362 protein-coding genes, 1 tRNA gene, 5 pseudogenes and 2 riboswitches (1 of these 370 only partly in view) are annotated in these 390,867 nt (G+C 66.7%); of the genes and pseudogenes, 214 read left to right on the top strand and 154 right to left on the bottom strand.

The features are described 5' to 3' along the window. Positions 1-544: the 5' portion of a phosphohydrolase gene (locus tag AB0C34_RS09715; RefSeq protein ID WP_357069359.1), read on the bottom strand. It extends 209 nt beyond the left edge of the window; only the first 544 of its 753 coding nucleotides appear in the window; its start codon is at positions 542-544; its stop codon lies off the left edge, out of view. Positions 545-752: 208 nt separating this feature from the next. Here AB0C34_RS09715 and AB0C34_RS09720 point away from each other — a divergent pair. Both AB0C34_RS09720 and AB0C34_RS09725 read left to right on the top strand, forming a co-directional pair. Then, a pseudogene (locus AB0C34_RS09720) lies at positions 753-892 on the top strand (recombinase family protein); the annotation flags it as partial. Between the two features lie 623 nt (positions 893-1,515). Next, the gene (locus AB0C34_RS09725; protein WP_357069361.1) at positions 1,516-1,719 is read left to right on the top strand and encodes a hypothetical protein; all 204 of its coding nucleotides are present in this window, start codon (positions 1,516-1,518) and stop codon (positions 1,717-1,719) included. Here AB0C34_RS09725 and AB0C34_RS09730 read toward each other — a convergent pair whose 3' ends face one another. Then, positions 1,720-3,165 carry an aldehyde dehydrogenase gene (locus AB0C34_RS09730; protein ID WP_357069363.1) on the bottom strand — a complete coding sequence of 482 codons (1,446 nt, stop codon included), beginning with the start codon at positions 3,163-3,165 and terminating at the stop codon, positions 1,720-1,722. 211 nt (positions 3,166-3,376) lie between these two features. Between AB0C34_RS09730 and AB0C34_RS09735 the strand changes: the two genes are divergently transcribed. Further along, the gene (locus AB0C34_RS09735; RefSeq protein ID WP_357069365.1) at positions 3,377-3,679 is read left to right on the top strand and encodes a hypothetical protein; all 303 of its coding nucleotides are present in this window, start codon (positions 3,377-3,379) and stop codon (positions 3,677-3,679) included. 5 nt (positions 3,680-3,684) lie between these two features. On the opposite strand, the gene AB0C34_RS09740 is transcribed toward AB0C34_RS09735, so the two are convergent. Then, entirely contained in the window at positions 3,685-4,470 is a 786-nt protein-coding gene (locus tag AB0C34_RS09740) for a class I SAM-dependent methyltransferase (protein WP_357069367.1), read from the bottom strand. 115 nt (positions 4,471-4,585) lie between these two features. On the opposite strand from AB0C34_RS09740, the gene AB0C34_RS09745 reads away from it, so the two are divergent. After that, positions 4,586-5,758 carry a glycosyltransferase family 4 protein gene (locus AB0C34_RS09745; protein WP_357069369.1) on the top strand — a complete coding sequence of 391 codons (1,173 nt, stop codon included), beginning with the start codon at positions 4,586-4,588 and terminating at the stop codon, positions 5,756-5,758. A 205-nt stretch (positions 5,759-5,963) separates the two neighbouring features. Here the strand turns inward: AB0C34_RS09745 and AB0C34_RS09750 are convergent, their stop codons facing one another. Then, on the bottom strand, positions 5,964-7,700 hold the full coding sequence (locus tag AB0C34_RS09750) for a hypothetical protein (protein ID WP_357069371.1): 1,737 nt from the start codon (positions 7,698-7,700) through the stop codon (positions 5,964-5,966). A 242-nt stretch (positions 7,701-7,942) separates the two neighbouring features. Between AB0C34_RS09750 and AB0C34_RS09755 the strand changes: the two genes are divergently transcribed. Continuing rightward, positions 7,943-9,118, top strand: a complete 1,176-nt coding sequence (locus tag AB0C34_RS09755; RefSeq protein WP_357070112.1) for a polysaccharide biosynthesis protein — start codon at positions 7,943-7,945, stop codon at positions 9,116-9,118. Positions 9,119-9,142: 24 nt separating this feature from the next. After that, positions 9,143-9,508, top strand: coding sequence for a VOC family protein (locus tag AB0C34_RS09760; RefSeq protein WP_357069373.1), 366 nt, complete (start codon positions 9,143-9,145; stop codon positions 9,506-9,508). Between the two features lie 67 nt (positions 9,509-9,575). Here AB0C34_RS09760 and AB0C34_RS09765 read toward each other — a convergent pair whose 3' ends face one another. Next, entirely contained in the window at positions 9,576-10,754 is a 1,179-nt protein-coding gene (locus tag AB0C34_RS09765) for a DUF3068 domain-containing protein (RefSeq protein ID WP_357069375.1), read from the bottom strand. A 203-nt stretch (positions 10,755-10,957) separates the two neighbouring features. Here AB0C34_RS09765 and AB0C34_RS09770 point away from each other — a divergent pair, with 203 nt between their 5' ends. After that, a complete protein-coding gene (locus AB0C34_RS09770; RefSeq protein WP_357069377.1) occupies positions 10,958-12,142 on the top strand; it encodes an acyltransferase in 1,185 nt (394 codons plus the stop codon). A 15-nt stretch (positions 12,143-12,157) separates the two neighbouring features. Here AB0C34_RS09770 and AB0C34_RS09775 read toward each other — a convergent pair whose 3' ends face one another. From AB0C34_RS09775 to AB0C34_RS09795, 5 genes are all read right to left on the bottom strand, one after another. Beyond that, positions 12,158-12,595, bottom strand: a complete 438-nt coding sequence (locus AB0C34_RS09775) for a DinB family protein (protein WP_357070114.1) — start codon at positions 12,593-12,595, stop codon at positions 12,158-12,160. A gap of 177 nt (positions 12,596-12,772) precedes the next feature. Next, positions 12,773-17,227 carry an alpha-(1->3)-arabinofuranosyltransferase gene (locus tag AB0C34_RS09780; RefSeq protein ID WP_357070116.1) on the bottom strand — a complete coding sequence of 1,485 codons (4,455 nt, stop codon included), beginning with the start codon at positions 17,225-17,227 and terminating at the stop codon, positions 12,773-12,775. Between the two features lie 73 nt (positions 17,228-17,300). After that, a complete protein-coding gene (locus AB0C34_RS09785; protein WP_357070118.1) occupies positions 17,301-17,471 on the bottom strand; it encodes a DUF2613 domain-containing protein in 171 nt (56 codons plus the stop codon). A 185-nt stretch (positions 17,472-17,656) separates the two neighbouring features. Continuing rightward, positions 17,657-18,751, bottom strand: a complete 1,095-nt coding sequence (locus AB0C34_RS09790; RefSeq protein WP_357069379.1) for an isochorismate synthase — start codon at positions 18,749-18,751, stop codon at positions 17,657-17,659. 90 nt (positions 18,752-18,841) lie between these two features. Continuing rightward, positions 18,842-19,315, bottom strand: coding sequence for a universal stress protein (locus AB0C34_RS09795; protein ID WP_357070120.1), 474 nt, complete (start codon positions 19,313-19,315; stop codon positions 18,842-18,844). A 309-nt stretch (positions 19,316-19,624) separates the two neighbouring features. On the opposite strand from AB0C34_RS09795, the gene AB0C34_RS09800 reads away from it, so the two are divergent. The 3 genes from AB0C34_RS09800 (at position 19,625) to AB0C34_RS09810 (ending at position 22,865) form a co-directional block, all read left to right on the top strand. Beyond that, on the top strand, positions 19,625-20,800 hold the full coding sequence (locus AB0C34_RS09800; protein ID WP_357069381.1) for a glycoside hydrolase family 3 N-terminal domain-containing protein: 1,176 nt from the start codon (positions 19,625-19,627) through the stop codon (positions 20,798-20,800). A 100-nt stretch (positions 20,801-20,900) separates the two neighbouring features. Further along, a complete protein-coding gene (locus tag AB0C34_RS09805; RefSeq protein ID WP_357069383.1) occupies positions 20,901-21,500 on the top strand; it encodes a TetR/AcrR family transcriptional regulator in 600 nt (199 codons plus the stop codon). Between the two features lie 111 nt (positions 21,501-21,611). Continuing rightward, positions 21,612-22,865, top strand: coding sequence for a DUF5685 family protein (locus AB0C34_RS09810; RefSeq protein WP_357069385.1), 1,254 nt, complete (start codon positions 21,612-21,614; stop codon positions 22,863-22,865). 96 nt (positions 22,866-22,961) lie between these two features. Here the strand turns inward: AB0C34_RS09810 and AB0C34_RS09815 are convergent, their stop codons facing one another. Beyond that, positions 22,962-23,822 (bottom strand): MaoC/PaaZ C-terminal domain-containing protein, encoded by an 861-nt coding sequence (locus AB0C34_RS09815; protein WP_357069387.1) that lies wholly within the window; start codon positions 23,820-23,822, stop codon positions 22,962-22,964. Continuing rightward, positions 23,822-25,180 carry a 3-oxoacyl-ACP reductase gene (locus AB0C34_RS09820; protein ID WP_357069389.1) on the bottom strand — a complete coding sequence of 453 codons (1,359 nt, stop codon included), beginning with the start codon at positions 25,178-25,180 and terminating at the stop codon, positions 23,822-23,824. Before AB0C34_RS09820 ends, AB0C34_RS09815 begins: the two co-directional genes overlap by 1 nt. 207 nt (positions 25,181-25,387) lie before the next feature. On the opposite strand from AB0C34_RS09820, the gene AB0C34_RS09825 reads away from it, so the two are divergent. Next, complete coding sequence (locus AB0C34_RS09825) at positions 25,388-26,710, top strand: acetyl-CoA C-acetyltransferase (protein WP_357069391.1); 1,323 nt, start codon at positions 25,388-25,390, stop codon at positions 26,708-26,710. A 122-nt stretch (positions 26,711-26,832) separates the two neighbouring features. Here the strand turns inward: AB0C34_RS09825 and gnd are convergent, their stop codons facing one another. Continuing rightward, entirely contained in the window at positions 26,833-27,861 is a 1,029-nt protein-coding gene (gene gnd / locus AB0C34_RS09830) for a phosphogluconate dehydrogenase (NAD(+)-dependent, decarboxylating) (protein ID WP_357069393.1), read from the bottom strand. Positions 27,862-28,173: 312 nt separating this feature from the next. Here gnd and AB0C34_RS09835 point away from each other — a divergent pair, with 312 nt between their 5' ends. Then, positions 28,174-30,069 carry a VanW family protein gene (locus AB0C34_RS09835; protein WP_357069395.1) on the top strand — a complete coding sequence of 632 codons (1,896 nt, stop codon included), beginning with the start codon at positions 28,174-28,176 and terminating at the stop codon, positions 30,067-30,069. A gap of 15 nt (positions 30,070-30,084) precedes the next feature. Here AB0C34_RS09835 and AB0C34_RS09840 read toward each other — a convergent pair whose 3' ends face one another. The 3 genes from AB0C34_RS09840 to AB0C34_RS09850 all read right to left on the bottom strand — a co-directional run bounded on the left by AB0C34_RS09840 (position 30,085) and on the right by AB0C34_RS09850 (position 33,740). Continuing rightward, a complete protein-coding gene (locus tag AB0C34_RS09840) occupies positions 30,085-31,170 on the bottom strand; it encodes a DUF4185 domain-containing protein (protein WP_357069397.1) in 1,086 nt (361 codons plus the stop codon). Between the two features lie 302 nt (positions 31,171-31,472). Next, positions 31,473-33,335, bottom strand: coding sequence for an acyl-CoA dehydrogenase (locus AB0C34_RS09845; RefSeq protein WP_357069399.1), 1,863 nt, complete (start codon positions 33,333-33,335; stop codon positions 31,473-31,475). Between the two features lie 243 nt (positions 33,336-33,578). Continuing rightward, complete coding sequence (locus AB0C34_RS09850) at positions 33,579-33,740, bottom strand: hypothetical protein (RefSeq protein WP_357069401.1); 162 nt, start codon at positions 33,738-33,740, stop codon at positions 33,579-33,581. A 420-nt stretch (positions 33,741-34,160) separates the two neighbouring features. Here AB0C34_RS09850 and AB0C34_RS09855 point away from each other — a divergent pair, with 420 nt between their 5' ends. After that, the gene (locus AB0C34_RS09855; RefSeq protein ID WP_357069403.1) at positions 34,161-34,772 is read left to right on the top strand and encodes an alpha/beta family hydrolase; all 612 of its coding nucleotides are present in this window, start codon (positions 34,161-34,163) and stop codon (positions 34,770-34,772) included. A 29-nt stretch (positions 34,773-34,801) separates the two neighbouring features. Here the strand turns inward: AB0C34_RS09855 and AB0C34_RS09860 are convergent, their stop codons facing one another. The 3 genes from AB0C34_RS09860 to AB0C34_RS09870 all read right to left on the bottom strand — a co-directional run bounded on the left by AB0C34_RS09860 (position 34,802) and on the right by AB0C34_RS09870 (position 37,931). After that, complete coding sequence (locus tag AB0C34_RS09860; protein WP_357069406.1) at positions 34,802-35,479, bottom strand: class I SAM-dependent methyltransferase; 678 nt, start codon at positions 35,477-35,479, stop codon at positions 34,802-34,804. A 39-nt stretch (positions 35,480-35,518) separates the two neighbouring features. Beyond that, entirely contained in the window at positions 35,519-36,724 is a 1,206-nt protein-coding gene (locus AB0C34_RS09865) for an erythromycin esterase family protein (RefSeq protein WP_357069407.1), read from the bottom strand. Between the two features lie 100 nt (positions 36,725-36,824). Further along, a complete protein-coding gene (locus AB0C34_RS09870; RefSeq protein ID WP_357069409.1) occupies positions 36,825-37,931 on the bottom strand; it encodes a DUF4185 domain-containing protein in 1,107 nt (368 codons plus the stop codon). 1,437 nt (positions 37,932-39,368) lie between these two features. On the opposite strand from AB0C34_RS09870, the gene AB0C34_RS09875 reads away from it, so the two are divergent. Beyond that, positions 39,369-40,133 carry a crotonase/enoyl-CoA hydratase family protein gene (locus tag AB0C34_RS09875; protein WP_357069411.1) on the top strand — a complete coding sequence of 255 codons (765 nt, stop codon included), beginning with the start codon at positions 39,369-39,371 and terminating at the stop codon, positions 40,131-40,133. Further along, the gene (locus AB0C34_RS09880) at positions 40,118-40,777 is read left to right on the top strand and encodes a TetR/AcrR family transcriptional regulator (protein ID WP_357069413.1); all 660 of its coding nucleotides are present in this window, start codon (positions 40,118-40,120) and stop codon (positions 40,775-40,777) included. The genes AB0C34_RS09875 and AB0C34_RS09880 overlap by 16 nt, the downstream gene beginning before the upstream one ends. Before the next feature lie 9 nt (positions 40,778-40,786). On the opposite strand, the gene AB0C34_RS09885 is transcribed toward AB0C34_RS09880, so the two are convergent. Next, positions 40,787-41,575, bottom strand: a complete 789-nt coding sequence (locus tag AB0C34_RS09885; protein WP_357069415.1) for an alpha/beta hydrolase — start codon at positions 41,573-41,575, stop codon at positions 40,787-40,789. Positions 41,576-41,788: 213 nt separating this feature from the next. On the opposite strand from AB0C34_RS09885, the gene AB0C34_RS09890 reads away from it, so the two are divergent. The 5 genes from AB0C34_RS09890 to AB0C34_RS09910 all read left to right on the top strand — a co-directional run bounded on the left by AB0C34_RS09890 (position 41,789) and on the right by AB0C34_RS09910 (position 44,623). Then, a complete protein-coding gene (locus AB0C34_RS09890) occupies positions 41,789-42,013 on the top strand; it encodes a hypothetical protein (RefSeq protein WP_357069417.1) in 225 nt (74 codons plus the stop codon). Next, on the top strand, positions 42,000-42,296 hold the full coding sequence (locus tag AB0C34_RS09895) for a hypothetical protein (RefSeq protein ID WP_357069419.1): 297 nt from the start codon (positions 42,000-42,002) through the stop codon (positions 42,294-42,296). The genes AB0C34_RS09890 and AB0C34_RS09895 overlap by 14 nt, the downstream gene beginning before the upstream one ends. A gap of 154 nt (positions 42,297-42,450) precedes the next feature. Next, entirely contained in the window at positions 42,451-42,780 is a 330-nt protein-coding gene (locus tag AB0C34_RS09900; protein ID WP_357069421.1) for a hypothetical protein, read from the top strand. Positions 42,781-43,833: 1,053 nt separating this feature from the next. Beyond that, positions 43,834-44,115: a hypothetical protein gene (locus AB0C34_RS09905; RefSeq protein ID WP_357069423.1), complete on the top strand. Its 282-nt coding sequence runs from the start codon at positions 43,834-43,836 to the stop codon at positions 44,113-44,115. Beyond that, positions 44,108-44,623, top strand: a complete 516-nt coding sequence (locus AB0C34_RS09910; protein ID WP_357069425.1) for a flavin reductase family protein — start codon at positions 44,108-44,110, stop codon at positions 44,621-44,623. Before AB0C34_RS09905 ends, AB0C34_RS09910 begins: the two co-directional genes overlap by 8 nt. A gap of 205 nt (positions 44,624-44,828) precedes the next feature. On the opposite strand, the gene AB0C34_RS09915 is transcribed toward AB0C34_RS09910, so the two are convergent. From AB0C34_RS09915 to AB0C34_RS09930, 4 genes are all read right to left on the bottom strand, one after another. Continuing rightward, entirely contained in the window at positions 44,829-46,172 is a 1,344-nt protein-coding gene (locus AB0C34_RS09915; protein WP_357069427.1) for a hypothetical protein, read from the bottom strand. Then, the gene (locus AB0C34_RS09920) at positions 46,172-46,465 is read right to left on the bottom strand and encodes a hypothetical protein (protein WP_357069429.1); all 294 of its coding nucleotides are present in this window, start codon (positions 46,463-46,465) and stop codon (positions 46,172-46,174) included. The genes AB0C34_RS09915 and AB0C34_RS09920 overlap by 1 nt, the downstream gene beginning before the upstream one ends. A gap of 359 nt (positions 46,466-46,824) precedes the next feature. Next, positions 46,825-47,253: a nitroreductase family deazaflavin-dependent oxidoreductase gene (locus AB0C34_RS09925; protein ID WP_357069431.1), complete on the bottom strand. Its 429-nt coding sequence runs from the start codon at positions 47,251-47,253 to the stop codon at positions 46,825-46,827. A gap of 248 nt (positions 47,254-47,501) precedes the next feature. Then, the gene (locus AB0C34_RS09930; RefSeq protein ID WP_357069433.1) at positions 47,502-48,005 is read right to left on the bottom strand and encodes an ArsI/CadI family heavy metal resistance metalloenzyme; all 504 of its coding nucleotides are present in this window, start codon (positions 48,003-48,005) and stop codon (positions 47,502-47,504) included. Positions 48,006-48,101: 96 nt separating this feature from the next. On the opposite strand from AB0C34_RS09930, the gene AB0C34_RS09935 reads away from it, so the two are divergent. After that, complete coding sequence (locus AB0C34_RS09935) at positions 48,102-48,461, top strand: Rv2640c family ArsR-like transcriptional regulator (RefSeq protein WP_357069435.1); 360 nt, start codon at positions 48,102-48,104, stop codon at positions 48,459-48,461. Here the strand turns inward: AB0C34_RS09935 and AB0C34_RS09940 are convergent. Continuing rightward, positions 48,391-48,717 (bottom strand): transposase, encoded by a 327-nt coding sequence (locus AB0C34_RS09940; RefSeq protein WP_357069437.1) that lies wholly within the window; start codon positions 48,715-48,717, stop codon positions 48,391-48,393. The genes AB0C34_RS09935 and AB0C34_RS09940 overlap by 71 nt on opposite strands. 904 nt (positions 48,718-49,621) lie before the next feature. Next, positions 49,622-49,867: a hypothetical protein gene (locus tag AB0C34_RS09945; RefSeq protein ID WP_357069439.1), complete on the bottom strand. Its 246-nt coding sequence runs from the start codon at positions 49,865-49,867 to the stop codon at positions 49,622-49,624. 1,456 nt (positions 49,868-51,323) lie between these two features. On the opposite strand from AB0C34_RS09945, the gene AB0C34_RS09950 reads away from it, so the two are divergent. After that, positions 51,324-51,449: a hypothetical protein gene (locus tag AB0C34_RS09950; RefSeq protein WP_357069441.1), complete on the top strand. Its 126-nt coding sequence runs from the start codon at positions 51,324-51,326 to the stop codon at positions 51,447-51,449. 394 nt (positions 51,450-51,843) lie between these two features. Here the strand turns inward: AB0C34_RS09950 and AB0C34_RS09955 are convergent, their stop codons facing one another. Both AB0C34_RS09955 and AB0C34_RS09960 read right to left on the bottom strand, forming a co-directional pair. Further along, positions 51,844-52,239 (bottom strand): leucine zipper domain-containing protein, encoded by a 396-nt coding sequence (locus tag AB0C34_RS09955; RefSeq protein ID WP_357069443.1) that lies wholly within the window; start codon positions 52,237-52,239, stop codon positions 51,844-51,846. A gap of 65 nt (positions 52,240-52,304) precedes the next feature. Further along, entirely contained in the window at positions 52,305-52,952 is a 648-nt protein-coding gene (locus AB0C34_RS09960; protein WP_357069446.1) for a YdcF family protein, read from the bottom strand. 366 nt (positions 52,953-53,318) lie between these two features. Here AB0C34_RS09960 and AB0C34_RS09965 point away from each other — a divergent pair, with 366 nt between their 5' ends. From AB0C34_RS09965 to AB0C34_RS09980, 4 genes are all read left to right on the top strand, one after another. Further along, positions 53,319-53,492, top strand: a complete 174-nt coding sequence (locus AB0C34_RS09965) for a helix-turn-helix domain-containing protein (RefSeq protein WP_357069448.1) — start codon at positions 53,319-53,321, stop codon at positions 53,490-53,492. Between the two features lie 878 nt (positions 53,493-54,370). Continuing rightward, complete coding sequence (locus AB0C34_RS09970) at positions 54,371-55,573, top strand: protein kinase (RefSeq protein WP_357069450.1); 1,203 nt, start codon at positions 54,371-54,373, stop codon at positions 55,571-55,573. 625 nt (positions 55,574-56,198) lie between these two features. After that, positions 56,199-56,537, top strand: a complete 339-nt coding sequence (locus AB0C34_RS09975; protein ID WP_357069452.1) for a hypothetical protein — start codon at positions 56,199-56,201, stop codon at positions 56,535-56,537. A gap of 342 nt (positions 56,538-56,879) precedes the next feature. Beyond that, positions 56,880-57,566, top strand: coding sequence for a site-specific integrase (locus AB0C34_RS09980; RefSeq protein ID WP_357069454.1), 687 nt, complete (start codon positions 56,880-56,882; stop codon positions 57,564-57,566). A 59-nt stretch (positions 57,567-57,625) separates the two neighbouring features. On the opposite strand, the gene AB0C34_RS09985 is transcribed toward AB0C34_RS09980, so the two are convergent. Next, positions 57,626-57,699, bottom strand: a tRNA-Gly gene (locus AB0C34_RS09985). Between the two features lie 396 nt (positions 57,700-58,095). On the opposite strand from AB0C34_RS09985, the gene AB0C34_RS09990 reads away from it, so the two are divergent. Further along, positions 58,096-59,460 carry a flavin monoamine oxidase family protein gene (locus tag AB0C34_RS09990; protein ID WP_357069455.1) on the top strand — a complete coding sequence of 455 codons (1,365 nt, stop codon included), beginning with the start codon at positions 58,096-58,098 and terminating at the stop codon, positions 59,458-59,460. 60 nt (positions 59,461-59,520) lie between these two features. Here AB0C34_RS09990 and AB0C34_RS09995 read toward each other — a convergent pair whose 3' ends face one another. Continuing rightward, positions 59,521-60,192, bottom strand: a complete 672-nt coding sequence (locus AB0C34_RS09995) for a phosphatase PAP2 family protein (protein WP_357069457.1) — start codon at positions 60,190-60,192, stop codon at positions 59,521-59,523. Between the two features lie 265 nt (positions 60,193-60,457). Between AB0C34_RS09995 and dcd the strand changes: the two genes are divergently transcribed. Beyond that, on the top strand, positions 60,458-61,057 hold the full coding sequence (gene dcd, locus AB0C34_RS10000; RefSeq protein ID WP_357069459.1) for a dCTP deaminase: 600 nt from the start codon (positions 60,458-60,460) through the stop codon (positions 61,055-61,057). A 128-nt stretch (positions 61,058-61,185) separates the two neighbouring features. Here the strand turns inward: dcd and AB0C34_RS10005 are convergent, their stop codons facing one another. Then, positions 61,186-61,635 carry a hypothetical protein gene (locus tag AB0C34_RS10005; RefSeq protein WP_357069461.1) on the bottom strand — a complete coding sequence of 150 codons (450 nt, stop codon included), beginning with the start codon at positions 61,633-61,635 and terminating at the stop codon, positions 61,186-61,188. Positions 61,636-61,872: 237 nt separating this feature from the next. Between AB0C34_RS10005 and AB0C34_RS10010 the strand changes: the two genes are divergently transcribed. The 3 genes from AB0C34_RS10010 to AB0C34_RS10020 all read left to right on the top strand — a co-directional run bounded on the left by AB0C34_RS10010 (position 61,873) and on the right by AB0C34_RS10020 (position 66,193). Continuing rightward, positions 61,873-63,216 (top strand): XRE family transcriptional regulator, encoded by a 1,344-nt coding sequence (locus AB0C34_RS10010; protein ID WP_357069463.1) that lies wholly within the window; start codon positions 61,873-61,875, stop codon positions 63,214-63,216. Between the two features lie 85 nt (positions 63,217-63,301). After that, positions 63,302-64,558: a pyridoxal phosphate-dependent aminotransferase gene (locus AB0C34_RS10015; RefSeq protein ID WP_357069465.1), complete on the top strand. Its 1,257-nt coding sequence runs from the start codon at positions 63,302-63,304 to the stop codon at positions 64,556-64,558. Positions 64,559-64,921: 363 nt separating this feature from the next. Next, positions 64,922-66,193, top strand: a complete 1,272-nt coding sequence (locus AB0C34_RS10020) for a YibE/F family protein (RefSeq protein WP_357069467.1) — start codon at positions 64,922-64,924, stop codon at positions 66,191-66,193. A 55-nt stretch (positions 66,194-66,248) separates the two neighbouring features. On the opposite strand, the gene AB0C34_RS10025 is transcribed toward AB0C34_RS10020, so the two are convergent. Both AB0C34_RS10025 and AB0C34_RS10030 read right to left on the bottom strand, forming a co-directional pair. Beyond that, positions 66,249-67,517 carry an Hsp70 family protein gene (locus AB0C34_RS10025; protein WP_357070122.1) on the bottom strand — a complete coding sequence of 423 codons (1,269 nt, stop codon included), beginning with the start codon at positions 67,515-67,517 and terminating at the stop codon, positions 66,249-66,251. Positions 67,518-67,711: 194 nt separating this feature from the next. Continuing rightward, positions 67,712-69,034 carry a UDP-glucose/GDP-mannose dehydrogenase family protein gene (locus AB0C34_RS10030; RefSeq protein WP_357069468.1) on the bottom strand — a complete coding sequence of 441 codons (1,323 nt, stop codon included), beginning with the start codon at positions 69,032-69,034 and terminating at the stop codon, positions 67,712-67,714. Between the two features lie 145 nt (positions 69,035-69,179). Between AB0C34_RS10030 and AB0C34_RS10035 the strand changes: the two genes are divergently transcribed. After that, the gene (locus AB0C34_RS10035; protein ID WP_357069470.1) at positions 69,180-69,716 is read left to right on the top strand and encodes a YdcF family protein; all 537 of its coding nucleotides are present in this window, start codon (positions 69,180-69,182) and stop codon (positions 69,714-69,716) included. Here the strand turns inward: AB0C34_RS10035 and AB0C34_RS10040 are convergent. Next, a complete protein-coding gene (locus AB0C34_RS10040; RefSeq protein ID WP_357069472.1) occupies positions 69,713-69,841 on the bottom strand; it encodes a hypothetical protein in 129 nt (42 codons plus the stop codon). The two genes, AB0C34_RS10035 and AB0C34_RS10040, sit on opposite strands and share 4 nt — an antisense overlap. Positions 69,842-70,170: 329 nt before the next feature. Further along, positions 70,171-73,230 carry a heterodisulfide reductase-related iron-sulfur binding cluster gene (locus AB0C34_RS10045; protein WP_357069474.1) on the bottom strand — a complete coding sequence of 1,020 codons (3,060 nt, stop codon included), beginning with the start codon at positions 73,228-73,230 and terminating at the stop codon, positions 70,171-70,173. Positions 73,231-73,713: 483 nt separating this feature from the next. Between AB0C34_RS10045 and AB0C34_RS10050 the strand changes: the two genes are divergently transcribed. Next, positions 73,714-74,445, top strand: coding sequence for a hypothetical protein (locus AB0C34_RS10050; protein WP_357069476.1), 732 nt, complete (start codon positions 73,714-73,716; stop codon positions 74,443-74,445). A gap of 84 nt (positions 74,446-74,529) precedes the next feature. On the opposite strand, the gene AB0C34_RS10055 is transcribed toward AB0C34_RS10050, so the two are convergent. The 6 genes from AB0C34_RS10055 to AB0C34_RS10080 form a co-directional block, all read right to left on the bottom strand. After that, positions 74,530-75,411, bottom strand: a complete 882-nt coding sequence (locus AB0C34_RS10055) for an NRDE family protein (RefSeq protein ID WP_357069479.1) — start codon at positions 75,409-75,411, stop codon at positions 74,530-74,532. A gap of 137 nt (positions 75,412-75,548) precedes the next feature. After that, a complete protein-coding gene (locus tag AB0C34_RS10060; RefSeq protein WP_357069481.1) occupies positions 75,549-76,874 on the bottom strand; it encodes a S1 family peptidase in 1,326 nt (441 codons plus the stop codon). A 110-nt stretch (positions 76,875-76,984) separates the two neighbouring features. Next, positions 76,985-78,343, bottom strand: a complete 1,359-nt coding sequence (locus tag AB0C34_RS10065; RefSeq protein ID WP_357069483.1) for a S1 family peptidase — start codon at positions 78,341-78,343, stop codon at positions 76,985-76,987. Positions 78,344-78,506: 163 nt separating this feature from the next. After that, positions 78,507-79,619: a hypothetical protein gene (locus AB0C34_RS10070; protein ID WP_357069485.1), complete on the bottom strand. Its 1,113-nt coding sequence runs from the start codon at positions 79,617-79,619 to the stop codon at positions 78,507-78,509. Between the two features lie 53 nt (positions 79,620-79,672). Continuing rightward, positions 79,673-82,231: a LuxR C-terminal-related transcriptional regulator gene (locus tag AB0C34_RS10075; RefSeq protein ID WP_357069487.1), complete on the bottom strand. Its 2,559-nt coding sequence runs from the start codon at positions 82,229-82,231 to the stop codon at positions 79,673-79,675. Next, a complete protein-coding gene (locus AB0C34_RS10080; RefSeq protein ID WP_357069489.1) occupies positions 82,224-83,987 on the bottom strand; it encodes an Hsp70 family protein in 1,764 nt (587 codons plus the stop codon). Before AB0C34_RS10080 ends, AB0C34_RS10075 begins: the two co-directional genes overlap by 8 nt. A 295-nt stretch (positions 83,988-84,282) precedes the next feature. On the opposite strand from AB0C34_RS10080, the gene AB0C34_RS10085 reads away from it, so the two are divergent. From AB0C34_RS10085 to AB0C34_RS10100, 4 genes are all read left to right on the top strand, one after another. Next, positions 84,283-86,127 (top strand): IniB N-terminal domain-containing protein, encoded by a 1,845-nt coding sequence (locus tag AB0C34_RS10085; RefSeq protein WP_357069491.1) that lies wholly within the window; start codon positions 84,283-84,285, stop codon positions 86,125-86,127. 32 nt (positions 86,128-86,159) lie between these two features. Next, positions 86,160-88,022 (top strand): dynamin family protein, encoded by a 1,863-nt coding sequence (locus AB0C34_RS10090; protein WP_357069493.1) that lies wholly within the window; start codon positions 86,160-86,162, stop codon positions 88,020-88,022. Further along, positions 88,019-89,578 carry a dynamin family protein gene (locus tag AB0C34_RS10095; protein ID WP_357069495.1) on the top strand — a complete coding sequence of 520 codons (1,560 nt, stop codon included), beginning with the start codon at positions 88,019-88,021 and terminating at the stop codon, positions 89,576-89,578. Before AB0C34_RS10090 ends, AB0C34_RS10095 begins: the two co-directional genes overlap by 4 nt. Before the next feature lie 335 nt (positions 89,579-89,913). Then, entirely contained in the window at positions 89,914-90,558 is a 645-nt protein-coding gene (locus AB0C34_RS10100) for an endonuclease (RefSeq protein ID WP_357069497.1), read from the top strand. 19 nt (positions 90,559-90,577) lie between these two features. Here AB0C34_RS10100 and AB0C34_RS10105 read toward each other — a convergent pair whose 3' ends face one another. Beyond that, positions 90,578-91,741: a zinc-binding dehydrogenase gene (locus tag AB0C34_RS10105; RefSeq protein WP_357069498.1), complete on the bottom strand. Its 1,164-nt coding sequence runs from the start codon at positions 91,739-91,741 to the stop codon at positions 90,578-90,580. A gap of 129 nt (positions 91,742-91,870) precedes the next feature. Here AB0C34_RS10105 and AB0C34_RS10110 point away from each other — a divergent pair, with 129 nt between their 5' ends. The 6 genes from AB0C34_RS10110 to AB0C34_RS10135 all read left to right on the top strand — a co-directional run bounded on the left by AB0C34_RS10110 (position 91,871) and on the right by AB0C34_RS10135 (position 98,142). Beyond that, complete coding sequence (locus tag AB0C34_RS10110) at positions 91,871-92,203, top strand: hypothetical protein (RefSeq protein WP_357069500.1); 333 nt, start codon at positions 91,871-91,873, stop codon at positions 92,201-92,203. A 167-nt stretch (positions 92,204-92,370) separates the two neighbouring features. Continuing rightward, on the top strand, positions 92,371-94,218 hold the full coding sequence (dnaK, locus tag AB0C34_RS10115) for a molecular chaperone DnaK (RefSeq protein ID WP_357069502.1): 1,848 nt from the start codon (positions 92,371-92,373) through the stop codon (positions 94,216-94,218). After that, positions 94,215-94,850 (top strand): nucleotide exchange factor GrpE, encoded by a 636-nt coding sequence (grpE, locus tag AB0C34_RS10120; protein WP_357069504.1) that lies wholly within the window; start codon positions 94,215-94,217, stop codon positions 94,848-94,850. Before dnaK ends, grpE begins: the two co-directional genes overlap by 4 nt. 24 nt (positions 94,851-94,874) lie before the next feature. After that, positions 94,875-96,035 (top strand): molecular chaperone DnaJ, encoded by a 1,161-nt coding sequence (gene dnaJ / locus AB0C34_RS10125; protein WP_357069506.1) that lies wholly within the window; start codon positions 94,875-94,877, stop codon positions 96,033-96,035. After that, complete coding sequence (locus tag AB0C34_RS10130) at positions 96,035-96,433, top strand: helix-turn-helix transcriptional regulator (protein ID WP_357069508.1); 399 nt, start codon at positions 96,035-96,037, stop codon at positions 96,431-96,433. The genes dnaJ and AB0C34_RS10130 overlap by 1 nt, the downstream gene beginning before the upstream one ends. A 539-nt stretch (positions 96,434-96,972) precedes the next feature. Beyond that, on the top strand, positions 96,973-98,142 hold the full coding sequence (locus tag AB0C34_RS10135; protein WP_357069510.1) for an FAD-binding oxidoreductase: 1,170 nt from the start codon (positions 96,973-96,975) through the stop codon (positions 98,140-98,142). 63 nt (positions 98,143-98,205) lie between these two features. Here the strand turns inward: AB0C34_RS10135 and AB0C34_RS10140 are convergent, their stop codons facing one another. The 4 genes from AB0C34_RS10140 to AB0C34_RS10155 form a co-directional block, all read right to left on the bottom strand. Next, the gene (locus AB0C34_RS10140; RefSeq protein ID WP_357070123.1) at positions 98,206-98,970 is read right to left on the bottom strand and encodes an FAD-binding oxidoreductase; all 765 of its coding nucleotides are present in this window, start codon (positions 98,968-98,970) and stop codon (positions 98,206-98,208) included. A gap of 31 nt (positions 98,971-99,001) precedes the next feature. After that, the gene (locus tag AB0C34_RS10145; RefSeq protein WP_357069512.1) at positions 99,002-100,159 is read right to left on the bottom strand and encodes an FAD-binding oxidoreductase; all 1,158 of its coding nucleotides are present in this window, start codon (positions 100,157-100,159) and stop codon (positions 99,002-99,004) included. A gap of 236 nt (positions 100,160-100,395) precedes the next feature. Then, a complete protein-coding gene (locus AB0C34_RS10150; RefSeq protein ID WP_357069514.1) occupies positions 100,396-101,280 on the bottom strand; it encodes an LLM class flavin-dependent oxidoreductase in 885 nt (294 codons plus the stop codon). A 71-nt stretch (positions 101,281-101,351) separates the two neighbouring features. Then, positions 101,352-102,287 (bottom strand): NADP-dependent oxidoreductase, encoded by a 936-nt coding sequence (locus tag AB0C34_RS10155; RefSeq protein WP_357069516.1) that lies wholly within the window; start codon positions 102,285-102,287, stop codon positions 101,352-101,354. Between the two features lie 318 nt (positions 102,288-102,605). On the opposite strand from AB0C34_RS10155, the gene clpB reads away from it, so the two are divergent. Beyond that, positions 102,606-105,161, top strand: coding sequence for an ATP-dependent chaperone ClpB (gene clpB, locus AB0C34_RS10160; RefSeq protein ID WP_357069518.1), 2,556 nt, complete (start codon positions 102,606-102,608; stop codon positions 105,159-105,161). 129 nt (positions 105,162-105,290) lie between these two features. Here clpB and AB0C34_RS10165 read toward each other — a convergent pair whose 3' ends face one another. Next, positions 105,291-105,728, bottom strand: a complete 438-nt coding sequence (locus AB0C34_RS10165) for an ankyrin repeat domain-containing protein (RefSeq protein ID WP_357069520.1) — start codon at positions 105,726-105,728, stop codon at positions 105,291-105,293. Then, positions 105,728-106,396, bottom strand: coding sequence for a GH-E family nuclease (locus tag AB0C34_RS10170; RefSeq protein WP_357069522.1), 669 nt, complete (start codon positions 106,394-106,396; stop codon positions 105,728-105,730). The genes AB0C34_RS10165 and AB0C34_RS10170 overlap by 1 nt, the downstream gene beginning before the upstream one ends. Before the next feature lie 470 nt (positions 106,397-106,866). Here AB0C34_RS10170 and AB0C34_RS10175 point away from each other — a divergent pair, with 470 nt between their 5' ends. From AB0C34_RS10175 to AB0C34_RS10200, 6 genes are all read left to right on the top strand, one after another. After that, positions 106,867-107,643, top strand: coding sequence for a DUF5666 domain-containing protein (locus AB0C34_RS10175; protein WP_357069524.1), 777 nt, complete (start codon positions 106,867-106,869; stop codon positions 107,641-107,643). 113 nt (positions 107,644-107,756) lie between these two features. Then, positions 107,757-108,854, top strand: coding sequence for a hypothetical protein (locus AB0C34_RS10180; protein ID WP_357069526.1), 1,098 nt, complete (start codon positions 107,757-107,759; stop codon positions 108,852-108,854). A 55-nt stretch (positions 108,855-108,909) separates the two neighbouring features. Continuing rightward, complete coding sequence (locus tag AB0C34_RS10185; protein ID WP_357069528.1) at positions 108,910-109,725, top strand: SDR family oxidoreductase; 816 nt, start codon at positions 108,910-108,912, stop codon at positions 109,723-109,725. Beyond that, the gene (pyrE, locus tag AB0C34_RS10190) at positions 109,722-110,273 is read left to right on the top strand and encodes an orotate phosphoribosyltransferase (protein ID WP_357069530.1); all 552 of its coding nucleotides are present in this window, start codon (positions 109,722-109,724) and stop codon (positions 110,271-110,273) included. The genes AB0C34_RS10185 and pyrE overlap by 4 nt, the downstream gene beginning before the upstream one ends. 52 nt (positions 110,274-110,325) lie before the next feature. Further along, positions 110,326-111,384 carry a beta-ketoacyl-ACP synthase 3 gene (locus AB0C34_RS10195; RefSeq protein WP_357069532.1) on the top strand — a complete coding sequence of 353 codons (1,059 nt, stop codon included), beginning with the start codon at positions 110,326-110,328 and terminating at the stop codon, positions 111,382-111,384. Between the two features lie 3 nt (positions 111,385-111,387). Continuing rightward, positions 111,388-112,107 carry a lysoplasmalogenase gene (locus AB0C34_RS10200; protein WP_357069534.1) on the top strand — a complete coding sequence of 240 codons (720 nt, stop codon included), beginning with the start codon at positions 111,388-111,390 and terminating at the stop codon, positions 112,105-112,107. On the opposite strand, the gene AB0C34_RS10205 is transcribed toward AB0C34_RS10200, so the two are convergent. Continuing rightward, complete coding sequence (locus tag AB0C34_RS10205; RefSeq protein ID WP_357070125.1) at positions 112,091-112,537, bottom strand: DUF3592 domain-containing protein; 447 nt, start codon at positions 112,535-112,537, stop codon at positions 112,091-112,093. The two genes, AB0C34_RS10200 and AB0C34_RS10205, sit on opposite strands and share 17 nt — an antisense overlap. Positions 112,538-112,598: 61 nt before the next feature. After that, a complete protein-coding gene (locus AB0C34_RS10210; protein WP_357069536.1) occupies positions 112,599-113,177 on the bottom strand; it encodes a Uma2 family endonuclease in 579 nt (192 codons plus the stop codon). Positions 113,178-113,374: 197 nt separating this feature from the next. Here AB0C34_RS10210 and AB0C34_RS10215 point away from each other — a divergent pair, with 197 nt between their 5' ends. Next, positions 113,375-114,061: a TrmH family RNA methyltransferase gene (locus tag AB0C34_RS10215; protein ID WP_357069538.1), complete on the top strand. Its 687-nt coding sequence runs from the start codon at positions 113,375-113,377 to the stop codon at positions 114,059-114,061. Between the two features lie 275 nt (positions 114,062-114,336). Continuing rightward, on the top strand, positions 114,337-115,422 hold the full coding sequence (locus AB0C34_RS10220) for a glycoside hydrolase family 76 protein (protein WP_357070127.1): 1,086 nt from the start codon (positions 114,337-114,339) through the stop codon (positions 115,420-115,422). A gap of 15 nt (positions 115,423-115,437) precedes the next feature. Here AB0C34_RS10220 and AB0C34_RS10225 read toward each other — a convergent pair whose 3' ends face one another. Further along, positions 115,438-116,139 carry a DedA family protein gene (locus AB0C34_RS10225; protein ID WP_357069540.1) on the bottom strand — a complete coding sequence of 234 codons (702 nt, stop codon included), beginning with the start codon at positions 116,137-116,139 and terminating at the stop codon, positions 115,438-115,440. Positions 116,140-116,143: 4 nt separating this feature from the next. Beyond that, positions 116,144-116,800 (bottom strand): VTT domain-containing protein, encoded by a 657-nt coding sequence (locus AB0C34_RS10230; protein WP_357070129.1) that lies wholly within the window; start codon positions 116,798-116,800, stop codon positions 116,144-116,146. Positions 116,801-117,051: 251 nt separating this feature from the next. Between AB0C34_RS10230 and fbaA the strand changes: the two genes are divergently transcribed. Beyond that, positions 117,052-118,134 (top strand): class II fructose-bisphosphate aldolase, encoded by a 1,083-nt coding sequence (fbaA, locus tag AB0C34_RS10235; RefSeq protein ID WP_357069542.1) that lies wholly within the window; start codon positions 117,052-117,054, stop codon positions 118,132-118,134. Positions 118,135-118,347: 213 nt separating this feature from the next. Continuing rightward, positions 118,348-119,826, top strand: a complete 1,479-nt coding sequence (locus AB0C34_RS10240; RefSeq protein ID WP_357069544.1) for a DUF4185 domain-containing protein — start codon at positions 118,348-118,350, stop codon at positions 119,824-119,826. 13 nt (positions 119,827-119,839) lie between these two features. Here the strand turns inward: AB0C34_RS10240 and AB0C34_RS10245 are convergent, their stop codons facing one another. Both AB0C34_RS10245 and AB0C34_RS10250 read right to left on the bottom strand, forming a co-directional pair. Next, a complete protein-coding gene (locus tag AB0C34_RS10245) occupies positions 119,840-120,910 on the bottom strand; it encodes a fused (3R)-hydroxyacyl-ACP dehydratase subunits HadA/HadB (protein WP_357069546.1) in 1,071 nt (356 codons plus the stop codon). Positions 120,911-121,009: 99 nt separating this feature from the next. Then, positions 121,010-121,879 carry a hypothetical protein gene (locus AB0C34_RS10250; protein WP_357070131.1) on the bottom strand — a complete coding sequence of 290 codons (870 nt, stop codon included), beginning with the start codon at positions 121,877-121,879 and terminating at the stop codon, positions 121,010-121,012. Between the two features lie 1,252 nt (positions 121,880-123,131). On the opposite strand from AB0C34_RS10250, the gene AB0C34_RS10255 reads away from it, so the two are divergent. Genes AB0C34_RS10255 through AB0C34_RS10265 form a run of 3 tightly spaced genes read left to right on the top strand, consistent with a single transcriptional unit; the run spans position 123,132 to position 125,670 of the window. Continuing rightward, positions 123,132-124,013 (top strand): hypothetical protein, encoded by an 882-nt coding sequence (locus tag AB0C34_RS10255; protein WP_357069548.1) that lies wholly within the window; start codon positions 123,132-123,134, stop codon positions 124,011-124,013. Positions 124,014-124,065: 52 nt separating this feature from the next. Beyond that, positions 124,066-124,509 (top strand): DUF3151 domain-containing protein, encoded by a 444-nt coding sequence (locus tag AB0C34_RS10260; protein ID WP_357069550.1) that lies wholly within the window; start codon positions 124,066-124,068, stop codon positions 124,507-124,509. A 12-nt stretch (positions 124,510-124,521) separates the two neighbouring features. Beyond that, the gene (locus AB0C34_RS10265) at positions 124,522-125,670 is read left to right on the top strand and encodes an FUSC family protein (protein ID WP_357069552.1); all 1,149 of its coding nucleotides are present in this window, start codon (positions 124,522-124,524) and stop codon (positions 125,668-125,670) included. A gap of 137 nt (positions 125,671-125,807) precedes the next feature. Here the strand turns inward: AB0C34_RS10265 and AB0C34_RS10270 are convergent, their stop codons facing one another. Continuing rightward, complete coding sequence (locus AB0C34_RS10270) at positions 125,808-126,590, bottom strand: site-2 protease family protein (RefSeq protein ID WP_357069554.1); 783 nt, start codon at positions 126,588-126,590, stop codon at positions 125,808-125,810. Next, on the bottom strand, positions 126,587-127,246 hold the full coding sequence (locus AB0C34_RS10275; protein WP_357069556.1) for a hypothetical protein: 660 nt from the start codon (positions 127,244-127,246) through the stop codon (positions 126,587-126,589). Before AB0C34_RS10275 ends, AB0C34_RS10270 begins: the two co-directional genes overlap by 4 nt. Before the next feature lie 282 nt (positions 127,247-127,528). Here AB0C34_RS10275 and AB0C34_RS10280 point away from each other — a divergent pair, with 282 nt between their 5' ends. Both AB0C34_RS10280 and AB0C34_RS10285 read left to right on the top strand, forming a co-directional pair. Beyond that, a complete protein-coding gene (locus AB0C34_RS10280; protein WP_357069558.1) occupies positions 127,529-128,818 on the top strand; it encodes an adenylosuccinate synthase in 1,290 nt (429 codons plus the stop codon). Positions 128,819-128,929: 111 nt separating this feature from the next. Beyond that, positions 128,930-131,533 carry a LuxR C-terminal-related transcriptional regulator gene (locus tag AB0C34_RS10285; RefSeq protein WP_357069560.1) on the top strand — a complete coding sequence of 868 codons (2,604 nt, stop codon included), beginning with the start codon at positions 128,930-128,932 and terminating at the stop codon, positions 131,531-131,533. Between the two features lie 553 nt (positions 131,534-132,086). Here AB0C34_RS10285 and AB0C34_RS10290 read toward each other — a convergent pair. Both AB0C34_RS10290 and AB0C34_RS10295 read right to left on the bottom strand, forming a co-directional pair. After that, positions 132,087-132,722 (bottom strand): MGMT family protein, encoded by a 636-nt coding sequence (locus AB0C34_RS10290; protein WP_357069562.1) that lies wholly within the window; start codon positions 132,720-132,722, stop codon positions 132,087-132,089. Positions 132,723-132,771: 49 nt separating this feature from the next. After that, on the bottom strand, positions 132,772-133,188 hold the full coding sequence (locus AB0C34_RS10295; protein WP_357069564.1) for a hypothetical protein: 417 nt from the start codon (positions 133,186-133,188) through the stop codon (positions 132,772-132,774). A gap of 63 nt (positions 133,189-133,251) precedes the next feature. Between AB0C34_RS10295 and AB0C34_RS10300 the strand changes: the two genes are divergently transcribed. The 4 genes from AB0C34_RS10300 to AB0C34_RS10315 all read left to right on the top strand — a co-directional run bounded on the left by AB0C34_RS10300 (position 133,252) and on the right by AB0C34_RS10315 (position 143,825). Continuing rightward, positions 133,252-134,757 (top strand): PLP-dependent aminotransferase family protein, encoded by a 1,506-nt coding sequence (locus tag AB0C34_RS10300; protein ID WP_357069566.1) that lies wholly within the window; start codon positions 133,252-133,254, stop codon positions 134,755-134,757. A gap of 718 nt (positions 134,758-135,475) precedes the next feature. Then, on the top strand, positions 135,476-135,895 hold the full coding sequence (locus tag AB0C34_RS10305) for a YbaB/EbfC family nucleoid-associated protein (RefSeq protein WP_357069568.1): 420 nt from the start codon (positions 135,476-135,478) through the stop codon (positions 135,893-135,895). Positions 135,896-135,993: 98 nt separating this feature from the next. Then, entirely contained in the window at positions 135,994-137,658 is a 1,665-nt protein-coding gene (locus AB0C34_RS10310) for a hypothetical protein (RefSeq protein ID WP_357069570.1), read from the top strand. After that, positions 137,655-143,825, top strand: coding sequence for an MFS transporter (locus AB0C34_RS10315; protein ID WP_357069572.1), 6,171 nt, complete (start codon positions 137,655-137,657; stop codon positions 143,823-143,825). The genes AB0C34_RS10310 and AB0C34_RS10315 overlap by 4 nt, the downstream gene beginning before the upstream one ends. 167 nt (positions 143,826-143,992) lie before the next feature. On the opposite strand, the gene AB0C34_RS10320 is transcribed toward AB0C34_RS10315, so the two are convergent. Continuing rightward, entirely contained in the window at positions 143,993-145,090 is a 1,098-nt protein-coding gene (locus tag AB0C34_RS10320; RefSeq protein ID WP_357069574.1) for a CaiB/BaiF CoA-transferase family protein, read from the bottom strand. A 373-nt stretch (positions 145,091-145,463) separates the two neighbouring features. Between AB0C34_RS10320 and AB0C34_RS10325 the strand changes: the two genes are divergently transcribed. After that, entirely contained in the window at positions 145,464-147,815 is a 2,352-nt protein-coding gene (locus AB0C34_RS10325) for an arylsulfatase (protein WP_357069576.1), read from the top strand. 137 nt (positions 147,816-147,952) lie between these two features. Here AB0C34_RS10325 and AB0C34_RS10330 read toward each other — a convergent pair whose 3' ends face one another. Beyond that, positions 147,953-148,336 (bottom strand): DoxX family protein, encoded by a 384-nt coding sequence (locus AB0C34_RS10330; protein ID WP_357069578.1) that lies wholly within the window; start codon positions 148,334-148,336, stop codon positions 147,953-147,955. Positions 148,337-148,544: 208 nt separating this feature from the next. Between AB0C34_RS10330 and AB0C34_RS10335 the strand changes: the two genes are divergently transcribed. Next, complete coding sequence (locus AB0C34_RS10335; RefSeq protein WP_357069580.1) at positions 148,545-149,396, top strand: methyltransferase domain-containing protein; 852 nt, start codon at positions 148,545-148,547, stop codon at positions 149,394-149,396. A gap of 442 nt (positions 149,397-149,838) precedes the next feature. On the opposite strand, the gene AB0C34_RS10340 is transcribed toward AB0C34_RS10335, so the two are convergent. Continuing rightward, complete coding sequence (locus AB0C34_RS10340; protein ID WP_357069582.1) at positions 149,839-150,639, bottom strand: hypothetical protein; 801 nt, start codon at positions 150,637-150,639, stop codon at positions 149,839-149,841. 1,102 nt (positions 150,640-151,741) lie between these two features. Here AB0C34_RS10340 and AB0C34_RS10345 point away from each other — a divergent pair. Beyond that, entirely contained in the window at positions 151,742-152,395 is a 654-nt protein-coding gene (locus tag AB0C34_RS10345) for a TetR/AcrR family transcriptional regulator (RefSeq protein ID WP_357069584.1), read from the top strand. Positions 152,396-152,592: 197 nt separating this feature from the next. Here the strand turns inward: AB0C34_RS10345 and AB0C34_RS10350 are convergent, their stop codons facing one another. Both AB0C34_RS10350 and AB0C34_RS10355 read right to left on the bottom strand, forming a co-directional pair. After that, on the bottom strand, positions 152,593-153,507 hold the full coding sequence (locus tag AB0C34_RS10350; protein WP_357069586.1) for a class I SAM-dependent methyltransferase: 915 nt from the start codon (positions 153,505-153,507) through the stop codon (positions 152,593-152,595). A 112-nt stretch (positions 153,508-153,619) separates the two neighbouring features. Beyond that, on the bottom strand, positions 153,620-154,402 hold the full coding sequence (locus tag AB0C34_RS10355; RefSeq protein ID WP_357069588.1) for an SDR family oxidoreductase: 783 nt from the start codon (positions 154,400-154,402) through the stop codon (positions 153,620-153,622). A 54-nt stretch (positions 154,403-154,456) separates the two neighbouring features. Here AB0C34_RS10355 and AB0C34_RS10360 point away from each other — a divergent pair, with 54 nt between their 5' ends. The 3 genes from AB0C34_RS10360 (at position 154,457) to AB0C34_RS10370 (ending at position 156,529) form a co-directional block, all read left to right on the top strand. After that, on the top strand, positions 154,457-154,849 hold the full coding sequence (locus AB0C34_RS10360; RefSeq protein WP_357069590.1) for a metalloregulator ArsR/SmtB family transcription factor: 393 nt from the start codon (positions 154,457-154,459) through the stop codon (positions 154,847-154,849). A gap of 217 nt (positions 154,850-155,066) precedes the next feature. Next, a complete protein-coding gene (locus AB0C34_RS10365) occupies positions 155,067-155,564 on the top strand; it encodes a DUF456 domain-containing protein (protein WP_357069592.1) in 498 nt (165 codons plus the stop codon). Positions 155,565-155,788: 224 nt separating this feature from the next. Beyond that, complete coding sequence (locus AB0C34_RS10370) at positions 155,789-156,529, top strand: SDR family oxidoreductase (protein ID WP_357069594.1); 741 nt, start codon at positions 155,789-155,791, stop codon at positions 156,527-156,529. Positions 156,530-156,692: 163 nt separating this feature from the next. On the opposite strand, the gene AB0C34_RS10375 is transcribed toward AB0C34_RS10370, so the two are convergent. Both AB0C34_RS10375 and AB0C34_RS10380 read right to left on the bottom strand, forming a co-directional pair. Beyond that, on the bottom strand, positions 156,693-157,568 hold the full coding sequence (locus AB0C34_RS10375) for an amidohydrolase family protein (protein ID WP_357069596.1): 876 nt from the start codon (positions 157,566-157,568) through the stop codon (positions 156,693-156,695). Between the two features lie 88 nt (positions 157,569-157,656). Continuing rightward, positions 157,657-159,120 (bottom strand): FAD-dependent oxidoreductase, encoded by a 1,464-nt coding sequence (locus AB0C34_RS10380; protein WP_357069598.1) that lies wholly within the window; start codon positions 159,118-159,120, stop codon positions 157,657-157,659. A gap of 377 nt (positions 159,121-159,497) precedes the next feature. Between AB0C34_RS10380 and AB0C34_RS10385 the strand changes: the two genes are divergently transcribed. The 3 genes from AB0C34_RS10385 (at position 159,498) to AB0C34_RS10395 (ending at position 161,769) form a co-directional block, all read left to right on the top strand. After that, positions 159,498-159,947, top strand: a complete 450-nt coding sequence (locus AB0C34_RS10385) for a hypothetical protein (RefSeq protein ID WP_357069600.1) — start codon at positions 159,498-159,500, stop codon at positions 159,945-159,947. A 63-nt stretch (positions 159,948-160,010) separates the two neighbouring features. After that, positions 160,011-160,127: riboswitch (SAM riboswitch) on the top strand. A 14-nt stretch (positions 160,128-160,141) separates the two neighbouring features. After that, positions 160,142-160,558, top strand: coding sequence for a rhodanese-like domain-containing protein (locus tag AB0C34_RS10390; RefSeq protein ID WP_357069602.1), 417 nt, complete (start codon positions 160,142-160,144; stop codon positions 160,556-160,558). Further along, positions 160,543-161,769, top strand: a complete 1,227-nt coding sequence (locus AB0C34_RS10395; protein WP_357069604.1) for an O-succinylhomoserine sulfhydrylase — start codon at positions 160,543-160,545, stop codon at positions 161,767-161,769. The genes AB0C34_RS10390 and AB0C34_RS10395 overlap by 16 nt, the downstream gene beginning before the upstream one ends. A gap of 115 nt (positions 161,770-161,884) precedes the next feature. Here AB0C34_RS10395 and AB0C34_RS10400 read toward each other — a convergent pair whose 3' ends face one another. Further along, positions 161,885-162,337 carry an RpiB/LacA/LacB family sugar-phosphate isomerase gene (locus tag AB0C34_RS10400; protein WP_357069606.1) on the bottom strand — a complete coding sequence of 151 codons (453 nt, stop codon included), beginning with the start codon at positions 162,335-162,337 and terminating at the stop codon, positions 161,885-161,887. A gap of 163 nt (positions 162,338-162,500) precedes the next feature. Between AB0C34_RS10400 and AB0C34_RS10405 the strand changes: the two genes are divergently transcribed. Next, entirely contained in the window at positions 162,501-163,994 is a 1,494-nt protein-coding gene (locus AB0C34_RS10405; RefSeq protein ID WP_357069607.1) for a peptidoglycan DD-metalloendopeptidase family protein, read from the top strand. 151 nt (positions 163,995-164,145) lie between these two features. Here AB0C34_RS10405 and AB0C34_RS10410 read toward each other — a convergent pair whose 3' ends face one another. After that, positions 164,146-164,946 (bottom strand): HAD-IIA family hydrolase, encoded by an 801-nt coding sequence (locus AB0C34_RS10410; protein WP_357069609.1) that lies wholly within the window; start codon positions 164,944-164,946, stop codon positions 164,146-164,148. 225 nt (positions 164,947-165,171) lie between these two features. On the opposite strand from AB0C34_RS10410, the gene fgd reads away from it, so the two are divergent. Further along, positions 165,172-166,182 carry a glucose-6-phosphate dehydrogenase (coenzyme-F420) gene (gene fgd / locus AB0C34_RS10415; protein WP_357069611.1) on the top strand — a complete coding sequence of 337 codons (1,011 nt, stop codon included), beginning with the start codon at positions 165,172-165,174 and terminating at the stop codon, positions 166,180-166,182. 69 nt (positions 166,183-166,251) lie between these two features. Here fgd and AB0C34_RS10420 read toward each other — a convergent pair whose 3' ends face one another. Further along, on the bottom strand, positions 166,252-166,758 hold the full coding sequence (locus AB0C34_RS10420; protein ID WP_357069613.1) for a nitroreductase/quinone reductase family protein: 507 nt from the start codon (positions 166,756-166,758) through the stop codon (positions 166,252-166,254). A 116-nt stretch (positions 166,759-166,874) separates the two neighbouring features. On the opposite strand from AB0C34_RS10420, the gene pta reads away from it, so the two are divergent. Both pta and AB0C34_RS10430 read left to right on the top strand, forming a co-directional pair. After that, entirely contained in the window at positions 166,875-168,947 is a 2,073-nt protein-coding gene (gene pta, locus AB0C34_RS10425; protein ID WP_357069615.1) for a phosphate acetyltransferase, read from the top strand. Between the two features lie 107 nt (positions 168,948-169,054). Beyond that, positions 169,055-170,263, top strand: coding sequence for an acetate kinase (locus tag AB0C34_RS10430; RefSeq protein ID WP_357069616.1), 1,209 nt, complete (start codon positions 169,055-169,057; stop codon positions 170,261-170,263). A gap of 27 nt (positions 170,264-170,290) precedes the next feature. Here the strand turns inward: AB0C34_RS10430 and AB0C34_RS10435 are convergent, their stop codons facing one another. Genes AB0C34_RS10435 through AB0C34_RS10445 form a run of 3 tightly spaced genes read right to left on the bottom strand, consistent with a single transcriptional unit; the run spans position 170,291 to position 175,140 of the window. Next, positions 170,291-172,762 carry a tetratricopeptide repeat protein gene (locus AB0C34_RS10435; protein WP_357069618.1) on the bottom strand — a complete coding sequence of 824 codons (2,472 nt, stop codon included), beginning with the start codon at positions 172,760-172,762 and terminating at the stop codon, positions 170,291-170,293. Positions 172,763-172,768: 6 nt separating this feature from the next. After that, positions 172,769-173,755 carry a glutamate ABC transporter substrate-binding protein gene (locus tag AB0C34_RS10440; protein WP_357069620.1) on the bottom strand — a complete coding sequence of 329 codons (987 nt, stop codon included), beginning with the start codon at positions 173,753-173,755 and terminating at the stop codon, positions 172,769-172,771. After that, entirely contained in the window at positions 173,752-175,140 is a 1,389-nt protein-coding gene (locus AB0C34_RS10445) for a hypothetical protein (RefSeq protein WP_357069621.1), read from the bottom strand. Before AB0C34_RS10445 ends, AB0C34_RS10440 begins: the two co-directional genes overlap by 4 nt. 184 nt (positions 175,141-175,324) lie before the next feature. On the opposite strand from AB0C34_RS10445, the gene AB0C34_RS10450 reads away from it, so the two are divergent. Next, on the top strand, positions 175,325-176,023 hold the full coding sequence (locus AB0C34_RS10450) for an NUDIX hydrolase (RefSeq protein ID WP_357069623.1): 699 nt from the start codon (positions 175,325-175,327) through the stop codon (positions 176,021-176,023). Between the two features lie 14 nt (positions 176,024-176,037). Here AB0C34_RS10450 and thiE read toward each other — a convergent pair whose 3' ends face one another. Further along, a complete protein-coding gene (gene thiE / locus AB0C34_RS10455; RefSeq protein ID WP_357069625.1) occupies positions 176,038-176,736 on the bottom strand; it encodes a thiamine phosphate synthase in 699 nt (232 codons plus the stop codon). Between the two features lie 56 nt (positions 176,737-176,792). On the opposite strand from thiE, the gene thiO reads away from it, so the two are divergent. From thiO to AB0C34_RS10490, 7 genes are all read left to right on the top strand, one after another. Further along, positions 176,793-177,866, top strand: coding sequence for a glycine oxidase ThiO (gene thiO, locus AB0C34_RS10460; protein WP_357069626.1), 1,074 nt, complete (start codon positions 176,793-176,795; stop codon positions 177,864-177,866). Continuing rightward, positions 177,863-178,081, top strand: coding sequence for a sulfur carrier protein ThiS (gene thiS, locus AB0C34_RS10465; RefSeq protein ID WP_357069628.1), 219 nt, complete (start codon positions 177,863-177,865; stop codon positions 178,079-178,081). The genes thiO and thiS overlap by 4 nt, the downstream gene beginning before the upstream one ends. Then, entirely contained in the window at positions 178,074-178,844 is a 771-nt protein-coding gene (locus AB0C34_RS10470; protein WP_357069631.1) for a thiazole synthase, read from the top strand. Before thiS ends, AB0C34_RS10470 begins: the two co-directional genes overlap by 8 nt. 111 nt (positions 178,845-178,955) lie before the next feature. Next, a complete protein-coding gene (locus AB0C34_RS10475; RefSeq protein ID WP_357069633.1) occupies positions 178,956-179,408 on the top strand; it encodes an SRPBCC domain-containing protein in 453 nt (150 codons plus the stop codon). Continuing rightward, positions 179,405-179,743: a helix-turn-helix domain-containing protein gene (locus AB0C34_RS10480; RefSeq protein ID WP_357069635.1), complete on the top strand. Its 339-nt coding sequence runs from the start codon at positions 179,405-179,407 to the stop codon at positions 179,741-179,743. Before AB0C34_RS10475 ends, AB0C34_RS10480 begins: the two co-directional genes overlap by 4 nt. A gap of 244 nt (positions 179,744-179,987) precedes the next feature. After that, positions 179,988-180,800: an SDR family oxidoreductase gene (locus AB0C34_RS10485; RefSeq protein ID WP_357069637.1), complete on the top strand. Its 813-nt coding sequence runs from the start codon at positions 179,988-179,990 to the stop codon at positions 180,798-180,800. A gap of 7 nt (positions 180,801-180,807) precedes the next feature. Then, positions 180,808-181,569: an isocitrate lyase/phosphoenolpyruvate mutase family protein gene (locus AB0C34_RS10490; protein ID WP_357069639.1), complete on the top strand. Its 762-nt coding sequence runs from the start codon at positions 180,808-180,810 to the stop codon at positions 181,567-181,569. Positions 181,570-181,707: 138 nt separating this feature from the next. Here the strand turns inward: AB0C34_RS10490 and AB0C34_RS10495 are convergent, their stop codons facing one another. Together AB0C34_RS10495 and AB0C34_RS10500 are read right to left on the bottom strand one after the other, a co-directional pair. Then, positions 181,708-182,760: a hypothetical protein gene (locus tag AB0C34_RS10495; RefSeq protein ID WP_357069640.1), complete on the bottom strand. Its 1,053-nt coding sequence runs from the start codon at positions 182,758-182,760 to the stop codon at positions 181,708-181,710. A gap of 619 nt (positions 182,761-183,379) precedes the next feature. Beyond that, the gene (locus AB0C34_RS10500; protein WP_357069642.1) at positions 183,380-183,652 is read right to left on the bottom strand and encodes a Smr/MutS family protein; all 273 of its coding nucleotides are present in this window, start codon (positions 183,650-183,652) and stop codon (positions 183,380-183,382) included. A gap of 427 nt (positions 183,653-184,079) precedes the next feature. Here AB0C34_RS10500 and AB0C34_RS10505 point away from each other — a divergent pair, with 427 nt between their 5' ends. After that, complete coding sequence (locus AB0C34_RS10505; RefSeq protein WP_357069644.1) at positions 184,080-185,120, top strand: hypothetical protein; 1,041 nt, start codon at positions 184,080-184,082, stop codon at positions 185,118-185,120. Between the two features lie 2 nt (positions 185,121-185,122). Here AB0C34_RS10505 and AB0C34_RS10510 read toward each other — a convergent pair whose 3' ends face one another. Then, on the bottom strand, positions 185,123-185,593 hold the full coding sequence (locus AB0C34_RS10510) for a DUF6194 family protein (protein WP_357069646.1): 471 nt from the start codon (positions 185,591-185,593) through the stop codon (positions 185,123-185,125). A 63-nt stretch (positions 185,594-185,656) separates the two neighbouring features. Between AB0C34_RS10510 and AB0C34_RS10515 the strand changes: the two genes are divergently transcribed. Continuing rightward, a complete protein-coding gene (locus AB0C34_RS10515) occupies positions 185,657-186,376 on the top strand; it encodes a MerR family transcriptional regulator (RefSeq protein WP_357069648.1) in 720 nt (239 codons plus the stop codon). Positions 186,377-186,479: 103 nt separating this feature from the next. Here AB0C34_RS10515 and AB0C34_RS10520 read toward each other — a convergent pair whose 3' ends face one another. Both AB0C34_RS10520 and AB0C34_RS10525 read right to left on the bottom strand, forming a co-directional pair. After that, positions 186,480-186,686 (bottom strand): hypothetical protein, encoded by a 207-nt coding sequence (locus tag AB0C34_RS10520; protein WP_357069650.1) that lies wholly within the window; start codon positions 186,684-186,686, stop codon positions 186,480-186,482. Between the two features lie 180 nt (positions 186,687-186,866). Beyond that, the gene (locus AB0C34_RS10525) at positions 186,867-187,124 is read right to left on the bottom strand and encodes a hypothetical protein (protein WP_357069652.1); all 258 of its coding nucleotides are present in this window, start codon (positions 187,122-187,124) and stop codon (positions 186,867-186,869) included. Between the two features lie 210 nt (positions 187,125-187,334). Here AB0C34_RS10525 and AB0C34_RS10530 point away from each other — a divergent pair, with 210 nt between their 5' ends. The 4 genes from AB0C34_RS10530 (at position 187,335) to AB0C34_RS10545 (ending at position 191,773) form a co-directional block, all read left to right on the top strand. After that, the gene (locus AB0C34_RS10530) at positions 187,335-188,504 is read left to right on the top strand and encodes a helix-turn-helix transcriptional regulator (protein WP_357069654.1); all 1,170 of its coding nucleotides are present in this window, start codon (positions 187,335-187,337) and stop codon (positions 188,502-188,504) included. 188 nt (positions 188,505-188,692) lie between these two features. Then, complete coding sequence (locus AB0C34_RS10535; protein WP_357069656.1) at positions 188,693-189,697, top strand: ABC transporter ATP-binding protein; 1,005 nt, start codon at positions 188,693-188,695, stop codon at positions 189,695-189,697. Then, on the top strand, positions 189,697-190,458 hold the full coding sequence (locus tag AB0C34_RS10540) for an ABC transporter permease (protein WP_357069658.1): 762 nt from the start codon (positions 189,697-189,699) through the stop codon (positions 190,456-190,458). The genes AB0C34_RS10535 and AB0C34_RS10540 overlap by 1 nt, the downstream gene beginning before the upstream one ends. A 517-nt stretch (positions 190,459-190,975) precedes the next feature. After that, a complete protein-coding gene (locus AB0C34_RS10545) occupies positions 190,976-191,773 on the top strand; it encodes an adenylate/guanylate cyclase domain-containing protein (RefSeq protein WP_357070133.1) in 798 nt (265 codons plus the stop codon). Here AB0C34_RS10545 and AB0C34_RS10550 read toward each other — a convergent pair. Beyond that, positions 191,770-191,937 (bottom strand): hypothetical protein, encoded by a 168-nt coding sequence (locus tag AB0C34_RS10550; RefSeq protein ID WP_357069659.1) that lies wholly within the window; start codon positions 191,935-191,937, stop codon positions 191,770-191,772. The genes AB0C34_RS10545 and AB0C34_RS10550 overlap by 4 nt on opposite strands. Before the next feature lie 797 nt (positions 191,938-192,734). Between AB0C34_RS10550 and AB0C34_RS10555 the strand changes: the two genes are divergently transcribed. The 7 genes from AB0C34_RS10555 to AB0C34_RS10585 all read left to right on the top strand — a co-directional run bounded on the left by AB0C34_RS10555 (position 192,735) and on the right by AB0C34_RS10585 (position 201,952). Beyond that, complete coding sequence (locus tag AB0C34_RS10555) at positions 192,735-194,450, top strand: acyclic terpene utilization AtuA family protein (RefSeq protein ID WP_357069661.1); 1,716 nt, start codon at positions 192,735-192,737, stop codon at positions 194,448-194,450. Between the two features lie 70 nt (positions 194,451-194,520). Then, positions 194,521-195,672, top strand: coding sequence for an acyl-CoA dehydrogenase family protein (locus tag AB0C34_RS10560; RefSeq protein ID WP_357069663.1), 1,152 nt, complete (start codon positions 194,521-194,523; stop codon positions 195,670-195,672). A 67-nt stretch (positions 195,673-195,739) separates the two neighbouring features. Continuing rightward, entirely contained in the window at positions 195,740-197,338 is a 1,599-nt protein-coding gene (locus AB0C34_RS10565; RefSeq protein WP_357069665.1) for a carboxyl transferase domain-containing protein, read from the top strand. Between the two features lie 9 nt (positions 197,339-197,347). After that, positions 197,348-199,378, top strand: a complete 2,031-nt coding sequence (locus tag AB0C34_RS10570; protein ID WP_357069667.1) for a biotin carboxylase N-terminal domain-containing protein — start codon at positions 197,348-197,350, stop codon at positions 199,376-199,378. Next, positions 199,375-200,535: an acyl-CoA dehydrogenase family protein gene (locus AB0C34_RS10575; RefSeq protein WP_357069669.1), complete on the top strand. Its 1,161-nt coding sequence runs from the start codon at positions 199,375-199,377 to the stop codon at positions 200,533-200,535. Before AB0C34_RS10570 ends, AB0C34_RS10575 begins: the two co-directional genes overlap by 4 nt. A gap of 12 nt (positions 200,536-200,547) precedes the next feature. Continuing rightward, positions 200,548-201,327 (top strand): enoyl-CoA hydratase family protein, encoded by a 780-nt coding sequence (locus AB0C34_RS10580; protein WP_357069670.1) that lies wholly within the window; start codon positions 200,548-200,550, stop codon positions 201,325-201,327. Between the two features lie 4 nt (positions 201,328-201,331). After that, positions 201,332-201,952 (top strand): TetR/AcrR family transcriptional regulator, encoded by a 621-nt coding sequence (locus AB0C34_RS10585; protein WP_357069672.1) that lies wholly within the window; start codon positions 201,332-201,334, stop codon positions 201,950-201,952. 183 nt (positions 201,953-202,135) lie between these two features. On the opposite strand, the gene AB0C34_RS10590 is transcribed toward AB0C34_RS10585, so the two are convergent. The 3 genes from AB0C34_RS10590 to AB0C34_RS10600 all read right to left on the bottom strand — a co-directional run bounded on the left by AB0C34_RS10590 (position 202,136) and on the right by AB0C34_RS10600 (position 206,172). After that, the gene (locus AB0C34_RS10590) at positions 202,136-202,492 is read right to left on the bottom strand and encodes a hypothetical protein (protein WP_357069674.1); all 357 of its coding nucleotides are present in this window, start codon (positions 202,490-202,492) and stop codon (positions 202,136-202,138) included. Between the two features lie 225 nt (positions 202,493-202,717). After that, positions 202,718-204,796 carry a glycosyltransferase family 39 protein gene (locus AB0C34_RS10595; RefSeq protein ID WP_357069676.1) on the bottom strand — a complete coding sequence of 693 codons (2,079 nt, stop codon included), beginning with the start codon at positions 204,794-204,796 and terminating at the stop codon, positions 202,718-202,720. Continuing rightward, a complete protein-coding gene (locus tag AB0C34_RS10600; protein WP_357069678.1) occupies positions 204,796-206,172 on the bottom strand; it encodes a glycosyltransferase in 1,377 nt (458 codons plus the stop codon). Before AB0C34_RS10600 ends, AB0C34_RS10595 begins: the two co-directional genes overlap by 1 nt. Positions 206,173-206,316: 144 nt before the next feature. On the opposite strand from AB0C34_RS10600, the gene AB0C34_RS10605 reads away from it, so the two are divergent. The 4 genes and pseudogenes from AB0C34_RS10605 (at position 206,317) to AB0C34_RS10620 (ending at position 209,811) form a co-directional block, all read left to right on the top strand. Continuing rightward, positions 206,317-206,439 (top strand): hypothetical protein, encoded by a 123-nt coding sequence (locus tag AB0C34_RS10605; protein WP_357069680.1) that lies wholly within the window; start codon positions 206,317-206,319, stop codon positions 206,437-206,439. Positions 206,440-206,903: 464 nt separating this feature from the next. Continuing rightward, a pseudogene (locus AB0C34_RS10610) lies at positions 206,904-207,047 on the top strand (hypothetical protein); the annotation flags it as partial. Between the two features lie 269 nt (positions 207,048-207,316). Then, on the top strand, positions 207,317-208,597 hold the full coding sequence (locus tag AB0C34_RS10615) for an MFS transporter (RefSeq protein WP_357069682.1): 1,281 nt from the start codon (positions 207,317-207,319) through the stop codon (positions 208,595-208,597). A 314-nt stretch (positions 208,598-208,911) separates the two neighbouring features. Further along, entirely contained in the window at positions 208,912-209,811 is a 900-nt protein-coding gene (locus AB0C34_RS10620) for an SDR family NAD(P)-dependent oxidoreductase (protein WP_357069684.1), read from the top strand. Here AB0C34_RS10620 and thiD read toward each other — a convergent pair. Next, positions 209,802-210,662: a bifunctional hydroxymethylpyrimidine kinase/phosphomethylpyrimidine kinase gene (gene thiD / locus AB0C34_RS10625; RefSeq protein ID WP_357069686.1), complete on the bottom strand. Its 861-nt coding sequence runs from the start codon at positions 210,660-210,662 to the stop codon at positions 209,802-209,804. The two genes, AB0C34_RS10620 and thiD, sit on opposite strands and share 10 nt — an antisense overlap. 90 nt (positions 210,663-210,752) lie before the next feature. Here thiD and AB0C34_RS10630 point away from each other — a divergent pair, with 90 nt between their 5' ends. Beyond that, positions 210,753-211,892 carry a GTP-binding protein gene (locus tag AB0C34_RS10630; protein WP_357069688.1) on the top strand — a complete coding sequence of 380 codons (1,140 nt, stop codon included), beginning with the start codon at positions 210,753-210,755 and terminating at the stop codon, positions 211,890-211,892. 89 nt (positions 211,893-211,981) lie between these two features. On the opposite strand, the gene AB0C34_RS10635 is transcribed toward AB0C34_RS10630, so the two are convergent. Together AB0C34_RS10635 and AB0C34_RS10640 are read right to left on the bottom strand one after the other, a co-directional pair. After that, the gene (locus AB0C34_RS10635; RefSeq protein ID WP_357069690.1) at positions 211,982-212,605 is read right to left on the bottom strand and encodes an SDR family oxidoreductase; all 624 of its coding nucleotides are present in this window, start codon (positions 212,603-212,605) and stop codon (positions 211,982-211,984) included. Positions 212,606-212,780: 175 nt separating this feature from the next. After that, entirely contained in the window at positions 212,781-213,917 is a 1,137-nt protein-coding gene (locus AB0C34_RS10640; protein WP_357069692.1) for an epoxide hydrolase family protein, read from the bottom strand. Between the two features lie 85 nt (positions 213,918-214,002). Between AB0C34_RS10640 and AB0C34_RS10645 the strand changes: the two genes are divergently transcribed. Then, positions 214,003-214,650 (top strand): TetR/AcrR family transcriptional regulator, encoded by a 648-nt coding sequence (locus tag AB0C34_RS10645; RefSeq protein WP_357069694.1) that lies wholly within the window; start codon positions 214,003-214,005, stop codon positions 214,648-214,650. A gap of 90 nt (positions 214,651-214,740) precedes the next feature. Then, entirely contained in the window at positions 214,741-215,148 is a 408-nt protein-coding gene (locus tag AB0C34_RS10650) for a VOC family protein (protein WP_357069696.1), read from the top strand. A gap of 16 nt (positions 215,149-215,164) precedes the next feature. Here AB0C34_RS10650 and AB0C34_RS10655 read toward each other — a convergent pair whose 3' ends face one another. Then, positions 215,165-215,959 carry a thioesterase family protein gene (locus tag AB0C34_RS10655; RefSeq protein WP_357069698.1) on the bottom strand — a complete coding sequence of 265 codons (795 nt, stop codon included), beginning with the start codon at positions 215,957-215,959 and terminating at the stop codon, positions 215,165-215,167. A gap of 95 nt (positions 215,960-216,054) precedes the next feature. Continuing rightward, positions 216,055-217,299, bottom strand: coding sequence for a KasA/KasB family beta-ketoacyl-ACP synthase (locus tag AB0C34_RS10660; RefSeq protein ID WP_357069700.1), 1,245 nt, complete (start codon positions 217,297-217,299; stop codon positions 216,055-216,057). Between the two features lie 39 nt (positions 217,300-217,338). Between AB0C34_RS10660 and AB0C34_RS10665 the strand changes: the two genes are divergently transcribed. Continuing rightward, positions 217,339-217,896, top strand: coding sequence for a TetR/AcrR family transcriptional regulator (locus AB0C34_RS10665; RefSeq protein WP_357069702.1), 558 nt, complete (start codon positions 217,339-217,341; stop codon positions 217,894-217,896). Positions 217,897-218,342: 446 nt separating this feature from the next. Here the strand turns inward: AB0C34_RS10665 and thiC are convergent, their stop codons facing one another. From thiC to AB0C34_RS10700, 7 genes are all read right to left on the bottom strand, one after another. Further along, complete coding sequence (thiC, locus tag AB0C34_RS10670) at positions 218,343-220,028, bottom strand: phosphomethylpyrimidine synthase ThiC (RefSeq protein ID WP_357069704.1); 1,686 nt, start codon at positions 220,026-220,028, stop codon at positions 218,343-218,345. After that, positions 220,018-220,141, bottom strand: a riboswitch (TPP riboswitch). (Overlaps the previous gene by 11 nt.) Positions 220,142-220,257: 116 nt before the next feature. Continuing rightward, positions 220,258-221,436, bottom strand: a complete 1,179-nt coding sequence (gene fahA / locus AB0C34_RS10675; RefSeq protein ID WP_357069706.1) for a fumarylacetoacetase — start codon at positions 221,434-221,436, stop codon at positions 220,258-220,260. Next, positions 221,433-222,629 (bottom strand): homogentisate 1,2-dioxygenase, encoded by a 1,197-nt coding sequence (locus AB0C34_RS10680; RefSeq protein WP_357069708.1) that lies wholly within the window; start codon positions 222,627-222,629, stop codon positions 221,433-221,435. The genes fahA and AB0C34_RS10680 overlap by 4 nt, the downstream gene beginning before the upstream one ends. Before the next feature lie 171 nt (positions 222,630-222,800). Then, entirely contained in the window at positions 222,801-223,427 is a 627-nt protein-coding gene (locus tag AB0C34_RS10685; RefSeq protein WP_357069710.1) for a TetR/AcrR family transcriptional regulator, read from the bottom strand. A 133-nt stretch (positions 223,428-223,560) separates the two neighbouring features. Next, positions 223,561-224,376 carry an exodeoxyribonuclease III gene (locus AB0C34_RS10690; protein ID WP_357069712.1) on the bottom strand — a complete coding sequence of 272 codons (816 nt, stop codon included), beginning with the start codon at positions 224,374-224,376 and terminating at the stop codon, positions 223,561-223,563. A 35-nt stretch (positions 224,377-224,411) separates the two neighbouring features. Further along, positions 224,412-225,413, bottom strand: a complete 1,002-nt coding sequence (locus AB0C34_RS10695; protein ID WP_357069714.1) for a GNAT family N-acetyltransferase — start codon at positions 225,411-225,413, stop codon at positions 224,412-224,414. Next, entirely contained in the window at positions 225,403-225,993 is a 591-nt protein-coding gene (locus AB0C34_RS10700) for a peptide deformylase (RefSeq protein WP_357069715.1), read from the bottom strand. Before AB0C34_RS10700 ends, AB0C34_RS10695 begins: the two co-directional genes overlap by 11 nt. Before the next feature lie 183 nt (positions 225,994-226,176). Between AB0C34_RS10700 and AB0C34_RS10705 the strand changes: the two genes are divergently transcribed. The 5 genes from AB0C34_RS10705 to AB0C34_RS10725 all read left to right on the top strand — a co-directional run bounded on the left by AB0C34_RS10705 (position 226,177) and on the right by AB0C34_RS10725 (position 230,548). Next, positions 226,177-226,527 (top strand): DUF3263 domain-containing protein, encoded by a 351-nt coding sequence (locus AB0C34_RS10705; protein ID WP_357069717.1) that lies wholly within the window; start codon positions 226,177-226,179, stop codon positions 226,525-226,527. A 49-nt stretch (positions 226,528-226,576) separates the two neighbouring features. Next, positions 226,577-227,122: a LytR C-terminal domain-containing protein gene (locus AB0C34_RS10710; protein WP_357069719.1), complete on the top strand. Its 546-nt coding sequence runs from the start codon at positions 226,577-226,579 to the stop codon at positions 227,120-227,122. A 160-nt stretch (positions 227,123-227,282) separates the two neighbouring features. After that, on the top strand, positions 227,283-227,966 hold the full coding sequence (locus AB0C34_RS10715; protein ID WP_357069721.1) for a superoxide dismutase family protein: 684 nt from the start codon (positions 227,283-227,285) through the stop codon (positions 227,964-227,966). Positions 227,967-227,977: 11 nt separating this feature from the next. Continuing rightward, the gene (locus AB0C34_RS10720) at positions 227,978-229,123 is read left to right on the top strand and encodes a glutamate--cysteine ligase (RefSeq protein WP_357069723.1); all 1,146 of its coding nucleotides are present in this window, start codon (positions 227,978-227,980) and stop codon (positions 229,121-229,123) included. 57 nt (positions 229,124-229,180) lie between these two features. Beyond that, entirely contained in the window at positions 229,181-230,548 is a 1,368-nt protein-coding gene (locus tag AB0C34_RS10725) for a DUF5933 domain-containing protein (RefSeq protein WP_357069725.1), read from the top strand. A 45-nt stretch (positions 230,549-230,593) separates the two neighbouring features. Here the strand turns inward: AB0C34_RS10725 and AB0C34_RS10730 are convergent. From AB0C34_RS10730 to AB0C34_RS10740, 3 genes and pseudogenes are all read right to left on the bottom strand, one after another. After that, positions 230,594-231,063, bottom strand: a pseudogene (locus AB0C34_RS10730) (Na+/H+ antiporter subunit A); the annotation flags it as partial. 121 nt (positions 231,064-231,184) lie between these two features. Continuing rightward, the gene (locus AB0C34_RS10735; RefSeq protein ID WP_357069727.1) at positions 231,185-232,486 is read right to left on the bottom strand and encodes a hypothetical protein; all 1,302 of its coding nucleotides are present in this window, start codon (positions 232,484-232,486) and stop codon (positions 231,185-231,187) included. 124 nt (positions 232,487-232,610) lie between these two features. Then, on the bottom strand, positions 232,611-234,911 hold the full coding sequence (locus AB0C34_RS10740; RefSeq protein WP_357069729.1) for an AAA family ATPase: 2,301 nt from the start codon (positions 234,909-234,911) through the stop codon (positions 232,611-232,613). Positions 234,912-235,390: 479 nt separating this feature from the next. Between AB0C34_RS10740 and AB0C34_RS10745 the strand changes: the two genes are divergently transcribed. Further along, entirely contained in the window at positions 235,391-235,876 is a 486-nt protein-coding gene (locus AB0C34_RS10745; protein ID WP_357069731.1) for a hypothetical protein, read from the top strand. A gap of 730 nt (positions 235,877-236,606) precedes the next feature. Here the strand turns inward: AB0C34_RS10745 and AB0C34_RS10750 are convergent. From AB0C34_RS10750 to AB0C34_RS10770, 5 genes are all read right to left on the bottom strand, one after another. Further along, positions 236,607-237,032, bottom strand: coding sequence for a hypothetical protein (locus tag AB0C34_RS10750; protein ID WP_357069733.1), 426 nt, complete (start codon positions 237,030-237,032; stop codon positions 236,607-236,609). A gap of 76 nt (positions 237,033-237,108) precedes the next feature. Beyond that, on the bottom strand, positions 237,109-237,462 hold the full coding sequence (locus AB0C34_RS10755) for a UBP-type zinc finger domain-containing protein (protein ID WP_357069735.1): 354 nt from the start codon (positions 237,460-237,462) through the stop codon (positions 237,109-237,111). Continuing rightward, positions 237,462-238,955 carry an ATP-binding protein gene (locus AB0C34_RS10760; RefSeq protein ID WP_357069737.1) on the bottom strand — a complete coding sequence of 498 codons (1,494 nt, stop codon included), beginning with the start codon at positions 238,953-238,955 and terminating at the stop codon, positions 237,462-237,464. Before AB0C34_RS10760 ends, AB0C34_RS10755 begins: the two co-directional genes overlap by 1 nt. Positions 238,956-238,969: 14 nt before the next feature. Beyond that, the gene (locus AB0C34_RS10765; RefSeq protein WP_357069739.1) at positions 238,970-240,637 is read right to left on the bottom strand and encodes an FAD-dependent oxidoreductase; all 1,668 of its coding nucleotides are present in this window, start codon (positions 240,635-240,637) and stop codon (positions 238,970-238,972) included. A gap of 53 nt (positions 240,638-240,690) precedes the next feature. Then, positions 240,691-240,888 carry a hypothetical protein gene (locus tag AB0C34_RS10770; protein ID WP_357069741.1) on the bottom strand — a complete coding sequence of 66 codons (198 nt, stop codon included), beginning with the start codon at positions 240,886-240,888 and terminating at the stop codon, positions 240,691-240,693. Between the two features lie 232 nt (positions 240,889-241,120). Here AB0C34_RS10770 and AB0C34_RS10775 point away from each other — a divergent pair, with 232 nt between their 5' ends. Then, complete coding sequence (locus AB0C34_RS10775) at positions 241,121-241,576, top strand: SRPBCC family protein (protein WP_357069743.1); 456 nt, start codon at positions 241,121-241,123, stop codon at positions 241,574-241,576. Between the two features lie 111 nt (positions 241,577-241,687). Here AB0C34_RS10775 and AB0C34_RS10780 read toward each other — a convergent pair whose 3' ends face one another. Then, positions 241,688-242,281 (bottom strand): TetR/AcrR family transcriptional regulator, encoded by a 594-nt coding sequence (locus tag AB0C34_RS10780; protein WP_357069745.1) that lies wholly within the window; start codon positions 242,279-242,281, stop codon positions 241,688-241,690. Positions 242,282-242,445: 164 nt separating this feature from the next. Here AB0C34_RS10780 and AB0C34_RS10785 point away from each other — a divergent pair, with 164 nt between their 5' ends. Beyond that, positions 242,446-243,021, top strand: a complete 576-nt coding sequence (locus AB0C34_RS10785) for a hypothetical protein (protein ID WP_357069747.1) — start codon at positions 242,446-242,448, stop codon at positions 243,019-243,021. 47 nt (positions 243,022-243,068) lie between these two features. Further along, a complete protein-coding gene (locus AB0C34_RS10790) occupies positions 243,069-243,434 on the top strand; it encodes a transposase (RefSeq protein WP_357070135.1) in 366 nt (121 codons plus the stop codon). Positions 243,435-243,531: 97 nt separating this feature from the next. Here AB0C34_RS10790 and AB0C34_RS10795 read toward each other — a convergent pair whose 3' ends face one another. Further along, positions 243,532-244,560 carry a beta-ketoacyl-ACP synthase III gene (locus tag AB0C34_RS10795; RefSeq protein ID WP_357069749.1) on the bottom strand — a complete coding sequence of 343 codons (1,029 nt, stop codon included), beginning with the start codon at positions 244,558-244,560 and terminating at the stop codon, positions 243,532-243,534. A 225-nt stretch (positions 244,561-244,785) separates the two neighbouring features. Between AB0C34_RS10795 and AB0C34_RS10800 the strand changes: the two genes are divergently transcribed. The 8 genes from AB0C34_RS10800 (at position 244,786) to AB0C34_RS10835 (ending at position 250,663) form a co-directional block, all read left to right on the top strand. Beyond that, positions 244,786-245,058, top strand: coding sequence for a GlsB/YeaQ/YmgE family stress response membrane protein (locus AB0C34_RS10800; protein ID WP_357069751.1), 273 nt, complete (start codon positions 244,786-244,788; stop codon positions 245,056-245,058). A 102-nt stretch (positions 245,059-245,160) separates the two neighbouring features. Continuing rightward, entirely contained in the window at positions 245,161-245,889 is a 729-nt protein-coding gene (locus AB0C34_RS10805; protein ID WP_357069753.1) for a phosphatidylserine decarboxylase, read from the top strand. Next, entirely contained in the window at positions 245,889-246,827 is a 939-nt protein-coding gene (locus AB0C34_RS10810; RefSeq protein ID WP_357069755.1) for a phosphatidylcholine/phosphatidylserine synthase, read from the top strand. Before AB0C34_RS10805 ends, AB0C34_RS10810 begins: the two co-directional genes overlap by 1 nt. Positions 246,828-247,084: 257 nt before the next feature. After that, complete coding sequence (locus AB0C34_RS10815; protein WP_357069757.1) at positions 247,085-247,447, top strand: hypothetical protein; 363 nt, start codon at positions 247,085-247,087, stop codon at positions 247,445-247,447. A gap of 97 nt (positions 247,448-247,544) precedes the next feature. After that, positions 247,545-248,474, top strand: a complete 930-nt coding sequence (locus AB0C34_RS10820) for an RNA polymerase sigma-70 factor (RefSeq protein WP_357069759.1) — start codon at positions 247,545-247,547, stop codon at positions 248,472-248,474. Between the two features lie 82 nt (positions 248,475-248,556). Then, on the top strand, positions 248,557-249,690 hold the full coding sequence (locus AB0C34_RS10825; protein WP_357069761.1) for an FAD-dependent oxidoreductase: 1,134 nt from the start codon (positions 248,557-248,559) through the stop codon (positions 249,688-249,690). Between the two features lie 3 nt (positions 249,691-249,693). Further along, the gene (locus AB0C34_RS10830; RefSeq protein ID WP_357069763.1) at positions 249,694-250,413 is read left to right on the top strand and encodes a Clp protease N-terminal domain-containing protein; all 720 of its coding nucleotides are present in this window, start codon (positions 249,694-249,696) and stop codon (positions 250,411-250,413) included. 10 nt (positions 250,414-250,423) lie between these two features. Further along, positions 250,424-250,663, top strand: a complete 240-nt coding sequence (locus tag AB0C34_RS10835; RefSeq protein ID WP_357069765.1) for a hypothetical protein — start codon at positions 250,424-250,426, stop codon at positions 250,661-250,663. 12 nt (positions 250,664-250,675) lie between these two features. On the opposite strand, the gene AB0C34_RS10840 is transcribed toward AB0C34_RS10835, so the two are convergent. Both AB0C34_RS10840 and AB0C34_RS10845 read right to left on the bottom strand, forming a co-directional pair. Next, on the bottom strand, positions 250,676-251,350 hold the full coding sequence (locus tag AB0C34_RS10840) for a suppressor of fused domain protein (protein ID WP_357069767.1): 675 nt from the start codon (positions 251,348-251,350) through the stop codon (positions 250,676-250,678). 60 nt (positions 251,351-251,410) lie between these two features. Beyond that, positions 251,411-253,504: an NAD(+) synthase gene (locus AB0C34_RS10845; protein ID WP_357069769.1), complete on the bottom strand. Its 2,094-nt coding sequence runs from the start codon at positions 253,502-253,504 to the stop codon at positions 251,411-251,413. Between the two features lie 170 nt (positions 253,505-253,674). Between AB0C34_RS10845 and AB0C34_RS10850 the strand changes: the two genes are divergently transcribed. Further along, on the top strand, positions 253,675-253,968 hold the full coding sequence (locus AB0C34_RS10850; RefSeq protein ID WP_357069771.1) for a hypothetical protein: 294 nt from the start codon (positions 253,675-253,677) through the stop codon (positions 253,966-253,968). Between the two features lie 226 nt (positions 253,969-254,194). Beyond that, a complete protein-coding gene (gene groL, locus AB0C34_RS10855; protein ID WP_357069773.1) occupies positions 254,195-255,820 on the top strand; it encodes a chaperonin GroEL in 1,626 nt (541 codons plus the stop codon). 135 nt (positions 255,821-255,955) lie between these two features. Here groL and AB0C34_RS10860 read toward each other — a convergent pair whose 3' ends face one another. Then, entirely contained in the window at positions 255,956-256,645 is a 690-nt protein-coding gene (locus AB0C34_RS10860; RefSeq protein WP_357069774.1) for a ZIP family metal transporter, read from the bottom strand. A gap of 191 nt (positions 256,646-256,836) precedes the next feature. Here AB0C34_RS10860 and AB0C34_RS10865 point away from each other — a divergent pair, with 191 nt between their 5' ends. The 3 genes from AB0C34_RS10865 (at position 256,837) to AB0C34_RS10875 (ending at position 259,494) form a co-directional block, all read left to right on the top strand. Further along, a complete protein-coding gene (locus AB0C34_RS10865) occupies positions 256,837-257,634 on the top strand; it encodes an HAD-IIA family hydrolase (RefSeq protein WP_357069776.1) in 798 nt (265 codons plus the stop codon). 321 nt (positions 257,635-257,955) lie between these two features. After that, positions 257,956-258,588, top strand: a complete 633-nt coding sequence (locus AB0C34_RS10870) for a TetR/AcrR family transcriptional regulator (protein ID WP_357069778.1) — start codon at positions 257,956-257,958, stop codon at positions 258,586-258,588. A gap of 48 nt (positions 258,589-258,636) precedes the next feature. Beyond that, positions 258,637-259,494 carry an alpha/beta fold hydrolase gene (locus AB0C34_RS10875; protein ID WP_357069780.1) on the top strand — a complete coding sequence of 286 codons (858 nt, stop codon included), beginning with the start codon at positions 258,637-258,639 and terminating at the stop codon, positions 259,492-259,494. A 507-nt stretch (positions 259,495-260,001) separates the two neighbouring features. Here the strand turns inward: AB0C34_RS10875 and AB0C34_RS10880 are convergent. Together AB0C34_RS10880 and AB0C34_RS10885 are read right to left on the bottom strand one after the other, a co-directional pair. Then, positions 260,002-262,059: a prolyl oligopeptidase family serine peptidase gene (locus AB0C34_RS10880; protein ID WP_357069782.1), complete on the bottom strand. Its 2,058-nt coding sequence runs from the start codon at positions 262,057-262,059 to the stop codon at positions 260,002-260,004. A gap of 33 nt (positions 262,060-262,092) precedes the next feature. Continuing rightward, complete coding sequence (locus tag AB0C34_RS10885; RefSeq protein WP_357069784.1) at positions 262,093-262,635, bottom strand: hypothetical protein; 543 nt, start codon at positions 262,633-262,635, stop codon at positions 262,093-262,095. A gap of 302 nt (positions 262,636-262,937) precedes the next feature. Between AB0C34_RS10885 and lpdA the strand changes: the two genes are divergently transcribed. Both lpdA and AB0C34_RS10895 read left to right on the top strand, forming a co-directional pair. Then, positions 262,938-264,338, top strand: a complete 1,401-nt coding sequence (gene lpdA, locus AB0C34_RS10890; protein ID WP_357069786.1) for a dihydrolipoyl dehydrogenase — start codon at positions 262,938-262,940, stop codon at positions 264,336-264,338. Positions 264,339-264,458: 120 nt separating this feature from the next. Continuing rightward, on the top strand, positions 264,459-265,160 hold the full coding sequence (locus tag AB0C34_RS10895) for a polysaccharide deacetylase family protein (RefSeq protein ID WP_357069788.1): 702 nt from the start codon (positions 264,459-264,461) through the stop codon (positions 265,158-265,160). 67 nt (positions 265,161-265,227) lie between these two features. Here the strand turns inward: AB0C34_RS10895 and AB0C34_RS10900 are convergent, their stop codons facing one another. After that, positions 265,228-265,644 (bottom strand): PPOX class F420-dependent oxidoreductase, encoded by a 417-nt coding sequence (locus AB0C34_RS10900; RefSeq protein ID WP_357069790.1) that lies wholly within the window; start codon positions 265,642-265,644, stop codon positions 265,228-265,230. 53 nt (positions 265,645-265,697) lie between these two features. Further along, positions 265,698-266,096 carry a helix-turn-helix domain-containing protein gene (locus tag AB0C34_RS10905; protein WP_357069792.1) on the bottom strand — a complete coding sequence of 133 codons (399 nt, stop codon included), beginning with the start codon at positions 266,094-266,096 and terminating at the stop codon, positions 265,698-265,700. Positions 266,097-266,187: 91 nt separating this feature from the next. Between AB0C34_RS10905 and AB0C34_RS10910 the strand changes: the two genes are divergently transcribed. Beyond that, positions 266,188-267,039: an SDR family oxidoreductase gene (locus AB0C34_RS10910; protein ID WP_357069794.1), complete on the top strand. Its 852-nt coding sequence runs from the start codon at positions 266,188-266,190 to the stop codon at positions 267,037-267,039. 62 nt (positions 267,040-267,101) lie between these two features. Here AB0C34_RS10910 and AB0C34_RS10915 read toward each other — a convergent pair whose 3' ends face one another. After that, positions 267,102-267,479, bottom strand: a complete 378-nt coding sequence (locus AB0C34_RS10915) for a VOC family protein (protein WP_357069796.1) — start codon at positions 267,477-267,479, stop codon at positions 267,102-267,104. A gap of 145 nt (positions 267,480-267,624) precedes the next feature. Between AB0C34_RS10915 and AB0C34_RS10920 the strand changes: the two genes are divergently transcribed. Then, entirely contained in the window at positions 267,625-268,416 is a 792-nt protein-coding gene (locus tag AB0C34_RS10920) for a TetR/AcrR family transcriptional regulator C-terminal domain-containing protein (RefSeq protein ID WP_357069798.1), read from the top strand. Here the strand turns inward: AB0C34_RS10920 and AB0C34_RS10925 are convergent. Beyond that, complete coding sequence (locus tag AB0C34_RS10925) at positions 268,413-268,946, bottom strand: carboxymuconolactone decarboxylase family protein (protein ID WP_357070137.1); 534 nt, start codon at positions 268,944-268,946, stop codon at positions 268,413-268,415. The genes AB0C34_RS10920 and AB0C34_RS10925 overlap by 4 nt on opposite strands. Before the next feature lie 228 nt (positions 268,947-269,174). Here AB0C34_RS10925 and AB0C34_RS10930 point away from each other — a divergent pair, with 228 nt between their 5' ends. The 4 genes from AB0C34_RS10930 to AB0C34_RS10945 all read left to right on the top strand — a co-directional run bounded on the left by AB0C34_RS10930 (position 269,175) and on the right by AB0C34_RS10945 (position 274,634). Then, entirely contained in the window at positions 269,175-270,053 is an 879-nt protein-coding gene (locus tag AB0C34_RS10930; protein ID WP_357069800.1) for an NERD domain-containing protein, read from the top strand. Positions 270,054-270,692: 639 nt separating this feature from the next. Continuing rightward, positions 270,693-272,522 (top strand): acyl-CoA dehydrogenase, encoded by a 1,830-nt coding sequence (locus AB0C34_RS10935; protein WP_357069802.1) that lies wholly within the window; start codon positions 270,693-270,695, stop codon positions 272,520-272,522. Positions 272,523-272,756: 234 nt separating this feature from the next. Next, positions 272,757-273,707: a hypothetical protein gene (locus AB0C34_RS10940; RefSeq protein ID WP_357069803.1), complete on the top strand. Its 951-nt coding sequence runs from the start codon at positions 272,757-272,759 to the stop codon at positions 273,705-273,707. A 342-nt stretch (positions 273,708-274,049) separates the two neighbouring features. Then, positions 274,050-274,634 carry a hypothetical protein gene (locus AB0C34_RS10945; protein WP_357069805.1) on the top strand — a complete coding sequence of 195 codons (585 nt, stop codon included), beginning with the start codon at positions 274,050-274,052 and terminating at the stop codon, positions 274,632-274,634. Positions 274,635-275,178: 544 nt separating this feature from the next. On the opposite strand, the gene AB0C34_RS10950 is transcribed toward AB0C34_RS10945, so the two are convergent. Both AB0C34_RS10950 and ramB read right to left on the bottom strand, forming a co-directional pair. Then, positions 275,179-276,066: a TetR/AcrR family transcriptional regulator gene (locus AB0C34_RS10950; protein WP_357069807.1), complete on the bottom strand. Its 888-nt coding sequence runs from the start codon at positions 276,064-276,066 to the stop codon at positions 275,179-275,181. A 220-nt stretch (positions 276,067-276,286) separates the two neighbouring features. Then, entirely contained in the window at positions 276,287-277,693 is a 1,407-nt protein-coding gene (ramB, locus tag AB0C34_RS10955; RefSeq protein ID WP_357069809.1) for an acetate metabolism transcriptional regulator RamB, read from the bottom strand. Between the two features lie 93 nt (positions 277,694-277,786). Here ramB and AB0C34_RS10960 point away from each other — a divergent pair, with 93 nt between their 5' ends. The 6 genes from AB0C34_RS10960 (at position 277,787) to AB0C34_RS10985 (ending at position 282,984) form a co-directional block, all read left to right on the top strand. After that, entirely contained in the window at positions 277,787-279,298 is a 1,512-nt protein-coding gene (locus AB0C34_RS10960; protein WP_357069811.1) for an ATP-dependent DNA ligase, read from the top strand. 151 nt (positions 279,299-279,449) lie between these two features. Continuing rightward, positions 279,450-280,706 carry a lipase family protein gene (locus AB0C34_RS10965; protein ID WP_357070139.1) on the top strand — a complete coding sequence of 419 codons (1,257 nt, stop codon included), beginning with the start codon at positions 279,450-279,452 and terminating at the stop codon, positions 280,704-280,706. Positions 280,707-280,797: 91 nt separating this feature from the next. Further along, complete coding sequence (locus AB0C34_RS10970; protein ID WP_357069813.1) at positions 280,798-282,033, top strand: inorganic phosphate transporter; 1,236 nt, start codon at positions 280,798-280,800, stop codon at positions 282,031-282,033. Between the two features lie 12 nt (positions 282,034-282,045). Further along, a complete protein-coding gene (locus AB0C34_RS10975) occupies positions 282,046-282,330 on the top strand; it encodes a hypothetical protein (RefSeq protein WP_357069815.1) in 285 nt (94 codons plus the stop codon). A 10-nt stretch (positions 282,331-282,340) separates the two neighbouring features. Beyond that, a complete protein-coding gene (locus tag AB0C34_RS10980) occupies positions 282,341-282,676 on the top strand; it encodes a DUF3349 domain-containing protein (RefSeq protein ID WP_357069817.1) in 336 nt (111 codons plus the stop codon). A 17-nt stretch (positions 282,677-282,693) separates the two neighbouring features. Beyond that, entirely contained in the window at positions 282,694-282,984 is a 291-nt protein-coding gene (locus AB0C34_RS10985) for a DUF3349 domain-containing protein (protein ID WP_357069819.1), read from the top strand. Between the two features lie 307 nt (positions 282,985-283,291). Here AB0C34_RS10985 and AB0C34_RS10990 read toward each other — a convergent pair whose 3' ends face one another. Beyond that, positions 283,292-283,789, bottom strand: a complete 498-nt coding sequence (locus AB0C34_RS10990) for a DUF4254 domain-containing protein (protein WP_357069821.1) — start codon at positions 283,787-283,789, stop codon at positions 283,292-283,294. Continuing rightward, on the bottom strand, positions 283,786-284,088 hold the full coding sequence (locus tag AB0C34_RS10995) for a hypothetical protein (protein ID WP_357069823.1): 303 nt from the start codon (positions 284,086-284,088) through the stop codon (positions 283,786-283,788). The genes AB0C34_RS10990 and AB0C34_RS10995 overlap by 4 nt, the downstream gene beginning before the upstream one ends. A gap of 190 nt (positions 284,089-284,278) precedes the next feature. Here AB0C34_RS10995 and AB0C34_RS11000 point away from each other — a divergent pair, with 190 nt between their 5' ends. Then, positions 284,279-285,160, top strand: a complete 882-nt coding sequence (locus tag AB0C34_RS11000) for a helix-turn-helix transcriptional regulator (protein WP_357069824.1) — start codon at positions 284,279-284,281, stop codon at positions 285,158-285,160. Next, positions 285,157-285,354, top strand: a complete 198-nt coding sequence (locus AB0C34_RS11005; RefSeq protein WP_357069826.1) for a DUF397 domain-containing protein — start codon at positions 285,157-285,159, stop codon at positions 285,352-285,354. Before AB0C34_RS11000 ends, AB0C34_RS11005 begins: the two co-directional genes overlap by 4 nt. A 340-nt stretch (positions 285,355-285,694) precedes the next feature. Here the strand turns inward: AB0C34_RS11005 and AB0C34_RS11010 are convergent, their stop codons facing one another. From AB0C34_RS11010 to AB0C34_RS11035, 6 genes are all read right to left on the bottom strand, one after another. Continuing rightward, on the bottom strand, positions 285,695-286,519 hold the full coding sequence (locus AB0C34_RS11010; protein WP_357069828.1) for a class II fructose-bisphosphate aldolase: 825 nt from the start codon (positions 286,517-286,519) through the stop codon (positions 285,695-285,697). Next, the gene (locus AB0C34_RS11015; protein ID WP_357069830.1) at positions 286,510-286,710 is read right to left on the bottom strand and encodes a hypothetical protein; all 201 of its coding nucleotides are present in this window, start codon (positions 286,708-286,710) and stop codon (positions 286,510-286,512) included. The genes AB0C34_RS11010 and AB0C34_RS11015 overlap by 10 nt, the downstream gene beginning before the upstream one ends. Further along, on the bottom strand, positions 286,707-287,660 hold the full coding sequence (locus AB0C34_RS11020) for a 1-phosphofructokinase family hexose kinase (RefSeq protein ID WP_357069832.1): 954 nt from the start codon (positions 287,658-287,660) through the stop codon (positions 286,707-286,709). Before AB0C34_RS11020 ends, AB0C34_RS11015 begins: the two co-directional genes overlap by 4 nt. Continuing rightward, complete coding sequence (locus AB0C34_RS11025; RefSeq protein WP_357069834.1) at positions 287,657-288,805, bottom strand: amidohydrolase family protein; 1,149 nt, start codon at positions 288,803-288,805, stop codon at positions 287,657-287,659. The genes AB0C34_RS11020 and AB0C34_RS11025 overlap by 4 nt, the downstream gene beginning before the upstream one ends. Continuing rightward, the gene (locus AB0C34_RS11030; RefSeq protein WP_357069836.1) at positions 288,802-289,875 is read right to left on the bottom strand and encodes an ROK family protein; all 1,074 of its coding nucleotides are present in this window, start codon (positions 289,873-289,875) and stop codon (positions 288,802-288,804) included. Before AB0C34_RS11030 ends, AB0C34_RS11025 begins: the two co-directional genes overlap by 4 nt. 103 nt (positions 289,876-289,978) lie before the next feature. After that, on the bottom strand, positions 289,979-290,893 hold the full coding sequence (locus AB0C34_RS11035; RefSeq protein WP_357069838.1) for a sugar isomerase: 915 nt from the start codon (positions 290,891-290,893) through the stop codon (positions 289,979-289,981). Positions 290,894-291,051: 158 nt separating this feature from the next. Between AB0C34_RS11035 and AB0C34_RS11040 the strand changes: the two genes are divergently transcribed. From AB0C34_RS11040 to AB0C34_RS11055, 4 genes are all read left to right on the top strand, one after another. Next, positions 291,052-292,302, top strand: a complete 1,251-nt coding sequence (locus AB0C34_RS11040) for an extracellular solute-binding protein (RefSeq protein ID WP_357069840.1) — start codon at positions 291,052-291,054, stop codon at positions 292,300-292,302. 28 nt (positions 292,303-292,330) lie between these two features. After that, a complete protein-coding gene (locus AB0C34_RS11045) occupies positions 292,331-293,182 on the top strand; it encodes a sugar ABC transporter permease (RefSeq protein ID WP_357069842.1) in 852 nt (283 codons plus the stop codon). Continuing rightward, the gene (locus AB0C34_RS11050) at positions 293,182-294,081 is read left to right on the top strand and encodes a carbohydrate ABC transporter permease (RefSeq protein ID WP_357069844.1); all 900 of its coding nucleotides are present in this window, start codon (positions 293,182-293,184) and stop codon (positions 294,079-294,081) included. The genes AB0C34_RS11045 and AB0C34_RS11050 overlap by 1 nt, the downstream gene beginning before the upstream one ends. Before the next feature lie 180 nt (positions 294,082-294,261). Beyond that, on the top strand, positions 294,262-295,053 hold the full coding sequence (locus AB0C34_RS11055) for a DeoR/GlpR family DNA-binding transcription regulator (protein ID WP_357069847.1): 792 nt from the start codon (positions 294,262-294,264) through the stop codon (positions 295,051-295,053). A gap of 27 nt (positions 295,054-295,080) precedes the next feature. Here the strand turns inward: AB0C34_RS11055 and pnuC are convergent, their stop codons facing one another. Then, positions 295,081-295,767 (bottom strand): nicotinamide riboside transporter PnuC, encoded by a 687-nt coding sequence (gene pnuC / locus AB0C34_RS11060; protein ID WP_357070141.1) that lies wholly within the window; start codon positions 295,765-295,767, stop codon positions 295,081-295,083. A 154-nt stretch (positions 295,768-295,921) separates the two neighbouring features. Here pnuC and AB0C34_RS11065 point away from each other — a divergent pair, with 154 nt between their 5' ends. The 4 genes from AB0C34_RS11065 to AB0C34_RS11080 all read left to right on the top strand — a co-directional run bounded on the left by AB0C34_RS11065 (position 295,922) and on the right by AB0C34_RS11080 (position 299,704). Continuing rightward, positions 295,922-296,716, top strand: a complete 795-nt coding sequence (locus AB0C34_RS11065) for an ABC transporter ATP-binding protein (RefSeq protein ID WP_357069849.1) — start codon at positions 295,922-295,924, stop codon at positions 296,714-296,716. Between the two features lie 145 nt (positions 296,717-296,861). Then, positions 296,862-297,590 carry an ABC transporter permease subunit gene (locus AB0C34_RS11070; RefSeq protein WP_357070143.1) on the top strand — a complete coding sequence of 243 codons (729 nt, stop codon included), beginning with the start codon at positions 296,862-296,864 and terminating at the stop codon, positions 297,588-297,590. Between the two features lie 136 nt (positions 297,591-297,726). Further along, a complete protein-coding gene (locus tag AB0C34_RS11075) occupies positions 297,727-298,524 on the top strand; it encodes an ABC transporter permease subunit (RefSeq protein ID WP_357069852.1) in 798 nt (265 codons plus the stop codon). 91 nt (positions 298,525-298,615) lie between these two features. Beyond that, positions 298,616-299,704, top strand: coding sequence for an ABC transporter substrate-binding protein (locus AB0C34_RS11080; protein WP_357069854.1), 1,089 nt, complete (start codon positions 298,616-298,618; stop codon positions 299,702-299,704). Between the two features lie 156 nt (positions 299,705-299,860). Here AB0C34_RS11080 and AB0C34_RS11085 read toward each other — a convergent pair whose 3' ends face one another. Further along, the gene (locus AB0C34_RS11085; RefSeq protein ID WP_357069856.1) at positions 299,861-300,898 is read right to left on the bottom strand and encodes an XdhC family protein; all 1,038 of its coding nucleotides are present in this window, start codon (positions 300,896-300,898) and stop codon (positions 299,861-299,863) included. A 13-nt stretch (positions 300,899-300,911) separates the two neighbouring features. Beyond that, positions 300,912-301,511, bottom strand: a complete 600-nt coding sequence (locus tag AB0C34_RS11090) for a nucleotidyltransferase family protein (protein ID WP_357069858.1) — start codon at positions 301,509-301,511, stop codon at positions 300,912-300,914. Between the two features lie 139 nt (positions 301,512-301,650). Here AB0C34_RS11090 and uraD point away from each other — a divergent pair, with 139 nt between their 5' ends. The 10 genes and pseudogenes from uraD to AB0C34_RS11140 form a co-directional block, all read left to right on the top strand. Then, on the top strand, positions 301,651-302,154 hold the full coding sequence (gene uraD, locus AB0C34_RS11095) for a 2-oxo-4-hydroxy-4-carboxy-5-ureidoimidazoline decarboxylase (RefSeq protein WP_357069860.1): 504 nt from the start codon (positions 301,651-301,653) through the stop codon (positions 302,152-302,154). Next, complete coding sequence (uraH, locus tag AB0C34_RS11100) at positions 302,151-302,468, top strand: hydroxyisourate hydrolase (protein ID WP_357069862.1); 318 nt, start codon at positions 302,151-302,153, stop codon at positions 302,466-302,468. The genes uraD and uraH overlap by 4 nt, the downstream gene beginning before the upstream one ends. A 7-nt stretch (positions 302,469-302,475) precedes the next feature. Next, positions 302,476-303,381 carry a factor-independent urate hydroxylase gene (gene pucL / locus AB0C34_RS11105; RefSeq protein ID WP_357069864.1) on the top strand — a complete coding sequence of 302 codons (906 nt, stop codon included), beginning with the start codon at positions 302,476-302,478 and terminating at the stop codon, positions 303,379-303,381. Then, positions 303,369-304,730 carry an 8-oxoguanine deaminase gene (locus AB0C34_RS11110; RefSeq protein ID WP_357069866.1) on the top strand — a complete coding sequence of 454 codons (1,362 nt, stop codon included), beginning with the start codon at positions 303,369-303,371 and terminating at the stop codon, positions 304,728-304,730. The genes pucL and AB0C34_RS11110 overlap by 13 nt, the downstream gene beginning before the upstream one ends. Positions 304,731-305,629: 899 nt before the next feature. After that, on the top strand, positions 305,630-306,478 hold the full coding sequence (locus tag AB0C34_RS11115) for an FAD binding domain-containing protein (RefSeq protein WP_357069869.1): 849 nt from the start codon (positions 305,630-305,632) through the stop codon (positions 306,476-306,478). Then, a complete protein-coding gene (locus tag AB0C34_RS11120) occupies positions 306,478-309,270 on the top strand; it encodes a molybdopterin cofactor-binding domain-containing protein (protein WP_357070145.1) in 2,793 nt (930 codons plus the stop codon). The genes AB0C34_RS11115 and AB0C34_RS11120 overlap by 1 nt, the downstream gene beginning before the upstream one ends. Beyond that, complete coding sequence (locus tag AB0C34_RS11125) at positions 309,267-310,481, top strand: aldolase/citrate lyase family protein (RefSeq protein WP_357069872.1); 1,215 nt, start codon at positions 309,267-309,269, stop codon at positions 310,479-310,481. Before AB0C34_RS11120 ends, AB0C34_RS11125 begins: the two co-directional genes overlap by 4 nt. Before the next feature lie 187 nt (positions 310,482-310,668). Beyond that, positions 310,669-311,643 carry an allantoicase gene (gene alc / locus AB0C34_RS11130; RefSeq protein ID WP_357069875.1) on the top strand — a complete coding sequence of 325 codons (975 nt, stop codon included), beginning with the start codon at positions 310,669-310,671 and terminating at the stop codon, positions 311,641-311,643. After that, complete coding sequence (gene puuE, locus AB0C34_RS11135; protein WP_357069877.1) at positions 311,640-312,548, top strand: allantoinase PuuE; 909 nt, start codon at positions 311,640-311,642, stop codon at positions 312,546-312,548. Before alc ends, puuE begins: the two co-directional genes overlap by 4 nt. Positions 312,549-312,582: 34 nt before the next feature. Then, positions 312,583-312,823, top strand: a pseudogene (locus AB0C34_RS11140) (allantoinase); the annotation flags it as partial. Positions 312,824-312,871: 48 nt separating this feature from the next. Here the strand turns inward: AB0C34_RS11140 and AB0C34_RS11145 are convergent. Next, positions 312,872-313,339 carry a helix-turn-helix domain-containing protein gene (locus AB0C34_RS11145; RefSeq protein ID WP_357069880.1) on the bottom strand — a complete coding sequence of 156 codons (468 nt, stop codon included), beginning with the start codon at positions 313,337-313,339 and terminating at the stop codon, positions 312,872-312,874. Positions 313,340-313,410: 71 nt separating this feature from the next. Here AB0C34_RS11145 and AB0C34_RS11150 point away from each other — a divergent pair, with 71 nt between their 5' ends. The 4 genes from AB0C34_RS11150 (at position 313,411) to metE (ending at position 319,720) form a co-directional block, all read left to right on the top strand. Continuing rightward, positions 313,411-314,259 (top strand): alpha/beta hydrolase, encoded by an 849-nt coding sequence (locus AB0C34_RS11150; RefSeq protein ID WP_357069882.1) that lies wholly within the window; start codon positions 313,411-313,413, stop codon positions 314,257-314,259. Positions 314,260-314,660: 401 nt separating this feature from the next. Next, positions 314,661-315,947, top strand: coding sequence for an isocitrate lyase (aceA, locus tag AB0C34_RS11155; protein ID WP_357069884.1), 1,287 nt, complete (start codon positions 314,661-314,663; stop codon positions 315,945-315,947). Positions 315,948-316,257: 310 nt separating this feature from the next. Further along, on the top strand, positions 316,258-317,127 hold the full coding sequence (locus AB0C34_RS11160) for a 3-hydroxybutyryl-CoA dehydrogenase (protein WP_357069886.1): 870 nt from the start codon (positions 316,258-316,260) through the stop codon (positions 317,125-317,127). Positions 317,128-317,413: 286 nt separating this feature from the next. Next, positions 317,414-319,720 carry a 5-methyltetrahydropteroyltriglutamate--homocysteine S-methyltransferase gene (gene metE / locus AB0C34_RS11165; protein ID WP_357069889.1) on the top strand — a complete coding sequence of 769 codons (2,307 nt, stop codon included), beginning with the start codon at positions 317,414-317,416 and terminating at the stop codon, positions 319,718-319,720. 13 nt (positions 319,721-319,733) lie between these two features. Here the strand turns inward: metE and AB0C34_RS11170 are convergent, their stop codons facing one another. Beyond that, the gene (locus AB0C34_RS11170; protein ID WP_357069893.1) at positions 319,734-321,050 is read right to left on the bottom strand and encodes a tetratricopeptide repeat protein; all 1,317 of its coding nucleotides are present in this window, start codon (positions 321,048-321,050) and stop codon (positions 319,734-319,736) included. Between the two features lie 141 nt (positions 321,051-321,191). Between AB0C34_RS11170 and AB0C34_RS11175 the strand changes: the two genes are divergently transcribed. Then, positions 321,192-321,923, top strand: coding sequence for a ZIP family metal transporter (locus AB0C34_RS11175; RefSeq protein WP_357069896.1), 732 nt, complete (start codon positions 321,192-321,194; stop codon positions 321,921-321,923). A 167-nt stretch (positions 321,924-322,090) separates the two neighbouring features. Here AB0C34_RS11175 and AB0C34_RS11180 read toward each other — a convergent pair whose 3' ends face one another. Beyond that, on the bottom strand, positions 322,091-323,311 hold the full coding sequence (locus tag AB0C34_RS11180) for an AI-2E family transporter (RefSeq protein ID WP_357069899.1): 1,221 nt from the start codon (positions 323,309-323,311) through the stop codon (positions 322,091-322,093). Between the two features lie 73 nt (positions 323,312-323,384). Continuing rightward, complete coding sequence (locus AB0C34_RS11185; protein WP_357069902.1) at positions 323,385-324,437, bottom strand: NAD(P)-dependent alcohol dehydrogenase; 1,053 nt, start codon at positions 324,435-324,437, stop codon at positions 323,385-323,387. Between the two features lie 184 nt (positions 324,438-324,621). On the opposite strand from AB0C34_RS11185, the gene AB0C34_RS11190 reads away from it, so the two are divergent. After that, complete coding sequence (locus AB0C34_RS11190; RefSeq protein ID WP_357069905.1) at positions 324,622-325,722, top strand: trypsin-like peptidase domain-containing protein; 1,101 nt, start codon at positions 324,622-324,624, stop codon at positions 325,720-325,722. A 9-nt stretch (positions 325,723-325,731) separates the two neighbouring features. Here AB0C34_RS11190 and AB0C34_RS11195 read toward each other — a convergent pair whose 3' ends face one another. The 6 genes from AB0C34_RS11195 to AB0C34_RS11220 all read right to left on the bottom strand — a co-directional run bounded on the left by AB0C34_RS11195 (position 325,732) and on the right by AB0C34_RS11220 (position 330,006). Next, positions 325,732-326,298: a vitamin K epoxide reductase family protein gene (locus AB0C34_RS11195; protein WP_357069907.1), complete on the bottom strand. Its 567-nt coding sequence runs from the start codon at positions 326,296-326,298 to the stop codon at positions 325,732-325,734. Further along, on the bottom strand, positions 326,295-327,071 hold the full coding sequence (locus AB0C34_RS11200) for a thioredoxin domain-containing protein (protein ID WP_357069910.1): 777 nt from the start codon (positions 327,069-327,071) through the stop codon (positions 326,295-326,297). Before AB0C34_RS11200 ends, AB0C34_RS11195 begins: the two co-directional genes overlap by 4 nt. A 181-nt stretch (positions 327,072-327,252) precedes the next feature. Continuing rightward, entirely contained in the window at positions 327,253-328,098 is an 846-nt protein-coding gene (locus AB0C34_RS11205; RefSeq protein WP_357069913.1) for a polyphosphate kinase 2 family protein, read from the bottom strand. An 85-nt stretch (positions 328,099-328,183) separates the two neighbouring features. Continuing rightward, the gene (locus AB0C34_RS11210; protein WP_357069916.1) at positions 328,184-328,912 is read right to left on the bottom strand and encodes an ESX secretion-associated protein EspG; all 729 of its coding nucleotides are present in this window, start codon (positions 328,910-328,912) and stop codon (positions 328,184-328,186) included. Then, on the bottom strand, positions 328,909-329,574 hold the full coding sequence (locus tag AB0C34_RS11215; protein ID WP_357069919.1) for a hypothetical protein: 666 nt from the start codon (positions 329,572-329,574) through the stop codon (positions 328,909-328,911). The genes AB0C34_RS11210 and AB0C34_RS11215 overlap by 4 nt, the downstream gene beginning before the upstream one ends. Positions 329,575-329,616: 42 nt before the next feature. After that, positions 329,617-330,006 carry a hypothetical protein gene (locus AB0C34_RS11220; protein ID WP_357069922.1) on the bottom strand — a complete coding sequence of 130 codons (390 nt, stop codon included), beginning with the start codon at positions 330,004-330,006 and terminating at the stop codon, positions 329,617-329,619. A 171-nt stretch (positions 330,007-330,177) separates the two neighbouring features. Between AB0C34_RS11220 and AB0C34_RS11225 the strand changes: the two genes are divergently transcribed. After that, the gene (locus AB0C34_RS11225) at positions 330,178-330,921 is read left to right on the top strand and encodes a GntR family transcriptional regulator (RefSeq protein ID WP_357069924.1); all 744 of its coding nucleotides are present in this window, start codon (positions 330,178-330,180) and stop codon (positions 330,919-330,921) included. A 396-nt stretch (positions 330,922-331,317) separates the two neighbouring features. On the opposite strand, the gene AB0C34_RS11230 is transcribed toward AB0C34_RS11225, so the two are convergent. The 3 genes from AB0C34_RS11230 to AB0C34_RS11240 all read right to left on the bottom strand — a co-directional run bounded on the left by AB0C34_RS11230 (position 331,318) and on the right by AB0C34_RS11240 (position 334,889). Continuing rightward, positions 331,318-332,568, bottom strand: a complete 1,251-nt coding sequence (locus tag AB0C34_RS11230; RefSeq protein WP_357069925.1) for a saccharopine dehydrogenase NADP-binding domain-containing protein — start codon at positions 332,566-332,568, stop codon at positions 331,318-331,320. A 36-nt stretch (positions 332,569-332,604) separates the two neighbouring features. Then, complete coding sequence (locus tag AB0C34_RS11235; protein WP_357069927.1) at positions 332,605-334,023, bottom strand: AarF/ABC1/UbiB kinase family protein; 1,419 nt, start codon at positions 334,021-334,023, stop codon at positions 332,605-332,607. A gap of 197 nt (positions 334,024-334,220) precedes the next feature. Beyond that, complete coding sequence (locus AB0C34_RS11240) at positions 334,221-334,889, bottom strand: TetR/AcrR family transcriptional regulator (RefSeq protein ID WP_357069929.1); 669 nt, start codon at positions 334,887-334,889, stop codon at positions 334,221-334,223. Between the two features lie 249 nt (positions 334,890-335,138). Between AB0C34_RS11240 and AB0C34_RS11245 the strand changes: the two genes are divergently transcribed. The 5 genes from AB0C34_RS11245 (at position 335,139) to AB0C34_RS11265 (ending at position 339,293) form a co-directional block, all read left to right on the top strand. Then, entirely contained in the window at positions 335,139-336,461 is a 1,323-nt protein-coding gene (locus AB0C34_RS11245) for a DUF445 family protein (RefSeq protein WP_357069931.1), read from the top strand. A gap of 104 nt (positions 336,462-336,565) precedes the next feature. Next, entirely contained in the window at positions 336,566-337,072 is a 507-nt protein-coding gene (locus AB0C34_RS11250; RefSeq protein WP_357069933.1) for a helix-turn-helix domain-containing protein, read from the top strand. Next, the gene (locus AB0C34_RS11255; RefSeq protein ID WP_357069935.1) at positions 337,069-337,785 is read left to right on the top strand and encodes a heparin-binding hemagglutinin; all 717 of its coding nucleotides are present in this window, start codon (positions 337,069-337,071) and stop codon (positions 337,783-337,785) included. The genes AB0C34_RS11250 and AB0C34_RS11255 overlap by 4 nt, the downstream gene beginning before the upstream one ends. A gap of 80 nt (positions 337,786-337,865) precedes the next feature. Next, the gene (locus AB0C34_RS11260; RefSeq protein ID WP_357070147.1) at positions 337,866-338,156 is read left to right on the top strand and encodes a DUF2516 family protein; all 291 of its coding nucleotides are present in this window, start codon (positions 337,866-337,868) and stop codon (positions 338,154-338,156) included. Positions 338,157-338,249: 93 nt separating this feature from the next. Further along, positions 338,250-339,293, top strand: a complete 1,044-nt coding sequence (locus AB0C34_RS11265; protein ID WP_357069937.1) for an alpha/beta hydrolase — start codon at positions 338,250-338,252, stop codon at positions 339,291-339,293. A 42-nt stretch (positions 339,294-339,335) separates the two neighbouring features. Here AB0C34_RS11265 and purU read toward each other — a convergent pair whose 3' ends face one another. After that, positions 339,336-340,226 (bottom strand): formyltetrahydrofolate deformylase, encoded by an 891-nt coding sequence (gene purU, locus AB0C34_RS11270; RefSeq protein WP_357069939.1) that lies wholly within the window; start codon positions 340,224-340,226, stop codon positions 339,336-339,338. A 250-nt stretch (positions 340,227-340,476) separates the two neighbouring features. Then, a complete protein-coding gene (locus tag AB0C34_RS11275; RefSeq protein WP_357070149.1) occupies positions 340,477-341,028 on the bottom strand; it encodes an N-acetyltransferase in 552 nt (183 codons plus the stop codon). Between the two features lie 156 nt (positions 341,029-341,184). Here AB0C34_RS11275 and deoC point away from each other — a divergent pair, with 156 nt between their 5' ends. Continuing rightward, positions 341,185-341,853, top strand: coding sequence for a deoxyribose-phosphate aldolase (gene deoC / locus AB0C34_RS11280; RefSeq protein ID WP_357069941.1), 669 nt, complete (start codon positions 341,185-341,187; stop codon positions 341,851-341,853). A gap of 89 nt (positions 341,854-341,942) precedes the next feature. Here the strand turns inward: deoC and AB0C34_RS11285 are convergent, their stop codons facing one another. Further along, positions 341,943-342,674, bottom strand: a complete 732-nt coding sequence (locus AB0C34_RS11285; protein WP_357069943.1) for a DUF2993 domain-containing protein — start codon at positions 342,672-342,674, stop codon at positions 341,943-341,945. A gap of 99 nt (positions 342,675-342,773) precedes the next feature. On the opposite strand from AB0C34_RS11285, the gene AB0C34_RS11290 reads away from it, so the two are divergent. Then, the gene (locus AB0C34_RS11290) at positions 342,774-343,382 is read left to right on the top strand and encodes a hypothetical protein (RefSeq protein ID WP_357069945.1); all 609 of its coding nucleotides are present in this window, start codon (positions 342,774-342,776) and stop codon (positions 343,380-343,382) included. A 40-nt stretch (positions 343,383-343,422) separates the two neighbouring features. Here the strand turns inward: AB0C34_RS11290 and AB0C34_RS11295 are convergent, their stop codons facing one another. The 3 genes from AB0C34_RS11295 to AB0C34_RS11305 all read right to left on the bottom strand — a co-directional run bounded on the left by AB0C34_RS11295 (position 343,423) and on the right by AB0C34_RS11305 (position 345,368). Beyond that, positions 343,423-344,226, bottom strand: coding sequence for a class I SAM-dependent methyltransferase (locus AB0C34_RS11295; protein ID WP_357069946.1), 804 nt, complete (start codon positions 344,224-344,226; stop codon positions 343,423-343,425). Continuing rightward, entirely contained in the window at positions 344,196-344,717 is a 522-nt protein-coding gene (locus AB0C34_RS11300) for a DUF2505 domain-containing protein (RefSeq protein ID WP_357069948.1), read from the bottom strand. The genes AB0C34_RS11295 and AB0C34_RS11300 overlap by 31 nt, the downstream gene beginning before the upstream one ends. Before the next feature lie 165 nt (positions 344,718-344,882). Then, complete coding sequence (locus tag AB0C34_RS11305) at positions 344,883-345,368, bottom strand: DUF2505 domain-containing protein (RefSeq protein WP_357069950.1); 486 nt, start codon at positions 345,366-345,368, stop codon at positions 344,883-344,885. Positions 345,369-345,446: 78 nt separating this feature from the next. Between AB0C34_RS11305 and AB0C34_RS11310 the strand changes: the two genes are divergently transcribed. Beyond that, complete coding sequence (locus AB0C34_RS11310) at positions 345,447-346,487, top strand: UDP-N-acetylmuramate dehydrogenase (RefSeq protein ID WP_357070151.1); 1,041 nt, start codon at positions 345,447-345,449, stop codon at positions 346,485-346,487. A gap of 68 nt (positions 346,488-346,555) precedes the next feature. After that, on the top strand, positions 346,556-347,794 hold the full coding sequence (locus AB0C34_RS11315; RefSeq protein WP_357069952.1) for an Ig-like domain-containing protein: 1,239 nt from the start codon (positions 346,556-346,558) through the stop codon (positions 347,792-347,794). A gap of 2 nt (positions 347,795-347,796) precedes the next feature. Here AB0C34_RS11315 and mscL read toward each other — a convergent pair whose 3' ends face one another. Both mscL and AB0C34_RS11325 read right to left on the bottom strand, forming a co-directional pair. Next, positions 347,797-348,243 (bottom strand): large conductance mechanosensitive channel protein MscL, encoded by a 447-nt coding sequence (mscL, locus tag AB0C34_RS11320; RefSeq protein ID WP_357070153.1) that lies wholly within the window; start codon positions 348,241-348,243, stop codon positions 347,797-347,799. Between the two features lie 134 nt (positions 348,244-348,377). Beyond that, positions 348,378-349,118: an SDR family NAD(P)-dependent oxidoreductase gene (locus AB0C34_RS11325; protein WP_357069954.1), complete on the bottom strand. Its 741-nt coding sequence runs from the start codon at positions 349,116-349,118 to the stop codon at positions 348,378-348,380. 71 nt (positions 349,119-349,189) lie between these two features. On the opposite strand from AB0C34_RS11325, the gene AB0C34_RS11330 reads away from it, so the two are divergent. From AB0C34_RS11330 to AB0C34_RS11365, 8 genes are all read left to right on the top strand, one after another. Further along, positions 349,190-350,035, top strand: a complete 846-nt coding sequence (locus tag AB0C34_RS11330) for an alpha/beta hydrolase (protein WP_357069956.1) — start codon at positions 349,190-349,192, stop codon at positions 350,033-350,035. Between the two features lie 54 nt (positions 350,036-350,089). Continuing rightward, positions 350,090-351,523 (top strand): D-inositol-3-phosphate glycosyltransferase, encoded by a 1,434-nt coding sequence (gene mshA, locus AB0C34_RS11335; RefSeq protein WP_357069957.1) that lies wholly within the window; start codon positions 350,090-350,092, stop codon positions 351,521-351,523. A 5-nt stretch (positions 351,524-351,528) separates the two neighbouring features. After that, complete coding sequence (locus AB0C34_RS11340; RefSeq protein WP_357070155.1) at positions 351,529-352,023, top strand: YbjN domain-containing protein; 495 nt, start codon at positions 351,529-351,531, stop codon at positions 352,021-352,023. 158 nt (positions 352,024-352,181) lie between these two features. Next, positions 352,182-353,075 (top strand): ROK family protein, encoded by an 894-nt coding sequence (locus tag AB0C34_RS11345; protein WP_357069958.1) that lies wholly within the window; start codon positions 352,182-352,184, stop codon positions 353,073-353,075. Between the two features lie 179 nt (positions 353,076-353,254). Beyond that, complete coding sequence (locus tag AB0C34_RS11350; protein ID WP_357069960.1) at positions 353,255-353,992, top strand: phosphoglyceromutase; 738 nt, start codon at positions 353,255-353,257, stop codon at positions 353,990-353,992. A 218-nt stretch (positions 353,993-354,210) separates the two neighbouring features. Next, positions 354,211-356,262 carry a CocE/NonD family hydrolase gene (locus AB0C34_RS11355; protein WP_357069962.1) on the top strand — a complete coding sequence of 684 codons (2,052 nt, stop codon included), beginning with the start codon at positions 354,211-354,213 and terminating at the stop codon, positions 356,260-356,262. Between the two features lie 194 nt (positions 356,263-356,456). Continuing rightward, a complete protein-coding gene (locus AB0C34_RS11360; RefSeq protein ID WP_357069964.1) occupies positions 356,457-357,692 on the top strand; it encodes an ATP-binding protein in 1,236 nt (411 codons plus the stop codon). Continuing rightward, positions 357,689-358,378, top strand: coding sequence for a response regulator transcription factor (locus AB0C34_RS11365; RefSeq protein ID WP_357069966.1), 690 nt, complete (start codon positions 357,689-357,691; stop codon positions 358,376-358,378). The genes AB0C34_RS11360 and AB0C34_RS11365 overlap by 4 nt, the downstream gene beginning before the upstream one ends. A gap of 192 nt (positions 358,379-358,570) precedes the next feature. Here AB0C34_RS11365 and AB0C34_RS11370 read toward each other — a convergent pair whose 3' ends face one another. Together AB0C34_RS11370 and AB0C34_RS11375 are read right to left on the bottom strand one after the other, a co-directional pair. Beyond that, positions 358,571-358,900, bottom strand: a complete 330-nt coding sequence (locus AB0C34_RS11370; protein ID WP_357069968.1) for a hypothetical protein — start codon at positions 358,898-358,900, stop codon at positions 358,571-358,573. Positions 358,901-359,008: 108 nt separating this feature from the next. Continuing rightward, entirely contained in the window at positions 359,009-359,881 is an 873-nt protein-coding gene (locus AB0C34_RS11375; protein WP_357069970.1) for a hypothetical protein, read from the bottom strand. Positions 359,882-359,946: 65 nt separating this feature from the next. Here AB0C34_RS11375 and AB0C34_RS11380 point away from each other — a divergent pair, with 65 nt between their 5' ends. The 9 genes from AB0C34_RS11380 to AB0C34_RS11420 all read left to right on the top strand — a co-directional run bounded on the left by AB0C34_RS11380 (position 359,947) and on the right by AB0C34_RS11420 (position 368,531). Next, on the top strand, positions 359,947-360,981 hold the full coding sequence (locus AB0C34_RS11380; protein WP_357069971.1) for a Ppx/GppA phosphatase family protein: 1,035 nt from the start codon (positions 359,947-359,949) through the stop codon (positions 360,979-360,981). Further along, a complete protein-coding gene (locus tag AB0C34_RS11385; RefSeq protein WP_357069973.1) occupies positions 360,981-362,573 on the top strand; it encodes a hypothetical protein in 1,593 nt (530 codons plus the stop codon). Before AB0C34_RS11380 ends, AB0C34_RS11385 begins: the two co-directional genes overlap by 1 nt. Before the next feature lie 81 nt (positions 362,574-362,654). Continuing rightward, a complete protein-coding gene (locus tag AB0C34_RS11390) occupies positions 362,655-363,557 on the top strand; it encodes a sugar phosphate isomerase/epimerase (protein ID WP_357070157.1) in 903 nt (300 codons plus the stop codon). 141 nt (positions 363,558-363,698) lie between these two features. Next, positions 363,699-364,586, top strand: coding sequence for a thioesterase family protein (locus AB0C34_RS11395; RefSeq protein WP_357069975.1), 888 nt, complete (start codon positions 363,699-363,701; stop codon positions 364,584-364,586). Between the two features lie 32 nt (positions 364,587-364,618). After that, complete coding sequence (gene proC, locus AB0C34_RS11400; protein WP_357069977.1) at positions 364,619-365,437, top strand: pyrroline-5-carboxylate reductase; 819 nt, start codon at positions 364,619-364,621, stop codon at positions 365,435-365,437. Positions 365,438-365,606: 169 nt separating this feature from the next. Further along, positions 365,607-365,888, top strand: coding sequence for a helix-turn-helix domain-containing protein (locus tag AB0C34_RS11405; RefSeq protein WP_357069979.1), 282 nt, complete (start codon positions 365,607-365,609; stop codon positions 365,886-365,888). Between the two features lie 232 nt (positions 365,889-366,120). Then, positions 366,121-366,222 carry an AURKAIP1/COX24 domain-containing protein gene (locus AB0C34_RS11410; protein ID WP_003402602.1) on the top strand — a complete coding sequence of 34 codons (102 nt, stop codon included), beginning with the start codon at positions 366,121-366,123 and terminating at the stop codon, positions 366,220-366,222. A gap of 222 nt (positions 366,223-366,444) precedes the next feature. Beyond that, positions 366,445-367,506 carry an NAD-dependent epimerase/dehydratase family protein gene (locus AB0C34_RS11415; protein WP_357070159.1) on the top strand — a complete coding sequence of 354 codons (1,062 nt, stop codon included), beginning with the start codon at positions 366,445-366,447 and terminating at the stop codon, positions 367,504-367,506. Next, positions 367,503-368,531, top strand: coding sequence for a lysophospholipid acyltransferase family protein (locus tag AB0C34_RS11420; protein ID WP_357069981.1), 1,029 nt, complete (start codon positions 367,503-367,505; stop codon positions 368,529-368,531). The genes AB0C34_RS11415 and AB0C34_RS11420 overlap by 4 nt, the downstream gene beginning before the upstream one ends. Before the next feature lie 64 nt (positions 368,532-368,595). On the opposite strand, the gene AB0C34_RS11425 is transcribed toward AB0C34_RS11420, so the two are convergent. Next, a complete protein-coding gene (locus AB0C34_RS11425) occupies positions 368,596-369,543 on the bottom strand; it encodes an HAD-IB family hydrolase (RefSeq protein WP_357070161.1) in 948 nt (315 codons plus the stop codon). Between the two features lie 294 nt (positions 369,544-369,837). Here AB0C34_RS11425 and AB0C34_RS11430 point away from each other — a divergent pair, with 294 nt between their 5' ends. From AB0C34_RS11430 to AB0C34_RS11450, 5 genes are all read left to right on the top strand, one after another. Continuing rightward, on the top strand, positions 369,838-370,098 hold the full coding sequence (locus AB0C34_RS11430; RefSeq protein ID WP_357069983.1) for a glutaredoxin family protein: 261 nt from the start codon (positions 369,838-369,840) through the stop codon (positions 370,096-370,098). A gap of 237 nt (positions 370,099-370,335) precedes the next feature. After that, the gene (locus AB0C34_RS11435; protein WP_357069985.1) at positions 370,336-371,238 is read left to right on the top strand and encodes a redox-sensing transcriptional repressor Rex; all 903 of its coding nucleotides are present in this window, start codon (positions 370,336-370,338) and stop codon (positions 371,236-371,238) included. Then, positions 371,235-372,674 (top strand): glutamyl-tRNA reductase, encoded by a 1,440-nt coding sequence (locus AB0C34_RS11440; protein WP_357069987.1) that lies wholly within the window; start codon positions 371,235-371,237, stop codon positions 372,672-372,674. The genes AB0C34_RS11435 and AB0C34_RS11440 overlap by 4 nt, the downstream gene beginning before the upstream one ends. Beyond that, positions 372,671-373,726, top strand: coding sequence for a hydroxymethylbilane synthase (hemC, locus tag AB0C34_RS11445; RefSeq protein WP_357069989.1), 1,056 nt, complete (start codon positions 372,671-372,673; stop codon positions 373,724-373,726). The genes AB0C34_RS11440 and hemC overlap by 4 nt, the downstream gene beginning before the upstream one ends. Before the next feature lie 222 nt (positions 373,727-373,948). Then, complete coding sequence (locus tag AB0C34_RS11450; protein WP_357069991.1) at positions 373,949-375,511, top strand: bifunctional uroporphyrinogen-III C-methyltransferase/uroporphyrinogen-III synthase; 1,563 nt, start codon at positions 373,949-373,951, stop codon at positions 375,509-375,511. Between the two features lie 174 nt (positions 375,512-375,685). Here AB0C34_RS11450 and AB0C34_RS11455 read toward each other — a convergent pair whose 3' ends face one another. The 3 genes from AB0C34_RS11455 to AB0C34_RS11465 all read right to left on the bottom strand — a co-directional run bounded on the left by AB0C34_RS11455 (position 375,686) and on the right by AB0C34_RS11465 (position 377,981). Then, positions 375,686-375,958: a hypothetical protein gene (locus AB0C34_RS11455; protein WP_357069993.1), complete on the bottom strand. Its 273-nt coding sequence runs from the start codon at positions 375,956-375,958 to the stop codon at positions 375,686-375,688. A gap of 120 nt (positions 375,959-376,078) precedes the next feature. Then, on the bottom strand, positions 376,079-377,170 hold the full coding sequence (locus AB0C34_RS11460) for a tetratricopeptide repeat protein (RefSeq protein ID WP_357069995.1): 1,092 nt from the start codon (positions 377,168-377,170) through the stop codon (positions 376,079-376,081). Between the two features lies 1 nt (position 377,171). Next, on the bottom strand, positions 377,172-377,981 hold the full coding sequence (locus AB0C34_RS11465; protein ID WP_357069997.1) for a hypothetical protein: 810 nt from the start codon (positions 377,979-377,981) through the stop codon (positions 377,172-377,174). Between the two features lie 228 nt (positions 377,982-378,209). On the opposite strand from AB0C34_RS11465, the gene hemB reads away from it, so the two are divergent. The 5 genes from hemB (at position 378,210) to AB0C34_RS11490 (ending at position 381,307) form a co-directional block, all read left to right on the top strand. Further along, positions 378,210-379,187 (top strand): porphobilinogen synthase, encoded by a 978-nt coding sequence (gene hemB / locus AB0C34_RS11470; protein ID WP_357069999.1) that lies wholly within the window; start codon positions 378,210-378,212, stop codon positions 379,185-379,187. A gap of 5 nt (positions 379,188-379,192) precedes the next feature. Then, positions 379,193-379,708 (top strand): hypothetical protein, encoded by a 516-nt coding sequence (locus tag AB0C34_RS11475; RefSeq protein ID WP_357070001.1) that lies wholly within the window; start codon positions 379,193-379,195, stop codon positions 379,706-379,708. A gap of 325 nt (positions 379,709-380,033) precedes the next feature. Beyond that, the gene (locus AB0C34_RS11480; protein ID WP_357070002.1) at positions 380,034-380,516 is read left to right on the top strand and encodes a hypothetical protein; all 483 of its coding nucleotides are present in this window, start codon (positions 380,034-380,036) and stop codon (positions 380,514-380,516) included. Then, the gene (locus AB0C34_RS11485; RefSeq protein WP_357070004.1) at positions 380,513-380,776 is read left to right on the top strand and encodes a hypothetical protein; all 264 of its coding nucleotides are present in this window, start codon (positions 380,513-380,515) and stop codon (positions 380,774-380,776) included. The genes AB0C34_RS11480 and AB0C34_RS11485 overlap by 4 nt, the downstream gene beginning before the upstream one ends. Before the next feature lie 309 nt (positions 380,777-381,085). Further along, positions 381,086-381,307: a hypothetical protein gene (locus tag AB0C34_RS11490; protein ID WP_357070006.1), complete on the top strand. Its 222-nt coding sequence runs from the start codon at positions 381,086-381,088 to the stop codon at positions 381,305-381,307. A 21-nt stretch (positions 381,308-381,328) separates the two neighbouring features. On the opposite strand, the gene AB0C34_RS11495 is transcribed toward AB0C34_RS11490, so the two are convergent. After that, positions 381,329-381,718 carry a hypothetical protein gene (locus tag AB0C34_RS11495; protein ID WP_357070008.1) on the bottom strand — a complete coding sequence of 130 codons (390 nt, stop codon included), beginning with the start codon at positions 381,716-381,718 and terminating at the stop codon, positions 381,329-381,331. A gap of 173 nt (positions 381,719-381,891) precedes the next feature. On the opposite strand from AB0C34_RS11495, the gene hemL reads away from it, so the two are divergent. The 7 genes from hemL to ccsB all read left to right on the top strand — a co-directional run bounded on the left by hemL (position 381,892) and on the right by ccsB (position 389,051). Next, entirely contained in the window at positions 381,892-383,229 is a 1,338-nt protein-coding gene (gene hemL, locus AB0C34_RS11500) for a glutamate-1-semialdehyde 2,1-aminomutase (RefSeq protein ID WP_357070010.1), read from the top strand. A 773-nt stretch (positions 383,230-384,002) separates the two neighbouring features. Further along, a complete protein-coding gene (locus AB0C34_RS11505) occupies positions 384,003-384,620 on the top strand; it encodes a histidine phosphatase family protein (RefSeq protein WP_357070163.1) in 618 nt (205 codons plus the stop codon). A 44-nt stretch (positions 384,621-384,664) separates the two neighbouring features. Continuing rightward, a complete protein-coding gene (locus AB0C34_RS11510) occupies positions 384,665-385,264 on the top strand; it encodes a TlpA disulfide reductase family protein (protein ID WP_357070165.1) in 600 nt (199 codons plus the stop codon). A gap of 77 nt (positions 385,265-385,341) precedes the next feature. Beyond that, on the top strand, positions 385,342-385,518 hold the full coding sequence (locus AB0C34_RS11515; RefSeq protein ID WP_357070012.1) for a hypothetical protein: 177 nt from the start codon (positions 385,342-385,344) through the stop codon (positions 385,516-385,518). A 43-nt stretch (positions 385,519-385,561) separates the two neighbouring features. Further along, a complete protein-coding gene (locus AB0C34_RS11520) occupies positions 385,562-386,416 on the top strand; it encodes a cytochrome c biogenesis CcdA family protein (protein WP_357070167.1) in 855 nt (284 codons plus the stop codon). Beyond that, positions 386,413-388,089 carry a cytochrome c biogenesis protein ResB gene (locus AB0C34_RS11525; protein WP_357070014.1) on the top strand — a complete coding sequence of 559 codons (1,677 nt, stop codon included), beginning with the start codon at positions 386,413-386,415 and terminating at the stop codon, positions 388,087-388,089. The genes AB0C34_RS11520 and AB0C34_RS11525 overlap by 4 nt, the downstream gene beginning before the upstream one ends. A 2-nt stretch (positions 388,090-388,091) precedes the next feature. Beyond that, positions 388,092-389,051 carry a c-type cytochrome biogenesis protein CcsB gene (gene ccsB / locus AB0C34_RS11530; RefSeq protein ID WP_357070016.1) on the top strand — a complete coding sequence of 320 codons (960 nt, stop codon included), beginning with the start codon at positions 388,092-388,094 and terminating at the stop codon, positions 389,049-389,051. A 35-nt stretch (positions 389,052-389,086) separates the two neighbouring features. Here the strand turns inward: ccsB and AB0C34_RS11535 are convergent. Continuing rightward, positions 389,087-389,383, bottom strand: a pseudogene (locus AB0C34_RS11535) (tyrosine-type recombinase/integrase); the annotation flags it as partial. Between the two features lie 115 nt (positions 389,384-389,498). On the opposite strand from AB0C34_RS11535, the gene AB0C34_RS11540 reads away from it, so the two are divergent. From AB0C34_RS11540 to AB0C34_RS11550, 3 genes are all read left to right on the top strand, one after another. After that, positions 389,499-389,717 (top strand): hypothetical protein, encoded by a 219-nt coding sequence (locus AB0C34_RS11540; RefSeq protein WP_357070018.1) that lies wholly within the window; start codon positions 389,499-389,501, stop codon positions 389,715-389,717. Next, positions 389,714-390,445, top strand: coding sequence for a hypothetical protein (locus AB0C34_RS11545; protein WP_357070020.1), 732 nt, complete (start codon positions 389,714-389,716; stop codon positions 390,443-390,445). Before AB0C34_RS11540 ends, AB0C34_RS11545 begins: the two co-directional genes overlap by 4 nt. Next, on the top strand, positions 390,420-390,867 hold a 448-nt coding region (locus AB0C34_RS11550), incomplete at its 3' end, for a transposase (protein ID WP_357070022.1). The genes AB0C34_RS11545 and AB0C34_RS11550, both read left to right, overlap by 26 nt.

The raw sequence follows: 390,867 nt of genomic DNA on the forward strand, positions 1-390,867 counted from the left end.
CACCCGCGGAGACGAAGCCGCCGGGATCGCTGAGGTCGTTGGCCACGCCGGGGGTGAGGTGGGCGCCGATCGCCGCGCCGATCGCGTCGGCCCGTTCCGGAGGCGCCCCCGCGCCGATCGCGAGCGCCGCAGCGCGTTCGCCGCCGGACACCGCGAAGCAGCGTCCCGGCGTGGGATGCTCGAGCTGCAAGTCGTGTAGCAGGGAGCAGACGTAGGCGAGTTCGTCGTCGTAGGTCGCGCCATCGAGATCGGCCAGCACCCGTCCGAAGTAGTAAGTCCGAATCGAATGCTCCAGCACGGGTGCGGAAAGTGATTCGCGCGCTTCGGTTTCCGCCGCGACGGCCAGCTTGGAATCAGGCAGCCGCAGGCCGGCGAATTCCAGTGCGCCGCGTCCGCGCCGGCCCAATGCGAGTCGGACCCGGTTGGACACCATGGCGGGCAGCGTGCGTGCAGTTTCGACGGCCAGCCTGCGGCGTTGCTGCTTCGACAGCGCGCCACCGGTACGGGTGGCCCATTCCCAATCGATGCCGGTCGGTGCGGCCACGAGGTCTCCTTCGTCGTCGTCGCGGAACTATGTTGTCGGTTCGGTCAAGCGTGCACCCTGGTTCGCGACCAGTGGCGGAGGTGGGGTCGATACGTAGTTTCGTGCCGTGGTTATCCCAGGCGGAAAGTGTGGAGAAGCAGCGGGTAACTTTCGGCGAGCTGCCGCGCGATCAGGAGTCGACAGCGTTCACTATGGACGGTGTCATGGCCTTCGGTCTGACAAGGCCTCCGGGAAAGGCACCGCACGCCCAGGCTGGACGAGCTGATCGCCTAGGTCCGCGACGGTAACACCGTGATCGTGCACTCGATGGACCGGCTCGCCCGTAACCTCGACGATCTGCGGCGGATTGGTGCGCACCCTGACCGATCGCTTGTCTGGATCGCCGACTGAGCGGCTGTACTCGCAGCGATACGACGCACATAGCCTCTTCGGATTTGTTTGTCCGGCTGATGCCGAGTGGGCACTACCCCGCGCGGCAGGTAGCGCACGCCCGACGAGTCGCGCGTGCGCGGGAGTTGCTGGAGACGCCCAATGTCCGGCGAACTGGTTTGTGTTGTAGTCGGGATTCGGTGGTGGCACTGTGCGAAGCGTGCCCCTGCATGCCGAGCGGTTCGAGCCCGCGCGTCGTATCGTCGGGCACTGCGCCGTTGACCGATGGATCCGGGCGCGAACGTTGTCGCATAGCCGCTTACCCGGGCCTGGAGCCCGGGTGGCACTGCTGTTCGGATGATCGCGATCTCATGCCCATCGATGCGATTGCCGAGCCGCTTTCGGGAGCACTCTTAGGGGATATGTACGTTGTACAGGGGTCATGTCGGGCCGTGGCCTATGCTTGGTATGTTCTTGACTCCACGAGCACCCAATCAAATCGCTGACAGTTTACTGATCAACTGACCTACTTCCCTTGTGACATCGGACCCCGCGATGTCGGCGGAGAACGTCGAGATCGTCGCGCGAGAGGTGGTTGGAGCATGGCCGACCTGGAGACGACGGCAGCCCTTGCCCCGTTGGTTACCGACTTCGAACTGGCGACAACAAGTACGCCGCTGCATCGGGCCGCGGGGCGGCTGCGGGCGGTACTGCCCCCCGGTTGGCGCGTCGAGATCGTCGACACACCGAACCGGCCGGACAGCGATGGTGCGCCCATCCTGCGTGTGGTCCTGCCGCAGGGTTGATCACTCGGCCCAACCGAGTGGCATGAGCAGCGACTTCTGCTCACAGAACGAGTCGAGACCTTCCGGGCCGTTCTCCCGTCCGAGTCCGGAGTTCTTGTAGCCGCCGAACGGCGAACTCGGGTCGAAGGCGTACCAATTGATCGCGTAGGTACCGGTGCGCACCCGCGCGGCGATCTCGGCGCCGTGCTCGATATCGGTGGTCCACACCGAACCCGCCAGGCCGTAGGCCGAGTCGTTGGCGATCGCGACCGCTTCGTCCTCGGTCACGTACGGGATGACCGACAACACCGGGCCGAAGATCTCTTCCTGCGCGATGGTGGACTTGTTGTCCACGTCGGCGAAGATCGTCGGCTCCACGAACCAGCCGCGGTCCAGGCCTTCCGGGCGACCGCCGCCGAGCGCCAGCCGTGCGCCGTCGGACTTGCCCTTCGCGATGTAACTTTCGACCCGGTCGCGCTGCCGTTCGGAAATCAGTGGTCCCAGTTGCACGCTCGGGTCGGTCGGATCGCCGACCTTCATCGTCTTCACATATTCGACCAGCGCGTCGAGAACTTCGTCGTATCGACTGCGCGGCGCGAGGATGCGGGTCTGCGCGACGCAGCCCTGCCCGCTGTTCATCAGGCCGGAGAAGGCGAGCACCGGGATGCTCGCCGCCAGGTCCACATCCGGCAACACGATCGCCGCCGATTTTCCACCGAGTTCGAGCGAAACGCTCTTGAGTTGGCCGGTCGCGATCGCGCCGATCTTCTTGCCGACCGCGGTACTTCCCGTGAACGTCACCTTGTCGACGCCGGGATGCGAGACGAGGTACTCGGCCGCGTCCGGCTCGGCGGGGAGCACCGATAGCACGCCGTCGGGTAGGCCGGCCTCGGCGCAGATGTCCGCGAGGATGTTCGCGGTGATCGGCGTCAGCGGAGCGGGCTTGAGCACCACGGTGCAGCCGGCGAGCAGCGCGGGCGCGAGTTTGTTGGCCGCGAGGAACAACGGGACGTTCCATGCGGTGACCGCCGCGACGACCCCGCGCGGCTCCCTGGTGACCCGGGTGGTGCCGAATCCGCCGATCCGGGTCTCACGCCAAGGGAAGGTCTTGGCCAGCGCCGCGTAGGAGTCCAGCACGGCGACCGACGGGAGTTGGTTCAGCGTCATGGCCATCAGCTGTGGGGTGCCCACCTCAGCGATCAGTGCAGCGATCAGGTCGGCGGAGCGCTGCTCGATCAGGCGGGCCGCGCGGGTGAGCACTTCGGCACGCTCCTGCGGCGGCGTGGACGGCCATGGGCCGTGGTCGAAGGCCTGTCGCGCCGCGGTGACCGCGGCGTCGACATCGGCCTGCGTCACCGCGGGGACGCTGCCCACCGGCTCGACCGTCGCCGGCGAGAAGACCTGGACGCGCTCGGCGGTGGCTGGTGCGGTCCAGTGGCCGCCGATGAACAAGCTGTCGTAGTGCATGAGAACACGTTACATTTTGGTGCCTCAGATTGTCTGTAACCTGTTTCAGTTTCACGGTCCGGCGACAGCTCGGGCGGTGTGAATTCCGACTTCTCGGTTCGCTTTTCGCAGAACGCACTATTGCGTTCTGTTGCTGGAAGGTGGGATGCTGTAGCGACTGATCAGCTCGCTCGATTCATGAACCGATACCGCAAACTGGGGAGTCCGAGTCATGGCGGTGCAAGTGATCGGCCGGTCGTTGATGACCAGCGACCAGACCGAGCATCAAGCGAAGTGTGTCGGCAGTGGCGGGTGGGTGGTCTCCTTCCTACCTGGACGCACGCTGACGATCGAACAAGCCACTGCGGCCATGCAGGCAGCCGAGGCGGTCGCGGCCGTGCGGACGTTAGCCGACCTGGTCGGGCTGACCACGCTGGAGACCGTCGGCCTCGCCATCAGGGAAGCGCCATGGAGTAAGCCGCTACGTCAGCAGTCCAGTAAGCGGCACTGGCGAAGCGGATGGCTCGAGCATTAGCTCGGCTAACTTTTGGTCGCCACTACAACCAGATTGCTGACCAGTAGCTCACGCACTCCGGGGACGCGAACAAGCCACCAGGCCCACCGCGGGTGATAGCGCGGGAACACCGTTCGCACCTCCGCGGAGGTGTTCGCCGCCCACCGCAGTCCCTCCGCGGCACGGACGGCGAACAACGAGGTGCCGAACCGGTTCTTCGGCTCCCGCCGGTGCTTACGCCGATACCGGCGCGCGGCGTACTCACCGCCGAGGAAGTGCCACGGCCCGGTCTCGTGCCCGCCGAACGGTCCGTGCCACACGGTGTAGGACAGCACGATCAGCCCACCGGGCTTGGTGACGCGGACCATCTCGTCGGCCATCACCCAGGGCTGCGAGACATGCTCGGCGACGTTCGACGAGAAACAGATGTCCACCGCGTTGTCTCGGAACGGCAGCGCCATCCCGGATCCGCGGACCGCACCCGCGATCGACAGTCCCGCCGCGTGCATCTCCGAGGGGTCCGGCTCCACCGGTATGTAGCGGGCGCCGGTTCGGACGAACTCGTCCGCGAAGTAGCCGGGCCCACCGCCGACGTCCAGGATCGTGGCGTCTGCCAGTGGCCAGCCGGTGAGGTCGGCGTAGAAGTCCGCGATCATTGCCGCGCTGTCCTCGGCGAGTCCCCCGTAGAACAGCGCGGGATCGGTCTGCTCGAACCGAAAGCTGCCGAGCAATCGCAGCGACCGGCGCAGGGTCGCCCGACGGGCGAATCGGGGCGGGCCGCTGCGCGTGGGCTTCGTTTCGGCTTTGAGCACGGCGCAGAGTTTCGCACAACGTCGGTGGACGGCATGCGGGGGCGGGTACTCGGGTTAGGGTATACCGCGATATCCCATGTTCCGACCGGACCACCTGACCGAGAGAAGCTCCACCGTGCGCGAAGTCCTCCTGCTTTGCTGGCGTGACACCGGGCACCCGCAGGGTGGCGGCAGTGAGCGCTACCTCGAACAGGTCGGCGCACAGCTCGCGGCACGCGGGGTCACGGTAACCCTGCGCACGGCCCGTTATCCGGGTGCGCCACGCCGGGAACGAATGCACGGCATCGACATCAGCAGGGGTGGCGGCCGCTACACCGTGTATCCGCGCGCTCTCGCCGCGCTCGCGTTGGGCAAACTCGGCCTCGGACCGATGCGGGGCGTGCGCCCCGACGCGGTCATCGACACGCAGAACGGCATCCCGTTCTTCGCTACAGCGGTCACCAAGGCGCCGTCCGTGGTGCTGGTGCACCATGGACACCGCGAGCAGTGGCCGGTGGCTGGTCGACTGGTCGGTCGGATCGGCTGGTGGATCGAGTCGCGGTTGTCACCGCGCGTGCATCAGGGCAACCAGTACCTGACAGTTTCGCTCCCCTCGGCCGAAGAACTGGCCACGCTCGGGGTGGATCGTTCCCGCATCGCCGTGGTCCGCAATGGCGCCGAACCTGTTCCAGTCGAGGCCCCCACCGGCGCCGCGGAGACGCGTGCCGCCGCGCCTACCGTTGTGGTGCTCTCGCGGCTGGTGCCGCACAAACAGATCGAAGACGCGCTCGCGGTCGTCGCCCGGTTGCGCGACCGTATACCCAGTCTGCGCTTGGACGTGATCGGCGACGGCTGGTGGGCCGACAACCTGAAGGACCACGCCCGCGAACTCGGGATCGCCGACGTCGTCACGTTCCACGGGCACGTCGACGAGCGCCGCAAGCACGAACTGCTCGCCCGCGCGTGGGTGCATGTTTTGCCGTCGCGTAAGGAAGGCTGGGGACTGGCGGTCATCGAAGCCGCCCAGCACGGCGTGCCGACCATCGGCTACCAGAGTTCGCGCGGCCTGACCGATTCCATCGTCGACGGCGCGACCGGCATCCTGGTCGATGACGTCGCGCAATTGGCCGATGCCGTCGGTGACCTGCTCGACGATCGGACGGCACGCATGGTCATGGGAGAGAAGGCGCGTGCCCGCGCACGCGAGTTCTCCTGGGAGCAGACCGGGAACGGAGTCTACGAGGTATTGGCGGCCGCGGCCCGCGGCGAGCGCGTCGCCGGGTTGATCGCGCCGCGCCCGGCCGACTGACCGGCGCTGCCGCGCGTCGCGTGCGTGCCGAGGGGTGACGGCACGTCCTGAGGCCGATCGGTCGACACGAGCGGAGACCATTGCGGCCCAGTTCCGTGCGGTGCGTCCGCGAACGCACGTCGCGCCGTGCCGGTCGGACATGTCACTTCCGGTGAGGAAGTGTCTTCGCGCCCGGCGCGGGTTCGCACCGATTACGGCGGCCTGCCTACCGCCGGGCTTTCGTCCGGGACCGTGCGCGCGCGCCGAGAGTGATCAGCGGACCGGCGACAAGCAGTGCGGCCCACAGCACATGGGCGGCGTTCGCGAGGGAGCGCTGGGCGGTCACCGATCCACCCTGTTCGACCACGCCGGGCACGTGGTACAACGCGAGGTCGGCGTCTTGATACCTCGGCTCGAGTTGGGTGAGCGTCGTCGCCGATGCGCCGAGCGGCCCGGGCGTGCCGTGCTCGACGAGTACCCAGCCGACCCCGAGGCGGGCCAGCTCGGTGGGCGAACCACCTTGCAGCAGAAGGGTTTCCACCTGTGCGGCGCGGGCTCCCTCGCCAGAGACGATCCGGCCGCGTACCGGAAGCACGCCGGTCTGCATGACGTCGTTGGGCAGCATGCGCGGCGCTGGGTCCAGTACCGGTGCCGTGCCGCTGTAGTGAAACTTCCGGAACATCCCGCCCGGCAGTACCGCGACGTCGCCGGGACCGTCGACTTGTTCGATGACCCGATGCCAACCGTTCGGATAGTGCACCGCTCGAACCGCTCCGCCGACGCCCCAGGCGAGATCGGACAGGGGCAGTGTGATCAGCGCGACGAAAATCGCTGCGACCGTGGCCGGCACGGCTGGGTGCGTGGTCGTGGCCGAGAGTCGACGGGAGAGCGCGACACATCCCGCAGCGGCGCACAGCGCGTAGGCGGGCATGGCCAACGCCACGTACTTCTGGGTGTCGCGGAGCAGACCCGCACCGGGCACGCCGGCGACCAGCCACTCCAGCGTGTACATACCCCACGTCGTCGCGCCGAGCGCCGGAAGCAGGATCGCGCATGCGGCGAGCACCAGCAGAGCGCGGCGGATATGCCCGGTGGCCGAGTCATCTGCCGTGCTGGCGACCGTTCGCAGGCCCAGCGCGACGATCACCAACAGTAGTACGGTCCCGAGCACCGCGAGCAACGTGGTGCGTGAAGCGGGGACGGCCTGCGAGTTCCAGATCCCCCCGAGTCCGGCCAGGCTACCCAGCGTTGCGAGGCCGGGTTCGGCTCGCGCGGCGAAGGCCGCGATACCCGCTGGATCGGACGGCTCGGCGCCCGCGCCGGACAGCGTGGTCGCCACCAGCCATGGCGCCGACGCGGCCACCGACAGGGCGAGTGCCACGGGTAGTTGGCGCCACCGGACCAGGGCGAGTGCGGTGCAGCCCGCCAGCAGTGCGCCGGTCGGCGTGAGGCCGGCCGCGGCAAGCGAGCCGGTGAGCGCGGCCCACGGGGCGATACCACCACGGGCCGCTCGAATGCGATAAGCCGCCAGGGCGGTCCACGGCAGCGCGGCGTATCCGGTCAGCAGACTCCAATGCCCCTGCAAAAGCCGCTCGGCCACATAGGGATTCCACAGCGCGACCGTCGCCGCGACCAGCTGCGCCCCGATCGGCGCTCGCAACAGTTCGCGCGCGAGCACCGCCGCCCCGTATGCTGCCGCCCACAGCGCCAAGACCAAGATCGCTTTGACGATGAACCCGCCATCCACGATTGGCGACAACGCGGCGAGCAACGCATCCTGTGGCACCGCGCGTGGCGCGGCGTCGCCCAGCCCGAGCGCCGAATCGGTCAGATAGCTGCGCGGCGTGCTCACCGCGTCCCGCAACAACAGATACCCCGGTCCCAGCAGCGGTCCGGCCACGAGCAGCGCCCCCACCCCGCTGTATCCCGCAGCCACCCCTCGCCATCGACCGCCGTCGTTCACGCCTCAGCAGCCTACGGCCTGGCCGCGTGGCCTGGTGGCCGCGGTGAGCGGGTCCGCGACGCGTGGCTTGTCGTGGTGTTCGTGGGGTCCCGGCGACACACCCGCGATCTGCTCGGACATGGCGCTCGATCTCCGGCGGGGCGGGACCCGGATGACGGTGGCGGGGTGGGACGATAGGCGGCGTGTCTGCTGTCCGTCGGGTTCCTGTGGTGGCGGATCTGACGTTGGTGACAGCGGGGGCGATGACCGCCAATGTGGCGGGATATCTGTTGCAACTGCTGGCCGGGCGGTGGCTGGGGGTGACCGGATACAGCGAGTTCGCCAGTCTGCTTGCCGCACAACTGTTGTGTGCGGTACCCGCGTTGGCGTTGCAGAATGTGGTGGCCAGGGAGCTGGTTCGGGGGGCTGGTGTGCCGACGCTGCGCGGGTTGCAGTGGCGGTGCGCGGTGATCGTGGCTGTGGTCGCGGCGGTGCTGGTGCCGTTGGTGACCGTCACACTCAACGTCGGTGTACTGGCGTCCGCTGCGGCACTGGGTGCCGCGCCCTTCCTCGTGCTGTTGTCCGGCGAGCAAGGAATTCTCCAGGGTGGCAAACGTTTTCGGGCGTTGGCCGTGGTGCTCGGCGCGGCCGGGATCGCCCGGGTCACGCCCGCGCTGGTGGTTTTGGCGCTGGGTGGGGGCGCGGCGCTCGCGCTGTGGGCGGCGGCATTCGGGATCGCGACAGCGGCGTTGTTCGCCAGGACCATCACCGGTTTGCCGCGAGCCCGGGCGCGCACCGCCACTGGGGCGAACGCGGTCGCTACGGCCGTCGGCGTGCTGCCGGTGCTACGGGCCGCCCAGGTGCAGGCCGCGCTGATGGCACTGTCGTCGGCCGACCTGATCGTGGTCCGAATCGTGCTCGATGAGGTGGACGCCAGCCGGTACGCGCTCGGCACAATCGCCGCCAAGATCGCGTTCTGGCTGCCGCAGGCGGTCGGTGTCGTGCTGTATCCGCGGATGGCGCAGCCGACCCACTCGGCGCGCGCGATCCAGGCAGCGCTGGCGGTGCTCAGCGGTATCGGGATCGTCGCGGTGCTCGGCGCCGCGCTCGCCGCGCCGATCGCGCCATTGCTCGCGGGCGAAGACTACGCGCCGATCCAGGGACTGCTGTGGTTGTTCGCGCTGCACGGCGCCTTGCTTGCCGTGCTGCAGGGCGCGATGCTCTCGGCCATCGCGGTGGATCGCACCGCGCTCGCCGTCGTCACGTGGGTGGGGCTGGCCGTCGAAGTCACGGTGATGGTGGTGTTCGCCCGCTCGGTCCCCGCCCTGATCACGACGGCAGTCTCGGTCGCGGCCAGCACGACGCTCCTGGTCGCGGTTATCGTGCTGCGCGCTGCCGACGACACGACGCGTGCCGAGCCGTCGCGTCCAGCCGGTTGACGCGGCCCCGCCTACGATTTCACCATGATCACCGCAGTGCACACCGTGGTCTACGCGGAAGATCCCGAAGCCGCCCGCGCGTTCTTCCGCGACGTCTTGCGGTGGCAGAATATCGACGCGCACGAGGGCTGGCTCATCTTCGCCACCGGCCCGAGCGAACTCGGTGTTCATCCCACCGAAGGGGCGCCGACCCACGAGATTTCGCTGCTGTGCGACGATCTGGAGCCGACCATGGCCGAATTGTCCGGTCGCGGAGCGCGCTTCGCAGGTGAGATCGTCGAACGGGAGTTCGGCCGATGCGTAGACATGTGTGTCCCGGGCGCTGGAACGATGTTGCTCTATCAGCCGCGCCACCCGATCGCCTATGCACTGCCATCCCGCGAAGGCTGACCTCGAAAACGAATTCGGCTCCCCAGCCGGAGGGCGGGGGAGCCGAATTCAGTGCTGCTCAGCGGTATCAGGGCTGTTTGTCGATCCGAATCTGTTCGGTGGGCGCATCATCGGCTCCACGGTTCGCCGCGGGGCGGTTCGAAGCCCCACGGGTCGGAGCCGAACCGCTGGGACGCTGACTCGGGGTGCCACCGGTGCGCGCCCGCGTCGGGGCCGACCCGCCACGGACACCGAGCAACACACCGGCGATCAGCGCGACCACGCCGAGGACGCCGAACACGATCGGCATGATCCGGCCGTACAGCGACAGCTTGTCGATGTTCTCTTTGGCCACCGCGATCTGCGACTCGATGGTGTTCTCATCGAACACCAGGTGCGACTTGAGTGCGGTGACTTCGGGCTTGTCGCCGGTGCGCGCGTAGTAGAGGTGGATCTGTTCGCCGCCCTTGATCACGGTGCCGGTCTCGGGCTCGACCCACAGGTCGCGGGTGTTGGTGTAGAACCGGGTCAGCGTCACCGGGGCCTCATCGCCCTCGCCGCCTTGGACGCCCCACTTGGCCGCCGGCAGGCTCAGCCGGTTGGTCGGCGCCTGCGCCACCTCCCACAGGTTGGTGGCGGGCACCGACTGCTGGAAGTGGTAGACCTTCATGTTGTTGATCTCGGTCTCCTCGACGAAGTTGACGTCGAAGGTTTTGCGGGCATTGATATCGAAGTACGGGTAACTCTTCTGCTCGGTGCCGATCGGGAACCGGTACTGGAGGCCGGTGTGCTGGACCGGCTCGGCGATGCTCTCGCCTTCCTTGGTCGTGGTGACGGCGATGGACCCGTTGGGATCCTTGTCCACCGGCATGCCGGTCACCCGGTCGATGGTCACCCGGTCGATGGTCGCGGTCAGCAGGCCGGTGTCGCCCTGCTTGTCGATGCGACGCAGCGTTTGACCCGCCTGTACCGTCATCTCGGTGGCATCGGCCGGATCCTCGACGGTGAGGAACCGTTGCGAGACCAGCGGAACGTTGCTGTCGACCTTCGCCGCACCCTCCGGGGCGGTCAGCGACTTGGCGTCGAGCACGAGGCTGTCCTCACCCGGCTGGTTCGTCGCGATCGTGGTGATCTCGATGTCGAGGGGAGTTTTCGCCAGTTTGTCGACGGTGTACGTCGGGATCATCAGCGCGGCGACGATCAGCAACGCGCCGAGACCCACGAGCAGGCAGGCAACCGTCCTTCTGGTACCGGCACTCAGTGCCATGCAAACTCTCCTCGTCGTAGAACACAGGTCCGTCCGGCAAGTACTGCGGGCACGCCGCCGGCACTCGTGAGCCCCGACACTAACAGCCCTATCGCGTACTATGCGGCGTCGAGGCCGAAACGGCCGAGAAATCGCCCGAGTCTAGCGTGGAGTCTGAAACGCCGAGTTATCACCTGTGAATCGGCACGGCAGACTGGAGCACGATGACCGCGACTGTGTCCTCTGCCGCTCCCGGGACCGAGCGGGCGCGCTCGAGGGCGTTCGTACCCGCGCTGGAAGGCATGCGCGGCATGGCGGCGCTCGGAGTGCTGCTGACGCACGTCGCTTTTCAAACCGGGGCCGCGGGCACGCCGGTCATCGGCCGGGTGTGGGGCCGGTTCGACATGGCGGTCGCGGTGTTCTTCGCGCTGTCCGGATTCCTGCTGTGGCGCCCGCACGCCGCGGCGGCGCGTGGGGTGGGCAGCGCGCCGTCGGTCGGCTACTACCTGCGGCATCGCGCCGCGCGCATCCTGCCGGCGTACTGGGTCGTGGTGTGCGCGGTGCTGATGCTGCTGCCGAGCGCGGCCGGGACGGCCGGACTGCGGGTGTGGGTGTCGAATCTGGCGTTGTTGCAGGTCTTCGTGCCGCTGACACTCACCGATGGGCTGACCCAGATGTGGAGCCTTTCGGTCGAGGTCGCCTTCTATCTCGTGTTGCCCGTGCTGGCGTTCGCGCTGGTCCGGCTACGTGGATCCGCGGCGAACCTGCGGGTGCCGGTGATTGTCGCGCTCGGGGTGATCAGCCTCGGGTGGAACCTCCTTCCGGTGCCTACGCCCGACGCCATCCACGCGGACAATTGGCTGCCCGGTTATCTGCCCTGGTTCGCGGTAGGCATGCTGCTCGCGGAGCTGAGCTTCCATGGCGTCCGGCAATCGACGTGGTGGCGGGTCGCGGCGAATCAGCCGTTGATGTGGACGGTGGCGACGATCGCCTTCCTGATCGCGGCGACCGATCTCGCCGGACCAGCTGGGCTGACCCGCGCCGAGCCGTGGCACTACGTGGTGAAGATGGGCTCGGGCGCGATCATCGGGTTCGCCTTGCTCGCTCCGCTGGTGCTGCGGGACCCGGCGGCCCGACCGCACCGTTGGCTGGAATCATCGGTGGCCGCGATGATCGGACGCTGGTCGTATGGCATCTTCATTTGGCATCTCGCGGTGCTGTCGATCGTGTTCCCGGTGTTCGGAATCGTGCCGTTCCTCGGAAACTTCGGCTACGTCCTGGTCCTCACGGTCGCCATCACCCTCCCGGTCGCGGCGGCCAGCTACGCGCTGATCGAGGAACCGGTGCGGCGCTTGGCTCGCCGCGTGGACCGGAGGAAGCGGGAGTCGGTGATCGAACCGGCTTCCTGATCGGCGGTCCGGACGTCAGCTGTCCAACTGTCGATGCATGTCGAGCAGATGGTGGCGCAGTTCGTGCAGGGTATGCAGCGCCAGCCAGCGCAGCGAGCGCTTCTGCTGCTCGGGGTAGGCGAACATGAGCGTGCGCTCCCAGTCCGCGTCGCCGAGTCGCTCCAGCACGTTCGCGAACAGTGCCGCGGCGTCGCGAATCTGGCGGGCTACGTCCGTGGGGTCCTGTTCCGCGTAGCCGTCATGCTCGACCCGTTCGTCGCGGCCCATCAGTGTCGCGGGCGGGTTGTCCGTCCGACGGGCGGCCAGTACGCGCTCACGCTGCGCGAGCAGCACGTCCCGCACGTGACAGGCGTACTCCAGCGGCGACCACACTTCGGGTTGCCTGCGCTGTCGTAGCCTGTCGGGATCGCCGCCGAGCAGGTCGGCGTACTCCACAGCGTGTTCCCGCGCCAGCGTCGGCACGTTTGCCGCCGCAGCCAAGTCGTAGACGAAACCACATTCGGCGCAGGTGCTCACGCATGCTCACGTTAGCAACGCGTGTCTTGATGGCGCGCGGTGAATGGATGGGTTCTGAATCGGAAATCCGGCGGGCGATCTGCGTTATGAGTAGGTCTGGCGGAACGGCGCGGCTTAGCCTGCGTCGCGTCGGTGCGGAAGCGCCGCGATCCCGACGGCGACGATCGCGAGCAGCGCGGGCAGTTGCACCAGCAGCGACCCGCCCATATAGCCGTCGGGCGAGCGCCATGGCCCGGTGGACAATGCGGCGGCGGACAGCATCGTCCCGGCGCCCGCCACGATGATGAGTGCGCGCGGCGCCAGGTGCGGCGCCAAACGGGTCGCGGCCAGCGCGAGTACGGTCACGACCGCGCCGATCGGGCCCGCGATCAGCGTGGTCGCACCGGCCAACATGATCGCGCCCATCCACCTCTTGCCCCAGGTACGCGGCTCGGAATCCGAAACTGGACGTGTCGTATCGACATCTCGCTCGGTGGTATCGGCCGCCGAATCGGAGGCCGTGCGAACCGGCTCGGGACGAGCTGCGGCAGGGCGGGCGCGCGTGCGGGCGCGGCGCGGAATCGCGAGGACCGCCAGCGGCAGGAGCAGCGCGAGTCCACCGAAGATGCCCAGGCGGTACCACCGGTCCACCGGGAAGGAGATCGTGACCGGGCCGGTGTTGTCGGCAGGTAGCAGCCAGGCTTGTTGCCAGCCGTCGACCACGAGCGGCACCAGGACGCGTCCCTCGGACGTCGTAGCGCGCCAACCGGCATTCGTGCTCACAGGCAGCACGAGCAGGCGGGTGGCCGCATCCGACCGAGGCAACGCGGGGGACTCCGGTTCGGTGTGGTCCGGTCGTTGTGGATCGACGGTGCGGCGGTCGGGGGGAGTGGCCGCCAGGCCGGTCTGGTCCTGCGGCGGTGCGGATCGGTCTGGTGACGCGGTGTCGACGGAACTCGGATCGGTCCGGTTCAAACGCAGTCGATCGACGAAGAACAGGTCGGTGGGCTCGACTGTCACGTCGACCCGGCCCTTCGGCAGCGCGAACTCACGGTGCGCGACTGCCGGCTCGGCGGTGTCGTCGGGGCAGACCCGAGCGGGCACCGGTGCGCCGGAACGGAGTTCGTCAGTGCCGGCGGTGATGGTGGTGTGCAGGATCCGGCCGTCGGCCTCGATCGTCGGGCCGAGCGCGCACGGGATGGTGATCGCACGATCCAGCGGCGCGGCTTCGGGATAGTCCGGACCCAGTACCGACACCTCGGCCAAGCCGGATGGCTGGGTCTGCGCGAAACCTAGCGCGGTCTGGTCCAGCACCGGCGTCCAGGTCCGCAGGCTGAGTTCGATCCGATCGGTCACCGCGGGGTACAGGTCGATGCGTACCGGAACGCCTGGGTCGGGTCGGTCCAGCTGACGTACCTGGGGGCCGTCGCCGAGATTCACCGTCACCGAGGTAGGCGCGGCGGGGAGATTACCGAGCGAGGGGGTCAGCTCCAGCCCGGTGATCAGGGCGGGTTCGGGCAGCTCGAGCGTCAGCGTCGGCCTGCCACCGGTCAGGTTCCGGACGGACTCCTCCGGCGCGGTCCAACTCGTACGCCGGTCACCGTCGGTCGCGGCGAACGCGGCCCCGCGTAGGTCACCCACGTCGGCCTTGCCCCGGGCCACCGGGCGGTGGGGGTCGGTGAGCAACGCCTCCAGTGCCGGACCCTGCCTGGTGCGGACCGTCAACTCCGGGGCAGCCGCCATCGGCTCCGGCACCACGAGGGTGCGCTCGAACGCGCCTGGTTCTTCCGGCGCCAGCGCGATGCCCTTGCTGCACCTGACCCGGTCGGGTGCATCGAAACATGCGCTGCGACCGGGGAATTCCTGACCCAGGTCCCATGTGTGGACATGCGCGCCCGCTGTGCTGGGCGGCAGCACGGTCCGATGCCGGATGTCGACGCGAACCGGCGCGTCACGGACCGAGTAGTCGTCCAGGGCGAGTTCGCTGATGCCGAACTGCCCACCGCTGGAACCGCCCTCGGTGCGGATGGCCGTAATGGTCAGCCAGTCGGTCGTGCCGGCGGGTAAGGATACCGAGACCGGTGTACCCGGTTCCGGAATCCGGACCGAGACGGTGCCGTTGGCGGTGCGGATCTCGACCCACTTGACCGGGTCGCCAATCGCGGCCGAACTGGTGGTCAGGTTCAGCTGCCCGACCTGGACCGGCCGATCGAGGTCGAGCCGAAGCCATTGTCCCAACGCACGTTCGGTGCCATTGCTGATCCAGGCGGTGGCCGGATCGCCGTCGACGACGGCCGCGGTCGAACTGCCCGGTGCCGCGCCCCCGAGTTGGGTGGCATCCGCAGCCGAACTCGACGCGGTGATCGTCGCGCCGGACCACTCGCCACGGACCAGTTCGGTTCCGGACACCGGATAGTCGGGCGCCAGGTTGTAGGTGCGCCGCGCGTCGTCGGGAGCGCGGAGCGCGGAACTGTGGTTGTCCACCCGGCCGAAGTCGGTCTCGCGATCCATCGGGGTATCGGTGACAGTGAGCGGTCCGACGCGCAGTCCGGCGCGCACCGCGTCTGCGGCGAACAGCGTGGGCGTGCCGGTCCCTTGCTGGTCGCGGTGCAGTCGTTCGAGTACCTCCGGGCCACCCTGTACGACCGGAACACGTTCGAGCGGGACACTGTAGGCGCCGGGGAACCGGTCCGGGGCGCCGGTCCCTGCGCGCACCTCGGTGGCAGAACCCGGCGGCTTCGTGTCCACTCGATATATCTCGATCGCCGGATAAGGAGGGCGGAGGTCGCCGTCGGCTACCAAGTCGTCGCCGATTACCAGCGGTTCGATCGGGCCGCCGAACTCGGCGACCTTGCTCAGGCCGGGGGAGCCTTCCAGCGCCTGGTGCGCCAGCATCGGACGAGTGGACCGGGAAGTCTCGGGATCGAGGTCGTTGCGCAGCACCACGACGCCGATGCCCTGCCCGGCCAGTGTCGCGGCCAGCCCGGACGACGGCCTCCCGTCGGCGACCAGCCGCTGCACCGAATCCATCGCGCGTATCGTTCCCGGCGGATTCAGCGGCACCGCATCGCGGATCGCCCACGGCGTGCTCGCCAACGCCTGGAGCGGTTCGTCGCGGGTCAGTCCCCAGACTTGACTGCCGAACGGCGCGCCGGGGACCACCAATGCGCGGGTGTCGGACGCGTTGTGCCGCAACCAGTCCGCGGTCTGCTGCCAGTAGGAGGGCACCTGATCGTAGGCGCCGCGCGGTGCGAGCCGGCCGGTCCAGGCCAGCGAGGTGGACAGGGCCAGGGCGGTCAGGATCAGCCCGGCGACCGCGACCATCCGGTCTCGTTCCGGGTGCGCGAACGCGCCGCGCCACACCGGAAGCGGCACCGAGCCGGGCAGCGGGACCTTGGCCAGCAGGTGAGCGAGGCCGACTACCAGCGGAATGCGGATGAGCGGTTCCAACTTGTGCACGTTGCGCAGCGGAGCGCCGCCGGAGTCCAGGAACACCCGCACCGATTCCGCGAACAGGCCACCCAGCTCGCCGACGTACCCCGCGCAGATGCCGACCAGCCCGACGCAAAGGATCACCACGAGCCTGCCGCGATACGGCATCGATCGCATGGCCAGTCCGGCCATGCCCGCCCCTGCGAGCAGCCCGGTCGCGAGCACCGCCGCGGGTTGGGTCACCAGCACCGCGCCGGCGATCCGTTCCGGCGAGACGAACGGCGTCCAACTGTCGGTGCCGCGCAGCACTTCGCCGAGTGCGGCCCACTGCGTGGTCACGCCGGAGGATTCGATGTAATCCAGGAACGGCGGGCTCACCCGGCCGAGCAGCAGCAGCGGTACCGCCCACCAGAATGTGGCGAGCGCGAGCAGGGGAATCCACGCCGCGGAGAACCTCCACCAGTCTCGGCGGTTTGGGCTGTGCGGGGCCGACCGGGCGTCGGAACTAGTCCGTCGGTAGGAACGCGCCGGGGTGAGCGCAGGCGAGGCCGCCGCCCACCAGAGCAGCGCAGGTAGGAAGGCCGCGACCGTCGCGACCGCGTTGACCGCCCCCATCAGCGCCAACGCCAGCGCACTTCCCGCAGGTGATTCGGCACCACCGCGGCGCCGACGGTCCCGGTGGGCGATGCCGAGCGCGGCCGGCGCCAGCAGCACCCAGGGCGCCAACATCATCGGCAGCGTTTCCGACGAGATCGACCCGAGCGTGGTCAGCACCCGCGGGCACAGCGCGAATGCGACCGCGGCGATGATGCGCGACCCGCGCGTGCCGATGCCGAGTATCTCGCAGAGGCGGATGATTCCCCAGAATCCGGCGAGCAGCAGCAGCGCCCACCAGATCCGCTGGGTCGCCCAGGCGGGTACGCCGAGTACGTGACCGAGCGAGAAGAACGCACCGTGTGGAAAGAAGTACCCGTAGGCCTGGTTCTGCACCTGGCCCATCGGCGCCTGGCTACTCCACAAATGGCTCGCACGCTCGAGGAAGCCGATCGGATTCTGGGCCAAGTCGTATTTCGTGTCGGCGACCGTGAGACCGGGCGCCTGCGCAAAGGTCAGCAGAAACGCAACGACAACGGTCGCGGCGAACCACCGTCTACCCAGCGGCGCAGTACTGAGCTGCCCCGGCGCCGCTGAAGATCCGAGCGAGTCGGCAGGTGAAGCTGGGGTCAGCGGCTCAGCGGCTGCCGTACTCAACGTTGTTCAGCAACGAGGAATCCTTGTCACCGCTGCGGTCGATTTCCGGGCGCGAGTTTTGCTGCACTGCCACGGTGATGAGGAGAACACCGATCACGCCCACGACGGCGCCGGCTACCGCACTCGCAACACCAGGGACAGCAAACTTCATCGCGGCACTCCAATACATCGATGCAGGCACATTCCCGGCCAACCTAGCAGGGCGTCCGGTATTTGTATGCGTTCAGGCCGTCATCTCGCCCAACGCGCCGCATCCGCGCTGAGCGTCGTCCGAGTCAGCCCGCTTCGGATCCCGCCGTACGGGCCGTGCGCGTGCGGACCGAGTCGTCGGCGAACTCAATGCGTGGGCAGGGCGCACTGCAGGGCGCTGAGCAAGGTCCGCAGTTTCGCGGTTGTCTCCTCGAGTTCGGCTTGCGGGTCGGAGGCCGCGACGATGCCGCCGCCCGCGTAGGCCTGCACCGTCCGTCCGTCGGCCGACAGCTCCGCGCTGCGGATCGCGACCACCCACGCACCGTCGCCGTGCGCGTCGCACCACCCGACGGCTCCGCCGTAGAACCCGCGATCCTGCTCTACCTGCGCGATGGCGTCGAGCGCGAGGTCGGTCGGGGTGCCGCAGACCGCGGGCGTCGGGTGCAACAGCAGAGCCAGGTCCAGCGCGGTGGTCGAGGTGTCGCGCAGGCGTCCGGCGATCGGCGTCGCGAGGTGCCAGACCTCATGGGTGCTGATCAGTTCCGGGCTGTCCGGAATGGACAACTCGGCGCAGACCGGGCCGAGTCGCTCTCGGATCCAATCGATGACGAAGGCGTGCTCGTCCCGATTCTTGGTGCTGGCCAGTAGTTCGTCGGCCTGTGCGGCATCACCCGCCGGGTCGGCGCGCCGCGGCAGGGTGCCCGCGAGCGGACGCAGCGTGACCACGTCGCCGTGGCGGGCGATCAGCACCTCGGGTGTGGCGCCGACCAGCGTCGCTCCGGTTCGTCCCGCGGGGGTCAGATCGACGGCGAAGACGTTAGCGTTCGGGTGCCTGGTCAGGAGATGGCCCACGACGAGCTGCGGGTCGAGTGCTTCGTGCGCCTCGGCCAGTACCGACCGTGCCGCAACCACCTTGCGCAGCGATTGCTTCGAATCGTTCAGCTGCTCAACCAGTTTCGTTACCCGCGCGACATGCTCCGCCGGGCTCGGCAACTCTGTGACCACGCGCACCGGGGGCAGGTCGGGAAGCGCGGCCGGCCGCCAGGGGCCGGCGGTGTACTCGGCGCGTGCGGGCACGCTCAGCGCCGTCGGGTGGCGCGGATCGAAGGGCAGCGCGCCGACGATCAGGTCCGCGGTCTTATCCCGTAGCGCCGCCACGGCTCGGCCCGCCTCGTCGAAGGTGACCCGACTGCCGTACGCCCGCACGACGTTGTCGGGCTGAGCCAGCAGGAATCCATCCATAGTGCCCCGACCCTAACCCCGCCGCGGTCCTCGACTCGGCCCAAAGCGACCGAAATCTCATGAGTGGACCCGACCGCGACCCGCAGCGAGTCAGGCGTTCTTCTCGGGTGGGACGAGAAAAACCGGGCGGTGGCAGTGCTTGAGAACGGCGTCGGCGACACTGCTGTGCACCAAGGCGCGCAAACCGGTGGCCCCGCGGGTACCGGCGACGATGATGTCGACGTCCAACTCGTCGGCACATTCGATGATGGCGTTCCAGATCGTGGTCGTACATTCGATCGTGCGTGCCTCGGCGTTCAGGCCGACGAGCTGGGCCAGCCGGACACCCTCCGTGTTGGTGAAGCGGGCGTCGACATACGCGACGTCCTCGATCTCGTCGTCGGGCACCCATTCCGGTTGCATGACACCGGAAAGCCCGGAGAGCCGAGCGGCTTGGCGCACCATCGGTTCCCACGCGGTCAGCACGATCGCCCGGTTCGCGCTGAGAAAGCGCCCGGCGTACTCGATGGCGCGCTTGGCATTCTCGGAACCGTCGTAGGCGATGAGCATTTGATCGCAGGACACGATGACCTCCCGGTGGAGACGCATGGCGATATCTCGAGATTACCCCCGCCGGGCCCGCCCGAACCCAATGATTCGCGCGACGACCTGGGCGGACGCGTTTACTGCTTTGGTCATGCGATCGTGCCCGTTGTGCGACACCGGTAACTCGTAGTCGAATCCGGTACGGCGCCACCGTGTCCGGGGAGGCTGCGTATCCGCGCGCGATGTATCCCCGCGCGACTATCGGACCTGGCGGCGTGTGGGCGTTTCGGCCAGTTCTGGGCGTAGCGGATGGGGTCCGTTTTCTCTCGCCGAGTACCGTTGACTCTCATGCGGAACACGCCTCTGCTCGTGCTTGCCGTTCTTGCCTTCGTCGCGACCGCGTGCTCGGGCGGTGGGTCGACCAGTGCGGCGTCGTCCACGCCGTCCGCGTCGTCTACCTCGGTGAATGCGACGACCGCGTTGGCAACCCCCGTGAGTTCCTCGGCACCGCCGGACTGCGCCGCGGGGTATCTGGCGCAGTTCAGCACGCGGGAGAAACTGGCCCAGCTGTTGACCGTCGGCGTGCGCGACGCCGCCGACGCGACCAATGTGGTGCGTACCGAGCAGGTCGGTGGCATCTTCGTCGGTGGCTGGACCGACGAGGCCCTGCTCGGCTCCGGCGAGATCGAGCAGGTCAAGCAGGCGGCCAAGGTCCCGCTGATGGTGACCATCGACGAGGAGGGCGGCCGTGTTTCCCGGGTCCGTAACTTGATCGGCGCCGTGCCGTCGGCACGTGTGACGGCCCAGACCATGAGCCCCGACGAGTACTATCGCGCGACGCTGACCAGGGGGCAGGCACTCAAGAACCTAGGTGTGACGGTGGACTTCGCCCCCGATGTCGATGTCAGCTCCCAGCCCGACGAGTCGGTGATCGGTGACCGCTCCTTCTCCGACGACCCAGCCGTCGTCACCCGGTTCGCGGACGCCTACATCCGCGCGATGCGCGAGGTCGGTGTCGGCACGGTGATGAAGCACTTCCCCGGTCACGGCTCCGGCTCCGGCGACTCGCACACCGGCGTGGTCCGCACTCCGCCGCTGGACGCGATGCAGAACGTCGACCTGGTGCCGTTCCGCAATCTGATCGGGTCGGGCGCGGCCGTGATGGTCGGCCATCTGGACGTGCCCGGTTTGACCACCCCGAACGTCCCGGCGAGCATCAGCCCGGAGGCGATGTCGCTGCTGCGGGGTGGCAGCGGCTACGGCGCGGCCCCATTCCAGGGTCCGATCTTCACCGACGACCTGGGCGGTATGGCGGCGATCACGAGCAGGTTGTCGATCGAGGACGCGGTCGAAGCCGCACTGGTCGCCGGTGCCGACAGCGCGCTGTGGATCACCACCGACGCGGTATCCCAAGTCCTCGATCGGCTGGAGCAGGCCGTGGCGAATGGACGTCTGCCGATGGCGCAGGTAGACGCCTCGGTGTTGCGGATGGCTGGTTTCAAGGGAACGCTGCCGCGCTGCTGACGCGCCGCGCGGCCAAGCTGGGCGTGGGGGGAGCACATCAGACCCCGCCGAAACTTACCTTGGAGTAATATGTGAGATTCACCATGTGGTAGGAGTGTGGATGGCGGGCGGAACGAAGCGACTTCCACGGGCGGTTCGTGAGCAGCAGATGCTCGACGCCGCCGTGGAGGTCTTCTCGCGTAAGGGCTTCCACGATACGTCGATGGACGCGATCGCTGCTGAGGCGAAGATATCGAAGCCGATGTTGTATCTGTACTACGGCTCCAAGGACGAACTGTTCCGCGCCTGCATCCAACGCGAGGGCCTGCGGTTCATCGAAGCCGTCGCGCCGGCCGGCAACCCGTTGCTCTCGCCGCATGAGCAGGTCCGCACCGCCCTGGAGGGGTTCCTCGGCTTCGTCGACCGTAATCGCCGCTCCTGGCAGGTGCTCTACCGGCAGGCCATCGGCCAGCAAGCGTTCGCTTCGGAGATCGAGAACGCGCGGGAGCGCGTCATCGAGTTGACTGCCAAGCTGCTGGAGTCCAGCGCCAAGCACGCCGAACCGGGAACGAACTTCGACGTTGTCGCGGTCGCCGTGATCGGTGCGGGCGAGGCGATCGCCGACCGCCTGGCCAGCGGTCGCATCGAGGTCACGGAGGCGGTGGACCTGCTCGACGATCTGGCCTGGCGCGGGCTCGCGGGCCGAAAGAAGGTCGAATAGCCCGCCGCATCCGCCCCACCGCTTGCCCACCGGCTTGACGGACTGTCAGAGTGCGGGGGTTCGGAAACGCGGACCGGCTCATTCGATCGAGTCGGGGGAAATGGGGCGGAAGTGTTCGGGTTGCTCAGGCCGTGTGCGCACGGCGCTCAGAAATACGGAATCGATGCGGCCGAGTGGCGCACGCATCTGTGCGGGTTGTGTCTCGGCTTGCGCGACGGGCACGGTCAGTTCGCTCGCATCGCCACCAACAAGGACGCGCTGGTGCTGAGCATGCTCACCGAAGCGCAGTCCGGCTCGGTAGTACGCACTACAGCAGCGCCCTGCCCGCTGCGCGGAATGCGCCGCGCGTCCGTGGCGACCGCCGATTCGCCTGGCGTGCAACTCGCCACTACGGCCTCGTTGCTGTTGGCGGCAGGCAAGATTCGCGATCACGTGGATGATGGCGACGTCACTGCGCTCGCCCGCACGCCGTTGACGAGAGCAGCCACTCGCTGGGCCGAGGACGCGCGCGTGAGCGCAGCGCGAATCGGCTTGGATGTCGAACCGCTAGTTGCCGCGCTCGGTGTCCAGACGATGCTCGAGCAAGCCGCGAGGGACGCGGCCGTCGTGTACAACTCGAGCCACACCATTCCGTTCGTGCCGGACACGCTTGGCGCGTCGGCACACTGGCGATCGGCGATGGGGTCCACGGCCGACCCATTGACCATGCTGACCGCGCCGACCCAACTATGCGCGTCGGCGTTTTTCGCGCACACCGCAGTACTGGCCGGTCGACCGGAGAACGTCGAGGCACTGCGCGAAGCAGGCTGGCAGTTCGGCCGGATCGCGCATCTGGCCGACGCCGTCACCGACTATGACGACGACGTGGCGCACAACCGCTTCAATCCGTTGGCGGTCACCGGGACGACGATTCCCGCGGCGTACGAGCAACTGCGGCAATCTAATTCGAGTCTGCGCTCGGCGATCGCGGCGGCCGAGCTCAGTCGGGTGCCCACCGTCCGATGGATGCTGCTCGACCCACTGGCCTCGGTGCTGCGTCGGCTGGGTAGCGGCATCGGGACATTCGTTGCGCACAGCTGCTCCGGCGCGCGCGGCACCGTCGACCTCCCGCACGGGCACGCGCGCGGGACGGGCCGGCGCCCGCCTACCCGTCGACCCGGTATCGGTGAATCGCTCGCCCTCATCCTGGGGGCCTACTGCACCGGTTACGCCTGCTGTGCCGACCACACCCGGCCCTGTACCGGCGAGCGCAAAGAGGCGTGGATCAAGAACTGCGATTGCGATGGCAGCTGCGGCGACTGCGGTAGCTGCGGTAACTGCTGCGAATGCGAGTGCTGCAACTGTGACTGTGACTGCGGTTGTTGATCTGCTCGCCCGAATCGGCGGGTTTCGTAGGTCGACATCGTTGCCAGCCGCACTCCGACAGCGCAAGTCGGAGTGCGGCCGCAGCGAACGGTCGACTCAGCGCAACGTGGCCGTCAGATGCGGGTACCCCTTCTTCGGGTGGAGCAACGCCAGGTCCCAGCCGCCTTCGGCCTGGTCGGCGTACACGTTTACCGTGGCGGGCAACAGAATCGGTTTGCCGAACTTGACCGCGTAGGTGGCGTGCTCCGGGATGCGACCCTCGATGGCGCCGAGCACGGTCGCCGCCGACCACATGCCGTGCGCGATCGATCTCGGGAAGCCGAATGCCTTGGCGCCCAACGTGGAGGTATGGATCGGATTGTGGTCACCGGACGCGGCAGCGTACCGGGTGATTGTCTTTTGATCGGCCCGCAGCGTACGCAGCGGTGGCGGCGGAACCTCCTCCGGTTTCGGCTCTGGCTTCGGGCCGCCCGACAGCGAGGTGCGCTGCTGGTGCAGGAAGGTGGTGACCTGGTGCCACACCAGCTCGCGCCCTACCCGCACGGCACTGATCGCGTCGACGAGTAACCCTTTCGGGTGCTCGCGCAGGTTCTCGACGTGGGTGCGGATGTCCAACGGCTCGCTCACCGAGATGTCGCGGGTGCGTTCGATCAGGTTCCGCGCGTGCACTGCGCCCACCGCGACGAACGGGAAGTCCCGCGCCACTACCAGCTGCATGGCCAGCGGGAAGGTGAGAATGAACGGGTAGGTCAGCGGCAGTGCGTCGCCGAACCGCAGACCGGTCGCCCGGCAGTAGGCCGCCAAATGATCCGGGTTCACGCGCACACCGTCGAGCTGGACGGCTCGGTCCGGCACCGTCGACTTGCGCGACGACAGCAACGGCACCGCGCCGAGCGCGGCCTTGACGAACAGGCTGCTGTTGCTCGGCGGTTCGGTCAGCGTGATCGTGTGCGTCATCATGCTCCGATCAGGCTCTGCCCGCAGACCCGAACGATATTGCCGGTCACCGCGTTCGAGGCCGGGTTCGCGAAGTACGCGATGGTCTCGGCGACATCGACGGTTTGTCCACCTTGCAGCAGCGAACTCATCAGGCGGCCCGCCTCGCGGGTGGCCAGCGGGATAGCGGCGGTCATCGCGGTCTCGATGAATCCGGGCGCGACCGCGTTGATGGTGATCCCGTGCGCCGCCAGCTTCGGCGCCTCGGCGTCGACCATGCCGATGACGCCCGCTTTGGAAGTGCCGTAATTGGTCTGGCCACGGTTGCCCGCGATACCGGCGATCGATGACACATCGATCACGCGCCCGCCCTCCTTCAGCGCGCCGCGGGCAACCAGGCCCTCGGTGATCCGGTACGGCGCCGCGAGGTTCACGGTGATGACCGAGTTCCAGCGGCTCTCGTCCATGTTCGCGAGCAATTTGTCGCGGGTGATGCCCGCGTTGTGCACGACGATGTCGATGCCGCCGAACCGCTCGGTAGCGAACTCGGCCAGCTTCTCGGCAGCGTCGGCGGCGGTGACATCGAGCGCGAGCGCGGTGCCGCCGACCTTGTTCGCGGTCTGGGACAGCGCCTCGCCGGCTGCCGGAATATCGGCCAAGATCACCCGGGCGCCGTCGCGGGCGAACACCTCCGCGATGGTTGCGCCGATCCCGCGCGCCGCGCCCGTGACGACGGCGACCTTGCCCTCTAGCGCGCGGTCCCAACTGGCCGGGGCGGACGCGTCCGCTTTGCCGACCCGGATGACCTGGCCGTCGACGAATGCCGACTTGGCCGAGAGTAGGAAGCGCAGGGTGGACTCGAGGCCGGTCGCGGCAGCCGACGCCTCCGGGTGCAGGTACACCAGCTGGGTGGTCGCGCCGCGCAGCAGTTCCTTCGCGATCGAGCGGGTGAAGCCCTCCAGTGCGCGCTGCGCGATCTGCTCTTCGGCGCTGGATACCAGCTCGGGCGTGGTGCCGATGACCACGATGCGCCCGGACGAGGCGATGCTGCGCATCGCGGGCTGGAAGAACTCGAACAGCTGGGAGAGGTCCTCGATCGAGCCGACGCCGGTGGCGTCGAACACCAGGGCGCCGTACTTGGTGCCGGTAGTCGGCGTGTCGGCGAAGGTGTAGTCCGACAGCAAAGCGCGGATCGGTTCGGCGACGCGGCCCTTGCCGCCGATCAGCACTGGGCCCGACAGCGGCGGCTCGCCCTTGACGTAGCGACGCAGGGTCTCCGGTCGCGGTAGGCCGAGTTTGCCTGCCAGGAACGCGCCGGGGGCGGAGTGTACGAACGATCCGTAGAGGTTGGGAGCACCCTTACTCTTGCTGGCTGCCACTATTCCTACCTTTTCTGAGGTCTGTCTCGCGGTCTGGGGTCGCCCCGGCATGGTTTTCTGGCGCACTTTCGCGGGGTACGTATCGACAACAAACTTACTCCAGAGTAAGTTTAAAGTAAACAACCGCGGACAGGCGCCGGTCTGCGTGGATTTCCCGCGTCGACACCGGCCGCCGAGACATCCATCCACGAGACCTTGGAGACTCGAGTGACTAGCAAAGCCCGTTCGGCGAAGAGCACCGCCAAAACCGGTAAGACCACCCGCCCGGTCGCGATCGTGGGTGGCAACCGGATTCCGTTCGCTCGTTCCGACAAGGCGTACGCGCACGCCTCCAATCAGGACATGTTCACCGCCGCGCTGGATGGCCTGGTCAGCCGTTTCGGCTTGCAGGGCGAGCGGCTCGGCATGGTCGTCGGCGGCGCAGTCCTGAAGCGGGTCGGTGAGCACGGCCTGATCCGGGAGAGCGTGCTCGGCAGCAAACTCAGCCCCTACACCCCGGCGCATGACCTCCAACTGGCCTGCGGTACCGGCCTTCAGGCGGTTGTCACCGTTGGTGACGCGATCGCCGCCGGCCGCATCGAGGTGGGCGTCGGCGGTGGCGTCGACACCACGTCCGACGCCCCGATCGGCGTCAGCGAAAGCATGCGTGAGTGGATGCTCGACGCCAACCGCGCCAAGACCACCAAAGATCGCCTCCGGCTGGTCGGCCACCTGCGCCCCACCATGCTCGGCATCGAGATCCCGCGCAACGCCGAACCGCGCACCGGTCTGTCCATGGGCGAGCACGCCGCCATCACCGCCAAAGAATTCGGCATCGCGCGCGAGGCGCAGGACGAACTGGCGTATCTGTCGCACAAGAACATGGCCGCCGCCTACGATCGCGGCTTCTTCGACGACCTGATCACCCCGTTTCTCGGGTTGACCCGCGACGACAATCTGCGGCCGAACTCCTCGATCGAAAAACTGGCCACCCTGAAGCCGGTCTTTGGCGTGCGAGCCGGCGACGCGACCATGACCGCGGGTAACTCCACCCCCCTGACCGACGGCGCGTCCACGGTACTGCTGTCCAGTCCGGAATGGGCCGCGCAGCGCAACCTCCCGGTGCTGGCAACCCTGGTCGACAGCGAAGTCGCCGCGGTCGACTACATCCACGGCCCGGACGGTCTGCTGATGGCGCCGACCTACGCTGTGCCGCGCATGCTCGCCCGCAATGGGCTGACCTTGCAGGACTTCGATTACTACGAGATTCACGAGGCGTTCGCCTCCGTGGTGCTGGCCACCCTGGCCGCATGGGAATCCGACGCCTACTGCAAGGAGCGCCTCGGCTTGGACGGCGCGCTCGGCTCGATCGACCGCAGCAAGCTCAACGTCAACGGTTCTTCGCTCGCGGCTGGTCACCCGTTCGCCGCGACCGGAGGTCGCATCGTCGCCTCCACCGCGAAGATGTTGGCGGAAAAGGGGTCCGGCCGGGCGCTGATCTCGATCTGTGCCGCGGGCGGTCAGGGCGTGGTCGCCATCGTCGAGCGATAGCCGCGGACGCGAGGGCGGTCCGGTCCGGAACCGGATCCGGCCGCCGCTGAAGCTGTTGCTGCACAACGAATGTGGCCCCTGACCGGAATTCCGTCCGGGGCCGTATTCGTCGTATTTGTCGGCTACTTCCCAGGTAACTCGAGGTGCCCGCCGAACGCTTGGCGCATCGCCGAGAGCATTTTGTCCGCGTACAGCGAATCGCCTCGAGAGGAGAACCGCGCGAACAAAGCGGACGACAGCACCGGCACGGGCACACCGGTGTCGATCGCGGCATCGATCGTCCAGCGGCCCTCGCCGGAATCCGATACCCGGCCGTAGAACGATTCCAGGTTCGGGTCGGCGTGCAGGGCTCCGGCCGTGAGATCTAGCAACCAAGAGGCAACCACGGAACCGCGCCGCCACACTTCCGCGACCTCGGGCACGTCGATGTCGTACCTGTAGTACTCGGGGTGCTCGAGCGGCGTTTCTTCCGCGGAGAATTCGCCCGCGTTCGTCGCGCCGCAGTTCGCCTTGTGCAGGATGTTCAGGCCCTCGGCGTAAGCGGCCATCATGCCGTACTCGATGCCGTTGTGCACCATCTTCACGAAGTGCCCCGCGCCCGCCGGTCCACAGTGCAGGTAGCCCTGCTCGGCAGTGGAGGCCGCCCCGCCCCGCCCCGGTGTCCGCTCGGCCGCCGCCAGGCCCGGCGCGATGGACTTCAGCAACGGGTCCAGGTATCGCACTTGCTCGGCCTCGCCGCCAATCATCAGGCAGTAGCCGCGGACCAGTCCGAAAACGCCACCTGAGGTGCCGATATCCAGGTAGTGGATGCCCTGGGGCTTCAGCTGCGCGGCCCGCTCGATGTCCGCGTGATACCGACTGTTGCCGCCGTCGATAATGATGTCGCCGGGCTCGAGCAACTCTGCGACCCGGGTGATCACGGTGCTGGTAGCGCCTGCGGGAATCATCACCCACACCACGCGCGGCGTCTCGAGCCTGCTGACGAAATCGGCGAGATCGGTAGAGCCCTGAAAATCGGCACCCAGCTCGGCACTCAGTTCGCCGATGTGCTTGGGGTGGCGTTCGTATCCGACTGCGGTGTGTCCGTCCACGACGACGCGGCGCACGATATTGGCGCCCATCCTGCCGAGACCGATCATTCCCAGCTGCATACCATCCATCTCCCTTGTCTCTGGTCGAGCGTGTGTGGTGAGAGGTTGTCCATCGATTGTCCCGCGTGGGATCGGTCACGGTTCGTCCGACGGGTGTAACGCCGCGCGCGTCGTACCGATAGACATTTCGGCTCCGCGTAGTTGCCAGACCCCCGACCCGGCACCTGCGCGGGGCCTTCCCATGTTCTACCCGGTCTTTGCGCGGGGTTCGCTGCAGGTTTTTCGCCCGGCTGGCCACCTCGGCGAGGACCACTATCGTTGGCAGAGACCCACTTTTGGGTTTGAACTTCAACTGAACGGGGAGGACGGTTCGTGACGAGCCAGCCGAACATCGGACGCAGCAGCCCGCAGCAGGCTGGCGAAGTCGGATTACGTCAACTCCTCCGGTCGGACCCGCACCGGGACGCGGGTATGTCGGGCGGCTGGGATGGTGATTCCGCGCCGACCCAGCCGATACAAGCCGGCCGACGGCCGGTGCCGTCCGCGCCACGGCGGGTGCCCGCGCGTAGTCCGAAGTCCGGCCCGCTGCCGAAGCGGCTCGACACCGCCACGGTGCGCCGAGCGGGCATTGCTGTCGGCGCGGTGCTCGTGGTGGCCGGCCTCGGATACGCGGTGGACTGGGTGTTGTCCTCGGGTGAGGTGCCGCGGGGCACCGTCGTCGCGGGTGTGGACATCGGGGGTATGGCCGAGGCCGATGCCGATGCCGCGCTGCGTACCGAGCTCGAGCCCAGAGCGGACCGCGAACTTCCGCTGCGCATCGGTGACGTGCAGACCCGTCTCGTGCCCAGCGCGGCGGGGCTGGCGGTGGACTGGGACGGTACCTGGTCGCGGATCGGTACTCAACCGCTCAACCCGGTCACCCGGCTCCTCTCGTTCTTCACCACCCATGATGTCTCGATCGCCAGCGTGATCGACGACTCCGCCTTGCAACGTCAACTGACGGACCTACGGGTACACGATCGGCCGTCGGTGGAGGGCACCATCGTTTTCGACCAGGCCCGTCCCATTGCGGTGCCACCCGTTCCGGGACGTGTGCTCGACCTTGCCGCCGCGCGCGAGGCATTGGTCGACAACTGGATCACCGGTGCGCCACTGGACCTTCCGGTCGCCCCCGCACCACTGACGGTGCGTCCCGAGGCGGTCGATCAGGCGCTACAAGACATCGCTCAGCCCGCCGTGCGAGCGCCGATCACATTCACGGGCAAGGATGCCGCGGCCACGCTCACGCCGGAGCAGATCGCCTCGGTGCTGACCTTCGTGCCCGACGGGCAGGGCGGTCTCACCGTCGCGGTGAACCAGGACGCCGCGATCGGATTGGCGGCGCCGCAGCTGGTGCCCTCGGAGATCGAACCGAAGGACGCGACGTTCGCCGTGTCCGGGGGCAGGCCGACGGTTGTTCCCGCTGTGGTCGGCGACAAGATCAACTGGCCCAAGACGTTCGAGCAGTTCACCGCGCTGCTCGTCGCGCCGGGCGAGCGGACCACGCAGGCGGTCTACGAACGGGTCGAACCGAAGTTGACCACCGAGGTGGCACAGAGCCTCGGCGTCGTGGAGACCATGGGTTCGTTCACCACCAACGGCTTCAGCGGGCCCTCCGGCGTCAACATCCGTACGGTGGCAAAGAAGGTCAACGGTGCGATCGTGAAGCCGGGAGACACGTTCTCGCTCAACGATTTCACCGGCCCCCGCGGCACGGCCGAAGGATACGTCGAGTCCGGCATCATCGACCACGGGCGCCCCAGCACGGCCGTCGGCGGCGGGATCAGTCAGTTCGCCACCACCCTTTACAACGCAGCGTACTTCGCGGGTCTGGAGGACGCGGGCCACACCGAACACAGCTACTACATCTCCCGCTACCCTGCGGCCCGCGAGGCCACCGTCTTCGACGGCGCGATCGACCTGAAATTCCGCAACAGCAGCCAATCCGGTATCTACATCGAGGCTTTCACCACCGACTCGGAGATCACCGTCCGGCTCTGGGGCACCAAGACAGTCGACGTCGAATCCGAGACCGGCGAGCGCACCAAGCCCACCGACCCGAACACCGTCACCCTGCCCAAGGGCAAGGACTGCATCGCCAGCGAGGGCGCCCCTGGCTTCACTACCTCCGACACTCGGATCATCACCGACCGCAAGACCGGCCGTGAAGTATCTCGCCGGACCCGCACGGTCAAGTATGACCCGGTGCCGATCGTGAAATGCGAATGAGCCTGCGCGAGAGGATCAGAGCGGCGTTCGCATCAGCAGCACGTTGTACTGGGTGTGCTGGGTGAGCAGGAAGTAGAGGTCACTGCCCGTTTGGTACGGGAAGATCATCGGTGCGTAGGCGGTGGGCAGGGTCGGCGCGTCGATCAGGACGCGCGGTTCGCTCCACGGCCCCGCGGGGGCTGATGCGGTCCGCAGGACGACATTGTTGGCTGGGTCCGTGCTGAGCATGACGTACCGGCCGAGGTAGCTGTTCCACATCACCGAAAGTTCGCCGACACCGCCGACGATCGGGGCAGCGGTCTTGGCGTCACCGGGCTTCCAGGCGCCACCGTCCCAGTATTCGTAGGCGTCGATGTCGGCGATCTCGGATTCTTTCGCGCGAGAAATGAATCCGGGGTTGCCGCGGCCGGCGGGCGTGCCGTAGCGGTAGACGTAGCCGTCGGCCTTCAAGAAGGCATTCTGCTGAAACTTCTCCTGGCCGTCGACATTTGCGCGGCGGGTGTTGGTGAGTTGTGTCCAGGTGGTGCCGCCGTCACGGGAGGCGGCGAGGGTGGCGAAATTGGTGTTCCACTTCCCATGCTCGCCCCATTCGCGGACCGACATCATGCTCATGTACTGCACACCGCCGACCGAGATGCCCGCCGTCGGAATCAGGCTGATCTCGATGCCGGGAATCTTGGGACTCGGCAGCGGATTCGGCACGACATCGTCGAACAGGATGCCGTTGGACGGATCGTGGGTAGCGCTGCGGAACAGTACGTTACTGGTCCAGGCCCAGACACTGCCCGCGAGGAGGTTGGGAATGCCGACACCCGCGCTGTCGCCGAAGGCGGTGATCATCCGGCCGTTGCCGTCGTCCCACATGACGCCGAGGTCGGTGCCGAGTACGTTGGCGTTCTGGGTGCGGTTCGGACTATCCATGCCGGTCACCTGGAACACGGCTTTCGTCGGGCCGGGCAGGGTTGGCAGGCCGTGGATGCCGTTGAGCGCCGGGATCGGCATGACATTGTTCGGGTCGGCGCCGGCGGGCGCGGCCGCGGCGAGGGAGAGGACCGCGGCGAGCGCACCGGCTTTGGCGAGTGCGGACAGCGATCGAGTCATCCGGACGGTCCCTTCTCCTGGCACGACGGTCTGCCCGGATATTGTGCCGGTTCAACGCTGTCGTGTCGCGTACATCGGGGAGACGAATCGGACCTTCAGCCGCTGATCGCCGCAGGACTGTTCGTAAACCGTCGAGTCAGTCGGACCCCGCGTGCTCATCGAGCGGCCTCGCCCGGTGGCGGGGGTGCGCACGGAATCTGTCGTGGTGGATGTCTTCGGACCGCCGACCGATAGGCCAGCGGACCTGCCCATGATGCGGAAACCGGCCCGGAGAGATTCTCCGGGCCGGAAGCCGCCGACCGTCAGAAAGCGGCTTCGTCCAACTCCATGATGTCGTTGTCCAACGCGGACAGGACGGTGCGGGTGGCGGTCAACTCCGGCAGGATGTTGCGCGCGAAGAACTGCGCGACCGCGATCTTGCCCTGGTAGAACGACTCGTCGGCACTGGCTGCGCCGCCCACATGCACGTCGGCCGACACGGTATCGTCGAGCGCCGCGATGGCGATCTCGGCGTGGCGCAGCAGCAGCCACCCGATGAGCAGGTCGCCGACCGCGAGCAGAAAGCGCACCGAACCGAGACCGACCTTGTACAGCTCGGACGGCTGCTCTTGGGCCCCCATCAGGTGGGCGGTGAGCGTGGCGGCCATGGCCTGCACGTCTTCCAGCGCGGTGGCCAGCAGCTTGCGCTCGCTCTTCAGCCGGCCGTTGCCCGCCTCGGAGTCGATGAACTTCTGCACCTGGCCGAGTACATGGCCCAGCGCGACGCCGCGGTCACGGGCGATCTTGCGGAAGAAGAAGTCCTGCGCCTGGATGGCGGTGGTGCCTTCGTACAGCGAGTCGATCTTGGCATCCCGGATGTACTGCTCGATCGGGTAATCCTGTAGGAAGCCGGAACCGCCGAGGGTCTGCAGCGATTCGGTCAGGTACTGGTATGCCCGCTCGGATCCGACGCCCTTGACGATGGGCAGCAGTAGATCGTTGACCCGCGCGGCCAGGTCGGCGTCCGCGCCGGACACGTGCTGCGCGACATCGGCGTTCTGGTGGGCGGCGGTGTACATATACACCGCGCGCAGGCCCTCCGCGTACGCCTTCTGGGTGGCCAGCGAACGACGGACATCGGGGTGGTGGGCGATGGTCACGCGCGGCGCGGCTTTGTCGGTCATCCGGGTCAGGTCGGCGCCCTGGACTCGCTCCTTGGCGTAGTCGCGGGCATTCAGGTAACCGGTCGACAGTGTCGCGATGGCCTTCGTGCCGACCATCATGCGCGCGTGCTCGATGACGTCGAACATCTGCGCGATGCCGTTGTGCACCTCACCGACCAGCCATCCCGTGGCCGGGATGCCGTGGCCGCCGAAGGTGATCTCACAGGTGGCCGACACCTTCAAGCCCATCTTGTGCTCGACGTTGGTGACGAATGCGCCGTTGCGCTCGCCCAGTTCGCCGGTCTCGTGGTCGAAGTGGAACTTCGGCACGAAGAACAGTGACAGGCCTTTGGTGCCCGCGCCCGCGCCCTCGGGTCGCGCCAGCACCAGGTGCATGATGTTCGGGAACAGGTCGTCGGAGTCGGCCGAGGTGATGAAGCGCTTGACGCCTTCGATATGCCAGGAGCCGTCTTCCTGCTTAACGGCCTTGGTGCGGCCCGCGCCCACGTCGGATCCGGCGTCGGGCTCGGTCAAGACCATGGTGGCGCCCCAACCCTGCTCGGCGGCGATCTTCGCCCAGCCTTTCTGCTCTTCGGTGGCGTTGTTGTAGAAGATGTTGGCGAACCCGGGACCCGCGGCATACATGAAGGCGGCGGGCTGCGCGCCCAGGATCAGTTCGGAGATGGCCCAGTAGGCCGCGCGCGGAATGGGCAGGCCGCCGAGTTCCTCGGCAATGCCCAACCGGTCCCAACCGCCGTCCTGGATGGTGCGGTAACTCTTCTTGAAAGACTCGGGCAGGGTGATTGTGTGGGTTGCGGGGTCGAAGACCGGCGGGTTGCGGTCGGCGTCGGCGAAGGATTCGCCGAGCGGCCCCTCGGCCAGACGCCGCACCTCGTTGAGCATCTCCTTGACGGTGTCCGCGTCGAGGTCGCCGTAGGCGCCGCTGTCCAGGATGGGACCGAGGCCGAGGACCTCGAAGAGGTTGAACTCCAGGTCGCGGACATTGCTCTTGTAGTGACCCATCTCAGTACTCTCTCCGTTGAGTGTGGTGCGGTCGGTTGCTGCCGTTCCCGCCCGTCGTTCGCTCCATCAGGTAGTCGTGCCCGTTTTCCGCATGCTACTCGCGGGTAACTTAACCATCATATTACCGGCCGGTAATTAGACGGCAAAGGGTGAAGCGAGCAATGTGACGCGATAAACACCGCGGATGTCGAAAGCCCCTTGCGCCCGAGGGTCGCCCCATGCGTGACAACGCTTCACCGTCGGTCACCCGCGACAAACATCCAGATCCCCGACCGCCGCCCCGTGACCTACCCGGGCCGCACCCATTTCGGGTATACCGACGCCCGCCTGCTCGGTCTTGGCCCGCCAGTACGCGGCGGCACTTCCGTGACAACCGGAATGGCCGCGCAGGTGCACCGCGAGCACCTGGCACTCCGTCCTCTGGCGCGTACCTCATGCGCTGTACGTGTCTCCGGCGCCGGCCCCGGACGTCATACCTGTCCTTCGCGCCTTCGAGTTCGCCGCCCAGGGCAACTGCGTTGGCGCCGCCTCAACTTCGAGCGAAGCTGCTCAGAGCCGCTGCGCGTCCATCGTCGGTTCGCAACTTGGTGTCAGCAAGACCGAGTATGGCCCGACTCACTCCCCGACCTCGACGTGTCCATGACGAACTCGCCAACGTTGGTCGCTCGAACAAGAGCCGCAAGGGGTACGCACCACCCATGCGTCGCCGCGCCCCCGCTCACCGCGACCAGCGTCGGCTCAACCCCAACTTCCGAGCGAAGCGAGACCGAGCATTCGCCGCGAACCCGCAGCGCCGCAGGCGCTGCAAATTGAATACAGTGTGGTGTGCGCATCGAGACGAGTGCCGGACCGGCTGAAATCGAACTCGATCAGCCGCGTCGACCCGCGTTCCTGCTGCTGCTCACGCATGGTTCCGGCGGCGGGGTGGACGCGAAAGATATTCTCGCGGTGCGTGATTCGGCGCTTCGACTGGGTGGGGCCGTGGCGCGGGTCGTGCAGCCGTACCGGGTCGCCGGGCGTCGGGCGCCCGGTTCCGCGGTCAAGCAGGACGAGGCCTGGTTGGAGATCGTTGCTCAGCTGCGCGGGCGTAAGCGAATCCCGTTGATCCAGGGTGGACGGAGCAACGGAGCAAGGGTCGCCTGCCGTACCGCGGTCCCGGCGCGGGTGCGCGGCGTGATCGCGCTCTCTTTCCCGCTGCACCCGCCGGGGAAGCCGGAGAAATCCCGCCGCGAGGAGTTGTTGGACGCCGAACCTATCGAGGTGGTTGTCGTCAATGGGGCCAATGATCCCTTCGGTATCCCTGACCCTGCCGATGCTGCCGAAGTCCGGGTCATCCCCGGCCAACCTCACTCTTTTCGTGCGAACTTCGACCTCATTGCCGAGGCCATCACCCCTTGGTTGATCCGTTGGTCCGAGCGGCCGGTGACGAACGGCTAGGGGCGTCATGGCGTGCCATTCGTCGACGGTCAGTCGGTGGGTTGGTCGGGCGGGCGGGTGGCGATGACGAGGGCGTCGATGGCGTCGCGGGTTTCGGTGGGGCGGTAGACGCGGTCGGCGGTACGGACGCGGATGTGGTGGGCGGCAGCCAAGGGACCGAGGTCGGCGACGATGTCGTCGGGGGTGTAGAGGATGGCGGGGTCCTGTGGGCCGCCGAAGCCGTCGGTCAGGTTCGTGGTGTCGTGGCCGAGGACGAGCAGCGTGCCGTCGGGAGCGAGTAACTCGGCCGATCGCCGGACCACCGAGCGGCGCTGCTCGGGGGGTAGGTGCAGGAAGACCATCAAGACCAGCTCGAACGGTCCGGTGATGCCTGCCGCGTCGAGGTCGGTGACGTCAGCGCACTGCCAGGTGATGCGGCCGCGGACCGAGCGGGACAGTCGCGAGGCGACGGTACGGCCCTTGTCGATGCCGACCTGGGAATAGTCGACCGCGTGCACCTGCCAACCGTGCGTGGCGAGCCACAGCGTGTTGCGGCCCTCGCCACACGCGAGGTCGAGCGCGCGCGGGAACTCCGGGGGATCGCCATCGGGCCGCACCGCCGTGTGTCGCTGCAATCCGTGGATGTGCTCTACCACGGTGCTGTTCGGGGGTGCGCCCCAGACCAATTCCGTTTGCTCGTAACGCTCGTCCCAATCGGCCGCATCCATAGTCGCGAGTCTATTGATCGCCCGAACCGCGGTTGTCTCTCAGCCGGATACTTGCGGCAGCCAGCGCACCGGCGTGGTCTCGCGCACGTGGATAAGCACATCGAATGCGGCGGCGAGCGACTGCACCCGGATGTGTGCGGCCGCTTCGGCAGCCGGGTCGTACACGCCGCTGATGGTGCGGGCCTTCGCGGGGGCGGTCAGCCAGCGGCGCACCGATTCCGGCGCGTCGGCGTGCAGGTCCACGTAGTACGCAGGCAGGTCGAGCGCTCCGAGGGTGGCGTCGACCAGGTCGGGTAGCGGGTCGGGCGCCACCGCCACGCCCAAGTTTCCGTGATGGAAGCCGATGGCCACCGAGATGTATCGGTCGCCGAAATGCTCGCGCAGGTGACTACCCACGCCGCGGAATTCGGCTGATTCCATTGTGATGCGGGCGCTGGTGGTGTGCGCGAGTCCGTCCCAGTAGACGATCTTGGCGCCGGTCGTGCGCTGCCACTCGATCACGGTTTCCGCCTCGGGCCGCTCATCGCGGGCGAAACTGCCCTGGCCTGCGACGCTGTACTGGTGGAAGTCCCGGATCAGGCGCGCGTGTATCAGTGCGGTGGCGCGTTCCGGCGTATCCGGCAGGGCTTCGAGTAGCGCCAGCGCGTCCCGAGCATGCTCGACGAATGGGCGGCCCGGGTGCACGCCCCGGTAGCGCTGGACGTGTTCGTCGACCTGGTGTGCGGTGCGAATCGGCGCCAGGTGCGCATCGATCGCCGCCACCTGCTCCGGTGCGGTATCGCGCAGGGAGGTGAGTACCGTGTCGTAGTCGCTCGGTTCGGCATGCACCGGCTGGACGCCGAAGATTCGCACCGGATCGTTCGGATGGGTGCGGTTGTAGGCACGGATCCACTGCAGTGCCGCGACTGTTTCCTCGGTTCGCCACGGCCGCCAGGCATCGCTGAGCACGGTTTCTGGATCGCTCACACCGGTGGTGACAAACCGATCCCAGCGTGCGCCGGACTGCGCGCTGTCCTGGATCGCCAGCGCACGGAACCCGTGCCGGTGCACCAATGCCCGAAACACCCGCTCTCGCACGCCGAAGGTCTGCCGCGAGAACCGCGTTGATTCGCCGAGGCCTACTACGGTCGCGGAGTCGAGTCCGGCGAGCAGGCTGTCGAGGTCACGGCCGGTAGCAGCCGGATCGGTGCTGTCCACCATATGGGCGTGGGCGCCGAGCCAGGTGTGGATATCGGTGATGACCACTGGTCCTCCGGAAAACGAAAAACAATCCAGCGCGGTTCAGTCTCATACGTAAACCCTTGTTGAGGTCAACTACCGTGTGGGATCGCTCCGTCCTCCGGTGCTACAGCGTTGTGCGCATCAGCACGACGTTGTACTGGCTGTGCACAGTCGTGAGGAAGTAAAGATCGCGTCCGGTCTGATATGGGTAGATCGACGGCGCGTATGCGGACGGCAACTCCCTGGTGTCGATCAGCACCTCGGGGGCGCTCCACGGGCCTGCCGGCGAGGGTGCGCGACGCAGCACCACGGAGTTGAACGGATCGGTGGTCAGCGAGATGAACTGTCCCAGGTAGTCGTTGTACATCACCGACAGTTCGCCCACGCCCCCCATGATCGGCACCGCGGCATTCACGTCGTTCTTGCGCCACCGATCGCCATCCCAGTATTCGTATTGGCCCAGATTCGCGATGTCGCTCTCGCGGACCCTAGCAACATATGCGGCTTTGTTGCGACCGGGGGGAGTGCCGTACTCGTAGATGTATCCGCCATTCTTCAGAAAGGAGTTCATCTGGAAGTTGGCATCGGCGCCCTCGTTCGGCCGTCGGGTTTCTGGCAGGTCGGCCCACGTTTCGCCGTTGTCACCGGAAACGGCCAGTCCGGAAAAGTTGGTGCTCCACTGGCCGACATCGTCCCAGTTCCGCACTGACATCAGGCTCATGTACTGCACGCCGTCGGCCGAGATGCCTGCCGTGGGGATCCGGCTGATTTCCAGGAAGGGAATCTTCGGGCTGGGAATCAGATCACGTGCCTGTCCGAATACGTCGCGTACCACGCTGTCGAAGAAGATGCCGCCGGCCGGATCCTGGGTATGGCTACGCAGGAGGATATTGCTGCGCCATGCCCAGGCGCTGCCGGCGAGCAGGTTCGGAAGACCGAACCCCGCGGTGTCGCCGAAAGCGGTGAGCATTTCGCCGTGGCCGTTGTCCCACATGATGCCGAGGTCGGTGCCGAGCACGTTGTAGGTCTGGGTGTTGTTCGGGCTGGCCATGCCCGTCATCTGGAATATCGCCCTGCTGCGGCCGGCTAGATTCGGTAATCCGGTGGTGCCGTTGAGAACCGGAATCGGATTGATCGCGTTCGGATTTGCGGTGGCGGGGGAGGTTGCTATGAGAAGCAAAGCCGAGGCACCCGCCAATGCGGAAAGCAGAATGGATCCGGTCCTGGTCAATGTCTGTGAGCCCTCCGGTTGAATGCCGAGAGCAGTGCGAAACACAGACGTCCCGCGATACACAGACCCTTCGCAGTGTGCCACGCACCACTATTCGACTGGCTGGCGAATCTTGCAAAATGCTAACAGCGGGCCCAGAAGAATTGTGGCGTCTGTCTCAGACTGCTGAGTCTCAGTTTGGTTAACTGATGGATTGCCAACTGTGTCTGCCTGTGGTGGGGTGAGCCGGATCGCTAGCCCGAGTGCGATGGAGTGGTCGTGCGGTTCAATTAAAATATTCGAAATCACCAGGGCAGCAATGTGGTTGACATGGACGAGGAATGGTGGTGCTGCGCCAACAATGCCGGCCGGGAGTGTGGGTTAGATTGCCTTGCCTTAGCTGCAGGCGTGCGAGTTCCGGCCACTGTTGGAGCCGGGTTCGGTGGCGACCACCGCGGGCTTGTGGGTCCGGGTTTACTTCTACGCGCTGATCGAGACGGCGTTGCGCCGCAGGCCTGGTCTGAGTGAAGCACCCACCGGGACCGGATCGGCGGGCTGTGATCGCGGCTGTCCGCGATCGCCGCGCGCGTTCCGTACCCGTGGCAGCCCGTCGCACGTTCGGCGGCCCATCTTCCGGCGCCGCGGCCTGGCAATCGCATGGTGTCGACGCCTTATCCGAAACTCCTGGTCGAACCTATCAGTCGACCTGGGCGCCGGACTGATCCCGCCGCCGCCGACGCGGCAGGGGCGTCAAGGGAACGCTGGGTGTTCCCCACGGTGGCGGCCACCGCGACCGACGAGTGGTTCGTCTCCGAGCGTGCCGCCATAGCCGTGTCAACTGCCATCGCGGCGCCGGACCGCGCGGCGCTGGCACCGCCGGCATCGACATCGATGCGGTCGCGCATATCGATCTCTACGCGTGCCTCCCGGCCGCCGTGCAGATCGCCGCCGCGGCGGGCTGCCGATCGACGACTCGAGCGCCCGCTGTCGGTCACCGGTGGGCTCACCTTCACCGGCGGGCCGGCAACAACTACGCGACTCATGCGGTCGCGACGCTGGTCGGCGTGCCGCGCGCGGACCAGGGCGCCTACGGACTTGCGACGGGATGGTACAGCACGGAGCACGGCATCGGCGTGCACTCCGCAATGCCGCCCGTGCGACTGTGCCACGCGGTCGAGGCGCAGGTCCCAGCGGCGCGGCGCAGGCCCCGGGTGCAGCGGTTCCGCGACGGTACGAGGCGTACACGGTCTGCTATCGCACGAGGTCGGCGCCGGAACACTTCGATGAGCCCGAAGTCGTGGTGATGAGCGCGCTGACGCCTGCGTACGCCCGCATACTGGTTTCGGGCGTCCGATGCCGACACCATCGCGGCGTTCACCGAGGACGACCCGCTCGGCGCGGACGTCGAGATCGCCCGCCGGGGGATAGGTTCACCCTGCTCATCGAGAGGAACGCCCGATGACCGACCTGGTACTTGTCGATCGGCGCGATGCGATCACCGTGCTGACCGTCAACCGTCCCGAGGTGCGCAACGCCATCGACCTCGCTACCGCGCGGGCTATCGAGGCAGCCGTCGACGAGTTCGAGGCCGACGACGCCGTGCGCGTGGTTGTGCTCACCGGGGCCGGCGGAACCTTCAGTGCCGGAATGGATCTCGTCGCCGCTTCGAGGGGTGAGATGCCGATGACACCGCGTCGCGGTCCGCTGGGCATCGCGGCGAAGCCGCCGGTGAAGCCGATGATCTCGGCGGTCGAAGGTTTCGCCCTGGCAGGTGGTTTCGAGCTGGCGCTGTCGGGTGACCTGATCGTCGCCGCGCGCGACGCGCAGTTCGGCATTCCCGAAGTCAAGCGCGGTCTGGTGGCCGCCGGTGGCGGCGTGCTGCGACTGAGTCAGCGACTGCCGCGCAACATGGCCGCCGAGCTTGCGCTCACCGGCGGGCGGGTCAGTGCCGAGCGGCTCTATCAGCTCGGTGTGGTCAATCGCGTCAGCGAACCGGGTGCTGCCCTGGCGGGTGCGCTGGAGATGGCGGCCGAGATCGCCGCCGCCGCACCGCTTGCGGTGGCGGCGAGTAAGCAGATCATCGACCAGTCGCCGGACTGGGCGGTCGAGGAGGGCTTTGCGAAGCAGGGCGAGATTGCCTTGCCCGCACTGTTTTCCAAGGACGCCGCCGAGGGTGCCCTCGCATTCGCGCAGAAGCGCGAGCCCCGATGGCAGGGGCGCTGAATCCCGTGCCGGACCGTGCCCGAGAGACGCAGGCGCGGCGTAGCGAGCGCATCCGCACCCGACTGCTGGACGCGGCGGTGGAAAGCATGGTCGAGGTCGGCTACGCGGGCACGACGACGACGGAGGTGCAGAAGCGGGCCGGAGTATCGCGCGGCACCCTGCAACATCACTTCCCGACCAAGGCCGATCTCCTCGCCGGCGCCGTCGAGCACGTCGCCGCGCGCCGATTCGCGCAGATGACACGCGAGTTCGAGGCGATACCGCCGGATGCGGACCGAATGGCGACGGCGGTCGAGCTGACCACGCGGATGCTCAGCGGTCCGTCGTTCTCGGCCGCGCTGGAGATATGGGTCGGCGCGCGCACCGACCCGGAACTGCTCGCGGCGTTACTGCCGCTGCAGTCCCGACTGTTCGAGTCGATGCACAACAGCATTCGCGAGATCTTCCGCCACGAGTTTCCCGATGACCCACGGGTCCCGACGATCACCGAGTTCACCATCGAGATCATGACCGGGCTCGCCCTGCGGGTGCTGCTGACCGGAGATCTGGACCGGACTCGAATTCTTCAGCACCGGTGGGGAAACGCGGTGCATGTGTTGTTCGGCGCCGCCGACGCGGACACCCTGCTCGATCCACCCGGCTGAGGACCGACGCTACCGCGCCCGCGCGATCGTCTCGCGCAGCACACGTGCGCAGCTGGACGGGTCGTCGAAGAACGGGGTGTGCCCGCTGCCGCGCAGGGTGACGTGCTCGGCATTCGGCAGCACGGCGCGCGCCCTGCGGCTTTGCGTGGCATAGGTGAGCAAGAGGTCGCGGTTGCCCCAGGCGATCGTGACGGGAATGTCTGTCAGCGAACCGGTCTCGGGCAGTTCGGTGTCGGTGAACGACGCGAGTGCCGCGGCGAATCCCGCCGCGTCCGCGGCGTTGGTGGCGACGTCCAATGCCACGTGGGCGTCGAGGGCCCAAGGTTTGCCGAAGATCAGCGTCAGGAACACCGTCCGCCCCGCCGCGGTTCCGAGGACAGCAGGTAGCGCGGGCCGCAGCATCCGGGCGAGCGCCTGCGATCTACCCAGCGACTGCTGGCACCAGACGCGACCGGCGGTGTTCCAGAAGCCGATCGGTGAATAGGCGGTGACCGAGCGGGCCAGACCGCGCGCGCCCAGATTCAGTCCGATCAGCCCGCCCATCGAATTACCCGCTAGATGTGGACGATCGATGCCTTGCGCGGCCAGGAATTCGGCGAGCGCGTCGGTGAGCGTGTCGACGGTTGTGTGCGCGAGCGGCGTCGAGGCGCCGAATCCTGGCAGGTCGACCGCGAGCACTTCATAAGAAGCGGCCAGGGTGTCGATGATCGGCTCCCATATCCGCCACTGGGCCCCGACCCCGTGTACAAGCACGATCGGTTCCCCTGCGCCGACCCGATGATGATGCAACGTCGTCATGCTCGTCATCCCCGTCTGCCGTCGGACGATCGGGTCAACCCTAACAGCAGTGGTCGGCCATCAGTTCGGATCGGCCGAGGCGAAACCGCACGGGGCGGAGACGTCCGGGATTGCGCGGATATCCGGGATTGCGGCGATGTCCGGGATGATGGTCAGCGGGGCGGGGATGCGTACGCCGCGCAGTACGACACTCGCGACGGTACGATAATTGGTATGGCAACACGTAAGGTAACCCTGTCGTTCGACGAGGCCGCCTGGTCCTACGCCGAGCAGGCGGCGGCTCGCTCGGGAATGTCGCCCTCGGCGTGGATATCGAAGGCCGCGCGGCGCGAAGCCGTGCGCATGGGCGTTGGGCCCGTGCCGGACGTGACCGCCGACGCCGCGGCGGACACGGCCGAACTCGCGGCCGCCGAGGAGGCGATGCGTGCTTCGGGGTGAACTGTGGAACTACAACCCGCATGGTTCGCCGCGGCGCCGGACGGTCGTGCTGATCAGCAGCGATGGCATCAACCAGTCCCCCCGCCCATGGTTGATCGGTGCCGAGGTGGTCGACGAGGACCCATTGGATATTCTCGCCGTCCCGGTGCAGGAGCACGGCTGGGTGCACGCCGGGAATATCGGGCGCATCTTCCGCGGTTGGCTGACCGAGCGGGTGGACGCCGTGGATTCCGACACTCTGGAGCGCCTCGACACCGCCTTGCGGGCATCGATGGATCTGTGAGACGCGCTCCGCAGCCACACCGCAATATATTGTGCGGGAACACATCCGGCGTCGATCGTCGAGAAGGACTACCGCCGAACGCGGTGCGGCATTATGGTGTCCTCGCCCCCCACGGTGGCTATTTCGACGGAAGAGGAGTCAAGTGCGGATCTGCATGATCACCGCGGCGCTGATCGCGTTGCCGGTGCTCGCGGCCTGTGGCAGCGATAAGGACACGACGGCGGCCGCGGTGACGCAGGCCGATCTCGCAAAGTCGCTGCACGACAAGGGTCTCAAGAACCAGCAGTTGGCGGACTGCGCCGCAAAGGTGTTCGTGGATCAGGGAATTTCGCAGGCGGGTCTGCGGGTCATGATCAGCGACAAGTACGACGCGAAGTCGCCAGACCAGGAGACGCTGGGCATGAGCAAGGAGGATGCGGACAAGGCCCGCTCCGCCAGCAGTCGTATTGCCTCCGAATGCATGTCGGCGGCGCAACTGCGCTGAGTCTGTCGCGACCGGTCGAGCGGTACCGCGGTTCCGGTCGACCGGAACAGATCGTCGGGATAGCGCAGGACGGTTTACCCGAAGTCTGATCACGGTAGTGAACACCAAATTTGTCTGAAATTTCGTGTGCCACTTAGCTCTTGCCGCGGCTGCCGCTCGAATGTGAGTTGACGCCCCACAGTGTGGGAGGCCCATTCCGGGCTACCAACCTGCGCAGTAGCCGAGTTCGGCGGCGTGTGAGCGGAACTCGGTCATGACCTGATCGCAGTCGACGTGGCGCAGGTCGGAGCGGCGACGACGGCGGAAGTGGCCGTCGAAGTCGTGTGAGGACGCTGTCCATCAGCCGGCGGCGAATTCCAGGGTGTTGATGGTGAGAGCGATGAAAGAATCCGTTGAGCCTTTTCTGGGAGGCCTGTCGTCGGACTTCACCAGGTTGGTGAAGCCCAGCTCGGTCGAGCCCCGGAGTCGAGCGGACCGCTGAGGGTGGCTCCCAGGGCGCATGTGACTTCTCCGGCGCCGGGGGCGAGGGCCACCGGAGTCGATGATGAATAGTCGAACGGAGGCTTCACCAGCGGGGTGATAAGGCCGTGCGGGTAGGTGGCGTTACCGCAGGCCCAGTCCCGGCCGTTCGTGATGGCGGCGCGTGTGTCGAACGTCGCCGGGATGCGAGGCGCACGTCGATGTGCAGCCCGACGATGGCGATTCCGACCTGGCTCCAGCAGAAGGGCAATCTTCGAATAGACCCCTTTCGCATCCTCGCGCCGATGGCTCACATTCGAGGCGAGCCTGCAGTGCCGCGGACAACGGGACAGGACTCGATCGCGATGAAGGACGTGATGCGCCCTGACAGAGTTGACTCGCCGCGCACTGGGTCCGCACAGTGGGAGCAAGTCCAACTACGGCGTCGGCGGTGGAGTAGCGCCGCGATCCGATCCCGCCGATTCAAACCCTCGTGGCGTTCGGATAACGGTGTTGGACTGGACGGAGGCCGGGTGCACGGGTTGCGACCGGTCTCCGATCCGACAGCTACCCCCGATACGCGATGGAGCCGCGATGACCACGGAGCAGAGCACCGGGCGAACCCGGTTCGCGTCCTGCGCAGCCGATCGTATTCTGTTGGCGGCGCAGGCGCTCGCGGTCGCGGACCGGCTCACGACAGAATTCGGGTCGGGGGCCACCGCCCGCGACCGGGATCGGACGTTGCCATACCTGGAGATCGACAGGCTCGCGACCAGCACATTCCCCGAGGACGGCGTGATCGACCGGTACAGTGATCGGTGGCGCTCGGTCGCCGAGGCACTGGCCACCAGTTCGAAGGCTGCGAATCATGCATGACCTGTTCGGATCTCCCGCCGACGGAGCCGGACTCCGTCGCGCGTTCGCCAATTTCCCCAGCGGTGTCGTCGCGGTATGCGCCGAACTCGACGCAACCCCGTACGGGCTCGCGGTCAGCACTTTCGTCCCCGTTTCGCTCGACCCACCGCTGGTCTCGTTCTGCGTACAGAACTCCTCGGAAACCTGGCCCAAACTCGCTGCCGCGAGCCATCTCGGACTCAGCCTGCTCGGTACGGACCAACAAGCTGCCGCCCGCTCGCTCGGTACCCGGGACGGGGACCGCTTCCGCGACGTCGATCTGTACCGCGGCAGCGGTGCTGCCGTCTTCATCGAGGGCGCCTCCGCCTGGATCGAGGGCGTACCCGAAGCCACCGTTCCCGCGGGTGATCACGCCGTCGTCATCCTCCGCGTCCACCGCATCGCCACCCGCGCCGGCGCGGACCCACTGGTCTTCCACGGCAGCCGCTTCCGTCGCCTGCACACGGAGACCGCCAACGGCGTCGCCTGATCGGTACCTATCCAGCGCAGGCGTCCGCAAGGTCTCGGTCGGATCGTGTCGGGCCCGACGAGTGAATCGGGCGCCCCGAATGGGCCCGCGGCTGTTGCCGGCACCCGGACTCCGGATCCAGCGATATCGGTCACGCCCACTCTCGGCTCAGACTTCATCGAACGTGCGGCGCGTTCCTCCTTTCAGGGTTCGCGGTCATCGCCCACTACGGGGCGACGGTGTACATCGTGGGACCGCCGTCTGTCGCGGCGGCGTTATCACCCTCCGGGACGGTCCGTGCGTCACTGTGGCTGTCGGGTCCGTTCGGAAGAGTGAGCTGTCCGTCTGCGGGCAGTGCGCCCTCGTAGTGCTTGGCGGCGGACGAGCCGAGCAGGTCGAACTCCTGCGCCAGACCCGCTGTGTGCAGGGCGCCGATTGCCGAATCGAAGACATCGAATCCCGCGATTTCGGTCACCTTGCCACGATCCCAGTTGTACCGGTCGAAAATATGGGTCCGATAATCGACGGTGATGCGTGGTTGTCCACCAGATTCTTCCGGAGAATGAACTATGACGACGCCGCTGGCGGAGTTCTCCACCGCCCCGAGTGCCAGAAACCAGTCCCGCTGCTGTTCCGGATCGAAACTGTAATCCCGCCACGGTGATTGGAATGGGATGGGGATCCCGTAGTTTCCGGTCGCCGTCGTCTCGGTGCAGATGCGTTGGACCTCGGTGCTCACGAGGTCGTCGGCAATCTGCTTCAGACCGGGATCGTTACGCATGATCTGATCGGGGTCCAGGTTCACGTCCGCACCGCTGTTGCCGAGATAGTGGCGTAGATGGTTGGACGCGTGCGAGAGGCCTTGTGCGTCCGCGGCCACCACGGCCGCCTGAACCACGGCTTCGAGCGCTATATCGTCGCCACGGCTGTACCAAGGTTGCGAACCATGCGGACCTTGTCCGCTATCCCGTGGCGGCAAGGGTGGCATTCCCGGGATCGCCGGCCCCCAGGACAACGCGACGACCGATGGATCATGCCCGGAATCGCCGCCGCCGAACTGTTCACCCCGGGCCCGTACCTGGTCAGAGGCATGTGCGATGCCGATCGTGATGTCGGTCTGCGCACTGAGCATCTCGCGGAGTGCGGTATCGATCGCCTCCTGATGAATTCGGCGAGCGGCCTCCCGGTCGTCGCCGAAGACGCCTGCCGGGGTGCCGACGGACCCGTCGTCGGCGACGGTCAGCCCGGCCTCCGTCGCTTCAGCAACCTTGCCGACCAATACATCTCGGAAATCGGTCAGGGTCTTCCCGCCGTTGATCATGGCGTCACCGAGTTCGTCGACCGCATGAGCGACCTTGCGCGCGGTGTCACTATCAGCGGCGACCCGATCGTAGGCGGCCCAGTATGCCGCACTGTCCCAGTGCGATCCCGCGTCGCGGATCTGGGCGACCATCCGCTGCGCGAGGCCGCCGAAATCGGCATTGCGCGCCTTTATCTCCCGCCCTGCCTCGGTCATCTTCCATGGCTGCCACGTCCATACCTGGCTCAGCAGGGGAACATCGTCCGGCATCAGCCGCGCCCATTCATCGCAGCCAGTCGATCGCGGAAGTCGATATCGGTCACCTCATAGGTGCCCGCGCTTCCTCGGCAGATGCCGGACAACCTTTCGCAGCGCACCGCCATTCCCAGCCACGTGCTTTCGACATATTCGACCGCGGTCGCGCATACCTCGGCCAGAGGTGAACCCGGCAGCGCGCCGGCTACAGCATCGGCGCTGAGGCGGACGTTCAATGCACCGGCCTGCGCGCCGATGTCGTCCATCGACGCCGCCAAATCTCGCAATTTCTCCGGATCTACCTTCATTTGCCGGGCTCCCTCGTGCACGTACCGCCGCCGCCTTCGGCCGGCAACGACGGCGGCGCCGCACCAGCGGTGCGCTGTCGATGCGCTGGGGAAACATGCATGTGCCGTTGTTCGACGAGCGGCCGCCGACACCCGCCACTGCCCGCGGTCGCGATCAGGTGGTCCGGCGACCGTTCTCCCGGGCTGATGGGACGCGCATCGATTGTCATGCTGGATAGGACGCAGTCGATCGAGCGCCGGTTCCATCCTGCATTCCTGCCGCGAACGGAGCTGTCGCGCATCGTCTATCGGGCATACGGGCACGACTTGGTCGTCCTGTCGTGAACCCGCAGACAGTTTCGCGGGCCCGCAGGGCGGTCTTACTTCGGAGTAAAGGTGACGATGGGAAATGTCCGGGTCGTCTTGACGGTGTAGTCGTCGTAGCCCTGGTACATCTCGACCAGCCTCGGCCACAGCTGGTCACGGTCCTCGCCGGTCACTTCGGTCGCGGTGGCCGAGATCCTCTGCGAGCCGATCTGAACGGTCACGTCAGGATGGTCGCGGAGGTTGAGATACCACGCCGGGTGTTTCGGCGCGCCCCGGTCCGAGGCCACCACGATGTAGCGCTTCTCGTCGAGAAGATAGAGCAGTGGCGTCGTGCGTTCTTTGCCCGATTTCCGCCCGGTCGTGGTCAGCAGCAGGACGGGTGCGTTATAGAAGCTGCCGCCGATCTTGCCCCTGCTGGCGCGATATGCGGCGGTGTTGGCCCGGACGAACATCTTCTCCACGGTTTTCGGCACGTATGCCATCGAGAGTCTCCTGTAGGTGAATCCGTATGTGCGCTGGAAGGCTACCGCTGTTTCCCTGTAAGAGAGAGCGTGTCGGTGTTCGCAGGAGTCCAGGTCCGGGTCGGCGGCGGGCCACTCGGTTGTGCTCGCAAAGTTGTTGTGCCCAGCGGGATTCGTCCTCGGCCGCACGCCGGCAGCCCGGAGCCCCGCCCGCGGCATCCCGACTGCCGCGAACGGGGCATCGACATTGCCCACCTCGGGCCCGGGCCCTACCGATCGGCCGGTGCGCAGCACGCGACCCCGGTTCCCGCCTCGGCCTCGGTTTCGCCGCGGCCGTCGGTGCCGCAGCAGGCCTGCACCGCCTCTCCGTCACTCATCCCAGTCAGTTCCGGGGCGGTGCCGAAGTGCTCGGTATCGGCCAACACCGTGTAGACCTCCCACCGCTCCGCGTTCGGGCCGGTGACCCACACTTTGTCCTGGGTCGCGAAGCAACACGTCGTCGCGATCTGCTCCTCGGTGAACAAACCAGCTTGCGACAACCGCGCGACCTCGGCATGCACCTTCTCCGACGAATCCACCTCCACCCCGAGGTGATTCACGCTGCCGCCGTGGCCGGGGTTCTCGATGAGGACCAGCTTCAGCGGTGGCTCGGTTACCGCGAAATTCGCATAGCCCGGCTTGCGCTTGGCCGGGTCCACGCCGAACAGGGTCGAGTAGAACCCGATCGACTGCTCCAGGTCATCCACATTGAGAGCGAGTTGAACACGAGACATCACAACCTCCACCTATGTTACATATATCGAAGAGCTGACAGTGTCGAGTTTGCCACCTTTTCGACATATGTCAATTCCGCAGGTAGGATCGATGCCATGCCCAAAGCGCTACCCGTCATCGATATGTCCGCCCCGGTCTGCTGCGCGCCGGTAGCCGCCGGACCGATCGATGACGACGCGGCACTGCACGTCGCGCTGCGCCTGAAAGCGCTGGCCGACCCCGTCCGCGTGAAGCTGATGTCGCTGCTGCTGGCCAGTCCGAACAGTGGTGAAAACGGAGGTGATCTCGCCGACGCGGTCGGGCTGTCGGAATCCACGATCAGCCATCACCTCACCCAACTGCGCAAAGCGGGCCTCGTCAGTTCCGAACGGCACGGCATGAACGTCATTCATCGAGCCCACCGCGACGCGCTCGCCGCACTATGCGTCGTACTCGACCCCAACTGCTGCCGCTGAACCCGGTATCCAGGTCTGGACGTACCCAGGCAATCCCGCCGCGCACCAGGTAGAAGACCGCGTCCAATACCAGCGGCCGTGGCCACTTCTCCGGCCGCTCGCCGCGGCCAGCGTGATTGCCCGGGAGCGGAGACAGCGGCTCGAGGGGAGTCCACTCGGGGTCGGTCAGCGACGAGGACGGGTAGAACCGGGCACTTCGGCGACTCGGCCGACGACTTGTGAACCGGCACGACGAACACGAGCAGGTAAGCGACATTGGCACAGGGACTCTCGGGTTACGACAGATAGTGTGGAAACTTCAGTGGGGAGTTCTCAGATGCGCTCATAGTTCCGCTCGGATGGACAAGGTGACGCGGATCGGCACGCGAATGAACGATGCGAATCTCGCGGGGGCGAGTCTCGTCCGTGCCAATTCGGAATGGTCACGGCTGCAACCACAGAGCTGAGTGGTAGCCCGCTCTAAGGCGCGAGCCTTCGGGTTGCGACATTGCTCAGTGCGCGATTGAACCGTACGCAATCGGCCGGCGCGGATCTCCGATCTGCAACCGTGACGCATGCTCATTGGATGGTGCGTTTCTCGCCGATGCGGATCCGCTCCGTCTGATCCAGGTGAGCGCGGCGCAGATGCGGCCGCAAACTCGCCCTCGGTAGTCCGGTGGCCGAAGATGGCGCGCGTGTACGGACCGAGACCGGCTGAAAGGCAAGTGGACACCGACACGGGTTCGAAATCTAGCCGGGGATAACACCATTCACTCTATCCGCCAGGAGGTCGAACAGCACACGGCGGGCATCCACCGCACTCGAGATCTCGAGACGTTCGCGCTCGTCTGCGATGTGCCCAGCACTGCCGAGTTCGACATCGAGACCCGGACCACCGGCAGTCGTATCTACCTCGCGGGGCGGATCGACATCGCCGGAGACACCAACACCACCTACCTCGCCGATTTCCGCATCAACGGAGGCACTATCAACGGCGACGACGGCGTGCTCTGCCCCACCTCATCGGCCATGTGCCCACACTCGAGGCGATCCCGCTGCAGATCCTGTGGGCAGTGTCGTGGTGAGCAGGGGAGTCGGCGACGCTCGTCCCGATCGGCTCGAGTTGCGGCAGACCCTACGGCCACCCCGAACGGAGTCAGGGTGGCCGTAGTCATGTCAACTCAGCAACTTCCAGCGGATCCGCTACCCCAACCACGGCCCCAGCCGCGGCCGCCGCGGTGAATGAAATCGCCGAAGTTGTCGGCGGTCTTACTCTGCTCGGTGGGTGTCACGTTCTCGTCGGCGGGCTCGAGCACCACCGGAGCAGCAAGTGCGGGGGCTGCCAGGACCGCAGCCGGCGTCAGCACGAGCGTGGCCGAAACCGCGGCACGTGCCAGCACGCGGGCGAGGCTCTTTTCAGAAATCATCTTTACTTCCTTACTCGATTGCATAGCATCGGTCAGCGACCGCTCAAGCGTCCGTGTGGGATTCGTGCGCATGAACAAAATAATCCCTGTGGACGACTCCACCGTAGCGTCGCACCAGTCACCCTTCACCGGAATGGGCAGAGCGTGACTACCAGCACTGTCCGGCTCGAGTTCGTCGGTGTACTCCGCTACTTTTGTCGGCAGCCAGCCAGCGGCCAAACACCAGGCCCCTGCACTGATGGTCTGGTCCCGTGAGCCCGGCCGCACTCGCCATGATCGGCCCCAACTCCGCAACCGAGTCTGTAGGCGGAGGCCGACAGGTATTGTTCGGGCCGTGGCCGCCATGCGCGCGGGCAACGAAGTCGGCATGATCCAAAGATCGAAATGTGCTCTCGAAGAGGCGGTTTCGATGGAAGTTTCGTCACATCTCGGTCTCGGCGAGGTTGTCATCAGATGTTCCTCGCGGGTGTGATATCCGAGCGTGCTGGCACATCGCGCAGACCGAAATGGGCTTGTTCGCCCACGTCCGGCGCGCGGCGAGGACCGCTGGGACGTGCACAGCACCGCCGAGAACTACCAGCGGCTCGACGCCGCGACACGACTGCTGTCGGAGCGGCCGGACACCGACATCGAAATCGGAAGGAGAGATAGTGCAGTGACCGAAGTTCGCGCCCGATTGGAGTTGCCCTGGCAGGCACCGAAGCAGAGCCCGAACATTCGCATGCGCTGGGCCGCGCGCGGGCACACGCGGTTCGCGCGCGCCCAGACCGGGTGGATAGCCGAAGCCGCCAACATCAACCCGACGTTGCCGTTCACGGTGACGCTGCACTACCAACCTGCCAGCACCAACCGGCGCATCCCGGGAATCTGTGTCTCGACAGCAAGGCCAGCATCGGCGGCCTGGTCGACACGCGCGGCGAACTCGACGACCAAGGACGCACCGCGGCGTAGGTGTACTGCGGCCGCTGCCGGGCGTAATACGATATCCGCGCGATCTAAGCCGGCGCCACCGCCGCAACGATCGAGCAGTGCCACAGCCCTCACCGAACTGCTGCGGCTGCTACCCGCGCTCGGCCAACCGGTCGCGAAAGCCACGCTGTACGGCGACCGGGGGTGTCAGCACCTGGACGGGCGATTGGGCAATCCATCGCGCCGACTTCGGTCTGTACCGTTCATTGTGTGTGCAAGCTGTGGCAACAAACGCTGCCCGCGCGCCATCTATCACGACCATGACCGCACCCGTAGCAACGCGCCAGGACAGGCGGGCTCCGTGTACGGCGAATTCACCAGGAGACAGAATGACTATGCTCGCGTACCTCGGCCGCCGGGGCTGCACCAGCAGCGAATGCACCCGCCTATTTTCCGACGCCGACACTCCGTGCACCGGTTGGCATTGCGGCGTCTGCCATGAGCCCTCGTCGGAACAGGGGCACGGGAAGTGCTCGGAGAGGATCGCTTGAGTATCTACGCCGAGATCCGTGCCCGCATCGCCGCCGACAAGATATGCGATCGGGCGGTCATCGCCGGCGACAGGATCGAGGGCGCCCGCGCGGAGATCGTGAGCGACATCTGGAGAGCGTGACGAACTGCGCGCCACCACTGCACAACAGCCACAAGCGTGGACTTGGCCACGGCCATGCCCTCGCGGTGCGCATCCGCAGCAGGTCGACCTCGAACTCGGCGAAGGTAGTGAACCGGCCGTCGGTGTGGCCTTGGTCTATACGCCAGATCGCTTGCCGCAGCGCCAGTGCGGCGTTCAATGCCGAGGGGCACTGAGGATGACCGCATAGCCGGCAATGGGCGGGAGTGAGCGCCCTCGATCACGGTCGTGCCGGCTTGCTGGCGGGGTGTCACAACCCAGAGGTCGAGTTGGGTGTGGTCGGCCTGCCAGATCTCGTTCTCTCGTCCGGATTGGCGCAGATGCGCCAGGTCGAACACCTGCCGAATCGCTTTTCTCCGTTCATCGCCAGCATCCGTCACGCGGCATCGATGGCCGCGACGGTGTCGTAGACAGTGCTGTAGGTCGGCACGGGCCAACCCTGCCCGGCGGCTATGTCGAGGATCTGACGGTGGATCGTCGCGGTGTTCGGCGCCGGGCGCCGCAAAGCCAGGCCCTCGATCAACAGCGCGATTTCTTCGGGAAGGCGCCGCTGCCCCTTTCCGGCACGGGATCTGCGCACCAGCCCGGCTAGGCCCTCACTCCAATACGCAGCCATCCACTGGCGGGCTGTGCGCACCGGCACCCCGCCCGCTGTCGCTGCACCGGGGAGCGTGGTGCCGCCCTGAAGGCGCACCACCTCGAACCGTTGCATTGCCTGCTGACGCTGAGCCGGCGACAGCCCGTCCAGTCCCGCGCCGGCGGTCTCGCTCACCGCGACAGTATCGACCGATGCGCGGACCAGCATGCTGCGAACAAACGAAAGTTGCTGGGCTCGGGTCAGAACCTGCGCTCGGCGGGCCGGAACGTCTCACTCAGTCTGTCGTAGGCGTCGCGGACCTCGGCGGGGATGTTTTCTTTAATGATGTGGCCTTCGCGGGGGTATTCGTCGAGACGTTTGATCTCGCCCATGGTGATGGCGACGATCGATTTCGGGTGGGGGGCGGTGGTGGCGTCGGGCCGGTTGCCGTATTTCATGTAGTTCTCGAGGGAGACGTCGGCGGCGGATATGCAGACATTCCCGACCTCGGGACACTGTTTCATCAGGGTGCCCCACACGCGGCGTGAGTGGAACGGGGTACACACCCCGATCACGGAACTGACATCGCGACCGTGTTGCTCGAGCATCCTGGCCGAGTAGACCGCGTTCTGGCCGGTGTTGCGGGCGAAGGGTTCCTCGATGATCTGGTTCGGCTCGAGGTTGAGCTTTCGTGCCGCCAGCCGGAATTTGGCTGCTTCGCCCTGGTATCCGGAGAAGACCACGGGCACATCACCAAGCCCGCGGTCCCGGACCAGGTTCGCTATCACCGATGCACCGCCGATGTCGCGACTACCGAAGAAGATGATCCCGCCGTAATTGCGTTCGGGGTCGAAGACCCACTTGGGATCGTGACGCAGATAGTCCCACACGGTCCCTAGGTCTGTCATCGCCCGATCGGTGTCCACACCTCGGCCCTGTAGCTCGTGCAGCCATGTCGTGTACGCGGCGTCGTGGCGTCCCCCGACAACCTGGTCATCGCGAATCCGAGCACGACCGCCAAAGTCGATGGGTATCGCGCTTTGCCGGTCGGTGTGGACCAAAACCCCCGCAGACCCCCGGGTCCCACCCGCGAGGTCATGCCAGGCTCTGCTGGTGTGAGATACGCCGGCGGTCAACGCACGCACTGCGCGTTCGGCGACCTCTTTCGCGGCAGCACCGACTGCAGTGCCGGCCGCCGGCCCGAACGGCTCGGTCATCCTTCCTTCCGCAAACCCCCGCCAACTCTACCGATCCTCAATGCTAAGGGGCCTGCTATGGCAAGAGTCATCGACCGCAAGCCCGCGCTCACCACCGAGCGAGCTGACCGGTCGCGGGCCCGCGCGGCCGGCGGTGAATCGAAAGCCGCCCTGGCCAAAGATTTCGGTGTAAGCCGCGAAACCGCATACAGCTACCTGCGGTCCGGCACCGACCGTGCGGTCACGGGCTGAGTCGGGCTCGCGTCCGGGTGCGGTAGGGATTCATCCCGACGGACACCTGCCCGCCTCCGAGCCGTTAGTTGTTGTGCCCTAAGCGGATTGGTTACACAGTCTTGGCGATCACTGGCATTGGCGGTGACTCTGAACAACACCTGCACGCCCTCTGGACTGGGGTGATGTGACCGATTCTGAAGAACTCCGAGTGAATGTGCGCAGGGTACGGCTTTGGGCACAGCACCTTCTCGGGTGTTGGTCCCAAAACAAAACCCGCCTGTTCAGGGCGGGTTTCTGATCGGAGCCGATGACGGGAATCGAACCCGCGCTGTCTGCTTGGGAAGCAACTACGGCACGGATTCAGGGGTACTCGGCAGGTTGATGGAGTCTCGTGTCTTGGTGGTTCGGTACATGTCTGTCCGGCTGCGTACGGGGGTGCTTGTGACACGGTGGTGACACCGGAGATGTCCGTGCCCTCTTCGTCTTCACGATGTCGGGTGGTACCGACCAGCCAGACGTGACGGTAGACCGCTGAATCGCTGTCGGCTGCTATTGGCGCGGACCAACTTGGCCCCCAGGTCGGTTGGGTTCTCAAAGATGCAGGTAGGCAGTCATTTTCGGTGGTTTGCCAGCTATCAGTGACCAGCGGGTTGTTTTAGATCGTTCACAACGTGTGGTCCCGTTCTGGTCCCGCTTCGCCACCTCGAAGAACGGGCCTCGGCTCAACACTGCCAGACACACCCATCTATGGCGGGGGTCCCCAACGCTATAGGTCTCAACGTCGAAGCTGAGCTCGGATTGCCACCCGGGGGCTGCGGTCACGACGTGGCTTGGTGCTTCGACCTGCGTCATGACGATCTCGCTTGGATACGGGCTGGCGATGACAAAATACAGACGTGACTACACCACCGGGGAGACGTCTTGAGCGGGTTCTTAAGCGCTACAACGATCTTTCAATCGATGCTGACTACCTCGAGTTGTACTTGAACCACCGAGATCCCGTCCAGAGCACGGATCAGTTGAAGCGCGCGTTCGCCTCGATTCACGGGCGACTCGACAGCGAGTTCGATTGGATGAACATGAAGGCACGCAACGGGGAGTCGGGGCACTTCAACGCAGAAAACAGTCGCAAACTGCTCGATTTGATTGACGAAGTGCGCGAGCTGAAAACCGCGTTGGAGAGGATGGGAAAGTCCCTCACCCTCGCGCCGGAGTATGAGCGGGTTCTGGAAGGTTCCAAGAGTTGGCTGATCCCGATCAACGGAAGTCCGATCCCCAAAGGCTTCACGCCGGTGTTAGTGGAAAAATACGACCCAGTGTTCGGGCTATCCGATACTGCGTTGGAGCTAGCCGACCACTCGAAGGTCGATCTCACCGTAGTGGGCGAAGGAGCCTACGCGATCGTCCACAAGTTTGTGGACCCGAACTACGACCTAACAATCGCCAGGAAGAAGCTGAAGCGCGGGGCGGACGAGCGGGACATCGAACGGTTCCGTCGTGAGTACAAAATCATGAAGGGTCTCGATTTCCCGTACATCCTCAAGGTCTACCGGTACAACGAGAAGGAGAACTCCTACACAATGGAGTTCTGCGAAAGCACGCTTGAGCAGTACATCAAGCGGCGAAATAACCAGCCCAACCTCAACTTCGACTTCCGTCGAAGGGTCGCACTCCAGTTCCTCTTCGGACTGAACTACCTACACAGGTATGGTATCTGCCATCGGGACCTGAGCATGAAGAATGTCCTGCTTCACGAGTATTCCAGCCGGGCGGTAACGGTCAAGCTCTCAGATTTCGGACTGGCGAAGCCAAGTAATTCCGACTTCACGAAAGCGGAGAGCGAGATCCGGGGCACGATTGTGGATCCCGCACTTGATACCTTTAAAGAGTTTGCGCCAGTTAACGACATCTACGTGGTCGGATTTATCTTGTCGTACATCTTCAAAGGCGTCCGACAACTCCTACCAGGCTCTGATTCGCTCGGCGAGATCATCCAGAAGTGCTCTCATTCAGACCCGACACAGCGGTACCAGACAGTGCTTGAGATCATCGCGGCGGTCGAAAAACTAGAGGTCAAGCCGGAAGGAACTCCGGCCTGACCATCGAGGTGCTCTAGAGGCGGATGGACCCAGTCGGCTCATTTCCGCACCATCGCGTAGTCACTTCACGGGGTCATTCTTCAACATCCGACTGGTACCATTGCGTCCGCTTTGGGAGCGGAGGGCCGCAGGTTCAAATCCTGTCACCCCGACAAATACTCGTATGTTCATGCCCTGGTCAGGGGTCATGCACCGATATTCGGGAACCGGCCGGATCATCGTAAAATCTCCCGATTTGACCGCTGATCTCCGGTACGTATTGCACGTTGGTTGCACGCATTTCGCGGATAGACGCCTATACGCCGCTTCTGCATGTCTGGAGACTGCTCTTCCCCCTGCTTCCTCATACATGCCATCCTGAACTGAGGGAGGTCGTGTCAAGGGCGATCTTCCCCTTGATTCGGCCGAGTGAGGTCAGACAATCGGGGCAGGAGGAGGCAGGGGGTTGCGCAACCAGCTAGGCTTCGCGCACGGGTCGTTGGGTTTCGTTCAGCAATTCATCTGTGCAGGTCAGCCGGTTGCGTGGTCGATAGAGGCCCGGACTCGGAGCTGCGATGGCGCCTCTCGTTCTGTCGGACATGGATCGGACCGTCGGCTGCATTTCGCTGGGGCCATAATCGACTGCATGGAAGTCGGTGAGGATGAATGGCCGAGACGGTCCGCAATCGAGAAGACGTGGCGGAGAGTTATTGCCGGTGAGTTAACCCGCGAGACCGTTCACGATTGGGCGGCGCGTTGGGTCGAAGACGCTGATGCCGACGGGCCGCGCGATGTGATGGTCATGAGCGGGTTGCAGTACCTGCACGGGCTGGATATGACCGCCAATCCGGCAGCGCCGAACATCGTGTCTCACGGCGGGTCCAATCCGTATGTGTTGTCCCAGATCGAGATGCAAGCGCGCCTGGAACATTGGTTGACGGCATGTAGCGAGAGCGAACCGCTTCCTCAGCCCCGCCGTGCCTGAGCTGGGAAGGTCGTGTTGAAGGTGACATGAGCCAGGCCCCACCTCTGATGCTGGCCGACCGCGTGGTGGGTTGCGGAAGAGCAAGTCGGGGACGGCTGGCGTCGTGCCCAGCACTGTTCGGTGAAACGAAAAGCGGCCAGAGTCGAACAGTCCGCGTGCTGCCACGTCGCCGAAGCGGATGCCAGAGCACGCAAAACTAGACCAAATGCGCGCCGGCGGCGATCGCGCTGCCGACGAGCTCGACGCGCTGCGGCGACCGCTGTTCAGGGAGCCGCGCTGCGCGTCGTAGCGCGGCGGCGGCGTAGCGCCGCCGGTGCGCCTTGACTAGCGATTGAGCGAAAGATGTTGTCACATAACGTAGCTCGCGCGATAAAGCCGAAGACGGGCAAGAAGCGCAAGCCGCTGACGTATACCCCGGCCGAAGTGTCACAGCTCCTGTCCAGCTTGGAAAGAGATCGGGACGGGCACGCCTGGTTTCTGGCGCTATGCGGGTTGCGGCGCGGCGAGATAGGCGGATTGCGGTGGAGTGGCGTCGATTTCGCGCAAAAGACACTCGTGGTGCATATCGGTCGCGCGTCGGCCGGCGGCAAGGCTGTGGAGGACGACCCCAAAACCGAAGCTTCCGTTCGGACACTTCCGATGGATGACGAGATGGTGGAAGTGCTCCGAAAGGCACGACGCCGGCAGGCTGCGGACAAACTCCAATTCGGCAATGCGTACCAGGACGGTGACTACGTCGTGTGCAAGGAAGACGGCACTCCGTATCACCCGGACACGTTGACTCGCCGATGGTCGGAGGCGCTCAGAAGGGCTGGCGTACGGCACATCCGACTACACGATGCCCGCCACACCTGCGGGACCACGATGCACCTGCGCAAGGTGCCGCTCGCGGTGATCGCTGCGTGGCTGGGTCATGCTGACGCAAGCATTACGGCGAAGATCTATACCCACTCCCAGGTGGAGGCGCTTCGAGAGGCTGCGAAGACTTTGGGCGAGGTTGTGACAACTCGTGACATTCAGGCTGGCTGACGCACAGAACAAAAATAGGCCCCAACCAGATAAACGCTGGTTGGGGCCTGTTTCCGTGGTGGAGCCGATGACGGGAATCGAACCCGCGCTGTCTGCTTGGGAAGCAGAAGTTCTGCCATTGAACTACATCGGCCTGCATCTAGACGCGTCCGCGACTCTATCAGACCAGCCGCCACGCCGGTCAACTCTCTGCCTCGATAGTCCGACGCGTTGGCGGCCGGCCCGGAGCTACGCGCATTCTCGTGCGACGGCACGGAGTCGACGCACGGCTCGCTGCAGTACGCGAGCTGATCCATCAGGGGTTCATCAGGGTGCCGATTTTTTTGGTGTGACCAGGCCGCGGTGTCTGTTCCGCGGCGAACGGGGCGAATCTGCCCGAGGCGGATCCCGGGTTTGCTATAAACTTGCTCTTCGACGGCTAGGCCTGTTCGAAGACGATTCTGCGCCCGTTTGTCTCGAGGGTGTGGAAACCAGAGCGCCCGGCTGCACGGCGGCTTGGCGCAGAACTTCAACACGAGGGCGGCTCGCCATGGCAGACGTCGAATATTGTGTTGTTGGTGCGGGATTCGCGGGGCTCACTGCCGCTTTGCGGCTGAAACAAGCGGGTCGATCGGTGGTGTTGCTGGAGGCGCGCGACCGAGTCGGCGGGCGAACGTTCACCGAGGTGCGCGCGGACGGGACATGGATCGATCGCGGTGGTGCCTGGATAGGGCCGGGGCAGGACCGGATCTATGCCTTGATGGACGAGTTCGGAGTGCCGAGCTATCAGCAGCACGTCGACGGCGCGGCCATGATGCTGGTCGACGGTAAGCAGTACCGCTACTCGGGGACAATCCCGTGGACGATGAGTCCCTGGGCTGCGATGAATCTCGGTGCGGCCATGCTCGAGCTAGGACATATGTGCAAGGCGATTCCGCTCGACGCCCCGTGGGAAGCGAAAGAGGCCGAGAAATGGGATCGGGTCAGCCTGGCGCAGTGGCTGCACAGCAACATCGCGTCCAAACCCGCCCATGAGCTGCTCGGTACCGCGATCGCCGGGTGCTACACCTCGGCGGCCTCGGAGGTGTCGATGCTCTTCGTTCTGTACCAGATGGCGTCGGGGGGTGGGCCGGGCTTCGTGCTGGGAGTCAAGGATGGCGCCCAGGATGCTCGGCCGGTCGGGGGCATGGGGGCCATCTACCGGCCGATGGCAACCGAGATCGGCGACTCGATCCACCTGTCGCAGCCCGTTCGGGACATCCAACAGGACGCCGACGGGGTGACGGTCCGGTCGGACGAATTGACGGTGCGCGCACGTCGGGCGATCGTGGCCGTTCCCCTGGCGATCGCAGGACAGATCCGGTACGAGCCGATGCTGCCGGTCGATCGGTCGTTCCTGCATCAGCGGATGCCGAGCGGCTCGATCTTCAAGATCGCCGTGCTGTACGACGAGCCGTTCTGGCGCGACGATGGGCTGTCGGGACAGTCGGCCGCTCCGGGATCTCCGGCGACCATCACCATCGATGCCGGCACGAACAGCGTCAGGCCCGGGGTCATGTGTGTCATTACCGAGGGGCCCATCGCGCGGCAGATCGGACAACTCGAGGAGGGCGAGCGGCGGAAACTCATACTCGGTGAACTCGTCGAGCGGTTCGGCGACAAGGCCCGCTCGCCGGTCGATTACATCGAGCAGAACTGGAGCGTCGAGCGCTATTCCGGTGGGGGGATGCTCAGTCACGCACCGACCGGTGTGCTCACCCAGTTCGGTCGTGCCCTGCGCGAACCTTGCGGCCGGATTCACTGGGCCGGGACCGAGAGTTCCGCTGTCATGTGTGGCTGGGTCGACGGAGCCATCCGCTCCGGTGAGCGGGCGGCGAGCGAAGTGATGGAACACGACACCGCGACCGTGGCCTGAGGGAACTGCGGCGACCGACTGCGAGTGGGTCACATCAGGTGGGGTATGTGACCCGAATCGCTACTCCGTGGTCGCGCCGGGGCGACGATTTTCCGCCGGCGGCTGGGGGAGGTGCCGATAGACGGTCAGACAGAAGATCAACCAGAGTGCGCCGATGCACCAGCCAGCGAGAACGTCGGTGGTCCAGTGAACGCCCAGGTAGATGCGGGAAAGTCCGACTGCGGCAACGAAAATCGTGGCGAGTGTCGCGGCGAGGGCACGCAGGGCGGGGCGACGAAGGCGCGGGATCAGGACCGCGGCGACAATGCCGACGACGACGAACGAGCCGAGGCTGTGCCCGGACGGATAGGCCTGGTTTGTCACGGACACGAGGTGATCCTCGACGGGCGGGCGGTCTCGGTCGATCAGTTTCTTGCCGCCGCGAACCAACAGCGTGGACCCGAGCCCGGCGACGGCGACAAGCGCCGCTTGGTTCCAGCGCCGGCCCACGGACAAGCCGAGGCACACCAGCGTGGCGAGCACCGTCATGGCGAGGCCGCCGCCGAGCGCGCTGACTGCTACCGCGGTGGGCGACAGTGCCCCGTTGCGGTGCGCGACGACCCAGTCCGAGATGTCACGGTCGATCCCGATGCGGCCGTTGTCACGGAGTACGCGGACCGTGAGGCCGATGGTGAACACCATGAGCAGCGCGGTGAACACTCCGATCGTGGTCCGAACCCGATGTGACGTCACCTCTCCACGGTCCCATTCCGGACGATGGCGGTGGGCCGAGGGTCTGCCGGCGGGTTGATCAGTGAGGTTCGCCGGTGGAATGGGTGCGCGATAGTCGGCGACGAAATCGGAATCGCGGTGCAGTCCCGGTGTCGGACCGCAATCCCGAACTGGACGTGTTCGGGCAAGCGATCCCACACGACTACGTCTGCAACCCCACCACACGGGCGGGCAGGCGATGTGGCCGGTAACGCAGCACGGTCGGGGCCGGGCTACGCTCGTCGGCGTGCTGCTTTCCGATCGCGACATCCGTGCGGAGATCGCCGCTGGGCGTCTCGGCATCGAGCCGCTCCTGGAAAACCTGATCCAGCCGTCGAGTATCGATGTGCGACTGGATCGGATGTTCCGGGTGTTCAACAACACCCGCTACACCCACATCGACCCTGCGCAGCGGCAGGACGAGCTGACCAGCCTGGTCGAGCCCGCCGAGGGGGAGCCGTTCGTGCTGCACCCTGGCGAGTTCGTGCTCGGCTCCACGCTCGAGGTATGCACGCTGCCGGGCGATCTGGCCGGTCGGCTGGAAGGAAAGTCGAGTTTGGGCAGGCTAGGTCTGCTCACCCACTCGACCGCGGGCTTCATCGATCCCGGCTTCAGCGGTCACATCACGCTGGAGTTGTCCAACGTGGCGAATCTGCCGATCACCCTCTGGCCCGGGATGAAAATCGGCCAACTCTGCCTGATCAAGTTGAGCAGCCCGGCCGAACACCCGTATGGCAGTGCGGTGGCAGGCTCGAAGTATCAGGGCCAGCGCGGACCGACCCCGTCGCGGTCCTACCTCAACTTCCCGCTTCCCTCCACCGCGATCGACGCCGCCGAATCGCGCTGAGTACTACCCTCGCCGAGGAAAGTGCTGCGCTCCGACTGCATAACGGCACCGAACCGAATCCGCCTCGTCGACATGTGAAGCGGGGCGGACCCGGCCCGGGCGGCAGCGGGAACTGATCGCGGAGGTGATCAGTCCCCGCGGCCCGCTCCTACCGCCAGCGCCGTGGTGAGAACGACGGAAAGCGGTGGGAGCGTGTCGCCCCGGCTCGGCGGGTTGACCCAGAAGCACCCTTCCCGGGTCCAACGGCTGAGACCGGTCGGCAACATCACGGCACTGCCGATCGCGGGTAGGCCGATATCCAAACGGTTGAGCACTTCCAGTACCTGCGGTCCCGGTCTGCTGTCCGGTTCGGCAAGGAAGCTCCACCTGATCTGCCTGGCCAACATGGGACCCCTCGTACCCTGTTGTGCCAGAGCGGCCTCGACCTTTTCCGCGCGCGCAGTCGGCAGGTGGACAACGCAGACGCGGTTGGTGACCGGCAGCATGGCGAAGCCGCCACGCTCGGTGACCGGTAACCCGAACTCGTGTCGGTAGAACGCCACCCATTCGTCCACGGTCCTGAGTTTCTCCACATTCACTGCGAACTCCTTGCCTCCCGTCTTTCGAGTGTCGCGGTCCGTCCCGGCGATTCGGTATTGCCCGCACGCCCGCCTTCCGCTGCCTTTCCGCTGCCTCTGCTGAGGACACCCAATTCGCCTGTGGCTCTGCTCACAAACCCCTCGTACCCTGAGATGAGTTGCTCGTGCGGAAGGGATGACATCGTGGTCAGGCAATGGTCAGGAAAAGAGGCCCGTGCCCTTCGCGATGCCAAGCGGATGAGCATCAGGGAGTTCGCGGCGCACTTGGGTGTGCACGAACGGCTGGTGTCCAAATGGGAGGCCGGGGGCGTCCGGGTCCATCCACGACCGATCAACCAAGCCGCGCTGGATACCTCACTGGCCAGGTCCGACGAAGTGGTGCGGGCGCGCTTCGCGGCAATGATCGATGAGCCGGTGGTCGATCGACCGGTCCCGGCGGGATTCGCTGCGCAAGCCGACGCCTCGGTGCGCATCCACTATTCGAGCGACGCGGACCTTTTGGCTCTCATTGACACGGGTGCGATGAGAGGTGCTGCGTTGGCGGCGATTTCGGAGAGGGATCTGATCATGGCGGCTGCTCACGAGGCCAGCGAACATGTCGGCAAAGCCGAGGGCACCAATGTGGGTGCGACGACGCTGGAACAACTCGACGCCGATGTCGCGCGGATCGCGAACGACTATGTGCACATCTCGCCGGTGCCGATGATGGTGGAGATGCTGCGGGTGCGGCGCCGGGTGTACCGGCTGCTGGAGGGGCAGCAGCGGCCCGCCGATACCTGCCATCTGTATCTACTCGCGGGCACCCTCTCGGGCTTGCTCGCGAACGCGAGTACCGATCTGGGCTATTACGACGCGGCGGGTGAGCAGGTCAGGGCGGCCTGGGCTTACGCGGAACTGTGCGGGCACAACGGCCTTCGGGCCTGGACCCGCGGCATGCACGCTCTGATCGAGTACTGGTCGCAGCGGCCGCGCCGGGCAGTTCTGCTCGCGCAGAGCGGGCAGGAGTTCGCCGAATCCGCGACGGCGAAGGTGCGGCTGCTCAATATCGAGGCACGGATCTGGTCCGCGCTGGGCAGCCCCGCCGATACCGACCGGTGTATCCGGGCCGCCGATGACGCACTCGGGGTCGCCACGACCGACACCCTGCACGACCAGGTGGGTGGCGTTTTCGGGTTCAACGATGCCAAAGCTCAGTACTACGCGGGCGCGACCTACATCCATCTCGGCCAGGCCGAGCCCGCACTCGCCGCCACCCAGCGGGCGATCGAGTTGTATTCGAAGGGGCCATCCGAGCAGCGCTCCTACGGCGCCGAGTCGCTGGCTCGGGTGGACTGCGCCGCCGCCCACCTGATCAACGGCAGCCTGGACGGCGCGGCCGAGGCACTGCATCCGGTGCTCGGGCTCGACGAGGACAAGCGCATTGCGCAACTCGAAGAGCGGCTGACCGGCGTGCGCAGGCGCATCGCCACGCCGGCCTTCCGTGACGCGCTGGAAGCGCGGTTCCTCGACGAACGGATCGAGGAGTTCTGCGGCTCCACCGCGGCGAAGGGGATCCCGCCGGCCGACCGGCTTGGTGAGTGACTCGTCACATCGCGCGCGGCGACGCCGCCGAAGACGGCTGATCGGACCTCGGATCGGCATTTATCCATTTGCGACGGATGGCACGATGGGACGGGTGAGCCCGAGTCATTTACCGCACCGCCCGCCGCGCGTTCTGGAGCAGTCCACAAAGCTGCAGAATGTCGTCTACGAGATCCGTGGACCGGTACACGCGCAGGCGGCACGGCTGGAGGCCGAAGGGCACCGCATCCTCAAGCTCAATATCGGCAACCCGGCTCCGTTCGGCTTCGAGGCGCCGGATGTGATCATGCGCGACATCATCGCCGCGCTCCCGTACGCCCAGGGCTACTCCGAATCGCAGGGCATTCTGTCGGCCCGCCGCGCGATCGTGACCCGCTACGAATTGGTGCCGGGTTTCCCCGAACTCGATGTGGACGACGTCTACCTCGGCAATGGGGTCTCCGAACTGATCACCATCACCATGCAGGCACTACTGGACAACGGCGACGAGGTCTTGCTGCCGGCGCCGGACTATCCGCTGTGGACCGCTATGACCAGTCTCGCGGGTGGTACCCCGGTGCATTACCTGTGTGACGAAGCCAACGGCTGGCAGCCGGATATCGCCGATATCGAATCGAAGATCACCGAGAAAACCAAGGCCCTGCTGGTGATCAACCCAAACAACCCGACCGGTGCGGTGTACTCCGCCGAGGTGCTACAGCAGTTGGCCGACGTCGCGCGCAAGCATCAGTTGTTGCTGCTCGCCGACGAGATCTACGACAAGATCCTCTACGACGACGCCAAGCACATCTCGCTGGCGACAGTCGCGCCCGACCTGTTGTGTCTCACCTTCAACGGGCTGTCCAAGGCCTACCGGGTCGCCGGGTACCGGTCGGGTTGGCTGGCGATCACCGGCCCGAAGGAGCGTGCCGCCGGTTTCCTGGAGGGGATCGACCTGCTCGCCTCGTCCAGATTATGCCCGAATGTTCCCGCGCAGCACGCGATTCAAGTGGCACTCGGCGGATATCAAAGCATCGAGGATCTGATCCTGCCCGGTGGCCGACTGCTCGAACAGCGGGATGTCGCCTGGGAGCGGCTGAATATGATCCCCGGAGTGTCCTGTGTGAAGCCGAAGGGCGCGCTCTACGCTTTCCCCCGGCTGGATCCGAACGTGCACGAGATCTACGACGACTCGAAACTCATCCTTGATCTGCTGCTGCAGGAGAAGATCCTGATGGTGCAGGGCACCGGCTTCAACTGGCCGAACCATGATCATCTGCGGATCGTGACGCTGCCCTGGGCGCGGGATCTGGCGGTCGCGATCGAGCGCTTCGGCAACTTCCTGTCCAGCTATCGGCAGTAGCGAGTAATCGGTCGTGAGCGAGAGAATCGCCCGCTTCCGGGTCTAAAACAAACTCCATGTATGGATATGGGCCAAGTTTGGAGACCAACTAGCGCAAAAGAAGTACTTTTGTGTACAGTAGTCCTCGGCACTTCGGTGCCTGCCGGATGGCCTACCCCCCTGGGCGCATCCGGCCTCGGGTTCGGCCGCCTACCCCCCTGGGCCGCCAGCCCGCGGGCGGCGGAGACATCCCCCTGCTCTCCGCCGCCCCCTCCCGAATCCCTGTTGTGCGACTTCGGCGGATAGTCGCGGCGCCACACCAATCTTGAAAATGAAATCCTTTAAGCTCGCTCCGGGCAGACACCTCTGACAAGTAGGAGCGCGGTGAGCGACCACCACCATCACCACGATCACTCGGAACCGATCGCGATTGGAGCGACCGCGGCTCGCGTGGTCATCGGGCTACTCACCGCAATCGGCATCCTCGTCGTGCTCGGCGCTGTCCTGCTGTGGCCGAGCAAACAGCACGTGGACATCCCCTTGCCCATGCAGAACGCGGGCGGGGGTGCGGTGCAGACCGAGGCGGGCACCGTGATCATGCAGGACGTCGGTCCGTGCGGCAGCACGTCGCTCGGCAAAGTGTTCGCCGGCAAGCCGGAGCCGCCGCGCAGTAACGCCTACACCTGTCAGCGCAGCTTGATCACCATCGATTCCGGGCCGCACAAGGGCAACCACACACTCTTCGAAATCGCACCGGGCCCAGGACAACCCGATCTGCGTGCGGGTGACCGAATCCGGCTGGTTCGGCAGGCCGATCCGACCGGGACGCCGCTGTACTCTTTCGAGGACTACGCGCGCGGGCTGCCGCTGACGCTGATCGTGGTGGCGTTCGTGGTCGTGATCATCGTGGTGGCGCGCTGGCGTGGTCTGCGCGCGCTGCTCGGTCTGGTATTCGCGTTCGCGGTACTGGTGCTGTTCATGCTGCCGGCCCTGCTGGACAGCAAACCCGCGATCCCGGTCGCGCTGGTCGCTGGTGCGTTGATCCTGTACGCGGTGCTGTATATGGCGCACGGGGTGAACCTACGAACCAGTTCGGCGCTGCTCGGTACGTTGACGTCGATGGTTCTCGCGGCCGGACTGTCCTGGCTCGCGATCGAGCTGACTCACCTGACCGGGCTCTCGGAAGAGCAGAACACCAATGTCGCGACCTACATCCAGCATGTCAGCATCACCGGACTGCTGCTGGCCGGTTTCATTATCGGGTCGCTCGGTGTGCTCAACGACGTCACGATCACCCAGGCGTCGGCCGCGTTCGAGTTGGCCGCCCTGGACAAGGCGGCCTCGCGGCGTGAAGTTTTCGCCGCCGCCATGCGAGTGGGGCGCGACCATATCGCCAGCACCGTGTACACCCTGGTGCTCGCTTACGCCGGTGGGGCACTGCCGCTGTTGTTGTTGTTCAGTGTGGCGGGACGGTCCATTCGTGACGTGTTGACCGGTGACGCGGTGGCGATCGAGATCGCGCGCTCCGCGGTCGGCGGTATCGCGCTCGCGCTGTCGGTCCCCTTGACCACCGGCATCGCCGTGCTACTCGCGCGTCCGTTCGGCAGCGCGGAGCCCACGCCACCACGCCGCCAGGCACGGCACGCACGAGTCTGAGTGTGTGGGTGCCCGGGGGAGTCGGCATGGGACCCGCACCGACCTGGGAAGTGTGTCAGTGCGGAGGTGGCGGCGGGAAGGGGAAGACTTCCGGCGGGAGCGTGGGGACCACGATCGGAGGAAGACCGGGCACCACAATCGTATTGGGGCCGGGTGTCGGCGGCGCTTCGCTCGTGGGCTGGCGCCGGTTCTGCGGCGGGGGTGCGGCCGCCGACTCGTGCGCCGATTCCGTCGTGGTCCCCGGCGCGACCGCGATCTGTGGATCGATGACGGTGGTGCGCGGCGCGGTGGTCGCGGACGCCGGCGGCGACCCCTCGCTACTGTGCGAATCGCGTTCCAGCACTTGCGGACCATAACCGAGCCCCAGGCCGATCGCGGCGATGACCGCGAGCGAGCTGACTGTCAGCACGGCGCCGCTGATCTCGCGTTTGCCACGCGCGGCCGGTGCGGATAACCAGGCGGGAGAAAGCTCGTCGTTGCTCGAGGGCTGACTCGCGGTGGGCGCGGCCGTTCGGATCGGCCGGGCCAAGAGCGCCGCGCCGCGGGCCATCACGGTCTCGGGGCTGTCCGGGACGACGACCGGCACGCCCATCCACCGTTCGAGAACCTTGGCGACCAGCGGGATCCGCGCGCAGCCGCCGATGGCGAGCACCCCGTGCACGGGGCGGTCCGAGCGCACGATCACGTCGCGGGCCATCCGAGCCGAGGACTCGATCGCCAGCATGATCAGTGACTCGAAGTTCTCCTGTGCCAGGAGTACCAAGCCCTGCTCGCTCGGCAGTGCTACTGCCGTGTTACTGGTCAGCTGCTCCTTGGCTTCCCGACACAGCGCGTCCAGCTCGGCGAGGCCCGCGGCGTTCGGCGGGTGGGCGATCCGGCCCGACGCGATCTGCTGCTCCCGGATCAGCGAATCGAGATAGTCGCCACTGATATCGCTGGTGCGTTCGCTATGGCGGACCTCACGGGTCTGGGTGTCGACCACGCTCACCGAGAGGCCCGAACTGCCGAGGTCATAGACCACCAGCGACGTGATGCCGCGAATATCGCCGGTGGACTGGGCGAACTCCAGTGCCGCGGCGATCTCCGGGACGAGTTCGTAGTTGGTCAACTGCTGGCGCGCCATTGCCGCGCGGATCGCGCGGGCGTGCTGTTCGCTGCGGTAAGCGATCGCGGTGGCGCCGATACCCGGCGTGGACTCCAGGACGACCCCGATGGCTTCAGCCGTCAGTTCTTCCACGCTCTGCTCGACAACCGGAATGGTCTGTACGTCGAATGAATGCGGTGCGACATGCCCGTGGGGGTTCCCGGCGTGTGGCCGCGCCATACGGACAGCGCCGGCCCCCACCGAAACTCCCAGTACCGAACTCATCAGGTGCCCATCTCGTTCACGCTTCACGACATGCGAGCCTGCGCCGTCCGTCGGCTGAGGCCCGCTGGACGGACCCTACCGTCGACGATCGGTGGTGCTCGAGGCGGGACTGGTCGTCTGTCCGATAGTCCTAGCCTCGTTCCGCAACTCTACGGTGTGCCGAGTCCCGAGTACACCCATCCGCCGGCTCGCCAGGTGGCACGATCGAGACAGTTCCGGCCGTCGATGATGCTGCGGGACCGCACTACTCGATCCAGGTCCGTCGGACGCAGTGCGGTGAACTCGTCCCACTCGGTGAGGACGAGCACCGCGTCGGCGCGTTCGCATGCCTCGGCGATCGAGGTCGCGTAGTTCAGGGTCGGAAACAGTCGGCGCGAATTCTCCAGTGCCTTCGGGTCATAGACGGTCACGACCGCGCCGTGCAGCTGGATCATGCCCGCCACGTTCAACGCGGGGGAGTCACGAACGTCGTCGGATTCCGGTTTGAACGCGGCGCCGAGCACCGCGACGTTGGCGCCGAGCAGCGAGCCGCCACAGGCGCGAGCGGCCATATCCACCACCTTGGTACGACGGCGCATGTTGATGTTGTCCACCTCGCGCAGGAAGGCTACGGCGTGGTCGGCGCCGAGTTCGCCGGAGCGAGCCATGAACGCACGGATGTCTTTCGGCAGGCAGCCGCCGCCGAATCCCAGGCCCGCGTTGAGGAATCGCCGGCCGATGCGCGCGTCATAGCCGAGTGCGTCGGCCAGCATGGTGACATCCGCGCCGCTTGCCTCGCAGACCTCCGACACTGCGTTGATGAACGAAATCTTGGTCGCCAGAAATGCGTTCGCGGAGACCTTGACCAGTTCTGCCGTAGCCAAATCGGTCAGCAGGAACGGGACCTCGGCGGCGATCAGATCGGCGTAGACCTCGCGGACCAACTCCTCGATCCATCCGGCGGCGTCGCGGTCACGATCGACACCGAGAACCAGCCGGTCCGGGCGCAGCGTGTCGTTGACAGCGAAGCCTTCGCGCAGGAACTCCGGGTTCCACGCCACTTCGACCTCGGTCGTGCTCAACGCGCGGGCGCGGGCGCCGAGCGTGACGGCCGTGCCCACCGGCACCGTCGACTTGCCGATGATCACCGCGGGCCGTTCCAGCATCGGGGCCAGGGTGTCCACCACGGCGTGCACGTACTTCAGGTCGGCGGCGTACTCGCCCTTCTTCTGCGGGGTGCCCACGCCGAGAAAGTGGACGTCCGCGTGGGCGGCCGCTTCGGCGTAGGAGGTGGTGAACCGCAACCTGCCCGCACCGAGGTTGCGGCGCAGCACGCTCTCCAAACCGGGTTCGTAGAACGGCGCCACCCCGTCGGACAGCTTCGCGACCTTGCCCGGGTCCACGTCGACCCCGATGACGTCATGCCCGAGTTCGGCCATGCATGCCGCGTGCGTGGCCCCGAGATACCCGGTTCCGAAGACTGTGCATCGCATGATCGATTGGTAAGCCCTGACAATGGCCACGCCGCATCAGCGAGGCAAGAGACCGGGCAACAGCAGATGTACATGCGGCGACACTGACAATCCGAAGGCGCTGAACTGGACAGATCGATTCAGCAGCCTGGCTACCATCGGCGTGGTGCGACGTCATCGCTGGGCCTGGCCGCTACTGGGCGCCGTCTTCGTGGTCGCCGTCGCGGTCGGTGCGCTGTGGCCGGTCTATGTGCGGCCGCACACCGACGCGCCTGCCCCAGCCGATGCCATCCTCGTCCTCGGCGGGGCGCACGACGGACGCGAACAACTCGGTCTCCGCCTGGCCCGCGCGGGGTACGCGCCGCGCGTGCTGTTCTCCGATCCGTATGCGGGCAGCGCGCTGGTGAATCGGATCTGCCATGGCGGCTACAGTTTCGAGGTCACCTGTTTCGATCCTTCGCCGCACACCACCCGTGGCGAGGGCCGCGAACTCGCCCGCTTCGCCCGCGCCAACCGGTGGCGGCGTGTCATCGTCATCACTTTCACCCCGCATATCTCCCGCGCCCGGTACATCCTCGAGAAGTGCTGGGACGGGCAACTTCTCTTCGTCGATCCCGAACCCCACCTCTCGATCCTGCGCTGGGGATACGACTACGTCTATCAATCGGCGGGGTATGTGAAGGCATTCTTCGAGGATTGTTAGTCGACGGTATGCGGCGCCGACCGCTGTTCGGGCAGCACCTCGTCATCGGGTGCGACCGCGGTCGCCGTCGAGGTGCACTCGTAGCGGACCATCGAGGACCGGGTCGCCGGCGATCTCACGGTCACCGGCTTGCAGGCCTACTTGCCGCAGCGCTGCTCGGCGCGCGGGGCAACGCCTGGGCGGCAATCGAGCCGACCATCGACGACGCGACCGCGGCAATCTGCGTCGAGCCTGTCGGGCGCATGCGCACAGTACTGGCCGACACCCTCGAATAGGTCGAACGGCGGCAGCAGTTCGGTCGGCCGGTCGGTCGGCAGTGTCGATGTGTTGCAGCATCGTATGGTCTCGCGCAGGACATCGCCGGAGTTCATCTCGCGCCAGCGTGCACTGCGGCGACGGAACGAAAGAGCCCGGGTCCTCGGGGACCCGGGCTCGCATCGCTATTACGCCCTGATCAACTCTTTCGACCGGGCGCTTTGGCGCCGGACTTGAAGCCGAGGCCGCCCGGCTTGGCGGCAGGCGGCGCAACCGGGGGTGTGCCGTTGCCATTGGCGGTCTGCTCCGGCTCGGTCGGTGCCGCCGCGGGCGCCACCTCGGCCGTATCCTGTTCGGCCGCCGCCGGTTGGGTCGCACCAGCGGGCGCGGCACCGGGCGTCTTCGGCCCGGGCCGTTTGAAGCCGGACTTCATGGCCAGCCCCTTGGCGGGCACCGTTGGTTTGGTCTCGGTCGCAGCGGTGGTCGTCTCGGTGGCAGATTGTTGCGCGGTCGCTGTCGTGTCGGCTGGTGCGGCGGCAGTCGGAGCCTTCGCGCCGGGCGCCTTGGCCGCGCCCTTCATGGCGAGTCCGGGCGCTTTGGCGCCGCCCTTCATACCCAGGCCTTTGACCTGCGGGGCAGCAGGAGACTCGGTGGTGGGCGCGGATTCGGCCGACTCGGCGGCTGCCGCTGGAGCTTTGGCGCCGGGCGCCTTCGCCGCAGCCTTCATGCCGAGTCCACCAGGTGCTTTGGCGGGGCCCTTCATGGCGAGGCCCTTGACGGGCGCTGCGGGTGCCGAGGTGGTCTCGGTTTCGGTGTTGGGGGTCTTGGCGCCGGGTGCTTTGGCGGCGCCCTTCATGCCGAGTCCACCGGGGGCCTTGGCGGGGCCTTTCATCGCCAGACCGCCGCCGACCGGAGCCTTTCCGGCAGGTGCGGGCGTTTCCGCGACCGGGGCGGGTTCCGGCTTGGGCTTTGGTTCCGATGCGGGGGTCTTCGGTTGTTGGATAACGGTCACATTGTCGGTCAGCCTGGCGGGCTCGACGCGCTCGATGGCGTCCAGCATCAGTTGGGCGACGTCGACGACCTCGACGCCCGCACCCTCACCTTTCTCCTGCCGTGCGGTGACGCCGTCGGTGAGCATGACGCGGCAGAACGGGCAGCCGGTCGCGATCTTCCCTGCGGCGCCGTCCGCGGAGGGGGCCGCGGACCCGGCGAGGGTGCTCAATCCCTCGTCCACCCGGTCGATGTTGATGCGCTTACCGAGTTGCTCTTCCATCCACATGCGCGCACCACCGGCGCCGCAGCACATGGACCGTTCCGCGTGCCGCGGCATCTCGACCAGGTTCGAGCCGGACGCGGCCATCAGCTCACGCGGTGCGTTGTAGACCTTGTTGTGTCTGCCCAGATAGCACGGGTCGTGGTAGGTGACGTTCTGCGACACGGAGGCCACCGGAATCAGCTGCTTCTGGCGCACGAGCCGGTTGAGTAGCTGGGTGTGGTGCACGACCTCGTAGTTACCGCCTACCTGCGGATACTCGTTGTTGAGCGCGTTGAAGCAGTGCGCACAGGTGACGACGATCTTTTTCTTGCGGTCCTCGATCCCCTGGAACACCGAGTCGAATAGGGCGATGTTCTGCTGCGCCAACTGCTGGAACAGGAACTCGTTGCCGGCACGGCGCGCGGAGTCGCCGGTGCAGGTCTCCTCGGCGCCGAGCACCATGAACTTCACCCCCGCGGTGGCGAGCAGTTCGGCGACCGCCTTGGTGGTCTTCTTCGCACGGTCCTCATAAGCACCCGCGCAGCCAACCCAGAACAGGTAGTCGTAGCCGTCGAAACTGTCGGCATCCCGCCCGAAAACCGGGATCTGGAAGTCGAGTTCGTTGATCCAGTTCAGCCGGTCCTTGGCGTTCTGACCCCACGGGTTGCCCTTGTTCTCCAGGTTCTTGAACAGACCCGCGAGTTCGGATGGGAACTCCGACTCGATCAACACCTGGTAGCGGCGCATGTCGATGATGTGGTCGACGTGCTCGATGTCCACCGGGCATTGCTCGACGCACGCGCCACAGGTGGTGCAGCTCCACAGCACTTCTGGATCGACGATGCCGTGTACGTCCTCGCCGCCGACCAGCGGACGCTCGGCCTCGGCCTTCGCGGCCTCGGAAATTTTGGCCAGCGCGGTTTCGTTCGGATTGCTCTCCGCGTCGACCAATCCGATCTCGTCGCCGCCCATGTCTTTGCGGCCGCCGGCCAGCAGATACGGCGCTTTGGCGTAGCCATGATCACGCAGTGACATGATCAGCAACTTGGGTGACAGCGGTTTACCGGTGTTCCAGGCCGGACACTGCGACTGGCAGCGCCCGCACTCGGTGCAGGTGGTGAAGTCCAGCCAGCCCTTCCAGGAGAAGTCCTCGATCCGGCCCGCGCCGAAGGTGTCGGTGTCCGGATCGGCGGTCTCCATGTCGACCGGCTTGCCCTGCGACATCATCGGCTTGGCCGCGCCGAGCGCGACGTCGCCGTCGGCCTCGCGCTTGAAGTAGATGTTCGGGAACGCCGAGAACCGGTGCCACGCCACACCCCAGGTGACCTTGCGGCCGACCAGATACAGGAACAACATGCCGGACATCAACTTGATGAACGCGAACAGCCCCACGAGGGTCGGGCTAGCCGGCAGTAACTCGGCCAACCGCATGGTGAAGAAGTCGGTGGCCGCGTCGGAGTGGCCGTAGGCCGCGATCTTGCCCGCTTTGACGAAGATCATGCCGAGACCCTCGATCAGTACGATGGCCTCGATCACGTAGGCGGGGCCGAACTGCGAGCCGCTGAATCGAGACAGTCGCTCGGGCAGTCGCGGGTGATTCAGCTGACGTAGCACCATCAGCGTGGTGATACCGACTACCGTGCCGATGCCGAGGATCTCGTCCCATAGGTGGTAGATCGCCGAGTTGCCGATGATCGGCCAGTGGAATGCCGGATCGAATGTCTGCCCGTATGCCTCGAACCACATCATGGCGCCGCCGATGAAACCGATCATCACGAGCCAGTGCGCCCAGCCGACGGTGCGGAATTTGTTCATCCGGGTGTGCGCGAGGAACTCCACGATCATCTGCTTGAAGCGCGGGAGGAACGGCCGCCAGCGGTCCGGCGCCGGCTGTCCGACCATGATGGCGCGCACGATGTTCCGGACGCCGCCGATGAACGACGCCCAACACAGGAGGCTGAGCGTCGCCCCAATCGTGCCCAGCGTCACTGTCAGGGCATTCATGTCGCGACCTTTCTTTAGAAGGCAACACGAGGCGGGACGGTTCTGGCGCCGCCCCGGATGGCTCGTATCCTAACTTGCAGTAAGTTACTCGTCGGTAACAACTACCGTCCATCGTAGGTTCGACATTCGGGCAATAACCCCACATGCTGGGGCTCGACCCGTAATTTACTCGTGATTAATGTCACATTCGATGGAGCTCGATCGCGACGTTCGCTCGCGCAATGGGCACCGTAAACGCCGCGGGATACCCGACAAGCTGAGAGATAGCTGACAATTGGCACACACCAGCTCGGTCCTCATGTCTGATAAGGGATCTCGCTTAAAACGCAGCCTTCTATTAGGCTCACGACGTTCTGTCTGCCGTGCCTGTTTGCATACCGCTCGGGGAGGATCTGGAGCCGACCACCCGGATTTGATGGAAAAGAGCTCTCGCGTAGGTGAACCCGCTGGTAGACGACGACCTGATGATGGATTGGAAACTTAATGAAACTCCGCAGAACAACCGCGGCCGCCGCGATGGTCATCGGCGCGATGACCATCGGTCTGGGCACCGCACATGCCGACGAGCCGGCGCCTACAGCTGATCAGGCCATCCGGTATTCGGTCAAGCTGGTGGACAAGACCGTCGTGACGACCCTGAAGGGCGGCACGTTCGAACTCGCGAAGTCCTCCGAGGACGTCCAGGAGAACGACGTCTACAAGATCAAGGACGGGCAGGGCAACACGGTGCTGTCCCTCCCGATCGCGTTCAAGGTCGCCGAGACCCTCGTCCCGGTCAAGCCGGTTGTCAAGGACGACGACACGGTGCTCGAACTGACCCCTGACCAGAGTGTGGCAGTCCCCAAGGACAAGCCGGTCAACACCGTCAACGTCGTCGCGCAGCCGATCGCCTCGCCGGTCGAGAACCAGCGTGCGCAGAACGAGTTCGCCAGCCAGTTCGGTATCGCCACCGCCGTCGGCGGCTTCCTCGGCACCGCCATCGGTGTCATCGCGGGCGGTGTGATCGGCTGCATCCTCGGCCTGCCGTTGCTCGGTGTCGGCTGCATCCCCGCCGCCATCGCCGGTGCGGGTATCGGTGGCATCCTCGGCACCGTGGCCGTCGGCGGTCCCGCGCTGGCTATCGCGGGTATGGACCTGATCAACACCCTGCAGGCGCCAGACGGCACCACGAAGTGGTCGGAAGCGAACTACTCGACGCCGGTCGCGCCGAAGTAAGTCGCTCGAACGTTCTTGTTCGATCAGCACGCGGCCCGCTCTTCTCGAAGAGCGGGCCGCGTGCCGTTATCCGGGTAGGTCGAATTATGCGGGCAGCTCGAGTGTGCCGTGGAAGGACACCTCACCGATCTCGCGGCCGAACCTGCCGAACGAGCGTTCGGCCATCGAGAACGTCCCGTTCTCCCGCACGAGCAGAACCGTGCTGGCCCTGGTGCCGTGCAGGGTGTGCCCAATGAACCCGGCTGACAGCGTTCGCTCCACCTCATGGGGAACTCCGGTGTGCGGCAGCCGGTCGTCCGGTGCCTCGGTGCGGTCGGCGAGTACCGCGAAATACCGCTCCACCGCATCGGGATGGGACCGTGTGAGCCGTCGTAACTCGGTCAACCCCGCGCGCACTTTGGGCCAGACGGGCTGCGGCCCGGTCGGCTCCTGGTCTCCGATCAGACTCGCGGAGCTGACGAAAGTGCCGTTGGCGAGTCCGTGGAAGCCGGGCGCGAGCTCCCTGGACGCGGTGGCGCGGTTGGAATGCCACCACAGCGTCGCCAGGTCGGAGACCACTAGGTTGTATCCGTTGTAGTGGTCGGGCGCGGCCGCGATGTCGAGCACGTACTGCTTCGGGCCCACAGAGGTACCGGCCGGAGGGCGGTCGGAGACACTGCGCAGGAAGTCCATCACCAGCGCCCCACGGGAACGGGTGTCGGCGCGCTCGTCATTCGGGGTCCGCGCGTTCGTCAGCGCGGCGAAGCGATTGCGGCCAGGCGATCGGGTGGTGAGGCCGAGCCAAGTGCCGGGAGGATCGCCCTCGGCCCGGCGCTCGGCTCCGATGTCGCGCCCGGCGAGCAACCCGGGAACCTCCGACCACCAGCGCATGGGCTCCGTCGGCCGGGTGTAGAGCTCGTCGCGGTTAGCCGCCACGATCAGCCGGTAATCCGGATGCGCACGCCAGCCGATCAACACCAAACACATGCCGTCAGCATGCCGTAACAACGCGACGTCACACGCCGCGTTCCACCCACCAGGGGCTACGCAAGGGCAGTGAAAAGGGGGCATAGACGGCGAGAAGGCCGACAGCGCGATGCTGTCGGCCTTCTCGGGTCCTCTGGTCAGTTGGTGCGGACGCGCAGTCCAGGGTTGTCGGAGAGCACCACGTGCACCGGCTGCGCGAACAACTGCGGCACGTTTCCGGTGAGCGCGCCGATCAGGTTCGGTATCTCGCAGATCGGGTAGTCGGCCACCGACGAGGCGCTGGAGATACCGAGCGCCAGTCGGCCGGTCACGATCGGGCCGCCGCTGTCACCGGGCAGCGCGCAGATGTTGGCGGAGAAACTCTGGGTGAGTTCCCGCTCGCCGACCTGCACGGTCTGGTCGACCGCGTTCACCACGCCGCAGCTGAAGCCCGTTCGTGCACCGGACTTGCAGACCGGAGCGCCGACGACCGGGGTCGCCACGCCGTCGACAGCGATCGGGGCCGCGCCGGGCGCGCGCACGCCGTTGTTGGCGAAGCGATCCTTGGCCTGGTCGCTGATCCGCACGATCGAGTAGTCCTGCTCGCCGAGCACGGACTTCTGGAACACGCCCAGTTGCGCGCCGAGCCGGTCGCCGTTCAATTCATAAACGCCTGCCGCGTTGCCGCCGCCCGCCGACGAGATATCCGGGTTGCAGTGCCCCGCGGTGATGTTCACCGCGTTGCCGTTGCGGTCGGTGCCGTTGAAGCCGAGCGAGCAGCGCAGCGAACTGCGTCCGGCGACCGAGGCGAAGCCGTCGCCGCCCGCGAGGGCGCCGCGGGCCTCACCAGCGATGTCGCTGGCCTGCAGGGCGCCTTCCTCGCCGGCGACCGGCGGGGTCATCACGATGACCCGTGCTGGGTCGATGAAGTTCGGCATCGGCAAGCCGGCCTGGTCGACCCGCACCGCGATGGAGTTGTTGACGGTGTCGATCACCGCACCACGCACCATCGACCGCACCGCGTCGGGCTGGCCATCCAGCCACCGCTCGAACGCGGTCTTCTCGCCACGCAGGGCGGCCTCGCTCTTGGCCACGTTGCGCACTTCGAAGCCGGCCGATTCCGCGGCCTTCCTCGCCTCGTCCGCGCCGGGACCCTGGGCCAGCGCCACGACTGCCTTGCCCGCGTCGTTGAGCCAGGAGCCGGCGAACACGGTCGGGTACTGCCGCTGCGCGGTGGTGGCGAAGGCGCCTACCTGCTGCGCCAGATCCGCACGGTGCAGGTACTCGTCGGGCGAGATCTTCAGATCGCGGGCTACCGCTGCCACCAATTCGGCGGGCAGGCTGGGTGCCGGGTCGGGTTCCGCCGTCGCTACTGCTGCCGTGGGGCCGAACAGCAGGATCGCCGCCGAGGCGGCGATCACTGTTCTTCGGAGTCCGGTCTGTCGCGCAGCCGATCGGGTGGGACCTATACGTGGCAGGAGCATGACCAGACTATATGGGCTCGAGCGCGGTATGCCTACTCATGTCGGGAACCCGATCGCTCGATAGCCGGTCGACCGGCTATATGCGCGTCGACACATCCCCTCGGCGCAGCTCACCCGGCGTTCGGTCGGGTACGTACGGTGATGCCGCTGCCGATCCCGCCACCGGAGGAAGCGTCGATATCGGAAAGGATCGAACGGATCGGAATGCCGAGCGTGGCGGTACCGCCGTACTGCGCGAGCGCGACGTTGGCCTCATTGCAGTTCGGTGCGTCCGCGGCGTTGGAACCGCTGGTGATGCCGAGCGCCAACGTCCCGGACACGATCGCTCCGCCGCTGTCGCCGCCGAGCGTGCACGCCGAACTCGCGAACCCGCGGACGATCTTGCTCTCGCCCTCCGAGGTGAACAGCTGGGTCTCCACCCGGTCGGCCACGACGAAACCACAGGTGAAGGTCGATGACTGGCCGGACTTGCAGATCGGGGCGCCGGTGATCGGTTCGGCGGTGCCAGTGATGGCGAGTGTGGTGCCGTTCGCGCCGCGTACCAACGGCTGATCCATGCCGGCATTGACCGCACGGTCGTTGAGCTTGATGACCGAGTAGTCCAACGCGGTCGGCCCGCCGAGCGACGCCCGCACGAAGGTGCCCAACTCGGGGCTGGCCGGGATGTCTTTGACATTGGGCAGGTAGACGGTGGCCTCCTGGCTGCCCTTGCCCAGGTTGGGGTCGCAATGGCCCGCGCTGATGTTCAGCGCGTTGCCTGCCGCGTCGACGCTGTTGAAACCGAACGAGCACACGTCGACGCCGCGCAGCGAGGCGTCGTGCAGCGAGATCGGGGCGCTGATATAGGTGTCGCCGCCCATCGGCCGCCGCTCGATCGGGCCGCCGCCGTTCGGCGACAGGATGACCTTGATATTCGCGAGCAGGGTCGGCAGGTTGAGCATGTGGCCCGCCGGGGTGTTGGCGACACTGAGCACCACCTGACTGCTCAGGAAGTCGATGGCGACGGAGTTGATCGACTGCGAGATCTCCCGCGGCAAGCCGGTGACCCATTGGTTGAGTTGCGCCAGCGAGTTGTCCAAGCTGTCCGCCGAGACCGGGGCGAGCCTGGTCTGATACCCGTCGGCGGCCGCGATCTTGGCCGCGTCCATCGAGGTGACCGCGACGACGGGCTTGCCGTCCGCGCCAATGTAGGCGCCTGCGTAGGAATCCGGCCGCTCCGAGCGGAACTCGCGCGCGTAGGTCCGCAGTTGCTGGGCGCGCGCCGCGCGGTCCAGGTACTCCGTCGGGGTCATCTTCAGATCACGCGAGATGGCCTGTACCAGTTCCGGAGGAAGATTGTCCGCGCCGAGCTGGGCAGGGGCTTCGGGCACCGCCGAGGCGGCCGTCGTGCCGAACAAGGGAGTCAGGAGAACAGTCGAAGCGATGGCGACAGCTTTGACCGCGGCGCGACGCGCCACCAACTTGCGCATGAAGTCCCTTCGTCGGCACGCACGTGCCAGCTAAATCCGTGGCCACAGGCGGAATCCGTTGGCACACGCCATCGTCGGAGCAAAGACCGCTGCCGAAAAATTTGTCCGACAACATCGGTCAGCGGATCACTCTAGGGCACAAACCCGGGAAGAGCGCTACTAATCACCGCGTGCCCGGTATTCCGAGTCCGGGGATGGTCGGAATCTCCGGCAGCGGCTGGAACGGATACGGGTAGGTCGTGGTCGTCCGGGTCGTGGAGCGGCGGGTTGTGGTACTCGGTGTGGTGGTCGGCGTTGTCGTGGTGGTCGATGGCTCCGGTGGCGAGGTGGTCGTCTCCGGTGGCGTGGTCTCGGTGATCGGTTCCGGCACCTCGGGTGCCGGCGTGGTGGTGACGACAGTGGGGAATTCGATCGGCGGCGCGGGTGGGGTCGAGCTGACCGACACCTGTTCGGGCTTCGCGTCGCGGAGCGGCGGCACCGGTGTCTTGCCGCTATCACGGAACAGCGCCGCGACGACGACGCCGCCGAATACCAATCCGACCAGTGCCGCCACGGCGATCAGTAGGGGCGTGCGGCTGCGGTCCGGCGCGGGAGTGACTGTCGGCGTGGCCTTTTCGGATGTGGTCGGTTCGACCGCCGGGATCGACTCGCCGATCGGGATGGCCGCCGAGTAGGCCTGCGCCTCCACCGCGGGCACCGCCGGCATGACGATGGTGTCCAGAGTCGAGTTCTCGGCGGTCGCGGGGTCCGGCGGGGTACTGCCCGCAGGCGTGGCCAGCACGGCCGCCAGTGCCGCGCGCGCCGCGTCGTAAGCGAACGAGGGTTTGGCGTGCGCACCGGCCTCGCCGCTGGGCAGGTCGCCCTCGCTGACCAGAAGCACCGAGCGGAGGCCGAGGTAGTCCAATGCGTCGCGCAGCGCGAGCACGTGCTCGGCCGGCCAGTGCGTCGGATGCGTCGCGTAGAACTCGGCTGGACCGTTGAGATGTTCGGCGGTCGCGTTGATCAGACAGAACAGGGCGGTCGCCACCAGATCCTCGGCGCGATACGCCTCGCCGTCGTCGACCGAGATACCCGCGGGGTCGCCGACGGCGGGGACGAATCCGGAGATCGAGTGCGAGAGTCCCTCGGGTGCGGGGCCGCCGAGTTCGGCGTCACCGTCGTCGGACAGATGCAGAACCGACTCGCGGACGATGTACTGCGGCTCCTCGTCGCCGTCGGTGACGATGGCCGCCGTGCACTGGTCCGCGGCGATATGCAGGCCCACCCCAGTGGCCATCCTCAGTACCTCGCCCTCGCTTCGGCGTTTCCGCCTGACGGAACCGCACCTGATCAGACCAGCAGCGAGCCGTGTCCCATGGCGCGGAGCATCGACAATAACTCCGACCGGGATCGCGCACCGATTCGGCGTCGGATGCGGGCGACGTGGTGCTCGACCGTCTTAGCGGAAATGTACAGGCGGGCGCCGATCTCCCGATAAGTGAGTCCAAGCAGTACCAACTCGGCCACTTCGTGTTCACGATCGCTGAGGATCGCGGTCGTTGCCTGGCCAGCGGGCGCCGGTGTGGCGTCCGCCCCTGCGCGTGCCGCCATGGGTGTGGGCCTGACCTGCGGTTCCTGCGGACGGGCGGCGGCGCGGACTGTGCGTGCCAGTTTGAGCAGTGCGGTCGCGGTCGCCGAGTCGGGAGCGGCGAGCGCGGCCTCACTGGCCAGCCGAGCCCCGTCCCAGATCATGCCGATCTCGGTCAGCGCGGTGACAGCGGCATGGACCGGTGCGGCGGCCACCTGGCCGCGCAGCACGAGTACCCAGGTGCGGCCAGCGTCCGCCAATACCGCGGCGTGTCGGTCACCCGCTTCGGCCGCCGCCTTCAGCGCATGCGCGTGCGGCAGCAGTTCGTCGGGTCGCTCCCTGGCGATGGCGGCCTGTACGCCGTACCAGTGCAGGGCGTTGGCCCAGGCCGGTGGCTCGCCCAGGCGGCGAAGCAGCGCCGACATGGCGTCCACCAGCGGCATGACGCGGCCCGCATCGCGTAGCCGGATGCCGGCCAACCATAGCTCGCCGATCGGCAACACCGACAGCAGATCGGCTTGCACGTCGTCGAACAGCGGGTATGCCACCTGCCACGCCCGGGTCAGCGCGGTGTGGTCGCCACTGCGTCGGGCGAGGCCGATTGCGACGCCGTGCGCGAGCAACCGGTCACGGATATCGAGTGTGTCGTGGTCGAGTGCGGCCACTGTGGCCGCGGCGGCACGCTCGTCACCGCCGAGCATCGCAGTCCATGCCGACAGCACCTCGAGCTGATGGCAGCGCAGTCCACTGGCGGTGGCCCGGCGCAACGTGTCCGCGGCCCGGCTCGGCTCACCACTGCCGAGCGAAAGCAGCGTGCCGATCGAGGCCGCCGTGCACGGCAGAAAGCGGTCGACACCGGCATCCGCATGCGCTGCCTGAACGAGCGCCGAAACCGCTGGAGCGGTGCTGTTCCGGCGTCCCGAAAGCGAGTCCGCCAGAGCGGTCGCGATCAGCCTGGCGTGCGCGTTCGCCTCGGTGGGCGGCCATTGCGTCGCCGAGGTGGATAACTCCGCGGCGCCGGTCGCATCGCCTGCCAGCGACAACACGGTGGCACCGACCGCCCAATCCGGGCCGACTCGGTGCGTGCCGAGCCAGGAGTACAACTGCGCCGCACGACCGACCAGGCCACGGCGGGTCAGCACCGCCGCGCAGATCCGCACGGCGGTAGCGAGGTCCGCGCCGGTGCTACCCGGATGCGCCAGCATCGGCTCGGCCAGACGCATGGCCGTCTCGCCGTCGCCGGTTCGCGCCGCCGCCTCGGCCCAGCGCAACGCGATCAGGTCGGGGTCGGCGCCCGAGGACGCCGCGGCGGCGTAGTAGCGGACCGCGTCGCGGCCGGCCTTCGTTGCCGCGGCGACGAGGAACTCGGCCAGACGCGGGTCGCGAACGCCGGATTCGGCGAGTTGGAGGGCGGTGTGGTCACGCAGCAGGCCCGCGTTCATCCTGGCGCCGAGCAGTCTGCGCTGGACCGCGACGAACCTGCGGTCACCGAGCAGCGTGCGCAGTGGGCCGACCGCGGGTTCGAGCAGCAAGTCGGCGTCGGTCACCAACGCGCTCGCCCTGGCCCGGTCGATGAGATCCTGCGCGGCCGACTGATCGACATCGAGTATCTCGGTGAGTTCGCTGGAATCGAGCCCGGTCCCGGTGGTGGCGACCACGAGGGTCTCGAGCAGGTCGGGTTCGAGATCGTCCAGCAGTGCGCGAGCCCATGCGACGACCGCGGTGTCGACGATGCCGATGCCCGCATCCAGACGAGCCGAGCAGGCAGCTTGCAGCGCCGCGACCACGCCCCCGCGGATACCCGCGGTTTGCCGGTGGATGTGCTGTGCGATCGGGCGCGGCACCATCATGCCGAGTTCCCTGGCGAAAGGCGCCATATCCGCGACGCCGAGCGGCCGCAGATCGACCACTCGACCGCGGCGGGCCGCGGTGTCGGCGAGTATTCGCAACCGGGGGTCGTGCGGGCGCGGCTGCGTCGCGACGATCACCGTGCGGCGACCGGATTCGATGGTGGCGCACAGGTATTCGAGGTCGAGCCGGCCCAGTGTGTGCGCGTTGTCGATGATCAGGGCCGAGTGCGTGGCGGCGTCGGTCGCCACGCGGGGTGCGGTCGTGTGCTGCGCGTGTGTCTGCTGCATGTTGTCGTCCTGCAGCGGGATGCCGTTGGCACGCAGCCGGGAGCGAATCTCCGCGAGCAGGGTGGACTTTCCGGTCTGGGAACGGCCGCGGATGAGGTAGACGACCGGTGTTTGATCGGCGGAGTCCAGCTCCCGAAAGATCTCACGCGCGCATGGCACGGTATCGAGGGCGGTTTCAGCCACCGGAGCCTCCGAGAATGGTGCCGGGAATGTGCAGCACGCCCTCGACCGCGTCGCCGACACCGTCGAGGGTGTCGTTCAAGACGCCGGTGGGCGCGCTCGGTGCGGGACGCTGCGGTGGTGTGGGCGAGGGAGTGGGACTCGGCGGGGGAGCCGGAGACGGTTGTGGACGTGGTGGTGGGGCGGACTGCGACGCAGCGGGTTCCGCGGACGCGGGCGAATCGGAAGCCTGCTCACTGTGCATCACGGCGACCGTAGGCGCAACGGCAGCGGACGAGGGCGCGGGCGGCGGCGCATCGGCTCTGGGCCGGACGGCCGACGAGGTCGGGCCCGATGCCGCGGCGTCTGCCAGAGACGCCTCGCCTGGCCCCGCCGCGCTCGGCGTCGCGATCCCGGGGCTGGACCGCTCGGTCGCGGAGGGCCGGTTCGAGTTGGATTGGATACCGGTGCCGACAGCTACCGTGCCGGTGGTCAGCAGGCCGATGACGACCGCAGCACCCGCGATGACGGTGGCACGCCGCTTGCCGGTACGCCAACGGCGACTTGCCTGGCGATCGTCGGGCATGGAGGGAAGTCCCGGCGCGGCAACCGCCTGCGGCGATCGCGGCGTCACGATCGCGGCAGTCGGTACGGCGAGGGGGACGTGGTCGGTGTCGCTGATCCGAAGGTCGGCTGTGAGTAAATCGGTGGCAAGCAACGCGGCGCCCCGCGCGGCGGTGTGTCCCGGCTCGGTCGCCGCCAGCACGGGCAGGCCGAACTCGGCCGAGATCATCTCCGCGAACAGGGGAATCGCGCCACCGCCGCCGGTGAGCAGGACGCGGCTGATGTCGCCGATATCGAGCCCGCTCCGGTGCACCGCTTCGCGGAGCAAATCCACCGCGTTCAACAGCGGCCCGCGCAGCAGGTCTTCCAGTTCGTCGCGCACCAGCCGCACGGTGCCTCCGTGCGGATCAGTCGGATCCAGTCGCACCGGAACGACCGTCGCGGTATTGATCGAAAGGTCTTCTTTGGCCCTTCTGCAGTGTTCGCGCAAAGCCGCTAAATCGCGCTCCACCATCGGGTCGAATGGGTCGAAATCATTGGCCAGTATCGCGTTTGCCAGGACATAACGCATGGTCAGTAGATCGAATTCTGCCCCAGCGATGTCGGTGGACCGCAGCGGTGTGCCGAGCAGGCCGGCGTGATCGCCGGTGCGTACCACCGAGACGGTCGATCCGGACGCGCCGAGGTCGTAGACCACCACCGCGCCGGCACCGAGCGGGCCGTGCGTGCCGTCGAACCAGCGGACGGCCGCGGTCGGCTCCGGGACCAGAGTCACCTCACCGAGGCCCGCGTGCTCGAGGGCGGACCGCTGGATATCCACGGTGTGGCGCGACCACCACGCGGGGTGGCACGCGACGGTGATCGGCCGAACGGATCGTCCGGTGTCCGAGGTGCTCTCGTCGATCAGACATCCGATCGTGGTGGCGACCAAGTCGGCCGCGGAATGCGCGGAGCCGTCCTCCGCGAGGATATCCACCGGGTCGCCGACCCTGGCGAGGAAGCCCTCCACCAGCACCTCGGTGGAATGGCGACCGGCGCCGTGGACGCGCGTCCCGAATGTGGGCGTCGTGTCGGGGGCGAGTCGCAATACGCTCGCGTGCGTGCGTGCGGTGCCGCCGCCGACGGGATCGATGCCGTCGTCACCCTCTCCCGCTGCCGCGACGGCGACCGAATTCGACGCCCCTACAGTGATGCCGAGCGCCAGGCGCTGTGTCATTCGAGAACCCCGTTCGAAGAACTGTCTGGTCCGGTGTCGCTGTTGTGTAGTCCGATCGTGCGCGGGGCAGTGTGGTCACGCCGACGCAACCGTTCTGTCGGTTGCTCGCCGACCGCCGTTACGGCGCGGGAAGATTTCAGGGAATTCCCCTAGTCGCGCGGCTGCCCCTATTGAGTGTCCTTGCCCGGGTCTAGGGATTTGCCCCGTTCCGGAGTAACGCGGCGTGTCCCTAACGTGAAATTCATTCCAACGGCTGCGGACGATGGCGGTCCGCCGAATCTCAAGAGAGGTTCTCATGACACCCAACGCGATTCTGGAATTCATCCTGGATCTGCTGCGTAGCCCCGAGGCTGTGATCGGTTACTGCGCGAATCCGACCCAGGCACTGGCCGCGGCCGGCTTGACGGCGGTGACCCCCGAGGACATCGCGGCTTTCGCCCCGATGGTCGCAGAATCTGCCCTGGTCACCGGTGGTTCCCAGCTGCAGGCGATCGTGGCGGCCGGTGCGCAGGCGGGTGCGGGCGCGGCAGTGAACGCGGCGGGCACGGTGGGGGCGGCCGCCGCAGCGGGTGCTGGACTGGATCTGGGCGCGGATCTCGGGGTGAATGTGGGCACCGGTCTAGGTGTTGATATCGGCGCTGGTCTGAACGCCGCGATCGAGACCGGCTTGCAGGTCGGCGCCGATCTGGGCGCTGGACTGGCCGGGGGCCTCGACACGGTGGTGAATGCCGGAGCGGACCTGTCCGGCGCCGTGAGCGGCATGCTCGGCGCGGGCGCCGAGGTGATCACGGGTATCGGCGCGGATGCCGACCTGTCGGGCGGGGTGAATCTCGTAACCGGGCTCGGAGCGGGCCTGGCTACCGGCATTGACGGCGCGCTCGGCGTCGGTGCGGAGATCGGTGCGGCACTATCCGCCGGCATCGAGGGCGCCGTGGATACCGCGGCGGAGGTGACCATGGGTCTTGGTGCGAGCCCGCAGAATGTCGTGGATACCGCAGCGGGTCTGACGGCGGGGTTGAGCGGGGCGGTGGCATCCGCGCTTGGTGTGGCCAGTGGCCTCGACGTGTCACCGGGGGCATCGGGAGGAATCGGACTCGAAACGGGCCTGCAGACCGGGCTTGGCGTCGTGCTCGACGCCGCCGACCAGGCGGTGGCCGGACTGACCAGCGAAATCGACAGTGCAGGATCAGGTTCGGGCGGGTTGACCACCGGACTCGGTGCCGCTGTTTCCGCCGCGGTCGGTGGGGCTGAACATGTGGGCGCGCGGGCGGTGGGCCTGGAGACCGGTCTCTCGACCGGGCTCGGTGCGGCCCTCGGCACGGGAGCGGAACTCGTCGGCGGACTGTCCACCGGCGTGGTCGACTTGCTGAGCACTGGAGCGCAGGTCGGCACCGGCTTGGAAACCGGGCTAGGGGCGGGTGCTGACGTGGAAACAGGCTTGTCCAGCGGACTCGGTGCGGAACTGTCGACCGGTGTGGACGGTGTGGTGCAGGCCGGGCTCGGCGTCGAGACAGGAGTTTCCGGTGCTGTCGACATCGCAGCGCAGGTAGCCGCCGGACTCGGTACCGACCTGTCGGCGGGGTTCGCCGGCGGCGCCCAGTCGGGTGCTGGACTCGGATCCGGTCCGACCACGGGGTTGGACGGCGTGATCGGTGCGGGCACCAATCCCATGACCGGAGTGGAGACGGGCCTGTCATCGACCGTCGAAAGTGCGGGCACCGGCTTGGAAATCGGCCTCCGCGCTGCGGGCCACGGCAGTGCCGGGCTGTCGAGCGGCCTCGACGGTGCGGGGACGGAGCTGGAATCGAGCGTGGACAGCGGTATCGACGGCGGCGTCGACACCGGTCTGCACGCGACGACCAGTTCGGCGAATAGCCTGTCCGCCAGCGTCGGCGGTGGACTGAGTCCGATCGTTGGCGGCGCGGCGGACACGACCGAGGGACTGGGCGACACCGGCGAAAGTTTCGGATCGACCGCTCACACCTGGTCGGCATTGGACGTGTCGAGTGCCTTCGGTTCTGGTCTGGACAGCACCGCAGGTCCGCAGACCGACTCGGGTTTGTTCACGGATACCCACATTGATGCCGATCTGACCGGGTCGGCAGACGCCAGTCTGACCGGCGACGCGTTCCTGCACTAGACACCGAACTACGGAGAGAGGTCGACACCGCGATGGGAATGCCCGCGCCGAACATCACGTCACCGGCGATGCCGCTGCTGTCGGTACTCGGTGAAACCATCGCGGCGGCGCGCGCCGCGGGCCGAAGCGATCTGGTCGGCCGCCTCGAAGTGGCGGCCGATCGGGTCCGCGACCCGCGCAGGCGCATCGTTGTGGCCGGCCGCATCGGCGATGGCAAGAGCTGTTTCGTCAATGCTCTGCTGAACCTCGACATCTGCCCGGTCGGCGACGATGCCACTACGACGATTCCGACGCTGCTATCGCACGGCCCCGAGCCGAGGGCGGAGCTGGTACTCACCGGGCACGGTGACTCCAGCGGCGGTCAGACCAGGGTCTCGGTGCCGATCGGCGAGCTCGCCACGATCGACGCGCGGTCTCCGCTCGCGCGCGGACTGCGGGTCGTGCGTCTAGAGGTCCAGGTCCCCAATGCACTGCTGGCCGACGGCATCGTGCTGATCGACACCCCTGGGGTCGGCGGACACGCGAGTTCCTATGTCACGAATCCGCTCGGCCTGGTGCCCACGGCCGACGCGGTGCTGGTGCTGTCAAATGCGTCCACCGAACTCACCGAGCCCGAACTGTCGTTTCTGCGACAGGTGCGGGAGCTGTGTCCTACGGTCGCGTTACTGCTCACCAAGACCGACCTGTACCCGCACTGGCGGCAGGTGCACGACGCCGATCGGGCCCATCTCGCACGGGCCGGTCTGGACGTGCCCATGATCGCCGTCTCCGCGGTGCTACGCACCCACGCGTTGCGGTTGCAAGATCAGCGGCTCGGCATCGAATCGGGCTTCGGCACGCTGTATCAATTCTTGCGTGACCAGGTCGTCGCGCGTGACGAACTGGCCACGCGCGCCGAGGTGGCGCGTGACATCAGGTCCGCGGCAGAACACCTGGCGCTGGCGCTGGGCAGTGAACTGGTCGCTGTGCGCGACCCGGCGCAGGGGGCCGCGGCCGTTCGCGGGTTACATTCCGCGCGTGCGGCGGCCGAGGGACTGCACCGCCGCACCGCGGCATGGCAGCAGACCCTCGCCGATGGCATCACCGACTTGGCCGGAGATGCGGAACACGATCTGCGCACCCGGTTGCGCACCATCGTCCGCACCACCGAGGAGTGGATCGACGCGCACGATCCTGGCCGACACTGGGACCGGATCGCCGAACACCTCACCGACACCATCGACACCGCGCTCGGCGACAACCTGTTGTGGAACCACGCCCGGGCATTTCAGCTCGCCGAGCGGGTCGCGGAACATTTTTCCGATCTCGGCGCGGTCGACCTGCCGGATGTGCGGTCCGGATCGCCGGCCGATATCGGCCGAGCCGACGCCGTGACGCTGGCCGACCTGGAGCCCGACATCGGATTCGGCAGCAAGCTGCTGGTCGGAATGCGCGGCTCCTATGGCGGTGTGCTCATGGTCGGCCTCGCCACCACGTTCGCCGGACTCGCGATGCTCAACCCGATCTCGATCGGCGCGGGAGTGTTGGTGGGCGGCAAGGCCTTTCGTGACGACAAGCAGGCCAGGCTGGCCAAGCGTCGCAACGAGGCGAAGGCGGCGGTGCGTAGGTTCGTCGACGATGTGGCGTTCCAGGCGGGTAAGGAGTCGAAGGACCGGTTGCACCGCATCCACCGCGCGCTGCGCGACCACTACGCAGGCGTCGCCGAGCGGAGTCTGCGCTCGATCGACGACTCGCTGCGCGCCGCGCAGGAGGCTGCGGCGATGGCCACCAGCCAGCGTGCCGAACGCGCCGCGCTGCTCGAACATCAACTACGCGTAGTCGCCGAGTTGCGCCGACATGCCGAGGTCAGGCAGGCCGCCGCGCCGAACGGACACGCCGATACGGTAGCCCCGTGAGACGGGACGGTGCGGCGGTGCCAGGAATCGTCGCCGAGGCGCGTCAGCTGGTCGGCGCGGCGCGTGCGGCGCTGGCGAGCGAGCCGCGGCCACGGGCACTGTTGGCCGACTGTGCTCGTAGATTGGACCAGCCGCTGCGGGTCGCGTTGGCCGGCTCGCTCAAGGCGGGCAAGTCGACTTTGCTGAATTCCCTGGTCGGACAGGATATCGCCCCTACCGACGCGACCGAATGCACCAAGGTTGTCACCTGGTACCGGTACGGGTCGACACCCAGCGTCACCGCGTATGCCGATGACGACGCCCGCGCGAATGTGGTGGTCCGGCGCGGCGGCGGAACGCACGGGCTGAGTTTCGACCTGGATCGGCTGACCTGGGACGCGCCCACCCCGCGCGAGGTCGATCACCTGGAAGTCGAGTGGCCCGCGGCGGCGCTCGCGCACACGACGATCATCGATACACCGGGTACGTCGTCGCTGTCGCGCGAGGTGTCGCGGCGCACCGCGCGGCTGTTGACGCCGGCGCACGACGAGCAGCGTCGAGAACACCGGGGAGACATCGCCATTCCGGGCGCCGATGCCGTCGTATACCTGCTCCGTCGGCTGGACGATGCGGACGTGCGATTCTTGGAGCGGATCGGTACGAGAACCGCCGCGGCCGCGGGAACGTCGGATTCGCCGGCGCCGCTCGGCGTCGTCGGCGTGGTGTCGCGGGCCGACGAAATCGGTGCGGGGCGGATCGACGCGCTGCACTCCGCGCGCGATGTCGCGGCACGTTATGCCAGAGAGCTCGAGCGAACCGGGCTGTGCCAAGCCGTGATTCCGGTCGCTGGACTACTCGCGTTCGCCGCCGCCACGCTGCGCCAGCAGGAGTTCGCGGCGTTCGAGGCCCTGGCCGGGATCCCCGTCGAGGAGGTGAGCGCGGCGCTGCTATCGGCGGACCGGTTCGTGCGCGCGGACGTCTCGCTTCCGGTGCCGCCGCAACTGCGGGCGCAGCTGTCCGAGCGATTCGGCTTGTTCGGCATTCGGATGGCGGTCACCCTGATCCGGCTCGGCGTGCGCGATTCGGCCGGGCTCGCCGCCGAATTGACCGAGCGCAGCGGTGTCGACGAGTTGCGCTCGGTGCTGGACGTCCAGTTCGGCCAACGCGCCGATCAACTCAAAGCGCATTCCGCGTTGACCGCGCTGGCCAGAGTGCTCATCGCCTACTCGGGCACCAATGCCGACGGCCTGTTGCCCCGGGTGCGGACTCTGCTCGCCGACGTCCACGGCTTTGCCGAGTTGCGTCTGCTCGGCCGGTTGCGCACCGATGAATTGGCACTTCCCGCAGCCGATCTCGGTGCACTGCACCGTCTCATCGGCGGCGTTGGCATCGCTCCCCACCTGCGCCTCGGCCTCTCCGTGGACGCGACGCCCGCGCAGCTGCGGGCCCAGGCGGTCGCCGCCGCCCGAATGTGGCGCGCCCGCGCCCGCCATCCCCTCGCCGACCAGTTCACCGCCACCGCCTGCCTCACCGCCGCCCGCAGCGCGGAGGGAACGCTCAGTCTGCTGCCCGAGTAGCCAAGTGTTTCTGCTCGAACAAGCGACTGCGCCGGCCGGCACTGTCGTCACGCCGGAAGCAATGCGGATGATCTGGGCGACTGACTTCGCGCGCCGGCATTCTCCGTGAATGAATGCCGGTTTTGGAACTGGTGCTGGTGAGTGGCATAACCCGCGCATTCGTCGACGCGGGCACACACCCGCCGACCGGTGACGCCGACCGAGGCAAGCCGGCCGAGATGACCGCGGACTCCCGCACCGCTGATCGGCTGCCTCCGACTATCTGGAGGTTCCGGGCCGTTCGTGTACCGCTCGGCTTCCTGGGTACGCGAAAGGTGGGCGAGAGGAGGTCACACATGAGTCAGCAGGATGTGGTGCACGCGTTGCTCGACCGTGCGGGCTGGGGATATGCGGAGCAAGCGGGTATCAAGCTCGGTGATAAGCCGGCTCCGCTGTTCCAGCTGCTCATGCTGGCCGAACTGCTGAGCACCCGAATTTCCGCCGATATCGCGGTCGCGGCCGCACGGGAACTGGTTGGCAGTGGCTACCGCACGCCGCAGCGCGTCGCCGACGCGGACTGGCAGGAATTGGTGGACGCGCTCGGCAGGGCGCACTATCGCCGTTACGACGAGAGCACCGCGACCCGGCTCGGCGCCAACGCCGCACGGGTAATCGACCGATACCACGGTGATCTGCGCGAACTCGGCGAGGAAGCGGGACGCGACCCCAATCGCGCCGCCGAACTGCTGTGCGAGTTCCAGGGTATCGGGCCGACCGGAAGCGATATTTTCCTCCGGGAGGTCCAGGACGTCTGGATCTGGGTTCGGCCGCATTTCGACGAACGCGCCCTTCGCGGCGCCCGTCGGGTCCGGCTTCCGGACGACCCCGACCGGCTGGCTGATCTCGCACCGCGCGACCACACCGCGGATCTCGCGGCAGCGCTGGTGCGGGTGACCCTGGACGAGGAGATCGCTGACGAAGTACTCGCCGACGCGCGATGACGCGCGGCCGAGTGAAACGTCAGACCGGGGTGACGGCGGGACTGCGCGGATCCACCAGGATTTTCGCGTGCTGCTCCGGATTGCCGAGCGCGGCGAACGCGTTGTCCACGCCTGCCAGTCCGACGGTACCGGTGATCAGCGGGGTTGGATCGATCTTTCCGTCGGCGAGCATGTGCAAGGTGTCGCGGAACTCGCCGGGGTCGTAGCCGAACACGAAGCGCAGTTCGATCTCCTTGTTGATCGCCATTGCGGGCTGGAAGCGATCGGCCTGCATACACACACCGACCACGACCACGCGCGACAGCGGCGGGGCAGCGGAAATGATCTGCTCGATGATCCCGGGCACACCAACGCATTCGAAGACCACCGGCCCGGCGGGGCTGGCGTTCAGTGTGTGCGCCAGCCGGAAGACGTACCACCACGGTAGATTCGGCACGCGCCGCAGCCGGTCCATGGTGTCGAAGCCGAGGTCGAGGATGTCGGTGACACTGTTGATCCGGCCTTTTCTCGGCGCGGCGGTCCACGGTGCTTCGGTGGCCGGGTCGACCACGACGTCGGCGCCGCACGCGGTCGCGAGTTCCCTTCGCCGCGAGGAGAAGTCGCTGGCCACCACGGTGCGCACGCCCGCGGCCTTCAGCATGCTGATCACCGCGAGACCGATCGGGCCGCAGCCGATGACGAAGGCGGTCTGGCCTTTGCCTACCCGACCCCTGTGAACGGCGTGCCAGCCTACTGCCATCGGCTCGGTCAGTGCGGCGTGTTCAGCGGACAACCCGTTCGGCACCGGCATGGCCATCGACTCCTGGACCACCACTTGCTCGGCATACCCGCCGGGCGCCGCGCTCGACAGGCCGACCAGGTGTGGCTGCTTGCCGTGGCGCACGATCGGCAGGGCGACCACCGGGGTGCCTGCCTTCCATCGCTTGCGGCAGCCCGGCCCGTAATCGACTACCGTGCCACTGAATTCATGCCCGAGCACCACGCTCTGCTCCGACCGCATGAAGTGGTCGTACCCTGTGGCCACGGACAGATCCGCCATGTCGTCGGCGTGCGTACGCGCGTGCAGATCGGAACCGCAGATACCGCAACGGACCACGTCGAGCAACACCTGACCAGGGCCGGGAATCGGCCTCGGTAGTTCGATGACCTCGAATTTCGTGTCGGTGACGACGGTGGCCCTCATCGCGACTCCTCGGCTCGGCGGCGCTCGGTGGGTAGCCTGCTGCGGGCATCCCTGTCGTCACCCTACTGCGCGGTAGCGAGGCCGCGGCCGAAACGCGGAGCCGTCGCCGCGTAAGCGCGGGAATACCTCTTGTCCGAGGTCGGCGTCGATGTCACGCCCGCCGCGGCGGGCTTCGTGCACGACGACACCGTGCTGCTCAGCGCGTCTTTTCAGCGCGGCGCGCGACCGTCGCGCTACGTCGTCGATCAGGAACGTGCCGAACTCCCCGGTGGGGAGCGCCGCGAGCGCGTCGGCGTGGTGACGCCGGGTGCGGTGAACCCCTGCGCGCGGATCTGCTCGACCGCGGAGTCCGCCATGGCCCGGTGCGGCCTCGAATTTTCCGATCCGCCGGGAATGATTCGCGCGTGCCGTCGGTTGAGCTGTTCGACAACATTGAGTGCGTTCGACTCAAGTTTTAGTTGACTCCCGCCGCCTGGCGGGTGCAAGATTGAGTCGACCACGCTCAGCGTTGCTGGAGCCGTGCTCCGTGAGGTGCTCGAGGCGAGGTCTCACGGCACACATCCTGTGCCGTAGGGCGGTAGTTCGCCGGCACCGAACACAAACAGGTACGTCAATTAGGAGGAACCACCATGGCTCGTGCGGTCGGAATCGACCTCGGGACCACGAACTCGGTCGTCGCCGTTCTCGAAGGCGGCGAGCCGGTCGTCGTGGCCAACTCGGAAGGATCGCGCACCACTCCGTCGATCGTCGCGTTCGCGAAGAACGGCGAGGTACTGGTCGGCCAGCCGGCCAAGAACCAGGCTGTCACCAACGTCGACCGCACCATCCGCTCGGTCAAGCGTCACATCGGTACCGACTGGACCGTGGAGATCGACAGCAAGAAGTACACGCCGCAGGAGATCAGCGCGCGCACGCTGATGAAGTTGAAGCGCGACGCAGAGTCCTACCTCGGTGAGGAGATCACCGACGCGGTCATCACCGTGCCCGCGTACTTCGAGGACGCCCAGCGTCAGGCCACCAAGGAAGCGGGCCAGATCGCCGGCCTGAACGTGTTGCGCATCGTCAACGAGCCCACTGCCGCCGCGCTCGCGTACGGCCTGGACAAGGGCGACAAGGAGCAGACCATCCTGGTCTTCGACCTCGGTGGCGGCACCTTCGACGTCTCGCTGCTGGAAATCGGCGAGGGCGTCGTCGAGGTCCGTGCCACCTCCGGCGACAACCACCTCGGTGGTGACGACTGGGACGAGCGGGTCGTGCAGTGGCTGGTGGACAAGTTCAAGGGCAGCTCGGGCATCGATCTGACCAAGGACAAGATGGCCATGCAGCGGCTGCGTGAGGCAGCCGAGAAGGCCAAGATCGAGCTGAGCTCCTCGCAGAGCACTTCGATCAACCTGCCCTACATCACCGTCGACGCGGACAAGAACCCGCTGTTCCTCGACGAGCAGTTGACCCGCGCCGAGTTCCAGAAGATCACCTCGGACCTGCTCGACCGCACCCGTGCGCCGTTCCAGTCCGTGATCAAGGACGCGGGCATCAAGGTGTCCGACATCGACCACGTCGTGCTCGTCGGCGGCTCTACCCGGATGCCCGCCGTGTCCGAACTGGTCAAGGAAATGACCGGTGGCAAGGAGCCCAACAAGGGCGTGAACCCGGATGAGGTCGTCGCCGTCGGCGCCGCCTTGCAGGCCGGTGTGCTCAAGGGCGAGGTCAAGGACGTCCTGCTGCTCGATGTGACGCCGCTGTCGCTGGGCATCGAGACCAAGGGCGGCGTGATGACCAAGCTCATCGAGCGCAACACCACCATCCCGACCAAGCGCTCGGAGACCTTCACCACGGCCGACGACAACCAGCCTTCGGTGCAGATCCAGGTGTTCCAGGGTGAGCGCGAGATCGCCTCGCATAACAAACTGCTCGGCTCCTTCGAGCTGACCGGGATCCCGCCTGCCCCGCGTGGCGTGCCGCAGATCGAGGTCACCTTCGACATCGACGCCAACGGCATCGTGCACGTGACCGCGAAGGACAAGGGCACCGGCAAGGAGAACACGATCAAGATCCAGGACGGCTCCGGCCTGTCCAAGGAGGAGATCGACCGGATGGTGAAGGACGCCGAGGCGCACGCCGCCGAGGACAAGGCCCGCCGCGAGGAGGCCGAGACCCGCAATCAGGCCGAGTCGCTGGTTCACCAGACCGAGAAGTTCATCAAGGACAACGAGGACAAGGTCCCGGCGGACGTCAAGACCAAGGTCGAGGCGGCTATCGGCGAGGCGAACGCGGCGCTCGCGGGCACCGACATCGCCGCGGTCAAGGCGGCCGTCGAGAAGCTGGCGACCGAGTCCCAGGCGCTTGGTCAGGCGATCTACGAGGCGTCCGCCGCGGATGCCGCGGCCTCGGGCAACGGTGCGGCGGGAACCGAATCCGATGACCAGGTCGTGGACGCCGAGGTCGTGGACGAGCCGGTCGACACGGAGAAGAAGTGACACAGGGCAACTCCGAACAGGAGCCGATCACTGTCGTCGACAACCGGAAGATCGACCCGGAAACCGGTGAGATCCGGGAACCGGCCGCGGACGGGCCCGGACCGGACCTGGGCAACGGTGTACAGACCGACACGCTCGCCGACACCATCGGTGGCGAACTTGCCGAGCGCACTGCCGATCTACAGCGGCTGACCGCGGAGTACGCCAACTACCGGCGCCGGGTCGAGCGCGACCGCAAGGCCGCCATCGACACCGCCAAGGCGTCTGTGGTCACCGAACTGCTCGGCGTGCTCGACGATCTGGACCGGGCACGGGCGCACGGCGATCTGGAGTCCGGACCGCTGAAGTCGGTGGCCGACAAGCTGGCGACCGCGCTACAGAAGCAGGGCCTCGAGGAATTCGGTTCGGAGGGCGAGCCTTTCGACCCGACCCTGCACGAGGCCGTGCAGCATGAGGGCTCCGGACATGACCCGGTGATCGGCATCGTCATGCGCAAGGGCTATCGGTTCGGCGACCGGGTGCTTCGGCACGCGCTCGTCGGGGTGACCGATGGCGTATCCGATCTGGCGGCGACCCCCGATCAGCCGTCGGAAGAGGCATCGGACATTGATGCCGACACGAGCGATCGATAAGAACGCGAGAGGAGGAGATGCTCGGTGAGCCAACGGGAGTGGATCGAAAAGGACTTCTATAAGGAGCTGGGCGTTTCCTCCAGTGCCTCGCAGGATGAGATCAAGAAGGCGTACCGCAAACTCGCGCGCGACTTGCATCCCGACGCCAATCCCGGTGATACCAAGGCCGAGGAGCGGTTCAAGACCGTCAGCGAGGCGCATGCCGTGCTGTCGGATCCGGGCAAGCGCAAGGAGTATGACGACACCCGCAAGCTCTTCGCGGGTGGCGGTGGTTACGGTCGCGGCGGGTTCACTCCCGGCGCGGGCAGCGGCTTCTCGCAGGAGTTCAACATCGGGGACATCTTCGGCTCCGCGAACGCGGGCGAGGGTGGCCTCGGTGACCTGCTCGGCGGTCTGTTCAACCGGGGCGGCGGGCGGACCGCGAGCCGCCCCCGCCGCGGTTCCGACGTGGAGACCGAGACGACGCTCGGCTTCCGCGAAGCGGCTCAGGGCGTCACTGTTCCACTGCGGATGACGAGTCCGGCACCGTGCACCACCTGTCACGGCAGTGGCGCCAAGCCGGGGACCAGCCCGCGAGTCTGCCCCATCTGCAACGGGACCGGCATCGTGAGCCGCAACCAGGGTGCGTTCGGCTTCAGCGAGCCGTGCGACGACTGCCGGGGGACCGGTTCGATCATCGATGATCCCTGCGTCGACTGCCACGGCAGCGGTGTCCAGAACCGCACGCGCACCATCACGGTGCGGATTCCCCCGGGAGTCGGTGACGGGCAACGGATCCGGCTGGCTGGTCAAGGCGAGGCGGGGTTGCGCGGGGCGCCGTCCGGTGATCTGTTCGTCACCGTGCACGTCAGCCAGGACAAGGTGTTCGGCCGCAACGGCGACGACCTGACCCTGATGCTTCCGGTCAGTTACAGTGAATTGGTATTGGGCACAACGGTGTCCGTACCCACACTGGAGGGGCGTGTCGGGGTGAAGGTTCCTCCGGGCACCGCTGAGGGTCGTATCCTGCGGGTGCGCGGCCGTGGTGTTCCCAAGCGCGGCGGCGGCGCCGGTGACCTGCTGGTCACCGTGAAGGTAGCAGTGCCACAGAAGCTGGACGACGATGCCACCGAGGCGCTGAAGCGCTACCAGGAGGCGGAGAAGACCAGCGGATTCGATCCGCGCGCGGGTTGGGCAGGTGCGTGATGTCCACCGATCCGAAGAAGGCGTCCGGCGCGGCGCGCGCCGAGTTCTTCATGATCTCGGTGGCGGCCCAACTCGCCGGCATGCACGCGCAGACCTTGCGCACGTATGACCGGCTGGGGCTGGTGACGCCGCAACGCACTTCGGGTGGTGGACGGCGCTACTCGACGCGGGACGTGGAGCTGCTGCGCGAAGTGCAGCGGCTGTCCCAGGACGAGGGCGTCAACCTCGCGGGGATCAAGCGCATCATCGAGCTGACCAATGAGGTGGAAGAGCTGAGTCAGCGGGTCGGCGAGCTGTCGGCCGAGCTGGAGCGGTTGCGGGCGGGCTACCGGCCCGATCTCTCGCCGCCGCAACGCAGCACCGCATTGGTAGTCTGGAAGCCACGCAACCGGCGCTGAACAACCGGTACGGAGGGCCCTCGGCCACAGATTGCGACCCGCGATTCGTGGCCGGGGGCCCGCTGTCGTTTCTGGACAGCGGTGTTTCAGCAAGTAGCCAATGGTAAACCAGAACATGTTCCGCGGAAGCCGTTCCAGCCACGGTAATTCGATGTCGACTCAGCCGATGACGATTCGCATCGATCGGCCGGCGGCCGCGGTGTCGACGATCCGGCGTGTTCTCCGCTCGACTGTTCGAGTGTTGCTTGAGAGTCGCTACAACCGACCGACCGGGACGGAATTTTCCTAGTGTGCCTTGCGAATTGAGCGATTCTTCGACCGAGTTTCTGCCAGATATACCGTCTTCCAGTCGGTTTCTATGGCGTGTCTCGATTCGAATCCTCGTTTCCACGGAATTGCACTCGTGATCTTTTGTCGGAAGATTCCGTTGCTGGCAAACCTCGTTTACACTTCTTTGGCATCGGCTGCTGTCGAGTGACCCGCAGCATGCACTCGCCGGCACAGTCTGTGTTCGAATGCGAAATGGGGTTGTGACGCACATGGATTCGCGCACCATCGCTTTGATCAGAACGACATTCAAGGCGGTTGCTGCGGAGGAAGGGGGGTCGGAGAAACTGGCGAGATCGTTCTACGCGATCTTGTTCACGGACTACCCGCAAGTCCGCGATTTCTTCCCGGCCGCCATGGATGCCCAGCGAGATCGTCTGGTCAAGGCGTTCTCCTATGTGCTCGACCGGCTGGAGGAGCCGAGTAAACTACTCCCCTTCCTTGCCCAATTGGGTAGGGACCACCGCAAATACGGCGTGGAAGCCGAGCACTACCTCGCGGTGGCGACCTCGCTGAAAACTGCGGTGCAGGTATTCGCGGGTACCGAGATGTGGACCGATGAGGTCGACCGAGCCTGGGACGAAGGCTTGAAGGTCGTCACCGACACCATGATCGGCGCAGCGGAGAAGGAGACGACGCCGTCGGTCTGGACCGGCACCGTCACCGAGCGTCGCGAGGTGCTGCGTAACCTCACCATCGTCCGGCTACAACTGGACCAGCTCATGCGGTATGCCGCAGGCCAGTACGTGAGCGTACAGATTCCGTCGCGGCCGCGAATGTGGCGTTATCTCTCGCCCGCCATACCCGCGAACACCAACGGCGAGATCGAATTCCACATCCGCGGCGTGCTCGGCGGGTGGGTCAGTTCGGCCATCGTCGGTCAGACCGCCGTCGGCGACCGGTGGTTACTCGGTTCGCCGCTCGGCGGTCTCGGCATCCCGCGCAATGCCAAGCGCAAGATGCTGATGATCGGCTGTGGGACCGGCCTCGCGCCGCTGCGCGCCCAACTCATGGCAATGGCGCTGCGGCGGATCAATCCGAAGGTGCATTTGTTTGTCGGCGGCCACCATCCGTGCGACCTGTACGACCTGGAGACGCTGAGCAATCTGGCCGTCGCCAACCGCTGGTTGACCGTCACACCGGTCACCGAGCTCGACGAAAACCCCTGGTGGCATGGCGAACACGACGAGACAGCGCGGCTATGGCCTGGTCTGGAGCCGCGGGTTATCGGCCAGATCGGCAAAATCGTCTCGAGCTTCGGGGCCTGGGCCGACCGCGACGTGCAGATCGTCGGTGCGCCGTCGATGGTGCAAACCACGAAGTTCCGATTGATGGCGGCCGGAACCCTCGCCAAAAACATCCGACACGATCCGCTGTATTGATTTGTGGCCGCGGACGGCGCTCGATGGCCTCGCGCGGTAAGGGGCAGGTGTTGTGCGCCTGGTTCAGATTCCTTCGAATTGGATTCGCTCCGGCGGGGTGCCGATGTCGACAAGCCGCTCGACGGTCGCGCGCGTCATGGCGGGCGACCCGCAGACCAGCACCTGATGGTTGCGGAACGCACCGTGCGATCCGAGTACGTCGGCGAGCGTTCCGTAGAGCAAGTCGTCGGGTTGGAAACCGATGTCTACCCGGGATCGCTCGTACCACTCATCGACCCAACCCGGGTCGCTCGGGCTCTCCACCACGGGAACCACCGTGAGCCAGGGCAATTCACCGGCCAGCAGGCACAGCATGTCCGCGGCGTACAGGTCGCGAGGTGATCGTCCGCCGATGAACAGGTACGTGGGCGGCGGGTCGGTCTTGCGGGCCAACTCGAGGATCTGCGCGCGCATCGGCGCCAAACCCGTTCCGCCCGCGATCATCACCACCTCGTCGCCCTCCGGATCCACCGTGAACGCGCCGAGGGGAGCGCCGATACGCCACTCGTCGCCGGGCGAGGTGTCAGCCACGATCGTGCCGCTGCACCAGCCGCCCGGCACGGTGCGAACGTGGAATTCCAACTTGCCATCCAGCGAAGGCGGCAGTGCCGGTGAGAGCCTGCGCCGCACGCCGGGCTGCTGTGGCACCCGCACCTCGACGGACTGACCCGCGGCGAACGGTACGAACTCGCCGATCAGACGGATCACCGCGAGGTCGTGGCGCAGCCGATGATGACCGACGACGGTCGAGGTCCATTCGGGCGCCTGATGCGCACCGTTACCGAGCATGCTCGGATCCCCCACCGGGGCCTCCTTCAATTCACACAGGGTCGCAACTGATGATCTGCTCCGGCGTACCGACCGCCATGAGCGCGCGCCGGGTGTCCGCGATCATCCGCGCCGACCCGGCGATCTGGATCTGCCGGTCCGCCCATGCGCCGAAGCTCGCGACCACGGCGCCAAGATTACCGATCAAGCGTCGATGCATGCCGTACGGTGCGTCCTGGGGCGGATGCGGGTACCACCAGGGGTTGGTCTTCTGCTCGCACACCGGCACGATGGTGAGCCACGGGTTGCTCTGCGAGAGCTGCCACATGTTCTCCACGTCGTACAGGTCGCAGGGGTAGCGGCCGCCGATGAAGAAGTGCACGCGGGGGTTGATGCCGCGCTGGCCCATTTCGATCAGTTGGGCCCGCAACGGGGCGATGCCGGTGCCCGCGCCGATCATCAGCACGTCACGGCCGCTGTCCCGGTCGACGTGCAATCCACCGAGCGGAGCAGCGATCCGCCACTGGTCGCCGACCCTGGTCTCCTGGACGATCGCGGGGCTGACCCAGCCGCCGCGGATCTTGCGCACGTGGAACTCGATCTCGCCATACGGGTTGGACGGGATCGCGGGCGAGAAGTACCGCCACATCTTTGGTCGCTGTGGCAAGGTGACCGGCAGATACTGCCCGGCTTGGAAGGGAATCGGCCCGTCGGACTGCAGGCGCACGATGGCCAGGTCCTCCAGCACACGGCGATGGCCGACCACCGTCGCCGTCCAGTACGGCCGGGATTTGTCGGAATTGGCGCCGATCGCCATGGACGCGGAGATCAGGATGGTGATGTCGCGCCAGCCTTCTTCCAGGCCACGGTGCCAAGCCCCGCCGTTGTACGCGCGGAAGGCTGCGAGTAGCGCGCGGCCCGCCATGTCGTAGTGCGTGGCTTCGACGCCGTACTTGCGGTGATCGCGGGCGAGTTGCTCGAGGAACTTCTGGGCCCGGTCCCAGTCCTCCAGGTGATCGAGCACGTATTGGATCGCCGTGGCGATGCGTTTGGGCTGCATTTCCATCGCGGGTGGGAACAACTCGCGCAGCCGGGGGGCCTCGGCGAACAGATGACCGTAAAACGCACTGACCAACCGCTCGGGTCCATTCGGTGACTCGATCACCGAACGGAAATTGGCGCGGACCAGCGCCGCCGAACGCGCATCCACGACGTGGAGCTTCCTTTCCCTCAGTTCTGCCCGGAGACTGTATCCGTTACCGGCGGTCCTCCACCGACAAGTATCCCCGAAAATCCCGTGGTCGTGTGGGGATGGCAGTAAGACCGGACACACGGTAATCGGTGGCCCGTCGGTGGAGAACGCTGGCCTGTTCTGCACGGTGCTGCCGACTTTGCCGCCCGGGCGGGTGCGGCATCGCATGCGGTGAAGTAGCTAGGTGCAGCCGATCAGCGCCCACCGTCCAAGCGGACCGCAGGTACGACCTGCTCGGTATAACGACGAATCTGCTCTACGGGTTCCCCCTCCGTCGGCCAGAAGACGAAGCCGTCGACGCGTTGGTCACGGTGTAGTGCGAGCAGATCCTCGACCCACCGTTCAGGCGGACCCTCCAGGAAGCCGTTGTCGGAACCGTCGGCGGTGATCGTCCCGGACACGTTGTAGACCCGACGCACCGTCCGCGGGTCCCGACCCGCTGCCGCGGCGGCATCGTCGATTCGCCTACCGGCTGCGGCAAGATACGCCGGCGGCGCCCATGCGGCCGAAGGGAGCCAGCCGTCGGCGAGACGGCCGGTCAGTTCCAACATGCGCGGGCCTTTGGCACCGACCCAGATACCGGGGTTGTGCCGCGGTCGAGGGCCGGGGTGCGCTCCACCGAGTGCGTAGAACTCGCCCGGCACGCGGACCGACCGTTCGTCGCTCCACAGCGCGCGGATCACCGCGATCGCCTCGGCGAGGGCACGCACCGATTCGCCGCGGGTCCGCCGCGGCCCGCCCATGCCCGCGATCGCATCCCAGAACGCGCCAGCGCCGAGGCCGAGCTGGATCCGACCGTTGCTGATGATGTCGAGGGAGGCTACCGCTTTCGCGAGTACCGCGGGATTGCGCAGCGGAAGATTCACGACGTCGGGGAACAGGCTCACCCGGGTGGTCTGGGCCGCGAGGGTGGTGATCAGCGTCCAGGTGTCCAGGAACCTGCGTTGGTAAGGGTGGTCCTGGACGCCGATCAGGTCCAGTCCGGAGGCGTCGGCGTAGGCGGTCAGTTCCGCGAGTTGCTGGTAGTTGTCGGCCTCTGGGATCAAAAACAGGCCGAATTCGACTGGCCGGGTGCTCATCACACACCTCCGGGCGTTTGCGCGGGTAGTTGCCGTTCACTTGGCTCGGGGTGGGCCGGAAGTGGAAGTCCTCAGATGGTGAGCACGGTCTTGCCGCGGGCGCTGGACGCGCCGATGACCGCGGGCCCCTCCGCGAGCGGGACGGTCGTGTCGATCGGCACCACCAGGTCGCCGTCGGCGACGCGCTGCATGAGCCGGGCCAATTCCGGCGCGCGAGCTTTGGACTCGATATTGCCGCCCTTGATGTCCCTGGCGCGCAACGCGTCCTCATCGGCGGAGCCGATGGTGGAATACACGGTTCCGCCGCCGCGTACCAGCGCGGTGAGGCCGGTGAGCGCCGTCGGCGGGCTCACCAGATCGAACAGGATGTCGATACCGTCGGGATATCGGGCAGCGACCTGGTCACCGACTGACCCGGCGGCGTAATCGACAGTCTCGGCGGCGCCGAGTCGGGTCATCCGGTCGGCGGCGGCGCCGCGCGCGGTCGCGATGACGTGTGCGCCCGCGATATTGGCCAGCTGCACGAGAAATGAGCCGACGCCGCCGGTGGCGCCGACGATCAGTACGATCTGGCCGGGTTGGATCCCGGTGGCGTCCACGAGGTCCTGCGCGGTGCCGCCGGCGGTCGGTAGCGCCGCTGCCGCGGCGGTCGGCACACCGACCGGGATCGGTACCAGGGTGGCGTCTTCGGGAACCACCGCGTACTCGGCGAAGCTGCCGTGGCCGGCCGGCGGAGTGAGGAACTTGCCGACCACCCGGTCACCGACCGCGAACCGGCGCACGCCGGAACCGAGCGAGTCGATGGTGCCCGCGCCGTCCACCCCGAGGATCATTGGAAAGTCTTGCGGCAGTGTGCCGTTCAGGAATCCGGTAGCCATGCGCTGGTCGAACGGATTCACGCCGGCGGCCTCGAGCTGTACCCGCACGGCGCCCGGTCCGGGTTCGGGCATCGGCATGTCGGCCACCTCTGGCGTCGCTCCGAACTTCCGTACCACGATCGCGCGCATCTATTCGCTCCTTGATTCGGGCTGAAGAGTGATGCATCACAACTGACGGGCCGTGGTCATCGTAGGCGTCCGAAGGGTGCCAACGGGGTGATTCATCGCATTCCACTGAGCCGCGGCGTAGCGTTCGACCTGATCAGGTGGCGTTGAATGGACGTATGAACGGCTCGGCTGAGAGTATCAAACTTGAGCGGAACAGACTCAACCTTTTCAGCGTTGGACGGTAAGAACGGCGCCGGGCGATGTGGCGCGCGGACTTCGGTAGATCGCATCGACCGAATGCGCTCGGTGTCGGGAAATCGACTAGTAGGAAGGTGACTCGTGGACTCGTTCAATCCCACCACCAAGACTCAGGCGGCCCTGACCGCCGCCCTGCAGGCAGCTTCCGCCGCGGGCAACCCGGAGATTCGTCCGGCGCACTTGCTGGTGGCGTTACTGGATCAGACCGACGGTATCGCGGCGCCGCTGCTGAAGGCGGTCGGAACGGATCCGGCGACCGTGCGGCGCGAGGCACAGGACATCGTGGACCGGTTGCCCCGGGCGACCGGCGCCACCACCACCCCGCAACTCGGCCGCGAGGCCCTCGCCTCGATCACCGCGGCCCAGCGTCTCGCGACCGAACTGGGTGACGAGTATGTCTCCACCGAGCACGTCATGGTCGGTCTCGCCGAGGGCGACTCGGACGCGACGATGCTGCTCACCAAGTACGGCGCCACCGCGGACGCGCTGCGGCAGGCGTTCACCTCGGTCCGCGGCAGTGCCCGGGTGACCAGCCCCGATCCGGAGGGTAGCTACCAGGCGCTGGAGAAGTACTCCACCGATCTCACCGAGGCCGCGCGATCCGGCAAACTCGATCCGGTAATCGGCCGGGACACCGAAATCCGTCGGGTGGTGCAGGTGCTGAGCCGTCGCACCAAGAACAACCCGGTACTGATCGGCGAGCCAGGCGTCGGTAAGACCGCGATCGTCGAGGGCCTCGCTCAGCGCATCGTGGCCGGCGATGTCCCGGAGTCGTTGCGCGGCAAGTCCGTTGTCTCGCTCGACCTCGGCGCCATGGTCGCGGGCGCGAAGTATCGCGGTGAATTCGAAGAACGGCTCAAGGCTGTGCTGGAGGACATCAAGAACAGCGCGGGGCAGATCATCACGTTCATCGATGAGTTGCACACCATCGTCGGCGCGGGCGCGACCGGAGAATCGGCGATGGACGCGGGCAATATGATCAAGCCGATGCTGGCCCGCGGTGAGTTGCGCATGGTCGGCGCGACCACACTGGAGGAGTACCGCAAGCACATCGAGAAGGACGCCGCCCTGGAGCGGCGCTTCCAGCAGGTCCTGGTCGGTGAACCGTCGGTGGAGGACACCATCGGCATCCTGCGCGGGATCAAGGAGCGCTACGAGGTGCACCACGGTGTGCGGATCACCGACTCCGCGCTGGTGGCGGCGGCGACACTGTCGGACCGCTACATCACCTCCCGGTTCCTGCCGGACAAGGCGATCGATCTGGTCGACGAGTCGGCCTCGCGGCTGCGCATGGAGATCGACTCGCGTCCGGTGGAGATCGATGCAGTGGAGCGCGCGGTGCGCCGGCTGGAGATCGAAGAGGTCGCGCTGAGCAAGGAGACCGACGAGGCGTCCAAACAACGGCTGGACAAGTTGCGTGCCGAACTCGCCGACGGCCGCGAGAAGTTGAACCAGCTGACGACCCGCTGGCAGAACGAGAAGAGCGCGATCGACCAGGTCCGTGTGCTCAAGGAGGAACTGGACTCGCTGCGCGGGGCGTCCGAGCGCGCCGAGCGCGATGGCGATCTCGGTAAGGCGGCCGAGCTGCGCTACGGTCGGATCCCCGCGCTGGAGAAGCAGCTCGCCGAGGCCGAGAGAACGTCGGCGACAGCGGCTGACGGCGAGGTGATGCTCAAGGAGGAGGTCGGTCCGGACGACATCGCCGAGGTGGTGTCCGCGTGGACCGGGATTCCGGTCGGCAAGATGCTCGAGGGGGAGACGCAGAAACTGCTGCGTATGGAGCAGGAACTCGGCCGACGCGTGGTCGGTCAGTCCGAAGCGGTACAGGCGGTTTCCGACGCGGTGCGCCGGGCACGCGCCGGCGTGGCCGATCCGAACCGGCCGACCGGCTCGTTCATGTTCGTCGGCCCGACCGGTGTCGGCAAGACCGAGTTGGCCAAGTCATTGGCGGACTTCCTGTTCGACGACGAACGCGCCATGGTCCGGATCGACATGAGCGAATACAGCGAGAAGCACGCGGTCGCCCGTCTGGTCGGGGCACCGCCCGGCTATATCGGGTACGACCAGGGCGGCCAGCTCACCGAGGCGGTACGCCGCCGGCCGTACACCGTGGTGTTGTTCGACGAGATCGAGAAGGCGCACCCGGATGTGTTCGACATCCTGTTGCAGGTGCTCGACGAGGGCAGGCTCACCGACGGACAAGGTCGTACGGTGGACTTCCGCAACACCATCCTCATCCTGACCTCCAACCTGGGTGCTGGCGGCGATCGCGAGTTGATCATGAACGCGGTGCGTTCGGCGTTCAAGCCGGAATTTCTCAATCGCCTCGACGACGTGGTCATGTTCCACGCGCTCGACGAGGAGCAGTTGGAGAGCATCGTCGACATCCAACTCGACCAGCTGCAGAAGCGGCTGTCGCAGCGCAGACTGAAGCTGGACGTCAGCGATTCGGCCAGGTTCTGGCTGGCTGTCCGCGGGTACGATCCCGTCTACGGCGCCCGCCCGCTGCGCAGGCTGATCCAGCAGGCCATCGGCGACACCCTCGCCAAAGAACTGCTCGGCGGCGAAGTCGGCGACGGCGACACGGTGAAGGTGACCGTCAGTCCCGGCGGCGACGGCTTGATCGTCGGGCGATGAGACTGACCCTGGTGTGTTCTGTGCCTTCGCTGTTCATCCCTCGGCGCCGGTGATCGTTCGACGGCCCCCGGGCGCGCCAGCCGCCGTGCTTCGAGTAGGTGCTCGGAGCGCGGCGGCTGACTGATCGGATCAGTCTGCGAGGTCGGCGAAGGCATCCTTCAGCCACTGCGGTCCGTCGACCCGACGGACATATCTGAACGGACTGGATCCACTGGCGGATTTCTTGTGCGGATCCGCGCCCCGCTCGCGGAGCAGCCGGACAGTCTGTTCGCTGGACCACGCGCTGGTGACCGCGGTGAAAAGCGGGGTGCGTCCAGAACTGTCGCGAGCATCGATATCGGCACCGGCATCCAGGAGTAGGCCAAGCACCTCGGCGTCGTCGTACTGCGCGGCGAGGTGCAACGGAGTGTGACCGTCGCGGTCGCGATCGTTGGGGTCCTGTCCGCGTCCGAGCAGTTGCGCGACCAGTCCCGGATCCTCGTCAGCTGCGGCGTAGTGCAACGCGATTCGGCCGAACTCATCGCGGGTCGAGTCCATCGACCTGCCCGACTCCGCCGACTCACCCATCAGCTCTCCCGTGCCAGTTCGTGTCGGTGACTCTGGTTGCCCGGCGCATCCTCGATACGATAAAACTTGGGTTGATTCACATGGGCGACAAGTTCCTCCCATGTCCAATCCTTCCCCTGGGTTCCCCGGGTTCGATGAAAATCACGAATATCCTTCTTCACGCTCTCGCGTATGCGATGCCATTCGTGACCAGGCATGTGGCCGACGTTCGGTCGGCTGTCCACCGGGAACCGCCAGCCTGCCGGATCGTGGAAGTACCAGCCCCGATCGTCCTGTGGTAGTTGCGTAATCCGCGAATTGTCATAGCGGCCGCTGACCGGAACCAGTACCTTCTCGTCGGTCGCGCTGACGAAGAATTCCTGCCCATCCATAGTGTGCTTGCGCGTCGAGTCGCGCACCGCCTGCACAGTCGTTTTCGTCAGTGCCGGTCGTTCGTTGCGCCGCAGGCGCAACTCGGCGCCGCTCAGCCCGCCGTGAAACCATGGATCGTTCTCCAACATGGTGGTTATCGAGCTGCGACCTTCCAAAATCGGCGACGCGGCAGTGCCGGGCGCGCGCTCGTTCATGTCGAACTCGATCGACTCCGCATTGTCCACATCCCCCCGCGGCCACGCTCTTGCCGCCTGATCCGCCCCACCGGCGACGTCGCGAATCGGGTCCTCGACCACGATTCGGGCCGCCTTCCTGCTGCGCTCCACCGTTCTTGCCGCTACCGCTCGGAACATTTGCACCAGGGCGTCGTCCCGCATCATCGCGGAGCGGAGCGGAAGAGTCGATGAAAATTCTCGTTACCAGCAGTGGCAGCGCAGGCTTTCCATTCACCAGGAACGCGTGCGAGAGAACTGTCGGCCAGACGTGGGGAGGCGTGGCCCGCCGGGGCCGAACCGAACCGGTCGGTGCCAGTCCGCCGCGGTGGCGTGCCGATCGAGGACCCCTGTCTCGCGGCGGTGGGCATGACCGAAATTTTACCCGGGTGGGTCTGGTCTGGTCAGGCCCCAATAAGCCGGGGCTCCTGTGGAATTCGTCAAGCGCGCGCGTCTGCACGTAGCCTGACCGCATCTCTGCCGCGGCGTCCGCGCGGCTTCCGACACGCCGCGCCGCGGGCCAGGAAAAACGTGCGGAGCCTACCCTGGACGTCATGACCAACCCGAACGATCCGTGGGGACAGCGGCCGGATGATGCGCCGACCGAACACCTGGGTCCGCCGGGCAAGTCCGGATACGGTGACCCGCCGCGCACCACGGCATACACCGAGCCGTACAGCACCGGCGCGCCCCAGGACTATCCCGCCTATCCCGCGACGGAGCAGTACGGGACGTGGGCACCGCCGGGTCCGAACGCCACCCGCGAGATTCCGCCCTACGACGCGCACTGGGCCGCGTACCAGAGCGGTTACGGGGACAGTTCGGCGGTACCGCCCGGCGCCGCCGCGCCGTATATCGGACAACCGCCGCGACCGCCGCGGCGCAACACCGGGCTGTTGATCGCGCTCGGCATCGGTGTCGTGTTGTTGATCGGCGCGATCGGCGTGGTGGCCGGTGCGCTACTCGGCGGCCGTGATTCGTCCCCGACGAACACCGCGGGCGCCTCGTCGGCGCCGACTACGAGCCGGTCGGCCCCCGGTGCCCGTACGAGCAAGCCGAGCGTGCCCGGCCTCGGCAACGTCGATGGGCTCGGGGCGACCATGGGGACCATCGCCGCCAATGACGGGGGGACGCTGACGGTCAGCGCGATGACCGGCAGCGTCATTACCGTGCGCACCGACTCGAACACCAAGGTGATCGCGATGTCGGGTGCCAAGGTATCCGATCTGGCCACCGGTGAGATCGTGCTCATCCAGGGCGACAAGGCCGCGGACGGGTCCATTCAGGCCAAGATCATCGTCAGCGTATCGATGCCGGGAGGCGGACGATGAGCGAGCCGACGAGTCACGATCAGCTGGTGCCGACGAGCTGTCCGGCCTTCGCTCGGCCCGGCGCGGGGCCAATGACGGACTATGTCCGGCTGCTCCTATTAGGCTAGGCGGCGATGACGGCAATATGGTTCGGGTTGGCGGCGATCGCGCTCGTGGGCGCGATCGTGTTGCTGTATTTCGATCGGATCCAGCGGCAGCGGACCGGTCACGCGCGGCAGGTCTGGGCGAAGTCCCAGAGTTATACCTACGTGTCGGTGGAGCCGGCGCTTCCCGCGACGTGGCGGCGTGGCGCACTGGTCAAACTGGGCTATCTGTCCGCGGTCGACGTGGTCTCCGGCATTCGCAAAGGCGAGAAGTTCGTGCTGTTCGATCTGGAGGACTCCGCGACGCTGGTCGCGGTTCGCCGCCAGATCGGGTCGGACATCGACGTCGATATGCGACTGAAGACCGCCTCCCCGCCCAAGGACCACGATCTGGAACTGCTCGGCGCCATCGGTGGTCGGGTGGTCTTCGCGACCAACCCCGAAATCGCCAGGCACGCGGTCGATCAGCGCATGGTCGCCTTCATCGAGGCACTGCCCGACACCGTGCAGATGCTGTGGAGCGAGGGTAACTGGACGCTGGGCATGCTGTCGGTCGGCACCGCCGCTCGGGACTGGGAGACCGCGATCGATGCGGTGCTTCGGCTGTCCGGCCTGCTGCACGTGCTTCCCCCGGTCAGCGAACCGCGCTTCGACGGTGGCGGGCACGATCCCGGCCGTCCACGTCCCCGCGGCCGCCAGCATCCCGAAGATCAGGATGGGCCCGAGGACGAGGCGGCGGCCGGTGCTGCCAGGCCGCAGCCGCCACGGATGCGTAAGGACGAACACGACGCGCAGTCGTCCGCAGAAGCCTCCCACGAGAAACGCTTCGACGAGGACCGTTCGCCGCTCGCCGCCGTGGATGACTCGGGGTCGGAGCCCACGCGGCGCCCTTCGCTCGCGGTGGTGCCGAATGCGCGGGTTCGGGGGCGCGAAGACCGCTGGCCGGCCGAGGAGAATCGGCGCGAGGCAGACAATCGGCCGCCGCGCGCGGAGCACGACGACCGTGCGGTCACGGGAGATCGGTCGGACGCGAAGCTCGAGTCCCCGGGTGCGGACCGCCCGGCCGACCAGCCCGGCGGCCCCTTCCATCCCGGATTCCGTCCCTATCAGGGCCCCGTACCCAAGTGACCGGCTGCGCTCACCCCGTAGCCGCTACCGCACGCCTTCGATCGACCGGGCGGTCATGACCGAGCAGTCGCATCCCCGGCTGCCCGGCGCCCTCCGACCGGTCGCCTTGATCACGGGACCCACCTCGGGCATCGGTCGGAGTTTCGCGACCAGGCTTTCTTCGCTCGGCTACGACTTGGTGCTCGTCGCCAGGGACGAGCCGCGCCCGGCCGCGCTCGCTACGGCACTGGATCATCGGTTCGGTACACGCTCGCAGTTGCTCGTCGCGGATCTCGCGCGCGAGTCCGATCGTGCGCGAGTCGCGGCCCGACTGGACGATGGCGTGGAATTGCTGGTCAACAATGCGGGTTTCGGGCACTCCGGCGAGTTCTGGACGCTGCCGCCGGAACTGTTGCAGACACAGCTGGATGTCAACGTCACGTCGGTGATGCAACTCACCAGAGCGGCGCTGCCGCCGATGATCGCCGCGGCCACGGGCAGCATCGTCAACGTGGGCAGTGTCGCGGGCCTGATCCCTGGACGGGGCTCGACGTATTCGGCGTCCAAGGCCTACGTCGTATCCTTCACGGAAGGGTTGGCCGGAAGACTGGCCGGAACCGGAGTCAGGGTTCAGGCCCTGTGCCCGGGATTCGTGCACACGGAATTCCATGACCGGGCCGGTATCGAGATGTCGTCGCTGCCGAAAGCGCTGTGGCTGAGTGCCGACCAGGTGGTCGCCGGCTCGCTGACCGATCTGGAGAAGGGCCGGGTGCTCAGCGTGCCCGGTACGCAGTACAAAGCGCTCACCACCGTCGCCGGCATGATCCCGCGGACCCTGGCGGCCCGACTGAATCGCGGCCTGTTCGCCGCACGCGAAAGGACTCGAGAATGACCGATCAGGTGATCACCGACAACCGGGACAGGTTGGCCGTGCTGGTGCGCGAACTGGCAGTGGTGCACGGCAGGGTCACGCTGTCCTCGGGCAAGGAGGCCGATTACTACGTCGACCTGCGCCGCGCGACCCTGCACCACTCCGCGGCCCCACTGATCGGCACACTGCTGCGCGAACTGGTCGCGGACTGGGATTTCGACGCTGTCGGTGGGCTGACCATGGGCGCCGACCCGGTCGCGATGGCCGTGATGCACGCACCCGGTCGCCCGATCGACGCCTTCGTGGTGCGTAAAGCCGCCAAGACGCACGGCATGCAGCGTCAGATAGAGGGCCCAGACGTGGTGGGGAAGCGGGTCCTGGTCGTCGAGGACACCACCACGACCGGAAACTCGCCGCTGACCGCGGTGCGCGCACTGCGGGAGGCGGGTGCCATCGTGGTCGGCGTCGCCACTGTCGTCGACCGGGGGACCGGCGCGGACCAGGTAATCGCCGCGGAGGGGTTGGAGTACCGCTCGATCCTCGGACTCGAGGATCTCGAGCTGGGATAACCTGGATACCGGTCTAATTATTCGAGAAGGTGAAGGGTCGTGTGAGTCACCAGTGGTGAGCATTGCAGTCAACAAGAATCGCGAAAATGTTGCGATGCTCGGAATCGGGGCTTACCGGCCCAAGCGCCTCGTCAGTAATGCCGAGGTGTGCGAGGTACTGGACTCCACCGACGAGTGGATCTTCGAGCGCACCGGCGTTCGTAATCGGCGCTGGATCAGCGATGACGAGACGCTGCGTTCCATCGCCGCGGCAGCCGGCGAGCGCGCGATCGTCAACAGCGGCATCGACCGGTCGAAGATCGGCACGCTGATCCTGGCCACGTCGAGCTGGCTCACTCTCACCCCGCACGGCGCGCCGTCGGTCGCCCACGACATCGGCTTGAACGGAATCGCCGCATTCGACCTCACGTCCGGGTGTGGCGGTTTCGGATACGGCCTGGGTGTTGCCGCCGACCTGATCCGGGCCGGTTCCGCCGAATATGTGCTGCTCATCGGTGCCGAGACGATGACGGTCGGGTTGGACCCCACCGATCGCGGCACCGCCATGATCTTCGGTGACGGCGCGGGCGCGGTGATCGTCGGGCCGAGCGAGGAGAACGGCATCTCGCCGACGGTGTGGGGCAGCGACGGCGAGAACGCGGCCGCGATCAAGCAGGACATCGACTTCCTGGAGTACATGCACCGGGCGCAATCCATGCAGGGCCTCGACCCGGAGGTCGAGCCGGTGGGCCGAATGTCGCTGCGGATGGAAGGCCCGCGCGTGTTCCGCTGGGCCGCGGTCACCTTGCCGCGGGCGCTGTCGACCGCGCTCGAGGTGTCCGGTGTCGCCATAGCGGACATCGAGGTGTTCGTCCCGCATCAGGCGAATGCCCGGATCAACGAGCTGATGAAGAAGAACCTCGGTCTCTCCGACGATGTCCCGATGGCCAACGACATCGAGAACACCGGCAACACTTCGGCCGCCTCGATTCCGCTTGCGATGGAGGAGATGCTGGTATCCGGCAGGGCCAAGGGCGGCCAGACCGCGTTGCTGCTCGGTTTCGGCGCGGGCCTGAGCTATGCCGGCCAGGTCGTCACGTTGCCGCCCGCCCCAGCCGAGCCGAGTTTCTAGCCGATGCGACCGTTGCGGGCCGCATTTCTCGCTGCGGCGGCCATTACCGTCTACGGTGCCGTCACCGGGCGAGAAAAGGCACAGTGGTTCGCGAAACCGCTGCTGATGCCGCTGCTCGCGGCTGACGTCGCCACCGAGGGCAACTCGTTGACGCCCGCTGATCGCACCATCTTGATCGGGTCGCTCGGCGCGGCGACGGTGGGGGACATCCTGCTCATCGACCCGGATGACGACCGGCGGTTGATCGCGGGCGCGTCGTCGTTCGCCGTAATGCAGGTCGGCTACGCGACACTGTGGTGGCGGATGGGCGGTCGACCTACCGCCGAGGTCGTGGTGCCGCGGATGGCCGCATGGCTCGGCGGGGCCGGGTTGCTGCGGGCAAAAGCGCCATCGGTGGCCGCGCCGCTCACGGCGTACGGCGTCACGCTGGGGACCGCCGCTGTGCTGGCCTCGGATCCCGCGCTGGCACCCGCGGCGAGAAACCTTGCCGGAGTGAATGTTCCCGGCACGGATCCGCGCAGTCGACTGGGACTCGGTGCGCTGCTGTTCACTGTCTCCGACGGACTCATCGTGCTCCGGCGGTTATTCGCGCGCGGTGAGCGGGCCCGCCGGGTGACAGAGGGCGCGATCCTGGCAACCTACGCGGCCGCTCAGTATCTGCTCACCGACCCGAAGGCGCATGGGGAGGTGGCCGTTGCGGCAACGGTCACAGCATCAGAATGATGCGATCCCGGTTCGCTGGATCGACGCGGATCGAGATGGTCTCGCCGACCGCGAGCCGGGCGGTATCCGCCGGTGTCACATCGAAAATCACAGTTCCCCGGTAACTCTCGGAACCCGGCACAGTCAACGCCAGGTCCAATTCGGTGAGTTCGGTGTGATGGTCGGTGCGCTGCAGCGGATGCACGCCCTCGACGGTCGCCCAGCCTTCCAGGCCATGTCGACAGAGTCGCCGGTCCGCCTTCGATGGCCGACCCGCCAGGATCATCCCGATCCCGATGCACGAACCGAACAGCCCGACCAGCGCGATGACTTGATACGGCGCGGTCCCCGGTGGCGTCCGGTCCACCACCCACCCCAGCCACAACGCGAGCAATACCAGGTACCCGGCCGTCACCCCGAGCACCGTGCGCAATATCCGCGCGTGATCCATACCAGCCTCCACCCCGACTGCCATACCTCCAGAATAGGCGCGTAGCGGCGAGATATCGGCGCTATGGGACCACACGATTGCTGGTCAAGGCGGTGATGTCGATCGTGATCGGGGTCCCGGCGAGAACCAGTGTCCCTCGCTCACGGTGTTCAGCCATTAGTTCGTAATTGCCGTCGATCAGCTGGTAGCCGATCAGGCTGGCCGGCTCGTCGAGATCGACCAGCCAGTAATAGCGGATGCCGGCGTCGGCATACTCGAAGAATCTCGTTACTCGATCGGTGCGCTTGGATCCGACCGAAAGGATCTCGACGGCCAACAGAAGATCGACTGCTTTCCAACGAGGCAGGTTGGCGTCGATACCCGCCGCGGGCACGGCGAGTAAGTCGGGAACGCGAATGGTCGGGTACGGCCCCGAATCGATCACCACTTCTGATTCGGTGAGCACGCCATGACTGCTGGGGACTTGCGGTTCCAGTTGCGCGGCAAGACGCCAGATCGCGCGCTGATGGAGCGACACCGGCCTCGGTGACACGACAAGAACCCCCTCGACGAGCTCATAGCCGCGGCTGCTGTCTTCAGGCAGCGCGATCCAGTCCTTCAAGGTCAGCAGATGATCGGGCCATTGCACTTCGACGGTCAACGCTTCCTCCCTCCCCACACGGGCACCGCGTGTGGATAGTCTCGCACAGGTAGCTGACCCAACAGAGCGAACTCGGCTCTCGAGTCGCGATTCCGCCAGCTCGTAGCGATGGCGGGTGTTCGAGGGCGGCAGGTCGAACTCGGTGCAGATGTCGCCTCCCGTTCTGGGTGCCGCGGCTCGGAATTAGCATCGTCGACGTGAGTTACCCAGTGCCGGATGTGGCGGAACAGGACCTACCCGGGCCGACGGAGTGGGGCGCGCATCCGCATGGCGTCGGCCCGTGGGCGGACGAGCACGCCGAGCCGCCGCCGGACGATGCACGCCTGGACCCCGAGCTGCTGGCCCGCGGCGACCGTCGCAATGTGGTCGACGCCTACCGGTACTGGACCCGTGCGGCGATCGTCGCCGACATCGACCGGCGCCGGCACCCGTTCCACGTCGCGATCGAGAACTTCGGTCACGACGCGAACATCGGCACCGTGGTCCGTACCGCGAATGCCTTCGCCGCCGCGGCCGTACACATCGTGGGTAGGCGACGGTGGAATCGCCGCGGCGCCATGGTGACCGATCGCTACCAGCACATCGAACACCACGCAGACATCGGCGAACTGCTGGCTTTCGCCGAACGCACCGGTCTGACCGTGGTCGCCGTCGACAACGTGCCCGGCTCGGTTCCGCTGGAGACAGCCGCGCTACCGCGTACCTGCCTGCTGTTGTTCGGTCAGGAAGGCCCGGGCGTCACCGAGCATGCCAAAGACGCCGCGACGATGACGGTGTCTATCGCGCAGTTCGGTTCCACCCGCAGTATCAACGCGGGCGTGGCCGCCGGAATCGCGATGCACGCGTGGGTCCGTCAACACGCCGACCTCGCGACGGCGTGGTGAGTTCGCAGGCCGGCTCGCGCCGTGTACCGGGGATCTTCCTGCGTCGGGGCGTGCCGGAACGATTTCACATCACTTTCGTAACAAATCGGGCGCATAAATATGTCCGGTCCTGGCACCATTGACCCATGACCTCGCGGAGCGACGATATCGAGGTGGCGCGCGCGCAGCGCGGGGATCGGCCCCCGCCGTCCGCGGCACCGCGTCCGCCGGCCCGTTGTGCACAGCCGGGCCGCAACGCCACTGTGCCGGCGGCATTGTGGTCCGAACGGGCGGACATGGCCGAATCCGCGATAGTTTCGCGCCACTTGCGCCCGCTGTGGGCGTTGCCCGGCTCGGAGTTGGGGGTCGTCGGCTGGCCCGCGACCAAGCGGGAGCGGGTTTTCGGTTCATGGCACTACTGGTGGCAGGCGCATTTGATCGACTGCGCGACCGACGCTGCCAACCGGGTCCCGACTCCGGTGCGCCGCAAGCGGATCGCCGCACTCGCGCGCTCCCATCGCATCCGCAATCTCACCGGGTGGACCAACCGCTACTACGACGACATGGCCTGGCTGGCGATCGCGCTGGAACGCGCTGAGCGCACCCAGGGCACCGATGTGCGCAGCGCGCTGGTCGCGCTGGAGAAGAAGTTGTTCGCGGGCTGGGAGCCGCAGACCGGCGGCGGCGTGCCATGGCGCGTCGGTTCGGATTATTTCAACGCCCCCGCCAATGGGCCGGTCGGTATCGCCCTGTTACGGCTCGGGCGGATTCAGCGCGCCCAAGAGACGGCCGACTGGCTGGATGAAACGCTGCGCGATCCGGAGACCGGGCTGATCTTCGATGGCATCCACCTGCCCTCGGGAGAGATCGAGCGGCCCGTCTTCAGCTACTGCCAAGGCGTGGTGCTCGGACTGGAAACCGAGTTGGCGGTGCAGACCGGCGAGGCCAGACACACCGACCGGGTACACCGGCTGCTCGCCGCCGTCGAGGAGCACATGACCACCGACGGCGTCGTGCACGGTGGCGGCGGTGGCGACGGCGGATTGTTCAACGGCGTTATGGCGCGCTATCTCGCGGTGGTGGCGGTGATGCTGCCCGGCGAGGATCGGCAGCAGGTGGCCGACCGCCGCGCCGCCGCCGCGATCGTCCGCGCGTCGGCCACAGCGGCCTGGGCGAACCGGCTGGAGGTCGAGGGCGAGCCGTTGTTCGGGTACGACTGGGGCAAGCCCGCCAAACTTCCGGGTGGTAGCGCGGGAGCGGGATCCTTCACCGCCGGCGGTTCGGTGACCTCGTCGCAGGTCCCGGAACGCGATCTCTCCGTGCAGCTGTCGGGTTGGTTGCTGATGGAGGCCGCCCATCTGGTCAGCGCGGCGGGACTCTGACCACCCCGCCGCCGCTCAGGCCTCGGTATTCAACGCGCCGGTCGGTGCGCCTTCGAACGCGAATTCCTCTGCGGGCTGGGCCATTTCCTGCCGATAGTGCCGCACTCCCAGCACCGTCCCGACAATCAGGCCGACCACGAGCGTGCCGATGACGATCGGCATCAGCCAGGACACGCGCTCCAGGAAACTGCCCGCGTAGTAGCCGATGAGCAGCAGCACCGGTGCCCAGATGATCGCGCCGACGGTACTGGCCACAGTGAACTTGCGATGGTCCATCCGCGCGGCGCCCGCCACCGACGGGCACAGTGTGCGCACCCACGGAATCCACCTGGCGATCAAAACCGCGACGAAACCGTGTCGATGCAACAACTCCGCGACCCGTTGCAGGTTGCGGACGTTGATGTATCTGCCGTTCTTGCGGGCTACCAGATGGTGTCCGGTGCGGTGTCCGATCGCGTAGCCGACCTGGTTGCCCGCGACGGCCGCGACCATCGCGCCGACCGACAACGCCCACACGTGCGCTTCACCGGACGCGTGCGACGCCATCACGATGCCCGCGGTGATCAGCATGGAGTCGCCGGGCAGGAACAGGCCGAGGATCACGGCGCATTCCAAGAAGACGAAGGTCAACACCACTGTCCAGACGAGCGCTGGGCCCGCCGACAGCAGCGGATCGAAACTGCCCACTGCTAGGAGGGGCGACGACGCCGTGGACACCGGCTCAGCGATGGGGGTCGTTCATCGACGCGGTCAGCTGCGGCTCAGCTCTGTCCACGTCGGGTGTGCCACGGTTGAGCAACTTGCGCGCCACCGCTGTGATGCCGGGCAGGACCGACACGAACACGATGAGCAGGAAAATCCCCTCGATGTTGTCCCGAATGAAGGCGACATTGCCGAGGAAATAACCCAGGATCGTGATACCGCCGCCCCACAGGACCGCGCCGACGATGTCGAAGGCGACGTATTTGCGGTAGTCCATCTTGGACACTCCGGCCAGCACGGGCATGAAGGTCCGCACGATCGGCACGAACCGGGCCATGATGATCGTTTTCGGGCCGTGCTTCTCGAAGAACTCGTGCGTCTGGGTCACGTAATGCTTCTTGAAGAAACGGGTGTCCTCTTTGTGGAAGAGCGCGGGCCCGATCGCCCGGCCGATCCAATACGCGCATTGGTCACCGGCGAAGGCGACCAATGCGGTGGCGGGCACCAGCACCCACACCGACACCGGCGGACTCGGCTGCGCCGAAAGCAGACCGCCGGTGAACAGCAGCGAATCGCCGGGCAGGATCGGGAAAAGCAGACCGGTCTCGATGAAGACGATCACCAGGATCGCCGGGAGCACTGCGTTCTTCAGCCACGTCTCCGTAAGCAGGTGCATCGGATCCAGCAATTCGGTCAGCGCGATATTGCTCGTCACCGATTCCGTCGCTGCCTGCAGAATCACATGGCCTCCTGTCCCGATACGGCTGGTCTGTATCGCTTGCCACCGCGTCGGAAGCTGCCAGCGCAATTACCGGTCTCACAGTACCGGTAATACCTGAGAAACCTCGCGCCGAGCGCGAAACTACCTGCCGGTCGACGGTGCACTCCCGCCCTGCACACCAGGCGCAACACTGCTGCCTTAGGGTGATGGCTGACAAAACAGGTCTTAGCCGCAACAACACGGAGGTCTTAACTGTGCCCATCGCGACTCCGGAGGTCTACGCCGAGATGCTCGGTCGGGCCAAAGCCAACTCCTTCGCTTTCCCGGCTATCAACTGCACGTCGTCGGAGACGATCAACGCCGCGATCAAGGGTTTCGCGGATGCGGGCAGTGACGGCATCATCCAGGTCTCCACCGGTGGTGCGGAATTCGCGTCCGGCCAGAATGTGAAGGACATGGTGACCGGTGCGGTCGCACTGGCCGAGTTCGCGCACGTCGTCGCCGCGAAGTACGACGTGACCATCGCGCTGCACACCGACCACTGCCCGAAAGACAAGCTGGACCGCTTCGTGCGTCCGCTGATCGCCTTGTCTCAGGAGCGGGTCAACGCCGGCCGAAACCCGCTGTTCCAGTCGCACATGTGGGACGGCTCCGCGATCGCGATCGACGAGAACCTGGCCATCGCGCAAGAGCTGCTGAAGGCCACCCACGCGACCAACATCATCCTCGAGGTCGAGATCGGTGTCGTCGGTGGTGAAGAGGACGGTGTCGAGGCCGAGATCAACGAAAAGCTCTACACCTCGCCGCACGACTTCGAGAAGACCATCGACGCGCTCGGCGCGGGCGAGAACGGCAAGTACTTGCTCGCTGCCACCTTCGGCAACGTGCACGGGGTGTACAAGCCGGGCAATGTGGTGCTCAAGCCTGAGGTGTTGGCCGAGGGACAGCGCGTGGCAGCGGCCAAACTGGGCCTCGGCGCCGACGCGCAGCCGTTCGATTTCGTTTTCCACGGCGGCTCCGGCTCGCTGAAGTCCGAAATCGACGATGCCCTGCGGTTCGGGGTGGTGAAGATGAACGTCGACACCGACACCCAGTACGCGTTCACCCGCCCGGTATCCGGGCACATGTTCACCAACTACGACGGCGTGCTGAAGATCGACGGCGAGGTCGGCGACAAGAAAGCCTACGACCCGCGCAGCTACCTGAAAAAGGCCGAGTCCTCGATGGCGGCGCGGGTGGTCGAGGCGTGCCAGGATCTGAAGTCGGCGGGCCGCTCGATCGGCGCCTGATCCTGCCCTGCCCTTCAGCAACTCGGCGCAGATGAATCCGGATGCGTGCTCGGGCCCGTGCGACTGCCCTCGGCGAGGAGTCGGTGGCGGTCGGCGGGCCGGAGTCGCGATGAGTGCGTGCCGCATACCGGTGTGCGGCACTCGCACAGGGTAGGGTCGGTCCGCTGGTTCGTGGTTCGTGGCTCGTGACCGACGAATTTCGAGGGGGTTCCGGTGGCTGTGCGATGGATGGCCGTGTTCGGCGCGGTGGTTGTCGGCGCAGGGGCGTTGCTGTATGCCGACCGACCGGCCGCGGCGGCTCCGGAGTCAACCGAATCCGGACCTGTCCTTGGCGCATCCGGGACAGGTCCGTGCGCGACCGATCCGCGACCGACGCACGAGCGACTGGTGCCCAAGACGCTCGAAGTACCGATTCCGTATCCGGTGATCACTGTGCTTCCACCGCAGGTGCCGGAGCCCGCGCCGACGCGGACCCGGATGGAGTTGCCGCCGGACCCGTGCGCCGATCCGTGTCCGGATCTCACCGATCTGTCCAGTGCGCCCCCCGGTCTCGCTGCGCTGCTCGGCATTCCGGAAGTCCTGTTGAATCCCAAGCCTTTCCATTTCGCGATCCCAGGTCCGGGACCGGATCCCGGGCTGGTGCCGCCGCCTCCCGCACCGGTACAGCCGCCGGTCGAGCCCGCGGCGCTCTCGCCCGCCCGACCCGCGCCGCGCATCTCGCACGCGCACGAAGTGGCCAAACTGACCGGCGCGAACTCGGTGAACCGCACCGACAAGCGCTGGCAGGTGGACGGCACCGATCTCGGCATCATGTGGGAAAGCGCGCCGGGTGAGATCGCGAGCGCGTTCGGCGACACGGTCGGGCGTGGCTTCCACCCGCCCGGTGGCATGGGGATGGATTGGCGCAGCAACGTGCTGGCCTTCAGCACGGACCGGGATTTGGCCGACGGGATGACCTTCGATCGCATGGTCACCGACGACCGCTGCCACGCCGCCGAAGTGCTCTCCAGCCGCAAACTAGACAATGTCGAGGTCACCACCATTCCCACCGCCGGCTTCGCGCTCGGCGACCGGCAGTACCTGAGTTACATGTCGATTCGAACCTGGAACAGCATCCCCGGCACCTTCTTCACCAACTACGGTGGCATCGCCTACTCCGACGACCACGGCCAGACTTGGACCAAGGACCCGCACGCACGCTGGGACAACATTTTCGGTCTCGCTAATTTCCAAGTGAGCGCGATGGTTCCGGATGGCGACCACGTGTACATGTTCGGCACACCCAATACCCGCCTCGGCGCGGTCGGCCTGGCCAGGGTGCCCAAGGATCAGATCCTCAACACCACGGCCTACCAGTACTGGCACGACGGCAGCTGGACCCCGGCCGGCGGCGCCGCTTCGGCTTCGCCGATTGTGCATGGGCCGGCCGGTGAACTCTCGGTCCGCTACGACGGTGCCCGCGATGTCTGGCAGATGAGCTATTTGGACACGGCCAAGGCCGCCATCGTGGTTCGCGAAGCGAATTCACCCCAGGGAGTGTGGTCGGAGAGTACGCCGACAGTCACCGTGCAGGACTACCCGGAGTTGTACGGCGGATTCATCCATCCGTGGTCGTCCGGCTCGGACTTCTACTTCACCATATCGACCTGGAGCGATTACAACGTCTACCTGATGCGGGCCGTGCTCGACTGATCCGACCGCTCGGTCAGCTGAACCGGACCTCGGCGAGCGCGCGCCCGAACAGTTTGCGACCTTCGGAGGTCCCGCCGAGCACGATGGTCGCGGTCCGAGTGCTCGGGTCGATCGATCTGATCCGGCCGGTGAAATCCACCGCGCTCGCCGCGTCCGCCGCCACCGGGACAAAGCCGGCGAAACGCACGCTGAACTTCCGGATGGCGGTCGGATCGCCCAGCCATGAGGTCAGATAGCCGCCGGCGAGGCCCATGGTCAACATGCCGTGCGCGACAACGGTCGGCAGCCCCACCACGTGCGCCGCGTGATCGCTGAAGTGGATCGGGTTGCCGTCGCCGGAGACGCCAGCGTAGTTGGCCAGGTCACCGCGGGTCAGGCGGAAGGTGTCGCCTGGCAGTTCGTCGCCGACGGTGAGCTGGTCGAAGGCGGGCAGTGTGTGCACCGGCGCGCTCGCGCGGACGGCGGGTTCGGTCAGCGGGCTGACGCCGAGCGGGATCAGCACCTCGCCGGCAGGCGCATCGGGTCGCGCCGTCCCGGATTCGGTCGGACGCTCCTGCATCATGATGTTCTCGACCACGTCGTTCAGCTTCGCGTCGACCTCGGCGCCGCGCCGCGCGACGATCGTCGTCGATCCGAGGATGGTGACCTCGCCGTGCTGGTTGATCAGCGCGAAACGCACCACGATGAAGTCGTTGTCGCCGAACTGACGGATCGACTCGATCAGGATCTCGCTGTCGAGCCGGTCCCCGGCGAGAATCGGCCGGTAGGTCTCGAAGACCTGGTCGGTCTGCAGGAACTGGGACAGGTCGTAGTCGGTGAGCACCGAATCCAACAGCGCCCGCGTCCCGGTCATACCGACCACCGATGCGAAGGTCGGCGGCGCGATGATCCCGTCGTAACCCAGTCCACGGGCGGCCACTTCCCGCTGATGCGCCACATGATGGTTCTGTACCGCACGGGCGAACTCCCGAACCTTCTCGCGGCCGACCTCGTAGTGATCGGGCACCCGGAACCGCTGTCCAGCCAGCTGCACCGTCTCTACCGCTTCGACACCCGGCCGCGCCATCGTTTGTTGCCTGCCCATAATCCGGGCCATGCTACTGCCGAACCGGACCACTGACCAGGTCTATGTGACATGCGCGACCAGGCATCGATGCACGTTTGCTATCGCGTGGCGCGGGAGCTACTGCGTGCCGGAGGGTGGATCGCAGACCTTCCATCCGTTGTCGGTGCGTTGCAGGTCGAAGGTGCGTGCGGACCGCTTCGCCGGGTCGGCCTCGGTATACACCGTGGCCTGCGCGATGGCGGTCGCGTCGGTAATGCGGACGGCATCGATGCTGCCGACCACCGGGATATTCTTGCGCTCCACCGATAGCTTGTGCACGCCGGCGAACTGGTCGGCGGGGATGCCCTGATAGAAGTCGTGCAGTGGACCGCAGGTGGTCTCGCGCAGACTGGACAGGTCGCCGGATTTCAGCGCCCGGGTGTAGTCGGTGATTGCGGCACGGACTTGGGCATCGGGGGAGTTGTCGCCCGAATTCACGACGAGCGCGACCATCACCGCGACGAGCACGAGCACCAGCGCACCCGCTGCGCCCGCGGCGATCAGCCATCGTTGCGGCCGCTCGGTCACCGCCGACGCGCCGCCAACGGTTTGCTGAGGTGGTGGCGCTATGCGCTGTGGCTGTGCCATCTGTCGAGGCTGGGGCGGCCTCGGACCTGCGAGCGAATGCGCAGGCAGAGTTTGCTGGACGTCTGCGGGCGAGGGGGCCGTCGCCACCTGCCGTGGCTTACCCGGCGGGGGTTGCGGTGCGGCATGGGTTTCGTCGCCCGGCCCCGGTGGGGGTTGCGGGGGCGCCGACGGCCCCTGCGGTCCGGGCTGCTTCGGCCCGGACGCCGGACGCGGTGTGCTCGGCGGTTTGGTGATCGGCACGGGCCCGCCGGCGGGCGCGACTACCCGATCGGTGCCCGGCTTGCCACCGCCGTCGGCGGGGCGTTGGATCGGCAGGACGACGGTCTTCTCGTCCTCCGGGTTGACCACCCGCATCGCCATGGTCACCGCGTCCGAACCGGGTGGGTTCGAATCATCCTGTGCAGCTGGCGTTTCGGTGCGCGTCCTGTCTGCCTCCTGGCCGCCGGGCTTGGTCGGTGGCTGCGGTCTGCGCATCACCACGGTCGCGGAGTCTTCGCCGCCCGACTGCCTGGGGGCGCTTTGTGCGATCCCCGCGGTCTCAGCCTCGGCGGCCGCGGTTCCAGGGCCGCCTGCTGTGGCGCCGGTTGCCGCACTTCCCGCGGCAGTGGGACTGCTTGCCGCCGGACCATCCTTCGGTTGCTGACCACGTGTTGTCGCGGGACCGCTTGGTGCTGCGGGGCTGTTCTTCGTTGAGGGTGTGTTCGGTGCCGCGGCGCCGCTCTTCGACGTGGGGCGGTCGGCTGACGTAGGCCCGCTCGGCGACACGGTCTTGCTCGCAGGCGCTGGTTTGCCCGCTGGAGTTTCGCTGTCCCGTGCCGAACTCGGGGCGGCCGCGCCCGCAGTAACGGCGGGATCCCCCGCTGAAGGCTGATCACGCGCTGTTACGGGGTTGCTCGCCGCTTTCGATTCCGGGGTGCCCGGTGCACCCGTGCCGCTCTTCGATGCGGTGCGGTCGGCTGACGACTGCTGATCACGTGCTGCCGTGGGGCCGCTTGCCGCGTTCGATGCCGGGGTATTCGGTGCTGCGGGGTCGCTCTTCGACGCGAGGCGGTCGGCTGACGTGGGCGCACTGGGAGGCGTGGTCTTGCGCTCCGATGTCGCGTCAGTTACCGGCGAACTCGCTGCTGCGGTTCCGGCGCCAGGCCGGTCGACGCCGCCGCTCACTGCGGCGGCTCGGTTCCGTTGTGCCGCAGCATTTTTCGAAGTGGACCCACTCGGTGAGGTCGGGTCGGTCGACGGATCCCGCGCGCTGTCGGCAGCCGCTTGGCCTCGCTTGATCACCTCGGTTGGTGGTTCGCTCGGTGCGGATCCGGCCCGCGACGCAGCCGCGGCGGATGTGGATTTCTCGTTGTCGCCGGCCTCTGCTGACTTCGCCGACGCGGCGGGCGTGCGGTCGATCGCCGCTGTTCGCGCGTCCGCACCGGCCCCGGGGGCGCGGTCCGCTGGGACGCTGGGCTTCGAATGTGGTTGTGCTGTGCCGGATTTGCGCCGCTCACCTGGGTTATCGGTGTCCGCCTCACCGGCACCCCCGGAGTCGGCTGCGCCCGCGCGCACCGCACCAGGGGCTGCCGCGTCGGGCCCGTGTGTGGCCCCCTGGGCGCGAGGGGCCGATGTGGAGGCGGTTACGTTCGACTTACCAGCCGCAGTCGTCGCAGGACTCGGCGATCCGGCGACACTCGGGTTCGCCTGGTGTGATTGTCCGGAAGCGGGCGTATTCGGGCCGTTCGTGCCAGGGGTGGGTGTTGTCGAACTTCCCGATCCGGCGGCATTGGGACGTGAGCCGGACGTGGCTCGGTTCGTTGCGCCTGCCGCCGCACCGGCCGGTGCGCGGGTCGAGTTGTCGACCGCGCCAACCGGTCCCGAGGCGGCGTTCGGGCCCTGCGACTTCGGGGTGGCAGCGTCCGTGCGGCCCGCGGGAGCGGATGTGGGGGAGCTGGCGCGGCCCGCGGATCCCGACTCGGAGGAGTTCGTGGTGGCCGCCGACTTGCGCACGCCGGCACCGGCGGCAGGGGTGTTCGTGGGATCGGAGGACGGTGCGTTCGTGGTATCCGCGCCGCCGGTCGCCGTTACGGCGTCCGGTGATGTCGCGCTATTCGGGCCGACGACCCGATCGGCACCCGTGGCGGCGCGCGTCTTGTCCGCGGTACCGACCCGGGGCACGCCGGATGGTGTGCCGCCAGCGGCCGCGGATGGTTTCGACCCCGCACCGGACTTGTCCGCCGCACCGCTTGCGGCGGCTGTGCTGCTCGCACCGCTCGCGGCGGCTGTGCCGGTCGATCCTTGCCGCGTCGACCCGCCCGCGGCATCCGGTCGTTGCCCGGCGGGCGGCTGCGTGGTCGCGGCCGGAGCGGTCCGATCGTCCTTTCCGGCGATCAGGGCACGTTCGGTGACGGCGTCGGCCCCGGCTGCGTCCGCCGGTCGGGCGCCATCCCGCGCCGGGATCTTCTCGTCGTTCGGGTCGGACACGCACACCCCTCGCTCGCGGAACAATTGAAGTCGACGGCCAGCCTAACGAGCAAATCGGCCAGCGGTGCACAATGAACCGCATGACCTCGTTCGGTGATCTGCTCGGACCGCAACCGGTACTACTACCCGAAATCTCCGATGCCGAGGATGCGCTCCTCGACAACGCCGATCCCGTGCGGGTCGCGGCGGACCATCCGTCTGCCTCGATCGCCTGGGCCTACCTCGCGGAGGCGGCGCTGACCCGTGGTGAAAGCCAGGACGAGGCGGTCAATCATGACATCGTCGCCGCCTACGCCTTCGCGCGCACCGGCTACCACCGCGGCCTCGACCTCCTACGTCGAAACGGCTGGAAGGGCTTCGGTCCGGTGCCCTGGAGCCATGCGCCCAATCGTGGATTTTTGCGCAGCGTCGGCGCATTGGCCCGTGCGGCCAAAGCGATCGGCGAGACCGAGGAGTACGCGCGCTGCCTGGATCTGCTCGAAGACTGTGACCCCCGTGCGGCCGCAGAACTCGGCCTCGACTGAATAACTGGATTGTTGATCGACCTGAATACTCGCATCGGCACGGTCCGGGCGAGCAGCATTGTCCGGCTGCGCTCCTCGTGGGCGCGGCTGCGGAAGTCGGTGCTACCGATCGTCCAGTGCGCGGTCGGCGCCGCGCTTGCCTGGTTCCTCGCGCATCACGTCATCGGTCACACGCTGCCGTTCTTCGCCCCCACGGCGGCGGTGGTGTCGATCGGTATCTCGTTCGGCGCCCGGCTGCGGCGCTCGGTCGAGCTGGTGGTGGGTGTCGCGGTGGGCATCGGCATCGGCGACCTGTTCGTTTCCCACGCGGGGACCGGCGTGTGGCAGATCGCGCTGGTAGTCGCGGTGGCGATGGCCGCGGCGGTGTTCCTCGACGGCGGTTCGATCATCACGATGCAGGCGGCGGGTTCCGCGGTGCTGGTCGCCACACTGCTTCCACCTTCGGCGGGCGGCGGCTTCTCCCGGATGATCGACGCGCTGGTCGGCGGCCTGGTCGGTGTGGTGGTCGTCGCCGCGATCCCACTGCATCCGGTGCGTCGCGCCAAAACGTTGGCCGCCGAAATCCTCGGCGTCATGGGCAAGTCGATCACCGAGTGCGCGGACGGACTGCTCGAGCAGGACCCGGAGAAGTTGCGCCGCGCGCTCGCAGCGGTCCGCGCGACCCAACCGCAGATCGACTCGTTGCGTGCCACGCTGGAGGGCGGCCGCGAGATCAGTCGCATCTCGCCGCTGTACTGGAACTCCCGTACGCGCCTGGAACGGATCAGGGCCACCGCGGATCCGCTCGACAATGCCGTCCGCAATACCCGAGTCCTGTTGCGGCGCTCGCTGTCGCTGGTCCTCGACGACGAAATCCTCGACCCCGGATTGATCGACGAGGTGGAGCGTCTCGGTCAAGCTGTCGACGTGGTGCGCCGCATGATGCTGGCCGAACCCGGCGAGCAGCCCGACCGTGCCGAGGCCGCCCGCGTGCTGCGCTCGGTCGCGAAGGCCGCGCGACCGGAATTGTTGGTGGGCGCGGGCCTATCCGCGCACGTCGTGTTCGCGCAGGTACGTTCGACGCTTGTCGACTTGATGCAGGTGTGTGGTCTGCAGCGGATCTCCGCGATGGCCCTGCTGCCGCCGACGGTCAAGAACCCCTACGTACCGCCCGTGTCCTGACCGGAACTACTCGGCGAGATTCGGACCGCACGCCGGGTGCGGTGACTCGCTCGCGGCCAGGTGAGTTCACCCGGTGATCTCCGATTCGCGCTATTGGTTTCCCGTCCGCGCACGCGCTCGTACCGAGCCGCATCAAATCAGGTCCAGAAGCGGGTCAGGTAGCTGCCGTATCGCGACCAGTTCGACGGAACGCCGGACAGTTCGAAAAGCGCGTACACCGCGTCGAAGAACACCTGGTTGACGGCGGGCGTGAACAGCAGCGCGAACAGGATCAGCATGCCGAACGGCTTGAACTGGTCGAGCGAACGTCGGGTCTGGTAGCTCAGCGATGGCTCGAGGATGCCGTAGCCGTCGAGACCGGGCAGCGGGATCAGATTCAGCAGCGCCGCCGTGATCTGAAGGAACGCAAGAAAACTCACGCCGAACCAGAACGCCGGATGCGAACTCGCGCTGCCTGCGAACCGGACGACCACCAGCAGCAGTGCCGCGCACAGCGCATTCACGGCGGGCCCGGCACCGCTGATGATCCGCTGTGTGCGTGGCGCGACGTTGTGGGTGTGCACATAGACCGCTCCGCCCGGCAGGCCGATTCCGCCGAGCGCGATGAACACCATCGGCAACACGATCGACAGCACCGGATGGCTGTACTTCAACGGGTTCAGCGTCAGATACCCGCGCAGTTCGACTTCGCGGTCCCCGGCCCGCCATGCCGTGTACGCGTGCGCGAATTCGTGCAGACACAGCGTGACGACCCAGCCGAACACCACGAACACGAACACCCCGACCTTGGCTCTGGTCGAGTCGAGTGCGGCGTCCCAGGCCAGCACACCGCCGACCGCCGTGAGGACGATCACGAGCAAAAAGACCGGGCTCGGCCGGATCGCGCGCCGCCTGCGGTCGATCGGGAACGGAGATGTCATCGGACCAGCAGCCACGACTCATGGTGCCGGTAGAAGCTCGAGCGGGGCACGGGTCGGTCGGCGCGGACACCGTCTCTGGTCACGATCGCACCGTGGGTGCCGAGCTGGGCGGCCCGCCCGTCGAGCCAGCGACGCTTGCGAATGCCCTTCTGCACGGTCGCCTGTACGCCGGGTAGTTCGAGACTCGGTGAGATGAGCATGGCCTTCACGTCGCCGGAGAACAGTTGGGTGTCGTCGACATACGCTTCGCCTGCCAGCTTCTCGTCGCCGACACCGGTGATTCGTGCCCGGCCGACAAGCACCTTGCCGGTGTCGTCCCTGATCAGTGGCGTTTCGACAGCGCGGCCCTCGATGGCGCGCTTGGCGGCGGCGTTGCCGGTACCGGTTTGGTAGACGCGAGAGCCGTGGGTCTTGTCGACCGGCACGTAGCCGATCTCCACGTGGAGCCGTTCGGTGCGCATCAAATGGGTGAGGACCGCGGCGAGTGCGGCGTCCTCACCGAGCACGATCAGACGGGGCAGGCTGTCGGCGGCCAGCACCGGAAGTAGTTCGTCGATTCCGGCGGGGTCGGGGATGGCGGCCGTCTGGGTGGTCGGCAAGGCCGCGAGTGCGATGGGAACGGGTGCGCCGTCGCAGCGGAGAACTCGGGTACTCAAGCTGCCGTACACACTCCTCGGTTCGAGCCGACATCGTCGAGCCCCTCGCCACTTCCGGGCGTACCTCGCGGTCCGCTCCCGTTTACGCCGCGCCGCCGCTCGGCGTGCCGTGCAACCATAGCCCCGCACGGCTTCGACCACACGGTTGTCGAGCCTACGACGAGATCCGACGCCGCGCCGCTTCGGACGGGTCGGCTAGACTGTGCTTCCGGCCACCGCCTCAATACGGCAGGTAGCTGCAACACGTCCAGTGTTGCCTGTCGAACCGTAGGAGACACGACCATGCCGGCTATCGTCCTCATCGGCGCCCAATGGGGTGACGAGGGTAAGGGCAAAGCGACCGATCTGCTCGGCGGCCGGGTGCAGTGGGTGGTCCGCTATCAAGGCGGCAACAACGCGGGACACACCGTGGTCTTGCCCAATGGGGACAATTTCGCCCTGCACCTGATCCCCTCTGGGATTCTCACACCAGGCGTGACAAATGTCATCGGCAACGGCGTCGTCGTCGACCCCGGTGTGCTGCTGGCCGAACTGGCCGGGCTGGAAGAGCGCGGTGTGGACACCGCAGGCCTGCTGCTGTCGGCCGACGCGCACCTGATCATGCCGTACCACGTGGCCATCGATAAGGTCACCGAACGCTTCCTCGGCAACAAGAAGATCGGCACCACCGGTCGCGGCATCGGGCCGTGTTATCAGGACAAGGTCGCCCGAGTCGGCGTCCGCGTCGCGGACGTGCTCGACGAGAAGATCCTCACCCAGAAGGTCGAAGCCGCGCTGGAGTTCAAGAACCAGGTGTTGGTCAAGATCTACAACCGCCGCGCGCTCGATCCGCAGCAGGTGGTCGACGAGGTGCTCGACAAGGCCGACAATTTCAAGCACCGCATCGCCGACACCCGGCTGCGGCTGAACCTGGCACTCGAGCGCGGCGAGACCGTGCTTCTGGAGGGTTCGCAGGGCACCTTGCTGGACGTGGACCACGGCACCTATCCGTATGTCACCTCGTCGAATCCGACCTCCGGCGGCGCGGCGGTCGGCGCGGGCATCGGGCCCAACCGGATCAATACGGTGCTCGGCATTCTGAAGTGCTATACCACCAGGGTCGGTTCCGGCCCGTTCCCGACCGAGCTGTTCGACGAGTTCGGTACCTACCTGGCCAAGACCGGCGGTGAGGTCGGGGTGACCACCGGGCGGGCGCGGCGCTGCGGCTGGTTCGACGCGGTGATCGCCCGTTACGCCACCCGCGTCAACGGCATCACCGACTACTTCCTCACCAAACTCGATGTGCTGTCCAGTCTCGAGACGGTGCCGATCTGCGTCGCCTACGACGTGGACGGCGAGCGGGTCGAGCAGATGCCGACCACCCAGACCGAATTCCATCACGCGAAGCCGATTTTCGAGCGGATGCCCGGTTGGTGGGAAGACATCTCCGGCGCGCGTACCTTCGAGGAACTGCCTGCGAACGCGCAGGCGTATGTGTTGCGTCTGGAGGAGCTGTCCGGCGCCCGGATGTCCTGCATCGGCGTCGGCCCCGGTCGCGACCAGACGATCGTCCGCCACGACGTCCTGGGCTAGAACCTGCTCGAGGTCGGTGTGGTCTGCGGGAATTCGTCGCGATCACGAACAATGGGGCCGGGCGTGTCTCGTGGGCTTCGATCATGATCGGTGAAGAACTACAGTGAGCGCATGGCTCGGAACTGGCCGATTATCCAGCGCGACAGTGAATTCGAGGCGATCAGTGCGGCGCTGACCGGTTCCGAGCAGGCCGGGGTGGTGCTCACCGGCGACGTCGGGGTGGGTAAGACCACGTTGGCTCGGCAGGCCACGTCCGCGATCGGCGGCACCATTCGTTGGGTGGCGGGCACCGAGTCGGCACGCAGCATTCCGCTGGGGGTGTTCGCGCATCTGGTCGGCGTCTCCACGGCGCACGATCCGGTGACGTTCATGTCCGCCGCGCGCGAGGCACTGCTCGCCGACGGGCACACCGTCATCGGTGTGGACGATGCCCATCTGCTCGACCAGCTCTCGGCCGCCTTGCTGTTGCAGTTGGCGATCGATAAGGCCGCGCATATCGTGGTCACAGTCCGCAGCGCGGTTCCGGTGCCCGACGCGGTCACCTCGCTGTGGAAAGACGGCCATTTGCTGCGCATCGATCTACGCCCGTTCACCGAGCGGCAGAGTGTGCAGCTGGTGGAATCTATGGTGGGCGGGCAGCTGGAGGGGTTCACCGCCAACCTGATGTGGGAGTCCTCTGCCGGAAATGCCCTGTTTCTCCGGCATGTGGTGGAGGGAGCGCTGGAGGCGGGCACGCTGCGTCAGGTCAACGGGGTGTGGCAACTGCGCGGCCGGACCGCGGTGACCTCGGAACTGGCCGCGTTGCTGGAGGACCGGGTCGAGCAGTTGCCCGAATCGGTGCTTCGGGTGCTGGAACTGCTGACCTTCTGTGAGCCGATCGATCTCGACGTGCTCGTCGAATTGGCCGGTGAGGACGCCGTGGAAGCGGCGGAATCTCGCGGCGTGATCCGGGTGGTCGAGAACGCGCATCACTTGGTCGTTCGCTACAACCATCCGCTGTTCGGCGAGGTGATCCGGCGCAGGCTCGGTATCGTCTCGGCGCGGCGATTGCGCGGTTGTCTGTATACCTCGCTCAAAGAACGGCCGATCAATTCCGCGGCTGACCGTATCCGACTGGCCGAATTGGCGTTGGACAGCGACAAATCCGCGGATTCGGCGTTGTTCGAGGCCGCCGCCGCCGACGCAATCGGGCTGGCGAACCTCCCGCTCGGCGAACGTTTCGCGCGCGCCGCGGTGCGGCGCGGCGGCGGCGTCGAGGCCGCCGATCTGCTGGCGCGGGCGCTGCTGTGGCAGGGGCATCGCATCGAGGCCGAGCGCATACTGGCCGGTTTCGACCCCGACCAACTCGACGAGGTACAGCTCGCGCGCTGGGGCAGCACCAGGGTGGCCAATCTGCTGTGGGCGATGGGCGATGCCGACGGCGCCGGCGACGTGCTGGCGCTGGTGCGCGGCAGACTGAAGCATCCGAAGATCGGGACGATCTTCGACGGTCTCGCCTCGGCGTCGGCGGTGAACGAGAACCGGATCGAGGACGCGTGCGCCGCGGCGGACGCGGTCATGACCATCAAGGGCGCGCCGCCATGGGCGGTGTGGTGGGCCGCGTTCGGCGGAGGCCTCGCGTTGGCGTTGATGGGCAAAGGCCAAGCGGCCAGGCGATACGCCGCGCGCGGTCGCGCAGTGGAAGAGCATATCGACGGGCTGAACCGTTTCATGTCTACGCACGCCGAAGTGCTCGCGCTGACTTTCACCGGCGATCTCGATGCCGCGCGTCGGTGTGCCGGAGCGTATTTCGGCTACTCCGCGCCGGGGCAGTATTTGGCGTGGGGCATGTCGAAGATCCTGCAGGGCACCGTCGACGTGGCGCAAGGCCGGTTCCCCGATGGTATCGAGCACTTGGAACAGGCGCTGGCCGCGCTGGCGGCGGAAGGCGCGGCCGCATGGATGTTCCCGGCAAGGATTCGTTTGGCCGAGGCCTACTCGGCGCTCGGCCGTGCCACCGAAGCCGCCGAGTCGATCGCTGAGGCCACCGCGCGCGGCGGACGGCACAGTGCCGTCTACGAGCCGCAACTCGAACTCGCTCGCGCCTGGCTCGCCGCGGCGGACGGCACCGTCACTCTGGCTGTCCGGATCGCGTTGGCCGCCGCCGACGCGGCGGCCGGATCGCAGCAACACGCGATCGAAGCGATGGCCCTGCATACCGCGGCCCGGTTCGGCGACCACTCGGTAGCGGCACGGCTGGCCGACCTGGCGGCTCGGGTAGACGGACGGCTGGTGCGGGCACAAGCGAGGCACGCGGTAGCGCTCGCCGCCCACGACGGCCCCGGCCTCGACGCCGCCGCGGCGGAGTTCGAGCACATCGGATCGATGCTGTCGGCGGCCGACGCGGCGGCGCAGGCCGCCTCGGCCTATGAGCGGGTCGGGGACCGGCGCAGACTGCTGGAGTGCGCTGCCAGGTCGAACCGCCTCGCCGTCGCGTGCGGCGGAGCGAGCACGCCTGCCCTTCGGAAGGCCGCGCGACCGTTGCCGTTGACCGCGCGGGAACGCGAGATCGCGAATCTGGTCGCGGCCGGGCTGTCCAACCGGCAGATCGCCGACCGCCTCACCGTCTCGGTACGCACGGTGGAGGGGCATCTCTACCGTGCCTGCGGCAAAGTGGACGTCACTGATCGCGATTCTCTCGGCGCTGTGCTGCGCGGTGAATCCAGACCCGGGTGAGAGTCTGCCGTACACAACGCCACCACGCGCGGGCGCGCCTTGTCCTCGCCGCGACGCCCTGATTGTTAGGCTGACGCGACCAGGGTTTTCTTCGGTGCGTTTGGGGACGGATGGTGCGGATTCTCATCGGCGTTTGTACGGTTGCGGCCGGGATGGCGTTGACGCTCGGCTGCTCCGACGGCCAGCGAGCGCCGATCCCCGGTACACCGTCCGCGATCAGCCCGATATCGGCGACCCCGAGGTCGGAGACCCCGCAGGAGCGAAGCTCCCGAATCAGACAGAAGCTCATAGAACTGGGGTGCGCGTCGAACTCCTGCATCCAGACGTACTTCGGCTGCGAGGACGGCTATATCACCGGAGATGCCTGCACGTTCTACCGTGAGCATCCGATCAACTGAACTGATGCCTGCGTCGGGGTGCCCGGCACCGGTCGGCCTGTGGTGCATGGCGGCCGGCTGTGGCTGAGTTTCGGAATCGACAGGACGGTGCCGACCGAACCTCGGCGCGGACTGTGGATCGGTGCCTTCGACGAAGACGAGCGCAGGCCTGCTGCTCAGAACAGCGTCGGTTCGCCGAACCCTGGTGTGCGTTCGATCGCCAGCAACCGCTGTTTGGTGTCGATACCGCCGGGCGCGGAGAATCCGTGCAGCGCGTGGTCGGCCGCGAGCACGCGGTGACACGGGATGATGAGCGGAATCGGATTGCGGCCCAGCGCCTGCCCGACGGCCTGAGCGGCGCCCGGCGCGCCGGCGCGTTCAGCGACCTGGCCATAACTGAGAGTGTGGCCGGGATCGATGGCGCGCGTCGCGTCGTAGACAGCGCGGTGGAACTGCGGTATTCCACTGGTGTCCACGGGAATCCACCGCAAATCGTCGAGTTCGCCAGCGAGGTGGGCACGGATGCCCGCGATCGCTTCGGCGATCGCGGCCGTGGGTGGCTGCTCGCGGACTTCCTCGTTCTGCTGGCCGGTGTGCGGGCGAGTGATCCGGACACGAGTCGCCGCCGGACTCGTTTCCGGAAGCTGGAACCGGATCACCGCCGATCCGCTCCACGCGATCGCGCAGTGGCCGATCACGGTATCGAACAGGGCTGCCGCCAAGTGGAGGCCGGTAGGCGCTGCCGGACGAGCGGGGGTCACCTGCGCGAGGGTGCTGCCGACCTCGGGGGCAGAGCGAGTGGAGTCACTCATGAGCCAAGTCTGCACCCAGGGACCGACAAGCTCGGGAATATCAGTCCAGTTATCGCCTACTGGACTTATTCGCATTGTCGAGTGTGCTGATCAACAGCGGCTTCACCGCGGGATCGGCCGGATCGATCACCAGCAATGGTGTGGCCTTGCGCGTGCTTCCGACGCACTGGACGGATGCGGTCGCACCGAGTTTGCGGCTCGGTCCGACCGGTGCGGACCCGCCGATCGGTCGCACTGCGTCCTCGATGTCGGGAAGGACCCGGTCAGGCACGTCGTTGCGACCGTATATCGCGGCGAGATCGGAGTATCTTCGCTGGTCGTCGTACTGTGAACGGGTCCAGTCGGCAATCGGTGCGTACGGGCGGAAAAGCTCGAGCCGGAAGGTCCGCTCGTCGCGTCTCGGTGTGAAACGATAGATCAGATAACTGGACAAGGCGGCGAACAGCAGGGTGGCGAGGGCGGTCATAGTGGACAGCGTGCGCCCAACTGGCCTTGCCAATAAATATCCAATCGGTCAATACTGGCCTGTATGGCGACGAGGGTGATCGGTGCGGGCAGCCTGGCTCGCGATCTGGGTAAGTGGCGGAACGAGGATGACGGCGAGGGTGATTCGACCGGGCGGCGGCCCGCGCGCCCGGCGTACCTGGCGCTCGCCGAGGGTATCCGGTTGCTGATCCATGACGGCCGCGCGCCGTTGGGCGTGGCGCTGCCCAGTGAGCGTGACTTCGCCGCGACCCTGGGCGTCAGCCGCACCACCATCACCTCCACGTACGCGCTACTGCGTGACCATGGCTACCTGATCAGCCGTCAGGGATCGCGCAGCACGGTGGCGCTGCCGCGTGACGTACAACACGATGGCATCAAGCCGGCCAGGAGCATCCTGGCGACGATGGGCTCGCCGGGGTTGCCGACCATCGACATGACCTACGCCGCCATGGCCGCTCCGCTGGAGATGCAGGAGGCCTACTCGACTGCGCTGGAGGGGATTCCGGCATATCTCGGGACGCATGGCATGGACCCGGTCGGTGTGCTCGCGTTGCGCGAGGCGATCGCCCGCCGCTACACCGCGCGCGGTCTGCCGACCGATCCCGACCAGATCCTGGTCACACTCGGCGCCCAGCACGGATTGCGCCTGCTGTTGAACGTGCTCACCGCGCCCGCCGCCCGGGTGCTCATCGAGCACCCGACCTATCCGAACGCCATCGAGGCCATCCGCGACGTCGGCGCCCGCCCGGTGCCGGTGCCGCTGCGCCCGGAAGACCCAGCGGGTGGCTGGGACCTCGACGGAATCCGCAGCGCCGCACGACAGACCGCGGCCACGCTGGCCTACCTGGTACCGGACTACAACAACCCGACCGGCCTGCTGCTCGGCGCCGATGGCCGCGCCGAGTTGGCCGCCATCGCCAGGGAAACCAGGATGACCATCGTGATCGATGAGTCCATGGCCGACCTCGGGCTCGGCACCGCAGCGCCGCCGCCTCCGGTGGCGACGTTCGCCAAGAGCGCGGAGATCGTCACGATCGGCTCGGCCTCGAAATCGTTCTGGGGCGGTCTGCGCGTCGGCTGGATTCGCACCAACCAGACGCTGATCGCCAAGCTGCTCGGCATCCGCTCCACGGTCGACCTCGGCACGCCCGTGATGGACCAGCTGGCGACGGTTCATCTGCTCGAGCACGCGGAGGTCATCCTCGATCGCCGCCGCGATCAACTGCGTTCGCAGCGCGCCGCTCTGCTCGATTCTCTTGCCGAAGAGTTGCCGGACTGGGGGGTGACCGTCGGTTCCGGCGGCATGTCGGTGTGGGCGCAGTTGCCCAGATCGGTGTCCACCGCGTTGGCCGCGACGGCGCCCAACCACGGGGTATTGCTCGCCGCAGGACCGAGATTCGGCGTTCAGGGCGCGTTCGAACGATTCCTGCGACTACCGTTCACCCACCCCGAGCCCGAATTGCGCTTGGCGGTCAAGGCGATTGCTTCCGCCTATGACGCGTTGACGCCACGCGCCGCCGATCCGTTGACGCCGCTGACCTGCTATTGATCGGAGCGACCGGTCCGACTGGGAGGATCCTCGCCGGCGGCACTTCCCCTCCGAGCGCCGCCGGGCACGACCGGCCCGCCACCCCTCGGGGCTGGCCCTCGTCGTGCGCGGGCGGCGTGCACAGGGCTGCACGGCGCCGAGGCCTCCAGCAAGCGAGGCGGTCAAGCAGTGGACCGGACGGGTGTCCGACGAAACCAGCTGCGCGTAGAACCGCCTGCGCGCCGACAGTATGTCAGCAAGACCACCGCACTGTCGAACCGGTTGGTATGTTCCAACTTTGAACTATCGACATCGATCCAATTGCTCCGGGAAGAATCTGGATCGCACGAACCGCGGCGGCCAGTCCGTCTCGAGCGTTCCCGGCATCTCCTGTGCACGAATCCGACCGGCTCCGAACCGCATACGGCACACCCGGCGTCCTGTCAGGTACGCCGCCGTGTCACACGTACCCGACGCGATTGAGCCGATGTGGTCGGGCCGCACCGTGCGGTGCAACGCGCCGACACTGGACGCGGGCTACGCGTGGTGCACTGATGATGCGTTCTGCGCGGGTTGTCCAGATCGGATGACCGACTGTGTCCTTGACTCACATGCGGTCACGGGCTCGCTGTTGTTCTGCTAATGGTGGAGTGCAGCGCTGGCAACGCCCGTCGGCGCACGGATGCGCAGGTTCGCCGCGGGACGAGGCACGGCGACTCGAATCGGGAAAGGTACACCGATGGATCACTGGGAGCGAGAAGAATTGCACTCGGCCACCTTCGGAATGCGCAAGCAGGTCGACCAGATGCTCGATGTGCTCGCCGAGCAGCGCGCGCGACTGGACGAGATCCAGCAGCAGCTGGTTACGGCGCAGTACACCGCGTCCTCGTCCGATGGCCTGGTGGAAGTGACGGTCGACTCTGCTGGTGTGCCCACCGAGGTGCGGTTCACCAAGGGTGCTCTGCGCAACACCGTCGATCAGCTGGGCCGGTCCACCACCGAGGCGGCGCGGGAGGCGGCGCGGCGTGCTCAGGAACAGGTGCGGCAGCTCGTCACCCCCATCGCCGCCGCAGCCGACGTGTTGCCGGACTTGCCGGATCTCATGCCTGGCGCACCCAGTCTGCGTGGGTCGCGGGACGGTCAGGGTGACTCTGGATAGATCGGTTCCCACCTCTGGCGGCTCGAGGCGGTGAAAGTGGGAGCAGAATAGGGAGCAATCACCGTATTCGGTTCTGTGGGCGATGAAGGGTTGCCTGAGTGGGTCAGTCGCTGAATGTCGATGCGGATTTGGTGCGCGCGTTGATTTCCGAGTTGTCGGCGGCTGCCGGGCAGGCGCAGCAGCATCTGGACGAACTGAAGGATGTGCTCGCCGGGGAGGGCGAGCCGTGGGGTGATGATGAACCTGGGCGGAGTATCGGTGAAACGTATGTGCCGCAGGCGGACAAGACGCTGGAGGGTTACCAGAATCTGGTCGATAATCTGCGGGACCTGAGCAAGGGTGTCGCCGATGTCGCTGAGGGGTTCGACCGGCAGGATCGGGATAACGGTGCGATGATCGACCGTTTCGGGCACGACGCTGTTGGCCCGGATATCGCGTCCCCCTCGTGGTATTCGCCGCGGTCTCTGGATACGCCACCCACCGCGTATTCAAGCGATGTCGAGCCGATCGTTGCGGGCTCCAACGGCGTCCAGCAACCGTCTCCTGATTTGTCGATGCTGTCCGGCGGCGACCCGTCGGCAGGCACGGTAGCGCCGAGCACCGGAGACGGTTTGGTCGGTGATCCCGCGTCGACCGGGCCGCGGCCGGCGAATGCCGAACCGTTTGCGCCGCAGGACAGCCCTGGCGCCACCGTTAACGGTGCGCCGGGCGCTTCGGGCGGGCCGGCCCCGCAACCTGCGGCGAGTTCGGGGCTTCGGCCACCGTGGAGCGTGCGGCCGTCCGGCCCCGGTGTGTCCCCGGCCCGGGCTACGACCACCGCGGGGGGAACGCAAGCCGGTACACCCTGGTCGCGTGGTGGTCCTGGTGGGCCCACGCCGCCGAGTGCCGTAAATTCGCCGTGGTCGCCACCTCGTCCGGGTAGCCGTTCGCCGGGGCGAGTTTTCGGGCCGGAGCCGGCCGGGCCGGGTCCGGCGCCCGCGCGGCCGAACGCCCAGGATCGTAAAGATAAGTCTCGCAGGAAGAAAGCGGCTCCCGCGAAGCAGGACGCGGTTGCTACACCGACGGATGCCCAGGCGTTGGAAGCGGCGACGGCCATGGCCGAACGCCACAGTATTCAGCTCGTCGGGTTCGACACCTCGGGTATCGCGGTGGCGACGGTGGGTGAGATAGCGGCGGCGCTGGATGACATTCTGGGCAAGTATCCGTTCATCGAGGTCGGCGGTATCGAGATCGGCGAGCTCGGTGGTGGGCGGATTTCGCGGGTCAGGTGGGATCGGGTCGGTGCCGAGCCGGAACGGGATCGCGGCGATCGGCCGTGGCTGCTGCTGGATCGAGTACTCGTCGCGAATCCGGCGCGGTTAGGTGTGCACGCGCGTGCGGCCATACGATCCGGCGAATTGGCACCCGGATCCGCTGAGCGCCTGGTGTATTCGGTTGCCGTCGGTGAGTTCGGGCGAATCCTGGAGACTATGGCGGGCCCGCACCCGCGCCGGTCGGCGCAGCGGGCACTGATCACCGAGTACCACCGGATCAGCGGTAGCTGGGCTGGCCGCGACACCCTGGCTCGGGTTGTCGCGGGGTATCGGCGCTGGCGAAATCAGTTGGGTGGCGGCAGCGTCACCGATGGCCGGTTCCAGCCGCGGGCGGCCTTGATCGCCGCGTTCACCGAAGTCGAGGTGCGTGGGCCGGTAGCGTGCGGACCGGCGAAAGTACTGCATCTGCTGGTGGTCGAGGGTGCCCGCGGGTGGTCGGGATCGCCGTGACTGGTCCCGTCTTACCGGGGGTCCCGGAGGAGATCACCCGCTGGATCATCGGTCACTCCCCAGTCGGCAACCCCGCTGCCATGCGCAGCATCGCGGATGCTCTGGCTCGGTCGGCAGACCAACTCACCGGCACCCTGCGCCGTGTGGAAGAAACAGTCGCACGCGACGCACCGTCGGCGATCGAGGGTGCGACCGGCACGGCGATGCGGGATGTGCTGGGGAAGCAGATCGACTATGGCCATGCGCAGGTCGAGGGCTTGCGGTCATTGGCGAAGCTGATGCACGAGGCCGCGAACGCCATCGAACTCGAGCAGTACACCGTCCGCGCGATCGGCATCGCCCTGTTGCTGACCATCACCGGCAGTGTCGGCACCCAGACGCTGACTGCCCGTCTCAACGCCGACATCGCGGCCAATCAGGCGCGTCGTCGTACCCTCACCTGGTTGCTGCAACGCTGCACCGCATTCCGGCAAGCCTTCCCCATGCTGGCGCCGGCGGTGAGCGGTGCGCTGATGGGGTCGATTTCCATGGGCGGTGCGACCGCAGCCGCCCAATACGTCCAGATTGCGCAGGGGGAGGGCAAACCGGGCCGAGTCACTGAGATGGATGGGGGCAAGGTCGGTGTGGCCGTGGCGGCGGGTGCTATCGGTGGTGCTACCGGGGGGATGCTCGCGCCGAAGCTGGTGCCATGGCTCAATCGCCTCGCCACCAGTGCTGGTCTGCCGATGCCGACCGCGCTGGCTGTGCTGTCGACCGCAGGCATCAGTGGCGCCGCGGGCGGCCTGACCGGAGGATTGACCGCGTTCACGCTGACCGGCAGCGAGTTCCACGGCCGCAACCTCGCTGAGATGGTGCTGATGGGTGTCGGTGGTGGCGTCGTCGGTGGGCTCGGTGCCGCCGTGCACGCCGCGCGCATCGCCCCAGTGGCACATACTCCGATACCCGGTGAGGCGCCACCACGCGTGTCAGCGGAGCCAGTCGCGCGCGTGGGCGAGCCTGGTCATGCGACAGGTGATTCCGGCCGTTCCAGAAGTGAGTACGCCCCACCGGGCGAGGCTGGGCCCGCACCGGACAGCGGTGACGGACACACACCCAAGCCTGAGCTTTCCCCCGAGATGACCCAGCTCGGTAAGGAGATCGCCGGCGAAGTCGCCCGCAATCCACGGCTCGACGACTACACACCGGAAGCACGCCCCGGCGCGCTCGAGTTCGCCGCCGAACACGCCGCCGACGCCCCCGCCGGGCTCGGCAGATTCCGCGAGATCGGGCTGTCTCGATGGCAGCGACTGGCCGACGCCGAGGCCCACCAGATGCTCGCCGGATTGCACGGTGGCACCGGCACCCCGCCCGGGACATCCCCACCGCCGGTGATGCCACCGTCCCCGGGGGGAACACCGTCGGCATCTGGGCATGGGCCCGGCTGGCCCGCCTGGAACAAGGTCTTCGAACAATTCCGGACCGGTGCTGTCGGGGTCGACTCGCCCATGCCGACCACCGAAACGCCGGGACGGGTCGGCACCGCTGTCGTGCTGCCGCCCGCGGCCTCGGCCGGGAGCGGTGAGCCCGGCGCCGCGCAGATGGCCCTGGCCGGAAATGTCATCCAGGTCGGAGCCCTTGCCGGTGTCGAGGCCGGGCCTGCGGCGGGACGCGGTCCCCTGCCCGGACCCATGATGAACGCTGATGGCCCGCCGCAGGGTATGGGATCTGCGGAAACGCACGTCGCCGCCGCGCGGGACCTCGGGGGCAGCGGCAGCGGATCCGCCGTCATGGCACACCCGGGCACCGCACACACAGATGCGCGTCCACCGACCGGCCCAGGCCCGCGAGGACCCGCCCGAGGCGGTGGGCTGGGCGAACTGCCTCCCGACAACGACACCCCGTTTCTTCTCGATCTCGGGTTCCTCGACAGTTCCAAGCCACGAAGCCCCGAAACGCCTAATGCACAACCGGTTTCGATACCACCACAGCGCGATACACCCGCCGCAACCACCAACCCGGCACCTGCTACGAATTCGACACCACACCTCGCATCAGACATCAAAGGACAACCGCCCCAAACAGCGTCAGCGCACCACCCACACGGCGCGCCACCGGCCACAACTACCCAGAGGCCGACAAGTGGAGCCGATCCCGCCCGGTCCAACCCGCACGGTGACAACACCGGCGACGGTGCCCAGCGAAGCGACGGCAGCGCGCCACGAAACGACAACGTTGTACCGCTGAACAGTGCCGGTACCAACACCTCTCACGCCAGCACTAACACCCCATCACCGGCACTATCGCCGCAATCGCTGTCCGGTGCCGCACCGACCAACCCACCTGCCCATGCGCCGACTTCTCCCGTGCACGCCGCTACCCCGGTATCGGTGACCGCTGTCCCGGCCGCGGCAGTGGTTCCCGCGGTGATCGCCCTGTCCGCAACGAATGATCCCGTCTCGCCGGAACCCGTGCCGGAGACGAGCGACCCGACACACGGGGCCGATTTCGCTACCGCGCAATCGGACGCGACAGTCCCCGTACCGCAGGCAAGCTCGCCCGGACCGGGTTCTGGCCCGGACGTGCCACATCCGAACACCGAACGGAATAGTCCCGCACTATCGAGCAATAGGCTCGACGTTCCGATCTCTCCGATATCGATGACCGGCGCGACCACTCCCGCCGCCCAGGCGACCGCGGCCGACATGCCTGTCGGCGATGGATTACCTGGTGACGACGAACTCCCGAAACGTCCCGAGGAACTCCCCGCTGCGCTACCTCCCGACGCGACACCACGACATTCCTCCGTCTTTCCCGACCCCCGTCCGGCACCGGAGTATCCGGCCAACAACGACCATCCCGTGGAATGGCAGTACCAACACGGCAGCGGCTACTACCTGATCCCCGGCGCGCCGAAGATTCAGGAAGGCCCACCTCCCAACGCCATCCCCGCGATTGAGCGGTATGAAGATTCCGTTCTACCGGCACAGCGAGACGCAAGGCCGGCGACCTACACCCCGCCGAACCTTGCCGACCCGATCGCCTCTCCAGAGCACGACAACCATGACGAGCGTGACGAGGAAACCCGACAAACGCCCATTCCGGACGTGTCACCACTGCCACGCCACAGTGCCGCAACCGAAACCCACTCGCCCGCTACCGAGCATCTGCCCCAAGAGACCCCCGGGCATTCGCGCTACGCCACCCCTCCGAACCAGAAAACCCCTGGAGCACCCGAAGACTCGTCACTGCCGCCCCAATTCGACCCCGATAATCTCGCCTACATCTTCGAACGAAGCGGCGTCCCCCGGAATGGCGCAGTGCCCGGCACCCAGCTGGCGCCGCAACAACAGCGGAAACCGGTCGAGCAACCCCTCCCCATGCCGATGATGATGGGCATGGGGAAGAATCGCGATTCCGACGTCCCCGATGATCACCGTGAGGAGCAATCCGCCCAGCCGGCCGCACCGTCACCGTCGGAACCTCCCTCGTCACAACCTTTCTCGTCGTCGACTCAACCGACCGCTCAGCCGAATGTCGATGGCAGCGACCCGCCCGCCATACCACCTAACCGCACACAGGGCGCGGCCCCCGAGGCGATCAACGGTGACGGCGAATCAGGCCAGCAGAACGAAGGCTCATCGAACAGAACCTCCGAAAATCCAGAAGAACCAGCAGTACCGGCCACAACCTCCACGCACAAGTCGGTGCTCACCAACACGCCGTTCATGTGGTATGCGACAGGCCAAACCTTGAACCTTGTGGGCACCGGCGCTATGTCGGCGGCGCTGCCATTGGTGATGTTGGACATGACGGGGTCGCCGATGGCTGCCGGATTGTCGACCTCCGCACTGTTTATCCCGAAACTTTTCGACCCGCTTGCCGGATATATTGCCGACTTTTACGATCGGTGGCGAACGATGGTCATCGCGCAATCGGTCGGTCTGGCGGCTGCGGGTACCGCTACCGGCTTGATCCTTTTCGGCACACCGAATCTCGGACTCACACTGACTGCGGCAACGTTGGTCGAAGCCACCGCCGCCACCGTTCATCTCCGGGTCTTTCAAACATCGGTCCGAGATTTCCTCACCGACGCAGATAGGGATCAAGGAAACCGGTTGGCGAATCTCACCGGCTCCGTTGGTAGTGTCGGCGGTCCCGCGCTCGGCCCGCTGCTGCTCGGTGTCGCGAACTCGTGGCCCTTCGGGGCAAATACGCTATCGTACGTGGGAAATCTGGCGGTACTGCGGAAAATTCGGGACTCCTTTCCGCGGCAGATACCCAAGGATCCAGTCAATCTTCCACGGGAGCTCGGTGTCGGAGCGCGGGCACTGTGGCAGGAGAAGTTTCTCCGCGAATACACCGCGATCACCATGTTCAACAACGCTGCCTGGGGAATCCTCGCAGTCCGCACCGCCACCGTGCTGCACGAGGCCGCATTGCCGCACTGGGCCACCGGCGCAGTGCTCTCAGCGAGTGCGGTGGGCGGGATAGCCAGCTTTTTCCTGCCGCGTTGGATAAACGATGTCAAGATCACCAACCTGCATCCGGTTGTGCTCGCCAGCACGGCTGGTTTTTACACGCTACAGGTGGCGACCACGAACCCTGCCGTGATGGCGACGGGAATGTTCTTCGGCTCGCTGGGCATCATGGTGATGAACAACCGGATCTCCACCTACCAGCAGAGCGCTTTCCCTGGCAACCTTCTGGGCCGGGTGATGGGAGTGAAAGGCCTGTTTCAGGGAGTCGGCCCCGCCGTCGGCGGAATTGTGGGCGGCGCGGTGGCGACAGCATACGGCGGCGACGCTACCGGCGCGGTAGGAGCTGGCGTCGCCATAGCCTCAGCAGCCTATGGCCTGAGCAGCTTCGTAAGACGAAGCCACGGCCTCGGCGAGTCCAACGGACGGGGTCGGCGCATATTCGGACTACCGTGGCGTTCGAATCGGACGCAAGTCGCACCAGCGCCATCGAATATCCAGGAACCAGCGGGTGCTGGGCCCGCCGCGCACGCGGAGTCGAATACGCCCGGGGTGGACCCCGCCGCGGTCATCGAGAACTGCGCCATTCAACTTTCCCGGGTAGTCCGGGCGCTCGGCAGGGACGACTCAGTCGAGCCCGATGACACCGATCCCCGATGGGATTCCGATGAGAACTGGAAAGTTGTCGAACTCAGCATCGGAGCCCAAATCCGACCGATCAAGTACGACGGTGATCCCCGCTTCACCGCCATCGCCGAGTCTGTTCGCGCTAGAGAGAACGGCATCGACACTGTCGTCCTAGTCGTCGAAGAAGGCCGAAAAGCACACGGCCACGTGTTCACCCATATCGCCGCGGGTAAAGTGCTGGTCTTCGATATTCTCATCGACCACGATGCCGAAGGCGTCGATCCCGCCGATGTCGACATTCCACGCGCACGCGACTACGACGGCGATGAAAACGGCGAAAACAAGTGGCAGCCTGCATATCTCGATGTCGAGAAACTTTTCGGCGTGTTTTACACGAACGAGGACGGCACTCTCACGCCGCTCCATAAACCAATCGCCAGGGTTCGGCACCGCCGACACCCGAACAAGATCCAAGGCCCGCCGGCTGTTCTGGTCCGCCCCGATAACTCGGAAGTCACCGAGATTCATGTCGGGAAGGACGAAGCCGCACCGCCTCATATGCCGACGAAGTGGCTCCCATCGAGCGAGATCGGCTATCCGCGATCTTCGCTGGAGCGGTCGATCGCGTCGGGATGCCGGCAGAACAAGCTGACCGACACGGCAATACAACAGCGCACGAGCCGCCCGGAACGGGTGACCGAGGCACTGGAATCGACGTACTCGAAGAGCGCGCCGGACACCGTCGCGCTTGTGCTGAACAACGACTCCGTGACCCCCGGCCTGGACGGACATCACGGCGAGGGCGGCCGACAGGCATTTTTGCAGGCCACGGCCGAGCACCTGACCGCGATCTGGGATCTGGTGGCCGGGCCGCCCGAAATCCGACTCGCGGGCCCCGTACTCGCCGACCGAATAACCGGACATGTCGACGACACAACCGGAAACGCTGGCGACGCCCTACCGACAGGCACAGCCGCTCCCGACGACCACCCCGCGCACCGCGACGATCAACCCAACACACCCGACTCCACACCGAACACGGCGACGCCGTGGAGCGGCCGACCCCACATCGCGCGCACGGAATAGGTGGCCATCCCGACCATGCAGCCACCTTCCGTCATGGCAGGTCAGGCTACCGAGCAGATCGATATCCGGAACGACTCCTTCCTGTGCGCGCCTGAGCCGGCCCGTTACCGCACGGATCGCGAGACTATTCGTGCGGAGTGGGTGTGGGTTGCTGTGCTGTCGGCATCTCAGTCGGCCCAGACCGCGTCGATCGGAGTGGCCACGGTCGGCGGCGGCGTGGGGATGCCGTTCGGGGTCCGGGAAAACCGCGGCGCCGGGGCGTGCTGGGTGATGTCAGCGAGCGTCAGCAGCGAGCCGCGTGCCGCGATGTGCTCGTTCGCCGTCGCCTCCTCGAAGGTGAGCACGGGCGAAACGCACGCGTCGGTTCCCGTGAAGATCGCGGTCCACTCATCCCTTGTCTTGACTCGGAAGCGTTCGGCGAAAAGCTTTTTCAGCGTCTCTTGGCCCGCCGGGTCGAGCTGGAAAGGGAGACCTTCGGGATCGATCCCGAGTCCGGCCAGCAATTGCGCGTAGAACTGTGGTTCGATCGCGCCGACCGCCATGTACTTGCCGTCGGAGGTCTCATAGGTGTCGTAGAACGACATTCCGGTGTCGAGCAGGTTCACGCCGCGCTCGTCGGACCAGGCGCCGAGCCCGCGCATGCCCCAGATCATCTGCGAGAGGGCAAGGGTGCCATCGACCATGGCCGCGTCGATCACCTGACCCTTACCGGAGGCCTGTCGCTCGACCAACGCGGCGAGGATGCCGAATACCAGGAACATCGAACCGCCACCGAAGTCGCCGACCATGTTCAGCGGCGGCACCGGGCGCTCGCCTTTGCGTCCGATCGCGTGCAGCACGCCGGTGAGGGAGATGTAGTTGATGTCGTGTCCGGCGCGGTCGGCCAGTGGGCCGTGCTGACCCCATCCGGTCATCCGGCCATAGACCAGGTGTGGGTTGCGTGCGAGGGCGTCGTCCGGGCCGAGACCCATCCGCTCGGTGACGCCGGGACGAAAGCCCTCGATCAGGACGTCCGCCTTCTCGATCAGGGTGAACACCTTCTCGATATCGGCCGGGTCCTTGAGGTCGGCCTCCACGATGGTCCGTCCGCGCAACTGTGGCCGGTCGATTCCGCCGGGCAGTTGGCCCGCGCGCTGTACCCGCACCACGTCGGCACCCAGATCGGCGAGCAGCATCGCGGCGTGCGGGCCAGGGCCGATACCGGCGAGTTCGAGGACTTTGATGCCCGCGAGCGGACCCTGTGCGCCAGTGGATGGAGTGCTCACGCCTACCTCGGTTCGTCGTTGATCCGGCCACCGGAACCCGATGCATCCCGTCGGGTCGACCCGGAAGGGTGTATTGACAGTACGACAATAACTCTGCTCGCTCGGCGGGACGCCGCCGCGCAGTGCGGAATCGGTGCGCCCGGTTGTGCCTCTGGTGGCCATGTGACTCTTCGTCTAGCATTTTTTGTGCTGTCGCAGTGGCGACTCATGAAGCGACCTCGCCATGGCATTCTGTCGAGCTTTTCCGGAATTTCCAGCCGCGCGAAAGAGTGATCAGTTTGATCGGTGCGGCTGACAACAAGGCGATTTCACCTCGAGAGCCAACGCGCCGACCGTGCGCCGCAGCCGGTCAGCGGAATGGAGGACCGAGCAGATGGCACCGAAGGAATACCGGCCGGGAACTGCGTTTCCCGGAGTCATCGGGCGGACAACTGATGTGTCGAGCCCGGCTTGGCCGCAGCCCGTGCGTGCTGTGTCGGGGGCGCCGAATGTGCTTTTCATCGTGCTCGACGACACCGGGTTCGGGCAATTCGGCTGTTACGGCAGTCCCATGGCCACGCCGAACATCGACGCCCTGGCCGAGGGTGGACTGCTGTACAACAACATGCACACCACGGCGCTGTGTTCGCCCTCGCGCTCATGCATCATGACTGGACGTAATCACCATGCCAACGCGATGGCTGGCATCACCGAGATCGCTACGGGATTTCCGGGCTACAACGGCAACATTCCGTTCGAGAACGGGTTTCTCTCCGAGATGTTGCTGCAATATGGATACAACACTTACATGGTCGGTAAGTGGCATCTTGTGCCCTCGGAACAGGAATCGGCCGCGGGCCCCTACGATCGTTGGCCGCTCGGCCGTGGTTTCGAGCGGTTCTACGGTTTTCTCGGCGGCGACACCAGCCAGTGGTACCCGGATCTGGTCTACGACAATCACCAGGTCGAACCGCCCGCCGCCCCGGAGGATGGCTATCACCTGACCGCCGACCTGGTCGACAAGGCCATCTCCTTCATCGCCAGCGCCAAGCAGGTCGCTCCGGACAAGCCGTTCTTCCTGAACTTCTGCACCGGCGCGACGCACGCTCCGCACCACGTGCCCAAGGAGTGGGCGGATGTCTACCGGGGCCGGTTCGACGATGGTTGGGACGCCTACCGCGAATACACCTTCAACCGGCAAAAGCAACGGGGTGTCGTGCCGCCCGACGCGGAACTGTCCCGTCACGACCCGGATGTGCCGGATTGGAACTCGCTGTCACCGGATTCGCGCCGCCTCGCCGCACGGATGATGGAGGTCTACGCCGGGTTCGTCTCGCACACCGACTACCACATCGGGCGGTTGCTGGAGTTCCTGAAGGAGATCGGCGAATTCGATGACACCCTGATCATGGTCGTCTCCGACAACGGTGCCAGCCCTGAGGGCGGAGTCACCGGGACCACGAATGAGTTGCAGTTCTTCAACAACGCTCCGGAACCGATCGAGGACAGCCTCCGCGCGATCGATGAACTCGGCAGCCCGAGTACGTTCAACCACTACCCGTGGGGCTGGACCTGGGCGGGCAATACACCTTTCCGGCGGTGGAAACGGGAGACCTACCGCGGCGGCGTCAGCGATCCGTTTCTGGTGCACTGGCCAAGTGGCATCGGGGCGCGCGGTGAGGTCCGCACCCAGTACGCACACCTTGTCGACATGGTCCCCACCGTTCTCGACGTGCTCGGCATCGAGCCCATGTCCACTCTCGAGGGCGTACCCCAGTCGCCCCTTCATGGCGTCAGCTTCGCACATACCTTCGACAATCCGGCCGCGCCGACTCGGCATCACACGCAGTACTTCGAGATGCTCGGTCACCGCGCGATCGACCACGACGGGTGGCGGGCCGTGTGTCCCTGGCCGGGATCCTCCTTCGCCGAAGCGGACACACCGTTCGGCACCCCCATCACCGCAGCGGACCTGGGTGAGCTCGATGCCCACCACTGGGAGCTCTATCACATCGACGAGGACTTCGCCGAGAACCACGACGTCGCCGCCGAGCACCCGGACAAACTCATCGAGATGATCTCCCTGTGGTACGTGGAGGCCGGCAAGTACAACGTGCTGCCCATCGACAGCAGCACGCTGCAACGGTTGATCGTGGAGCGCCCCCAGATCACACCGGCGCAGACCAGCTACACGCTGCGCGCCGGCACCGAAACACTGCCGGCGGCTGTCGCACCTCGGGTACTCAACCGGCCGCACAGCATCACCGCCGCCGTGGAGATCCCGCCGGGCGGTGCCGAGGGGGTCTTGCTCTGTCAGGGCACCAACGCGGGCGGCTGGTCCTTCTACGTCAAGGACGGCCGATTGCACTACGCCCACAACTACGTTCGGCGTGCCCTGTACCGGGTGTCCTGCACGGACCCCGTCCCCGAGGGCCGCCATGAACTGCGCTTCGAATTCGAACCCACCGATATGCCCGACATCGCCCACGGCAAAGGCACACCGGGTCGCGCCCAGCTCTACATCGACCGCCGCCTGGTCGCCCAGAGCGAGATACCGGTCACCACGCCCGTCGCTTTCAATCCTGGCGGCATGACCTGCGGCGCCAACCCGGGCTCCGCGGTGGCGCCCGACTATGCGCCACCGTTCCGGTTCTCCGGCACACTGCACTCGGTCACCGTCGATCTCTCCGGGGACCTGATCACCGACGTAGACAGTGAGATCCGCATGCATATGGCGCGACAGTAAGGCATCGACTCGGCGGTCGGCGTCCTGCTGTCCCGTGTCGCTTGGCGGACCTGGCCGGGTTGCGGTTGCCTGGTGTGGCAACCGTTTTCGGTGGCGTGGGTGGCTTGGCGTCGGCAGTCGGGCTGCCGGCCACTCCGTCAGCCGAGGAAGGATTCGGGGCCGAATCGACCCCAGGCGACGAACACCGCCAACGCGAGATAGGTCAGATTCAGCGCCACCGTCATGCGTTCGCCCTGGCGGAGGTGGGCGATCATCGCGCCGACCATCAGAACGATCCAGCAGATGGCAGTTACCGGCACCAGTACCGGTGCGATGTCGGTGACGGCGGGCGCGATCAGACCGACGGCGGCCAGGATTTCCAGGACCCCAAGGGTTTTGACGAAGCCAACGCTGGCGTCCCCGGTCCACGCCCCACCTGGGGTCTGCGCCAGTTTCTCCTTGGGCACACATGTCTTGGTGATGCCACCGATCAGGGCGACGGTGGCCAACAGTGCGGCGCAGACCCACAGGGCGAGGTTCATGACACTTCTCCTTATCAGCGTTTCGCACACCAGACGCCGATACCGCGATCGGTGTGACAGCGCGGGTTTGTGACGTGCGGCATGGCGAAAGCGCGACACGGTTGCCGTGATCTGCCGTGTTCGGTCCTCGCATTGACCATCGCCGGGCGCGATGCCATTATGATCATGCGTTCATGAACGCATGATCATAATAACCGAGGAGGTTTCGATGGCCGAGATCGTCAATACCGCGCAGGCGGAGGCGTGGAATGGGTACGAAGGTGCGCACTGGGCCGATCACGCCGACCGGTATGACGCGGTGAACGGCGGGTTCAACGAGGTCCTGCTGGCGGCCGCGGGGATCGGCGACGGAGATCGGGTCCTCGATATCGGCTGTGGCAACGGCCAGTTGACCCGGCTTGCCGCCGTGCGGGCCGCTTCCGGGTCGGCGACCGGCGTCGATCTGTCGGGTCCGATGCTCGCCAGAGCGCGCCGCAGCGCGCAGGCCGAGGGCATCGCGAATGTGTCGTTTCAGCAGGGCGACGCCCAGGTGTACCCGTTCCCGGCGGGCGAATTCGACGTGGCGATGAGTCGATTCGGGATCATGTTCTTCGCCGACCCGGTCGCGGCCTTCCGCAACGTCGCTCGTGCCCTGCGGCCTGCCGGTCGGCTCGTGTTCGCGGCCATGACCTCGGTAGTCGGAACGGATCTCGGCACCGTATTCGGTGCTCTCGCACCATATCTCCCGTACGCAGGGCCGACGGACGGACACGGTGCTACCTCATTTTCCGACCCCGATCACGTCCGTTCGGTGCTGTCGGACGCGGGTTTCACCGACATCGCTTACACGCGGATCGAGGCCGACGGAATCTGGGGGCGTGACACCGCAGATGCGGCCGATTTCATTGCGGGTTGGGGGCCGATCCGCCATCAGTTGAGCCAAGTGGATCCAGCGGTCGAGGTCGATATCCGCGGCGCGCTGCTCGGCGCACTGCGCCCGTTCCATGGCTCTGGTGGCGTTCAGCTGCGTGGCACCGCCTGGTTGGTCACGGGGAAAACGCCGCTACGGGGGTGTCGGTAAGACTGCTATCACCGAGTACACGCGATTGCTCTAGCCCAGGTCGGAAGATCACCCTTGCCCTGCCCGAGTGGGCCGGCGGCCTCACCGACGCCGACCGGCGCGGGATCACCCCGATCTTCCACACCAACATGACCCTCTACGGCGAGACCCAGCTGCGAACCGACCGACGCCTGGACCTGACCGGCTCGCGGCATCCGGCGGGAGCTGAGGGACTCTGCTGCGCTATTCGCCGCCAGCCGCACAAGGGCCGCCACGATCGAGCGGTTTGGGCACTTCCCAAAGCTGACCGATGTGCCGGAGCCGGTGCTCGCGCATGTGCGCACGGTGCTCGCGATGGCGGAAGCGGTGGCGACCGTAGTGCAGAAAGTAGGCTCGATTTGATTTGCCCCCGTTTCGTCCTCGTTCGGAGCATTCCGTTCAACTGTCTCGTACTCGGCGTGATCTAGCGTGAATCATTCACGAATGCGATACAAATTACCGAGCTGTCGTGGTCTGGGCTTCCGGCAAAGAGTCTGTCGCTGCTACTTTGATAGATGAGCATCGGCCTCTCGGGATCATGGAGTTCTCGGTGGTTCGCATGCCACCAGCTCATGGTATTTTCGTCATATATTGCGTAATCGAAGTTGGTGTATCCAGGTTTTGCTCGATCAACATCTCCCCGCATGTCTACCTGGCCAGTGGTCGGATCTGGTGCAAACAGTGTGGGATCAGGGGTTTCCGCACCATGGCCTGCGCGAATGTTCGCTATGCTAGCAGTGGGAGGCGCGGTTTGACCCGACCAGAACTGTTTGGAGAAGATGACCGCTTTCCATTCTGACGGGCTCCCAGGGGGCAGGTATCGATCCACGCCCTGTAGTCGGGCGAGGTCGGGATCCGCCTTCACCTTGTTTATAAATTCGCTGACGTCAGCGGGTTTCGTCGCGAAAATGGCATTGAAATTGTCCACATAAGTCGAAACCCTGGCGAAGGCTCGCCGATTGCCTTCAATTTTCGCCGCATCCCTGGTTTCTGTCACTTCCCTTTTGTATTCTTCGGACAACGTGGACCATACTTTCTTCGCGTCATCCTGGGCCTCCTTCAGTATTTTTTGCTGGCGGTCGACGAGGTCGAGTTGCCGTCTTGATATTTCAGGGCTTTCTTTCCATTCCGTTCCGTAGGTCTTCCGTAGAGAGTTCTCCAGTTTGTCGAGTTTTTCTCGAAAATGTTTTACCTTGGCGTTGGCTATTTCGCCGGGCGCCAGCACTTCCTCCGCCTTCGTGATAGCGCTGTGTGACCGTATGTCACCGAATGCAAGGTTCATCGGTGGTGGTCGATCGAGTCTTCCGAGTCTTAGTGCGATAACTCCGCTACACCCGTTATCGAGGGCATCCCGTTCCCGAAAAAGCATATCTCGCCCTTTTTGCGCTTCCCACATTGCGATGTATTCGGACTTCGTATACGTGCGTCGAGTTCCGTGTATGCCGTTCGAGCCGGTCGTGTGTCGTGGATCGAGCGGGGATGACTGTCTCGACGTACCCGACTCGAAATTCGTTCTGTCGAGCTCACGTTTACTGTGCCGGTCGTGACCGACTGTCCGATCGGGCGTTTCCATGGGAGAGCGTCGCGTCGAGGCAGTGTCGTCGTTCAAGGCGTGTTTCAGCCGCCCGACGTTCGACCTGTCGGCATTGGCGTACACCAGACTCGCGTTCCGAAGCCCCCTCGCGCCTATGTCGCCCCGATAGGTGTCAGCGAGAAGCCCTACCAATCGATCGGATGCACGCAGGAGGGCTTGCACCAATCCCGTCCCCAGCAACAGCCCTCACGCCTCTGCGGTATGGCAGCGGCGTTGTCTTTGCCACCTCGCGGGAACGGGGAGGAGCACTCGCCGCGAATGTCGCGATACTTCGCCGCCTATGCATGAAGTTGTTCGGTTGCCGAATCGCAGGCCGCACCAGGTACGTGTCCCTGGCAGTTGCGGCATATTTCAGATATTACTGAACCTCACTCCACCGATGTGGTTTTCGGGCTGGTTCGCGCGCCGGCGGCGCGCGGATTAGCGTGTTTCGGGTGTGAGGTAGCCGCTGGTCTGCCCAGCTTTTCCACGGAGTTCTCGGTTCGGGCCGTGTCGGGCCGGTGGGTCAGGCGGTGGCTGGTTGTGCAGGTGTGAGGTCGCCCAGATGATGGGCCACCGCTGCCTGGATACCCACCCGGCTGTTACACCCTGCCCAACCACACCGACCTCCGAGACCGCGGTCGCCAGACTCCCCACCGGCCAGTAAGCACAACCCACCCCTGCTCAGCTCGGCCAACGCGAATCGCGTGTACTCGGTGACAGCAGTCTTATCAACATCCGTACGGTAGGCCGCATGTCACCGAGAAAGGCAGCAGTCCTGCGCGGTCGCGAGGACGAACGCGACCTGCGTGGCCATCTGATCGCGACCGCGGAGCAGATGATGGCTGAGCAGGGCTCCACCGGTCTCACCGTCCGCGCCATCGCGCGGGCGGCCGGAGTCGCCGACGGGGTGCTCTACAACCACTTCACCGACAAGGAAGAACTGCTGGCCGCCGCGTTGCGTGCGCATGTCGACGGGGTGCAACGCGAACTCGGGCCGCTCCCGGACGCGGGTGTCGGCGAGGTCGAGACAAACCTGCGCAGCTATCTCAGCCGAGGTCTCGAACTGCACCGGGCGGTCGTGCCCGTCTTCGCCGGACTGTTGGCACACCCGGCGGTCCTGGCCCGATTCGCCGAATCGAATCAGGGCGAACAGGATTGGCGGGATCGCCTCGGTAACTACCTGCATGCCGAACGCGACCTGGGTCGCCTCGCGCCGGACGCGCAGGTCGATGCCGCGGTCGCCATGCTGGTCGGTGTTTGCCACGACAACGTTCTGTCGGCGCTGTTGGCGGGGCATCCGGTCGCGGCAGCGCCATCGGTCGACGCGGTGGTCGTTGCCGTGCTCGACGGAATCGGCGCTCGCGCGGTGAGCGCGCCCGGTCGAAATCCGCCGACGCCCGGATAGCCGCGGGTGTGCCTCGCTCCGCTGACGGCTACGACTACTTCGGCGTCCACCCCGAGGTCCCGATCGATTGGTTCGACATGCACCTGAAGTGACGCTGTCGACTGGGGTCGATGCCGGGGACATCCGGGCCGTGATGCGCCGCGAGCGTACCGCGGCAGTTCAGCCGCCCGATCGGTCGGCAGCCGGCTGAGGCCGTGTCACTCGGTCCGGGTCGCCCGCAACACGTGCGGGCCGAAAGCGCCGTCGGCGGCATCGAGTTCCGGACTGTCCAGATACCCGTCGACCAACGTGCGCGCGGATCGGTCATCGACTCGATCGAAGCCGATCTCCCGGAGTAGTTGTGCGAATTCCGCCGCAGTGAAAAACGAGAGCCACGGCTCGCCGATCGAGGCGACGCGGCCGGCCCTGGCCTGCTGCTGCGCCGCCTGCTCGGGTGCTGCGGCGGAGTCCGGATAGAGGTAGTCGAGGACCAGTTGGACCGGCGGCGCCTGGCCCGCCACGAATCGCGCGGTATCCAGGATCGTCTCGCGCGTCAGGTACATCACCACACCGAGCCAGACGAAGGCGCAGGGGCGACTCCGGTCGAATCCAGACGCCGCCAAACCGCTTGCGAGCGTTTGGCTTTCGAAGTCGACCGGGGCGAAGGTCAGGGACGGGGGAATGGCTATCCCGGCGGCGGCGAGCCGCTGCCGCTTCCACGCCTGGGTATTGGGGTGGTCGACCTCGAAGACTCGCACCTGCGGATGCGGGTTGCGGTAGGCGAAAGTGTCCAGGCCGGCGCCGAGAATGACCACCTGCCTGGTCCCAGCGGCGACGGCTGCTGCGACCGTCTCCTCGGCGAAGCGTGCCCGGGCGGCGAGGAACATCCGCCGCCGGCGCTGTAGCGCGAGGTCCGCGGGTTCGCGCAGCACGCCTCTGGCCAGATCGGGTAGCCGATCGGGACTCACGCCCGTGATGCGGATGGCAAGCGGGTCGGTGAAGATCCGCGGCTCGGCGGCCACCTGGTGATAGGCGCGAGCGTAGGCGGTGGCGAGCGCGGTGCGACTGGGCTGACCGAGTTGCATATCGCCGAACCTACCGCCCCGTGGCATGGACTCGGTCGGTGATGCCACGATGTTGCGATCCAGCTGCCTACGGGCCGGCGTCGTTCGCGCAGGGGTGAGGTCGAACCGGCGCGGACCGAACCAGGAATTCGCGGCGGCCGACTGTGAGCGGGCTTGTGGCTCAGGTGAGTTCGAGTCCGCCATCGATGGTGATGACCTGGCCGGTCAGCCAAGTGGTGCCGGGGTCGGCCAGACGCAGAATCCAGGCGGCGACCTCGTCTGCTTCGCCGCGGCGGCCCAGCGGGATACGACTGCTCTCGTCCTGCTTGATCTGCCGCACCGTGCTGTCGGGTAGCCCGGCTGCCGACAATGCCTCACTTTCGGTGGGACCGGGCGCCACGGCGTTGACTCGGATGCCGTCGGAGGCCAACTCGATGGCCCAACAACGGGTGAGATGCTCGAGGGCGGCTTTGGAGGCGGCGTAGTGGCCGGCGCCGGGTAGTGGCCGGTGGCCGTAGGTGCTGGAGATGTTGACAATCGTCCCCCGGGTCTGCCGCAGATAGGGCAGCGCGGCGTGGGCCACCAGGCTGGGGGCGGTGACGTTGAGATCCCAGAGGGCCGTGATGCCCTCGGCGGTGGCCTGCTCCAGCAGCATCATCTTGGTGGCCCCGGCATTGTTGACCAGCACGTCTACCCGGCCCCACCGTTCGGTGGCCGCATCGATCACGGCTTGGGGCGCATCAGGAGCGCAGATGTCGGCAGGGAGCACGGCGATGTTGTCGTGCTCGGCGGAAGTAGCCGCCAGGGCCTCCTTGCGCCGTCCAACGCCCAGCACCCGGGCGCCAGCGCGGGCGAACGCTCGAGCGGCGGCGCGACCGATGCCCGATCCTGCGCCGGTCACGATGACGACCTTGCCGGTGAAATCGGCGTCGAGTCGATAGGGCTGGTGGTTGGGTGCGGTCACCACGCTCTCCTTGTTCGATGTTTGTGAAACATCGAACAAGATATCATGGTCGGCATGAAACAGGCGCGCCATCCCGTACCAGGCGATATGACCCTGATCGAGGTGATGGCGGCACTCAGTGACCCGATCCGGGTAGGGCTGGTACGAGTGCTGGCCGACGGCTGTGAACGGGGTTGGGGCGAACTGCGGGCACCAGTGGCCAAATCGACGCTCAGCCATCACCTGCGGGTGCTGCGTGATGCCGGCCTCACCTACACGCGGCAGGAAGGAACTCGATGCTTTGTCACGCTGCGGCGCGCTGATCTGGACGGCCGGTTCCCTGGACTGCTGGGGGCGGTGCTGGCCATCGCCGACCGTGACGACGTCGGGGGCCAAGTCGGTATAGCCGATGACTCGGCCGTCGCCGCACCCGGCCGGCCCGCGCGAGGTCAGGTCCGTTCAGCCTGAGAGGCTGTGCGAGTGGTATCGAATCCATGACGATGAATCTTGTCGGGACGCAGTGTGATGTGGGCGGCATCTCGACAAGCCCTCCGCTGTGCAAGGGATGAGATGTCCGGCAGCGTGTCTCGCATACGGGTGGGGGGAGGCCCGACCAGACCCGGTTCGTACGCTGACCCGACGAATAGGGCTCGCACGCGATCGCCGCTGCCGATAGTCTTCATCGGTGCAAACAACCGCTGGCCAGGGGTGGTCCGAACTACTTGTCGGCCTTGTCATTCTGGTCGGCCTGCTCGGGATCGTGATTCCGATTCTGCCGGGCGTCATCCTGATCTTCGGGGCCATCGCCGTCTGGGCTTTTCTGACCGGTGGCGTCACCGCGTGGACGGTCTTCGCGATCAGCACGGTATTGCTCGTGATCTCGGGGATCGTCAAATACACCTGGCCGGGTCGGAAGATGAAGGACGCCGGCGTGTCCAACCGCGCGGTCTTCGTCGGCGCGATATTCGGTATCATCGGATTCTTCATAATTCCGGTGGTCGGTTTGTTCGTCGGATTTGTTCTCGGCGTGTATCTTTCGGAATTCCACCGGTTGCGGGTGAATCAGCAGGCTTGGCAGGCAACGGTTCACGCGGTGAAGGGCGTCGGCCTTTCCATTCTCGTCGAGCTCTTCGGGGCGCTGCTGGCCACCGGTGTCTGGATTGTCGGCGCCATTGTGACGTAGCGCGAACGTCGTGTCCGGACAGCGAGGTCTGCCTTTGCGGCAACCTTGCGCGAGCATTGGACGAGAGTATTAGAGTTGAGGTGCTTCATCGACATACCTGTACGTCGCGCGTGCGGTTGGTTCGGATGAATGCGTCCGGTTCCCGCCGACAAGATATCCGAGTTGAGAATGCGTCTTCGGAGAAGCCCAGACGTGCTCGGTGGCACGTCGTGAAAGGGGACATTATGAAGCTCGCAGTAATCGGTGGCACTGGAATGATCGGATCGCGGGTGGTCCGGAAGTTGACCGAAGCCGGACACGAGGCCGTCCCCGCGGCGCCGTCCACCGGCGTCGACCTGCTCACGGGGAAGGGCTTGGACCAGGCGTTGGAGGGCGCCGAGGTCGTGATCAACGTGACGAACTCGCCGACCTTCGACGAGGCGTCCCTGGAATTCTTCCGCACGTCCATGAACAATCTGCTGGCCGCGGGGGAGCGCGCCGGTGTCCGGCATCAGGTGATCCTTTCGATCGTCGGCGTGGATCAGGTGCCCCAGTTGGACTATTACCGGGCCAAGACGCTCCAGGAAGACCTGCTTCGGCAAGGGCCGACGCCATATTCGATCGTGCGCGCCACCCAGTTCTTCGAGTTCGTGGACGCGGTGATGTCCTGGACCGCGGACGACAGCACCGTCCGGCTGCCGGCCACCCGGGTGCAGCCGATCGCCGTCGCGGACATTGTCGACACGATCGTCGAAGTCGCCACCAACCCGCCGCTCGACGGCATCCGAAACATCGCGGGCCCCGACGTCTTTCGTCTCGATGAACTCGGCAGGATCACCCTTGCCGCACAGCACGACGACCGGACCTGCGTCACCGACGACAAAGCGGGTATGTTCGCCGCCATCACCGGCGATGAACTCATCGCGGGATCGGACGCACACCTGGCGCCGACGCATTACCGGGACTGGATGCAGCAGGCCCGCTGAACCGGGGTGGCAACCGGTGGGGATACCCGACTGCCGGCTATTACGCGTTCCACGCATACCGAGTAATCGCTCGGATGCGTCGAGGGCGGTGGCGTGATTCTGCCATCATCTGGCTGCCGCGACTGAATCTTTGTTATGAGACCGAAGCGTTGTGGCCTGCGCTCTACTGTTCGATAGCGGGGAACGGAATCGTGTCTCCCGCTTGGCTTACCGGCAGTTCGTCGCGACGAAGACGGAGGGTCGGTGGCTCCGGGCGGTACAGCGGCAGTGTCGGGCTCGGGTCTGTGTGGATAGTCCGTTCCCGGACCGGGAGCCGGTAGAACGCTCGCGCGTTGTCCTCCAGTACCGCGTACATGTCGGTGCCCACCACATCGCAGATGAGTTCGACGTCCGAGTCCTGGAACGGTCGGCCCGCGCGGGCGCCGGGGAGATCGGTGCCGAACATCAGAGCCGCGGGGTTCACCGCGTGGATGCGGCGCAGCGTGTCGGCGACGTTCATGCCGAGCCGACCGAAGCCGGTCGCCTTGACCCGGGCCCCGCGATCGACGAGATCGAGCAAGAACGGCAGTCCCTCCTCCGACATGCCCAGATGGTCGATCGACAGTGCGGGCAGCTTGGAGATGACCGGTTGCAGCGAAGCGAGCATGGTGCCGTCGATGTAGACCTCGACGTGCCAGCCGACCAATTCGTGTGCGCGAAGCGCCTGCAGGGTCATTCCGGTGATGTCCATGGCGGCGCGTTTGAGGTTGAACCGCAGCCCGCGCACACCGATGCGGTCCAACTCGCTGATCTCCTCGTCGGTGGCATCCAGGTCGAGGCGGGTGACGCCGACCCAGCCCTCGCCGAGTTCGGCGAGGGCGGCCTTCAGGTAGCTCTGATCGGTGCCCTGGAACGAGCCGCTGACCACGGCACCGCCGCCGACATCGAAGCGCGCCATGCGCTTCCGATAGTCGGCGATGGTGAACGGGTCGGGCAGGTAGCCCTCGTTCTCGGCCAGCGGGAACCGCGGGTCGAAGATGTGCAGGTGGGCATCGAACACTTGTACAGAATGCCTCAGCGTCGGATTTTCCGCTGCCGCAGCGAGGGGGTCGGCACGGCAGCGGGCTGTCGGTCCCGCCGCAGGACGATCAGACTTTGTGCGGCTCGCTGGCGCGCAACATGTCTTCTCGCTCCACGACCTTGACTCGCTCGCGGCCCTCGGGCTCGCCGAGGGCGCGCTCGTGCGCGTCCAGGCGGTACCAGCCCTGCCAGGTGGTGAACGGAATGCCCTTGCTTTCGAGGAATGCGGTGACGGCGTCGAGTTCCGGTTCGGCGGCCGGGGTGAAGTTCGGGCTGTCGTCGAGCAGGCACGCCACGGTCTCGTTGGCGTCGCCTTTGGTGTGGCCGATCAGGCCGACCGGACCGCGCTTGATCCAGCCGGTGACGTAGGTGCCGGGCAGGTAGCGCTCGGCGCCGTCGGCGTTCTCGTCGGCGATCACGCGACCCGCCTCGTTCGGCACGGTGCCCGCCTGGTCGTCGAACGGCAGGTTGGTCAGGTTCTGCGACAGGTAACCGACGGCCCGGTAGACCGCTTGGACGTCCCAGTCCTTGAACACGCCGGTGCCCTTGACGTTGCCGGTGCCGTCGAGTTGGGTGCGCTCGGTGCGCAGGCCGACCACTTTGCCGTCCTCGCCCAACACCTCGCTGGGGGATTCGAAGAAGTGCAGGAACAGCTTGTGCGGGCGTTCGCCCACGTCCCGGATGGCCCACTGCTCCAGGGTGTTGGCGACCATGTCGACTTGCTTGGAGTGCCGGCGCGCGGCTTCGGAGCCTTCGTCGTAGTCGATGTCCTCGGGCGCGACGATGACCTCGATGGTCGGCGAGTGGTCGAGTTCGCGCAGTTCCAGCGGCGTGAACTTGGCCTGCGCGGGCCCACGTCGGCCGAACACGTGCACCTCGACGGCCTTGTTGGCTTTGAGTCCGTTGTAGACGTTCGGCGGGATCTCGGTGGGCAGCAACTCGTCACCGGTTTTGGCCAGTACGCGCGCGACATCGAGCGCGACATTGCCGACACCGAGCACCGCGACCTTCTCCGCGTCCAGCGGCCAGGTACGCGGCACATCGGGGTGCCCGTCATACCAGGACACGAAGTCCGCGGCGCCGAAGGAGCCGTCCAGGCCGATGCCGGGGACGTCCAGCGCGCGGTCGGCGTTCGCCCCGGTGGAAAAGATCACCGCGTCGTAGAACGTGCGCAAGTCGTCGAGGGTGATGTCGGTGCCGTAGTCGATGTTGCCGAGCAGTCGAACCTGCGGCTTGTCGAGAACCTTGTGCAGGGCGGTGATGATGCCCTTGATCCGTGGATGGTCCGGCGCGACGCCGTAGCGGATAAGACCGAACGGTGCGGGCATCCGCTCGAACAAGTCGATGCTCACCTCGGCGTCGGATTTCATCAATGCGTCGGCGGCGTAGATTCCGGCCGGTCCGGCGCCCACGATCGCAATGCGCAGCGGGCGGGTCCCGGCGGTGTGCGCGTCAGGTCCGGCGGAGGCAGCTTGCGTCACCACGGAGGGCCCGGGTACTCCGCTGGTCGATCCTGCACTCTGTTCGGTCATGTCTTAAGCGCACCCTTATGGTCGAAAAGATGAACGGCGTCGACCTTAGCTTAGGCTAAGTTGACGCATGGCTTGGTTGCACCGTGGCGGTGCCGCACCGGCGAGGCCGGCTCTGGCTGCGCGGTGCCGGGGTTCGCTGTGACGAGAAGCTGCCGAATCGCGATGACAACAGGCCACAGCCCCGCGATTCTATCGGGGTAGCCGAGGGTGTCCCACGCCGGTGCGCGTACTGGACGGCGGCCATCGAACGTCACATCTGTCGGTTACCCGTTCGGCGTATTCGCTACCCGGCGATCCGGTCGGTTTCACGCCGGCGTCAACGGCGCTGGTCCGGGTCCGAGCGTTCGATACCCCGGATGACCAGGGATCATCGAGTCATGACCGAGCAGCCGCCGAGCGCGGGCGAAGACGACATCATCCGGGTCGATCAGACCGACAGGCGCTCCGCGGCGCCGTTCCTCGCGGCCGCGGTGGTCGCGGTGGTCGTGCTGGTCGCGATCGTGCTCGGCGGGGTGCTGTCGCCCGCTGAGAAAAATGTCACAGATTCCGACCGGATCGTCGCCGCGGTTCGCAACTTCGTCGAGAGCTCCAATGTCACCGCTGCGGTGCCCCCGCCTGGCACCGCGTGCCAGGGCTTCGACGCAGCGCGCTCGCCGCTCGCCGGACAGGCCGGCGCCGGAAAGTCCGTCGAGATCACGAAACTCGACAACCCGATGGTGGACGGCGACAAGGGGAAGGCGACCGTGACCACGAAGGTCGACGGGACATCGACCACGAAGACCTGGAATCTCACTCGATCCGGATCGAAGTGGTTGGTCTGCACCTGAGCGTTCTCGCAGTGTGAACACCCGTTTGACACGGTGACCCGCATCGGTGCAATCTCAGTCGAAGGTCATGAGAACCAGTGTCAAGCCCCGGCATTACTGGTCGGCAACCCTCCTCCGCGGTGGGGTGCTCCGGGTGACGACCTGGCCGTGCCTCGAACCTGAGCACGGCAAGTGCGGATTCGCAGGAGGTGCACATGAGTTATGCCGGTGATCTCACCCCGCAGCAGGCTTGGGAACTTTTGCGGCAGGACCCCCGCGCCGTCCTGGTCGACGTGCGCACGGAAGCCGAATGGAAATTCGTCGGCCTCCCCGACACGAGTTCGATCGAACGGCCGACCGCGCTGATCGAATGGGTGGACTCGACCGGTGCGCGCAACGAGGCATTCGTCGAGCAGTTGCAGCAGGCTCTGGTGGATCGTGATGAGGAGACGCCGGTCGTTTTCTTGTGTCGCTCCGGCCAGCGTTCGATCGGCGCGGCGATCGCCGCGACCACGGCGGGCTACCGCAGTTCGTACAACGTGCTCCAGGGCTTCGAAGGTCCGGTGGACGAATACGGGCATCGGGGCGGCTCCGGCTGGCGCGCCCACGGACTGCCATGGCGGCAGTCGTGATCACCGGCGGCGCGTTCAACCGGCCGTTGCCCGAGGGCGTCGGCCCGGCGACGCTCAGTGTGCGCGGTGGCGTGCGGCGCTCCGGCTTCGAGGAAACCGCCGAGGCGCTCTACCTGACATCCGGCTTCGTCTACGAAAGCGCCGAGGCCGCCGAGGCCGCGTTCACCGGCGAGGTCGAGCACTTCGTCTACTCCCGGTATGGCAATCCGACGGTCGCCATGTTCGAGGAGCGCATGCGGCTGATCGACGGCGCCGAAGCATGTTTCGCGACCGCGAGCGGAATGGCCGCGGTCTTCACCGCGCTCGGCGCGCTGCTGGGAGCCGGCGATCGACTCGTCGCCGCACGCAGCCTGTTCGGTTCCTGCTTCGTGGTGTGCAACGAGATTTTGCCGCGCTGGGGAGTGGAGACCGTTTTCGTCGACGGTGAAGATCTGGACCAGTGGGAGCAGGCGCTGTCGGTGCCGACGAAGGCGGTGTTCTTCGAGACGCCCGCCAACCCGATGCAGACGCTGGTCGATGTGCGCCGGGTGAGCGAACTGGCACACGCGGCAGGCGCGAAAGTGGTGCTGGACAACGTCTTCGCGACACCGCTGCTGCAGCGCGGGTTCGAGCTCGACGCCGACGTGGTGGTCTACTCGGGTACCAAGCACATCGATGGACAGGGGCGGGTGCTCGGCGGCGCCATTCTGGGCGCCAAAGACTACATCGACGGTCCGGTGAAAACGCTGATGCGTCACACCGGTCCCGCGCTGAGCCCGTTCAACGCCTGGACGCTGCTCAAAGGGCTGGAGACGATGCCGCTTCGGGTGCGCCACTCGGCGGAATCCGCGCTGCGGGTCGCCCGATTCCTGGAGGACAACAAGTCGGTCAGTTGGGTGAGATACCCCTTCCTGGAGTCGCATCCGCAGCACGCTCTGGCGACCAGTCAGATGAGCGCGGGCGGCACTGTGGTCACCTTCGAGCTGGACGCGCCGGAGCACGAGGCGAAGAAGCGCGCCTTCGAGGTGCTCAACCGGCTGCGCGTCGTCGACATCTCCAACAACCTCGGCGACGCCAAAAGCCTGATCACCCACCCCGCCACCACAACCCACCGCGCGATGGGTCCGGAAGGGCGTGCTGGTATCGGCCTCTCCGACGGCGTCGTCCGGATCTCGGTCGGCCTCGAAGACGTCGAAGACCTTCTTGCCGATCTCGACCACGCATTGACCTGACGCCGTCGCGCGCCCTGCCGGCTGCTCGACCAGGTATCACCCAGCGTGCGGGCCGCGCCGCAATTGCCGAGCGCCCCCTGTTGTTTCGGCTGGGCGCTGCCGCGACGACCAGCCGTCAGCGGTGGGAGGTGTGCTCGATTTTGCTGAGGTGGGCGATGTTCGCCTGGTCGGCGGGGATGGTGCTGGGTTCGGTGTCGAACCAGGCGTCGAGGATTTCCCGGAGTTCGCCGCTCGAGGTCGAGCGCAGGCTCAAGGCGAGGATATTGGCGTCGTTCCAGGTGCGGGCGCCCGCGGCGGTCGGTGCGTCGGTGCAGAGTGCGGCGCGGATACCCGCGACCTTGTTGGCCGCGATCGAGGCGCCGGTGCCCGTCCAGCAGCAGACGACGGCTTGATCGGCGCGGCCTGCCGCGACATCGCGTGCGGCTGCTTCGCTCGCCCAGGCCCAGTCGTCGCGTTCGTCGTCGGATAGTGCGCCGTGCGGCACGGTCCAGTGTCCGCGTCGAGCCAACTCCTCGACCAGTTCGCCGGCAATGCCTACCCGCTCGTCCGCAGCCACCGAGATGCGCATGGTTTCAGCGTAGTGGCCTACTCGAACGGTCGGTCTGTGCGGTTCAGCGCGCGATTCCCAGTGATGAGGACCGGATAGCTGTCCGAAATGTCACAATCTATGTCGGCAACACGTGCCGGGGCGGTGGCGTGCCGGACGGATTTCTGGGCATGCGGAGGTGGTCGTGACCAGCGGCGAGTTGGTACACCCGGTTGTCGACGACGGTGCGGCGCAGGACAGCGTCCCCGCTGAGGGCGAGTCCGGGGCGAACGGGCCGTCGACATCGACGGCGGACCGGAAACAGCCCGACGTCGTTGCCCAGGCAACCGCCGCGTTCGCGAATCTGATACGGAACGAGCCGGGCGGACCCACCGGTGCATCGGTATCGGGCGCACGCGCACAGGCTGTTTCATCGCCCGGCGCGCCCGCGCCCATGCCCAACGGTGTGATTGCTCCCGTGCCCAACGGTGTGCAACCGCCCGCACCCGGCGCCGAGGTAGCGCCACCCGACGCGGCCGTGCCGCCGCCGGATGGCGCCGCGCCACCAGGCGGTACGACCACGCCGCCGGACGGCGCACCCCGTGACGCGGCGTCGGAACCGCCGGGGATCGACCCGGAGATGATCGCAGCCATCGCGCCCACCGCACTGATGGCCGGTTCGATGGCGATGATGGCGCTACCGATGTTGGCGTCGGCGCTGGCCGGTCTCGCGGGCGGCGGATCGAGTGGCGGATCTGGATCCCCCGCCAGCGCGCCCAGCGGAGCTGGACTGTCCCCAGAGGCCCAGAACGCAGTGAACGCATTGAACAAACTGGCGGACACGTATGGCGAGGACGGCACAGAGTCGGGCACCGGCAGGGTGGGATCGACACCCGGCCGGGTCTCGGGCTCGGGCGCTGGAGCTACCGCCATCCGCGCCAAGGCCCTGTACCAGAAAAACGCGGCGAAGGCGTTCAACAACTTGGACAACGATCTCGCGCGCTACATGACGAGTCTGGCCGGAGCCAACAAGGCAGATCGCACGGCGATCTTGCGGCTGATTCGTGATGTCAACGTCCAACTCGCCGAGCTCGGCCCCAACGCTTACACCAAGAGCGGTCAACGCAAAGTACACGAAATACTGACCACCGCATTGCAAAAGGCCCAAGCCATCGTTCATGGCGGGCAGGCCAGGGCCTCGGAAACCGCCGCGATGGTCAATCGGCTGACTGCCCAGTACCTCAATGGAATCGCTGGAAAGCACACGTCCGGAGCCGGTGTGGTCCAGCCGGGCAATGGTCGGCCGCGCTCGCCGCTCGACCCCGGAACATACCGGATCAGCTCCCACTTCGGCCCGCGGAATGGCAAGCACCATGGCGGCCTCGACCTCGCGGCCCCTGCCGGTACTCCCATCTACGCCGTTACCGGTGGCACTGTGGTCAAGGCCGGCAATGCGGGCGACGGCTACGGGTATCAGGTGCGCATCCGTTCGGCCGATGGCACCGAGACCATCTACGCCCATCAAACCCCGGGCAGCATCCGGGTGCGGCCTGGTCAGCAGATCCCCGCGGGCACGGTGATCGGCGCCGTCGGCTCCACCGGCAACTCCACCGGTAACCATCTGCACTACGAAGTCCGGCGTAATGGGCGCGCCATCGAACCACGCGCCTATCTGGCGGCCAATGGTGTGCACGTCTGATTCGGCTTCGGCAGTCCGCGCGACGCGCCGCAGTGCATCGGACGTGATCGCCGACGGCGACCGGGCGCGCTCAGCGCGCCGTCATGTCTCGCCGTCGGCCTGCGCTGTGTACAGTCCGCCGGATCCGTCGCGAAATGCCGTCGGACCCGGGTCAGGCGGCGAACGGTGACTTGGTTCGGCCGACGAGGTCGGCGACGGAATCCACCACCATGGTCGGCCGGTAGGGGTACGCCTCGAACGACTCGCGGGTGGAAATACCGGAGGTGACCAGGATCGTGCGCATGCCTGCCTCCAAACCGGAGATGACGTCGGTGTCCATCCGGTCGCCGATCATCACGGTGGACTGAGAGTGAGCCCCGATGCGGCGCAGCGCGGAACGCATCATCAGAGGGTTGGGCTTGCCGACGTAGTACGGCTCGCGACCGGTGGCGCGGGTGATCAGCGCTGCCACCGAACCCGTCGCGGGTAGCGAACCCTCGCGGGACGGGCCGGTAGGGTCCGGGTTGGTCGCGATGAAGCGCGCGCCGCGTTCGACGAGCCGGATCGCCGTGGTGATCGCCTCGAAGGAATAGGTCCGGGTTTCGCCGAGGACAACGTAGTCCGGTGCACTCTCGGTCAGCACGTAGCCGATCTCGTGCAGCGCGGTGGTCAGTCCGGATTCACCCACCACGTAGGCGGTTCCGTTGGGGCGTTGTTCGTTCAGAAAGGTGGCGGTGGCCAGCGCTGAGGTCCAGATCGCCTCCTCCGGGATATCCAGCCCGGAGTGGCGCAGCCGTGCCTGCATGTCCCGTGGCGTACGGATCGAATTGTTGGTCAACACCAGGAATGGCGTTTCGTTGGCACGCAGTTCGGCGAGGAATTCGTCGGCGCCGGGTATCAGATGGTCTTCGTGGACCAGTACCCCGTCCATATCGGTCAGGTAGGACAGGATCGGTTCGTCATCCGCGGTCACGCAGCCGATTATCCGTTATCCGCTCGCGACCCGCGCGCAACGGTGCGCATCGGACACCCGCGGGACCGCGAACTGGGGTGACGCGTAGCGGCGAGCATCGCAGTACCGGTACCCGATACCCGACCAGTCGCCGCCTCGCCAGTCGTCTCAACGCTCGACGACGGCGTTGGCTACTGTCGAAGACGGATCGCGATGGCAGGAAACGAAACGCGAGGAGCGTGGCAGATGAGCGAACTAAAGCTCGGTTACAAGGCATCGGCAGAGCAGTTCGGCCCCCGTGAACTCGTCGAGATCGCGGTGCTGGCCGAAGAACACGGCCTGGACAGCGCCACCGTAAGCGACCATTTCCAACCCTGGCGGCACAAGGGCGGCCACGCGCCGTTCTCGCTGGCCTGGATGGCGGCGGTCGGCGAGCGCACCACGCGCATCCAACTCGGCACCTCGGTGCTCACCCCCACCTTCCGGTACAACCCGTCCGTGATAGCCCAGGCATTCGCCACCATGGGCTGCCTGTACCCGGATCGGGTGATGCTCGGTGTGGGGACGGGTGAGGCGCTGAACGAGATCGCCACCGGATTCACCGGCGAATGGCCGGAATTCAAGGAGCGCTTCGCTCGGCTGCGCGAGTCGATCGACCTGATGCGCGCCCTGTGGACCGGTGACCGCGTCGACTTCGATGGTCAGTATTACCGCACGGTCGGCGCCTCCATCTACGACGTGCCCAAGGGCGGCATCCCGATCTACGTCGCTGCGGGTGGCCCGCTGGTCGCGCGATATGCGGGACGCGCGGGGGACGGTTTCATCTGCACCTCGGGCAAGGGCATGGACCTCTACACCGACAAGCTGATACCCGCGGTCGCCGAGGGCGCGGCGAAAGCGGGCCGCAGCGTCGAGGACATCGACCGGATGATCGAGATCAAGATCTCCTATGACACCGATCCCGAACTGGCCCTGGAGAACACTCGCTTCTGGGCCCCGCTCTCGCTCACCGCGGAGCAGAAGCACAGCATCACCGACCCGATCGAGATGGAAACTGCCGCCGACGCGCTGCCGATCGAGCAGATCGCCAAACGCTGGATCGTCGCCAGCGATCCCGACCAGGCCCTCGACCAGATCAAGCCCTACCTCGACGCGGGCCTCAACCATCTGGTATTTCACGCCCCCGGCCACGACCAGCGCCGCTTCCTCGACCTCTTCCAGCGCGACTTGGCCCCCCGCCTGCGCGCTCTCGCCTGACCCTTCCGGCGAGTGGTTACCTGCCGAGCTTCTCGGTCTACGCCGCGCGGGGCACCACTCGCCGGATGGCTAGGCCCGGCGGAGGGCGAAGATGCGGAGGTCGCGGGTGGTGCGGGAGCGGTACGCGGCGTAGGCGCCGGCCAGGTCGACGAATTGGGTGAAAACGGTGTCTTTGTCGGGGCCGGTCACCGGGGTGGCGAGTACGTTGATGCGTTCGGCCGAGATGACAACCGTCGCGATGGGGTTCGCCAGGAGATTGGCGGTCCACGCGGGATGATGGTTCTGCCCGAAATTGCTGCCGATCACGTAGAGCGTTTCGCCGCCGTGCACATACAGCAGCGGGTGGGTGCGGGGCTGTCCTGATGTGCGGCCGATCGTGGTGAGCAGGATGACCGGTGCGCCGATCGGGCCGAGCACGGTGTACTTGGCGTCGGTGCGATCCAGGATGGCCCGGTCCAGCGGGCTGACGATGCGGATGAACCAAGAACCCGGCCTCGTCGCCGCGAATCTGTTTGCCGTGCGGGACAATAGCGTGGTCCGCGAGCCCCACCGCCGATCCGGAAACTGCTCAGCCATGTCCGGACTATAACGGGCGCGACGACGCGTCGTGGCGGCTAGCCGAAAGCGCTCATGACCGGTGATCGTGGTCTCGCGGCCGGTCCCGGTGCCACCCGTTCACTAAGCTCTGCGATATGGCCGACAACGCTCCCTCCGCGGTGTATATCGCCTCCCCGGAGGGCGACACCGGAAAGTCGACGGTAGCGCTCGGAGTACTACAGATGCTGTGTGCCACGACCGCGCGGGTCGGGGTGTTCCGGCCGATCACCCGTTCGACCACCGAGCCCGACTACATTGTGGAACTGCTGCTCGAGCACAGTACGGCGGACATCGCCTACGCACAGGCCATCGGTACGACCTACGAGCAGGTGCACGCCGACCAGGACGCGGCGATCAGCGAGATCGTGCAGCGCTTCCACGAGGTGGCGAAGGTGTGCGACGCGGTGGTCGTGGTCGGCAGTGACTACACCGACGTGGCCAGTCCCAGCGAACTGCGTTTCAATGCCAGGATCGCGGTCAACCTGGGCGCGCCGGTGTTGCTGGCGGTGCGTGGCGCGGGCCGCACTCCGCACGAGGTGAAACAGCTGGCCGAACTGTGTGCCGCCGAACTGTCCCATGAGCGCGCGCAGTTGGTCGCCATCATCGTCAACCGCTGCGACCCGCGGCAGTTGGACGACGTGCGTTCGGCGCTGCATGGCTTCGACGTTCCCGCCTGGACGTTGCCCGAGGTCCCGTTGTTGATCGCGCCCACCATGGCCGAACTGTGCTCGGCGATCGACGGCGAAATGTACAGCGGCGACCCGGAATTGCTGCAGCGGGAGGCGCTGAAGATCATGGTCGGCGGCATGACGGCCGAACACATTCTGGAACGCCTGGTCGAGGGCGTGGTGGTGATCGTGCCGGGCGACCGGTCGGACGTACTGCTCGGTGTCGTGAACGCGCACGAGGCGGCGGGTTTTCCGTCGCTGTCGGGCATCATCATGAACGGTGGCATGCTGCCACATCCCGCGGTGGCACGGCTGATGGCAGGTCTGCAGCCCAAGTTGCCGATCCTCACCACCGACCTGGGCAGTTACGACGCGGCGGGGGCCGCCTATCGCACCCGCGGCCGCATGTCCGCGGGCAACCCACGCAAGGTGGACACCGCGCTCGCGCTGATGGAGGAACGCGTCGACGCGCTGGAGTTGTTGCGGCGCATCGAGGTTCCACTCTCGATGGTGGTCACACCGCAGATGTTCGAATACCAGCTCATCGAGCGAGCCAGGGGCGATTGCAAACGCATCGTCCTGCCCGAGGGCGACGACGACCGTATCCTGCGTGCGGCGGGTCGAGTGTTGCAGCGCAAGATCGCCGATCTGGTCATCCTCGGGGACGAGGCGGCCGTGCGCGCCCGCGCCGCCGAACTCGGCGTGGATATCTCCGCCGCGCAGGTGCTCGACCCGTGCGGCTCCGACCACCTGGACGATTTCGCCGCCGAGTATGCCGAACTGCGCAAACACAAAGGCATGACGCTGGAGCGGGCTCGCGAAACCATGACCGACATCTCGTATTTCGGCACCATGATGGTCTACCGGGGAATCGCCGACGGGATGGTTTCCGGCGCCGCGCACACCACCGCGCACACTATCCGGCCATCCTTGGAGATCATCAAGACGGTGCCGGGCGTCGACACCGTCTCCAGCGTGTTTCTCATGTGCCTGGCCGACCGGGTGCTCGCCTACGGCGATTGTGCCGTTGTGCCGGACCCGACCTCGCAGCAGCTGGCCGACATCGCCGTCTCCTCCGCGGCGACCGCCGCCCGCTTCGGCATCGAACCGCGGGTGGCGATGCTGTCTTACTCGACCGGCGACTCGGGCAGCGGCGCGGATGTGGACAAGGTGCGCGTCGCCACCGAGTTGGTGCGTGAACGGGCGCCGGAACTGCCGGTGGAGGGGCCGATCCAGTACGACGCGGCGATCGAGCCCACCGTCGCCACCACCAAGTTGCCTGGTTCCGAGGTCGCCGGGCGGGCGACGGTGTTCGTGTTCCCCGATCTCAACACCGGCAACAACACGTATAAGGCGGTGCAGCGCAGTGCCGGTGCGATCGCGGTCGGTCCGGTGCTGCAAGGCTTGCGCAAACCCGTCAACGATCTGTCCCGCGGTGCGCTGGTGGCCGACATCGTGAACACGGTGGCGATCACCGCCATCCAGGCGCAGGAGAACTGATGCGGGCGACAGCGTCGGTCCCGGCACAAGCGCGCTGTGACCGCGATTGCTGAGCATGTGTGGAATACCCGCCGGGTACGGGTTTCGCGCGGAGAACAGGAGGCGCGATGAGCACAGTTGACGAGGGCCTCGTGCTGGTGATCAATTCCGGCTCGTCGTCCATCAAGTACCAACTGCTCAACCCGGAGTCGAGCGTGGTGGTCGCCTCCGGGATGGTCGAGCGGATCGGCGAGGGCGACGGTGGGATCGAGCATCACACCGACGGTGCGAGCACCGTGCGCCGTGGACCGGTCACCGACCACACCGCCGGGCTGCGCTTGATCTTCGACATGTTCTCCGCGACCGGACGTGATCTGCGCCGCGACGGAGTGCACGCGGTCGGTCACCGGGTGGTGCACGGCGGTGAGGTGTTCTACCAGCCGACGCTGATCGACGATGCCGTCGTCCGCGCGATCTCCGAGTTGTCGTCGCTCGCCCCGCTGCACAATCCAGCTAACGTGGCAGGTATCGAAAGCGCGCGTGCGCTACTGCCCGGGGTGGCGCAGGTCGCCGTGTTCGACACCGCGTTCTTCCACGACTTGCCCGCCGCCGCCAAGACCTACGCCATCGACGCCGAAATCGCTGCCGCACACGGTGTGCGGAAGTATGGATTTCACGGGACATCGCACGAGTACGTGTCCGGTCAGGCTGCCGTTCTGCTCGGACGCCGGCCCACCGAGCTGAACCAGATCGTCTTCCATCTGGGCAACGGCGCATCGGCTTCCGCTCTCCGCGGCGGCCGCCCGATCGACACCAGCATGGGCCTCACACCGCTGGAGGGGCTGGTGATGGGCACCAGATCCGGCGATCTCGATCCGGGCATCGTGCCGCATCTGATGCGCACCGCGCACATGGACGTCGACCGAGTCGAGGTGCTGCTCAACCGGGACTCCGGCCTCAAGGGCTTGTCCGGTGTGAACGATTTCCGCGAACTGCAACGTCTGATCGACAGCGGAGACCAGGCCGCCCGGCTCGCATACGAGGTGTACATCCACCGGTTGCGGCGTTATCTCGGCGCGTATCTGGTGCAACTCGGTGCGGTCGACGCGATCACCTTCACCGCCGGAGTCGGCGAGAACAGCCCGCGGGTGCGCGCCGACGCCCTTGCCGACCTCACGCGTTTCGGCATCGACGTGGACCCGGCGGCCAATGCCGCGAATAGTCGTGCCGCCCGGCGTATTTCCACACCGGACGCGCCGGTCGCGGTGCTGGTGGTGCCGACCAACGAGGAACTCGCGATCGCCCGCGCCGCGCGCCAGGTTGCCGAAACCTCCTGAAGACGCCGTGGCAGACCGGGCGCAGTGCTAGAGCCAGGTTTTCGCGCGGATCGCATTCGCGAGGTCGACCAGCGCGTAGCGATGATTGCGGCCGGGTGCTGCCCGGGCCAGCGTCCGAAGTCCCGCTTCGATGTTCATCCGAAGTTGTCGTTCGGTGAAAGGCCCGCCGAACAGCGTCGCGTCCGGATGCTTCGGTGTTTCGCCACTCTGCAGCCAAGCCAAGGCCGTACCGAGGACGAGTAGCCGCATCTGCACCGCCCGACTCTCGCCGGACGGCAGACTCAGCACCCGTGTTGCCGAGATGTGCACAGTGGACTCGTCGAGTTCGGCCGCCGGCGCGACCGTGAGCAGGAGCAGCACGGCGGTCATTCGGGCCGTGCTGAAATGTCGTGACGCCGCGGGCACTTCGTCCAGTGCCTGTACGGCTTCGGTCACCCGGTCCGCCGCGGCCAGCTGCCTGGCCAGCCCGAAGGCGGCGCTCACCATCGTGTGATCGGTGTGCCACGCGGTGTCGTAGGCCTTCCGCGCGTAGGCCCTCCACTGCTCGGGGTCCGGCGAATCCCAATGCTGCAGAATCAGTTCGGCGGTGGCCGCGAGCGCGAGCTTCGGGGCGATCTCGCCGGGCAGCACCCGCAGGACCTCGTCAAAACTCGCGAAAGCCCGTTCGTATTCCCGGTCCAGCAACTCGGCAAGGCCGCGATACCAGCCGACCCGCCAGTCACTGTCGGGCAGGCCCGTGAGCAACCGCAGAGCGGTGGTCGATTCGCGCAGATCGATCCGTATCCGCGCCTCGGTGAGGGTGAGCTCCGAAGCCAAGGTTTCCGGGGCATTGCCGGGATCGGCCTCGGCGTGTTCGCGCGCGTCCCGCAGCGCCTCCAGGGCCTGGACAGGTTCGGGGTGCAGCGTGGCGGTCAGCAGGGGCGCCGACGAATCGGTCGGGTCGAGCAGCGGAATCGGCAGCGCCGCCACCACGTCACGGGCGTCGAGTGCGGTGCTGCGGGCATGTCCGTCGGTGTAGGCGTCGGTCTGGCTGATCAATTCCTCGGTACCGAAGCCGGCGCGCGGCGGACTGAAAACGGTCGACAACTGAGGGTGCTCGGTACCGGTCTCCGCTGCCAGGATCTCGCGCAGTACACCCGACATCTGGGCCGCCATCGCCCGGGCAGACCGAAAGCGGCGGTTCGGATCCGGGTCGGTGGCACAGAGCAGGAGGCGATGGAAGTACTCGTAGCGCGCCAATACCGGCTGGTCGGCGGGGTCGGGGATGCCGTCGAGATAGCGTCCGTGCTCCATCGGCATCGTCACGGTGAGTACGGCGAGCGTACGGCCGACCGTGTAGATGTCGGAGGCGACGGTCGGCCCGGTCCTCGCGATCTCGGGCGCCTGGAACCCCCTGGTGCCGTACAGATTTCCGTACGCGTCGATGGCGGACACGGCACCGAGGTCGATCAGTTTCACCTGGTCCTCGGTGACCATGACGTTGTCCGGCTTGAGGTCGTTGTAGGCCAGCCCGGTCGAATGCAGGTATTCCAGCGCGGGCAGGATTTCCAGCAGGTAGGCGATCGCCTCGGTGACCGGCATGCGGTGCGGGCGTTGGTAGGCGTCGAGGATGTCACGCAGTGACCGACCGCCCACGTATTCCATGACGATATAGCCTGTCGGCACGCCGTCGGCGCCGGCGTGTTCGACGAAGTTGTAGATCTTGACGATGCTGGGATGCGCCACCTCGGCGAGGAATTGGCGCTCGGCCACCGCCACTGCCTGTGCTTCGCCATCGCCGGTGTGCAGCAGTCCCTTCAGCACCACCCAGCGGTCGCTGACATTGCGGTCGATCGCCAGGTAGATCCAGCCGAGTCCGCCGTGGGCGACACAACCCTGGATCTCGTACTGCCCCGACACCACCTCCCCCGCGTGCAGCGAGGGCCGGAAATCATAGGGCGCGTCGCAGGTCGCGCAGATGCCCGCCGTCGTCGAGGGACGGATCGCCGTGGCTCGGCCGACCGGATTACCGCAGCGCCAGCAGAATCGCTTGCCCTCGGACACCACGGGATCGGCGAGCACGGCGTCGCGCGGATCGGCGGGTGCCACTGTTGGAATCGGCACCAACCCGGCGCCGAGGCGACGCACCGCGGGTCGCGACCGCGCGGTCCGAACGCTGCGTCCGGAGGTGCGCGCGGTCGCCGCCGAGTCCGGTTCGGAATCCGTCCGCCACACACCGACCTTGCCTGCCGCGACCGTACCCGCCGCGGCCGCGGTCTGCTGCGTGGTGCCGGGTCGATCGCGCACGATCTCCGTACCCGGTCCGTCTGGTCGTTCGGCATCGGTTGTTGCTGTCGCGCCGCCGGCCGTGTGCGCTGCCACGGCATCGGGATCGCCGTGACGTCGTGGTCTGAGTTGCGTGACCTGCTGATCGGCGTCCGCGTTGGCCCCCTCGGGTTTACCCGGCTCCCCGGCGGTGGTGTCATCCGCATCGGGGTCGGGGTCGGCCGAGGTGCTCATAGCCCGTCAGTCTTGGTAGGTGGGTGCGGGTGGAGCGGGGACCGGGCCGAGCACGGTGAGATATTGGTGATAGATCCCGGTCCAGGTCCCGTCGCCACGGATCCGGTCCAGCGTGCCGTTGACGAAACGGACGAGATCGTCGCTGCCCTTCGGGATTCCGATGCCGTACGGTTCGACGCTGATGCTGTTGCCGACCAATGCGGTGTACGGGTCCTGGGCGGCGAGTCCGGCAAGGATGGCGTCGTCGGTGCTCACCGCGTCGACCTGGCGTTGCTGCAGGACGACCAGACAGTCCGCCCAGGTGGGCACGGCAAGGATGGTCGCGGTGGGCTGCTCCCGGCGGATGTGCTCCAGTGAGGTGGTGCCGCGCACGATGCACACCCGTTTGCCGGCCAGATCGGCGAGACTGTTGATTCCGGAGTTCTTCACCGCGAGCACGCGCTGATTGGCCTGAAGATAGACCGTGGAGAAGTCGACCTTCTCGCGCCGCTCACACGTGATCGTCATGGTTTTGGCGACCAAGTCGACGGTGTGGTTCTGTAGCGCGGTCTCGCGTTCGGCCGAGCCGAGGCTGCGGAATTCGATCAGGTCCGGGCTGCCGAGCAGGTCGCGGGCGACCTCTCTGGCGATATCGGCGTCGAAACCGACGATGGCGCCGGAGACCGGGTCGCGGAAGCTGAACAGATTGCTTCCGGTATCCAGCCCGACCAGCAATCTGCCACGTGCCCGGATCGCGTCGATCACCGGTCCGCGCGCGGCAGCGCCCGCTCCGGTGGGACGCAGACTGGCAGTCGGGTCCCCGCACCGTGGCGTGCTCGGTGGCGGCGGAGCCGGCGAATCCGTCGGGACCGGACGCGCTTGAGCGGGCAGCGGCGGGTCGGTGTACTTGGGCGTCTTGGCCGACAGTGGTGCGGTCGAGTCGCTCGCGCAGCCGCTGACCAGCGCCGTCACGACGAGGAGGAGGACGACCACCAGGCCGCGTACGGATCTCATCGGTACTCCCGAAGCCGGGGCCATATGCCGAGTCCGACATAGCCTGCCGCCAGAATGCCGAGCACCATCGCGCCGGCGCCGAGGTAGTCGAGCACTCGGGCAGCCTGAGAAATCTTGCCGCGCAGGGTGTCGCGAGTCTTCGCGATCCCCTGCTCCAGCGACCGGTCCAGCGCGTTTACCTGCGCCGTGGCCTCCGCGGCGCCGGGGCCGGTCGCCAAGGTGGCGGCGGCATTGAAATCGCCGCGGGCCAGTGCGTCGTTCATGCGCTGGTGTGCGATCCGCCAGCGCTCCAGCGCCGGAATGGCATTGCGGACGTCGTCGGCCGCGGGAGCGGAATCGGGGTAACCGCCGAGCAGGTCGGCCAAGCGCGCGATGTCGGTGTCGAAGGTGCGGTCGTAGTCGCCGGTCGCGTCCCTGCGCACAAGCTTCAACGTTTCCGCGCCGCGGGCCTGCTGCGCCAGGATCCGGCTCTCGGTCAGCCGCGAGGAGGGCACCGCGCCGTCGTCGCGCGCGTGGATCATCGACGTCGCCGACACCGAACCCGCGATCACCGTCCATGCCAACAGGATCAATATGCCCGCGGAGGCGAAGAGGAGTCCTGGATTGAGCACCCGCCGCCAGCGCCGCGCCAGATCCGTCTGCACCCAGACCAGCACGCCGAGCGTGACGATCAGCAGCATGATGGCAGACCATGGCGGACGCACATGGTTGCGCTGCGCGTCGGTCACCTCCGCGGAGCGGCGGCTTTGTAGTTCCTCGGCCATCGGTAGCAGTGTGGTCTGCATCTGGTTCGAGGCCTCGCTCAAATACGCGGCCCCGACCGGATATCCGCTGCGATTGTTCGTCCGTGCGGTCTCCACCAGACCTGAGTACACCGGCAGGCCGGTGATGATGCCGGTTCGCAGCCGGGCATCCGGATCGGCCGCCACGTCCGACGAATGTCCCGCGCCGCGGCTGGACTGGGTCACCAGCTCGGTCGACGCCTCGCCGAGGGCCTGGGTGTAGCGGTCGCGCACCGCCTGTGGCTCCAATCCGCCGGCGATGAAGGCGGTGCTGGCGGCGGCATCGGCGATCGACAACGAGGTATAGAGCCGGTGCGCGGAATACGCGTTCGGTTCGGTGTCGTAGAGCAGCACATCCAGGCCCCGCTGCCGGTCGCCGACCGTCCCCGCGGTCACGGTGCCCGCGGCCAGGCATAGCCCGATGAGCAGTAGCCCGAGTGCGATCAGGCGTCCCGGTGAGGATTTGGCGAAGGAGCGCATGTTGGCGGGGTCCAAGTGTTCGCGCATGAACGCGACTCGCAGTCCGGCCGGGTTGTCCCGGCCGGCGGACTCCGCGATGGACGACGGCCGGAGTTCGGCTGTCGTCTGCTCGGTGCGAGCCATGTCCACCTCCCCAGTCTGGGCCGCGTTCGCGGTTTTCTCGACGGCCGCCCGGACCCTCTGATCGCTCCGCGCGTGTTGGTGCGGAGTTTATTGTGGTCATACGGACGCCGCGGCGTGTGAAATACCCCCAGTTGGGAGCACAGCGGGGCACAGCACTGTCGCAGCTGAATCAGGATGGTACGAGATGCGTGGTGACGGTGACGGATGGTCGCGTGGTTCGGACGGATCACGGCATTGGGGCCGCTTCGGCGCCGCCGGACTTTTGTTGCGCGCCCCGCTGACCGATGGGGGTCCGGCGGTGCTGTTACAGCACCGTGCGCCGTGGAGTCATCAGGGCGGTACCTGGGCATTGCCCGGCGGAGCCCGCGACAGCCACGAGACCACCGTGCACGCCGCGGTCCGCGAGGCATGGGAGGAGGCGGGTATCGATCCGGCCGACGTCCGGGTGCGTGGCGAGCGGGTGACCGCATCGGCCTTGAGCGGCTGGACCTACACCACGGTGGTGGCTGATGCCGTGATCACCTTGCCTACCAGCGCCAACCGTGAGAGTGCCGAGTTGGCCTGGGTTCCCGAGAATGATGTGCAGGCTCATGCGCTACACCCCGGATTCGCCGCGTCCTGGCCTTCCTTGCGTGCCGTGCCGTGCCGGGTGTGCCTGGCCGAATCGGCGGATGACGCCGCGGTGGCCGCTGCGCTTCCACGCACGCTCGACCTCGCCGAGCAGGGGTTCTTCTGGCTGCATTCGGATCCGGACGGACCGGGCGACTGCACGAGAATCATCGACGGGCACAGGGCGGTCGACCCGCGGCCCGTCGCGCCGAGCACGGAGCACACCGTGCTGGGCACGGTGCTTGCACTGACTCGCGAGCAGCTGCTTTCCTGACGCGCGGTGCCGCACTACGCGTTCGACAGCAGCGCCGCCTTCAGTTCGCGTGCCGCTGCTTCCGGATCGCGCGCCTCGGTGATGGCGCGCACTACGACGACCCGGGTCGCCCCCGCGTCCAGCACTTCGGTCAAGTTCTGAGCGTCGATCCCACCGATCGCGAACCAGGGTCGGCTCGGATGGGCGTCGGTGGTCGAACGCACCAGCTCGGGTCCCGCCGCTTGCCGGCCCGGTTTGGTCGGGGTTGCCCACACCGGTCCGGTGCAGAAGTAATCGAGGTTCTCATCGATCGCGGCGAGGCCCGCCTGGGCGCGGTTGTGGGTGGAGCGCCCGATCACCACATCGGGTCCGAGGATTCGGCGCGCGTACCAAGGTGGAAGATCGTCCTGCCCGAGATGCAGCACGTCGGCGTTCGCGGCCAACGCGAGGTCGGCGCGATCATTGACCGCCACCAGAGCGCCGTGTCTGCGCGCGGCCGCTTTCAATTCGGCGAGCGCGCCCAGCTCGGCCCTGACATCCAGCGGACCGAATTTCGCCTCGCCGGGCGATCCTTTGTCCCTGAGCTGGATGATGTCGACTCCGCCCGCGAGGGCCGCCTCGGCGAACCTGGCCAGATCGCCTCGTTCCCTGCGGGCGTCGGTACACAGATACAGTCGCGCGGTTGCCAGGCGCTCCCGAGGGGATTCCGATCGATGGGGGTGGGAGGGTTGCACGCCTTCGACCGTAGCCGCGCTACCGTGGGGATGCGAATAGGAGGCAGGTGGATCGAATGCGGACTTTGGCCGTCGTCGGTGGCGGCGCCATCGGGCTCGCCGTGGCCTGGCGAGCCGCGGAGACGGGCTGGTCGGTCACCCTGTGGGACTCCACGGTCGGCACCGGCGCTTCCTGGGTTGCGGGGGGAATGCTCGCACCGCTTTCCGAAGGCTGGCCGGGGGAGGACCGGGTGCTCGAATTCGGCGCCGCCTCGTTGGCCCGCTGGCCGGAGTTCGCCGCCCGGCTGCACGCGGCGACCGGGGTCTCGGTCTTCGTCGCCGACCAGACCATGACCGTTGCGCTGGACGCGGCCGACGCCGCCGACCTACGCACCGTGGCCGACTGGGTCGGTGACCGCGGGCACGAACTGCGGATGCTGGACCGAGCGGGAGTTCGCGAACTGGAACCGAGTTTGGCGCGTACGGTCCGGGCCGCGCTGCTCGCCCCCGCCGAACCCGCCATCGACAATCGCGGCCTGTTGTCCGGATTGCGGCAGGCGGCCGACGCGGCGGGTGTCCAGGTTCGCGCCGAGTCCGTCGACTCGCTGACCGAACTTCCGCACGACCAGGTGGTGCTCGCTGCGGGCGCTGCTTCGGCCGGGTTGTGGCCGCAGTTGCCGGTTCGCCCGGTCAAGGGCGAGATTCTGCGCCTGCGCCGCAGGCCGGGTGTCGCCCCCGCGCCGGGTCGCGTGATCCGGGCAAGGGTGCACGGCAGGGCGGTGTACCTGGTTCCGCGCGCGGAGGGGATCGTGGTCGGCGCCACCCAGTACGAGGCCGGCTTCGACACCGCGGTGACCGTCGCGGGCGTCCGCGATCTGATCGCCGATGCGGAGGCGATCTTTCCTGGCATCGGCGAATACGAGTTGGCCGAGGCGAGCGCGGGCTCGCGGCCGGGCAGTCCGGACAACCTGCCGCTGATCGGCAGACTCACCGAACGGATCATCGCGGCCACCGGGCACGGCCGCAACGGCATGCTGACCTTGCCGCTCACCGTGGACGCGGTGGCGAGTCTGCTCGACGGGGCAACGCTGCCCGAAGCGAAAGTTGCCGATCCGCAACGCTTTTCGATGACTGTAGGAGGAATACGATGACGCTGTCATCCGTCCCCGTCGGTGTCACGGTGAACGGCGACGACCATGAGTTCGCCGAACCGTTGACCGTACGCGAGCTACTGGCGCGATTGGATCTGCCGAGCCAGGGCGTCGCGCTCGCGGTGGATGGCGCGGTATTCCCGAAGTCGCGGTGGGGCGAACCGGTCGGCCGCGGCTGGCAGATCGAGGTGCTGACGGCGGTCCAGGGTGGCTGAGCATTCCCCGGTGGCCCCGCTGCGGATCGCCGACCGCGAGTTCGGTTCCCGTCTGATCATGGGAACCGGTGGCGCGGAGAATCTGACCGTGCTGGAGGAGGCGCTGATCGCCTCGGGCACCGAACTGACCACTGTCGCGATGCGGCGGATCGATGCCGCGGGCGGCACCGGCGTCCTCGATCTGTTGAAGCGACTGAACATCGCCCCGCTGCCGAACACGGCCGGCTGTCGCACCGCGGCTGAGGCGGTGTTGACCGCGCAGTTGGCCCGCGAGGCATTGGACACCCACTGGGTGAAACTCGAGGTGGTGGCCGATGAACGTACGCTGCTGCCCGATCCGATCGAACTGCTCACCGCCGCCGAACAACTCGTCGACGACGGATTCGTCGTGCTGCCCTACACCACCGACGACCCGATCTTGGCGCGCCGCTTGGCGGATGCGGGTTGTGCGGCGGTGATGCCGCTGGGTTCGCCGATCGGCACTGGTCTCGGCATCGGCAATCCGCACAATATCGAGATGATCGTCGCGGACGCGAAAGTCCCGGTCATTTTGGATGCCGGTATCGGCACCGCGAGCGACGCCGCGTTGGCGATGGAACTCGGCTGCTCGGCCGTACTGCTGGCGACCGCGGTGACCAGGGCGCGGCAGCCGGAATTGATGGCCGCCGCCATGGCGGACGCGGTGCGGGCGGGGTATTCGGCCCGGCACGCAGGGCGTATCCCCAAGCGGTTCTGGGCTCAGGCCTCGTCTCCGGTGCTGTGAGAGGCCCTCGATCGAAGCTCGCTCGGCAACGCATTGTGCAACAAAAGGTTGCGCATTTCTGAGCTGGACGGTTAGAGTCATGCGCAATTGATGGTTGCGTATTGGAGGTCCATGATGGAGTTCGGAAATTTACAGCGCGAGATCCAGATCGACGCGGCGCCGGAGGTCGTGTTCGACGTGGTGAGCCGGCCCGAGCACATCAGGATGTGGTGGCCCGATGACGCGACGTTCACGCCGGCGCCAGGCGAAGTCGGCGAACTGGTCTGGGGCGACCGCGCTCAGGTTGTCCAGATCAAGGTGGTCGATGTGGACCCGCCCCGCACATTCGCGTTCCGATGGGTCGCTCCTGATGGTCAACTGCCCGATGCGGGCAACTCTCTCCTGGTCACCTTCGAACTCGAGCCCTCCGGTGACGGCACGATTCTGCGCATGACGGAGAGCGGCTGGCGAGAGAAGGGGTGGGAAGCCGCGGTGCTCGAGGAGGCCTTTCACGATCACGAGCGCGGCTGGGATCTGTTCCTGCCCAGACTGCAGAGCTACGCCCCTACTGTCACGCTGCGATGACCGCCGCCGTCGACGACAAGCTCTGGTCGGCGATCGGCGACCCGATCAGGCGCCGTTTGCTCGACCTGCTGCTCGCGGAGGGATTCGGCACACCGACCAGCTTGAGCGACTGTCTCCCGATTTCGCGCCAGGCGGTCACCAAACACCTGGGCGTCCTCGACCGCGCCGGTCTCGTACATGCGACACCGATGGGCCGGGAGCGACGCTACGAAGTCGATGAAGCGCAGCTCTCCCGCGCGGTCGGGCAACTGAAGGCAGTCGGCGATACCTGGGATTCGCGCCTGAACCGAATCAAGCGCCTCGCAGAACAGATCCAGCGTCAGCGTCACGACTGACCGGCTGGTCACCACGGCGGAATCATAGTGGGCCCGCCCGCCGGTGGCGGACGATCGGCGCCTGCACCGCTTCATCCACCGTGATCACCGGGCTGATCATTGTGGTGATCGCCATCCCGGTCGCCTGGGTCGCCGGCTTCCTGAAGCCGCCGGTGGCCGCGGGCCCGGCAGAGCCCGCGGCGGCGATCGCGTGACCACCGAGCCCGCGTATTCATTCGGAAAATCAATCACTTGGAGGACACATATGAGCGGATTGCTGCTCGAGGGGAAGAACGCGGTGATCTATGGGGGCGGGGGCGCTATAGGCGGTGCCATCGCACGGGTTTTCGCCCGGGAAGGCGCGAGGGTCTTCATCGCCGGGCGGACGCAGGCGAAGCTCGACGCCCTGGCACGGGATATCGCCGCCGCGGGCGGAACAGTCGAGACCGCGCAAGTCGACGTTTTCGATCAACCGGCGGTCGAAAAGCACGCCGAGGGGATCGCGGCAGCGGCCGGCAGCATAGACATCGCCCTCAATGCCGTGAGTGTCATGCACGACCAGGGGACTGTGCTGGCGGACCTTTCGTTGGAGGCGTTCATGAGGCCGATCGACGGTTTTCTGCGCTCGCTGTTCATCACAAGTAAGGCTGTCGCGCCGCACATGGGTCGAGAACGTCCCGGCGTCATCCTGACTCTGTCCGAGCCCGGTTCCAAACTGGCGGTGGGCGGCATCCTGGGGCACGCTGTGAGCGCGGCCGGCAAGGAGGCGTTCTCGCGGGTTCTGGCCGCGGAGCTGGCGCCCAGCAATATCCAGGTCGTCGGCATCCGTCCACACGCTGTCGTCGACGCGCCAGCAGCGGGTTCCTACACCAAGGATCTCTTCACGCGAACCGCGGCAGCGGCCGGGCAGTCGGTTCAGGAAATGCTCGAAGGCGGGGCGATGGCGCAGGCGACGTTACTGAAGAGGCTGCCTACGCTCGCTGAAGTCGCAGAGCTGGCCGCGTTCCTCGCTTCGGATCGAGCTGGAGCCATGACCGGAACAATCGCCAATCTGTCCGCCGGCGCACTTGTCGACTGAGACTGCGATGTCCGATCAGGTCGAAAAAGCGAAACTGCTTCGGTCACTGCACATCCCAGGCGCTCCGCTAATACTGCCGAACGCCTGGGACGTGGGCAGCGCCCGCGCCGTCGTCGCCGCGGGCTTCCCGGTGGTAGCGACCGCGAGCAACGCGATCTCCGCCGCGCTGGGCTATGACGACGGCGAGGGCGCTCCGAGCGAGGAGATGATGTTCGTCGCCCGGCGTATCGTCGCCTCTGTCGACGTCCCGGTCACTGTCGACGCCGAGGCCGGCTATGGAATGGGGCCGCAGGAACTGGTCGAACTGCTGAGCGGTATCGGAGCCGTCGGCTGCAACATCGAGGACAGCGATCACGCCGCTGGCGGCCTGATCGACGCCGATGCCCGCGCCACCTACATCGCGCAGATGCGTGCCGCCGCCGACGGTATCGGGGTGCCGCTGGTCATCAACGCCCGGGTGGACTCCTTCTTCCCCACCTCGCCTTTGGTCGAGACTCGAAAGCGTGCTGATGCGATCACCAGGGCTGCGGCGTATTGGTCGGCTGGCGCCGATTGCGTGTTTCTTCCCGGAGCCGGGCCGGAGGATCTCCGGGCTGTCGTCGCCGAGGTCGGCGCACCGGTGAACGCTGGTCTTGCGCTGAGAGGCGGATCGTTGGACGAGCTTCGTGCCATCGGTGTGGCCCGGGTGTCGGTGGGTCCCCAGCTCTATCGCAGCGCACTCGACCACCTCCACTCCGATGTCCAGTCTCTCTTCGAGGCACGACGGTGAGGGACCGGCTCGACTTCTCCCATGAGCCGACGTGTACGAATCTCGTCGACCTGCGGCGGACTCGTATAGCTGTCACCCCTGGTGTGGTTCGCGGTACTTTCGAGTCGTTGTCCTACACAATGTTTCGGTGAATCGGTGTCAACCGGCTCGCCTGCCGAGCCAGGGGGCGGTCGCTTGCGCTATCTCCTCGCCGGTCGCACCGTGGTGGTCGAACAGGCTCCCGGCTTTGCTGCCGCTGAGGCACGCCGGCAGCGGATAGAGCGCGATCCCGCGAAAACCCGACAGCTGCTGCGCGTTTCGAAGGATGGGTAACTCCTCCACGTCGTCCACGAATACCGGAAGGGTGTTCGCCCGGACCGCGGTGCGATAAGCGCTCACGTAGCTGGCCGCGAGAATGTTCTGGATTGTCGACGGGACGTCGGTGGACGCCATCGCGAGACCGGGGTGTGCGGGGAACACACGGCCGAGTGGTGAACCGTAGGTCGGAGGACGGGTCGCGACGCTCTCGAAAAGGTCCGTGAATTGCGTGGTGATCGAAAGCGCTTCGTCGTCGACGAGGTTGTGGTACTGCTGGCGGGCATTCCGGGTCATTCGGCCGGCCGCAAACAGGCCGTCGGCATAGAGTTTGTACTCCGGCCCGGGAATATGGATGTACAGATCTGCGCGTATCCCGTACCGGTCGGCCAACACGACAAGTGCGATCATCGTTCTTCCGAGACGGGCAACCACCTCCGGTACGTAGATTTGCGTTTCGCCGCGCTCGATCTCCGCAATCCGATTTGCTGGCTGCGCGGGCCGCATGCCGGGCCGTTCCATGACCGTCGGCTTCCCGCCGCGATCGTAAGCGTGCAAACCGGACCCGCCGAACAGGCATACACCGGTTACTACCGATAGGCAGTCGACGTCTTCCACCGACGGTGGTTCGCCGACCTGGCGCACATGCAGATGGGTGGGGGCGTCTGGGGCGTCTACGAGGGTGCCGCGGACAAAGGACAGCGATCCCAACTCGACCCCGTCGAGGTCGCCATTGGTCGTGACGAGGCCGCTCAGATGGCTGTCGAGTATGCGGACGATCTTCCGTAGGGGCCTCGATCGTGCTGGTGGCAGCACCGTTTCCGGACCGAAAACCAGGTCACCGCGATGTTTCCGAAAGGGGGATTCGACGCGCAGTGGTGGGGTCGAATAGTTCATGATTTCAGCACGGGATCGAGACCCGAATGTTCGGCGATCACAGATCGACTGGTGAATATCCCGACTGCGATCAAGTCCGTACGTTCCTCTCGTATCACCGCTCGATGTTTCGTGCGGCATTGTGCGCGGCAGCCGTTCCACCTCGATGGAATGTGTTTCGTCGCAGCGGGCCGTCCGTCTGCTCGTGCCGACGTTGTCGACAGGCACAATCTCTGCCCGCGGTATCCGGGGCCGGGGTCGCCCCGTACCCTCCGGTTGGTCGGTCAATTCTCTCGCCGGCGCCTGAGACCGGAGCAGTGGGGAAATCCCCACATGTGCGGCAAATTCGCGTCGACATCTGGCATCGGGCTCGTTTCGCGGTGCGGCATTGGCGCGGTGGCGACCGACAGCACGGAGAGTACGGGCGTTGCGTGGCATCGCCGCTCGGCTCGCTCTGGCGCGTATACCGATTTCGCGGGAGCGATCAATGAACTGTGAAAGCTCGACCATCCTGTGCCCGCACGCCGGGCCATGAATCGGTGTATTGCTCAGCGGCAAAGGCAGACGGACGGTTTGCTCGGATTCGCCGCACGGCTAGGTATACGCCCTCTCGGCGCCACGCTAGCTTCGCGGGCGAGGCCTAATGGAAGTACACGAGGACGCGGCCGGAATTGTTCGGGTCGGGCTCCCGGCGCGCATACAGCTTCTTGATGTGTTTTTGATCGAGGAAACTCAGGACGCGGCTTTGCAGCTGCCCCGAGCCCTTGCCTGGGACGATCTCGGCGACCGGTGCACCGGACCGGGCGGCCCTGATCAGGAATTGCCGCATGGCCACATCGATATCACGGTTGTTACGGAAGATTGGATGCAGATCCAAACTGAGCACGAGTCGACACCCTTCGACGTTGGTCACGCGTGAACTCAGCCTAGGCATGGCCTCGGCCGCTGCCAAGGGATCGTCCGTACCACCAGTGGGGGCACACCGGCCGGATCACCCGTCCGGATTAGTGCGCGAAGTCAGCTGACGGGCGACCCTCGCCGCCGCGGGCGGCGGTGATCAATCCCGCGATGCGCCGACCCCGCAATTCTGGAATGTCATCGATTCAGACACGCGTTCGTTGCTCGAAAGGGCTGTCTGCCAGAGCTTTCGACGATGCTCGAATCAGCGCACCGGTTCGGTCGTGAGGTGTGCATCAACCCGACTGCGCACTTCGGCAAGCTTTTGATCGAGTGTGCCCCCTATCACCCGTTGGCTCGCACAGCGATGGAGATGAATTGCAGCACAATGAGTCTGGTGTGCTGTGTGCCCGCGTGCTGCGTTAAGGTGCAGCGTCTTCGCAGTGGGCACAATCTGCCTCCGACATCCAGAGGAGCTCATGGTCTTCCGCGCCGAGGCGGCACAACTCCGCCGACGTACCGCGTCCCGGCTCGCCGCCGCGCTCGCCGCCGCCACGGCTTGGACGGCCGGTGGTGCTGCTTCTGCTCTCGCCGACCCGATCGCGGATGCGATTCCGATCGGGGTGGAGGCGAGCTACATGGTCTTCGATCGCACGACCGGCGCTGTGCGCGTGCAATTCGACGAGCACAAGCAGTACCGGGCCGCCTCGGTGGTCAAACTGCTGATCGCGCTCGACTACCTGGAATCGCATGATCCACAGGCCTTGTCGCCCGATGCGGTGTCCCGGCTACAGGCGATGCTGCGCTCCAGCGACGACGACGCGGCCAGCTATCTGTGGGTCGAGAACGGGTGGGACGAGATCGTCGAACGGATGGTCGCGAAACTCGGCTTGACCGACACCATGCCGCCGGCCGACCGCGGGATGTGGGGCTACACGGCGATCAGCGCCGCCGATGTAGTGACGATCTACCGCTATATCCTCGACTCCGCCAGTCCTGCGGTCCGTGATTTCATCATGAGCAACCTGCACGAATCGACGCGATGCGGTCAGGACGGATTCGACCAATCCTTCGGCCTCGCTCGGGCCCTCGGCAGGCCCATCAGCGTCAAACAGGGCTGGTCCGGCTTCGGTGACACACCCGAGCCCGACAACATCTGCGCACCCGAGGACCCGGCACCGCCGATTCCGTCCGAAGCTGTGGACGTCGCTGCCGAGAGTCCGATCCTGCTCGGCCGCGACGGCATCGGTACCGGCCGGGGCGACCTCGACCCCGCCCCGTCCAGCACACCCGCGATCGACCTCGGCAAGCGAGCGATGCACACCACCGGCACGGTCGGCGAACACGACGAGAAAATCGTCGTTCTCCTGACCCTCGAACCAACCGGAACCCCCTGGGACGTCTCATCCCAGCGCACCACCTTGCTCACCAAGGCCATCGATATCGCGCACTGGAGTGAGATAACCGATCCGGGCTCGCCATAGCGTCAGTTCGTTGCCCCAGCACGTCGCTCATAGCGTGAGCGAGCGAGGTCATATGCTGTGCGCAGCAGTTCTCGGGTTGTCGTTTCGGTGCGCTCGGCCGGGTTCACTACCGCGAGCCAGCCGGCGTAGCCGTAGACGGGATGTGCGATCACGGTGTCGGTAACGCTGGGGTCGACGTCGTCGGCTGTTTCGCGCGGCGCACGGCCGGTCCACTGGATGAACGATTCCTTGCCTGCCGCGACATTGACCCGGAACGCCGCTGGGCTGTCCAGCCGCGACTTCTCGTCGCCCGGGTAGTTCTTCGTGACGATCGTCGCGAAGGGCTGAGTGGTGGTCGGCGCGACACCGCTCGGTGCGTAGTAGAAGAACGTATCGCCCCAGCTGATCTCGGGTGAGCCGTCGTCGGGTCCCGGCCTGACGGTGAGGACTCCGTCGAGTGCGGCTACGAAGGCGATGATCTCGTCGATGGTCATGTTCTCCAGCGTTTCATTAAGGTGCTTGTGGAGACTTCAGGCCAGATATCGAGGGATGAAAGGGTGTCAACTCTCAACTCATCGCTACGCACCGTCGATGTCGCGCGCGGTGTCGGATACTCCGTGCAGCAGGTACGCAACCTCGAGCGCGACGGTGTGTTGCCGCCGGCGCTGCGCACCCGCGCGGGCTACCGCCGGTACGGAGAGATTCACCTACGGTCCGCGCTGGCCTATCGAGCACTGGCCGCTGGCGTCGGTCCGCTCGCGGCCAAGCGGATCGTTCGCGCCGCGCATGAGCGCCCGATCGCACAGCTGCTCGCGCTCCTAGATGCGGCACACGCTGGGCTCGATCGCGAGCGTAGGGACCTCGCGCTGGCCAAACGGGCGGCCGAGGCGATCGCCGCCGAGCCGATCGACGACGTACGTCCATCGGACTCGATGGGCGTGTCCGAACTCGCCGCCGCACTCGGGGTGCGCGCGTCGACGTTGCGGCATTGGGACGCCGAGGGGCTGGTTGTTCCTGATCGGGTCGCCGCGCAAGGAACGCGACGCTACGCCCCCGCCCAGGTTCGGGACGCACGGATAGTCCACCAACTACGCAGCGCCGGATACCGCATCGACACCCTCCGGAGTTTGATGTCGAATCTGCCGCGCGGGCGCCGATCCGAAGACATCGACGCCGCGCTGACCGCGCGCGACGCGAGCATCACGGCTCGCTCCCATGCTCTTCTGGACTCCGCCGCGGCACTCAGCGCCGTGATCGTGCTTGTCGCTGCGACTTGACCATAATTCGGACTCGACACCGATCCGGCTCGGTCTCCGGCTCGGCCCTGGCTGCCGCGATGTTCTCATCCTGGGTGAGGCTCTCAGCACGATCGTCGGCAATCTACTGAGTGTCATCGGCTTTCCTCTCCGGTAGGCGCAGGGCGTCATGTACGCGTTGGAGCAGCTTCGGTGACTGGTCGGCACTGGTGTCGTCGAGTAGTTCGGCGGTTTCCTCGGGGCTGAGCGGCCAGCCATCTGCGCCGATGATCGATAGTGTGCCGTCGAAGTGGCTTTGGCTGATGCCGATGGGGTCGTTGTTATTCGGCATGGTCGGTCCTGTCCCCTGAGCCGGAGATGTAGGCGGATGCCAATAGGCATTGCAGGCAGGCCGAGCCGTGGTCGGCGCGTACGCCGGCGACGAAGTCAGCCTCGTTCAGTGATCGAAATATGCTCTCGCAGGGGAAGTTACGGTGGAAATGGTGCCACTGTTCAGTGTCAGCAAGGGTTATCATCGAGCCCTCGCAGGGACGAAATGTTTTGCGGCGATGAGGACGTCCATGGCGGCGCGTTTGGCCGCGCAATTGTCGGCATCGCAGTTGATGAGGTCCTGCATTACCTCGTGTGCCTGCTGCAGGCTGTAGAGCCCTTCGGGTCCGGCGTGGCAACCGCCGAGATGGTTCAAGGCGTATGGGAGGCCGACGAAGATCACCCAGTCCAAAAAGAATGTGGTCCCTACGACGATCAACAGTGTGACGTGTTCGGACATTTCGTACCCCCTGGTGCTCTGTGGTGTTGGTGGGCACCCGACGCCGGGGAAACCGAGAAGATCGGCCGCATCCCGGCGGCGGGCCTACATCACGTTCGCCGTTACTGGTGAGCGGGAGTGCCAGTCGAGTAACAGAACTCGGGTGACCTGGCGTGATTCGGTACCCTCGGGCGTGAACCAATGTGAACTCCCCAGCTACGGAGGTCCGCGGTGACGACGACCGGTGACCGTATCGCCAGCCTGCGCAAACTCGCTGGACTGAAACAGGTGCAACTCGCCCAGCGTGCCCAATACAGCGTGTCGATGGTGCGCGCGGTCGAGCAAAACCGGGAACCGGCCTCGCCGGGGTTCGTGGCTGCTGTTGCGTCGGCGCTCGGCGTCGAGTCTGAGCACCTGACCGGTGCGCCGTACTACGACCTCATGAACGAGGACGGCCCGCTCGAGGGCATCGCAGAACTGCGGGCCGTGATCGCCGAAGGCCCGTACGTGCGCGCGGTCGAACCGCTCTCACTCGCCGAACTCGCGGCCGAAATGGCAGCAATTGACCTCGCCTATCGCAACGACAAGGGGCGGGCTGCTCTGGCGCGGATTCCGGTTCTGATACGTCAACTGTATGGTGCGCTCCACGCCTCGGATAACGACCGCGGGAAGGTGTTCTCGCTGCTATGCGCTGCGCACGTGACCGCTGAACGGCTCTGCCGCCGGTTCGGATTCACCAACCTTGCCCCGTCCGTGCTGGACCGCCTCGAGTGGGCCGCCGCAGGCGCCGATGATCCGCTCTATGCGGCACAGGCCAAGATCAAGCGTGCTCGAATCCTTATGTATCACAACGCAAATGACGTTGGCCTACGGTTGGTCGAGCAAGGTATCGACATGATCGAGGGCGACGACGAAGCCGCGAACGCCGTACGCGGATACGGGCACCTGTGCGGCGCGATCGTCGCCGCCCGCGGTATCCGGCCCGACACCGCCGCCGACCACATCGACGCTGCGCGCGCCCTGACGCCGCCGATACGCCGTGAGTCGGACCTGTACGGCACGCTGTTCGGCCCTGGAAACGTCGGTATCCATGCATCGGCCGTCGCCCTCGAATCCGGCGACCCCGACCGCGCGGCCCGAGAAGGCTCGGCGCTGATCCTGCCGGTGGAGATCGCGCCACCGCGCGCCGGTCACCACTGGCAGGACGTTGCCCGCGCATGGGTGCTCGTCGGACAGCCGGATAAGGCCTTGCGCGCACTCGGTGCCGCTCGAGCTGTCGCACCGCAGCAGACCCGCCTACACCCATCAGTGCGCGAGACGCTGCACGCGATTGCAGCGGCCGAGCGGCGCCGGACGGACAGCCTCGCGAATTTCGCATCGTGGGTCGGGGTCACGTTGTAGCCCCTCGCTCGCGGGCATTGTGAGCACAATCCCCGTTCAAGGGCGTCCGTATGAGTGAAATCCCCAGTTCAAACACATGCATGTCCGGGCATGTACTCACCTCGATACTCGACGTCATCCTCGAGGATGACCGAACCCGGCACTTTGTAGGGACGCGCGCGGCGGCGTCATACGGAATGCTTGACAGCATGATCGAGCTGAAAGGCCTGACCAAGCATTACGGGCAGACCGTCGCGGTGCAGGATTTGAGCTTCACCGTTCGGCCAGGACAGGTGACCGGGTTCCTGGGCCCGAACGGTGCGGGTAAATCGACCACCATGCGGATGATCCTCGGACTGGACAAGCCCACTGCGGGCACCGCCCTGATCGACGGCAAGCCGTATCACAAACTGGACCATCCGCTTCGTGCCGTCGGTGCGCTGCTGGATGCCAAGTGGGTGCATCCGAACCGGTCGGCCCGTGCCCACCTGGAGTGGATGGCCGCCTCCAACGACATCGCCAAGTCCCGGGTGGAGGAGGTGTTGCGGCTGGTCGGCCTGTCCGAGGTGGCCGGCAAGGCCGCGGGCGGATTCTCTCTCGGTATGTCGCAGCGGCTCGGCTTGGCCGGTGCGCTGCTCGGCGACCCGCAGGTGCTGCTGTTCGACGAACCGGTCAACGGCCTCGACCCGGAAGGCATCCTCTGGATCCGCCGTTTTATGCAGCGACTGGCCGCCGAGGGCCGTACGGTGCTGGTCTCCAGCCACTTGCTCTCGGAGATGGCACAGACTGCCGAGCATCTGGTGGTGATCGGCCGCGGCAGGCTCATCTCGGACTCGACCACGCAGGAATTCATCGAGCGGGCTTCGGAGCAGTCGGTGCGGGTGCGCAGCCCGCAGCTCGACCAGCTGCGCAGCCTGCTCACCTCGAATGGGATGACCGTCCGCGAGGACGGCTCGGGCCAGGACGGCCCTGCGCTGGTGGTGGCGGGCGTGCTCAGTGACGCGGTCGGCAAGTTGGCGGGTGCGAACGACATCACGCTCTACGAGCTGGCCCCGCAGCGTGCCTCGCTGGAGGAGGCGTTCATGCGGATGACCGGCGGCGCCGTGCAGTACCACGGTGCGGACTTCGATCCGACCGGAGTGACGGGCCCGGCGGCGGCCGGCGGCACCGCACAAGACACCGCGCACTACACAGCGATGGGAGGTGCGCTCTGATGGGCGTGCTGGCTGCGGAACGAATCAAACTCACCTCGACCAGATCGCCGTGGTGGTGCTCGGCGATCGTCGTCGCCCTCGCACTCGGCATGGCCGCGCTGCTCGCCTCGGTGGCGCGGGCGTCCCATGGCGAGCAGGGCGCGTTCGATCTGACCATCTCGGCTGCCGCGACGGGAGTCAGCGGTTTCGGCGTCATGGTCCTGATGATCATGGCGGCACTCACCGTGACCAGCGAATACCGCTTCGGCATCATCCGAACGACCTTCCAGGCCACCCCGCATCGAGCCAAGGTGATCGCGACCAAGGCCGGGTTGGTCGGGGTATACGGCGCTGTGCTGACGATCGTCCTGGTGCTCCTCGCCTACCTGGTCGCCAAGGCGCTCGGTGGTCCAGCCGCGGGCGCGACCCTGGCCTTGTCGAGTTCGGCCGAGTGGCGTGAGGTCTACGGCACCGCGATCTATGCCTTCCTCTGCATCGTCCTCGCGGTCGGCGTCGGCGTGTTGGTGCGGCAGTCCGCCGCCGCGATCTCGCTGATCGTGCTGTGGCCGCTGCTCATCGAGACCCTGCTGGGGGCGTTCGGCAGTTTCGGCCGCAATGTGACCCCGTTCCTGCCGTTCGCCAACGCGAGCCACTTCTACAGTGCCGCCGAGACCACGGCCAACTGGCGTTGGGGGCCGTGGGGCAGCCTGCTGTATTTCGCCGTATTTGTCGCGATCGTGTTCGGTGTGGCGATTGTCTCAGTGAATCAGCGCGACGCCTAGCGCGCAGTTTCGGCGAGTGCCTTTCCTCGCCACTCGGGTTGCGGGCCGTCGACCTTGTCGGGAGGTTCGCGTGTCCCTTCGACCGGCCCGCCACTGCCCGGCGGACGGTGCGGCTATCGGCCCGGTGCGACCCCATCGCGCCGGGCCGATAGTGCTGTCACCGGGGTCGCGCTCGTGCACGGTCCTTGTGAACATCGAGGAAACTGTGTATCTCGTCGCTTCCACGGTCCGTGCCGGCCCCGTAGCATCGAGGCGGCAACTAGCTCGTTATCCACGCCGGGCCCGGTGATGTGCTCGCTGGAGTGTGCTCCGGAGGTGGCAGATGGCGATGATCGGTAGTCTGCCGACGTCAAGTCGGCTGAGATACGCTCGGGATGTGAGTGAAACACCTTCCGGTGGCGCGGAACCCGGGGTGGGGCCGGAAGGCAATGCTGACGATGGCAATGCTGATGTTCGGCCCGAGGTTGTTATTCCGTTGGCGCCGTCCGAAGAGTCCGATTCGCGCAGCCGTTCGCTCGTGGGTGTGCCGCGCGGCCAGCTCGCGGCGCTGCGGAACGCGGCAGGTCAGCGGACGGATCTGATCGGTGTATTACGTAAGGCCAGAGAACAATTGCCTGGTGACCCGGCGTTCGGTGACCCGCTGTCGGTGTCGGGTCCCGGCGGTGCGCGCGCGGTCGCACGGGCCGCGGACAAACTGGTGGGTGACACGCCGAGCGCGGCCCGCGAAATCGGTTTCGGTGCTTTGCAGGTGTGGCAGGCGATGCTGGAACGAGTCGGCCGCGGAAAAGGTAGCCAGGAGATAACTATCATGTTCACCGACCTGGTGGCCTTCTCCAGTTGGTCGCTGTCGGCGGGGGATGAGGCGACCCTCGAATTGCTGCGGCGGGTAGCCACGACCATCGAACCGCCGATCGCCGAGCGCGGCGGGCAAGTTGTCAAGCGCATGGGCGACGGTGTGATGGCGGTTTTCCCGTCCGCGGACCGGGCGGTGCGCGCCGCGGTGCGCGCCAAGCATAATTTGGCCGGCCTGCAGGTGCGCGGCTATCGGCCGGAAATGCGGATCGGCCTGCACACCGGCTCGCCACGCGAGATCGGCGGTGACTGGCTCGGCGTGGACGTGACGATCGCGGCTCGGGTCATGGAGGCGGGCGGCGACGGTAACACGATGGTGTCCGATGCGACGCTGCGTGCGTTGCGACCCGAGACGCTGGCGGATCTGGGTTTCGAGGTCAAGCCGTACCGCCGCGGTTTCTTCGCGGCTCCGCTCCATGGGGTGCCGTCGGACCTGCGCATATTCCGGCTGTCGGAGGGTTAACCGAGCCACCACGCGCAGGCGCCACCCGCCGCGAGAACGGCGCAGGCCGCGAGCGCGATGGCCAGCGGGCGGGCGGTCTTCCAGGTGGTGTAGGCGCCGCCGAGGAGGAAGCCGGCCAAGGCGAACAGAACGATCACAGTGACGTCGGTGGGCACCGTGCTCATCTTGCTCCATGTCCGCGCGCTCGCCGTGCCGTGGGTGGTCATCGCTGGTGGCGCTCGATGCGCAGGGTTCTGCGGGTCGGTTTCGTTCGCGAGTCTCGTTGTCGTCAGAAGGCATCTCGCGGAAGGTCATCCGATACGACCTGAGGGTGGTGCCGACGTGCCGGGCGAAGTGGTAGCGCGGGGTCTCGATCGATCCGAACCTGTTGTGTGGGCGATTCTTTCCACCGGGAAGTCGGTTGTCTCGCGTAGTTCCCCCTGTACGAGGTTGTCGCCGTATATCTCTGAGCACCGCTGGAGCAGGGAGGGCGCCTCGATGAGTTTCACTACCGTGGCAGGCCTCGGCGGCCTGGCATTCGTATCGGCGGCGGTCGTCATCAACCTCTGCTACGTGCGCGCTCGGCTGCCTCTTCTGATGTCGGCCCAGAGTGTGGATGCGGTCGAGGACCCCTTTTCCGGCGTCGGCGACGCGTTGAAGCGGCCTTCTGGCCCATGTAAGCCCGTCGATGACTCTCGTCGATGCCGCACTGGCCGTCGGTGTAGGCACGTTCATCCCACCCAGGTGTCGTTGCCACATCTAGGCTTCGTGCCGGTGTGCGCCTCATGCTCGGCCGTCGCGGTGTGCGTCGTTTGTCGCCCCAGCGATTAACAAGCACGCACGCTTGCTTTTTTCCGAACCGAGTGTGATGCTGGACGCGGAACGTGGACTCCTCGGGTGCGGCACGCGGCCGTGCCCCGCGGTTCGCCGCAAGGATTGCCAGGACGAATGTCCAGTCGCCGTACAGGAGGCATTCCCGCTGATGAGTATGCTCGCCGCCGACCCCGATGTCCTTCGGATCGGCAACTGTTCCGGCTTCTACGGTGATCGGTTCGGGGCCATGCGCGAGATGCTCGAGGGTGGCCGCCTCGACGTACTCACCGGTGACTATCTCGCCGAACTGACCATGCTGATCCTCGGTCGGGATCGGATGAAGGATCCGAGCCTGGGCTATGCCAAGTCCTTCGTCAAGCAGATCGAGGACTGCCTCGGGCTCGCCGTGGAACGCAACGTGCGGATAGTCGCGAACGCGGGTGGCCTCAATCCCGCCGGGTTGGCGGAGAAGCTGCGCGAAGTCGCGGCCGAACTCGGGGTGGACGCGACGATCGCGCATGTCGAGGGCGACGACCTGGTCGCGCGTGCGGGCGAACTCGGCTTCGGTGCGCCGCTGACCGCCAATGCCTACCTCGGCGCGTGGGGCATCGTCGAATGCCTGAACGCGGGCGCCGACATCGTGGTCACCGGCCGCGTCACCGACGCGTCGGTGGTCGTCGGTCCGGCTGCCGCGCACTTCGGCTGGGGCCGAGCCGATTACGACCGGTTGGCCGGCGCGGTCGTGGCGGGACACGTCATCGAATGCGGCACCCAGGCCACCGGCGGCAACTACGCCTTCTTCACCGAACTCGCCGATCTCGGCAGGCCGGGCTTTCCGATCGCCGAAATCCGCCGGGACGGCAGCAGTGTCATCACCAAGCACGAAGGCTCCGGCGGCGCGGTCACCATCGACACGGTCGCTGCCCAACTGATGTACGAGATCCAGGGCGCCCGCTACGCCGGACCCGACGTCACCTCCCGGCTGGACACCATCCAGCTCGACCGGGAAGGCTCGGATCGGGTACTGATCAGCGGCGTCACCGGGGAGGCGCCGCCACCGCGACTGAAGGTCTCCTTGAATACGCTCGGCGGCTTCCGCAACGAGATGGAGTTCATTCTCACCGGGCTGGATATCGAGGCGAAAGCCGAACTGGCGCAACGACAACTCGAAGCCTGGCTGCCGACCCGACCCGCCGAACTGACCTGGACTCTGGCCCGACTCGACCGGCCGGACGCCGACACCGAAGAACAGGCCAGCGCGTTGCTGCGCTGCGTGGTCCGCGATGCGGACCCGAACAAGGTCGGTCGCGCGTTCTCCAATGTCGCGGTGGAACTGGCACTGGCCAGCTATCCGGGATGCAGCTTCACCACCCTGCCCGGCAACGGATCTCCCTACGGCGTCTATACGCCAGGATTCGTCGATGCCACCGAGGTGGCGCACCTGGCGGTCCTGCCCGACGGCACGCGCGTGGCCGTCGCGCCGTCCACCGACTCGGTGGAACCGGCGGAGGTGACCGAGCCGCCGGCCCCGGAACCATTGCCGCCGAGCGTTACTCGTCGCGCGCCGCTCGGCGCGTTGGCGCTGGCCCGCAGCGGCGACAAAGGCGGCAACGCGAATATCGGCGTATGGGTGCGCACGGATGAGCAGTGGCGCTGGCTGGTGCATACGCTCACGGTGGATCGGGTCAAAGCGCTGCTTCCGGAGACGGCCGCGCTGACCGTCACCCGGCACGTCCTGCCCAACCTGCGGGCGCTGAATTTCATCATCGAAGGTTTGCTCGGTCAGGGCGTGGCCTACCAGGCCCGCTTCGATCCGCAGGCCAAGGGGCTCGGCGAATGGCTGCGGTCTCGACACCTCGACATTCCAGTGGAGCTCCTCTCATGATCGGTCAGGGCCCGGAGGCGGCAGCTCGCGTAACTACGCAGGGTCCCGGTCAGGAGAGGGAGGACACCAGATGACCACACCGTGGGAGACGCCGGAGCGCCGCGCATTGCGGTCCACGGTACGAGGTTTCGTGGAACGCGAGATCCTGCCGTATCTGGACGGCTGGGAGCGCGACGGTGCGATCCCGCGCGAGCTGCACAAGAAGGCCGGCGCCCTCGGCCTGCTCGGGGTGCAGTTCCCGGAATCCGCGGGTGGTTCCGGCGGTGACGCCGTCGACGCGATGATCGTGTGCGAGGAGATACACCAGGCCGGCGCGTCCGGTGGACTGTTCGCCTCGTTGTTCACCTGCGGGATCTCCGTGCCGCACCTGATCGCCGCTGGCGACGCCGAGGCGATCGAACGCTGGGTGAAGCCGACCCTGGCGGGGGAGATGATCGGCTCGCTGGCGATCACAGAGCCGGGCGGCGGCTCCGATGTCGGGCACCTGACCACCACCGCGCATCGCGAGGGCGAGCACTACATCGTCAACGGCGCCAAGACCTACATCACCTCCGGTGTGCGTGCGGACTACGTGGTCACGGCGGTACGCACCGGAGGACCGGGCTCCGGAGGCATCTCGCTGCTCGTGGTCGACAAGAACACTCCAGGCTTCACGGTCAGCCGCAAACTGGACAAGATGGGTTGGCTCGCCTCCGACACCGCCGAACTGTCCTATGTGGATGTGCGGGTGCCGGTGCAGAATCTGGTCGGCCAGGAGAACTCCGGCTTTCACCAGATCGCGGGCGCGTTCGTCAGTGAACGCGTCGGCCTCGCGGTGCAGGCGTATTCGAGCGCGCAGCGCTGCCTGGACCTGACCCTGCGGTGGGTACGCGACCGGGAGACCTTCGGCCGCCCGCTGATCAGCAGGCAGGCGGTGCAGAACACGGTCACCGAAATGGCGAGGCGGATCGATGTCGCCCGCGTCTACACCCGCGATGTGGTGCAGCGCAGCGTCGAAGGCGAGACCGACCTGATCGCCGAGGTGTGTTTCGCGAAGAACACCGCGGTCGAGGCGGGCGAGTGGGTGGCCAACCAGGCCGTTCAGCTTTTCGGCGGCCTCGGCTACATGCGTGAATCCGAGATCGAGCGACAGTACCGGGATATGCGCATTCTCGGGATCGGCGGCGGCACGACGGAAATCCTCACCGGACTGGCGGCGAGACGATTGGGGTACATCGCATGACCGGTCGAACCCGAAGCAAGCAGCTCGCACCACGCGGTGCTACCAGTCATGCGAAGAGGTACACAGCATGACAACTCTGCGCAGCACGTTGGACACCGCTTCGCCCGACTACGCGGCGGCAGCGGCGGCCATGACCGCCAAGCTCACCGAGGTCGAGGCCGAGTTCGCCAAGGCCATCGCGGGCGGCGGACCGGACAAGTTGGCGAGGCATCGAAAACGCGGAAAACTGACCGCACGCGAACGTGTCGAACTGCTCATCGACGAGGACTCCCCGTTCCTCGAGCTATGCCCGCTGGCGGGCTGGGGCAGCGAATTCCACGTCGGCGCGAGCACCATCGCCGGCATCGGCGTCGTGGCGGGCGTCGAATGCATGATCGTCGCGCCGGATCCGACCGTACGCGGCGGCACCTCGAACCCGTGGACACTGCGTAAGACACTGCGCATCAACGACATCGTGCGGGAGAACCGACTACCGGTGATCTCGCTGGTGGAGTCCGGCGGTGCGGACCTGCCGACACAGAAGGAGGTGTTCGTCCCCGGCGGTCGGATGTTCCGCGATCTGACCCAGGCGTCGGCGGCGGGGATTCCGACCATCGCGCTGGTGTTCGGCAACTCCACCGCGGGTGGGGCCTACATCCCGGGCATGTCCGATCATGTAGTGATGATCAAGGAACGCTCGAAGGTGTTCCTCGGTGGCCCGCCGCTGGTCAAGATGGCCACCGGCGAGGAGTCCGACGACGAATCCCTCGGCGGCGCCGACATGCACGCGCAGATCTCCGGACTCGCCGACTACTACGCGGTCGACGAGCAGGACGCGATCCGCATCGGTCGTGCCATCGTCAAGCGGCTCAACTGGCGCAAGCAGGGCCTCGCCCCGCGGGCCGAGGTCCTCGCGCCGCGCTACGACCCGGAGGATCTGCTCGGTATCGTGCCCGCGGATCTGAAGATCCCGTTCGACCCGCGTGAAGTGATCGCCCGCATCGTCGACGACTCGGACTTCGACGAGTTCAAACCGCGCTACGGCAGCAGCCTGGTCACCGGATGGGCGCAGCTGCACGGGTATCCGATCGGCATCCTGGCGAACGCGCGCGGCGTGCTGTTCTCCGAGGAGTCGCAGAAGGCCACCCAATTCATCCAACTGGCGAACAAAACCGATACGCCACTGCTGTTCCTGCACAATACGACCGGCTATATGGTCGGCAAGGAATATGAGCAGAAGGGCATCATCAAGCACGGCGCGATGATGATCAACGCCGTCTCCAACTCGAAGGTGCCGCACATTTCGGTGCTGATGGGCGCGTCCTACGGCGCCGGCCACTACGGCATGTGTGGTCGGGCCTACGATCCGCGGTTCGTCTTCGCCTGGCCCAGTGCGAAATCCGCGGTCATGGGCGGTGCCCAATTGGCCGGTGTCATCTCGATCGTGAGCAGGGCGGCCGCCGAGGCGAAGGGATTGCCCTTCGACGAGGAGGCCGATGCCGGCATGCGCGCCATGGTGGAGGCGCAGATCGAGGCCGAATCGCTGGCCATGTTCATGTCCGGACGGCTCTACGACGACGGCGTCATCGATCCGCGCGATACCCGCACCGTGTTGGGAATGTCCCTGTCGGCCATTCACAATGCCCCGATCAAGGGCGCCGACGGCTTCGGCGTCTTCCGAATGTGAGGCCGAGCCGTGTCCGACTACCCTCTCGCCCCGCTGATCACGAACGTCCTTGTCGCCAATCGCGGCGAGATCGCCCGCCGGGTGTTCGCCACGTGCCGACGTATGGGTCTGGGCACCGTCGCGGTCTATTCCGACGCGGACGCCGCCGCGCCGCATGTCGCCGACGCGGACGCCGCCGTGCGGCTGCCGGGTAACACGCCCGCCGACACCTACCTGCGCGGTGACCTGATCGTCGAGGCGGCACTGGCCACCGGAGCCGACGCCATCCACCCCGGATACGGATTTCTCTCCGAGAATGCCGAATTCGCCAAGGCGGTGCTCGACGCCGGGCTGGTCTGGATCGGCCCTCCGGTCCCGGCGATCGAGCAGATGGGCTCGAAGGTCGCCGCGAAGAAACTGATGGACGCCGCCGGCGTTCCGGTGCTCGCCGAACTGGATCCGGCCGAGGTCACCGCCGAGCAGTTGCCCGTGCTGATCAAGGCCTCCGCGGGTGGCGGAGGGCGCGGTATGCGAGTGGTGCGCAGTCTTGCCGAACTGACGCCGCAGATCGATGCCGCCCGGCGCGAGGCGGAATCCGCGTTCGGTGATCCGACGGTGTTCTGCGAGCGCTACCTCGAGACCGGCAGACATATCGAGGTCCAGGTGATGGCCGATACGCACGGCACCATCTGGGCGGTCGGCGAGCGCGAGTGCTCCATCCAGCGCCGCCACCAGAAGGTGATCGAGGAGGCTCCCGCGCCCCTGGTCGAGCGCACCGACGGCATGCGCGCGCGGCTGTTCGACGCGGCGCGGCTGGCGGCGGGCGCGATCGGCTACACCGGCGCGGGCACCGTGGAGTTCCTCGCCGACGAGCAGGGTGAGTTCTTCTTCCTGGAGATGAACACTCGTTTGCAGGTGGAGCATCCAGTTACCGAGTGCACCACCGGACTGGATCTGGTTCGGCTACAACTGGACGTCGCCAACGGCGCCGAGTTGCGCACCGAACCCCCCGAGATACGTGGCCACTCGATCGAGGCGCGGCTCTATGCCGAAGACCCGGCGCTCGATTGGCAGCCACAGAGTGGAACGCTGCACCGGATCGACATTCCCTCGGTGGCCACCGAGTTCGATCTGCTCGATCGTCCGGGCATCCGTCTGGATACCGGTGTGGTGGACGGTTCGGTTGTCGGAGTGAATTACGACCCGATGCTCGCCAAAGTCATCTCCTATGCCGAAACCCGCACTGAGGCAGCGCGATTGCTGGCCGGCGCGCTACAGCGGGCGAAGATCCACGGCCTGGTCACCAACCGGGATCTGCTGGTGCGGGTGTTGCGTCACCCTGCGTTCGCGGCCGGAGACACCGACACCGCGTTCTTCGTCACGCACGACCTGGACAGCCTCGCGGCACCGTGGGTATCCGAGTCCGACGAGGCGCTGTCGATCGTCGCCGCGGCGCTCGCGGACGCCGCCGCGAACCGCGGCAACGCCAGGGTCGGCGGTGGATTGCCCAGCGGCTGGCGGAATCTACCGGCGCAATCGCAGCGCAAGTCCTACCAGAGTCGCACCAGCGGGACGCATGAGATCGGCTACCGGTTCGGGCGAGCCGGCGTCACGGTGGACGGCCATCACGGTCTCGAACTCGTCGAGTCCGCGCCCGATCGCGTGGTGTTGGCCGTGTCCGGCGAACGCGGGCCGGTGCGACGGAGTTTCGAGGTCGCGCGCTACGGCGACCAGGTCTATGTCGACTCACCGCTGGGCCCGGTGGCGGTGCGCAGGCTGCCCAGGTTCAGCGATCCCGCCGATCAGGTGGCCACCGGATCGCTGCTCGCGCCAATGCCGGGCAGCGTGATCCGACTCGGCGCCGCAGTCGGCAGTTATGTCGAACGGGGCCAGCCCATCCTGTGGCTGGAGGCGATGAAGATGGAACACACCATCGCCGCGCCTGCCGCCGGTGTGCTCAGCGCGGTCAATGTCAGCGTCGGCCAGCAGGTCGACCTCGGCGCCGTCCTCGCGGTCGTCGAACCTGTCGAGGACAACGACGAAATACAGGAGTACCGATGAACTTCATCGAAACCGAAGAGCAGAAGGCGCTGCGGGCCGCGGTCGCGGCTCTGGCCGCGAAGTACAACTACCGCGACTATGTACTGCCCAAAGCGCGCAAGAACGAGCCGCTCGACGAACTATGGGACGAGGCAGGCAAACTCGGGTTCCTCGGGGTGAACTTGCCCGAAGAACACGGTGGCGGCGGAGCGGGGATGTACGAGCTTGCGCTGGTGATGGAGGAGCTGTCCGCGCAGGGCGCCGGCCTGCTGCTCATGGTGGTCTCACCAGCCATCTGCGGCACCATCATCACCAAGTACGGCACCGACGCGCAGAAGCGGGAATGGCTGCCCAAGCTCGCCGACGGTGCCAGCAAGATGGTTTTCGGCATCACCGAGCCGGATGCCGGCTCCAACTCGCACCAGATCACCACCACCGCCCGCCGCGATGGTGACGACTGGGTCCTCAACGGCCGCAAGATCTTCATCTCCGGCGTCGATCAGGCCGAAGCTGTGCTGATCGTGTCCCGCACCGAGGATCACAAGACCGGCAAATTGCAGCCCGCGTTGTTCATTGTGCCGACCGACGCCGAAGGCTTCACCAAGACGCCGCAGGAAATGGACATCATCGAACCGGACCATCAATACAGTTTGTTCCTCGATGATGTCCGGCTGCCGTCCACCGCATTGGTCGGCAAAGCGGACGCGGCGCTGATGCAGCTGTTCGCGGGCCTGAACCCAGAGCGCATCATGGGTGCTGCCATGGCCATCGGTATCGGTCGTTATGCCATCGACCGCGCCGTGGAATACGCCAAGGAGCGCGTCGTCTGGAAGACACCGATCGGTGCGCATCAAGGTATCGCACATCCGCTCGCACAGGTGAAGGTCGAACTGGAGCTGGCGAAACTGATGATGCAGAAGGCCGCGACGCTCTACGACGTCGGCGACGAGATGGGCGCCGCCGAGGCCGCCAATATGGCGAAATACGCTGCGGCGGAGGCCAGCATCAAGGCGATCGACCAGGCGATCCAGACGCACGGCGGCGCCGGACTCACCCGTGATGTCGGGCTCGCCGCCATGCTCGCCGCCGTGCGCATCGGTCGAATCGCCCCGGTCAGCAGGGAAATGGTGCTGAACTTCGTCGCGCAGTATTCGCTGGGCCTGCCGAAGTCGTACTGAGAAAGGCTGCCGATGACCGAAACGACAGGTCCGTTCGTCCACTATCAGGTGATGAATGGTGTCGCGACGCTGACGCTGGACTCGCCGCACAACCGCAACGCACTGTCGTCCAAGCTTGTGTCCGAGCTACTGCGCGGGCTCGACGACGCGACGGCCGACGACGCCGTGCGCACAATCGTGCTCGCGCACACCGGCACCACGTTCTGTGCGGGCGCGGACCTCTCCGAGGCGAGCGATGCCGATCCGGCCGTGGTTGCCGACGAGCGCACCATGGTCATGCTCGGGGTGCTGCGTAGGCTGGTGGAAACCCCGAAACCGGTGATCGCGCAGGTCGACGGCAACGTTCGCGCGGGAGGAATGGGGATCGTCGCGGCCTGCGATCTCGTGGTGGCCGGACCGAACAGCAGTTTCGCGCTCACCGAGGTGCGGATCGGATTGGCGCCGTTCATGATCTCACTGACATTGCTGCCCAAACTCGATCCGCGTGCGGCGAGCAGATATTACTTGACCGGCGAGAAGTTCGACGCCGCCGTGGCCGCCGACATCGGCCTGATCACCGAGACCAGCGACGACCCGGCGGCCGAGGTGGCGCGGTTGTGCGCGGAGTTGCGCAAGGGCTCGCCACAGGGGCTGGCCGAGGCCAAGCGTCTGGTGAACGCGGAGGTACTCGCCGGGTTCGACGCGTCGGCCGAGCATCTCGCGCGGCGTTCCGCGAGCTTTTTCGGCACCCCCGAGGTGCGCGAGGGCATGCTCGCCTTTTTGCAGCGTCGTTTGCCGAGCTGGGCAGAATAATCTTATGGCGACACCGCACGAACCCAAGCAGGACCGCAGTCGGGCTACCCGGCAGCGTCTGCTCGAGGCGACCATCGACTGCCTGGCGGACAAGGGCTGGGCGGCCGCCACGGTCGCCGTCGTCGCCGAACGGGCCGGGGTGTCGCGCGGCGCGGCCCAGCATCATTTTCCGACCAGGGAGGACTTGATCACCGCCGCGCTGGAGTACATGTTCGACACACGTAGCGGGCAGGCCATGGAGGAGGCGGCCAGTTTATCGGGTCTGGTCGACGGCGTCGCTCGTACCGAGGCGGTGGTTGCCGGCTTGGTCGAGTCCTACACCAGTCCGTTGTTCAAGGCGGCTCTGCAGGTCTGGACGCACGCCGCCGCCGACCCGGTCATGCGCGAACGGATCGTCCCGCTGGAGGCGCGCTTCGGCCGGGCCTCGCACCGCCGGGCGGTCGAGGCCTTGGGCGCCGACGACTCCGATCCCGTTGCACATCACCTGGTTCAAGCGACCCTCGACATGGCGCGTGGCCTCGGGCTCGCCGACGTTCTGACCGACGACTCGGCGCGCCGCAAACGGATAGTCGAGCAGTGGGCGGCGACCCTGCATGCCGCCCTGCGCGCTGCGCGTCTCGGATAAGCCCACGATCCGAGCGGCACACACGGAAACTCCGGTCCCATTGCGCTATCGGACTTCGATCGACGGAACGCGGCCGGATCGAGACCGAGCGACCGAAGCGCACATGCCGTAGGCGCGAAGACCGGTCGCTCGAGCACGGACAGCGCGGCGGCCGCGAGTATGCCGCGCCGCCAAGGCAACCGGTTAGCACAATCCTTGCTGCTCGAGCCGCCCGGAATCGATGGCGTACGACGACGCTCCGATGGCGGCGCCGATCATTCCGACGATGATCGCTCCCGGGATCGCGCCGACAAAGAACACCGGCAGGCCGATCAGCGCTCCGATCGCCGCACCGATCGCCGCACCCACTCCGGTCCTGAGTTCGATCGTGTCGCCGGGCGGCAGACACACCTTGATGTACGACACCCGCGGTGTTTCGTCGGCTGCCGCGGTGAATTGCTCGGACCGTTCGGCCGACGCGGTGGCCGCGAATCCGACGGTGAGTGCGGTGGCCACCAGTGCGCTGATGACCATCACGGCCAGCTTGATGAAGGCATTCAACTGTTTCCCTGATTGTTCGCAGTGGACGCGTGACCTGATGGTGGCCGAAGCCACGGCTCTGGTGCGGAGCCGTCACACACCCGATCATCATCGCCTGAGTTCCACGACACGCCAACAATTTTCAGGTTTCTTCGGCACAATCCCGGATCCAACTGTCCGGTGGGATCACCATCGGACACCGGAATCGCGATGCGCGCCCAGGAGACTGGGGCGCGTCGCGACGATTCAATGGCTAGCGGTCAGGTCGTACAGGGTGACGCCGTCCACCTCCACGGCGGTGAAGTTCTCTTGCACCCACTGCGCGATCTGCGCGCTGGTGGACGACCCCGACGAACCGGGGCCGCGGCCCCCGCCGATGAAGTAATGGATCTTTCCCTCGGCGGCATACTGTTCGAACTGCTCCAGGGTGGGCGACGGGTCACTGCCGTTGAAGCCACCGACCGGCATCACGGGCAACTCGGTGGCCAACTGCAAGCCGGCGGCGCTATTCGAGCCGATGGCCGCAGCCACCCACGTGTAATTCCCGCTGTTCTGCTCGAGCAGGGCCACGATCTGTGTGCTGGGCTCGTCGGCGCGGAGAAGACCTCCGAAGCCGCCCCCACCGCCATGCCCGCCCTCGCCCGCTCTGCCGCCAGGCATCGTGCCCTGCGGCCCCCCTGCCGGGGTCTGCCCACCGGGCATCGGCATCGACTCCGCTGAGCGCCCAGTCGGCGCACCGCCACCTGGCTGCCCCGGCGCCCGACCGGCGCGGCCGTCCATTCGTGGCCCGTTGCCCGGCGGCGGCCCAGCCATACCGTTCATCCCCTCGCCCCACGGTGGTCGGTGCCCGCGCACCGCGACGTGCGGTCCGGCGGAGGGCATCGCCCCGGCGTGTGGTGTGGCGATGGTGTCGACTGCGTAGGCCACCGGCCCGGCCAGCCCGGTGTATCCGACCGCCAGCGCGGACACGACAGCCAACTTTCCTGGCGCGGGGAAGAGGATGGAGATGGTCGCGAGCACCCCGACGATCAGGACTGTCCACCGCAGCCAGGGTTGCCATTCGGGACTGCGGGACAACAGCATCCACGCCGTCGCCGTGCTGAGGCCGACCGCGAGGGCCATGGCCAGTCGGATAAGTATTCGGTGGCGTTCGCGCCACAGCAGTACCGCTCCCGCACCGACCAGTGCGGCGATCGCCGGAGCAAGGGCCACCGTGTAGTACTGGTGGAAGATGCCCGCCATGAAGCTGAACACCAGTCCGGTCACCAACAGCCAGCCGCCCCACAGGATGAGTGCGGCTCGCTGACGGTCGGTCCGCGCGGCTTTGCCGCGCACCAGGATTCCGACGATCAACGCGACCAGCGCCGCCGGGATCAGCCAGGCGATCTGGCCGCCCTGCGCGGGCGCGAACATGCGCGTGATGCCGGTGCTGCCCCACATGCCGTTGCCGCCGGACGGGAGGTCGCCCCCAGGGCCGACACTGCCGCGCTCATTGCCGTTGAGTCGACCCAGCCCGTTGTAACCCATGGTCAGTTCCAGGATCGAATTCTTGTGCGAGCCACCGATCCACGGCCGCGAGGAGGCCGGCCACAGCTCGACGGTCAACAGCCACCAGCCCGCGGCGATCACCATCGTCGCCCCTGCCGCGATCAGTTGCGCGATGCGTTTACCGAGCTTCGGCGGACCGGCGATCAGGTAGGTCAGCGCCAGCGCGGGGACTACCAGCAGCACCTGTAATTGTTTGGTGAGGAATCCCAATCCGATCAGCCCACCGGTCAGGGCCAACCAGCGCCAACGACCGTCCTGGACCGCTCGCAGCATCGCCCATGCGGCGGCGATCATCAGGAAAACCAGTAGCGCGTCGGGGTTGTTGAACCGGAACATCGTCGCGGCGATGGGAGTTACCGCAAGCGTCACGCCGCCGATTAGGCCGGCGCCAGGTCCGAACGTCCTACGCACTGTCGCCCATACGAGAGCCACGCTGGCTACGCCGAGCAGTGCCTCCGGCACCAGGATGCTCCAGCTGTTGAGCCCGAATGCCCGCACCGACAGTTCCATCAACCACAGCGAGGCAGGTGGCTTGTCCACGGTGATCGAGTTCGCCGCGTCCGACGATCCGAAGAAGAACGCCTTCCACGACACCGAACCCGCCTGCACGGCAGCGGAATAGAACGCGTTTGCCCATCCGTTTGCGCTCAGGTCGCACAGGTAGGCCACCGCGGTGGTGACCAGCAGCGTCGCCAGCGCCGGATATTCCCAGCCGGCTGTACGCTTCGGGGTCGGTTGCGGTTGGACCGCGACCGGCGGCGCAGCGAGTGCCGTCATCAGTGGGTTCCGTTCTCGTCGAGTCCGAGGCGACCAAGGTTCGGTGTGGTCGGGGCCGCCTTCGCGGTCCACGGCGCGGGGGACGCGGGCAGTCGCAGCGGTGGGACAGGATGTCCGCTCGGTGATGTGGCTCCCGGGTCGGTCGCGTACGCGTGATCGGCACCAGCACTGTCTCGGAACACCCAGCGCAGTCCGACGAACCGCAGCAGTGTCGCCACCAGGTTGGCCGATACCAGGACGAACAGTTCCAGGTGTACCGAGGACTCCGGCGCCGAGTGCTGCAACGCGAACAGTGATCCGCTGGTCAAGGTCAACCCGATCCCGAAGATCACCAGCCCTTGGAACTGATGCGATACGACGCCGGTCGCACCGCGCACCCCGAAGGTGAAAGCTCGGTTGGCCGCGGTGTTCGCCACGGCGGTGATGAGCAGCGCCGCCAGGTTGGCCGCCTGGGCGCCGATGAGCGGTTGCCACACGACATAGAGCAATAGGTAGGCCAGCGTGCTCAGCACGCCGACGATTGCGAAGCGCACGAGTTGTCCGATCATGCCCAGTGGTACGCCGGGCACCAGCGGTTCTCGGCCCACCGCCTGGCGTAGCTCCTCCAACGGCAGCGTCCCGGCAGCCAGCGCCCGTCCGAGTCGCCCGATGCCGAGCAGATCCTTGCGTGCGGTCTCGATGATGTCGACCCGGCTGTCGGGATCGTCGATCCAATCCACCGGCACCTCGTGGATGCGCAGCCCGGCCCGTTCGGCGAGCACGAGCAGTTCGGTGTCGAAGAACCATTCGCCATCGCGCACCAGCGGGAGCAGACGTCGCGCGACGTCGGTGCGCATCGCCTTGAATCCGCACTGCGCGTCCGAGAAGTGCGCCCGTAGCGAGGCTTTCAACAGCAGGTTGTAGCAGCGGGAGATGATTTCGCGCTTGGGTCCGCGCACCACCCGTGACGAGGAGCTGAGTCGAGTACCGATGGCCAGGTCCGAATGTCCGGTGATCAGCGGCGCGACCAGCGGCAGTAGCGCGTTCAGATCGGTGGACAGGTCGACGTCCATATAAGCGACGACCTGTGCGTCGGACCGTTCCCACACCGCGCGTAGCGCCCGTCCGCGCCCCTTGGCCGCCAGGTGCACGACGCTGACGTCGTCCAACTCCTCGGCGAGCAGCCGTGCGGCCTGAAGCGTGTCGTCGGTGCTGGCATTGTCGGCGACCGTGATCCGCGCCGGGAACGGAAACCCGTCGCGCAGATACGCGTGCAGCCTGCGCACGCACACTCCGAGGTCGGACTCTTCGTTGTAGACGGGGATCACCACGTCCAGCACGGGCGCACCCATGGTTTCGGCTCGTTCCGCCGCCGCGACGGTCACAGTCTCGGTCATACGAACAACCCTCGACCGCCACACTGCAGCGGAGCTGGGGTCCAGCTGTGAGGTTCCTGGGCGTGAATCGGCGCCGGCGATCGCGCCCCCGGCGTACGGTCGACGACAGCGGGACCATCCAGGTTCTCCGAGCAAAGGACCACGATGTCCGACAAATCTCCGCGCAGCTCGATGTCCAAGAAGTCCGGAAAGTCGATCAAAGAGAAGCGAGCGGAGAAGAAGTCCAAGTCCGCGGGAGAGCCCACTTTCGATCCCAAGAAGCGCTGACTGTGCCGCTGAGCGGGACCACTTGCTCGGCGGCGGGTTTTGCCGATCAGACCGAAATATCGTGGTCCCGCGCGGGTGACCGTAGGGCGCCAGATTTCGTGGCGCATCAACCCGAGTGCGGGCACCGCGCCGGGCAACCCTACGGCTCCACTGTCGGCCGGTGCTCTGCATCACCTGTGGCAGCGGAGTGCGGAATCGTCAGCGCCGCTTGTGCAGTTCCGTTGCCCGCCCGCCCGCCCGCCTGTGCCTTGCCGATCGAGCGAATTTTCCTGGGCGTAGCCCACTACTTCAAACCGAACCGGGTATCCAAACGACGCCTCGTCGAAGATTTCGCTTCTGCTTCCGGACTATCGGAGTGTTGCATCGCACCGGCCGACCGAAAATGGTCCGATGGCTATGTGCAAATCGGAATCGACTTCTCCATCGAACCGGTGGACAGTAATGAATTTTAATATCGGGCAGGCGAATTCTCGGCACTCGCCGAGATGCTCGCAGTCACCGATCTGCACTACGGGAATATCGCCGCCACCCGCGGAAAAGTGGTCGTTATCGACGATGAAACCGTCCTGACAGCGGCGCTGGCGTTTCGGCCACGCAGCATTCGGTGAGCTACAAGCCATCGACCGCCCCTTTGTCACCGACGAGGTGATCAGATCCGAAGCGCGACACTGGCTGCCGGCGACGTTCCGATGTTTTGGATCGACACCGCGTCCGAGACGGTGCGTGATCAGTGGAACCCCGTGGCCAAAGTCGTGACCAGCCCAGCGGCGAGATCGATCTCGGCGATTACGTGTTCGAGTACGGAGCGCGTCGGGCGGCAATGTGTGATGGCAAGGGTGTACATCGGGCGGCTGCGCCGTGATCGACAGGAGGGGCAATGACGACACCGCGTTGGAGCAAAACTGTCCCCAGGCTGCGGATTGCTGGTTTCACCTCCGCGTTCGGTAACGGCGCCACCGGCGTCGCGCTGCCGATCGTGTTGGCTGTGACGTTCACGGGCTGGCAGGTCGGCGCGGTCCTGGCAGCGCTGGGACTGGGCATGATGTACTCGTTCGCCCGCGGTGGCATCGAGGCGGATCGCAGCCACCGAGTCCACCAGATGATCTTCTTCGATGTCGCGCGGGCCGCCGCCACCGCTGCGATCGCGGCAGCGACGCTGCTGCCCGCGGCAACCGGTTGGGTGCTGGCGGCAGTCTGCGCCCTGATCAACGGCGTGAGTGTGGGCTTCTATCGGCCCGCACTGGCGGCGTACTGGGCCGACGTGCTCGACCCGCCGACACGTCGCGCCGGTCTGGCATCCAACGCGTTGATCAACCGGACCGGCCTCGCCGTCGGCGCCGCGACCGCAGGCGTTTTCGTCGCCGCGCACGCCTCGGTATGGGTTCTGGTGGTCGACGCGGCGACTTTCGCCTTCGGCGCACTGATCTGCGTCGGCCTGGCAGAGATCGCCGATCGGGCGAATCAGAAGATGATGGACCTTCGCCAGTCCCGGATCCGGCGCACCAAGGAGTTCGACCTCGCGGCGAACTGGCGAACGATCTACACGACTCTGGCGATCTATCCCTGGCTACGGTCGGTGATCTCGACCAGCATCCTGGGTTCGCTGTTCCTCGCTGTCTGTCAGGTCGCGGCCCCGCTGGTACTGGTCGAACATTACAGCGGCACCGAGATCGCACTCGTTCAATCGCTACCCGTGGCGTTCCTCTTCGCCGGCAACCTCGTCGCCCGCATCGGTGACCCGCCCGTGCCCGGCGCTTGGCTGGCAACGAGCCTGATCACCAAACCCCTGTCCTACCTGGTGATCGCATTGCACCTGCCAGCTGCGATCCCGGCGGCCCTCGCATCGACGTCATCGCTCACCGACGCGGTGAACGGCCCGCGGTTGGCCAACACCATCGCCGAGGGATTTCACTCCGCCGACCGCGGCAAGGTGTTCGGCGCACAGCAAGGCGCTGGCTCGCTGCTCGCGCCGATCGGCTTGCTCCTGGCCGGACTCGCCACCACTGTCATCCGTCCCGAAGTGCTGCTCTTCGGTGCGGCGGCAGCACTTGCCGCGTTGGCGGTCGTTCCCTGCGGCAAAAGCGGCTTCTGGCACTTTCGCGTCGATCCGGCAGGAACACCCGACGCCGCCCAACTGCGCCAGCCGGCGAACAACTGAATCAACCCACTCGCCAAGCGATCCAGGGAAACCCGGACCCTCACCGAGCAGCGGCGGATCGCCGGTTCCCACCTCTCGCACTGCCTAGCGCGAGTCCATGATTTGTGCCATTGCTCGAAAACGAGACCACCCCAAGCCAGATCGCAACTCTCGGCACGGACGCGGCCTCGTCGTCGCACGGGCGGAACCCGACAGACGGCTCGAGTTGCGGTCGGTTATTGCTTACTCGATGATTGCGTGACGCGGCGCACAATCAGACAGCCGGTGGCCTGGTCGGAATAGAGCTGTCGCGCCCATTCGCACCGGAGGAATCCATGCCCCTACAGCTGTCCGGAAAAGTCGCCGTTGTCACTGGCGCGAGTAGAGGTGTGGGCAAAGGCATAGCACTCGAACTCGGTGCCGCAGGCGCGACGGTGTACCTCACCGGGCGCACCGTGTCCCCCGGGCCGCTGCCCGGCACGATCACCGATACCGCGGCGGAGGTCACCGCACTCGGCGGGATCGGCATCCCGGTGCGCTGCGACCATCACGACGACGACCAAGTGGCGGCGCTTTTCGCGCAGGTCGAAGCGGAACAGGGACATCTCGACATCCTGGTCAACAATGTCTTCTCCGCGCCAGATCTCGCCCCATGGCTGCACCGCTCGTTCTGGGAGTTGCCGCTGCGGGCGTGGGATCAAGTGCTCGGAATCGGGCTCCGATCCCACTACGTCGCCTGCGTGTACGCTGCTCCGCTTCTGCTCGAGGCGCAACAGCCGGGAGTGATTGTCAACATCTCCTCCTCGGGTGCGGCCTCTTACGGGCACAACGTGGTGTACGGCGTCGGGAAGGCAGCACTGGACAAGATGACGGCCGATATGGCGGTCGAGCTCCGGCCACAGGGGATTACGGTGGTGTCGGTATGGCCGGGATTGGTGCATACCGAACTGCTGGCCACTGCGACTCGAACCACCGACGACGGCCGAACCGTCGTCGACCTACCAGGCGAGGGAACGTTCGATGTCACGCATGCCGAGTCGCCGCGGTTCGTCGGCCGGGGCGTTGTCGCGCTGGCGTGCGATCCGGGGGTTCTCGAACGATCGGGCGGAATCGTGACCACTGCCGAACTCTCGGCACGGTATGGCTTTACCGACGTGGATGGCACCGGGCCGGGGGTGGCGCTACGAACTGGTTCCGGGCAGCGGAGTTCGGCGGCCGCGCCGCCTCAAGGATGAGTGTCGGCACCATGGTGTAGCCGCCACAGTGGCGATACCGGGCCGTGGCCCGCGCCGAGATCGTAGGACGCGGCCAGGCAGCGGTAGGTCCATTCCTTCGCGAACTCGACGGCCTCGGGAACCGGATAACCGTGCGCGAGTGCGCAGGCGATCGCAGCGGCCAAGGTGTCGCCGCCGCCATGGTCGTTGCCGGTCGTGATGCGGGGGGCGGTGAACTCCAGGAACTTCTCGCCGTCGAACAGCAGGTCGGTGCTGTACTCCGAGGAGCGCAAATGCCCGCCCTTGACGATCGCCCATTTCGGCCCGAGCTTGTGCAGCGCCTCGGCCGCGCGGCGGGCCGAATCCTCGTCGTCGACATGAATACCCGTGATCAGCCTGACTTCGTCCAGGTTCGGCGTCACCACGGTCGCGAGGGGGATCAGCGTGTGGCGGACTGCGTCCAGCGCCTCCGTGTGCAGCAGCGGGTCGCCGTGCATCGACGCCGCGACCGGATCGACGACCAGTGGAATCGGGCCGTCACCGCCGATGCCGACCTCCTGGCAGACCGCCGCCACGGCCTCGATGATCGCGGTGGAGGCCAGCATGCCGGTCTTGGCCGCGCCGATCCCGATATCGTTCACGACCGAGCGCACCTGGTCGGCGACGATCTGTGGCGGGATCTCGTGAAAGCCGCTGACGCCCACCGAGTTCTGCACGGTCACCGCCGCCACCGCGACCAGCGCGTGAACGCCACACAGTGCCATGGTTCGGGTATCGGCCTGGATTCCGGCTCCTCCGCCGGAGTCGGTCCCGGCAATGGTGAGCACCCGGACGGGGGTTTGCCCCTCGGCGGGCAATGGCAGCAGTTTCACGAGACAAACCCTACGGCGGTCCGACCCTGTCGCCACTGGCAACCAGGGCCCACCCACCGGTTAGCAAATGAAAATCGTTATCATTAGTGCATGACCAACTCCGCTCCGCTTCCCGTCACCGTGCTGTCCGGCTTCCTCGGTGCGGGCAAGACGACGCTGCTCAACCACATCCTGGCCAACCGAGATGGTCGTCGGGTGGCGGTCATCGTCAATGACATGAGCGAGGTGAACATTGATGCCGCACTGGTCGCGGGGCAGGGCCACCTCGATCGCACCGAGGAGAAGCTGGTCGAGCTGACCAACGGCTGCATCTGCTGCACGCTGCGCGAAGACCTGATCGAGGCCGTCGGCAAGCTCGCTCGCGAGGGTCGGTTCGACCAACTGGTGATCGAGTCGACCGGGATCTCCGAGCCGATGCCGGTGGCGGCGACTTTCGACTGGGAGTTCGAGGACGGATTCACCCTCGGCGATATCGCGCGCTTGGACACCATGGTGACCGTGGTCGACGCCTCGACGTTCCTCGCCGAGGTTGCGCGCGGGCAAGCGCTGGTCGAGCGGAATCTGCACGCGGCCGACGAGGATGCGCGCACCATCGCCGATCTGCTCGTGGAGCAGGTCGAGTTCGCCGATGTCCTGCTGGTCAACAAGACCGACCTGGTGAGTGCTGCGGCCGCGGGTGCGGTAGAAGCCGCGGTGCGCACACTCAATCCGCGTGCTCACGTGCTGCGCACCAGCAACGGTGTCGTCGATCTATCCGAAGTGTTGGACACCGGCCGCTACAACCCGGTGGTCGCCGCTGCGGCGCAGGGATGGGACGAGGAGCTCGCCGGCGGACATACGCCGGAGACCGAGGAGTACGGCATCCGCAGCCTCGCCTACATCGCCGACCGACCGTTTCATCCGCTGCGGCTGTCGGCGGCGCTGCGGCATTTGCGAGGTCTGTTGCGCAGCAAGGGATTCTGTTGGATCGCGAGCCGGCCGTCGCTCGCCGCGATCTGGTCGCAGGCCGGCCCGAACCTGGTCTTCGAACCCGCGGCCTGGTGGTCGTCGCTGGACGTGCCGCCGGGGCAGGAGCTTGTCTTCATCGGTATCGAGTTGGAGTGCGACAAGGTGCGTGCGCTCCTCGACGCTGCCCTGCTCACCGATGCGGAGTTCGCGGAAGGGCCGACCGAATGGGCCGGGTATCCCGATCCCTTCCCGGCCTGGGGCGAGTGGCACGAGCACGCCTGACGCGGTCTTGTCGTCACGATCGCGATCGCACACCGCGGGTCGAGCGGGAGGTCGGTTACGGCACGGCTGCTACGGCACACGGCCTGTGCTCAGTGTGAGATGCCGGGCGCTCGACGGACGTAGGTCGCGTCGGTCAGCTGTTCGACCATGAAGTCCGCGATGTCGGCGCGGGCGATCCGCAACGTGAGACCGCGTTCATCGGCGGCGAAGCCACGCCGGTAGTCGCCCGTGCGTGGCCCGTCGGTGAAAGCGCTCGGCCGCACGAGGGTCCACTCCAGGTCGCTGGCACGGACGTAAGCCTCCTGCCGCACGTGGTCGGCGTAGGCCTGGCGCAGCAGCATGCCGAACATCACGTACTTCCAGAGGAAGTTCAGGTTGCCTTTGCTGTCGCCGACCCCGAGCGTGGTCTGGCAGATCAGTCGCTGCACGCCGGTCCGCTTCATCGCCGCGATGACCGCCTTGGTGCCCTCGGCCCGGACGACACCTTTGCGGCCGTTGCCGAGCGAGATCAGCACCGCGTCCCGGCCGCGTACCGCGCGCTGCACCGAATTCGTGTCCAGCACATCGCCTTCCATCACGTGCAGTCGGTCGTGGCGCTGCTCGATCCCGGTCGCGTTGCGGGTGAACGCGGTCACCTCGTGTCCCTGCCCAAGGGCCTGCTCGACGACCAGACGGCCGACGGTGCCGGTGGCTCCGAAGACTGCGATTCGCATGGTGTGTTCTCCTCGATCCAAAGCTGTTGAGCTGTTGTCTAATCCAGTACATCAGCGGGGATCGAGACGAACCATCGCTGTGAGTCTCGATGACATAAGCGACTGTCTCGCGCGAGGCGCGGATGCGCACGGCTCGCCGCCGGTGCCGGACGCGGCCGTGCGCGGCGCGCGACGTTCAGTCGAGCTGTGCGAAAAACTGCCGGATGTCGCCCACGAGCAGCTCCGGTGCTTCGTGCGCGGCATAGTGGCCGCCCGCGTCGTTGGTGCTGCCTTCGGCCGGGCCGTGGTCGTAGCAGTGCCAGCTGACGATGTTCGCGTGGTCGCGCTCGGCGAACCGGCGGATCGACTGGAAATCGCCCTTGAACATGGCCAATCCGGTGGGCACCGTGGTCGGACCCTGCGGTTGCTCGGTGGCGTGGGCGTCCTCGTAGTAGAACCGGATGGATGATGCGGCGGTGCCGGTCAACCAGTAGATCGCCACGTTGCCGATCACGAACTCCTCGTCCAAGCTCTCGCCCATCAGCTGCGCGTTCCAGCCGAGCAGCCCGATCGGCGAGTCGGCCAGCGCGTACGCCAGCGTCTGCGGCTGCTGGCTGTGCAGGATGTTGAACGCCATCTTGTTGTCGTGGAACCACTGCAGGTGTTGCAGCGCCGCCATGTCCTCCGGTGACATCCCCTCGAACTCGGTCGGGTCTCCGGAGGGGAACGAGTACAGCTGTGTCACGTGCATGCCGATCATGCGGTCGGCCGCGATCTTGGCCATTTCCGGCGCGACCATCGATCCCGCGTCGTTGCCGATCGCGCCATAGCGTTGGTAGCCGAGCCGGTCCATCAACTCCACCCACGCTCGCGCGGTGCGGTAGCGGTTCCAGCCGGTGCTGCGGGTGGGTCCGGAGAACCCGAAACCGGGCAGTGAGGGGATGACCAGGTGGAAAGCGGGCGCGGCGTCCGACTCCGGCTCGGTCAACGGCGCGATGACATCCAGGAATTCCAGGACGCTGCCCGGCCAGCCGTGCGTGAGGATCACCGCAACGGCATCTGGTCGCGTGGATTCGATATGCAGGAAGTGGATCTGTTCGCCGTCGATCTCGGTGGTGAACTGCGGATAGGCATTGAGCTTCGCCTCGACTGCCCGCCAGTCGAAACGCTCCAGCCAGTATTCGCCGAGGGCGCGCACCCGATCGCCCGGAACGCCGTAGGCGTCGCCCATCCCGGGCAGTTCGCTCGGCCACAAGGCGCGGCGGAGGCGGTCGGCAAGGTCGTCGAGCTGAGTCTGCGGGATGTCGATGCGGAAGGGCTTGATGGCGGTCACTGGCACTCCTTTTGAAACGGAACGATCTGTTCTGTTTGAAATGTAGCAGAACGGATCGTTCCGTTTCAAGTGCTAACCTGATGTCATGCCGAAGACATCCGACGCACCAGCTCAGAAGGGCTTGCCGGGCCGCAAGGCGCAGGCGGCTCGCAACGACGAGTTGATCCTGGACGCCGCCCGTACGGTGTTCCTCCACGATGCCAATGCCCCGATCGCCGCCGTCGCCGAACGCGCGGGTGTCGGGATCAGTGCGCTGTATCGGCGCTATCCGAGCAAAGATGTGCTGCTGCGCACGCTCTGTCATGAGGGACTGCGCCGCTACAACACGGAAGCCGATGCGGCGCTCGATGATTCGGATGGATGGCGGGGGCTGGTGGAATTTCTGGCCCGCGTGGTCGACGCGGACGTGCACTCGCTGACCGTGCATCTCGCGGGCACCTTCGCCCCGGATGAATCGATGCTGCCCGACGTCATGCACTCGGGCGAGGTGACCGCGGAACTCGTGCGCCGCGCGCACGCCACCGGCACCCTGCGCCCGGAGGTGAACCCGCAGGACCTGGGGCTGGTCCTGGAGTCATGTGCCGCCATCGCGCTGCCGGATCGGGAGCGCACCGCACAGCTGCGCCGCCGGGTGCTCGCCATGCTGGTGGCGGGCCTGGCCTCGGACGGTGCGCTACCCGGCCCCCCGCCCGAGGTGGGTGAGTTCGCTTGGCGCTGGCAACGGCGACAGTGAGCGTGTCGGCACCGCGCCGATGAAATTCCCGCCGGGGCACGGTCTGCACTGGTACCGATACCGTTGTCCGCAGCCGGGAGAGGATTCGCAATGAACTGGACGCTCGAGGTCGTGATCGTGCCTGTGTCGGATATCGACCGGGCCAAGGATTTCTACGCGCGAAAGCTCGGCTTCGCCGTCGACCACGATACGAAGATCGCCGCCGACGTCCGGATCGTGCAGCTCACGCCGCCGGGCTCGGGGTGCTCCATTGTGATCGGGCGCGGCGCGGTGCCGGACATGCCGCCCGGATCGCAGCAGGGACTGCAACTCGTGGTCAACGATCTGCGAGCGGCTCACGCCGAGTTGGTCTCTCGCGGCGTCGAGGTGACCGACATCAAGGTCCTCGGCGAAAGTCCAACGGCCATGCCCGACCCGCTGGATAACGTCGGTTTCTTCTTTTTCACCGATCCCGACGACAACGGCTGGGCCGTCCAACAGATCTCCACACGTCGCTGAGTACGACGGCGGTCGGCTATCGGGTAGCGATGAAGAGGGTTTGCGTGCTGCGGCCCAGCGGCCCTTTTTCGTCGTAGAGCGCCGATTCGGCCAAACCTATGCCATGGGATTGGGGATAGGTGACAGCGTCGAGGCAGACCCATTCGCCCACGGGCTGGCGGTACAGCGAGACCGTCAGGTCGGTGTTGATGAACAGGTAGCGAGACCAATCGAGCACCGCGCTGACGCCGTTGCCGGAATCGGCGGCGGCGAGGGTGCGCTCGAGTGGGCTCGGGACGGTGCCGGCCACGATCGGGTATTTGAGCCGGATCCAGCAGATCGCAGGGCCCGGTTGGGTGAAAGAGCCAGTGACGAAACGGTATTCGATAGCGGTGTGGAAGCCGACCGGCTGGGCGGACGGGAACGGTGCCGGCACCGCCGCCTGATCGGGTCCGGGTCGGGCGCCGGTCGGCAGGAAGCGTTCGGGCAACGCCAATTCCGGCTCGGCCAGCTTGAAGCGCCAGGCATTCGCCCGCATCACCGGTCCGCGATCGGTGGAAATCGTTGCCTCGATCAGTTCCACACTGCGGCCGGGGCGCAGCACGCGCGCCTGCACGGTGAGTGGCTCCAGTGGCACCGGACCGAGGATCTCGACCGCGACCCGCCCGACCTGGAACCCGGGCCGCGGCTCGCACCGCTCGATCACGTGACCGAGCAGCGCCGAGGGCGGGCCCGCGTGCTGGGCGTCAGGCGACCAGGGGCCGCGAGTGAGTTCGGTCGAGACGAACCGCTGCGGATCCGCCGGATCGGGTAGATAGAAGGCGTCGCTCACGTCGGTGTCCGTCCTTCGGGGCCGGTTGCACTACCGGTCGGCGAGTTGCTCGGTCTGTGCTACGACGGTATCCGGACCGGACGGTAGGGCTGCGGTCAGACCCGTCCGAACGCAAGGGCGACATTGTGGCCGCCGAAGCCGAACGAGTTGTTCAGTGCGAAGTCGATGCGCTGCGCGCGTGGGCCGCCCGTGACGATGTCCAGATCGATCGCCGGGTCACGGTTGTCGAGGTTCAGCGTGGGCGGGACGGTCTGGTCGCGCAGGGTCAGCATGGTGACCAGAGATTCGAGGGCGCCGACCGCTCCGATCGAATGTCCGAGCGCGGATTTCGGGGCATAGACCGACGCATCGGGGAGGACGGCCGCGATCGCGTTGGCCTCCGAGGCGTCGCCGATCGACGTGGCCGTGGCATGCGCGTTGACATGCTGGATATCCGAAATCTGCAGTCCGGCGGTGCTGATGGCTTTGCGCATGGCGCGGGCGGCGCCGACGCCCGCGGGCTCGGAGGCGACGATGTGGTAAGCGTCGGAGGTGATGCCCGCACCGAGCACCCTGCCGTGCACGACGGCGCCGCGGGCACGGGCGTGCCGTTCCGATTCCAGCACCATGAGCGCGCCCGCCTCGCCGAACACGAAACCGTCACGGTCCCGGTCGAACGGGCGGGAGGCGCGCTCGGGTTCGTCGTTGCGGGTGCTCATCGCACGCATCATGGCGAAACTGGCGATGGGCACGGCGTGGATGTGGCCTTCCACGCCACCAGCCACCACGACGTCCGCCTCGCCCGTGGTGATCAGTCGCCAGGCGTGCGCGATGGCCTCCGAACCGGACGAGCAGGCCGAGACCGGCGCGAAGACTCCCGCCTTGGCCCCGATTTCCAGCCCGACGGTTGCCGCCGGCCCGTTCGGCATCACCATCGGCACCGACATCGGCGAGACCTTCCGGTACCCGCCGGCGCGCATCGCGTCGACCGCGTCGATCAGTGCGTCGCCACCACCGAGCCCGGTGCCGATGGCGACCGCCAGCCGCTCGCCGTCCAGTTCGGGAGCGCCCGCCGAGTGCCAAGCCCGGCGGCCGAGGACCAGCGCCATCTGCTCGACGTAGGAGTGTCTGCGCTGCTCCACCCTGGTCAGCCGGTCGCAGGGCTGCGCCTTCAGCTTGCCGCCGATGCGGACCGGCAGATCGAACTCGGTCACGAAGTCGTCGTCGAGCACGCCGATCCCGCTGTGTCCCGCCAGCAAACCGGACCAGGTCGCGTCCATGTCGTCAGCGAGCGACGTGGTGGCCGCGTAACCGGTGACGACGACCGAATCCCGCGTTTCTGAAGCGATTGTTACAGTCACGATGTCATGAATACCTGTACCGGTCGCTACAGTCAACCCATGGCCCGCCCTCTCGACCACGCCAAACGCGCTGAGTTACTTGCCGCCGTCGTGCGCTATATCGCCGACCACGGCCTGGCGGATCTGTCCCTGCGCCCGCTCGCGGCCGAACTCGGCACCAGCTCGCGCATGCTGATCTACTACTTCACGACCAAAGAAGAACTGCTGGTCCAGGCGCTGGCAACGCAGCGACCCGATATGGCCGTCCTCTTCGCCGATATCGCGGAACCGGCGGCATTGCGCGACCGGCTGTGGGATTTCTGGACGGCCAACACTTCGGGTGCGGCAAGCACGAGCGTCAAGGTGATGCTTCAGGTTCTCGGCGCGGCCTGTGCCCCGCGCAGTCCCTATGTCGACTACGCCGAGTCGGCCATCGCCGTCTTCGTCGCCGCCCTGGCCGAAGGGCTGCGTGGTCTGCGGTCGGTCGACGACCCGGACGTGGTCGCGACCCTGCTCATCTCGGGTCTGCGCGGCATCCTGCAGGATCGGCTGATCACCGGCGATGTCGATCGCACCGATCGTGCCGCCCGCCGCTTGATCGACCAGACAGTGCGATAGGGAGGACGTCACAACCGTGCAAGACATCGCCGACGAGGGTGTGGTTCTTCGGGCGGCCACCGGCGATCACTGAACTCGGTTCAGTGAATTCGGTGCCGGCCTGCGTGGACGGTACATGCGAAGGTTCGCCCTGTCTGACCGATGACGTGATAGGCATGTGATGTTCACCCCGGCTCGGGCGTGTGCCGCCCACACCGGTTGTCTGGGTGCGGCGTTCGTGCGAAGCCCACTCGCCCATGGAACCCTCGATTGCACGGCCGTGCGCCGCGTGCCAGGGGTAGTGGGGCTTGGTCTGGCGCGGATCTCGCCGCAATGCCCGCGCGCACTCGATCGGCTGCCGATCTGCAAGACCTCCCCCGTTTTAGCGTCGCGGCTGGATCATTACCGAACAGCTCGGCGGACGATCGATACGCCGCCCGCCGAAGACGGCGGGCGGCGATCACTCGCTACGAAACGACCGGCAGGTAGACGGCGTTGCCGCGGTCGGCGAACTCCGCGGACTTCTCCGCCATCCCCGCCGCCAGGGCGTCGTCCTCGGTCAGGCCTTGGCGCGCGGCGTACTCGCGCACGTCGGCCGAGATGCGCATCGAGCAGAACTTCGGGCCGCACATCGAGCAGAAGTGCGCGGTCTTGGCCGGCTCGGCGGGCAGTGTCTCGTCGTGGTACTCGCGAGCGGTGTCTGGATCCAGTGACAGTGCGAACTGGTCGCGCCAGCGGAATTCGAACCGCGCCTTGGACAATTCGTTGTCGCGGTCCTGCGCGTGCGGGTGTCCCTTGGCCAGGTCGGCGGCGTGTGCGGCGATTTTGTAGGTGATCACACCGACCTTGACGTCGTCGCGGTTGGGCAGGCCGAGGTGCTCCTTCGGCGTGACATAGCAGAGCATGGCCGTACCCGCCTGGGCGATGATCGCGGCGCCGATGGCCGAGGTGATGTGGTCATAGGCGGGCGCGATGTCGGTGGCCAGCGGGCCGAGTGTATAGAACGGCGCCTCCTCGCACAGTTCCTCCTCGAGCCGCACGTTCTCCACGATCTTGTGCATCGGCACGTGACCGGGGCCCTCGATCATCACCTGCACGCCATGGGATTTCGCGATCGTCGTCAGTTCGCCGAGGGTGCGCAACTCGGCGAACTGCGCCTCGTCGTTGGCGTCGGCGATGGAGCCCGGACGCAGGCCGTCGCCGAGCGAGAAGGTGACGTCGTAGCGTGCGAGAATCTCGCAGAGCTCCTCGAAGTGCGTGTACAGGAACGATTCCTGATGGTGGGCCAGACACCACGCCGCCATGATCGACCCGCCGCGCGAGACGATGCCGGTGACCCGCTTGGCGGTCAGTGGCACGTAGCGCAACAGCACGCCCGCGTGCACGGTCATGTAGTCGACGCCCTGTTCACACTGTTCGAGCACAGTGTCGCGGTAGATCTCCCAGGTGAGCGCGGTCGGGTCGCCGTTCACCTTCTCCAGCGCCTGATAGATCGGTACGGTCCCGACCGGAACCGGGGAGTTGCGCAGAATCCATTCGCGCGTCTCGTGGATGTTCTTGCCGGTGGACAGGTCCATGATGGTGTCGGCGCCCCAGCGAGTGGCCCACACCATCTTCTCCACCTCCTCGGCGATCGAGGAGGAGACGGCCGAGTTACCGATATTGGCGTTGATCTTGACCAGGAACTTCTTGCCGATGATGGTCGGCTCGAGCTCGGGGTGCCGGTGGTTGGCCGGGATCACCGCTCGACCCGCGGCCACCTCGGCACGCACCAACTCCGGCGACACCCCTTCGCGCGCGGCGATGAAGCGCATCTCCGGTGTGACGATGCCCTGGCGTGCCCAGGCGAGTTGGGTACGCGGACCATCGGTGCGTTCGGTGGCGGGTATTTGCGCGGACACCGGTTCGGGCCTGGTCCACGCGTCGCGCAACTTCGGCAGACCGGCTTCGAGGTCGATCTCCGCCGCGACGTCGGTGTACGGGCCCGAGGTGTCGTAGACGTCGAAGTGCTCGCCATTGCTCAGCGTGATCCGGCGCACCGGAACGCGCAGTTCATCGACCTCCAGGTAGTGCTTGTTGCTGCCCTCGATGGGGCCGGTGGTGACACCGTCGACAGGTGCGGAGGCACCGTCGGACGCAGCGGTGATTGCCATCTTTCCTCCCTACGCCGGCATTACCCGGTCAGGTTCATACGGTCGACGGCCCTGGCGCCTGTTCGGCTAGCCGTCCTCTCAGCCCGCTGGTGCGAGCCCCCGTTGGCTTGTGAATTTCCCGACCGACCATACCCGTCCACCCGGAGTGCCCGGCGACTCGACACGTTCCACGTCGGCGGATTCGGCGCCGGCGTCCTCCGCGACTCGGCAGTGTCCGGATATCAGGCAATCACCGCGACCGGGCCGGCTGGATGCGGCCTTTCACCTCACCGAGTCCGATCCGCGCGGTATTAGGGCCGGGTGCGGTGGCAGTGATGGTTACCTCGTCGCCGTCCTCCAGGAAGGTGCGCTGCTGGCCGTTCACCAGAACCGGTGCGGTTCCGCCCCAGGACAATTCGATGAACGAGCCGCGCTGGTCCGGTTCCGGTCCGGAGACGGTGCCGGAGGCATAGAGGTCGCCGGTGCGGGTGGCCGCGCCGTTCGCGGTGAGATGCGCCAGCATTTGCGCCGGTGACCAATACATCCGGGCGTAGGGCGGATAGGCGACCGGTTGTCCGTTCCAGGCGACGGTGAAATCGATGTCGAGGCCCCAACGCTCGGTCTCCTGGAGATAGGGCAATGGTTCCGGCGACTGCTCGGGCAGCGGGATCCGGGCGGCCTCCAGCGCCGCCAGCGGTGTCACCCAGGCCGAGATCGAGGTCGCGAACGACTTGCCGAGGAATGGTCCGAGCGGTTGGTACTCCCACGCCTGGATATCTCGTGCTGACCAGTCGTTGATCAGCGCGACGCCGAATATCCGGTCGCCGAACTCGTCGATGTTCACCGGACTGCCGAGCGGGGAACCGACACCGATCAGGAACCCCAGTTCCGCTTCGATGTCCAGCCGTCGCGACGGGCCGAAATCCGGAGTGCCCGAGTCGGTGCCACGCTGCCCGTGCGGACGCACCACCTCGGTGCCGGAGACCACCACGGTGCCCGCCCTACCGTGGTAGCCGACCGGCAGATGTCGCCAGTTGGGCAGCAGCGGCTCGCTGTCCGGCCGGAACAAGCGGCCGAGGTTCGTCGCGTGATCGATGCTTGCGTAGAAGTCCACATAGTCGCCGACGCGTACCGGCAAACCGACGTCCACCTCGGACAGCGCATGCACCGCGGCGCTGTCGATCTCGCCGTCGACCAACTCGCGGACTCGATCACGCACCTCGCGCCATCGCTCGGGGCCCTGCGCCATGAACACTGCCAATCCGGGCCTGGCGAATGTCGCATCCTCGAGTGTCGCGGCGAGATCGATGACGTGATCGCCGATCCGTACGCCCACCCGACCTCCGCGTCCGCGCGGCGCGAACACACCATAGGGAAGGTTGTCCGGCCCGAAAACGGAATCGGCGGCTACCTCGATCCTGGTCCTCACGCGGGACCCCGACCGGACCAGGTCCACGCGTAGTTCGGGTCCTCGCAGGCGAGCGCGCCTTCGCCGAGTTCCAGCGGGCGGAAGGTATCGACCATAACGGCCAATTCGTCGAAGAATTCGAGTCCGATGCTGTTTTCATAGGCACCCGGCTGTGGTCCGTGCGCGTAGCCGCCGGGGTGCACCGACACCGAGCCCTGCCCGATCCCGGATCCCTTGCGTGCCTCGTAGCTTCCTCCGCAGTAGAACATGATCTCGTCGGAGTCGACGTTGGAGTGGTAGTACGGCACCGGAATCGATAGCGGGTGGTAGTCCACCTTGCGCGGTACGAAATTGCAGACGACGAAATTGCCGCCTTCGAACGCCTGGTGGGCGGGCGGCGGCTGATGGATGCGGCCGGTGATCGGCTCGAAATCGCCGATATTGAAGGTGAACGGGTACAGGCAGCCGTCCCAGCCGACCACGTCGAAGGGATGGGTCTGGTAAACCAGTCGAGTGCCGACGACCTTTCCGCCGGGTCGGTGTTTGACCAGCACCTCGATGTCGGCGCCGGTAGCGGTGATCGTCTCGGTCGGCCCGTGTAGGTCGCGCTCGCAGTAGGGGGCGTGCTCGAGCAGCTGACCGAACTTGGACAGGTACCGCTTCGGCGGCGTGATATGGCCGGTCGCCTCGATCACATAGGCGCGCAACGGTTCCGGCCCGGTGGGCAGCCAGCGGTGGGTGGTGGCCCGCGGGATGAGCACCTGATCGCCCTTGCGCGCGGGCAACGCGCCGAAGACGGTTTCGACCACGGCGTCGCCGGATTCCACATACACCAGCTCGTCGCCGATCGCATTGCGATACAGCGGCGAGCCGCGTTCGGCGACCACGTAGTAGATCCGCACGTCCGCGTTGCCCAGCAGCAGGCGGCGACCGGTGACCGGATCGGTCTCGGTCGGGGTGTCGCCGGGAAACAGGGCGTGTAGACGTAAATGGCGATGACGCAGTGGATGATTCGGCGTCGTGGACTGATCGGGTAGCTCCCACACCGTCGAATCGACTATCGCGGGCGGCAGTCCACGGTGATACAACAGCGCGGAGTCGCTGGAGAATCCCTCCTCGCCCATCAGTTCCTCGTAATAGAGCTGCCCCTGTTCGTCGCGATGTTGGGTGTGCCGCTTCGGTGGCACCGCACCCAGGTGCCGATAGAACGCCATAACCGTTCCTCCGCCAGGCCGGTGGTCGGATAGTTGATCACCATCGTAGTGATCGGACATGCTGAGCGGAGCGAAAACGCGACGCAGCGGCGCAAATTATTACGGAGTATAGCCGCCATATGCAGCAAATTATTGATACATCGCGTCGATGGGCGAATAATTGTCATTCGCTCAGGCGTGGCGTAGCGCGCGGTAGACCGCGGCGCCGACGAACGCGCCGAGTTCCTGTGGCGTCCAGCTTCCCTCGTCGGCGAGTAGGGCCCGCACCGCGCCTTCGCCCGCGGACACCCACTGTTCCACCAGCACGGGCAGCTTGCCTTCGGCGTCCTCGGTGCCCCACGCGCGCAGCGTGGGACGCAGCAGTTCGGCGCAGCGCTCGACCACGAGTGCGCGGCCGCGTCCGAACGAATCCGCCACGGCGGGATCGGGATTGCCGTACACCAGCCGCCACGCGTCGGGCCGACCCGCGGCCTTGGTCAGCAGCGCGCGGAAGCCTTCGACGAACACGGTTTCGTCCGCGTTCACCTCGCGCGGCGTCACCACCTCCAGTACCCCGCTGACCAGGTAGCTCTCTTCGCGCCGGATCAGCGCCTCGATCAGCTCGACGCGATCGGCGAAGCAGGCATACACCACCGGGCGCGTCACCTGCATCCGCTCTGCGATCGCGGCCATGGTGACCGCGGCGACGCCGTGCTCCACAGCGATTGCCAGCGCGATGTCGAGTACCTGTGGGCGGCGTCGCTCCGGGCCGAGATGCCGCGCCCGCCGCCGTATCTGTACGGCCGAATCGCTACCCATAACGACAACATATCAGCGCTGGTCGGGAGGGTACTGCCGGTCCGGTGGGAACGGAAATTCCGCCGTGCGTGGACGATGTCGCGGACAGCGCCGGAGGGTGCGGCCGGTAGGGTTGCGCCTAGATAACTCGATGTCAGTCGGTGAATTCGGCGATCACCGGTGCGTGGTCGCTGGCGCCCTTACCTTTTCGCTCCTCGCGGTCGACCATCGCGTCCGTCGCGGTGGCGGCCAAGGCAGGTGAGGCGAGGATGAAATCGATGCGCATGCCCTCTTTGCGTGGGAAACGCAGTTGGGTGTAGTCCCAATAGGTGTAGACGCCCGGCCCGGGGGCGAACGGCCGCATCACGTCCACGAACCCCGCGTCGACAACGGCGGAGAACGCCTCCCGTTCCCGCAGCGATGTGTGCGTCTTGTCGGCGAAGAACTCGACCGACCACACGTCGTCGTCGGTCGGCGCGATATTCCAGTCACCCACCAGCGCGATCTTCGCCTCCGGGTGCTCGGCCAGCCAGCGTGCGCCATTGTCCCGCAGCGCGGCAAGCCATTCCAGTTTGTACGCGTAATGCGGGTCGTCGAGGGTGCGGCCGTTGGGGACATACAAACTCCACACCCGGACGTCGCCGCAGGTCGCCCCGATCGCACGTGACTCGACCACCGGCGAGCTGATCAGCGTGTCGCCCGCGTCCTTGTCGAACCCCGGCTGGTTCGGAAAGGCGAATTCGACGTCGGTCAGGCCGACCCGGGATATGATCGCCACCCCGTTCCACTGGTTGATGCCGAGGTGGGCCACCTCGTAACCGAGTTCGTCGAACCGCTCGAACGGGAACTGGTCGTCGCGGCACTTGGTCTCCTGAATGGCCAGCACGTCGATGTCCTGGCGGTCCAGCCAGTCCGCGACACGGTCGAGTCGGGAGCGGATCGAATTGACGTTCCAGGTGGCGAGACGCACAGTGACCTTCCTTCATACGGGGTGACAGGTCCGTTCTACCGCGGGCCGCCGGGCTCGGCGTGTGCCGTCGGGCCGGCATAGCGGTAGCTGTGGTGCTCGACGAAGCCCAACTCGCGGTACATCGCGCGGGCGGCCGCGTTCGTCGCTTCCACCTGGAGGTAAGCGTGCGTCGCGCCGCGCGTGCTGCCCCAGCGGATAAGTTCGGCGCAGACCAGCGAGCCGAGCCCGTGTCTGCGGTGCCCGGGCGCGACGGCCACGCAGGTCAAGCCCACCCAGTGGCGTCCGTCCGGCGCGGTGGTCAGCGCGCCGCGGCCGATCGCGATGGGCCGCGGCAGGCCGAGCGAGGCGAAGCCGAGTTCGCCGTCGTGCACAGCGGTCAGTACCTCGCGAACGGGTGCGGAAACGTCCGATGCCGTGACAGCGTCATCGCCGCTACGGTGCAGTTCCAGCCAGTCGGTATCGGGTGCGGACGCGACACGCACCATCGAAGGACCCTGCGGCAGAACGAAATTGCCGATATCGATGGCCAGCACCAGTGTTTCCCGCCAACTGTGCCAGCCCGGCGGCACCACGGCGAGCCGATCGGGCACCGCGAGCTGAGCAGGCAGTCCGCGCGCGGCATACCACTCGCCGATCCGGCGCAGGGTGTCCGCCGCGGTGACGGCCGGTTGCCCGGAGCTGCCCAGCGGCACAGCGGAATTGGCACGACCGGTAAAGCCGCGGCCGGCCCGGAGCAGCCAACCGTCGATCCAGTCGTGCTCGACCCCCGGCCAGGCGTAGGCGGCGGCGGCCTCCAGCGCGCGGATCTCCTTGGTGCGAATCGGCCGCGCGCCGATGGCTTTCAGCGCGATCACCCGCTCCGGCGCCACCGAAACGAGCTGCCCGTCGGCGCCGCGCACGGTCGGCGGATCCAGCGCGACGAGTTCGCCGATCACGTCGGTCATCAGTTGCGGATAGCCCGCGGGCAGCTGGTAGCGCAGCACTACTCGGCGGCCGAGTGGAATGTCCGGACGCCCCACGCCGGGGTCAGTCGTCATGTCCGAAGGGATCGGGAACCGTGCCTGGCAGCCAACTCAGTCCGGGTGTGCCCCACCTGTTCCGCTTGATCGCCTTTTTCGCCGCCCGTTCGTTGCGGCCGATCAGCACATCCACATAGAGGAAACCGTCCAGGTGGCCGACCTCGTGCTGGAGCATGCGGGCGAAGAAGCCGTTGCCCTCCAGTTCGACCGGATCGCCGTGCTCGTCGGTACCGGTCACCCTGGCCCACTCGGCTCGGCCGGTCGGGAACAACTCGCCGGGGACCGACAGGCAGCCCTCTTCGTCGTCCTCCGGGTCGGGCATGGTCTCCGGGATCTGCGAGGTCTCCAGGACTGGGTTGATCACGGCGCCGCGTCGACGGGTCGCGCTGCCGTCGGCGGCGATATCGGGGCAGTCGTAGACGAATAGACGCAGCGCGACGCCCACCTGGTTGGCGGCCAGTCCGACACCGTGTGCCGCGTCGAGCGTCTCGTACATGTCCGCGATGAGCGGAGCCAATTCCTCCGGTGATTGGGTGACCTGCTCGGTCTTGTTGTGCAGAACCGGGTCGCCGACGATCACGATCGGGAGGATTGCCATGGGTCGATTATCGTCGTGCGGCCGCCGCACCAGCCGCGGGGGTGCCAGGATCGCCCGGACACACCTACCGGCAGGTAGTGAACACGCCGCGCTGCGAACGGGTGATTCACGGCGGTCATGGTTGAATGATCCGCGACGTACAAGCACCATTTTCGTCTGGTGGCTACTCGGCGAGGGAGCAAGATGGACGGCGCAGCGGCTCGGAATCTTTCCGCGATCCAAGACGGCCCTTCCGCGAGCGAAGATGCCACGGTGGGGATCTCGGCTCAGTCGGACGAGGATGACGGTCTGAGCCGTCGTGAGCACGACATCCTGGCCTTCGAGCGGCAGTGGTGGAAGTATGCGGGGGCCAAGGAAGAAGCCATCCGGGAACTGTTCGGCATGTCGCCGACTCGCTACTACCAGGTGCTCAACACGGTGGTCGACCGTCCCGAAGCGCTGGCTGTGGACCCGATGCTGGTGAAACGCCTGCGCAGGCTGCGCGCGAGCAGGCAGAAGGCCCGGGCTGCGCGTCGGCTCGGTTTCCAGGTGTAACGCCGGTGATGCGGACTCCGACCCGTGCTATGCGACTAGGCTCGAGCGGGTGAGCTACCCGAACCCCACCTCCGGTGGGCCACCGTTGCGTGCGCTGGCGATGGTGCTGATCGCGTTGGCCATTGTTTTCGCCGGCCTCGGCGCGATGTCGTTGTCGAATTCCGATGCTTCGGACACCGACGCCTCGGGAACCGGTTCCTCGGCGACCTCCAGCGCGGCCGCGGCACCGCAGGTGCCCGCGAATACGACGACGCCCAAGTCCAAGGACGCGACCGCCGCGGGCACGTCGTCGACCTCCGTATCCACGACTTCGGCGGCTCGCTCGGTGCCGGTGCGCGTACTCAACAACAGCTTGGTCGCCGGCCTCGCGGCCAAGACGGCGAGTCAGCTCTCCGAGAGCGGCTGGACGATCGCGGAAACCGGAAACTATCCCGGCACGACCATTCCGAAAACCACGGTGTATTACGGGACTTCGTCCGGGGACCGGGAGGCCGCCCAGGCCATCGCGACCGAACTCGGCGCGGCCGTCGCGCCGAAGTCGGACGCGATCGGCGACTCCGAACCGGGTGTGACAGTGATTGTCACGGGTAACTGACCAGTAGGACCGGCCCGATCGTAAACCGGGCCGGACCGACGTACGGCGGCACGCGGCCCTTGTCCGGGTGTGACATGGCGGCGTGGCATCATCTTGTCCGGTAACGAACGTGCCCACGCAGCATTACTCGTAAACTCGTTACTCGTAAAGGAGTTCTCCGATGGCCCCGTACACAACTCGTCGCCCGTCCTGGTGGACTGTGACCCCGGTGCTTGCGGTCGCGGTATTCGGCCTCACGGCCTGCTCGAACAGCCAGGAGTCGAGTAACGTCCAGGGAACGACTCCACCGGTATTCACGTCCTCGCCTGCCCCGGCGGGCGCGTCGGGGACCGAGCACGGCACCGCGAAACCCGAGGCCGGTGTGAACGTCGAACTGAAGGACCCGTCGGGCGCCGCGGTCGGCACCGCGAACTTCGCCGAGGACGGCAAACACCTGCGGGTCACCGTCGAGGCGCACGGGCTGCGCCCGGGCTTCCACGGCCTGCACATGCACCAGATGGGCAAGTGCGAGCCCAACTCGGTCGCGCCGAGCGGCGGCCCGGCCGGCAACTTCCTCTCGGCCGGCGGCCATCTGCAGGTCGGCGGCGCCAACGCGCACCCGGCCAGCGGTGATTTGACCTCGCTCGAGGTGCGCTCCGACGGCTCGGCCAACCTGGTCACCACCACCGACTCGGTCACGCTGTCCGACATCAAGGGCAAGGCCCTGATCATCCACGCCGACGCGGACAACTTCGGCAACATCCCCAACCGCTATACCCGCGCCGATGGCACCGCGGGCCCCGACGAGACGACGCTGGCGACCGGCGACGCGGGCGGTCGCATCGCCTGCGGCGTCATCCAGTAGCGCGGTGCCACATGGCCGGGGCAAGAATCGAACACGTTCCCTTCCAGGGCTCGCCCCGGCCCACCATCGGTGTGGAATGGGAAATCGCGCTCGTCGACAAGGTGAGCCGTGATCTGTCCAACACGGCTGCCGATGTCTTCGACGAGGTCGGAGATCTGCGCGCCTACGATGGCAAGCCGCAGGTCACCAAGGAGTTGCTGCGCAACACCGTGGAGCTGGTGACCGGGGTGCACGACACCGTCGGCGCGGCGGTCGACGATCTGACCGGCACGATGAACGCCGTCCGACATGCCGCCGACCGGCTCGGTGTCGACCTGTTCTGCGCGGGCACCCATCCGTTCGCGCAGTGGTCGGCCCAGCAGCTGACCCGCTCGGAGCACTACGACGAGCTGATCGAGCGCACCCAGTGGTGGGGTCGGCAGATGATGATCTGGGGCGTGCACGTGCATGTCGGAGTCTCCCACCGCGACAAGGTCTTTCCGATCCTGAACTCGCTGCTGCTGTCGTACCCGCATCTGCTCGCGCTGTCGGCATCCTCGCCGATGTGGTCCGGCTCGGACACCGGCTACGCCAGTAACCGGACATTGATGTTCCAGCAGTTGCCTACCGCCGGTCTGCCATTCCAGTTCGAAAACTGGACGCAGTTCGAGCATTTCGTGTACGACCAGCTCCGGACCGGCGTGTTCGAGCAACTCGGCGGCATGCACTGGGACATCAGACCCGCGCCGAAGTGGGGCACGATCGAAGTGCGGGTCTGCGATGGAATCTCCACTCGCGCCGAGCTGGCCGCCATGGCGTCGCTCATCCACTGCCTGATCGTCGACCTGGATCGCCGGGTCGAGAACGGCGAGACCCTGCCAACCCTTCCGCCCTGGCATGTGCAGGAGAACAAGTGGCGGGCTGCCCGCTACGGGCTGGATGCGATCATCATCACCGACGCCGACAGCAACGAGCGCCTGGTCACCGACGACCTGAACGACTTGCTGAACCGGCTGGAGCCGACGGCTGCGCGGCTCGGCTGCGCCGACGAACTGACGCTGGTCGCCGACATCCCCAAGCGGGGGGCATCCTACCAGCGGCAGCGCCGGGTCGCCGCGGCCTCGCAAGGCGATCTGATCGCGGTGGTGGACGCACTGGTCGACGAGCTGAACCAGTAGCCGCAGGTCGGCTGGCGTTCAGCTGGTCAGGGGGATGGCGTTCACCCTCCGTTTACTATGGTCGACGTGCTTGTCGAAGATCCGGGTTCCAGAGCAAGAAGCGTGGCGCCGCCGGGGCGCGCGCCGCGGGCCCGGGTGTGGGTCGCCGCCGCGATCGCCGCCGTGCCCGTTTTGCTGATCGCATTGCAGGTCATCGCGGTGTGGCAGCGCTTCGAAGGTCCGCTGGAGAGCCTCTGGCGAGATTACGTCGGCACGCCCAAATCCATGACGGTGCCGTGGGCCGGGTTGATTCTTGCGCTGGTGGGCATTTCGGCGCGGCGCCGGGTCGTTGCGCTGGGTGTCGCGGTGGCCATCGATGTGGTGTGGGCGAGCGGCCGGTTGGTGGCCGGTGAGCCGTTCGCGATCGGAAACGGACCGGTGATCGTACTCACCGCGCTGGCGCTGGTGGCCTGGCTGCGCTGGTCGGGCGCCGAACGACGCAACGCGCTGTCTGCGGCCGCGCTCGGCGCCCTGCTCATGCTGGCTACCAAGGTCGGTGACGTGTGGTTGCACGTCACCGTGCTCAGCAGACCGACAGTGCTCGATGAATACGTCATCCTGGCCGACCACGCGCTCGGCGACCCGTCCTGGGTGCTCGGCCGGGCGATCGACGCACTGGGGCCTGTCGTCTACGCGGTACTGCACTGGGTCTACATCGAGCTACCAGTGGCGGCGATCGTCGTAGCAGTGTGGCAACTGCGGCGGGTCGTGCCCTCGGGCCGGTGGCCGACGCATTATCTGGTGCGCACGTTCCTGATACTCGGTTTGGTCGGCCCGATCGTCTACCTACTTTTCCCGGTGGTCGGCCCGATGTTCGCATTCGGACCGGACGGACACGGATTACAACTGGGGAATTATTGGCCGGGAGTGGTGCCGCCGATCGACCGGAATCCGATTCCGCTGCCGTTCGACACGGCGACGCCGCGCAACTGTATGCCGTCCATGCATACCGCCTGGGCGCTGTCGGTGTTTTTGCACACACGCCGCGACACCGACGGCGGGGCCGCACCGGGCTGGATTCGCTGGGGCGGCACGTTCTGGCTGCTCGCCACCCTGGCCGCGACTTTGGGTTTCGGCTATCACTACGGCGTCGACCTGGTCGCGGGCGCGGTGCTGTGCCTGACCGTCGAGTCGGCACTGCGTGCGCCGGAGCAGGGTTGGGGGTGGGGCCGCATCCGGCTGGTCGTAGGCGGCGTGATGGTGTTGGCCGTCCTGCTGCTGTCCTACCGCTACCTCGCCGTCCTGATGGCCGAGTACCCGGTGCTGGCGGGCACGGTTGTACTCGGGCTGCTCGCCGGTCTGGCGTCGGTGTTCCACGCGACGTGGTTCGCGGGCGGTCGGGTGGTGCAGCAGCCCGGGCGGGAAGTCCTGTCCGCCCTGCGCTGAAGGTCGTCAGTCGACCTTGTCATCGCGCAGTTCGTTGACGCGCAGCAGCCAGCCTGCCCCGGTCACCAGCAGGGGCTGGATCGTCGCTCTCCGGCTGACCCCCTGCTCGGCGCTGTGGCCGATGAGCAGGAACGACAGTACGGTGGTCGCTTCCTAGAGGACGCCGAGCAGCAGCATGTTATCGCTGGTGACCAGCCCGAACATCGCGCCGGCGAAGCCGACCAGTTGGGCGGCGAACAGGCTTTGCCCTGGCTCGTCGTGGTCGAAGTACCTGGCGCAGTACATCAGAACCAGCGCGCCGATTCCGAGTACCAGTGCGGCCAGCACGGCGGTGAACACGTCGCAGCGCAGATCGATGCCCAGGCCAGGTGAACTCGCTGTAGGCCAACTGACTTCGCGATCACCCAGCCCAGGCAGCTGAGCGGGACCAGCGCGAGCGGGTAGAAAGCGTTGCGCCCCAGTGCCCGCACCCACAGCGGCGGCGCAAGCAGGGCAGCTGCGCCATGAGCGAGCAGGTTTGCATAGCAAACTGCACTCCGTCGGGTAGCGGCAGCGGCGTGTTCGGGGCGATCTACGTGGAGCCCGGGTTTCAACGGGACTGGCGTGTGTCGCTCCGACGGAATGCCGCCCTCGAAGCTATATGTCCGCTAACGGTTCGCTCTCGGATTGCCCATTCGCGTTCGGATTGCTCCGCGGTCGCAACTTGCGCAGTGCGAAGAGTCCGATCGCGCTGCCGATGACAATGGCCAGTGCGGTGCGCCCCGGTGTCGAGTCATGCATCGCGACGTCGTCGCGCCACTCCTTGTTCCTGGCCGGTAGCACCGAAACGGCCGAAGGAAGGTAGAGCGCGGCGATCGCCAGTACGCCGCTCGGCGCGGAGCGTGGGCGTGCGGTGCCGCAGCAGTAGCCGGCCGTCACCGCGATGGCGGCGCTGATCGCCGCGAAACCGACCCGGCTGGCTGCTGTCGAGGTGACCAGTGCGAAGGCCACGATGCCGGTGACGAGCAGGATGGCGAGGGCAACCGAGGGTAGTTGGGCGCTGAATACCACGCCGAACGCGGTCAGCGCGATGAGCACCAACAGACTCCACCCCGGCCGGGCCTCGTAGCCCACGGCGTCGACGGCGGCGCTGAGACTGATGGCCAGATACACACCGACGCCGTCGCGGCCGGGCAGCAACATGGCCGCGACGGTCGCGGCGACGATCGTCGCCGCGACTACGATTCCGATCTCGACCGCGTGGCTCTCATCCGGCGCTTTGGTGTATTGGCGGCCGAGCCATTCGCTACCCGCGAGCACCACCAATGCCAACACCATGGCCGCGAGAATTGGAGTGATCGGCAGCTCGACCGCGACCTCCGGCGTGGTCGCCTTTACGGTCCGCGTCATGTTGCGCAGGGTGCTCAACACCAGGAGTATGACGGCCAGCCCGATCGACCAGCGCGGCGGGGTCTCCAACACGGAGTACGGATCCCGGGCGATGCCGAGCAACTCGGCGAGATCGCCGAAAACGAGAATTCCGACCCCGCCGACCGCGAACGCCACGGCGAGCAGTGGCCTGCGCAGTGCCACGGCGCCCAACGCGCCGAGCAATACCGCGCCGCACACCGAGTCGATGTAGTTCTGAGTGGTGAGCAGGTCGGCCGAGGCAGCATCGGGTACCGCGAAGTGGTTGATCATCTGTCCGGTCGCGCCGGTCAAGGCCGTCGCCCACCCCGTCACCGCTCGGGTTGTGGTGGTGACCAGCACCGCTACCGCGACGGCGACGATCACGCCGATCGTGGCGCCGCGTGGGCCGCTGTTCATCAGGCTGGATATCCGGTACGGCGTCGACTGACTCATGCTGTCGACGGTGACCGGCAGGAACAGCGTCACACTCGCGACCACGGCTCCGAGGAAGGCCGTTGCCGCGTCGACCGTCTCGCCGATCCTGCGCATGATTGTCGAAGATACCTGCGCTGATGGCGGGACCTCGTGATTGCCGCTGATTCGCCACTGCATGTCGAAGGCGTGAAAACGCCAGAAAACTGTTATTTACGGGCCGTTCGCCGATGCCTCGGCGTTAGGACGGGGGAGTGTCGTTCCCCGTCGCCTGCCGGCGAGTCTGCGCGTACCGGCGGAGCGCGTCGACCTGCACCGGGTCGAGCGAGGGCCGCACCGCCGCCTCGGCGGCGGCCACATCGTCCGCGGTGACGTCGGCCGCGTCCATGTTCCGCCGCATCGCGGCAAGCGCGGCCTCGCGCAGCAGTGCGGTGCAGTCGGCGGCGGAATAGCCATCCAGGTCACGCGCCAGTACGGCCAGGTCGACGTCGTCGGCCAGCGGCACCGCACGGGCCACCGTGCGCAGGATCTCCTGCCGCGCGGCCGCGTCCGGCGGTGGCACGAAGACCAACCGTTCCAGCCTGCCCGGTCGCAGCAGCGCCGAGTCGATCAGCTCCGGCCGGTTGGTCGCGCCGAGCACCACGACGTCGCGCAGCGGTTCCACGCCATCGAGTTCGGTGAGCAACGCGGCGACCACTCGGTCGCCGACGCCGGAGTCGGTGCTCTGGCCGCGGCGCGGAGCCAGCGCGTCCAGCTCGTCGAGAAAGATCAGCGAAGGCGCGGAATCGCGCGCACGCTGGAATAATTCGCGCACCGCGCGCTCCGACGAGCCGACCCACTTGTCCATCAGCTCGGCGCCCTTCACCGCGTGCACGCTGAGCTGGCCGCTGCCGGCGAGCGCACGCACCAGGAAGGTCTTGCCGCAGCCTGGCGGACCGTAGAGCAGCACGCCACGCGGCGGGTCGATGCCGAGGCGGGCGAACGAATCCGGATGACGCAGCGGCCACAACACCGCTTCGGTGAGCGCCTGTCTGGTCTCCGCCATATCGCCGACATCGTCGAGTGCGAGACTGCCAATGGCGAGTTCCTCCATGCCCGAGCGCGACAGCGGCCGGATCACCGCGAGCGCGCCGAGTAGATCAGGCTGGGTGAGTTGCGGGTCGCCGTGTTCTTTACTGGCCCGCGACGCCGCCCGCAGCGCCGCCTCCCGGCACAGCGCGGCCAGATCGGACACCACGAATCCAGGGGTGCGCGCGGTGATCTCGTCGAGCGCCAGTTCCCCGGTCGGTACCCGGCGCAGCAGTTGCTCCAGCAGTGCCTTGCGCACGGCGACGGTGGGGAGCGGCAGCGTGAGTTCGCGATCGCACAGGTCAGGCGCCCGTAGTCGCGCGTCGACCTGAGCCGGGTGCGCCGTGGTCGCCAGGAACGCGACGCACGGTTCGGCGACCGCGGCGCGCAGTTGGTCGAGGATGAGCGTCGCCACCGGCTCGGCGTTCGCGGGCAGCAGCGCGTCGATATCGGTGATCAGCAGAATGCCACCCTGGCCGGAGCAGATATCGGCCACGGCCTGGGCGACTTCGCGCAGCCGCGCACCGCTCTCGGCCGCGCCGACGGTGGGGCCGTCCAACTCGACGATGCGGCGGGGCGCCGTGACGGCGCGCGCCAACGTGGCTTTGCCGACGCCCGCTGGCCCGGTGATCAGCACGCCGAGATGCGGTGTCGCACCGAGTATCCGCAGCAACTCCGGCTCGTCCAGGGCGAGGCTGAGCCACTCGCCCAGTTTCGCGGCCTGGCTGTGCATGCCCGCCAGATCCTCGACCGTGATGCTCGGCGCCATGTCCCTGGTCGGCGCGCTCCTGCCTCCTGGCGCGCCATTGGTGCCGGCCGCGGTGCCGAACACGGCGGCTTCGGTGGCGCCGCGCGAGGGTTCCCCGGCCGGTATCGGCGTCCCGGCCTGTGCCAGGTCGGCGGCGTCCCGCGCGGCGACCACGCTCGCGCCCCAGACGACCGCGCTGTTGGGCTGCACGCTCACCGGTCCACGCGGATCGGTGGCGGTGACAGTGAGCAACTCGGTGGTCCACGCGATGCCGAAGGTCCGCGAAAGTGCCTGGGTGGCTGCCGAGGAACTGATGTCGGGGCCGAGGTCGCGCGGCAACAGGGAGACCGCGTCGCCCACCGTGACCACCTTGCCGAGCAGCGCCTGCCGCAGTGTCGCGGCCGGGATGGTGCGGGTCGCGTGGACCGATCCGCTCACCGAGATCTGTTTGGCGCCGTATACCGTCTCGGGCGCGACGATGACCTGCGCGTCCTCGCGCAACCCAGCGTTCGACAGAGTGACGTCGTCGAGCAGGGCGATCGCGGCGGGTGTTCCCTTCGGCGCGACACCGGCCACCGCGGCCGTGCGCCGCGACCCCACCAGTGTGATGCCGTCCCACTCCCGTAGTCCGAGCGCGGTCAGCGCCTCCGGATGCAGCCGCACGACCCCACGGCGGGCATCGGCGGCGGACGGATTCAGTCGAGCGGTGAGCGCCAGTTCTGCCACTGTGCCATTCTGCCGCGTGCGGCCGCGATGGGTAAGTGGCCTGCGGCGTCGGCTGCGATCGGGCCAGGTCGTGCTCGGCGGTGCGGTCACCGGAGTGAGGGGGAATTGTCCGTCTTGTCATTGGATCGTGGTCGTCACGCAACCGCGAACACGGAGGTATTTCCGGGTGCCACCGGTATCAGTTGTCGGCGGGGGCGCCGTCGATGCCGGGTTCGGCGATCGGTCGCAGAGTCGGCCAACTTCGCACATGCTGTCGGCAGCGCGCTCTGCCTGTTCGATTCACCTGGTGCGAGGGCGTGAACATCCTGGTCGATCGGATCTGGGCGATTTGTCGGCTAACACGGAATCCGGGTGTCAGGCGCGATCCGCGCGCGGTTCCGGCACGGGGGAAGCATTCTGCGCCAAGGGCCTAACGGACGTTGTACAGTCTGCGGGCGGCCGGTCCACAGGGGGACGGCCATTGCTGGAGGGGACCTGATATGAAATCTATAAAGTTCAGTGCTGCCGTCCTGCTGCCGATCGCGGCCGTCAGCATCGCGGCGGCAACTGTGCAGGCGCAGCCGCTGATCGCCGATCAGCACGCGTCCGTCGGTGCCGACACGCACCAGGACGGACCGATACCGGCGACGTCCCTCGACAGTCGGTCGGGCGCGGCCACGACGTCGCAGGCCATCGCCGCGACCGCTGATCGAGCCGAGTCGATCGCCGCGGGCGCACCGGCGGATATCGCGACCGACCCGAACGCGGAGAACCCCGATCCGGTCGCCAACGGTGCGGCTGTCGGTGCGGGAATCGGGGCGGTTCTCGGCGGCGTCAGCGGCGCTATCTCGGGTCTGCCGCTGTTCATTGTCGGAGCGATTCCGCTCGGCGCGCTCGGCGCCGTCTACGGCGCGATCAGCGGGGCTGTCATCGGTGCCATCGTCGGTGCGATCGTGCCGACGGAGGTGCCCCAGGTGCTGCCCTGATCGCGAGGTGAACACCCCGAGCCGGACGGCGGGTAGTGGAACTACGCGCTACCCGCCCGGTAGGGCCACTGTGCGGAACAACATCCCGAGCCACGGACCGTTGAGCAGTTGCGGTCGAACGACGGAAGTCGAAGGTCGACTCGGCGAATTCGTCCTCGACCTCTCTGTTGCGGCATGTGGCCGATGCTCTCGATGAGATGGACCCGGGCGTTTGGTTACCCGGTGTGCGTCCTCGAGCTCCTCATCAGCAGAAGGCGGTCACTATCGCCCCAGCCGATCAGCGTCGGACGCGGATGGCTGGACACATCGACCAACAACTTTTTCGTCATTCGGGTCTGATGCTGGTGCCAAAGACCTGAGAGGTCACGTGCGGAATCACACCAGCGGTGTGCCGCGCGATCTTCAGGGCGTGATCTATCCGCTCTTCGGTCGCCAACGACTGGTCGAGATACAGCAGCCGTTCCGTCATCCGGGCGCTTGCGCGTGTGGTGTCGACCCCGCCTCCCGCGACGATATCGTCGAGCAGTTCGGCGGTAGCGCCGCGATCGCTCAGGTCGGCTTCGTAAAACTGCTTGGGGAAGTCCGACGGTGTCGCAACCCACGCGACAAGTCCAGCGGAACCGAATCACATGAGCGCAGCTGCGGCACCGAGTCGTTCAGTCGCGCATCATCGGCGGACCGACCGGGGTGGTGCGTGCCCATCGAGCGGGCGGGTCATCGCCCGCCCCGGCTACTTTTCGACGATTCCGGCGGCCACTGCGACCGATGTGTCCGCCACACTCGGCGACAGGCAGACCAGCTTGGCCGTGCCGAGGGCCACGTTCGGACTGCCCTCGAACGGACTGCCCGGGTTTTCCGCGAGGATCTGCTCGATCAGCGCCTTCTCACCGTCGCTGTCGAGCTTCTTGTACTCGCCGCAGGTGGTGCTGGACGCGGGCCCGAGCGAAGGGTCGCTCTGCTTCGTCGTGGTGGTTGTCTCCGGCTCGGCGCTCGACGCCACGGTGGTGGCGATCGTCGTGCGCGCGGCGGCGGTGGTGGTGCTCGACGAGCCCGTGTGTTGTCCGTGCGCGTTGGAGGGCTCGTCCTGCCCGCTGCAACCTGCCAACAGGAAACCCACCGTCCCGATGGCCAGGACGATGACGGAAGTTCGCTTCATACCGTACTTTCCCCGGTGGATCGTGGTGCCGGAGCCTCCGGCGCGTTCGGTGCAGCGTACCGGGTGAGAGTTCGGTTCAGTGCAGGCGTGCCTGCCAGTCCTCGGGAACGCGGGCATGCGGGCCGGGCACGCCTTGGTCGGCGGGGTGGCTGTGCGGCGGGGTCAATGCCGGTCCGCCGCCGTACATTTCCTCGGTCTGGAAGTTGTAGAACCAGTCCTCGCCCGGCTCGAAGCTTTGGATGAACGGATGCCCGGTGTCCTTCGCGTGTTTGGTGGCGTGCTGCTCAGGCGAGCTATCGCAGCAGCCGATGTGCCCGCACTGAGCGCAGCGGCGCAGGTGAAACCACCAGCCCTGGTTCGCTTCGCATTCCTGACAACCGGGACCACTCGGCGGTGTCCCGGGATCGATGCCCTCGAGTTGCTCTGTCATTACTGCCCTCCCGTATTCGATTCCGGTTCGGCCTGATTCTCCTCGGGCTTGTGCAGCGGCAACCAGACCGTGAACCTGGTGTCGCCCGGCTCGGAGGACACACTGATGTCGCCGCCGTGCTTGTTCACCACGATCCGGAACGAGATGTCCAGGCCGAGTCCCGTGCCCTCGCCCATCGGCTTGGTGGTGAAGAACGGTTCGAAGATCCGTCCCCGCGTGTCCTGCGGGATGCCGGGCCCGGTATCGCCGATCACCACCACCGCACAGTCGTTCTCGTGCCGGGTGCCTATGGTCAAGATGCCCGCACCGTTCATCGCGTACACGGCGTTGTCGATCAGGTTGGTCCACACCTGGTTCAGCTCGGCCGCGTAGCAGGGAACCAGCGGCAGACTCCGGTCGTAGTCCTTGACCACCCGCACCCCGTCGCCGAGCTTGCCGCTGAGCATCACCAAGGTGCTGTCCAGCAGTTCGTGGATGTCGACCACCTGGAACGGCGCCCGGTCCATCTGTGAGTATTGCTTGGCGGCGTCGACCAGCGAGGAGATGCGCGTCGTCGAGTCGCCGATCTCGTTCATCAGCAACTCGGTCTCGATGGTGTAGTTCAGCCATCGGATCGCGCCTTGGAAAACCTGCTCCGGTGCATCATCCAAGGTGGCGGCCACTCGTTCGAGCCAGTCCGTGTCGAAACCGGCCTGCACGAAGTTCGGCGCGAGGTCCCAGCCGTCGGGGATGCCGTGCTCCTCCAGCCAGTCGCCGAGCAGGTCCTCGCGGTCGGCTGCCTCCATCGGCGTGAGTTCCGGTGCCTTCGCGACCTGGGCGGCCGCCTCCTCCTGCAGGCGCACCAGGGGGCCGAGAGTTTCCGGGGCGAACTTGCCCTCGGCCATCATGGCCAGCTTGTGCCGCATGCCCGCGACCCGCTCGCGCAGACCCGCGGTGGCGCGTACCGCGGCCGCGGCCGGGTTGTTCAGTTCGTGGGTGAGGCCCGCCGAGAGCGAACCGAGCGCGAGCAGCCGCTCGCGCTCGCCGATCCGCGCGTTGATCTTTCTGCTGCCGAAGAACAGACCTTCCAGCAGGTGCACCGCCATCGGAAACCACTCGTGCATCATCGTGGCGAAGACGGTCGCGTCGATCACGAAGAACCGCGACGGCCTCGTCACCGACATCGAGTTGTCGTAGATCTGCTCGACCTTGTCACCGATATACGACATCCAGGCGCCCGAATAGGCACCGTGGTGTTCGGTGCGCACCAGTTCGACCTCGGCGCCGCCGGACTGCTTGGTGAGTACCAATTCCCCGTCCATCAGCACGTAGAAGCAGGTGGCCGGGTCCCCTTCGCGGAAGACAAGTCCGGGCTCGATGGTCTCGACCCGACCGTCGGCGCACAGCCATTCCAGCTGCTCGTCGTTCAGCTTCTCGAACAGGAACAGGGCGCGCAACTCGGCCGGGTCGCACACCAGTCGGCTGCGGCGGTCCGCGGTCTGGTTCGAAGTCATTGTCAGCCTCCTGATTACGCGAGATACCGGTGCACGAGCATGACCGCCATCGCGCCCTCACCAACGGCGGAGGCAACGCGTTTGGCGGAATCGGCGTGCACGTCGCCTGCCACGAACACGCCTGGCACGCTCGTTTCGAGATGATGCGGCGGGCGCGGCAGTTCCCAGCCCGCGGGACGGGCGCCGTCGACGAGGAGGTCCGGCCCCGCGAGCACGTAGCCAGCGCGGTCACGGGTGACCACGCCGTCGAGCCAGTCGGTCTGCGGCGCGGCGCCGATGAATACGAACAGCCGCTCCGCGTCGGCCTTCTCCTCGGCCCCGGTCCTGTTGTCACGAAGCACGATCTGCTGTAGATGGTCACCGCCGTCGGCGGCGATCAACTCGGTGTCGGTATGCACGTGGATATTCGGGATCTGTTCGATCTGCTGGATCAGATAGTGCGACATGGAATGCTCCAGCGAGGCGGCCCGAACCACCAAATTCACGGCACGCGCGTTGCGCGAGAGAAACACCGCGGCCTGACCGGCGGAGTTCGCGCCACCCACGATGTAGACGTCGTGGTCGGCGCACTCGGATGCCTCGGTCATCGCTGAGCCGTAGTACACCCCGCGTCCGGTGAAGTCGTCGACGCCGGATGCCGGGTGGCGGCGGTAGTCGACACCGGTCGCGATGATCACGGTGTGGGCGCACAGCCTGCCGCCATCGGCGAACCGCACCGTGCGCGCGGACCCGTTCACCTCCAGCCCGACCACTTCGCGGGTGGTGATCACCTCGGCGCCGAATTTGGCGGCCTGCCTGCGCGCCCGGTCGGCCAGCTGTGCGCCGGACAGGCCGTCGGGGAAGCCGAGGTAGTTCTCGATGCGGGAACTCTGTCCGGCCTGCCCGCCGGTCGCGGTCCGCTCGACCAGCACGGTGCGCAGGCCCTCGGAGGCGCCGTACACCGCCGCGCCCAGCCCGGCGGGACCGCCGCCGACCACGATCAGGTCATAGAACTCGCCCGCGGGATTGACCGTGAGGCCGACGTTTTCGGCCAGCTCGCTGTCGGTGGGCTGTACCAGCGCCTCGCCCGCCGCGGTGATCACCACCGGACAGCGTTCCGGATCGGCCCCCGCCGCCTCCAACAGTCGCGCCCCCTCGGGCTCGTCGGCCAGGTACCAGCGGTAGGGCAGCTGGTTTCGGGCGAGGAACTCGCGCACCTCCGATGAGCGCGGCGACCAGCGGTTGCCGATCACCTTGGTTTCGGTCACCGGCCGGTGCTCGCTGCTACGCCATGCGTCGAGCAGGCCGTCCAGCACCGGGTACAGTTTCTCCTCCGGCGGATCCCACGGCTTGAGTAGATAGTGGTCGAGGTCGACGACGTTGATCGCGTTGATCGCGGCGTTGGTGTCCGCGTAGGCGGTCAACAGCACGCGGCGGGCATATGGGTGCAGGTCCATTGCCTGCTCCAGGAACTCGATGCCGTCCATGCCCGGCATCCGATAGTCGGCGATCAGTACCGCGACCGGCTGACCTCGCAATTTCATTTCGCGCAGCGCGTCGAGCGCCTGGGGCCCTGATTCCGCACGCAGAATCCGGTAATCGGCCCCATAACGGCGGCGCAGATCGCGCACCACCGCCCGGGAAACCCCCGGATCGTCGTCGACGCTCAGGATGGCCGGTTTCGGAGTAGCGGGTGAAGTCACCTGACGAGTATGAGCCTCGACCCGCGGGTCTGTCGTGGTCGTTCGCTCACGGCTCAGAGCCGATGATGGATGACGAGATCGAGTTCGGTCGGGGTGAGCAGTCGCTCCAGTCGTTCTTCTTGGGCAACCGTACGGGGGTTGCGGGGCGAAGATGATGTGCTGCGGGCCGTTCGCCCGTCTTCGGATTCGGTAGCGGGAAGAAGCGGAACCGGGTCCGCGGGCCGACGATGCAACAAGGAGCGAAGTTTCACGGCCGATCACCTCACATTGGGACGCTGAAAGTTGGAGGAGGCAGTGCCTGATGCTTCATCTATCTATCATTGTGCGCCGACCATTACACCGATCGGTACCTATCGCGTAGAAATGTGGCGCAACTGTCTTTCCAATTAAGCGGCAACTGTCTCCCTGATTAAATGGGCGGGACTCGTCGAAGGCGCTCGGATGGCTTCTGGTCGCTCCGTCGCATGAATCCCGGAGGCAGCGTTGCCGAAGAATCTCGAAGTCACCGTCGATATCGCCGCGTCGCCGGAGCGGGTGTGGGCGGTGGTGTCCGACCTCACACGAATGCCGGAGTTCAGTCCGCAGTGCGTGCGTATGGTGGCACTCGGCTCGATCAGGGCAGGCACCTGGACGATCAATCTCAACCGCGACGGCATGAAGTACTGGCCGACCACCGCGCGCATCCTTCGCTACGAGCCCGGCCGGGCCTTCGCCTTCCGGATCAACGAGAACCGCAGTGTGTGGAGTTACCTGCTGGAGCCCACCGAGACCGGTACCCGGCTGATCGAACGTCGAGACATGCCCAACGGCACCACCTGGGTCTCGCGCCGGGCGATCGACGCGGCGCTCGGTGGCGAGCAGCCGTTCGAGGAGGCGCTGCTGCGCGGCATGACCCGGACACTCGACAACATCAAGCTCGCGGTCGAGGCGTACGCCTAGGTGTTCGGCGGGCACTGAGTGCCCCTTCCTCGCGGGCGACGAGTGAAAGGCCCCTTTCACTACACCTGGCGACGCGCACAGACCTTCGGTCTACGTTGCCGCCCGTAGCACCTATTTCGACGCAGAGTCGATGTGGGACTGCAGGATCCCGTCTACTCCCCGGAGGAACGAATCGCAGATCTCACCCGAGCCTGACAGGCACCCCGAGGTCATCGCACCATCTCGCAGCAACACGAAGTGTCGGCCCGCGAACTCCGGCCGCGTGTCACCGGCCTGCGCGAACAAGTCCGTGACAAGGCTGAGGAACCATTCACGATGAGTGAGGACGGCCTGATGCACGGGGTGTTCGGGGTCCGGGTACTCCGCTACAGCGTTGAGGAAGGCGCATCCGCGGAAGCGGTCGGACTGGATGCCCTCGACGATCGACTCGGCGACGGCGCGCAGGGCATCAAGGGCCGACGGGTTGCCTGCGACGGCTTTCTCGACCCCTGCGCGATCCATCTCATGGACGCCCTGCAGGTATGCGACGACAAGGTCATCCTTGCCGGGAAAATGTCGGTACAGCGTGGCGCGGGTGACCTTCGCTTCCGCGATGATCCGGTCGATCCCTACAGCGTGCAGACCTTCTGAGTAGAAGAGCCAGGTGGCCGTCGCGAGCAGCCTTGACCGCGCTTCGGATACCTGGCCCCCAGTGGTGTGCCCCATCTGTTCGAGTGTAATGGATAGAACGATCGGTACCTCTGCATGAGTCCATGCCCGCCCGAGTGGATAGAACGTTCGGTCCACGATAAGCTCTTGCGATACCGATCGTTCTATCCACCTAGGGCTATCTGTTGCCAAGCAATCTGAATCGTCGAAAGAGAGATCCGATGTCCATCGATGCCACCGGTGCCGGCACTATTGCCGATCCCTTCAGCAGTGCCATGGGGCTGCGCAACCTGTACTACGCCCGCTTCGGTTTCGCCGCCGTCTGGGCAGTTTTCATCGCACTGGCGGCTCCGGCGCTTCCCTCGGCCGGCGTGGTTGCCTTGTTGGTGATCTATCCATTGTTCGACGTGGCGGCGGCGGTGATCGATTACCGCGTCTCGGGCACTGACGGTCCCAGAAGGGCGCTGTACGTGAACATGGTGTTGAGCCTGGCCGCCGCTGCCGGACTGGGCACCGTATTCGCCTCCGGAATTTCCAACGTACTGCGGGTGTGGGGCGTTTGGGCCATCACCGCGGGTATCGTGCAGCTGTTGGTCGCGATCTTGCGCTACCGGCTCGGCGGTCAGTGGGCGATGATCCTCAGCGGTGGGATCTCGGTCTTGGCGGGCGGAAGCTTCATTCTGCAGGCCAGCGGGCCCAATGCCTCGCTCGGACAGGTCGTCGGGTATGCGACGGTGGGCGGCATATTCTTTCTGATCTCGGCGATTCGTTTGCACCGGGTAGTCAAGGCGCAGTGACATGCTGAACGGGAGCGTAGTTTCCATCGTTGATATTGCCGTCGTCGGTGCCAGGCCGGGAGTCTGGTCGTCACAACCGGCTGGTGGTGGAGGCGATGTTGTATCGACTGAGGGTCGCCGGTCCGTGGCGGGATCTGCTGGAGGTGTTCGGGAAGTGGCGGACAGTGTGGAAGCGGCATCGCCGCTACGCCGCTGATGCGACCTGGGATCGGGTGTGGACCGCGTTGCCGACGTTGGCCGATACCGCCGGTGATCTGGACTGGGTGGCCTGCGTCGATTCCACGATCGTGCGGGTCCACCAGCACGCTGCCGACGACAAACTCGCCTACTGCTACCGCGCCGGGGTGGTGATGGCGCTGATTGTCGAAGGGCTCAGATCATTGAGAGATAGAACATTGAGAGATAGTACCTAGCGCTACTGCCCGGCGTGGTGCCTCGATCGAGGACGACTCGTCGGGCATTCGCCTTCGCCGACGCAGGTGCCGAGCATTCGGGAGTCTCGACCGAGTGCTACTGCCAATTCGGCAAGCTCACAACCTGTGCCGCATAGGACAGGCCCGCGCCGAACGCGATGAGTAACGCCCGATCGCCTGGCTTCGACTCGCCTTTACGCAGCAGCGCCTCCATAGCGAGTGGGATCGAGGCGGCCGAAGTGTTGCCCGTCTCCTCGATGTCATTGGCCAGCGCGCAGTCCTTGGGCAGTTTCAGCACTCGGGCCATGATTTCGATGATCCGCCCGTTCGCCTGATGTGGAATCATCGCGTTCAGGTCGTCGGTGGACAGTCCGGCGCGGTCGATCGCGTCGCGGCAGACCTTTTCCAACGAGTGCGCGGCCCAACGGAATACCGCCGTGCCCTCCATGGTCAGGTAGGGGCGGACCGCGTCGAGACCCTTCTCCTCGAGCTCGGCGAAGTACTCCATCCAGTCCTTGTCCTGCCGGATGGCGTGGTGCTGGGTGCCGTCCGAACCCCAAACCGTGGGGCCGATGCCTTGCTCGTCGGAGGGGCCGACGATGACGGCACCCGCCCCGTCGGCGAAGAGGAACGCGGTGGAGCGGTCGGCCGGGTTGACCGTGTTGGTCAGCTTCTCCACCCCAATCACCAGGACATGCCCGGCGGTACCGGCCCGGATCAGGTCGGAGGCCAGTGCGAGCGAGTGACAGAAGCCTGCACAGCCCGCTGAGATGTCGAACGCGGCGGCGCCGTTCATCCCGAGTTCGGTGGCGATGCGCGGGGCCGCGGCTGGCGTCAGCAGGAGATGTGTCGAGGTAGCAACGATCACGCAATCGACCTGGTCGACCTCGAGGCCCGCAGCGGCCAGTGCGTCGCGGGCAGCCGCGACGCTCATGCTCTGAATCGTCTCCGATTCGTCGGCGAACCGTCTGGTCTTGATTCCCGACCTGGTCTGGATCCACTCGTCGGTCGAGCCGATCGGGCCTGCCACCTCATCATTGGTGACCACTCGAGCTGGGCGGTATACGCCGAGCCCGAGGATCGCCGTGTGCTCTGCCCCGGTGGTCTGGGCGATTCGAGCAGCCATGTGCGTCTCCTATGTACCTGCGGCGGCGCCGCCGGGGTGTCCCCGAAGCATCGAAATCGGTTCCCTCATCAGCCACTGCCCGCGGAGCGGTTAGACATGAGGCTTCCTCATATTAGCCCGAAAGTCGCTCATGTGGCGTGCGTATTCTCACAATCGCCGGGTATATCGATGGAGCACGTCGTTGCACGTCGCGGCGTGGACTCCAACTAGTGATTCGAGGACACCATGCTCGGACTCGGGATTATCGGGTGGATCATCATCGGTGGTCTGGCCGGATGGATTGCCAGCAAGTTCATGAAGACGGACGCCCAACAAGGCATCCTCTTGAACATCGTCGTCGGCGTGGTCGGTGGCCTGCTAGGCGGGTTCCTCCTGAAGGTGCTCGGCGTCGACGTCGAGGGTGGCGGCCTCTGGTTCAGTTTCTTCACTTGTCTCGGGGGCGCGGTGATTCTGTTGTTCCTGTTCAAGCTGGTCACTGGGAGTAGAGTCAGGTCCTGAGGCCACGTGCCACAGGCTCCCTTCCCGTAAGGTGTGAACGCTTGCGCCAGTCCGATCGTCGAGGGGCGCAATCCGTTTGCATCGAGCACGAAAGAGGAGCCTGTGGCCCGCCGTCCCACCCCGCCCGGCACGCCCGAACGCACCAAGATCGGCCACGTTGCCGACCTTGTTCGCACTGCGATTCCCCCTTTGCATCCCGCTGGGCTCCCATTCGTCGCCGCGCCGTTAGCGGTGGCCGTCGTCGGCGGCAAGCGCAAGTGGGTGCGCCGGACGGGACTGCTGGCCGCGGCGGCCTGTGCGACATTCTTTCGGCACCCGAACCGGGTGCCGCCGAACCGGCCCGGCGTCGTGGTCGCCCCCGCCGACGGTGAGATCGCCCTGGTCGACACCGCAGCTCCGCCCGCGGAGTTGGGCCTCGGCGATCAGCCGCTGCCCAGGGTCAGCATCTTCCTCTCCGTTCTGGACGTGCACGTGCAACGCACGCCGGTCTCCGGTGTCGTGCGCACGGTGCTGCACGAGCCCGGTCAATTCCGCTCGGCGGACCTGCCCGAGGCCAGTGCGGTGAACGAGCGAAACAGCATGGTGTTGGACACGGCGGACGGTCGACAACTCGTCGTCGTACAGATCGCGGGTTTGCTCGCGCGCCGGATCGTCTGCGATGCCCAGGTCGGTGACGTGCTGACGATCGGCGACACCTACGGCCTGATCCGCTTCGGTTCCCGGGTCGACACCTATTTCCCGCCGGGCACCGAACTGCTCGTCGAGCCCGGCCAACGCACCATCGGCGGCGAGACCGTGCTCGCCGTGCTCGCCAGCACCGCCGAGTCGTGATGGAAGCGGCGGTAGCCACTCGGCGGCGGACCAGGACTATCCGCCTGCTGCCGAGCATCGTGACGATCCTGGCGCTGTGTTCCGGATTGTCGGCGGTGAAGTTCGGCCTCGACGGCAAACTCGCCCTCGCCTTGGCGATGATCGGCGCCGCGGCCGTGCTGGACACCCTCGATGGCCGACTCGCCAGGATGCTGCACGCCACCACCAAGATGGGCGCCGAACTGGATTCGCTGTCGGATGCCATCTCCTTCGGTGTCGCTCCCGCGCTCGTGCTCTACGTGACGCTGCTGAACGACGCGAACAACAGTTCGGGGTGGATCGTCGCGCTGCTGTTCGCGGTCAGCGTCGTACTGCGCTTGGCCCGGTTCAACACGCTGATGAACGATGACACCCGGCCGGACTGGTCGCGGGACTACTTCGTCGGCGTGCCCGCACCCGCGGGCGCGCTGATCGCGATGGTGCCGGTGGCGCTGCTCGTGCAGTTCGGCGATGGTTGGTGGGTCGGCTTCTACGAGGTCGCGGCGTGGACGGTGTTCGCCGCGGCGTTGTGCGTCAGCACGATTCCGACGCTCGCCATGAAGTCGGTGTCAGTGGCGCCGCAGGCGGCGGCCGGGCTGCTCGTGCTGGTCGCGCTTGCCGCGGCGGCGCTGGTGACCTATCCGATCGTGTTGCTGCTGGTGTTGGTCGCGCTGTATCTGGGACACATCCCGTTCGCCTGGTATTCCCAGCGGTGGGTGGCTGCTCGACCCGAGACCTGGCAACACAAGCCTGCGGAGCGGCGCGCCCAGCGCCGCGCGAGCCGACGGCTGCCGGCGATTCCACGTCCGGCGATCCGGCGTCCGGTGATCCGCGGTTCGACGGCGCCGCTGCGGTTGCGCCGTCCGGGCGGCAAGGAGCGCGAAGGTGGGAATCCTCCACCGGGAGCGGGCCGCTCGTAGGGGGCGTACGAAAAACTCTCGTCAGTTGTGACCGGTACCAAAGTCGGGGTGTAGCGACGGATTTACGCCGCTCGCCATGACGCTATGGGGTTGCTGCCGGCGGTCGTGCGCACCGCCGCCAGCTCCCATGACTACGAAACCCGACCTGAGAACCCCGAAGTCATGGCATACATCGCCACCGTGATGTCGATGTCACGGCGACCGCCCCGCTCAATAAACCGATAGCCGGATCCATGCATCCGCATTAGCATCGCGCGGTGCCGAAAGATTACCGCCGCCGAGTACTGACGGTGGGTGGCCAGCGGTATCTGTGGAAGACCTACCACCAGCATGTAGATGGCTGTGTGGAAGTCCTGCGCCTGCGGCAAATCGGGTCGGTGGCCGGGCTGACGCTTGTCTTCCGCTCCGACGGTGAGCGCCGTATCCCAGGCGGCTGGATGTTCGCTGCCGGTGTCATCGCGATCGGTGACCGTTGGCTGAACCTGAACAAGCCCAGCGTGGTTCGGGCGTTTGTCGACGCGGCCGTCGAAGCGAGCTGGATGGCCGAGACGCGCACAGTCGGCCTCCGCGACGGCTGGGACCGCTTCGATGATGCCTACGCCAGGAATGCCCACGGCTGATCGGCCCCGCGAGCACCGACGTCAGTTCGACAGCCCATTCCGGACGGCGTGTGAGCGGTACGGTTTATCCAGCGGTCGGACGCAGAAGAAGGTGACGATGGAACCGGACGGACTGCGGGAATTCGTAGAGCATCGACCTCGGTTGTTCGCGCTCGCCTATCGGATGCTCGGTTCGGCGAGCGAGGCCGAGGACGCCGTACAGGAGACCTACTTACGCTGGGACGGCACCGACCGCGTCCAGATCCGCTCCGCCGAAGCATGGTTGACTACCGCACTGGTGAATCTCTGCCGGAACTGGCTGGTTTCGGCGCGGGCCAGGCGGGAGAGTTACTTGGGGCCCTGGTTGCCGGAGCCGGTGCCGACCGCTCAGGGCGAACTCGGTCCGCTGGAGACTGTCGAAGAGCGCGAACTGGTTTCGCTCGCGCTGCTCACCGCGCTGGAACGACTGACTCCGGTCGAGCGGGCCGTCTTCGTGCTGCGTGAGGCGTTCGGATACGCGCACCGCGAGATCGCCGACATGCTCGACGTGACCGAAGCCAACTCGCAGCAGATCTTCCGTCGGGCCAGACAGCACGTGCGCGAAGACCGGACCCGCTTCGGCATTCCGGCCGAGCACGCCAGCGAGCTGGTCGAACGGTTCCTGAGAGCGGCGCGCGACGGCGATATCGAGTCGCTGGAGCAGTTGCTCGCCGCCGATGTGAGCGCGACGGCCGACGGTGGCGGCCTGGCCAACGCGGCCCGGCGGCCGGTACGCGGCGCGCGTCAGGTGGCGCGCTATCTGGCGGGGTTGTCGCGCTGGGCGGTGCCGGGGCAGGAGTTGCTGGTCGAGGAGGTCAATGGTGCGCCGGCGGTCGTCGCGCGGGTGGACGGTGCCCCGCTGGTCGTCGTCGGGATCGACGTTGCCGACGGTGTGGTCGCGGCGCTGCGGTTGATCGTCAATCCGGCGAAGCTGACGTATTTCGCCAGGTCGAGTGGGGCGGCCGGCCTGGTCGGCGAGCGGCCGGATCGCAGTCGCCGCTCGCTGTGACGTGGTTCACGGCCCTGGGGTGTCAGGAATCGGGTGTCTGTCCGGTCTGGAAGGTGTCGGCCGATCGATAGGGAGCCACATCATGACCGGACAACATCGGATCGTCATTCTCGGCGCCGGGTACGCGGGGCTTGCGGCGGCACGCCGGCTCGCGGGCGTTGCGCGCGACGCGCAGATCACCGTGGTGGACGCTCGTGCGACATTCGTCGAGCGGGTGCGGCTGCATCAGCAGGCCGCCGGGCAACGGATTCCGGCATGGGATCTACGGGAAATGTTGGGAAGCAAGAAGATCCGCTTCGTGTGTGCCGAAGCGACGGAGATCGACACCGTGGGCAAGCAGGTTGTCCTCGATGCGGTGCCGGCCCTGGACTACGACATCGTGGTGTACGCCCTCGGCAGCCTGGCTGATCCCGGGCGGGTGCCTGGTGTGGCCGAACATGCCTATTCCGTTGCGACACCGGAGGATACCCGGCGGCTTGCTTTCGCGCGTGGTCCGGTGGCGGTCGTCGGTGCCGGCGCGACCGGGATCGAACTCGCCGCCGAACTAGCGGAATCGCACCCGGACCTGCCGGTGGTGCTGCTCGGTTCGGAGGAGCCGGGTGTGTGGCTGTCGCCACGGGCGCGTGCGCACATCCGCCGGACGCTGGAGCGACTCGGGGTCGAGATCCGCTCGGGCGCGAAGGTGATCGAGGTGACGGCCGAAGGGGTTCGGCTGGCTGACGGCACGTTGGTCGCGGCCGCCGCGACCGTGTGGACCACCGGCTTTCGGGTGCCCGATCTGGCGATGCGCTCGGGGCTCGCGGTGGACGCCGCGGGCCGGGTGCGGACCGACGCGACTTTGCGTTCGGTGTCGCATCCGGAGATCTATGCCGCGGGCGACACCGCCGTGATCGCCGGACCCGGTGACCGCGAATTGCGCATGGCATGTGCCACCGCACTGCCCACCGGGAAGTATGTGGCCGATGCCGTTGTCGCACGGATGCGCGGGGTCGAGCCGCAGCCGCTGCGGTTCCGATATGTCCTGCAGTGTTTGAGTCTGGGGCGTCGGGACGGACTGATTCAAGTCGTGCGCGGCGATGATTCACCGCGTGGGACCGTGCTGACCGGGCGGGCGGCCGCCTCGGTGAAGGAGTTGATCGTGCGGGGCGCGGCGCGCCGCTCGGATCTAAATCGTCAATCCAGGGTTGACGATCGGATTGCGTCAACCTATGGTTGACGCATGGCACCTCAGTTTCGCCTCGACGATCTGATCGAAGGCATCAAGAAAGCCCGTCCAGACAATGTGCTCGAACAACTTTCCGACGCGGTGGTCGCGGCGAATCACCTCGGCGAAGTGGCCGATCACCTGATCGGCCACTTTGTGGACCAAGCCCGCCGCTCCGGCGCCTCCTGGACCGACATCGGCACCAGCATGGGGGTCAGCAAGCAAGCCGCACAGAAGCGATTCGTGCCGAAGTCGCCGTCCGATGCCGAGGCGATGGACCCGAACGCGGGCTTCGCTCGATTCACCCCTCGTGCGCGGGCCGTCGTCGTGGCGTCGCAGCAGGCCGCGCATGCCGCGGGTAATGCCCAGATCGCCGTCGGGCACCTGGTGCTCGGGCTGCTCACCGAGCCGGAAGGCCTCGCGGTGCATGCGATCCTCGCCAGCGACGTCACGCTCGATGCGGTCACGGCCGCGGCAACCGCGTCACTGCCGCCCGGCGAGGGCGAGGTTCCTGCGCTGATCCCGTTCGATTCGGAGGCCAAAAAGGTTCTCGAGCTCACCTTCCGCGAGGCGATACGCCTGGAACACAACTATGTCGGCACCGAGCACATCCTGCTCGCCCTGCTCGAACACGAGCACGGTTCCGGTCTGCTGACCGATCTCGGCATCGACAAGGCGACGACCGAATCGCGTCTGGTCGAACTGCTCAGGTCGATCGTGGCCGGGGAATCCTGATCGAACTGTGGTGGCCGGGAAACGCCGGGTGTTCGTCGCACCGGCATTTGTCGTCGCGGTCGGGTTGCTGGTGATCGGCGCAGGTGGCCGATCGAGCGGTTGGCACCGAATCCGTAACGTCGTCAACGGCTTTCGGGGCGCACACGCCGCCCGCGCGCGTCATCGGCGCACACTGCGCGCCCGTGCGGCGGGGATCGGCCGCCCGCGCGAGGCCGCCGTGCTGGCGTCGCGTGCGGTGCGGACCGCCTGAGCGGTGCGGGCGCTACCCGCGTCCGCGCAACCCGCCACCCCACCGTGGCCAGCGGATCTGCGGTTTCGGCTCGTCGATCAGTGGATCGCGGTGGATGTCGGTGACGTAAAGGGGGAGTTGGGGTTGCAGCCGGGCGAGTAGTTCGAGGGCTCGTCCGCCCTGTGCCGCGCGGTATTCCGGCATGGTCAGGCCGACGATCTGGAGGAATCGAACGCGCCCGTGCGGGGTGTCGATGCTGTTCAGTTCCGGGTCGACCGTGAAGCAAACGGCATGGATCGTGCAGTCCGCGTGACCGGTCGCGATCGGCCCGTTCGGCTTGATGGTGTGACCCGGCTCGAACCACTTGCCGGACTGGAAGACGTAGCGGGCCAGGTTGTGCAGGAAATTCGTCGGCCACACCGGCGGCTCGGTTTCGTCGGCGTCGCGCACCAGGCGGAAAGTGAACTCGAAGCCCCAGCCGGACTCCGCGGGATTGTCCCACTCCTTCTCGTACAGTTCGGTCATGCCATAGCCGATGTAGTGCCAGTGCGGAACCGGGTCGATCCGGGAATATGCGCTGACCCCGTCGAGCGGGTCGGGTCCGCCGAGGGGCCACGGGTGGTCGGGTGCCCAGTGGAAAGGCTCGATATCGCCGTACAACGGTCGCAATGCGCCGTCGATGGCATCCCAGCCGGGTTTTTCACTCACCCAGTCACCATAGGCACGCGCCGTTCTGCCGCGTCGGGGGCATCGGGATCGGTTGTCGGGTCAGGACTCCGGTACATTGCGGGCGAGTTCGTCCAGCCAGGCCGCTGCCGACGCGTCGCTGGGCGCGCGCCAATCGCCGCGCGGCGAGAGCGATCCGCCGGAGCCGACCTTCGGTGCGTTCGGCAGTGTCGACCGCTTGAACTGGCTGGTCTGAATGAATCGACGCAGGAATTCGGCCAACCAGTGCTTGATCGTGGCGAGATCGTAGTCGTGGCGCTGGTCGGCGGGCACGAGGTCGGGCCAGCGTCCGCGGTCCGGGTCCGACCAGGCGTGCCAGGCGAGGTAAGCGACCCGGCTCGGCCGATAACCGAAGCGCAGCAGGTAATACAGGTGGAAGTCCTGCAACTCGTAGGGGCCGACCGTCGCCTCGGAACTCTGGTTCGGCGCCGACGAGTCGGTGTGCGGGATCAGTTCGGGCGAGATCTCGGTGCGCAGAATCGACGAAAGCACTTCGCCTGCTTCGGGTCCGAACTGCGCGGTGTCCACCGCCCAAGCGATCAGGTACTTGATCAGTGTCTTCGGTACCGAGGCGTTGACGCTGTAATGTGCCATATGGTCGCCGACGCCGAACGTGCACCAGCCGAGCGCGAGTTCGCTGAGGTCTCCGGTGCCGACCACCAAGGCGCCATGCTGGTTGGCCAAGCGGAATAGATGCGCGGTCCGCTCGCCGGCCTGGACGTTCTCGTAGGTGATGTCGTAGTGCGCCGCGCCGTCCGCGGCTGGGTGGCCGAGGTCGCGCAACATCTGGGTGGCCGAAGGCCGGATATCGATTTCCCGCGCCGTCACGCCGAGTGCGGCCATCAGCCGGTGCGCGTCGGTTCTGGTCCTGCTGCTGGTCGCGAACCCGGGCATGGTGTAGGCCAGCACGTTCGCCCGCGGCAGGCCGAGCCGGTCCATCGTCTTGGCCGCCACGATCAGCGCCTGGGTGGAATCCAAGCCACCGGATACTCCGATCACCACGCGCTGTATTCCGGTGGCACGTAACCGCGTGGTCAAGCCGGCTACTTGGATGTGATGTACTTCGGCGCAGCGCTCATTGCGTACGGCGGGATCGGCGGGGACGTAGGGGAAGCGCTCGATGTCTCGTTTCAATGTGACCGCGCTATCCGGGATGGGCAGCTCCAGTTCGACGTTGCGCAGTGCGACCAGACGGTCCCGGTGGTCGTGCACGTTGTCGGCGAAGCTGGTTGTCCGCAACCGATCCGCCGCGAGGCGCTGCAGATCCAGGTCGGCCGTGATCAGCTGCGGGTGATCGGAGAACCTTTCGCCCTCGGCGAGCAGTTCGCCGTTCTCGCAGACCAGCGCTTGTCCGTCCCAGGCGAGGTCAGTGGTCGACTCGCCATGGCCGGCTGCCGAGTACAGATACGCCGCCAGGTACCGCGCCGAATGCGACGTGCACAGCGCCCGCCGATAGTCCGCCTTCCCGATGACAATGTTGCTCGCGGACAGATTGACCAGCACCGTGGCGCCGGCCAGCGCGGCGAAGCCGCTGGGCGGTAACGGAACCCACCCGTCCTCGCAGATCTCCAGATGGAATACGAACCCGTTCAGATTGCGTGCGCGAAACAGCAGGTCGGAGCCGAAGGGCGCCCGCTGCCCAGCGATCGTGATGTGATCGTCCAACGTCTCCCGTGCCGCCGCGAACTGCCGCTTCTCGTAGAACTCCCGATAGTTCGGCAGGTAACTTTTCGGCGCGACCCCGAGCACGACGCCGCGGCAGATCGCGATCGCGCAGTTGAACAGCCGGCCCTGTGCCCGCACCGGCGCTCCGACCACCAGCACGGTGGCGATGTTCGAGCTGGCCGCGACGATCCGTTCGACTGCCGCCTCGACGGCGACGTCCAGTGCGTCCTGGTGGAACAGGTCGTCGGCGGTGTAAGACGACAACCCCAGTTCGGGAAAGATCGTCAACACCACTCCGGCCGCGGCCGCCTGCTCGGCCAGCGCCAGGGTCTGCTCGACGTTATAGCTCGGATCGGCCACCTCGACCCGGGGCACCGCCACCGCCACCCGCGCGAACCCGTGTCGATACAGCGAATCGAACGGCACCTCGGCCACCACATCCCCTTCCGGGATCGACGCGAACCTGATCATGGCCCATCCGGAATCTACGCCGGGGCTCGCATCGCGGCGCGGCGCCGAGCTAGGCGCCGTCGCCTCGACCATGCTGTGAACTGCGTCTTTGCGATCGAATCCGACCGAGACGCGGACCGGTCGGAATGTTGCAGCCGGGTAGTCGGACCGGCGGTGGCTAAGATATAGCAATGGCGGATGACATCGATTCCGACCTGATAGCGGGGGAACGCCGCGTAGACCTACTGCGCGCGCTGTCGTATGTGTCCACCGAGTCCCAGCCGGACGGCAGCTACATCGTCAACGGCGACCTCCCGCCGGACGTCGCGCCGCCGTTCATTCGCGCCATCATGCGGGTCGAGGCGGAGTTGCTGCTGAACGACGCCGAGCTCGTCACTGTCGAGGACGGTGAGCCACGGACACCCGAGGAACGGCGCACCGACGCGTTCGTCGCACTGGTACTACGCGTCGACGACCGTCTCTAGACCGTCTCGTATGCGTCGTGTGGACCTTGCACTCGGCATCCTCGAGTGCTAAAAAGGCTTTGGCACTCTCGACCTGTGAGTGCCAGGTCGGGACGGTGAGACCGGGTTCCATCGACACCCTCGGTCGTCCGTCGCGGGCACCGAACCTGGCCAGCGTAAATGGGGCGATCCAACCTGTGGTCGCCCTGTGTGTCAGCCCCATATACATGTGGAGGATCTCAACGCAATGGCCAAGACAATTGCGTACGACGAAGAGGCCCGGCGCGGCCTCGAGCGGGGTCTGAACGCCCTCGCCGACGCGGTCAAGGTGACGCTGGGGCCGAAGGGTCGCAACGTTGTCCTGGAGAAGAAGTGGGGTGCCCCCACGATCACCAACGATGGTGTGTCCATCGCCAAGGAGATCGAGCTGGAGGACCCGTACGAGAAGATCGGCGCCGAGCTGGTCAAGGAAGTCGCCAAGAAGACCGACGATGTCGCGGGTGACGGCACCACCACCGCCACCGTGCTGGCCCAGGCGCTGGTGCGCGAGGGTCTGCGCAACGTCGCGGCCGGCGCCAACCCGCTCGGCCTGAAGCGTGGTATCGAGAAGGCCGTCGAGGCGGTCACCGCTTCGCTGCTCGACACCGCCAAGGAGGTCGAGACCAAGGAGCAGATCGCCGCCACCGCTGGTATCTCGGCGGGCGACCCGTCCATCGGCGAGCTGATCGCCGAGGCCATGGACAAGGTCGGCAAGGAAGGCGTCATCACCGTCGAGGAGAGCAACACCTTCGGTCTCCAGCTGGAGCTGACCGAGGGCATGCGCTTCGACAAGGGCTACATCTCGGGTTACTTCGTCACCGACCCGGAGCGTCAGGAAGCGGTCCTCGAGGACCCGTACATCCTGCTGGTCGGCTCGAAGATCTCGACCGTCAAGGATCTGCTGCCGCTGCTGGAGAAGGTCATCCAGGCGGGCAAGCCGCTGCTGATCATCGCCGAGGACGTCGAGGGTGAGGCGCTGTCCACCCTGGTCGTGAACAAGATCCGCGGCACCTTCAAGTCTGTTGCCGTCAAGGCCCCTGGCTTCGGTGACCGTCGCAAGGCGCAGCTGGCCGACATCGCCATCCTCACCGGTGGCGAGGTCATCAGCGAAGAGGTCGGCCTCTCGCTGGAGACCGCGGGCGTCGAGCTGCTCGGTCAGGCGCGCAAGATCGTCGTCACCAAGGACGAGACCACGATCGTCGAGGGTGCGGGTGACCCGGAGGCCATCAAGGGCCGGGTCGCGCAGATCCGCTCCGAGATCGAGAACTCCGACTCGGACTACGACCGGGAGAAGCTGCAGGAGCGTCTGGCCAAGCTGGCCGGCGGTGTTGCGGTGATCAAGGCCGGCGCCGCGACCGAGGTGGAGCTCAAGGAGCGCAAGCACCGTATCGAGGACGCCGTTCGCAACGCGAAGGCTGCCGTCGAAGAGGGCATCGTCGCCGGTGGTGGCGTGGCCCTGCTGCAGTCGGCTCCGGCGCTGGACGCGCTGAAGCTGACCGGTGACGAGGCCACCGGTGCCAACATCGTGCGTGTCGCGCTGTCGGCTCCGCTGAAGCAGATCGCCTTCAACGCCGGCCTCGAGCCCGGCGTGGTCGCCGAGAAGGTGTCCAACCTGGCCGCGGGCCACGGTCTGAACGCCGACTCGGGCGAGTACGAGGACCTGCTGGCCGCCGGCGTTGCCGACCCGGTCAAGGTCACCCGCTCGGCGCTGCAGAACGCGGCCTCCATCGCGGCCCTGTTCCTCACCACCGAGGCTGTGGTTGCCGACAAGCCGGAGAAGGCCGCCGCTCCCGTCGGCGACCCGACCGGCGGCATGGGCGGCATGGACTTCTGAGTCCAGCCACCCGGCGCCATATTTCGAACCGGAAGCCGGTCCACCTTCGGGTGGGCCGGCTTCCGGCGTTCGGTGGGGTGATCGGTGCCGCAGGCGGTCCGGCCGGAGTCCGCTACACCGGACCGTGTCGAGCGGTCAGCCGCCGAGCACGAATGCCACGAGAAACCCTGCCGCTGTCGCCAGTCCGACCCACCAGCCGCCCTCGCGATAAGCCCCTGGCATCAGCGAATCGGCGAGTACGGCGATCGTCGCGCCGCCCGCGAACGCCTGCACAACCCCAATATGCGTGTGAGAAATGTTGTCCGACACGGCATTGCCGACCACGGTGACAAGCACGAGCGTCGCAGCGGTCAGGGTCCAGAGCCACAGGGTACGGCAGCCGTCGACGTCATGCTGATCGCGCGTCAGCGTCGCGCCGCTGATCGCCTCGGGGACATTGCCCAACGCCACCGCCACCAGCAAGACCAGTCCGCCGCCACCGGCCAGCGAGACGCCGAGCGCGGTGTTCTCCGGGACGCCGTCGAGCACTGTGCCGAGCATCAGCGCCCAGCCGAGTGCGCGCGGCCCCAGCTTGTTCTCGATGAGGTGGTTGGCCACCACATAGACCCCGGCGCCCGCGAACAGGGCGAGTGCGGCGATCACCGCGCCCGCCTGGTGGAACGCGGGCTCGAACAACTCTTCGGACACCGCGGCGATCAAGGCGCCGGCACCGAAGGCCATCAGCGAAGCGAGGACCGCCGGCGGCAGCTGCCACCGCAACCCGATGGCGGCGCCGATGACCAGTGGCACGCCCGTTCCGAGTCCGTAGAGCAGTGCGGTCAGCATGGGATCACCCTAGGTCAGGACGTATGTGTGCCCTGCCGACCGCAGTTCTGGTGTGCTGGCGTCGGAATGCGCTGCTTTCTGCCGGGTCCCGATGTCGACGGAGCGGGATGCGCGGGAAGCGGTGCCGTCCGCGGTCCCCGGAACATCTTCGCGAGGTCGCTGCATCGGCCCTGCGGTCGTACGCTGGATCCATGTCTGACCGCGGTCGGATCCGAGGCGTGCTCTACGACATCGACGGCGTGCTGGTGACCTCTTGGCAGGAGATCGACGGCGCCGCCGTCGCGGTGCGCCGGGTCCGCGAAAGCGGGCTGCGCCGAGCATTTCTCACCAACACCACCTCGCGCACCTGTGCTGAGATCGCAGAACGCTTGTGCGGCAGCGGAATCGAGGTTGCCGCAGGTGAGATCGTCACCGCGGCGCGGCTCACCGCCGAGTTCGTCGGCCGCCGCTATCCCGGCGCCGCCGTCTGGGTGCTGAACCACGGCGATATCGGCGCGGACCTCGCCGGACTGACGCTTGATGACGAACATCCGGACGTGGTGGTAATCGGTGGCGCGGGGGTGGAATTCAGCCATCTGGCGCTGAGCCGAGTGGCCGAGTTGATGCTCGACGGTGTCCCTGTCGTAGCCATGCACAGTGGGCTCACCTGGGCGACAGCCGAGGGGCTGCGCATCGACGCGGGCGTGTACCTACCCGGCCTGGAGGCGGCGGGCAACGCGCGCATCGAGGTGGTCGGCAAGCCCGCCGCAGCCGGCTTCCGCACCTGCGCGGAACTGATGCGACTCGACCCGTCCGAGGTGTTGATGGTCGGTGATGATTTGCAGTCCGATGTGCTTGCGGCGCAGGCCGTCGGGCTGACCGGAGTGCTGGTACGCACCGGGAAATTTCGCGCGGCGGTGCTGGCTGCGGTCGACCGCGCACCCCATCACGTCATCGATTCCGTGGCCGCGTTGCCCGGGCTGATTACCAGTCTGGCGAACGGACGGTAATCCACCGAGCGGTGCGGATAATAAATTCTACAAATTCCCTCTAAAATCAAACGTCACCGTTTCTCGGTGGGTCGCTATTGTTTTGGCAAATAGCTGGTGACAGCGTCGCAATTCGACCGTATCGGCGTATTTGCCCGAACCGCCTGCGGCCTGGGGTGCTTGTTTGGGCGGCACTATGTTCGCATGACTCCGGATGAGAGACTTTCACGCGAGGTGGTAACCAGGCAGCCAACTTTCGGCTAATGCGCATTCGGCTCGACGTCGAAACGAAGGGCCAGATCCATGACGAGAGGTTCGAGCCCTTCTGTATTGTCTGCCTCAATGTCACAGGATGCGAATACGGGTCGAATGTATGCCGGGCAACCCGTGGAGGACCGGCAACGTCAGCGGCGTGCGCGTTTTCTGGAATCAGGCCTGACGGTCTTCGCGCGCGACGGCTACGCCAATAGTTCGGTCGGCGCCATCTGCAAGGACGCCGGATTGTCCTCGCGTCAGTTCTACGAGGAGTTCACCGGACGTGAGTCCCTGCTCTTAGAGCTCTATGAGCACATCGATCGGGAATCGCGTGACGCCGTAACCAAGGCGTTGGCATCGAAGTCCGACGCGAGCGCGCTCGACATCGTCGATGCCGGCGTACGTGCCTATGTCGAATCCATCGGATCCGATCCGCGCAAGGCGCGCGTGGCATTGGTCGAGGTGGTCGGCGCGGGCCCGAAGGTGGAGAAGTTCCGCCTGGAACTGCGCCGGGTGTGGGGTTCGCTGCTGGCGGGCGCCGCCGAGGACGCGGCCCTGCACGGCGAGATTCCCACCGGCGACTATGAGATGCGGGTGCTCGCGATTATCGGCGCCGTCAACTACGTGGTGGATGCCTGGAGCGTCGCGGACCCGCGCCCGCCGTTGGATGATGTGATCCGGGTGTTGAGCAAGGTGATCATCGGCGCGGTCGGCGCGTAGCGGCCGAGCGTGCGCGACGGGCGTGGGTCGGCGCGGTAGCGTGCGCCCATGCAGACAGTTCCGATCCAGATGCCGGATGGCAGCACCGTTCCGGTGCGGTTGATTCCGGCAGCGGGTGCGCACCGGCATCCGGTGACGCCGGACGCGCCGCGCCCGGTCCTGGTGATTGTGCCAGGGCTCGGTGTTCCGGCCGGGTATTACGAACTGTTCGCCACCGGTCTGGCGGCACGCGGATTCGACGTGGCCATCGGCGAACTGCGCGGCAATGGCGACAGCAGGCCGAAGCCGAGTTCGACCAGTAGTTTCGGCTACCACGAGCTGGTTTCGGTCGACTTTCCTGCGATCTTCGAGGTGGTCCGCGACCGGTTCCCGGACAGCACACCCTACCTGCTCGGCCACAGCATGGGGGGCCAGCTCGGCGTTCTGTACGCCGCACGCATCCGTGGCAGACTCGGCGGACTGATTCTGATCGCTTCCGGTACACCGTATTACCGTGGCTACCAAGGTATTTCGGGTCCGGGAATGCTGTTCGGCACGGCGGCTATCTCGCTGACCGCCAATCTGGCCGGTTTCTGGCCCGGCGATCGGATCTCGATGGGTTTCGGCCGGCAGTCCAAGGTGCTGATTTCGGACTGGGCGCGGTTGGCACGCACCGGCCGTTTCGTTCCGGTGGGCGCCGACATCGACTACGAAGAGCGGATCGCGCGACTGAAACTGCCCGTGCTGTCCATCACGATCACCGATGACGATCTGACACCGCCCAGCTCCGCCGAGCACTTGCTGGCCAAACTGCCGCACGCCGAGCTGACGCGGTGGGTGCAGCCGGAGAAACTGGGCCACAACGGCTGGATCCGTCAGTGCACCAGCACGATCGACCAGATCGAGAAGTGGCTGCGCGATCGGTAGCGTGTCGGCTGTCGGATGGACAGCGGCAGCCACCGCACGCTGAGGTCACGATGTGCCGCTGCCGCGATGACGCTCGAATCCGTCGAACATCGCGGCGCGGCCGATCTCGAAATTGTCGACACCCGCGGCGGCATCGGCTGCCGCGGCAAGTGAGTTGTACGCTGGCGTACCGGGTTCCGGTTTCGCGCTACGCCGGGCCGCGACGCCGACTGCCTGGCCGAGAATGCGTTAGATCATGTATCCGCGCAGGCAGCGCGCGACCTGGTTGGACGCCCGGCGCTCCCGCTTCCGACGGAGCGCGACGGAACGTCGACGCCGCGCGACGCCGCGAGATCCGGTCGGTGGTCGAAGTAAAACGCGGGAAGTGCCCGCCGTAGCAACAGAGCGGTGTTTTCGGGGCGAATGGCACGTGCGCATCCCACCGCTCGGTATCGCGAGGGGAGGCCGGTATGCGGCCGCCCCGAAATCGCAGGTGAGGCGGCCGCGCCCGTCCGATCGGCCGGACGGTTATCCGCGCCGCTCGATCAGGATCTGGGTGAAGAACTCGTAGATCAGGGCTGCCTGGAACGCCGACTGCCTGTTGTCGGCAGCGCCGCCATGGCCGCCCTCGATGTTCTCGTGGTACCAGAACTCGTGCCCCTGCGCCTCCAGCAACGCGGCCATCTTGCGGGCATGGCCAGGGTGCACGCGGTCGTCCCGGGTGGAGGTAGTGAGCAGGATCGGAGGATAGGCGATGTCGGCGCGCGCGTTCTGATACGGCGAATACTTACCGATGTACTCCCATTCTTCCGGCTTGTCCGGGTCGCCGTACTCGGCCATCCACGAAGCGCCCGCGAGCAGCAGGTGGTAGCGCTTCATGTCGAGCAGCGGCACTTGGCAGACGATGGCGCCGAACAACTCGGGATAGCGGGTCAGCATTACGCCCATGAGCAGTCCGCCGTTGCTGCCACCCACGGCGCCGAGTTGGTCGGCGGTGGTGATGTCGCGTGCGACGAGGTCCTTGGCGATCGAGGAGAAATCTTCGTACACCTTGTGCCGGTTGGCCTTCTGTACGGAGGTGTGCCACTGCGGACCGTATTCGCCGCCACCGCGAATATTGGTCATTACCCAGATGCCGCCGCGCTCTAGCCAGCCCATGCCGGACGCGCCGCTGTAACCGGGAGTGCGCGACACCTCGAAACCGCCATACCCGGACATCACCGTCGGGCCCGGCGTGTTGTTGTGGTCACGCTGCCGGATCACGAAGTACGGCACCATGGTTCCGTCGTCGGACCGCGCGAAGAACTGTTCGGTCTGGACACCGCCGGCGTCGAAGAAGCCGGGCTCCTGTTTGAGCTGCTCGGTCCGTCCACCGACGGTGCTGGCCAGCAGCGTGGCAGGCGTGGTGAATCCGCTGGTGGTCAGCATGAATTCGTCGCCGCCCTCCAGCGGGTCGAGGTTCAGCACGCTGGTGGTCGCCATCGGCGGGGCATCGGCCAGCGGTTCGCTCCGCCAGCCGTCGTCGCTCGGGGTCAGCACGGAGAGCTTGGTCTGCACGTCCTCGAGCGTGATCAGCAGAAGGTGGTTCTCGGTCCAGCCGTAGCCGTGCAGCGAGGTGTGCGCGTCGGGAGTGAAGATGACTTCGAATTCCCTTGTACCGGAAAGAAACTCGTCGAAGTCGGTGGCCAGCAACGCGCCTGCGGGATAGCTGGTGCCGTCCACCTCCCACGCTGACTTCAGCCGGATCAGCAGCCAGTCCTTATACCAGGATTCACTGGCGTCGGTCGGGATGTCGAGATGGCGCAGCGAACCGTCGTCCTCGAGTAGGTAGACCTCTTCGTTGAAGAAGTCGGTGGCGCGACCGACGAAGTGCCGTTCGTAGCCTGGCGTCCGGTCGTAGCCCGCCGAGACCGCGACGTCGGCGGCCTCGCCTTCGAAGACCGTCTCCGCTTCGGCTGGGTCGGTGCCGCGCCGCCACCGCTTCGCGATCCGCGGATATCCCGATTCGGTCAGCGAGCCGGGACCGAAATCGGTGCCGACGTACACCGAGTCGATGTCTATCCAGCGGATCTCCGACTTCGCCTCGGGGAGGAAGTAGCCGCCGTCGGCGGGCTCGATGAACTCTCCGCGCTCGATGTCGAACTCGCGGACCACTTTCGCGTCGGCGCCCCCACGCGACAGGCTGATCAGCGCGCGGGACTGTTCGGGGCGCAGTACCGCGGCGCCGCCCCACACCCAGTTCTCGTCCTCGGCGGCGGCCAGCGCGTCCAGATCGATCAGCACGTCCCAATCCGGGTCGTCCTTGGCGTACTCGGCGAAGGTGGTGCGCCGCCAGAGGCCGCGAGGGTGATCGGCGTCACGCCAGAAGTTGTAGAGCCAGCGTCCGCGCCGGGACGGGTAGGCGATCTTGGCATCTGTGTCGAGCATGTCCAGGATGCGGCGCTCCAGTTCCCGGAAGCGATCCGAGTCGGCGAAACGCTCACCCACCACGGTGTTGTGTGCGCGCGCCCAGTCCAGGGCACGCTCATCGGTCACTTCTTCGAGCCAGAGGTAGGGGTCTGTCACATTCTGCTCAACGCCGCTCATGTCCACATTGTTGCCGAGCGGCGCAACCCGGGGTCACCAGGAGTGCGCTATGTCGACCAGGACGCGCGACTGACCACCTGGTCCGGCGAGGGTGTGTACCTCGAATGGCAAGCGTCCGCGGACCCCGAGGCCGACCGTGGTCTGCCCTTCGAAGGATCCGGCCCAGGCCACCTGACGGAAAGTCCGGTAGCCGCCAACGTCGACGAGTTCGGCCCGGTTCGCGGGCTGGTAGGTGGCATTGCCCGCGTCGTCGTAGGCGGGGGCGCCGATGACGACGTTCAGGAACGCCTCGCCGCGCAGCGGGACCGGAGCGCCTGAGCCGTCCATGACGATCCGATCGGCATAACCGACGTGATATCCGGTCACCGGTCCGGTGACGTCGAACACGAGTCGGTCGAAGCATTCGTGCTGTCCGGATCGAACTCCCGCGAGCAGCGCGGGCGCCTGGGTGGGACTCGCTTTGTCCTGCGAGCCCCAGTTCACGGCGCAGTTCGCGGCCGCGGCCGCGGGTACTGGCGCGATCCAGAGACCGACACCGGTCACGAGCGAGATGACCAGGAGAAACAAGCGACGCATGGTCGCACCGCCTTCGGATACGAGGGATCACGTATTGAGTGGATCGGACGTCCACGAGCCTGTGTTAGCAAGCCGGAAATAACGAAAGTTATTGGCGGCGTTCACCGATGCGCCACCAAGGCGGTTTGGTCGGCGGGCCGAGGGCGGTTCGGCTCACCCGCTGAAGCGGAATCCGGCCAGCCGGTCGGCGCTCAACCCGTTACTTCCCTCCTAGGGGAATTATTCGGCCGGGTGTGGCGCAGGCCTCATTGTTGCGGGGGACCAGTGGGTGGAGTTCACCCATCGGAGTTAGGCTCGGACCCGTGACTTCCCATTACGACGTTGTCGTTCTCGGTGCCGGCCCAGGCGGTTATGTCGCCGCTATCCGTGCGGCACAATTAGGCCTTCGTACCGCGATCGTCGAGCAGAAGTATTGGGGTGGGGTGTGCCTCAATGTGGGCTGCATCCCGTCCAAAGCACTGCTCCGGAATGCGGAACTGGCGCATATCTTCACCAAGGAAGCGAAGACCTTCGGTATCTCCGGTGAGGTGAACTTCGACTTCGGCGTCGCGTTCGACCGCAGTCGCAAGGTCGCCGACGGCCGGGTCAAGGGCGTCCACTTCCTCATGAAGAAGAACAAGATCGACGAGTTCGACGGCAAGGGCACCTTCGCCGGCCCGAACTCGCTATCGGTCGAGCTCAGCAAAGGTGGCACCGAGACGATCACGTTCGACAACGTGATCATCGCGACGGGCACCGTCACCAAACTGCTGCCCGGCACCCAGCTGAGCGCGAACGTGGTCACCTACGAGGAGCAGATCCTCACCCGTGACCTGCCCGGTTCGATCCTGATCGTCGGCGCGGGCGCGATCGGCATGGAGTTCGGCTACGTCCTGAAGAACTACGGCGTCGACGTGCGCATTGTGGAGTTCCTCGACCGCGCACTGCCGAACGAGGATGTAGACGTCTCCAAGGAGATCACCAAGCAGTACAAGAAGCTCGGCATCACCATCACCACCGGTGCGGCCGTGCAGTCCATCGACGACGACGGCGCCAAGGTCACCGTCTCGATCAAAGACAACAAGACCGGCGCGATCGAGACCGTCACCGTCGACAAGGTGCTGCAGGCCGTCGGCTTCGCGCCCCGCGTCGAGGGCTACGGCCTGGAGACGACCGGCGTGCAGCTCGAACGTGGCGCCATCGCGATCGACGACAACATGCGCACCACTGCTCCGCACATCTACGCCATCGGCGATGTCACCGGGAAGCTACAGCTCGCGCATGTAGCGGAGGCGCAGGGTGTGGTCGCGGCCGAGACCATCGCGGGCGCGGAGACCGTCACCCTCGGTGATTATCGGATGATGCCGCGCGCCACGTTCTGCCAGCCGCAGGTCGCCAGCTTCGGCCTGACCGAGCAGCAGGCTCGCGATGAGGGCTACGACGTGAAGGTCGCGACCTTCCCGTTCACCGCCAACGGCAAGGCGCATGGCCTCGGCGACCCGACCGGTTTCGTCAAACTCGTCGCGGATGCCAAATACGGGGAGCTGCTCGGCGGCCACCTCATCGGCCCCGACGTCTCGGAGCTGCTGCCCGAGCTCACGCTCGCGCAGAAGTGGGACCTAACGGTCAACGAGCTGACCCGCAACGTGCACACCCACCCGACCCTCAGTGAGGCCCTTCAGGAAGCCTTCCACGGCCTGGCCGGCCACATGATCAACTTCTGACCCGGGTCGGGAAAAGGGGCGTGAGGTCGACGATGACCGCGCGCCCCTTTCGCATATCGGGCAGGTCGCACGCGACCTCGCAAGTCGCCGTCGATGCGCGGCACTGCTATACAGCAGTGCATGTTTCGCAGAGGGCTGATCAGAAGTGTGCCGGTACTCGTCGTCGTGCTGCTGGTAGCAGCGGGCACTTACTATCTGATGAACGCACGCACCTTCCAACTGGCCGGTCACGTGGTGAACCGGGTGGACACCGACGAGAAAGTGGTCGCGCTGACCTTGGACGACGGGCCGTCCGATCGAGCGCCCGATGTGCTGAGGGTCCTGGCCGATGCCCAGGTTACGGCTACTTTCTATCTGAACGGACGCGATCTCGCCGCTCACCCGGACTACGGCCGGGCGATCGCCGCGGCGGGCCACGAGATCGGCAACCACACCTACTCGCATCGGCGGATGGTCTTCGTCTCCTCCGGCACCGTCGGCGATGAGATCGAACGAACCGACGCCGAGATCGGAAAAACCGGCTACACCGGCCCGATCACCTTCCGTCCGCCCTACGGCAAGAAGCTGTGGACGCTGCCGCACTACCTCGCCCAGCATGACCGCGTCACCGTGATGTGGGACGTCGAACCCGATTCGGGCGAGGCCGCTACCACCGACGACATCGTGGCCGAGACGCTCGACAAGGTCCGTCCCGGCTCCATCATTCTGCTGCACGCCATGTTCGGGCCTACTGCCGCGCTGGCCGCCATCCCGCGTATCGTCGCCGGATTGCGTTCCGCGGGTTATCGTTTCGTCTCGGTGTCCGACCTGGGTGTGCGCTGAGTCCATTGGTGCGGCACCCGTGCGGACGGTTCGATACCCCCTCGGCCGAGTCCGGCCGGTCGACCTCTCAGAGCATGCCGTAAGCGCGGCTCGGAGTGAACAGGGCCAGGGCTCGGCGGTCGGCCACCATCGTGTCGCGATACTCGGCCCAGTCCGGGTGTTCGCCGACGGCTTTGCGGTAGTAGTCGACGAGCGCGTCGACGGTGGGGTCGTCGGGAGCGGCGGCGATCGGGCTGAGTTCCACCGTGCCTTCGAGTACCGCGTAGGCGAAGAAGTCGTCGCGGGTGACGTGGATCGCCGCCCACGGATCGCGCGCCAGGTTGTGGTATTTGGCACGGTCTGCGGTGACGGAGATGCGGATCCGGTCGTCGTCACCGACGACGTGCAGCACATTGGATAGTTGGGGGCGTCCGTTGCGGCGGATCGTGGTGAGCACGGACCTGCGGTGATCTCGTGCGAAATCGACTGCGGTGGCGAGTTCCATGTCCGTGTAACCGCCGGTGTCGCGGGTCTCTTCCCTGCCGCGCTGCGCAGCGGTCAGTCGCGGTGATAAGCCGCTTGCGCCTCGCGCACGCGCGTCATGTTGGTCTCGACTACCTGGATCAGTGCCTCCAGATGTGCGGCGACCTCGGCGCCCAGTTCGGTGAGGGTGTACTCGACCCGCGGCGGAATGGTCTCGTGTACCTCGCGGTGCACCATACCGTCACGCTCGAGTGCCTGCAGGGTCTGCGACAGCATGCGCTCGCTGACACCGTCGACTCGCCTGCGTAGCGCACTGAAACGGTATGGCCCCGCGCGGAGCGCGACGAGTGCCAATGTGCCCCAGCGGCCGGCGACATTCTGCAGAACCGGCCGTGACGTGCAGTTTCTTGCGAATACATCGGCTTCCAGCGTGGGATCGTCGGCGTCGGCCGAGGCGATGCGCTGGGTTGTCATGGCATCGATAGTACCTCCCTTGACCTCAGTGGCATACGAATGCATAGTACTTACAAATAGTAAGTGCTGTCAGAATGTTCGGGAGGTAGTCATGACCATCGCAGTGACCGGGGCCAGTGGACAGCTGGGTCGGCTCGTGGTCGATGCGCTGATGCGTGCGGGGTCGACGCCGGTCGTCGCGATCGTGCGAGATCCGCGGAAGGTCGCCGATGTGGCCGAGCGCGGAGTCGACGTCCGGCGCGCCGACTACGGCGACGCGGCGGCGCTGGACATCGCCCTCGACGGCGTCGACAGGATGCTGCTCATTTCCGGCAATGAGTTCGGCGTGCGGGTAGCCCAGCACACCACTGTCATTCGCGCGGCCGAGCGCGCGGGCGTCGAGCTGCTCGCCTATACCAGCATTCCGCGCGCCACCGACAACCCGCTGATCCTCGCGCAGGAGCACCGGGCTACCGAGGCCGCGCTCGCCGAATCGACTGTCCCGCATGTCATCCTGCGCAATAGCTGGTACTGGGAGAACTACCTGGGCGGTCTCGCGCACACGGTGGAATCGGGTGTGCTGCACGGTGCGGCCGGCGAGGGACGCGTGGCGGGCGCGGCGCGCGCCGACTACGCCGACGCGGCCGCGAGGGTACTCGCCACCGACGGGCACGCGGGTCGCGTGTATGAACTCGGGGGCGAGGAACGGCTCACCTACGCCGACCTGGCACGGGTGATGTCGGAGGCGGCGGGAAAGCCGGTGCGTTACGAGAATCTGCCGGAGGCGGACTATGTCGCCGGGCTGATCCAGGCGGGACTGTCCGCCGACTACGCCAGGGTGCTCGGCGATGCCGACGCCGGCATCGCGCAGGGCCTGCTCGACGTGCGCTCCGGCGAATTGCAGATGCTGCTCGGCCGCCCCGCCACCCCGGCGGTCGAGGTCTTCCGTGCGGCGCTCGGCTGAGAATGTCGCCGAACCGCCGGACGGCGCGGCTCCCTACCGGGAAACGCGCCGTCCGCTCGGGCTCACACCCACTGGACCAGCTGGATGACGATTCCGTTCGGATCGCTCATCTGGAAGTACCGTTCACCCCACTCCTCGGTCTCGATGGGTGTCACGATCTGCACCCCCTCGTCGGACAACCGGGTGTATTCGGCATCGATGTCGTCCACGACGAACACGACGAGTATCCCCTCACCCGCGCTGCCTGCCGCGCTCTTCGGCTTGAATGTCGTGAGTCCGGTGCGCAGGTAGATCACATTCAGCCCGGCATCGGACCGGTCAAGCGAGACGAACCCGTCGGCCGACATCTTCTCCTCGAATCCGAGGTGGTCCATCAGGAACTTCGCCGATGCCCGCGGATCGGGGACGTTGAGTGAGATGGCGGAAGCGGTGATATTCATCTGTCCTCCTCGATGGTCTGACGCAGTAATACTATACTAAGTACGCTGTACTTGGTAGAGAAATTCCCTGGCACTCCCGTGCTGGACTGCCGCACGTCGATACGATCGGTGGTTCGATCGGTGGTTCGACCGGTGAGGAGACAGCGTGGGGCACTCGAAAGAGCGCAGTAGTGCGGGCGACCCGGTGCGCACCCTGGAGTTGCTGTGGCGAGTTCCGCCGAGCCACGGCGCCGGTCGCGGCCCGAAACAGCGCAGCAGTGTCGAGGCGGTGGTCGCGGCGGCCATCGCGATCGCCGACGCCGAGGGCATCGGCGCACTCACCATGCGCGCGGTCGCTACCGAACTCGGTCTGACCCCGATGGCCACCTACACCTACGTGCCGGGCAAAGCGGAGTTGGTCGACCTCATGCTCGATACGGTGTACGTGGAGATGGAGCGCGCGGACCTGACCGCCCTGCCCTGGCGTGACCGGGTCACCGCAGTCGCTGCGGAAAATCGCGCAATGCTCGCGCGGCACCCGTGGGTGGCCTACCTACCGACCACTCGTCCGCCGCTCGGCCCCGGCCTCGTCGCGAAATACGACCACGAGTTACGCGCATTCGACGGTCTAGGCCTCGACGACGTCACGATGGACGCCGCGCTGACGTTCGTGCTCGGCTTCGTCACGTCCGTCGCCCGCATCGCCGGCGACACCGAGAGCGCCGCCACCGACAGTGCGATGTCCGACCAGCAGTGGTGGGAACACGCCGCACCGCTGCTGGAACAGGTCTTTGACGCACGGCGCTATCCGCTCGCCGCACGAGTAGGCGCGGCCGCGGGCCGAGCCCATGACGCCGCCTACGATGCCGAGCACGCCTATCGGTTCGGTCTGGCTCGGTTGCTGGACGGGCTCGCCCAGCACATCGAAGGACACCGAGTCTCCGACGTGGATCGCTAGACGCTGTCGCGCTGGATGCGTAGGGCAGCGATAGTAGCCGCGAGCCCGTCGTATTGGTTGACCAACAGGACGATTTCGATCAGGCTGCGCTCGTCGTAGTGCTGCGCCAAGGCAGTCCAGGTGTCGTCGTCGAGGTCGCGCGTCCGCACCAGCCGGTCCACCGCGGTCAGCAGGGCGCGGTGCTTGTCCGACCAACCCTCCGCGCCGGGGCCGGCACGCAGTCGGTCCAGGATCTCGACGGTCACCCCGGCCCGCCTTCCCAGCGCGATGTGATGGTCCATCTCGTAGTCGCATCCGCGCAGGTGTGCGACGCGGATGATCACCAGTTCGGACTCATGGCGCGGCAGCCGCCCGCCCGGCATGAGCTTGCCCGAATAGTGCAGCCAGCCGCGAAACAGGCCCCGAGTGCGACCGAGGGTACTGAACAGATGCGCGTCCTCGGTGCCCGCGGCGCGGGAAAGCACCTGCCAGACAATCCAGTTGATCAAGCCGAGTTCCCGGAGCCGTCCGGGCGAGATGCGTGGTCGCAGCGCTGAAACCATGCTCGATCGTCACCTCCGCGTGGTCTGCGGCCGGCGCTGGTGCCGAGCCGATGTGTGTGAGCCTATCCGGCGGTGGTCGGGGATCGGCGGACCATTCTTTGCTTTCCAGTGGTTTTCGCCGGGGTACCCCGTCATCATCAGTACCGATACGGGGCGGTGCGGTCGCAGTGGGATGCCCGTGCTCCAGGAGTGCGTAACAGGTCGGTAGGGGAACAGATGTTGGTGAGGATCAGGCCCGGAGCGCAACTTTCCGGCGCCGAGCGGGAATTCGTCGCGTGCCTACGGTCGTATCCGACGACCGGTCTCGCCATGATCGACGTCGAGGCGGACAACCGGCGGATCGACGCGGCGGTCTGGACGCCCCGCGGACTCACCGTGCTCGAGGTGCACGGGTTCCTGCGTAGGCAGAGCGGTGTCTTGAGCACGCCCGTCGAGGGGCCGTGGAAGATCGGCGACGCCGTGGTGGACCTCGATGGCGAAGGTTCCGGAAGTCCGTCCGATCGCGTGGAACACGGTATCTACGCGGTGAAGCACATGCTCCAGCGGGCCCTGCAAGATCCGGGGCATATCTGCGGCGCGGTCGTGCTCGTTCCGTTCCGCGGTGCGGTGGTGCGCCCAGCGCGCACCAATCTTCGACCCGGTCTGGACGTCGTCGTCGGCAACGTCGCGGACGCGACCGAACTGCGCATCTACTTGGAAGGGTTCTCGGCGGGACCGCGCAGCTGGACCGCGGATCGGGTGATCGGTGCGTGCGATGCGCTCGGCCTCGCCGATCTGGCGCCGTCCCGCGCCGAGTTACTCGACTCCGGCTTCGAGGAGAAGATCCCGGAGCCGACGAAAACTATTGCTCGCCAACCGAAACCGCGGACCGAGCCCACCCCGGGTGTCTCGACGAAGCAACAGGCATACACGGGCTGGGCGGTGGTCGCCGTCGCCATCGTCGGCATGGTGATCGTGCTCGGCGTGATCGCGACCGCGCTGGCCCACGATCCGGCACAGCCGGCCCCAGCGGGCGACGCCGGCACGACGAGTCCGACGCCCTCGCCGCCGCCGTACCACCCCACCGACTGCTGGCCATTCCAGCCGAACTGCTGACCTCGATTCCGCGCGGCGCGTCCCAGCTCGGCCAGGCGCGGCGCTGACTGGGCACGCGCGAGCGGGTGCGCCCGTGCCGCGTCGATATCAGCGATCAGCCGGTCCGGCGCGGCGTCGATCGCGCCGGACGGGGCGACACAGGAGGCGTCTTCCTTCGCGTCACAGGCAGACAGCAACATGATGGCAAGTGAGACCGAGGCCGGTAACGTCAACGCCTTGACCATGCGAGTGCGCGATATCGTTGCGTGGCACGGAAATTCGAGATCCAAGTGAAGGCATTCTCCTCTTCAAGTGGCGCGGCGGCCCCCGGTTGGCCATATCGAATATCTCGCTGTTCCACGCGGTTACGGCGGAAGACGCGCGCTGCGTACATCGGCTGTATTCGTGATCCGGGGTAGGCAGAAGTTGTTGCACCGGAATGTCCCCCGGTGCGGAACAGACGTCGAGTGTTTCGCCTGTGTGAACCTTTCGGTTATCTGCTGGTTAATCATGGTGAGGTCGATGTGGACCCGTTGACCAGCGGCGTCTTCCTTACGGTTGCGTAGCGTCGCCGCGGTACGGCACTCTTCGATTTGTACGACGTCAGAACCGCCCGATCCCCCGGCGGCGGGCCCGGGGCTGTGAGTCGAGGAGGACGAGGTGGGGCACTACAAGGCGAACCTGCGTGATCTCGAGTTCAACCTGTTCGAGGTGCTGGAACTGGACAAGCTGCTGGATACCGGCGCCTACGGTGACCTGGATTCCGACACCGTCCGCGCGATTCTGTCCGAGGTGAAGCGGCTGGCGGAGGGCCCGGTCGCGGCATCGTTCGCCGCCGCGGACCGCGACCCGGTGGTCTACGACGCGACCACATGCGCGATCTCGGTTCCGGAGCCGCTCCGTCGAACGATAGCTGCCGTGCGCGAGGCGGACTGGGGTCGTCTCGGCATGCCGGCGGGCATGGGCGGCACGCCCGCCCCCGCGGCCGTGGTGTGGGCGGTCGGCGAGATGATCACCTGCGCCAATCCCTCGGCGTCCTTCTTCGCCATGGGCAGCGTGATGTCCTCGGTGTTGTACAACGTCGGCACACCGCTGCAGCGGCACTGGGCCACCCTCGGTTACGAGAAGGGCTGGCAGGGCACCATGGTGCTGACCGAGCCGGACGCCGGCTCGGACGTCGGCGCGGGCCGCACCAAGGCCATCGAACAGCAGGACGGTTCCTGGCATCTCGAAGGCGTGAAGCGCTTCATCTCCGGCGCCGAGGTCGGCGATACCGCCGAGAACGTCTTTCATCTGGTGCTGGCCAGGCCCGAGGGCGCCGGTCCCGGCACCAAGGGTCTTTCGCTGTTCTACGTCCCGAAGTTCCTGTTCGACCACGAGACGTTGGAACTCGGCGCCCGCAACGGTGTCTACGTCACCGGGGTCGAGCACAAGATGGGCCTGAAGTCCTCGCCCACCTGTGAGATGACATTCGGCGGCACGGACCTGCCCGCCAAGGGCTGGTTGGTTGGGGACGTGCACAACGGCATCGCCCAGATGTTCCAAGTGATCGAGAACGCCCGGATGATGGTCGGGGTCAAATCGTCGGGCACCCTGTCGACCGGTTATCTGAACGCGCTCGATTACGCGAAGAACCGCGTACAGGGCGCGGATCTCACCCAGATGACCGACAAAGCCGCACCCCGGGTGACCATCGCCCAGCACCCCGATGTTCGGCGTTCACTCGCCCTGCAGAAGGCGTATGCCGAGGGGTTGCGGGCGGTGTACCTGTACACCGCCGCCCATCAGAACGCTGATGTGGCGCAACTGGTTTCGGGTGCCGACGCCGAACTGGCCCACCGGGTGGGCGACTTGCTGCTACCGATCGTCAAGGGCGTGGGCTCGGAACGGTCCTACCAGTGCCTGACCGAATCGCTACAGACCCTCGGCGGTTCGGGCTACCTGCAGGATTACCCGATCGAGCAGTACATCCGGGACGCGAAGATCGACTCACTGTACGAGGGCACCACCGCCATCCAGGCGCAGGATTTCTTCTTCCGCAAGATTATTCGTGACAACGGTGTGGCGCTCGGCCACCTCAACCGACAGATCGCGGCGTTCCTGGACGCGAAGACCGGTCGGTTCGAGACCGAGCGTGCGCTGCTGCGCACCGCCGAGGCGGATGTCCAGGCGATGACGGCCACACTCACCGGCTTCCTGATGGCCGGGCAGCAGACACCCGCCGAGCTGTACAAAGTCGGCCTGGGCTCGGTGCGCTTCCTGCTCGCGGTCGGCGACCTGCTCATCGGCTGGCGGCTGCTGGTGCAGGCGGAGACCGCGGCCGCGGCGCTCGCGGCCGATGTATCGGACCGGGACCGCGCTTTCTATGCTGGAAAGGTCGCTGTCGCGGGTTTCTTCGCGAAGAACGTGCTGCCGCAACTGACCGCGGTCGCACGGATCATCGCCGCGCTCGACAACGACATCATGAACCTCGACGAGTCGTCGTTCTAGTACCGCACCGGCCAGACGCGGCATCCGGGCGATACACGTGGGAGATCCGGCCGCCAAACCATTCGGAAAGGCCGATCAGAAGGCAAGACCGGCCGCCGCATGGTGTCCAACGCACGAAATGAGTACCGATCGGCAATCTCGAGTAGAGTCGATGCACAGTAGCGCCGCGCAAGCTTCCCACGAGAGGTAAGTTCAGGTCGAGTACTGGCCTTGTCGAGCCCCTAAACTTGGACGATGGTGCAGCCAACTCCCTGGCAAGCAGGCAAGAGCGACCGGCAGGCCCTCCCCAGCCGGGAAAGAGGCCGTGCCGCGCGACGCCAGATCGACATCGCGCAGGTTCTGGCTTCAGTGCCGCCGCTGCCGGCGTCGTTCCGGAAGGACTGGGCTTATCTGTGCGCCGCAGCCGGAAATATTGTCGTCTTCTACTTGCTGTTCAAGCCATGGGGCGTCGGTAACGGCCCCGACGGCAAGATCGCCACCAACGCCTTCGGCAGACTTCGAGTCAACACAACCCTCACGTCGCTCTGGTCAGGGGCGCCACCGACGCCCACGAAGGTCAATGGCACCTGGGCTGTCCTTGCCTCCGTCGCCATCGCTGTCACCGTCTTCGCCGTGGTGATCAATCTTCAAGCACGCACCGAGCTGCTTTCTCGCGTGGCAACAGGTGCTACGGTGGCCGTGACAATTTTTGTCGTCATGGCGCTGGTCGACATCAACAGTAAATTGGAAGCACTCCGGGGGATGGTCTCGTCCGGCAGCCACCGGGATATGGGCACTCAGATCGGCCTGATCATTCGCTGGGCCTCCGGCAACGGCAGCTACCCGATACCCGGAGCCCGGCAGTACGCATGGCCTACCGGCACTCTGACCACTGAGGCGTGGCTTGCACTCGTGTTCGCGGCGGTATCGGCTCTGGTTGCTCTCACGCAGTGGGTTCGTGGGCTTCCGAACGGATCTGTTCGCTGGCAGTGGCGTTTCCCCACCGCTACCGGGTCGGAATCGTCGGAACCCGACAACGGCACTACGCCTCGCACCGACCAGGCCGACCCGGAGCAAGCCGCTGCTGGGCAAACCGAACCTGAGCAAGCGTCTGCTGCTAAGCAAACCAAACCTGAGCAAGCCTCTGCTGAGCAAGCCAAACCCGGGCAAGCGAAACCTGGGCAGACGGGCCCGGACCCGAATTAGAGCCCGGAACGCGTCTAGTGCGTTGACCACGAATGTTCGCCGGGTTGGGTGACACGCCGCTGGGAATCCGGCGGTGTGCGCGCGGATTGCTCCCCTGTTGACGGTGAATGCTTTCGATTGTGTGGGGTGGTTTGTGGCGGAACCTGTTCGACCGTAGGGCTACCCGCGCTGGCGCAACACCAACGCCGGCCATCCTGACATCCGTTGCAGCGCAACGCCGAGAACGCGCCCGCGTCCGCGGCGAACGCCAGCAACGCTGGGGCCGGCCACGAACTCACACGACCGCCGCTTGACCAGCAAAAGTCCGTGGTCAACGCACTCACCTGCGGATACTGTGATCGGATGCGTAGCGACGATCTGTTGGGACTCTGGCAACGACGGTGGCCGCGGTGTCCCCCGTTGGCTGATGAGCTGAAGCATGCCTATCGGGATCGATGGGTGCGGTTCCATAGCCTGCCTCGGTCGAAGCGCTACCCAGAAACTGCTGACGAGTACGGCATCGTGCTCGACCGGTACAACACGGTCCTGGACGAGTTGTTCACCGGGCAAGAGATCTACCTCATCACCTCCGACTGGTCCAACCGTCCTGAGCCGGGCGCACGACCCGATGACCACGCACAGTGGCATCCCGATGCCCGCTACTGGACCTCGGTCTGCAATGACCCGACCGAGACCGACGCCGAGTTCATCTCCTACACCCACCTGTTCGTCAGCCGGGTCCCCTGGCAGCACGGCGCTGTAGATGACCTTCTGCGCGCCGTAGCCGACGACGCCACCGCAGGGGTCATGATCGCTGACCTGGCCTTGGAGCGGATTCACCATCCCTACGACGGCGGCACGGATGTTTTGCTGCGCACTGCCGCCGAACGTGACACGCTCATGCACCGGCACGCGGGTTGGCTGTCCCAGCACCCCGAAGGTTTCTGAACTTGTCGTTGATGGCGGCGGTTCTCCTCCAGGCTCGTCCACCGGCCGACTGGCCTCGCCAAGCATGCTCAGTAGCCGTTCTCGAGCGGAATCCAGACGGGCGGAGTAGTCCGGCATGAAGATCTCCGACAGCGATGTGTCCAGCGTCCCGGCGATCCGATGCAGCGGCGACCACACCGCACGCTCCTAGCTCACAAGACCGTCGAACTCTGCCGTACCCATCATGCGGTCGAGCCAGTCGGACAACACCAACGCTTGATCCCGCGTCAATCTGATCTCGAAATCATCCTCAGACATCCCCCGAGGCTACTTCCGGTCGACACCGCGAACATTCGTGATCAACGCACTGGACACCCAGGGACCTGGACGAGACAGCGTCCGGGGGTGTGGCCGCAAAGTTCGTCGAAAGTCATGCGGCGAATGGGCGAGGAGTGGGCCTTCTGGCACGACCTGTCCCTGAATGACTGTCGAAGTCGTTCCGACCGGCTGAGATCGCAGCACAGGCATGTGTGCCGTGGCCAGGGGGTGTCCCGCACTCGCGTCGTTACTGTCGATGATGTCCATCCACCGGCCGAAGGGGGTTCGGCATAGTCGAGGGCAGGTCAGACGTCGGGGGTGCGAGAAGTCTGAGGACGACAGGCCGGGAGAGGATGCCCGAGACTTGTCGGGAGAGTTGGTTGGCGCTGGCGCCGGCCGCGTGTGCGGTGCGCAGGGCGTCGGCGAGTTCGGTGCGGGCCGATTCGGCGGCCGCTCGAGCATCCCGAAGACGGTGCGCCGCCTGGTCCACCACGGACATGTCGTCTCTGGTCAAGTCCTTGATCAGTCCGGCTTCCGGGAGCGGTGCTCGACCCTCGTCCGCAGGCGCGTCGCGGTGCAGTGCAGCCCGCGCGAATTCCATCATGAACTCGCGGGTGGCGTCCTTGTCCTGCGCGGCGGCCGCACCGAGCAGCAGTTGGGTGGTCTGCGGCACCGCGTGCGACCAGTTGGCCAGTCCGCACAGTGCGAGCAGTAGGCGGCCCGCGCGACCGGAGTCGACATCGAATTGCGCTTGGGCAGGGTCGAATGTGCGCACATGGTGCTCGGCGTGCCATCCGTCGATATCGTGCACGTCCGCACCACGGTGCAGCGCCTCCCAGAGCAACAGCCGTAACAGTTGCGGGTTGTGCCGGTGATAGTCGAACAGCTTGCCGACGTAGGCGCCGGGTTCGGTGTCGGCCATTGGCTCGACCACCTCGCGGAATTCGCGCATGGCCTCGAGGAGGATGACGTCGAACAGCTTGTCTTTGCTGCCGAACAGGCCATAGATGCGCTCTTTGTTCACGCCCGCCGCTTCCGCGATGCGGTCTACTCGTGCGCCGGCCAGGCCATACCGCGCGAATTCGTCGCGCGCGGCACGCAGGAGGGCCTGCTTGGTCGCGTCGCTACGTCTCATGGTGGCCACCATGGTCTATACTCTACCATCTCCATAAACCAACTAGTTGGTTTTGCAGGTTCGTCCCGCGCGGGCAGCCCTGTTGACCGGATCGGCGTTCAGTACGCCATGGCGGTGCTGGTCGGGGCGTACAGCGGTGTCGAATCGACCGGCGTGGTCGAGGGCTCTGGTGAACTACTCGCGCCGCGCGGGCGCGCTCCCGGTCATGGTCGCGCGGCCGCTACTTCAGCACGTACGGCGACACCGAACTCCGGTGCTCGCTGATGTCGAGAACCTTGCCCAGCGGCGGAAACGCGCGTTGCGGACAGTTGGCGCGCTCGCAGACCCGGCATCCCGCGCCGATTGGCGTCGCCTGCACTTCGTCGAGATCGATGCCGTCGGCGTAGATCACGCGGCCCGCGTGTCGCAGTTCGCAGCCGAGGCCGATAGCGAACGTCTTACTCGGCTGGCCGAAGCGGGTGGCGCGGCGCTCCACCGTACGGGCCACCCACAGGTACTTGCGGCCGTCGGGCATCTGGGCGATCTGCGTCATGATCTTGCCGGGGTAGGCGAAGGTCTCATAGACGTTCCACAGCGGGCACGTGCCGCCGCTCGAGGAGAAGTGGAAACCGGTGGCGGACTGACGCTTCGACATATTGCCCGCACGGTCGACCCGGACGAAGGAGAACGGCACGCCACGCAGTGTCGGCCGCTGCAGGGTGGACAGCCGGTGGCAGATGGTCTCATAACTTTGGGTGAAGAACGCCGACAGCCGCTCGATGTCGTAGCGGAAATCCTCGGCGACCTCGTGGAAATGCGTATACGGCAGCACCGTCGCCGCGGCGAAGTAGTTCGCCAAGCCGAGCATGGCCAGTTTACGGGCGTCGTCGGACGCGAAATTTCCCTCCTCGACCAGCCTTTCCAGCAGCGTGCCGCACTCGAAATAGGCCAGCTCGGCGGCCAGCTTGAAGGTGCGCTGCCCGCCAGAGAGGTGCGGTGCGATCTCCAGGTACTGGGTCTGCGGGTCGTAGCGGTGCAGCACGCCCTCGCCGAGGTCGATGCGTTCGACGATCCGCACGTCGTGCGCGCGCAGTACCCTGGCGATCTCGCTGTGCACATCGCCACCGTGGAATCGGATGCGTGCGGTGAGTTCCTCCGCGGCTGTGTCCAATTCGTGGATGTAGTTCTGCCGCTGGTAGAAGTAGTCGCGCACTTCCTCGTGCGGCTTGCTGATCGCCGCGCTGCCCGCGCCGTCGGCGAATCGGTCCTCGGTGGCGGCGGCCAGTTGTGCGGAGGTGTTGCGGTAGCGGTTGTGCATATTGACCAGCGCTCGGGCCATGCTCGGGTGCGCGGAGACCATGTCCGCGATCTCTTGGGTGTCGGCCTCGATGCCCAACTCCTGGTCCATCACGACCTCCTGGAGTTCGGCGATGAGCCGGGTGTCGTCCTGGGTGGAGAAGAACGTCGCGTCGACGCCGAACACCTCGCTGATCTTCAGTAGTACCGGCACGGTGAGCGGGCGTACGTCGTGTTCGATCTGGTTGAGGTAGCTCGCCGAGATCTCCAGCTTCTGAGCGAGCGAGACCTGGCTCAGCCCTCGTTCGGTGCGCAGCTGGCGCAGCCGCGCACCGACGTAAGTCTTGGCCATACGCCCAGTTTATGGCGGCTTTTGCACACTCGCCAATGGGGAATTAGCAGCTGATCCGAGCAATGTGTCACACCCTCGGGTTACCGTCGACAGGTGTTGTTCTCGGATGTGGTCGAGGTCTCGGGGACCGTTCGTGCGACGAGGTCGCGCAAGACGAAGATCGCCACGTTGGCCCGGTTACTGACGTCGGCCGCACCGGGGGAACTGGCGCCGGTGGTCGCCTGGCTATCCGGCGAACTGCCGCAGGGGCGGATCGGGGCGGGCTGGCGCACGCTTGCCGTGCTGGACGGCGCGTCGGCAGTCGTTGCGACGCTGACGGTTTCGGCGGTTGATTCCGCGCTGGGCGATCTCGCTGAAACCTCCGGTCCCGGATCGACGGCTCGTCGCAAAGAACAGCTCGCGGCACTCTGGTCTGCCGCGACCCACGATGAACAGGGCTTTCTGCTGCGCCTACTCACCGGGGAGCTACGTCAGGGCGCACTGGTCGCGATCGTCGCCGAAGCCGTGGCCGCTGCCGCCGACGTACCGCCGGATCTGGTGCGCAGGGCCTACATGCTCTCCGGTCAGCTGCCGGTCACCGCCGAAGCCGCACTCACCGGCGGAGCCGAGGCATTGGCCGAGTTCCGGTTGGAAGTCGGTCGTCCGATCCAGCCCATGCTCGCCTCGCCCGGCGCGTCGCTCGATGAAGCGCTGGCCGAATTCGACGGGGCGGTGAGCGTCGAGCACAAAATGGACGGCGCCCGCATCCAGGTGCATCGGAATGGTGACCAGGTGCGGGTGTTCACCAGGACGCTGCGCGAGATCACCGCGGGTGTGCCGGAACTGGTGGACTTGGTCGCGGGGCTGGACTGTACGAGCGTGGTACTGGACGGAGAAACGCTCGCGCTCACCGACTCCGGGCGGCCACGCCCGTTCCAAGAGACCATGAGTCGGTTCGCCGAGGTGAGTTCTACCCGGGAGTTGTTGTTGCATCCGTACTTCTTCGACTGTCTGTACCTGGACGGCCGGGACCTGCTCGATGCCCCACTGTCCGAGCGCCGCGCCGCGCTCACGACGGTGGCCGGTGCGCACAGCATTCCCGCGCTGATCGCGCCGGATGCCGAGGTTGCCGCGGAATACTTCGACGGTGCGCTCGCAGCCGGGCATGAAGGTGTCATGATCAAGTCGCTGACCGCGCCGTATGCGGCGGGTAGGCGTGGGCGAACCTGGCAGAAGATCAAGCCGACCCACACCCTCGATCTGATCGTGCTCGGCGCGGAGTGGGGTTATGGTCGCCGCGCCGGATATTTGTCGAATCTGCATCTGGGCGCGCGCGACCCGGAAACCGGCGATCCGGTGATGGTCGGCAAGACTTTCAAGGGCCTCACCGACGCGCTGCTGCGGTGGCAGACAGCCGAATTCCCGCGCCACGAGCGATCTCGCGACCAATCCACCATGTATCTGCGGCCGGAACTCGTCGTCGAGATCGCTCTGGACGGGGTCCAGGTCAGCCCGCGCTATCCCGGTGGTGTGGCGCTGCGATTCGCCCGAGTGGTGCGCTATCGGCCGGACAAGGATCCCGCCGAGGCCGACACCATCGATGCGGTGCGTTCACTGCTGCCGTGATCGTAAGGAATGATTCATCGGCCCGACGTCGGCGTGTGTGGCGTGCGAAATCGGTGCGCGCTGTCAGTATGAGCCCGTCGGATACTCGACACCTGTGGTGGTTCGGCAATGTTCTTTCCTCGGGACGGACAGGGATCAGCAAGTGGGTGCGATGGTGCGGTGGCTGCTTCGCGTGCGTTACCTCGGGGTATCGGCGCTCGTCGGTGCCCTTGCGGTCAGTGCTGTGTCCGGGACATCGGCTCAGGCGAATCCGGTCGAGCAATTTCTTTCGCCGTCACGCGAATACCTCGGAATTCTGCCGACCCCGTTGGGTGATCCGTTCTACACGCCGCCGCCGGACTTCGAAGGCAGGCGGACGGGAACTGTTCTTGCCACCCGCCCGAGCGGCACCGGTCTGACCCTCTTTCCGCTGGTCTCGACCGAACTGCTGATCCGGTCCACCGATGCCAAGGGCCGCCCGGCGCCAGTGGTCGCGACGCTGCTCATGCCGACCGCGCCGTGGCCCGGACCCGGTCCGCGCCCGCTGCTGTCGTTCGACGCCGCGATCGACTCGCTCGGGCACAAATGCGCGCCGTCCTATGAACTGAAATCGGAAGTATCCACCATGCTGTGGGCCGCGCAGATTCCCCTTTCCAAGGGTTACGCCGTGGTCGTTCCGGACCACCAAGGCCCACGACAGGCCTACGGCGCGGGCCGCATGGCCGGTCACGCGGTGCTCGACGCGATCAAGGCCGTGATCCGTGCGCCAGAACTCGGATTGCGTCCCGACGCGCCGACGGTGGTGACGGGCTACTCCGGTGGCGCCATTGCCACCGGGTGGGCTGCTGAACTGGCATCGGAGTACGCGCCCGAGGTGAATCTCGTCGGCGCGGCGTTCGGCGGCGTCCCCGCCGACTTCGGCATGCTGCTGGACACCATGAACGGCCGCAACGCCGCCGGCGGGGTCTTTCTGGCCGCGACGCTCGGGCTGGCGCGGGAGTATCCGGAAATGCTCGATCTGATGAACGACAACGGCTGGCGCTTGGCCCAGATCGGTAAAGACATATGTATGCCGGCGGAGGAGTTCATCGGCCTCGTCGCGCCGATCCCGGTGCAGGCGCTCACCGATGTCGGCGCGCCCACCGAGTTGCCGATGGTCAGGGAGATCCTCACCGCCAATCGCCTCGGTGCGACCGCGCCGAATGTGCCGGTGTTCCTCTACCACGCCACGCATGATCAGTGGGTGCCGATAGCCGGGGCCGAGAACCTGTACGCGCAGTGGTGTGGTGGCGGGACACCGGTCGAATTCAAGGTGTATCCCGGTGAACACTTCATCGCCAGTTCCAGTGGCATTCCCGATGCGAATGCCTGGATCGATGATCGCTTCGCGGGCAGGCCGGTCACACCGGGATGCACGCGATTCGGCTGAGATAGGACAACATCCACGCTATCGCATCTCGGACGCGCAACTGACAGCAACCGCATGCCCATGATGTCGGCCGGTACCGCACACTAGAAGCGTGACCGCCGAATTACTGGTTCTCCTGATCGTGATCGTCACGGCACTCGCATTCGATTTCACCAATGGCTTCCATGACACCGCCAATGCCATGGCGACGTCGATCGCCACCGGTGCGCTCAAGCCGCGTGCCGCAGTCGCGCTGTCGGCGGTGTTGAACCTGGTCGGTGCCTTTCTGTCGGTGGCAGTCGCGGCCACCGTGGCGAAGGGCATCGTCCGTCTCGATGCGGTGTCGGGCCACGCGTTGTTGATCATCGTGTTCGCCGGACTGGTCGGCGGCATCTTATGGAATCTGCTGACCTGGCTGTTCGGCCTGCCGTCGAGTTCCTCCCACGCGCTGTTCGGCGGTCTGATCGGCGCGACGCTCGCCGCGCTCGGCTGGAGCGGTGTGATCTGGGCGTCCGGCGCGGACGGTGTGATCATCAAGATCATTCTTCCAGCCGTTCTGTCTCCGGTCGTCGCCGCGCTTGTCTCGGCGTCCGGAACCTGGTTGATTTACCGGATTGTCCGTAACTCCGACCAGGGCAAGGTCACCGAAGGCTTCCGCTGGGGCCAGATCGGCTCCGCCTCGCTGGTCTCCCTGGCGCACGGCACCAACGACGCGCAGAAGACGATGGGCGTGATCTTCCTCGCGCTCGTCGCGCACGGGACCCTCACCAAGAACGACGAGATGCCGCTGTGGGTGATGGCCGCGTGTGCTGTCGCCATCGCGGCGGGTACTTACCTCGGGGGATGGCGGATTATCCGGACCTTGGGCAAGGGGCTGGTCGAAATCGATTCGCCACAGGGTCTCGCCGCAGAATCCGCGTCAGCGGCGATTATTCTCACCTCCTCCGCTCTCGGCCTGCCGTTGTCGACCACACAGACCGCCACCGGCGCGGTCCTCGGTACCGGGCTCGGCAAGGGCGCCGAGGTGCGGTGGAGCGTGATGGGGCGGATGGTGGTCGCATGGCTGCTCACCCTGCCGCTGGCCGGCGTCGCGGGAGCGATCTGCTGGACTATCGCGTATTTCATCGGTGGGCTGGCCGGCGTGCTCGTGGTGTTCGGCATCCTGATCACGCTGTCGGCTCTGATGTATCTCCGGTCGCGGCGCAATCCGGTGCACACCGGAAACGTCAACGAGTGGCCGACCGATACGCCGAGTGCCGCACCTGATACGCCGGGGCGTGCGAAAGAACCGGTCGAGGGTGGGCAGTCGAAGGAATCCGGCTCGACGTCTCGTTCGGCACAGGTCTAGGAGGGCGACGACGTGCACATACTCGTCACGAATCTGAATGCGCTGTGGAAGGTGACGGCGGTTGGGCTGCTGCTCGGGGCAGGGCTGCCGACGATTTTCGCGATCGGTGTGCGGGCCTGGTCGGCATCGGAAGCGGTCGGCGCGGACGGCGGCGGGGTGCGGCGCAACTACCCGGCGCTGGCGGTCGCGCTGGTGTGCCTCGTGCTGGTGGTGGCAGTGATCGTCGCCGGCATTCTCTACACCGCACGGGCATTCATCGCGGCCAGGTTCGGCATACATCTGTTCGGATATGTATGAGAGGCGAAGAGTGACCGACCAAGTGAAACCCGCGCAGTTACGGTGGACCCTGCTCGGCAAGATCGTCGGCTGGCTGCGCGCCGGCTACCCGCAGGGGATTCCGCACGCGGACTATGTCGCCGTGTTCGCGGTGCTGCACCGCCACCTTACCGACTACGAGGTGGTGGCGATCGCCGAAAAAATGGTGGTGTCGAACCCCGACAGCATGTTCACCCACGCGGACATCGAGGCGGCGATCGGCCGGTTTGTGAAGGAGCAACCGAACGACCGCGACATCGCTCGCGTCGCTTCCCGTCTGGCGGCGGGCGGCTGGCCACTGGCCGCGCTTTCCGCCGACTCCGACTGAACGAAAAGCGTCGGCCGATGCCACCTTTCCTGAACGCCATCATCGAATGGCTGCGGGCCGGATATCCGGACGGTGTCCCGGAATCCGACTACATTCCGCTGCTGGCCCTGCTACGCCGCCGTCTCTCCGACCAGGAGGTCGCTCGGATCGCCACCGAGTTGGCCGGGTCCGGCGACCTGCACACCGACAAGATCGACATCCAGGTGATGATCACCAGGATCACCAACAGCATGCCGTCCGAAGCGGATGTGACTCGCGTGCGCACTCGTCTGGAAACCCACGCCTGGCCGGACCCGACCGAGGATTAGTTCAGGCGGAGTAGTGCCTTCCTGGCTCACCCCGTCGATATGTCGCGAACCAGACGGAGCGGACTCCGGTACACCCTCTGAATCATGGTGGCGCCGTCTACCAATGCGCTTTTGCTGAAGGTAAGCGCATCTCGCAGCACCTGACCGACATTGTTGACCATGCACGCCCCTGCTTTTCGAACACCGACCGGTGCAGCGCGTGATCGGTATATCGCCGTCGCGGCCTACCCATACGACGAACTGCGCGGCCGGGCGTAGGTGGCGGGACGTAGTCCCACGGTGTACTCGGCTCGTCCTGCCCTGCGGTTCATCGGTGACGTCGGGGTCCGCTCAGATACGGGAGCCGGCGCAGACCCACTGAGACTTCATAGGCGAGGTCTTCGTAACCGAGTGCGAGTTCGGCGAGACGTTCCCACGCGTCGTGGACGGCCCATTCGGGTGCGACCGTGAGGAGTTCGTGCGCGCTCCGCGAGAATTGGGCGAGGCGGTCGACCACCGTTCCCACGGTTTCGGTGTGCATATGAGCGCCGCCATGCGGGAGTGGCACCTCGGTGGCGATCCAACGGTCGATACTCAGAACGATTCGCGCTCGTTGCTGGTCGATATCGTTGCGCTCGACCGACTCGGTGTGCAGCCGTCGCCCGTGCAGCACGGCGAGTAGGTGCGCGGACTCCAGGACCGGATGGTCGCCGTGTGGCGCGACGCGACAGGCTTGCAAGACACGTTCTTTGGACGGCAGCGGTTCCACTGCGGTGACCCCCTGGATCGTATGGTTTTCCGGACGGCGAGCGCGAGCCGAAGTCATCGACGATGCCGCCCACCTGGTCGCGGAAATCGGTGCCGCCGTGGGGACGGCCCGGTATTCCACGGTGTTTCGATCACGGCCAAGCCGAAGGCCTCCAGCGCGGTGAGCCCCATCCGGCTGGCGAGCTCTTGCATCAGTGAAACCGCCTCGGCCGCTTGGATCGCCGCCGTCGCTTGCTCGGTGGTCAACATCCGACCGCGCAGATACGACACCACCCATGCGTCTTCACTGACTCGCCGGGCCTGATGCGGCGTCCGATCACTGACCATCCAAGCCCGGTCGATGACGTGCACCGACACCAGAACCCCCCGATCCGTCGAGCGGGCCGCGGAGCCCCCGCTTGTGATGTGCGACAGTCGAACTCGAATATTGTAAAGTATACAAGTCAAGATATGGAAGTGAAGTGCGCCGCGTCTTTCTCGGCTGGTCGTCACTGTCGCCTGTCGCCTGTCGCCTGTCGTCGTTGTCGGCGGCGGTATTGTGCGAGGCATGGCCCCATCACCTGCGGTTGCGCGTTGGGAGCTGGCACTTCGGCTTCGGCAGCGACGGCTGGAGTTGGGGATCGGCGCCGCTTCGCTCACCAGGGCGCTCGAGGTATCGGCCGCGTACTGGTCGCATATCGAGAACGAGCGCAACTTGCTTCCGAAGGCCAAACTCGAACAGTTGCTCGACATCCTCGAGATCGATCCGAGTGAACAGCGCGAATTGCTCGCGCTGCGTGAGACTGCCAAAGGACGTGGCTGGTGGAGCCGATATTCGGCGTTGTTCGGTGAGGAGATCCTGCGCTACTACGGAATGGAGTGGGGAGCGGAATCGATCCGAACCTACGAAAGCGTCATGATGCCGGGCCTTCTGCAAGGCGAGGAGTTCATTCGGGCACTGATGCTCTCGGCGGGAGCGACAGTACCGGCGATCGAGGTCGATCAGCGTGTCGACGCGAGACTTCACCGGCAGCAAAGGTTGGTGGGCGACAGTCCGGTCGCACTGCGGGCGGTGATCGGTGAAGCCGCGCTGCGTCAGCAGATAGGCGGTCCCGGCGTGCTGCGGCGACAACTTCTCCACCTGGCCGATCTCCTGGAATCGCAACCGGCCTCTCTCGACGTGCGGGTCATCCCGTTCACGGTCGCGGACAGTGTTCCGGCAAGCGCCACTTACCATTTGCTGGATTTCGCCAGCCCTCGGTTGCCGACGCTGGCCTGGCACGAATCGGCGGTATTCGGCCAGATCATGGTTGATGGTGACAGCCGAAAGGACACCACAGTGCGTGACTTGGGTTTCGTCTTCGAGCGAGCGCGGTCGGCGGCGCTGCCTCGGGCCGAGTCCTTGGCACTGATCCGGGAGACCGCGGCTGGATTACAGTCGACCGGGTGAGCAGCGCCGGTTGGTTCAAATCCTCGTACTCCAATGACAGCCAGACCTGCGTCGAGGTGTGCTTCGACGGTGAGCGGGTCCTCGTCCGTGACAGTAAGTTTGCCAGCCTTCCCGCAATCCGGCCGGTTCTGATGGTCACGTCGACCCAGTGGTCGGCATTCACGACGGCCATTCGGGCGGCTGAGTTTTCGTAGCCGGACTCCGCTTCGCCCCCGGCGGTCGCCGCTCCACCGGTCGCGGTCCCGGCGGTTCCCAGCTGACTCTCAGCGTGGTTGAAACGCTTACTCAGGTGGGCGGGCGAGGCTGGCTCCGTCGGTGCGAAGCGATCGGCTCCGACTGCACTACCGGTGGACAACTGCCCTGATCCACCTCCCGCCGGCCGGCGGCGCTGACTCCCTCGCTCGCGCCGCCGGCCGCAACCGGCCACCGGATGACCTGGCTGTGGCGAGACGAGAAGACCAGCGCTTGCTGCGCTTCATGGCGAATACCACGGTGAATCGGAGCAGGCTCCCTCGTCACGTCGGATGCCTCGCCTCAGGCGAGGAGGCGCAGGAAACGCTCGACTTCCGACTGGATGGCAGATCGTGCGGGGCCGAGGTATTCGCGGGGGTCGGACAGGGTGGGGTTGTCGGCGAGGGTGGTGCCGATGGCGGCGGTCATCAGCACGTTGAGGCGGGTGGCGATGTTTATTTTGCGCATGCCGTGGTCGACGGCGGCGCGCAGGCCCTTGTCGGGGACGCCGGAAGACCCGTGCAGGACCAGCGGAACCGGAACGCTCGCCGCCAGGCGGGATATCAGGTCGTTGTCGAGTTCCGCGGTGCGGGTGTGCATCGCATGCGAGGAACCTACGGCGACCGCCAGGGCGTCGATGCCGGTGGCGGTCACGAATTCGGCGGCCTCGTCGGGATCGGTGCGAACGCCGAGGGCGTGGGCGCCGTCTTTGCCGCCGACCTCGCCGAGTTCGGCCTCGATATGCACGTCGCGATCATGGCACCAGCGGGCGATGGCGGCGGTAGCCGTGACGTTGTTCGCGTAGTCGAGGGTCGAACCGTCGTACATGACCGATTGGATGCCGAGATCGACTGCAGTGCTGATCAATTCGAATGTGGTGGCATGGTCGAGATGGACGGCGACGGCGGCGCGGCTTTCGGCGGCGATGTGCAGGCAGGCCAGCGCGAGCGGGGCGATGCCACCGTGGTAGTTCACCGTGTTCTCCGAGAGCTGCAATACCACCGGCTTGTGCGTCGACTCCGCGGCCGCCGCAATAGCCTCGGCATGTTCCAGGGTGATCACGTTGAACGCACCGAGCCCACCCGGGCGCGCTGTTTCGATCAGATCGGGAACCGCGGTCAGTGGCATAGCGCGCGGCTCCTCGGCCGCTCGGCTTCGGTGGGATCGCCATGCTTGCCGCGGACGCCCTGAAAGGGAGTGATTCGAGGGCGGTCATCGGGTGCGGTGTAATCGGATTCGATGTCTCGGGTGCGCCCGCCACCGGCCCGGCCGCGGGGACGACGGCGCGCACCGATCGCCTCGGCGCTGTCGGCGATCATGGTGCGGTGTCCTGCGGGGTCGGGAGGTCCAATTGCTCGACTCGGACCGTGGGAGCGACGTTGGCGCGCAGGCATCGATCGAACTCGCCGGCGACCGGGATGACGACGGAGGCCGCGGAGGTGGCGACCGCGTCGGTGAGGATGGCGGGCCAGTCCGGGTCGGGTTCCTCGGAGAGGGCGGCGATTACCGCGGCGGTGGCGGAATCACCCGCACCGGTGGGATTTCCGGCGAGCGGCTCAGGTAGGACGGCCGACCAGGCGCCATCGGCGGTGACCAGGACCATGCCTTCCGCGCCGCGCGTGGCGATGACCGCGCGCACACCGCGATCGATGAGCGGATAGGCGGCGGCCACGACCTCATGCTCGGTCTTCGGTGTCATGCCGGTGAGACGCCGCAGTTCCGTCCCGTTCGGCATGAGCACGATCCCCGGCACCTCGGTGGCCAAGCGCAATGCCTCGCCGTCGACATCGCAGATGGTGGGCACATCGGCCGCGATCGCGGTCCGCGCGATCTCGGCGGGAAGCGAGGGTTCGATGCCGCCGGGTAAAGATCCGGAGATGACCAGGCCATCGATATCGGGCAGCAGACCTGCGACGCGCACCGCCAACTGTTCGGCGGCATGCGGATTGGACACGCGAGCGCCCGGCTCCCACAGAGCGGTGGCGGTGCCGTCCTCGGACTCACTGATCACCACCGTACGGCGCACCCAGGGCAGTGCGTGCACGAAGTCGACCGGCATTTCCAACTCGGCGGCGGCTGCGAAGGCGTAGTCGGAGAACCCGGTCGCCCTGGCGTATTTGCCGAGCTGATTGAGCACTCTGGTCACGTTGATGCCCTTGCCGCCGATGCGCTGCTCCACCGAACGGACCCGGTGGGCCTGTCCGCGTTCGAACCGTTCGACCCGGTAGGTCATGTCGTACGCGGGATTCATTGTCACGGTAAGGATCACGACACCCACTGTCCACGTCTGAGCACCCGGCGCAACCGGAGACTGTCATCGACGGTCACTACGTCGGCGAAATACTCGGCCTGTAGGTCACCGACATCGGCCAGTCCGAGCGCCGTGGCGGGGGTCGAGGTGGCGGCCGCCACCGCGGTCCGCAGCGGAACACCGGAATCGTGTACTGCTCGCGCCACGCACTGCAACAGTGTGCTGACGCCGCCGGCGATCGAACCGTTGGCGATTCGGGCCACCCCGTCGCGCACCGTGACCGACCGCGGGCCGAGCTGGTACTCGCCGTCCGCGAGCCCCGCCGCCTGCATGGCATCGGTGACCAACGCGACCCGCCCCGGCGCGGTCGCGAACGCGAGCGCGGCGAAGCCGGGATCGACGTGCACGCCGTCACCGATCAATTCCACGAATGCGTGCCCTTCCGCCGCCGCGACCAGACTCGCGCCGACCGGACCGGGATCGCGGTGGTGCAGCGGCGCCATCCCATTCGCCAAGTGCGTGACCAGACTGCCGAAGCCATGGGGACGCAATGCCTTTCGGAACGACGCGTAATCGGCGTCGCTGTGGCCCAGCGCGACCACCACGTCGTGGTCGGCCAGTCGGCGTGCGACAGCGGCATAGCCGGGTAGTTCCGGTGCCATTGTCATCACGCGCAGCTGTGCGCCCGCGGCGGACACAAGTCGGTTCGTCAGCTCGAGGTCGGGGTCGCGTAGAAACTGCGGATCTTGCGCCCCGCACCGGGCCTCCGACAAGAAGGGACCCTCGAGGTGAATGCCGCCGAGCACCCCTTCCTCGGCCAATTCCCGCAGTACGGCGGTTTGCGCCACCATGTCCGCCGCGGCCGCGGTGACCACGCCCGCCACCACGGTGGTCGACCCATGGGCGTGGTGGGCCTGTGCTGCGGCCCGCGCGTGCGCACGGTCCACGGTGTCGAACCGATACCCGAATCCGCCGTGATTGTGAATGTCCACCAGCCCGGGCAGCACGATTCCAGCGAACGGCGGCTCCGGTGCATCCGGATGCGCGGCGCGCCATTGCGCGAACGACCGCACCGCAGTGATGCGCTCGCCGGCTATCGATACCACGCCGTCGTCCAGCATCGAACTCGTCGACACGATGCGCCCACGAATCGTCGGCGTCACTCGAGAGTCCCCTGTCGTGCGAACAGCGCGGCGCCCGCCAGACCCGCGCGGACACCGTACTCGCCGAGCACGACTCGCGGTGCGGGAACCAGGCGTAGCCGATCGGTCAATGCTCGGTGTAGCGGCTCGGTGAGAGCGGCGCCTGCCCCGGCGAGCCCACCGCCGAGGACGATCAGTTCGGGACAGGTGGCGTGCACCATGCCGACCAGGCCGTCGGCCAAGGCGTCCACGGCGTCCTCGACCACGGCCGCCGCGTCCGGATCGGAAGCGATCAACGCGAAAATTTCCGCGGCGCCGGATATTTCGCGCCCGGTGCGACGAGTGTAGGTGCGTGACATCGCCGCACCGGACGCCACGGTCTCCACGCAGCCGATATTGCCGCAGGGGCAGGGCACTCCGTCCGCCCGCCGGACCGGCACGTGACCGTACTCGCCTACTTGCCCGTAATGGCTGCGCACGAGTCGCCCGCCCACGGTGAGCGTGCCGGAGATGCCGGTGCCGAGAATGAGCACGCACACGTTGTCGTGTCCGCTGCCGGCCCCGAACCGCGATTCGGCCCAGCCCGCAACGGTGACATCGTGTTCGAGTAGGACCGGGATGTCCCAGCGTCGGGTGAACCGATCGCCGAGGTGCACATCGCGCCATCCGACGTTGCTGCTGAACACCGCGATCGAGTTCGCGGTATCGACAAGGCCGGGCAGCACCACTGCCGCGCGGCCGACCAGGCGGCGCTGTACTCCGGACAGTTCGGCGAGCAATCGATCACCGAGTTCGGCCATCGCGTCGAAGGCGGCCTCGCCCCACGGGGTGGCGACGGTTCCCGTCGCGAGCACTGTGCCCGAGATATCCGTGATCTCGCCTTTGATGGTGGTCCCACCGACATCCAGGCCGAGCGCCAACGCGTCGTCGGGCAGTGGCACGACCGGTCGCGACGCTGTCGCGGCCGTACCCGGTGTTGTCGTGGACATCGCGTTCGTCTGGTTGGCGCCGTGCATGAGATCGGCCGGGCTGGGCGAGTCGGATCTGATCGTGCCGGAGGGGGTCGGCGGCTCCAGCGGTGGGGTTCCCATGCTCGGCACAGTAGCTCCCGTCATGAACCGCACGGCAGCTCTCGGCGCGGACCGCGCGGCCCGGGCTCGGGAGTTACTACCCGGCGCCACGCGCACCGCGCCGTCACGGCTCGAGCAGCACGGAGCGGTTCAGTCCGCGCGGATGGTCGGGGTCGAGACCGAGATCGGCCGAGCGCAGTACGCAGAGCTGGTGCACGCGCACCAGGTCGGCCATCGGGTCGATGGCGCGATGTTCCAGGTGCGCGCCGGTGGCGGCGACATCGTCGGCGAAATTCGGCGGCAGCGGCCCGAAGCCCCAGACCGCGCGGCCCGGGGCGGAGATGCTGATCGGGCCGTGCCGGTACTCGGTCGCCAGGTACGCCTCGGTCCAGGACTGGCAGGATTCGCGCAGTTTGAGCGCCGCCTCGTCGGCGATGGCCGCCGCAAACCCCATGCCGACGAAACTGATCTGCTCGGCCCCGCGCACCTCGGCGAGTGATGTTGCGGGGTCTTGCGCGAGCACCGCGCGCGCCTGCGCGATCACCGGGTCGAGGTCGTGTCCCAGATGCCGGCGCAGGATCGCCAAGGCGGTAGTGGCGAAGCGGGTCTGTACTACCGACTCCTCGTCGACTTGATCGATGAGGATCGGGTCGCCCAGCTCGAGGACGGGTGTGCCGGGGCTGGAGCAGATAACGGTCCGTGGGATGTGCGTGGGGATGGCCCGCATCGCCCGCACCACTTCGGTGGTGGTGCCGGAGCGGCAGATCACCAGGTAGCGGTCGTAGTCTCGACCGCTGCGCACCTCGCTCGCGGGCCAGGCGTCGGTAATCCCGTGTCCGGCGCCCTCGCGCAGCGCGGCGATCGCCCGAGACATGAAAAGTGAAGTGCCACAACCGATCACCGCTACGCGCTCACCCGGTTGGGGAAGGGCGGCATGGCGGTCGGCGGCGATGGACGCGGCGCGCTCCCAGTCGTCGGGCTGGGTGGCGACCTCGGTGGCCAGATGTGTCACTGGGGTGGGCTCGGCGGGGATCGGCACAGGGACAGGATCACCCCATGTGATCGTTCATGTCAAATTTACAAGTAAATCGGTCACATGTGATCACCGTTCGGGCTAGATTGGCAGCACGGACGGTACGTCCTCTCATCATCGGCGGTTCGCTGGCGCCGGGTGTGAAAATCTGAAAGGTTCTGCTCGTGAAAAGACCACTCCACCGCGTTCTTGCCGGAGTCGCGATGGTCACCGGCCTAGCGCTGGCGCTCTCATCCTGCGGTTTCGGTTCGAAAGAGGCCGCGGACTCCGACACCACGATCAACTTCCTCGCCCCCGCCTACAGCGACGGCGCCACGGGCACCAAGGCCCTCTGGGACGGCATCATCGCCGAGTTCCAGAAGCAGAACCCGGGCGTCACCGTCAATCTGCAGATGGAATCGTGGAACTCGATCAACGACGTTGTGCGCACCAAGTTGCAGTCGACGTCGACCACCCCGGATATCCTCAACATCGACGCCTACGCCAGCTTCGCGGGCGACGGCATGCTGTATCAGGCCGCCGACATCGTCTCCCCGGCAGTGCTGGCGGACATCCAGCCCGGCTTCGCGAAGAACGCCTCGCTGAACGGAACGCAATACGCGCTTCCGCTGTTCGCCTCGACCCGCACGCTGTTCTACAACACCGAATTGTTCGCCAAGGCCGGCATCGCCGCACCGCCGAAGACCTGGGCCGAACTGACCGAAGCGGCCGGGAAGATCCAGGCGCTCGGCGGCGGTGTGTCCGGCTATGGACTGCCCCTCGGTAGCGAGGAGGCCCAGGGCGAGACATCCATCTGGACCTTCGGTGCGGGCGGATCCTGGGCCGACGGCGACCGGCTGACCGTGGACACGCCGCAGAATCTAGAGGGTGTCCAGGCTATGCGCGCGCTGATCGACGCCGGTGTGACCCAGCCGAATCCGGGTGCCACCGATCGCAAAGACGTGATCAACGCCTTCATTCAGGGCAAGATCGGCATGATCGAGGGTCTGCCGCCCACCATCGGCCAGATCGCCGCGAAGAACCCGGGTCTGCAGTACGCGACCGCTCCCTCGCCGACCAAGACCGGTGCGCCGGTCACGCTCGGCGTGGCCGACCACCTGATGGCCTTCAAGAAGGACGGTAAGAAGACCGCGTCGATCAAGAAATTCCTCGACTACTTCTACTCCGCCGAGGTGTACGCGAACTTCGTGCGCCACGAGGGCTTCATCCCGATCACCAACAGCGCGACCGCCCTGCTCGCGGACGACCCGGTGACAAAGGCGTTCGCCGCGACGCTGCCGGTAGCTCGGTTCTACCCCAGCAACAACGCGGCGTGGGCCGCGGCACAGGGCGCGATCCGCCAGCAGATGGGCACCATCGCTCAAGGCGCGGATCCCGCCCAGGTGTTGCAGCGAATCCAGGAAGCCGCGAAATAGCGTGCGGCGCAGAGGAATACTGGCGGCGATGCCGTGGATCGGGCCATCGCTGGTTCTGATCGCGGCAATCGTCGCCTTCCCTGCCTGCTACATGGTGTGGACCAGCACGAGGAACTTGAGCGCCTACGGCCAAGACCGCGGCAGTGCTGGGCTGGGCAACTTCCGGACGCTGTTCGGGATCTCCGAACTGGGTTCGGTCCTGGTCCACACCGTGATCTGGGTGGTGGGCGTCGTGCTGATCACGCTGCTGCTCTCCGCGGCGCTGGCCCAGTTCCTGAACAAGGATTTCCCCGGCCGCACCGCGGTGCGGATGGCGATCCTGATCCCGTGGGCGGCGTCGGTCGTGATGACCACGACGATCTTCTACTACATGCTCGACCCGGACGTCGGCATCGCCAACCGATTCCTGGTCGACATCGGCGTGCTGGACCGGGGGTACGGCTTCACCAAACAGCCGACTCCGGCATTTCTCGTGGCCATCTGCGTCGCGGTGTTCGTGTCCATACCGTTCACGACGTACACGATTCTGGCCGGATTGCAGGCGATTCCGGCCGAAATCGATGAGGCCGGCCGGGTCGACGGCGCGAGCGCGTGGCAACGCTACCGCCATCTGACCCTGCCGCAGCTGCGGCCGGCGATCGCGGTGGCGACCATCATCAACATCATCAACGCGTTCAATTCGCTGCCGATCCTGCAAGTCATCACCGGAAGTATCGCGGGTTTCTCCGCGGACACCACGACGACGCTGACTTTCAAGCTGATTCGGCAGAATCAACAGATCGACACGGCCGCCGCGATGAGTGTGCTGAACTTCGCGTTGATCGTGGTCATCATCGCGATCTACGTGAAGGTGGTCCGGCCGACCAAGGAGGTGGACTGATGACCACGCCGGCCGATGTGGCGCGGATCGAGCAGGACATCGGGGCGGCGGAGCCGGTGGTTACCCGCGCGCGGACCAGGCGGCGCCGCTGGGAACTCACCGCGGTCGGCGTCGTGATCGCCGCGATGTTCTTGCTGCCATTCGTGGTGATGGTGCTCGGCTCGCTGAAGAGCAGAGCCGAGATACTGCGTATCCCGCCGACGTACCTGCCGCGGGAGTGGCATCTCGACAACTACGCCACGATGTGGAGCACCCCGGAGACACCACTGCCGTTCAATTTGGTGAGTACGGTTGTCATCTCGGCCTGCGCCACCGCGCTCGTGTTGATCGTCGCGATTCCGGCCGGGTATTACACGGCACGCCATCGCTTTCCGGGGCGCGCGGTCTTTCTCGGTCTGGTGCTGGTGACCCAGATGCTGCAACCGACCGTTTTGGTCACCGGGCTGATCCGGCAGTTCTTCACGCTGGGCATCAACGACACCTGGCTGGCGATGATCCTGGTGAACGCGGCATTCAACCTGTCGTTCGCGGTGTGGATCCTGCACAGCTTCTTCGCCGCCGTCCCGGTGGAGATCGAGGAGGCCGCGTTGCTCGATGGGTTGAATCGGTGGCAAACGCTGGTCCGGGTGAGTCTGCCGCTGGTCTGGCCCGGCATCGTCACCGCGACCATCTTCGTCGTGGTCGCATGCTGGAACGAGTTCGCCGCCAGTCTGGTCGTGTTGACCACGCCGGCGAACCAGCCGCTGTCGGTGGCGCTGACCAAGTTCGTCGGTCAGTACGACACGGCGTGGCAGTACGTGTTCGCTATTTCCACGGTCGGCATTATTCCGGTGGTGGTGTTGTTCGCGCTCATCGAGAAACGGTTGGTAGCGGGACTGACCGCCGGAAGCGTCAAGTAACACGAACGCGGCGCGGCAAACGGCCCGCACTGCGGAGTATTCCGCGTTTCCCGGATGCGCTCGCAAGCCCGGCTCGGCATCGCCGTAGGCGAATCTCTACGGTCGGTACCGTGACTGTGGTCATATTGTTCGCGTGCTTCGAGAAACAGCAGGTCGTCCGCACGGCCCGGAGGGTGTGAGATGACCGGGTCGACGGATCGACCGCAACGATGGAACCGGCTGCTGGAGCTGCTCGCCGAATCCGGGCGGCTGTCGGTAGAGGATGCCGCCGAGCGACTCGGTGTGTCTGCCGCGACGGTGCGCCGCGATTTCACGGCCTTGGCCGAACAGCAGCTGGCGACCAGGACGCACGGTGGCGTCGTGGCGACCACGGTCGCCTATGACCTGCCCGCTCGCTATCGTCAGACCAGCGGTGAGGCCAAACATCGGATCGCGGAACACGCTGCGTCCCTTGTCGATCCGCGGGCGGTGGTGGCGATGAACGGGGGAACCACCACCACGGCGGTGGCCAGGGCGCTGGCCGGTCGCACCGACCTCGGGATGTCCGGCGACGATCAGTTGACCATCGTTACCAACGCGCTCAACATCGCCGGTGAGATGGTGTTGCGGCCGCACATGCGCACGATCGTCCTCGGCGGTGTCGCGCGGCGGGAGTCCTATGAACTGCACGGGCCACTGGCTGAGCGGGCGCTGGCCCAACTGCGGCTCGACGAACTCATCCTCGGCGTGAACGCGATCTCCGCCGAGGGCGGCGCGCAGTGCAGGCACATCGATGAGGCCGGGGTGACCACCGAAATGGTGCGTCGCTCACGGCATGTGATGGTGGTAGCCACCGCCGACAAGTTGGAGCGCACGGCGTTGGCCCGGATCTGCGGCATCGAGCAGGTGCAGATCCTGGTCACCGACACCGACGCCGATTCAGCGGCGGTGGCCGCGATCCGTGCGGCCGGGGTGCGGGTCGACATGGTGTAGCAGTTCGAGCCCGCATCGCCACGGTGACTATTCCGGAACCGACGCCAGCGGTCGCTGCGGCTCGGGGCTCGGCCGTATAGTGCGCGCCCAGACCAGGAACCCCCAGGCGACGAAGCCGGCGTAGACCAGATAGAGGATGGCCGACGGGTAATACCCGGCGCGCACAAGCAGCGGAATACCGACGATGTCGACCGCGATCCAGAGCAACCAGAACTCCGCGAGCCCGCGCGCCATGCCATAGGTGGCCAGGACCGACCCGGTGAAGATCCAGGCTTCGGCCCACGGGCCATAGGAGTCGAGCCATTCGAAGAGCAGGGCGAAGACCGCGGTGCCGGCGAGCATGGCGGCGACGAGGGCGATGCGTTCGCCCGCGCCGGCCCAACGCGGATCGACGCCGCGGTTTTCGAGCCCGCTCGCCCTGGTCGCGTGCCGGTACCAGCTCCACCAGCCGTAGACGCTGACCGCGATGAACACCAGCTGGCGCCCGGCCTGGCCCGCCATGTTCAGCTGCTGCGGCGTGTGGAAAATCCCGCCGACGAACACTGTGAACAGCAAGGCGTTGCCCGCGATGCCGATCGGCCATGCCCACACCTTCCTGCGCATGCCGCCGATCGCGGAGGCCAGGCCGAAGCCGTTGCCGATCACTTCGCGCCACAGTATCTGCGAGCCCGCGACATGCAGTTCGGCATCGAGCAGGGTACGGATCGGGTTCATCTGCTGTGCAACCAGCGGCGGAGCGGATCTCATCCGAATCGGCTCGTCCGGATTCGACATGCGGCACGGCGCTGGTGGCGAAGCGTAACGATTGCGCGATCTGGCATCCCGATTCGCAATATCGGCGCAACCGGCTTCTCCTATGGTGACCGTCATGAGCACGGATAGCGGCACCGCCGGGGGGACCGGAATTCATGTCAGCGGATTGACCAAGACCTTCCGGGTCGGGCGGAAAACGGTGCAGGCGCTGGACTCCGTGGATCTGTACACCGAGCAGGGTGCGTTCCTGTCCCTGCTCGGCCCGTCCGGGTGCGGCAAGTCGACGGTGCTGCGCATTCTCGCCGGACTGGAGACACCGACCGCGGGCAAGGCGCTGATCGACGGCGAGACGCCCGCCGAACTACGCGGTCACCACGAATTGGGCATCGCTTTCCAGGATTCGGCGCTGCTGCCGTGGCGTTCGGTGGAGTCGAATATCGCGCTGCCGCTGCAGGTCGCCGGGATGATGCCCGACCCGGCACAGATCGCCGAGCTGATCGGGCTGGTCGGACTCGACGGCTTCGAGAAGGCGAAACCCGCGCAGCTGTCCGGTGGTATGCGCCAGCGCGTTTCGATCGCGCGGGCACTGGTGGTGAAACCGACCGTGCTGCTGCTCGACGAACCGTTCGGCGCCCTCGACGACATGACCAGGCAACGGCTCAATCTGGAGTTGCTGCGGATCTGGACCGAGAAGCCCGCGACCACACTGATGGTCACGCACGGCATCGCGGAGGCGGTGTTCCTGTCCGACGTCGTCGCGGTGATGAGCCCGCGGCCGGGCCGGGTGCTGGAACTGGTCGAGATCGACCTGCCGCGCCCGCGGCTGCCCGAGATGATGCGAACGCCGGAGTTCCACAAGTTGCACGACTATCTGTCGGAGTTGCTGTTCGGGAAGGGCGGTGTGGCATGAACGCACCTGATTCGCGACGCCGCCTGCGCCATCGCGAACACGGCTGGCAGCGGGTCCGCCGGCAGACCCAGCCGATGCGCCGATACCCGCTCGTTCGGTGGGTTCGACGTGACGAGGGAGGCGCGGCGTGAAGCGCGTCGGCGGTATGCTCGGCGTACTCGGATTGGTCGCCGTGTGGTGGCTGCTCGCGGCGTTCGGCGTGGCGGGTGGCACCATCCCCAGCCCATGGCAGGTGCTGCACACCATGGCCACCGATGGGTGGGGACTGTACGGTCCCAACTTCCGAATCACCGCGCTCGGTGCGCTGAAGGGCTTCGTTTGGGGTAACGGGCTGGCTATTGCCCTGGCCATCGTGATCGTGCTTGTTCCGCGTATCGAGTCGCTGGCAACCCAGTTGGCGATCCTGAGTTATTGCACGCCGCTGCTCGCGCTCGGTCCGATCATCCTGGTCGTCTTCGGCGGACGGACTCCGACGGTGTTCCTCGCCGCGATGTACTGCTTCTTCACGACGATGGTCGGCACCGTCACCGGCTTGCGCTCGGCCGACCGGACCAGCCTGGACCTGGTGCGCGCCTATGGCGGCGGGCGATGGCAGCAGCTGTACCGGGTCCGGTTGATCTCGGCACTGCCGAACACTTTCGCGGCGTTGAAGATTGCCGCGCCGTCCGCCGTGCTCGGCGCCATCATCGGCGAGTACCTCGGCGGCGTGGACAGCGGCATCGGGGTAGCGCTGACCGCCGCGCAGACCTCCTACAACGTGCCGCGCACCTGGGCCATGGCGCTGGCGGCCGCGGCACTGGCCGGACTGGGATACGCGGTGGTGGCGCTGATCGCCAGGCTCGTGGCTCCGTGGACGGCGCAGGAGCAGCGATGAGGGAAAATTGCGCAGCGCCTTATCGTGGCGACTGGGTGCGGGTGTCCCGCATGATGCGGGCAGCGATGAGGGAAAATTGCGCAGCGCCTTATCGTGGCGACTGGGTGCGGGTGTCCCGCATGGCACTGGAGGAGCGATGAACTTGGTGCGACGGGTCGGGCGGTTCCTGTTCCCGCTGTTCACTTCGCTGCTGCTGATGCTGGTGATCTGGTATGTCTTCCTGAAGGCGTTCCCTCAGGTCGGGCCCCGGGTCGGCAAGACACCACGCGATGTTTGGACCTACCTGGTGACCGCCCCCACCGCGGGCACCGCCCGGCAGGCGATCGTCGACGACTTGCAGATCACGCTTCGGGACGCGGCCATCGGATTCGGCGCGGGCATGCTCGCCGCACTGGCGGTCGCGGCGCTGTTCGTCTCGTTCGCGGCGGTCGAGCAGACTTTCCTCCCGGTGGCGATGCTGCTGCGTTCGGTGCCACTGGTCGCGCTGAGCCCGATCATCGTGCTGGTGTTCGGCCGCGGGCTGGTCGGGGTCACCGTGCTTGCCGCGATCGTGGTGTTCTTCCCGGCCTTGGTCATGATCACGACGGGTCTGCGCAACGCTCCGCGCCAGGCGCTGGATCTGGTGGCGGCCTACGGCGGGTCCCGGTGGACCGGGCTGCGGATGGTCGCCGTCCCCGCCGCGTTGCCGTCGGTGTTGGCGGCCGCGCGAATCTCGGTGCCCGGCGCGCTGATCGGCGCCTTGCTCGGTGAGTGGCTCGGCAGCGGAACAGGTCTCGGCGCCAGCCTGATTCGCGCTATTCCGACCTTCCAATACAGCAGACTGTGGGCGTCGATCGTCATTGTCACCCTTGTTTCGGTACTGCTGTATGCGGTCGTTGGGGTAATCGAGAACCTGGTGCTCGCGCGGTTCGGGCCGGAGGGCGGACGATACTGATAGTTTGCTGATTGCTGCGAACTTTCGCGTGAACCAACCCTCGGAACGTGAAAGTAAAGCAATGGAAACTCATAGGACTTAGATTCGGCCCATGACACCCGCGCAACGCTCTCCGTTCGGGAACCTGAACCGACGCTCGTTTCTCCATTTCTCCGCGCTGACCAGCGCCGCGCTCGGCGGTGCCGGAGTACTGGCCGCCTGCGGCAACGAACCCGGTGGCTCGTCGGGCGGGTCCACCCCGGACGGCTCCCGATACGGCACCGTCGCGGTGCAGCTGTCTTGGTTGAAGAACATCGAATTCGCGGGTGAGTACTTCGCCGACACGAGAGGCTATTTCAAGGATGCCGGTTTCGGTTCGGTCGATCTGGTCGCGGGTGGTGCCGCGAGCACCTCGGTCGAGGCTGGATTGGACACCGGAAAAGTGTGGATCGGACTGTCCGCGCCGCAGACCACCGCGCCCGCGATCCTGGAGGGGTTGCCCGCGAAGATCATCGGCACCACGTACCAGAAGAACCCGTTCGCGATCGTCAGTTCGGCGGCCAAACCGATCAAGACGCCCGCGGACATGAAGGGCCGCACGATCGGCGTGCAGGACACCAACCAACTGATCTTCCACGCGCTGCTCGCCGCCAACGGAATGACGTCGAGCGATGTCACTATCGTGCCTGCTCAGTTCGATCCGACCCCGCTGGCGAGCGGGGAGGTCGACGGATGGGTCAGCTTCGTGACAAACGAGCCGATCACACTCGCGGACAAAGGCTTTCAGAACACCCACTTCCTGTTCGCCGACTTCGACCTGCCACTGGTCGCCGAGACGTTCACAGTCGTGCAGTCCACTATCGACACCGAGCGGGACAAGCTCAAGGCCTTTCTGGCCGCTGAGATCAAGGGTTGGAAAGACGCGGTGGCGGACCCGGTCGAGTCGGCGAGGCTCGCGGCCGAGGTGTACGGCAAGGATCAAAAACTCGACCCGGTCGAGCAGGCGAAAGAGGCCCGCGCGCAGAATGATCTGGTGGTGTCGGCGGACACGGTGGCCAATGGCCTGCTCACGATGACCGACACGCTGATCGAGCAGAATATCGCCGCGTTGCGTACTGCGGGCATCGATATCAAGGCCGAGCAGTTGTTCGACCTGTCCGTGCTACGCGAGTTGTATGCCGAGAATCCTGGCTTGAAATAGGTGTGCCTTCGACCTCGACGACGCGATCGTGGGCGCACCGGCATTGTCCGATGATCTACCCGCCGCGTGGGAAACCCACTGCTAGGAGGTGCCCCGCGCAACCATGCCACATCCGCCCAAATCGGCCGACGGGTGGCGGCCGATCCGGGCATTGGACTAGATCCCCAGCCCTACGGCGGCTTTCGGCGTAACCGGGATTTCGCCGCTGTACGGGTCTTGCGGCCGGGTGGGTTGCGCGGCGCGCGCGGCGAGCAGTTCGGCCGCGATCGCGACCGCGAATTCGGGCGCGGTACGCGCACCGAGGCCGCAACCTGCCGGTGAATGCAGGCGGGCGAGTGCTTCATCGCTGAACCCGCCCGCCCGCAGGTCTTCCATTCGCTGGACGTGCACCTGACGGGATCCCATCGCGCCGAGATATCCGAGTTCTGGTAGTCGTAGCGCGACGGTGAGTAGCGGAATCTCGAACATGGGGTCGTGCGCGAGCAGCACGATGCCGGTGCTGCGGTCGATTTCCCCCGCCGCGGACAGCGTATTGAGGTATCGGTGCGGCCAGTCGACGACGACCTCGGCGCCCGGAAATGATTCCGGTGTAGCGAAATTGGGACGCGAGTCGCAGATCGTCACCCGGTACCCGAGTAGATCGGCCTGCACAGTGAGAGCGGCGGCGAACGAATTGGCGCCGAAGATGATCAGCCGTGGCGATGGGGCGTAGGAGGCGACGAACATATCCGCATCCGGAAGCGCGATCAGTTCGGTGGCGTGCTTCTTGTCTGTGATCAGATGCTGGCCGATCAAGTCGGGGTCGGAATTCCACACCACCGTGAAAACGGTGACCCTCCGGTTGGCGGCGATCTCTGCTGCCACATCGGGGAATTCGGGGAAGTGCACCCTGGAGAACGGTTCGGTGAAGACGTCCATCATGCCCTCGCCGTTCGGGTCCGTCTCCAGGCCGGTCGCCGCACCGTAACGGTGCAGCGCGCGACGGCCGGTGCGTGCGGCTTGCAGCACGGCTTCGTAGGCGAGTTCCTCCAGCCCGCCCGCCGCGATCGCTCCGTACGCGCCACCCATCGGGTCGACCAGCATTGTCGAGCCCACCGGCAGTGCCGCGGAACCCTTCGTGCGCACCACGGTGGCCAGCCCGCCGGTCCGGCCCGAATGCCATACCCGCAGCAGGTCGTCGATGATGTCGCGCATCAGCCAGCTCCGATCATCGTGCGGTCCTGGCCGGGAAGTCACGATCGACGCCCGTCGCCAAATCGTCGCACGTGACGCACACCATATCGTCATTACCTGTCAAATAGGTGCGCGCTCCGGAATCTCCCACGGCTGCAACGTAAACTCCGTTCCAATGCTTGTGCGCGAGCACGACCGGGTGGCCCGGCACGTCATGGAACACAGCTCGGGCGAGACCGCTCGGCGCCGCGAACGCGGCGGTGGTCACCCGGGCGACCACGTCGGCGCCGACATCCGGGGTATCCACCGGCATGATGGCGACATAGTGCGCGGGAGTGCGTGCCGCGGCGATCAGACCGGCCCGTAGCGAGGCACCGAGTCCGGTGGCCCAGTCCGCCGCCCACACGTGCTCGGTATTCGGCGGAAGATCGACGATCTCGGGCGTCGGGCCGGTCGCGCCGAGTACCACGATCACTGGATCGCAGCCTCCGCCCCGCAGCGCGTCCACGGCGGCCCGCAGCCAGGCGCCACCTTCGGCGAGGACCTTCGGTCGCCCGTAGCGCGTGCCGGCGCCCGCGGCGAGCACGATTCCCGTGCACGCCGGGGAAACCTCCGGGCGATCAGGGGCAGCCATGGGTATGACGGTAATACCGCACGGTCTCCTTCGCACGGCGTAAAACCGGTGCTCAGCGGGGTTGCCCGCAGGCGACACGCCGAAGGCGATCTCGTACGTTCGGGTAGCGGTCGAGCAGGTCGTGTTCGATGCTGGTCGGATGGCAGTCCGGGAACCAGGCCTCGCGGTGTTCGACGCGATGCCCGACGACGTGGCGTATGCGGCACTGCTCGCGTGTTGCTCGTCGCCGGGTGTGGCCCGGTCACTGGTGGCGGGCCGCCCCTACCCGAGCGTCCGGGCGTTCCTCGATGCCGCGGACACGGCGGTGGCGCGACTGTCCGAGTCGGAGGTAGATCTGGCGTTGGCCAGGCATCCCCGGATCGGGGAACGGTCGGATTCGTCGGATTCGGCGCGCGAGCAGGCCGGGATGACGAATGCCACGGACGACGTCCGTACGGCGCTGGCCGAGGGCAACCGGGCCTACGAGAAACGGTTCGGGCATCTCTACCTCGTGTGTGCGACCGGCGAATCGGCCGAGGAGCTGCTCGCACTGCTCACCGACCGGCTACGCAATGACCCCGAGACCGAAAGGCGAGTTGTGCGTATCGAACTGGCGAAGATCAACCGGATCAGGCTGGGCGATCTGCTGGCGGGTCAACCGTGAGCACGCTGAGCACCCATGTGCTGGACGCGGTGTCCGGACAACCCGCGATCGGCGTCGCGGTGACGTTGTATCGGCAAGCGCAGCAACTTGATTCAGGGGTGACCGACGCCGACGGCCGCGTCGGCGAACTGGGCCGGTCGCTCGCGCGGGGAACCTATCGCCTGGTGTTCGATACCGGCGCCTACTTCGCGCGGCGTGACGTCGAAACCTTCTACCCCGAGGTCGCCATTGCGTTCGCCGTCACCGACGAGCGGCATTATCACGTCCCATTGTTGCTGTCGCCCTTCGCTTTTTCCACTTACCGAGGGAGCTGAGCCGAGTATGGAACTGACCGGGCCGATCGTGCTGTCGGACCACCGATACGGCAAGGCCGAGAATCGGATCGTCCGGATCTACCGGGAGACCGCACGGCATGAGATTCGCGACGTGAATGTCTCCACCATGCTGCGCGGTGATTTCGCCGACGCCTACGTCGCGGGGGATCAGGTGAAGGTCCTGCCCACCGACACACAGAAGCAGACCGCGTACGCCTACGCGAAGCAACCGGGATTGCGCACGATCGAGGACTACGCGCTCGCGCTGGCCGATCATTTCGTCACCGATATCGAGCCGGTGACCAGTGCGCGCGTCGAGGTCGACGAGTACGCCTGGCAGCGGGTGTCGGTGGCGGACGTGCAGCACGACCATACTTGGGTACGACAGGGTCCTGAAGTGCGTACCGCGGCGGTCACCGTGGCGGGCAAGGGCACCGACCGCACGGCGTGGGTCGTCGGCGGGGTGAAGGACCTGGCCATCCTGAAGTCGACCGATTCGGAATTCGCGGGCTTCCTGACCGACGAATTCACCGTGCTCGCCCCGACGTATGATCGGATGCTGGCCATCTCGCTGGTCGCGCAATGGCGTTTCGCGGCCGCCGACCCCGTCGCCTGGGACGAGGTCTATGCCGGGGTGCGGGCGCAGCTGCTGCGGACCTTCGCGACGCACCACTCGAAGGCGCTGCAGCAGACGTTGTTCGAGATGGGCAAGGCGGCGCTGATGTCGTATCCGGTTCTGGCCGAGATCCGGTTCGCCGCGTCGAACATCCACCACTTCGATTACGACCTGGCTCGATTCGGCATCGACAGCCGCGGTGAGGTCTACCACGCCGACGACCGTCCCTACGGCCTGATCCACGCCACCGTGGCGCGGGCCGACGCACCAGCGGCGGGTCTCGCATGGACCCGGTGACTGTGATCGAGGGGTGTGCGATCGCGACGGTCGACGCGCAGCGCACCGAATACCGGCGCGGTCATGTCGTGGTGCGCGGCAACCGGATCGAGGCGGTCGGTGCGGGCGCCGCGCCGCCCTCCGACCCGGGCGCACGCCGCATCGACGGCCGTGGCTGCCTGCTGACCCCAGGTCTGGTCAACACCCACCACCACCTCTACCAGTGGATCACCCGTGGCCTCGCGGTGGACGACACGCTGTTCGAGTGGCTCAGCACGCTCTACCCGATCTGGGCCGGCATCGATGAGGACGCGGTGCGGGTCGCGGCGACCGGCGCGCTCGCGGTGCTCGCCAGCACCGGATGTACCACCACGACCGACCACCACTACGTTTTCCCGCGCGACGGCGGTGACCTGTTGGGCGCCGAGATCGCGGCGGTGCAGGAGGTGGGTCTGCGCTTCCATCCGTGCCGTGGCTCGATGGATCTCGGTGTGAGCGCGGGCGGGCTGCCGCCCGATCGTGTCGTGGAAGGCCTGGGTGACATTCTCGCCGCGAGCGCGGAAGCCATTGCCCGCTGGCATGATCCGTCGTTCGACTCGATGCTGCGGATCGCCCTCGCCCCGTGCTCGCCGTTCTCGGTCACGCCGGAATTGCTGCGCGAGTCGGCGGCATTGGCGCGCGAGACGGGCGTGCGTTTGCATACCCACCTAGCTGAGACAATCGACGAACAGAATTATTGCGAGCAGACTTTCGGCTGCACCCCCGCGCAGTATATGGAACGGCTCGGCTGGCTCGGCGCCGATGTCTGGTACGCGCACGCCGTCCATCTCGACGACGCGGCCATCGCCATGCTGGCGCACACTGGCACCGGCGTGGCCCATTGCCCGACGTCGAACGCGCGCCTCGGCGCCGGTGTCGCCCGCACCGCCGACCTGGTACGGGCTGGCGTGCCGGTCGGCCTCGGCGTGGATGGCGCGGCGAGCAACGAATCCGGCGCCATGATCGAAGAACCGCGCAACGCACTGCTGTACGCCCGCAACAAGGGTGGTCCCGGTGCGATGACTGCTCGCACCGCGCTGGAACTGGCCACGATCGGCGGTGCGCGAGTGCTCGGGCGAGACGACGAGATCGGCTCGATCGAGGTGAACAAACTGGCGGACCTGGCGCTGTGGCGCCTGGACACGGCCGCACACGCCGGGATCGACGATCCGGTGACCGCGCTCGTGCTCGGCTCGGCCCCGCCCTTGGCCATGCTGATCGTCAACGGACGCGCGGTGGTGCGCGAGGGAGAAGTGTGCACGGTCGCGATGGACGCGGTCGCCGGGCAGGTGGCGCAGGCGCAGGCGGCTTTGATCGCGAAGGCGGGGTGACCCGACTGTCCAGGGCGGGATCCGTGGGCGGACGACAGCCGCACCCAGAGACCATGCTTCGTGGTGCACAGTGCGGCGATGCCGGCGCTTTGTCATCGGTGACCGAGTACCTAGTGCAGCGCGAACTGCCGGGCTTACGTGTTCGTGTGGCCGGCGTTACGCGGATTCAGCCGCAGCCGGACTTGCGAACCAGCGCCGTCGAACCAGTTGCGCAGTACGGACCGGATCTGTGGAGCGAATGGTCAGGTCGTAGACCGCTGTGCTGCCAGTGGCATGCCGGACGGAATACTCGTGCTCGAGCGCGGCTTGTCGGATGGCGTCCGGTGCGCGACCCCTGCGACCTCCCGACCCGCACTCGAAGGCCGCCAGTCTGCTGCTGCAAGATGCGGATCATCCACAGGTAAAGGCGCCATCATCGGCGTAGTCATATGGTGGCGATGTGACGCCGGTCGACCACCTTTTGACTCCGGCGACGATCACGCGTGGCTGTTTAGTCTCGCGCACTATGGGCGAACGCTCCCATGTGGACACTACGGCCGACGCTGCCGCTGCAGTAGGACCGATCGACTCCACCGGCGGGGCGAGTGCGGGTTGAGAAGCGGCGGCGGTGGGGCGTCGGGTGAGTGCGGGTCGGAAGGCGGCGGCCGTCGGGATCGCGGCGCTTCCCCGCTGACGTGTCGGAACGTGCGCGGGATACTGGAACGGTGCCGGTGCGGTCCGCGGTGGACCGGGGTCGGTGCGGGCGCGGGTGGCGCGGCAGGTGACGTGCCGAGTGTTCGGGATGGGCGCCATCACGGTGCGACAAGGTAACGGCCGCGACATTCGCGGCGGGTGTCGCGCACCATCGCGGCAATCGACTGGCTCTACCGTGTCGGGGAGAGGCGGGAAGAGGGTGAGACGTGGACCTGGACACGATCCGGGAGGTGGTGGTGGCCCGCGAGCGGGCGGACCTGTGGATGGTTGGTGCGTCGACCGCGGTTCTGGCCGGTGGGACCTTTCTGTTTTCCGAGCCGCAGGATCAGTTGGAACGGCTGGTGGACATCACGACCATGGGATGGCCCCCGTTCGATGTGGCCGCGGACGGACTGGAAATCGCCGCGACCTGCACCTTGGCCGAATTCGCCGGCGCGGCCCCCGGACGCGAGCTGGGGGTGCCCGTACTCCGCGAGGAATGGCCGGGGACCGCGCTGTTCGCTGCGTCCTGCCGCGCACTGCTGGCATCACACAAGATCTGGCGCACCGCCACGGTGGGCGGCAATGTGTGTCTCGCACTGCCCGCGGGTGCGGTTCTCGGTGCGCTGACCGCGCTGGACGGTGTCGCGCTGATCTGGGCGTCGGATGGTTCCGATCGACGTATTCCGCTGCGGAACTTCGTCATCGGGCCGGGGCGTACCGTGCTGCGATCCGGCGAGGTACTGCGTTCGATTTGGGTGCCGCGATCGAGTCTGTTGGCGCGGACCAGCTTTCGGAAGATCGCGCTCGCTCCGCTCGGGCGGTCCGGAGCCGTCGTGCTGGGGCGACGTGATCCGGACGGTCGGTGTGCGGTCACCCTCTCCGCCGCCACGGTCCGGCCCGTTGTCCTGGATTTCGCCGTGCCGCCGGGTGACGCCGAGATCGCCGCAGCGGTCGACGCGCTCGACCCGGCATTGTGGTTCGACGATCCGCACGGATCGCCGGATTGGCGGCGGCACGTCGCCGGGCTGCTCGCCCGTGAGGTCGCCACGGAACTGTGGGCGCGGGAATCATGATGCGGGTCGAGGTGGACGGCAAGTCGGTCGAGATCGCGGCGCGGCCGGGGCAATGCCTTCGGTCCGCGTTACGGGACAGCGGCCATCTGGCGGTGAAGAAGGGGTGCGACGCGGGCGATTGCGGCACGTGCTCGGTCCTGATCGATGGCGTGCCCGCGCACTCCTGTGTGGTTCCCGCCTATCGCGCCGCGGACCGGGTGGTCACCACCGCGGCCGGCCTCGGGACGCCCGATTGCCCACACCCGGTGCAGCAACGGTTTGTGGACAACGCCGGATTCCAATGCGGTTTCTGCACCGCGGGCATGGTTGTGACAGCCGCGGGCCTCGGTGCCGGCGCCGAAGGGCAGGTCGGCGCGTCCGAGGCGGAACGTGCCGAGTTGATGAAGGGAAACCTCTGCCGCTGCACGGGCTATCGCGCGATCGCAGCGGCACTGGGTGCGCGGCCCGACGACGAACACACCACTGATGCTCCCACGCACCCGCCCGGGGTGACCGGGCGGATCGGCGGCGTAGGGGGCGCTCCGGCGGGACCACGGGTCGTCACCGGGACCGAGCCTTTCACCTTCGACATACCGCCTCCCACCACGGACGAACGTCAACCGGGCAACACGACCGCACCACCGAGCGCTTCGCTGCACCTTGCGGTGTTGCCGAGCCCGCACGCGCACGCGCACATCCGATCGATCGATACCGCGGCCGCCGAGGCGCTGCCTGGAGTGCGCGCTGTGCTCACCTACGCCGACGCGCCGCCGGTCGCATTCTCGACCGCGCGGCATGAGCAGCGGACCGACGACCCCGACGACACCTTTGTGCTCGATCGCACGGTGCGATTCGTTGGACAGCGGGTGGCGGCGGTGGTGGCCGAAAGTGTCGGGGTCGCCAGGGCGGCGTGCGCGTTGTTGCGAGTCGACTACGAGATCTTGCCCGCGGTCTTCGATCCGGAGCAGGCGCTGCGGCCGGGCGCGCCGAAGCTGCATGGGGACAAACCCGATTCGTCTCGGATCGCGAACGCCGACCGTAATCTGGTCGCTGAGCTGCATGGTGTGGTGGGCGACGTGGCGGCGGGTCTGGCCGCCGCGGCGCAGGTGGTGCGTGGTGTCTGGCATACGCCGCGTGCGCAGCACGTGCACCTGGAGACACACGGCGGGATCGGATGGTTGGACGCGGACGGCCGGCTGGTCATCCGATGCAGTACCCAGGTTCCTTTCCTGGTGCGCGACGAGCTGTGCCACGTGTTCGGGCTGCCGCGCGCGGGGGTGCGGGTGTTCGCCGCTCGGGTCGGCGGCGGGTTCGGAGCCAAGCAGGAGATGTTGGCCGAGGATCTGATCGCGTTGGCCGTGCTGCGTACCGGCGAGCCGGTGCAGTACGAGTTCACCCGTTCCGATGAGTTCACCGCCGCGATCTGCCGTCACCCGATGCGGGTCGCGGTGACGGCGGCAGCGGACGCGAACGGCGTGCTCACCGCACTCGCCGTCGATGTGCTCACCGACACCGGGGCGTACGGCGGCCACGGCCCGGGGGTGATGTTTCACAGCGTCGGCGAGTCGGTACAGGTCTACCGCTGCGCCAACAAGCGGGTGGACGCACAGGCGGTGTACACCAACAACGTTCCCTCCGGCGCGTTCCGCGGTTACGGCCTCGGCCAGGTGATCTTCGGGGTGGAGTCGGCGCTGGACGATCTCGCCCGTGCGCTCGGCATCGACCCGTTCGAGTTCCGGCGCCGCAATGTAGTGGTGCCCGGCGACCCGTTCGTCGGCGCCGAGGTGGACAAGGACGACTTGGTGTTCGGCAGTTACGGTCTGGGCCAGTGTCTAGACCTCGCCGAGCGAGCATTGCTGCGGGGCAACGACAATTCGCCTCCTGGCCCGCACTGGCGGGTCGGCACGGGCATGGCCGTAGCCATGATCGCCACTATTCCGCCACGTGGACACAGATCGGAGACGATCGCGCGACTCCTGCCGACCGGAGACTATGAAATACGTTTCGGCACAGTGGAATTCGGTAATGGGACGACGACCGTGCACGCCCAGCTCGCCGCCGCCGCGCTGAACACCGAGGTGTGCCGCGTTGTGATCCAGCAGTCCGACACCGACCTGGTCGGTCATGACACCGGTGCGTTCGGCTCCACCGGCATCGTGGTCGCGGGCAAAGCCACCTACGAGGCGGCGCGCGAGTTACACGGGCTGATGCTGGCCAGGGCGGCGAAGCTGGCGGGGGTCGCCGAACGAGACTGCGTGGTCGAGTCCGGCGGCGTTCGCTGCGGCGACCGGATGCTCGGCGCGGATGAACTGCTGGCCGACGGCGAGCTGACCGCGCATTACGAGCACGCGGGCAGTCCCAGGTCGGTGAGCTTCAATGTGCACGCCGTCCGGATCGCTGTGCACCCCGACACCGGCTCGATCCGCATTCTCCAGTCGATCCAGGCCGCCGATGCCGGCACGGTGCTGAACGAGGTGCAGTGCCGAGGGCAGGTGGAGGGTGGTGTAGCCCAAGCCGTCGGCACGGCGTTGTACGAGGATATGCGCAGTGACGCGGGGGTGGTGACGACCCACACCTTGCGGCACTATCACGTCCCACAGTTCGCTGATGTGCCACGCACCGAGGTGTACTTCGCCGATACGGCCGACGAGCTCGGTCCGCTCGGTGCCAAGTCGATGAGCGAGTCACCGTACAACCCGGTCGCGCCCGCACTGGCCAACGCGATCCGTGACGCGGTGGGGGTGCGCCTGACCCGACTGCCGATGACGGCGGATCGGATCTGGCGTGCGATACAGGCAGAGGGCGTGCGATGACCGCAGTGCCCGCGAACGTTCGCAGCGGGATCGACGCGATACTCGACGCGGTCGATGCGCAACTGCGGCACAGCTATCCGGGATCGACCGGCACGAAGCAGCCGATCCATACCGTGTATGTTCCCGCTGATCGGGTGGCCGAGCAGACCCCGCGGGAATGGGGCATGGCCGCGGTGGAACTGCTCGATCGCCACCACGACCTGCTGGCAACCCTCGATGGCACCGAGTCGCTGCCCGATGTCCGTGCCCGGCTGGCACAGAATCCGGTCCAGGACCTGCGCATCGACTTCGAGGACGGCTATGGCTTCCGGGCCGACGCCGAGGAAGACCGGGCGGCCGTGGCGGCAGGCGGCGTGCTCGCGGCGTGGGCGCGAGAGCCCGGTAGCCCGGCCGCTGGCATTCGGATGAAGGGCCTGGGGGGTGGCGAGCGGAAACGTGCCCTGCGCACGCTGGAACTGGTGCTCGACGGCGCGGGCGGAGTCCCCGCGGGCTTTCTGTTCACTGTGCCGAAAATTCGAGCTGCGCAGCAAGTTACGGCGCTGACGCGGCTCTGTGCCGGACTCGAACGTGGCTACGGAATCGCGGAGGGCACGCTGCGTTTCGAACTGCAGATCGAGAGCCCGCAGGCGATCATCGCACCGGACGGCAGGGCGCCGGTGGCCGAGATGATCACCTTGGCCGAAGGACGATGCAGTGCACTGCATTTCGGCACCTACGATTACACCGCCGCCTGTGGTGTCGCCGCGCCGCACCAGGCGCTCGATCACCCGGCCGCCGACCATGCCAAGGCGGTCATGCAGGTAGCGGCCGCGCAGACCGGGGTGTGGGTGTGCGACGGATCCACCCAGATCGTGCCGGACGCCGAACCGGAAGCGGCGCTGCGCAACCATCACCGTCTGGTCCTCCGCTCGCTGCGGCGCGGCTTCTACCAGGGTTGGGACCTGCATCCCGGCCATGTGGTCACCCGATGGCTGGCCACCTACGACTTCTTCCGCGCGGCGATCGACGTGGCGGTGCCGCGCCTGCTCGCCTACCTTGACCGCCGCGGTGGCGGCGTCCTGGATGAGCCCGCCACCGCGGAAGCACTGGCTGCCACTGTTCTGCGTGGCATCGACTGCGGCGCTCGGATCGACTCGGGCGCGCCGGAGCTGACCGAGACGGTCCTGCGCGCCCTGGTGTCCCGGGCACCGATCCCGCCGGACACACGATGAACGCCCACTTGGACGACGCGGTGTCGGATGACTGCGGAGGAGCGATCGGGGATCATCGCGCAGCGCGTGATCGGTCCGACTGGGTGCGGGTGTCCCGCATGAGTACAGCAGGAGCGATCGGGGATCATCGCGCAGCGCGTGATCGGTCCGACCAGGTGCGGGTGTCCGCGTGAATACAGGAGGTCCGATGCGCGATCCCCTCGAAAACGAAAAGTTCACGTTTCTGCCCGATCTGGCGGTCCGTCCACTCGGCGGCGCGGTGATCTGGGCCGATGACGAATTCTTCGCGGAGAAGGAGAACTTGATCAACCCGGGTCCGGCCGACTACCGGCCGTCTACCTTCGGGCACAAGGGCCAGATCTACGACGGCTGGGAGACCCGCAGGCACCGTGGGCGACCCGGCGACGACTCCGCCATCGTGCGGCTCGGTGTGCCGGGCGTGATCCGCGGGATCGTGGTCGATACTGCGTGGTTCACGGGCAACTACCCGCCTGCGGTCTCGGTCTCCGCCTTGGAAATCGAGGATTATCCACCCGCGGAAACCATTGCCGTGCGGTATGACTGGGCCACTCTCATCGACCACGCTCCGATCGCGGGCAACAGTCGTAATCTGTTTGCCGTCGAGAGCGAGAACCGCTGGACGCATGTGAAACTCACCATGCATCCGGACGGGGGAGTGGCCAGGCTGCGGGTGCACGGCGAGGGTAGGCCCGATCAGCGGCTCCTCGGCCTGGGCCCGCTGGACCTGGCAGCGGTGGAGAACGGCGCGCTGGTACTGGACTGCTCCAATCGCTTCTACAGCTCACCCAATCAGCTGCTCTATCCTGGGCCGGCCAGGCGAATGGGTGAGGGTTGGGAGACCGCGCGCCGCAGGGACGCCGGCAACGACTGGGTACGCGTCCGGTTGGCCGGGCCCGGAGTTGTTCGGCTCGCCGAGATCGACACCTCCTACTTCCTCGGCAACAGCCCGGGCGCCGCCCGGCTCACCGGCTGTACCGAGGGCGGCGCCGAACTGGAGTTGTTGCCGACCACCGCGCTGTTGCCCGATACCAGGCACCGCTTTCCGGTCGCGCCGACGCCGGTGGTACCGGAGGTCCGCCTGGACATCTATCCCGATGGCGGGCTCGCGCGGCTGCGACTGTACGGGGAGTTGAGTGGATGAGCGATCGGGATTTCGTCGGATACGGCCCGACGCCGCCGGATCCGCGCTGGCCGGGTGACGCGCGAATCGCGGTTCAGTTCGTGCTGAATTACGAGGAAGGCGGGGAGAACAATGTCCTCGACGGTGATGAGTACTCCGAGACGTTTCTTTCGGAAATTACTCCGGCGGAGGCGTTTCCGAATCGCCATATGAGCATGGAATCGCTCTACGAATACGGTTCCAGGGCCGGGCTGTGGCGGGTGCTTCGCGTCTTCGAGCGGCGTGAACTGCCGTTGACCGTGTTCGCCGTTGCCCATGCCATGCAACGAAACCCTGAGGCGGTGGCTGCCTTTCGCGATTCGGGGCACGAGATCGCTTGTCACGGCCTGCGCTGGAAGTCCTATCAACTGGCCGACCGCGACATCGAACGCGCACACATGGCGGCGGCGGTGCGCATCTTGACCGACCTGACCGGCGCCGCGCCGCTGGGCTGGTATACCGGCCGGGACTCGCCGCACACCCGTGAGTTGGTGGTGGAGCACGGCGGGTTCGTCTACGACTCGGACTCCTACGCCGACGACCTGCCGTACTGGATGCGGGTGCACGACCAGGACCATTTGGTGGTGCCCTACACCTTGGACACCAACGACATGCGGTTCGTCTCGCCCGCCGGATTCTCCACCGGTGAGCAGTTCTTCGCGCACCTGCGCGACGCCTTCGACATGTTGTATCGCGAAGGCGCGGAGGGTAGTCCGAAAATGCTGTCGATCGGGTTGCACTGCAGGCTGGTCGGTCGTCCTGCCCGTACCGCCGCACTGGAGCGGTTACTCGACCATGTGCAGTCGCACGACCAGGTCTGGATCACCCGTCGCATCGACATCGCCGAGCACTGGCGCAAGGAGCATCCGGCACGCCGTTCGCCCTGAGCTCGAACGCGGCCAGGCGCACCACGAAGCCGGTGGATTCCCCACCGGCGAGCTATTCCGGGCGCACCTGCGCGACGCGTTCGACGTGCTGCCTCGGGAAGGCACAGAAGACGGACGGTCCGACGATGGTCGATCGGGCCGCATTGCCGACTGGTAGGTCGTCCCGCCCGCACTGCCGCTCTGCAACAGTTGCTCGACCACGCGCGATGGACCAGGTTCGGATAGGCCGGCGCATCGCCGAACACAGGCGCTCGGTATATCCGGCGGGTGTCTGATCCGTCGTTCCGCGTGGTAGCGGGTACGGCGCAGGTCCGATGTGTCCCTCAGCGCTCGCCGCGCCGAGTCGGATCGCCGTGAGCAGCGACCCGTGGCGCCCGGGGGCGCAGATGCCGAGCCAGCGTGTCGAGCGCATCGAGCACCTCGCGTACCGCGGTCGGGTCGCCGGCCAGCGCAGTCGTCACCGCGGCGTCGACCGGCGTCGACCGTACCTCGGCTACCCGTGGCGACACCTGATCGGCCGGGCGGACCAGGGAACGCCGCCGATCGCGCGGGTCGACGGACGTGGTGATCGAGCCCGCCTCCTTGAGCCGGGCCACCGCCGTGGACACCGCGCTCTGCGGGAGCCCGGTACGCGCGGCGATCTCACCCACCGTGCTGTCCGGGTGCTCGAGGATGTCGCTCGATACGACGAGTACCGGCCGATGCCCGCCGCCGATCCCCGCGGGCGGTAGCGCCTCCTCGCCGATTTTCATGAGCGTCCGGCCCAAGAGGAACAGTTCGACTCCGTCCATACCGGCCAAGATACATCAATCTAGATACATCACTATTGATGTATTAATTCTGATGGATTATCGTGGTCGGTATGACCACAATGTGCTCCGACACCCTCGAAGTTCCTGGCGCCGACCTGTATTACGAAGTCCATGGCAGCGGTCCGCTGCTGCTGATCGGACAAAGCGGGGAGGGCGACGCGCGGCGCAGCGCGGATCTGGTCGGGCAGCTGGCGCGGGACTTCACTGTCGTCACCTATGACCGGCGCGGCCTATCGCGCAGTGTCGTGCGCGAGACCGGGCGACCCGCGTCGATCGCGACACATGCCGACGATGTGCGTCGCCTGCTCGCCACGCTGACCGACGAGCCGGCCCGGATGCTCGGGTGCAGTATGGGCGCGGCCATCGGCTTGCACCTGGCCGTCCGGTATCCCGGGCTGCTGCACACGCTCATCGCGCACGAGCCCGTCACGCCGTGGCTGCTCGCCGGCGCCGACCGCGCTCATCATCTCGGCGAACTCGAACACTGCCAGCAGGTGTTCGCCGAGCAGGGCTGGCAAGCGGCGCTCGCGCCGATGGTGCGCACACTCGGCATCGACCCGGGAGCTCAGGAGCGGGAGCCTGGCGTAACGACACCCGCGCTCGGCCCCGAGCGCGCCGCGAACTTCGAGTATTTCCTCGGCAACGACTTCACCGCGGTTCGGAACGATTACCTCGACGTCGCCCGCCTGCGGCGGTCGTCGGTGCGCATCGTCCCGGCCCGCGGGCGCACCACCCCTTCGCATGTTTTCGACTACAAGTGTGCTCGGGAGCTGGGGGCGCTGCGCGGTGCGCCGGTCGTGGAATTCCCTGGTGGGCACAATGGGAATCTGACCCACCCGGTCGGGTATGCCGAGAAGGTGCGTGCGGTGCTCGATGTCGATCGCTGGGCGATCGGTTAAGTGAACGAACTGGCAAGGCCGTCTGTGCGTGGCGCGGGACACACCCAGCCCCCTCTGGGCTTGTGAACGTGCTCACAAAGCGGAATAACCGAGTGCGTCACGGGTGGGCGATCCGTCGCTTGCAAACAGTACGGGCGTTACGCTAAAACCGCATGTCAGAGCTACTGGCTGGTAGCTTAGGTGCATGCAATTGGGCAGCAAATTTCGCAGTGTTAGCAAACGGCAGTGTAAAGCTAGCTCAGATTCACATTAGCAACAGGTAGACGGCCATTTCTCGGTGTGCAATCGTGTGGAAGTACGCATGATGGGTCTAGCAAGCCTGCAAATTGCCGCCCCAGCAGTTCGAGTTGTTTCCTGCTCGACCGTGGGGCCACCGATCACACGAGGAAGTGGAGTCCGAGATGTCGACCACCGGCACCCCTAAGACCGCTGCGGAAATCCAGCAGGATTGGGACACCAACCCCCGCTGGAAGGGCGTCACGCGTAACTACACCGCGGAGCAGGTGTCGAAGCTCCAGGGCAACGTCGTGGAGGAGGCCACCCTCGCCCGCCGCGGCTCGGAGATCCTGTGGGACCTCGTCAACAACGAGGACTACATCAACTCGCTCGGCGCACTCACCGGCAACATGGCCGTCCAGCAGGTCCGTGCCGGGCTGAAAGCCATCTACCTGTCGGGATGGCAGGTCGCCGGTGACGCGAACCTGTCCGGCCACACCTACCCGGACCAGAGTCTCTACCCGGCCAACTCGGTGCCCGCCGTGGTCCGCCGCATCAACAACGCGCTGCTGCGCGCCGACGAGATCGCCAAGGTCGAAGGCGACACCTCGGTGTCCAACTGGCTCGCCCCGATCGTCGCCGACGCCGAAGCAGGCTTCGGTGGCGCGCTGAACGCCTACGAACTACAGAAGGCCATGATCCAGGCCGGCGCCGCGGGCGTGCACTGGGAAGACCAGCTCGCGTCCGAGAAGAAATGCGGTCACCTGGGTGGCAAGGTGCTGATCCCGACCCAACAGCACATCCGCACCCTGACCTCCGCGCGTCTGGCCGCCGACGTCGCCGACGTCCCCTCGGTGATCATCGCCCGCACCGACGCCGAGGCCGCCACCCTGATCACCTCCGACGTGGACGAGCGGGACATGCCTTTCCTGGACGGCACCCGCACCTCCGAGGGCTTCTACGGCGTGCGAAACGGCATCGATCCGTGCATCGCTCGTGCCAAGGCCTACGCTCCCTTCGCCGACCTGATCTGGATGGAGACCGGCACCCCAGACCTCGAATTGGCCAAAAAGTTCTCCGAGTCGGTGCGTAGCGAGTTCCCCGACCAGCTGCTGGCCTACAACTGCTCGCCGTCCTTCAACTGGAAGGCACACCTGGACGACGCCACCATCGCGAAGTTCCAGAAGGAACTCGGCGCGATGGGCTTCAAGTTCCAGTTCATCACCCTGGCCGGATTCCACTCGCTCAACTACGGCATGTACGACCTGGCCTACGGCTACGCCCGCGAGGGCATGACCGCCTACGTCGACCTGCAAGAGCGCGAGTTCGCCGCCGAAGCGCGCGGCTACACCGCCACCAAGCACCAGCGTGAGGTCGGCGCGGGCTACTTCGACCTGATCGCGACCACTGTCGACCCGAACACCTCGACGGCGGCCCTGAAGGGCTCCACCGAAGAGGGGCAGTTTCATTAAGCAGTGTCTGCGGCGCTGCGGGTTCGCGGCCCCGGGGAGTCTCGTGGGCCGCGAACGGCGCTCGATGGGGTCGCGCGAATTGGTGGGAACGGGCCTGTGGTTCGACGCACCTGGAAGTCGCTGAGGGAAAGAGGTCCCCGACGTGAAGATCGACAATCCTCTACTTCGGTAGGGGTGTATCGCCCTCCTCGCTGAACAGTCCCGGCGGGGAGGGCATCCCTATACCTTGGACCGGCGGAGGCTTGCTCGGACCCGAGCGACACCTTCGCCACAAGCCACCCGACAGCCAGACAAACAGCAGGAGCGGGACGTGAGCAGCGAAAAGATCCAACGCGTCGGTGTTATCGGCGCCGGCCAGATGGGCGCCGGAATCGCGGAGGTATGTGCCAGGGCGCATGTCGACGTGCTGGTGTACGAGCAGACCAGAGAACTGGCTGCCGCGGGCCGCGCCCGCATCCTCCGGTCGCTCGACCGTGGCGTGAGCAGCGGCAAGATCACCGAGCGCGAGCGCGAACAGGCTGCCTGGCGGCTGCGTTTCACCTCCGATATGGGCGACTTCGCCGACCGCCAGCTGGTGGTCGAGGCGGTCCTCGAGGACGAGAAGGTGAAGACCGCCATCTTCGCCGAGCTGGACAAGGTCGTCACCGACCCGACGGCCGTGCTGGCTTCCAACACCTCGTCCATCCCGATCATGAAGATCGCGGTCGCCACGGCGAACCCCGAGCGCGTGGTCGGCATGCACTTCTTCAACCCCGTCCCGGTGCTGCCGCTGGTCGAGCTGGTGACCACGCTCAAGACCAGCGAGTCGGTCTCCGCGCGAGCCGAGGCCTTCGCGGGCGAGGTACTCGGTAAGCAGGTCGTGCGCTCGGCCGACCGCTCCGGTTTCGTGGTCAACTCATTGCTGGTGCCGTATCTGCTATCGGCCATCCGTATGGTCGAATCCGGCTTCGCCACCAAAGACGATGTCGACAAGGCCATGGTGCTCGGCTGTGCGCACCCGATGGGCCCGCTTGCGCTCACCGACCTGGTCGGTCTCGACACCGTGAAGTCGATCGCCGACTCGATGTACTCGGAGTTCAAAGAGCCGCTCTACTCGGCACCGCCGCTGCTCATGCGCATGGTCGAAGCAGGACTTCTCGGCAAGAAAACCGGAGCCGGTTTCTACCAATATCGTGCTTGATTGGCAGCGCCTGCGGCGCTGCGGGTTCGCGGCCCGGGGAGTCTCGCCTCCGAGCATCCGCTGCTCGCGTCTTCGGCGCGGGCGCAATGGACGCTCGGACGCGAGACGGGCCGCGACCGCGCTCATAAGACTCGCGCGGCGCGCGGATGTGGAAGCCGTTCGTTACGGCGTTCCAGCGTGGACGGCGCAAGAACCGAAATAAGCTGCAAGAAGGTCGAAGGTGCGTCGGTGGATCGGCTGAACAGCCAGACGCCGCGCAAGCGATCGAAAGGGAGTGTTCCCGCTCATGGTCAATGTCACTGAGGGCTTCGGCTCGAGCATCCTGGGCTATCCGAGAATTGGGCCGCATCGGGAACTCAAGCGGGCGCTGGAAGCCTACTGGCATGGTGGCATCGGACGCGACGAACTGTTGTCGGTGGGCCGCGACATCCAGGAGCAGCAGTTCAGTGAGCTGGCTGCCACCGGTCTGACCCAGGTTCCCGGCAACACCTTCTCGTTCTACGACCACGTGCTGGACAACGCGCTGCTGTTCGGCGCGGTGCCCAAGCGGTTCGAGCCGTACCGGGACGGGCTGGATCCGCTGGACTTCTACTTTCTGATGGCGCGCGGTAGACCCGATCTGCCGCCGCTGGAGCTGGTCCGGTTCTTTGGCACCAACTACCACTACCGCCAACCAGAACTGGCTGACGATACCGAGTTTTCGCTGCACCCCGAGGCCCTGCTCGATGAATTCGATCGGGCGAAGGCGCGCGATATCGAGCTGCGGCCGGTGGTCCTCGGCCCGTTGTCGCTGCTGCTGCTGTCGAAGGTCGGGCACCTTCCCGGTGAGCCGGGCGATGTCGAGCCGCTGAGCCTGCTGGACCGGCTGCTCCCGGTCTACGAGGAGCTGTTCGAGATCCTCGCCAAGCGTGGCGCCACCTGCGTGCAGTTGGACGAGCCCGCGTTCACCAGCGAGCGCACGCCCGCCGAACTGGCCGCCTTCGAGGCTGCCTATCACCGGCTGTCGAAGGCGCCGCTGCGTCCACGCATCCTGGTCACCGGCCAGTACGGCGATTTCGGCGAGGCGCTGACCATCCTCGCGGGCACCGGCGTCGAGGCGATCGGTCTCGACCTGGCCAGCCACCGGATCCGGCCGGAAGATTTGGCCGAGGTGCCTGGCATTCGCCGCAAACGTCTGTACGCGGGCGTGATCAGCGGCCGCAACGTGTGGCGCGCCGACCGTTACGTGACGCTGGAATACCTCACCGAGCTCGCTCGAGTGTGCCCCGACCTGGTCGTCTCAACCGGTACGACACTGCTGCACGTGCCCTACGACCTGCTGGTCGAATACGACATCGAGGGCCATGTCGCCGATCGGCTCGCCTTTGCGAAACAAAAGGTGGGCGAGGTGGTTTCGCTCGCGAAGGCGCTTACCGAGGGCGCTTCGGACAAGTGGCGCAAGCGTCCGACCGAGGTGCACTTCAAGCAGAAGCACGCGGTGCGGCAACGGGTCTACGCCATCACGCCGGACATGCGGTCGCGCGAGCCATACGAGGTGCGCAGGCAGGCGCAGCAGCGCACGCTGAATCTGCCCCCGGTGCCGGCGACCACGCTCGGATCCTTCCCACAGACCGATCGAATCCGTCAGGCGCGCCACGACCTCGGTGAAGGTCGGCTGTCCTATCCGGATTACCGCAAGCGGATCGAGGCCGAGATCGAGGCGACGATCCGGTTGCAGGAGAACATCGGCCTCGACGTGCTCGTGCACGGCGAGCACGAACGCAACGACATGATCCAGTACTTCGCCGAGCTGCTCGACGGTTTCGCGACCACCCACTTCGGCTGGGTGCAGGTGTACGGATCCCGCTGTGTGCGGCCGCCGATCCTCTACGGTGACGTGTCGCGGCCCGCGCCGATGTCGGTGGAGTGGATCAGCTATGCGCAGTCGTTGACCGGTAAGCCGGTCAAGGGCATGGTGACCGGGCCGGTCACCATGATCGCGCGGTCGTTCGTCCGCCAGGACCAGCCGTTGCACGAGACCGCCGACCAGGTGGCGTTGGCGATCCGGGACGAGGTGGTGGACCTGGAGAAGGCGGGCATCGCGATAATCCAGGTCGACGAGCCCGCGATCCGTGAGATGCTGCCGCTGCGACCGGTGGGCCGGGCGGAGTACCTGCGCTGGGCGGTCGACGCGTTCCGCCTCGCTACCTCCGGTGTACAGGCGCAGACCCAGATCCACACGCACATCGGCTATTCCGGACGCGCCGAGGTGGTCGAGGCGATCGAGGAGCTCGACGCCGACGTCACGGCGATCGTGGCGACCCGCTCTATCGACTGGGTGCTCCGGGCGCTGCGGGAGGACTGCCATTCGGGACACGGACTAAGCCACGGCGTCGGCCCCGGTGTGTACGAGAGCCGTTCCGCGCGCATCCCGGACATCGAGGAACTCGACGCATCGCTCACCGCCGCAGCGGAAGCGGTGACACCGGAGCGGTTGTGGGCCAATCCGGATGGCGGTCTGAAGACGCGCCACTACTGGCAGTTGGAGCCCTCACTCCGAAATCTGGTCGCCGCGGCGCGCCGGGTCCGCAGGCGGTTCGAATCGACTCCGTGAGGTGGGGCAGCGATCACCCACTGATCGGCAGAGAGGCGAGCATGGCGAGCACCTCGGTCGCGGCGTTGGCGACAGCGGCGAGTTCGGCCGAGGCCAGTGCGGCCGCGGTGGCGGTACGGAAGTCCGTGAACAGTGCGACGCAGGCCGCGGCCGCCGCGTGGTCGGCGGGGGTGAGATCGGCAGTGGATTGCCATACGGCGGTGGCGATCAGTTCGTGTAGCCAGTTCAACAACTCGAGCCGCAACGGTTGCGGTTCTGGCGTCCAGCGAACGGCGCTGGTGTAAGTCACATCGGTGCGCTCGTGCAAGAGGGCGCCGAGCACGACGACGGCGGCGGGGGCGGTGCAGGAATAGATCGAATCATGATGCAGGACAGTGGAATATAGGTATTCCATGCTGCGCGACTGATCTTCGGTCGCGGTGCTGATCAGGTCGGCGAGCAGCTCCGGAGCGTCGGTCGCACAACCGTGGGCATGGTCGAGTCGGGCCCAGTCGGTCTCGCGCAGCACGGTCGCGGCGCGTTCATGGAAGATCGGCGCGATCGCGGCCGCCGCCCGTGCGCGGACTTCCAGCTCGGTCGAATTCAGTGCCCGCTGGAAGGCGTCCAGCGCCGCCGCGGTGTCGCCCAGTTTGCTGCTGAGCACGCCGACGTCGAAACTGGCCCGCGCGGCGACCGAGTCGTCGCCCGAATCGACCAGGTAGCGACTGATGTCCCTGGCGCCGGCCAAATCCCCGGCCTCGCTCAGATGCTGGACGAGGTCGCCCGCAAGGACGATCGCCTGATCGTGCGGCCAACTATCGATGGCAGCGCGGTAGGCGCGGCGCACGCCGGCCAGATCGTCTTCCGCGCGCAGCAGATAGGCCAGATTGGACAGGGCCAGGCGGGCGATCTCGCCGGGGCCGAAGGCGATCGCGTGTTCGTAGGCCGTCAGCGCGGTATCGGAACTCGAGTGCTCGGCCAGCGAATAGCCGAGATTGATCCAGGCACGTGGCGCCGCATCGGGATGCCCGGAAGCGGCGGCGAGCTGGTACATCGCTTCGGCGCCCGCGGTATCGCCGCGTTGGGCGAGCAGCACGCCGAGGTTGTAGGCGGCGCGCGGCGCCGCGTCGGTGTGGCCGGAAGCGACGGCCAAGCGGTAGGCCGCCTCGGCCTCCGTGGTGTCGTCTGTCGCGCTGAGCAGACCACCCAGTTCCGCGGCGGCCAGCGGCGCCCAGTCCGGATGCCCGGAAGCGATAGCTGCGTGGAACGCCTCGCGCGCGGCCGCCACGTCGTTGCGCCTGCGGTGCATCTGGCCGAGGTCGAAGGCGAGGTCCGGCGGCCGCTCCAGCATTGTCCCCATCCCCAGCCTCGGCACCGATCGGTGCGAATCGTCTTCGAAGAATTTCTACTCGGATGGCGAGCCGGTGGCCACCCGTGGTGACATGCCGGTCGAATCTGCGGTCCCGGTGGCGATATGGCACATGCTGGAGCGATGGCGATCCTGCTCGCGCTGGTCTCGATGTGCTCGACGCTGCTCGGCGGGTTCGTCGCGCTGCGGATCGGGGAGCGCAGGCGGTTGGTACTCGGGTTGGCGGCGGGCGTGATGCTCGGGGTGGTCTTCTTCGATCTGCTGCCCGAGGCGCTGGCCGAGTCGGTGCAGCCGGTGCACGGGGTGCCAGTCGCGCTGGTCGCGACCGTGGCCGGGTTCTTCACCGTCCACCTGATCGAGCGGTCGATGGCCGTCCATCGCGGGCACGAAGGGGAGTACGGGGTGCATGCGCACCGCTTACAGTCGATGGGGCTGCTCGCGGCGTCCGGGCTGGTGTTCCACAGCCTGCTCGACGGCATCGGGATAGGGCTCGGATTCCAGGCGGGGGCGTCGGTCGGTGTCGCGGTGGCCGTCGCCGTGATCTGCCACGACTTCGCCGACGGCTTCAACGCGTTCACTATTCCGACGTTGTACGGCAACGCCCATACCCGGGCGCTGGTGGTGCTGGGGCTGGATGCGCTGGCGCCGGTGGCGGGCGCGGTGCTCGGCACCGTCATCCACGTGCCGGCCGACCTGGCCGAGCTGTATCTGGGGTACTTCGCGGGATTCCTGCTCTACCTGGCCACCGCCGATATTCTCCCCGAGGCGCACGCAGGTCGGCCGTCGCGCTGGGTGTTGCTGTACACGGTTGTCGGTGCCGCACTCATGTTCGTCGTCGCGGCGTTGAACAATTGATCGCAGGTCCAGCGGATGCGTGCGAACCGCGAGGTGTCGCGCGATCGTCGGCTGACCGGGCCTTGTCCGGGTCGACCAACCATTGGAGAAGAGTTCGCCTCGCGGTCCGCCGGATGGCGCCGAGTTTGCCGTGATCGCGCACTGGATTCCGTGTGCCGAAAGAGTTCTCACGGTGTGGGTGGTGTGTGGGTGCCGGACAGATGGTTGCTCAATCGGCTGAGCCACTTCCGGTGCGGCTGCGGGGGCTCGGGCCGGTCGACATGGAAATCTTGCTGGACGTCGTAGCGGCGGATATACGCGCTGGAGAACGCCTGGACCGTCGCCGTCACCGGAATGGCGAGCAGCGCGCCGGTCGCGCCGAGTATCGCCGCGCCGGCCAGCACCGCGCCGAAGGCGACGGCCGGGTGCATGTTCAGCGTGGTCGCGGTGATGCGCGGTTGCAGCACATAGTTTTCGAACTGCTGGTAGAGCAGGATGAAGCCGAGAATCCACAGCGCGGTCGTCGGGCTGTGCACCAACGCGACGATCACCGGGAGCGCACCCGCGAGATACGTGCCGACGGTGGGGATGAACTGCGAGACCACGCCGACCCAGAGCGCGAGCGCGAACGCGGAGGGAACGTCCAACACCCGTAGCGCGATGTAGTGCGCAAGTGTCGCGATGAGCGCGAGCAGACCGCGCGAGAAGATGTAGCCGCCGGTCTTAGCCACCGCGATGTCCCAGGCGCGCAACACATGTCGCTGTCGACGCGGCGGTAGGAGCGAGCACACGGCATGGCGGAAGTGCGGGCCGTCGGCGGCGAAATAGTAGGTGAACAGCAGGATGCCGAGGCCTTGGAAGATCGCACCGAGCGCGGCGGTGCCGATGCCCCACACATTGCCCGCCAACCCGGTCAGGTAGCCCTCCAAGGTGGAGCTCCAGTCGGTGGCGTACTTCTCGACATCGGTGCCCGACAGCTCGGTATCGAACGTGTGGTTGATCCAGTCGACGACCTGATCGACGTAGTCGGGCGCGTTCTGCACCAGTGTGGTGACTTGATCGACCAGTAGCGCGCCGAGCGTCCACCCGAATGCGATGACGAGGGCGATCAGGGCCAAGAACACCAATCCGGTCGCGGGGCCGCGGCGCATCCCACGTCGGGCCAGCCAGTTGACGGCGGGCTCGATGGCGAAGGCGAGGAACAGCGAGACGAGCAGGACGGTCAGCAGGCCCTGCAATTTCTGCAACACCCAGAAGCCCGCGACCAACCCGGCGACCGTCGCCGCGGCGAGTAGGAACGCGCGCAGCAACCACGGCGGTGGGCTGTTGGGCTCGTCGGAGGTGACCGCCGCCGGGTCTGCGGGCGAGTCGCCGCGTTGTGTCGTTTCGTCCTTTTTCTCCGCAGACACACGGTCAACGTACCCATGCCTCGACCGGTTCGGGGCACCGACATGCGCGAGCGCGCCGATCGGGCGACGTGTGTCACATGGTTGCGACGTCGATCACGAACCGGTAGCGCACGTCGCTGGCCACGACGCGGTCGTAGGCGCCGTCGATCTCGTCGGCGGAGATCAATTCGATCTCGGCGCCGATGCCATGCTCGGCGCAGAAGTCCAGCATCTCCTGCGTCTGCGCGATACTGCCGATCATCGAGCCGGCCAGTGCGCGCCGATAACCGGCCAGGGTGAAGGGCCGGACGCTCAACGGATTCTCGGGGAGGCCGAGGATCACCAGGGTGCCGTCCAGGTTCAGCAGACGCAGGTAGTCGTCCAGCGGCAAATTCGCCGAGACGGTATTGAGAATCAGGTCGAACCGACTGCGCAGTTCTCGGAAGGTCTGCTGGTCACTGGTCGCGTAGTAGCTGCTCGCGCCGAAGAGTTTGCCGTCATCCTGCTTGCTCAGCGAATGGCTGAGCACGGTGACCTCGGCGCCCAGGGCTGCCGCGATTTTCACGCCGACGTGCCCGAGCCCGCCCATGCCGATGATCGCGACCTTCTTGCCCGGCCCGGCGCCCCAGTGTCGCAACGGTGAGTACAGCGTGACGCCCGCGCACAGCAGTGGTGCCGCGATGTCGAGCCCGATGCCATCAGGGATCCGGACGACGAAATCCTCGGTCACCACGACCTGCGTGGAGTAGCCGCCGAGCGTGTGCCCGCCGGGCTGCGCCGCGGCATCGACCGCGGTGTTGTAGGTCATCGTCGCACCCGCGGTGCAGTACTGCTCCTCGTCGGCGAGGCACGCCACGCAGACTCCGCAGGAGTTCACCATGCACCCGACGCCGACACGGTCGCCGACCTGATGTCTGCTCACCGTTGACCCCACCGCGGCGACCACACCCGCGATTTCGTGTCCCGGCACGCAGGGGTAGTTGGTCGCGCCCCATTCGTTGCGCGCGGTGTGAATGTCGGAGTGGCAGATGCCCGCGTACTTGATGTCGATCAGTACATCGCGCGGACCCAGGTCCCTGCGCTCGATCGTCACCTTCTCGAATGAGCCATTAGGTGCGGATACGGCATAAGCGGCAGCTGTCCTCATAGAGATATGCATACCGTCGCATAGGTGCGGTTGCCAAAAAACCACGGGCACCGGCGCGCCGGACCTGGTGTCGGCCACCGCCGCGGGCGACGCGGATCCGACAAACGGCGTGCTTCGCGATCCCCGGCGAAGATCTCCGGCCCACAATGGAAATGGTCAGCGGTTCAGCCGAAACGGGAGAACCATGGGCAAGCAGGCGATCAGGGCACGGTCGGGTGGCGGACGCGTCCTCGTGATGATTGTCACCATCCTGCTGGTCGTGGCCGCTTTCCTCGACTATCGCGGCGAACCGCCGAGCCGGACCGGGGCCGAGGCCTCGGCCGCGATAGCGCCGGCCCCGTCCAATCCGCTCGATCCGGTGTCCGTCACGGCGGCCATGCGCCCGGCGCTGGTCAACATCAGCGCGTCCACCAAGCCGTTCGGGCTCGGCGCGGCCGGCTCCGGCATCGTGCTCAGCGCGGACGGCGAAGTGCTCACCAGCCATCATGTGATCAAAGGTGCGGACACCGTGACGGTCACCGATGTGGGCAACGGCAAGATCTACGACGCCGTGGTGCTCGGCTACGACTCCGGCGCCGACATCGCGGTGCTCGACCTTTCCGCCGCGTCGGAGCTGACGACCGCCACTCTCGGCAACTCGGCCGACCTGCGGGTCCACGACGAGGTGATGGCGATCGGCAACGCGGGCGGGACCGGCGGCGCCCCGACCGGCGTCCAGGGCCGCATCACCAACCTCGACAGCGCCATCGTGGCGCTCAACGTCGGCGATCTGTCCCAGAAGGCGCTCAGCGGCATGCTGGAGGTGGCGGCGGGGGTTACCTCGGGCCAGTCCGGCGGGGCGCTGGTCGATCGGAAGGGAGCCGTGGTCGGCGTGATCGCGGCGGCATCGGGCGAGTCGACCGGCGCGGACGGCCACCCGGCGAACGGCTATGCGGTGCCGATCGACACGGCTATGCGGGTGGTCCACCAGATCCGTTCCGGAACCCCGACCGACACTGTGCACGTCGGCCCGACCGCCACCCTCGGCGTGATCACCTCGAACGCGTTGCCTACCGGCACCGGCGCCCGCGTGGACGCCGCGGTCCACGGGATGCCTGCCCATACCGCCGGACTCGGTACCGGCGACGTGATCACCTCGGTCGACGGTCGGGTTATCGACACCGCTCATGCCTTGCGGGTCGCCCTGAACGGGCACCGACCGCACGACACCGTCCGCCTGACCGTCACCGGCGCGGGCGGACAGCGCACGCTGGCGGTGGTGCTGGCCGTAGGCCCGCCGAACTGATTCGTCGGATCAGGCCAGCGACAGCCAGTAGTCCTGGAAGTGCAGGAACACCAGCAGCAGCACGACTGCGTAGAACAGCGCGACGATGGTCCACCGCCACTGGGCGATCACGCCGAGCGGGCCGCGTGCTCGCCCCCATAGTTGGTCGGTGATCACCGCGAGCACCGGCGTGATGATCGCCCAGACGACCATGCAGTACGGGCACAGCGCATTGATCCGGTAGAGGCTCTGGAAGATCAACCAGCAGATGAAGCCGACGCCGAATGCCGTGCCCAGCCACAGCCCGCCCCAGATCCAGCGCGGGAAGCCCACCCCGGCCACCGACAGCACTCCGAGCGTGACCACGACGGAGAACCCGACGACGCCGATGAGCGGGTTGGGAAATCCGAACACTGCGGCCTGATCGGTCACCATCACCGATCCGCAGGACAAAATCGGGTTGATACTGCACGACGGCGTGTAGCCGGGATCGGTGAACAGTTTGAACCGTTCGACGGTCAACGCCACCGAAGCCAGCCAGCCGGCGAGCCCGCCGATCAACAGAACCCACGCCGCCCGCGGCGCTGTGGTGATCACTTGGCTGCGGCGGCTATCGCGGGCGCGAGACCGCCGGGAGTGAAGATCTCCTGGTTCGATTCGATCTTCCTGCCGTTGACGAAGACCGACGGAGTCGACTGGATGCCGCTTTCCATCACGTCCCTGGTACGAGCCTGCACGTACTTGTTGTACTTGCGGTCGGAGATGCACTGGGCGAGCGCGGCGTCGGTGTAGCCGGTGTCCTTGGCGGTCTGGATCATCTTGTCGTCGGGCAAGCCGCTACCACCCTCGGGGGGCTGCTGGGCGAACATCGTGGAAAGCCAGGCCTGGTATTTCGTCGGGTCGGACTCGGCGACGCAGTAGGAGGCGTTCGCCGCGCGTGAGGAGTACTGCGAGGTGGAGGCTTTGTCCAGGAACGCGATGATGTTGTATTCGACGGCGGCTGTGCCTTTGTTCACCGCGTCGGCGAGCACCTGCGCGTTGGCCGCCTCGAAGGCTTTGCACGCGGGACACTGCAAGTCGGCGACGACGCGCACGGTGACCTTCGCGTCCGGCTTGCCGATCCGGATGGCGCCGTTGTCGGTGATCGACCCGACCACGCCCGACGGGTTCGGGTTGGCGGTCGCGGCGATCGACGGGGTGGGGCCTGGATCGTCCTTTCGTGCCTTTTTCACGGCGATACCGATACCGATCGCCGCGACCAGCGCTATGAGGACGGCGGCGACGGCCACCTGGATGAAGATATTGCGGTTGCGGTCGGCGCGTTCCGCCGCCAGCAGCGGATTCTTCTTCCCACCCGGTTTCCTGCTCACCGTGAGTTCACCACGCCTTTCGCTTGCCTGCCGGTTCCTGCCGCCACGATGGTAGATCCGGGAATACATCTCCGGGTGATCGGGCCACGGCCCACATCATCGTGGGTGAACCTGAGAGGCAGCGAAATATCGGTTGTGTAGACGCGTGGTGTCGTCGCCCGGTCGCGTCGGCGAACGCGCCCTAGAGCTGCGTGAGCCGCCGCTGCTGCTCTTCGACGTCGAATTTCGGCGGGGGCCAGTCGAGGTCCAGCCGGCCGAGCGCGTCGATGAGTAGCTCGGTGACCGCGAGCCGCGCGAACCACTTGCGGTCGGCGGGCACCACGTACCAGGGCGCGTGCTCGGTGCAGGTGCGATCCAGCATCGCCTGGTATGCCTCGTGATAGGCGGGCCAGAACGCGCGCTCGTCGAGGTCGGCCGGTGTGAACTTCCAGTACTTGTTCGGGCGCTCCAGCCGTGCGGCCAGCCGCCTCTTCTGTTCGTCGAGCGAAACGAACAAGGCGACCTTCACCAGCGTGATGCCTTCATCCGCCAGTTCGCGCTCGAAGGCGTTGATCTCGTCGTAACGCGATTCCCACACCGTGCGCGACACCAGGTTGTGCACCCGCACGACCAGCACATCCTCGTAGTGCGAGCGGTCGAACACACCGAGCTGACCAGCACGCGGCAGCGCCTCGCGGATGCGCCACAGATAGTGGTGGCGCTTTTCTTCCGCTGTCGGCACGCCGAAAGCGGCGTGGTCGACGCCCTGGGGGTCCACCGAGCCGATGACGTGCCGGACGATGCCGCCTTTGCCCGCGGTGTCCATACCCTGCAACACGAGCAGCACGCTGCGGCGGTCGCCGGAGCGCCCGTTGGCGTAGAGCTTCTCCTGCAGATCCGACAGCACCAGGACGCGCTCCGCGAGCAGCGCGGTGCCCGACAGCTTGTCGCCGGTGAACCCCGGCAACCCGGAGGTGTCCAACTCGGCGATCCGTAACCCGTCCGCTTTCAGGGCGTCGGTAACCGCAACAGCCCATAGTTTCGCCATGCCCTACACCTAATCACCGATCGCAAGCACGACATCGAGAACCGGCGGCGACAAGCCGGTACCCACCCACGCAGCGCCCGCCCCGTCACACCCCGGCGAGGCGCAGGAGTTGTGCGGCGAATTCCTCGTCGGAGACCGGAGTGAGAACGAGGTCGTGTGCGGTGGCCAGCAGGTAGCGGCCGTCGTTGGTGAAGTCGAGCCAGGTGCGGTGGCGAGTAGGCGGCGACATCGGGTTGTCCGGTTCCACGGTGACGGTGATGAAGCCGCGCGCGTCGACCGGTTTGCGCAGGGTCTGGCGGAACCGCGCCGCGCCGCGCTCGCTGGTGGTGGTGACGGCTTCGGGATGGTCAGGGCTCAGTACCGCTTCTTGCGGCTCGCGCATCGGGCCGAGTCGACCCGGCTGCGCTGAGCCGATGATCTGTACCAGGCGTTCCCCCAGTGCGCGTGTGTGGCACATCAGGACGGTCACTTTGTCGGGGGTGGCGATCAGAATGCCCGCGTGGTTGTGCACCACTGCCGCGAAAGCCAGAATTCGATCGGGGTCGCCCACGATGTCATTGTTGTGCGCTGCTGTCGAGCGCTCGCCGGAGATGGTGATCGTGGTGGCGTCGCCGCGGGCGCAGAGTATCAGCGCGGCGGCCAGGTCGGGGTCTGTTTGGCGGGCGAACCGCTGTGGCAAACGCAGCGCGCGGTAATCCGATTCGGTGCGCACGGTGGCCGACGGGACTATGTTGATCGGGTACGGTCTCCGGTCCAGGCCTGTTTCGTTCGCCCAGACGTGCGTGAATTCGTCCGGGGTGAGCACCCATTTCACCGCGTGCCGCCTCCGCGGCAGGGGCCGGGATCAGGCGATGCGCCAGTGTCTGCCGCCGGACCTTCCTGCGGTCGAGGAAACTGCGGAACATGGTCGCCAGAGGCAGGCATGGTCGGGGTGTAAACGTAGGTCATCGTGTCCCGGACATCCGCCTCGATGTCGGCCGCCGCACTGTCGTGATCCATCCTACGTTTTCCGCCGTACACCGCCTCGGCAGCCGGGTCGTCCAGCGGCCGATACCGCTGCGGTGCCGGGATCGCGCCCCGGATCGTTTGCGCGGCATCGCCATTCAACTCCATCAGGCGCGCCACCGCGCGCAACACATCATGCGCCTCGGTGCTCGCACCGACGAATTCCCTTGTCGCACGCACCGCGGCGTCCGCGGCGCGGCCGGACCAGCGCGCGAACTCGCGGTTCGTGGCGTCGGAGAAGACTTGGAACGCTTCGGCGACTGCGTGGGCATTCGCCTGCCACGCCTGCGCGGTCCTGCCGAGTGCAGCCGGATCGAGCTCTTCGTGCACCATGTCCCAGATCTGCTGATGGGTGTAGGCGCCGAACAGTTCCCGATCCGGCGCGAAGGCGGGGTCGGTTGCCCCGCCGGTGAACCCGGCGAGTTCTCGCCGGATACCGTCGGCAGCGGCGCGGGCTGCAGAGTCTGCCATATTTTCCCCCTCAGTCGCTCTCGGCGCGGATAGGCGTGCTCATTACGGCGCCAGGTACTCGGTGACCAGCGTGAGCGCCGCCTGGTTCGCGGCCTCGGCGTCGGCGATCCGATTGGCCGCTGCCAGGTACGCGGCCTTGAACAGCAGCGCCGTCTCCTGGAACGCGGCGAGGGTGTCCAGATACTGCCTCCCCTTGTCCTCGAATCCGCGGGTGAGGCCGTGTCCGGTCGGTAGGTCGGGAAAGCCGGTCACGGTGGTGACGAGATGTCCGTCGGCCATCGCCCGATGGAGGTCGTCGACCAGTTTGTCGCATGCCGCGGCGAGGTTTTCGGCGACCGCGGTGTCCAGTTCGAAGGGCGCGCCGCCGCCTTCACTGACGGCCGCCGCGTACAGCTTTCGTGCCGTCCCCTGCCCGGTATCGGGTACAGCCATCGGGAAGCCCCTTCCGCTCGGTCCTGCATGTACCGCGCTGTACTGGTCCGGCAACTCTAGCTCTCGGTAATACCTTGTGGGACAGGCTCGGTACGGGCCTTCGGTGCACGGCCACGCCGTTGTTAGACTGGTAGATGGTCGGAGGGCGGTGTTCGCGGCGGAAGGCGACCGGTGGCCGAAATCGACGATGTACTCCCGAAATATCTTCGAATCTCGCGGCATCTCCGTGACCGGATCGAGTGCGGTGACCTTGCTCCCGGCGCCGAAGTACCCTCTGAGCGGGAACTCGCCGCACGCTGGAAGGTCGCCCGCCCCACCGCGGCCAAGGCACTGAACGTCTTACGGCGGCAAGGCGTCGTGGAATCACGACGCGGGTCGGGAACCTACGTAGCCGATCGCGCTGCTCTGATGCGCGAGCACGAACCGAGGTACGTGACGTCTTTCGCGGTGGATGAGTCGGTGACGGCGCTGGAAACGGCGATGGTCGCGGGCCCGCGCGCGGTCACCGATGCGCTCGGATTGTCGCGGGACAGTGCGGTGGTCATGCGAAAGCGGTTGATCGCCAACGACTCCGGTCCAGAGTTGGTGACGTCCTGGTTCCCCGGTCGGTTCGCCGAGTTCGCCGTTCGGCTGCTGGACACCGAGCGATTGCCCGGCGGAACGCTAGGCTACCTGGAGTCCACCCTCGGGCGTGGCGCCGTGATGATTCGAGAGCGGGTCTCTGCGCGCTTGCCGACAGCCGCCGAACGCCGACATCTCACGTTGCCGCGACCTGCTGCGGTATTGGTCCGGCACCGCAGTGTCCATGATGCCGACGGGGTGGCGATCGAGTTCGACGAGGTGATCCACCCGCCCGGCCACTGGGTACTCCAGCATGAGTATCCCACCAGCTCAACGGCCATTTTCCGCCGTTGACACCCGCGGATCGCCAGTGGCATAGTCCACTTGTCGGAAGTGTCGAAGGGTGGGGAGTGCGCGATGTCCGATCAGTTGACTATCGGTAGTTGGGTCATGGTGGGAGAACAGTGCTCTGTCCGACTGGCGCCGCCGACCCGAGACAATTGCCTTTCCTTCCTTTTCGAAAGCAGCGGAACAGAATTCGAACTCGCCCTGTCCCCGGATATTCTCCGCCGTATGGTCGCCCTCGGCGGGGTGTCTCCAGTTCCCTGACCCCCCTCGGTCACGCCGTCGCATACTGCGGGTGTGGTATCCGGGCTCGAGCGAAGTGCGAACGGCCCCTGGCTCGAAGCGAGACGGCAGCATCAGCCGCAGGGGCCGTTCTTACCCTGTGGTCACCACGTGTCCTGCCGCTCAGGCGCGTTCGACGGTGATCGTCATGCCGGCCGTTCGCAGTCGATCGGTAAGGGCGTTGCCCATCGCAGCGGCTGGTGTGAGGATTCCCGCCTGGCTGGGCGGCTGGTCGGAGTCGAACGCAAGACACAGCCCACTCTCGCCGAGCATAACCGCCGTGGCTTGGTAGCCGGGGTCACCGGTACCGAAGAAGGTCGACACATATTTCGCACCCGAGCTGGTATGCGCGAATGTCTTCATACTGAACCAACCACTCTCACGCACCTTTTCGCTCGGTCCGGTACCCGGCTTGGGCAGCACTCGGTCCAACAACTTGCGGCCCGCCGACGCCCGCGAGAGCAGTGCCCCTACTGTCATGCCCGCGACGATGCCGCCCGCCATTCCTGCCGCGATGAGCGGCGCGACCCGCGACTTCCCGGCGCTCATCACCTCGCGGTAGCGGAAATTCTTGCCGTAAACCCAGCCGAGCAGTCCGTTGGTGCGGCGCACGATCTTGGTGTTGTGCGAGGCCATGACGAAGGTGCCCACCCAGCCGTCCAAGCTCGGGTCGATCGCGCTCGCCCGTGACAGCGCCTGATCGGACTGGCGGCCGACATCCGGATCCATCGACTTGTCCGGGCTGAGCGAATACGGATGTGACAGTACCGATCCCTTGGCCGGGTCGGCGGCGATCGTCTCCATCATGGCTCGCCCGGAATCGATGGTGGCACCGCTGACCCCGCCCTTCAGCGCGGCCACCAGGGTGGTGTCGGTGAGTTCCCCGGTGTTGTCCTCGATCGTGCGGCGGTAGAGTTGGTACACGCTCAGGTCGGACGGAATCGAGTCGTAACCACAGGAATTCACGATCTTCGCGCCCGTCTGGACGGCCTGCTCATGGTGGGCGTCGATGGCGTCGCGGATGAACAGCGGCTCACCGGTGAGGTCGGCGTAGTGGGTTCCGCTCTTGGCGCACGCCGCGACCAGGGGCAGCCCGTAGCGCAGGTAGGGGCCGACGGTGGTGACGACCACCTTGGTCCGCGCGGCCAACTCGTCCAGCCCGGCCTGATCGGTCGAGTCGGCCACCACCATGCCCCAGCCGGCGGCTTTCGGCCCGAGTTCGTCGCGAACGGCGGTGAGTTTGTCCAGCGATCGCCCGGCCAGCGCGATGCGGGCCGATTCCGGTGCGGCGCCGACGAGGTACTGTGCGGTCAGTTTGCCGACGAAACCGGTCGCGCCGAACAGGGTGAGGTCGAATTCGCGAGTGTCTGCCATGGTTTCCGTTCTGGGGTCGAGCCGCCTGTCCGGCGGCTACTTCGTGGAGTTCGTTCGCAACCGCGCCCGCTTCGGCGCGAAGGCCGGATGGTTGACAAGCCAGGCACGATGCGCAATACCCAGCTCGGTGACCGGTGGTTCGTCGTAGAGCCATTCCCTGGCGATGCGATGCCAATTCGCGGTCGATCCGAGCTGGCCGAGCATGCCGAAGGTCAGAAAGTCCGCGCGGCGGGAGAACAGGTGCTCCGGCGGCAGGTTCTGCTGTTTCATGCCGGTGAACTCGCCGGCTCTCGGGTCGACCGCGAGCAGGAACGCGCCGCTGGCGAGCTCCGGCGTGATCGTCAGTTCCTCGTCGACCAGACACCATTCCGATGCGGCCAGCACGTATTCCAAGCACTCGTCGGCGTCGATCTCCTGCGGCGAATCGATCACGCCGCGCTGGATCATCAACTCCCGCAGATCTTCCGCGCGGTCCTCAGCGGCAGCGCGCAAGCAGATCAGTTCGAACCGCACGTGTTCGGGATCCATCCGATTGAACAGCCCGAAATCCACAAAACCGACCCGTCCGTCGGCGGCGAGCAGCATGTTGCCCGGATGCGGGTCGCCGCAGAACTCGTTGAACGTGAACAGTGAACCGACGTAGAACCGATAGAGGATCTCGCCGATCCGGTCGCGCTCCGCGGCCGGCAGCTGCCGGATCTCCTCGAAACCCTTGCCCACAACATATTCGGTGACCAGCACCCTGGTGGTGCTGAGCTCAGGTAGTGCGCGCGGCACGACGATGAACGGATGCCCGGCGTAGAGCTCGGAGATCTGCCGCTGGGTGGCGGCCTCGGCCTGATAGTCGAGTTCGCTCTCCATGTTCAGCCGTAGTTCGTCCAGCACGGCGGGAGTCACCCACGGCAGCGCGGACTGTAGCACGCGCCGGAACATGGTGAGGTTCTTCAGATCCGCGCGCACCGCGGCGTCGATGCCGGGGTACTGCACTTTCACCGCGACCTGTCTGCCGTCGTGCAGCCGCGCCCGGTACACCTGGCCGATCGAGGCGGCGGCGATCGGCTCGGACTCGAACTCGCGGAACACCGTGTCCAGCGGCCTGCCGAAATCGTCCTCGATCACCTGGCGCATCGCGCTGAAGGAGACCGTCGGCGCCGCGTTCCGCAGCACGGCAAGGCGCCTCTGGAATCGCTCCCGGTGATCTTCGGGCACCAGATCCAGGTCGAGCACCGACATCATCTGCCCGAGTTTCATCGCCACGCCCTTCATGGTGCCAAGCACCATGACCACCTGTTCGGTGGTGCGCAGCATGGATTCCTCGGCCATTTTCGCTCGGACGGCTTCGGACCTGCCCCGCATGGTCAACCGCGCGCGTTGAGTGCGAAGCACCGATCCGGCTGCGACCGCACCCAGCTTGGTGCCACGAGCAAGCCGTGAGGTCGGTACTTGCTTCGCCATCGAGGTACCTCCGTTGGTAGCTCGCGTGCGCGCATGGCGCCCCGCACCACCGAGTGCGGTACGGGCGGTGCGGCAGCGCACTCGGCGCATCGCTCGGGATTCAGACTAGCCAACGCTTCGGAAATGTCGAGCAGGATGATGAACTTTTGCAAGCAGCCCAGCTAGCGCCTCGGGTGAACCGCCGTGGGGACGACCGATCAGTTCTCCGCGGCGGATTCCGAGGCAGGCAACTGGTGCGGTTGCGCGTTGAACGTCGCGGGCGAGCCGCCCGCCCGTGCCATGCCCTCGATAGCGCTCCAGGCCAGCATGGTCAGGTAGTCGATCACGTCCTCGCGGGCGAGTGACTTGTTGGTCGTCCACCAGTGCGTCGCCAACTGAATACCGCCGACCAGTACATACGATGCCAGTGCGGCGCCCTCGGTCTGGATGCCGCGTTCCCGTGCGCGATCGGTGATGACTGTGCACACCACTTCGGCGAAGAGTTTCTCGAACTCCGCGAGTGAGGACTGGTCGGCCGAACCGTTGCCCATGATGAAGCGGTAGACCTCGGGGTCTTCATCGACGGTGCCGACGTACTCGGCCAAGGCCGAGCGGACCAGTTGGTACTCGTCGGCTTCCAGACTGATCGCGCCGTATACCTTCGGCATCAGCGTGGTTTCGATGAACCGCTGCATGGTCGCGTGGACCAGGTCGTTCTTGTCGGAGAAATACCGGTAGAGGACGGTTTTGGAGACGCCGATCTCGGCGGCGATCTCGTCCATCCCCGCGGTGCTTCCGCGGGCCCGCACGGCGGCCAGGGTGCCGTCGACGAGCTCCTCACGTCGATCGATCTTGTGCTGCCGCCACCGGCGCTTGCGGCCGTCCATCCGGCCGCCGCGCACCGCCGACGGTCGCTCGGCGAACTCGCCGATGTCGACAAGGTCTTCGGTGGACAGCGTGGGCTCCCTCGTTCGTCACTGGTTCGATCGCTACCAGCTTATGTCCCGGCAATCGGTGATTGGGGTGATTGCGGCCGGATGCGGTAGGAACCACACCGTCGGCGCTCGGTCGGCACCGGGCGGGGTGAGTTTCCGGCGTGAACCCGCCTCCGTCTGCGGGGACAGCAGAATGGGTGCATGCAGAAAGTTCCCGGCAACACCGCGGTTCTGGATAGTTACGCCGCGCCCCTCGGCCTCGCCGCGGTGCTCGACGAGGCGGCCAAGCGGCGTGACCTGTGGCGGATGAAGGCGTTCGCCACCGGTCTGCTCGCGCTGGCCACGGCGATCTATCTGTTCTGCCGGTGGATGGAGTCGCGCGGTGCGGGCGGCGACTGGGTCGGGTACCTGCGGGCCGCCTCGGAGGCGGGCATGGTGGGCGCGCTGGCGGACTGGTTCGCGGTGACTGCGCTGTTTCGGCATCCGTTCGGCCTGCCCATTCCACACACCGCGATCATCCGGAAGAAGAAAGACCAGCTCGGGGCTAGTCTCGGCGCTTTCGTCGGCACGAATTTTCTCGCGCCGGAGGTGGTTTCGGCCAAACTGCGCTCTGCGCGGGTCTCCTGGCGAGTCGGGCGCTGGATGGCCGATCCACGGCACGCCGCCCGGGTGGCGCAGGAGAGTTCGACGATCCTGCGCGCGGTGGTCGGTGTGCTGCGGGACGAGGACGTGGAGCAGGTCATCGACAACACCATCGTCAAGCGGATCGCCGAGCCGCAGTGGGGCCCGCCGATCGGGCGGGTGCTCGCCGAGTTGCTCGCCGACAACCGGCAACTTCCGCTACTGGACATGCTTGCCGAACGCGCGCACCAGTGGGCGCTCAGTTCGCAGGAGACGATCGACCGGATCGTGTTGCGGGACGCGCCGCCATGGGCTCCGAAATTCGTCAACATCCTGCTTTCCGAACGGATCTACCGGGAACTGGTCGAGTTCACCTGGAAGATCCGCTCCAACCCGGAGCACGAAGTGCGCCACGCGGCGAATCGGTTTCTCGAGGATTTCGCCGACGACCTGCAACACGACGAGGCCATGATCAAGAAGGCAGAGCGGATCAAGTCGCAGATCATGGGTCGTGAGGAAATCACCGGAATGGCCGAGGCCACCTGGCGTGCGGCCAAACGGCTCATCCTGGAATCGGCCGATGATCCGAACAGCACGCTGCGGCGCAAGGTCGCCGAGAACGTCCAGCAGCTCGGTGAGCGGCTACGCGACGACGCCGATATGCGCGCGAGTGTGGACGGCTGGATCGACCGCGGCGCTCGCTATCTGGTGGAAAACTATGCGAGTGAAATCAGCACTCTGGTCACCGACACGGTGGCCAGGTGGGATGCCGAGGAAGCGAGTAAAAAGATCGAATTGCAGGTAGGCCGGGATCTGCAATTCATCCGCATCAACGGAACGGTCGTCGGTTCGCTTGCCGGGCTGGCGATCTACACGATTTCTCATCTGATGTTCGGCGGCTGACCCGCGGCGCCATCCGATGCTTGCGCGAGTAGCGCTAGCAGAGTGCTTGCAATAGCTAGCACGCTGATTTAGAATCAACCCGTACAACCGCCAGAAGGTGAGTGATGGCAGACCAGTCCGAGGTTTCCACCGAGTACACCGGCAGCCCGGACGGGCGATCGTCCGGCGTCGGAGAACGAGGGGGTCGCGTCGTCAGCGCGGCGCACGACATCGGTGGTTTCATCAGGGCGCAGCGTGAAGCTGCGCAAGTCTCGCTTCGTCAACTCGCTCAGCTGGCGGGGGTGAGTAATCCGTACCTCAGTCAGATCGAGCGCGGATTGCGCAATCCGTCCGCCGAAGTACTCACGCAGATCGCGAAGGCGCTACGGGTCTCCTCGGAGGTTTTGTACATACGGGCTGGCTACCTCGAGCAGCGGCCGCACAGTCCGGTCCGGGATGCCCTGCTTGCCGACGTCTCGATCAGCGAGCGACAGAAGCAGGTGCTGCTGGACATCTATGAATCGTTCCGCCGGGAAAACGGTGGGAACGAGGCATGGGGGGATGAATGGGACAGCGAAGTTCCGCGCACGACAACCGACACTCCGCCACGCCAGGAGAGCGAAACATCATGACCGAGAAGAACGCCACCGTGTCCAAGCCGCTGCTCGCCACCGTCGGTGCGGGCGATGCCCTCTACACCGCAGTCAACGACGTGGTCGCGCAGGTGCGGGAGCGCGCGGGCGCCACCGACGTGCAGACCCGCGTGGAAGAGGCGCGTGAGCGCTTCGCCAACGTGCCCGCCGATGTGCAAGCCCGGGTGGGGGAGGCGCGTGAGCGCTTCGCCACCGTGCCTGCCGATGTGCAAGCCCAGTTCGAGTCGCTGCGCGAGCGGCTCGCCGGCCTGCCCTCGGAGCTGCCCGAGGACCTGGCCGAGCTGCGCGAGAAGTTCACTTCCGAGGAACTGCGCGCGCTAGCGGAGAAGTACTACCACCAGGTGCTCGACATCTACGCCGACCTCGCGGTCCGCGGCGAGGAGACCGTCGAGCGGCTGCGCGCCAATCACCTGGTCGAGGACCGGATCGGCCGGGTCGAGACACTGTACGGCGACGCGGTGAGTCGCGCCGAGGAAGTGCTGGAGCGGGTCAACGGCCTGCTCGGCCGGCCGGTGAAGGCCGAGGAGGTGACCGAGGACGAAGCGCCGGTCGTCGACGCCGAGGTCGTCGAGGTCACCACGGAGTCCACTCCGGCGCCGGTCACGAACGGTGCGGCGAAGAAGGCTCCGGTCAAGAAGGCTGCTGCGGCCAAGAAGGCTCCGGCGAAGAAGGCCGCTCCGAAAAAGTTCTGAGCCCGCGCGGGTGACCCCGTTGCTCCGCCCCCGCACACCCCGGTATGCGGGGGCGTTGCTTCTATGATGAGTGGGTGAATATGGTGCACGGACTGACCGGGATGATCCTGCTGGCGCTGTGGCTGGCGGCGCTCGGTGCGACGATCTTCGCGCTGATCCACGCCGTGCGTCAGCGTTCGGACGCGTTCACCGCCGTGGACAAACTGACCAAGCCGATCTGGTTGGCGATTCTGGGGGTGGCTGTGTTCGTGCTCCTGCTCTCGCCGGCGGGACTCGGCTTGCTTTCTTTTGCTGCGATCATCGCGACCGGTATCTACCTCGCCGACGTGCGACCGAAGGTCGACGAAATTCAGCGGGGTCCGCGCTGGTGAGGCGCTGATTTCGGAGTAATTCGCCGAGGCTTGCACTGGCAGGCGGCACAAATCGGGCTTACTGTATCTAGCAGTAACACAAAGGAGTGTCCGATGCGTGCCCTACTGCCGACCGCGTTGTCGAGTTTCCCGGGTTTGCTCCGGGATCTGCGCGACGCACACCGCGCAAATCTGCGTTCGCGCAGCTACGACACCGCAGCGCTGAACCTCCCGACGGTCGCGCACGAGGTCATTCCCGTCCGAACCCAAGACGGTGCCCGGCTCCGGGTGCATGCCTACGGCCCGGCCGATCGCCCGGCCATCGTGCTGGTCCACGGGTGGACCTGCTGCATCGAATACTGGAATCCCCAGATCAACGCCTTCGCCGGCGAGTACCGAGTGATCGCCTACGACCAACGCGGTCATGGCGAGAGCACATACGGCTCGAGCCGGCTGAGCATCGATCTACTTGCCGACGACTTGGCCGCGGTATTGGATGCCGCGCTCGCGCCCGGTCGGCGGGCCGTACTGGTCGGACACAGCCTCGGCGGCATGACCTTGCAGGCGTGGGCGGGGCGCTACCCCGACCGAGTCGCGAAGCAGGCGCTCGCGGCGCTGCTGACCAACACCGCGTCGGACCGGCTGATCCTCGAGACCACCGTGGTGCCGCTGCTGAACCGGCCCCAGCGGCTGCTGCAACTGAAGGTGCCGCTGCCGTTCCTGTTCGGCAGGCTCGGCCTCGGCGCCCCGCTCTTCTTCCCACCCATCGTGCCGGTGCGCCGGCTGTTCGCCCGCCAGATCATGAGCACCGACGCGCGGGGGGACGTAGTGGAGTTCAGCATGGCGATCGTGCGGTCCTGCCCGACTCTGGTCCGTTCGAAATTCGGCCTCGTGCTGGCCCGGATCGACGTCAGCGAGTCGGCACGCAGCCTGGTGGTGCCCACCACGGTGATCGCTGGCGAGTTCGACGACCTGACGCCATCGGTGCACTCCCAGCGGATCGTCGAGACGCTGAGGGAGAACGGCAGTTTCGTGCGCTACGAAGTGCTGCCCACCGGGCACCTCGGCAACCTGGAAGCCTACGAACGGTTCAACGAGGAACTCCGGCGCGTAGTCGTCGCGGTGGACAACCACGGCCGGGCCGACATCGCAGGCTGACATCGCTGATGCCGCGGTGCGCGGCCGGGCCCCGATTCGCGGTCAGGAGAACACCACCGTCCGCCGACCGTGGACCAGCACCCGCCCTTCCAGATGCCAGCGCAGCCCACGGGCCAGCACGACTCGCTCGATGTCGCGGCCCTGGCGGACCATATCGCGGACGTCATCGGCGTGGTCGATGCGAATGACGTCCTGCTCGATGATCGGGCCCGCATCCAGTTCCGGCGTCACGTAATGACAGGTCGCGCCGATCAGCTTCACCCCGCGAGCAAACGCCTGATGATAGGGGCGCGCGCCGACGAACGACGGCAGGAAGCTGTGGTGGATGTTGATCGCCCTGCCGGCCCAGTGCTCACACAACTCGGCGGGCAACACCTGCATGAAGCGGGCCAACACCACCGCGTGCGGGTCGTGCCCATCCACCAGCGCCCGCACCTCCTCGAAGGCAGGCCCGCGCCGGGCCGGATCCTTGGCGAACGGCACGTAGTGAAATTTCACGCCGTGTGCCTCGGTCATCGCCGCCAGATCCGGGTGGTTGCCGATCACTGCTTCGATGGTGGCGGGCAGCTCGCCGCTCGCGGCGCGTCCGAGCAGATCGTGCAGACAGTGGCCGTGCTTGCTGACCAGTAGGACGGCGCGGCGCCGCTGGCTCGAGTCGAGCAATTGCCATTCGGTCTCGGTACCGAGGCGAGCTGCCACATCGGCGAACCGGTCGCGCAGTTCCGCCAGGCCGAACGGCACCGTAGTGGCTTTGATCGCCTGGCGGGTGAAGAACCAGCCGATATCCGGGTCGGAGTGGTAACCGGCCTCCACGATCGAGCCACCGAACTCGGCGATGAACGAAGTGATCCCGGCGATGATGCCAGGACGGTCCGGGCAGCCCAGGGTCAGCACGTACCGGCGGTCGTCCTGGAGGGGTGGAGCGGAACTCATGGGTTCATCCTCCCAGGTGGGATGTGTTGGATTTGCCGCGCCTTCGCGCGGCGGGCTCGCGCCCCGTTCGGGTCTCGCGCCCACCGCGGTGGCGCAGGCCGTGCTCGGGTTCGCTGCCGAAACTCGCTGACTGCGGTACGCCAGCACGCATCCGCGCCACCTGCTCCGATACCTGCCCGGGGCTATAACGAGTGGCAGCGCAATGCGGTCGTGCTGACCGAGCAGGTCGACCCGGGCGGCTCGTGACGAGTCAGAGGTCGTAAAACGGCTCCGCGTAGCGGAATTCGCCGGCGATCTGTACCTCGTAGGCCGACAGCGGCCGAACATGGAAGTGGATGGCCCAGTCCGGCTCGTCGGGGGTGATGCCGAGCCGGGCGGCGGGGACGAAGCCGAAGCGCAGATAGAACTCCAGGTTGCCGAGGACACCGATCAGCGGTTCGTCGAGCGCGTCGGCGGCGCCCAGGGCCGCGTGCATGAGCGCCGAGCCGACTCCGCCGCCCTGGTGGTCGGCGAGCACCCCGATCGGTCCGAGCGCCAGCACCGGGAAAGGGCCGACCGCCGCTCTGGTCAGGCACAAGTGGCCGATCACGGTGTCGCGCTCGATCGCCACCATCGACAGGGTGGGCATCCAGCAATCATCACTGCGCAGCCGGGTGATCAGGTCCACCTCGGGCGGTTCCACGTTGCCATCGGCCGCCGGCGCGGCGATATCGATGCGATCGGCATATTGCGGTCCGAACGCGCTGCGATGCACCGCCGCGATCGCAGTGGCGTCGTCAGCATGTTCGCGACGGATCAACACGGTCGTCTCCTCCCGAACGAAGTGGGGCCTCATCCGCACACGTTAGTCACCTCGACCGGGTGTCACTCGTCTCGACTTGCCACCAGCTAAGAGTGTGCGGGATGCGCTGCCAGGCGCGCAATGGAATCCGTCCTCGGTGTGCCAAACTCTCACTCCATGGCAAGTTCCGCGTCGCTCACCAGAGCCGAAGTGGCCGACCTGATCGACCACACCCTACTGGCGCCGGAGGCGACGATCGCCGATGTCACCGCGCTAGTCGAGGACGCACGCGCCCTCGGCGTCTTCGCGATCTGTGTGTCGCCGTCCATGCTGCCGGTGCGTGCGCCGGGGCTCGCGGTCGCGACGGTCGCCGGATTCCCCTCGGGCAAGCATCATTCCCTGGTGAAAGGCGCCGAGGCGCGACTCGCGGTCGATCAGGGCGCCGACGAGGTCGACATGGTGATCGACGTCGGCGCGGCGCTGGCCGGTGACTACCTGGCCGTGCTCGCCGACATCGTCACAGTGCGCGAGGCGGTGGGCGATCAGGCATTGCTCAAGGTCATCATCGAATCCGCCGCGTTGCCGGACGCCGCGATCGTCGAGGTGTGCAGGGCCGCCGAGCGGGCCGGCGCCGATTTCGTGAAGACCTCCACGGGATTTCACCCCGCAGGCGGTGCGAGCACACACGCGGTGCGGTTGATGGCGGAAACAGTCGGGGGGAGGCTCGGTGTGAAGGCCAGCGGCGGCATCCGCACCGCCGAGGCGGCAGCCGACCTGATCGCGGCCGGCGCAACCCGGTTGGGCTTGTCGAAATCACGCGATGTACTCGATGGCTTCCCACCCTGACTCGGTGGTCGCAGTCTCGCGGGCACACCATGCCGGATGGATCGCGTGGTCGCCAGGCGCCACTCGTCAGGAGACCAGCGGAGTGGGATTCAGCAGCGCACGTTGGTGTTTTCGGCGGGGGCGACGGCGGATAGTTCGGTACGGCCACCGGCAAGCTGGACGGTCAGGCCGGAGTCGGTCACTTCGATCTCTGTCGGCTGAAGGCCTAGGGGGTAGCTCTGCAGGCTTTGGGTGAACATGTCGACAATGCTTTGTGCCAGGTCAGCAGGAATGCCGATGCCGAGCAGTTCCGCCGACATCGTTTCCACCTGAACGACGCCGTTCTGGATCTGCGGCTTCACCTGAATTTCGGCGAGACCACCGAGCACCTTCAGCGTCAGCATGCCCGAACTCGCCGAGGAGCTCACGCCGCTGACCAAGCCGCCGAGCGTCTCCCGGATGCCTTCATTGCTCCAGGTGACATCGGCGGAGGAACTGCCGATCACGCCACCACCGCTGGTGTCGGCGACATCCACGTCGTGCAAGGTCGCATGGACGACCATCCCGATAGCGGGGCCGAACTTGGTGTCAGCGCTGTTCACCCGGACGGTGGGCACCTTGCCGTCGATCCAGGTGAGCAGCAAAGGCTTGGGACCGAATCGCACGTCGATCTTCGAACCCAAATCCTTTTCGAATTGAGCGCTGATGCACCGTGACACCGTGTGCCTGGCGTAGGCCTCGCCGCCGATCAGGACGGTGGCGAGCAGAACAGCGACCACGGTCAGGGCAATCAGTAGCGCTCGCCGGTTGATCGTCATGGTGGACCGAGTTTTCGTATCCATGGAACAGATTCTTCCCGAACTTTCTGTGTCGTCTCTGTGGGGCCATTGAGGGGTTCGAATGTGACATGTGACACAAGTATCGAGCGTAGCCTGGTGCGCATGGCTGGCGATGCGGCGGCCCGCACGATCGAATCGGCGGAGCAGGGATGGCGTGTTCTGCGACGATGGGCAGGTCGGCACGCCGGTTTCTTCACCACCCGGCAGATGCTGCGCACCGGATGTGCGGCTCGGGTCGGGGCTGGGCTCGGCGACGGTTCGGTGATCAGGGCCGGGGCGGGGGTGCTGCGCCTGGCCGGGTGGCCGGAGGGTCCGCTCGACGAATACGCGATGTGGGCGGCGTGGTTCGACGGCGCAGCGGCCGTCTCGCATCAGAGCGCGGCGGAGTTACACGGACTCGGCCGACTGCGCCCGAGGTTTCTGCACCTGTCGGTCGGTGTCGCCCGTCCTTCGCCGCCGCCGCGACTGGTGGTCCTGCGGCGCTCGTTGGCCGCCGGCGACGTCGAATCGGCCGGTCCGTTCCTGGTGACGACGCCGGTCCGCACGGTGCTCGACCTCGCCGAAGCCGATATCGGTCAGGCCGCGCTGGACGAGGTGGTCGCCGACGCGGTCGCCATCCACCGCTGTGCGGGCGAGGAGATCCGCGATGTGGGGGCGCGGTTGTCGCCGCGCGCGGCCACCAGGGTGTACCGCGCCCTCGCTGTGGCGTGAAGGTGTTCTGCGTCAACGTCTTTCTTGACAGTCGACGACATCAGCCTGTGCTGGCGGGCGCGACAGCCGACCAAGGCACCGTGAGCACGTTGTCGCGCAGGCGGCGGTAGCGGCGGATCGGGACACCATCCGCGCGCAGTATCTCCGCCGCTGCGCGCCAGCGGACGCGCGGGCCGTAGGGCGCCAGCGGTGCGGCCCGGGCCCACGCGCGATCGGCGGCGCTGAGCAGGGCATGGATCGGCTCGCCAGGAATATTGCGGTGGATCAACACTTTCGGAAGACGCTCGGCGATCTCGGACGGACGCTCGACGGTGAACGGGTCCCAGGCCAGCGTGAGCGAGCGCGGACCGGTGCGGTCGAGCAGGACCCACGCGCAGCGCCGACCGAGTTCGTCACAGGTGCCGTCGACCAGCAGACCCTCCGGCGCCAGCGCCGATCGGATGGTCGACCAAGCATCCGGCACCGCCGACTCCGGATATTGCCGCAGCACGTTGAACGCGCGCACCACAACCGGTCGCAGCCCGGCCAATTCGAATCCGCCGCGGGCGAAGACGACGCCGTCGCGACCGGGGACAACGCGCTGCGGGTCGATCTCCAGCCCGACCACCCGCACATCGGCGCGCACCGTCCGCAGTCGCGCGGCCAGCTCGAACGTGGTCCATGGGCTCGCGCCATACCCGAGATCGACCACCAGCGGATCGGTCGCGTCCTGCAGGCGGGTGGCGACCAGCTCGTCGTGGATCAGCCAGCGGTCACTGCGGCGTAGCCGGTTGACGCCGGTGGTGCCGCGGGTGATGGTGCCGACCGGTGTGGTCAGCGCGCGGGGTGGTGTTCTTCCAGCCACTGCACCGTGAACTCGGCCTCGCCGCGGAACAGGTCAACCAGGTTGACCAGCATCAGCTGCTCCAGGCGTGGGCCGACCATCGGAATGAACACCTTCGCCTCCGAGGAGAAACGCATGGTGCAGCCGGTCTCGGTAGGAAAGAGACGGATCGTTCCGCCGAGGGTGCCCGGCCCCGCCGGAATGGACGCCGAGTACTTGCCGGTGATCTCGTCCGATCCGAACGGCCCGTAGCTCTCCTTGCGGGTGATGACCATGTCCTTGCGCATCACCGTCTGCGCGATCTCCGGCAGCATGTCACGCGGCAGGATGTGGTGCAGTTCGAGTTCGATGCCGCCGTCGCCGGCCTCCAGTCGCACCACCTCGTTGCCCGGCGAGTACTTCCGCATCTCCTGCATCCGCGCATCCCAGTAATCACGGTTCGACAGCGCCGCGTACAGCTCTTTTGTGGTGTGCAGCGGGTAACGTGCGGAATAGTCCAATCGTCGTGCCATGGGCTCACACGTTACTGGGTCCGGTGGCAGATACCTCGACGGGCGGGTGCTCGCCAGAGGCGGCGCGGACACGCATTCCGGTGTGACTTCATCCAGCCGATCGATGGCCGCGCGTCTGCACGGTGCGGGGGTCGCCGCTGCGGCGGCCCCCGCACCGACGACAAATCAGTGTGCCGCGAGCCACTTGTTGGTGAACTCTTCCTCGTTCTTCAGCAGTTCGGTGAGGTGCTCGGCGATCGCGCTCTCGATCTTGCCGCCGAACAGCGGGATCTTCACCTCGATGGTGCCGCTGGTCGTGGCGGTGGCGCCGGAGCCGTCTGCCGCCAGTGTGATGGTCCCGTGCACCTCGGCGGGCGCGCCGTCGACACGCGCTTCGAAGGTGGCCGAATCGCCGGTCCAGCGCTCTACGCGTGGAATGATCAGGTCGCCGGGACGCACCGCGGTGATCGCGGCGGGCAACAGTTCGGCGGCGATCGCCTGCACCATGTCGACGTCCACCTGATCACCGCTGACGGTGATCGACTCGAGTCGGGCATTGGGGCCACCGACCTCCGCGATGCGGTCCTTCCAGAACTGGTCATTCGCGAGGGCCGCGCGTACGGCGGCGAGAGAATGCGTGTAGCGGGCCGTGTACGCCAGCGGTGTAGCCATGGTCGGACACGCTACCGTCTGGCTGTGCGAACTTCACGGGTGGTGCCGTCTGATCTCCTCGCCGATACCGGTGCGCGGCTGCGCACCTCGGTGCGGCTCGCGGAGCTGACGACCTTGCGAGTGGGTGGGCCCGCGACGGTCGCCGACTGCGCGACGACCGAAGCGCTGGTCGCGACGGTACGCGCATTGGACGCGGCGGGCGTCCCGGTGCTGTTGCTCGCGGGCGGATCCAATCTGCTGATCGGCGACGATGGATTCGACGGCGTCGTGGTCCGGATCGCCACGACGGGAGTCGAGATCGGCGCGGGCCGGGTGGTCGCGGAAGCCGGCGCGAACTGGGACGACGTTGTCCGTGCGACGGTCGCCGCGGGGCTCGGCGGACTGGAGTGTCTGTCCGGTATTCCCGGTTCGGCGGGTGCGACGCCGGTGCAGAATGTCGGCGCCTATGGAGCCGAGGTCGCACAGCTGCTGCGGCGGGCGCGCCTGCTGGATCGGGTGAGCGGCGAGATCCGGTGGGTGGGGCCGGAGGAACTCGGTTTCGGCTATCGGACCAGCGTGCTGAAACACCGTGACGACGCCGTGCTGCTCGAAGTCGAATTCGCGCTGCGCACAGACGGATCGAGCGTGCCGCTGCGCTATGGCGAACTCGCGGGCGGGCTCGGCGCCGCCGAGGGGGAGTCCGTGCCCGCGGCGCGGGTGCGCGAGGCAGTATTGCGACTGCGCGCGGGGAAGGGCATGGTGCTCGACGCAGCCGACCACGACACTTGGAGTGCGGGCTCGTTCTTCACCAACCCGGTGGTCGCCGCGGACCAGGTGGCACAGGTACAGGCCGCGATCGTCGCGCATGTGGGTGACGTGACGGTGCCGACTTACCCGGCGCCGGACGGGGTCAAGTTCTCGGCGGGTTGGCTGATCGAGCGAGCCGGTTTCGGCAAGGGCTATCCCGGCGCCGAGGCCGCCGCCCGGCTGTCGACGAAACACACCTTGGCGCTGACCAACCGCGGCGCCGCCAGCGCCGCCGACCTGGTGGCCCTGGCCAGGACAGTGCGCGACGGGGTCGCCGCGCGATTCGGCATCCGGCTGGAGCCGGAACCGATCACCGTTGGCATCACGCTGTAGCCGGATGAAACCTACGCCACATGCGTCAGGAGCCGATCCGGCCCGATACCACGCGTAGATTCGAATAAGTGAGCAACCGTCCACCGATCCGCAGACCGGTTGCCGCGGTGGCGACCGCGCTGCTCGCCGTCGCCGCGCTGGTAGCCGGATGCACGATCGATCGCGGCTCTGGTGCGTCGGCGCGCAGTGCGGGTCCGGTCGCCGAGGCGACGTTGGCGCCCGCCGACAACGCCGAGAACGTCAACCCGACCGCGCCGGTCTCGGTGACGATCAGTGATGGCACGATCGACCAGATCGCGCTGACCAACGCCGCGGGCAAGCAGGTCAGCGGCGCACTCGCGCCGGACAGGCGCGGTTACACGATCACCGAGCCGCTCGGTTACGACGCCACCTACACCTGGTCGGGCACCGCCGTCGGCACCGACGGCAAGCCCATCCCGATCGACGGCTCGTTCCACACGCTCGCGCCGAAGAACACGGTGCCCGCGACCCTCAACATCGCCGACAACCAGGAGGTCGGCATCGCGGCGCCGATCATCCTGCAGTTCAGGTCCTCGGTGCGGAACAAGGCCGCGGTGGAGAAAGCCGTCACGATCATCACCGACCCGCCCACCGAGGGCGGGTGGGCCTGGTTCCCGGACGACAATGGTTCCCGGCTGCACTGGCGGCCGAAGAGCTACTGGGCGCCGGGCACCACTGTGCATGTCGCGGCGCAGCTCTATGGACTCGAGTTGGGTGCGGGCAACTACGGCTACTCCGATCTGACCTCGGACTTCCGTATCGGCCGCAGCCAGATCGTGCGGGCGGACGCCCCGAGCCATCGCATGCGGGTGGTTCGGGACGGACAGGCGGTGTTCGATTTCGCGGTCAGTTATGGCGAGGGGAACGAGCCACGCAATGTCACCAGGTCCGGCGTCCACGTGGTTACCGAGAAATATCAAGACTTCATGATGTCGAATCCGCCCTTCTACACCGACGTTCGCGAACGATGGGCCGTACGCATCTCGAACAACGGCGAATTCATCCACGCCAACCCGGAATCGCTGTCGGCGCAGGGGTCGGCGAACGTCACCAACGGTTGCATCAATCTGTCGCCCGGTGACGCGCAGACATACTTCCCGACGGCGCTCTACGGCGACCCGGTCGAAGTGACAGGTACGTCGATTCCGCTTTCGGCCGCCGATGGCGACCTCTACGACTGGACTATCGACTGGAACACCTGGGTGAGCATGACAGCGTTGCGTGGCACGCCGTCGGCCGTTGTGTCGGCGACCCCGGTGCCGCCGCAGCCGGCGGGCGGTCGCTGACGCTAGCGGGCGTCCGCGTTCTGCTTCTGTTCGATCCGGCGGTCGGCCGCGCGCTCGGCGCGGATCGCGTCGTGCCGCTCGGCGAGCAGGTCACGGATCTCGATCAACAGCTCGGTTTCGGTCGGCTCGGCCGCCTTGGTGGTGCCGAAGCGGTTCGTGATCGTTTTCATCGGCAGGATCAAGACGAAATACAAGACGGCGGCGACCATGACGAAGTCGACCAGCGCCGTGATGATCGGGCCGATGGCGATGAAGGTGGCAGGTTTGCCTGGAATCAACTGAATGCCGAGGCCCAGCTCGTTGGTGCTGCCGAAGACGGCGAGTAGGGGGTTGACGATTCCTTTCGTCACCGCGGTGACCACCGCGGTGAACGCGGTACCCATCACCACAGCGACCGCGAGATCGATGACGTTCCCGCGCATCAGGAACTCTTTGAACCCCTTGAACATGAGCCGACCAACTCCCATCCGACGTACTCCATTTGGCACGTCAGGATGCTAATGGCTCTGGCCGATCAGTGCTGTGTCCGCGACCGGCAGTTCATCGCCCGGTGGTGGCAGAACTATGCGCTGTATTCACCACTTCAGGATTGCGTGCGACGAGCGAATCGACCCGCGTCCGCCTGGTCGCGCGGCTTGATGATGATCTGGTCCAGGTTGACGTGCGCCGGCCGGGATGCGACAAAGCCGATAACCTCGGCGATGTCCTGGGCGACAAGCGGGTCGATGCCCTCGTACACCTTCGCCGCGCGCTCGGCGTCGCCATCGAAGCGGACCAGCGAGAACTCGGTCTCCACTGCGCCCGGGGCGATTTCGGTGAGACGCACCGGCTTGCCGAGCAGTTCGCCGCGCAGTGTGCGGTGTAATACCGCCTGGGCGTGCTTCGCGGAGGTGTAGCCGGCGCCGTTGTCGTAGGCGGTGAACGCGGCCACTGACGTCACGGTGATGATCAGTCCGTCGCCGGAGACGATCAACTTGGGCAGCAGGGCCTTCGTCACGCGCAGCGTGCCGAGGACATTGGTCTCCCACATCCAACGCCAGTCGTCGAGGTCGGCATCGGCGACCGTGGCCAGGCCTTTGGCGCCGCCCGCGTTGTTGACCAGCACGTCGGCCCGCTCGATCACTTCGCTGAAGGCCCGCACCGACTCGTCCGAGGTGACGTCGAGTTCCACTGCGGTGCCACCGATGTCGTCGGCCAGTTGCCGCAAGCGGTCGAGCCTGCGCGCGCCGAGGTAGACGCGGTAGCCCTGTTCGGCCAGCTTTCGAGCAGTTGCCGCTCCGATGCCCGAGCTGGCTCCGGTGACGACGGCGGTGCGAGTACTCATGATTCGATCCTAGGTGCCGGGTGTTTGCCGGTCTCGGCGCTGTGGCCGGGATCGCCGCTAGCCTGACTGTCATGGCTATACGGGACGCGGTCAGTGCGGACGGGACGAACATTGTCTACCGGGTGAGCGGCCCGGCCGATGCCCGACCGCTGGTGTTGTTGCACGGGTGGTCGGCGAACCTGCGTTGTTGGGGTGCCGCTGCGGACGATCTGGCTGCGCGTTTCCGGGTGATCGCCGTCGACCTGCGCGGACACGGTTACTCGGACGTGCCCGCGACGGGCTACGACGACCCGAAGAACTGGGCTGCCGACCTGGCGGCGGTGCTCACGGCCGAGGGCATCGAGTCGGGTGCGGTGCTGCTCGGCTGGTCGTACGGCGGCATCGTGCTGTCGGACTACCTGACCGCCTACGGCACCGGAGCGGTCGCGGGTGTCGTCTATTCGGGTTCGATGGCGAATATCGGCCGAGGAGTACCCGGCGCGGCCGCCGGAACCGCGCTGCAGGAGGCGATTCCCGACGTCTTCGAGGAGCGGGCCGGACGTGCCGTACGCGCATTCGGCATGTTCGGCAACGCGAACACGGGGCCGGGCGCGGATAAGGGTGTCGATGCCCAGCGATTGTTCGGCGCCAGCCTGGCGACCCCGCCCGCGGTGCGCAAGGCGCTGTTCTATCGGACCGTCGACAACACCGAAACGCTTCGCATCCTGGATATTCCGGTGCTGGTTCTGCACGGCACCGCTGATCCGGTCATCCCGATCGAGAACGCCCGCTATATCGCCGAGACGGTTCCGGATGCGCGCGCGTCGTTTTGGGACGGCGCGCAGCATGGGCTTTTTCTCGAGGATCGATCCCGGTTCGTCGCCGAAGTGAGCGCGTTCGCCGCGAGCTTGCGATCGGGGCCCGCCCGAGCGCTGTGATAGCGCTCACTCGAGTACCGCAGTGCGTCTTGGTCCGGCAATGCACCGTGCACTATGGATAGTGTGAGTCAGCGCGTGGACCGACGGCCGAACCGTATCGCCGTGTTATCGGTGCACACCTCACCACTCGCTCAGCCGGGGACCGGCGACGCGGGCGGGATGAACGTCTATGTGCTGCAAACCGCCGTTCAGCTGGCCCGACGCGGCACCGAGGTCGAGATCTTCACGCGGGCCACCTCCTCGAACGTCCCGCCCGTCCAGGAGGCGGCGCCGGGGGTTCTGGTGCGCAACGTGGTCGCCGGTCCGTTCGAGGGGCTGGACAAACACGATCTGCCCACGCAGCTGTGCCCGTTTACCGCGGAGGTACTACGCCAGGAGGCCAGGCACCTACCGGGCTACTACGACCTGGTGCACTCGCACTACTGGCTGTCGGGCCAGGTCGGGTGGCTGGCCAGAGATCGCTGGCGGGTGCCGCTGGTACACACCGCGCACACATTGGCGGCGGTGAAGAACGCCGCGCTCGCCGAGGGCGACTGTCCGGAACCCGCGACCCGCGAGATCGGCGAGAAACAAGTGATCGCCGAGTCCGACCGGCTGGTCGCCAACACCGCCGACGAAGCTCGCCAGCTGGTCGAGCTCTACAGCGCCCCCGCCGATCGCATCGATGTGGTGCCGCCGGGCGCCGACCTGACTCGCTATCGCCCCGGTGACAAGGTCGCCGCGCGGGTGGAACTGGGTTTGTCCGTCGAGGAGCGGATCGTCGCGTTCGTCGGACGCATCCAGCCGCTGAAGGCGCCCGATGTGCTGGTGCGCGCTGCCGCTGAGGTGCTGCGCGCTGATCCGGAACGTCCGCTGCGGGTGCTGATCGTCGGGGGGCCGTCCGGCAGCGGGCTCGAGCGTCCCGACGCACTGATCGAGCTGGCCGCCGAACTGGGCATCGCCGAGCGAGTCACCTTCCTGCCACCGCAGCCGCCGGACCGGCTCGTGCTGGTCTACCGTGCCGCCGATCTGGTCGCGGTGCCGAGCTACAACGAGTCCTTCGGCTTGGTCGCGATCGAGGCGCAGGCCAGCGGCACTCCGGTACTCGCCGCCGACGTCGGAGGGCTCGGCACTGCCGTGCGGCATGAGCAATCCGGTCTGCTCGTCTCCGGACATCGCGCACCGGACTGGGCGAACGCCTTGCGCTACCTCCTCGACGACCCCGACCGGCTGCGCCGGATGGGCGTACGCGCGGTCGAACACGCCGCGAACTTCTCCTGGGCGCACACGGCCGACGGCCTGCTCGCCAGCTACTCGGCGGCACTGTCCGGGTTCCACGACGGTCGCGGCCTGCTCGGCGGCGGGGGTCTCGCACACAGCGTGTTACACCACGACGCGTCCGAAGACCGCGCTAGCCTGACCGAGGAACGGATGGCGGCGCTCCTCGGGGAGAGCAGCCAGGCCAGATCGCGGGTGCTGTGGCGGCGCAGGACGGGAGTACGTCGGTGACCGAGGTGCAGAAGACGGCGCAGCTCATCGATACGATGTTGCGCGAACGGGAAATCGAGTACACCCGCCCGAGTACTGAGACTTTCGTCGTCATCCTGCCCGGCGAGCGCAAGCTCCGGACCACGGTGCTCCTGACCGTCGGCAAGCACGGCGTACGCATCGAATCGTTCGTCTGCCGCAAGCCGGACGAGAATTTCGAAGCTGTCTACAAGTTCCTGCTGCGCCGAAATCGCAGGCTCTACGCCGTGGCCTACACCCTGGATCGGGTCGGCGATATCTACCTCGTCGGCCGCCTGGCCACACACGCAGTCACCGTCGACGAGCTCGACCGGGTGTTCGGTCAGATACTCGAGGCAGCCGACGCAGACTTCAACGTTCTGTTGGAACTCGGTTTCGCGGAATCCATTCGTAAGGAATGGAAGTGGCGTGTCTCGCGCGGCGAACCGCTGAACAACCTGCGCGCTTTCGAACATCTGGTGGACTCCGCCGACAAGCCGTGAGCGAATGTCGCGAATGAACCGAGAACACACTGCGCGGTCATGCGCGAGTATCTGCGAATGAACCGAGAAGGTTGTGCGCAGTCCGGAGCGGAACCGACGCGTTCGACACTGCCGCGGGTGGCAATCGCACGTGGCTCGGATCCCGAAGGTGGTGCGGCATGACGGTGCTCGCTCTGGATATCGGCGCGACGAAGTTCATGGCCGGTGTGGTGCATGCCGGGCATGCGGTACGGGACGTAAGGCAGGTCGAGGTACCGCGCGAGGACGTGTGGGGCGCCTGCCGTGGGCTGCTGCACGAGGTAGCGGGCTCGGCGCCGGTGACCGCGGTCGGCATCGGCTCGGCCGGGCCGGTGGACGTGCGGACCGGCGTCGCCCGACCACTGAACATCCCCGAATGGAAAGCCGGATTCCCGATCGTCGGCGCGGTGCAAAAGCTGTTTCCCTCCGCCACGCTCCGCTTTGCGATCGACGGCGCCTGCCTCGCGCTGGCCGAGCATCGCGTCGGCGCGCTGCGAGGGGTCTCCGATGCGCTGGCCATGACGGTGTCATCGGGGATCGGCGGCGGAATCATCGCCAACGGTGCGGTACTGCTGGGGCGGACCGGCAATGCCGGGCATGTCGGGCACATCGTGGTGCCGGGCTGGGACACGCCTTGTGCTTGCGGCGGATTCGGGTGTGTCGAGGCGGTCGCCAGCGGCATGTCCTCGGTGCGCTGGGCGCGCGAACAGGGTTGGTCGGGCAGCACCGGCGTGCAGCTGTCGGCGGCCGCGAACGCGGATGATGAGATAGCCGTCGCGGCCCTGCACCGGGCGGGCACCGCGCTCGGCGCCGCGATCGCGTCTGCTGCCGCGTTGCTCGACATCGACCGGGTGGTGGTCGGTGGCGGTTTCGCGCAATCCGGTGAACCACTGTGGCATCCGCTGCGTGCGGCGCTTGCCGAGCACGCCCGAATGGACTACCTGACGCAGTTGCAGGTGGTGCCATCCCAGATCACGCACGGTGCGACGTTGGTCGGCGCGGGTGTCCTCGCGACGACAGCCACGGCGGACTGAATCCGGCGGTAGGCGGGACCGGATCCGATCGGTGTGTGACGAACACAGCGATCGGTCTGCCGTGTCGACCGGGAACCCCTGGTCGGCCCGGGTGACCGCCGGTGCGGGATCGGCCGGAGCGCAGGTCGTGCCCAGGGAACCGATGCGACCGGGTTGAGCGCGCATGCGAGGATGACGGCATGACGTACACCCTCGTGCTGCTACGCCACGGCGAGAGCGAATGGAATGCCCTGAACCTGTTCACCGGCTGGGTGGATGTGCACCTTACGGACAAGGGCATGGCCGAGGGCAAGCGCGCCGGGGAGTTGCTGGCCGAGCACGACATCCTGCCGGACATCGTTTACACCTCGCTGTTGCGCCGCGCGATCAGCACCGCGAACATCGCGCTGGACGCCGCGGACAGGCACTGGATTCCGGTGGTGCGCGATTGGCGGCTCAACGAGCGCCACTACGGCGAGTTGCAGGGCAAGAACAAGGCGCAGATCCGGGACAAGTACGGCGACGAGCTGTTCATGCAGTGGCGCCGCAGCTACGACACCCCGCCGCCGGCGATCGACCCGGCCAACGAGTACAGCCAGGAGGGCGACCCGCGTTACACCGGCATCGATGTCCCGAAGACCGAGTGCCTGCTGGACGTGGTGAATCGGATGGTCCCGTACTGGAAGTCGACCATCTCCACGAACCTGCTTTCCGGCAAGACCGTCCTGGTCGCCGCGCACGGCAACTCGTTGCGCGCACTGGTCAAGCACCTCGACCAGATCTCCGACAACGAGATCGCCGGCCTGAACATCCCCACCGGCATCCCGCTGCGCTACGAACTGGACGAGGACCTGCGCCCGGTCCGTCCACGCGAGTACCTGGATCCGGAAGCGGCCGCCGCGGGTGCCGCGGCCGTGGCGAGCCAGGGCGGCAAGTAAACCCCGACCACACATCCACGCGCTGCGACCGACTCGGTCGCAGCGCGTTGTCGTTTCCGCGGTCAGCCTCGCACGGCACCGCTACCAGCGTGGTGCCCGCGATCACGCCCGAGCGGTGGCGTTGTGCGACACGCCGGGTCAGGTGATCGCCAGTCGCCTGCGGCGGCATCTACGGTTCACTTCCGTCGTTCGCCCAGCCGAGAGGTGGATCCCGTTCGATGAAGCACGCGTTGCGGGCCACGGCGGTCGCCGTCGCGGTGTTCGTCCCCTTCCTGGCCGGCGCGGCCGCGGCCGCGCCGACGTCGATCGATCCCGACGGTGGGATCGCGGGCGCGGCCTGGGCGGCTACCCACGACAGCGCTCAGCAGTATCCCAACATCCACATCAGCTGGGATGTCCCGATCACGATGAGTGACGGCACCGTCCTGAAGGGCAATGTCTATCGCCCCGCGGACAGTTCCGGTCGCCCGATCGACGACCCGACACCGACGGTCGTCAACCTGACCCCCTACACCAAACTGGTATCGAACCTGGCCGACCACGCGCAGTCGATCCCGGGCCTGTCCGACGCGCTGATCGAGCTGTTTCGCCAGATCGACATGAGCGGCACCCCGCTGTCCGGCGTCACCGACCTGACCAAGGCGTTCGGTGGCGGTGAACTGCGCAATTTCACCGTGGACCGCCAGTTGATCAGGAGCGGCTACTCCCAGGTGGTCGTCGACGTGCGTGGCACCGGTTTCTCCCAGGGGGTCTGGGACATGCTTCGGCAGCGCGAGCAACGTGACACCGTCGAGGTGATCGACTGGGCTTCGCGGCAGCCGTGGTCCAACGGCCGCATCGGCATGAACGGTATCTCCTACTCCGGGATCAATCAGGTACAGGCCGCCGAGAAGCGCCCGCCCGCACTGCACGCCATTTTCCCGGTCGTGCCGGGCAGCGACCTGGTCAATGACGTACTCGCACCCGGTGGTGGCTTCGGATTCACCTTCATCCCGCTGTGGCTGACCGCGGTCAACGGCCTCAAGCTGATTCCGGATCTGGCCTCGGTGGTCAACGGCCGGTTCGACACCACGTGGTTGGCCGACCGCGCCCGAGATCCCTTGACGTTCATGGACGTTCTCAGCAACGTCTATACCACCGCGCGTATCGAGGATCTGGACCCGCGCGCCAAGGAAATGCTGACCGCTGGTTCGCCACCGCGTCAGGGCTGGCTGGGCGATCCGGGACGAATCCGGACACCGACCTTCGTCACCGGCGGCTGGCACGATCTGTTCACCTACTCGGAATCCAAGATCTACCAGGAGATTCCGCTGCCCCCAGGACAGAAACAACTGCTGATGGGCAACACCTACCACGTCAACTCGGGCAATGAATACGGCAAGCCGGGTCTGCCGCCGCGGCTGGACGTGCTGCAGCGCGCGTGGTTCGACAGGTGGCTCAAGGACATCGACAACGGGATCGATCGGTACGGCCCGATCACGTTGCGCCAGCAAGGCGGCGGCTGGATCACCACCGACTCGTTCGCCGCGCCCGCCGACGAGGCGGGTCTGCGGGCGGCGGTGCACCGCAGGATGTACCTGTCCGCCGCTCCGAGCGGCACCGCGCACAGTCTGCACGACGGTTCGCTCACCGCGGAGGCCACCGACGACACCGAGTGGCTGACCGTCGCTCCCGGCCTGACCGGCCTGTGCTCCAATGATGCGGCACAGGGCGCCGTGGGCGTGTTGTCGGTCATCGACGGCTGCGCGAAGGACTCCCGGATCCAGGAGCTCAACGGACTGACCTTCACCAGCGCCCCGGTCGTGGAGCCGACCATCCTCTCCGGTCGGATCGCGGTGCGGCTCAACACCGTGCAGGACGCGGCCGACGGCTACTGGGTGGTCACGGTGAACGATGTCGCCCCGGACGGTCGCTCCGGTGTGCTGTCCTCCGGGCAGCTCATGGCCTCGCTACGGGCGATCGATGACGCGAACAGCAGTAAGTCCGCCAACGGTGACTACACCGACCCGCGCCCGTTCACCTCGTTGGATCGCCGCCAGCCGACGGTCCCCGGCGAGGCCACCACGCTGGACATCGCGCTGCCCGCCACCGAGGCGATCCTGCAGCCGGGCCACCGGCTGCGCGTCGACGTGTACGCGGGTAACTTTCCCAAGGGCCTACCGATTCTGCCGATGCTGATCGACACCGGTCTGCGTCCCCAGCACGTGCAACTGGACCTGGACCGGCCGAGTTTCGTGAATGTTCCGGTGCGGGGAAACCCCGGCTGGTGATCACCCGTCCGGCGTTGTGCTCGACCCGCGCATGCGAATGCGGCGCAGACCGACCGCCCGGTGTGGACGCCGAGGATAAGTGCCGCCGAACGGGGCGTAAACAGGCGGCTAACGGGGCTGGAAGGGGCTATGACCTGCGCGAAATATCGTGCACCCGGAGTCGGCTGCGCGGTCGGCGACCGTACGATTCAAGGGTGAGTGTTCCCCAGGCCGTCCTGCTGGCAGTCCTCGCGGCTGTCGTCGGCCTGGCGGTCGGCGGGCTGCTGATCCCGTATGTGAACGCCAGACAGGCCGCGCGCAGGCAGGCCGATTCCGGGCTCACGATGTCGCAGGTCCTCGATTTGATCGTGCTCGCCTCCGAAAGTGGCATCGCCGTCGTCGACGAGTACCGCGATGTCGTGTTGGTGAACCCGCGCGCCGAGGAACTGGGCCTGGTCCGCAACCGCTTGCTCGATGAGCGCGCGTGGGCCGCGGTGGAGAAGGTTCTCGCCACCGGCGATTCCACCGAGTTCGACCTCACCGCGAAGAATCCGGTGCCCGGTCGCGGTCGCATCGCCGTGCGTGGCGTGGCCAGGCAGCTGTCCCGCGAGGAAACGACCTTCACGGTGCTGTTCGCCGACGATGATTCCGAACAGGCTCGGATGGAGGCCACCCGCCGCGACTTCGTGGCGAACGTCAGTCACGAACTCAAGACCCCGGTCGGGGCGATGAGCCTGCTCGCCGAGGCAATGCTCGAATCTGCCGACGACCCGGAGGCCGTGCGCCACTTCGGCCGGCGCGTACTCGGCGAATCGCGTCGCCTCGGCAAGATGGTGACCGAGCTCATCGCGCTCTCGCGCCTGCAAGGCGCGGAGAAGCTGCCCGAGCTGGAGGTGGTCGACGTCGATACCGTGGTGATGCACGCGGTCGACCGCTCGCGTACCGCCGCCGAAGCCGCGGGTATCACCGTCAGCACCGACCGCCCCAGCGGGCTCGAGGTGCTGGGTGACGAGACCTTGCTGGTCACCGCATTGTCCAATCTGGTGGAGAATGCGATCGCCTACTCGCTGGCTGGTTCGCACGTGTCGGTCAGCCGCTCGCTGCGTGGCGAACACGTCGCGATGGCGGTCACCGACCGCGGCATCGGTATCGCCAAGGAAGACCAGGAGCGGGTGTTCGAACGGTTCTTCCGCTCGGACAAGGCGCGCTCACGCGCCACCGGCGGCACCGGGCTCGGCCTGGCCATCGTCAAGCATGTGGCCGCCAACCACAACGGTGAGATCACTTTGTGGAGCAAGCTGGGCACCGGATCGACGTTCACGCTGCGGATACCCGCTCACCACGAAGCAGACGGGGACGAAGACCACGACGGCTCCGTGGTGAGCACGAAAGAGACCAGCCCGCATCCCTTGGGTCCGGGCCGACCGAATGGTGTGGAGGCACGCAGATGACGAGTGTATTGATCGTCGAGGATGAAGAGTCGCTGGCCGATCCGCTCGCGTTCCTGCTGCGCAAGGAGGGCTTCGAGGTCACCGTGGTAGGTGACGGACCGTCCGCGCTCGCCGAGTTCGACCGGTCCGGCGCGGACATCGTGTTACTCGATCTCATGCTGCCGGGCATGAGCGGCACCGATGTGTGCAAGCAACTGCGCACCCGCAGTGGCGTGCCGGTGATCATGGTGACCGCGCGCGACAGCGAGATCGACAAAGTCGTCGGCCTGGAACTCGGCGCGGACGACTACGTCACCAAGCCGTATTCCGCGCGCGAACTCATCGCGCGCATCCGCGCCGTGCTCCGCCGCGGCGCGGGCGATGAACTGGACGGGTCCAACGAGAGCGGGGTGCTGGAGGCCGGTCCGGTCCGGATGGACGTCGACCGGCACACCGTGCTGGTGAACGGCAAACCGGTCACGCTGCCGCTCAAGGAGTTCGACCTGCTCGAATATCTGCTGCGCAACTCGGGCCGGGTGCTCACCCGTGGCCAGTTGATCGATCGCGTCTGGGGCGCCGACTATGTCGGCGACACCAAGACACTCGACGTGCACGTCAAGCGGCTGCGCTCGAAGATCGAAGCCGACCCGGCCAAGCCGGAGCACCTGGTCACCGTCCGCGGCCTCGGCTACAAACTCGAAGCATAAGCACCGCTGCCCAGCCGAGCGATATCCGTCGGCGTTACCCGTGTGCTCACGAAACGCGACAACTGATTTCGTGAGCACATGGGTAACTTCCCGGGTACGCCCAGAACGCGAGCGGCACTCAAACGCAGGACCTGAACGCAAATCTCGCACTTCCGCACTAGTACGGCCCGAAGGCCCGGAGAGGCGGGGGAGTCAGGGGAGGTAGATCCAGGCGGTGCCGAGGGGGGTCTCGTTCTTCTGCAAGGTGATCCAGCCGAGATCGTCTTCCTGCATGCAGTCGTAGAGATCGGCGGCGTTGGTCCCCCGGCAGGCGATCGTGTGGGAGGTTCCGTACGGGCTCGCGATCAGGAGTTTGCCCTCGGACTTGGCATTCATCGCCCCAGGATCGGTGGCTGCGACGAACTGCGTGGTGAAGTCGGCAAACTTGGCGGGATCGCCGTTTGGCTCCGCGTGGGCTATTCCGGTCAACGAGAGGGTGGCGCCGATCGCGATGGTCGCCACGGTGAGAACTTTCTTCGACATAACCGCACATCAAACCCCATCCGAGTGAAGCTCGCATGGCGACCGGGTGAACCGACTGTGCGAACGCACCGCATTGGCCCATCCAGCGAGCGCATGGATGGCAAACGATCAGGCGGACCGGTCGGCGGACTCGGGCATCCGCTCGGCATGCACCGTCGCCGGGTGGACAGCGATCAGGCCGAGGCCCTCGCGGCGGGCGCAGTGCCTGGCCAACTCGTCGTAGGCGGCTGCGCCGAGCAACTCGATCAGTTCTGGTCGGTAGGACCGCCAGACCGGCTTGCTGCCGACGTGCGCGTCGGGCGAGCCCGAGCAGTACCAGTCCAGGTCGAGTCCGCCGGGGCCCCACCCGCGGCGGTCGTATTCGGTGATCACGGTGCGCAGGATCTGCACGCCGTCGGGCCGGTCCACCCACTCTTGGGTCCGCCGGATCGGCAACTGCCAGCACACGTCCGGCTTCACCTCCAGCGGCTCGATACCGCGCCGTAGGGCCATCGTGTGCAGCGCGCAGCCGACGCCGCCCTCGAAACCGGGACGGTTGAGGAAGATGCACGCACCGTCGAATCGGCGGGTGCGCAGCGCCGGTTCGTCCTCCAGTTCATCGACCTCCAAATAGCCCTTCTTGGTGACGTTGCCCTCGGCGTCGGTGGCCTCGCCCATCAGCTGCCAATCCTGCGGTGTGAGCATTTTCACACCTCGCTGTAGCCGCTTGCGATCGTCCTTGTCGGAGAGGAAGGCGCCGTGCGAGCAACAACCGTCGTCCGGGCGATCGGAGAGGATGCCTTGACAGGCCGGTGTGCCGAAGACGCATGTCCACCGCGACAGCAGCCACGTCAAATCGGCGACGATCAGATGCTCGTCGTTTGCCGGATCGATGAACTCGATCCATTCGCGGGGAAAATCCAGATCGACTTCGGGAGCGGGGTCGATCTTCGCCGCTGGTCGGGGCCCGGTGGGGCCGCTCGCGGATGCGCCTACCGTCACACCTGAGGACGCTAACAGCTCAGTCGCCTCGTCTAAAGCGCCGCAACACCCAGTAACGTGTTCATGTGCGCCTTGGGGTACTCGATGTCGGAAGCAATACCGTTCACCTGCTCGTCGTGGACGCGCATCGGGGCGCTCACCCCATGCCGATGAGTTCGACGAAAGCCACGTTGCGTCTGGCGGAGAACATCGATCGTGCGGGCCGCATCACCGACGCGGGTGCGCAACGGCTGATCGCCACCGTCGCCGAATTCGCCAGCATCGCCGAGACTTCCAAGTGCGTCGAACTGATGCCCTTCGCCACCTCGGCGCTGCGGGAGGCGACCAATTCCGACGAGGTGCTCGCGGGGGTGCGCGCGTCGACCGGGGTCGACCTGCAGGTGTTGTCCGGAGTCGACGAGGCGAGGCTGACGTTTCTTGCGGTACGCCGCTGGTACGGCTGGAGTGCGGGCCGAATTCTCAATCTGGACATCGGCGGCGGATCGTTGGAGATCACCAATGGCGCCGACGAGGAACCCGATGTGGCGCTGTCGCTACAACTCGGCGCCGGGCGGTTGACCAGGGAGTGGCTGCGCGAGGATCCTCCTGGCAAACGTCGCGTCGCCGTGTTGCGGGATTGGCTCGACGCGGAACTGATGGTGCCCTCGAAGCAGCTGCTCGAGACGGGCCGACCGGACCTGGCCGTCGGCACGTCGAAGACGTTCCGCTCGCTCGCGCGACTGACCGGGGCGGCACCGTCGGCGGCGGGCCCGCGCGTGCGCCGTACACTCACCAGCTCAGGTCTGCGTCAACTGATTGCGTTCATCTCGCGGATGACGGCGTCGGACCGGGCAGAATTGGAAGGCGTGAGTTCCGATCGGTCACAGCAACTGGTGGCTGGTGCATTGATCGCGGAGGCGAGTATGCGGGCACTATCGCTGGATACCCTGGAGATTTGTCCGTGGGCGCTGCGTGAAGGGCTCATACTGCGCAAACTGGATACCGATATGAATGGTGGACCACGAGCAACGTACCTACCGGGCCCGGCAGCCGAGGATGGCAAGCCGTCGCCCGGTCGTGGCGCGCCACCGCTATCGGGCCCGATCGGGACGGTGTCGTAATGAGTGAGGATTCCAAACAGCTGTCGGTCGCTGAGCTGCTGGCACGCAACGGCCAGGGTTCGGCCTCGTCCGGCGGCGGCAGGCGCCGCCGGGGTGGTCGGGGCATCTCGGTCGCCGAACTCACCGGGGACCTGCCGGTCATCCGGGAAGGTGGCGGCCACTCCGCGCACGCGGCGCCGGACTCCAACGCCGTCGAGGAGCCCGCGTACGAGTCGCCCTCCTTCGACCTGTCCGCGCCGGATCCGGTGTCGTACCGACAGCCGGAACCCGAGCCCGACCTGCCGTCTTATTCGCCCATGTCCGGGCCGATTTCGAGGTACGACCCGCTGGCGGCCTACGGTCAACAGGACCCGCTACAGTCCGATCCGGCACCTGGGCGATCGAGTCGGGTCATGCCCGGCCGGGAGATGCCGTCCGCGCGGCATACCGTGTCCGGCGACCCGCTCTCGCCGGACACTCCGGTGTCCGACCTCTATCCGGCCGAGTCGAACCCGTACCTGGCGGATCCGCTCTCCAGCAGTCCGCAACCCGAGGCGCCGCGCCCTTCTGGACGCCGACGCAGACGCGCCGAACCGGAGGCAGACGCCACCGAGGTGCATCCGCCGCTGCGCGAGGCGCCGCGCGAATGGGGTAGCCGCGGTTGGGGCGGCCGCGGCGCGGCTAGCAGCGCTGTGCCGGACTTCGAGTCCGCCGACCTGCACCCTGAGCCGGGTCGAAACGCTCCCGAAGAGTTCGGCGAACCGAGTTTCGGCCGGTCGGGCCTGCCCGAGCGCAATGGCGCCAGTGGCGGCCGGGCGGCTCGGCGGCGCGCCAAGGAGGCCGAGGAGGCGGCGCCCGCCGCGTGGTCGCCGACCACCGGTGGTTTCGCTCCCGAGTCGGAGCCGATGCCGCTGCCCGACGCGAGACCGCAGCCGTCCGACCGATTTCGACCATCGCGCCGCAACGGAGTGCGCGAAAACAGTTTGCCCGCCTGGTCGGCCCGCAGACACAAGGATGCGTCGCCACAGGACATGTCCCCCGAGTCCGGCGGCATCCCGACCACCGCGTGGTCACTGGCCAGTCAGGACCAGCAACTCGTTTCCGGTCAGACGGTCGCAGGGGACCTGCTGCGCGACGGCGTCGAGCGGGCCGAGCGCAGCAAAAGAGGCCGGGGCAGGCGCGAGACGAATCGCTCTCCGGTCGAGGTCTACGAGGGCGCGACCGACGTGTACGAGCCGGTGGTGGATTTCGACATCGAGGACGACGAGCCCGAGCCCGACGAACAGCCCCGCGCCGCCTCGCGCGTCGCCGGGCGCCGGTCGAGGGTGTCCGCGAAGGCGGAGTACGACGCCAACCGGCGTCAGTGGATGATCCTGGGCGGCCAGAGCACCGGCGCAGCGGTGGCGGGCATGTTGCTGTTCAAGGGTTTCGAGCGCATGTGGGAGATGCTTCCCTGGGTGGCGCTCGCCTTGGCGATGATCGTGATCCTCGGTCTGGTGGCCCTGGTGCGCATCCTGCGCAAGACCGACGACATTCTCAGCACGGTGATCGCTGTCGTTGTCGGCATCTTCGTCACCTTGGGGCCACTGGCCTTTCTGCTCAGCACGAACTGACCGGGAGCGGCTGTGGGGAACATCGGGCAGGTGGACGAGGGCGGGGTGTGGCACGCACCCGAAACGCGGGCGGAAACCGTCTTGCCGGGAAAGGCCGACGATGTCCAGATCAAGGTCGGGTTGTCGACCGCCTCGGTGTACCCGCAGAACGCCGAGGCGGCCTTCCGCTACGCGGCCGAACTCGGCTATGACGGCATCGAATTGATGGTCTGGGCCGAGCCTGCCAGCCAGAGCATTGCCACCATGCAGGCCTATTCCCGCACGTACGGGGTGCCGGTGCTGGCCGTGCATGCTCCGTGCCTGCTGATTTCGCAGCGGGTGTGGGGATCGGACCCGGTGGCCAAGCTCGACCGCTGCGTCCGCACCGCTGAGGCGCTCGGCGCGAGCACCGTGGTGGTGCACCCTCCGTTCCGCTGGCAGCGTCGCTACGCATCCGGTTTCGCCGCGCAGGTGGCGGAGTTGGAAGCGGCCAGTTCGGTGATCGTCGCCGTGGAGAACATGTTTCCGATGCGCGCGGACACGCTGTTCGGCAGACGCGAGGGCGCGGTGAAGCGTCTGGAACGGCGTGGCGGCCCCGGGCCCGCGCTTACCGCGTTCAGCCCGTCCTACGACCCGACGGATACGGGCTTCCAGCACTACACGCTCGATCTGTCGCACACGGCGACCGCGGGCATGGACCCGCTCGCCCTGGCCGCGCGGATGGGCAAGGGCCTCGCCCACCTGCACCTCGCCGACGGCCGCGGCGCCGCCCACGATGAGCATCTGGTTCCCGGTGCGGGCACTCAGCCCTGTGTGGAAGTGTGCGCGAGCCTGGTCCGCGCCGGTTTTTCCGGCCAGGCGGTCGCCGAGATCAACACCCAGAATGCGCGCACCACCCAGGATCGGGCGGCGATGCTGCACCGCACCCTGGCGTTCGCCCGCGAACACTTGAATGGGCACGCGCCCGCCTCGGCGCCGACGCCGACCGGCGCGAACCGGGCGTAACTCCGTGTGATGTGGCCGGTACCGGGCTCTGCGCGATTGCTCACAACGGGTGATTGGTCGCCGAACCGCGTTGTACGCTGTACGAACGCTGTGCGGCGGTCACCATCGGACGCCGAGGCGCCCGATGGTCAAGGAGTGAGTATGACGGCGGAGCTGATAACCGATCGCGATCCGGTGTCCACGATCGACGCACCGTTCAGTCGCGTCTGCGCGCTGACCGAATTGCCCGCGACCACCCCGGACGTCGGTCGCTACCTGGGCGTCATCGACAAGGTCTGGACCGTCGGCCCCAAAGTGCACGGCGGAACGATGGTTGCCGCCAGCGCCGCTGCGGCGACCGCGCGGCTGCGTTCTTCCGATGCCGCCCTGGTCGGCATGGCTCCGATTGCCGCGAGTTCCGACTTCCTCGGTGCGCCGAACCCGGGCGAGGTCGAGTACGCGGTGCGCATCCGAAAGATCGGCCGCCAGATCTGCCTGGCCGACGCCGACCTCATCCAGGAGGGCCGAACCCTGGTTCGCACGGCGCTCACCTTCGGCCGCCTGACCGATGCCGACCCGATCTACGCGCCGCGGCACTGCGACATGCCCGTGCGGCCTCCCGCCGACGCCGTCGGATATGAGCCGGACTCGGTGATGGGCCGCGTGGTCCACGTGGGGCAGGGCGCCGAACTCTACCTCGACCGAGAATGGGCCCGTTTTCTCGACGGCGAACAAGGCGAACCACGTCTGCGACTGTGGATGCGCCCTCGTCCCGCCGACGAGCAGGACCCCGACATCGCTATGTTCTTCGCGATGATGAGCGCCGATATGAGCCCGCCGGTGGCGATGAACCTCGGCCACTTCGGGTGGGCCCCTACCGTGCAGATGACCACCTATCTTCGGCGCAGGCCGGCACCGGGCTGGTTGCGCATCATCGCGACCGCGCACGAGGTCGGTGGGCGGATGTTCGACGAAGACCAGCTGGTTCTCGATTCGGCCGGCATGGTTGTCGCGCAGAGCCGTCAGCTGGCGCTCGTTCCCCAGCGCTGACCGAAAGCATTCGCCGTCTAGCCTTATGGCCCATGACGAGAATCGCAGTGATCGGTGGCGGACGCATCGGGGAGGCGTTGATCGCCGGGTTGCTGGAATCCGGACGGTTGAGCAAGGACTTGGTCGTCGTGGAGACCCATCAAGAACGGGCCCATCAGATCGCCGACCGATTCGGCGTGCGGGTCACCGACGATCTCACCGATGCCGCTGTGGGGGCGGACCTTCTGGTCATCGCTGTGAAGCCGGCTGACGTCGACGCCGTGCTCGCGCCGCTGGGCAAGGCCGAACTCGGCAACGACCGCGACCAGGTGCTGGTCTCGCTGGCGGCGGGGGTGCCGACGGCACGGCTGGAGGGCAAGTTGCCCGCCGGTTTTCCGGTCGTCCGGGTGATGCCGAATACGCCGATGCTGGTGGGGCAGGGCATGAGTGTGATCGCGCCGGGACGTTACGCCCGACCGCAACACCTGGATATGGTGAGCGAGTTGCTCGCCGCGGTCGGCAAGGTCGTGACCGTCGTGGAGACGCAGATGGACGCGGTCACCGCGGTGTCCGGTTCGGGGCCCGCGTATTTTTTCCTGGTTGTCGAGGCCATGGTGGACGCCGGTGTGGGACTTGGGCTCACCAGGGATGTGGCCACCCGGCTCGTGGTACAGACCATGGTCGGCTCTGCCGCGCTGCTGGACGAGTCCGGCCAGACGGCCGCGGAACTGCGCGCCGCGGTCACCTCACCCGCGGGCACCACCGCAGCGGCGATGCGCGAGCTGGAGCGCGGCGGATTGCGCTCGTCGTTCCTGGAGGCGCTCTTCGCGGCCAAGCAACGGTCGGTTGAACAGGGCACTTCAGCAGAGTGACTGGTCGGTTTTGGATTGGGAAAGATGATTTCTCACTCCCGTCGCAGTAACACCACTGGTCCCGCTAAGCTTCTAGGAGCACGTGCGTGTCTGTACCGCCGGTGGGGAAGCTGGCGGCGCGGACGTGCCGGAGGTCAATGGTGCAATGATGTCTTCGAACAAGATGTCTGTGAATAGTTCAGGAGCGTCCGGCGGCTCCGGCCCCTCGAGTGGCCGGGGGAGTTCCCGATCGCAGAGCGGGTCGGGATCCCAGGGCCAATCCGGGCTCGGCGGCGGCACCCAGTTCCTCACCGTCGCCGAAGTGGCGAGTCTGATGCGGGTATCCAAGATGACGGTCTACCGGCTCGTGCATTCCGGTGAGTTGCCTGCCGTTCGGGTTGGTCGATCGTTCCGAGTGCATGCCAAAGCGGTACACGACTATCTGGAGACGTCCTACTTCGATGCCGGATGAGGCGGATTCGGTACCGGCCGGACGTGCCGGTACGATAGCTCCTCGGTTCGTGTTCGCCCGCCGGTGGCACCGTTGTCGGGTGCCCCGTGGTACCCGGCGGCGCGGACACAGGGCGTGAGGCTTGCCGAGCGACCTCGGTCGGTGGACCGGGGCGCCTAGGCGGACGGGCGTCCGGCAATCGCGCACGGTGAGAGCGTGCGCGCCGAGTAGAGAGAACGCGAGGAACAACCCTATGGGTTCTGTGATCAAGAAGCGCCGCAAGCGCATGTCGAAGAAGAAGCACCGCAAGCTGCTTCGCCGCACGCGTGTCCAGCGGCGCAAACTCGGCAAGTAAGACATCGCTACCCGATAGCTGCGAAGGCCCGTCACCAATAGGTGGCGGGCCTTTTTGTGTGAAATTCGAAATTTTGAAACCGCCGCATGTATCGCGTGACTGAAGTCATCGTTAGATCCTGGTTAATACTCTCGGACAGTGGGAACGCACCCGCTACGCTGGGAAACGGAATAACACCAATGGGGGCTGGCAAGGTGGGAAGCGGTGCCGGTGGGTTCTGACATGCGGGATGGGCAGACGCCGAAGGTCGTGCTGGTCACTGGAGCCAGCCGGTTCTTCGGCGGTAACGTCGTCGCCAAACTTGCCAAGGAACCCGACATCGACCGCATCCTCGCGGTCGACACCATGACCCCTGGACGTGAGCTGCGACGGCGCATGGGTCGTGCCGAGTTCGTTCGTGCGGATATTCGAAATCCCTTGATCCGTAAGGTCATCGATGGTGCGGCGGTGGACACCGTGGTGCACGCCGCGGCGTTGGCCCGCCCGCCGGCGGGCGGCGGTCGCGCGGTGATGAAGGATCTCAACGTCCTCGGTGCCATGCAGCTGTTCGCGGTGTGCCAGAAGGCACTGTCGGTGCGCAGGGTCGTGGTGCGCTCGTCGTCGGCGGTCTACGGTTGCAGTGCGAAGGATCCCGCGAAATTCAGCGAGGAAATGAGCGCGCGTACGCCGCCGCGCGGCGGGTTCGCGCGCGACATGATCGAAATCGAAGGTTTCGTGCGCGGGCTCGCGCGACGTCGGCCGGATATCGCGACAGCCATTCTGCGATTCGCTCCGATCGTGGGTCCGCGGCTGGCTAGTCGGGGAGTGCAATATCTGCGTTCGCCGGTAACGCCTACTGTTTTCGGCCGGGATGCCAGAATGCAGTTGTTGCATGAGGAGGACGCCATAACGGCGCTCACCCTCGCCGCGCGCACTACGCGCAGTGGTACCTACAACATCGCAGGTGACGGCGCGCTGTCGCTGTCACAAGCAGTTCGACGGACGGGCCGGGTCGAGTTGCCGGTGCCGTTCACCGTGTTCCGCACCGCGGGCCGGCTGTTGATGGGCCCGGTGATGCGCGAGTTCTCTGGGGAGCAGCTCGACTATTTCCATTTCGGTTGCGGTCTGGACACCACGCGAATGCGCGCCGAACTCGGGTTCGTGCCGCGCTGGACGACGGTGCAGGCGTTCGACGACTTCATCGGGGGCGCAGCGTTGCGGCCCGTAGTCGATCCAGCATGGATCGACGCCGCAGAAAACAAACTGCTCGGCCTGCTCGGGGCCGGTACGGGAGCTCAGCAATGAACGATGTAGCGAAGGTCATTCCACTGCACGATGTGCACCTCGAGGCGCGCCAACGGCCGATCCCGCGGCGCTGGCCCGAGGTCTCGTCGCGCGTGTCCGGGCCGGGCGGGGTGACATCGCTGACCGAACGTCTCGCCGCCGTCGAGCCGCCCGCACCGCAATCGCTGTCGAGCCTGGTGCGCGGCGCGGTCGGCAAGCAGATCGGCAAGACCGCCGAGTTCGCCCGCCGCCGGCTCTCCGGCGAGTACCAAGTCGACGAATTCGGGTTCGACGAGCACCTGCTGGAATCGGTCGTTCTCCCGGTACTGCGCCCGATCTCGGACCTGTGGTTTCGGGTGCAGGTCAACGGGATGGAGAACATCCCGGAGGCGGGTGGCGCGTTGATCGTCGCCAACCACGCGGGCACCGTGCCGTTGGACGGTCTGATGCTGCAACTGGCGGTGCACGACCGGCACCCGAAACAGCGCGCGTTACGCCTGCTCGCCGCGGACCTGATCTTCGAGATGCCGGTGCTCGGCGTGCTCGCCCGCAAGGCGGGTCATACCTTGGCCTGCCGTGAGGACGCCGAGCGTCTGCTCCGCTCCAGCGAGCTGACCGGCGTTTTTCCCGAAGGCTTCAAGGGCGTCGGCAAGCAGTTCGCCGACCGCTACAAGTTGCAGCGCTTCGGCCGCGGCGGTTTCGTCGCCGCGGCGGTGCGCACCGGCGTACCGATCATCCCGTGCTCCATCGTCGGTTCCGAGGAGATCTACCCGAAGCTCGCCGATCTGAAGCCGCTGGCCCGGCTGCTCGGCCTCCCGTATTTTCCGGTGACACCGCTGTTCCCGCATTTCGGCCCGCTCGGTGCGGTACCGCTACCGTCGAAGTGGTACATCGAGTTCGGCGCCCCGATCCCGACCTCCGGCTACGAGCCCGAAGCGGCCGACGACCCGATGACCATGTTCGAGGTCACCGACCAGGTACGCGAGACCATTCAGCAGACCCTGTACAAACTGCTCACGAAACGCCGTAACGCGTTCACCGGGTGAGGAATCGTGTCGGCAGGGCGAACGTGCTTGTCCGACTCGGGGCCGTGTGCGGTGGTGGGATGGGCTAGGTGTTGTCGCGTCGTCGGGTGACTGCGGCGGCTACGGCGCCGCCGGCGGCTCCGAGGGCGAGCGCGGTCGGCACGCCGATCTTGGCGGCCTTGCGCCCGGTGCGGAAGTCGCGGATCTCCCAGCCTCGGTTCTTGGCCACCTCGCGCAGATCCGAATCCGGGTTGATCGCGACGGCGGTGCCGACCAGGGAGAGCATCGGCACGTCGTTGTGGCTGTCGGAGTAAGCGGTGCACCGCTTGAGGTTGAGGCCCTCGCGAATCGCCAGTGTGCGTACCGCATGTGCTTTGCCGAGACCATGCAGGATGTCACCGACCAGGCGCCCGGTGAACTTCCCGTCCACGCTTTCGGCCACGGTACCCAACGCGCCGGTGAGGCCGAGTCGCTTCGCGATCACCTGCGCCAACTCGACCGGCGTCGCGGTCACCAGCCAGACCTGCTGGCCCGCGTCCAAGTGCATCTGCGCCAGCGCGCGGGTGCCCGGCCAGATCTTGTCGGCGATGATCTCGTCGTAGATCTCCTCGCCGAGCGCGGCCAGTTCGGTGGTCGGCCGCCCGGCGATGAACGCCAGCGCTTTCTCCTTGCCGCTGGCCATGTCGGTGCTGTTCTCCTTACCGGTGACCCGGAACTTCACCTGTTTCCACGCGACGTCCACCAGATCAGAGGTCTTGAAATACTTCCGCGCGGCCAGGCCGCGCGCGAAATGCACGATCGACGCGCCCTGCACCATGGTGTTGTCGACATCGAAGAACGCCGCGGCGGTCAAATCGCCCGGTGCCTCCGGACGGGGCGTCTCCGCCTCCCCGGCGGCCAGTTCCGCGTCGTGCAGCGTCAATGCCGCGTCGGCGCTCGCCTCACCGGCCAGGTTGGCGCGCAATTCCTCTTCACTCGGCCCGAATGGGCTGCGTGAGATGCGGGCGAGCTGATCGTGCAGACCCTGGCCCATATGGGTCAGATTCCACCGTGCCGGAAACTCGCCGAACCGTCCCGCAATGAATCCGGCTTTTGCCACCCTCGATTGTTCCGGCACCAGTACCTCCGCCCGTCGCGCGAATCACGTCCACAGTAACCGGATCCGCCGACAGTCACGGCGGAAGGCGGCGCGCGACACAATGGCGAAGCGTGTGTGTCGCCTTCGGGGTGCGGGAGCGCCCGCATTGCACAGTAGGCGGCGCGCGACACAATGGCGAAGCGTGTGTGTCGCCTTCGGGGTGCGGGAGCGCCCGATTAAATATCTCCCATGACTCATCCCACACATTCGGTGACATTGCTGACACGAGCGGGCTGCGGCTTGTGCGTGATCGCGTTGCGGCAGCTGCGGACGATCTGCGCCGAATTCGGCATCGAGCCGGGGACCGTGGACGTCGACGAAGCCGCCGCTACCGACCCTGGCCTGCGCACGGAATACGGAGACCGGCTTCCTGTCGTGCTCCTCGACGGCCGTGAACACAGTTATTTCGACGTCGATGAGACCCGATTGCGGGCGGACCTGAAACGCTGAGTGATGCCGTTCGCTACCCGTTTCGGCCGCTGTGCTGGTCGCGGCGGAAAATGAGGCCAACTTCACCGACTTTGTGCAGGGCTTCACAAGCAGTTACGGTGGTGGCACGTGACCCGCATACCCAGGATGCGGAGCCGAGCTGAAATCCGAAACTTCGACCGTGGCACCGGACCGTCCCGGGCCAGAGGTCGAGCGACGAGCCGGCGCCCACCAAGGCCGGAACGAGGAGCCGACGACGTGACAGAGCAGCATGAGACGCCGGGCGGCGTCTCCGGCAGGGCTCTGCAAAAGGACATCCCGCAGGCCACCGTCGCGCGGTTGGCCACCTATCTCCGAGTCCTCGCCATGTTGGCCGACGACGGTGTGGCCATCGTATCGAGTGAGGAACTGGCTGTCGCGGCGGGTGTCAATTCGGCCAAATTGCGCAAGGATCTGTCGTTCCTCGGGCCCAACGGTGTCCGCGGCGTCGGCTATGACGTGGCCAAGCTGCGGTCGAGAGTCGAGGATGTGCTCGGTCTGTCCGAGGGCCATCGCGTCGTGCTTGTCGGCGCGGGCAATCTGGGCCGTGCCCTGGTCGGCTACCGCGGGTTCCAGCGACGCGGGTTCACCGTGGTCGGCATGTTCGACAACCACGCAGACGTGATCGGCATGTCGGTGGCAGGTCTGGTGGTACGCGATGTCGCCGAGTTGGCACTGTCGGTCGCCACCTTGGCGCCGACCATCGCGGTGATCACCGTTCCCGACGACGCGGCGCAGGACGTGTGTGACCGGCTGGTCGAATCCGGGCTGCAATCGATTTTGAGTTTCGCTCCCTGCGAGTTGGTCGCTCCGGCGACGGTCGAGGTCCGCCGGGTGGATTTGGCCGTCGAGATGCAGATGCTGTCGTTCGAGCGGGTACGCAACGGCGAACCGGCTCCGTTACCGGAGGTGGTGCATGCCGGGTCTGGGCGCATCGCCCGGCATCTCCCGCACTCCGACGGCAACACAGCAGGCACTCAGACACTCGGCAGCCCCGCATACGGCAACGGAGCCAAGCAGCAAGGGATCGGTGGTCACACCATGAGTGAGCGCAGCGAGCGAATCAACCAGCACGGCGTGGGGCGGACGACTGTGCCGAACGAGAGCGAGGCACGGGCATGAGCATTCTGCTCGTCGGCATCTCGCACCGCAGCGCGCCGGTAGCGGTACTGGAGAAGGTGGCGGTCACCGATACGGATCGGCCCAAGTTGATCGATCGCTTACTCTCCTCGAGTCACGTGTCCGAGGCGATGATCGTCTCCACCTGCAATCGTGTCGAGGTCTACGCGGTGGTCGACGCGTTCCACGGCGGCCTCGCCGAGGTTGGCGACCTGCTGACCAAGTATTCCGGACTTCCGCTTCCCGATCTGACCAAGCACGCCTATGTCCGCTATTCGGAAGCCGCCGCCGAGCACTTGTTCGCGGTGGCCAGCGGGCTCGACTCGATGGTGGTCGGCGAACAGCAGGTGCTCAGCCAGATCCGCGGCGCCTATGCCTCCGCCGACGCGCAGCAGGCGGTAGGGCGGACCCTGCACGAGCTCGCGCAGCACGCGTTGCGGGTCGGTAAGCGGGTGCACTCCGAGACGGGTATCGACCGAGCGGGCGCGTCAGTGGTGTCGGTGGCGCTGGACCGCGCCCAGCACGTACTCGGTCCGCTGGCCGGGCGGACCGCCGTCGTCGTCGGCGCCGGCGCCATGGGCAGTCTGGCGGTGGCGCATCTGTCGCGCGCGGGGATCGGCCGGATCATCGTGCTGAACCGCACGATGGCGCGGGCGCGCCGGCTTGCCGAGACCGCACGCACGCACGGCGTCGAGGCCGACGCGAGAGAGTTGTCCCGGTTGACCGAGGCGATGGCCGCGGCCGATGTGGTGATCACCTGCACCGGTGCGGTCGGTGCGGTGGTGACCCTTGCCGACACCCATCGGGCGCTGACCGAACGGGAGCGTGGCGAATTCGCCGCTGTCGAGCGGCCGTTGGTGTTCTGCGATCTCGGCCTGCCCCGCGATGTCGAGCACGCCGTGGCCGGATTGCCCGGCGTCACGGTCATCGACATCGAGACATTGCAGCGCGATCCCGCGGCGGGCGCTGCCGCTGACGACACCGCGGCCGCGCGCTCGATCGTGGCCGACGAACTCGCCAAGTATTTCGCCGGTCAGCGGATGGCGGAGGTCACCCCGACTGTCGCCGCGCTACGCCAACGCGCCGCGGAGGTGGTCGAGTCCGAACTGCTCCGCCTGGATTCGCGGCTACCCAGTCTTGCCGACCCGGAGCGTGACGAGGTCGCCCGCACTGTACGGCGCGTGGTCGACAAGCTGTTGCACGCGCCGACGGTGCGGGTGAAGCAACTGGCCTCCACGCCGGGCGGTGACAGCTACGCCGAGGCGCTGCGCGAGCTGTTCGAGCTGAAACCCGGTGCGGCGCAGGCGGTCGCCGCACCGATGGAGATCGCCGCGCTCCCCACCGGGCGCGCCGACCTGACACTGGCTGACGGCGAGATCGCCTTGGCCGACGACTTCACCGCCGGACATCGCGGCGAGGAACAGGGGCAGATGGCATGACCATGGTGCACGAGGAAGGCAGCGTGACAGTGAGCAGCGCACGTGCGCCTTGGCGGATCGGCACTCGAGGAAGCCTGCTCGCGCTCACTCAGGCGGGCACGGTGCGCGACGCCCTGGTCGCCGCGGGGCACCCTGCCGAACTGGTCGTGATCAAGACTGCCGGTGACCTGTCGTCGGATCCGGTGCAGCAGATCGGCGTCGGCGTGTTCACTTCCGCGCTGCGAGACGAGCTGGCCGCCGGTGCGATCGACATCGCGGTGCATTCCTACAAGGATCTACCGACCGCGCAGGATCCGCGCTTCACCATCGCCGCCATTCCGCCCCGCGAGGATCCGCGGGATGCCCTGGTGGCGCGGGACGGACTTGTGCTCGGCGAGTTGCCCGCGGGAGCCAAGGTCGGCACGTCCGCACCGCGGCGCGCGGCTCAGTTGCGGGCGTTGGGGCTGGGCCTGGATGTCGTGCCGCTGCGCGGCAACCTGGACACGCGGCTGCGCAAGGTCAGCGAGGGTGAGTTGGACGCCGTCGTGGTGGCCAGGGCCGGCCTGGCCCGCATCGAGCGGCTGGACGCGGTCACTGAGGCACTGGAGCCGGTGCAGATGCTGTCTGCCCCGGCTCAGGGCGCGCTCGCGGTCGAATGCCGCAGTGACGACGCCACGCTCATCGAGATTCTCTCCGGCCTGGACGACTCGGCCACCCGCGCGTCGGTGCTCGCCGAGCGGGCGCTGCTGGCCGAGCTCGAGGCAGGCTGCACCGCGCCGATCGGTGCACTCGCCGAGGTCGTCGAGTCGCTCGACGATGAAGGACAGATCCTGGACGAGCTCTCGCTGCGCGCGTGCGCGGCGGCCGTCGACGGGTCCGATGTACTGCGGGCGTCGGTGGTCGGCGCCCCTGCGGAGGCGGTGGAACTCGGCCGTGCGCTGGCTCGCGAGCTGCTCGATATGGGCGCGCGCGACCTTCTCGCCGCCGACTCGGGCGACGGTCCCCGCACGCAGGCGGTGAGTTCGCCCGCCACAGACTTGCCCAACCCAAGCCCAATGGAGAACAGCCAATGAGCGAGCGCAGCGAGCGAATCATAGGCACCGTGCCTTCGGGCATGCCGGAGCCGAGCGCAAGCGAGGTGCCGGCATGAGTGGTCGAACCCGGAGGCGGCAGCGGAGCGTGACCACGGAGGGTTCCGCTCATGCCAGGAAGGACCAGGGCATGAGTGGTCGAACCCGGAGGCGGCAGCGGAGCGTGACCACGGAGGGTTCCGCTCATGCCAGGAAGGACACAGCATGAGCCGAGCCACCAAGAAGCACCCCGGTCGGATCCTCTTCGTCGGATCGGGTCCCGGTGACCCAGCGCTGTTGACCGTACGGGCCCGTGAGGTGATCGGGCGGGCGACGCTGGCGTTCACCGACCCCGATGTCGACAAGGGCGTGCTCGCCCTGATCGGTGCCGCGGTAGAGCCAGGCCCCGACGGCGAGCGCCCGGTCGATGTCCGGCCCGCGCTCGGCGAACCCGCCGAGGTCGCCAAGACCTTGATCGCCGAGGCGCGCAACGGACACGACGTGGTCCGGGTGGTCGCCGGGGACCCGCTCACCACCGATTCGGTGATCACCGAGGTCAATGCCGTCACCCGGTCGCACATGATCTTCGAAGTGCTGCCCGGTCTGCCCAACGGGTCGGCGGTCCCCAGTTACGCGGGTATCGCGCTCGGCTCCGGGCACACCGAGGCCGACGTGCGCGGGGAGGTCGACTGGGCCGCACTGGCGGCCGCTCCTGGTCCACTTGTGCTGCACGCGACGTCCGGGCATCTGGCCGAAACCGCGAGCGCCCTGGTCGAGCACGGTATGGCGCCGCAGACCCCGGTCGCGGTGACGGTGCGCGGCACCACCCGGCAGCAGCGCACCATCGAGGCCACCTTGGCCACGCTGAACAGCGCGGCCTCCGAGCTGGTCGGTCCGCTGGTGGTGACCATCGGCAAGGTGGTCGCGCACCGCTCGAAGATGTCGTGGTGGGAGTCTCGCGCGCTGTACGGCTGGACCGTGCTGGTGCCGCGTACCAAGGATCAGGCCGCCGAGATGAGCGAGCGGCTGGTTACGCACGGCGCCATTCCGATCGAGGTGCCTACCATCGCGGTCGAGCCGCCGCGCAGCCCGGCGCAGATGGAGCGGGCGGTCAAGGGCCTGGTCGATGGGCGCTACCAGTGGGTGGTGTTCACCTCCACCAACGCGGTGCGCGCGGTATGGGAGAAGTTCGCCGAGTTCGGTCTGGACGCACGGGCGTTCTCCGGTGTGAAAATCGCCTGCGTCGGCGAGGCCACCGCGGAAAAGGTGCGGTCGTTCGGTATCAACCCCGAGCTGGTTCCCAGCGGTGAGCAGTCCTCTGAGGGCCTGCTTGCCGACTTCCCGCCGTACGACGACGTTTTCGACCCGGTGAACCGGGTGTTGCTGCCCCGCGCGGACATCGCCACCGAGACGCTGGCGGAGGGCCTGCGGGATCGCGGTTGGGAGATCGACGACGTGACGGCCTACCGGACCGTGCGCGCGTCGCCGCCGCCCGCGGAGACTCGCGAGATGATCAAGACCGGCGGCTTCGACGCGGTCCTGTTCACCTCGTCCTCCACCGTACGCAACCTGGTCGGCATCGCGGGCAAGCCGCATGCCCGCACCATCGTGGCGTGCATTGGTCCCAAAACCGCCGAAACCGCCATCGAGTTCGGCTTGCGCGTCGACGTCCAGCCCGAGATAGCTCAGGTCGGTCCGCTGGTCGAGGCGCTGGCCGAGCACGCTGCTCGTCTTCGTGCCGAAGGTCTGCTGCCGCCACCTCGCAAGAAGAGCCGACGTAGCCGCTGACCCGCGATACTCGAGGGACCCGGCCCAGCCGCGGCGCGGTTCGATGCCGACCGAATCGCGCCGTCCGGCAGCAAGTTCGAGGCCGGATAGGCCACCGGAGAATAACGCCACTCGCGTCAGGCCGGTGGCTTCCTCGGGTGGGTTGGTACGCGCTGCTGAGCGCCCTACCGGGCGTCAGTGCCGCTTGCGCATCAGGGTGCGGACCATGGTGCAGGTGGCCGAGGACGGCAGGCGAATGCCGATTACTTCGGCCGTGTGGCGGATCCGTTTGTCGGTGGCGTAACTCGGGGCATAGACGCCCGAGTCGAGTAGGGCGATCGCCAGGCGCATCGCCTTCAGACGGCGGTTGTGCATGACGTACCACGCGCGCGGACGCCCAGCTGGCAGCGGGCGCTTCTGCAGCGGGGCATAGGGGCGGTCGATGAGAACAGTCGTCGGTGTGCGCACTGGTACCCTCCCGTGGCGATCGGGGGCGGTGAGCCCCCTCGAACGTACCTTCGATTCTACCGTGTGACACCGACAAACCTGCCGCTCACAAGGGGTGTGACCCCTTGGCGTCGGGGCTGCTCAAAGGTCGTGCAGCAGCCGCAGCGACTGTGGATGGCCGAGTGCGGCGGCGCGCTCGAGCCACTGTTTCGCTTCCTGTTGCGCCGGCGTCCGGTCGGTGGCGGTCGCGGCGGCGTAGCGCACCTCGGGGTCGGCGAGATCGCCGGCGAGGAATGGGGTGCTCTGTTCGCGCAGAAACAGCGCGAGGTGGAACATCGAGTCCGGGTCGCCCGCGCTCGCGCCCCTGCGCAGCCACCGTTCGCCCTCGATCCGATCCCCCCGGTCGAGATGTAGGGCGCCGAGCACCGCCATCGCATCGGCCCTTCCTCGGCGCACCGCCTCGGTGAGTAGGTCGATCGCGTGGTCGAAGGCGCCGCGGCGCGCCACGTGCAGGCCGAGACTGCGCATGGCCGTGGGGTTTCCGGCGCGCACCGCGCGTTCGTACCAGTGCTCGGCCTCGTCGTTACGGCCTCGCCGATTGGCGAGCACTCCCATATTGCACAGTGCTTCGGGCAGTCCGAGTTCGGCCGCAGGCCGCAACCATCGCTCGGCCTCGTCGAGATTTCCGCGCTCCAAATGCAGTAAACCCAGTTGCTGCCCCGCCAACTCGCTACCGCGCGCGGCGGAGTTCTCCAGCCAGCGCATTCCTTCGCCAATCCGACCATCGGCGCCCAACAGCGTGCCGAGTGTCGTCATGGCGCCCGCGCTGCCGCCCGCGGCGGCGCGGCGCAGCCAGAGTTCGGCGCCGGCCGCGTCGCCCGCGTCCCACAGCGCCTCAGCGCGCCGCTCCATGGCGACGAGTTCGATCTCGGTCGGCGGTCTGGCGTTCGCATGCCGCGCGTGGTGGTCCGATGCGGGTTCAGCGTCGCTCGGCCAGGTCGGTTCGCCGGTCAGCGTCCAGGTCGGGGGGAGCGCGTCGATGTCGTGGGGTTGCGTACCGGGAATCAGCAAGGTGTAGACCGGCGTGCTCGGAGGCTTGGCGGTCATACGGAGCGAGAGCGGCCAGCCGCGCAGCATGGTGTGCAGCATTCCGGCGCGGCGCGGGTCGATGTCCCAGTGCAGGCGGGCGCGCAGGACCTCCGCCACAGTCGGCGGATCGATTGGCTCGGTCATGTCATCGTCCCTGGTTGCGTCCGGCCGTTTCGGATCCCGGACGGGTGACCGGGTACCCGCGATCGCGCGCGTACGCGGTGAGCTGCGCGTCGAAGCTGCTCAGGCTGTTCAGCAGCCAGGTGTGGCCGGAGTCCTTGACGACCACGATCGGTCCTCGGGTGCCCGGTGGGAGCGTGGGCAACACGCCGTGGGTGTACCAGGACGTGGTGGACCAGGGAAACAGGAAAGCCCAGCCGAGATCGACGACCCGTTGCGGCGGCCCGAGTTGCAACGGGTCCGCGGCGGTCGCGTATTTCGCGCCGTGGCCGGTGAGTAGGTGGCGCGCGTTGTTGCGGGCCACCCGCACGTCCAGCGGCCCGGTAGTGGTATTCGGGAACGGTAGCTGTGCCTCGGCCCTGCTCAGCAGTAACGTGCCCGCCCCAGGCGCCACTTGACACGGCCTGCTCTGCAGTCGCACGAAAACGGTGTGCGCGATACCGGAGAAACGTAACCCGACGATGGCGTCCTCGGTGCTGCCGACCAGGTGACTGCCACTGCTACGCGCCAATTCGCGGCGGTCGGGAGGCATACCGAGGGCGCCGAAGGCGGCGTGCGCGTGGCGCATGACACCGGGCTCGGCAAACTGTCTTGCGACGAACTCGACCCGGAAGACCTGCGCAGTGTGGTCGGTGGCCCGCCAGGCCCGCAGCGTGGTGGCGGGCGGAGGTAGGTCGCCGGTCAGCACCGGCCACCATTCCGAGAGCAGCGCCGCCGCCCACGACTCGAAGTCGGCGGCTCTGGCCAGCGAGATATCGATGTATGGATCGGTCATGCTGTCCCCCATGGGGTCTCGCCTCAGTGGGAGTATGCGCCTTCGACCTGCGTCGCATGTGCGATTTCCACACCATTACCGGCGGGCGGCGTGCGGTCTCGACGACCGCGACCCGCGCTGCCGATCTCGTCGCGACACGATCACCGCCTCGGATCAGCCGTGCCGCGCCGAAGCCGTAGGCGCTGGGCGATCGCGACAGTCGATCCCACCGGGCGTATCGTGCGATTCATGACCGGAATGGACCGCCCGCGGCGGTTACGGCGTACCCCCGCGCTGCGTCGTCTCGTGGCCGAAACAACACTGGAACCACGGCAATTGGTGTTACCGATGTTCGTGGCAGATGGTCTGGCCGAACCGCGCGAGATCAGCTCGATGCCGGGGGTCGTGCAGCATTCGCTGGACTCGCTGCGTAAAGCCGCCGTCGAGGCGGTCGCGTCGGGTGTCGGCGGCCTCATGCTGTTCGGGGTGCCGCGTCCGGCGGACAAGGACGCCATCGGCAGTATGGCCAGCGATCCGCAAGGCATTCTCAACCGCGGCCTGCGTGCGCTCGCCGACGAAGTAGGCGATTCCACCGTGGTCATGGCCGACACCTGTCTGGACGAGTTCACCGATCACGGCCATTGCGGCGTGCTCGCCCCCGACGGCACCGTGGACAACGACGCGACCCTGGACCGCTACGTGGACATGGCGCTCGCTCAGGCCGACGCGGGCGCCGATCTGCTCGGCACCAGCGGGATGATGGACGGCCAAGTCGGCTCGATCCGGCGCGGACTGGACGCGGTCGGGCGCACCGACACCGGCATCCTGGCCTACGCCGCGAAATACGCCTCGGCGTTCTACGGACCGTTCCGCGAGGCCGTCGCGTCGTCGCTGGAAGGCGACCGTCGCACCTACCAGCAGGACCCGGCCAATCGTCGGGAGTCGATCCGTGAGCTGGATCTGGACCTGGCCGAGGGCGCCGATATCGTCATGGTGAAACCGGCCATGTCGTACCTCGACATTCTGCGCGATGTCGCCGATCGCTCGACCGTCCCGGTCGCCGCCTATCAGATTTCGGGGGAGTACGCGATGATCACCGCCGCCGCCGAGCGCGGCTGGATCGATCGCCGCGGCGCTGTGCTCGAGTCGCTGATGGGGATCCGCCGGGCGGGCGCGGACATCGTGCTCACCTATTGGGCGACCGAGGCCGCGCACTGGTTGTCGTGACGAATATGCCGGGACCGCCCGGTGCGCGACCCACCAGGGCCCCGGTGCCGGTGGATGTCGGTACCGCGCGGCATTTGTGGTGGGGTGTGGTCGGATTCGGCGTCGTACAACTGATCGCGTCGATCATCGCGGCGCTGTCGCAGCGGCACACCTTCGCCAAGGAGGTCTTCGACCAAGCCAAGGCGCAGAACCCGCAGGTCACGATGGCGAGTGCGGAGCTGATGGTCACGCTGGTGTATGTGGTCGTAGTGCTGATCGGGCTCGGTGTCGCCGCGCTCGCGATCGCGATCGTGCATCAGTTCGCGCGCGGCAAGCTCTGGGCCCGCACCGTGTTGACGGTCCTCGGCAGCTGGGTGGTAGTGCTCGGCGTCGGCGCGCTGTTCGCGATCGACGCGGTGACCGGTGCGGCGTCGTTGATCGCGGGCGCCGCCGCGATCGTGCAGGCGGTGCTTGCGGTCGGAGCGATCTATCTCTCGCACCGTCCGGAGTCCACCGCGTATCTCCACTCGAGTCAGCGGTGAAGCGCTGGGCGGAACAGGTTCCCGGTTTGTCGGAAACGGGTCGGGAGGTATCGTGAGGGTTGTCACAGCGGACACGGGAACCGGTAGTCGCTGCTCAGGCGGTGTTTTACGTTTGCGCGAGGGAAGTCGGCGGCAGGCTCCGGAGGATCGGAGGCATCGATGCGCGTGGTGATCCAGCAGCCGCACGGTATTCGACGGGACCTGGCCATCTTGAGCTTGCTGATCCTGTTCGGGATACTCACCGTGGGTGTGCTGCTACTGCCCAGCTTGACTCGCTGATTCTGCTTTGCCGCGTGCGGCTCTGCACTGCCGTGGTGTGTCCGGCGTGACCGATGCGACCACCCTGTTCGCCGAACCGGGCGCTCACTGGCGCGCGGTGTCGTACGGGCCGGTTCTCTGTCTCGGCATTCTGCTTCTCGAACTCGTCGCGGGTAGTTCGGTGCACTGGTTCGCCCTCGTCTTCTGCGCGGCTTCGATCGCCGGTTTCGTTGCACTGCAAGTGGTCGCGGGTAGGCGGCATGTCAGTGTCGAACTCACTGGAACGACGCTTCGTGAAGGCACCGAATCGGTGCTGGTGAGTTCGATCGCCGAGGTCTTCTCGGAGCACGACGACGACACCTGGAATGATGCGGAGTGGGAGTCGGCCAGGGCGCTCGGTGAATTGACCGGCGTGCCGCGCCGCCGCACCGGCATCGGGCTGCGGCTGACCGATGGCACATCGGTGCAGGCGTGGGCCAAGGATCACAAGGCCCTGCGTGCGGCGTTGACCCAGGTTGTACATCGAAGCGAGGATGGAGCGGACCGTTGAGGCGTTGGATCATCGCGGTGATCGTCGAACTGGGTGTGATCATGCTCGCGCTGGTGGGGGCGGGGCTGAGCTGGCGCCGCGGCATCCACGTCACCGACTTCGCGCCGCTCGGCGATTCGCCCGGATTCGCGGCTATCCGGTACCTCGCGCCCTGGTTGCTGCTGGCCGCGGTGCTCGTCACGGTAGCCGGTGTGTTCGCGGTCGACGCAACGGCCAGACTGGTCCACGGACTCCGTGGACCTACTGGAACCGGACATTGATTCACGCCGGGCCGTCCGGGTTGTTCGTTCGCGCCGAACACGGATACATCCGGTCGCGGCCACCCCACCCGCGCCACTGACCAGCTCGATCACGTGTGCCCGGTGGCTATCGGAGTCGCCGCCTGCCGGCTCAACGGCACCTGACTTCGCACCGTCGAATCGCGGCGCCACACCCGCCGGGGTACCGTGCGACCGCGCAGCGCGTCGGCTCGGGCGTGCAGCTCGTAGACCGCGCGTTGTGGGGAATCTTTCTGCGGCCGTTAGTATTTCGGCCGTAGTTGGAAATGCTTCGATGAAGGAATGTGTGTGATGAACCGGTTCGCTGTCAAGATCTCTGCCGCGTTTGCCGTGGCCGCCGCCCTCGGAATCGGGGCAGCGCCCGCGGGCGCGAATCCAGGTCTTGCGCTGGAGGACCCGACCTCCATCGATGCACCGATCCTCGTGCCGGACTCGGGTTCCGCGGGCCCGTACAACGCATTTATGTGCCACCTGCACACCATCTCGGCGCAGGCGCCCTGCATGTACACCTGACGGATTGCCGTCGGCGCCCGCTCAGCCCCAGTTCTGGTAAATATCCAGCACGCGGCCGTCGCGGGTGCCGGGGGCGTTCAGGTAGAGGGTGATCGTCCCGTCCGGTCGGTTCGCCGCCTCGAGCATCACCTGGCGGAGCGAGGCATGCACGCCACCGTTGTGATCGCGGTAGATCGCGGTGTCGCTCTTGAGGCCCGCGCCGATCCGGTCGAGCGGGACGACCATGGTGACCAGCGCGGGAATCGGTCCGCCGGCCAGCGCTTTGGTTTCTGCGTGGTCGAGGCGCACGCCGACGCGCCCTTGGTCCAGCTGCTCGATCGGTTCGACGGCGCCGGCCGAACCGGCGCCCAGCGTCACGATGGCGCCGACAACCGCAGTAAGCGTAGCCGCGCTGACGATGGCAATCCGCATGCAGACCCTCCCAGCCGATGGACAATGTGTCCCGACAGTACGCACCGGCAATCGGCCAGCGATCTATATCCGCGCAAACACCGCATCGGCGTGTTGCCGACTCGTTGCGGCCTGCGTCACTCCACTACACCCTGTCGTCGGGCCGTTTCGCGGGGGCTGAGAGACTGAATGACGTGAGTTCTTCTCCGCGCGTGACCAGTGCATCGGTGCTGGTTTCCGCTCAACTCTTCGACCGGGCGAGTTCGTTGATTCCGGGTGGCGTCAACTCTCCGGTGCGGGCTTTTCGATCCGTCGGCGGCACCCCGCGATTCATCGCCTCCGCCCACGGCGCCACGCTCGTCGACGTCGACGGCAACGAGTATGTGGACCTGGTGTGCTCATGGGGGCCGATGATCCTCGGACACGCGCATCCCTCCGTTGTCGAGGCAGTGCGGCGCGCGGCGGTCGACGGATTGTCGTTCGGTGCGCCGACCGAGGGCGAGGTCGAACTCGCCGAGGCCATCGTGGACCGGGTCGAGCCGGTGCAGCGGGTGCGTCTGGTGAATTCCGGTACCGAGGCCACGATGAGCGCGGTTCGGCTCGCCCGCGGCTACACCGGCCGCACCAAGATCATCAAGTTCGCCGGTTGCTACCACGGTCACGTCGACGCGCTACTCGCCGACGCGGGCTCCGGCGTCGCGACGCTCGGGCTGCCCACCTCGCCCGGCGTCACCGGCGCTCAAGCCGCCGACACCCTGGTACTGCCCTACAACGACCTCGACGCCGTGGCAGCGGCGTTCGCCGCGCATCCAGGTGAGATAGCCTGCGTGATCACCGAGGCCGCGGCAGGCAACATGGGCGCGGTCGCGCCGCTGCCCGGGTTCAACGCGGGCCTGCGCGCACTCACCGCCGAGCACGGCGCGCTGCTTGTCATGGACGAGGTGATGACCGGGTTCCGGGTCAGCCGCGGGGGCTGGTTCGGCCGCGAGGGCGTCGCGGGTGATCTCTACACTTTCGGCAAGGTGATGAGTGGCGGCCTGCCCGCCGCAGCGTTCGGTGGTCGCGCCGAGATCATGAACCACCTCGCTCCGCTGGGCCCGGTCTACCAAGCGGGCACGCTGTCTGGTAATCCGGTCGCGGTGGCGGCGGGGCTCGCCACGTTACGTGCGGCCGACGACGCCGTCTACGCCGCGCTCGACCACAACGCGGCACGGCTCGGCGGTTTGTTCCGCGAGGCGCTGACCGAGGCGGGGGTCGGGCATCAGGTCCAGTTCGCGGGCAATATGGTGAGCGTGTTCTTCGCCGAACGCCCGGTCACCGACTATGCCGCCGCCAAGGGGAGTCAGACCTGGCGCTACCCAGCGTTCTTCCACGCTCTGCTCGATAGCGGCGTGTACGCGCCGCCGAGCGCGTTCGAGGCGTGGTTCGTCTCCGCGGCGCTCGACGACAACGCGTTCGACCGTATCGCCGCCGCCCTGCCCGCCGCCGCACACGCGGCTGCGGCCGCCACCCCCGAAGGATCCCGCGCGTGAGCCCCGATCTCGATCAGCCTGATGTCGCCCAGCGCGAGCCGACCAAGCCCAGCACCGGCGTCGCCGAGCCGGGTCCCGCCGATTCGAGCGCCGGCGAGGCAGCATCGGTGTCCACTGCGGATGCGGCGGACGGGCCGGCCGCCGACCCGGTGCCTTCCGGAACCGCGTCCACGGTGGCGAGCGCGACCACCGCACCGGTTGTCGACACGGGTGATTCCGGCAGCGGCGCGGCCGGCCCGGTCGCCGATCTCGGCACGGACGCGATCGTGATCGACGCCGGTGAGCAGTTCGCTGCCGCTGCCGCGGCGACCGAACCCGATGATGTCCGGTCCGAGACCGCCGGTGCCGACGCCGCTGGGTCGACCGTCGTCGACGCGGGTGCCCATTTCGCCGCCGCCGCGGCATCGAACGTCGAGGTCGTCGCACAGACTGAAGACCACGAGCAGCGGCGCTCGGCCGGACCGTCCGAGGAGATCGCGGCCGGCGCAGAGGACGGCGTCGCGGCAGGCAAAGGCGTTGCCGTCGAGAGTGCCACCACTTCGGCCCACGCCATCGATCGCAACGTCGCCGGAGATGACGTGACAGAACGCGGCGCAACCGCACCCACGGCCACCGGAGGTGAGCGCTCCACCGCGGACCCCTTCGAACGTGGTGCCGCCGAGAGCGGAAACGCCGAGCGCGATCGAGCCCAAGGCGACGCCGCTGCGCCTACCGACAGCCCGGCGCGGGTCGTCGAGCAGGGGCACGACGCGGGCACCGCGCCGGTCGAGACGATCGTGCACGTGCTGAGACACGGCGAAGTGCACAATCCGAACGGGATCCTGTATGGACGGCTGCCCGGCTTCAGCCTCTCGGTGGCGGGCCGGGCGCAGGCCGGTGCGGTCGCGCGGGCACTGGCTGATCACGACATCGCCTTGGTGATCGCGTCCCCGCTCCAGCGGGCGCAGGAGACCGCCGAGCCGATCGCCACACCGCACCATTTGATCGTGCGGACCGATGAGAATCTCGTCGAGGCCGGCAACACCTTCGAAGGACTGCGCGTCTCGGTCGGCGACGGCGCATTACGCAAACCACGGCACTGGTGGAAGTTGCGCGACCCGTTCACCCCCTCTTGGGGGGAGCCATATCTGCAAATCGCACACCGCATGTTGGCCGCGGTGAACAAGGCGCGGGTCGAGGCCGCCGGTCGCGAGGCGGTGCTGGTATCGCATCAGTTGCCGGTGTGGACGTTGCGGCGATTCCTGCAGGGGCAGCGGCTCTGGCACGACCCACGGCACCGGCAGTGCTCGCTCGCCTCACTGACCTCGCTGGTCTACCACGGCGACACACTCGTCGACATCGTCTACTCCGAGCCCGCGGGTGGTTCGGACCCTTCGGTACACGGCGCATGATCCGCCCCACCTCCGCCAGCACCCCGCCCGCGGCAATGGCGCCGATGCGGCGGGTGCTACCGGTCCTGCTCGCGTGCGTGGCGCTGATCGCCGCGCTCGCGGGCTGTTCGACCGGTTCGGACGCGGTGGCATCCGGCGGTACCTTCGAGTTCGTCTCGCCCGGTGGCCAGACCGACATTCGCTACGACCCGCCAGCGGCGCGCGGCACTATTGGCCGGCTGGCGGGCGCCGACCTGATGACCGCGGGCAAGACCACCTCGATCGAGGACCACGCGGGCAAGGTCGTCGTGCTCAATCTGTGGGGCCAGTGGTGCGGTCCGTGCCGCGCCGAAGCGCCCGCTCTGGAAGCCGTTTACGAGGCGACCAAGGACAAGGGCGTCGCGTTCATCGGTATCAATGTCCGTGACCCGCAACAGGACAAAGCCCAGGACTTCGTGGTCGACAACAAGGTCGGCTACCCATCCATCTACGATCCGTCCATGCGCACGCTGCTCGCGCTCGGCGGCAGTTTCCCTACCAGTGTCATCCCCACCACCCTCGTCCTCGATCGGCAACACCGGGTCGCCGCGGTTTTCCTGCGGTCCCTGCTCGCCGAGGATCTGCGGCCGGTGGTGCAACGTCTCGCCGCGGAGGAATCACAGTGAATCGCGACCGTCGTACCCGTAACCCGCGTGCCTGTCGGCCACGGCAGGGTCCCCGACGAATCAGTGGCGGCTGGGCTGTGGACGACCGGTGGGCGGGCATCGCCACCGTGCCGCGCAGCGTCGCCGCCGATTCACTTCTGGAGTTCGTCGTGCTCGACGTCATCGAGCAGCCCGCCCGCACCGAGCGGAAGGTGTCGTTGCTCCGCGGTGCCGAGCAAGCGGCCGAGCGGGCACCCGAGGAGGAATCGGTGTGAGATCCGAGGGCGCAGCGTCGCCGCGAACCGGGGAGGCCAGGTGATGGTGCTCGCCGGTGTCGGGGAGTCGTTCCAGCAGACGGCGGCCTCCGGGCCGCTGCTGCTGGCGCTCGGCGCGTGCCTGCTCGCGGGACTTGTGTCGTTCGCTTCGCCGTGCGTCGTGCCGTTGGTGCCCGGTTACTTGTCGTATCTGGCCGGCTTGGTTGGTGCCGAGGCGCCACCGGCGACGGTCGCGGAGGCGACGAAAGGCCGCGCGGCGCACTCCGGTTCAGTTGTCGTCGCGGACGCGGCTGCTCGGGGTTCGCGGGCGGGACGGATGCGGGTCGCCGGCGCTGCCGGACTGTTCGTCACCGGGTTCACCGTGGTCTTCGTGCTCGCCACCGCCACCGTGTTCGGCGTCATCCAGACGCTCAATGTGAATCGTGAACTGTTGCAACGGATCGGCGGCGTGGTCACGATCCTGATGGGACTGGTGTTCATCGGCCTTGTTCCCGCGCTGCAACGCGACACCAGGATGGAGCCACGCCGACTCACTGGCATCGTGGGCGCGCCGCTACTCGGCGGAGTGTTCGCACTCGGCTGGACGCCGTGCCTCGGCCCGACGCTGTCCGGCGTGATGGCGGTGGCCGCGGGCACCGACGGGACGACTGCCGTGCGCGGCGTCGCGCTGATCGTCGCCTACTGCCTCGGCCTCGGGCTGCCGTTCGTCGTCTTGGCGTTCGGGTCGGCCAGTGCGCTGCGCGGGGTCGGCTGGCTGCGCCGCAATTCCCGCACAATCCAGATCATCGGGGGCATCCTGCTGGTCGCGGTCGGTGTCGCCTTGGTCACCGGAGCGTGGGACCAGTTTGTCGCCTGGGTACGCGACGGGTTCGTTTCCGAGGTGATCTTGCCGATATGACCGTGACCGACCATCCGGCGACCGCAACTCCCGCGCCGCAGCGGCAGTCCGTACTGGGGCGCGCCTGGGCATTCGTGCGTAACACCTGGCGCGGGCTCACCAGCATGCGCACCGCCCTGGTGCTGCTGTTTCTGCTTGCCTTGGCGGCCATTCCGGGCGCGGTGCTGCCACAGCGCAGCCTCAATGAGCAGAAAGTCGCCCAGTACATCGCCGATCGGCCGACGCTCGGTCCGTGGATGGATCGGTTCGAGCTGTTCGACGTGTTCTCCAGCTTCTGGTTCACGGCTGTCTATGTGCTGCTGTTCATTTCGCTGGTCGGCTGCATCCTGCCACGCACGCTCGACCATTACCGCGCGTTGCGTACCCCGCCGGTGCGGGCGCCGCGCAATCTGACTCGCCTACCGCACCACTATTCGGGCGATGCCGCGCAGACGCCGGAAGACGTGATCGCGCACGCCCGCACCCAGTTGCGCGGCTGGCGCACCCAGGTCCGGCCAGGGACGCGCGACGGCGAGGTGGCGTTGTCGGCCGAGAAGGGTTACACCCGCGAACTCGGCAATCTGGTTTTCCATCTCGCGCTGGTCGGGCTGCTGATCGCGATAGCGGCGGGCAAGTTGTTCGGCTACGAGGGCAGTGTCATCGTCCTGGCGAACAACGGCCCTGGTTTCTGTACCACGTCGCCCGCGGTGTTCGACTCGTTCAAGGCGGGCAACGTCAACGACGGCACCGGGATGTCGCCGATCTGTGTGCGGGTCAAAGACTTCAAGGCCGACTACTTGACCAACGGCCAAGCCGAGATGTTCACCGCGGGTATCTCGTATCAGGCGGGCGACGACCTACGCACGAACACGTGGCGCGATACCCAGGTGCAGGTCAACCACCCGCTGCGGGTCGCGGGGGATCGGCTCTACCTGCAGGGCCACGGCTACGCCCCGACCTTCACCGTCACCTTCCCCGGCGGCCGGACCCGCACCGAGTCCATCCAGTGGCGCCCCGACGACGCGTCGACCTTCTTGTCCAGCGGCGTATTGCGAATCGACCCGCCCGGCGGCATGTACGCCACCGAGGAGGAGCGCCGCAAGAATCAGATCGCGATCGAGGGCCTGTTTGCTCCGACCGCCCTGTTCCACGGGACGCTGATGAGTTCGGCGTTCCCCGCGATGAACGACCCGGCCGTCGCGGTCGACATCTATCGGGGCGACACCGGCCTGGACACCGGCAAGCCGCAGTCGCTGTTCGCGCTGGACCCCGAGCAGGTCAAGCAGGGGCGGCTGACCAAGGAGGCCAGGGTGAACCTCCGGCCCGGCGAGTCGACCACACTGCCCAATGGCACCAAGGTCACCTTCGACGGCGCACAGGAGTTCGTGAACCTGCAGGTGTCGCACGATCCCGCACAGCAGTGGGTACTGGTCAGCGCACTGCTGATGATGGCGGGTCTGCTGGTCTCGCTGCTGGTGAAGCGTAGGCGGATCTGGGTGCGGGTCTACCCGGCCGAGAACCGGCCGGGTACCGTTGACCAACGACATACTGTAGTAGAGATGGGTGGGCTCGCGCGGACCGACCAGGCCGGCTGGGGTGGTGAGTTCGATCGGCTGCGTGGGCGCCTGTTCGGCGAGCAACCCGAGGACACCGCGACCACCACGGTGCGCGGCGCCGAAACCACGGGAGAGTGACCATGCCGATCGACGAGACCGTCGCCAGATACAGCGATTTCGCGTTCAAGACCGCGATCGTGGTGTATGCGCTGGTCATGGTGCTGCTGATCTGGCAGTACGCGACAGCGCGCAGCCGTCAGGTGGCCGAGCGCGAGCTCGTTCCGGTAGGGGCTGCGCCGTCGGGACCGGGCCGGATCGCCGAGCCAGCATCGAAGTCGCTATCGGAGCGACTGGGCAATACGGCATTCTCGGTGCTGATGGTCGCCATCGTGCTGCACGTGGTCTCGATCGTGTTGCGCGGCGTCGCCGCGCACCGCTTCCCGCTGGGCAACATGTACGAGTTCGTCACCATGGCGACGGCCGCCGCCGTGCTCGTCGGGGTGCTGTTGTTGCGCGAGCAGCGCTATCGCGCGATGTGGGTCTTTCTGCTCGTGCCGGTGCTGATCCTACTGTTCCTCGCGGGCACCGTGCTCTACGCCGATGCCGCGCCCGTGGTGCCCGCGCTCAAGTCCTTCTGGCTGCCGGTACACGTCACCATCGTCAGCGTCGGCAGCGGCGTGTTCCTGTTCGCGGGCGTGGCGAGTCTGCTGTTCCTGTACCGCCTGCGCCAGCCCGAAGGCCAGGAGTCGACCACCATCCTCGGGGTCGTCGCCCGTCGCCTACCCGATGCTCGCACCCTCGACCGCCTCGCCTACAAGGCCACCATCATCGGCTTCCCGCTCTTCGGCGCCGGCGTCATTCTCGGCGCCATCTGGGCCGAGGCCGCGTGGGGCCGATTCTGGGGCTGGGACCCGAAGGAGACCTGTTCCTTCATCGCTTGGGTCCTTTACGCCGCCTATCTGCACGCCCGCGCGACCTCCGGCTGGCGCGACACCAGGGCGGCGTGGATCAATGTCGCCGGGTTCGTCGCGATGCTGTTCAACTTGTTCATCATCAACATGGTGATCTCGGGATTGCATTCATACGCTGGGCTGAACTGATACGGGCTGACCTGCTCATTCGACCGTTCGGCGGGCTACTCGCTGTCGGCGTTTGGATCCTCGGCACGCAGTGAGTACGCAGTAGCCCCGAGCCGGTCCTCGAGTACGCCGCTGACTGCCGCTCGCGTCGTCTCGTCGGCATCAAGCCACAAGTGGGCGTAATAACGCAAGGTGGTTACCGCGCTGCCGTGCCGCACACGGGCCTGCACGGTCTTGATGTCGGCGCCCTGGCGGATCAAGAGCGAGGCGTAGTAGTGGCGCAGGTCTTGGAAGCTGAAACCTTTTGGAAAACCGGCCGTGCGACACGCGGAACCGTTAGCCGACCGTGCCGCGTGCCTACCGAGTTTTGATGGAAAATCCCACTTCGTGGCCTATTTGTCACATGAGGCGCCTACCCGGTAACAGTAGGGGTACCTCCGTTGGAGCGTGCGAGAAGGAGGTAGGACTATGACTGCGGTAATGCCAGCAGCCGGACCGGTGCGTGTGCTGACTCTGGATGAGGTGCGTGCAGAGCTGGTTCGACTCACCCTTGAAGTTGAGCGACGGAGTTGTAGCCTTGCCGAGTTCAAGGAAAGAGGCGAGCGCTGGGAGCTCGACTCTGACGATCGCGCACTGCTAACCGAGATTCTGAGCTTGGAGTACTTCCTCGCACGCGATCCGCGTTGATCGAGCTTGAGCATCAGGCGCATGAATTCGCGAAGCAGCTGACAGAGACGGTGCAGTTCGTCGCGGGACCGGACACCCCCGGATTCGCTGCGACGGCAGTTCTAGAACTGAACATGTTCCGAGTCGCGCAAGTGCCTGAATCTGGCGTCGTACTCTGCGACGAGACCGGCCCGCTTCTGCGCCTGGCGGTCGAGTACATGTGCACATGGGATGGCTACGAGCGGTACCTGGCTGTCGATCGGTCCAAGATCCATGTCTTTGTCGAGCCCAATGGCCGCCAACCTCTGTTTCGCTACGAATTCGACCGGAGGACTACTGACGCCCTGCCCTCGGCGCACATTCACTTTCACGGTGAGCACAGCGAGCTGGAAGCTGCCATGCGTGCATGTGGTGAAAGCACCGCGCGAGCGAAGCGCCGACGTCGAGGAAAGACGAAGTCGCTTCTGACCGACCTGCATTTTCCTGTCGGTGGGACTCGTTTCCGGCCCTGCTTGGAGGACGTCATGCAGATGGTGATCGAAGAGTTTGGTATTACCCCGCGGGGAGGGCCAGTTGCTACGACGTACCGCCAACTCGCAGAGCGTCGAGAGCATTGGCGACGTCTTCAAATCGCAACGTCAGTGCGTGATGCGCCAGCTACGGCGGCCCGGGTCTTAATACTGCAACGTCACTCGCGTGGATTGGTGCTGGTAGACCTGTCGGGTGATGTTGGATCGGCTGGTGGCTGAGCTGGATTCGTTGATGGTGCGGATCGGGGACCGGTTTTGCCGTTCCGAACCGCGGGCTAGGGCGCGGGAGTATGTGTCGGGGCTGGTCGCGGGTCTGGAGCGGAAGAACGGCTGGACTCTGGCTGAACGCGCTGGTGAGGTGTGCCCGAACGGGATGCAGCGGTTGTTGCGCAAAGCCGACTGGGATATCGGCGGTGTGCGTGACGAGGTGCGTGAGTATGTGGTGCAGCATCTCGGCGACTCAGAGGCCGTGGTGATTGCCGATGAGACGGGGTTCCTGAAGAAGGGCGTGAAATCGGCTGGGGTGCAACGTCAATACTCGGGCACTGCGGGCCGCACCGAGAACTGCCAGATTGGGGTGTTCCTGGCGTATGCCTCACCACGCGGGCACGCCCTGATCGATCGGGAGTTGTATCTGCCCG

Source organism: Nocardia sp. NPDC049220 (genome assembly GCF_040647855.1).
Lineage (GTDB): Bacteria > Actinomycetota > Actinomycetes > Mycobacteriales > Mycobacteriaceae > Nocardia.

Bases quoted from the DNA above. Each gene is read 5' to 3' on its own strand.
- AB0C34_RS11415 (WP_357070159.1), top strand. From the start codon at position 366,445: ATGCGGGATGGGCAGACGCCGAAGGTCGTGCTGGTCACTGGAGCCAGC.
- AB0C34_RS11170 (WP_357069893.1), bottom strand. From the start codon at position 321,050: ATGCTGGAGCGGCCGCCGGACCTCGCCTTCGACCTCGGCCAGATGCAC.
- AB0C34_RS10395 (WP_357069604.1), top strand. From the start codon at position 160,543: ATGGCGGCAGTCGTGATCACCGGCGGCGCGTTCAACCGGCCGTTGCCC.
- AB0C34_RS09900 (WP_357069421.1), top strand. From the start codon at position 42,451: ATGATCACCGCGGCGCTGATCGCGTTGCCGGTGCTCGCGGCCTGTGGC.
- AB0C34_RS09960 (WP_357069446.1), bottom strand. From the start codon at position 52,952: ATGACAGACCTAGGGACCGTGTGGGACTATCTGCGTCACGATCCCAAG.
- AB0C34_RS11190 (WP_357069905.1), top strand. From the start codon at position 324,622: ATGGGCAAGCAGGCGATCAGGGCACGGTCGGGTGGCGGACGCGTCCTC.
- ccsB (WP_357070016.1), top strand. From the start codon at position 388,092: ATGCCGATCGACGAGACCGTCGCCAGATACAGCGATTTCGCGTTCAAG.
- AB0C34_RS11150 (WP_357069882.1), top strand. From the start codon at position 313,411: ATGACCACAATGTGCTCCGACACCCTCGAAGTTCCTGGCGCCGACCTG.
- AB0C34_RS11460 (WP_357069995.1), bottom strand. From the start codon at position 377,170: ATGACCGAGCCAATCGATCCGCCGACTGTGGCGGAGGTCCTGCGCGCC.
- AB0C34_RS10965 (WP_357070139.1), top strand. From the start codon at position 279,450: ATGGTGCGGTGGCTGCTTCGCGTGCGTTACCTCGGGGTATCGGCGCTC.
- AB0C34_RS10680 (WP_357069708.1), bottom strand. From the start codon at position 222,629: ATGGCGTTCTATCGGCACCTGGGTGCGGTGCCACCGAAGCGGCACACC.
- AB0C34_RS11285 (WP_357069943.1), bottom strand. From the start codon at position 342,674: ATGGATACGAAAACTCGGTCCACCATGACGATCAACCGGCGAGCGCTA.
- AB0C34_RS10010 (WP_357069463.1), top strand. From the start codon at position 61,873: ATGAGCATCAGGGAGTTCGCGGCGCACTTGGGTGTGCACGAACGGCTG.
- AB0C34_RS10820 (WP_357069759.1), top strand. From the start codon at position 247,545: ATGGAACCGGACGGACTGCGGGAATTCGTAGAGCATCGACCTCGGTTG.
- AB0C34_RS10910 (WP_357069794.1), top strand. From the start codon at position 266,188: ATGACCATCGCAGTGACCGGGGCCAGTGGACAGCTGGGTCGGCTCGTG.
- AB0C34_RS11395 (WP_357069975.1), top strand. From the start codon at position 363,699: ATGACGGCGGAGCTGATAACCGATCGCGATCCGGTGTCCACGATCGAC.
- AB0C34_RS11010 (WP_357069828.1), bottom strand. From the start codon at position 286,519: ATGCCACTGACCGCGGTTCCCGATCTGATCGAAACAGCGCGCCCGGGT.
- AB0C34_RS10495 (WP_357069640.1), bottom strand. From the start codon at position 182,760: ATGAACTATTCGACCCCACCACTGCGCGTCGAATCCCCCTTTCGGAAA.
- AB0C34_RS09880 (WP_357069413.1), top strand. From the start codon at position 40,118: ATGGCAGGGGCGCTGAATCCCGTGCCGGACCGTGCCCGAGAGACGCAG.
- AB0C34_RS11030 (WP_357069836.1), bottom strand. From the start codon at position 289,875: ATGGGAACCCCACCGCTGGAGCCGCCGACCCCCTCCGGCACGATCAGA.
- AB0C34_RS09815 (WP_357069387.1), bottom strand. From the start codon at position 23,822: ATGACGCACACGATCACGCTGACCGAACCGCCGAGCAACAGCAGCCTG.
- AB0C34_RS09925 (WP_357069431.1), bottom strand. From the start codon at position 47,253: ATGGCATACGTGCCGAAAACCGTGGAGAAGATGTTCGTCCGGGCCAAC.
- AB0C34_RS10330 (WP_357069578.1), bottom strand. From the start codon at position 148,336: ATGAACCTCGCCCTGTGGGTCTGCGCCGCACTGTTGGCCACCGTCGCC.
- AB0C34_RS10800 (WP_357069751.1), top strand. From the start codon at position 244,786: ATGCTCGGACTCGGGATTATCGGGTGGATCATCATCGGTGGTCTGGCC.
- dnaK (WP_357069502.1), top strand. From the start codon at position 92,371: ATGGCTCGTGCGGTCGGAATCGACCTCGGGACCACGAACTCGGTCGTC.
- AB0C34_RS10915 (WP_357069796.1), bottom strand. From the start codon at position 267,479: ATGAATATCACCGCTTCCGCCATCTCACTCAACGTCCCCGATCCGCGG.
- AB0C34_RS10635 (WP_357069690.1), bottom strand. From the start codon at position 212,605: ATGCGAATCGCAGTCTTCGGAGCCACCGGCACCGTCGGCCGTCTGGTC.
- AB0C34_RS10795 (WP_357069749.1), bottom strand. From the start codon at position 244,560: ATGGCTGCTCGAATCGCCCAGACCACCGGGGCAGAGCACACGGCGATC.
- AB0C34_RS10030 (WP_357069468.1), bottom strand. From the start codon at position 69,034: ATGCGATGCACAGTCTTCGGAACCGGGTATCTCGGGGCCACGCACGCG.
- AB0C34_RS10745 (WP_357069731.1), top strand. From the start codon at position 235,391: ATGAAATCTATAAAGTTCAGTGCTGCCGTCCTGCTGCCGATCGCGGCC.
- AB0C34_RS10450 (WP_357069623.1), top strand. From the start codon at position 175,325: ATGCGTGGTGACGGTGACGGATGGTCGCGTGGTTCGGACGGATCACGG.
- AB0C34_RS10705 (WP_357069717.1), top strand. From the start codon at position 226,177: ATGGACGGCGCAGCGGCTCGGAATCTTTCCGCGATCCAAGACGGCCCT.
- thiO (WP_357069626.1), top strand. From the start codon at position 176,793: ATGCGGACTTTGGCCGTCGTCGGTGGCGGCGCCATCGGGCTCGCCGTG.
- AB0C34_RS10725 (WP_357069725.1), top strand. From the start codon at position 229,181: ATGGTCGACGTGCTTGTCGAAGATCCGGGTTCCAGAGCAAGAAGCGTG.
- AB0C34_RS10735 (WP_357069727.1), bottom strand. From the start codon at position 232,486: ATGCGCAGGATCGGCGAGACGGTCGACGCGGCAACGGCCTTCCTCGGA.
- AB0C34_RS10155 (WP_357069516.1), bottom strand. From the start codon at position 102,287: ATGCGCGCGATCGTGGTACGGAAGTTCGGAGCGACGCCAGAGGTGGCC.
- AB0C34_RS10875 (WP_357069780.1), top strand. From the start codon at position 258,637: ATGCAGACAGTTCCGATCCAGATGCCGGATGGCAGCACCGTTCCGGTG.
- AB0C34_RS11420 (WP_357069981.1), top strand. From the start codon at position 367,503: ATGAACGATGTAGCGAAGGTCATTCCACTGCACGATGTGCACCTCGAG.
- AB0C34_RS10130 (WP_357069508.1), top strand. From the start codon at position 96,035: ATGTCCACCGATCCGAAGAAGGCGTCCGGCGCGGCGCGCGCCGAGTTC.
- AB0C34_RS10065 (WP_357069483.1), bottom strand. From the start codon at position 78,343: ATGCGCAAGTTGGTGGCGCGTCGCGCCGCGGTCAAAGCTGTCGCCATC.
- AB0C34_RS11070 (WP_357070143.1), top strand. From the start codon at position 296,862: ATGCTCGGCGTACTCGGATTGGTCGCCGTGTGGTGGCTGCTCGCGGCG.
- AB0C34_RS10305 (WP_357069568.1), top strand. From the start codon at position 135,476: ATGGATCACTGGGAGCGAGAAGAATTGCACTCGGCCACCTTCGGAATG.
- AB0C34_RS10230 (WP_357070129.1), bottom strand. From the start codon at position 116,800: ATGCACCTGCTTACGGAGACGTGGCTGAAGAACGCAGTGCTCCCGGCG.
- AB0C34_RS11370 (WP_357069968.1), bottom strand. From the start codon at position 358,900: ATGTCGAAGAAAGTTCTCACCGTGGCGACCATCGCGATCGGCGCCACC.
- AB0C34_RS10085 (WP_357069491.1), top strand. From the start codon at position 84,283: ATGACACCCAACGCGATTCTGGAATTCATCCTGGATCTGCTGCGTAGC.
- AB0C34_RS10620 (WP_357069684.1), top strand. From the start codon at position 208,912: ATGCCCCTACAGCTGTCCGGAAAAGTCGCCGTTGTCACTGGCGCGAGT.
- AB0C34_RS10250 (WP_357070131.1), bottom strand. From the start codon at position 121,879: ATGGCGATGCGGGTGGTCAACCCGGAGGACGAGAAGACCGTCGTCCTG.
- AB0C34_RS09805 (WP_357069383.1), top strand. From the start codon at position 20,901: ATGGCGGGCGGAACGAAGCGACTTCCACGGGCGGTTCGTGAGCAGCAG.
- AB0C34_RS10885 (WP_357069784.1), bottom strand. From the start codon at position 262,635: ATGCGTCGCTTGTTTCTCCTGGTCATCTCGCTCGTGACCGGTGTCGGT.
- AB0C34_RS10090 (WP_357069493.1), top strand. From the start codon at position 86,160: ATGGGAATGCCCGCGCCGAACATCACGTCACCGGCGATGCCGCTGCTG.
- AB0C34_RS10860 (WP_357069774.1), bottom strand. From the start codon at position 256,645: ATGCTGACCGCACTGCTCTACGGACTCGGAACGGGCGTGCCACTGGTC.
- AB0C34_RS09915 (WP_357069427.1), bottom strand. From the start codon at position 46,172: ATGCCGGACGATGTTCCCCTGCTGAGCCAGGTATGGACGTGGCAGCCA.
- AB0C34_RS11120 (WP_357070145.1), top strand. From the start codon at position 306,478: ATGCGGGTCGAGGTGGACGGCAAGTCGGTCGAGATCGCGGCGCGGCCG.
- AB0C34_RS11365 (WP_357069966.1), top strand. From the start codon at position 357,689: ATGACGAGTGTATTGATCGTCGAGGATGAAGAGTCGCTGGCCGATCCG.
- AB0C34_RS09735 (WP_357069365.1), top strand. From the start codon at position 3,377: ATGGCGGTGCAAGTGATCGGCCGGTCGTTGATGACCAGCGACCAGACC.
- AB0C34_RS10490 (WP_357069639.1), top strand. From the start codon at position 180,808: ATGTCCGATCAGGTCGAAAAAGCGAAACTGCTTCGGTCACTGCACATC.
- AB0C34_RS10245 (WP_357069546.1), bottom strand. From the start codon at position 120,910: ATGGGCAGGCAACAAACGATGGCGCGGCCGGGTGTCGAAGCGGTAGAG.
- AB0C34_RS10260 (WP_357069550.1), top strand. From the start codon at position 124,066: ATGACCTCGTTCGGTGATCTGCTCGGACCGCAACCGGTACTACTACCC.
- AB0C34_RS10630 (WP_357069688.1), top strand. From the start codon at position 210,753: ATGACCAACTCCGCTCCGCTTCCCGTCACCGTGCTGTCCGGCTTCCTC.
- AB0C34_RS11230 (WP_357069925.1), bottom strand. From the start codon at position 332,568: ATGGCAGACACTCGCGAATTCGACCTCACCCTGTTCGGCGCGACCGGT.
- proC (WP_357069977.1), top strand. From the start codon at position 364,619: ATGACGAGAATCGCAGTGATCGGTGGCGGACGCATCGGGGAGGCGTTG.
- AB0C34_RS09885 (WP_357069415.1), bottom strand. From the start codon at position 41,575: ATGACGACGTTGCATCATCATCGGGTCGGCGCAGGGGAACCGATCGTG.
- AB0C34_RS10200 (WP_357069534.1), top strand. From the start codon at position 111,388: ATGCGACCGTTGCGGGCCGCATTTCTCGCTGCGGCGGCCATTACCGTC.
- AB0C34_RS11185 (WP_357069902.1), bottom strand. From the start codon at position 324,437: ATGAGGACAGCTGCCGCTTATGCCGTATCCGCACCTAATGGCTCATTC.
- AB0C34_RS10785 (WP_357069747.1), top strand. From the start codon at position 242,446: ATGTCCATCGATGCCACCGGTGCCGGCACTATTGCCGATCCCTTCAGC.
- AB0C34_RS10905 (WP_357069792.1), bottom strand. From the start codon at position 266,096: ATGACAACCCAGCGCATCGCCTCGGCCGACGCCGACGATCCCACGCTG.
- AB0C34_RS10600 (WP_357069678.1), bottom strand. From the start codon at position 206,172: ATGACCGAGACTGTGACCGTCGCGGCGGCGGAACGAGCCGAAACCATG.
- AB0C34_RS11510 (WP_357070165.1), top strand. From the start codon at position 384,665: ATGCGGCGGGTGCTACCGGTCCTGCTCGCGTGCGTGGCGCTGATCGCC.
- AB0C34_RS09765 (WP_357069375.1), bottom strand. From the start codon at position 10,754: ATGGCACTGAGTGCCGGTACCAGAAGGACGGTTGCCTGCCTGCTCGTG.
- AB0C34_RS10845 (WP_357069769.1), bottom strand. From the start codon at position 253,504: ATGATCAGGTTCGCGTCGATCCCGGAAGGGGATGTGGTGGCCGAGGTG.
- AB0C34_RS11125 (WP_357069872.1), top strand. From the start codon at position 309,267: ATGACCGCAGTGCCCGCGAACGTTCGCAGCGGGATCGACGCGATACTC.
- AB0C34_RS09990 (WP_357069455.1), top strand. From the start codon at position 58,096: ATGGCAGACGTCGAATATTGTGTTGTTGGTGCGGGATTCGCGGGGCTC.
- AB0C34_RS09730 (WP_357069363.1), bottom strand. From the start codon at position 3,165: ATGCACTACGACAGCTTGTTCATCGGCGGCCACTGGACCGCACCAGCC.
- AB0C34_RS10895 (WP_357069788.1), top strand. From the start codon at position 264,459: ATGTTTCGCAGAGGGCTGATCAGAAGTGTGCCGGTACTCGTCGTCGTG.
- AB0C34_RS10480 (WP_357069635.1), top strand. From the start codon at position 179,405: ATGACCGCCGCCGTCGACGACAAGCTCTGGTCGGCGATCGGCGACCCG.
- AB0C34_RS10150 (WP_357069514.1), bottom strand. From the start codon at position 101,280: ATGAGCACCCGGCCAGTCGAATTCGGCCTGTTTTTGATCCCAGAGGCC.
- AB0C34_RS11045 (WP_357069842.1), top strand. From the start codon at position 292,331: ATGCCGTGGATCGGGCCATCGCTGGTTCTGATCGCGGCAATCGTCGCC.
- AB0C34_RS09930 (WP_357069433.1), bottom strand. From the start codon at position 48,005: ATGTCTCGTGTTCAACTCGCTCTCAATGTGGATGACCTGGAGCAGTCG.
- AB0C34_RS11250 (WP_357069933.1), top strand. From the start codon at position 336,566: ATGGCAGACCAGTCCGAGGTTTCCACCGAGTACACCGGCAGCCCGGAC.
- AB0C34_RS10345 (WP_357069584.1), top strand. From the start codon at position 151,742: ATGTCACCGAGAAAGGCAGCAGTCCTGCGCGGTCGCGAGGACGAACGC.
- AB0C34_RS10175 (WP_357069524.1), top strand. From the start codon at position 106,867: ATGACCAACCCGAACGATCCGTGGGGACAGCGGCCGGATGATGCGCCG.
- AB0C34_RS10335 (WP_357069580.1), top strand. From the start codon at position 148,545: ATGGCCGAGATCGTCAATACCGCGCAGGCGGAGGCGTGGAATGGGTAC.
- AB0C34_RS10755 (WP_357069735.1), bottom strand. From the start codon at position 237,462: ATGACAGAGCAACTCGAGGGCATCGATCCCGGGACACCGCCGAGTGGT.
- AB0C34_RS10380 (WP_357069598.1), bottom strand. From the start codon at position 159,120: ATGACCGAACAGAGTGCAGGATCGACCAGCGGAGTACCCGGGCCCTCC.
- AB0C34_RS09860 (WP_357069406.1), bottom strand. From the start codon at position 35,479: ATGGATGCGGCCGATTGGGACGAGCGTTACGAGCAAACGGAATTGGTC.
- AB0C34_RS10810 (WP_357069755.1), top strand. From the start codon at position 245,889: ATGGAAGCGGCGGTAGCCACTCGGCGGCGGACCAGGACTATCCGCCTG.
- AB0C34_RS10585 (WP_357069672.1), top strand. From the start codon at position 201,332: ATGGCGACACCGCACGAACCCAAGCAGGACCGCAGTCGGGCTACCCGG.
- AB0C34_RS10445 (WP_357069621.1), bottom strand. From the start codon at position 175,140: ATGGCTCGCACCGAGCAGACGACAGCCGAACTCCGGCCGTCGTCCATC.
- AB0C34_RS10550 (WP_357069659.1), bottom strand. From the start codon at position 191,937: ATGAGCACGGTGCCCACCGACGTCACTGTGATCGTTCTGTTCGCCTTG.
- metE (WP_357069889.1), top strand. From the start codon at position 317,414: ATGGTCAATGTCACTGAGGGCTTCGGCTCGAGCATCCTGGGCTATCCG.
- AB0C34_RS11290 (WP_357069945.1), top strand. From the start codon at position 342,774: ATGGCTGGCGATGCGGCGGCCCGCACGATCGAATCGGCGGAGCAGGGA.
- AB0C34_RS10055 (WP_357069479.1), bottom strand. From the start codon at position 75,411: ATGTGTTTGGTGTTGATCGGCTGGCGTGCGCATCCGGATTACCGGCTG.
- deoC (WP_357069941.1), top strand. From the start codon at position 341,185: ATGGCAAGTTCCGCGTCGCTCACCAGAGCCGAAGTGGCCGACCTGATC.
- AB0C34_RS10555 (WP_357069661.1), top strand. From the start codon at position 192,735: ATGAGTATGCTCGCCGCCGACCCCGATGTCCTTCGGATCGGCAACTGT.
- AB0C34_RS09800 (WP_357069381.1), top strand. From the start codon at position 19,625: ATGCGGAACACGCCTCTGCTCGTGCTTGCCGTTCTTGCCTTCGTCGCG.
- AB0C34_RS11240 (WP_357069929.1), bottom strand. From the start codon at position 334,889: ATGGACGGCCGCAAGCGCCGGTGGCGGCAGCACAAGATCGATCGACGT.
- AB0C34_RS09965 (WP_357069448.1), top strand. From the start codon at position 53,319: ATGGCAAGAGTCATCGACCGCAAGCCCGCGCTCACCACCGAGCGAGCT.
- AB0C34_RS11000 (WP_357069824.1), top strand. From the start codon at position 284,279: ATGGCCCCATCACCTGCGGTTGCGCGTTGGGAGCTGGCACTTCGGCTT.
- AB0C34_RS11490 (WP_357070006.1), top strand. From the start codon at position 381,086: ATGAACCGGTTCGCTGTCAAGATCTCTGCCGCGTTTGCCGTGGCCGCC.
- AB0C34_RS10440 (WP_357069620.1), bottom strand. From the start codon at position 173,755: ATGAGATCCGTACGCGGCCTGGTGGTCGTCCTCCTCCTCGTCGTGACG.
- AB0C34_RS11050 (WP_357069844.1), top strand. From the start codon at position 293,182: ATGACCACGCCGGCCGATGTGGCGCGGATCGAGCAGGACATCGGGGCG.
- AB0C34_RS10575 (WP_357069669.1), top strand. From the start codon at position 199,375: ATGAACTTCATCGAAACCGAAGAGCAGAAGGCGCTGCGGGCCGCGGTC.
- AB0C34_RS11205 (WP_357069913.1), bottom strand. From the start codon at position 328,098: ATGGCGAAACTATGGGCTGTTGCGGTTACCGACGCCCTGAAAGCGGAC.
- AB0C34_RS10940 (WP_357069803.1), top strand. From the start codon at position 272,757: ATGGTGCAGCCAACTCCCTGGCAAGCAGGCAAGAGCGACCGGCAGGCC.
- AB0C34_RS10060 (WP_357069481.1), bottom strand. From the start codon at position 76,874: ATGCTCCTGCCACGTATAGGTCCCACCCGATCGGCTGCGCGACAGACC.
- AB0C34_RS11325 (WP_357069954.1), bottom strand. From the start codon at position 349,118: ATGAGTACTCGCACCGCCGTCGTCACCGGAGCCAGCTCGGGCATCGGA.
- AB0C34_RS11525 (WP_357070014.1), top strand. From the start codon at position 386,413: ATGACCGTGACCGACCATCCGGCGACCGCAACTCCCGCGCCGCAGCGG.
- thiC (WP_357069704.1), bottom strand. From the start codon at position 220,028: ATGGCAATCACCGCTGCGTCCGACGGTGCCTCCGCACCTGTCGACGGT.
- AB0C34_RS10015 (WP_357069465.1), top strand. From the start codon at position 63,302: ATGGGACGGGTGAGCCCGAGTCATTTACCGCACCGCCCGCCGCGCGTT.
- AB0C34_RS10715 (WP_357069721.1), top strand. From the start codon at position 227,283: ATGGCCCCGTACACAACTCGTCGCCCGTCCTGGTGGACTGTGACCCCG.
- AB0C34_RS11385 (WP_357069973.1), top strand. From the start codon at position 360,981: ATGAGTGAGGATTCCAAACAGCTGTCGGTCGCTGAGCTGCTGGCACGC.
- AB0C34_RS11475 (WP_357070001.1), top strand. From the start codon at position 379,193: ATGCCGGGACCGCCCGGTGCGCGACCCACCAGGGCCCCGGTGCCGGTG.
- AB0C34_RS11055 (WP_357069847.1), top strand. From the start codon at position 294,262: ATGACCGGGTCGACGGATCGACCGCAACGATGGAACCGGCTGCTGGAG.
- AB0C34_RS10685 (WP_357069710.1), bottom strand. From the start codon at position 223,427: ATGGGTAGCGATTCGGCCGTACAGATACGGCGGCGGGCGCGGCATCTC.
- AB0C34_RS10665 (WP_357069702.1), top strand. From the start codon at position 217,339: ATGGCCCGCCCTCTCGACCACGCCAAACGCGCTGAGTTACTTGCCGCC.
- AB0C34_RS09875 (WP_357069411.1), top strand. From the start codon at position 39,369: ATGACCGACCTGGTACTTGTCGATCGGCGCGATGCGATCACCGTGCTG.
- AB0C34_RS11520 (WP_357070167.1), top strand. From the start codon at position 385,562: ATGGTGCTCGCCGGTGTCGGGGAGTCGTTCCAGCAGACGGCGGCCTCC.
- AB0C34_RS11015 (WP_357069830.1), bottom strand. From the start codon at position 286,710: ATGATCGCCGACAGCGCCGAGGCGATCGGTGCGCGCCGTCGTCCCCGC.
- AB0C34_RS10485 (WP_357069637.1), top strand. From the start codon at position 179,988: ATGAGCGGATTGCTGCTCGAGGGGAAGAACGCGGTGATCTATGGGGGC.
- AB0C34_RS11410 (WP_003402602.1), top strand. From the start codon at position 366,121: ATGGGTTCTGTGATCAAGAAGCGCCGCAAGCGCATGTCGAAGAAGAAG.
- AB0C34_RS10700 (WP_357069715.1), bottom strand. From the start codon at position 225,993: ATGGCAATCCTCCCGATCGTGATCGTCGGCGACCCGGTTCTGCACAAC.
- AB0C34_RS10105 (WP_357069498.1), bottom strand. From the start codon at position 91,741: ATGAGGGCCACCGTCGTCACCGACACGAAATTCGAGGTCATCGAACTA.
- AB0C34_RS10560 (WP_357069663.1), top strand. From the start codon at position 194,521: ATGACCACACCGTGGGAGACGCCGGAGCGCCGCGCATTGCGGTCCACG.
- AB0C34_RS11425 (WP_357070161.1), bottom strand. From the start codon at position 369,543: ATGGGCCAGGGTCTGCACGATCAGCTCGCCCGCATCTCACGCAGCCCA.
- AB0C34_RS11235 (WP_357069927.1), bottom strand. From the start codon at position 334,023: ATGGCGAAGCAAGTACCGACCTCACGGCTTGCTCGTGGCACCAAGCTG.
- AB0C34_RS10165 (WP_357069520.1), bottom strand. From the start codon at position 105,728: ATGGGTGAGTCGGCGGAGTCGGGCAGGTCGATGGACTCGACCCGCGAT.
- AB0C34_RS09975 (WP_357069452.1), top strand. From the start codon at position 56,199: ATGGAAGTCGGTGAGGATGAATGGCCGAGACGGTCCGCAATCGAGAAG.
- AB0C34_RS09755 (WP_357070112.1), top strand. From the start codon at position 7,943: ATGACCGCCAATGTGGCGGGATATCTGTTGCAACTGCTGGCCGGGCGG.
- AB0C34_RS11255 (WP_357069935.1), top strand. From the start codon at position 337,069: ATGACCGAGAAGAACGCCACCGTGTCCAAGCCGCTGCTCGCCACCGTC.
- AB0C34_RS09845 (WP_357069399.1), bottom strand. From the start codon at position 33,335: ATGGGTCACTACAAGAGCAATGTCCGCGACCTGGAGTTCAACCTCTTC.
- AB0C34_RS11145 (WP_357069880.1), bottom strand. From the start codon at position 313,339: ATGGACGGAGTCGAACTGTTCCTCTTGGGCCGGACGCTCATGAAAATC.
- AB0C34_RS10290 (WP_357069562.1), bottom strand. From the start codon at position 132,722: ATGAGTGACTCCACTCGCTCTGCCCCCGAGGTCGGCAGCACCCTCGCG.
- AB0C34_RS11110 (WP_357069866.1), top strand. From the start codon at position 303,369: ATGGACCCGGTGACTGTGATCGAGGGGTGTGCGATCGCGACGGTCGAC.
- AB0C34_RS10050 (WP_357069476.1), top strand. From the start codon at position 73,714: ATGAAACTCCGCAGAACAACCGCGGCCGCCGCGATGGTCATCGGCGCG.
- AB0C34_RS11260 (WP_357070147.1), top strand. From the start codon at position 337,866: ATGGTGCACGGACTGACCGGGATGATCCTGCTGGCGCTGTGGCTGGCG.
- AB0C34_RS10220 (WP_357070127.1), top strand. From the start codon at position 114,337: ATGGCCGAATCCGCGATAGTTTCGCGCCACTTGCGCCCGCTGTGGGCG.
- AB0C34_RS10750 (WP_357069733.1), bottom strand. From the start codon at position 237,032: ATGAAGCGAACTTCCGTCATCGTCCTGGCCATCGGGACGGTGGGTTTC.
- uraD (WP_357069860.1), top strand. From the start codon at position 301,651: ATGGCAGTCCGGGAACCAGGCCTCGCGGTGTTCGACGCGATGCCCGAC.
- AB0C34_RS10325 (WP_357069576.1), top strand. From the start codon at position 145,464: ATGGCACCGAAGGAATACCGGCCGGGAACTGCGTTTCCCGGAGTCATC.
- AB0C34_RS10045 (WP_357069474.1), bottom strand. From the start codon at position 73,230: ATGAATGCCCTGACAGTGACGCTGGGCACGATTGGGGCGACGCTCAGC.
- AB0C34_RS11540 (WP_357070018.1), top strand. From the start codon at position 389,499: ATGACTGCGGTAATGCCAGCAGCCGGACCGGTGCGTGTGCTGACTCTG.
- AB0C34_RS09940 (WP_357069437.1), bottom strand. From the start codon at position 48,717: ATGTCGCTTACCTGCTCGTGTTCGTCGTGCCGGTTCACAAGTCGTCGG.
- AB0C34_RS10100 (WP_357069497.1), top strand. From the start codon at position 89,914: ATGAGTCAGCAGGATGTGGTGCACGCGTTGCTCGACCGTGCGGGCTGG.
- AB0C34_RS10025 (WP_357070122.1), bottom strand. From the start codon at position 67,517: ATGGCGCGGCCACACGCCGGGAACCCCCACGGGCATGTCGCACCGCAT.
- AB0C34_RS10435 (WP_357069618.1), bottom strand. From the start codon at position 172,762: ATGAGCACCTCGGCCGACCCCGACCCCGATGCGGATGACACCACCGCC.
- AB0C34_RS10140 (WP_357070123.1), bottom strand. From the start codon at position 98,970: ATGCTCGGTAACGGTGCGCATCAGGCGCCCGAATGGACCTCGACCGTC.
- AB0C34_RS10985 (WP_357069819.1), top strand. From the start codon at position 282,694: ATGCCACCTTTCCTGAACGCCATCATCGAATGGCTGCGGGCCGGATAT.
- gnd (WP_357069393.1), bottom strand. From the start codon at position 27,861: ATGCAGCTGGGAATGATCGGTCTCGGCAGGATGGGCGCCAATATCGTG.
- AB0C34_RS11085 (WP_357069856.1), bottom strand. From the start codon at position 300,898: ATGCGCGACATCATCGACGACCTGCTGCGGGTATGGCATTCGGGCCGG.
- AB0C34_RS10825 (WP_357069761.1), top strand. From the start codon at position 248,557: ATGACCGGACAACATCGGATCGTCATTCTCGGCGCCGGGTACGCGGGG.
- AB0C34_RS09840 (WP_357069397.1), bottom strand. From the start codon at position 31,170: ATGACTCGATCGCTGTCCGCACTCGCCAAAGCCGGTGCGCTCGCCGCG.
- AB0C34_RS10850 (WP_357069771.1), top strand. From the start codon at position 253,675: ATGGCGGATGACATCGATTCCGACCTGATAGCGGGGGAACGCCGCGTA.
- AB0C34_RS10180 (WP_357069526.1), top strand. From the start codon at position 107,757: ATGACGGCAATATGGTTCGGGTTGGCGGCGATCGCGCTCGTGGGCGCG.
- AB0C34_RS11330 (WP_357069956.1), top strand. From the start codon at position 349,190: ATGGCTATACGGGACGCGGTCAGTGCGGACGGGACGAACATTGTCTAC.
- AB0C34_RS11345 (WP_357069958.1), top strand. From the start codon at position 352,182: ATGACGGTGCTCGCTCTGGATATCGGCGCGACGAAGTTCATGGCCGGT.
- AB0C34_RS10300 (WP_357069566.1), top strand. From the start codon at position 133,252: ATGGCGACGAGGGTGATCGGTGCGGGCAGCCTGGCTCGCGATCTGGGT.
- AB0C34_RS10430 (WP_357069616.1), top strand. From the start codon at position 169,055: ATGAGCACAGTTGACGAGGGCCTCGTGCTGGTGATCAATTCCGGCTCG.
- AB0C34_RS10880 (WP_357069782.1), bottom strand. From the start codon at position 262,059: ATGAGCGGCGTTGAGCAGAATGTGACAGACCCCTACCTCTGGCTCGAA.
- AB0C34_RS10950 (WP_357069807.1), bottom strand. From the start codon at position 276,066: ATGAGACGTAGCGACGCGACCAAGCAGGCCCTCCTGCGTGCCGCGCGC.
- AB0C34_RS09945 (WP_357069439.1), bottom strand. From the start codon at position 49,867: ATGATTTCTGAAAAGAGCCTCGCCCGCGTGCTGGCACGTGCCGCGGTT.
- AB0C34_RS10830 (WP_357069763.1), top strand. From the start codon at position 249,694: ATGGCACCTCAGTTTCGCCTCGACGATCTGATCGAAGGCATCAAGAAA.
- pta (WP_357069615.1), top strand. From the start codon at position 166,875: ATGGCCGACAACGCTCCCTCCGCGGTGTATATCGCCTCCCCGGAGGGC.
- AB0C34_RS10360 (WP_357069590.1), top strand. From the start codon at position 154,457: ATGAAACAGGCGCGCCATCCCGTACCAGGCGATATGACCCTGATCGAG.
- AB0C34_RS10780 (WP_357069745.1), bottom strand. From the start codon at position 242,281: ATGGGGCACACCACTGGGGGCCAGGTATCCGAAGCGCGGTCAAGGCTG.
- AB0C34_RS10605 (WP_357069680.1), top strand. From the start codon at position 206,317: ATGTCCGACAAATCTCCGCGCAGCTCGATGTCCAAGAAGTCCGGAAAG.
- AB0C34_RS10135 (WP_357069510.1), top strand. From the start codon at position 96,973: ATGGATTCGCGCACCATCGCTTTGATCAGAACGACATTCAAGGCGGTT.
- AB0C34_RS09725 (WP_357069361.1), top strand. From the start codon at position 1,516: ATGGCCGACCTGGAGACGACGGCAGCCCTTGCCCCGTTGGTTACCGAC.
- mshA (WP_357069957.1), top strand. From the start codon at position 350,090: ATGGATAGTGTGAGTCAGCGCGTGGACCGACGGCCGAACCGTATCGCC.
- pnuC (WP_357070141.1), bottom strand. From the start codon at position 295,767: ATGAACCCGATCCGTACCCTGCTCGATGCCGAACTGCATGTCGCGGGC.
- AB0C34_RS10400 (WP_357069606.1), bottom strand. From the start codon at position 162,337: ATGCGCATCTCGGTGGCTGCGGACGAGCGGGTAGGCATTGCCGGCGAA.
- AB0C34_RS11080 (WP_357069854.1), top strand. From the start codon at position 298,616: ATGACACCCGCGCAACGCTCTCCGTTCGGGAACCTGAACCGACGCTCG.
- AB0C34_RS09920 (WP_357069429.1), bottom strand. From the start codon at position 46,465: ATGAAGGTAGATCCGGAGAAATTGCGAGATTTGGCGGCGTCGATGGAC.
- AB0C34_RS10280 (WP_357069558.1), top strand. From the start codon at position 127,529: ATGCCGGCTATCGTCCTCATCGGCGCCCAATGGGGTGACGAGGGTAAG.
- AB0C34_RS09760 (WP_357069373.1), top strand. From the start codon at position 9,143: ATGATCACCGCAGTGCACACCGTGGTCTACGCGGAAGATCCCGAAGCC.
- AB0C34_RS09770 (WP_357069377.1), top strand. From the start codon at position 10,958: ATGACCGCGACTGTGTCCTCTGCCGCTCCCGGGACCGAGCGGGCGCGC.
- AB0C34_RS10520 (WP_357069650.1), bottom strand. From the start codon at position 186,686: ATGCCGAATAACAACGACCCCATCGGCATCAGCCAAAGCCACTTCGAC.
- AB0C34_RS11440 (WP_357069987.1), top strand. From the start codon at position 371,235: ATGAGCATTCTGCTCGTCGGCATCTCGCACCGCAGCGCGCCGGTAGCG.
- AB0C34_RS11465 (WP_357069997.1), bottom strand. From the start codon at position 377,981: ATGACCGATCCATACATCGATATCTCGCTGGCCAGAGCCGCCGACTTC.
- AB0C34_RS11305 (WP_357069950.1), bottom strand. From the start codon at position 345,368: ATGGCTACACCGCTGGCGTACACGGCCCGCTACACGCATTCTCTCGCC.
- AB0C34_RS10420 (WP_357069613.1), bottom strand. From the start codon at position 166,758: ATGGCTGAGCAGTTTCCGGATCGGCGGTGGGGCTCGCGGACCACGCTA.
- AB0C34_RS09905 (WP_357069423.1), top strand. From the start codon at position 43,834: ATGACCACGGAGCAGAGCACCGGGCGAACCCGGTTCGCGTCCTGCGCA.
- mscL (WP_357070153.1), bottom strand. From the start codon at position 348,243: ATGTTCAAGGGGTTCAAAGAGTTCCTGATGCGCGGGAACGTCATCGAT.
- AB0C34_RS11300 (WP_357069948.1), bottom strand. From the start codon at position 344,717: ATGGCACGACGATTGGACTATTCCGCACGTTACCCGCTGCACACCACA.
- purU (WP_357069939.1), bottom strand. From the start codon at position 340,226: ATGAGTTCCGCTCCACCCCTCCAGGACGACCGCCGGTACGTGCTGACC.
- AB0C34_RS10695 (WP_357069714.1), bottom strand. From the start codon at position 225,413: ATGACGACTGACCCCGGCGTGGGGCGTCCGGACATTCCACTCGGCCGC.
- AB0C34_RS10760 (WP_357069737.1), bottom strand. From the start codon at position 238,955: ATGACTTCGAACCAGACCGCGGACCGCCGCAGCCGACTGGTGTGCGAC.
- AB0C34_RS09910 (WP_357069425.1), top strand. From the start codon at position 44,108: ATGCATGACCTGTTCGGATCTCCCGCCGACGGAGCCGGACTCCGTCGC.
- AB0C34_RS10270 (WP_357069554.1), bottom strand. From the start codon at position 126,590: ATGACATCTCCGTTCCCGATCGACCGCAGGCGGCGCGCGATCCGGCCG.
- AB0C34_RS10535 (WP_357069656.1), top strand. From the start codon at position 188,693: ATGATCGAGCTGAAAGGCCTGACCAAGCATTACGGGCAGACCGTCGCG.
- AB0C34_RS10185 (WP_357069528.1), top strand. From the start codon at position 108,910: ATGACCGAGCAGTCGCATCCCCGGCTGCCCGGCGCCCTCCGACCGGTC.
- AB0C34_RS10945 (WP_357069805.1), top strand. From the start codon at position 274,050: ATGCGTAGCGACGATCTGTTGGGACTCTGGCAACGACGGTGGCCGCGG.
- AB0C34_RS11090 (WP_357069858.1), bottom strand. From the start codon at position 301,511: ATGGCTGCCCCTGATCGCCCGGAGGTTTCCCCGGCGTGCACGGGAATC.
- AB0C34_RS11430 (WP_357069983.1), top strand. From the start codon at position 369,838: ATGACTCATCCCACACATTCGGTGACATTGCTGACACGAGCGGGCTGC.
- AB0C34_RS10595 (WP_357069676.1), bottom strand. From the start codon at position 204,796: ATGACGGCACTCGCTGCGCCGCCGGTCGCGGTCCAACCGCAACCGACC.
- AB0C34_RS11215 (WP_357069919.1), bottom strand. From the start codon at position 329,574: ATGGCAGACTCTGCAGCCCGCGCCGCTGCCGACGGTATCCGGCGAGAA.
- AB0C34_RS09785 (WP_357070118.1), bottom strand. From the start codon at position 17,471: ATGAAGTTTGCTGTCCCTGGTGTTGCGAGTGCGGTAGCCGGCGCCGTC.
- AB0C34_RS10525 (WP_357069652.1), bottom strand. From the start codon at position 187,124: ATGTCCGAACACGTCACACTGTTGATCGTCGTAGGGACCACATTCTTT.
- alc (WP_357069875.1), top strand. From the start codon at position 310,669: ATGCGCGATCCCCTCGAAAACGAAAAGTTCACGTTTCTGCCCGATCTG.
- AB0C34_RS10390 (WP_357069602.1), top strand. From the start codon at position 160,142: ATGAGTTATGCCGGTGATCTCACCCCGCAGCAGGCTTGGGAACTTTTG.
- AB0C34_RS10645 (WP_357069694.1), top strand. From the start codon at position 214,003: ATGCCGAAGACATCCGACGCACCAGCTCAGAAGGGCTTGCCGGGCCGC.
- AB0C34_RS10865 (WP_357069776.1), top strand. From the start codon at position 256,837: ATGTCTGACCGCGGTCGGATCCGAGGCGTGCTCTACGACATCGACGGC.
- AB0C34_RS10370 (WP_357069594.1), top strand. From the start codon at position 155,789: ATGAAGCTCGCAGTAATCGGTGGCACTGGAATGATCGGATCGCGGGTG.
- AB0C34_RS10385 (WP_357069600.1), top strand. From the start codon at position 159,498: ATGACCGAGCAGCCGCCGAGCGCGGGCGAAGACGACATCATCCGGGTC.
- groL (WP_357069773.1), top strand. From the start codon at position 254,195: ATGGCCAAGACAATTGCGTACGACGAAGAGGCCCGGCGCGGCCTCGAG.
- hemB (WP_357069999.1), top strand. From the start codon at position 378,210: ATGACCGGAATGGACCGCCCGCGGCGGTTACGGCGTACCCCCGCGCTG.
- AB0C34_RS10720 (WP_357069723.1), top strand. From the start codon at position 227,978: ATGGCCGGGGCAAGAATCGAACACGTTCCCTTCCAGGGCTCGCCCCGG.
- AB0C34_RS09890 (WP_357069417.1), top strand. From the start codon at position 41,789: ATGGCAACACGTAAGGTAACCCTGTCGTTCGACGAGGCCGCCTGGTCC.
- AB0C34_RS11175 (WP_357069896.1), top strand. From the start codon at position 321,192: ATGGCGATCCTGCTCGCGCTGGTCTCGATGTGCTCGACGCTGCTCGGC.
- AB0C34_RS10080 (WP_357069489.1), bottom strand. From the start codon at position 83,987: ATGACACAGCGCCTGGCGCTCGGCATCACTGTAGGGGCGTCGAATTCG.
- pucL (WP_357069864.1), top strand. From the start codon at position 302,476: ATGGAACTGACCGGGCCGATCGTGCTGTCGGACCACCGATACGGCAAG.
- AB0C34_RS10070 (WP_357069485.1), bottom strand. From the start codon at position 79,619: ATGGCCACTGGGGTGGGCCTGCATATCGCCGCGGACCAGTGCACGGCG.
- AB0C34_RS10540 (WP_357069658.1), top strand. From the start codon at position 189,697: ATGGGCGTGCTGGCTGCGGAACGAATCAAACTCACCTCGACCAGATCG.
- AB0C34_RS10205 (WP_357070125.1), bottom strand. From the start codon at position 112,537: ATGGATCACGCGCGGATATTGCGCACGGTGCTCGGGGTGACGGCCGGG.
- AB0C34_RS11350 (WP_357069960.1), top strand. From the start codon at position 353,255: ATGACGTACACCCTCGTGCTGCTACGCCACGGCGAGAGCGAATGGAAT.
- AB0C34_RS11265 (WP_357069937.1), top strand. From the start codon at position 338,250: ATGCGTGCCCTACTGCCGACCGCGTTGTCGAGTTTCCCGGGTTTGCTC.
- AB0C34_RS10900 (WP_357069790.1), bottom strand. From the start codon at position 265,644: ATGGAACTCGCCACCGCAGTCGATTTCGCACGAGATCACCGCAGGTCC.
- pyrE (WP_357069530.1), top strand. From the start codon at position 109,722: ATGACCGATCAGGTGATCACCGACAACCGGGACAGGTTGGCCGTGCTG.
- hemC (WP_357069989.1), top strand. From the start codon at position 372,671: ATGACCATGGTGCACGAGGAAGGCAGCGTGACAGTGAGCAGCGCACGT.
- AB0C34_RS09980 (WP_357069454.1), top strand. From the start codon at position 56,880: ATGTTGTCACATAACGTAGCTCGCGCGATAAAGCCGAAGACGGGCAAG.
- AB0C34_RS10295 (WP_357069564.1), bottom strand. From the start codon at position 133,188: ATGACCGCCCTCGCCACCCTGCTGTTCGCCGCCTTGTCCAGTTATCTG.
- thiS (WP_357069628.1), top strand. From the start codon at position 177,863: ATGACGCTGTCATCCGTCCCCGTCGGTGTCACGGTGAACGGCGACGAC.
- AB0C34_RS11355 (WP_357069962.1), top strand. From the start codon at position 354,211: ATGAAGCACGCGTTGCGGGCCACGGCGGTCGCCGTCGCGGTGTTCGTC.
- AB0C34_RS09935 (WP_357069435.1), top strand. From the start codon at position 48,102: ATGCCCAAAGCGCTACCCGTCATCGATATGTCCGCCCCGGTCTGCTGC.
- AB0C34_RS11495 (WP_357070008.1), bottom strand. From the start codon at position 381,718: ATGCGGATTGCCATCGTCAGCGCGGCTACGCTTACTGCGGTTGTCGGC.
- ramB (WP_357069809.1), bottom strand. From the start codon at position 277,693: ATGGCCAAGACTTACGTCGGTGCGCGGCTGCGCCAGCTGCGCACCGAA.
- puuE (WP_357069877.1), top strand. From the start codon at position 311,640: ATGAGCGATCGGGATTTCGTCGGATACGGCCCGACGCCGCCGGATCCG.
- AB0C34_RS11220 (WP_357069922.1), bottom strand. From the start codon at position 330,006: ATGGCTGTACCCGATACCGGGCAGGGGACGGCACGAAAGCTGTACGCG.
- AB0C34_RS10285 (WP_357069560.1), top strand. From the start codon at position 128,930: ATGGCTCGGAACTGGCCGATTATCCAGCGCGACAGTGAATTCGAGGCG.
- AB0C34_RS10615 (WP_357069682.1), top strand. From the start codon at position 207,317: ATGACGACACCGCGTTGGAGCAAAACTGTCCCCAGGCTGCGGATTGCT.
- aceA (WP_357069884.1), top strand. From the start codon at position 314,661: ATGTCGACCACCGGCACCCCTAAGACCGCTGCGGAAATCCAGCAGGAT.
- AB0C34_RS09790 (WP_357069379.1), bottom strand. From the start codon at position 18,751: ATGGATGGATTCCTGCTGGCTCAGCCCGACAACGTCGTGCGGGCGTAC.
- AB0C34_RS10870 (WP_357069778.1), top strand. From the start codon at position 257,956: ATGTCACAGGATGCGAATACGGGTCGAATGTATGCCGGGCAACCCGTG.
- AB0C34_RS10510 (WP_357069646.1), bottom strand. From the start codon at position 185,593: ATGACCATCGACGAGATCATCGCCTTCGTAGCCGCACTCGACGGAGTC.
- AB0C34_RS11450 (WP_357069991.1), top strand. From the start codon at position 373,949: ATGAGCCGAGCCACCAAGAAGCACCCCGGTCGGATCCTCTTCGTCGGA.
- AB0C34_RS10650 (WP_357069696.1), top strand. From the start codon at position 214,741: ATGAACTGGACGCTCGAGGTCGTGATCGTGCCTGTGTCGGATATCGAC.
- fgd (WP_357069611.1), top strand. From the start codon at position 165,172: ATGAGCGAACTAAAGCTCGGTTACAAGGCATCGGCAGAGCAGTTCGGC.
- AB0C34_RS10475 (WP_357069633.1), top strand. From the start codon at position 178,956: ATGATGGAGTTCGGAAATTTACAGCGCGAGATCCAGATCGACGCGGCG.
- AB0C34_RS10990 (WP_357069821.1), bottom strand. From the start codon at position 283,789: ATGACTTCGGCTCGCGCTCGCCGTCCGGAAAACCATACGATCCAGGGG.
- AB0C34_RS10565 (WP_357069665.1), top strand. From the start codon at position 195,740: ATGACAACTCTGCGCAGCACGTTGGACACCGCTTCGCCCGACTACGCG.
- AB0C34_RS10580 (WP_357069670.1), top strand. From the start codon at position 200,548: ATGACCGAAACGACAGGTCCGTTCGTCCACTATCAGGTGATGAATGGT.
- AB0C34_RS10930 (WP_357069800.1), top strand. From the start codon at position 269,175: ATGTTGGTGAGGATCAGGCCCGGAGCGCAACTTTCCGGCGCCGAGCGG.
- fbaA (WP_357069542.1), top strand. From the start codon at position 117,052: ATGGCTGACAAAACAGGTCTTAGCCGCAACAACACGGAGGTCTTAACT.
- AB0C34_RS11065 (WP_357069849.1), top strand. From the start codon at position 295,922: ATGAGCACGGATAGCGGCACCGCCGGGGGGACCGGAATTCATGTCAGC.
- AB0C34_RS11075 (WP_357069852.1), top strand. From the start codon at position 297,727: ATGAACTTGGTGCGACGGGTCGGGCGGTTCCTGTTCCCGCTGTTCACT.
- AB0C34_RS11245 (WP_357069931.1), top strand. From the start codon at position 335,139: ATGCAGAAAGTTCCCGGCAACACCGCGGTTCTGGATAGTTACGCCGCG.